Below are 461,373 nucleotides of genomic sequence, written 5' to 3'. Positions count from 1 at the left end.
AGGGTTTTCTTGTCCATTGATAGGGTAAATTCCTCATCTTCGAGGATTACGGTAAGTTGGGTCTGCCCCTCGCCGGTTTTCGGTATCTCATCTAGGATCTCTGTAGTGGTAAACAGTTCAAAATGGATTTTGTCCTCAGGAACCTCCTTTTCCTTTAGAGTATCGCTTACTAGATTGATCATAGCCTCCGGCCCGCAAAGATAATAGGCGTCAAAAACCTCATTTTTATGTTTGTTCTTTAATACATAGTTGATGGTGGAGACATCGATGCGTCCGAATAAGGAATCACTTTCGTGCGTTCGGCTATTGATGAAATAGACAAAAAACCGATTGGCATAATCTAGTTGTAGTTTTACAAGGTCCGTGTAGAACATGGTTTCCTCATAGGATCGGTTCCCATAGACCAATACAAACTGATTCTTGGGATTACTCTCTAAAACAGTACGAACAATGCTCATAATAGGTGTAATGCCACTACCGGCGGCAAAGGCAACGATACTTTTTGGAGTATCCGAAGCTTTAAATACAAAACGACCTTCAGGAGGCATAACTTCTAAAATGTCCCCTACAGCTAATTTGGTATTGGCATAATCAGAAAACCCGCCCTTGTCCACTTTTTTTACCCCAATGGTAATACTATCCTTTTTTGGTGAGGAACTAATGGAGTAGGCCCTCCGTAGTTCCTGTCCTTTGATTTCCTTTTTGATGGTTATGTATTGCCCCGAATCAAAATCGAAGGTCTGTAATAAGTCCTTGGGAATTTCCAGGGTAATCGCCACCGAATTGGGAGTTAACGATTTTATATGCTTTACAGTTAGAGAATGGAAATTAGGCATATTCAAAAAAATTTTTGCAAAACTACATAAAGGAATTCCCATTTTGGACCGGAATGTTAAAAAAATAACAGCTTATTGTAACAAATACGGACTTAGCCGCACTAACTTGCCAAAAAGAACACCAACTGGAATGTTCAATTACTTCATTAAGCTGCAATGGAAGTCATTTTTTAGGTCGGCCTCCCTGGTTAAGGGGCTTGCCTTAAAAATTTTGATGCTTTTCTTTGGGATATACATGATGGTTTCCCTCGTTTTGGCCGGATCGGGCCTTTTTTTCCTTCTACAAAAGGTTTTTCCAGATGCGGACCCTTTGCGAAAATTGAGCGAGCTTATGCCCTACTGGTTGCTCGCGGAACTGTTTATCCGGTATTTTATGCAAAAACTTCCGGTAATGGAAGTAAAGCCCTTGCTTGTGTTGCCCATAAAGAAGAGCACCATCACCCACTATATCTTGGGCAGGTCCGGAATGTCGTTCTATAATTTCATGGGTCTGTTCATATTTGTTCCTTTTTCCATGGTGCTTTTAACCCAAGGATATCCTGCCATAAAAGTTGGCTTTTGGTTGCTTTCGGTTGTTTTTCTAATCCTAATGGTGAACTACATCAATTTCATCATCAATAAAAGTGATAGAGTATTCATTATTTTAACGGTACTACTGATTGCACTTTTTGTTTTGGAGTATTTTGGAATTCTTCATACTACCGGACATATAGGAACTATCTTTTATGCATTTTATGAATATCAATTGCTTTTTATAATTCCTCTATTCCTGTTTGTAGTGGCTTACATTATTAATTATAGGTTTTTGAGAGGAAGGATTTTTTTGGATGCCTCCCTTGGTGAAAAAGCCAAAGAGGTCATTGCCTCAGATTTGACATGGACCAAACATTTTGGAAGTATCGCCCCGTTTTTGCAGCTGGATCTAAGGATGATATGGCGGAATAAACGAACAAAAACACAAGTATTTATATCCTTGGCCATGATTTTATACGGATTGGTCTTTTATACGATGGGTGATTTTGCCCTTACCTCTAGTATGATGGTATTTGCGGGCGTTTTTATTACGGGTATTTTTTTGGCCAATTTTGGCCAATTTGTCCCGGCTTGGGATAGTGCTTACTACAGTATGCTAATGTCCCAGAACATACCGTTGCGGAAATATCTGGAGTCCAAGGCGAGATTGATTTCGTTTAGCATTGTGATCATGTTCCTACTGTCTATTCCATACGTGTATTTTGGTTGGCAAGCTTTGGCCATTAACCTAAGTGCTGCAATCTATAACCTTGGGGTAAATATTCCGGTAATACTACTTTTTGGTTCCTTAAACAAAAAGCGTATCGATTTGGACAAAAGCGCCTTTTCCAACATGCAAGGCACCGGAGCCGCACAATTTTTGGTTATTGTACCTCTATTGGGACTTCCTGTGCTAATTTTCGGCCTTTTTAAGTTTTTGGTTTCCTTTGAGGTTGGGCTTACCGTTATGGCCGTATTGGGTCTATTGGGTTTTGTCCTCCGAAATAAGCTTTTGGACATCATTACTGAGCTTTATAGAAAAAAGAAGTACGGTATGATAGCCGGATTTAAGGAAAAAAATAGTTAGGTAAAACAAGATATTTGCACCATGATTATTGCACAAAATCTGACCAAAAAATATGGAAACCAAATCGTTTTAAATTTGGAACGATTGGAAATTCCCAAAGGGCAAAGTTTCGGATTGGTCGGCAACAATGGGGCTGGGAAAACGACATTTTTTAGTATTATACTGGATTTGATAAGACCCACTACGGGCCATATTCTAAATCATGATGTTCGTGTAGATACGAGTGAAGCATGGAAACCCTTTACTGCTTCTTTTATTGATGAAACCTTTTTAATCGGCTATTTGACGCCGGAAGAATACTTCTATTTTATCGGGGAGCTTCGCAATCGGAACAAAGCAGATGTAGATGCGCTTTTGTCCAAATTTAATAATTTCTTTAACGGTGAAATTCTGGAACAAAAGAAGTACCTAAGGGATTTGTCCAAAGGCAATCAAAAAAAGGCCGGTATTGTGGCCTCTTTTATTGGAAACCCGGAGGTGGTCATATTGGACGAGCCCTTCGCCAATCTTGATCCTACTACCCAAATTAGATTAAAAGGGATTATTAAGGACTTAACGGACCATAGCGAAACTACGGTTTTAATTTCGAGCCACGACCTCATTCATATAACGGAGGTCTGTGAGCGCATCGTAGTACTGGACAAAGGCGAAATAGTAAAGGATATTCAGACCTCAGCGGAGACCTTACGGGAATTAGAGCGTTTTTTTGCCACTTAAAATGGGCATCTTGTTTAGTACAGGATGCCCATTTCAAAAACATATAATCAACCGAACATGGCCGAAGGGTCATAATGAAAAGACACCTTCTTAATTTTCCCGTTCTCGACCTGATACATACAAAGCTCCTCCATATTTACACGACCTCCATTTTTGAAAGTTACATCACTGGTCATGGGAACTACAAAATGGTTGTCGACCACGATTGGGTCTCCAACAGTACCTCCATGCGCTTCTTGAATATTGCTGGCCCACTCTTGGTAGCCTTTTATAATGTTATCTATTCCTTCTGTTCTTTCATTAGGAACACCTGGCATTTCTACGCTAATGGCATCATCCGCATATAAACCGTAGGCTTCATCATACTTGCCTTCCCTACAAAGGCTTACTAATTTGTCCGCAACTTCTTGTGTACTCATTTGTCTTCTTTTTTTGATTAATAAATTAGGTTTTAGTCAAACGACTGGTTTAAAAAGGAATTCAAAGGTTTTATGGCCTCAAAATGGCTCAGAATCTCATTGGTCAATGCATCGGAACCAAAGAATGGCTCAATTGGAAATTCGGCAAAGGCATAGAATTGTTTGTTGTAAATATGTTCCGTTTTCTCAGCGGCGGCCATCAGGTTTTTATCCAAGCGTTTTGCTTTTTCGCCCTTAAGTTGACCAAAGGCATTTTTAAAATCTTGGTGTTCAATAATGTTAAGAAGATCGGCTGTTCGCGAAGCGATGTGATTTCTTACCTTTTTGAGCTGGGGGGTGCTGATCATAAAAAGGCCACCACCCACATGTACGTTTTCGGCATCAATACCCAAATAGTAACCTGGGAGTTCCGATTTTTTCCCATTAGGGGAAAACCCGGCCTTCATGATGAGATTGTAAGGCGATTTGTCCTTTGAAAAGCGCACATCACGATTAATGCGGAACATCGCCTTTTTGGGATCCGGTAGAATACGGTCGTCCCATTGTGCCAATATGGGAAGGATTTCTTCAAGCAAAGTAATGAAAGGAGCTTTTACATCATTTTCATATCTTTTCTTGTTGGCATGGAACCATTCCTTGTGATTGTTTTTTTGAAGTTCCTTAAAGAAAGAGATATAAGCGGGAGTAATCATTCTTAGAATTTTTGCGGTTTCTTATGCTAATGACGATCGTATTTTTGTTTTATGGACAAAACGACCCAAATAATATAGTGTATCAACTTTTTTCTTCTATTAGCCGTAGTGCTATCTCGGCAAGATTCTCCCATTTTCCATTTTCACCATATCCTACCTCATACCACCCTGCTAAAGGTTTCTTGGTTTTAAAAGGACTGAATTCTTGCATGTTGGCGTCCAGATGATGAGTGGGATAATCCTTTCCTAACCTGAACACCATTTTATTTTTTCTCGACAAGAAGGCGAATACCTTTTTCTTAAAGTGAATTGCCGGGGAACTCATCATTTTACCTACGGTCACATCTTTATATTTCGCACAGAAACGACTCCTAATTTCCTCGAACTTTTCCAACTCCATAGGAATCAAAGCTACAAAAGCAATGAGTATACGGATGAGGTAAAATCCGCCACTTTTAAGGGTTGTTTGTGCCATGTAGGATCACTACCTTTATAAGGTTAAAATCAAGGATAATGAACAATCCGTCATAACAAGTCGATAGTGACGTTGTTTTATGACTAATTCCATGTTCGTCGGCATATTGCCGGTTCTGACCCATTAGAATTTAGATATATGAAGCACGTAAGTATTTTGGTGCCTAAAGGCAATGCTATTTTGAGTAATGTGATAGGGACGTTCAAGGTATTGTTGGCCACCAACCAGTTTTTGAAGCAGACCGGTGCCCGGGAAGATGATTTTTTTGAAGTTCATCTAGTAGGTCTCAAAAAAGACCTGTCACTGTACCATGGATTGTTCAGTATTCATTGCGATAGTACAATAGATGATATAAAAAAGACGGATTTAATTTTAATTCCCGCGCTAAGACCGGACAAGTTGAATGAAGACCTGGACCAAAATCAAGACTTTGTGCCGTGGATATTGGAACAACGCAACAAACATCAGGCTGAGGTGGCCAGTATGTGTATGGGTGCTTTTGTATTGGCCCGGACCGGATTGGTGGATGGCAAACAATGTGCAACCCATTGGGCGGGAATGGATCTGTTTAAAAAAATGTATCCCCAAGTAAATTTGGTCTCAAATAAAGTAGTTACCGATGAAGATGGAATTTATACCAGCGGAGGGGCATTTTCTTTTTTGAACCTGATGTTGCACTTGATTGAAAAGTACTGTGGCCGGGGGCCGGCAATCTACATCTCCAAATTTTTCGAAATCGATTTTGACAGGGAAAATCAAAATCAGTTTGCCATATTCCAAGCACAGAAAGACCATGAGGATGAAGCCATACGGCAAGCCCAGAATTATATTGAAGGTAATGTGGCAGAGAAAATCTCGGTTGAAAATTTAGCAAAAAAACATGCTATTAGTAGGCGTAATTTTGTACGTCGATTTAAAAAAGCCACACAGAATACCCCTTTGGAGTATATTCAACGCGTTAAGATGGAGTGGGCAAAACGGAGTTTTGAATCTACCCAACATAACGTTAATGAGGTTATGTACCAAGTAGGATATACCGATCAAAAGGCTTTTCGGACTATTTTCAAAAAATACGTAGGCCTTTCCCCCGTGGCGTATAAGAATAAATACAATAGAAACTTCTCTGATTTCCGTAGTCCTACGGCGTGGTAAGGGACATATTGAGCAATAAGATCTTAAAATCTTTTGTAGGAGACATTTTTTTAAAAAACAGACCACCTGGTTTATTCTAAATTTGGTCTTGATATTGGCAATTTGGTTTCCCCCGATGTTCTACTGTAAATTATCCATAAGCAGTTCATATAGGCATCCTGCACCGGGTAGCTCCGTAATGGTATGGACCGTATAGTCTGTTATGACTCACCTGTTTTCCTTCATGCTAGCGAATATCCTTTATTTTTTGGTTAGTACAGAGGATTTACCAATCTGGGCCAGCCCCTTTCTTTTTTACTTTTTATCGACCAACTACATAATAATCCCGTTGTTTTTAAGTTAACCTTATGTAAGTACAATCGGAATTTTGAAACTTCATTATAAGCTTATTCTTTTCATATCATTGGGGGGCATTGTTTTTAGCGCTTGCTCTACCAAAAAAGATGCATTCATCAATCGCAATTGGCATGCACTCAATACAAAATACAATGTGCTGTACAATGGCAATATCGCATTCGAACAAGGGAGGGAAGAACTCAATGCAAGCTATAAGGACGATTATTGGGAAATTCTTCCCATTGAACGTTTGGAAGTTACCGATGACATAAAACTGGATTCCGAGGACAACAATCCCAACTTCATCATAGCCGAGGACAAGGCTACCAAGGCGATTCAGAAACACAGTATGGACATTAAGGATGAAGAGCGCAATCCACAAACGGATGAGGCTTTTCTTTTATTAGGCAAGGCCCGTTATTTTGATCAGCGCTATATTCCGGCCCTGGAAGCATTCAACTATGTTATAAAAAAGTATACTTACAGCGATAAACTAAACGAAGCGCATATTTGGCGGGAAAAAGTCAACATTCGCCTAGAAAACGAGGAGCTGGCCATAAAGAACCTAAAACGTTTAATGAAACTGGAGGAGCTTAAAGACCAGGACTATGCCGATGCCAGGGCAATGATGGCCCAGGCCTACATTAATCTCAATGCACCGGATACGGCCATACAACAACTAAAGATAGCATCCTACTATACCAAAAAGAACCCTGAAAAGGGACGCTATTACTACATTATTGGACAGTTATACAATCAATTAGACCATAAGGATAGTGCCAACTACGCTTTTGACAAGGTCATAGAATTGAATAGAAAGTCGCCGAGGGTCTATATGATCAATGCTGAAATCCAGAAAATCCGAAATATAGAAATCAATCCGGAAAACGAGGAAGAGCTCTTAGAGTACCTAACAGATTTGGAAGAGAATAGGGAAAACAGACCATTTCTGGACAAGATTTATAGACAGGTTGCAGAGTTTCACTTGGATCGGGGTTCTGATAGCCTTGCCCTGTTGTACTTCAACAAATCACTTCGTGCCACACAAAACGAACCAAAGTTGAATGCACTCAACTACGAAAACCTTGCGGAATATAATTTTGACGGAAACAACTATAAAGTAGCTGGGGCTTATTATGATAGTGTCTTGACTAACCTAGCTGAAAACACCAAGAAGTATCGATCCGTCAAAAAGAAACTGGACAATTTGGAAGATGTCATTACCTATGAAGACATTGTACAGTATGCGGACAGTGTCATAACGCTGTATAAGATGCCCGAGGATGAACAGATAGCCTATTTTGAAAACTACATCGCCGAGATAAGAAAAGCGGAAGAGGAGGCGGCAAAAAAGGAAGAGGAGCGGATAACAGCTGGTTTTGCTTCTTTTGTTAAAAGTAAGGGCGGCAAGGAAAACAAAGGAAAGTTCTATTTTTATAATATAACAAGTTTAGGCTACGGCAAGAATGATTTTACCACCAAATGGGGTAACCGTCAATTAGAGGATGACTGGCGTTGGAGCAATAAGACCAGAGCATTGCCATCAGAGGCCACTGGTGAATTGTTAGCGGACGGAACCACTATTTCTGATGAACCTATTGGAGATGAAAAATACGACCTTGATTTTTATATGGAGCGGGTTCCCAAGGATGTTTCCGTTATTGATAGTCTTAGTAATGAAAGGAACTTTGCCAATTATCAGTTGGGTCTTATTTACAAGGAAAAGTTCAAAGAGAATCTATTAGCTGCCGGAAAGTTGGAGGATGTTTTAAAGTCGAATCCTGAGGAACGTCTGGTTCTTCCTTCAAAGTACAACTTGTACAAGATTTATGAAGAAGAAGGAAGCACATTGGCGGCCGAAATGAAACAGAACATTATTCAAAATCATGGGGATTCCAGATATGCCGAGATTTTGTTGAATCCGCAGGCCATTCTGACCGGGAGTGCCGATAGCCCGGATGCCCGATATGCCGCCCTGTACAAACAATATAAAAATCAGGAATTCCTAAAAGTGATTACCGGAGCGGAAGAGAATATAAATAGATATACAGGGGACCCTATTGTGCCAAAATTTGAAATGCTAAAGGCCAATGCCATTGGTAGGCTGCAAGGGTATGAGCCCTTTAAGGAGGCATTGAACTATGTAGCCTTAACATATCCCAATAATCCGGAGGGTAAAAAGGCAGAACAAATGGTAGCCGAACAATTACCCAAGTTGGAGCCTAAGGAATTTTCCCCTGAAATCGGATCTTCGGGTGCTGGAAATTGGAAGGTTGTTTTTCCGTTCAAAAGGAAAAATGACGAAGTGGCCCAAAAACTATTGGAGAAGTTAAAGAAATCGATCAAGGATCTAAGGTACAGGAACATTGTTTCCAAGGACGTGTACAATCTAGAAGATCAATTTGTAGTAGTACATGGCTTTAAGTCCAAGGATTTTGCCTTAGGCTATGTAGAATTGCTAAATATTAACAAGGATTATAAGGTTGATAATGAGAATTTTGTAATTTTATCTTCCAACTATAAAATCCTTCAAGTACATAAAAATGTAGAGGAATATAGAAATAAATTGTTAACCCCAAAACCATGAACAACAATGTTTTCAGACAACAAAAAACCTAGAACTATGAACGAAATCAGTGGACAGCCCAACAGAATTGAAAAAAACACCAGGATCAAAGGAGACATCGTTTCCGAAGCAGACTTTAGAATCGATGGTAAATTGGATGGAAATGTAAAGACTTCCGGAAAAGTAGTTATTGGAAAAGACGGTCTTATTAAAGGGAAAGTGGAATGTGTAAATGCGGATATTGAAGGAAGTTTCAATGGAGAACTTCTTGTTTCCGACCTACTTTCACTAAAATCCTCGGCAGTTATAGAAGGAACGGTTTCCGTATCCAAATTGGCCGTAGAGCCGGGAGCTGCTTTCAATGCCTCTTGTAGCATGAAAGGAAAGAGCGGTTCCCTAAGTAGCAGCAGTAGTCCTAGCTCCAGTAGTAGCAGTTCCAGTACAAGTAGTACCGCCTCCAGTAGCTATAAGTCCTCAGTAGGTAGTTCCAGCACTAGCAATGAGCGGGCAAAAGTTTCCTAAAAAGAAAAACACCCTAAAGAATGTAGCGGTGCTTTCAGGTATTGCCTTTCAAATGGGGGCCATTATTTTTCTGGCGGCCAAAGGCGGTATCTGGTTGGATCAACATTACGAGACCGAGAAAAGAATTTTTACGGCTATTTCCACAATTTTTGGCGTAGCCGTTTCAATTTGGGTAGTTTTGCGACAATTAAAACGGATCGAATATTGATTATGTCCAAAACCAATCCCACAATTCAATTTCTTATAGTCCTAATAGCAGTATTGGGACTTCTTTTTTTTATACATGTTGCCCTCCTACGTAGCTCGGGATTTCCTCCTTATGGCAATATGTTGGTATGGTCCTATCTTGTTAACGGCCTTTTGGCGGCTGCAATATTCATTTTGCTCTACGTCTTTCGAAAAAAGTTAAAGAATAGCATCGGTTTTCTTTTTATGGCGGGCAGTTTCTTAAAGTTCATCGTTTTTTTTATAGTCTTCTATCCCTCGTATAAGATTGATGGAGACATGAACAAATTGGAGTTCGCCGCTTTCTTTGTGCCCTATGCGATTTGTCTAATTTTGGAAACTGTTTTTACGGCCAAAATGCTTCAAAAAATGTCTTGATTTTCTTTTCTTAAGGTACTCCGAAATAAACGCTTAAAAGCTTTTTTCTTTTTAATGGAATACCTTACATTTGCACCGATTTTTAAAGACCGATACTTTAGAGCTTTATGCAAAAGACATACTTTGCAAATTTTCTTTTGGCCATAGTACTTTTATTGAGTGCAAACATGTTCGGAAAAGACAAGGAGCAACACTCGGACGAACCACAGAAAGACCTTAAGACCGAGATTAAGGAATACATTCAACATCACCTACTGGATTCCCATGATTTTTCACTGTTCTCCTACACTAAGGAAAATGGGGAACATGTTTATGTAGGGCTCCCATTGCCGGTCATTTTATGGGATGACGGGCTTAAAGTATTCTCGTCCTCCAAATTTCATCATGGGGAAGAGCTTGCCGAAGCGGATGGAAACTATTATAAGCTTTACCATGGCAAAATATATAAGACCGATGCCAAGGGAACCATTGATTATGATGCGGAAGAACATCCCACCAACATAAAACCCCTGGACTTTTCCATTACCAAGAATGTGGCCATGATTTTTATCACGGGGCTTTTGATGTTTTGGCTTTTTACAAGCTTGGCGAGGTCTTACGCCAAAAATGGGGGGATTCCCAAGGGAGCAGGTCGTTTCTTTGAGCCCATTGTGCTATATATAAGGGATGATATTGCAAGGCCCAATATTGGGGAGAAAAATTATAGAAAGTATATGCCCTTTCTGTTGACCGTATTCTTTTTTATATGGTTCCTGAACATTTTTGGTTTAACACCATTAGGAATTAATGTAACCGGAAATATTGCCATCACTTGTGGATTGGCCCTGTTGACCTTCTTGATTACGAACTTTACAGGAACAAAGGATTATTGGAAACACCTGTTCGACCCATTAGGGGATACCATGCCTTGGTATGCAAAAATACCTTTGTATATCATATTAGTGCCCATAGAACTATTGGGATTGATAATTAAGCCTTTTTCACTTTTAATTCGTTTATATGCCAATATGCAGGCAGGCCATATTGTTTTAATGAGCTTAATCGGGCTTATGTTCCTTTTCAAAAGTTGGTTGGGAAGCCCCTTGTCATTCGCCTTGGCGTTTGCCATTTCATTGATCGAGATTCTTGTGGCATTGCTACAGGCCTATATTTTCACCATGTTGTCCGCCCTGTATTTCGGTTTTGCCTCAGAGGAACATGATCATCATGAGCATGAAGATGAGCCGGAGTTGGCCCATTTATAAATAGTAGTATGTAATTCCTGTAAAAGGGAGTTTTAGATTGAATTTTTAATTTTTAAACTAGATAGATTATGGAAATTCCAATTATGGTAGGTGCAGGTTTGGTAGTTATCGGTGTTGGTCTTGGTATTGGTAAGATCGGAGGATCTGCCATGGAGGCCATTGCCCGTCAACCTGAAGCTTACGGAAAAATTCAAACAGCAATGTTGATTGCAGCGGCGCTTATTGAAGGTATTGGATTTGCTGCCTTATTCGCAGTAGGTTAAACAATCTTAGGCAATGGCTATAACGGTTGGTTATGGCCATTGCCCAAAGTTTAAAGATTGACTTAAAATAAAAGTATGGAGAAATTATTAAATGAATTTTCGTTAGGACTGTTCGTTTGGTTGACCCTATTGTTCATCCTATTATTGTTATTGCTCCGCAAATATGCGTGGAAGCCGATTTTGGATGCGGTCAACGATCGCGAGGAAGGTATAAAAAATGCATTGGCCGCTGCTGAAGAGGCCAAAAAAGAAATGCAAAATGTAACTGCGGACAGTGAAAAGCTCTTGCAGGAGGCGCGAAATGAACGTGAGACCATGCTTAAGGAAGCAAGGGAAATCAAGGACAAGATGATTGCTGATTCCAAAGAGCAGGCCAAGATTGAGGGCGATAAGATGATCAAGCAGGCCCAGGCAACGATTGAAAGTGAAAAGAAAGCAGCCGTAGCCGATATCAAAAATCAAGTGGCCGAGCTATCCGTTGAGATTGCCGAGAAAGTGATTAAGGAACAACTCTCCAACAAGGACAAGCAATTGAAGATGGTTGACGATATGTTGGGTGATATTAAATTGAACTAGTCCAGAATGAAAGATTCTAGAGCGGCTATACGGTACGCCAAGGCAATTTTGGATTTGGCAATGGAGGGTAAAGCTACGGATGTCGTAGAAAAGGATATGCGTACAATAACGCAGACCGTTTCCGAAAGCAAAGAGCTTAAGGACATATTGGGTAGCCCTATTGTTGGAGGTACTGCCAAAAAGAAAGTCATATTGGCCGTTTTTGAGGGCAGTCACCCTATCACGGAAGGCTTAATCAACCTATTGGTGGATAATAGACGAATCGATATGCTAAATGAGGTCGCGCTTAAATACATCATCTTAAATGAGCGGCTAAAGGGTGAGGATGTAGCTTTTGTGACCACTGCGGTTCCATTGACGAAAGAACTGGAAAAGAAAGTATTAAAACAACTTGGCCAAATTACCGGAAACAAGGTAACCCTTGAGAATACGGTTGACGATAGCATAATTGGAGGGTTTATCCTTCGCGTAGGCGATTTGCAATATGATGCCAGTATCGCCAATAAATTGAACAATATTAAACGAGAATTTACGAATAGTCTATAAAACGAAGTTAAGGCAACGGACATGCTAACGTCTTTTGTCTTACCTCTTACATCTAGAAAAAATGGCAGGAGTAAAAGCCGCTGAAGTATCGGCGATATTAAAGAAGCAATTATCAGGATTTGAAGCTACCGCTACCTTGGACGAAGTGGGGACTGTACTACAGGTAGGGGACGGTATAGCCCGTGTATATGGTCTTTCCAATGCTCAGTATGGGGAATTGGTTGAATTCGAAGGAGGATTGGAAGGTATTGTTTTGAACCTGGAAGAAGACAACGTTGGGGTTGTATTATTGGGCCCCTCAAAGGAAATCAAGGAGGGTGCGACGGTAAAACGTACCCAGCGTATTGCCTCCATTAATGTGGGAGAAGGCATTGTTGGTCGGGTTGTGGATACTTTAGGATTACCTATTGATGGTAAAGGCGCTATTTCCGGCGAACTCTATGAAATGCCTTTGGAAAGAAAAGCACCTGGGGTTATTTTCCGACAACCGGTTAACGAACCTCTTCAAACTGGGGTAAAGGCGGTTGATGCCATGATACCTATCGGAAGAGGACAGAGGGAGCTGGTCATTGGTGATCGCCAGACCGGTAAGACTACGGTTTGTATAGATACGATTATCAATCAAAAAGAATTTTATGATGCAGGTGAGCCCGTATATTGTATCTACGTGGCCATAGGGCAGAAGGCATCCACGGTTGCTGCTATAGCAAAAACTTTGGAGGATAAAGGTGCTTTGGCCTATACGACCATTGTAGCCGCCAATGCCTCAGACCCGGCACCTATGCAGGTGTATGCCCCTTTTGCGGGAGCAGCTATCGGGGAGTATTTTAGGGATACCGGCCGTCCCGCATTGATTATATATGACGACCTTTCCAAGCAGGCCGTAGCCTATCGGGAAGTTTCCCTATTGTTGAGAAGGCCGCCAGGACGAGAGGCCTACCCCGGGGACGTGTTCTATTTACATTCCAGGTTGTTGGAACGTGCTGCCAAGGTCATTAACGATGATGCTATTGCACAAAACATGAACGATTTGCCGGAACCTCTAAAACCAATGGTAAAGGGGGGAGGCTCCTTAACGGCATTACCGATAATAGAAACACAGGCAGGAGACGTATCCGCATATATCCCCACCAATGTAATTTCCATTACGGATGGACAGATATTTTTAGAGCAAGACCTTTTTAACCAAGGAGTTCGGCCAGCGATAAACGTGGGTATTTCCGTATCCCGTGTGGGAGGATCGGCGCAGATAAAATCCATGAAAAAAGTAGCCGGAACCTTGAAATTGGATCAGGCGCAATTCCGTGAATTGGAAGCTTTTGCCAAATTCGGATCTGATTTGGATGCCGCTACCTTAAACGTAATCGAAAAGGGGCGTAGAAACGTTGAAATATTGAAACAGGCCCAGAACGATCCATTTACTGTGGAAGATCAGGTGGCGATTATCTATGTAGGTTCCAAGAATTTGTTGCGTGACGTACCCGTTGAAAAGGTAAAAGAATTTGAAAGGGATTACCTAGAACTTCTAAATGCAAAGCACCGCGATGTTCTGGATACCCTTAAGGCAGGCAAATTAACCGATGAGGTTACGGATACGTTAACGACCTTGGCCAAAGATTTGTCCGGAAAATATAGAAGTTAGTGAAGTAGAAGTGTGGAGTGCCGGTATGGATTGTAGTAGCCCTACTAAAATCCCATAATCTAGTCCTCCGAACCCTTAACTTAAAAAATGGCGAACTTAAAGGAAATACGCAGTAGAATAGCAACGGTATCTTCAACCATGCAGATTACCAGTGCCATGAAAATGGTATCGGCGGCCAAGTTGAAGAAAGCACAGGATGCTATTACCCAAATGCGGCCTTATGCGGATAAGCTTACGGAACTTCTGCAAAGTTTGAGTGCAAGCCTGGATGCTGATGCGGGAGGGAAATTCTCAGATAATAGGGAGGTCCAAAAAATATTGGTGGTAGCCATTACCTCCAATCGTGGACTCTGTGGCGCTTTTAATTCCAATATTATCAAGCAGTGCGTTTCCTTATTGCAAGGAACGTATGGGGACAAGCAGGTAGATTTCATGGCCATTGGAAAGAAGGGCAATGATATCTTGCGAAAAAAGTTCAATATAATGGCCAACCATAGTGAGGTTTACGATGCATTGACTTTTGACAGCGTAACCCTTATTGCGGAAGAACTCATGGAGCACTTTACCAGCGGTTCTTATGATAGGGTTGAATTGGTCTATAATAAATTCAAGAATGCTGCCACTCAGATTGTAATGACGGAGCAGTTTTTGCCTATTGTCCCCGCCGAGGAAGACGAAACATCCGTTACAGATTACATTTTTGAGCCTTCCAAGGAGGAAATCGTGGAAGAGCTGATTCCTAAATCCTTGAAAACGCAATTATACAAAGCGATTCGGGATTCCTTTGCCAGTGAACACGGTGCACGTATGACGGCTATGCATAAGGCCACGGATAATGCTACCGAATTACGTGACCAATTAAAACTTACTTACAATAAGGCCAGACAGGCTGCAATCACCAACGAAATTTTGGAAATTGTTGGAGGTGCGGAAGCACTCAACAATTAGGCGAAGCGTTAGCGGAGCCAAATGCATCAGTGCGGAAGCACCCGACAATTAGGCGAAGCGTTAGCGGAGCCAAATGCATCAGTGCGGAAGCACCCGACAATTGGGCGAAGCGTTAGCGGAGCCAAATTACCTCTGTGCGGAATCACCCGACAATTAGGCGAAGCGTTAGCGGAGCCAAATGCATCAGTGCGGAATCACCCGACAATTAGGCGAAGCGTTAGCGGAGCCAAATGCATCAGTGCGGAATCACCCGACAATTAGGCGAAGCGTTAGCGGAGCCAAATGCATCAGTGCGGAATCACCCGACAATTAGGCGAAGCGTTAGCGGAGCCAAATGCATCAGTGCGGAATCACCCGACAATTAGGCGAAGCGTTAGCGGAGCCAAATGCATCAGTGCGGAATCACCCGACAATTAGGCGAAGCGTTAGCGGAGCCAAATGCATCAGTGCGGAATCACCCAATAATTGGGCGAAGCGATTCACATTTTCTACGTATAAAGAACTCAAAAAAATAGGAAACCCTATATTTGTGAGGTTTCCCTTTTTTGTAACCTTTTTTATGGCATGTCCGCATATTGATTGTTAAAATCAATATGTAGGTCGATTGCCAATGTACCTATGAAACGTCCAATCTGTGGTCTGATTACGGTTGTATTTATCCTATTTGGATGTGCTTCCAAAAAGGAGTTAAAGACCGAATTGCCCTTTCGATTAGGGCAGGTTTATGCCCAGAGATGGATTATAGAAGAGAATCCAGAGGAAATAGGGTATGATGTAATAATACCCATTCGAAGTTTAAATACAAGAAGAGCTACTCTGCAAAAGCTGTATCACCGGGGTAAAGCAATCAATGTGAAAATTGAGCTTCGGAAAATTGGTGCGGTGGCCATAGCCGAGTACCCTATGGGAATTTTAGATAAAACAAATACAAGTATTAGGGACAGCTCGCCTAATGGCAATGAAGGCATTTTTAACGAATCCTTGTTGCCTTTTAAAATATCGAGGACACAAGCCGTTTTGACATATCTTGAAGACGGTGAAATCAAGTATTTTAAAATCGAGGGTATCAGGCAGAACCCAATTATGTCCTACTCTTCGCTATCCTTGCGAAATTTCGAGTGATTAGGTAAATATGGCCATAAAAAAGATAGGCCTTTTATACAAGAAGGGAAATCGGTACTTTTGAATTTCAATCATCGATTTCTTGAATCCACTTAAAAAACTATTTAAGCAGACCGCAATCTATGGCTTGGCCACCGTATTGCCTAGAATGCTTTCCTTTCTGCTATTGCCTCTTTATACTGCACTTTTGAATACTGCCGGTTATGGTGAGGTTTCTGTTATTTTCGCATGGTTCGCCATATTCAATGTATTGTTGGCCTACGGCATGGAAACGGCCTTTTTCCGCTTCTATAGTCAAGAGGAAGATAAGAACAAGGTTATCTCCACATCTTTGCTTTCCATCTTGGGAACCACGGCATTTTTTGTTTTTGCTGCATTACTTTTTCAGGAGAGCATGGCCCAAATTACCGGGATAGAGGTCAAATATGTTCGTTACGCCATTTTTATTCTTGCTTTGGACGCCTTGGTCATCATTCCATTTGCATGGCTTAGGGCTAACGAGAGGCCAACGAGATATGCTGTTATAAAAATTTTGAACGTATCCCTAAACTTTGGGTTGAATATTTTCTTTCTTTTATTACTGCCCAAAATTGCCCAGGGGAATCCTGAAAGCATATTTAGCGGATTGTACCAAGAAAATTTCGAAATTTCGTATATATTCATATCCAATCTCGTGGCGAGCGGCGTAACGCTTATATTAATGTCCCATCTCTATTTGCAACAGCCTTTCTTTTTTGATAAGGTGCTATGGCACAAGATGATACGGTATTCCATGCCCATTATGATCGCTGGAGTGGCCTTTACAATCAATGAAGTTTTTGACCGTATTCTTTTAGAATGGCTGTTGCCGGAGGATATCGCTAAAAGCGAAGTGGGAAAGTATTCCGCATGCTACAAATTAGCTCTTTTTATGACCTTGTTCGCCACCGCTTTTCGTATGGGAATTGAACCTTTCTTTTTTAATCATTTTAAAACCGAAAACCCTCAAAAGGCGTATGCACAGGTAACCAATTATTTTGTGGTTTTAGGAAGTATTATTTTATTGTCCGTAGTGGTTTTTGCGGATGTGTTGAAGGTTATTTTCGTTCGTAATGAGGCCTATTGGGAAGCCATGTCCATTGTGCCCCTTATTGTCCTGGCCAGTTTTTTTCTGGGAATTTATCACAATTTATCCGTTTGGTACAAGGTAACGGATAAAACAAGGATTGGGGCCTACATATCATTGATAGGTGCTTTGCTCACCATAGTAATTAATATGGCGTTTATTCCTCGTTTTGGATATGTTGCGTCTGCGGTGGCGACCTTGGTAGCATATGGGTCTATGATGATTATGTCTTTCTTTTTTGGACGTATGTACTATCCTATTCCCTATAACTTCAGAAAAATTATATTCTATCTAGGACTATCGATCCTGTTTTCCGCACTATCATTTTATGTTTTCAATGGGAACCTGTTGTTGGGATCAACTTTGCTCATATTGTTCTTAGGCTTGATTTACAAGATGGAAAATGATAAATTAAAACAGATATTTTTTAAAAAATGAAGATTAGGATTATTAACAAATCGGCTCACCCACTGCCCCACTATGAAACAAAAGCATCGGCGGGAATGGATTTAAGGGCCAATATTTCAGAACGGATAACGTTACAACCTTTAAAGAGGGCCATTGTACCAACAGGACTTTTTATAGAACTTCCCTTAGGGGTTGAGGCACAAGTTCGCCCCAGGAGCGGATTGGCCGCAAAAAAGGGGATAACCGTATTAAATGCCCCAGGAACAATTGATGCCGATTATAGGGGAGAAATTGGCGTGATTCTTGTAAATATTTCCGATGTTCCCTTTACAATCGAAAATGGGGAACGAATCGCACAATTGGTCGTTGCCAAACATGAACGAGCGGATTGGACTGAGGTTGCGGAATTATCTGAAACCGTTCGTGGGTCCGGGGGCTTTGGAAGTACTGGTACTAAGTGAGAACCCAATTGAACAAGTTGAGAATATAACCATGCCGAAATGCAGAACATAGCATCGTTTTTACTTCCTGAATACACCAAACGAGAAGTTTGATATATGAAATATGTATTTTCCATAACTATGATTTTTATGGGGCTTCTTTTGATGCCAGTTCTAATCTATGCACAAGAAAAGCCCATAGAAGTTGAAGAAAGTGCTGAAGTTTTCTTAGAGGAATACTCCGATGCTTTCCAGGAGAAGTTTTTTGAAGCCTTAAAGCAGAAAAGTATCGAGAATTATGACAAGGCCATAAACCTTTTCTTGGAGTGTAGACAAATGAATACCGATGGCCACGTGATAGATCATGAACTTGCCAAGGTATACTTAGCTGACAAACAATATACCTTGGCCGAGGAATATGGAATAGATGCACTGAATGCAGAACCTGAAAATCTTTGGTATTTGGATACTTTGGTAAATATTATCCTGAAGCAGGGAAGTTCAATAAATAGCATAAAACCAAATATCCCCTATGCCAATAGCCAATTGAGGGAAAACCTGGCTTTGATTTATTTCAAACAAAAGAACTTCGAAAGTGCGTTGGAGGTATTGGATGAAATCCAAGTGTCGGCATTTTCGGAAGAACTGCGTTCTAAACTTAAAGACTCAATCGAAAAGCAAAAGTCGTATAAAGCCAAAACATCTCTAGCGACTACAAACACGGTTATTTCGGATCCGTTACTGGACTATAAAACTAAGATAGAGGCCCTTATTCAGGCCAATGACTTGTCGCCTCTAGAGGAGATGGCGAATGAGGCTTTGGAAAGCTATCCATTACAGCCCTATTTTTATTATGCGTTGGCGCATGCCCTTAACAAAAAGGGTAAACATATGCGGGCAGCGGAGGAACTGGAATCTGCATTGGACTATATTTTGGATGATGTTACGTTGGCCAATAAGTTCTATGAAGAGTTGGTTACCGCATACACGGCTTTGAACGATACTTCTAAGGCAAATATGTATCTTCGTAAGATAAAACCCGGATTTTAGCTATGGATTGGCAATTGATGAGGTCACGGACAGGGGTAGGCTTTATGGTAATTTTGTGTTTAGTACTTTCCTGCAAATCTGCCAAAGTAGTTGGAGATGGCTCCATAGACGAGAAGTTATCGGCAAAGAATGTAATCCGTAAGCATTATCAAAACCAAACAAACTTCAATACGCTTAGTGGAAAGGCCAAAATAGACTATTCGGACGGAGAGTCTACTCAAAGCGTCAATGTAAGCCTTCGAATACAAAAGGACAAAGCCATATGGATGAGCGCTCCCCTGGGCTTGGTAAAGGCTTATATTACGCCTACTAGGGTTTCTTTTTATAACAAATTACAGAATGAGTATTTTGACGGGGATTTTTCATATCTAAGTGAGCTTCTAGGAACCGAGTTGAATTTTGACAACGTTCAGAACCTATTATTGGGTCATGCCCTTTTTGATTTACGTAAGGAAAAATATAACGTTTCCATTGCTCGAGCAAACTATCAGCTTAAGCCGAAACAGGCTTTACCGGTCTTCAAAGCATTGTTTCAAGTAGAACCCACAAATTTTAAGATAGCCACGCAACAATTATCCCAACCTTCAAAAAGACGGCTATTGGAAATAGACTACAAGGACTATCAAAAGGTGAGTGCTTGGATTTTACCTAAAAGGTTGACGGTCGCCGCCGTTGATAGTACCCAGACAAATAGTATTGACATTGAATACCGAAATATGGAATTCAATAAACAGCTAAACTTCCCTTATAAAATACCAAAGGGTTTTACAGAAATAGTTTTGAACAAGAATGATATATAGCGGGCTATATAGGATTTGTTTAGTATTGTTTTCGCTTCTCTGCATGGTGCCTGCAAATGCCCAGACCAATGAACAAAAGGTATTGGAGGCAAAACGGGAAAGACTTCAGAATGAGATACGGGAAATAAATCGCCTATTGTTCGCCGAGAAGAAGCAGAGAGGAACGGTTTTGGACCAAATGGAAGCTTTGGACAAAAAAATCAATGTGCGTCAGCAGTTGATCCAGGTAACCAATCAGCAATCCAATTTGTTGAATCGAAAAATCAACGCCAATATCCGGAATATTGCCAAACTTAAGGACGATTTGCAAACCTTAAAACAGGAATACGGTACGATGATTCGGAAGTCTTATCAAAACAGGGCCCAACGGAACCGATTGATGTTCCTGTTTTCCGCGGAAAATTTCTTTCAGGCGTTTAAGCGGTTGCAGTATATGAAACAATATACCGATTATCGTAGGGAACAGGGAGAAATGATACTCGAAAAAACGGATGAACTGACCCGTTTAAACAAAGATCTTACCGAGGAACGAAAAGTGAAGGAGGTGCTCTTGGCACAAAATAGAAAGGCCAAGAATCAATTAATGCGTGAGATAAAGGCCCAAAAGGAACTATTGGGATCAATTCGAAAGAATGAAAGTAAATATGCTGCCGCTATTGAAAGCAAACAACGGGAAGCTCGAAAAATTGATAAGCAGATTGAAGAACTAATACGCAACGCCATTGCGGCATCTAATAAAAGGGCCGGCAAAACGGGTACAGGTGTCAACAAATTTGTTTTAACCCCTGAAGCGACAATTGTGGCCAATAATTTTTCCGCTAACAAAGGGAAGCTCATTTGGCCTGTAGAAAAGGGAATAAAGAGTCAGGGGTTTGGGGTTTATAAGGATGCCGTTTATCCGGGGATAAAACATCAAAGCAATGGTGTGATTATTACCACGGAACAAGGTGCCAAAGCCAGGGCTATTTTTGAGGGCGAGGTCATTGCCATTCTTTCCGTACCAGGGGGAAACAAAGGAGTTCAAATAAAACATGGGAATTTTATTAGTACCTATTACAACCTCTCCGATCTTTTTGTGAGAAAAGGGGACAGAGTTGCTGCAAAAACGGAACTGGGCACAGTTTATACCAATCGGTCCAATGGTCAGACCCGCCTAAAATTTTATTTATATAAGGATACTTCAAAACTAAATCCCGAGGATTGGGTATATAGATTATAGAAACCAAAAATCATATAGGATGAGCACTATTACCGACATACAAGGAACTTTTGAATTACATAATGGGGTACATATGCCCTATTTCGGATTGGGGACATATCAGTCGGATAACGACCAGGAGGCTGTCGATGCGGTGCGATGGGCATTGGATGCCGGTTATCGTCATGTGGATACTGCAGCGGTCTATAAGAATGAAGAAGGTGTGGGCCAGGGTATCCGGGAGAGTTCGGTGGCCAGGGAAGAGGTTTTCGTGGTCAGTAAGGTCTGGAATTCCGACCAGGGTTATGAAAGTACTTTAAGGGCTTTTGAGGATAGTCTAAAGCGATTGAAACTTGAATATCTGGATCTTTATTTGGTACATTGGCCGGTTGCCGGAAGCTATAAGGATACTTGGCGTGCTATGGAAAAATTGTATGCCGAAGGGAGGATAAAGGCCATAGGGGTAAGTAATTTTCTGCAACATCATTTGGAAGATTTATTGCAGACCACAGAAGTTGTACCTATGGTCAATCAAATGGAATTCCATCCCTATTTAGTACAACAGGACCTAGTTGATTTCTGTACTTCAAAAGGGATACAATATGAGGCGTGGTCGCCATTTATGCAAGGGAAGCTGTTTCGGTTGGACATTTGTAAGGAATTGGAACAGAAATACAATAAGTCTGCGGCCCAGATTATTTTGAGATGGGATTTGCAGAAAGGAGTGGTTACCATTCCCAAATCGGCCAAAAAGGAGCGAATCCTCGCCAATGCCGCAATTTTCGATTTTGAACTTACGGCAGATGAAATCGCTTTTTTGGATAGTTTTGACCGTGGGGAACGTATCGGTCCAGATCCGGATAATTTCGACTTTTAAGATTTTTTAATAGGGTTTGGCGTCTATTCCATGAACAATGCCCTTAGCTCGGTGGCCTCCTTGGGCTTCATTTTTCCGGCCAATACCAAGCTGAGTTGCTTGCGCCTTAATGCGGCATCAAAACGTTCCTTTTCCAATGCACTTTCCGGTTCAAGTGGGGGTACTTCGGTAGGTTTTCCGGTTTCATCTACGGCAACAAAGGTATAAATGGCCTCATTGGCCTTGCTTCGCTTTCCATTATAGCGATCTTCCATCCAGACATCGATATATACCTCCATCGAAGTAGTAAAGGCTCTGGACACTGCCGCCTCAACGGTAAGGACACTACCTACGGGAACGGATTGGTTAAAGGCTACGTGATTTACAGAAGCTGTAACCGTAATTCGTCTGCTGTGTCGGCGTGCAGCAATACTGGCAGCCCTGTCCATTCGGGCCAACAATTCGCCTCCAAATAAATTGTTCAAGGGGTTGGTCTCACTGGGGAGTACCATGTCGGTCATTATGGTTCGGGATTCAGAAGGTTTTTTGGCCTGCATCTTTAAGTCTTTAGGGCTATATGCTTAATTACAAGAGCAAAGATACATTCAATTTAAAGGGAAATAAAGGACTGGAGGTTATTTTACGGACTTTAACCAAGCATCACTGGAGTGGGTTCGCCTAACCTGCTTTAAAGCTTCCAAAGCCTTCTTGGGGTCATTATGGCTGCTATAGGCTACCATATGTAGGCCAAATGCATTAGCACCTAAATAAGAAGCCTTAAACCCAAGTTGGTTCAATTGCTGGATTTTTTTGTCCGCATTGGCCCTAAATCGAAAGGCACCTGCAATGACATGATGCGTACCTTTTACGAGGCCTTTTTTGGTAACAACATCCAAGGTAAACGTGGGCAGTTCCATAGGCCTATTGCTAAAAAAAGTAGCTTCTTGAATACGTTTGGAGATTTGTTCCTGTGCTTCCTGTCTTGCCAACTGTTCTCGGTTCTGCGCTTCCTGATACGAACGAAAACCTGTCAATCCGGTGGCAAGTGCCAAAAAGAATACCGCTGCATATTTTAGATAGGGCCTAAAGGAATATTCCTTTCGTTTTTCAGGAGTGAAGGCAAAAGGTACTTTTTCCTCTAAAACAACAACACGCTCTTTTAGGTTTTCCCGAAGTACGGGCGAAGACGGGAATGACGAAAAGCCAAAGGAAGATGTGAGGTAATTGACTTGTTCGTAAGGTTGAAATTGAATCTTGCCAATTTCGTTCAACCATAATTCTCCTAAATTTGGCAATTCCAGTTTTTCATTTTTTTGCAAGCGGGTACTCCATTCTTTCGAAATACGGTCGATTTTTTGTGATGTTGCTTCATAAGAAATCTTTTCAACCTTGGAAATATAGGAGACCAAAAGTCCGTCATTGGAAGTGAGCTGCTTATTAAAGGAAAGCATTTTCGTGGGCGGATGAAATGTATGGGTAGTGGTATCGAGAATGGAGGATTTGGTTTGGGTCAAAAAAGCCCCAAAGCCCGGTATCACCACGCAATCATACCTATAAAGTAACTCTGTTATATAATGTTCCAATGCCATATGGGACAAATATTAAAAAAAATCATAGCCATATAAAGCACCTGCATAACTTTTTATTAACATTGTATTTCAGGCGTTTTGTGGATAACTAAAAGGGTTTTGTAAATGGTTAATAGCGAATTGATTGCGGCGCTCCGTCTCCAGAACGTCCCTAATATTGGCGATGTTACGGCCAAAAAACTTATAGCGCATTGTGGGAGCCCTGAAGCTGTTTTTGATGATAAACTGCATCACCTAAAAAAAATTGACGGAATTGGCACGGCCAAGCTAAAGGGATTGTTCGATTCAGAACACCTGGAAGCTGCCCACGTGGAGTACCAATTTATTTTGGAAAATGATATTACATGTTCCTATTTCCTGAATTCCGATTATCCCTCTTATCTAAAGCACTGCATAGATAGTCCTATTTTACTTTTTATGCGGGGGAATCTGGACTTGGAGGCAAGAAAAATTATCAGTGTTGTAGGCACACGGAACATAACAAGTTACGGCATGGCCTTTTGTGAAGCTTTTATCGAAGACATTGCTCCACTAAATCCTATTATTGTGAGCGGGTTTGCGTACGGAGTGGATATTTGTATTCAAAAAACGGCCATAAAGCATGGATTACAAACCATAGGTTGTCTGGCACATGGCTTAAATCAAATTTACCCCAAAGTACATTCCAGATACATGAACGATGTTGAGAAGAACGGAGGATTTCTCAGCGAATTTTGGAGTACCCAAAATCCGGACCGTGAGAACTTTTTGAAACGTAATCGGATTATTGCCGGAATGAGCGAGGCAACGGTAGTTGTAGAATCTGCCGAGAGGGGAGGTAGTTTGGTCACTGCGGATATCGCACATGGTTATAACCGTGATGTTTTTGCGGTACCAGGTCGTGCGGGTGACAAGTTCAGTTCAGGCTGCAATAATTTAATCAAACAACAAAAAGCACATATGCTTACCAAGGCTGCTGATTTAATATATTTACTGGATTGGGAATTGGAAAAAGAAGAGACCAAGACAGTACAAAAACAACTTTTTATAGAGTTGGACGATACTGAAAAATCCATTTACACTTATTTGCAGAAAGAAGGTAAACAATTATTGGATAGCATTGCCCTGGAATGCAGCTTGCCTGTTTTCAAGGCATCCTCTACTTTATTGAATATGGAAATGAAGGGTGTAATACGCCCCCTTCCCGGAAAACTGTTCGAAGCCATTTAGGATTTCCCCGACCAATAGGTCTGCACAGCTGGAAAAAGAACTCGAGAATCAATACTTTTGGCACTTTATCGATAAAATGCAGTTTAATAACCCTATAGGCACATCAGAAAATTAAAGATTAATTTATAAAACCGACCATGGGGTAGGTTTGCCAAAAACTTGATCCTGTCACATTTTGGAATCTTCGTTGCTGACCGTAAAGCGGGATAGTCCCTCGACAGGTCTTCCGTCCTGGGTCATTCCCTCCACCTTTATGATATATTCCCCAGTACTATCACCCGTATAGAAGGAAAAGGAAGGAGAACTATTTTTTGCTACAGGCAGTTTGGGTTCCCAATGCAAAGTGGTTCTGTAATCCGGTTTTTCATGTTCCTTTTTGGATACGGCATAATCAGGGGAATAGAATTCCCGTGCCTTATACAGCCCTGGAACAACAAAACCCGTGACCCCGGGAAAGCGTTTGGGGATGGGCGGGGGAATGCGTAGGGACCCTTTTGTGTAAATGGCTACGACCCCATTAATACCGCGACTGCCGTAGGCTGCCGCCGCCCCTCCCTTAAGGACATCCAGGAATACAACTTCACTTGCCATCATAAATCTGACAAATTCCCAAGTAACTGGACCGCTATCAACAATAAAGAGAGGTTCCTGCGGCCCTGAAATACTGCCATTTGGCCGCAACACAGTTTTTTGTTTGGGGTAACTACCAAATACCTGCACACCGGCCACTCTACGTAACATATCCATCATACTGGCGCCTTGTAAGCCAGGGAGGGAATCTGTAAATAATCGTTGGGTTGGTCTTTGGTGTAGCGTAATTTCATCGGCCTCTTTCGTTATAAGCTTTGCCCTGGTCCTTTTCTCGCCAACCAGGGTCACTTCTTCCAATTTGGTTATTTTAGGGTCATAAGCGAAGTCGGTTTCCTTTTTCTTACGTACCGTTTCGAGATAGTCCTGTATGTTTCCGGTAAGTGCAAATGTGCTCTTTCGCCCCAAAGGTTGTTTGAAAGGGACAGAAAAGGTAGTAGAATCCAGATAAATGGCCACTTCCGGCTTTCTCTTTTTCTCCAGTGCAAAGGCCTCGATGATTCCTTTAATACTGTCCCGAAAGATAAACGGACCAAAACTGAACTCTCCCTGAGGGTTGGTCGGGCTTTGTTCTTGATAGGCGCCATCATCCAAAATGGTAAACTTCACCTGGGACTTCAATGGTTTGTTACTGTTGTAGAATGCTGTGGTCTTGCCGCGTATTACGATTCCCTTTTCGGGGGCATGTTCCAACATCTTGGTCGTTAAGGTATCACGAATATCCTTCCATACGAACCTGCGCCAACCATGGGTAAGCATTAATACATCCAAAAGCTGTTTTCTGGAGGAAGAGTCGTCCCTAAAAAAATAGTCCGAATCTGGCACGGTACCACCTAAATCGGAATCCAATAGCAACCAACTTTTGATATTCGTTCCCCTTTTACTTTTAAGATGGTTATCATTGCTAACCACACTTGCCGAAAGCTCACCTGGTATGGGCATCCCCTCCTTATCCGTGAGTGCTATCATGGTAGAAACCGATTCACGGACTCCATAGTCCATGAACTCTGTGCTTATTTCAAGTTCTGGATTATCAGGGGAATCCATGAATACCAGACGTTCACAGAGCGGTTCCCCGTCCCGTGCGAACAAGGTAAATTGTGCCACACCGTCCTTTAACTTATCTGTGGACAATTTAAAAACGGCACTACCCTTGGCGTTTGGTTTCTCTATATGATGTTGATAAATGACTTCCCCCCGAAGATGGCCCAATAAAAACAATCCCTGTAGTCCCTTTTCACTATTGGAGGTAACCTTAATAAGAATATGGTCTCCTTTGTTTTTGAGATTGAGCAGGTAGCCCTTGGCCAATGGTTTCGGTAAAGGAAACGATGCATCGATTTCCCCATTGTCAATCCGGGCATAATAGGTTTTTCCGGGCTCCGGGGTAAAATTCACGTTCCCCAACCCAAAATCGAAAGTTCGGAAAAAAGCGACCGGAGTACCATTTTCATCCAGTACGCTTCCCTGTAATGCAATACCGTTTCCAACACCATCGGTGACCTTTAGACCCATGACGTTTTCCAGTCCTTCGACTAAATGTCCACCTTCTGGGAAAAATCTGATCTGCAGGCGGATTGTTTTTGGTTGTGATAAAGGGGCTGAATATATTTCAGCAGCGGGCAGTTCTATTTTATCCATGGCCTTTGGCAAGTCCCAAACAGGAATCTGTTTTTGGAAAAAGAGCGGCTCTTTTTCGTTCAGCATATACTTGGTATAGGCCCTTAAAGTATAAGTTCCCCCTTGAAGGCTATCATTTATTTTGATGTCGCCCGCTGCTCCAAGATTTTCTATGTAAAGTTTCCTTTGGGCAATTAGACTATCTTTTTCGCTCCAAAGTTCTACATAGGCTATCTTGCTCTTGGTGCTTTGAGTGTGGGTGATGCCATCCACCAAATAAGCTTTGAACCAAATAGTCTCTCCATTGCCATAAAACTCCTTGTCCGTTTGTACGTACATTTTTTCCGGTCCGCGAGTGGTCGCATAATTACGTAATTCCTCTAAAATGATTTGGTGAGACGGGTTTTCGGTCTGTTGCGAATAGAGATTGGAACCCTGAAGTACTGGGAACAGAAGGGTAACGAAGAAACCAAGCCGTATTTTCTTTGTAAGGGGGAGGAAGTTATGAAACATGGTTAAAGCGTTGACGGACGCTTTAATATACGAATTAATACCCTAATTTCCCACGGACCCTGTACAAAACTTCGTCAGCCACTTTTTTGGCCTTTTGAGCCCCAAGGGCCAGGGCTTCGTCCACCTCTTCCAGATGGGTCATATAATACTCAAATTTATCGCGGGCATCACCGAACTTCTGTAGCATAAGTTCGAACAAAGCTTGTTTGGCATGCCCGTATCCATAATCGCCCGCTAGGTAATTAGCGCTCATTTCCTCGATCTGTTCCACACTGGCCAATATTTTATAGAGTGCAAATACATTGTCCGTTGAAGGATTCTTGGGTTCTTTGAGCGCCTTACTATCGGTAACTATGCCCATTACTTGCTTGCGTAGTTTTTTATCTGGTTGAAAGATATCGATAAGGTTGCCCTTGCTTTTGCTCATCTTTTCCCCGTCCGTACCGGGGACATACATGGTTTCTTCCTGTACCTTGGCTTCCGGTAATACAAAGGTTTCACCCAATTGGGCGTGGAATCGTGAAGCGATGTCGCGGGTCATTTCCAGATGTTGCAATTGATCCTTACCAACAGGAACAATGTTGGCATCATATAACAAGATATCGGCTGCCATCAATATGGGATAGGAAAAGAGTCCGGCATTTACATCCTCCAATCGACCTGCCTTGTCTTTAAAGGAATGGGCCAAGGTCAATCTTTGGTAAGGAAAAAAGCAACTGAGGTACCATGCCAGCTCGGTGACCTGAGGCACATCACTTTGTCTATAAAAAACTGTTTTTTCCGCATCCAGCCCAAAGGCCATCCAAGCAGCGGCGGTTGCATACGTATTATTACGCAGTTGGTTCCCATCCTTTATCTGGGTAAGCGAATGCATGTCCGCAATAAAGAGAAAGGACTCGTTTTTGGAATCAGCGGCCATCCCTATTGCTGGAATTATCGCTCCAAGAATATTCCCCAAATGTGGGGTTCCCGTACTTTGTATACCCGTTAAAATTCGTGCCATAAGCTTAGTTCAAAGAGAGGCAAAGGTAAAAGAAATCAGAAAAAACAAAGGCAAAATAGCTATTTTTGGCTGTATGCTCGCATTACTAAAAAAAATAGGCCAGACGCTGTACCGTATTTGGTTCTATATCTTGGTGGCAGTACCTATCCTTATCTTTTTTCCATTCCTTTTGGCGTTTACTTTTTCAGAAAGAAACTACCCCCAATTTTTTTGGATGGCCCGAAACCTGTGGGCCATCCCTATTCTTTATGGTATGGGCTGTCCGCCCCAAATTGTACGCGGGCGGCATATGGAAAAAGGCAGAAGTTATATGCTTGTGGCCAATCATACGAGTATGTTGGACATTATGCTTATGCTATGGATAAGCAGAAGTCCTTTTGTTTTCGTGGGCAAAAAGGAATTGGTTAAAATCCCGTTGTTCGGATTTTTTTATAAACGGGTCTGTATCATGGTAGATCGGGAAGATACGCGAAGCAGAACGGGAGTTTATAGAAGGGCGCAACGGCGTTTGAACCAAGGGCTAAGTATTTGCATCTTTCCCGAAGGTGGTGTCCCCGAGGAACACGTCATCTTGGACGAATTTAAGGATGGGGCGTTCAAAATGGCCATTGCCCATGGTATTCCTATTGTGCCCATGACCTTTTTTGATGGTAAAAAACGGTTCCCCTTTACTTTTTTTAGCGGAGGCCCAGGTGTGCTACGGGTAAAAGTACATCCCTTTTTTGAGACGCAATCCTTGACCGAGGAAGATAAAGGGAAACTAAGGGAACAGGTCCGCGGTCTAATTTTAATGGATTTACAAAAATGAAAACGCCTCGACAAAGCTGTCGAGGCGAATTAGTAGTCGTTGAGGGTACAACGACTTACCTAACCAACATCATTAGAATTTAAAACTCAATCCACTATATACGCCCACCGAAAACGGTTGGAAATCCCCAGCAGTTTCTGAGAAGGTATTCAGTTGATACTTAAAAATAGGCTCCAGATTAAACTGTAATTTAGGTGTAAATCTATAATTGAGGCCAAAACCTACATTGGTACTAAAGTTTACATTATTGACATTATTGGCCTCTCCCACTTCTGTGGTAAGCCCCTCTGAGGTAAGGGTAACCGCATTATCTACTAGGAACAAGGAGCTTACCCCACCGATTAGATTTATACCAAATTTCCTATCCAGAAGGGCGTAGTTAAGTTCCACGGGCACTTCAAGATATCCGAACTGTTGGGCCATAATTCCGTTCCGTGCCGGATTCTGGGCGGCTATATCCAAAAGTGCTGCTTCTGGATCGGCCACGGCATTGGAAATGCCGTTAGCCTTGCTTTGTACCACTAAGGTTTTGGAAGTAAAGGTATAATCTATATTATCAATTTGCCCTTCGGCGGAAGCCTGAAGGGAGGAGGAAAATTCTACATCGTTGGTATCGTAACCATAATCTACCCTATGAAGCCCTGAACGAATGCTTAACCTATCACTGATTTCATAGGCCACCGTAAGACCATAACTTAAATTGATATCCCCGGACTTTGAATTGGGAACAAAAATGGAGTGTACGGGAGATCCCTCACCGATAGCATTATAATAGACGGGTGCAATGCTGGGTCCTGCGGACCATTTACTACTTTTTACCTCTGCTATGGCCTCATCTTCTTGTTGCTCTTCAATTTCATCGAAAATTGATTTATTATTGTCCTGCTCAGCCTCCTTCGTTATCTCTTCTCCTGTTTTTGCAATACCTTCCTCCGATGTATACTTTAGATTGTCTTTGGGTGATACTTTGGCAGGATCGGTTTCCGAATCAGGGATGGACTCCATTTCTTTTCCTTTTTCGCCATCTAAATCAGTATTTGAAATAACAACGGCTTTATTTTCATTTTTGGGAACAAGATTAGGGCTATTCTTAAGTTGGAAATTATCCGTATCCGCTTGATTTTGTCGCTTGTCTTTTTGGGAATCTGTAATTTGAATGGCCTCGCCTTGTCGATTTTTTTCCGAGATGATATCATTTTTCCCTTTATTGATTTTGTCTAAACGGGAATCCGCCGGATTTTCCTGGGTATCTGCAACGGCCGCATTTTTGTCCTCTGTTCGATCGATTGTATCTATGGTTTCTTCGTCGTTAGTCATATCAACATCTGCAACCTCAGTTTCAATGGAACCTTGTGGAGAGGAGGAATCCGTTTCCTTTTCTCCTTTGGTTTGCTCCACATCTTGAACATCGGTATTTTCAATATCCGTGATTATAATATCCTGTTCAGGGGAATTCCCCAAGGGATCAATAACGTAAATAAGTAGGGCCAATACGGCGGCCACTCCACCCAATTTCCACCAAAGGGGAATCACTTTATGGGATTTTTTCTTTTTGTCCAATGAGGCTTCAATGGATTCCCAGACTTTCTCGTCCGGTTTTTCCTTGAAATCCTTGAATTTTCTTTGGAACAATGTGTCTAAGTTCTTTTTGTTCATTTTACAATGACTTAAGCAATGTTCATGTTTTCTTTTTCCGAACCCGGTTTATAGTTTCTTTATAGGGTGCCCACTACTGCAATAATCAAAATGCCGATTATTGACCGGGTCGTTTCGGTTTCAATTTTTTCTTTTAAAATGGTCCTTGCACGGGCAAGGTTTGATTTTGATGTTCCTGGAGACGTTCCCAATAGTTTACTGATTTCTTTATGGGAATAGCCGTCCAATACATATAAATTAAAGGTTAGTCTGTATTTATTAGGTAGCTCTTGGATGTATTTTAGCAACGTCTGCAAGCCGATGTCCGCATAACCTTCGGATTCAAATTCTACTTCTTCGCCAATATTCTCAGTAACCACTTTTAGGTGTTCCTCCTTGCGATACTTTTGCAATACGGTATTCACGGTTATACGTTTTATCCATCCTTCAAAAGAGCCCTTGGAGCGGTATTGACCAATCTTGTCAAAAATGGTAATAAAACTGTCATGAAGACTATCTTCTGCCTCAGTTCTATTACGGGAATATTTAAGGCATATACCGAACAGTATATCGGAGTATTTCCTATATAGCTGTTCTTGCGCTCTTCTGTTACCCTTTTTACAATTGGCTATGAGTTCTTCCAGACTCAAAATGTTGGTTAGATTTTGTTGCTTTAATTAGTTAACAGGTACTTCCACTTCAAAATACTCATCCGTGCCATCTTCAGTTCCTTGCCAGAACCTAAAGGTGTACGGCTCATCGAATAGCACGACAAAAACAAAGGTGGCTTCCTCCTCCTCAACCGCTGCGGTACAGGCTTGATCTGTCCGTACCGAACCCACCGCTACCACATTACGGACGGTGACATCCTCTTTGACAAAGTCAAAACCTTCAAAAAAAGTACAGCCGTCCGGTCTTACATAGGTAACCTTGATTTCGTAAGTCCCATTGAGATCAAATGATTCGGGAAGTTCCGCACTCGTAATCTGTAAGGCCGTAAAATGAAAGTTTGGCCCATCATCCCCCAAATTGCAAGAACTAAGGCCAAGCACCAAAAGGGAATAAAAAATTATACGATAACTTTTCATTGGCAATTGGGTTTTCTTCTAAGATGTAAAGAAAAGGCAAAGGTTGCGTAAATATACGTTATGATGTACTAAAATTGCGTTTAATCCAACACCTTAGCATCAATGCGCTTAAGACATTAGGGGAAAAACCCCTATGCTTTTTTACCAAAAAGAGAAGTTGTATGCTATTTTAAGGCGTTTATCGCTTCCCGTATTTTACCTTCTAATTCCTCAAAAAGTTCGGGATTATCCATGAGCAGTGATTTTACGGCATCTCGTCCCTGGCCCAGTTTGGTATCACCATAACTGAACCACGAACCGCTCTTTTTTACGATTTCGTATTCAACGCCTAAATCTATGATTTCCCCAACCTTGGAAATTCCCTCGCCATACATAATATCAAACTCTGCGGTCTTAAAGGGAGGGGCCACCTTGTTCTTGACTACTTTTACCCGTGTTTTGTTACCTTGTACAGAACCGTCGGTATCCTTGATCTGGGTAGATCTACGAATATCAAGTCGAACGGAAGCATAAAACTTCAATGCGTTACCTCCCGTGGTAGTCTCCGGATTGCCAAACATAACTCCGATTTTTTCCCGTAATTGGTTGATGAAGATAACTGTACAGTGGGTTTTGCTTATAGATCCCGTTAATTTCCGTAAGGCCTGGGACATGAGTCTGGCGTGTAGCCCCATTTTGGAATCCCCCATTTCGCCTTCAATTTCACTCTTTGGGGTAAGTGCGGCAACAGAATCGACAATTACAATGTCTATTGCGCCGGAACGAATAAGATTATCGGCAATCTCCAAGGCCTGCTCTCCGTTATCAGGCTGGGATATGATGAGGTTGTCAATATCTACACCCAACTTCTGGGCATAGAAGCGGTCAAAGGCATGTTCTGCATCTATAAAGGCTGCAATCCCCCCATTTTTTTGAGCTTCGGCTATGGCATGTAGCGTTAAGGTGGTCTTTCCAGATGATTCGGGGCCATAGATTTCGATGACCCTTCCTCTTGGATAGCCCCCGACGCCCAACGCAATATCAAGACCCAAGGAACCGGAAGGGATTACCTCAACTTCTTCAACCACACTATCGCCCATTTTCATTACGGCACCTTTGCCATACGTTTTGTCCAGTTTATCCAAGGTAAGTTTTAAAGCCTTTAATTTGGCGTCTTTTTCGGAGCTCATGTTATCTTTGATTAAGGACGCTAAAATACCATTTCTTTTTGCATATCGCAATGGGGACGCAACCTTTTTGGAAAACCTGCATCTAGTTAAAAATCGCCGGTACTAACTCAATACATAAACCATTGTTTTTAGTGGCAATGGGCAGCGGTGGCCATTTCCTTTTTGCATTTTTTTAAAGAATGCTATGAAAAAGAAAAATGGGATGGCCGATGAAGAGTCTTGAACAGTTCAAGGCTCTTTTTTATTGATGACTGCGTATTTTTTTTGTTCATAGTCATGGATAATGTCACTACTCTTTTCCTAACGGAGTCTCTTCGAACCGTCTTGGAGTTTTCCATATTATCTTACCTTTGTACATCAAAATCATTCTTTTAACTTAAACTATTGGTATAGCATGCAACTGTACAATACCTTAAGTGCAAAGGAAAGAGCTGCTCTTATTGAAAAAGCTGGACAGGAACGGCTGACCATCTCTTTTTATTCCTATGCACAAATTGGCAATCCGCTGATTTTTCGAAACCACTTGTTCATACACTGGAACGAGCTTGATGTTCTAGGTAGGATTTATGTGGCCCATGAGGGCATCAATGCCCAGCTATCCGTTCCCGCTGAAAACTTTGGGGCGTTCAAGGCACATCTGGACAGTATTTCGTTCCTTGAAAATGTTCGTCTCAACATTGCCATTGAACAGGACAACAAATCGTTTCTAAAGCTAAAAATTAAAGTCCGTAAAAAAATTGTTGCCGATGGCCTCAACGACCATACTTTTGACGTCACCGATAAGGGCATACATGTAGACGCAGAGCTGTTTAACGAGCTCATTGATGACCCGGATACGCTGTTAGTAGATATGCGCAACCACTATGAGAGTGAAATAGGCCATTTTAAAAATGCCATTACCCCGGATGTGGATACCTTTCGTGATTCCTTGGATATCATTGAAAGGGATTTGGCTAACCATAAGGAGGATAAGAAACTGGTTATGTATTGTACAGGGGGTATTCGTTGCGAAAAGGCCAGTGCGTATTATAAACACAAAGGGTTTAAGCAAGTCTATCAGTTAGAGGGGGGAATCATTGATTATGCCAGACAGGTAGAGAAAAAGGGACTTGAGAACAAATTCCTTGGTAAGAATTTCGTTTTTGACCATCGCAGGGGTGAACGCATTTCGGAAGATATTATTGCCCAGTGCCATCAATGCGGTAGATCTTGTGACAACCATGTAAATTGTGCCAACGAGGCTTGCCATCTTTTGTTCATCCAGTGCGATGAATGCGCTAAGAAAATGGATGATTGCTGTTCGGACGACTGTAAGGAAGTCCACAACCTTCCTTATGAAGAACAAAAAAAACTGCGCAAGGGAAAGGTAGTAAGTAACAAAATTTTCAAGAAAGGGCGTTCAGAAGTATTAAAATTCAAAAAATAATCTCCAAAATTTGGAGGTGCAGGGAAATAATAAATGCGAAATTTCAGTAGGCTCAAACTTAATTTTTTGATCTACCCGAACAATGCCCATGAATTGAATAACTTTTCATCAAATTAAAAAATCACTACCTTTACATTTAAGTTAAATATGAACCTTTTTTGATCGAGAATCCTGCAGATTTTAGTGCTTTGAGGGCAATTTCGGTCAAATCAAGATATTAAATATGGGGTGTAGCAGTTGTTCGACCGCTAAGGACGGACAGCCACGTGGATGTAAGAACAACGGGACTTGCGGTACGGATGGCTGTAATAAATTGACGGTTTTCGATTGGCTTTCCAATATGTCGCTTCCCAATGGTGCAAAGCCGTTTGACTGTGTGGAAGTCCGATTCAAAAATAGCAGAAAGGAGTTCTTTAGAAATACGGAAAACCTAACGCTGTCCATTGGTGATGTTGTAGCAACCCAAGCGCAATCCGGTCACGATGTTGGCATGGTTACCCTTACAGGTGAGTTGGTTAAGGTCCAGATGAAAAAGAAAAAGGAAGACCATCATTCCCCTGACCTTCCCAAAATATATCGCAGGGCTTCCCAAAAGGACATCGATAAATGGCAGAAATGTAGAGGCAGGGAAGAAGAAATCAAGAAAAGGTCCAGGGAAATTGCCATTATATTGGGTCTTCAAATGAAAATCTCGGATGTTGAATTCCAGGGAGATGGCTCCAAGGCCACTTTCTATTATACTGCGGAGGAACGCGTAGATTTTCGCCAACTGATAAAGGATATGGCCAAGGCCTTTGGTATACGCATAGAAATGCGTCAGATAGGGTACCGACAGGAAGCTCAACGACTGGGAGGAATTGGATCTTGTGGCCGGGAACTATGCTGCTCTACGTGGTTGACCGATTTTAGGTCTGTAAGTACTTCGTCGGCACGTTATCAACAGTTATCCTTAAATCCCCAAAAATTGGCCGGCCAATGTGGTAAGCTTAAATGTTGCCTCAATTATGAATTGGATATGTATCTAGAGGCCTTAACAGATTTCCCATCTTCAGATACCAAACTTCAAACCGAAAAAGGATTGGCTTTCTGCCAAAAAGCGGATATCTTTAAATCTACCTTATGGTTCTCTTACCGGAATGAACCCTCTAATTGGCATGCACTTTCCAAAGATCAGGTTTTGGAAATTATTCAGAAGAATAAAAAAAAGGAAAAAGTAGCCAGCTTGGAAGAATATGTGGCCGATAATTCCGTTCAGGAAGAAATGGCCTTTGAAAATGTTGTAGGTCAAGACAGTCTTACCCGTTTTGATAGACCAAAGCGAAGAAAAAATAGGAATCGGAAATCAAGAAAGAATCAGAAAAGACGTCCAAAAAATGCTTAGGAGTTTACTTGCCCTGACGGTTATGTTACTCTTTATTTCCTGTAATGACGCTTTGATAAAAGCAGAATACAAGGCTACCGACAAGGGCTTCTGGAACAAGGAAAACACTATTGAATTTACATTTTCCGAAATGGATACCTTACGTTCCCATAATGTGTTTATCAATGTAAGAAATGATGAGACCTTCCCTTATAGTAACCTCTTTTTGATAGCCGAACTCGATTTTCCTTCTGGGCATACAATTGCTGATACTTTGGAATATGAAATGGCCAGACCGGACGGGAGTTGGCTGGGGAAAGGCTATGGTAGCATAAAGGAAAACAAATTATGGTACAAGGAGAACATCGTTTTTCCTTCTTCTGGCGTATATACTTTACGCTTGGCCCATGCTATGCGAAAAAATGGTAAAGTGGAAGGAATCGTAAACTTGCAGGGAATAACGGATGTCGGTTTCCAAATTGAAAAAAGTGACCCATAAGTAATGGCAAAAAAAACGGTAAAGAAAAAGAACGACAAAGGATTTTTTAGGTTCATAAAATGGTTCTGGATACTCTTTGCAATGGGGATTCTTTCTGTTGCATTTCTTTTTTTATTGGCTTCCTGGGGATTTTTGGGAGAACTGCCCCCTTACGAGCATTTGGAAAACCCGCAGACTAATCTGGCTTCACAAATAATTTCCTCGGATGGCAAATTAATAGGGAAGTTCTATTTAGACGACAATCGCACTGATGTTTCGTATAAGGATTTACCCGAGAATTTGGTAAATGCTTTGGTTGCCAGCGAAGATATCCGTTTTCATAGTCATTCCGGTATTGACGCACGTGGGACGTTGCGGGCACTTTTCTTTTTGGGAAAACGAGGAGGTGCCAGTACAATTTCACAGCAATTGGCGCGGCAGCTTTTTGTGGGAGTACGATCTAGAAACAAATTCGAGACTATAAAGCAAAAAACAAAGGAGTGGGTCATCGCCACGCAATTAGAGCGCAGTTATACAAAAGAAGAGATTATCAAGATGTATCTAAACATCTACGATTTCGGTAACAATGCGGATGGCATCAGATCCGCGTCGAGAATTTATTTTGGAAAGGAGCCCAAAGACCTAAAAATCGAAGAATCTGCCATGTTGGTGGGTATGTTACAGAATTCATCGCTCTACAATCCCTTACGGCGTGAAGAATTGACATGGAAAAAAAGGAATATTGTTTTGGCTCAATTGGCAAAATATGAATACATAAGCGAGTCGGAAAAAGATTCGCTTCAAGCACTGGAAATAAATCTGAGTTATCATCCTGAATCGCATAGTGATGGTATTGCAACCTACTTCAGGATGTATCTACAAGGTTTCATGAATAGATGGATTAAGAAAAATCCGAAACCGGCCTTGGAAGGGGAAAGAGATCAATGGAATCTGTATTTGGATGGACTCCGAATCTACACCACTATTGATTCAAGAATGCAACAAAATGCCGAAGATGCCGTGAACCAACACATGGAACGTCTACAGGCGGAGTTTTTTGTACAGAATACACCAGATCGCAATAAGACGGCTCCTTTTCTCGATTTGACCCCGGAGGAGACAAATAGAATTATGGAAAAAGCCATAAAAACTTCCGAACGATGGCGAAAAATGAAGAATGAAGGAAAATCCGAAAAGGAAATCCGAGAGTCCTTTACTAAAAAAGTAGAAATGTCGGTCTTTGATTGGAAGAGCGATGTCCATGAAAAAGATACCATCATGACCCCAATGGACTCCATCCGGTATTACAAATCATTTTTGCGTGCGGCCATGATGTCCATGGAACCCCAAACGGGCCATGTAAAAGCATGGGTAGGAGGAATCGATTACAAACATTTTCAATATGATAATGTCATCCAAGGTGCTCGGCAGGCCGGATCCACTTTTAAGCCTTTTGTGTATGCAGCTGCGATTGACCAACTTCGATTATCACCCTGTGATTCGTTACCGGATACCAAATATTGCATTGAACCTCTGAAACATGGGAATATGGAAGCGTGGTGTCCAGATAATTCGGATGGAAAATATTCCGGAAGGATGCATACGCTGAAACATGCTTTGGCCAATTCCATAAATACGGTTACCGCACAGTTAATCGATCGGGTCGGTCCTAAGTCTGTAGTATCTATCGTAAAGAATTTGGGACTTACCAAGGAAATTCTAGAAGTTCCATCCATTGCCTTGGGAACGGAGGACTTCAATGTATATGAGATGGTGGGGGCTTATGGCGCTTTTGCAAACCAAGGCGTGTATGTGAAACCGGTTATGGTCACACGTATCGAGGACAAAAATGGTACGGTATTATATGAGTATGTACCGGAAACCAAAGATGTGCTCAGCAAGGATGTGGCCTATGCTATGGTAGATTTGATGAAGGGGGTAACCGAAGGGGGTTCAGGAACCCGGTTACGCCATACTTTTGCAACAAACCAAACGGTATATAAGAAAGTTGTTACGGGATATCCTTATGAATTTACTAATCCCATAGCCGGTAAGACGGGAACCACACAAAACCAAAGTGATGGCTGGTTTATGGGAATGGTACCCAATTTGGTCACTGGCGTTTGGGTCGGTGGTGAAGAACGCTCCATCCATTTTCGGGGCCTAGCCTATGGACAAGGAGCTTCCATGGCCCTCCCAATTTGGGGTCTCTACATGAGAAAAAACTATGCCAATAAAGAATTGGGCGTATCCGAGGAGGATTTTCCGGAACCGGAAGAATTGTCCATTAATGTGGATTGTACCAAGGTAATTGAGGAATTGCAAAAGGGAGTGGATTCCGAGGACGACCTAGACGATCTTGACTTCTAAAAAAAGCTGGCAGCACTTACTTGAAAATCAGCAGTACTTTGGAGTTTTATGCTTTCCTATTTCCCAAATATCGAGTAACTTCATAACTCAATATTTACCACATGATACGTAAGACCGTAACCGATGTAAAAGAGGCTTTGAAGGGTGTGGAAGATGGGATGACCTTTATGCTTGGGGGTTTTGGCCTCTGCGGAATCCCCGAGAATGCCATTGCAGAACTAGTACGCCTGGGAATTGCTGAGATTACCTGTATTTCCAATAACGCTGGCGTAGACGATTTTGGTTTGGGGCTACTGCTACAAAAGCATCAGATTAAAAAAATGATTTCCTCCTATGTGGGAGAGAACGATGAGTTTGAACGGCAAATGTTAAGCGGTGAGTTGGAGGTAGAGCTTACACCACAGGGAACCTTGGCAGAAAAGTGTAAGGCGGCCCAAGCCGGATTTCCTGCATTCTATACGCCGGCCGGGTATGGAACGGAAGTGGCCAAAGGGAAGGAAACCCGAGAATTTAAAGGAAAAATGTACGTACTGGAAGAAGCTTTTACTGCAGATTTTGCCTTTGTAAAGGCTTGGAAAGGTGATGAGGCCGGAAACCTTATATTCAAGGGTACGGCACGTAACTTTAATCCCTGCATGTGTGGGGCGGCAAAAATTACCGTAGCAGAGGTAGAGGAATTGCTTCCAGCTGGTGGTTTGGATCCCAATCAGATTCATATTCCCGGAATATTCGTGCAACGGATATTTCAAGGAGAACACTACGAAAAGCGAATTGAACAGCGAACGGTTCGTGTTAAAAATTAATTAATGGCTCAATTAAACAATGGAGCAATGCCAAAGAGGGAAAATCCCGTTCTGGAGAAATCCATTGATTTTGCACTTATGATTATTGAATTTTGTGAACTTCTGGAAGAAAAGAGAAAATTCACAGTAGCCAATCAACTATTAAAATCGGGAACAAGTATCGGAGCTAATGTACATGAGGCACAAAATGCGGAGAGCATGGCTGACTTTATCCATAAGATGAAAATTGCCCTTAAGGAATTGGAAGAAACCAAATACTGGCTTGAACTATGTGAGAAGGCAAAATCATATCCGCACAATATGGATTTAAGGACAAGCATTGACGAATTGGGACTCATTTTGTACAAAATAGTGAGTACTAGTAAGAAGAAATCCAAAAAGTAGTTGGATGCCTCAACTTTAGAATACAGCTCTATTGATACATTGTTTTATTGTTACATTTAAAAGTTTGAGAATATCATAATCGTACAGATTTCGGATTAAATTTTACACTAACTTAAGATGTTAAACAAAGAAGGAATAGCAAAACGTATCGCCCAAGAAGTCAAGGATGGTTACTACGTAAATCTAGGGATAGGCATTCCAACTTTGGTGGCCAATTTTGTACGTAATGATATCAATGTCGAATTCCAAAGTGAAAATGGCGTATTGGGGATGGGCCCCTTTCCTTTTGATGGAGAAGAGGATGCGGATATCATCAACGCCGGGAAACAGACCATTACCACTCTGCCCGGTGCATCCTTTTTTGATTCGGCCACTAGCTTTGGAATGATTCGCGGCCGACATGTGGACCTTACTATTTTAGGAGCTATGGAAGTGGCGGAGAACGGTGATATAGCCAATTGGAAGATTCCTGGAAAAATGGTGAAGGGAATGGGTGGCGCCATGGACTTGGTGGCAAGTGCGGAAAATATCATTGTAGCCATGATGCACACCAACAAGGCAGGCAAATCCAAGCTTCTAAAGAGATGTACCCTTCCGCTTACCGGGGTAGGCTGTGTCACCAAAATAGTAACGAATCTAGCGGTATTGGAAGTCGCTTCAAAAGGGTTTAAATTGCTGGAACGTGCACCTGGAGTGAATGTAGAGGATATAAAAAAAGCCACAGAGGGTGCTTTGATCCTTAAAGGCGATGTGCCGGAAATGACACTTTAAAGTTCACGACTACTTATAAATACCAAGCAGTGGAACGAAGCATGTTTGTTCAAAGAAATTCCGATTATCGGCCTTTAATTTTCAACCTTGTTTCCAAGACTTTTTTGAAAGACATGCCGTTCATCGAGGCATTTCATCGAAGAAAATGACCGTTCATCCCTTTCACAACATTTTGTGAAGTCTTCACAACAATAGTTTCCATTTGGCAAGTCTCCAAAGTACCTTTACCAGACAAATCAATTCAAAAGTTTCAGACCCCAAATCTGACTTTTTTCAAAACCCACAGATCTATGGAAGCCCAAATTAACCATGCTCCGACCAAAGAAGAAATTCAAGTGTACAAAAACGATTTTTTTAGCGGTATTGTCATGTTGACCAAGAAACTATTTATGCTATAGCATTTTGGTAAAAATTCTAGAAAAGGAGCAGTATAACCTACACTGCTCCTTTTCTTTTTTCTAATTTTGGGTATGGGCCCAAACCAAATGCATTTACTTCTTCAAAAATGCAACCAAAATAATTTGGATGAACTTGTTGAACTGTCTCTAAGAACATTCAAGGACGCCTTTGAAGCGGATAACGACCCAGAAGACTTTAAGGACTACCTGCGTACGGCATTTCATAGGGATGCCTTATTGGCCGAGCTACAGGATAAGGATGTAAGCTTCTACTTCGTTAAGGTTGATACCCAGACGGCGGGTTATTTTAAGTTGAATGAAAATTTGGCCCAGACCGAAGTAAAGTCAGTTACTAGTATCGAATTGGAACGCATCTATGTTCTAAATACCTTTCAAGGCTCAGGAATAGGGGCATGGATGCTTGCCGAAATAAAGCGAATTGCCTCTGAAAAAGGGAAACACTTTCTTTGGTTGGGGGTCTGGGAGAAGAACACTAAGGCCATTCGGTTTTATCAAAGGCAGGGATTCACAAAATTCGGGATCCATCCCTATTTTATCGGAAAGGACGAACAGACCGATTGGCTTATGCGGTTTGATTTGATTAATTTGGATTCTGAATAAATTCTTTTGAAATGAAGTATTCCAGCCTTATTCTGTTTTATCTCTTTTCCTTGAATACCCTATTTGCCCAGAAGGACTATTATTTTCCGGAAAGAAACAAGGTATGGGAAATCAAGGCCCCGGCCACTTTTAAAATCGATGAAAATAAACTTCAACGAGTACTTGATTTTGCCCTCGAAAATGAATATTCAGGTTCAAGGGATTTGCGTATCGCCATTCTTAAAGGTTTTGAACGGGAACCTTTTCATGAAATCCTGGGCCCTACCAAAAAAAGAGGTGGCCCGGCCGGAATGATTTTGAAAAACGGTTATATCATAGCCCAATGGGGGGACACAAAAAGGGTAGACATGACCTTTAGCGTTACCAAGAGCTTTTTAAGCACAATGGCTGGACTTGCCGTGGATCACGGGCTAATCGCCCAAACCAGTGATAAGGCGGCAAACTATATCTGGGACGGCACTTTTGATGGGGAACACAATGGGAAGATTACCTGGGCGCATTTATTGCAACAGAATTCCGATTGGTCCGGTGAACTTTGGGGAGGAAAGGATTGGGCTGACCGTCCACCTCGGGAAGGCGATTTGGATGATTGGAAATTCCGAAAGCTCAATGAACCGGGAACCATAATGGAATATAATGATGTCCGCGTTAATGTGTTGGCCTATGCGTTGACCCATGTATGGCGAAAACCTTTACCCATGGTACTTAAGGAGAATCTAATGGACAAAATAGGTGCTTCTACGACCTGGAGATGGCACGGGTATTACGATGCATGGACAGAAATCGATGGTGTTCGGATGAAATCGGTTACCGGTGGTGGTCATTCCGGGGCCGGAATGTTTATTAGCACGGAGGACATGGCCCGCTTTGGTTTGTTGTTCCTCAACAAAGGGAAATGGGAAGATCAACAACTCATTAGCCAGGATTGGATAAAAAAAGCCATTGAATCCTCCAAACCCAATGTGAATTATGGTTTTATGTGGTGGTTGAACAAAAAAGGCGATCGGCATTGGGAGGGGCTTTCCGAAGACATTTATTTCGCAGCTGGCTTTGGAGGTAACTACATTGTTATTGACAATGAGAACGATTTGGTGGTGGTAACGCGTTGGTTGGAGCCCAGTAAATTGGGCGAGTTTATGACTATGCTGAACACAGCCTTGAAATAGACCTTATTGAACGCGCCTAAGAATTTCGGTGGCCTTTTCCAACGTATCCTCAGTTTTGGCAAAACAAAATCGTAGCACTTTATCGTCCCGGTTATTCAAATTGAAAGAGGATATGGCAATACTTGCCAATTTGTAATCCACTATTAATCGTCGCGCTAAAACTTCATCCGATTCATGGGTTATTGCCGTATAATCCAGCAATTGAAAATAGGTGCCTTGCGAAGGTATAAACTTAAATTTGGAACCTGCAAGCCTACTTAGGAAATAGTCCCTTTTTTGTTGGTAAAAGTCCTTCAGCTCCAAATAGTGCGCTTCATTTTTTAAGTACTCTGCCATGGCCCGCTGCACGGGATGATCCACACAGAAAACGGCGAATTGGTGTGTTTTTCGGAATTCGTGCATCAGTTCGGCCGGTGCGGCGCAGTAACCCATTTTCCATCCGGTAACGTGAAAGGTCTTTCCAAAAGAGGCACAGACAAAACTACGAGAGGCCAAATCATCCAAGCGCGAAGCACTTTCGTGTTCCTTTCCATCAAAAACAATATGCTCGTATACCTCATCACTGACCAAAATGATATTGGTGTCCCGTAGAGTTTCCTGAAGCTGTAGCATATCGGTTTTGGAGAAAATCCGACCACTGGGATTATGTGGGGTGTTGATGACGACCATTCTGGTCTTTGGGGTAATCCTGGTTCGAAATTCTTCCCAGTCCACGTGATAATCCTTTCCCTTCAACTGGACAGGTACGGTAACACCACCGTTTACTTCAATGGCCGGCTCGTAACAGTCGTAAGCAGGCTTTAGTACTATGACTTCATCACCTGGGTGGACAAACGCCGTAATCGCCGTAAAAATGGCCTGAGTGGCCCCGACGGTTACCGTAATTTCTTTTTCAGGATTATAACTTCGGTTGTGCAACTTTTCTATTTTCTCGGCGATGATTTCCCGAAGTCCATAGTAACCCTGCATAGCGGCATATTGGTTATGGCCATGTAGCATGGCATCGGATACCAAACCCATTAGCTTTTTATCGGCCTCAAAATTGGGAAACCCTTGGGAAAGATCAATGGCCTTATGTTTTCTGGCCAGATTACCCACCGTAGTGAAAATAGTGGTCTTTGCATTGGGGAGTTTGGAGGGGATATTGGTCTTAAAAATTGCCATGAACACAAGTATTGCCCTAAAAATAGACAATTTAGCACTTACTGATTGGGTAAAAGGGAATGTTTACCTATGAGTTTGTAAAAATTTGTGCAGGTAGTGCTTATCCCCCTCTGCTAAAAGCTGTCTTGCCAAGGAATTGTCAAAGGCGATCCGAAGAAGCTCTTCAATGGCTTTGGAGTTTGATTTTGTAAGACTATTGGTTCTATAGATTACGTCTCTAATGGTTGAAAAGCTTACACCTGTGGTGGTGGCCACATTGGCAAAATCATCTTTGGTAGTGTTTCTTCTTAATGTTAGTGATAATTTCTCGTTAATGGGTTTTCCGTATTCCTGATCTGTAAACATGGGTTGTAGTGTATTAGGGGGTTAATAAACTTATAGTATGGTGATACATTGATTCTTTTCCCAATTATGTTCCAGGGCCGTGGTTTGAGCATTGTATAGTCCTGTTGCGTATTTTGTTATATTTGTTTGTAAACGATATACAAATAGTGCAGTTTAATTTCGTTTTTCTACAAAATATGTAGGATTATTACACAATAATACAAACTTATGTTTATATTGAAGCAATTAAGGCGTAAAAAAAGTATAAATCAGACCGATTTGGCCAAGGCCATAGGGGTAAGTTTGCGCACTATTCAGCTTTATGAAAAAAAAGATGCCAATATTCCCATAAAAAATCTTACAAAAATTGCGCAATATTTTGATGTCACTATTGCAGAGTTATATTCCAATGAAAACCTCAATGAAAAGGGTGCGGCATATGATACCCCTGAAACGGTTGAAAAGGGACACACCATAACCAAACTGGCCCCAGGTAAATATCTGATTTACGCTCCCTTGCTTTTGACCGAGCAATATGGCAAATTCTCAAAACAATATGCAAAAAAAGTCTTTGTTCAAACTTTACCGAGAATTGGATTCGTATTGGATCGAGTATCCGTAGCACATTATATGGCTTTTGAAATCTCCAATAACTCCATGGACGATGGTTCTTTGAACAGTATCCCGTTCAAGTCCATAGTTTTAGGGAAGCTTGTACAATTGGACAAAATTCAGGGATATATGCAAGGCAATCCTAATGGTGCCTCTATATTGGTTTATAAAGGAAATGTAATGTGCAAAGTAATCAGCGATTATAACAGGAAAACTAAAACTGTGGTATGTAAAAGTCTGAACGATTCACCGGAGTATTCGGATTTTGAAATAAAAGTTGGTGAGATAGATCAGCTCTATGCCATACTAGGAAAACAAATTGCGCATATTTGAAAATAGATTGGCTTTTTAGTAGACTCGGATTTATATCTTATATGAATAGGAGTGAAGGCTAATCCGATGCCTTTTCAACCGACTTTAAATGGGAAACGACTTGGTGCACGCAAACATCCAGTTCCTTTTTTATTTTGCTCTCCCAGAAACGAAAAACAGTATATCCCGATGCTTTTAGTTCAAGATTTACCTCTTTATCCCGTTGCATATTTCGTTCTATTTTGGCGATCCAAAATTCCCGATTGGTCTTTATTTTTGGCTTCCGTTCTTCCCAATTATGGCCGTGCCAATATTCGCCATCGATAAAAATCACCGTTTTGTATTTTTTTAGGGCGATATCAGGTTTGCCGATCAATTTCTTGTAGTCTACGCGATAGCGAAATCCAGCTGCCCAGAGTGCCTTTCTGAAGGCCAGCTCCGGTTTGGTATTCTTGCCTCGGATCTTGCCCATAATCTTGGAACGTTCAGGGGTAGTATAGAACCCTGATTCCTCATTGAATCGAGGTACCTTAATACGTTCTTCCTGATAGTTTTTTGGCATGGTTTAAAAATACCAAAAGTGTTTTGTAAAGGAAAATATCCAGGAAATTTAACGAATCTTGCGACATTTAAACCTACTTGATTTTCTCTTGGAGAAACCCTTATTTTTAGAAGAAAATTTATGGGTAATGGAAAATAGGAATCAACAGCAGCTACTGTATATCCATAGGATTAACAAGGTTGTGGAGTACATCGAAAACAACCTGGATGCAGATTTGTCCTTGGAAGAACTTTCCAAAATTGCCTGTTTCTCACTTTTTCATTTCCATCGTATTTTCTCTGCCCTATTGGGTGAGACCCCGAACGGTTATATAACCCGAAGGCGTATTGAAAAAATCGCCGGCCGGTTATTCTATCCGGGGAAGAGCGAATCATTGACCCAATTGGCCCATCAGTATGGTTTTAAAAGTATTTATTCCTTCTCAAGGGCGTTTCGTAAGTTTTACGGAATGAGCGCTACCGAGTTTCAGAAAAAGGGGCAAAGCGAATTTAGCAAGATAGGCAAGATCGAAAGCAAGAAAGGAGAAAACAAAGTGTCTTTCCAGAAATACTTTTACAGCATGGATAATCTAAAAAACTGGTTACAAATGAAGACAAAAGTAGAAGTAAAGGAAATGCCCGAATTGAATTTAGTCCACCTTAGACATCAGGGCGCGTATTCCGGGATTGGAAAGGTTTACGAAAGATTGATGAATTGGGCCGGACCTAGGGGTCTTTTAAACTTCCCCAAAACCAAAATGGTAGGAATCTATTATGACAGTCCTAGGGTCACCGATGAATCAAAAATGCAATCCAGTGCCTGTTTGACGGTTGACGCAGATGTGGAAACAAATGGCGAAATAGGCAAGCTTACCATTCCCAAGGGAAGGTTTGCAGTGGGCAGTTTTCAAATCAAAGTGGAGGAGTTTGAAAAGGCGTGGAATAGTATGACGCTATGGATTCCGGAAAACAACTTTGAATTAAGGGAAGGCCATTACCATGAAATTTATCATAACAATGGTAAACAACACCCCGAGGGGGTATTCTTTGTGGATATCTGTATCCCAGTTAAATAAAAAAATCCCTGACTCCATTGAATGGAGTCAGGGATTTTTTTTAAATCTTAAAAGTTTTTATCCTTCTACGGAGGCACTCAAATACTCCCTATTCATGCGGGCGATATTTTCCAAGGAAATTCCCTTGGGGCACTCTACCTCACAGGCCCCGGTATTGGTACAGTTTCCAAAGCCTTCAAGATCCATTTGGCGCACCATATTCTGTACCCGCTCAGCGGCTTCCACCCTACCTTGTGGTAACAAGGCAAATTGGGAAACCTTGGCAGAGGTGAATAACATGGCACTTGCATTTTTACAGGCGGCAACACAGGCACCACAGCCAATACAGGTAGCCGCATCCATGGCTTTGTCCGCAACGTGCTTTTCAATCGGAATGGCATTGGCATCTACGGGATTGCCCGATGTATTAACCGAAATATACCCTCCGGCCTGCTGAATACGATCAAAAGCAGTTCGATCAACGATCAAGTCCTTGATTACCGGAAAAGCTTTGGCTCTAAACGGTTCTATTACGATGGTGTCCCCATCATTAAAGCTTCGCATATGTAGCTGACAAACGGTAATCAGGCGGTCGGGACCGTGGGGTTGCCCATTGATCATAAGAGAACATGTTCCGCAGATACCTTCCCTACAATCATGATCAAACTCTACCGGCTCTTCTCCTTTTGCCACCAAATCCTCGTTAAGGACATCCAGCATTTCCAGAAAGGACATATCCGATTCTACATTATTCAAGGTATAATCAACGATTTTGCCTTTGGAACTTGCATCCTTCTGACGCCATATTTTTAGATATATTTTCATGTCTTAAAAGTTACTTTGTTTCTCAGTTATTTTGTTACTGAGTTTATTTATTAACTGACCTTGGAATCTTTCAAATATTTGATATAACCATTTAAAATTTTTTGGGTTTTATCATGAAAATCCCGCAGTTCCTGTAGAACTTTCTCGGAGATATAATTTTCATCAAATGCTATTATGGCATGATCTAATGTTTCATTTAAGGAGCCTCTAGCTATTCTGCAAAATTGGATGTTCTCCTGATAATGAAACCTACCGAATCCTTCGGCAATATTATTTCCTACAGATCGAGAAGAGCGTCTTATTTGACTTGCTAACTCAAACTTTTCAGAACTGGGAAGCTTAGGAATAATATAATCCTTGACAAAATTCCGAAGAATTCGAGCTTCTTTCCAACAAGCTAATTCCTCAAAAGATTTAAGACTACCCAATCTTATAACTTAAAAACTCATTAACACAATAACCTATTTATAACTTCTTGTTTTCACTTTAATATTTTCATAAACCAAATCTTCCTTGTGTAATTTAGCGTCCTTGGGCTCACCTATGTATTCCCAAGCAGCAACATATTTGAAGTTCTTGTCATCCCTTAAGGCTTCGCCTTCGGGCGTTTGGTATTCTTCACGGAAATGTCCTCCGCAGGATTCGTTTCTATGCAGGGCATCTTTGGCAAAGAGTTCACCAAGTTCCAAAAAGTCGGCCACGCGTCCTGCTTTCTCCAATTCTTGATTTTTATCATCGGGATTTCCGGTTACTTTTACATTTTCCCAAAAATCCTTTCGCAATTCGGCAATTTCAGCAATGGCCTCCTTCAATTCTTTTTCATTTCTGGACATACCACATTTGTTCCACATGATCTTGCCCAATTTTTTGTGATAATAGTCTACGGAATGCTCTCCTTTGGCCGACATCAGCTTTGTAATTCGATTTTTGACCTCCTCTTCAGCAGTATCGAATTCTGGGGTATCTGTGGAAATAGGACCCGTACGAATATCGTCCGATAGGTAATCTCCTATGGTATATGGCAAAACAAAATATCCGTCTGCCAAGCCCTGCATCAATGCGGATGCTCCTAAACGATTGGCGCCATGATCGCTGAAATTGGCCTCTCCTGCGGCATAACAACCAGGGATGGTGGTCTGTAGATTGTAATCCACCCAAAGTCCGCCCATAGTATAATGCACAGCAGGATAGATCATCATTGGGGTCTCATAAGGATTCTCGTCAACAATCTTTTCATACATCTGAAACAGGTTGCCATATTTGGCGGCGACAATTTCCTTACCTAGTTTTCGTACGGTTTCCTTATCCGGATTTTTAATACCGGAGGTATAGGCTTTTTCTTTGCCGTAACGCATGATGGCAGCTTCAAAATCGAGGTAAACGGCCTCTCCTGTTTTATTTACCCCATGGCCCGCATCACAACGTTCCTTAGCAGCCCTGGAGGCAACATCGCGAGGTACCAGGTTTCCGAATGCGGGATATCTCCTTTCCAAATAATAATCCCTATCCTCTTCTTTCAACTGGGTCGGTTTCAATTTGCCCTCCCGAATGGCCTGCGCATCTTCCAAGCGTTTGGGGACCCAAATTCTGCCATCGTTTCGCAGGGATTCCGACATCAAGGTCAATTTGGATTGATGGTCTCCGGAAACGGGGATACAAGTGGGATGTATTTGTGTAAAACACGGATTGGCGAAGAAAGCTCCTTTTTTGTGTGCTCTCCAGGCGGCCATAACGTTGGCCCCCATACAATAGGTAGAGAGGAAGAATAGATTTCCATAACCCCCGCTGGCCAAGACTACGGCATGTGCCGAATGTCTTTCAATGTCTCCGGTTACCAAATCCCTTGCAATGATTCCACGCGCCTTGCCATCCACAAGTACCAAATCCAACATTTCATGTCGGGTATAGGATTTTATCTTACCCCTTTGAATTTGCCGATTCATGGCGGCATAGGCACCAAGTAACAACTGTTGTCCGGTCTGGCCTTTGGCATAAAAAGTACGGGATACCAATACACCACCAAAGGAACGGTTATCCAAAAGACCCCCATATTCCCTAGCAAAAGGGACCCCTTGCGCCACACATTGATCGATTATATTGGAAGACACTTCGGCCAACCGATGAACGTTGGCTTCCCGGGAGCGATAATCCCCTCCCTTCACGGTATCATAGAAAAGGCGATATACACTATCCCCATCGCCCTGATAGTTTTTTGCAGCATTTACCCCACCTTGAGCCGCAATGGAATGGGCCCTCCTTGGGGAATCTTGATAACAGAAAGTCTTTACGTTATAACCTAGCTCCGCTAGGGTAGCGGCAGAAGAACCTCCCGCAAGACCCGTTCCTATCACAATAATATCAATGTTTCGCTTATTTGCAGGGTTTACAAGGTCGATTTCGTTTTTATGCTTGACCCATTTATCGGCCAATGGCCCTGATGGAATTTTAGAGTCCAATACGCCCATAATTAATGTGTTATTGGGTTAAGGTGATGGTAGATAGCAATGAATGCAAATGCTAAGGGAACGACCACCGCAAATAGTTTTGTAAATGATTTTATGGCAGGAGTGTATTTATTGTTTATACCCATGCTTTGCAAGGATGAGGCAAAGCCATGCCACAAATGAAGGCTCAGCAACACGAAGGAAACCACATAGAGAATAGTTCGCCAAAACGGAGCGAATTTTTCAACCGTCTCTGCATAGTACCGGGTAGGATCTTCAGGGTTTGCCTCAACATATTTGTATGCCATTTCATGAATCCAAAAATCGTAAAAATGAAGCCCCAGAAAAGCTAAGATCACTAAGCCGGAATAAATCATGTTCCGTGAGACCCAAGGTGCATTGGCGCTACCTTTGTATTTCACATAGCCTATGCCACGGGCCGCTTTGTTTTGTAACTCTAGGACAAACCCCATCACAAAATGTACAATGACACCGGCGATTAAAATAGGTTGCATAATAAATTGCACCAATGGATTGTATCCCATGAAATGGGAGGCTTCATTAAAAAACTCCGGGGAAATAACGGAAGCGAGGTTAATGGTGACATGTAATACTAAAAAAATCACTAAAAATAGACCCGAAAGAGCCATCACAACTTTTCGGGCAATTGAAGACTTTATCAATCCACTCATTAGTAGCTGGTTTTAACTACAAATTTACTGTACAGGGAAGTTTTTAACAAACTTTCAACAATCCAATGATCCTTATTTAGAAGTATTATAAGTAAAAGCCAAAATCGTTTGAACGGTTATTCATATATGCCTTGATTTTAGTCTTAAATGTTCAACAAAAGCCTTTTTGCAAATGAAATCATTAGTTTGTTATGGTACCCCCTAGTCTTACATTTTTGATTTTTTGGTTTGGGGGCACGAGCATATTCGGTAAGGTACTAACCCTTGGATAGAAATTAAATACAAATAACTTTCAAGTTTCAAATTGGTAAGAAGTATGTCAAATCCACATATGGTTTTGTTACAAATACGCCTTTGCAGGCTGCATTAGCTCTCAAGTTTTGGTGGAAGTCCTTTTTTACCCGATATTACAATCTGGAAAACTATACCATTACAATTCTTAAAATGGACATTGGACTTCTTTCCGTTAGCATGAACGTCTATTCAACGAAGCGGATAGCCGAAGAGGCGGAAAAACTTGGACATTATATTGAACTTATTGATCACACCAAATGTTCGGTAAAATTAGGTTCGGGCAAACCCCAAATTTATTTGCGCGATGAAAACATTACGCAAGAATTCCATGCAGTTATACCTCGGATTGGGGCCAAGGTAACCCGTCATGGAGCGGCTATAGTAAAGCAATTTGAAATGAACGGAGTGTTTAGTACAGCTCGTTCCTTGGGCATTACAAGGGCCAGAAACAAAGTGCGGACGTTACAGATAATGGCCAGAAAAGGCATCCCAATACCTGAAACCCTATTTTCCATAAATCCGGATAACATAGAGGAACAGATTAAAATTTTAGGAGGTACCCCCGTCATCATCAAACTACAAGAAGGTACACAAGGTTTGGGAGTGATTTTGGCGGAGACCAAAAAATCTGCCAAATCCATTATCGATACTTTTTATAAGATGGATACTAGTATACTTATCCAAAAATATATAGAGGAATCCAATGGCGAGGATATACGGATTATCGTAATCGGCAACAAGATAGTGGCCGCTATGAAACGTATTAGTGAAGTTGGCGAATTCCGATCCAATGTACATCGGGGAGGTGCCACGGAATCCATTAAACCAACCGCAAAGGAACAATTCATCGCCCTAAACGCAGCCAAACATTTAGGACTTGGGGTTGCCGGAGTGGATTTGATCCGTTCCAAAAAGGGACCCCTGTTGATTGAGGTCAATGCCTCCCCTGGGTTACGAGGCATAGAGGCCGCTACAGGAATTAATGTGGCCAAGGAAATCATTTTATTTGTTGAGAGAAATGGACGTAGAAGAAGAAAATAGGGAAATCATCATCGGAGGTGAGAGCGTTGCTCCTGGGGAAAGCAAACTTTTAAAAATTAATATTGACCGCTTACCTACCGGTACCCTTATCGATATTCCCATATATGTTTTCAACGCCAAAAAGCCAGGCCCTGTTTTATTGGTACAAGCTGGCCTCCATGGAGATGAAATCAATGGTATTGAAATTGTTAGGAGAATGCTTAAGCAGAAGGAGCTTAAGGTCAAAAAAGGTGCGGTCATCGCCGTACCTATTCTCAATATTTTTGGTTTCATCCATTTTTCCAGGGACGTTCCGGATGGAAAGGATGTAAACCGAAGCTTTCCAGGAACAAAATCAGGATCCATGGCCAGTAGGATAGCCTATCATTACGTTACCGAGATTATGCACCAAATGGATTTTGCCATAGACCTCCATACAGGAGGTGCCCAACGGCACAATTTCCCACAGATCCGATTTACCGAAGAGGATAAAAAAAGCAAGGATTTGGCAGAAATCTTTAACGCGCCCATTTCTTTTGCATCACGATTAATCAAAGGGTCGTTTCGAAATGCCGCTTATCGTATGGGGAAACCTACCATTGTTTTTGAGGCCGGGGAAAGTATGCGTTTTGACGATTATGCTATTTTGGAAGGTATGCAGGGCATCTTAAATGTGTTAAAACACTTCGGGATGATAACCAAAAAAGGCCCCCTCTTGGTGGAACGCAAGGAAACCATTCTTCTTAAGGACCGAAAATGGCTGCGAGCACCCACAGCCGGAATGTTCATTCCGGAGATTATCAATGGTAGTGAGTTGAAAAAGGGACAATTAATGGGAATCGTAACGGACACTTACGCCAAACATACGAAGCGAATAAAGTCTCCTTTTGATGGATACGTCATTAGCGTTAATCATCAGGCAGTAGTCAATCAAGGCGATGCCTTGTTCCATTTGGGTAGGGGTGTTTCCTGACTACTTGACGATGCATTCTCATAAACCAGGAGCCAACCAATGATTGTGCGTTTCAAATAGGACTTACCCTAATCGCATATACGGTACCTTTCTTTAGGGTAAATTCAATTCCTTCCAAGAGCTGTTTCCTTTTATAGTTTGTGGATGAACCATTGGTCAGATCTTTCACCTCGTAGGCTTTTTCTTGGTTTACCGTGAACCATTCCGGGAACTGGTTGATCCGAGGCCAATCAGCAGGCATTTGCATTATAGTATGGTGCCTGGGCGCATCAAATTTCAGTATCCCTTGCCAATCTTCATCTGCCTTAATGCTTAGGATTATCCCATCATCGCTGTCTACTGCCCCTAATTTAATATCCGATCGCCATGGCTGTATGGTGGTACCCTGGGTTTTCCATAGGCAATACATTATTGTGGTTCTAGCAAAGTTACCGTCACCATGCCAACCTTCAATAATCCCTGAACCTTTCCATTTTTGGGCATTTTTGCGATGACTGGAATCCTGTAGGGACCACATGACTTGAATTTCACTCTCGACCCATGCTTCTGTTGAGGGTAGGGGCTCCCTTGCATATAAATTTAAGGCTCCCTCAATGGCATCGGCATATCCATCGGATGACCCGTGTTCCCAATCATAATTTCGGTATTTTTGGTTGAGTATTTCAAGCGCCTTTATCGTTGCCTCCCTGTAAGCTTCAACGGAATCTATTTGAAATACTGTATAAAAGCCATTTAGGGTATACCCAAAATTGTCCGTCGTTCCTTCCCATTTTACGGTTCCGGTTTTAGGGTCAACGGCATTATAAAAAAGGCCGTCATCATTTCGCCCCACCGCTAAAATCCGGTTAAGCATTTCATGGATATGAGGTTGATATACCTCTTTTTTTTCAGGATTGGCTTTGCTTAAGGTTGCATAGAGTTCACACAATCCGGATACTATTTCACAACCATGATCTCGGAGCCTGAGAACCTCAAAATTTCGAGTGGGATGATGGTCTCCGAATACATAATAATCCCCAAGTCTTGTGGCCCACTCCAAATATTTCCCCTCTCCGGTCATCCAATACACTCGGGAAAGTACTTGCAACATTTCTCCATTCAATTCTACATTGGTAGAGGGAATGTTTCCATGGGACGTTTTAATAGGGGCATATTTCCAAATATCATCCAAAATAGCAATCATCCTATCCGACCAAGGACTTGGGCCTAACCATTCAGTTAGTGGTAAAAGGCCATCTTTTATATACTCTGAAGACCCGAACAACAAATTGTGCAGGTCATATTCTTGGGTTTCAAACCCCTTTTTGCTAAACGAATACGTGTCGGGAAGGTTCCCCAAGCGGGAGGTCAATCGGGTCTCCGTATGCAACATGTCCAGCATTCGCCCTTGGAAAAGGTTTGAATCTGTTAAAGCAGCTGTCAAGACCATAAATGGATAGTTGTCCGCAGCCGCATCCTGGGCATTCCAGATATCCAAACTTTCATCCAGATTTCTGGGAATGAGTCCGGTAGTAGTGTCTGCCTTGGCCAGCCAATCCGTAACAAACCGTTGGCAACGTTGAAGACCTTCATTTGCCAAATCGCCATTGATTTTTGCTTGCTTAAGGGCCAGACTATCCACTTTGGATACCTTTCCATGGTTTTGGGAGGGGTGCGAACAGGACACTATCAGGATGACAATTAAGCAAAGGGTAATATAGTTTCTCATGGTTGTTCCATTTGGCTCGTTTTATTCAATGGACTCACCACAGTTAATCAAAGTTTGATCCAATGCCATTCCAATAAACATGGGATAGGACCAATTTTTGTAGCGCCCCCATACATCTCCAGCTATTTTTGGAAATACTTTTTCCTTGATTAACGGAATCAATGGGGCTGCTTTTCCCCCTAGGTTTCTCACATTCACGGCAATATGAAGCAGCACAACTTCATTTTCTGGATGTTGCAGTAAACCCTCCAAAACTCCTAATGCTTCCTTGGGTCGATTTAGCTTGTTGATCAAAATTTCTGCTGCCAATCCCCGATTGGGTTGAGAAGAATCATCCAATGCATCCAATACATTTTCCTTTTGTGAGCTTATATCCCCCTCAAAAGCGTCTAAAGCGTTTAGTGCCCAAAACCGAACCGATGGATCCTGACTTTGAATGTACTTTTCTAATTGATTCAGATCCTGTATTTGGCCTACCAATTCCGCAATTTCCAATACGTGTTCCGGTCTATATTGGCTGGGATCCCTTGCCATTTCATAGACGGAACTGTTTTCTCCTAAGATCATCATTTGGCCCTCCGCCATAAATCCGGTATCCCTTGTTTCAACAATGTGGTCTTTTACCTTTTCATGAAGTTTGTTCTTAACTTCTTCGTATTGGGGGTCTTCAATTAGGTTGTGCAATTCATTTGGGTCCTTTTGTAAGTCGTAAAGTTCTTCAACGGCTTTTGGCTTAAACATTTTTAGGGATTCCTCCGAAAGTTCTCCTAAGTTCTTTACTCGGAACAGCTCGTCATATGACCTTTTCCCTGTATTGAATATCTGTGCATTTTGAATGTATGGTCTATGTGGCAAGTAATTTCGGATATATAAATATCTGCCATCAAAAATTGACCTACTGACATCAAAAACATCATCTGCCCTGTCGCGATAACCAAAAATGTATTTTTTGTTTTGTGCATTTGTACCCAAAAAACTCTTTCCTTCCATAATTGGAGGAATTTCTGCTCCAACAAGACCTAAAACGGTCGGAGCAAAATCTACGAAACCTACCATTTTATCGATATTTCCCGCATTAAGATTGGAGACCAAATGCTTGTATTTCTCCGGAGCGTGCAATACAAAAGGTACGCGCAGTCCCGTATCATATAGCCATCTTTTGTAGCGGGGCAACCCAAAACCATGGTCCGAGAATACAAAAATGATGGTATTTTCATAAAGGTCATCTTCCTTAAGTTGTTCAATTAGCTTGCCAACTTCCTGATCAAAAACGCTGATGAGATCATACTGATGCGCTATTATTTTTCGAAATTCCTGAGTGTCCGGGAAGTAGGGTGGAACTATCATATCCTTTGGGTCATGCTTCTTTTTCAAGGATTTTGTATCATCTGGATTGTATTTGTTGGCATGGCCCTCGTGGGTAATCCCGAAATTGAAGACACTAAAGAAGGGTAACTTATCCTCCCTATTTCTCCAATGCGCTTGGTTCCCCAAGTCGTCCCATTTGTCATCAGGGCTAAAATTGTAGTCCGTTTTGGAGTTATTGGAGGTAAAATACCCTTTTTCCGATACGAGCTGAGATAGGATTTTTAGATTTTGCGGCATGGGGATGGTAGACCTTAAATTTTGGGTGCCGGTGCTGGTAGCATACATTCCCGTAATCAAAGTTGCCCTTGCCGGAGCACATATGGGAGCATTGGAAAAGGCTTGGGTAAAAACATAACCTTGGCTTGCCAATGCATCTATGTTTGGTGTCGTCGCCATGCTATCCCCATAACAACCCCAAGCGGGGCTAATGTCTTCCGTGGATATCCATAAGATATTAGGTGGGTTTATCGGCTCCTTTTCGCCTTGTTTACAAGAGGGAAAAAGACCAACAACTATAAGGCTTAATAAAAGAACTCTCATAGATTAGTATGGTTTGGAACAAGATACGAATAACCTGAATATCGGATGGTTGATTGTTCTTTATTGGGGAAATAAAAAATCGCTCATGCGGGTTAAGCCATGAACGAGATGTTTTTATAAAACATTGAATTGGACAGATTTATATTTTTCCCCTTTCCTAAGGCGAATATTGTATTTGCCCTTAAGTGATTTTCCATTTCTATATTTCACGGAATAGATTGATTTTTCAAAACCCCATCCCGGATATTTTCTAGCAATTTTTTGACTTAGTTTTAATGGGACTTTTAAATTTTTATACTGTTCAGCGCTACTTATAATGTTTCCTAGAGGATCATATTTAATATATAATTTGGAATATGGGGATCTTATGATCACATCGTATTTTGATTTTTCGCTTTGATCATAAATAGCCAAAGAACTGAGATTGAAATTAGCTGCTTCCCGCTGTAGCTTATCTATTTCCAATGCCCGTTCATTTTGGGCATTTCTTTTTAGATAATCATAGTTTCTAATTTTTTTCTCTATTATTGATTTTGAAGGCGCGGTTGTTTTTGTTGTACCATTATTGGATGCAACTAGCTGATTCTCTTGCCCTTTACTTATTTGCATATTTAGTATAATACAAAGAAAAACCGATGAAAAAATTATACTTTTCATAATTTTTGATTTTTAGATTACTTGCTTTTAGCGTTCTATTCTCTTCCAAGAATTTGCTTTCCTGTGAATTCATATTGATTCCATTTGGGTAGTGGGTGAAACTGTGATGCCTGAACATCCCTAAATAATCTTTCAAGACGATGTAGTTTGTAAAAACTCTGACCTCCAACAATTTCCATGGCCAGGCTTACTACCTCCCTTGCCAAATCCGAAACATTGGTTTTATAGGCTAACATATTCGCCGTATGTAGTTCCGAAGGTCTAAAATCCAGGTTGCTGGTCAGCTCCAGCATAGCCTTCCATTGTGCTTGCCCCGAAAGCAAAGTGTTATGCAACTGACCAATACTATAGATTGAATGTTGCTGTCTGTTTTGCCGTGCACTTTTTACAGCCATTTCATGAGCATCTTGAGCTATGCCCATGTAAGCGGACATAATTAAGGGCATGGCCACGGTCAGTACAATATTCCATACAGGGTGAAATTCGTTTTGCTTTCGTGTCAAGGCAATGGCATCTTCTGGAATAAAGACCTCCTCAAAGAAAATGGTTTGCGACCCCGTGGCTCGCATGCCCATAACATCCCAGTCGTCCACAAGGGATACCCTCTTTTGTTTTAATGGAACCGAAAAGTGTAATACAGAGTTGTTCCCTTCCGGATTTTTGAAAATAGAACTCGTAACGGCAATGTCACCGACAACAGATTGACTGGCAAAGTGTTTTTTGGCCGAAAACAAATAGCCTCCATCAAGTTTTGTAAGCTCTCCATTGGATCCCAACCAATCTTTGGCCCCGGTACTTACCAGAACCAACTGGCTTTCAGCTATTTTTGCAAGTGTTCTCGCCCCTTCATTTTTGTGCTTGTATTTCCATACCGCAGCAGCCACCAAATGTTGGTGCATAGAAAATGCCAATGCAGTAGAGCCGCAATAACTTCCAATGACCCTTATAATGTTGCACATTTCAGAATATGAAACTCCTCCTCCACCCAATTCTATGGGAATTAGTGCGGAGAAATAACCTTCTGATTTTAAAAGCGCATAGTTTTCATGGACGAATGTGCCATTGGCATCATGCTCCATTGCTTTTTCAGTAAATGCTTTTCCCAGTTCATGGGCTTGTAGAATCCAATTTTTTGTTTGTGGTGTTTTTGTTTCCATGGTATTGTAATTTGTTTACCATGCAAAATTGGACCAACTTTTCCAGGTGTAGTTTTCTCAGAAGGTCAAATGATTTGTTCTGAAGTTCAGCCTAACCTGTTGAAAAAGAACAATATATTGTTATTTGTTTTTTGCAGAACGAAACTGCTGTGGAGGAAGATTATATTTTTCCTTAAACGTTTTGTTGAAGTGTGATGGGTTTTTGAAACCACTTTCATAACAGATTTCATTTATCGTAAGCGAGGAACGGGTAAGCAATGCTTTTGCACATTCCAAACGCCTGTTCTTGATCCAATTTCCCGGAGTCTCTTTGAAGTGTTCATTAAAGTCCCTTTTGAAAGTGGATAGGCTTCTACCACATAGTCTTGCGAATTCATCCAAGCTAAGATTATGTTGAAAATTTTTAAGCATTGTATATTCCAAATCTGTTTTTTCGGTTTCCAGAAGAGAGTTCAGATACTTGGCTAATGGTCTATTCCTTGGGTTTAAAATAATATTGAACAGCAATTCCCTAAATTTTATTTCCACCAAACTTTTGGGAACACCTCCGCTTTGTTTAAAGTAGTTAAATACACTATAGATCAAGGAACTAAAAGTGTCATTTACATCAATTTCGAAAATCTGGTCATATTCATTTTTCTCCGATGGAAATTGTAATGAAGGATGCTCCTTAAGAAAATTGATGATGAAGTCATCGTCGATGAAAAACAGTATCACACAAAAATCTACCTCAAAATGTTGTCTCGTTGTATAAATACCCTTTCTTACAAATATGGCGTCCCCTCCTTCTATATGGTATGTTTTATTGGGTGCAATCCAATCCTTTTTCCCACTTATTACATAGTTAATGATATGCGAATCCGTGAACAATTGGAATTTTTCAATATCGATGGGACACTTATATTCAACAAAAAGGTAATTGTCACCTACAAGTTTGTTGAAGTTTGGATTGTTCCTGAAGTATTGTTGAATATCAACTATCACATTTAAAAATACGAAATATTTGGAAGTCGAGTTTCGTAAAAGCTATGAAACCCAATTGTAACAAGGATTTTGAACCTTTAGACCGAGGATAATCTGAAAGGGTTTCAACATGCGTAGCGTATTGGTTATTGCGGCACTATGCCAATTCTTCTTTTCCGACTTTTGATTTTGTTTACACTCCATTCCACGGCACTTTCCAAGTCGGAAAACTGGTTAATGGAATTTTGAAAAAACATCCTCTCCAGAACCAAGCTCGCGAAGCTACCCTTGGTACTTCCAACAACGGAATAAAAATCGAGCTGGTGTCTATTTTTATAAAACTTTACCCAATCGGTAGGCACTACCGTATAGCTGTTTATTCGGTTGGATATGTACGCGATGGGTTGATCTTCCCCAAAGATTTCATGGGCCGCCTTAATGGCCTTTTTGGCCATTTTCCAATTGAAGAAGGCACCTTCCTTCATTTCAGAAATGACCAAACCTTCGAAGTAATAGAAAACTCCGAATTCGAATTCTCGTATTTCCCGAATATTTTTAAAGAAATCAAGGTCTCTTACACGTTTCATAGCAAAATTTACGTATGAGGTATAAAGGATAAATATAGCATTATTTTTGGGTTTTCACTGCAAGGAAAGGAAGACCGCTACTTATGAAGTTTCTGACCCAGTTCGAAGTGATGGCCAATGATCAATGTTCTTTTTAGTGAATAATGGGGACTATTTTTCCATATTGTTCAATTGAATGCTCAAAGCCTTGGTGGATAATTGTACCTCTATCAGCGAAAGGAAAAGAGAGACCATTAAGAACACCAAACTGATGCCGAAAATAACATTGGCCAAAATATCTTGCTCCACGTAAATTAGGAACATGGTTACCGCCGATAACAAAAAACTGACAATGGCACTGGCCTGCATGTTTTTTATGATACCCAAGCGTTTGCGTAGTTGTTGGATCTGTCTTTTCAATGGCGATGAGGAGGATTCCTCAAATTGTTTGTGCAATTGCCGAATTAGGGCAGCAATGGCCAAATAGCGTGCATTGTAGGCCAACATGGTCAAGGAAATGGCTGGAAAAAGCAACGCAGGAATACTTAAGGTCAATTGCATGGCAGCTTATTTTTTGAACACCCGGGAGCTGGATTTGTTTTCCGTTGGAAAACCTTCGGGAATTTCTTGTGTTACTTTCCCAGTGGCGGCCCATTCAGTACCCCGTACTATTGTAGTAATGAAACCAAGGCATTCTACGGAATAATCCGCATGCCCCATAATGTTATGGAAGATGCGTCCCTTACCATAGTCTAGTACCATTAATGCGGGTTCATGTCGCCCAGAGCCCTTCATTTCCGGAGAAGCATAGGCCGTCGCCAAGATTTCTATTTTTTCCGCAGGGCCACGAAGGCGTTCATAGAGTTCGTCCTTGGTGTGAAGCCATTTGGTTGGCATGTCCTTTGTTATTGGATGTTCCGTATTTCTAACTTGGATAACATATTCATGCTGGGGACCATGTGCCCCGGCTTTTCCAGCAGAAGTATCTCGAACAAGCTCATCCGCATCATTGAAATAAACATAGGGACCATCTTTTTCCGTTCGATCGCCCCAACCGCCAAGGCCTATCATTTTATTGTAGGCCTCCCATTTGGGGAAAGAGTTGTCCGCGGCATGAAAGACCACCAGTCCGCCTCCATTTTCCATATATTTTTCAAATGTCTTTTGGGTCGATTCCGGCCAGGGAGCCGCATTCCATCCAAAATTGGAAATAACTACATCATAATTGGAGAAATTGGGGCTGAAATTGGGATCGGGTTTGGGTTTCTCCATGGCCACAGTTTTTCCGATTCCGTCAATATGGAAATCTTCCAGATAGTCGTCACCCTCCCACGTATTGGCAGACCTAACCACATCTACCTCAAACAAACCTGCATCTTCCAAGTAGTGCTTGAGCATAAAGCTAATTTTGGGCCACTGGTTATGATTGTTTTGACCATCGACAATCAGAACATTAATTTTGCTTTTGTTTGATTCTTCTGGCTGGGAATAGAGGTTTCCGGTTAGGACTATAAATAAACCGGCGCAAACCATACTTTTGAACCTCATTGTTTTCAAGTTTTAGATTAAAATTATATTTATTTTATTTTGGAAGCATCCTTTACTTCAAATTCCAAACGTTCACTGTTCCCATTCCCCTCCAAAATCAAGGTGTACCTTCCTTTGGGCAAATAGGTCTTTCCATTTTGGGCCTCCTTCAGCTCTTTCTTGTTTTTTTTCAAGTAAGCCATTTTCCCCGATTTTGAGAAAGCCACATCATAGGACAAGATATTAAGGCCTTTATCCGCTTGGATATCAGTGCTACTAACGGCAATGTCATCCAATGTCTTGATGGTGGCAGAAAAAGTGGCCGGCTCGGAACTATAAAAAACAACATCCAGCCCTGGAGTTGTGGGTTTTGACCAGGCTCCGGAGGAATTGCCCCAATTTGGAGAATATACTATGGGTTCAATTTCAAAAACATGTAAGTCTTTTTCCAATACCTCAGGTTTCAGTTGTTGCATATGGGCAATGTCCGCCTTGTAAATACTTCTGCCATGGGTGCCGACCAAAAGGTGCTTGGCATCAGGTTGGATGACCAGATCATGCACCGCAACGTTGGGCATTCCATTTTGGAAGACCTCCCATGATTCGCCTCGGTCAAAAGAAACATAAAGTCCATTGTCCGTTCCAGTGAACAAGAGGTTCTCATTTTCGGGATCTTCAATAATCACATTCACGGGCGAAGCTGGGATGCCCTTGGAAATATCTTTCCAAGTCTTGCCATAATCATCGCTTACAAAAACATAGGGAGTGAAATCGTCCCAGCGATACCCGTTTAAACTTACATACACCCGCTCCTTTTTATGCTTGGAAGCGGTAAGACGGCTTATCCATAAACCTTTAGGGAAAGAGCTAGATACAATTTCCCAACTCCCGCCTCCGTTTTTGGAAACATGGACAAGACCGTCATCACTTCCGGTATACAATAGTCCAAAGGCGAATGGAGATTCTGAGATCGTAGTCAAGGTACCATAGGCAACGTTGCCTTTCCGACCGCCTTGGGTAAGGTCTGTCGAAATGGGTTCCCAATCATCCCCTTGGTTCATGGAGCGGTGAAGTACATTGCTTCCTATATATAGGATGTCTTGATTGTGGGAGGACAGTAGAATTGGGGTTTGCCAATTGAAACGATATGGGGGAGCCCCCAATTCATGTTTGGGCATTATCCCGATTCTTTGGTTTTTCTCCAAATCCAAACGATAATAATTTCCGAATTGATACCCTGTATATACCGTATTGGAATTTCGATTATCTATCTGCACCTGCATACCATCAGCCCCCAAGATGGATTTCCAAGGATAGTGACCAGTTTGATGCCAAAGACTGTTTTCTTCCGCATTGTGTGGCCCCTTCCAAACACCATTATCCTGCAATCCGCCATAGATATTATAGGGTTCTTCATTATCCACGTTTATGGCATAGAACTGCCCTACGGACGGGGAGTTGTTTTTTATCCAATGTTCCCCATCATCGTAGGAGATGTTTACACCTCCGTCGTTCCCGTTAATCAGATGGCCCGAACGTGTAGGATTGATCCAAAGAGCATGATGATCGGCATGTACATTTTTGCCACTGATGGAAGTAAAGGTCTTGCCCCCATCTCCTGATTTTAGTATGGGGACACCACCTAAATAGATTTTATCCTTATCATTGGGATCTACCCGGATTTGGGCGAAGTAGTACCCATAACTATAGAAAAGGTCATCAATGTAGTTTTCATTTTGTTTGGCCCAAGTTTTGCCACCGTCATCACTTCGGTAGACCTCGGCTCCGATTACCGGCGTATCGAAAAGAAGCGCATTGACATCGTCCAAATAGTTGGCCAGATCTATCGGCTTTACCGATCCGCTTCGAATAAGTTGCTTTACATTTTCCGCCCTATATTTTTCCTGAAAATTGTTGGTCTTCAGAAAGTCATTGAGTTTTTGGTTATTCAGTTTCAAAAAACGTTCAGAGGACATGGTCTTGAAATCATCTTTGTTAAGCTTGTCCGATTTCTTTGTGGACTCCTCTGTTTTTTTACGACGAAATTGGTTATCAAGCACCGCATATAGGGTGTTCTCATCAAAAACGTCCAGACCAATACGGCCCATGCCATCACCTGTAGGAAACCCACTTTCCGATGTTGAGATTTTATTCCAGGTGGTTCCTGCATCGGTGCTCTTGTAAACACCTGAGGCATTGCCGCTACCTGTAAAATCCCATGCTTTTCGATCTTTCTGCCATGCCGCTGCATACAGGGTATTGAAATTGCCCGGTGCGTGGGCCAAATCTATAATTCCTGTTTCATCGTCTATAAAAAGGGTTTTTTGCCAAGATTTCCCCCCATCCGAAGTCCTGAATACACCCCGTTCGGAATTGGCAGAATACAAATGCCCCGTAACCCCTACCACAACTTCATCGGGATTATTGGGATGTAAAAGGATTCTCCCGATATGATGTGAGTCGGCCAGGCCCATATGTTGCCAAGTCCGACCTTTATCCGTGGATTTAAGTATCCCGATACCTGCATATGAAGATCTGGATGCATTGTTTTCGCCTGTGCCGACCCAAATAGTACCCGAATTCCAATCTACCGCAACATCCCCTACATTCTGGGTCTCTGAGGAATCCAATACCGGATCAAACGAGGTGCCGTTATTTTTGGTATACCAAAGCCCACCCGAAGCGTAGCCTACGTAAAACTCCGCAGGATTTTCTGGATTTACGTCCAAGTCTACCACACGGCCGCTCATCACAGATGGCCCCACATTTTTCAGCGGAATATTCTTTACCAATGTAGTATTGGCCATCTGATTTTTTTGGCGAAGCCCTTCTACCACCTCTTGCGATGCAGTGGAAGATGGTTGCCCAAAAATCAAAAAGTGACAGAATAATAGACCTGTAGTTACAAATCCACGCATAAGATTCCGTATTTAAAAAATCATATTGGGAAAGTTAAGGAAACTTCACCAGAAATCGTATCAACTCAAGTTTAGTTGATTGCCAATCTTAAAACAGGCACTTGAATGATAAAATGATAAATAATACAACGCCTAGTTGCGTATTAACCTAATTTTTTGTTAATTTATTGACAATAACCAACCAAACCTTTTAAAAATGGAAGAATACTTACCGTTAATTATTCAGTTAATCTCAGGGGCCATCGGAGGCAACTTGGCTGGGAAGTTAATGAACAACCTGTCCTTAGGAACTGTGGTTAACTCTGTCTTGGGAATTTTGGGAGGGGGCCTTGGAGGCCAACTTTTAGGAATGTTGGGATTGGAAACCGGTGGTGGGGAAATGGATATGGCCAGCATTTTAGGCAGTATAGCCGGAGGTGGAGTAGGCGGCGGCGTTCTCATGGCCATTATAGGGGCTATCAAAAATGCGATAGGAAAATAACAACGATAACATAACCAACGTAAACTCTGACCCCAAAGGTTTTAAAACCTTTGGGGTCTCTTTATTTTGATGACTTAGATCTTCACGGAAATCGCTATTTTTGGTCAAAGCACATGTCAAAATGAAATACGACCAAATTCCCAATACACTTTTTGTAAAGAACCGTAAAAAATTCATGGCCCGAATGCTGCCCAAAAGTTTAGCGGTATTCAATTCCAATGATATATACCCCATTAGTGCGGATAGCACAATGCCCTTTCAGCAACATCGGGACATTTTCTATCTGAGCGGCGCGGATCAAGAGGAAACAATTTTGGTACTTTTCCCCGATGCTCTGGACAAAAAACATCGTGAAGTTCTCTTCGTAAGGGAAACGAATGCTCATATTGCCGTTTGGGAAGGGGCAAAATTGACCAAGGAAAAGGCCATGGAAGTTTCCGGAATCGGGACCATTTATTGGCTGTCCGATTTTGACAAGGTGTTTTTTGACCTCATGACCGAGGCCAACACTATTTATTTAAATACCAATGAACATTATCGGCAAGCCGTAGAGACCCAGACCCGAGAAGATCGATTTATTCAAGAATGCAAACGGAAGTTCCCGGCACATAGCGTCGCCAAAAGTAATCCTATTTTACAGCAGATTCGTGGGGTTAAGGAATCCGAGGAAATAGGCCTTATGCAAAAGGCGTGCAATATTACCGAAAAAGGCTTTCGACGCGTGTTGGATTTTGTACAACCCGGCGTTTGGGAATATGAGATTGAGGCCGAATTGCTCCACGAATTTGTACGTCATCGTTCCAAAGGATTCGCCTACACGCCTATAATCGCTTCGGGCAATAATGCCAATGTACTTCATTATATAGAGAACAATCAGCAGTGTAAGGATGGGGAACTAATTTTAATGGATGTCGCTGCGGAATACGCCAACTACTCCAGTGATCTTACACGCACCATTCCCGTAAATGGTAGATTCAACGAACGCCAAAAGTCGGTATATGAAGCCGTTTTACGTGTTAAAAAAGAAGCGACACAAATGCTGGTTCCCGGAACAATTTGGGCTGAGTACCACAAGGAAGTAGGGAAGGTGATGACTTCCGAACTCTTAGACCTAAACCTTTTGGATAAGGCCGATGTACAGAACGAGGATAAAGATTGGCCAGCTTATAAAAAGTACTTTATGCACGGCACCAGTCACCATATTGGCTTGGACACCCATGACTATGGGGAGCTAAAGACGGCTATGAAGGCCAATATGGTATTTACAGTTGAGCCGGGCATCTATATTCCCGAGGAAAAAATGGGGGTACGATTGGAAGACGATGTGGTCATTCAGGAGAATGGGAAACCGTTTAATCTAATGCATAAAATCCCGATTGAATTGGAGGAAATCGAATCCCTTATGGCGAAATAGTTGTGTTGGCTCACTTACACAAAGGAGTAGTATTTATATTGGGATCAATGGACATTTATTGAATGGAAAACGATGAAAAAAAGAATTAAGATAGCCGTAGGTATATTTGGGCTTTTAGTGGCAAGTTGCACGAATTATAAAACGGCCAACGGGTTGACCAAGTATGAAAATATTGATTCCTTGACCGTTTTTGCCCCTGAATTGGCCGTGGCGCGAAATACCTATAAGGGCTCTTTTTCAGACGATTATAATTCCTTCTTCTTTTTTCGAAAGAAAACAAAGGATCAGGAAAAATATATACCCTATCGATCCACCTTTCAAAAAGGCAAGTGGAACGCACCGCAGGTGGCCGAATATTATGATGAGGAGTATTCGTTTACATACCAACTAAATGTTCCGAAAAAGGACAAGCTTATTTTTTTGTCCAACATGAGGACTAAAAATGATACAACAGATAAGCCGAATTACAATTTCTGGTCGATTGAGCAATCTGACGGGAGTTATGGATTGCCCAAAGAATTGGGGCCAAAAAGCCTAATATATAACTACAATTCCCAACCTTCAATGGCTAAAAGTGGTTCGATTTTCTTTACATCGGATACACCCGATTGGGCACATACCTATTCCTATAAGATGGAATTGCTTGATAATGACACGTATGACGAGCCGAAACCATTTGAACCCATAAACCGATGGAGGTCCCAGCAGGGCTTAACAATCTACGAATTCGCCATGGCCCCGAACCAGGATTATCTCATAGTTTGTATTAAGGAGGAATCCAAAAAAGGAACCTTGAATACGGATTTATATATTTCTTATTTTAAAAATAATGATTGGACCCGGCCGAAAAAGTTGAACAATGGAATAAATACTGCAGAAACGGAAAACTTTCCGGTTATTACCGCAGATGGGAAATATTTGATTTTCACGAGGGCATTTTCCCGTTTTTATATAATCCCAATTGACATGTTGACCGGGGCAGCTACATCAATTGAGGAAAGTGCTTCTTCAAAAGAAAAGCTTCAACTTTAGCAATAGGGATTGGGTAAAGTTACCTTGTTCGTTCAGTTAGGGAAGACTTAACCTATAAAAAAATAGATTTCGAGTAAACAAACGCAATTCAGATTATTGATCTTTTGTTGTAAAATTATTTAATACAAAAATTGCAGTGGCGGGTAATACCCATCCCATACTAAATTGACTTAAAGGAATCCATTCAGAAATACCGGCAATCGATTCCCCAAGACCAATACTGGCCAAGAAATCGGGAATACTAAAAAGTATCGTGGTAAATACCACCCATTTAAAGACTTTTGGCGATGCAAACTTCAGGGGAATTACATTAAGTAGAATTAAAACTACGGTAATCGGGTAAACGAACATGAGGGCCGGCAAGGCCACGGCAATGATATACCCTACATTGAATTGTCCCATGGCCACTCCAAGAACGCACCCGATCAATGCTGTTAGGGTATAGGCCTTTTGCGAATTTTTGAAACGATACTTTACAAAATCTGAAGTTCCCGTAATGATGCCCACGGCTGTAGTAAAACAGGCCAATCCCACTAAAACACTAAGAAGCAGATTAGCTGTACTACCCAAGGTATACTTGCCGATACCACTCAGTAATGCGGTTCGGGTAATAGTGTCATCGAATTCGGAATGCATCAGGGCCCCGGTAAGGATAAGCCCTGCATATATAAGGAACAGTCCTGATCCCGCCAACCATCCGGCATTGGCAATTAGGGCTTTCTTTTCATTGTAATTGGCATCGGCCATCTTAAGGTTTATGGAGACGATGATCACTCCACCAACGACAACGGCCCCAATAGCGTCGAACGTTTGGTAACCCTCCAAGACGCCATCGGTAAAAGGACTATTAAAATTGATATTTCCAAAATTGAATTCGAACGAAAAGAAGGTCGTAGAGATAATTGCCAAAAGGATGAGAATAATTGCCGGGGTTAACCACTTTCCAATCACATTTAGGATTTTGGATCGGTTCATAACAAAAATGAAGACCAGTATAAAATAGATAGAGCTGGTCAAAATGGAGGGAGTTCGGAACACAGGTGCAATGGCCATTTCATGGGTAACAGCAGCCGTTCTAGGAGAAGGTAAACTAATGGCGATGGCATAAATCAAAAAAGAATAGACCCAACTAAAAGTAGGGGACACCTTTTTTCCTAAATCAAAAAGTGTTCCTTGCAAACGGGCATGGGCCAAGATACCCAAAATAGGAATTAAAACCGCAGAGAGACAAAATCCCAGGGCTACCAACCACCAAAGTTCTCCGGAACGAAAGCCTAGCAATGGAGGCAAGATAAGATTACCGGCACCAAAGAAAAGTGAGAATAAGGCAAATGCCGTTACAAAGGTTTCCTTGGTTACGTTCACTTTATCGATTTTTTTAAAGCCCGAAAGGTAGTCTAAAATTAAGCTTTATGCCAAGCATAGCTACTTCAGCTCATGTTCCGGATTATTCGAAAAGGTGCACTTTGTCGAATTTTTAAAAAGAAATGCCAGCTATACCCAATAAAAAACAGCGCTAAGACGTTGTATGCTATATATTGCTCAACGGACATTGTAAGCAGTTAACCCAAATCCAGAATTTCGTATTCATTTGACCCCAAATCATCGAATGCGACTTGATAAACCTACAAGTATGAAAAAGTTTTTTTGCAATCTTTTTGGCCATCATTATTCCGTGTCCAAGAAGGTTACCCATCACATTAAGGAATATAAATGTATACATTGTGGTAAAGAAGTTACCACGGACGTCAGTGGAAATCTTTCCACTTTGACTCCAGAATTACAGGACATTAACAAGACCTTGGAAGGTCTTTATCAAAAAAGACATAGAGCTGCACAGCAAGTAGCTTAACTATGCTTTGGCAATTAGGTTCCGCGCCCTAGGGGCAGGCGGAATTATAAGTTATTCCTGGAAATTGAGTAAGCACCCTTATTCTCCACTGTCGTTTGCCCCACAACAGTTTAGTAGGGATTGCCCTTGATTTTCGGGAATTTTTTTTGAAGATAAATTGACCCGTTCGTAAGACGGGTCTTTTTTATTAAGACCGTTTTCGACGGAAATATAGGATAGACCCGATTGCGAGTACAGATCCAAAAATGGAAGGCAAAAACTGACTATAGGGATGATATTGCGGAAAAACGGTGCCTACAAAGGCGGCCAGTAATGCGGTAAACGCGGCTATCATTTTATAGATATGTTCGTAAAGCCAAATGTTTTTATAGCGTTCCGCATTAATTAGATAGCGAAGAAAATCATAGGCAATTATGATAAACAATGCGCCTACCGTGCTGTAAATAATTACGGGGGACCAAATCATTCCGATAGAATCAAAGTAGTACAAAAAGTAAAGTCCTGAACTTAATGTCAACAAGGCGACCAGGATATCCAATGTTTTTGGTTTATTCGATTTTGATTTGACAACGCGATACCCGGAAAATGCCTGATACCCGCTCAACATGGTCAGTGCTAATAAAAACCCGTTGGCCCCAAATGCGAAAACACCCACTAAAGCCGTTAAAATCACTAGGGCAATCAAGAAAAGAAAAATGAGCCCACTTTTCTGATGTACTCTCCCTCCTTTTTGGGACAGTAATGCTACAAGTCCTAATAACAGGGCGGCAGTTCCGCTGGTAACATGAATAACAATATTAAGCTGATGTAAAAAAGTGTAATCGCCCATAACCTTGAAGTTTTCACAAATGTGGAAATGGTTTGTGGATTGCACGACCCAACCCAAGGGCTGAAACCTATTTCGCTATTTTTTCCTGAATTCCGAAGGTGCCTTTCCCGTATATTTTTTAAAATAGCGATTGAAGGAAGATTTTGATTTAAAACCGCAATCAAATGCAATTCCCAAAATGGATAGATGCCGGTAATCTGCTGATAACAATCTCTTCTTTGCCTCTTCCACGCGATGTTGATTGATGAAATCGTAAAAGTTTTTCTGAAAATACTGATTGACAATCTGTGAAAGATAGGAGGGTGAAATCTGACTTTGTTCCGCAAGGAGGGTCAAGTTGAGGTCTTCGTTCAAAAAGGGCTTTTCTTGCTCCATATATGTACTCAATTGATTTGCCAAGGTTTCGATTTTTGACGGTGTGAGTCCCGATTTAGAGTAGGAAGCCTTTTCTGCGGCACTAACTTTTGAATCCATTGTGCGTCCAACATCGATATTGGAAAAAACCGCAGTCTGTCGAAATCCATAAAGCACGAAAGCGATAAGCATAAGGCATAGCGTTATCCCCACCAGGGCAAAGGCATTTTCAATAGGCAAAAGTTGAAAATGAATGGCTCCAAAAATCAGGAAGGAAGCCACCAAAAAAAGTAAAAAATAGGAGTAAACAATATAGTTTACCCACCTAAGGTTGACCTTTTCATGGAACGAGAAGAATTCCACGATATTCTGGCTATGCTTCCTTAGCAGCACCAAATCCCAAATACAATAGAAAAGTGCGGATAGGGCCAAGGGCACGGCATAATATTGCATCCAAACCGGGGGATTTTTTGGAAGTCGAAAAAGTCCATTAGAGGCAATAAGGACTACTCCATCACGCTCTTGTATCAAAAATAGCAACAGAATATATATGGGATAAACACTAAGATGCGCCAAAACAGTTTTCCATGTTACAAAGCGCCCGGTCAACGCCAGAATATAAAGAAAGAGAAGAGGTGCGCCTAACAAAGGCAATCCAAAGGTGGCAATGGCCCAAACACTCCGGAGTTCAAAACGGTATATGGTAACACCATAGAAGGCAATTTGGCCCAGTGTAACCACTATCCAACAAAGAAAAAAATAATCCTCTTGTTTTTTGCCCGTTTTAAATAGCAGAAGCAAAAACATTAGGGAGCCAATACCCAACCCTGCATTGAGGATAATTTCCATAAAAATGTATTATTCCAAACTACAAACTAACACATTTTAAGATAGGGTGCTGACTGTTATCCAGAAAAAGAATTCCATCCTTGTGCAGTTAACGGAATTTGGCTTTCGCCTCGTGTAATTAAGTTGGCACCAAACGATTCATCTGTCATATGCCCAATGACGGTTAAATTTGGATTACCTTTAATTTTGTCAAAGTCCTTTTGGTCTATTGTAAACAACAGCTCATAGTCCTCGCCACCACTAAGCGCTACCAAAGTACTGTCCATTTTAAACTCCTCGCAGGCTGAAATAACGGTAGGGTCCAAAGGAATCTTATCCTCGAATAGCTTACAGCCCACTTGGCTCTGTTTACAGAGATGTAATATCTCAGAGGATAGGCCGTCGCTAATGTCTATCATCGAAGTTGGTTTTACCTGTAGGTCCTTCAAAAGCACTACCATATCCTTTCGTGCTTCAGGTTTCAATTGCCGTTCCACGATATAGGAATAGGGCTCCAAGTCGGGTTGGCTATTCGGGTTTACCTTAAAAACTTCTTTCTCCCGTTCAAGCACTTGTAGCCCCATATACGCTCCGCCCAAATCCCCGGTAACGACCAATAGGTCGTTCGGTTTTGCCCCGTTGCGGTAAGCAATATTTTCCTCCCTCACTTCTCCCATCGCGGTTACACTAATGAGCATGCCTTTAGTAGAAGAAGTGGTATCCCCTCCGGCCAAATCCACCTTATAAAAATTACAAGCCAATGCAATCCCTTCGTAAAGTTCTTCGAGCGCTTCCAAAGGAAATCTATTGGAAACCGCAATGGACACCAAGATTTGGGAGGCCTTGGCATTCATGGCATAGATATCGGACAGGTTCACCACTACTGATTTGTACCCCAGATGTTTTAAGGGCATGTAGCTGAGGTCAAAATGAACCCCTTCGACCAACAAATCGTTGGTAACTACGGTTCTTTTATCCTTAAAATTAAGCACGGCGGCATCATCGCCAATACCTTTTATGGTCGATTTTAGATTTATAGGGAAGTCCTTGGTCAAATGGTTTATTAATCCAAATTCCCCCAATTGCTCCAAGGAGGTGCGTTCCTGATTCTTATTTTCCAGCATGCTGCAAAAATAAGGAGGATATAATATAAATAGTATCTTTACTAGAAAAGAACTTATAATTAGGCTATGAAAAGGTTCTTCGCTTTCCTGTTTGGCATTTTTCTATTTTTTGGTTGCTCCAACGATGACAATGGCAGTGGAGATGACGGCAATATGGATAATCAAGCACCACAGGGCAACATAGATGATACGGTCGGATTTACCCCTTGTGAGAATGGAACGGCGGGACCGTTTGCATGTGATGGATATGATCTGCTTGGGAGAATTTCGCTATCGGATTTTGGAGCGAATTCAGGAAATGATATCTGGGGATGGACCGATAGTTCCACAGGAAAGGAATATGCCTTAATGGGGTTGGACAACGGAACAGCCTTTGTAGATATATCGGATGCCGAAAATTTGATATATTTAGGAAAATTGCCTACTACAACGGTAGCCAGCATTTGGCGTGATGTAAAGGTTTTTAATGACCATGCATTTATTGTTTCCGAAGCCAATGGACATGGCATGCAAGTCTTTGATCTCACCAGATTACGTAATGTAGCCAATCCACCACAGACTTTTGACGAGGACGCGATATACACCGGGTTTGGCAATGCGCATAATGTTGTGATCAATGAGGATACCGGATTTGCCTATCCAGTAGGCACTGCCCGGGACGATGCTTTTAACGGCGGGGCTCATTTTGTAGATGTCCAAGATTCTAAAAGTCCAGTTCCGGCAGGGGGTTATGGCGCCAATGGATATTCACATGATGCACAGGTGGTTACGTATAATGGACCGGATCCGGATTATAGCGGTAGGGAAATCTACATTGGTGCTAACGAAAATAGAATAATAGTAGCCGATGTTACGGATAAGGCAAATCCTTCGGAAATAGCTACAATTCAGTACAGTAATATTGGCTACACCCATCAGGGATGGTTTACGGAAGATCATACTTATTTTATTCTTGGGGACGAAACAGATGAAATCAACTTCGGGTTCCAATCACGGACCCTGATTTTTGACTTTACGGATTTAGATGAACCCGTATTACATCATACATATTTAGGACCTACCAGTGCAACAGATCATAATGGCTATGTAAAGGGGGATCAATTTTTCCTGGCTAATTACACGGCCGGAATCCGTGTTCTTGATATTTCGGACATTGCGAATAAGAATGTTTTTGAAGAAGGTTTTTTTGACACCTATCCTGAAAACGACACGCCTGGTTTTGATGGTGTTTGGAGCGTTTACCCCTATTTTGAAAGTGGGAAAATAGTTGTTAGTGATACGAATTCGGGACTTTTTGTAATTAGAAAATCGGATTAGGGATAATCCCTATGTCTTAAAAGTAGTTCGCAATGAAGAGGGTATTCTTTTTATTTTTTTTAATAGGGTTAAGTGGCTGTTCTACAGACTCCGAAAATGACAATTTAGAAAACCAGCCCTTAGAAAGAGAAGAGGAAAATATTTTTGAGGGCGAAATTGATTGGGTTAAGAGTTTTGGCGGATCGGGAGAGGATACCCCAAGAACCCTTATCGCAACTTCTGATGGAGGCTATGCCATATTGGGATACAGCAATAGCACCGATGGGGACCTTGCGGACAGGACTTTGGAGGTAAATGATTATTGGTTATTGAAATTAGATGTGGACGGCAACTTGCAATGGAGCAAAACCTATGGCGGTAGCATGGATGATAGGGGGCAGTCTGTGGTGCAGACCATGGATGGCGGCTATGCCATTACGGGCTATGCGATGAGCAGCGATGGAGATGGCAGTAACAATGAAGGTTTCCACGACAATTGGATCGTTAAGTTGGATGCTTCGGGAAATATTGAATGGGAACGGAGTTACGGATTTTCCGGACATGATCATTCTTATGATGTGTTACAGACTGATGATGGAGGGTATTTTTTTATTGGATTTTTGGACATTACGGCTGCCAGGGCGGATGGATATGAAGAAAAGGGGTATTCCCTTACGCGTCATGGCGTTGGTGAATTTTGGGGTACCAAGATTGATGCACAGGGTAACATAGAGTGGCGAAGATATTTTGGGGGGACCAATAATGACAGGGCCCATGCTGTGGTACAGGCGGATGATGGTGGCTTTGTTATGGCCGGGTTTTCGGAAAGCGATGATTTTGATATCTCAAATACCAAGGGGAGCTATGATTTTTGGGTGCTAAAAACCAATCCCCAGGGCGATTTGGTTTGGGAGCACTCTTTTGGAGGGACAGGAATTGAAATTTCGCAGGACATCGTAAAAACGGATGATGGGAATTACGTGGTTACTGGACATACCTTTAGTAACGATACCGATGTTTCCAAAAACAATGGAGAATCAGATGTTTGGATGATTAAAATTGATGATTCCGGAAATCTGTTATGGGAAACAACTTTGGGAGGGTCTCAATTTGATGCCGCCGAAAATGTAAGTTTAGCCCAGGACGGCGGATTCATAATCTCGGGGAATTCCAAAAGTTCAGATGACGACCTCACCGAAAACAAAGGTGAGAATGATATCTGGGTCGTTAAGACCGATGCCGATGGCACCTTAATCTGGCAAGATAGCTATGGAGGCACCGGATTGGACTTTGGATTTGATGCCCTACAAAGTAACGATGGAGGTATTATCTTGGTCGGCGAGATGGATGACCCTGGCTTCTTGGAACTTCAAGGGAAGGGAAAGACAGACTTGGTCCTAATTAAAATCAAGTAATTTTCTTTTCCCGAGACTGCACTGCACCATAAGTTACCCTTATACTTTAATACGTTATAATAATGTTAGGAAATGTGGTAAAAACCCCACGATACCTTATATTTGTAAACTATTTAGAATAAATCCAATTAAGATATGATTCAGGTATCGGAAACGGCTAAGCAGAAAGTTGTCACATTAATGACAGAGGAAGGTTTTGATGCTTCCAAGGACTATGTTCGCGTAGGTGTAAAAAGCGGAGGATGCAGCGGGTTGTCCTATGAATTGAATTTTGATAATAAGGTGGATGAAGCCGATAAGGTTTTTGAGGATAATGATGTTCGCATCATTGTGGACAAAAAGAGTTTTCTGTACCTCGTAGGCACAACCTTGGAATACTCAGGTGGATTAAACGGCAAAGGCTTTGTATTTAACAATCCCAATGCGCAAAGGACCTGTGGATGCGGTGAGAGTTTTTCGCTATAATTTGAAGATTTGAAGATAGGCCAATTTTCAAATGGCTACATTTTCAAATTAATTAATTGAAAAGAATGGCATATACTGAAGAGGAATTAAAAAAAGAACTGGAAACCAAGGAATACGAGTATGGTTTCTATACGGATATTGAATCGGATACTTTTCCCAAAGGTCTCAGCGAGGAAATTGTCATAGCCATTTCCAAGAAAAAGGAGGAACCTGATTGGATGACGCAGTGGCGCTTGGAGTCTTACCGGTACTGGAAGGAGATGGTTGAACCGGAATGGGCCAATATTCACTATAAGAAACCTGAATTTCAGGATATTTCCTATTATTCGGCCCCGAATAAAAAGCCCAAATACAATAGCCTGGACGAGGTAGATCCCGAATTGTTGGAGACCTTTAAAAAATTGGGAATTTCCCTTGATGAACAGAAAAAACTGGCAGGAGTTGCGGTAGATATTGTTATGGACTCCGTTTCCGTAGCCACTACCTTTAAAAAGACCTTGGCTGAAAAAGGAATTATTTTTTGTTCCATTTCGGAAGCCATACAGGAGCATCCGGAACTGGTGAAAAAATATATAGGTTCCGTCGTCCCCCAAAAAGACAATTTTTATGCCGCTTTGAATTCGGCGGTATTCTCGGACGGGAGTTTCTGCTACATACCTAAAGGGGTAAGATGCCCAATGGAACTCTCCACGTACTTTCGGATAAATCAAGCCGGTACAGGCCAATTTGAACGGACTTTGGTCATAGCGGATGAAGGTAGTTATGTTAGTTATCTAGAAGGTTGTACCGCCCCATCCCGTGATGAAAACCAATTACATGCAGCGGTAGTCGAACTTATTGCCTTGGACAACGCTGAAATAAAGTACTCAACGGTACAGAACTGGTTCCCTGGGGATAAGGAAGGCAAAGGGGGTGTTTACAATTTTGTGACCAAGAGAGGATTATGCGAGGATAACGCAAAGATTTCTTGGACCCAAGTAGAAACAGGTTCGGCCATAACTTGGAAATATCCATCCTGTATTTTAAAGGGGAACAATTCCATTGGGGAATTTTATTCTATTGCCGTAACCAACAACTTTCAACAAGCGGATACCGGGACTAAAATGGTGCATTTAGGCAAGAATACCCGAAGTACCATTATATCAAAAGGTATTTCTGCAGGAAAATCACAGAACAGTTACAGGGGATTGGTACAGGTAAATAGTAGAGCTGAAAATGCGCGGAATTTTTCGCAATGCGATTCCCTTTTGATGGGCAATGAATGTGGAGCCCACACATTTCCCTATATAGAAGCGAAGAATAAATCGGCCCAAATAGAGCATGAGGCCACCACAAGTAAAATTGGTGAAGATCAGATTTTTTATTGCAACCAACGGGGAATAGACACCGAGAAGGCCATCGCCCTTATTGTAAATGGTTTCAGTAAAGAGGTATTGAACAAATTACCAATGGAATTCGCCGTTGAAGCCCAAAAATTGTTGGAAATAAGTTTAGAAGGCTCTGTGGGATAATATATTTTGATTGCCCTCTTTTTAATAGGGACTTTAGGGGTTTTGACTTCCTCTAAGAATAGAACAAGAATGAAAAAGCTTTTAGTAATTGTGTTTGGGCTGACCTTGATTGCCTGTAAAGAGCAAAAAAAGGAAATTGCCCATACCAACTCGTCCGACATTGACACCGCCAAGTCGGAAATAAAGCTCTATGTTTTTGATGGAGGTACCGTACAGGTAAATAAATTGGGACTTTTTTCACAAGATGGCACCTATGAAGGACAAAGTACGGAGTTCGCGGATGCCTTTTATGTTATCAGCCATCCGGAAGGTAATTTAATGTGGGATGCAGGCTTGCCTGAGAATCTAGTCGGGCTTCAGGAACCCTATACTTCTCCGGACGGGGCATTTACGGTGTCCAGAAAGGATTCGGTAATCAATCAACTGAAAGGCATTGGGTTAACTCCGGCAGATTTTAAATATATAGCGTTGTCCCACACCCATTTTGACCATAGTGGGCATGCCAATGTTTTTGATGAGGCGACCTGGTTGGTTCAAGAAGCGGAATATGATTTTATTACCAGTAAGGAAACCCGGAAAAACAATGCGGATAGCTATAATGCCATCAAAGGATTGACACGTATTAAAAAACTGAAAGGTGATTTTGACGTGTTTGGGGACGGCAGTGTAATCATAAAGTTTATGCCGGGCCATACTCCGGGCCATCAGGTATTGTTTGTTGATTTAAAGGAACACGGCCCCCTACTTTTAACAGGAGACCTGTACCATTTTTCCGATAATAGAAAGTTTAAACGAGTCCCTATTTTCAATCACGATATATCCAAGACCAGGGCCAGTATGGACGCCTTTGAGGCGTTTGCCAAGGAAAAAAAGGCCAAGGTGTATTTACAACATTCCAAAAAAGACTTTAATGAGATGCCTAAGGCACCAGAATATTTGAAATAAATTGAAATACTATGCTAAAGATAAATAACCTGCATGCAGGTGTAGAAGGAAACGAGATATTAAACGGTATCAACCTGGAGGTAAACGCAGGAGAAGTGCACGCCATTATGGGTCCAAACGGGTCTGGGAAGAGTACTCTAGCTGCAGTAATTGCTGGCAAAGAGGAATTTGAAGTTACGGAAGGTACCGTCGTTTTGGATGGGGAGGATTTGGAAGACTCCGCTCCGGAAGAACGTGCCCACAAGGGGATTTTTCTGTCTTTTCAGTATCCAGTTGAAATTCCAGGCGTAACAGTGACCAACTTCATGAAAACCGCCATCAACGAATCTAGAAAAGCAAAAGGCTTGGAGGATATGCCCGCCAATCAAATGCTAAAGCTAATTCGGGAGAAATCCGAACTGTTAGGGATAAATCGAAAGTTTTTGTCCAGATCGTTGAACGAAGGTTTTTCAGGTGGCGAAAAAAAGCGGAACGAAATTTTTCAAATGGCCATGTTGGAGCCTAAATTGGCCATTTTGGACGAAACGGATTCAGGTTTGGACATTGATGCGCTTCGTATCGTGGCCAATGGGGTCAATAAATTGAGAAGTAAGGATAACGCGGTTATAGTGATTACGCACTATCAGCGTTTGTTGGAATACATTGTGCCGGATTATGTACATGTGCTGCATGAAGGAAAGATTGTAAAGTCTGGTTCCAAGGAATTGGCCTTTGAGTTGGAGGAAAAAGGATATGATTGGATCAAAAATGAAGCTGTTGTTTAATTGGTAGTCTTTAGGGAGTAGGGCTGGAATCAGATTCTGCTTACCAAATACTATCTACTTAAGACCAAAAAGATGGATTTAAAAGACAAACTCATATCATCCTTCATGGCTTTCGAAAGCAATGTGGATATTGACCATCCCGTTCATGATGTTCGTGTTGAGGCGATGAAGAATTTTGAGATGAAGGGATTTCCGAACAAAAAACAGGAAGCCTGGAAGTATACCTCGTTGAATAGCCTACAAAAGGTAAACTTTAGCATTTTTCCAAAGGAGGTCAATGCCTTGGAATATAAGGATGTTAAAAAGTACTTCCTGCACGAAATGGACACCTACAAAATAGTATTTGTTGATGGTATCTATAGCTCTTTTTTATCCGAGACCACTCATGATGGCGTGGATATTTGCCTAATGAGCTCCGCCCTTACCAAGCCCATGTACAAACCTGTAATCGATGTTTACTTCAATAAAGTGGCGTCCAACGACGAATCCTTGACTACTTTGAATACTGCTTTCAGCAGGGAGGGGGCCTATATTTATATTCCAAAAAATAAAATGCCCAAAAAGCCGGTGGAAATCGTGCATTTTGCTACTGGAAATGAAGCCTCCCTAATGTTACAGCCGCGGAATTTGATTGTTGTTGAAGAGAATGCCGAATTACAGATAATAGAAAGACATCAGAGTTTAACGAGCAATGAAGTGTTGACCAATTGTGTCACGGAGATCTATGCTGCGGAAAATGCTATTGTCGATTACTACAAAGTTCAGAACGATACGGCATCCTCTTCATTGATTGATAATACCTATATCAATCAGAAAAACAAAAGTGTGGTCAAGGTACATACCTTTTCCTTTGGGGGAAAGCTTACAAGGAACAACCTTAACTTCTATCAAAATGGTGAGCACATAGACTCTACTATGAAAGGAGTTACCATATTGGGCGAAAAGCAGCATGTGGACCACCATACCTTGGTACACCATATAGAACCGAATTGCGAAAGTCATCAAGACTATAAAGGTATCTATGGTGAAAATTCTACTGGAGTCTTTAACGGAAAGATTATCGTGGACAAAATAGCTCAAAAGACCAATGCCTTTCAACAGAACAATAATATCCTGGTCAGCGACAAGGCCACTATAAATACTAAACCCCAATTGGAAATTTTTGCGGACGATGTGAAATGTTCCCATGGCTGTACCATAGGCCAATTGGACGAAGAAGCACTTTTTTATCTACAATCCCGGGGTATTCCCAAAAAGGAAGCCAGGGCCTTGCTGATGTACGCCTTTGCCAATAATGTTTTGGAAAGCGTACGGATTCCTGAGCTAAAAACAAGAATCAATAAATTGATTGCCAATAAGTTGGGGGTTAGTTTAGGATTTGATCTTTAGACTATCGATTTTAAGGACTTATTAAGTGAGTTTTAACGGTTGTTTGTATAAAACTTAACAAGGCGTTATATTTTCTTACATGTCATTTCTGCTAGTTTAGCCGTATAGAAAATTGTCTAACCGAAAACTAGCAAAATGACAAAAAAATTACTCTTAGGTCTTCTATTACTTTTATCCCTACAAGCAATTTCTCAAGACAAGAATTGGAGCGTGGAGGCGAACTATCCAATATTAATTGGGGACGACTATCTCCAGGATTATAACGGATTGTTGGATTTAGGTCTTAGTTACAGATTCATAAGTTTAGGGATTTTTGATATTGGTGTGGGGATTAATGGTGGGATTTTCCGAAATGTAAATGGTAGGAACTCTAATATTAAAGTGGTTGGTGAAGAATTTTATCTACAACCTAGGGCGTTTACGGAACTAAAACTACTAAGATTTCGCCCTTCCTTTGGTATCGGATATTCCATCTGGAATTCAAGGTTAGAGGTTGAGGAAAATGGAGAGAATGTGATTGACTCTAGTGATTCGGACGGAGGCTTAAACGTGAACCTTGGAATTTCTTATGATATCACAAAAAGCTTTTTTATAAAGGCGCAATATGACTTTACCCGTCTAAATATTAGGAGTACTATTGAACAAGGAGGTGAAGTTTTTGACTTGAAAATAAATCAAAATGTAGATATCATTAAGTTTGGTGTTGGATTTCGTTTTTAGGAATTTTATTCCTTGTAAAATCTTTCCCTTTCCCTTCCCAATAAGCAAGTAAGTTTCTAAATAGTAGGTATCTTTGCGGCTCAATTGAATTGCTATGTTCGATGTAAAAAAAATCCGAAACGATTTTCCTATCCTGAATCGAAAAGTCAATGGAAGACCTTTGGTTTATTTGGATAATGCCGCAACTTCACAGACGCCTCAACAAGTAATAAATGTTATTGTAGATTATTATAGTAACTACAATGCCAACATTCATAGAGGGGTACATGCATTGTCACAAGAAGCTACGGACAAGTATGAACAGGCCCGGAAAAAGATTCAGGAGCACTTCAATATTGGCAAGTCCCATGAGATTGTTTATACCTCAGGTACTACCCATGCCATAAATCTAGTAGCCAATGGATTTTCTTCCTTTTTAAAACAAGGGGATGAAATACTGGTCTCGGCCATGGAACACCATTCCAACATTGTACCGTGGCAAATGCTCGCCGAAAGAACGGGAACGATTCTTAAGGTAATCCCCATGAGCCTGGATGGAGAATTGGAAATGGACGCATACGAACAATTACTTTCGGATAAGACCAAACTTGTTTTTTGCAATCATGTTTCCAACGCCCTGGGAACCATCAACCCCATTCAGGAAATTATTGATAAGGCACATGAGGTTGGTGCTGCAGTTTTGATCGATGGTGCACAGGCCGCCCCACATATCAAGTCGGATCTTCAGGCATTGAATGTGGATTTCTACACAGTTTCCGCCCATAAGATGTGCGGGCCTACTGGGGTTGGGATGCTATACGGAAAAGAAGAATGGCTCAATACACTACCTCCGTATCAAGGCGGTGGGGAGATGATAGCCGAAGTTACCTTTGAAAAGACAACCTACGCAGATCTGCCCCATAAATTTGAGGCCGGTACACCCAACATTTGTGGCGGAATAGCTTTTGGAGCAGCCTTGGACTATATGAATGCCATTGGTTTTGAGTCTATGTCCGAGTACGAAAAAGAGCTATTGGATTACGCCACCGAGAAATTATTGGAAATCGAAGGGCTGAAGATTTATGGCACCGCAAAAGACAAAACTTCCGTAATTTCCTTTAATATTGATGGGATTCATCCGTATGACATAGGGACAATCTTGGACAAATTGGGTATAGCTGTCCGTACGGGTCATCACTGTGCCCAACCTATAATGGATTTTTATAAAATCCCCGGGACGGTACGTGCCAGCTTTAGCTTTTATAATACCAAGGAAGAGGTTGATATTTTGGTAGAAGGTGTACAGCGGGCTAAATCCATGTTGCTATAAACAAGCCAAGTTATCATTCTCTTAAATTATTGATAACCATCGATTCTTATTGTATTTTTACCGAAAATCAATATATGACCATTGAAGAAATTCAGGAGGAAATTGTAGACGAGTTCTCCATGTTCGATGATTGGATGCAACGGTACGAATACATGATAGAATTGGGAAAGTCACTTCCTCTGATAAATGAAAAATATAAGACCGAGGATAACATAATAAAAGGCTGCCAGAGCAAGGTCTGGGTACACGCCGAGTTGGAGGATGATAAATTGGTGTTCACCGCGGATAGCGATGCTATTATTACCAAGGGTATCATAGCTATTTTGATACGGTCATTCAGTAACCAAAGACCGCAGGATATTATTAATGCAGATACGGATTTTATTGATGAAATAGGTCTTAAAGAGCATTTATCGCCCACACGTGCCAATGGACTGGTCAGCATGATCAAGCAGTTAAAATTGTATGCGGTGGCCTATCAAACACAATTAAACTAGGAAAAATGAGCGAGGAAATAACCAAAATAGATACCCAAGAATTAGGGGAGAAAATAGTAAAGGTGCTAAAGACCATTTACGATCCCGAAATCCCGGTTGATATTTATGAACTAGGCTTAATATACGACGTCTTCGTAAATGAGGACAATGAGGTAAAGATCTTAATGACCTTGACATCGCCTAACTGCCCAGTGGCCGAAACCTTACCTGTTGAAGTAGAGGAAAAGGTAAAGTCCTTGGATATGGTAAGAGACGCGGAGGTAGAAATCACCTTTGACCCGCCTTGGACCCAAGATCTGATGAGCGAAGAAGCCAAGTTGGAATTGGGATTGTTATAGATTTCAGATGTGGGATGTCAGATGTCAGTTAATAAGGGATTTGAACAAATAGTTTCATGGAAGAAAGCAAGAGAGCTTAATAAGGAAATTTATCGCTTGACCAAGGATTCTAAATTTTCAAAAGACTTTGCCCTAAGAGACCAGATAAAAAGAGCATCAATATCTATTTCTTCAAATATAGCCGAAGGATTTTGAAGAAAATCGAATAAGGAATTTATATATTTTTTGAATGTCGCCCAAGCTTCATGTTACGAAGTAAAATCTCAATTATATTTAGCTTTGGATATTTAGTATATTACGGAATCTGAATTTAGTGACTCATTTGCGATTTGCGATGAAATATCCAAAACAATTTTTGTTTTAATAAAACATCTTAAGAAAAAGCAATAATGCTCTATGTACTAAACCCGACCACTTAAATCTGAAATCTTATGTCTGAAATAGTAAACCGTGTCGCCCAAAGCAAATTGGTCACTTTTAGCTTGGAAGATTATTATCCGGAAGGCAAGAGGATTCTTTTGGACATCAAGGATTGGTTGTACGAGGGATTCATCCTCAAAGAAAAGGAATTTAGGGCCCAGGTTGCGAGCCATACATGGGAGCAGTATCAAAATTCGTATGTTGCATTAACCTGCTCAACGGATGCCATAGTCCCCGGATGGGCCTATATGCTTGTAATGACCCGTTTGCAGCCTTATGCCAAAAAAGTAGTCCAAGGAACGTTGATGGATTTGGAAACTATCCTATTCCATTCTGTAATAGAAAACCTGGATGTGGATGATTTTAGGGATAAACCGGTAATCATTAAGGGATGTACCAACAAACCCGTTCCGCCAAATGCCTATTTATGGATAACGGCTAAACTACAAACGGTCGCCAAAAGCGTAATGTATGGTGAAGCTTGCTCTTCTGTCCCCCTTTTTAAGCGTAAATAATTGTTGACAACATTGTTCATTATTTGTTTACATGTTTAAATTTGTAGTTCATAAACTATAACTAAACACTAGACATTATGAAAAAGTTAGTATTTGGGCTGGCAACAGCCCTTATGGTTTCTGTTGCCTCGGCACAGACACTTGAAGAGCTCAAGACCGAGCAGGCGGCCAAAAAGGATTCCGTAGCAGACATTCAGGGGAGGGTAGATGCCCTGCAGGGACAAATAGATGCCTTCCCGGGTTGGAAAAAGGGCGCCTTTGGAACGATAGGAGCGAACATTTCAGGATTCAACAATTGGTATGCCCAAGGAACTCCCAACAACTCTTCCGGGAATATTGGGGCTACGCTCAATGCCTTTGCCAATCTAAACAAAGAAAAGTTTTTTTGGAGGAATTCAGGAAACATTAATTTGCAATGGGTAAAGTTGGATGATAAGGATAGTGATACGGATGACGAAAGTTTCAACGGCACTACGGATGTTTTTAACCTTACATCCCTTTATGGGTATAAATTGAGCGAAAAATTTGCAATTTCGGCTTTGGGCGAATATCGAACCACGATTATAAACAATTTCAACGATCCAGGTTATTTGGATTTGGGAATCGGGGCCACGTGGACACCCATTACGGATATGGTAGTGGTTATCCATCCGCTCAATTACAACTTTGTATTCAGTAGTGAGGACGATATTTATGAATCCTCGACCGGGGCCAAAATCTTGGTAGATTATACCCGACAAATAGGGGATATAAATTTCAAGACTAATTTTTCCACCTTCCAAAGCTATAAAAGTGGAGACCTTTCTAACTGGACATGGGTCAATTCCTTTGGATATACTTTATGGAACGGTATTGGTCTTGGATTTGAATTCGGTCTTAGGAACAACAAACAAGAAGCTTTGGATTATGCCATAAACAAGGCACCTACTCCAGATCCGGACGCGACTTTTGATAGCATTGACAATGATTTGCAGACCTACTGGATTTTTGGACTCAACTATTCCTTTTAAAATATGGAGTTTCCTAGTATAAAGTAAAAGACCCGACAATTTTGTCGGGTCTTTTCTGTTAAGTAGGATACATTTAATTTGTTTGCACAGTCAAATAAAATCGAACTTTATATTCGGTAAAGATTTAGGTGGTGCCATCCTGATAGCTATCAGGATCAATTTCCGTTAAGTTACGTTCTCTTCTGGGACAATCATTAAACCTTTAAATACATTGCGAATGTAGTTTCATAGGATATGATGCTTAAATTTTTGTTGTGAAAGGAATAGAATTTGTTGTGAACAACGTTAAAATGTGTTGTATCATCGATGAAATGCATAGAAAGCACTTTAACCATTTTTAAAAATAAAAAAGCCCGGACTGTGGGGTTCGGGCCATTTTTTTAGCTAAGTAGGTTATTGTAAAATTTGGACTAAGCTTTGTAGGTTAGAATTTTGGCTTGGGAAAACCTCCATTCTTTTCGGTTAAGTTCAAGGTGTCGATTTGGGGTCAACACTATCACTTAATTACAATGTAAATGTAGTACGGATATGGGATTGTTCTAAATTATTGTTGTGAACCGATCTTAATTTGTGGTGAAATTTTTAACGGTCTTGTTTCATCGATGAATAGCACTTTTATCTATTTGGAAACCATACTTTTTCAAATTGGGACTATGGTATTAGTATTTAAGGCGGAACAGATCTAGTATTGTAAAATTAAGTACCTTGTAGAAATAGCGAATGGAGATGAAACAATTACTTCTCCCCCCCTTATTATTTTTTTCTTCTTTTTTGATTTCGCAATCAAAAGTAGACAGTCTTCAATTGGAATTTGAAAATGCCCAAGAGGATACTGTCAAAATCCAGCTACTTCATAAGCTTTATTATGAGTTTGAAAATCGGGTTCCCCAAAGAGCCAGGGAAACGGCATTGAAAGCTTTAAGAATGGCAGAACAATCGGGTAATGGAGAATTACAGATTAAGAGCATTACCATATATGGAGACTTTTTGTATTCCCAGTCCCAATATGATTCGGCCATAACCTTATATAACAATGCCTTGGAACTGGCACGAAAAAACCTTTCCATACTCGGAGAATCAGAGGCTCTTTTCGGATTGGGAAACACGTATTATAGAAAAGGCAATTTTGAAAAAGCAAAAGAGTTTCACCTGGAAAAATTAAATATTGCTAAAAAAGCAAAGGACAATGAAGGTATTGCCGGCTCATATAACAGTTTGGGCCTCATATATTCTGAACAGGGAGATTATACCAAAGCCATGGAATACTTTACTAAGTCATCCAAAATGTATCAGGAAGTAGGCCATTTAAAATACTACGGCATTACTTTAATGAGCATTGGTATGGTACAGCGTATGCTGGGCAATTATGAAATGGCGAAAAACTATTACCAAAAAAGCGACAGCATTCATATAAAAACAGATAATCTACTTGGGAGAGCCTACGTTTTTCATAATCTGGCCATAATCAATAAAAATACCGGAGCCTTTGAAGAAGCCATGATATATAATAACAAAGCACTGGAGAGCTTCCAAAAATTAGGAGACATAAAAAAAGTTGGGGAAGTATTTTACAACCTGGCCAGCATTCATATGGAACAGGAGAGTTTTGCCAAGGCCATAAGCCATTATCATGAATCGCTTGATATTTCTCTAAAGGCCAATGACTCATTAATGATTGCTTTTTCCAACTGCGCCATAGGGGAATGCCATTTGCACCTTAAGGATTTCAATAAGGCAGAAAAACATTTATTGGAAGCGGTTAAAGTAGCCCAGGCTATTAATTTATATCCAATTGAGATGGATGGGTACGAATATCTTTCCACAGTATACGAAACCCAGGGCGATTTTACCAAGGCTTATAAAAGCAAAAGCAAGTATTTAGTTTTAAGGGATAGCCTGTACACCAAGGAAAAAAGAGAACTGGCCAATGAAATTGAGGCCAAATACCAAAATGAACAAAAGACAAAGGAAATTGCCCTTTTGGCATCCGAGAAGGATTTACAGACATTACAGTTGCAAAAACGGATAAACGAACGGAATGGTATTATTGCCTTTTCCTTGATCGTTCTCCTCTTGGCCGCACTAGTGTACAATCAATATCGAATAAAGCAAGGAGCTAACAAACGCCTTCATGAATTGGACCGGTTAAAGTCCAATTTTTTCACCAATGTTTCGCACGAATTTAGGACACCGTTAACATTGATCAAAGGACCAATTGAACAGCTAGAGCAAAATCCCGATGAAAAGCTGGGTGTGCCTACTATCAAGATGATGCGTCGTAACGCCAATCGCTTGCTCAATATGGTAAATCAGTTATTGGACCTTTCAAAAGTTGATGAAGGCAGCTTAAAACTAACACCTACAGAAGGGGATGTGTATAAATGTTTGCGGGCTGCGGCATCCTCTTTCAATTCACATGCCGCCCAACGTTATATCGATTATAAGGTACGGATTCCGCAGGGTTTGTTATGGGCTTCCTTTGATTGGGATAAGCTGGAGAATGTAGTTTATAATTTACTCGGGAATGCTTTCAAATTTAGCGAAGACGGATCAGGGATTTCCTTTCTTGTATCCTATAACGGCCAGAACCTTCAAATCGAGGTAGGTGATTCCGGAAAAGGTATTCCAGAGGAAAAGTTGCCTTTTATTTTTGATCGCTTCTATCAGGTAGACAGTAGTACCACTAAGGAAAAGGAAGGTTCGGGAATTGGGCTTTCGCTTTCCAAAGATTTGGTTGAGCTTATGGATGGGACAATTACCGTGATAAGCGAAGTAGGTAAAGGTACTTTTTTTACCATCCATTTGCCCATTTTGGAAATTCGGACAAGGCCCAAAGATGTGACGGAAACGAATGTGCCTTCAGATATAACGGAGGTAAGGCCCCAACCTTTCCAGCTGACCAAAGGAGATAAGAGAAATCTACCCAACATTTTGTTGGTAGAGGATAATAGCGATATGAGACACTTCATAGGAGGGCAATTGATAAAAAAATATAAAGTCAAAGAAGCCACAGATGGCAAGAGTGGGCTGCAAAAAGCGATTGCGGATTCTCCCGATTTGATTATCACCGACCTGATGATGCCCAAAATGGACGGATTAGAACTTTGCAGAAAATTGAAGACCGATTTACGTACGAGCCATATTCCTGTAATTATGTTGACGGCCAAGGCAGGAATGAGCAATAAAATTGAAGGGTTGGAAACCGGGGCGGATGACTATCTCACCAAGCCCTTTGATGCTAAGGAACTCATGGCGCGAACTAAAAATCTAATTGAACAACGGCAAAAACTAAGGGAACTCTATAGCACCAAAGAAACCCAGATAGACCCTAAAAGGATTACCCTCACGTCTATTGATCAGAGGTTTTTGGAAGAAGTCTTGTCACTACTGGAAGAAAATTATTCGGATTCAAGTTTTGGGGTACCTAAAATGCAGACGGCCTTGGCCATGAGCAAGACCCAATTACATCGGAAATTAAAAGCATTGACGAACGAGGCCCCTGGGGAGCTGCTCCGGAACTTTCGCCTAAAAAGGGCCGCACAATTGTTGTCCCAAAAAGCGGATAGTGTTACCCAGATTGCTTATAAGGTAGGCTTTAACAATCTCTCCTATTTCGCCAAATGCTTTAAGGAACTCTATGGGGTGACACCTTCTTCCTATTAACACTTTCCAAATTCCTGTTCATTCGGGAACTATGCTGTTACCATCTGGAACCTTACTATTAGCCATTCGAGCACCCAGGCCATAGTTTTGACATATCTGGTCCCCTAAAATCAATTATTCATTCTAAAGGAGGTAACTATGGAATTAGCAAGACAAAACCGAAGGGGTACTGTATTCAATGCGCCGTACAAATTAATTCCCCAGGCCTTACTGTTAATCGCTTTTTTTGCGATGATAATATGTTTAACGCTATTATTGAGTTGTAGCAACGGGGATGATACAACGGGTTCGCAAGGTGCCGGAATAGGTGAGGTAATGGGGTCGGTAAAAGATGAGGACGGGAACCCGTATCCCAATACTGTAGTAAAGCTTTCTACGGGTGCAACGTTCATCGAAACAAAAACCGATTCCGATGGAAATTTTGACTTTAATGATGTTGCCGGAGGAACACATGAGGTTACCATAAGTCTTCCATTATCTACAGAGGGAGTTACCAATACCTCCACCGCCATTAATGTTCAGGACAATCAAACGGTTACGGTTGATTTTGTCATCCGCCCTTTGCAAGTAAAGGCACACTTAAATTTTGGTAATGTACAATTACTGGAGGAAATAAAAGATGAGAACGGAAACACACCTACTGATCCCGATGAGCCCTTGTATGCTGAGAATATCTTTGATGAACCATTGGGTCTTTTAACGGCAATCAAGACTCCGGATGGCGAACATGTTACACTATCCGAATTTAAATCTGCACAGGGCAATCTGATGGTACATTGCAATGGAGACACTTCCATTGTCGAAATTGCCTTAGAAGGTATGATACCTAACGGAACCTATACATTTTGGCTCGCCTATCTCAATAAAACAAGAAGCGTGGGCGAGCCCATAGACTTTGCAAATGATTTTGTCAATTTCACAAACCCTCCCATTGGATCTGCGTCAGGTACGGAAAATATAGTTGTAGCTACTGAAGATGGAACCATTAACACATCACTTCAACATACTTCCTGCATTCTAACGGACGAGGTTGCTCTTGTTATTCCTGTGCTGTACCATATCAATGGAAAGACGTTTGGAGGTGGACATGTGCCTGATCCCGAGGAAATGGTTCAAATGTTGGCTTACTTTCAATGATTGGCAGGGTCAAATAAAATTCAATAGTACCCAAAATATAACATCATTTAAAAATTGAAGAACATGGAAATGAAAAGAAACAAAGAAGCGCGTATTGTTTTGAATACAATACAAAGAGTTATGGCAACCTTTCTACTTGTAATGGTTTTAACCAATTGCAGCAAAGATGATGCCGCTCCAGAAAGTTCTATTAGGCTGGGTGCCTTGAGTCTTTCCGAGAATGGGGATTGCAATCACAGCAGTGGGGTAACGGGAACCTCATTTGGAATTTTGATTCCATATAGCGGTACTCAGGACGATACGCTTATCCGAATATTATATAAACTTATCCCTGAAGGAGGGGATGCAATTGAGCGTACTGCAAATTATAATGATTTTTCCTTAAAGGATGGAAGCGGGGAAATGACATGGAATTCCTGTCTACGCTTTTTCGATGTGAGCTTTATTGATTTGGAAATACGTATAGAAACTGCGGATGGGATAATAAGTAGTGTGTCCAAAATAAAGATTAACAAACCTGATGGTGCCAATTAAAAAAAGCCCGGACTTTGGGGTTCGGGCTTTTTTTTAGTTAAGTAGGTTATTGTAAAATTTGGTCTAAGCTTTGTAGGTTCGAATTTTGGTTTTGGGGAAACCTCCGTTCTTTTTCGGTTAAGTTCAAAGTGCCGATTTGGGGTCAACACTATCACTTAATTACAATGTAAATGTAGTACGGATATGGGATTGCTCTAAATTATTGTTGTGAACCGATCCTAATTTGTGGTGAAATTTTTAACGGTCCAATTTCTTCGATGAACGACATCCTTTTTTACTAAAAAGTAGCTTTCTAGTATTGATCCAGATGTTCCGGATAGAGGAAATTGTTGTAGGGGAATCTGCTGATATGGATTTCCCTTACGGCATTATACACCTTGCTCCGAAACTCATCCAAATTATCCTTGTTTAGGGCGGAAATAAAAAGCACATTATCACCTAACCGCTGCATCCATGTCCGTTCCCATTCCTCCATAGTAAAATGTCTTGAAGTCCTTTCGGTAACCAAATCGTCTTCATCTAGGGCCTCATGTGAATATTGGTCTATTTTATTGAAAACCATTATCATTGGCTTTTCCGCGCTATTGATTTCATCTAAAATTTGGTTTACGGAATCTATGTGCTCCTCAAATTGGGGATGGGAGATATCCACTACGTGCAATAACAAATCAGCTTCGCGTACCTCATCCAAAGTGCTTTTAAAACTCTCCACTAATTGGGTCGGAAGCTTCCGAATGAATCCTACCGTATCGCTCAATAAAAAAGGAAGGTTGCCAATGACCACTTTCCGTACCGTGGTATCCAAAGTGGCAAAAAGTTTGTTTTCGGCAAAAACATCGCTTTTACTTATCACGTTCATTAATGTCGATTTCCCCACGTTGGTATAGCCTACCAAGGCTACGCGTACGAGGGAACCTCGGTTACCGCGTTGGGTCTCCATTTGCTTATCTATCTTGGTCAGTTTCTTTTTTAATAGGGAAATCCGGTCGCGAACGATACGACGGTCGGTTTCAATTTCCGTTTCCCCTGGACCTCGCATTCCAATGCCTCCACGTTGGCGCTCCAAGTGTGTCCATAAGCCGGTAAGTCGAGGTAAAAGATATTCATATTGCGCTAGCTCCACTTGGGTACGGGCATAACTGGTCTGTGCGCGTTGGGCAAAAATATCCAGGATAAGACCGGTGCGATCCAGGATTTTGCAACGTAATAATTTTTCGATATTGTTCTGCTGGGCGGGGGTTAGCTCATCATCAAAAATAACGGACCCTATTTCGTGCTCTTTAACATAGGTCTCAACCTCTTTCATTTTTCCGCTACCTATATAAGTCTTTGGATTGGGGACCTCTACACGTTGCACAAAACGTTTGGTTACCTCTCCACCGGCGGTGTAAGTCAAAAACTCCAGTTCATCCAGATATTCGGTTACCTTTTCCTCATTTTGAGCTCTATTGATGACACCGATCAAAACGGCCTGCTCATAATCTATGTGTTGTTTTTCTAACATATGAAATCGTAAAGTGCAAATTTAAGCAATACGGGCCAAGCTATTTTTGTAAATTGATCTTCCCAAACGGAGAATGCATGCTTTTTTCATTTTTTAAGAGAAAGAAAGGCAAACAGCTACATACCATAGCGTTTTATAATCTGGAAAATCTATTCGATACCATAGATGATCCGGATACCTTAGACGATGACTTTACACCAAATGGACATAAAAAATGGTCGCCTAGGCGATATAAAAAGAAAGTGAACAAATTGGCCAAGACCATTTCCGAAATTGGGAACGGGTCTGCCCAAACCCCCCCCGTTCTCGTAGGGGTCGCCGAAGTGGAGAACAAAACGGTAATGGACGACCTAATAGCATCCGAACCTTTGCAAGGTATCGATTATGGCTATGTACATTATGACTCCCCGGATGAACGGGGTATAGATACGGCATTAATTTATCATAGAGGGAGTTTTGAGGTGCTTCATTCCGAACCCATCGCTTTGTTGGTCTATGAAATGGATGGATTACGGGATACCACTAGGGATATTTTATATGTTCATGGAAAATTGAACGGAGAGGAAGTCCATATTTTTGTAAACCACTGGCCTTCCCGAAGGAGCGGTAAGGAAGAGACCGGATACAAACGGGTACAGGCAGCCAAGACCATACGAGAGTTTATGGCCTCTTTGGAAATGAAAATCCCCGATCCTAACTATATAGTGATGGGAGATTTTAATGACGACCCTTCTTCGGAAAGTATACAGACCTTAATGGAATCCACTACCTTGTACAATCCCATGGAAAAGTTACATTCACCAGAAAGGGGTAGTGCCAATTATAGGCGAAGTTGGAGTCTTTTTGATCAGATTATGGTCTCGCACAACTTTTTTAATTACAAAAAAGGAACCCATAGCTTTGCCCATGCCAATATCTTTGATGACCGTTTTTTGACCGAATGGACGGGAAAATATAAGGGCAGTCCGTATAGAACCTATGTTGGGCGGAAATATCTAGGGGGCTATAGCGATCATTTTCCGGTATATATACAATTGAAGTACAACGGATGAGGATTTTAGACCTTTTTGATTTCGGTATCCGCCAACAAATCCTCATTTCGTAAGCGTAGAAAAACCTGAGCCGTGGTTACCACATCGCCTTCGCAGTACAAAATAATTCTATCCAAGTCATTGTCTTCGTAATAAACTTCTCGCACTTTACTACCGTCTATATCTTCTTTTGGCGAGGGGATGCCCAAAATATGGGCCAACAATTTTAAGGAGGTATAGTGTTTGTAATCTCCGAATTTCCAGAGCTCCATGGTATCCAAATGAGGTACTTCCCATGGCTTTTTACCAAAAAGATCCAGCTTATAGGGTAATGAAATACCGTGGACAATCATGCGTCGTGCGATATAAGGGAAATCGAATTCCTTGCCATTATGACCGCACAGTAGATGTTTTGGCGAGCTGAAATGACCGTTCAAAAGATTTTTGAAGTCCTTTAGGATTTTTACCTCATCTCCATGAAAAGAGGTCACTCTAAAACTACGAACGTCTCCCCTTAGGTTAAAATAACCAACGGAAATACAGATAATCTTTCCAAATTCCGCCCAAATACCGGCACGTTCGTAAAACTCCTCGGCAGTAATCTCGTCCTTTCGTTGGTATTGGGACTTTTGCTCCCAAAGTTCTTGCTCGGCATCATTTAATTCTTCAAAAGCAACCTTTTGGGGAACGGTCTCTATATCCAGGAACAAAACATGTTCCAAATTTATTTTCTGTAACATCTAAGGCTGTTTTAGGAAAAGGTAAATGTTGGAGTGACTTATTTCAATGGAATCCTTTTTAACGTAAAAGCCTAAACTGGTAAATAAAAGTTTAGCAGAAGCACTATCATTCTTGAATTCCATAATCAATTTCTTGGGGTCAATGGAGTGGAGGTTTTTTCCATATTTTGTAAGTTCCCTGAGGTTTGGTTCCAAGGGAATCTCAAGAAGGGCTATGTCACCTTCTATACCGTGTAAGGTCAATTGTGAAGATTTTGAACGATATTTGATGTAATAGGACCCCAAAGGGATACTGTCAGGCGAATTTGAATGGATTTCTAGAGGAGCAAAAAAGGAATAATCCGTTATATCCAAACTCTGACCTGTATTTCCTTGCCCATAATAATTATAGTAGTTTCCATAGGCCCCTTCGTGCTTCAAATCTTCTGGGTTAAGTGTAATACCCAGGGAATCCAATATTTTTTCGGTATTGAGCCAACCGTAAGTTTCTAGTTTTCCATTTGTGGTATCCCTATGAATCCCTTGTATGGATATTGCGGGACCTGTGATATCATCCAGATAGGATAGCGCGTCTCTGTCATTCAAATAAGAAAGAATGGATTTCAATTGTTCATACTCTTTAAAGCTGGCCTTATTATTTTTGGACCCAAGGGCTTCATATACATTTTGAAATTGACGGACTTGACTGTTTTTTGAAACACTGAAAGCTCCCCAAAAACCAAACGACGCAAGGATTGCCAAGATAAAAAGGGATATGGGTAGAATTTTTAAACGTTTGCTTTTATAAAGAAGAAGGTAAATTGCTATGCCCAGAATCCAGAATGCACTTACCATAACAAAATATCGGTTTTCCGTAAACCCATAATCCCCTATACGCCTAAATATGGCTATAAAGAGCAATAGGACTAGAGGAAGCAACAAAATGTAAAACCATGGATAAAAATGGTTTATTACCCATGATTTGATGGACTTTTGGACTGGGTTGATGATAATCTGTACCAAGAAACCCAATAATGCCAAGGCTGTGACCAAATAGGAGACCCAACCCTCGGGGAGTTCCCATTGCATTAAAATCTTAAGGCCGTAGGCATATAGAATTAGGATGTATAGAAGTACTAGGGGAATCAATATATATTTTACAAATACTTCCAAGGCCTTATTAAATGCTATTGTCTTGTTCTCTAGTATTTCTTTGGGAAAATCCGATAAATATATCCAAGTGTTAACGATTCCCAGGCAAAAGACGAACAACTGCCCGTAACGTTCCCCCTTAATATCAATGTTGAACAACGAATCTATGGCCAACAATGCCAATACAAGGCCTAAATACAGTACCCCTGAAAAAAAGGCACTGCGGATAATCGCATATGCCACGGATTTTAGGTAGTTCCAGTAGGCCTCTTTGTTCCATTTTACCGCAAAAGGAGCAAAAAGCACAAATAAATGCCCGGCTATGAAGTATAGAAAGAATCGGATGTAGTAAGTTGGATCGACATCGGTTACGCTTAAATCCGGTAAGTGCCAATAAAAAAGGGACAGCAAAGCCAAAACGATCAGCTTTAGACCAATCCACTTTTTAGGATTTTTCAATTGTTCCACAAAAAACTGTGTCCCGATAAACCAGCTTACACCCAATAATAGGGTCAACAGAACTCCGGAGTACTTTTTGAGCAATACGCTTGAGTTCTCCTCCAGAAGGAAAATATAGAAAAAGGACCCAAGAATTACCCAGACCAAGGTTATGGGAAAGCGCTTAAAGGCATTTTGAGCCTTTCCCGTAATATCTATGAGGGAGGGGAACTTCATTATAAATGTCTTGAATTCAATATACGAACAAATTGGGATAAGTCGGAAATATCATATTCCATAATCTGGGGTAGTTGTACTTCATCGTGTGTTCTCTGTGAAAAAACTCCAAACCGACCATAGGGTCGGTCCCTTAATTTATAGAATAATTCATTAAGCATAAAACCTCCTTTAAAATAAAGACCAGATCGATGAAATGCAATCTATTCCAAACAACATTGAATAATAATTGGATGACCGACCAATCGGTTTGAAGTAATTAAAACAACGATTGCTGTTTGGCGGGACTCTCATGGTTCAAAAGCCATTTTTTCCGATGAAGACCGCCAGCATAACCGACTAGGGAACCATCGCTTCCGATTACCCTGTGACAGGGAACAACTATCCATAGCGGGTTTTTTCCATTAGCCGCGGCCACGGCTCGAATGGCCTTTACATCGCCCAAGGTTTTGGAAAGTTTCAAATAGGAAACGGTCTTTCCATAAGGGATTTCCTGAAGTGCCTTCCAAACTTTTTTTTGAAAATCGGTTCCTTCTGGATTTAGGGTTAGGCTAAAGGATTTTCGTCTTCCCTCAAAATATTCCTGAAGTTGATATACTGCATCTTCCAGGATTTCTGGAATGACTTCGGCTGTCTCTTCATCTGTATCCAGAACGGTGATGCTAGAGAGTCCTTTCGCATCTCCTTCCAGCTTGGCAACACCCAAAGGTGTTTTGATACATGCTTTTTCCATAGCTTTTAGTGGCACCTTAAGACGACAGATTATTCTTTCTGTCCGGGATCAGGTGGCTGGGTTTGTTCAATTACACCACTCTGTTTGGCCCTGTGCTCCCAATTCTTTCGAGCCAAAAGTTGCAAATCGGCCACATTATCACTTTCATCCATGATTTCGAGGCCCAAAAGGGTTTCGATAACATCTTCCATGGTTACAATACCACTTACCGATCCATACTCGTCCACTACCAGGGCAATATGTTCCCTTTTTGCGATCAAGGTATCAAAAAGCTTGGGAATAGGGGTGTCCCTTTTGGTAATCAATAGGTCCCTACGAATTTCGGAAAGGGTGATATCTCCATTATTATTGACAATTTCCTCCAACACATTGTCCTTGAGTACAAAACCGGTGATATTATCTACTTTGGAGTCATAGACAGGGATACGGGAAAATCGAAGTTTGGGATTTTCATCAAAGAATTCTTGAACCGTACTTTGCTCAGAAGCTATTTTAACCACTGCCCTTGGGGTCATGATGTCTTTCACAAATACCTCATCAAAACGGAGTAGATTTTTAATAACGGTAGACTCTGATTCTTCAAAAACCCCTTCCTCTTGGGCAATATCGGCCATGGCGGTAAAGTCCTCCCGACTCAAAACACTCCCATGATGCCCCTTACCACCGACCAATTTGGTAAAAAGTTGCAACAACCAAAGGAGCCCCGTCCATTTTAAGGCCAATACCATTATTTTGAGCGATTTGGCCGTAAAGTTGGCCAATTGCCGCCAGTACGTGGCGCCAATAGTTTTTGGAATGATTTCCGAAGCTACTAAAATTAAAATCGTCATAACCGTGGAAACTACACCTACCATAAGGTCTTCCGTAAACGTTATCCCCAAAACCGAATGTTGCGTACTGCCGTACAGGTCGGCATAGGCTACCTTTGCCTGTACCCCTACCAAAATGGCCCCAACGGTATGGGCTATAGTGTTCAAGGTCAGGATAGCTATCAATGGTTTGTCCACATCCTTTTTAAGCCCCTCCAAGGTTAGGGCGTAGGACTTGCCCTGCTTTTTCTTAAGATTGATAAAGGTGGGCGTAATGCTCAAAAGGACGGCTTCCAATATGGAGCATAGAAAGGAAAAAAATATGGAAACAAGGGCATAAAAGAATAACAATCCCATGGATGAAGTTTTACCAAATCAAAGATACCAATTAAATTAGTGAAACCTATTTTTTGAAGTGCTGGCAATTTAGTTGTTAAACTGATGGCAGAATTAACCCATGATGTGGTGCCCCGGATTTATGTCACCTATCTCAATTCCTTTATTTTGGATTTTTTAATTCAAAGGCAAAAGGCCCTGATAGAACACCTGCTGGAGGGCGGATCGGACATTAAGTTTGTACAAATTGCGATTCTCCCTAGTAGGATTGACCCTGTTGGAAAGAAAAATAAATACCAATTGGTTTTTAGGGTCTGCCCAAACAAAAGTCCCCGTAAATCCACTGTGTCCGAAGCTTTCAGGGCTTGCCTCAGGTGCCGGATACGCTTTTTCCAGTGACAGTTCGGCATTGTCCAACAAAGGTTTATCGAAACCTAGACCGCGTCGGTTTTCATTATCTGGATACTGTACTTTTATGAATTCCTTCACCGTGGCTTCGGAAAGGTATTGCCTGCCATCATAACTTCCATAGTTCTGATAGAGTTGCATAATCTTGGCCAGATCGGGGGCCGAACTAAAAAGACCGGCGTTGCCCGATACTCCGCCTAAAAGCGATGCATTCTCATCGTGTACCCAGCCTTGGGTCAAAGTGTGGCGGAATAGCGTGTCTTGTTCAGTAGGGACAATTTGGTTAGGGAAATTTTTTGTCTTGGGCCTAAACCCCAAGGTCATGGCTCCCAAAGGTAGATAGAAATTCTTTTCCAGATAATACTCATAGGATTCACCGGTCAATTGTTCAATGAGTTTGGGGAATATTAAAAAAGTGAGTCCGGAATAGCGGTATTTCTTTTCGTCGGAAACTTTTGAGCGGTTGATCATACGATACATTTTCCGGTTAAATCGATTATTTACATAAAGTCCCTCGTAGGCCTTGTTCTGAAATCGATTTTTCTTCGTTCTTTTTACAAATCGGTTTTTGAGTTTCCCATTTTTTTTGATGACCTCGTTTAGAAAAACAATGTAAGGTTCCAACCCGGCTTGATGCGCTAAAATTTCCCGTAGCGTCAAATCTTTTTTGTCCTTTATATTGCGCCAGGGTTTCCAATAGGTGCTAAAAGGTTTGTCCAAATCCAATTTTCCTTCGTCCACTAATTTCATAATGGCCGGTAGGGGCCCTAATATCTTGGTAACGGATGCCAAATCATAAATATCATTTAAGGCCACAGGGCGAATGCTGTCATAGGTATGAAACCCATAGGCCTTATGAAATATAATCTGGGCATCCTTTGCGACTAAAACCTGTGCGCCGGGAAAGGCTTCTTTTTTTATACCATTCGTTATAATAGAATCGACCTTTGTATTTATGTAAGAGGAGTCAAGACCTACTTCTGATGGCAGACCATAGGTGAGTTTTCCGGGTTGGGGAATGCTTAAAGATTTGGCCGACCCCTCTTGAGCAAAGGCCGTTCCAAAAAACAAACTGAAAACTATAAAAAGTGATTTTTTCATGTATCTCATACACTCATTTTGAACAAAGGGAATAATTAGAAAACTATGACATTAACCGCACGGCATCTTTGGCAAAGTAGCTTGCAATAATATCCGCACCGGCTCTTTTTATGGCGGTCAGTTGTTCCATCATTACCGCATCGTGCTCTAACCACCCTTTTTCCGCTGCAGCCTTAAGCATGGCATACTCTCCTGAAACCTGATACACTGCTACAGGAACCTCTACGTCATTTCGTATTTCCCGAACAATATCCAGATAACACAATCCGGGTTTCACCATAACGATATCCGCACCTTCATCAATATCCATTTGGGTTTCTTTTATGGCCTCCAAGCGATTGGCATAGTCCATTTGGTAGGTCTTTTTATCCTTGGGGACATTTTTCATATCTACAGGTGCGGAATCCAGTGCATCACGGAACGGCCCATAAAAACTACTGGCGTATTTGGCACTATAGCTCATGATGCCTGTTTCTATAAATCCTTCTTCTTCCAAAGCCTCACGTATAGTTAGGATACGGCCGTCCATCATATCGCTCGGTGCCACAAAATCGGCTCCCGCCTGGGCATGGCTAACGCTCATTTCCGCTAAAATCTCCGAAGTTTCGTCGTTTAAAATACGACCGTTCTCAACAATTCCATCATGACCATAAGAAGAATACGGGTCCAAGGCCACATCGGTCATAACCAGCATATCCGGACATACATTTTTTACATGCTGTATGGCAAGCTGCATAAGTCCGTTCGGATTCAATGCTTCCGAACCTTTATTATCCTTTAGGTCATCCGGCACTTTTACAAAGAGAAGTACGGCACGTAGGCCCATTTTCCAAAGCTCTTTGACCTCTTTTTCCAAGTTATCCAAACTAAGTCGGTAATAATCCGGCATAGAAGGAATCTCCTGTTTTATACCTTTCCCTTCTACCACAAAGAGTGGGACCAGAAAATCATGGGGTGTGAGAACGGTCTCCCTGACCATTCTTCTTATGGTCTCTGAGCTTCGGAGTCGTCTATTTCGTATCAATGGATGCATGGTACTGCTTTTATTTCAAGTTCGGAATTCCAAAGATAATTAATCGACAAGCGTCGCCATTTCTTTCAATGGAATTATATCTACATTTCCAAAAGTGACATCCGTATTATGGGCAATAAGTAGGCAAGAACCTCCCAAGTGTTTTGTTTTGGAGGTCTCTATGGCTTGGAAATCCCATTCTTCGGGCTCTTCCCTACTTGCGTCCCAAAGTTTTACCGAATATCGTACGCTATTATCAGTAAGGTCTTGTACCCGGTGCTTCATCTTGTATGGTAACCCTTCCTCAATGTTACGATATTTATCTTCTTTTTGCTCCGCATAGAAATTATCACCATCAAAAATGCGCCATCTACAATCTTTATAACCGTCGGTAATCCTAAATTCAGCTGTTGCTCCTAGAGGATGCCATTTCCGATTGGGTTGCAAACTGTCCTTGTCATGTCCGGGCCATAAGGTGGCCAGGGCTGCATGGGACACATTGTAAGTGGGTGGGCCTTCTTCCGGAGGGGTATAACCGTGAAAGGTCACAGTAGTGGTTACCTCATAATTTCGCCAAGAAGTATCACCCATGGCCAATACCCGATCATAATACACGTCTTGGGTTCGAATACCTTGGGGGGTTATTTTCCAATGACCGTCCACTACCTGAACCACATCTAGGATATCTTTAACTTCTGCCCAATTTACAGAATACGGTAACGGCCATTCGGTTTCGGGATTATAATTCAGGGTTATCTCCTTTGATGCCAGTACGGTTTTATCTTTTGCCACATAAATACTGACTAGGTTCTTGCCCTTTTTAAGCCTATCCCTATAGATTTCAATATTAAAATCGCCATGGGCCGCCAGTCGGTGAAGGTCGGAACCTAAGGTAAGCACATGCTTTTCTTGGGTGTCATTGAGCATATAATATGTTGTTATCCCAACACTATCCGTCTGGATGTTGCCCAATACATTGATTTGTGCCTGTGGGTGGCCTATATTCCCAAAAGATTGTTCAGTTCCATACCAAAGGGAAATAGTTGCCACTTGGTCCTTTGTATCGGGTTCTTTACAACACAATAACAAAAACACACTTGGTATTAACACCATGATAGAACGTTTGCTCCTAAAAAGAAACTGGAAAAATAGCGAAGTTTTGTTCTTCATAGGTTTTACAAGCAAATAGGAGGTTTCCATGTAGATTGCCCTTAGATTTCAATTTCACCGATTAAATAGGGTACTGCCTTTCCAGATATCTTGATACGTTCTCCAAGGTCTTCACAAAAGAGGTCACCGCCCCTTTTGGATAATTGCTTGGCACTTAGTTTCGTTTTTCCCAGCTGTTTGGACCAATACGGTGTTAGCGTGGTGTGTGCCGATCCGGTTACGGGATCTTCATCAATTCCCGAACCGGGGGCAAAAAAGCGAGAAACAAAATCGACTTTTTGACCTTTGGCGGAGACGATGACTCCCCGCACATTGGCCTTGCCAAGTAAATAAAAATTAGGCTCAATGTCTTCGATATCCTGCTGGGTTTCGTAAATTAACAAATAGTCTGTTTTCCCCTTAAAGGCCTGTACAGGGGCTTTGCCTATAGCTTCGTTCAAGGTATCCAAAGGCTGGATCTCAACGATGGGATCTACGGGAAAATCCAGGATCAAAAGTCCATTTTTTCCCTTTTCGACCGACAGGGCTCCACGGTTTTGCGAATAGAAGATGATCTTTGGGGTAGTGACACCATAGTAATTAAACAGTACAAAGGCCGAGGCCAAGGTAGCGTGACCGCATAAAGCAACTTCAATAGATGGGGTAAACCATCGTATTTCATAGCCATCACCTTTTTTTACTAGAAATGCGGTTTCAGCAAGATTGTTCTCTGCAGCTATCCGTTGCATGGTTTCATTATCCAACCAATTTTCTAGGATGCAAACCGCGGCCGGATTTCCCGAGAAAACCTGATCGGTAAAAGCATCTATTTGATATATATTAAGTTTCATAATTTATGCGGATATTTTCCTTTTCTTCCAAATTTGAAAATTTCCGTCCCTTACCAAAATATCAAAACCTAAAGAACTAAGGATATCTTCACATTCTTGGGCTTCCTCCTTGGTCAATATATTGGCAAAAGGATGTACTTCCATAAAAATTTGGTCAAATTTTGCAATACCTTTCTGATAGTTCCGAAATAAATCCAGTTCACCACCCTCTATATCCATAATCAACGTGTCAAAGTCAAGTTCATATTTTTTACGTAGTCCCTGAAACGTCTCTCCCTTTATGTTAATCCTGTTCGGGGTCTTACGTTTGGCACTTCCTCCAACGATAAGATGATGTATATAAAAATCATTCAATTCTTCATTGGATATAATACAATTTTCAATAGCAAATTGACAACTGTTTTCTTGCTTATTCTTGTCTATCCAAGGAATTAAATTTGGATTGGCTTCCAATACCACGTGTGCCGAATTGTCCGAAAGCAATTTGTTGGTAAGGCAAGAAACATAACCAAGACAGGAACCAAGTTCCAACACCTTGGCATCCGGAGAAAGATATTCCTTTAAATATCTGGATTCCTCCTCTTCATAGGTGCCAAGGACAAACCTTCCACGAAACTTAAAATCCGTCAAATGAAAGGGGACATGAATTGTTAGGCCGTCATTTTTAAATACCTTTTTGAAATACGTAAAATAAACTCCGGCAAGGAACAATCTTGGTTTTTTTAACATTCAAGCTTTTTTGATGTTGAAGGACCTTATGGGTTAAATTTAGGAAAATATCCAACATGATTAGGACTACAGCCTTTAGTCCAGACCAAATTTACGGTTAAACTTATCCGCCTTCTGAATCCATTTTTTCGGGGCATTGAGACGGTATCCGATATATAACTCTACAAAAGTAATGATGTCATCCAATTGGGTGTTTTGGTCTGTTCCGTGTTCCAATACTTGGGCGCTTAAATTGATGCCGGTAAAGAACCGCTCAGAATTATAACCCATAGCACTTCTAAAAATTACTTGGGCCAGGCTGGAGGTAAATGTTTCTCCTTCGGAACGTGTAAAATTGGCTCCTAGCCCTATCGTGGCACCGGCGGAGAGTAAATAGTGTTTTCCGATAACTAAATTGTAATAATACCCTGGCCCAATGGCCAGATTAAAGGAGTGGTCATCACCAACTTGAACATCGGTGTCCTCTAACCTAAAACGAGTATAGTAAAATGTAAATCTGGGAATAAAGCTGCCGGCACTTTTTTTCTGCCATTCATTTTGGAACCCAATGGCTCTAAACGAAAAATTCCTATTAAAAATAAAACTAGTTGTTCCACCTATTTTTAGGGTGCGTAATTCCGGAAAGGGTAAAAGCTCATCATTAAATGGAGTAAAAAACCCTTTTTGTCTATAAAAGTCCAAAGTTTGCATCCATCGACCCAGGAACATTCTAAAGTTTAAGGTGAAGAGTTTGGATCCACTGTTGTCTCGATTTTCAGAGAAAAAATTAGGAGCATAACCCAAATCCACTTCAACGGAACGGAATAATGCAGATAACCCAAGATAGGTCTTGTCATTAGGAATGAATTCGGTTTGTTGGCCGGTCTCCCTATCGGTTACTATAAAACTATTGGAAGTGTTCTGTACGCCAAGCCTCAAAGTGACCTTCTCCGGGAATCTACGGATATATAAACTGTCGTTTTGCGAATGGGACACAAAAGAACCTAGCCCCAGAAAAAAGGTGAAGATGTGCTTTAGACCCATTTTATAGGCTTTTGAAGAATTTTAAGCAAACGCTCTTCCTCACTGCCTTCTTCTGGATGATGATCATACCGCCATTGCACATGTGGAGGAAGGCTCATTAAAATGCTTTCAATACGGCCGTTGGTCCTTAATCCAAATAAGGTGCCCTTGTCGTGAACAAGATTGAATTCTACATAACGACCACGTCTGATTTCTTGCCAGTCCCTTTGTTTATTGGTGTACTCAAGCCCTTTTCTTTTTATAACGATTGGTATATAAGCTTCCAAAAAGCTGTCGCCAACTTCCGCCACAAAATTATACCAGTTTTGCATGGACATTCCCTCCGAAGTTCTGCAATAGTCAAAAAAGAGTCCGCCCACGCCCCGTGCCTCATTCCTATGGGCGTTCCAAAAATATTCATCGCACTTTTTTTTATAGTCGGGATAAAACGTCGGATTATGTGCATCACACGCTTTTTTGCAAACGGAATGGAAATGAATAGCATCTTCATCAAAAAGATAATAGGGCGTAAGATCTTGGCCTCCTCCAAACCACTGATCTACAATGTTCCCTTTTTTATCGTACATTTCAAAGTAACGCCAATTGGCATGTACCGTTGGTATCATGGGACTTTTTGGATGGATGACCAAACTAAGTCCACAAGCAAAGAAATCCGCATCCTTAACCCCAAAATAGTTTTGCATACTCTGGGGCAATTCCCCGTGAACTGCGGAAATATTTACCCCTCCTTTTTCAAAAACCGCTCCGTTTTCGATGACCCGTGAACGACCTCCACCTCCCTCCGGACGAATCCATTGATCTTCCCTAAATTTGGATTTGCCGTCTACCTCTTCAAGTTTAGAAGTTATCGCATTTTGAAGATTTTGAATATAAGTGTAGAATATATCTTTCATAGGTTTAACATTATAATTCTTGTCACCTTGGAGCAATGCCGAAGAGGTTATTGAGTTAACAATACAGTTCGTATAACTCCATATCCAATGCGGGTTCATTCGGGGGACTGTGTTCCTTCTTTAATGTCGTTTGCCATGTGTAGCCGCATTTTTCCGCTACTTTGATGCTTCCTTTATTCGTGTTATGGACAATAATCTGGAGGGCTTTCAAATCTAGAACCTCAAAAGCATAGTTTGATAATGCTTGGATGCTTTGTGACATCCAACCTTTTCCTTCAAATTGATAACCGATGCAATAGGCCAGTTCGGCCTGTCTTTTGTCTCGGTTCAGTTTTTTTATATACACCAGGCCGATAATCGTTCTACGTTCTTTATGTTTTAGCTTAAAAAGCAGTTCTTCCTTTGTTAGGAATTGCTTTACTTTCTTTTCTACGAAATATTTGGACAGATCAGGTGTGAGATTTTGTTCAAGCGTCCTTGGGAAGTACCGTTTTAGTCTATCGGCATTGGAGACGACAAAATCACATAACTTCCAAGAATCTTTTTCCTGGATAGGTTCAATAAAATAATGGTCGAAATCGAATATCACTTTTTGCTTTATTCTAAACCTTCTTTTTAGTTTGAGTATTCCTTTACGGCATCGATAAAGGCCTTTGCATTTTCCAATGGAATGTTGGGAAGTATCCCATGCCCCAAATTGACAATGTATTTATCCTTCCCGAACTCGTTTATCATCTGGGTAACCATACTTTTGATTTGCGATGGAGGTGACAATAATCGGGCAGGATCGAAATTACCCTGTAAAGTAATGTTTCCTCCGCTAAGATATCTGGCATTTCTGGCCGAACAGGTCCAATCTACACCCAATGCGGAAGCTCCGGACTTTGCCATTTCCCCCAAAGCGAACCAGCATCCCTTTCCAAAGACGATTACCGGGCCCTCAACTTTTAGGGCATCTACGATTTGCTGAATGTATTGCCAGGAAAACTCCTGATAATCAGTGGGAGAAAGCATACCGCCCCAAGAATCGAATATTTGAACGGCATTAACCCCGGCCTTTACCTTGGCCTTGAGGTAGGCAATGGTAGTATCGGTAATTTTCTGTAACATTTCATGTGCAGCCTTTGGTTGGGTAAAACAGAATGCCTTGGCCTTATCGAAGGTCTTGCTTCCCTGTCCTTGTACACAATAGCAAAGTATAGTCCACGGAGAACCCGCAAAACCGATCAATGGCACCTCGTTGTTCAATTTTTCTTTGGTCATGTGAATGGCCTGCATTACGTAGTCCAATTCCTGATCTACATCGGGAACTACAACAGAATCCACATCTCTTTGAGATTGTATGGGATTGGGCAGATAGGGTCCGAAATTGGGTTTCATCTGCACCTCAATATTCATGGCTTGGGGGATTACCAAAATATCACTGAAAAGAATAGCGGCATCCATACCAAATCTGCGCATGGGTTGTACCGTGATTTCTGAGGCCAATTCGGGAGTCTGGCAACGGGTAAAGAAATCGTACTTTTCCCTAATTTCCATGAATTCCGGTAAATAACGGCCGGCTTGGCGCATCATCCAAACGGGTGGTCTATTTACGGTTTCGCCACATAGGGCTCTTAAAAATAAATCGTTGGTAACACTCATATTTTCAATTCGTTCGTCATTGCATAGGGCTTAAAATTTAGAAACCATACGTTGATTTTTAGCTTGGATTTAGTGGATGTCTTTGTTTTTCGTTTGCTAATCCAATTTTTTCAAGCGCCATTTAGTGTGGCCGCTAATAAAAAGGCCTATTTTTTGCCATAGTTTTCATTCACCTTGTCTATTACACTTTCAATGGTAGGTATTCGCGCTAAATGAACATCGGCAAAGTGCTTTCTGGCGAACTTAGCGGTAGTTTCGCCAATACAATATGCAATTTTATCGGCCGGATTCTTTAACAAATAGCTTTCTATGCCAGAAGGACTAAAAAACAATACTCCTTCTACTCCATTGGCTATCTCTGTCGGAGAATACTTGGTTCTATACGCTTCCACTTCGTTTACGGTGATGTTATTTTCAGATAGGATAGTCGGGAGGTCATCCAGTCTTTGATGACTACAAAAATAGGTTACTTCCAGGCCGTCCATATACTCCACTAGATGTTGGGCCAATTTAACGGCGTTTTTCTCTTGATGTTTTACAGGACCTATCCGTTTTTCAATAAGTCGCTTTGTCTTACGGCCCACACAATAAATATTTTCAAACCGTAACTTATCCGCCGTATTATGAGTTAAAATTGCCTCTACCGCATTTTGGCTGGTGATAATAACGTTTTTGATCTTGGATTTTAAGACTACCGAGGGAATCCTGGAAGGATTCACTTGAATAAAGTCCTCAGAATCTACGGTTACTGAATCCATGAACCGAGAAAGTTGATCTGAAGTCAGTTTTTTTGTGGAGAAAACGGTAGGGCTCTTTGTTATATCTCCCTGTATTTCTGACATTAAACGTTTCCCTCCACGGGCCAGAATACTATTGGCACAGTCCCGACCAAGATTGTGATGCTCGCCCATTCTTGCGGAAAGTTCCGACTCCAACTTTTTGCTACCATCCGTACTTAACAGAACACCTTGTAGAACAACACGATCTTCTTCTATTTTCGCCAAAGCTCCGATCGGGGCGGTACAACCGCCTTCCAACTTGTTCAGAAATTGACGTTCAACTGTGGTACAAATTTCGGTTGGCTCATCATTGAGTTCCGCACAAGTGTTCAATATCTCAACATCACCTTTTCTGGCTACGACCACAATGGCCCCCTGTGCCGGTGCTGGCAACATCCAGGTCAACCCTATAGTATTTTTATGCTTTATACCAATACGTTCCAGACCAGCTGCGGCGAATATGGCACCGTTCCAATCGCTGTTTCTTAGCTTTTCGATTCTTGTGTTCACATTGCCTCTTAAATCCGTAGTGGTATGGGTGGGGTAGCGATTGAGCCATTGTGCCTTTCTTCGGAGACTCCCCGTTGCAATTACAGCATCCTTTTGGGCCAAAAATTCCTGATTGGTCTTATAGGCCAGGATATCCAGAAAATTACCTCGTTCCAAGACGGCCGCCTGTACAATGTCGTTAGGTAAGATGGTGGGCACGTCCTTCATGGAATGCACGGCAATATCTATTTCACCTTTCAATAAAGCCACATCCAAGGTTTTGGTAAAAATTCCTGTTATCCCAAGTTCGTGAAGCGGTTTGTCCAGTACCAGATCCCCTGTGGATTTAACAGGAACCAGTGCAGTTTGGTGACCAAGAATTTCCAGCTTTTCTTTTACCGTGTTTGCCTGCCAAAGCGCAAGTTCGCTATCGCGGGTTCCAATTCGAATGATTTTGCCCATTACGATTTCACTTCCAATTGAAACACTTTCTGGATGAGTTCCAGACTATCATCAGCGTCGGTATGGGTCTCTTTGAGATGATTGGCAAATTGTTTGGTTATTTTTTGGATGATTCGATTTGTAATTACATCTGCCTGCTCTTCATTAAAATCCGACATTTTTTTAGCTTGGTAATTCAATTCCTCATCCTTCATGGTCTTTAGTTTCTTCTTAAGTGCACTGATTACCGGAGCAAACTTGCGAGTTTCCAACCACTGGATAAAATCACATTTAATGTCTTCAATAATGGCCTCGGCCTGCGGGATAAACTGTTTCCTACGCTCCAGGGTCTCATCGGTCATTTGAGAAAGCTGGTCTAGATGGATAAGTGTAACATTGTCCAGTTCAACAACATCATCGGCCACATTCTTGGGAACGGAGAGGTCCAATATCAACAAAGGCTTTTTGGTGTAAATAAGTTCCTTGGAAACTGTAGGATGATGTGCTCCTGTGGCAACTACCAATATATCCGCATTCCGAATTTCACTTTGCAGCTCCCCATAGTCCTTGACGGTCAAATTAAATTTGCCCGCTATTTTTTCCGCTTTGTCCTTTGTACGGTTTATTAAGGTTATATGAGGGTTTTTTGTGTGTTTGATAAGGTTTTCACAGGTATTTCTACCAATTTTCCCCGTGCCAAAAAGGAGAATATCCTTCTGTGAGATATTGGGAACATTCTTTAGAATATAATGCACGGAAGCAAAAGCCACCGATGTAGCACCGGATGAAAGCTCTGTTTCATTTTTAATCCGTTTACTGGCTTGGATAACTGAATTGCAGAGCCGTTCAACAAACGGATTTGCCATACTGTGCCTTTTTGAACGATTGAAGGCCTTTCTAAGCTGGCTGATAATCTCAAAGTCTCCGAGGATTTGACTGTCAAGCCCCGTGCCTACCCGAAAAAGGTGACCTATGGCGTCGTTGTTCTTGTAAACATAGGCCACTTCTTGAAACTCCTCAACGGTCCCTTGGGTGTTGTCGCATAACAATTTTATCAATTGAAAGGGATGTTGCGCGAAACCGTGCAGTTCAGTGCGATTGCAAGTTGAGGTAACAAGAAGACCGTCAATGCCTATTGCTTTGGCATCTACTAAAAGTTTATCCATGGCCGCCTCTTCCAAACTGAATTTACCGCGTACCTCGGCATCGGCCTTTTTATAATTTAGGCCAATCGTATAAAATGAATTGTGTCTGGAAATATGGTAGTCTTTCATATAAACCAAAGAATCGAAAGCAAAAATAGAAGCATAGCCCCAATAAAAATAACGCCAGAGGTTCTTTTAATAACGTTTGAAGTGTTTTTAGGCCAAAATCCAGAGTAATCCATCTAAATCCCTTATTTTTGTAGGAAACAAAGGAGGTTCGACCTATTCTATTTAGAATTATTCTAAATAGAAAAACAAAATGACACTAGCTTATGTTGCAAAAAAATGTCGTTCAAGGTTCTTATGATGAAGTCCTTATAGAAAGCGGATTTTATGTATTGAAAATTCAAAATGATACTGCTGATTTTCAAAAACTTACCCGCGAAATCGATAGTTCTTTTATACAATTTCATTTTTGCCTTAAGGGGCATGCCAAGTTCGTTTTCAATGAGGGTCGGTACGCGTTGGAAGTCTCCGAAGAGAATTCCCTTTTGCTTTATAATACCCAATTGGATTTACCCATGAACGTAATGTTGGATCCCAATTCTTGGATGGTTTCTATTGTTATGACCATACGCAAGTTCCATTCCCTTTTCTCAAAAGAGGCCCATTATATTCCCTTCTTGAGCCCCGAAAACCAAGAAAAGAAGTATTATTCCCAAGAAGCGGTATCTCCTGCCATAGCAGTGGTCTTGAGCCAGATAATGAACTATAACCTACATCCCTCCGTAAAGGAACTTTATATCCACGGCAAGGTGTATGAATTGGTCTCGCTTTATTTTAATAGAAATACGGATGCCGATGTGGAGCAATGTCCCTTTTTGGTGGACGAGGACAATGTTAGACGTATTCGCCAGGCCAAGGAAATCATAATTTCTCAAATGGCCGAACCTCCTAGTTTGCAAGCTTTGGCAGAGGAGATAGGATTGCCCTTAAAAAAACTAAAGGAAGGGTTTAAGCAGATTTATGGTGACTCCGTTTACAGTTTCCTTTTCGATTATAAGATGGAACATGCGCGGCGATTATTGGAAACTGGGCAAAACAATGTTAATGAAGTGGGCCTTAAAATCGGTTATAGCACGGCAAGCCATTTTATAGCAGCCTTTAAAAAGAAATATGGAACAACTCCAAAGAAGTATGTAATGTCCTTGGCGAATGCCTAAGGGTTTGGTCTTGCGACCATGATACCCGTATTTTTCTTTATTTTTTTTAAATAATCGGATAATGGGAGTTTGGTAACCTCAACCTCCATAGAGCCTGTGGAAGCGTGTAACAAATGAATTCTCCCATCGTTTTCACGTGTTGCAATGCCGGTATGGGTAACATCCAGTCCATTAATCGATGTGGCCAGGGCAATGATATCTCCGGATTGAATCAAATGCTCGTTGGATTCAATTTTGTCTTGGGGCAAAACACAGATGGACTGGTCGTTCAGGTAGTTTTCCGAAGCTTGTATTTTTTTGAAATTTTCGTCATCCTTTAGGAAGGGATATAAATCCCTGTGGGTGCTCATGAAATTAATATCCTTGGTAATTTCCATTCCTCCAATTTCCGAGGTGACATCCTTCAACAGCCCTTTCTTTTCATTATTGGCAATCCATTCCGAAAAATAGTGAAGACGCGATGCATAACCGTCCAGCTTGCCATCTTTATACCGAATGGTTTCCAAAGCTTGGGTAAAATTACCAAAGTCGCTCTGCCCTTTTTTTAACAGTATGCTGAAAGCCAATACGTTTTCTACAAAAGTGGTACAGTCCAATCCGTGAAGGTTAATGACCAAGGTTTCAATTTCGCCTACTTCTAAGGTCTTGGCCACATAGGGCGTACCCATAAACGTTTTGCCAATGGCCACCATAGTTTTTCCAAAATCGTTTTCCAATAAGCCATCAATAGCTATGGTTTTGTCTTCAAAAGCTTGTTTGTCTTCCTGAGAGCAGGTGATTTGTTGCGAGAAACAACAAAAAAAGTTTGAAACAAGGAAAAAGGTAAAAAAGACTTTCACTTCAGATACTTTGGATCAAATATAGGCATTTAATACCCGTGATACCCATATCCACCATAACCCATAGGCCGGTAGACCTGGGCGCGTTTCCGATCCTTTAGGAAAAACTCTTCCGTGGCATAGTTGATCGCTTCCTCTTCAGTGTCCGTGTCCTCAATACGCAATCCTTCGTTTTTGTAAAACGGCTTTGCAGTAAGTCCCTTTCCCTTTTCAAAAACAACTAGGCGCATGGTAAAGTTGGTATCATAATCCTGATTGTTTCGAGTCTTAAAATAATACCCACTATAGGTCTTACCGCGATATTGCAAAGTACGCTCCGCTACAAAAAGAACGGAATCCTGGTTTTGCAGGTAGGGCCGCTGTTCAAAAAGCAGGGATTCCGCCAGATACCTTTCGCTTTTATATGTTTTGGGAAATACGTTCAACTTGTTGATTTCCTTGAACTTGTTAAAAAGCAACAATCTACTATTAACGTTCTTGGCCAAACCTATTAGCATCGTTTGGGGAATTGGAGATTCTTCCTGAGCCAATAGCATGGCAAAGGTGGTGCGAATTCTTCGGTCCTTTACCCATTGCAACCGTTCAAAAAACTGGGCTACCTCTTTTTCCTTGCGAAAGGGAAATAACAGAATGGCATAGTTTTCTAGAACCCCACTACTTTGATTACGGATTTTTTTGTGGTAATTGTTTTGTATGCTCATTCCGGATAGACCCATTTGCCGCTTCAGTTGTATTTTGGCGTCGTTCAAGATTTGTTTTCGGTATTTTTTATAATGCTTAGGTTTGATCAGACCTTTGGCCTTTAGTTTTGCGAGCATAGAAAAAATACTGGGCTTATATTCGGCTATGGCACTATAATCCAATAGTTCAGGAAATAACTTTTTAGCCAAAGGTAGGCTATCCGTGTAAGGCCTAAATATTTTATGGATTTCCAAGGTGTTGGACACCAGAGGCAAATCTTTCGATAAAAGTTCTAGTAGAACTGCTGCAGATTCCTCATCTACCTTTTTAGCCAAGGCCTGTAGGATTTTGGTCTGGGCATTGGAATTGTTGTAGGAACGCACATAAAAATCGGTCAAGAAGGGTATCACTTTGGGGTCGCCCAACTTTCCTAACTGCTGTATCAAGTAGGACTGAATATATTTTTTGTCCTCAGGATACTTAAATTCCGAAATGTAATACTTCAGGGAATCAATGTGCTTTTTTTGGAATTTGACAAACTTATGGCCTTCCAGTATAATACTATCATTGGCATGTAAAGCGGCAAAAAATGTGGATGTCTTGTCCTTTAGGATATCCTTTCCGACAAGGGTATCAAAAGGTTCAAAATATTCGAAGAACTTGGCAACAAAAGGGGTTGGGCCTAGTACGGTATCTGTCTGTGCTTTCAGTTCATAGAACAAACCTCCTTTTACTATGTTTTTAACGAGGATACCACGCGTACTGGCCGTATCTGTTAATACCATTTTCAGTTCATAATACCCATCCTTGTAGAGGGTGTCTTTTGCGCTTAGAATATTCAGTCCATTTTTGGTCTGGAGTTTTTTTCGGTAAGTCCATACGGAATCAATATTGGAATACATCATCAAATCGTGGGATTTGTTCAGCTCCAAAGTGATGGCTTCGTTGTTTTTGTTTTGGTAAATGGTCTTTTTGGTATAGCCTTCGTAAGCCTTGGGCCTATGGCGCCCATTTCGGTACATTTTGCTGTTTTCCACAAACTTTGGTGGTTTTACCGTGGTGACCGTTGTGAAGAACAATGCAGTATCCCTAATCTTTTTAAAGGGTTTACTGTAATCAACTTTGTTTACTCGGAAGGAATCAAAAAAGGTAACGGCTTCTTCGGGGTTTTTGGACAGGCAGCCCATCAAGTAATAATCGCCCCGGTTAAAAACGGTTTTTAAATGGAGCTCCTTTTTAGTAACCGAATCCAAAACCGATTTGGATATCAAATTGTTAGCATTAGGTTTTTGGTAAGTGGGGATCAGTTTCAATTCCTTATAGAACCGTTGTTGTATTTTTTTTAGTTCGAAAGAGTCTTCCTCTATAAAATTAAAATCGTTTAAAGTGGCTTTCCGTAGGAAGTAATAGGTATCGGTAATGGAATCAAATCCCTGGATGAGGCGGTCTCCTTTTCGATATCGATTGGGAAAACTATATAAGGATGGCATTTTGACTTGAAAATCTGCATAGCCCGAAGTAACCTTAATGCTTTTTGTATTTTCCTTTTTAAACCGGATACTATTAAAAATAGTATCGGAATATTGGGTGACGTAGTCGTCCTGACCACCCATTTTAAAAATTAGAATTTCCAAGGGCGTCACATAAATATGATAACGCTGGTGATCTCCGTTTTTCAATTGGTTTTTGATATCCAAGCCTTGGAATCCATTTCGATTGATTCGGGTCTTCTCTAATATTTTTCCGGGAATATTCTCGAACAAAAGTTTGTCCAGATCCTCGAGCGTATAGATGGCATCTTGCTTTAGATGCGAAAAAGTGGGGATACGGTTTACCATAACATAGCTCCCATTGGCCAAATCTGGCGAAATGTAGGTGGTATTTACATAACCTGCGATGGGGTAAAGTTTGTTCGGCAGGACTAGACTAAAGAAATTATCATCTGGTGAAAAGGTGGCATATTCGTTTTCTTTAATCGATTTTTCAAACTTTTCCTTTAATCTTCTGCCTTTGGCTGTAGACCGGGATGTAAGAGGACGAACGGTGTACCCCATTTCCCGAAGCATGGCAATGACTCCTTGCCGTCCGGGCAAGTGGGCCGCTCCTATACCTGTAAACACTTTTGCCCTGCGCATTACGGAATCCAGTTCCTGGGCCATATTGCGATTGCGGATAAAGAGCATGTTTTTTAGGTAATGATCCGTATACATGGCCTTGTCCAAGGAATCCAAAAGATTAATGTTCCGGTTGCGGTAAGCATCCTGCAACAAGGTCATGGGATCCTGTTGTTGCATTTTCTTTTGTAGCCACTCGTCCGGTTTTTGCTTCATGACATTTAAACTTGCACGGCCGACCAATGCCGTGGATTCCTCAAGATTTTCCAAGGCAATGACTTTTTTATCGAATTTCTTCCCGGTCTGGTAAATGAACATGTCCAGATAGGTTTCTTCCTCAAAATTCTGGGAATATGCATTAGTTCTATAGAGGATATTGTTGACGCGTTGATCCTCAAAGGCCAAATAACCCGCTATCTCTTCTTTTCTCGGGTTTCTAATCGTAAAGGGATACCTATAAAAACCTTTAGGGTTAAAGCTACTGCCTTGTCCCGTAGCCGTAAAACCGATATTCTCATCTGCTTCCAACCAAGTATCCGGATCGGATTCCAAGGCCACTACCTCACTTTTGTCCAACGCTTGGTAGAAAACATCATCCAATCGGAATGCAATACGCTTGCTTACATGCATAGTTCCGTAGAGGTAGGAACTTTGCTCCAACCCGTTGCCGGATATCTCCCAAAGAAGGCTGTTTTCCTCTTGTGGAAAAATCGAAAAGGAAGAAATTCCTACAAGAAAAGCGAAAAAGAAACGCATTGTTGTTTTTTTGTTTTGCCCATTTCTTGCCTGGCCGCTGTTTATCTATGTGATAACAGTTCTATGCGTAATGCAAGTTAGGATGCCATTGCAAAATTAGGAAAGAGTATTCGGTGACCTTTCCCTATAAACCGTTAAAACGGACAACAGCTTTGGGTATAACGCATTTTAGTGTATGGTATTTTCACTTTACTCCTCTTTTTAGGATAAATAAAATTTCAGCAAGGCTTTCCAAACAACTCAAGTACAAAAAATGAAAATTGATTTTTTCTATAACTAAATTGGAAAACTATCCGCGGAAAGGACAGGAAGTTTTGTTACAAGCCTTATTTTTACGGGCATTAAAAAAAATCTATGGCAAAAGGTGTTTTATTGGTCAATTTGGGTTCTCCGGATAGCCCAACTCCTAAGGATGTAAAACCATATCTGGATGAATTTTTAATGGACGAACGGGTTATTGATGCACCCAAATGGCTGCGTACCCTTTTGGTCCGTGGGATAATTCTCCGGACCCGGCCTAAAAAATCGGCCAGTGCTTATGCCAAAATTTGGTGGGACGAAGGATCGCCACTGATTGTCATCTCCGAGCGTTTCTCGGATAAGGTTCAAAAACAAGTAAAGATTCCAATGGCCCTAGGGATGCGATACGGTAGTATGAGTATTAAAAAGGCACTGGGAGAACTTTCGAAAAAAGGGGTAGATGAGGTATTGTTGGTTCCCCTTTATCCTCATTATGCCATGTCCTCTTATGAAACGGTGGTGGTAAAGACGATGGAAGAACAGCAAGCACATTTTCCCAAAATGAAATTAACGACCTTGCCTGCCTTCTATAAAAGTCCTGAATATATCAAGGTGCTTTCAGAAAGTATAGCCGATGGTCTAAAAGGTTTTGAATACGACCACATTTTGTTTTCCTATCATGGTATTCCCGAACGGCATATACGAAAGAGCGATCCTACCAAGTTCCATTGTAAAATTGATGGCTCCTGTTGCTATATTAACTCTGTGGCACACCATACGTGTTATCGACACCAATGCTATGATACCACGGAGTTGGTCAAATCCTACCTGAAGTTGGATGAAAACAAGATAAGTTCTTCCTTTCAGTCGCGTTTGGCAGGAGATCCTTGGCTTAAACCCTATACCGACTACGAATTTGAGCGCTTGGCCAAGGAAGGCAAAAAGCGATTGGCCGTGATTACTCCGGCCTTTGTTTCCGATTGTTTGGAAACCTTGGAAGAAATTGCCATGGAGGGCAAGGAACAGTTTACGGAAGCCGGTGGGACGGATTACAAGCATATCCCCTGCCTAAATGATAGTGATGCGTGGGTTGGGTTAATGGCAAAATGGATAAACGAATGGGAGGCTTCCGATGTGTTGCCGGTTTAACGAAGTTTCCATAGCGGTTTGGCCAACCTTTGAAAAAGAATAACGATACATGAAATTGCTTTGCTGTCCACATTCGGCAAGCTGGCAATAAAGAAAAAATGGCAAAAGTCTCATCGGAACAACTAGGTACTGAACCTATAGGTCAACTCTTGATAAAGCAAGCGGTACCTGCCAGTATCGGTATTCTGGTGATGTCTCTCAACATCTTGGTCGACTCCATTTTTGTAGGAAATTGGATCGGTTCCATTGCCATTGCCGCCATCAATGTGGTCCTTCCAGTTTCATTTTTTATTGGGGCTTTGGGGATGGCTATCGGAATAGGAGGCTCTAGTATTATTTCGCGGGCTTTAGGGGCCGAAAATAAGCAAAAGGCGTTGAAGGTTTTTGGGAACCAGGTGACCTTGACCTTATTGGTCACTATTTCCATGGTAGTGGTGGGCCTTTATTTTGTGGATGACCTTATCCCTACGTTTGGAGGTAAGGGCGCTATCTTTGAGCCTGCCAAGATTTACTATGTTATTGTGGTCTATGGTGTACCTATGCTGGCACTCTGTATGATGGGCAATACGGTGATCAGAGCCGAGGGTAAGCCCAAGTTTGCCATGAACGCTATGATTATTCCTTCGGTAGGCAATCTATTAATGGACTATATCTTTATTTATGAGCTGGATTGGGGCATGTATGGGGCCGCCTGGGCTACTACTCTGGGCTATTTTTTCTGCCTGTGTTACATCGTCTGGTTCTTTCTTTCCAAAAACTCGGAACTGAAACTGCGTATGACCGATTTCGGATTAAATCGGTCCATACTTCGTGAAATCGGATCTTTGGGTTTTGTAACCTTGTCGCGCCAAGCTACCATCAGTATCATCTATTTGCTGATGAACAATATTCTTTTTGGCTTGGGTGGGGAGGCCATGGTAGCCGTCTATGCCATTATAGGACGAATGTTGATGTTCGCCTTTTTTCCGGTCTTTGGGGTAACCCAAGGTTTTTTACCTATAGCGGGATATAACTATGGGGCCAAAAAATATCCAAGAGTGAGGGAAAGTATTAATACGGCCATTAAATATGCCGCTTTTATGGCCACTTTGGTATTTATCTTTTTGATGGTTTTCCCCTCGGAAATCGCAGCTCTATTTTTGAGTGACAAGCCGGATATGTCCTCGGTTGAACTGGCAGCCAATGCTTTTGTTCTGGAACACACGCCCTTTGCCATGCGCTGGGTCTTTGCGGCAACGCCTATTATTGCCCTGCAGTTGATAGGCGCCGCCTATTTTCAGGCAATTGGAAAGGCGGTACCAGCACTTTTGTTGACACTTCTTCGGCAGGGCTTTTTCTTTATTCCCCTGATTTTGATTTTACCGAATTTTTTAGGTGAACTCGGCGTATGGATCTCATTTCCAATTGCGGATGTATTGGCCACCATAGTTACGGGCTTTTATTTGAGGAAAGAGGTCAGGAACACTTTGTTGGCTAGAAGTACGTAAAAGACATTCGATTACAAAAAATGACCACTGCCCACCGATTATTTTTTGAATATGTGTGTTGGAGCCTTAACTTTTTATTTCCCGGTTATGACCCATGTCATATTTAGTCCCTATTTTTAAGGTTCCTTTAAAATTGTTTCCATGACCAAGAAGACCTTCATTTCCGTTTGCTGCTTAGTTTTTGTTTTTTTAGGCTGTACCTCCGAGGCGCCCAAGAGCTATTCCCTATTCGTAGGAACATATACCAATGGGGAGAGTGAGGGGATATATCGATATACCTTCAATACGGATACCGGAACATTGGAAGATACCCAATTGGCCGCCACTTTGGTCAACCCTTCTTTTTTAAAGATTTCCTCGAACAAAGAATACCTGTATTCCGTAAAGGACGCACCGGAAGGAAAAGGTGCAGTGGCAGGATACCGTATAAAGGACGGGCTATTGGAGGAAATCAACTCTGAAGTTACCAATGGCCCACCATTTTGCCATGTAGGGATATCACAGAATGGACGTACCTTGGCAGCTTCAAGCTATCCCGGTGGAAGTATCTCCATTTTTCGGATCGATGATAACGGGAAACTGCTTTCCGACCCACAATACATAGACCACAAAATAATCGATACAACAAAAACATCCCATGCACATGCCGCTAAGTTTACCTCGGACGGACTCTTTGTGGCGGATTTGGGACTGGATGCCGTAAAAAGATATGCAGAAGGGAAAGAACGATTTGCCCCGGCCGGACAAGCTTCTCTGGATTTACCGGAAAAGGCAGGACCTCGCCATTTTACATTTAGTCCTGATGAGCAATTTCTCTATGTTATCAATGAGTTGAATTCCACGATTACCGTTTTTGAACGAAAGGTGACAGGAGATTACGAGGAAGTGGAGACCCAAAATACATTGGCCATGGATTTTGATGGAAAAAGCTATTGTGCGGATATCCATTTGTCCAAGGATGGCCAATTCCTGTATGGTTCAAATAGAGGGGAAAATACCATTGTGATCTTTAAGGTAGATGCGAGTTCCGGGAAATTGAATCTCGTGGGCCGGGAAAGTGTCCGTGGCGACTGGCCCCGTAATTTTGCAGTGGATCCCACAGATGGGTTTCTTTTAGTGGCCAATCAAAAAAGCGATAACATCACCGTTTTTCAAAGGGATAAGAAGACGGGAGAATTGACGTACCTCCATGAAACCAAATTGTCAAGCCCGGTATGCTTGGAGTTTTTGGATTTATAGATTTTCTATCACCATCTACATTTTAGGACAAGGTCGGATTCTCACTTAAGAGAAAATAAAAAAATATCCAAGGAGGTTAATGAAGATTAAAAAGGTCATTGCCACAATTCCCTTCCTAAAAAAAAGGGCCATGAGTTCAATACCCTTAATAGTTAATAGCAGACGCATTGCGTTTCGTGATGATGCGATATAGGCTTTTTTCATTTCAACATCAGGATTGTAAAAGGAAGCTTCAGTGGCATTTTGGGAAACTAACCGCCATTCATTATAAAAGTACAGGATAAGTACTGCATTCAACAATACTAAGGCCAAAACCATTGGGATAGCAACATATTGATTTAAGGAAGCCCGTTTCATACTTGCAAAGGCTTTTTGGAAAATCGGGAACGAACCCAGAGAAATAAGGCTTTCAGTAGAAGAAATGCCAAAAGACCATAAAACAGGATTATAACCACTAAAGAGGGAACACCAATACCCCAGATAACACTCATAACCCCAACGACAACACAGAAGGCAACAATTCCAAATACCCACCGGTATAATAGGGGGCGAAGTTCAATAAACGAAGGCTTTCCCGTTCTTTTTTTCTCGGTTCTCTTTAAATAAATGATAAATCCGCTTAGGGCCAAAAAACCGGAGGTAAGGGCAAGAAAAGCATAGAATATCTTCAACCAAATACCGCCAAAATCACCAAAATGAAATGACTCCTGGACAAAGAACAATTTTCCCCCAAAGTCGTCCTCACTAATATTGTACTTCAACAAAGTGTTTAAATTTACTTTGTCCAATACCAATTTATTGCTTAACCGTTCGTAGGCCTGTTCTGGGACATCACCAACAATTTCTATGGTCCGCGCACCGTCCCGGGAAGGACGCACGGTTTTTGGAATCAATTGGGGAAAGATAGAAGATGATTTCTTCAGGGCTTGATCAAAATTGACCGTCATCGCCAAATCTTCCTTCGAGGTCAATGGCTTCTCCGTTCGCTTGTACATATTGGGTCGCTCTATGGAGAAGGCTTTCTGCAGTTGATTTTGAAGGCCCAACCAGGTTCCTGTAATGGCAATCATCAGATTAAACGCCAATGCCAGGACACCTATAAACTTGTGCAGGTCAGCCTGACGCATCCTTAGGTTTTTGCCCCGGATTTCACCCAAAGATTGCTTTTTCATAAATCGCCCATAAATCAAAAAACCTGTAATCGTGGAAATTAAAAGGGCCAGGCCGGCCAAACCGACGATTTGCCGCCCCCAAAAGGCTTCATAAAATCGCACATGGATGTTGCGCAAGTAATAGTTGAAGGTTTTGTAGTAATTGCGTTCCCCAAGGATTTCACCCGTATACGGATTTACGAAAACTTCCCAGAATACTGGAAAAATCCGGGGCGCACTTTTGGCCATTAACCGTAGATTGTAGGTTCCCGTGGCTTCTGTTGGAATATATACCTCAAAAAGTTCCTTATCTGGATGGGCCTTGGTCACTGCGGCGGCAATATCGTTTAGGGCCATCTTGGTCGATTCTTTTTCTACTACGTACAATGAAGGATTCAAGGCTTCATCGATTTCCATGCGAAAGAGGGCCGCCGCTCCCGTTAGGCTCAAAAAGGCGATGACAACCCCGGCATACAGTCCAACCCAACTATGGATGCGCCATAACAGGTTTTTTTTAGTGGAACGGGATTTTCTTTGGCTCATGCCTCTTTAGAATGTATAGGATACCGTAGTCATCACGTTTCGAGGCGCACCTGGGAAGGCTCTGATAAAATCGTAGCCACCTACCCAATGAGTTTTGTCAAAGATGTTATTGATATTCAGTTGAATCTGAAATTTGTCCAATTGATAATACAGTGCGGCATCGAACAATTCGTAACCTGGAAATAGTGGAGGTTCCGGGGTACGTACAATAGATCCGAACCGCTCGGTAACAAAATTGGCGCCCAATCCAAAACCGACACCTTTAAAAGCGCCCCGGTCTATGACGTATTTGCTCCAAATGTTTCCGGTATGTCTTGGGGCATTGGGTTTTTGACGTCCAATTTCGCTGGGGTCATCACTCTCGGTTATGGTCGCTTCATTAAAGGAATAACTGGCTACTAAACTCCAATTGGGTGCAATTTTTCCGGCCAGGTCAAATTCCACTCCTTTGGATTCCTCTTCTCCGATCTGTATTAACAAATCGGGCCGGGTAGGGTCATTGGCATTATATAATTCTCCCTGTTGGGTTAAATAATATAGAGCCATAGAAGCGCTCAATCGACCATTAAACCAATCGGTTTTGGCACCGAACTCTATCAATTCACTGGTTAGGGCATCAAAAGGTCCCCCGGCATTGGGGTCTGCTATAACGCTTGCTGTTTGGGGCTGATAACCCTCAACATAAGTACCATAAAGATTGATGTTATCGTTTAAGGAATAAACCAGTCCCACGCGGGGCAAAAGGACATCCTGCTCTATTTTTTCCTCTTCATCGGTCTTGAAGTTGAGGTCGTCTATGTAATATTCTTGGCGTAGGCCCAACAATAATTTGAAATCGCCCCAATTGGCCTGATTTTGAATATAGATACCATGGGAGCTCAACCGACTCGTGGGGAACTGGTTGGTAGCATAGGTGTAGTCCGCAAAATTTCGGATTTGATTGGCCGTGGGATCGGTCAGGTCAAAGTGGGGTACATTGGGCACTGGATTACCATCCTCATCCAGCACAAAGGCATCGGCATTGTCGGGGTCAAAGCTATTGGCGGTTCCCGAACCGTCGGCCAAAAGGTAACCTCGTGCCTGCAATTGGGATCCCCCCGGCTCTAAAAGTTGCTGAAAATAATCGTATCCCACCAACAGTTGGTTGCTTACCTCGCCGATATCAAAGTTGTAGTTGAAATAATTGTTGAAGTTGTCGTTGTTCCATTTGCGTTGGCGAATAAATACCCGCATTTCCACCTTTTGGGGATCTAGTGTTCCATCCCCCAAACTGGCAAAGGTATTGGCCGTTCTATGTTCCTGTAGATCTTCACGATAGCTACTTCGCATATAGATGCTATTAAAACTGAGTCTATCCGAAAATTCGTGGCGTAAGGAAAGGGTGGCGTTGATACTCTCCTCCTTTAGGAAATCGTTAGCAGCGTTCAATGCTTTGGTGATGGGTACGGAGAAAAGATCCCCGTCCCCGAAAACGGCCTGACCCCGATCCAAGCGTCCTTCGGAACCTTGGTAAACGATGTCCACGTTCAATCGTGTTTTGTCCGAAGGCAGGAAGGAAAAGGAAGGGGCCACTACCAAGTTCTTGTCGAACTGCAGATCCCTAAAATTGCCAGAATTCTCATAGCCCAGATTAATGCGATATAACAACTTACCATCTTCGGTCATACGGCCGGTAAAATCGCCTAGTGTACGGAAGGTATTAAAACTTCCCACGGTGGCCGTAATGGACTGCCGTTCCTCATCCAGTGGTTTCTTGGTCACTCGATTAATGGTACCTCCGGGAGAGGCATTCCCGAACAAAGCCGATGCCGGACCTTTAATCACTTCTACCCGTTCTATATGGGGAATTAACTGCTGTTTCCAAAAGCTGGTAAAAGCTCGCATCCCATTGACCAAATTTCCGGATGTCCGTTGGCCGGATACCCGAAACCCGCGTATGGTGATATCGTTGTAAAATGAAAATTGATTGACCCCACTGATGTTTTTTACCACATCGTTTACCCGAAAGGCTGCCTGATCTAAGGCCAATTCCTTGGTTACATAACTAATGGCCTGGGGAACGTCCCGTAACAAGGTAGCAGATTTGGTTCCGATAAAAGAAGAGGTATTCTTGTAACCGGTCTCCTTTCTACCGATAATCTCCACGGACTGTAATTGATTTACATTTTCCTCAAGTGTGAAATCTAAAGTGGTCGTTTGCTCTGGAACTACGGTTACGGGTTTTTCCAAAGTGCTAAAACCGATACTACTGGCGATTATTATCTGTTCGCCAGTGGGAACATTGTCCAGAACATAGCGACCTTTGGCGTCCGATGCGATGCCTAAGCTTGTGTTTTCTATTCGAATATTTACAAAGGCGATGGGCTGGTCATTGCCATCCAAAATGGTTCCTGCGACCGTTCCAGTTTGAGCTTTACTACTTAATACGGCAAAAAGAAAGAGAAGGAGAATTGGTGTGGTTTTCATATTATTTTTAATTAGATTAATTCTAAATAGAGAACAAATATAGAAGCCCATTTTGTTTTGGACAAGTCTTTTAAGTGATTTTTTGTAAAGTTATATGGCCCTAAAGGTGTTAAAATGAGAAAGGGGGTTGAGTGAGGATGATGGACTTCGATAACCATTTTTGAAACAGCTATCTTTAAAGACTTGAGGCGTAACTTTTAACGCGCCTCTTCGTATAAAACCACATTTGGAACATGTCGTTTAGAAATACACTAAAATCGATATCTGGTTTTTTTGCACAACCTTATCCTTTCTATTATCAAGGAAAGGACTTGTCCATAGTGGTTTTTACGATTTTTGTGCTCGTCGTTTTCTTCAACTTTTTTGTGGAGCCATTTAATGTAAATCGGGATGAGCACATTATGCACTATTTTTGGATTTCGGTTATTCATTCCCTAGTTCCTATTCTAGTTTTGCTTTTACTTGTTGGGCCCTTACTTTATAGGAATGTATGGATTGATTCATGGAGCGTAAAAAAGGAAACTTTTTTGCTCCTAAGCTTTTTTCTTTTTACCGGTATTGGGCAATTTTTAATTCGGGACCTTATTTATGACAACCCTAACAACTGGTCATGGGGTTATTTTTTTGAAGAAATTCGAAACACCTTTATCGTAGGTACCCTTTTGATGCTCATCTTAATCCCTCTAAACTTCAATCGTCTGTATCTCCGGAACCAAAGAAGAGCTGCCCAGTTTCAGGAAAAACCCAGATCGGTTTTGGACACTAAAAAAAGAGAAGGTCTTACTTCGATTTTTATCAAGACACAACTTAAAAGTGATGATTTTGAACTTTATCCGGACGAGTTCATCTATGCGCGATCGGATAAGAATTATCTGGAGATTTTCTTCAGGAAAGAAGAAAAGTTGCTGAAACAGGTGAAACGCATGACCATAAAGGAGCTAGATGTGCAGCTGTCCCGTTTTTCCTTTATTACTAGAACACACCGTTCCTATCTGGTAAATCTTCACCAAGTAGCTAAAGTTTCCGGGAATGCCCAGGGATACCGTTTGGAGCTAAAGGATGTTCCCGATATCGTCCCCGTATCCCGTACAACGATTCATCGTTTTGAACAGCAACTGCAAAAAGTTTAAAGGGAGTTTGTTGTCCGTAACAAAAACTTGTCGTTCGTCCCAGGACAATTTTGCGCCTTTTGGGAAACCTTACTTTTGGCACAAAACGAACAATTATGATACGACGGTACGACTTGGATTGGCTGAGGGTTGGGGTCTTTGCCCTCCTCATTTTTTATCATGTGGGGATGTTTTTTGTCCCCTGGGGATGGCATATAAAGAACAATGTCATGTATGAATGGCCTACCTATCCTATGCTGTTCATAAATCAATGGCGTTTGCCCATCCTATTTATAATTTCGGGAATGGGAACCTATTATGCGCTGGGCAAACGTTCGGGGAAACAGTTTGCCTCGGAACGAATCCGAAGGTTATATATTCCCTTGGCTTTCGGAATGTTATTGATTGTGCCTCCGCAAGTATACTTGGAGCGTGTGGTCAACGGACAGTTTGCCGGGAGCTTTTTTGCATTCTGGCCACGACATGCCTTTACTTGGATCTATCCGGAAGGGAACCTAAGCTGGCATCACCTCTGGTTCCTGCCCTATTTATTGGTCTACTCCCTAATTTTATTACCTATATTCCTCAAATTACGGAACACTCCACACAACGGACTGCTCCTATGGGTACAAAAAAGGATAAAAAAACCATTTGGTCTTTTTTTGTTTCTGCCACCGCTTTATTTGGCCGAGGCCTTTATGGAACCTTTCTTTCCGGTTACCCATGCCTTGGTAGATGACTGGTTTACCTTTGTGAACTATCTGTTGTTTTTCTTTTTTGGCTTTGTGTTGATTTCGGTTCAGGAAGTTTTTTGGAACACTGTGGAGCGGCATAGAAGATACTATTTATTTTGTGGGATTCTAGGGTTTTCGGTATGGTTGTGTATCCGATTGCTGTTGGAGGATACAACGTTGGTTCACTTTACGGAAGCTTTTGTAAAGGTCTTTAATCTATGGTCTTGGATTTTGGTCCTTTTTGGATATGCGGCTACCTATCTCAACAAAAGAAGCAAGCTACTTTCCTATTGCAATCAGGCTGTATATCCATTTTACATACTACATCAGACCCTAACCATTATCATCGGGTATTATGTAATGGATGTATCCTGGTCCCTATTTACAAAAATCATAGTAATGAGCGTAGGGACTTTCGGTGGCTGTTGGGTGCTCTATGAATTCCTGATCCGAAAATGGAAAGTAACCCGACTGCTATTCGGTCTTAAACCTAAATTACAATGATTTTAAATAGGACACCATTTTCTCCCTACCGGAGGTATCGGGAAGGGCCCCATAACCGGCCATCATATTATCGATGACATGATGGGGTTTGGAGGTGCCGGGAATGGCACAGGTAATCGCTTCATGGGAAAGTATGAATTTTAGAAAGTATTGCCCCCAGCTTTTAATATCATAGTCCAAACTCCACTCGGGTAACGATTGTCCTTTAACTTTTCGAAAGAGCGAACCACTGTCATAAGGCTGATTAATGATGACTGCGGTCTTATTTTGTTGACAGGTAATCAAGAGCGACTTTTCTGCATGGCGCGACAGGATGGAATAATTGAACTGTACAAAATCCGGTTTTTCCTGACGGATAATCTTTTCCAAGGTTCCATGGGCGGAATCTACATAATGCGTCAATCCCCAATACCGAATTTTTCCGGTTTCCTTCCAGGCCCGTAGTGTCTTTACGTGGGTTTGCCAATCCACTAGGTTATGGATCTGCATCAGATCCATCGTGGAACGCCGCATTTTTTTAAGGGAACCGTTCATTTGATCAATGCCGGCCTGCTTGCCCGAAGTCCAGACCTTGGTAGCATAGAAAAAGGAGTTTTGACTGTCCAACGAAGCCGATACCTTACCCACGGTGGCTTCCGAACTCCCATACATGGGCGAGGAGTCAATGACCTTACCCCCCAGTTTGTGCATTTCTAAGAGTACCTGCCGCCTTACCTTCAGCGCTTCAGAAGAATTCCCCACATCGAAAGTGAGCCAGGTACCCAACCCAACAATGGGTAATTTTTCCTCGGAACTGGGAATAGCCCTTTGGCGTATACTTTCCTCTAGCGAGAATGAAAATAGGGAAGGTAAAGTGGTCAGACCCAATCCGGCAAGGCTTGAGAGTTTCAAAATTTCCCGTCTGGAATAGTTCATTACGAATGGCTTTTTGAAAGATGAACCTCAAAGTAGAACATTCTTAGCAAAGCTTATGTTAAGGGATTGTGAATTGATGAAATTATCCAAGAATCCAATAATCAAGATGTTGCCCACCACCAAAGGCAATACAGAATAAAAGCGGTGACACTGATGGCCAAAAACCATACGGTACGTGCTTCGCGCTTGTAATCCTTGATTTTTTGACGGATGCGCTTCATATCCTGATCTGTAGACGCTTTAAGATTAAGTTTGGTCACACCTTCTTGCCCGAATACATCTCCCTTATCGCGAAGCTTGCGTTTTTTTAGAAGATTTCGATTGTTTTTTAAACTTGTGATAGCCCCTGCGATGCCTCCTCCTGCCATGATCTTGTAGTGTTAATTTAACTATAGGTAGTAGAAATGAAGGCTTTGTTACAAAAAAGCGAAGATCTGGTATAGGCACAAATAACTTCAATACCCCGCCGCCTGCCCATCCTTACGGCTTTCAGAGGCTCCGTGATATACTTGGTTTTCGACATCCCATAAAATAGCCTGATAACCACCATAGGCACCGCGCGTAAAGCCTACTTTATGCCTTTTGTCCATTAATCCGCGAACCGTAGTATAGGGAATGCCAGATTCCACACGAACCTGTCCCGTACCCTCAGGAGTTTCTCCTGTAGGACTGTTCCCTCCGGTATGGTCCCAACGCGGTGCATCCCCGGCTTCCTGTAAATTCATGCCGAAATCGATGAGGTTCATAACAATTTGGGAATGGCCTTGGGGCTGAAAGTCACCACCCATAACCCCAAAACTCACATAGGGTTGGCCATCCTTGGTGATAAATGCAGGAATAATGGTGTGAAAGGGTCGTTTCCCAGGTTCATAGGTGTTGGCCTGTCCACGCTTTAGGCTAAAGAGTTCTCCTCTGTCTTGCAGCATAAAACCGAGTTTAGGGGGTACCATTCCGGAACCCATACCCCTATAGTTGCTTTGGATCAATGAGATCATCGTTCCATTCTTGTCGGCAACGGTCATATAGATGGTCTCCCCGGCACTAATTTCTCCGGCCTCATAGCGATTTGCCCGTTCACCAATCAATTTTCTTCGCTCCTCGGCATAGGTGTCGGACAGCAATTCAGCCACAGGGACGTTTACGAAATCCATATCCGCATAGTATTTGGCTCGATCCTCGAAAGCTAATTTTTTGGCCTCTGTAAACAAATGCAAATGTTCCGTACTTCCAAATTCGATATTGGAGAAATCGTATCCTTCTAAGATTTGTAGCATTTGCAGTGCGGCAATACCTTGGCCATTGGGCGGTAGTTCCCACACATCGTATCCCCGGTAATTCACGGAAACGGGTTCCACCCATTCCGATTTATGGGAAGCCAAATCTTTTTTGGAAAGAAAACCACCTTGCTCCTGAATAAAGTTGGCAATGGTCTTGGCCATTTCTCCTTTGTAAAAGGCATCGCGTCCACCTTCCGCAATTTTTCGGTAGGTATTGGCGAGATAAGGATTTTTATAGATTTCTCCTTCATTAGAAAGTCGCCCGCCATTTTGCACCATATAGGTATCCTCAATATTCGGGAACCCTTGCGATTCATAATATGGGATGGAGCGTTGCATGTAAAAGGCGATCAGTTCCGTGAGCGGAAACCCTTTTTCGGCATAGTCAATCGCCGGGGCCAAAAGCTCGGTCATAGGCTTGGACCCGAATTTCCCATGTAGCTCGAACCAACCGTCCACAGCCCCGGGAACACTTACCGGTAAGGGCCCTAAAGCCGGAATTTTCTCCAGGCCTTCTTTTTCAAAATAATCCAAGGTGAGATTTTTAGGGGAACGGCCACTGGCATTGAGGCCATAGAGTTTCTGGGTCTTGCCGTCCCAAACAATAGCGAAAAGGTCACCCCCGACACCACATCCCGTGGGTTCCATAAGTCCCAATGCGGCATTGGCCGCAATGGCAGCATCTATGGCATTGCCCCCTTTTTTAAGGATATCCAGGCCAATTTGGGTCGCTAGGGGATGGCTGGTGGCCACCATACCGTTTTGTGCCAAAACTTCAGAACGAGTCGCAAAGGGTTGGCCGGTTACCCTATCTTGGGCGTAGTTTATGTTGAAAATGGTTAGAAGTGTAAAAACGGAAAGTAAAGAAGTTCTCATTCTAGCAATTTTTTTGAGTCGCTCTAAAGTACAAAAAGTTGCATTGGAATTCATTGTAAAAACAAGCAATGGAATTGAATGAAGAAACAGCCGGCATCGTTATCTTGGATATTCACAAGAAAAAACGATTTCTTAATAAATTATAGAATAGTTTTTTGCAATCTAAATTGCTTGAATCTCGGTGTTATCTTCTCCGAAGAATAGGTTGAGAAAGCTTCGGATGGCACCAAAAATGCGTTAACATTTTTGGCGAAGTTTCGAAGCCGATTTTGCAAAGCAAAAATTCCTGCGGAGAAGTGCTCATTTCTTTGGTTCGTTTCTTTGGGCAAACAAAGAAATGAACAAGAAAAACAAAAAGGGCAAATAGCTCATTCTGGCAAATGACGTCCTCAAAGAAAAGCGATCAGGCTTAAATTACTGGAAAATTCCCAAATGCGAATGGTGCAATCCCCTTTCCAAGTCCAAAATCCACCTGATTTTTAGAGGGGTATTTACCCCTTTTTCCACCGTTTCCCGACCCGTTTTCCTGTAGTCCTAAAATTATAACTAATTGATATACAAACAAATAAAATTGTTTTAATAGTGCAGTTGTGTCTTCCTTGCTTTTTTTGGATGTTTTTCTCCACTACATTAGCCTTGAATTTAAAAGCAACACGACATGGAAGCGACATTGGATGAAAAATTACTTCAAAAAATTCACTACGGATTGATCATTGCAGTAGCTATTATTGGAATCATTTTAATTTGTGCCAGTATCTTTACCCAACTCTAATGGTAGGAAGAAATACATGCCTCCAAAAGAATTCTACGTATCTTTAAGAGACCAAGTTCTATCCAAGCATCTTAAGAATTGGATTTTGGGTAGGCGATTAATCTAAATAACATACTAAACTTTAAAACCCCGTATATGGAAACGAACAGAAATACTAGAATCTTAATTGGAATCTTGATTTTGATCATTATTGGTCTATTACTCAACAATTGTAAAGATCGCCCTTCTTCAAAGGAGGTACCGCCCCCCTCGCAGACTATTAGTATGGAACAGGCAAGAACTTTACAAAGGGAATTTGTCGGCACTCGGAGTGATATTATCAACAAAACCCTAGGGTTTGAGGATACCCGGGATTTTTGGTTCTCCCTAGATAGCCTGGAGCAGTATATCCGCTATGTAAGAAGTGAGAGCACAAAGCAAGGTCTTGAGGATTTGGGATTACGCATCTATTATGCCGCCTACCCCGAGGAAAGTAAAGAGAAATGGCCCGATCCTGGCTTTTCTACGGTCATTATTGTTCCAACTTATGGCAAACCCGATTTAAGTAATGGCTTTTTCCCATCTCCACCGGTACAGCGAAATTCCAATGTAAGATCCTATAATTATGCTGGAGGAGGGAAACCTCCAAAAGATTTATAGTGAATTGAATTAGATGAGTATTTCGTATCTCACCTATGTTATCGTCTTGCTGGAGCTATTATCGGCGATATTTGCCATAATAAACTATAAAAGTTATAAAGATTCCAAGGAAAAGTATTTTCTGTATTTTTTGAGTTTTACCTTTCTAGCAGATTTTACAGGAAGTCTTTTAGGCGATTTTTTTGGTGTAAACAGCTATTGGCTATACAATCTGTATATGGTAATCAGCTTTTTGTTTTTCTATTATTGGTATGGCTCGATTTTGAATGAAGTAAAGCACAGGACCGTTGTCGGACTTTTTACCATTATATTTTTAGGGGTTGCCATTTGGAATTTTGTTTTTGAAAGCTGGGAATTGTATCATAAATATACCTTTGTGGCTGGAGCGTTTTTCACCTTAGTTTGTGCTATATTCCATTTTTGGCAATTATTAAACAGTGATGAAGTTTTGGAAGTGAAGTATAAACTGAGTTTCTGGATATCCACCGGACTACTACTCTTCAATATGGGAATGATACCGTTTATGCTGTTGTCCGAATATTTTGATTTCAGTAGCAATGCCTATTATATTTTTATTATCATTGGCCTGAATCTTATCCTTTACGGATGTTATAGCATTGGATTTTTATGGACCAAGGAGAAGTACAATCGTTCCTGATCGTTTTTTCCGCGATTGCCTTGAGTTTGGCGGTGACGGTGGTCATTCTCTTTGTCCTCTTTCAAAAGCGAAAAAACCGGCTTTTAAAGCAACAAGCACGGGATAAAGAAACTTTTGAAAAGGAACTCTCCGAGACCCAGATAGAGATTCGCGAAGAGACTTTGCGCAACATCAGCTGGGAACTTCACGATAATATCGGCCAATTGATGACCTTGGCCAAGATTCAGGTCCAAATGGAAGGGAGTAAAACCCCCCAATTGGAAGAAGCCACGGAAACCATGGGCAAGGCCATTCAGGAGCTACGAGCCCTTTCCAAGCTTATTAATCCAGAGGCGCTAAAAAGTCTTTCCCTAGCTGAAGCGGTGCAATTGGAAATGGACCGCTTTAACCGAATGCAGTTCTTAAAGGCTTCGTTAGAGGTAAAAGGAGATTCTAAACCCATTGACCCCAAAGAGGAAATCATATTATTTCGCATTTTGCAGGAGTTTTTTTCAAATACGGTTAAGCATTCCAAGGCCTCCGAACTTCAGGTCTTGCTCAACTATACGGATAGCTCCTTGGCGATTACTGCAAAGGACAATGGCATTGGTTTTAAGCAGAAAACGGATGCTGATTCCGGTATTGGCTTAAAAAATATGCGCAATCGGGCCAAGCTTGTCAAAGCCCATTTGGAACTTTTCTCAGAAAAAAACGAGGGCACCCAATTGAAGATGACGTATAATTTTGTAGATTGAACGTTCTTGCGAAAGACGATAGTCCTAGCAAGTTGCGCCCAACCTTTCCTTTGAACGTGTTCGTCCAAAATTGGACTATTTTGGTAGGTTGGAGATTGTTAGTATGAACTCCAAACTAATGGGTTTACCAAGACATACAAAAATTCCCCTTGAACGTTTTAGGTTTTTTTTGCCTGAGCGAAGCGGTGGTAGCTCCATTTCCAAAAAGCTGATCAAATGACCTACTCCGTAGTCATTGTGGACGACCATACCCTACTTTCACAGGCCATTGCTGGACTCGTGGATAGTTTTGGCAAATTCAAAGTACTGTACAACTGCAAAAACGGACAGGAATTACTGAATCGTTTTACAAGCCCCAAAAACATACCGGACCTTGTGTTGATGGACATTAACATGCCCATACTCAATGGTATTGAAACCACACAAATCCTAAAAACCGATTTTCCACAAGCAAAAGTATTGGCACTCTCCATTGAGGAAGACGAAGGAACCATCCTAAAAATGCTTCGTGCCGGTGCTCGAGGCTATCTGATGAAAGATACCAAACGTGAGATTTTGGAAGAAGCCCTTTTGAATATTGCCCAGAAAGGCTACTACCATACCAATACGGTAACCCAAATCTTGGTAGGTACCTTGGAGAAAAAGGAACCCATTGTGGACCTAAAGGACCGGGAATTGGAATTTTTGCGATTGGCCTGTTCGGAGATGACCTATAGGGAAATTGCGGACGCCATGCACTTAAGCCCTAAAACCATTGAGGGTTATCGAGATGCGCTCCATGAAAAGCTGCATATTAAAAACAGGATTGGGCTAGTACTTTATGCCATCCGAAATAAGATTTTTGAACCTTAATAGCAGATGCATCTTCAATAGTTTTGAACCATTTTTATTTCTACTTTTAAAGGGACTAATTAGAACTCTTAAGAATGAAAACTTTCCGCTTTTATATGAGCGTGGGAATGCTCGTTATCTTTCTGATGCCATTTTCTTTTACGGCTCAGAGAAGAAAAAAATCTGATCAACCAACAATTCAATTTCCTGAAGAACTCTATTCCAGTTTATCGTACCGTTTAATTGGCCCTTTTCGTGGAGGCCGATCCACAGCGGTAACTGGAGTGCCGGGCAAACCCAACCTCTTTTATTTTGGAGCAACGGGCGGAGGTGTCTGGAAGACTGTGAACGGTGGTCGTACTTGGGAAAATATCTCGGATGGATATTTCGGAGGAAGCATTGGAGCGGTGGAAGTGGCCCAAAGCGACCCTAATGTCATATACGTTGGAGGTGGGGAAAAGACCCTTCGGGGTAATGTTTCTTCGGGTTATGGGGTTTGGAAGACCGAGGATGCAGGAAAGACTTGGAAATCGGTAGGGCTGGAAAAAAGTCGACATATACCCCGGATTCGTATCCATCCCCAAAATCCTGATATCGTCTATGCTGCCGTACTCGGTAATATTTATAAACCCACTCAAGATCGTGGTATTTACAAAAGTACGGATGGTGGGGAGACTTGGAAAAAAACACTTTTTGTAAATGATCAGTCAGGAGCTGTGGACCTCACCTTGGATCCAAACAACCCAAGAATAGTATATGCCTCAACATGGCGCGCCAAACGAACTCCTTATAGTTTAAGCAGTGGAGGAGATGGTTCGGCCCTATGGAAAAGCACGGATAGTGGGGAAACCTGGTCAGAAATTTCTAAAAACAAAGGTTTTCCCAAAGATACTTTGGGCATTATAGGGGTGACGGTTTCAACCAAAAATTCCGAACGGGTCTGGGCCATTGTGGAGCAAAAGGAAAAAGGAGGTCTGTACCGGAGTGATGACGCCGGCACTACTTGGCAACAAGTAAACGATGAACGCAAATTGCGCCAACGTGCCTGGTACTATACTCGCGTCTATGCCGATACCGAGGATGAGGATGTGGTTTATGTATTGAACGTTCGCTATCACAAGTCCACCGATGGGGGTAAAACTTTTAACACCTTCAACGCCCCTCATGGGGATCACCATGATCTGTGGATAGCCCCAGAAAATTCCAAACGAATGATTATCGGGGATGATGGCGGCGCCCAGGTTTCTTATGATGGTGGGGATACTTGGAGCACGTATTACAACCAACCTACTGCACAGTTTTATCGGGTAACTACGGACAATGCATTTCCCTACCGGATTTATGTGGCGCAACAGGACAATTCCACCATTCGCATTAACCATAGAAGTGATGGAAATACCATTGGAGAGGAGGATTGGGAAGAGACGGCCGGCGGCGAAAGCGCGCATATTGCCGTGGATCCGACCAATAACGATATTGTATATGGAGGAAGCTATGGAGGATTTTTAACAAGAGTAAACCATGATAAGGGCACGACACGAGGAATTAATGTTTGGCCGGACAATCCCATGGGCTATGGAGCAGAGGGAATGAAATACCGCTTTCAATGGAACTTTCCCATTATTTTCAGCAAGCACGACCCCAAAAAGCTATATACGTTTTCCAATCATGTACATAGAAGTACTAATGAAGGTCAAAGTTGGGAGTTGTTGAGTGATGACCTTACACGAAACGATTCCTCAAAATTGGTCAGTAGCGGAGGGCCGATTACCCAGGACAATACCGGGGTGGAATATTATTGTACCCTGTTTGCCGCCAATGAAAGCCCCTTAAAGGAGGGCTTGCTTTGGGTAGGCAGCGATGACGGATTGATTCATGTTACCCAAGATGAAGGAGAAACCTGGGAAAATGTAACCCCTGTTGGTATGCCGGAATGGACCATGGTAAATAGTATTGAACCATCGGCTTTTGAAGAAGGTACCTGTTACGTGGCAGGTACGCGCTATAAGTTGGGGGATTTTCAGCCATATCTCTATAAAACCACGGATTACGGAAAGACCTGGAAAAAAATAACGAACGGTATGGACAATGAGCATTTTACACGTGTGCTCCGGGAAGACCCAAAAAGAAAGGGCTTACTATATGCCGGTACTGAAACCGGCATGTACATTTCCTTTGATGATGGCGCTAATTGGCAACCGTTTCAACTCAACCTCCCTGTTGTGCCCATTACGGATTTGACGATAAAGGACAACAATCTTATTGTTGCCACCCAAGGCCGTAGCTTGTGGATTATAGATGACTTAACGGTGCTCCATCAATTGCAGGATGGTATTAAAAACAAGGCGGCATACCTATTTAAACCTAAGGACAGTTATCGGACCAATGGCGGTACTACTGAGAAGCCTTCCCTTACGGAGGGTGAAAATCATCCCAATGGGGTTGTCACTCACTTTTATATAAAAGACTTGGTGGAAAAAGATAGTGTGCAGCTAACCTATTTGAATAGTGCTGGAGACACCTTGGCAGTATTTAAAAATTCAGCAAAAGGGAAAGATGAAAAACTGGAAATCAAGAAAGGGGGAAATACCCATGTTTGGGATACCAAGGGCAAAGGAGCCAAGAAACTGGAGGGTATGGTCTTGTGGTGGGCCAATCTTGATGGACCGAAAGCCGTTCCCGGAACTTATAAAGTATCTTTGAGTATCAATGGTTCGGAACAGTTACAGCCGTTTACGATATTGCCCGATCCTCGAGCGGAGGTTTCGGCAACCGATATGCAAAAGCAATATGATTTTGTAAGTGATATAAACGCCAATGTAAACAAGGCCCATGAATCTATTAAGAAAATCCGAAAGATCAATGAACAGTTGGAAGCCTTTTCAAAACAATACGAGGACAATCCCAAAACAAAGGAACTTGTGGAAAAAGCCAAGGCCATGATAGAGAAATTCGGGGAAGTGGAAAAGGCCTTATATCAAACGAAAAACCGTAGTGCCCAGGATCCGTTGAATTTCCCAATTAGATTGACCAACAAATTGGGGCATTTGAACAGTTTGGTTACTTTGGACGATTTTCCACCTACGGACCAGGACATTGCCGTGAAAAATGAATTAACGGCTAAGATTAATGCGCAACTTAAAAGTTTCGATACCTTGATAACCCAGGAAATCGAAACTTTCAATTCAGCATTCAATAGTTTGCAATTGGATTATTTATTTGTAGAAGACTAAGGATTATGAAAAAACCAACGGGGCTTTTATTGCTTTTTATCGTAACTCATTTTTTGCCTATCCTATCCGCGGCACAGCAAGGGGAAAAGCCCAATGTGATTCTGATTATTACCGATGACCAAGGCTATGGGGATTTTGGGATTACGGGTAATCCACATGTTCAGACCCCTACCTTGGATGCTTTTGCCAAGGAAAGTGTTCGCTTCGCCAACTTTTACGTTTCCCCGGTTTGTGCACCGACCCGAGCCAGTTTAATGACAGGGAGATATTCCTTACGAACTGGAATAAGGGATACGTATAACGGAGGAGCCATTATGGCCTCCAATGAAGTTACCATTGCGGAGATGCTGAAACAGGCCAACTACCGAACTGGGATTTTCGGGAAATGGCATTTGGGGGATAACTATCCCAGCAGGCCACAGGACCAGGGCTTTGATGAATCCGTTATCCATCTGGCTGGCGGTATGGGTCAAGTAGGAGATTTTACAACCTACTTCAACGGTGATAGGAGTTACTTTGATCCTATTCTATGGCATAACGGAAAACAGGAGGCGTATACTGGCTATTGCAGTGATATTTTTACGAATCAGGCCATCCGTTTTATAGAAGAGAACAAATCTGATCCTTTCTTCTGCTATCTTTCCTTTAATGCCCCCCATACCCCTTTGCAGGTCCCACAAGAATACTATGATAGGTATAAGGACATTGACCCTTCTTCAGGATTTGAAAATGATGACCGACCTTTTATGGAGATGACTGAAAAGGACAAGGAAGACGCACGAAAAGTGTATGCTATGGTCAGTAATATTGATGATAACTTGACCAAGTTATTTCAAAAATTGAAAAAATTAAGGCTCGAAAAGAATACCCTCGTTATTTTTATGACCGATAATGGTCCCCAACAAGTGCGCTATGTGGCCGGAATGAAAGGTAGAAAGGGTAGTGTTTACCGAGGTGGGGTAAGGGTACCTTTTTATCTCAGGTATCCTCAAGAAATAAAGGGAAATCAGGACATTGAAACCACTACTGCTCATATTGATGTGCTTCCGACACTTGCGGAGATTTGCGGTTTGGAAATACCCAAGAACAGAAAGCTGGATGGGAGAAGCCTTTTGCCCTTGATTCAGAAAAAGGCAAATTGGCCGAAACGCTCCCTCTTTTTCTACTGGACTCGAAAATATCCCGTACGGTATATTAATATGGCTTTGCAGCAAGGGCCTTATAAATTGGTAGCTCAGACGAATTTCAATGCTTCGGCCCAGGATTTTGAGCTGTATCATATTTTGAATGATCCCTATGAGCAAAATAACTTGGCTATGGAAAAAACGGACATGGCACAGCTGCTTAAAGATAAGATGGACGAAACCTATGAGGAACTTATCAATTCAGAAAATCTACTGAACCCACCGCCTATTGTAGTGGGAACCCAGAATGAGAACCCCATTTTTTTGAACAGGAACGATGCCAGTGGGGAGCGGGGTATCTGGAATCAGGAAGAAGTTTTTGGAAAATGGAACGTGGTATTGAAAGAGGGCAGATATAATATCAAATTTAAGTTTGTAGAACCCATTAAAAAAGGGGGTAAAATGTTTTTGGAGACGGGCTCCTTGATCAATTCCATTAAAAACAGCACAGATAATACGGATAGTATTGAAATGACGGGCGTACCCCTACCGGATATGGAATGCGATCTGATTCCTTTTTATGCCATTGATGGCAAGCGTATTTTTCCATTTTGGGTAGAAATGGAACGAATCCCATAGAAATAGTATGCCCATTATTTTACTAGCGTAAAAACTGATATATCTAAATCCCTAAATTTGAGTCTGAAACTTTAAAGCCTGATTCACCATGTCCGAATACTACAACTATATCAAGGCCCTTCACCTTATCTTTGTGGTTACTTGGTTTGCAGGGCTATTTTATATTCCTCGCTTGTTCATCTATCATATTGAAGCTTCCCTAAAACCATCTCCTGAAAAGGAAATACTGGGTCATCAATTAAAATTAATGACCAAACGGCTATGGTTTATCATAACCTGGCCCTCTGCCGTGCTCTGTACCTTGTTTGCAATTTGGTTGCTAGTAATAATGCCAGGCTGGTTGGAACAAGGCTGGATGCATATAAAACTTGTCTTTGTTCTGCTATTGTTTGTGTACCATCTTAAATGCCATCAGATTTTTAAGCAATTGCAAAGGGATGAAGTAAAATACACCTCCAAATTTATGCGCATTTGGAACGAAGGTGCCACTTTAATTCTTTTTGCAGTGGTTTTTTTAGCTATTTTAAAGAGTACTTTTAGTTGGGTATTTGGGTTGGTGGGCATTTTGGGTCTGGGGATTCTTCTTATGTTGGGTATTAAGCTGTATAAGAGGATACGGGACAAGAATCCGAATGCATAGCAAAGCCTCAAAGTATAAACTTCAGAATAATCCTTTTGGAATTTACCCTTTTTGGAAATTTGAAATTTTGGCAAAGCCAGCTTGGTGCGATATTTGCTAACTTTGTCTAAACGCGGTATCTGTGTTCAAAAAACTCTCCCTCAGATCAAGAATCTTTGTGGCCATGATTCTCTTGGTAGTCATTCCATCCGGATTAATTACCGCGGTGGCCATCTTTCAATATAGGGAACAACGGAAAGATTATCACAAGGTGAGGCTTGCCCGTAAGGAAGGGCAGATCAAGCAAAGTGTAAACTACACCCTTCAGAATACCACCTATCCTATCACGACTGGGAATTTAGGATTGATTTTTAAGGAAGACATCTATCAGATAGCGGACGTCCAGAACCAAAATTTTAATATTTACGATCTGTCCGGCGAATTGATCAAAAGCTCACGGCCCAAGTTTGTGGTAGATTCTGTGGCTATGTGCCTAGATGTTGTGGTATTGGACAAGCTTATTGAGAGTGTTGACAAGCGCTACATAGAGGAAAACTCGGCTGCAGGGGATGATTATCAATCCTCATATACCTATATCACCGACCTTAAGTTTAAGCCTATCGGAATATTGAATTTGCCGTATTTTGAGGACAACTCTTTTTACGACAACGAACTACAGGAGTTCTTAATGCGTTTGGGCGGGGTATACCTGCTCATGCTCATCACTGCGATTGGATTTGCCTATTTTGTCTCCAAGTATACAACCCGTTCCTTGGAGACTATTTCGGATATGCTGGGCAGAACGGATTTAAACAAAAGAAACGAGAAAATTTTAATCGATGATCCAAGTGAGGAAATTGAAAAATTGGTGACATCGTACAATGCGATGATCGATGAACTGGAGCACAGCGCTGCCAAGTTGGCCCGGAGCGAACGCGAACAGGCTTGGCGTGAGATGGCCAAACAGGTAGCCCATGAAATTAAGAATCCTCTAACTCCAATGCGATTGAGCGTACAAAGTTTTCAGCGTAAGTTTGATCCCAAAGATCCGGACATGGAAAACAAGATCAACGAGTTCTCAAAGACCTTGATTCAACAAATAGATACCATGAGCAGCATTGCATCAGCATTTTCAAACTTTGCCAAGATGCCTGCACAGCAGAACGAGACGCTAAACGTGGTAGCCATTGTGAAGCTCGCCCTTGATATTTTTAATGAGGATTACATCCATTTCATTTCAAACGAGGAGAAAATCATTGCCAAATTAGACCGTACCCAGTTGATTCGCGTGGTCACCAATCTGGTTAAAAATGCCATACAGGCCCTTCCGGATGTTGAGACGCCACGTATTCTGGTCTCCGTATCTTCGGAGGGAGATTCAGTAAAGATTTCGGTAGCGGACAATGGGATAGGCATATCGGACAGTTTCCGTGAAAAGATTTTTGAACCAAAATTCACCACAAAAACAAGCGGTATGGGCCTTGGCCTGGGGATGGTCAAAAACATAGTCGAAACCTATAACGGAAACATCGATTTTACCTCACAGCCTGGTAAGGGCACGGTATTTACTGTACGATTTCCAAAGGAACAGGCTTAAATTAGCGTTATCCCGAGGGTATCAATTTGGTGAAAAGTTACTATAGGCAAAAGTGATTTCATCATCGGCAACTCCCTTTTTGGAATCAATGGAAATTTCGGTAGGATATCCGTATTTTGAATTATAGGTCACTTCAAAGGAATCCACATTGTTTGTGTCAAAATTTTGGATAAATTCAAATGCTTCCTCTATAAATCGGGATCTTTCAAAAGTATCTGCATAAGGTTGATAGTCTACATAGGGCTCTGAAACAATAACGGTATCCTTCACACCATCTTGAACAAAGATTTGCCATTCCAGCCCAGCGCAGAAACACAAATGCTTTTCCTGTATGCTATAATTCTTTATATCCTGACGTTGCCACTTTTGACGATTCAGTTCCAATGCGTTTTGAACCGAAGCATCACCCGAATCACATGACAGTATCAAAAAAACAGTTAAAATCGAAATCAAACTTCTAATGAACATAGCATTTCTTTAGGATAAGATACTAAATTTGAAACACGGTTGCGTCGGTGGCCACATAGAGTTGAAACGAAACTTATCTGCAAGTAAACCATGAAATACAAAAACATCCTAGTAGAAGAACAAGAACCCATAGCGGTTGTTACCATCAATCGCCCCAAAAAATTAAATGCGCTTAATCAGGAAACCATACGGGAACTGCACAACGCCTTTAAAAATCTGGATGCGGAAAAGGAAATAAAGGTAATTATCCTAACGGGAAGTGGGGAAAAGGCATTTGTGGCAGGGGCGGATATTTTGGAATTTGCCGATTTTACCGTAAAGGAAGGAAACAATCTGGCCGCGAAGGGCCAGGAACTGTTGTTCAATTTTGTCGAAAATCTTTCTACCCCTGTTATCGCTGCTGTCAATGGTTTTGCTCTAGGTGGTGGCTTGGAATTGGCTTTGGCCTGTCATTTTAGGGTCGCTAGCCACAATGCCAGGATGGGCCTTCCCGAAGTTTCATTGGGACTGATTCCAGGTTATGGGGGAACCCAACGCCTACCGCAACTGGTCGGCAAAGGACGGGCCATGGAGATGATTATGACCGCTGGAATGATAGATGTGGAGCGGGCTGTGGAGTTTGGCCTGGTCAATCATGTGGTCTCCCAAGAAGAGCTTTTGTCCCATTGTAAAAAACTGGCCGACAAAATAGCGAATAACTCATCCGTTGCCATATCCCATGCAATAAAAGCGGTAAATGCCAGTTTTAAGAATACTATTAATGGATATGCCGTTGAAATTGAGGCCTTTGGTACATGTTTCGGAACTGCCGATTTTGAAGAAGGAACCTCGGCTTTTTTGGAAAAGCGCAAGGCCAATTTCCCAGGAGACTAAAATATGCTTAAATCCTACTTATGACTAAAAGAAAAGGACTTTCCCTATACTTTTTCCTATTATTCGCTCTGACTATTATAGCGCAGGAAATCCCTATACAACATGTATTGGGAGAAAAATATAACGACCGGTATAAGTATTCGAACCTTTTAACTATCGCCAAGGATGGTGAGGGAGGCTCGGTATTGGTACGTTCCTATTATCAAGGTATTGTGCTTAGACCTAAAGGATATTTTGTGGAACGCTATGATGAGAACCTCCAATTGGTTTCAGAGTATAATTATAAGCTCAAAAATGCCAATTTTGTAGATGGTTATGTACGTAACGGCCAGGTATACCTTCTATTCCTGGATTATAACTATACAACGCAAGCGTACGATTATACGATCCACCGAAGCCCGATTTCCGAATACAACTTTACTACGGAGACCTTACTTTCCATTCCTTCCAAGGAGGTTAGAAATCCATTGGACAAAAACTATTATAATCGAAACTTTTCCTCAGGATTTACTACTTCGGTACTTTTTGATCAGGCTAAATCTGGTTTTGCGATTACAACACATTTTAAAAAAGGAAAAAACAATAAACATTTCATCTATGTTTTTAATGCCAAGTTGGAAAAATTAATAGAGCACGATTTTTCGGCCGAGGTTGAGGAAAAAAATTACGCTTTTGAGAATGTTGCATTTTCCAAGAATATGGACAAGGCTTTTTTGATTGGGAAATCCTATTTTAAGAAACGAAGGTTCAACGCCTTGGAGCGAAAGTTTCAATACGAACTCGTTCAGGTTTCCCGTGAAGGTGGAAAAACACAGACTTTTGATTCCCCTGGAAAGTTTTCGGAAGGTTTAATACCGCTTGTAGCTGGAGACAAGATTTTATGTGTGGGGTTTTATGCAGACCGTAAGAACAATCGCTATAACGGGTTGGCATACTTTGAACTTGTATCCGGAAGCCTACAGCTTGTATCCAAAAAATACAATCCTTTTTCAGAACAATTTATGATGGACAAGTTTGGGCGCGATGATGACAAGGAAATAAAGAACCTTGTTTTCAAGAATGCTACGATAAACCCGGACGGTTCAATACTCTTCGATGCGGAAGAGTATTTTATGACCTCTAGTGTTCAAGCCAATTCAAGTGGGGGGCGGGTAAAAATTGAACGCTTTCACCATAATGACATCGTCAGTGCCAAGTTAGATGCCAACGGAGATGTTCTCTGGACCAGAAATATCAACAAGTCGGAAGTTACCCAAGGTGACGGAGCATATGCCTCCTATAGTTCCTACGTACATAAGGGCGACACCTATTTTTTCTTAAGTACCTCTTCGGAGAATCCGCAGCTGTTGAGTGGGGAACGTCTTTTGTTCAAACAAGGCCTTAGCCGTAACCGAAATGTATTTGTCATTAAATTGGATACAAATGGGCATATCAGCTATGAAAAATTAATTGATGATAAGGAAGCCCGTTTGCCCTTAATGGTATCCAAACCCCTTATCAACAAATCGGATGATGCCTTACTTTTCTATGCCAAAAGAGGTTCCAAAAAGCAACTCGCCAAGGTTTCCATTGAAGGACGTTGATCAGCAATTACCTTATCCACACTTTCTGTTAATTAACAAATTTGTTGTTTTTTATATTTGGATTTAATCCATAAATTTGGAATAAATCCAATAAATTTGAAAGAAGAAGATTACATCAAAGGCCGAGGGGCTCAGCAAAACGTCCCCAACAGATTTCTTAAACATATTTACGAAACCCGGGATGATTTTCTGGAATTCTGTCGTATTGAGGGAGAGGAGGCGGACAAAAACAAGACCCAATACATTCCCATATTTCCCAAAACCATTGTGAACAAGGTAACCAGTCCGGATGTGGGAATGCTATATTCCATGAATCCCTATCAAGGTTGTGAGCATGGTTGCATTTATTGCTATGCCCGTAATTCCCATGAATTTTGGGGCTATGGCGCCGGACTCGATTTTGAACGTAAGATTCTAATCAAGGAAGATGCCCCAAAACTGCTCGAGGCCAAACTGAAGCATAAAAACTGGAAGGCAGAAACCATAGTGATGTCTGGCAATACAGATTGCTATCAACCCGCTGAGAAAAAGTTCAAGATAACCAGAGGCTGTTTGGAAGTGTTCTTGAAGTACAGGCATCCCGTTGGTATGATTACCAAAAATGCTTTAATTTTAAGGGATTTGGATATCCTTTCGGAACTTGCAAAAGACCACTTGGTAGCAATAAATGTTTCCATAACTTCTCTTTCTGAGGAGACAAGAAGAATTTTGGAACCTAGAACCGCCACAATTAAAAGAAGACTGGACACTATAAAGACCTTGTCCGAAAACAATATTCCGGTAAACGCTATGTTGGCCCCGATTATCCCGGGTATCAATAGCCACGAAATCATGAATTTGGCCAAAGCGGTCGCAGACCATGGCGCGCTGTCCTTTGCCTTTACCGTAGTGCGTCTTAATGGAGCGATTGGGCAAATATTTACGGATTGGATAAAAAAAGCGTTACCGGATAGGGCGGAAAAAGTATTGCACCAGATCCAAGAATGCCATAGCGGAACGTTAAACGATAGTCGATTTGGAATACGAAGTAGAGGTGAAGGTAAAATAGCCACCCAGATCCATGATTTGGTGCGCTTGGCAAGACGCACTTATTTTAAGGATAAACCGCCTTTTCCTAAATTGAACAAAGAACTACATGAACGGTATAAGAAAGGACAGATGAAATTGTTTTAGAAATTTTTTAAGTTTTTGTCCAATTCCTTTGGGCGAAATACGTCTTTAGCATATAATAATCTTTAAAAAACAATCATGAGTAATTTTTTATTTTTATTTAGAGGAGGAAATCGGGCAAGAATGGAGGAATCGCCTGAGGCCATGCAAGAGCATATGCAAAAATGGGGCGCTTGGATGGGCGGATTAAAGGAAAAAGGTCAGTTGGTGGATGGTCTACCTTTGGCCAAGGAGGGAAATGTGGTTCACAAGGCCGGAGAGGTTATAACCGATGGTCCTTTTGCCGAAGGAGCAGAAGTTGTAGGAGGCTATCTCATTGTTTCCGCGGACAACCAAAATGAAGCTGTTGAAATTTCCAAGGGATGTCCCATTTTTGAGCACGATGGAAATGTAGAGATTCGCGAGATTATGTCCATGGATATGTGATTCTGAAATAAGTCTATCACAGCAAAGTCCGATTATTTTATTCGGACTTTTTACTTTTATAGTATGGGGGAACCAAAAAACGAACAATTGGTAGAGCATGTATTCAGGCGTGAATATGGTAAAATAATCTCCTTTCTCGTGCATAAGTTCGGCCCATCCCATCTAGAAAGGATAGAAGATGCCGTTCAGGAATCCCTAATCAAGGCAATGAATCTATGGGGCTATAATAATCCCCCGAATAATCCAACATCTTGGTTGTTACGTGTGGCCAACAACATGTTGATCGATACGCTTAGAAGGGATACCAAGATGGACCAAAAGGAAGATATTTCTGGTTTTGAACGGCAACATGCGGTTCAGGAAGAAGTCTTTTTGAACAATCGTATCAACGACAGTCAACTAAAAATGATTTTTGCCTGTTGTCATCCATCGTTGTCCAAGGAATACCAAATAATTCTTAGCCTAAAACTGATAGGCGGTTTTGGCAATAAGGAAATAGCAAGGGCGCTATTAAAGAAGGAAGATGCCATTGCCAAGTCTTTTACAAGGGCTAAGAAAAAATTAAAGGAGCATGTAAAAACACTGAACAGTCCTGTGGAGATAGGGCTAAGGTCTAGATTGACCATCGTTTTGAAAGTAATCTATTTGTTGTTCACCGAGGGTTATACGGCAAGCTATGGCGAAATTCTAATAAAAAAGGACATATGTCTTGAAGCGATACGCTTGGCACTCCTACTGTGCGAAAACAAGTATTGCAATCAGCCGGAAGTACATGCTTTAATTGCGTTAATGTGCTTTCATACTTCAAGGTTTGAGTCCAGGATAGATCAAAATGGCGATATGGTAGACTTGGAGCACCAAGATAGAAAGACCTACGATTTCGAATTAATAAGGGTAGGAATCGAACACTTGGAAAAGGCCGCAGTAGATTCAAATCCCTCGGATTATCATTTGCAGGCCGCCGTTGCATACTACCACTGCACGGCAGCAAAATTTGAGGATACGGATTGGAAAGGCATTTTGCAACTATATGACCTGCAATTGGAAAGGCAATACTCCCCAATTGTGTGGTTAAATAGAATTGTTCCCTATTATAAGGTATATGGTGCAAGAAAAGCGTTGCTGGAACTTCAAAATTTTGAAAATGGACCTTACTTTAGCAACAGTGCTCTATTTTATGCGATTAAAGCACAGTTATTGTATGATTTGAAAATTTCCGGGAGCGCAAAAGAGGCATTGCAAAAAGCCATCCATCTCACGACTAACCTGTTGGAGAAAAAACATCTTTCTAAAAAATTGAATGCGTATTAAAGCAAGCACTCTCCTTAGGTCTGTTGTTTTTCGAATTTGATAGATGGTGCCTTCTCAGTTTCTTTCGGCAAGCTGATCTTTTCCCATCACCATATTTTCCTTATGTGCTTTTACCAAGGTATTTATTTCCTGAATAACCTCAGGATGACTTTCGGCGATATTGTAGGCTTCCGAAGGATCCTCACTTAAATTATACAAAAGCGGAACGATATGATCTACCCTTTCCCCAAACTGCCCATAGACTCCTTGTGTAGTGTAATGAACTTTGTAATCCCCGGATCTGGCCGCATACAACTCTGTACCACGGTAATAGAAAAAGGAGTCACGGGGACTAGCTTCCCCATTGAAAAGAGTTTGGCTCAAATCCACACCATCCATAGGCCGATCACTGGGAATTTCTGCCCCGGCCAGCTTGCTGAAGGTTGTAAAAAAATCCATAGTAGACCCCAAATCCGAAACAACCGCGGGTTTAATGCGGCCCGGACCCCAAAAAATGCAAGGTTCTCGCATACCACCTTCCCAAGTGCTGCCCTTGCCAGCATAAAGCAGGCCTGCACTTCCGCCGTGGGTATCAAAGGGAAGCCAAGGCCCATTATCCGAAGTAAAGACCACGATGGTATTTTCGGCCAAGCCTTCTTCCTTTAGCGTATTTAAAATTTGGCCGACTCCATGGTCTATTTCCTCTATTACATCACCGTACAATCCTCTTTTGCTTTTCCCCACGAAATCTTTGGAGGCAAATAAGGGGATATGGGGCAGGTTGTGAGCCAGATAAATAAAGAAGGGTTCATCCTTGTTTTTTTTGATAAAGTCCACGGCCTCCTGAGCATATCTTTTGGTAATGGTATTCTGATCGGCAGGTCTTTCTATAATTTTTGTATTCCGAAGGAGAGGTACATTAAAGTCTTTCGTATCAATAAAGTCATTATCCGCCACGGTCTTTCTGTACCCTTTTTTACCCTCAAAATCCATATCATTGGAATAGGGAATCCCAAAATAATAATCAAAACCATTGTTGGTCGGGAGGTATTGTTCTTTATGTCCTAAATGCCATTTTCCAATACACGCCGTGGAATATCCTACTTTTTTTAACTGTTCCGCCAAAGTAATTTCATCAGCAGGCAGGCCATTTACGGAATTAGGGAAAAGTACGCGACTTTTATTACTGGCCATGCCGCTCCGTACGGGCAAACGTCCTGTCAGTAATGCGGCCCGACTAGGGGTACATACACTGGCTGCCGCATAAAAGTTGGTCCATTTTTGACCTTCAATGGCCATTTGGTCCAGATTGGGCGTCTTGATCGTGGGATGCCCGTAACAACCTAAATCACCATAACCCAGGTCATCTGCAAAAATGACAATGAAATTAGGAGGGTCTTGGCTCGAATCCTGCGATACAACCACATGGGAGAAAAATAAAAAGAAGACCATGGTAAGGCCTGATTTAAAAGGGGCCGATAAAGAACTTTTCATTGACTTCTGTTTTTAGGATATTTCCCAACCTTTTCTATAATTTCCTTTTACCCATTCATTGGCCTTCTCCCAATTGGTCACTTTCATGTTGTTTCCATCCCAAAGGATTTTGCGCCTACCGGGGTAGTCAAACCCTCTGCCATTTGCCCTCTTTTCCTTAAGTTGAAAAGCCCTTATGGCCAAGTTGCCCATTAGAACGGCTTCCGTCAGCGGACCGGACCGCTTGAAATCCGATGAGGTTTCCACGCCATTAAGACAGCCTTCAACGAAATTACGCTGATGTCCGCCCGTGTCACCTTCTATTCGCTTCAGGTATGGGGTGGGTGCATTGAACAATTTCATGTTTTTACTGGGCAGCAATCTTGCATTTCGGGAATAGGTGTCCGCCACTAAAATGCCTCTGGTGCCATAAAAAATGCTTCCTCCTCCACCATCTCCGATAGTCTCGCCCTCGCCTAGTTCATCCGGTAGGTCCGGTTTCAACCCACCATCATACCAGTTTAGGGCAATATCGCCATGTTCCTCAGTATGGAACTTTAACCGAACTATCGATGAAGCAGGACAGGACTGGCTATAGTCGGCTTCCACAAAATCACCTACCCAATTGGTTGTGCAACTGGCCTCTGCTTCCGAAGGATAGCCTAGATCTAATACTCCAAAAGGGGTTTCCATAATATGGCAACCCATATCGCCCAAGGCACCGGTTCCAAAATCCCACCATCCACGCCATTTAAAGGGCAGATAGGAATCATTGTAATCTCTCATAGCGGCCGGTCCCAACCAAAGGTCCCAATCCAAACCTTTGGGTATACGGTCCTTCCCTTGTGGAATAGGAACGCCTTGTGGCCATACAGGGCGGTTGGTCCAGCAATCTACCTTGTATACTTTGCCGATAATACCGGATTGAATCCATTCCTTCGCTTCACGACTTCCATCGCTAGAAGCCCCTTGATTGCCCATTTGGGTTACGATACCATTTTCTTTGGCCACATTTGTCAGCATTCGGGCTTCGTTGATGTTGTGGGTCAATGGTTTCTCCACATATGCATGTTTCTTTGCCTTCATAAAGGGAAGGGCAATGGGGGCGTGCGTATGATCGGGCGTAGCTACCATAATAGCATCGATTTCATTTAAATGTTGATCATACACCTTTCTAAAATCTTTGTAACGTTTGGCTTTTGGATATTTTTTATAGGTGTCGGCAGCCCTTCTATCATCCACATCACATAGTGTCACGAACTTCACTTTTTTGGTTTCGTCCAATCCACGGATTACTCCCGATCCCCTTCCTCCTACGCCAAAGGCACCAATATACAGGGTGTCACTAGGCGGAATATGTGTTTTTCCAAGAACATGGCTTGGAACAATGGAAAAAGCGGCTGAGGTCGCCGCTACATTTTTGATGAACTTTCTTCTTTGCATCTTGTCGTTGGGTTTATAAAATGGTCTCGGAAGATACAAAAATTAGGGAAAGAATTTACCCTTAGAATAGACCTATACCAACAGATTTTTTATGCGAAGCAGGGATGGCGAAATACATAAGCATCCATGTTCACAATTACTAGGATCTAGGTTCCATGGGATTCCATTCCCTATAGAACTGTTCTAGGTAATTAAGCATAAATTGATGTCGCTCTTGGGCCAAACGTTTTCCGGTATTCGTGTTCATCTTGTCCTTGAGGAGCAGCAACTTTTCATAAAAATGATTGATGGTCGGGGCATTGGAGTTTTTATATTGTGTCTTGGTAAGGTGTGGGTTTGGGGCAATTTTCGGGTCGTAGAGTTTTCTGTTTTTAAACCCACCATAATTAAAGGCGCGGGCTATTCCAATGGCGCCCATAGCATCCAACCGATCGGCGTCTTGCACCACCTGCAGTTCTTTAGAATTAAAGGGCTGTACCTTATCTTTTGTTAAACTGTTCTTGAATGAAATGTTTTGAATAATCTGCACGACATGGGCAATAGTACTTTTGGGTACTTTAAGCGACTGCAAAAAAGATTTTGCCAGTGTTGGCCCAACCGATTCATCACCATTATGGAATTTGGCGTCGGCAATATCATGTAGAAGTGCTCCTAGTGAAACTACCTGTACATCCACTTTTTCGGTCTTAGCTATATGTAGCGCATTGTTGAAGACCCTTTGAATATGAAACCAATCATGGCCACCTTCGGCCTCCCTTAAGGTTTCCTTTACAAAGGATATGGTCCCTTCGATTATTTCGGCATCCTTCATAGATCTCATACTATTCCAGCGGTTACCTGTTGTTCTGTTTGGGCGATCAACTCGTCGGCGTTTCCTTTGTTTTCAATTGGGGCGTGTATCGTAAAAGTAAGATGGTTGCCAATGCCATACGGAAACTTACCGTACTGTAACATCTTCCAAGAATTATTGATACTTATAGGTACTATATGGGCCGAAGGTGCATTTCGTAATAGTATTTTAAGCCCCATAGGTTGGAATTTTTTTGGTTTTCCGTTTCGGCTTCTGGTGCCTTCGGGAAAAATGACAGCGCTACGGTTATGCTCCTGTATGTATTTGCCCAATTTGGCTATCTGTGCCAAGGCCTGTTTGCTATCCTTTCGATCGATCAAGACAGAGCCTCCATGCCTTAGATTGAAGGAAACGCTGGGAATGCCTCTACCTAACTCGATTTTGCTCACAAATTTGGGATGATATTTTCGCATAAACCAAATAAGGGGAGGGATATCGTTCATGCTCTGGTGATTGGCCACGATAACAAGCGGTCTGTTTTCAGGAATGTCAAAGAGGTTTTTAAAAGAATAGGTGGTGCCCAAAATATGGGTACATCGTAACAAACACCAATTCAAAAGGCTTACACTTTTTTTGTGGGCCGAATAACCGAATAGGTTTAAACATATCCATTGAATGGGGTGGAAAATTAAAAGAACCAACCCGAAAAACACAAAATAGATAATGGTAAGTGGATATGCCAGGATTTTACGCATGCTACAAAATTAAAAAACCGCTTCTTAGGGAAACGGTTTTTGGTATCATTTTAAAGTGCTATACTATTGAGCTTAGAACCTCTTAGCAAAATTCATTATATGCTTCTGTCAAATTTTCGGCAATGATTTCTGCTGGCCTACCCTCAATATGGTGACGCTCGATCATATGCACCAATTCACCATTTTTAAACAACGCCATACTTGGGGAAGACGGAGGAAAGGGAACCATAAGATTTCGTGCCGCATTTACCGCTTCAGTGTCTACCCCGGCAAACACGGTAACCGTACGATCCGGTTTCTTATCGTTTTGCAAGCTTAGTTTTGCGGCCGGTCTTGCGTTGGCAGCAGCACATCCGCAAACGGAATTTACCACAACAAGTACGGTGCCATCTTGGTTAATATTCTCTTCGACCGCACCTGCGGTATATAATTCTTCAAACCCGGCCAATGCCAAGTCATCTCTCATAGGCTTTACCAATTCTTCTGGATACATAGACTCATTTTTTTGTTGATAAGCAAAGATAACCAATTCATACCTTTTTGTACAAGTGTTAACGTTTTATTGGGCGAATTGGTTTTCCCCTTGTAAGGGAGTGGATGGGGGCGTATCTTTGCCAAAATTGGGAAAGCACATGGTCAAGTGGTTTACTGCCATTTTAGGGTATTATCTTTTTCGCCTTCCGGGAGCCATTCTGGGATTTCTATTGGGCAGTTTTATCGATAATTTGAATAGCAGTGGTGGGGGTGCCCGTACTATTTTTAGGGATATTTCGCGACAGCAGGTTTCCCCAGCAGATTTTGAACTAAATCTAATATCCCTTTGCTCCATAGTTATTAAGGCTGATGGAAATGTTACCCAAAGGGAACTTGATTATGTTAGACAATACTTTGTGAGCACTTATGGGAAGGAAAAGGCGAATGCCATATTTAGGACGTTTAATGAAATTAATAAGAACAGGGAAATATCCGCCCAACGTATTTGTACCTATTTAAACCAGCGTACCCGATATGAAGTTAGGTTACAGTTGCTCCATTTTTTATTTAGTATTGCCAAGGCCGATGGTTCCGTAAGCCAATTTGAAATTGATAAAATACGTGAAATTGCGGGATACCTTCGCGTAGCTTTGCGGGATTTTGAAAGTATCAAGGCGATGTTCATCAAGTCTGCCGACAATGCCTATAAAATTTTGGAAATCGATAAGTCCGCCACAAATGAAGAACTCAAAAAGGCCTATAGGACCATGGCGAAAAAATACCATCCAGATAGGGTAAATACTCAAGATGAGGCCATAAAAAAAGGAGCGGAGGAAAAGTTCAAACAGGTGCAGAAGGCCTATGAAGAGATACAGGCAGAGCGGGGTATCGGATAGGAATCAGGTATGGAAAAGGACTGTAAATATGGAAAACCAACGCACTACTTTGCTACTTAAACGATGGTAAATTTTGAATTCAAAAATATATCCATCTGTAATCGCAATTCGGTAATTTTGCCCTAAACCCTAAACCCTAAACCCTAAACCCTAAACCCTAAACCCTAAACCCTAAACCCTAAACCCTAAACCCTAAACCCTAAACAATGCAAGATTTTTGGTTCTATATAAAACTTGGGCTGGATCATGTACTTGATTTCTCTGCCTACGACCATATTCTGTTTTTATGCGCCTTGGCCGTTCCTTTTACGTTTAAAAGTTGGAAAAAAGTGGTGCTCTTGGCCACGATTTTTACCGTTACCCATTGTTTGTCCCTGTCGCTATCAGCCTATGAATTGGTGGTCATGGATGTCACTTGGATAGAGTTCCTGATTCCGGTGACTATTCTACTGACGGCTTTTTTTAATATGATATATATGAGGACATCCCAAAAAAACAAAAGCATGTTGCTTCACATTTTGGCTACGGCATTTTTTGGACTCATCCATGGGTTTGGTTTTAGCAACTATTTTAAAATGCTGATTGCCGGGGAAGAGGAAAAATTATCCCCCCTATTGGGATTTGCTACTGGAATAGAAATCGCACAGGTATTGATCGTACTTTCCGTTTTGGTATTGGCCTATTTGTTCCAGTCGGGTTTAAAAGTAAGTCAATCCCTTTTTGTTGGGATAGTTTCTATTTTAATTATCTGTATTACAATACCCATGTTGGTCAATACGTTTCCTCTATAGGTTTTCACTTAAAATTAACCCAATTAAGGTTGTAGGGCTTTCGTAAAGCAGGTATCTTAGTGCCTTTCAGTAAGTATGAAGGAGAGCAAGCAAGAGAAATATGACAAGGCCTATTTGCGAATGGCTCAGGAATGGGGCAAGCTCTCCTATTGTAAGCGTAAACAGGTTGGGGCCATCATTGTAAAAGATCGGATGATCATTTCAGATGGCTATAACGGAACGCCAACGGGTTTTGAAAATATCTGTGAAGACGATGAAGGGTATACCAAATGGTATGTTCTTCATGCGGAGGCCAATGCCATAAGTAAAGTAGCTTCGTCCACACAGTCCTGTGAAGGAGCTACCTTGTACATTACCCTTTCCCCCTGTAAGGAATGTAGTAAACTGATTCATCAGTCTGGCATAAAACGTGTGGTCTACCAAACGGCATATAAAGATAACTCCGGATTAGAGTTTTTAAAAAGGGCTGGAGTAGAACTGGTCCATATGGACCAAATCGAAACGGTCATCTAAGTAAAGACACCAAATGAGCAAAAAATATAGTTACATCTGGCCAACCATTATCGCCGCAGCACTGGCGCTGGGCATTTTTGTTGGGGGCAAGCTTCATTTTAATGACACGCCAGAGAAGCTTTTCACTACAAATTCGAAGAAAGATAAGCTAAACCGACTAATTGATTATATCGATTATGAATATGTGGACGAAATCAATACGGATAGCATTGTGGATGTAACTGTCAACAATATCCTGGAAAAACTGGATCCACATTCGGTTTATATTCCCAAACAGGAAATGAGCAAGGTGTCCGAAAATATGAAAGGGGATTTTGTAGGTATCGGGGTAAATTTTTATTCCTATAGGGATACCATTTCCGTAATTAGGACGATAGATAAGGGGCCCAGTTTTTTGAAGGGTATCAAAGCGGGAGATCGGATTTTAATGGCTGATAACGATACACTTTATGGTAGAAACCTGCCGAGCGACCGTATAGTAGAAAAATTGAGGGGCAAAAAGGGTACGAATGTTCAATTAAAGGTTTATCGAAAAGCTGAGGAACGGGTGTTTACCGTAGATGTAAAACGGGATATTGTACCCATTAAGAGCGTACAGGCCTATTACATGCTTACTCCGGATATGGGCTATATGAAGGTAAACCGTTTTGCGGAATCTACCTTTAAGGAATTTAAGGAGGCACTTAAGGAGCTGAGCAGGCGAGGGGCAAAGAAATTGACATTAGACCTAAGGGACAACCCAGGAGGGTATTTAGGAATAGCTGAACAAATGGCGGACGAATTTTTGGAGGAGGGTAAATTAATTCTCTTTACCAAGAACAAAAAAGGAAGAATAGACAAAATTTACGCCACGGATAATGGAAGTTTTGAGGACAAGCCCGTTTTTGTGCTTATCAACGAAAGATCGGCATCGGCAAGTGAAATCATTGCAGGAGCGTTACAGGATAATGATATTGGCACCATTGTGGGTCGTCGTTCCTTTGGGAAAGGGTTGGTCCAGCGAGAAATGGAACTGGGCGATGGTTCAGCAGTGCGATTAACGGTTTCCCGCTACTACACTCCTACGGGTCGCAGCATACAAAAGACCTACAAGAATGGAACCAAGGACTACTACAAAAAGTTTACCGATCGTTACCACAATGGGGAACTGGTCTCTGTGGATAGTATAAAAGTTGCGGATTCCCTTAGGTTTACTACCCCGAACGGTAAGGTCGTCTATGGCGGGGGCGGGATTATCCCTGATGTTTTTGTGCCCATAGGGACAAATGAAGAGGAGGCTGTAGAAAGTATGGATAGCCTAGGGTTCCTGTCCTTTTTTATTTTTGAACATTTGGACGAGGATAGGAGACGCTATGCGGATTGGACAGAAGAAAGATTTGTAAGCGATTTTAGGGTCGATGATATTTTGTTCGAGCAGTTCGTGGATTATTCCATCTCCCGAAACCTGAAAATGAACTTTTATGATTTTGAAGACCGCATTAAGCTTTACCTTAAAGCAGCCTTGGGCGAACAGTTGTTCGGCCCTAATGTACATGCCAAAATTAAGGCCGCTGCCGATGCCATGTTACAAGAGGTATTAGAACTGGACAGACCCACCATACGGCAAGGTGATGCTGAAAAGATAGAATCACAGAACTAATTGTCTTCGTTGATTTTCTTTTGGATCTTTTTTGAGGTAATGTATATCAACAGTAGAACTATAGCACACAGAGAAGCCAAAATACCTATCAGTGCTATAGTACTATCTCCCTGAAGTGGATTCCCAAAATCTACCAAGGTAACATTATAGGCAATTAGGCCTAGGGCCAAGATAATTAAGATTATAGTCAAAGTCCTGTTCATGGGAATTACAAATTAAGAAGCCAACAATTGATTGATGTTTGAGGCGAACAATTTTACGGCTATCGCCAAAATGATTACCCCGAATACCTTTCTGATAATGCTTAAACCACCCTTTCCCAAAACCCTCTCGATTTTCTTGGAAGATTTCAATACAAGGTAGACAAAGATCGTATTTAAAATAATGGCAACAATGATGTTCTCCACATAAAATTCCGCACGAATGGAAAGGATGGATGTCATGGTTCCGGCCCCGGCAATCAGAGGAAAGGCTATGGGCACAATGGAGGCACTCTTAGGTTCATCATCCTTGTATAGGGTAATGCCCAAAATCATCTCAATAGCCAAAAAGAACAGGATGAAGGCCCCGGCTACCGCAAAGGAATTTATATCGATGCCTATGAGATTAAGGATTTCCTCGCCTACAAAAAGGAATGCGACCATAAGGCATGCAGCTACAATGGAAGCTTTTCCGGATTGTATATGCCCCACTTTGTTCCTAAGACTTATGATTATCGGAATGCTGCCCACAATATCGATTACCGCAAAAAGTATCATTGTAGCAGAGGCAATTTCCCTTACATTAAAATGTAATGACATGGTTGACAAATTTGTGCCAAATGTACGTTGAAACGGCAGCTTTTGGATGACCATTTCAAAAAATAATTGCGCTGGAAGTATTTAGGAAAACCTATCTTTGAATGCCCTAATAAAATAGGCTATGTTTCAACTGGGAAAGACTATTATTTCCGAAGAAATATTGGAAAATGATTTTGTTTGTAACCTTACGGCATGTAAGGGTGCATGTTGCGTTGATGGTGAGGCCGGGGCACCTTTAGAAGAGAGGGAAACCGAAATCTTAGTGGATATTTATAAGCAGGTCAAGCCATTTTTACGTGAAGATGGAATTGCCGCAATTGAAGAACAAGGTGCATTTGTAAAGGGAGAGGACGGTGAATGGGAAACACCTCTGATAAACAATAGTGAGTGTGCCTATGTGGTATATTCAGGAAAAGGTATCGCAAAGTGTGGTCTTGAAGAAGCCTATAATAAAGGAGCTACCCAGTGGAGAAAGCCGGTTTCCTGTCATTTGTACCCCATTCGTGTTAAGGAATATTCGGAGCTGATCGCTGTTAACTATCACAAGTGGCAGATTTGTGACCCCGCCTGCACTCTAGGAGAAGAACTGAAGGTCCCTATTTACAAATTTGTAAGGGAGGCATTGATTCGAAAATTTGGTGAAAAATGGTATACAGAGTTGGAAGTAATCGCCAGGGAACACCTTAAACAGTAGGTATGTGTAGTATCACCTTGGTCCCCGATGATTTTCCGTTTTCATCGAAAAGGTCTATTATTTCCACCTCAAATGAATTTTGATAGTCCCGAGAAAAATTGGCGAGACGCTCCTTGGTAATATCAATGCCCACGGACTTACGTTTTAACACTTTTCCTTCCTTTATTTTTTCAGCGGCATCCCTTCCTACGCCGTTATCCATAATGGCAATGTGTACAAAACCATCCTTTCCCTTACTTATATGGAGACCGATCTTTTTTTCCCCTTCTTTGGAAGAAAGTCCATGCCAAAGGGCATTTTCCAAGAACGGTTGTAAAATTAACGATGGAATCTTTATCTGATGTACGTCAATATCCCCGTCCACTATTATTTTAAAATCGATTTCATTGGAAAACCTTATGTTCTCTATATTCATATAAAGCTCTACCGTTTCCAGTTCCTCGGCCAAGGGTATTTCCTTAAGGGAAGATGCCTCCAGGATTTTACGTATCAACTTAGAGAATTTGTTCAAATAATGAACCGCGTTTTTTTGTTCATTGTTGATGATATACAGTTTAATGGAGTTAAGGGAATTGAACAAAAAATGGGGGTTCATTTGACTACGAAGCATACTCTGCTCCAAGGTAAGTAGCTTCTTCTCGTTCTTAAGCTGATATTGGCGATAAAGAATGTAGAAAATACCGGCTAGCAAGGCCAAAGCTATTCCACTCGCTAGAAGCGTTTGGTTATTCTTCCGAAGCTTTAACCGAACAATTTCGTTTTCCTTCGCAAGGACTTCGATTTGGTTGCCCTTCTTTTCGGAGTCATACCTGAAAATAACATCGTTTACATAGCGAACGGTACTTTCATTCAGAATTTCCTTGTCCAGATTTTCAGCTTTTAGTTTGTAGTTCAAGGCTTGTCTGTAGTCACGGGTTTGCTGGAATAATTCGGATAAAAGATGACTGGCTTGGGCAGACTCCTTCCGCAGATTATACTTCTCCGCAATTTGTAACCCTAGCAACATATTTTCTTTAGCTTCTTTAAATTGTTCTGCCAATAATTGTGCCCATCCAAGATTTATCCGGGCCGGGGATAATAGAAAACCATCGCCCAATCGCTCTGCAATGACCAAGGTAGGCTCAAGGATTTCTACGGCTTCTTCGGACCTATCCTGTTTAATGTATATTTGGGCTATGCTGTTCTTACAGATAACACGCCCCATATCATTGTCCAGTTCCTCATTATAAGAGAGGGAAGTCCTATAGTTTTCCAGTGCTTCACCCAATTGGCCTTGCTCTTCTAGACATTCCCCGATATTTTGGTAATTAATGGCTAGACCCAGAGTATTACCCAATTCCTCTTCCAGAGTTAAGGACCTCTCAAAATGTTCTATGGCCAGATCATATTGCTTTAAAAGTTGGTATAGATTGCCAATACGGTTTAGGGACACGTTTATGTTTCGTTTCAAACCTGTGGAAGGACTCTCAACGGTTTCCGCCAGTTCCAATGCCTTTTGATTATAATCCATTGCCGTTCGTATGGAAGAAGTTCTCGTGTAGACAACGCCCAACATGTTTAGACTGGACACCCTGAACTCCAAATCATTGGATTTAGTGGCCAAATCCAAAGCCTTCTGATGTAGTGCAATAGACTTAGTATATTCCGATAGATTGCGATATCTTCTACCCAGCTGATTTAGGGCATAGGTTTGTCCTTTGATATATCCACTTTGGGCCGCGGAATTTGCGAGATACCGCATTAATACGGTATCGTTTCGATGGGACCTTAGCAGCACATGTATTTGGGTGTAATTTGGATCGGATTGTATTATACTATCCGTTGTTTTCTTAAAGCTGGCGGGAACGAATTGTGAAACACTACTATAGGAAACAAAAAACAGGAATAATAGCCAACATATTTTTTGCTTGGTAAAAACCAAAAAAAAACCAAGAGGCGCTAATTGTTTGATTCTGGACCGCATATAGTGACCTATAATTTGTCCAAAAAATCGGATTTCTTTTGTCTGGAAACAGGGATTTTATGGTTGGATTTTAGCACAACATAACCATCCGTTTTTAGGAACTCTTTTATTTTGTTTAGATTAATGATATAGGAATTGTGTATCCGAAAAAAAGAATCGTCCGGGAGTAGTTCATTTACTTCCTTAAGTTTTTTCGTCAAGACTATCTTCTGCCCATCCACCAAGTAAATAGTACTGTAATTCCCATCGGATTCGGCATACAGTATTTCCTCACTTTCCAAGAACAACAACTTGCCATCTGTATTGAAGGTAATCTTCTTATGGACCGGGTTGGCGTTGAAATTAAGCAAAATATTTTCCAATCTTTCCGCTGTAAAACTCTTTGTGTTATATTTTTTGATTTTTACAATGGTATCCTTAAGATCGTCCGTGTCTATCGGTTTTAATAGATAGTCTATAGCTTCGTTCTTTAGGGCTTTTATGGCATACTGGTTATAGGCCGTGGTAATGACCACCGGAAAACTTTTGTTCCCTAGCTTTTGAATAAATTGAAACCCGTCCATAGTGGGCATCTCTATATCCAAAAACAGGCAATCCGGGGTGTTTTTCCCCAGATATACCAAAGCTTCCAACGGGTCGGTAAAAGAGGCCAAAACTTTTATCTCATCGCTAAAATTGGTAAGCTCCCAGGAAAGACTTTGGAGAGCTTTGGCTTCATCATCCACTATTACGGCTTCCAACATAACTTTTAAAGGTAATTAAATCAAATATAAAAATACAGGTCAATTTAAAGTAAAAAGATGTACTGATGGGGGCAAATTAAGTGTAGCTGGCCCAAAAAGAAACAAGGATGGTAGATTTTGGGCATTTTGGAATATCCTTTAAATTGACCTTTATTTTTTTTGTAAAACAACCAAGGTTACCATTCATACAGGATATTTTACCGTTCATACAGAATTGTTTTTTGAATGCGGCACCATGTTATACTTTAGATTCATTAAAATTCAGATTTGTTTAAGTTCTCCCCACTCAGATGTAAAAATCGAACAATAGAACCAAAAACAGAGTTATGAAAAAATGTATGCTGATGTTCATCCTTTTGGTGCTTACAATCATCATCGCCACAATGTCGGAGAAAAAGGATGAGAAGATATTGAGCTATAGTCTTGCCAATCCAGAAGTTACCTTGAGTAATTCAACTTTAAGCCAGGAAGGCCAAGTTGTAAGAACTTCTTATAAGGAGGAGCCCTCCAGCAAAACTCAGAAATAATTTATTGGTAACCATGTCTCAATTCATTATCAAAGTAGCCAAAGTAGGTTTACTTGCGTTATTGCCATTATTTCTAATCTCCAATTATCGGTTAGAAGTGCCCCTTGGGAATCCAAATGAATTAGGGAGTAAGTATATCCTGGAGGCTACAGGTGTTGTAAATACTGTTTTTGAAGGCAAGGTTAGGTTTGAGACCTCAATTAAGGAGGCAAATAACGGAACTTTCACCTCCACTTTGGTTCTTAAATTGGAAAATGTTGAAGAAGGCCATCAACATGCCTTGGAATTTCTAATTTCTCAGCAGGACAGCTCCAATGAACTACCCGTTGGAACCTACAAGGTGACCAAGAATATCGAAGGATTCATGGATAGTTTTGATGGAATCTTTGGATATGCAAACTTCAAAGCCCTTGGGGAGCTTCCTTTTTTTGCTAAACAAGGCACAATCACTATTTCTGGGTTACATGATGATTTTTTGCAAGGATCTCTAGAGATTACCATGTACAATGCTGATGAGCAGGAGATTACCATTTCAGGAAGTTTTGTGGCAAGTCCACTATGAAAAAATAATGCAAATAATCGACATCAAAGTTTGTTAATGATTCGTATAGGAAACAAGTGTAAAATGTTTTACTCTTGTAATATATTTTTTAACAAAGGTGTGGTTGAATTGAAATTTCTTATTTTTACGGTAATCTAATGATATTTTGGCCTACATTTAATTTCAAATTATATTTATTTTTTGGCCCCCTCTTACCATAGTTGAATTCATTTATGTACAATGTCTATTTTAATAAATAGCATTAGGTCAAATGTATTTTCTTAAGGATATGGGATGTATTCTATGAAAACGAAAAAATTATGAAGAACTAAATAGCACTGCCAATCCAGTATGTACGGCTCTAATGAATCGTTGCGTAACGGATACCGAACCAACTCGTTGGTTTTTGCTCGATTATAGGTTTCGGGGGAACTACCTGAATCAGCATCCTTCGCGATGAGCATCAGTTAATGATGTAATTAGATGGCCGTACGGTTTGGCGGTATTAGTAAATGCTTTTTATAGTGGGAAAACCTTAGTTCTTACAGCGTTCCGATTTGAAACCTAAAAAAGTGAAAGGAAAGCTGATGGAACGAAAAGACTTTCTTAAAAACTTCCACGGCTACATTGGCCAATAGACCGAAAAGTATGTTTTTTTCATACTTTTCGGTCTATTTATTTTGTTTAACGCCAATAAAATAGAATACGAAATTTTTAATTTCTGATTAGGGCAATGTTCATCACTTGCGAGGATGGATTTCAACAACCTGTGTTAAAAACTTTGAACCGGTTTTGATAAAACAGCCTTTACAATTTGATAACATTTTTGAATCTTTGTTACTCCCCCGAAAGGTATTTTTATCTTCAAATAACTAAAAAAGCTTAACAAATTATGTCGACAGTCGAAGAGCCCATTTTACAGGAAAACAAGGATAGATTCGTGATATTCCCTATTGAGCATCATGATTTGTGGGAATGGTACAAAAAGTGCGAAGCTTGTTTTTGGACTGCCGAAGAGATAGATTTACATCAGGATTTATCTGATTGGAACAATAAGTTAAGTGAAGATGAACGTTACTTTGTAAAGCATATTTTAGCCTTTTTTGCCGCATCCGATGGAATTGTAAATGAGAATTTGGCCGAGAATTTTGTGAATGAAGTCCAATATTCCGAAGCCAAGTTCTTTTATGGATTCCAGATTATGATGGAGAATATCCACTCCGAGACCTATTCTCTTTTAATAGACACCTACGTAAAGGACGAAAAAGAAAAAAACATCCTTTTTCAAGCCATTGAAAACTTTCCAGCCATCAAGAAAAAGGCAGATTGGGCTCTTAAATGGATTGATTCCCCCAGCTTTGCCGAGCGATTGATCGCTTTTGCCGCCGTAGAGGGAATTTTCTTTTCTGGAGCTTTTTGTTCCATATTTTGGTTGAAGAAAAGGGGGTTGATGCCTGGATTGACTTTTTCCAATGAGCTGATTTCCAGGGATGAAGGTATGCACTGTGACTATGCTGTTCATCTACATAACCATCACTTGGTTAACAAGGTGCCCAAAGAAAGGATTACACAGATTCTAACAAATGCCCTGGATATAGAGCGTGAGTTTATTACTGAGTCCCTGCCAGTAAGCCTGATAGGCATGAACGCAAAACTAATGACCCAATACTTGGAATTTGTAACCGATAGGTTGTTGGTGGAACTTCAATGCGAAAAAGTATATAATTCTACCAATCCATTTGATTTTATGGATATGATCTCACTGCAGGGGAAGACCAATTTCTTCGAAAAAAGGGTATCGGAATACCAAAAAGCTGGTGTCCTCAACAAAGAAAAGGATGAGGATTCACAGAAAATCAGTTTTGACGCCGATTTTTAAATATTCAATTACTCGGATTTCTAAATCTGCTCGGATAAGCTTATAGCCACGGGACCTTAGAAAACCCAACACAATTTACCAACACATCACTAAAACAACGTAAAGAAAATGTATGTAGTAAAAAGGGACGGAAGAAAAGAGCCGATGATGTTCGATAAGATCACGGCAAGGGTCAGAAAACTATGTTATGGCCTCAACGAATTGGTAGACCCCATAAAAGTGGCCATGCGCGTAATAGAGGGACTTTATGACGGCGTTACCACCTCCGAGCTGGATAATTTAGCCGCTGAGCAAGCTGCTACAATGACCACAACACACCCGGATTATGCGAAATTGGCCGCTCGTATCTCTGTTTCTAATTTACATAAGAATACCAAAAAATCCTTCTCCGAAACCATGAAGGATTTGTACGAATACATAAATCCCAGAACGGGTAAAAAAGCCCCACTTCTTTCCGATGAGGTCTATAAGGTAGTTTCCGAGAATTCCGAAAAATTGGATTCTACCATCATATATAATCGCGATTTTGGGTATGACTACTTCGGTTTTAAGACCTTGGAGCGGTCCTATCTCCTAAAACTGAACGGCAAGATAGCCGAACGACCCCAGCATATGTTAATGCGTGTTGCCGTTGGAATTCATTTGAATGATTTGGAATCCGCCTTGGAGACATATGAGTTGATGTCAAAAAAATACTTCACTCATGCAACACCTACGCTCTTCAATTCCGGAACGCCCAAACCACAGATGTCTTCCTGCTTCCTTCTGGCGATGAAGGACGATAGCATTGATGGCATTTATGACACCTTGAAGCAAACCGCCAAAATTTCACAATCTGCTGGAGGTATTGGACTTTCTATCCATAATGTTCGGGCCACGGGATCATATATAGCCGGCACCAATGGCACTTCCAATGGTATTGTACCCATGCTGCGCGTATTTAATGATACGGCACGGTACGTTGATCAAGGAGGTGGAAAACGAAAAGGAAGTTTTGCCATTTATGTAGAGCCTTGGCATGCAGATATTTTTGACTTCTTGGAATTAAAGAAGAACCACGGAAAAGAAGAAATGCGTGCCCGTGACTTGTTCTATGCCATGTGGATTCCGGATTTGTTCATGAAGCGTGTGGAGGCCAATGAAAATTGGACCTTGATGTGTCCTAATGAATGCCCAGGACTGTTTTCAAATCATAGTGAGGAATTTGAGAAATTATATTTAAAATATGAGGCCGAGGATAAAGGGCGGAAAACGGTAAAGGCCAGGGATTTATGGGAGAAAATATTGGAATCCCAAATTGAGACGGGAACGCCTTACATGCTATATAAGGATGCGGCCAATCGTAAAAGCAATCAGAAAAACTTGGGCACCATCCGATCTTCCAATCTTTGTACCGAGATATTGGAGTATACCTCTCCGGATGAAGTAGCGGTCTGCAACTTGGCTTCCATAGCACTTCCCATGTTCATCAAAGGGGGCAAATTTGACCATAAAGAATTGTTTAAGGTTACAAAGCGGGTAACCAAGAACCTTAACAGGGTTATAGATAGAAATTATTACCCAGTTAAGGAAGCGGAAAATTCCAATATGCGGCATAGACCCATTGGTCTGGGCGTTCAAGGATTGGCAGATACCTTTATTACGTTGCGCCTGCCCTTTACAAGTGATGAGGCCAAGGAATTGAACCATGACATTTTTGAAACTTTGTATTATGCTGCCGTTACCGCTTCCATGGAAGAGGCCAAGGAGGATGGGGCCTACTCTTCCTTTAAGGGCTCTCCAATTTCAGAAGGTAAATTTCAGCACAATCTTTGGGGCATCAAGGATGAAGAACTTTCCGGTCGATGGGATTGGGTCAAATTGCGCAAACAGGTTATGAAACATGGTGTTCGTAACTCCCTACTGGTTGCCCCGATGCCTACGGCCTCTACCTCACAGATACTTGGTAACAATGAATGTTTTGAACCCTATACCTCGAATATCTATACCCGAAGGGTATTGTCCGGGGAGTTTATAGTAGTGAACAAACATCTCTTGGAAGACCTGGTAAAATTGGGGATTTGGAATGAAAACCTAAAACAGGAGTTGATGCGTGCCAATGGTTCTATCCAACACATTGATATAATTCCCGAGGAAATCAAGGAATTGTATAAGACCGTTTGGGAGCTCAGTATGAAAGATATTATAGATATGAGCCGTCAGCGTGGGTATTTCATTGACCAAAGTCAATCACTGAATTTGTTTATGGAAAATGCCAATTATTCCAAATTGACCTCTATGCATTTTTATGCTTGGAAAAGTGGATTAAAAACAGGGATGTACTATTTGAGAACCAAGGCAGCTGTAGATGCCATTAAGTTCACCTTGGACAATACAAAGAAAAAGGAAATACCTGTGAGTGTAGCCGCTGAAGCAGAAGTTGCCGCGGCCATACCTCCTGCCCCTGAAGAGGCAAAAGCGATTGAGGTTAAGCCAACTCCAGTAGTTCAACAACAAGAATCGGATATACGGCCTATGACCGCTGAAGAAATGAAAGAAATGATCGCACGGGCCAAGGAAGGCCAGGCAGATGATGATTGCCTCATGTGTGGGTCATAATTTTGCGCTGAAAAGCCCTGTTGTCTAAATAGGGTTCAGAATGTGATAGTGTTTATTGATTAAAAAGCCCTGGTATTTATTATGCTGGGGCTTTTTCAGTTCTTCAAATGAAAGTCGAGGGAATGTATGCACACACGGCGTACTTAAGAGTAAGTAGAAATCTGATTGTAGACCAATCTATTTTTTAAAGTACGGCTTTAATGCTATAGAGAACATATAGGCCGCAAGGTATATCATTAAGATAACGAGATAATTGTCCATGCCCCAATAAAATTTGTTTAATATATACGCAAGAAAAACGAAAAAAGATTACATTAATTTTACAAACAGAGTGAAAAATTTGTTAAATCTCTTTTAAAGACAAAAAGGAAATTAACTGTATTTAGAATTGAGCAAGAGAATCGGTATCAGAGCTGCACGGGCAGTTTCGATAAGTAGAATTAAAGTGTTGGACTTTGTTTGCGGGATAACAATAAGGTCTACGAATCTAGCTTTTTCTTAAGATAAAAAAGATAGAAAGCCTTTGAAATCAAGAGCAAAAGCACATAAACGCCAAGAAGGTAGATATAGGGGGACATACTATTTTAACGTAAATGTAAACCAAAACTTACGTCAGTTGTGTGTAGTTTATCGAAAACTCAAATTTTTTCGATAAAATGCATTTATTTCGGGGGTGCTATCAGTATCAAAGTAGACTCATTATAGTTCAACAAAAAGATTTTTATTAAAACCTTTCGCTATATTTAAAACATCAGTCCAACTAAATAAAAAAGCTATGAGACAACGAAAATTTACGCTCGAAGAAAATGAGATTCCGGAAAACTGGTACAATATAGTTGCCGATATGCCCAATAAACCATTGCCTCCCCTACATCCAGGAACTTTGGAACCCATTGGTCCCGAGGCTTTGGCCCCACTGTTTCCCATGGCCCTTATTGAGCAGGAGGTGAGTATGGAAAAATGGATTTCCATACCTGATGAGGTACGGAATATCTACGGGTTATGGAGGCCTACTCCTTTGTACAGGGCCTACGGCTTGGAAAAGGCATTGGATACCCCGGCAAAGATCTATTATAAATATGAAGGGATAAGTCCGTCCGGTTCACATAAACCCAATACAGCTGTTGCACAGGCCTACTATAATAAGAAAGAAGGAGTTAAAAGAATTACTACCGAGACCGGTGCCGGGCAATGGGGTAGCGCGTTGAGTTTCGCATGCCAACATTTTAACATCGATTGTGAAGTCTATATGGTAAAACTCTCCTATAATCACAAGCCTTACCGCAAATCTATGATGAACACTTGGGGGGCAAAAGTTTATGCTTCTCCCACTGATTTGACCGAGGCTGGCAAGAAGATTTTGGCCCAAGACCCTAATAGCCCAGGTTCTTTGGGAATAGCAATCTCCGAAGCTGTAGAAGCGGCTATGCGCGATGATCAAACCAAATACGCTCTAGGAAGTGTGCTCAACCATGTTAAGCTCCACCAAACCGTAATTGGGCAGGAGGCCGTAAAACAAATGGAAAAAGCCGGGGATATGCCGGATATCGTAATTGCACCATTCGGTGGTGGCTCCAATTTTGCCGGTATCGCTTTTCCCTTTCTGCGATTAAATTTTGAAGAAGGGAAAAACATCCGTTGCATATCCAGTGAACCTACATCATGTCCAAAATTGACACGAGGGGTGTTCAAATATGATTTTGGCGATACTGGAGGTATGACACCTCTTTTGCCCATGTACACCTTGGGACATGATTTTGTGCCGGCACCCATACACGCAGGAGGACTCCGTTATCATGGAGCAGGGGTTATTGTAAGCCAATTGTTGAAGGATAAATTGATCGAGGCCGTGGCCCATGATAATTTGGAGGTTTTTGATGCCGGAGTACTTTTCGCAAAAGCCGAAGGTATAATCCCAGCCCCGGAAGCTACACATGGCATCGCTACGGTAATTGCCGAAGCCAATAAGTGCAAGGAGGAGGGCATATCAAGAACCATTCTCTTCAACCTTTGTGGACATGGCAATTTTGACATGAAGGCCTATGATGATTATTTTGAAGGAAAAATAGTGAAACATGAATTGACCCAGGAGCAAATCAATGCTTCCTTGGCCAAATTAAATACACCCGAAATACCCTAAAAGATCATGTTTAAGACGATAAAAAACTCAATTTTCGCAACAGTTTTTTTAATTATGACCTATATAGGTTTTGCCCAAGAGGTTTATGAACCAACAAAAGAAAATTTAGAAAATCGGCAATGGTTTCAAGATGCTAAATTCGGTCTTTTTGTGCATTGGGGAGTTTATAGCGTTATGGGTGGTGGTGGAAATCCGGGTGTAGCAGAATGGTTCATGGAACAAAAAAAGATTCCCATTGCCAAGTATGAAAAATTGCCCGGCTTTTTTAATCCTATAAACTTTGATGCTGCGGAATGGGTACAGATGGTGAAAAATGCTGGGATGAAATACATTACCATAACCAGTAAGCATCATGATGGTTTTGCCATGTATGATTCCGATATTTCGGATTATAATATTGTGGATACCACACCCTATGGCAAGGATGTACTTAAAATGCTGGCCGAAGAATGTAGAAAACAAGGGATAAAGCTTTTCTTTTACTATTCACAGTTAGATTGGCACCATCCGGATTATTACCCTCGCGGGAGAACAGGCCAGGGATATACGGGTCGTCCGGAAAGCGGCAACTGGAACAAATACATAGAATATATGAATGCCCAATTGAGAGAGTTGTTGACAAACTATGGCGAAATTGGAGGAATATGGTTCGATGGCATGTGGGACAAAAAAGACGCGGATTGGCAACATGTGAAGACCTATAAAATGATTCACGAACTTCAACCAGGAGCCCTAATTGGAAGTAATCATCACGTGAGCCCATATCCAGGGGAGGACTTTCAAATGTTTGAGCAGGATCTTCCTGGGGAAAATACTGCAGGATTCAATAAAGGACCTATAAGTCAGCTTCCACTGGAAATGTGCCTAACCATAAATGGTTCTTGGGGATTTAACCTTCTGGACGATAATCACAAGTCACCTAAGGAATTGGTTCATATGTTGGTGAAGTCTGCGGGCAGGGATGCTAACTTGTTGCTGAACGTTGGACCTATGCCCAATGGGGAAATACAGTCTGAACATAAAGCATCGCTCAAGGCCATGGGCGAATGGATGAACCAGAACGGAGAAACCATTTACGGAACGCGAAAGGGAATTGTAGCTCCTGAGGATTGGGGTGTTAGCACCCAAAAGGGAAAAACCCTTTATATTCATGTGCTGGATTGGGATAAGGAGGTCTTACTTATTAATCCATTTAAGGAAAAAGTTAAATCAGTAACGTTCTATAAGGACAAAGTCAAGGTTAACCATCGTTTGGATAAATATGGCCTTCTGTTGGAAATCCCAGAGAACCGAAAGGACGATGTCGATACAATTATAGAGGTAATCCTAAAATAGCTATTGGGCTATAAAAAACTATCCACCTGTTTATAGGCATCTATAACGGCCTGCTCACCGCCCTTACCCTGTTTGGAGTTTCCATGTTCCATGCCCAAAACACCATCAAAACCTTTCTCATGAATCCACTTAAAGACATTCTTATAGTTGATTTCACCTGTGGTGGGCTCTTTTCGTCCTGGATTGTCCCCAATTTGAATATAGGCGATTTCATCCCAGGTGAGTTCCATATTATGGATGAGGTGGCCTTCATTTTTCTGCATATGATAGATATCGTACAATATTTTGCATGATGGACTATCTACCCCTTTACAAACCAAATAGGTCTGTTCCGATGTTCTCAAGTACAGGTCTGGCGAATCCGATAGCGGTTCAAGCACCATAACCAATCCGTGAGGCTCAAAAATTTCCGCCCCTCGGCGCAGGGCCTCAATAACGTTTGCATTCTGTACCCCTATGGGAAGGTTTCGTTCAAATCCACCGGGAACAACCGTCATCCATTTTGCATTTACACGTTTGGCCACTTCTACAGCTTTTCTACAGCCATCCAAGAATATGTCCAGATATTCTTGTTTACCCGCAGCGAGTGTATTGGCCATATTGCCGCCTTTGTCTACAACAAAGACGCCCATAGTCATATTGCGTTTGGCAAGGGTTTCCCCCATTTTGGTCTGTAAGGCCACATCACGCTTCATCATGCCATTATCCTCAAAGGCAGTGAACCCTTGATCTGCCATAAAATTGATTTGGTCTATGGGGTCTTCTCCCGCAAGTTCCTTGAACATGCCTAAATGGGGGGCGTATTTTAGGTTAAATTTATGGGGAGCCTCCAGTTTGTGACCTTTGGCGTATACCATTGCCCCGCCCAGGGAAATTGCTCCACTGCCCAATGCGGTTTTCTGTATAAAACTTCGTCTTTTCATGAATTTGTTTTTATATGGACCAAGCCTTGCCCCCAGTTAGTTCCTGAACATCACCACAACCAATATATTCCCCGGGAACTGGAAGGTATTCCAAAACCTGTTCCCCAACATATTCAGAGGTTTTATAACCCCAAATGGTCATATCCCTTAGATTTTTGGCAAACGCAAAACGAGAAATACTATCATCCAAATTTGCTTCCTTTCCTTCTGCCATGGCTTCATTGTATTGTTGGATAGCCTCAAGATTCTTCATTTCATCATCTTTGGTCACTTTTAGAGCTTCTGCAAGAACATGTTCCAAGTCTTCGGAAGTTAGCTCTCCAGCTTTTTCCTTTCCGGAATTTTGCAAAGCCTTATCAAGAAAACGGCCCATGGACATTTTTGCAAAATCCTGTTCTTCCTTTTCCGCAACCTGGTCCACAAAACGATCAATAAAAATATGTACTTGAACTTCGGATGCCGATGGCGTATCCGTTTTCGGAAGAATAATATCTACCAGTCTGGTCAATGCAGCTCCTTCATCCTTGGAAAAGAAATCCGGTGTCCATTCCAAGGCCGTTTCATTTTTACAGCTTTGCATTATGCTGATCAGTGTTGGGGTAGCAACGGAATAGCCCATGGCGAGCCCCATATTTTTAAGTGCTTTTCTTCTATCCATTATATATTTCCTTTTTTAAGTTCTTTTGCTGCATGATCGGCCGCTCTGGCGGTGAAAGCCATATAGGTCAAGGATGGGTTTACACAACTGGCCGAGGTCATAAAAGAGCCATCCGTTACATAAACATTGGGCACCGCATGGACCTGATTATGTCCATTGAGCACCGATGTCTTAGGGTTTCTTCCCATACGGGCAGTTCCCATTTCATGAATGCCAAGACCTAAAGCTCCCGGGCTGTCAAAGGGTTCAACATCACGGAGACCGGCCTTTTCCAACATCTCCACAGCCGAAGCTTTCATGTCCTTGCGCATCTCGTACTCGTTCTCTTGCAATTCCGCATCAAAAGTCAATGTAGGTAGCCCCCATTGATCCTTTTTGTCATAGTCCAAGGTAAATCTATTGTCCTCATAGGGCAAGACCTCCCCGAAACCACCCATACCAAAGGTCCACCCCCCAGGTTTTAAAATGGCATCCTTCATGTCCTTTCCATAACCGAGCTCTGCAATACTATCGTCCCAGTTGCCCCTACTGGCTCCACCCTGATATCCGAAGCCTCTTTTGTACTCTTTACGATTGGAATCTCCTCCTAGATTTCTAAAACGCGGGATATATATGCCATTGGGTTTTCTTCCTTTATAGTACTTGTCATCAAAACCATCAAACTTACCTTGGGCACCCACCCTAAGATGATGATCCATGATATTACGGCCCAATTGATCCGAATCATTGCCCAAACCGTTGGGGAACCTATCCGACTTGGATTGCATCAATATAGAAGTCGATGCCATCGCGGAAGCACAAAGGAAGATAACCTTGGCCTTAAATTCATAACTCTCTTTTGTAGTACGGTCAATGACTTTTACTCCTGTGGCCCTTTTGGTATCCGGGTCATACAGTATTTCATGAACAATGGAATCCGGTCGTAACGTCATATTTCCTGTGCGTTCCGCCGCTGGTAGGGTAGAGGAAAGACTACTAAAATACCCGCCGAAAGGACATCCTCTAATGCAACGGTTCCTAAATTGGCATTTAGTACGTCCATCAAACGTCTTATCCCCTGTAATATGTGCAACACGGCCCGCAGTAACAACCCGGCCATCAAAATTTTCGGCAACTTTTTCCCGAACATGTTGTTCTACACAATTCAGTTCCATCATGGGTAGAAATTGCCCGTCTGGTAATTGTGGAAGCTCAAGAAGTTCCCCGCTCACCCCGATGTAGGATTCAACCTTGTCATACCAAGGTGCGATATCTTTGTATCGTACCGGCCAATCCACCGCAACTCCCTCGCGTTTGTTCGCCTCAAAATCAATATTGCTCCAACGATAACTATGACGGCCCCATTGTAGGGATCGTCCCCCTAAATGATATCCTCGCATCCAATCAAAACGTTTGATTTCATTATAAGGGTGCTCCAAGTCGTTCACGAACCACATACGGCTGGCCGCCTTTGTAGTATATCCCGTCCGAGCTTGTTTGAGTTGTTGAGCCTTTTGTTTTGTAGTGGGTTCGCCACCATTGGGAAAATCCCAGGCATCTAAATTAGCGGTCTCATAGTCTTGAATATGTTTGACCATTCTACCTCGTTCCAGAACTAATGTTTTTAATCCTTTTTCACACAATTCTTTTGCGGCCCAGCCTCCGCTGATACCAGTTCCGACAACAATAGCGTCATACGACGCCTGTTCGTCGTTGTAATAAAATTTGCTCATGTACCTGATTGTTTATGCCCTAAATGTATTAAATATAAAATTAATTTTCTACATTTAAACGCTATACTCCTTGCAGTATGGTCTACTATATCGATGTAGAAAATCAGCAGCGATTCATTAGCGAACAACTAACCCTGTACCATGAGAAGAAGACATTTTATACAAAATGGCTCCCGAGCGGGCCTAGCACTATCCCTCTTAGGACTTCATGCCTGTAAGGAAGAAAAGAAAAAAGATTCCGAAGAAACAGAAGAAAATACAACAATGGAAGAAACCGCCCCTTTCTTTAAACTATCCTTGGCCCAATGGTCCATCCATAAAATGATACGGGAAGACGGGGTGGATCCGTATACCTTTGCCGAAAAGGCCAAGAAATGGGGTTTTACGGGGATTGAATATGTAAATCAGCTCTATAATAAAGAATTGGAAGCGGCCAATTACTCCGATGAGGCTATGGTTGCATTTGTGGAAAAATGCAATGCGGAAGCAAAAAAACATGGTGTTGAAAATGTACTGATAATGGTTGATGGAGAAGGTGGAATGGCCGTACCGGATGTGAACGAGCGTAAGCAGACCGTGGAAAACCACTACAAATGGGTCGATGCCGCGGCCGCTATGGGATGCCACGCCATACGAGTAAACCTGTATGGAACGGACGACCCAAAAATTTGGAAGGAAGCCTCCGTAGATTCCCTTACCCAATTATCTACATATGCCAAGGCTAAAAATATAAATGTAATTGTAGAGAACCATGGTGGACTTTCTTCCAACGGTGCCATGGTGGCAGATGTTATGGAAACCGTAAACATGGATAATTGCGGTACGCTACCGGATTTTGGTAATTTTTGTATCCGAAGGAACGATCCGGACGATTATACAAAAGGCTGTGCCGAAATGTATGATATTTATCAAGGGGTAACCGAATTGATGCAGCACGCCAAGGCGGTGAGCGCCAAATCCCACGAATTTGATGCCAATGGAAATGAGACCCAAATTGATTATACAAAAATGCTTCAAATTGTAAAGGATGCCGGTTACACAGGTCATATTGGTGTGGAGTATGAAGGAAGTGAACTCAGTGAGAAAGAAGGTATTTTGGCCACTAAGGAATTGATGCTCAATGCTGCCAAGAAGTTGGGCTGATACCAAAGCGATACAGTTTATGAAAGTGTTTTTTAACCAGCTTTTTGATTACAATTTCTATTGCAACAAAAAACTTATTGAGCGATGTAGTGCCATGGATACCGTTCCTGAAAAAAGTATTACGCTCTTTAGTCATATCCTCAATGCCCATCATATTTGGAATGCCAGAATTCTAGGAAAACCTCCCGAATATAAGGTCTGGCAACCGCATGACATTAAGGATTGGGGTGATATACATTACGAGAATCAAAGGAGCTCTTTCGAGATTACCACCAATTCGGAGGATTTTGAAAAACGGATCGATTATGAGAATACGGAGGGGCGTCTGTTTGCCAATACCCTAAAGGATATTCTGTTTCATATTATTAATCATTCCTCTCACCATCGGGGTCAGATAACCATGGATTTTAGGGACAACAATTTGGAGCCGTTACCTATGGATTATATTCATTACAAACGATAACGGAAAATATAGGCTTTATGAAAGTAGGAGTTCGTTTGCAACTATCCCTAATGATGTTTTTGGAATTTTTTGTCTGGGGTAGTTGGTACGTGACCATGGGGATTTATCTTCCTAACACTTTAGGCTCGGATGGTGCCGAAATAGCAATGGCGTATTCAACCCAGTCCTGGGGTGCCATTTTGGCCCCGTTCATCATCGGGCTTATCGCCGACCGGTTTTTTAATGCAGAACGTATTTTGGGCGTTTTACATCTTTTAGGGGCCGTATTGATGTACCTCTTATACCAAACCACGGACTTTACCTTGTTCTTTCCATACCTTTTGGCCTATATGATTTTATATATGTCCAGCTTGGCCTTGGTGAACTCTGTATCTTTTAACCAAATGAATAATCCTGCGAAGGAATTTGCCCAGGTTCGTGTTTTTGGAACCATTGGATGGATCGCGGCCGGACTTCTTATTAGTTATTTGAATTGGGACTCACAGGAAGGCATATCCGAAGGCATCTTACGGAACACTTTTTTAATGGCCGCAATTTCATCGGCGTTACTTGGGGTTTTTTGCTTCACCCTTCCGAAAACACCTCCGCGAATGGATAAAAAAAAGAAAGTAAGTATTTCGGATATTCTGGGGCTAGAGGCATTAGGACTTTTAAAAGACCGCAATTTTTTGATTTTCTTCATGGCATCTGTCCTTATCTGTATTCCATTGGCTTTCTATTATCAGCATGCCGGACAGTTTTTGGGAGAGATTGGTGTGACCAACCCAGCTGGAAAGATGACCATCGGTCAGATTTCGGAAATTCTTTTTATGCTATTACTCCCTTTCTTTTTCAAAAAGTACGGATTTAAAAAAACCATGTTGGTGGCCATGTTGGCCTGGGCCGTGCGTTATGTGCTATTCGCCTATGGTAATCCAGGTGAGCTGGCATTTTTGTTATTGTTGGGGATTGCCCTACACGGTATCTGTTACGATTTTTTCTTTGTTTCCGGACAGATTTATACCGATAGCAAGGCCGGAACCCATATTAAAAGTGCCGCCCAGGGATTGATTACCTTGGCCACCTACGGCCTTGGCATGCTCATTGGCTTTTGGATTGCAGGTAAAATCACAGATACCTACATCTCCATGGAGGGCGCGCATGCCTGGGAAATCATTTGGTTGTATCCGGCGGCTTTTGCCCTTTTGGTATTTTTTCTATTTTTCATTTTCTTCAAGAATGAAAAAATCACCTATAAAACTTAGATATTTTCTATATATTAATCACATAAAAATCAACACCTATTTTTAAAGTATACCATTATGCCAAAGAAGATTAGATTAGGAATTTTAGGAGGGGGCGGCGATTCTCTCATAGGAGTTTTGCACCGGGTTGCTTCCCATATCAATGATAACTATGAAATAGTAGGAGCGGTTTTCAATCCGGTTTATGAGGAAAATATAGGCTTTGCCAAAGAAATAGATGTTCCTACCGATCGCATTTATAAAGATTTTGATGCCTTTATTGAAGGAGAAATGAAATTGCCCAAAGAAGAGCGGATTCAGGTCTGTTCCGTACAGACCCCTAATTTTCTTCATTTTCCCATGGCCAAGAAATTGCTGGATAATGGGTTTCACGTTATCTGCGAAAAGCCAATGACCACTACTTTGGAGGAGGCAAAAATATTACAAGAAGCACACAAAAAGGCAGGTACAATATTCGCCCTGACCCATACCTATACGGGCTATCCAATGGTGCGTCAAATGCGTGAAATGATAAAATCCGGGGCTTTGGGAAAAATCCATAAGGTGGATGCTCGTTACTACCAAGGTTGGATCAATACCATTATCCATGATAAGGAGAAGCGCTCATCCGTATGGCGATTAGATCCGGAGAAGGCCGGTATCAGCTCCTGTATGGGGGATATTGGGGTACATGCCTTTAATTTAGTGGAATATACCACAGGACTTCAGGTAAAATCCCTATTGTGTGATTTCAACTATTTATATGAGGACAATAAAATGGATGTGGATGGCACTGTTCTTGTCCGAATGGGCGATCACGTTAAAGGAGTTATCCGGGGAAGCCAAGTGGCCACGGGAGAGGAAAACGGACTGGCTATCGCAATCTATGGGGAAAAAGCCTCGTTTCGTTGGGAGCAGGAAAAACCTAATTTTCTGTACAAGCAAAGCGATACTGAACCTACCCAAGTATACAAGCCCGGACACGCCTATAACTCCGAATTGTCGCTGAACGGCACAAAACTACCACCAGGGCATCCCGAAGGAATCTTCGATTCTATGGCAAACATCTATTTGGGGGCTGCCAGGGCCATACGGGGAGAGCAATACAATGATGGAGAATTCCCTACCATGTTGGATGGTGTTCGCGGCATGAATTTCATCGAAGCCACGGTGGAATCCCATAAGGGAGGTAATGTTTGGGTGGAGATGGAAAGCTAACCTTTATAAAACACATCCAAAGGAATATTTAAATTATAAGGCCCTAAAAGTTTTTAACTTTTAGGGCCTTATAATAAAAGATGCCTAATACCGAAGACTTAAGGCTATCGTTCAAACACCTTCTCAAATTCTTGGCATACAATAATCATACTGTCCCTTGGGACACGCCCAAAAGGTTCCAACTCCCGGGTGTAATAATCCCAATGTACGCGTTTCCAATACTCTAGGGATTTATCACCTTCTCCTTCCAGTTTGGCATATTCCTGATTAATACTGAAATAGGGTTTGAACGAGACCTTGGTGAGCCTCACAATACATTGCGCTTTGCCCTCCCAATCGGTTACTACAATAAAATCCCCGATTTTAGGCAAGGTTTCCTTTCGGTATTGAAGTCCCAATAAAGAATCGGAAGTAGCTTTTTTAGTTCCCTTTTTTACCAATTCTGCACATTCATTGGCATCCGTCTCGTTATCGCAAAAATGAATAACATTAGGGGCATCTACAAAAGCAAATTCCAGATGGGCGTCCAAAAAATCGCCCCACATATTTCTGGCTGAAGCGTTATCCATTAGTAGCTGTTTTGGTAAAGCAAAATACGCTCATAATTTCTATCTAGAAAATAGTTTTCTTTTTCAGTTGTTGGGCAGCATGATTGGCCGCCCTTGCCGTAAACGCCATATAGGTTAAGGAAGGGTTTACACAACTGGAAGAAGTCATAAACGCTCCATCGGTAACATATACATTTTTAACGGCATGTATCTGATTATTCTTGTTCACTACTGATGTTTTTGGGTCATGTCCCATTCTTGCGCCTCCCATTTCATGAATGGCCGATCCCGGCCCCGAAGTTGTATCATACCCCTTTACATCCACAAATCCGGCTTTTTCAAAAATGGCAATGGCCTCGTTCATCATATCCTTCCGCATCTCCAACTCATTAGTTTTTAATTCTACATCAAAATCCAATAAAGGTAGTCCCCACTGGTCTTTTTTAACGGAACTTAGCGTTACCTTATTGTCGTCATAGGGCAAAAACTCACCAAAGGCGGTCATCCCAATTTGCCATTGTCCCGGTTTAAGAATGGCTTCCTTCAACCCACCCCCATAGACCGTCTCGGCAATTAGGTTGGACCAATTGTTTCTACTTGCCCCTCCTTGGTAGCCAAATCCACGTAGATAGTTTTTACGCTCCGTGTTCCCGCCAAGGTTTGTGAATCTAGGAATATAAAAGCCATTAGGCCTTCGTCCTTTGTAGTATTTGTCCATATGGCCATTGACCGTGGCACTGGCGCCCACCTTAAAATGATGGTCCATAATATTGGTTCCCAGCTTTCCGGAATCGTTTCCCATTCCATTCGGAAAACGATCAGATTTGGATTTTAATAGAATACCCACCGAGGACATGGCCGAAGCACATAGAAAAATAACTTTTGCCCTAAACTCTAATTTTTCACGGGTTTCCGTATCAATGACACGAACTCCAATGGCTTTATTTACCGTTTCATCATAAATGATTTCATGGACTATAGAATTAGGACGAAGTGTCATATTCCCTGTCCGTTCCGCTGCAGGAAGTGTAGAAGAGTTGCTACTAAAATACCCACCAAAGGGACAACCTCGTTTGCATCTGTTTCGATATTGACAAGGTCCTCTATTGGCAAAGTCGGTTGTGTTTTTTGTGATATGCGCTACACGGCCGATAGTCAATAAACGGCCATCGTCAAAATTCTGGGACATATTGGCCTGTAGCTCCTTCTCTACGCAGTTAAGCTGCATGGGAGGATGAAATTTGCCGTCCGGTAATTGTTTCAATCCCAAGTTTTCCCCACTTACACCTATGTATTCTTCTACGGTATCGTACCATGGAGCAATGTCTCCATAGCGTACCGGCCAATCCACACCATGACCATCCTTTTTATTGGCCGCAAAATCAATATCGCACCAGCGGTAACTTTGCCGTCCCCAGGTAAGTGAACGCCCCCCTACTTGATAGCCTCGAATCCAATCAAAACGTTTGGTCTCTTCATAGGGGTGGTCCAAGGCATTGACAAAAAAATGCATGGCCTCCCGCTGTCTATTTACACCGCCCATTGGTAATAATGAAAAGGCTTTCTTTTCCTCTCGCGTTAGTTCGCCCCTGAATTCATAATCCCATGGATCATCGTTCATCGTGGGATAGTCGGTTACATGTTTTACCATTCTCCCGCGCTCCAGTACCAAGGTCTTTAAACCATTCTCACAGAGTTCTTTGGCGGCCCATCCACCACTTATTCCCGTTCCTACTACAATGGCGTCATATGTTGTATTTGGGTTTGCCGGCATGTACTAAATTTATGAAAACTTTCCGGCCTTCAATTGTTTTGCCGCATGATTGGCGGCTCTCACAGTAAAGGCCATGTAAGTTAAGGAAGGATTTACACAGCTCGAGGAGCTCATGAACGCCCCATCGGTCATATAAACATTGGGAACCTTATGGACTTGATTGTTTTTGTTGGTAACAGAGGTATTGGGATTATGCCCCATTCGGGCACCACCCATTTCATGGATACCTAAACCTGGGCCGGTGGATTCGTCATAGGGTTGAACATCCTTAAAACCTGCTTTGGCAAACATATCCATGACTTCTCGTATAATGTCCTCCCGCATTTTGTATTCATTTTCCTTGAATTCCACATCAAAATCAAGCTGAGGTAATCCCCATTGATCCTTTTCCGTTGTACTTAGGGTCACTTTGTTATCGTCATAGGGAAGAAATTCCCCAAAACCGGTCACTCCAATTTGCCAATTCCCGGGTTTTAGTACGGAATCCTTCAAATTTTTTCCATAGCTCATCTCCTTAATGGAAGCCGACCAATCCTCCCTACTGGCACTACCCTGATATCCGAAACCTCTTAAGTAATCACGCTTCGTCTTTTCATCCATGTTCACCCAACGCGGAATATAAAATCCATTGGGCCGTCTGCCTTTATAATATTTATCCAAATAGCCATCTATTTTTGCCGTGGCACCCAACTTATAATGATGATCCATAATATTCTTGCCCAACATCCCGGAATCGTTACCCATTCCATTGGGAAAGCGATCGGACGTGGATTTTAGCAAAATCCCCACCGAGGCCATTGCAGAAGCACAGAGAAAAATAACCTTCGCCTTGAACTCTAATTTTTCGTGGGTTTCGGTGTCGATAACTCGAACTCCAGTGGCTTTTTTGGAAGTCTCGTCGTAAACTACTTCATGAACAATAGAATTAGGCCTTAGCGTCATATTTCCTGTCCGCTCAGCTGCTGGAAGTGTCGAGGAGTTGCTGCTAAAATATCCGCCGAAAGGACAACCGCGCCAGCATCTGTTCCTATATTGGCAGGGATTCCGTCCTTCAACCTGGGCCTGCTTATCCGTAATGTGGGCCACTCGACCGATAGTCAATAAACGGCCATCATCATATTTTTCGGCCATTGTTTTTTTTAGATCGTACTCACCGCATATTAAATCCATGGGTGGTTGAAACTTACCATCCGGTAATTGTTTCAATCCCAAGTTTTCCCCACTTACACCTATGTATTCTTCGACCTTATCGTACCATGGGGCAATGTCCTGATAGCGTACCGGCCAATCCACGCCGTGTCCATCTTTTTTATTGGCCTCAAAATCAATATCGCTCCAGCGATAGCTTTGGCGCCCCCATGTTAGGGATCGGCCGCCCACGTGATAACCTCTGATCCAGTCAAAGCGTTTGGTCTCTATATATGGATGCTCCAAATCGTTTACAAAGAAGTGTTTTACATCGTCCTTTGGGGCCCAATTGACCCGGAGTTGTTTGTGATATTTTTTCCTATCCTCTGCGGAAAGTTCATTTTTATAAGGAAAGTCCCATGCGTCCATGTTCATTGTGGGATAGTCCTTAATGTGTTCCACCATTCTTCCGCGTTCCAACACTAAGGTCTTTAAACCATTCTCGCAGAGTTCCTTGGCTGCCCAGCCTCCACTAATGCCGGTACCTACCACTATGGCATCATACACTTCTTCTTGATTCATCTTGGATTTCTTATTTTAATTCTGATGGTTTTCCTATATTTATGATTTCCCGAAGTAAAGCAGAACCTAGAGGAAATTTAGAGAACTAAATATAGGATTTATTCTAACACTTCCGTAAAATATTAAATTCATAATCAAATTAATATAGAATACTGTACTGATGAAGACAATTAAAGGACCTGCCGTTTTTTTGGCACAATTTGTAGATAGCAAGGCACCTTTTAACTCGCTGGATGGCATGTGCCAATGGGCGGCCGATCTGGGTTACAAAGGAATTCAAATTCCTACTTGGGAAAGCTTTTTGATCGATTTGGACAAAGCTGCGGAAAGTCAAACATATTGCGACGAACTCAAGGGGAAAGTAAACTCCTATGGATTGGAAATTACCGAACTCTCCACGCATCTGCAAGGTCAACTGGTAGCGGTACATCCCGCATTTGATATCATGTTCGATGGTTTTGCTCCAAATCATGTAAGGAACAATCCAAAGGCTCGCACGGAATGGGCGGTAGATGTGGTAAAGAAAGCCGGTACGGCGAGCAGAAGGTTGGGCATTACGGCGCATGCTACTTTTTCCGGGTCCCTTTTATGGCATACTTCATATCCTTGGCCGCAGCGGCCTCCTGGACTTGTAGATATGGGCTTTGAGGAATTGGCCAAGCGATGGAAGCCCATTTTAGATCATTTTGATGAGGAAGGTGTGGATGTCTGTTATGAAATACATCCCGGTGAGGATTTGCATGACGGGGATACCTTTGAGCGTTTTTTGAAAGCCACGGGAAATCACAAAAGGGTCAATCTACTTTATGATCCCAGCCATTTTGTACTTCAGCAACTGGATTATTTAGCCTATATAGACTTCTATCATGAGTTTATAAAATCCTTTCATGTAAAGGATTCCGAGTTTAATCCTACCGGGAAAAAGGGCGTCTATGGTGGATATAACGATTGGGAGAATCGTGCCGGTCGTTTCCGTTCCTTAGGCGATGGTCAGATCGATTTTAAAACGATTTTCTCCAAACTAACGCAATACGGCTGTGACGTTTGGGCCGTAATGGAGTGGGAATGTTGCATTAAGAGTCCTGAACAGGGTGCTCGGGAGGGAGCCATCTTTATCCAAGACCACATTATCGAGGCCACCCAAAGAACTTTTGATGATTTCGCCGGGGGCGAAACGGACAAGGAAGTGCTTAAAAACATACTCGGAATCTAAACCGTTAAAACTTAAATTATGAAACAGTTTTTATGTATTGTGCTTATAACCATATCCACTTTGGGCTGCAAGGAAAAAGCGAAAACACCTACCGAAGAAGCCATAGAAGAGGCCGTTTCGGAAGCTGATGTCACGACCTCTGAGAACGAAGAATGGATTGTTCTTTTTGATGGTACTTCTTTTGATGGTTGGAAAGAATATCTAAAGGAAGACATTTCCGAACACTGGAAATTGGAGGATGGGGCTATGGTCTTTTACCCTCCTGAAGATCGAAAAAAAGGTGAGAGCTATAACCTGGTGACCGAAAAGGAGTTCACCGATTTTGAGCTTTCCCTGGAATGGAGGATTGCCGAGGGAGGCAATAGTGGCATCTTTTGGGGCGTTGCCGAAATGCCTTCACTCAATCAACCTTACCGTACGGGACCTGAAATACAGGTACTCGATAATGAGAAACATCCCGATGGCAAAAATGGCACGAGCCATCAAGCAGGGGCATTGTACGATATGGTATCCCCAACTAAGGATGTTACCAAGCCGGTTGGAGAGTGGAATACCTGTGTGTTGACCATAAACCATAAAACGAATCAAGGAAGTGTTATGCTAAACGGGGAGAAAGTGGTTGAATTTCCCGTGAACGATCCGGAATGGAGTACTATGGTAGCCGATTCAAAATTTGCCGATTGGGAGCATTTCGGAAAACATACCACAGGTAAAATTGGACTTCAAGATCATGGGGACGGGGTGGCATTCCGTAATGTAAAAATCAAGGAGTTATAGTGCAGGATTATTAGTGCCATATTTGCTACGTAAATATGGCTATTTGCTGGATGCATCTGTACAAATGAGAAATACCAAAGATTGAAACGATATGAACACTTTACTAATGAAAAAACTACTCACATTAATTACCCTTTTTTCACTTTCCATTGTATTGGGACAGGAAGCCATATTGGGAGAGACTCCAGGAATAGTAAGAGACGGAGTAATCGTACACCCCGAGTATGAAGGCCCGGAACCTACCAAACCCAAGGCCACGGAATTCTATGAGCCCAAGGTTCCCAAGGTCACTCCTGGAACAAATGGCAGCCCGCCTAGCGACGCTATCGTTCTTTTTGATGGTACAAGTTTTGATGGTTGGGTTAGTTCAAAAGATGGTACTTCTCCAGCCCCATGGCGTTTGAACGATGATGGAAGTATGACCGTTGCCGATAGGACAGGGGATATACAGACCAAACAAAAGTTTGGAGATATGCAGCTACATATTGAATGGCGATCACCACTACCGGTTCAGCGCGATAATCAAAACCGAGGTAATAGTGGAATTTTTATAAGTGGTCTTTATGAGATACAGGTTCTGGATCAAAATGATAACCCCACTTATGTAAATGGCCAAGTGGGTTCTATTTATAAGCAAGGGCCACCATTGGCAATGGCTTCCGTACCTACGGGAGAATGGAATACCTATGACATTGTTTATCATGCACCGGAGTTCAATGCCAAAGGTGAAAAAATCAAATCCGGTACCGTTACGGTTATTCACAATGGGGTGTTGATCCAAGACCATACAGAAATCAAGGGGACTACGCCCTATATAGGATGGCCAAAAAATCCTGCACATGGCAAAGGCCCGCTAAAGCTCCAGGATCATGGTGACGACAGTCGGGTAAGCTATAGGAACATTTGGGTCAGGGAACTATAACTGGTCTTTCGTCCGCTGTATTTCTTAATTAAAATATACCTATGATTCAATCCATGACCGGTTTCGGGAAGCATGTGATACAACTGCCCACGAAAAAAATCACCATCGAGCTAAAATCGCTCAATAGCAAGAGCTTGGATTTGAATGCCCGAATGCCTTCTGCCTATCGTGAAAAGGAATTGGAACTCCGAAAGCTTATTGCCTATGAATTGACCCGGGGAAAAGTTGATTTTGGACTTTATATAGAATATACCGGCGATGAGACCTCCGCACAGATAAATGAAGGTGTAGTACGGCAGTATATGAAACAATTGGAGTCCATTGCCCAAGGAGAGGATGTACGTCTTATGGAAATGGCCTTGCGATTGCCAGATGCTTTAAAAACGGACAGGGATGATATAGATGAGGCTGAATATTCAGCAATTCTTGAAGCGCTAAAAAATGCCATTTCCGAAATACAGAAATTCCGTACCCAGGAAGGCCAAATATTGGAAAAGGATTTTGTGGAACGGATACATACTTTGGAATCCCTGTTGGAAGAAGTGAAGGTCATGGATCCGGAAAGGCAATCAACGATTCGGGAACGTCTTGAAAAAGCTATGACTGATTTGAGGGCGGATGTAGACGCCAATCGTTTTGAGCAGGAACTTATTTATTATTTGGAGAAATATGATATTACCGAAGAGAAAGTTCGGCTTGCCAATCATTTGAGCTACTTCTCCAAAACATTGGGGTCTAAGGATTCCAACGGGAAGAAACTAGGCTTTATTTGTCAAGAAATCGGTCGTGAAATCAATACCATTGGCTCTAAGGCGAATTATGCCCCTATGCAACAATTGGTCGTCCAAATGAAGGATGAACTGGAAAAGATAAAGGAACAAATGTTGAACGTTTTATGACGAAAGGGGGCAAATTAATCATATTTTCAGCCCCTTCAGGGAGCGGTAAAACAACCATTGTACGTCATCTTCTGGCACAACCGGATTTAAATTTGGCCTTTTCCGTCTCGGCCACTTCAAGGCCAAGGAGAGGTAAGGAAAAGCAGGGAAAGCACTACTATTTTATGTCTGTTTCGGAATTCAAAAAGCATATCAAAAATGATGATTTTTTGGAATGGGAAGAGGTATACCGCGATAATTTTTATGGAACCTTAAAAAGCGAGGTAGAGCGGTTATGGTCCGAAGGCAAAAATGTGATTTTTGATATTGATGTAGTAGGAGGGCTAAGGATAAAGAAGAAATATCCGGAAAAAACACTTGCCGTTTTTGTAAAACCGCCCAGTGTGGACGAACTAAAGATTAGACTGAAAAAGCGAAGCACGGAAAGTGACGACAAGATCAATATGCGTATTGCAAAAGCTTCCGTAGAAATGGCCACCGCCCCACAATTTGATACAGTTATCAAGAATTACGATTTGGACAGGGCTTTGACTGAAGCGCATAATCTTGTGGCCGAATTTATCGGGAGAATACCATCATCGGAAAGTGGAGTCTAAATATCAAGAGAAATTGAAACGAATAGGCCTTTATTTCGGCACATTTAACCCTATCCATATCGGCCATCTTATTATCGCCAACCATATGGTGGAGTTTTCCGATCTGGACGAGGTTTGGTTTGTAATTACCCCAAGGAGTCCCTTTAAGACCAAACAAACGCTTTTGGATGACCACCATCGGTATCAAATGGTATTTGAGGCAGTTAAGGAATACCCCAAATTAAAACCTAGCAAAATTGAATTTGATTTACCCCAACCCAATTATACGATTGACACTTTAGTACGTTTGGATGAGAAGTATGGAGACGGCAACATATTTTCCTTGTTAATGGGCGAGGACAATCTCAAGGGATTTCATAAATGGAAAAATTATGAAGCCATCTTGGAAAACTATACTCTTTATGTTTATCCAAGAATCTCAAATGGAGCAGTGGAGAATCGATTTAAGGAACACCCAAAAATCCATCATATAGATGCTCCTGTAATGGAAATCTCTTCAACCTTCATCCGTAAAAGCCATAATATGGGGAAGAATGTACGTCCGCTACTCCCGGAAACGGTTTGGGTGTATATGGACGAAATGAATTTTTATAGATAACCTTAAATCTTAATTGTTTATATCAAAAAGTGTAACCTCATACGTGAAGTCACTCATTTCTCCATTAAGATTAACATCTTCTAGAGTTACAGTATAGGAAATGTCTTCCGTACCATTTGTATTTACCGCTTCGGGGACCCAGACAATTGTACGATCTCCAAAGGCGTTATCCAATTCTTCCAAAGATAGTGCGACAGAATTTCCATCTTCATCCTCCATGGAGACCTTGGTTGCGGTAAAGTCAGCATTTCTTATAGAGAAGGACCATCGTGAATACACTAGATTATTGGGGATGTATCCTTCTGGGGGCCATGCAATAAATTCAGGTGCGTCTTCAGGAGACGTACCTGCATTACCGAGCACCCAAATAGCGTTGGCCCTTTCGGTATTCCCTATTCCAATTTCCTGTAGTCTTGGCCATAATAGCCATCTTCTATGACCTACCGGACCGTTGTTGGATCCTTGATCTCTAATATATACGTCTATGGCCGGGGCATTTCTGGCCATGGCCAGTAGCGAATTTCCGGCTCCTTCCTTACCATCATCACTGAAACACTTCCAACTATTTGGAGGTGAATGATCCAAGGTACCATTAGCATGCATCATAAGAGCCGACTTTTGGGCCTTTTCACTCTTTGTGGCATTTTCCGATATTTCATTGTTCAGTCCTACTGCTTTTCTAAAATAGGCCAAGCGCATAAAGATTTTTTCCTTTGTGCCTTCAGGCACGGAGCCTGCATTACAGGAAGGTTCATCTCCGGTCCAAGGCACATCTTCAGTGGCACTAACGGAGGCTAAATAATAATCTTCATATAGTTCCTTGGCCGCTAATCTGGCGGAGTTATCCGTATCGGACGGAGATGGCTCATTGTCGGTACCATCATCTGGAAATTGTTCATTATCTGTACCGTCATCAATGTTGGGTGAAGGCGTGTCCTTGGTACAAGATACAATTGCTAAGGCGCATAAAAGAAAAAATAAGAATGACCTGCGAAGTAATACGTGCATACTGGAAATCGTTTGGGTGTACCTCTTAAACGAAGGAATTCCCAAAAAGCACATAATTTTTCGATGAACGGAGCAAGTAAATAAACAAGGTAGAAAAAAATACTATATCAAGTAGCCGTTAAGGATACTGGATGGAAATACTTTAAAGCGGTTTGTTGAATTAGTTTAGGAAGGAAACATTTCCTATACCTTGACGCCGTTTACATGGCCATCATAAATTTCCAATAGGTTTAGCGTAGCTGCAAGCAAATCTTTGGTTTCCGATAAGAGGCTAAAATATAGCGCTGTATTTTTTGGACTGGTTTCATCAATCCTTGTTCGGGTAACCTGTTTTTCTATTTTTTTATTGATGTGGTCAAAAAGATTCTGCTTATGGACTATCAATTCTGTAAGGTTAACATATTCTTTGGTTTCAAAGATTTGGGTAACCTTGGAGAAAAGACCGCTTACGTATTGATCGGTTTCTTTCAAATCCTTTATTTGATTGAAACGCAATTTTTTATGATTGTTATTTACGTGTTTATACCCTGCCTTTGAAATGTATTCCAAGGACTGTGTCATATCCTCCAAATAATTGAGCATGGTTATGTAAAAATTACTTGTACCTACGCTGGACTCATCCAAATTCTTTATGAAATAGAAAATATTATCCTTTAATTCTTCCACTTCCTTCTCCAATTTGGAGATACTCTTTCTGCTTTTTTTCAACCTTTCAATATCATGTTTGGCCAAACCATCTATGCAAAAGGTGTATATTTTATTGGCCCTTTTCATGGTAAGGGCAATGTTGTCCGCACTTTCTTCGATTAGCTCTTTGATAGAACTACTTTCAGCTCTTTGCAGTTTTTCCTCAATTTTATTTTCTTTTACCTTTTTAGTGTGGGAGAGGTAATTCTTTCCAATGAGCAAAAATGCGGTAATAAGTAAGATTACTATGGCCACAATTCCTCCTAAATGGATGAGGTAAGCTATTAGTGCCGCGGCAGTAAAGGCGCTAATGGCCGTAAAGAACCATCCGCCTATTACATTAAGTACACCGGCAACACGATAGACCGCGCTCTCCGGTCCCCAAGCCCTATCGGCCAGCGAGGTGCCCATCGCAACCATAAAGGTAACATAGGTAGTGGACAAGGGTAGTTTCATAGAAGTAGCAATGGATATCAATACACTTGCTACCATAAGGTTTACGGAGGCCCTGACCAAATCGAAGGCAGGAAGATCCTGGGTCCTGATTTTGGGTACATATACATAAGGTTTCTCAAACCTTTTGTCTATTTTGGCCCTAAGGGAAATCGGAAAAATACCCGAAAAGTTTTCCGTGGCTTTAATGGAGTATTTCACAATTTGTCTGGAAAGAAAATTAGGCTGAAAGCGTTCTTCTCCTTCGTCCTGTCTAGAAAGGTCAACACTTGTTTTTACAACATTTTTTGCCTTGGAAGAAAACCAAAGGGTAATGACCATAATAACTCCTGAAAGTAACAGAAGCAACGTAGGTGTCCTCACGGCCTGCGATAGACTCTCCATGGTATATTGTTCCGCAAGTGTACCAGAATTGCTCCAACTGGTGTAAGATTCAAGTGCGGCCAGGGGAACTCCAATAAAATTTACCAAATCGTTTCCTGCAAAAGCCATAGCCAAGGCGAAGGTGCCAAGAACGATGATCAGAGTATAAATATTGAGTTTAAAAAATGAGGTAACCAACCACGATACAAACGCCCAAAGAACAAAATTCTCTAGAAGAAAGAGTATAGGATTGGAGGCTATATGTTCAAGAATAACGGGACTAAAAATATCCGCACTTTTTAATCCTTTTACTAGTATGAAGTAGACTATAGATGTTATGGCCAATCCACCAAAAATGGCCCCGATCCATTTGGGTCTTTCCTGAAATTTAAATGAAATGAACAATCGCGAAACAAATTGGATAAGGGCCCCAACAGAGAAAGCAACCACCACCGAAAGTAGGATGCCCAAAATAATCTCGGTCGCTTTTTCAGTATTGATATAGGTGCTCAAATCCACAAAACCACCACCTGCTGCCGTAATTTTTATCAATGAAATAGCTACTGCCGCACCTAGTAATTCAAACACAATGGATACTGTTGTAGAAGTTGGCATACCCAAGGTGTTGAAAAAATCCAACAACAGAATATCCGTGATCATTACGGCCATGAATATGATCATAATCTCTGCGAAGACAAATTCTTCGGGATTAAATATTCCTTTTCTGGCCACTTCCATCATACCGCTTGAGGACATGGCTCCAAAAGCGATACCAATACTGGCAACGATCATTATGGTCCTAAAGGAAATGGCTTTGGAACCTATTGCGGAGTTTAGAAAGTTTACGGCATCATTGCTGACACCTACCACCAAATCCGTGATGGCAAGCACCGCAAGAGCGATAATCATGAAAAGGTAAATGTTTTCGCCCATTAACATCAAATAAGCACAAAAATGACATTATAATTTGTTAAGTAAGTTAAAATAAAGTTATGAAAGTTGTTTGCGAGATTTCTGAGTGAAGTGCAGGAAAATGGTTCAATAATATTCTCCTATAGCGGTGGAAGAGTTTTTATTTCGAAAGTTTGATGGACAATTGGCTGGACTCTCCTTTTTTATTACTGTTTTTAACGAAAGTAAAGAAATAAAATGGTCAGAGTTTTAGGAAAGATGAAAGGTCAACGTGCAATAGTGATTCACCATAAAACCTAGAATGTAAATTTAATGTTAATAAATTGTTTCGTAAATGTATAACCAAAAGCTTTGCAGAATGAGTATCGCGGAGCAATTGAAGTTGCACAATACTATTATCGCAAGTTTTTAATGATAAAATATGGGGGCGAGACCGTGAACCTGATGACTGATATACTTAAAGTGCAATTACAGGGACACCTTAAAAAAGGGGGTTAATCCTGACTATTTTTGGGCTGTTTTTTCCATTGATGCAATTGAACCATATGGCATGGACTCGCTATTAGAAACTATTACTGTCTCTGGATCAATGGTTTTAGAACTTAATCCTCTTTGTATTTGAAGTACGCCATTGGGTTTTGCCTCTATAGGAATTTCTAAAGTATCATAGCCCAAAAAACTGATGACCAATATATAATTCTCGGGATCCACATCGTCAATTTCAAAATTGCCATGAAAATTGGTATGTGTTTTCCATTCGGTATTTTTTAGCATAACGTCTGCAAATAGCATAGGTTCACCGCTAAGTTCATTGTCCAAAACCCTCCCGGATATGGAGCTGGTTTCCTGAGCCAATAGTATCGCGGAAAAAAGAAAGGGGATAATTAGAACTATTTTTTGTACCATGTTTTGATAACGTTGTTTTCTTTAGGCAAAGAAAACGTAACTAGTTTAATATAACGTTATGGGCATATTATCAATAGGCCTTTTTAAGGTTAACTAAATGTTAGCCGTCCGTGGACAATCCGTAATATGGAATATAGGTAAACACTGAAAAGATGTATCTTGCGCCACAAATTGATTGGCATGGATTGGGAACGGTTACTTTCCTTAAAACGATATGGTGATACCGGTAAAAGATTACGTAAGGAGCAGGATGAGACCCGATTGGGATTTGAAGTGGATTACGATCGGATTATTTTTTCTTCCGCTTTTCGCAGTTTACAGGATAAGACCCAGGTTATTCCCTTGTCCAAGACCGATTTTGTCCATACCCGTTTAACACATAGTTTGGAAGTGTCCGTTGTGGGCCGCAGTTTGGGTAGGATAGCCGGGAAACGAATACTGGAAAAACATCCTCACCTGAGCGAAGTTCATGGATATACGTTCAACGATTTTGGAGCCATTGTGGCAGCTGCCGCCTTGGCTCATGATATAGGGAATCCTCCTTTTGGGCATAGTGGGGAAAAAGCGATTGGAGAGTATTTTAAAAATGGCAACGGCAAAAAATACCATTCAGTACTTTTTGAAAAAGAGTATCAGGATTTGATTGATTTTGAAGGAAATGCTAATGGATTCAAGCTATTAACCGAATCCAAAGAAGGTGTTGAAGGAGGGCTGCGTCTGAGCTATGCGGTGTTAGGAGCTTTTATGAAATATCCAAAGGAATCGCTTCCAAAGAAACCTACCAAACACATTGCGGACAAGAAATTTGGGTTTTTTCAGTCCGAAAAGGAATTTTTTGAAGAAGTTGCCCGGGAATTGGGTCTGCCATCCACTACCGCTGGGGAGGGCATTTCTTTTTCGAGACATCCCTTAGCCTATCTCATGGAAGCGGCGGATGACATTTGTTATACCATAATAGACTTTGAGGATGGAATAAATCTTGGTCTTATTTCCGAGGAATTTGCTTTGGAATATTTGATAAAGTTGGTGAAAGATACCATAAGTACTAAGAAGTATAATGGTTTGCGATACAAGGAGGACAGGCTAAGCTATCTACGGGCATTGGCCATCAATACCTTAATACGGGATGCCATCGAGGTTTTCGTTGAGAACGAAGAGAAAATACTTAATGGTACATTTGAGACTTCCTTATTGGACAAAAGCAAATACAAAGCTCAAATTGCCGATATTATCTCGTTAAGCGTCCATAAAGTATATCGTTCCCAAGAGGTGGTGGAAAAGGAAATAGCCGGTTATAGGATTATTTCTGATATTCTGGACGTTTATACCGGCGCACTAGTTCGGGAAAAGGAGGGCAAGTTTTCCAATTACGATAGATTGATGATACAAACCCTACCGGAGTTTTATCAACAGACGGAAACATCCATATACAAAATATTATTGAATACCTCTTGTTATGTGGCCAGTCTTTCAGATGGATCTGCCGTTCATATACACAATAAGATTATGGGGAAACAACTTTAAAAATCATAAGAGACCCCTACACCCAACAACTGTTTAAACTGTATCCTTGGTTCTCCTGGATCAATTACGACACCATCGGCATTTACCTGCTCGTCAAATAAAATATCATCGTCATAAATCAAATGGGTGCCAATAGTAGTAACAATATATTCGTTTACCTTAAGATTAAAGTTGAGCTCCCAGTCCACATCTACATTACCAAATCTGCGTAAATAGTCTGTATACAAGTTTAGCCTATGTTTGAGCCCCATATTTTTAAAGACCTGGGTTTCCCAAGTATGGTTGACCAGAAAACCAAACTCCAAAAAAACATTTTCACCTTGTTGTATGATGTTTCCATCAGCATCAAAAATGGCCTTTTGTACCCCAAAAGCTCCTCTATCCGCTAAATCTTGATCTAACACAAAAGTGGCCTTCTGCGTCACGGGCGAGATGTATAGATTAAACCTTTGATCCTTGGTTATATACGAGGTTCCCGCTCCCAAAAACGAATACCCAGGAGCCATAAACCGAGATATGGGTGTATCCCGGTTTGGATATTTATATCCATTGGAAAATTGGGTGTTAAAATTAGCCTTTACGGAATAATACCAATTACTGATGGTATCCCTTTGATAGCCAAATGTGGAGCTAAATCGGATGAGGTCGTCCGTTTTTCGTATTTGCTGACCTTCCTGTACATTTATTCCATATCTAAATCGGAGTTCATTGTCCCACTGTATATATCTAAATTTATAATTTCGGGCGAAACTGGCATTGCCTAAGGCGGATACGGAATTGTCTCCCCCGGCATTCCAATTCACAAAGGCGACTTCGCTTAGGTTCAGCCCAAGTTTATTCAATCTGGTCCAAAATGAAGGTACACGAAATTTCTTTGGTTTTTCCATAAGGGCCTTTGTTTTTTTAAATGACACCTCCGGAATGGTCAGATTTACACCTCTGGGTATATTTTTCACCTTTTCTTGGATACGGCGAACTACAATGGTATCAACTACGGTTGTATCCACCGCCATGCTATCTAATTGTGTGCCAAGGGGTACAGGATTTTGGGCCAGTAACAATCCAGTAGCGAAAACAAAGGACAAAAGAAAAAAGGATAAATTACGTTGGTTTTTGTTACGCATCAAAAATTCTATTTAAAAGATTTCTAAGGGAAGTAGCGTCTATTTCTGCCAGTTGATGGAGTTCATCCACTGTACCGTGCTCTAAAAAAGCATCATCTATTCCGAGCATATGAATTTGGTTGGAATACCCCATTTCATTGGTCAGTTCCAGTATTGCACTACCGAATCCTCCTGCTTTGCAAGCATCTTCGATAGTTATAATATACTCGTAATTTTGAAAGATGTGTTCTAGACGGTTTGTATCCAAAGGTTTTATGAAACGCATATCATAATGCCCTATTTGTTGGTTGTTATCGTTTTCATCAATAACCTTGCCAACCCTGTTTCCTATGGTGCCCAATGAAAGTATCGCGATTTTACTTCCTTTTTTTAATTCTTGTGAAGATCCGATAGCTATTTCTTCAAAGGGTCGCTTCCAATCCAAGGTAGTCCCTTGACCCCTGGGATAACGTATAGCAATAGGATTAGGCAACCCCAATTGTGCCGTATACATAATATTGCGCAGTTCCATTTCATTCATGGGCGCAAAAATAATCAGGTTGGGAATGCATCGCAAGTATGCCAGGTCAAAAACACCATGGTGTGTTGCACCATCCTCACCAACAATACCTGCACGATCCAAGCAGAATATTACAGGGAGATTCTGCAAAGCTACATCATGTATAACCTGATCATAGGCGCGTTGAAGAAAAGTAGAGTAAATATTGCAAAATGGAATTGTACCCTCTTTGGCCATCCCGGCCGCCATAGTTACGGCATGTTGTTCGGCGATGCCTACATCAAAGGCCCTGTCCGGAATTTGCTCCATCATGTATTTTAAAGAACTACCTGTTGGCATGGCCGGGGTAATTCCTACAATCTTTGGATTTTGCTTAGCAAGTTCAACCAAAGTATGTCCAAAAACGTCTTGATATTTAGGAACTTCGGTTTCGACCGATTTTATATGTATTTCTCCCGTGGATTTGTCAAATTTCCCAGGAGCATGATAAGCTACCTGATTCTCTTCCGCCTTTTGCAACCCTTTTCCCTTTGTTGTGATAATATGTAATAACTTAGGCCCTGTACGCGCTTTTAAGCGCTTTAATTCCGATATCAAATTTGGTAAATCATTACCGTCAACTGGACCTGAGTAATCAAAATTGAGACATTCAAAAATGTTTTCGTCCTTGGCCGTGCCCCTTTTTACATTGGTCAAATACTTTTTTAGGGCACCAACACTAGGATCTATTCCAATAGCGTTGTCATTCAGGATAATAAGCATATCGACATCGGTAACGCCTGCATGATTCAATCCTTCAAAAGCCATTCCACTGGCAATGGAAGCATCCCCAATTACTGCGATATGCCTTCTATCTGTTTCACCTTTTAACTTAGAAGCTAAGGCCATACCTAAAATGGCCGAAATGGAGGTAGAACTATGTCCCGTTCCAAAAGCATCATATTCGCTTTCGTCAATTTTAGGAAACCCGCTGATGCCGCCCAATTGTCTATTGGTATCAAAAAGTTCTTTTCGCCCCGTTAAAATTTTATGCCCGTAAGCCTGATGTCCTACATCCCAAACGAGCCTATCTTTTGGAGTATCAAAAATATAATGGAGGGCGATGGTAAGTTCCACAACACCCAAGCTCGCGCCTAAATGCCCTTCCTTTGTTGATACGATGTCTATTATAAATTCCCTTAATTCCTGTGCAAGTTGAGGCAATGTGCCCAAGGGAATCTTGCGCAGGTCTTCTGGAGAATTTATTTGGGAAAGGATTTTCATTTTCGGGGACAAATGTACGGCAAAATGACTGTGTGTTTCTTCACAATTTGACTCAAAATTGTACATTTGGTTTTATGGTTTTACCTTTTGACGATGCCTATTTCATGAAAAAGGCCCTTGAAGAGGCCAACTTGGCTTTTGAAAAGGGCGAGGTCCCTATAGGAGCCGTTATTGTAACCCAGGACAGGATTATTGCACGCGCCCACAATCTGACCGAACAATTGAACGATGTTACGGCCCATGCCGAGATGCAAGCAATAACCTCGGCGGCCAATTTTTTGGGAGGCAAGTATTTAAACAATTGCGTGCTCTATGTAACCTTGGAGCCCTGTCAAATGTGCGCGGGGGCCTTGTATTGGAGCCAGATTTCTAAAATTGTATTCGCTGCCAAGGATCCCAAAAGGGGATTCAAGGCAATGGGGGCAAAATTACACCCAAAAACTGAAGTCCTTGGAGGTCTTTTGGAAAATGAAGCTTCCGTTCTTTTGAAACGGTTTTTTATTCAAAAAAGGAATTTAAACTGAAGGGGAGGTACGAAAAACCCCGGTATTTTACCAGGGTCGAAATTCTGTTCAATAATACAATACTTATCCTAGCACTTGTACTTGTGCGGCTACCATACCCTTTCTGCCTTCTTCCTCTACGTATTCTACTTTGTCGCCTTCGTTTAGCTCAACTCCGTTCAATGCCGTGGCATGAACAAAGATGTCTTTTCCCGTCTCATCGTTCGTAATGAACCCATATCCTTTGGAGTCATTAAAAAATTTTACTGTACCGGTCATTCAATTATAATTATTTGTGAAAAAATGTTTGTCTCACTAAGGTATAATTTTTTGGCCAAAATCGACTTAATTTACCGGCCAAATATGCTTAAAGTCATTGGTTTTCAGACTTTTCCCTTTCTTTTTTACGCATTTTTCGAATGTTTTCCTCATTCAGCATATAATCTTTCATCTTTTTCCCTTTACTCTCCTTTATTAAAAAAAGGGGCATTGCAACAAGAAAAAGGCCAACGGTTCCGAAACCAATGAATTTGTGGGCCAATTGAAGTTCTTCCTCTTGGATGGAAAACCCATAAAAGATTGAAATAAACGAGGCAATGGTAATAAGGGCGATAACATATTTCATATACCCAAAATTATCAAAAAGAGCATAAACCAGAGCTACAATGTTTTATCCATTATTTTGTGAAGTTGATCAACTCTCGACGGTATGCGGTCAATAGCTTCGATTTGGACACGAAACCAAAGTATTTACCATCTTTGATTACGGGAAGATTCCAGGCCCCACTATCCTGAAATTTTCGCATTACCTTTTGCATGGTGTCCTCTCCATAAAAGATATGTTCGGGAGGATTTCGCATAAAGTTCTTGACCGTCGTCGTATCGTACATTGAGGTATCGAACATAAATTCCCGGATATCGTCCAGTAGTACAATGCCGGCCAAGGCCTTTTTTTCATCTACTACGGGAAAAATGTTGCGGGTGGATTTTGACACCGATTGGTGAAGCATATCACCAAGGTTCATTTCAGGGGATACCGATTTAAAATTTTTCTCAATAACATCATCCAGTTGCATCAAGGTCAAAACTGCTTGATCCTTGTTATGGGTCAATAAAGCGCCTTGTTGCGCCAGTTCCCTAGTATAAATAGAATAATCGGTGGCATTCTTGGTAATTAGATATGAAATGGAGGCGGTAATCATAAGAGGAACAAAAAGAGCGTAACCCCCGGTGATTTCAGCGATTAGAAATATCGCAGTCAATGGCGCGTGCAATACCCCCGCTATAAGACCGGCCATACCGATCAATGTAAAATTACTTTCCGAGACAGCGAAACCCAGCCCGGAATGGTTTATCACTTTTGCCACAACATTGCCCAAGGCACTGCCCATAACCATGGTAGGAATAAATATTCCCCCGGCACCACCTGCCGCCAAAGTGGTTGTCATGGCTACCGCCTTAAAAATGGTGATACCAAAGAGCAGGGCAATAACCACCCAAATATTATCAATATAAGCATCAAAAGGAGTTCTGCCCAGTGCGACCGCATGTTCGCCATCCAAAAGGCTATTTATAAACCCAAAACCTTCCCCATATAGGGGAGGAATAAAGTACAACATTATGCCTATGGCCAAACCTCCAATAAGCAGTTTGTACTTTGGACTCTTAAACGGCCTGAAAAGTTTCTGAATGCCAAAGTACATTTTGGTGAAATAAATAGAGGCAAAGGCGGTGCCAACTCCCAATATTACATAAAACAAGGTGTCCTTCACTTCAAAATCTTGGGTAATCGTAAAATTAAAAAGGGCCTCATTGCCCAAAAAGAAGTATGAAGTGAGCACACCCGATATGGAGGCCAGTAAAAGTGGCAATACCGACAACATGGTCAAATCCAAGCTAAATACTTCCACGGCAAAAATAATAGCGGCAATGGGAGATTGAAAAATGGACGCAATAGCCCCTGCAGAAGCACAGGCAATTAACAAGGAACGTGTTTTGGTATTAATATGGAACAAACGGCTCATATTGGAACTGATGGCGGCTCCGGACGCAACGGCCGGGCCCAAAAGTCCTACCGAACCCCCAAAACCAACAGTCAACGGGGCGGCTATCAATTGGGTATAAATATGTTTGGGCGCAATAATACCTTTCCTTTTGGATAATGAGAAAAGAATGGAAGAGACGGCATGTTGCAGTTTTTCCTTATGCACGAATTTAACGTAGAGATACACCAGCGCCAGACCGATTATGGGCAGTATAAAATACATTCCGTAATTGGAAAAAAGGATACCTCTTTCTAAGGAAGACTCTATAAAATAGGTAATGTTCTTTAGGGTAACCGAAGCCAAACCTGCCAAAAGGCCAACCACAACACTTAATATATGGATAAACGTTTTATTGGAAATGTGCTTGTATCTCCAGACCAATAAACGTTTCAAAAGATTTTTCTTTGGGTAAGGCATTGAATCTAGCCATTGACTAAGGGCAAAGGTATCCAATTTCTATTGAAGAAAACCGTAGGAAATATTTCTGGAGCAAGTCTAATACCGTAGAGAAAATTCAAACGGCTCAGCCGATAGGAGATCTCCATTTTTGATTACGCTGAATTGTAGCCTGTACATTCCTTCTGGCAAGATTTCCGTTGGAAAGGAAACCCACATGAAGCTTCCCCTGTGAAATAAATTTCTAATCGGGGGGTCTTCAACTATTGTGAAGCCCACCTCGCAGTTATTGGATAAAAACAAATTAACATCGTCGGTGTCATGGAATCTTTGGTCCAATTGCGTATAAACGGGTATTGTTATTAAAGGGTCTTCAATATTTGTAATAGTAATTTGGTAATCGTCCGGTTTATTAAAATCCGTTTCTGTCCGTAGGGAAGAATCCCAAAAGAATCCCTGAAAAAGAAGCTTTGTTTTATCCAAATCGCTACAGGATACCGTCTTTTGAAAACTAAGTGCATTTATTCTTGGTTTCGGATTAAATAGGTCAACAGTGCTAAAACTACCGTTGTAATAGTCATTAAATTGGAGCGTCAAAGATGCCTCCAACCTTTCTTCATAAACACCCGAGGAATCAAATAAGGTTTGTAAGCCAGTAAAAGCTGTAATCCATAAGGAATCCTTTGAGATAACGGTAATTTCTGTAGGAATACTGTCATTTTCCCTTTTTAAGAATAAAACTATATTATCTCCCAATTCGGTGTAGTCATCATCGGCAAATATGTTGGTAATCCATATGCTATTGGGATTTCCCTCTCGTACAAAAGTGTAATTAAAGGGGAGTGTCCTAAATTGTATTTCGGCACCCTCTTTTACAAAATCATTTACCTTAAATACGGGCTTTGCCAAATAGGTGGTTCCGCGCTCAAGATTATTGATTTCCAGTACCTTTTGATTTTCAATGGGAACCTCTAAAATACTCCAATTACCATCATTGAGCTTCTTGTACCAAATTTCCGTGACCAGATTCCCCCCGTTTGTTGTAAGATTTGAATACGAATATTGGAGTGCTATCGAGGTTGATGTGATTTCGCCAATACTGGAAGTCAATCCCTCCAGGTCTACCCTAGCCTCAGCGGGTATGGTCTCTGTACCATTATTGCTACAACCCAAAGCTAGTATGGCAAATGCTACGTATAAAACAATTTTCATTATATGACTGTAAGAGTCCTATTTTAAAAATACGCACAACTTTGTTCTAAGTATAGGTCTATTGACTATTTCTGTAGTTTCAGTCCCAACTCATCCAATTGTTCACGGTCAATAGGGGAGGGAGCATCGATCATCACATCCCTACCATTGTTGTTTTTGGGAAAGGCAATAAAATCCCTAATGGTTTCCTGTCCGCCTAAAATGGCGACCAAACGATCCAAACCAAAGGCGATACCACCATGTGGCGGGGCACCATATTGGAATGCATCCATCAAAAATCCAAATTGGGCCTGTGCCTCTTCTGGGGTAAAACCCAAATGATGGAACATGGTGGCTTGGACCTCCTTGTCATGGATACGGATAGACCCACCACCAATTTCATTGCCGTTCAAGACCAAATCATACGCATTGGCCTTTACTTTTCCTGGATCGGTATCCAAAAGGTCCAATTGTCCGGGCTTGGGTGAAGTAAATGGATGGTGCATGGCATGGTAGCGACCCGTTTCCTCATCCAGTTCCAACAATGGGAAGTCGGTTATCCATAAAGGAGCAAATTCATTGGGTTTCCTCAGCCCCAAACGTTCTGCCATTTCCATGCGTAACGCGCTTAATTGAGCCCGTGTCTCATGAATCTGGCCGGACAATACACAGATGAGATCACCGGCCTTGGCTCCAACAACTTCTGCCCAATTAGCAAGGTCATCTTGATTATAAAACTTATCAACAGATGATTTAAAGGTCCCATCCTCATTGCATTTTACGTAGACCATACCTTTTGCACCAACCTGTGGACGTTTTACCCAATCGATTAATCTATCGATTTCCTTTCTGGTATAGATGGCTGCATCTGGTATTGCTATACCACCAACAAATTCCGCAGAGTTGAATACATTGAAATCCTTATGTTGGGCTACTTCATTTAATTCTCCCAATTCCATTCCAAAACGGATGTCAGGCTTGTCGTTTCCAAAGCGCCTCATGGCTTCGTCAAAGGTCATCCTGGGAAAAGCATCTATTTCAATTCCGTTAATTTCCGTCAACAAATGTTTGGTAAGGCCCTCAAAGGTGTTAAGGATGTCTTCCTGTTCCACGAAGGCCATCTCACAATCGATTTGTGTAAATTCAGGTTGTCGGTCCGCACGTAGATCTTCGTCCCGAAAACATTTAACAATCTGAAAGTACTTGTCCATTCCACCCACCATTAATAATTGTTTAAAAGTCTGTGGTGATTGCGGAAGGGCGTAAAACTGTCCTTCGTTCATTCGGCTGGGCACCACAAAATCGCGCGCACCCTCAGGTGTTGATTTTATGAGATAAGGTGTTTCCACTTCAATGAATCCTTGCTCCGAGAGATATTTGCGTACCTCCATGGTTACCTTGCTTCTGAAGATAAGATTGTTTTTTACCTGATTTCTACGAATATCCAGATAACGATATTTCATTCGAAGATCCTCGCCACCATCGGTCTCATTTTCAATGGTAAATGGTGGTGTTTTGGATGTGTTGAGAATAGTAAGCTCATTTACCAAAACCTCTATATCCCCTGTGGGAAGGTTCGGATTTTTGGAAGCTCTTTCAATGACCTTCCCTTTGGCTTGTATCACAAATTCCCTGCCTAAACTCCTCGCCTTTTCCAATACATCATTAGAGGTACGTTCTTCATCAAACACCAATTGGGTAATGCCATAGCGGTCTCGTAAATCTACCCAGACGACAAAGCCTTTATCCCTGGTCTTCTGTACCCAGCCTGTGAGCGTGACCAAAGTGTTGCTATGGGATTTCCTTAATTCACCGCAGGTATGGCTCCTGTACATATATTCTGGTTTTGGACGGCAAAGTTAAGAAGTATCCTTCTTTAAAGACCATCGATTTTGATGGATTTTTCCAAAAAACTATAGAAAAGATTATAAACTGACAAAAGTCATAAATATCTTAAAATTAGATTATTACATTTACAATGTAAATTTAATGTTAACTAAAAGTTATGTAAACATGTATTTTTTGTAAAATAAATGTATCTTTGTGTCGTTAATATGAAGGAAATACGAATCTAAATCCCATAATACAATGAAATTATTCACAATACTACTGGCACTTACATTCACGTTGGGAATGAATGCCCAAGAAAATAAACCCACCTTTGAGAAGGAAGGTGATTTAACAAAGGCCACGTATTTTCACGATAATGGTGAGATAGCACAGACCGGTTATTTTTTAGAAGGAAAACTGCACGGACAGTGGACAATGTTCGATGAAGCCGGTAAAAAGATAGCAAAGGGGAAGTATGAGATGGGCAAACGCTCAGGAAAATGGCTTTTCTGGGAAGGAGAATTACTTAAGGAAGTAGATTTTGCGGACAATAGGATTGCTAGCGTAGTCGAATCCAAGAACGCAAAACCCGTTGTTATAAATTGAAATAAGTTAACGTGATATAACAAAATGGCCCCGGTTTTTATCGGGGCCATTTTTATTTAAGGTAAAGAAATGTATACTTGACTAAGCTGCTGCTTCCAATTCTTTTTCGTTTACTTCGGTCTTTTTCCCGCTTCCCCTTAGACGTACCTTGATGCGGTATGTAATATTAAAGAGTACAGGAACTATAATCAGGGTAAGGAAAGTAGCCACTATCAATCCAAAGATTACTGTCCAGGCCAACGGACCCCAGAAAATTACGTTATCCCCACCCATGTAAACCCTAGGATTGAATTCGGAGAAAAGGGAAAAGAAGTCTATATTCAGACCAATGGCCAACGGGATCAGACCTAAGACCGTGGTAATAGCCGTCAAGATTACAGGGCGTAATCTGGCTTTTCCACCTTGTACAATTATTTTGGTTACATCCTCCATGCTCAACAAATCTTTATCCTCCATACCCAACTCTACCTTTTTACGGTCGATCAATATCTGGGTATAGTCAAGAAGTACCACTCCATTGTTAACCACAATTCCAGCAAGGGAAATAATCCCCATCATAGTCATCATGATTACAAAGGGCCAGCCGGTCAACATCAATCCACCAAAGACACCTATAAAACTTAGGAAAATGGCAATCATAATAATAAGCGGCTTGGAAATACCTCCGAACTGAAAAATTAAGATGAGCATTATCAATCCCAAACCACCAAAAAAGGCTCCAACCAAGAATTGCATTTGCTTGTTCTGCTCTTCGATTTCGCCCGTGAAGTCTATTTTTACCCCTTCCGGAATACCGTTGAAATTTTTCATTTCTTCTTGGACTTGTGCTACGACCTCGGCGGGGTTGCCCCCGGCCTCAAGACCGGAATAAACAGTAACCACGCGGTTTCCATCCCGATGTTTAATGGCACTGAATCCTGAGGAGTTTCGTTGTTGGGCTACGGCGGATACCGGTACTTCCTTAATTTGTCCGGAAGCTTGATCTCTAAAAATGATATTTTGATTGAACAGGGCATTCTTATCAAACCGAATGCTTTCATCAAATCGGACATTGATATCATAGTCTTCTCCATCCAACTTATAAACCCCGGCTTTCTCGCCAAAAAGTGAACGTCGTAACTGTGTACCCACTTGTCCCACGGCAACCCCAAGTTCACCTGCTTTTTCACGGTCAACAACGACCTGAACCGAGGGTTTGCTTTTGTTTACATCAATTTTTAGTTCTTCTATAAAAGGGATGCTCTTGGTATTGATAAAGTTCCGAATCTCTTCCGCAGTACTGATCAATTGATCGTAGTCTTTGCCTTCCAATTCTATATTTACCGGATAGCCGGCCGGAGGGCCGTTATAATCCTTTTCCACGGAGATTGTAACTCCGGGATAAATCCCTTTTAAATTATCCTGAATGGCGCCTCGTAGTTCTTCAGTATCCAATCCGTTCCGGTATTTGTACTCACGCATAGAAACCGTTACTTTGCCCCTATGCGGCATTTCGGCCGAGGAACCTCCGTCCGTCTGGGGATTTCCTGCACCTTCACCAACTTGGGAAACTGCAGATTCTACCAAATAGCTTTCTTCCCCATTTCGATACTTTGGCCTATTGACCACTTCATAGACCCTTTTTTCAACACTCTTGGTCAGTTCGTCCGTTTTTTCAATGGAAGTTCCTTGGGGATATTCGATATAAACATAGATTTCATTTGGGGTATTGTCCGGGAAAAATTCGATTTTGGTTCGGCCGGCACCAATGGACATCCCAAAGAGCATAAAGGTCACGACCAGTAAAGAAACGGTGATGCCAAAATACCAGTATACATTTCCTCCCCTTAGGGCATTTTTTATTTGCTTTTCATAAAAGTTCTCGAAACGCGGCATAATACTATTCTGAAAGCGGTTGGCCGAGGGCTTAAGGAAGTATTTGTATACCCAGAACATGATAGCCGTGAAAACGATTACCGTACCGAGTCCGCGTACCGCGCCACCAACGATAAAAATAAAAATACCAACAGCGGCCAAAATACCTGTAGTCCGTATCAATTGCTTTATGTCGAGCTCTTTTTGACCGGTCTCCATAAATTGGGATACCAACATGGAGTTCATGAAGATGGCCACAAACAATGAGGACCCTAAAACTACGGACAGCGTCAGCGGAAAGAAAATCATAAACTGACCAAAGATTCCGGGCCATAGCCCTAGTGGCACGAAAGCTGCGACGGTGGTCAAGGTGGAGATAATAATCGGGAAAGCGATTTCTCCAATACCTTTCTTGGTAGCCTGGATTCTGGACATGCCCTCTCCCATTAAACGATATACGTTTTCGACCACCACAATACCATTGTCCACCAGCATTCCCAGACCCATAATCATTCCGAACAGAATCATCGTATTCAGCGTATTCCCAAATAGATTTAATATGGTGAATGAAATGAACATGGACATTGGGATGGCAAAACCTACAAAAAGTGCGTTACGAAATCCTAGGAAAAACATTAATACGGTAACCACTAGGATAATCCCGAAAATAATATTGTTGACCAAATCATCTACTTGGTTCAAGGTTCGGCTCGAAGAATCATTAGCAATGGAAATATTAAGATCGGCCGGAAAATAGTTTTCCTGTGCCTCTTTTACCAGTTCCCGGACTTTGGTTGTGGCCTCGATCATGTTTTTGCCCGATCGTTTTTTGATATCGAGCATAACCACACTTTCACCAAATTCCCGCGCATAAGTGGTTTTTTCTTCCTCATCAAAAGAAATAGATGCAATATCTTTTAAGTAAACCGCCCCATTTTCGGACTTAACGACAAAATCATTTAGCTCCTGAGGGTTTTCAATTTCTCCTAGTATGCGAATGGTTCTGCGTTGTTCACTGGTTTTGATGTTTCCAGCGGACATGGTCATGTTGCCATTGGCAATGGCATTTATAACGTCTTGAAAGCTTACCTTGGCAGCCATCATTTTATAGACATTTACGGCTACTTCTACCTCCTTTTCCTGTGCTCCTCTAATATCTACCTCCTTGATTTCCTGCAGATTCTCTATTTCATCCTCCAGATACTCGGCATATTCCTTTAATTTTTCAACAGGATAATCTCCGGTGAAATTAACGTTCATTATAGGAAAGGACTCTGCCAGGTTTAGGTCAAAGATATTGGGCTCTACCTTGGCGCCATTAAAGGTAGGCCAATCCTCGCCTGCCTTTTCAACGTCAACTTCGTCCTTTACATTCTGCTTAGCCTGCTCTACCGTAATTTCTTCATCGAATTCCACGGTAATAATGGAGTAGTCTTCCTGTGAAGTAGAAATGGTTTCTACCACATTGCTCAGGTTTTTCAGTCGGTCTTCCAGAGGATCGGTAACGAGCCGTTCCATATCCTCGGCAGTATTTCCGGGAAACAAGGTGCTCACATAGATTTTGGTCTCCACAATTTCCGGGAAATCCTCTCGTGGCATAGCCTGATAGGCCTTAAAACCTACCCATAAGAAAATGGCGATCATAACATAGATGACCGAGGGATTGTCTATGGCCCAGGAAGATAGCCTAAACTCTTTGTTGGCGTTTTTCTTTTGTCTGCTCATCGCTTTATTAGTTCAGTATTTTTACATTTTGCCCTTCCTTGATATTTCGAGCACCTTCCTCGATCAATAATTCGCCTTCGGTAACCCCGGAAAGCACTTCTACCATTCTACCTTGGGCCAGTCCGGTTTCAATAATTCGCCTATTGGCCGTGGCTTTGTCCTCGCCCATTTTTTCTGCAACATATACATATTGCTGTCCTTCGGCATTTTCAGAAATAATGCCTTGGGGAATTAAGATAGCCGACTCATTCGTATAATCGTTAAGGCTTACCCGCGCGGTAAGATTCGGTTTTATATTCCCCTCTTTATTAGGTACCGATATTTCTATGCGAAAGGCCCTATTGCCAGGATTAATGAAATTTCCGGTTTGTCTAATCGTAGACACTACGGTATCCCGTAAGACCGGAAAGAAAACTTTGGCTTCTTTTCCTTCTTGAATACCACTGAGGTAATTTTCAGGAACATCTACCTCAACATACATATCGGATAGGTTTACAATGCGGAATACCTCTGAACCGACTCCAGGGGCCACCACTGTCCCCTGATCTTTTATGACATCATCGATAATTCCAGAAAATGGAGCTCTTATGGTTGATTTATCCAGCTGACTTTTTGCTTGATTAACCGCGCTTTCTGTGGCTTCATAGTTGGACTTGGCCTGCAAATATTGGATTTCCGAACCTATTTTTTGCTCCCATAGCCGCTTCTGACGTTCAAAGGTTGTTTGGGCCAATGCTGCCTGTGTTTTTAATTGTGCCAATTGGCTTCCAACACCCCCATCATCTATGGTGGCCAACAGCTGCCCTTTTCTTACCTTGTCGCCTTCCTTCACATAAACACGTTGTAGTGTTCCCGCCATCTCGGGATAGATCAACACATTCTGTTTTGTTTGTACATTACCTTGAAGTTCTAAAAAGTGATTAAATTTTTCCGGGGTAGCCACCAAAGTGGTAACTAATGGTAGATTTTCCTCACCAGATTTAATGGCAATTACGGAATCCAAAAGTTTGATGTTGGTTTCCAGCTCTTTCTGTTTTCCTGAAATTTTGGTTTTTTCCGCGCGTAGGGATTCAAGATCTCCTTCTGCAATCAAAGCCTCTATGGATTGCTGGCCAGAACCCCCGCAGGCCACAATTATCATAACGGTCGCTAGTGCATATATTGTTTTTTTCATTTTTTTAGGTTTATTAGTTGCTATTTTATATGCTTATTCGTTAATAATGGTTTCCAAATCTGTTTTCCTGTTGATGACATCCACCATGGATTGAAGATACCCTTGTTGTGCATCGTATAATTGGGTCTGTGCCTGTCGTAATTCAAAACTACTTGCAATACCTTCAGAGTATTTTATTTGGTTCTTATTTTCGATTCGTTCGGCTAATCTTAAATTTTCCTTGGCCGTTTCATACTCTTCGGTGGCAAAGATGAAATCGCTTTTTGCCCTTTCCCACTGCAATCTTATTTGCTCCTCGGCCTCCGACAGTTGTGTTTTGGCTTTCTCCAAAGCAATTTTAGCACGTTGCGTACTGGCACTTCTGCCTAAAGAACTAAAGATAGGAATGGTGAGGTCTACACCAAATGTTGAAAACTCAAACCAATCCTGATCGCTATTGAAAAACTCAAAATTATTTCCAAAAGCAGATGTACCATAGTTGACGAAAGCGTTCAATGTTGGCAATGCCTTGCTTTTTGCCAATTTTAATTCATAGAAACGTTGTTCGTTGAGGTTTTGGACCAATTTATAATCTACGTTTTTTTCGATATTAAAATCAGATTCCAAAAGCCTAAACTGCATCTGGCTTTGCGTCAAATTATCCAGATTCTCTTCTAGCTGGGTAGGCGCATCTATATCTATACCCATAATAAGATTTAGCATCTGTAATGTAATTTTCTCAAAGCGAATGGCATTTTTAAGTTGGTTCTCCACGGAGGAAAGGGTTATTTCCAACTGCTCTACGCTTTCTTCGTCACCTAGACCATTTTCGAAGAGCTTTTGAGTTTCGAACAAATTTTTCTCCAAGGTTGCCTTGTTTTTTTCGGAAATGTCCACGCTTTCCTGGGCGAGCAAAACATTACCATAGGCTTCTACAACCGCTTTTCGGACATCCAAATCGGTCTTCTCCTTGTTATGCTCACTGTATCTTAAAAAAGCCTTAGTGGCCTGTACACCTACAATATAGGAGCCATCGAAAATCTGCTGCTTTAGGGTTCCAGTTGCAATAATCTGCTGCGGTACACCAAAGACTACCGGCGTAAATGTTCCCGGCTCCCCATCCGGAAAAAATTCAGAGGGGATCAAGGAGACCGGTTGCTTCAATTGATTTTGGTAGCTTACGGTACCATCAACTTGCGGAAGCCCTGATGCAATAACCTCCCATTTTTGTTTTTGGGCATCCGTTAAGTCCCTATCGGCGTTAATTGAGCTATAGTTGTTTTCCATGGCAAAGGCAATGGCCTCTTCCAAAGAGAAGCTATAGGTTTGTTCCACTTGTTCCTGCGAATATGTAAATGTAATGGCACAAAGTGCAAAGAACACTATAAAATGATTCCTCATCTATTCTTGGTTTGAGTTGATAATTGCATTCAATATTTTTCTTCCCTTGGGTGTTACTATACCCCTTAGGTGGTATTCTAAATAATTGTCCATTAATGATTCTGCTGTGAATTTTTCTTTTGGAAAAAGGTTATGGTCCTTTATACTAGTGACTCCAAAGAAATAGATTCGCGAAACAAAATCAATGTTTAGGTTTTCACGGTATATGCCCTGTTCCATACCTCTTTTTATATTGTCCAAAACACGATCTTGCATCATTTCAAATTGTTTTTGCTTGATGTTCTCATGAATTTTTGGATAATACTTTTGCAGTTGATACTGCGGAGAAGACTTTTCGCCCTTCAAATGCAGCATAAGGAATTTTTTGATCTCATAGATTTCCTCAATCGGATTCTTTTCCAGGGAACATATGTAATCTATACCCTTGGATACACCACAAAAAAGGTGGAAAGTGCTATCTTCTATCAGTTTAGTCTTATTGTCATAATGGGTGTAAATGGTCTTTTTGGAGATTCCCATTTCGTTGGCCAAATCATCCATGGTAACACTCTTGAACCCCAAGTTCAAGAACATATCCGTAGCCTTTTCTAAGATTTCTTCTTTCATAATAAGGCCGCAAATATACATCGGGAAACTTAAAACACATTAAAAGTTTCCAAGGTTTTGCAATTATTTAACATTGCTACTGACAGATATCATTGTTCTTCTCGTTTTTTTCGATCCACATATTCCCTATAGGCATTTTCACCTTCCTCCTTCCAGTAGCTATCATAATACTTCCATTCTGAAAAATCGTTTTTTGAACTTTGGCAATTTCTGGATTTCCAACTTTTCCTGGATTTTGATTTACTTCCTGAATGATGGCCTCCAAAGCTTCCAAATAAAATTTTGGCCAACGCAAGAATACCAACAGCTTGCCAATAGGTAATTTGTGTTAGACCGAAAATATCCGGCATAAGCCAATTCCATAACCACATGATTACATACCCGAAGAGAAATACAAAGACTATTGCGGCTATAATGGCGAAAAATATTTTGAATGCTTTGGTGATTTTTTTTTCAACCCTGGTCTTTACGATGCGCTCTAAATGATCTTCCATTTTTTCAAATTTTAATTATTGTTATTTTTTTCTGATTTTAATTGTGTCAATAATAATGCTAGCGCTCGATGGCGTCTAGACATCAATGTTCCTTGGGGGACACCTGTTTCATCGGATAGTTCCCTATAACTATAACCCTCAAAATCAACAGCGAGTAAAATGTCTCGGTAATCCGGTTTTAAATTGAAAATTGCCCGCTTCAATTCATTTTTCATGTGGTCGGAATACGCATTATCCGTTTTGCCATAGAACACTTCCACAAACTCTATAAATCGATCTTCTATTTCGCTTTCCAGATGCTTTTCGGACTTCTTGGTCCGCATCAGGTCAATAATCTTATTTCGTATCGAATTATAAACAAAGCCCGCTATATTTTCAATCGGCGAAAGACTATCGGCCCTGGAGAATAGCTTAAGGGCAACGTCCTGCACGATATCCTCCGCATCCCTATCCGCGGCATTATCTATTCGCGATCTTACGTAGAATCTCAGCGAATGATATTCGTCGTTGAAAAAGGTTTTTAATTTGGTGTAGTTTTCGGTATTCGAAACCATTCAAAAGTGAGTTATTGGAAAACTTCAATTATATAGACGAAGGTTTTCAAATCTATTGCACTTTATTTCACTTAATCCATTACTATTTCCACTGTGCACCGCTCAAGATGTTGGCAATAGGTGTATTTTTGGAGAAATTTGTTACAATGCAATCCATAGAATTCTATCGTTCCGAGTTCATTTCGTATTTAGAAAAGAGAGTAAAGGCTCAGGAACCCAGAAACCTATATGAACCTATTACCTATATTCTGAATTTGGAGGGGAAACGTTTGCGACCTGTATTGGTGCTCATGACTGCTGAAATCTTTGGAGTTGATTATAAAAAGGCATTGGATGCCGCTCTTTCTGTTGAAGTTTTTCATAATTTTTCATTGGTGCATGATGATATCATGGACCGGGCCCCGTTGCGAAGGGGTAAACCCTCGGTACATGAAAAATGGAATGTAAACACCGGAATCTTGTCGGGTGATGCCATGCTCATTGTGGCTTACCAGTTATTTGAAAATTACGAGGATCCTATGTTCCGGAATTTAGCAAAACTTTTTAGTAAAACGGCATTGGAAGTATGTGAAGGCCAGCAATATGATATGGATTTCGAGGAGAGAGAGGACGTAACCATTTCCGAATACTTAAAGATGATAGAGTATAAGACGGCGGTATTGGTGGCGGCAACTTTGAAAATGGGTGCTATCGTGGCCGAAGCTCCCGCGGATGCCCAGGATGCGGTTTATGATTTTGGGCTTAATCTGGGTATCGCCTTTCAAATAAAGGACGATTTTTTAGATGCTTTTGGTGATTCGGAGACCTTTGGCAAGCAAGTTGGCGGTGATATCATCGAAAACAAAAAAACCTTCTTATACCTCAAAGCATTGGATTTGGGTACGCCCGAACAAAAAAAAGAGCTATTGGACTTATACTCCATTAAACCCGAAGACCCATCGGCCAAAATCAATTCCATTAAGGATATTTTCACGGATACCGGAGCGGCGAAAAGTACGGAGGCGGAAATAGGTCATTATACCCAAAAGGCTTTTGATAGTTTGAAAAAGTTAGATATTTCTGCCGATAAAAAGGCCCCATTACAAGAATTTGGTGAAAACTTGATGCGGCGGAAGGTCTAGAACAATCGCTTAAGCAGTGCCTTGGTAAAGGGAATTTTTGGACTTCCCCAAATATTCCCCAAGTCTTCCCAAAAATTGGTTTCCTCATCCAGGAACTTAAAGACCTGTTGGGGCGTTCTATTTTTGAAGAGAGCTTCGAATACCTCAAACCCAATGGCATTATTTTTCTTTAGTACATCCAGAAACAGCAGATCATAATACCAAAATCGGTTCTTAAAACTCAAGTCGATCAAGGGCTTACCGGTTTTTAGGAATTCCACTAGGATAGGAATCTTTTTAGACGTACTCATAAAGGTATAACCCGTACTGGGTTTGGCCCATCCGCCCGCCGTGCCGATATAGTATGTCTTTAGGGTATTGTGTTCACTAAAATCATAACAGGTCATGGGAATGCTGCCTTTTTCCGTTTCCGTAATCTCAAAATCCGTGCTCTTAAGCTTTTGTTCAAGGTAGTGTTCTATGGCGACTTCATATTCATCCTCGGAAAGTAAATCCTCCGAGAATAAAGTGTACTCCACTAAAGCTTCCGTTTTGGAGAAGGGGAGAACGTACATAAATCGGGTATTCCCTTTTTGCGGAACCGAAAAATCCATATAAGTAGCCTGATCTATATCAAAAATAGGACGAGCAGTTTTTACGAACCATCCAAGGAAATGTTGTTGGAGCACAGGATATTTTTTTTGGCCAGCAGTCATTTGGTAGTCAAATATACTGTTGAAAACCTGCTTCCCTTTGTATTCCGATTTTTCTGTAACAACGGTAACGGTACTGGAATCCTCCTTGATGATGGACACTTTTTCTTGTCTAAATGTAATATTGGAACAGCTTGAAATCCGATTCAGATAGGTAGTGTAAAAATCAATACCCCTAAGCATTTTATAGGAATAGGGTGCGATAGGGAACTTTTGGGAAAATTGTTGACCGGCGAAGTAAATATGGGTCCAAGTTTTGTGTACAATATCATCGAAACGTCCAGCTCCCTTTTCCCAAAAACACCAGGTACGGTCGTTGGTTTTTTTGGCATCCTTGTCCAACAATAAAATTGATTTGTCCTGGAAAAAAGTGTCTTTCCCCATAGCCTCGGCGAGCATGAGACCTGCAGCTCCCGCTCCAATAATGATATAGTCATATGGTGTGCTATCGTTTTGCAAATGCCAAATCTTGCCTTTAAAAGTAGGGAATATAGATTGTATTCCAATGCAAGGACTCCTTAAGCTTTTTCAAACGAATGTTGGGTTTGCGGTCATCAATCCAATCGATAGCGCATTCCAAAAAATCCCCGAATACCTTGATTGGGCCCATAGACATAGGTAGGATCAAAAGTCAATGCATTGGGGTTGTCCGCAGTGGCTACCACATCGCCATTGCCATCAAAGGTTACGTTTCTGTCAAAAGGATCGTTTGCCCGAGCAATAATAAAGGGGTTGCCCCGATTGGGGGTCCAGTCCAATAAGTTTTTGATACCCCCGTAGATCTCAAAATCTTTCAACCCCTTGTAGGTGAATTGAACATTTTGGATACTCCAAGTTGGGGAAAACTCCTGTCTAGGGTCCAAATCGCCCAACAGGGGTAAGCGCATGGGACCGTATAAGTTTCCGGTATAGTCTACACTTAGATGAAGTGATCGAAAATCATAGGAAACGTTCCAGGTACCTGTATAACTTTCCGTCAGGATTTGCCTTTGGGTAATACCGTTCTCGGTATTGCTCACATCTTGCAAGGTGGCGCCGATGAGCACTTTAAGACCTATGGGGAAAACCACATCCACATTTGCGCTTATACCTTGGGAAACGGACTTGCCATCCAAATTGTCATAAATAATCTGATTGGGATCTGTATCATAATCTGGAAGGATAACATTGCTGAAGTACGTATAGAATACTGAGGCATCCAAACCTACAAATGTCCCATTGTCCGCATAAATCTTTTTCATGTAGTTCAAATTGAAATTGACGGAACGTTCCGGTCTCAATTCTTCCGCAATGATTACCTCTCGGGCTCCCGTTAAGGCTGCATGATCTTCCGTAAACAAATTTACGACCCGAAACCCCGTTCCCGTATTAAAGCGTAGGATATCATTGTCGCCCAACTTCCATTTATAGGCAGCTCTTGGAGTTAGGATATTCCCATGCCTGCTATCATAATCGTAGCGAAGACCGAGAAGAAGATTGTGTTTTTGTGCCAATTGAATTTCGTCCTGGGCAAATAGACTTGGAATAAAGACTTCATCCGGTTCATTATTTCGCAAGTTGGCCGTAGCAGGAGTATTGTCATCATAGTAATTGTAGCGAATGGCACTTCCGAATAATAAATCGTGTTTTCCAACGGCCTTGTCCCATGTTAGCTGGGAGAAACCGATGCGCTGATCGGCCAAATAAGGAATGTCTCCGTACACGGAGTTTTGGTTGTGATCGTTGTAGGAGAACGATAGCAATAACTTTTCTTTAAAAGGCAGCTGATATTTGCCTAAAACCTCCCACCTACGTGTATAGATGCTTTCACCATAGATTTCATCGCCACCGCGAAATTCCGGTGTCCACTGCATTTCACCGCCCCAACGGTCTTCATAAAAAAAGCGACCGGCAAGGGAAAGAATACGGTTTTCCGGGCGTCTGAAATTCCATTTTTGAAAAATGGAGATACGATCTTGAAGGGTGAGATCCGTAAAATTATCACCGTTGTTATCGACCGGGGTATCATAATTGAAGTAATTAATGCCTAAGAGCATATCAGTTTTGGTACCGAACTCAATTTTGGCACCTACATCCAGATTATACTCGCCCCAACCGGTTGCAAAACCATCTGCAAAAAAGTCGGGTGCTTCCAAGGTGTTTTTCGTAATAACATTTATGAGCCCGCCAACCGCCTCGCTGCCATATAAACTTGAGGCAGGACCCTTAACGATTTCTATTTGGTCAATGAGCGAATTGGGAATTCCAGAAAGTCCGTATACCGTGCCCAATCCACTTACTATGGGCATGCCATCGATCAAGACAAGGGTGTAGGGACCTTCCAAACCATTAATGTGGATATCCCCTGTATTACAAACATTACAATTTATCTGTGGGCGAACCCCGTTTACATTTTGCAAAGCCTCGAAAATACTGGCTGTTGGATTTTTTTTCAGAAACGTAGGGCTATACACTTCCACAGGTACCGGGCTTTCCAATCGACTTACCGGTTTTAGAGTACCTGTAACTACCATTTCATCCAACTGTTCCGAGGATGGGGTTAACGTTATCCGAAAGATTTTGTTTTCATTTGCAGATAATGAAACCTGTTTAGTGAAAGGTAGGTATCCTATAACGGTGGCTCTTAACGTATAATTCCCAGGGGGTATGTTTTTCAATGTATAGGAACCCATTTCGTCCGTAGATGTTCCCAATATAGTATTCTCCAGATAAACATTGACCAAAGGAACAGCTTCTCCATTGGAACTTACCGAACCGGTTAGAACGGCCTTCTGTCCATACACACAAAGTGTGCAAAGAATAAAGAAAGACCAGGATAGTGTATAATTGTATTTGATTTTTGCCACTATAAATTATATTTTAGACAAATCTAAAAATTTGTTTTTACATATAAAAATGTATTTTTGCATAAAATGAAATTTAAGTGACACTTTCAGAAGAAGATTACATTAAGGCCATTTATCATCTAGGTAAAGGGGAACGTACAAGTGTTTCTACCAATGCCATAGCTGAACAAATGGAGACCAAACCTTCTTCCGTAACGGATATGATCAAAAAACTTTCTGAAAAGGGATTGGTCAACTACAAAAAATATAAAGGGGTGTCCTTAACCGAATTTGGCACCAAAACGGCGTTGACCTTGGTTCGAAAACATCGCCTTTGGGAGGTGTTTTTAGTAGAAAAGCTAGACTTTTCATGGGATGAGGTACACGAAGTAGCAGAGCAGTTGGAACATGTAAAAAGCGAAAAACTGGTCGACCGGTTGGATAAACATTTAGGATACCCGCAAGTAGACCCCCATGGTGACCCCATACCTTCAAAGGAAGGCGAATTCAAAAAGGCGGTCAAAAAATTGTTGAGCGAAGTACCCATCGGTGCGGAAGGGATATGTGTGGGAGTAAAAGATTCTACACCGCCCTTTTTAAAGTTTTTGGATAAGAACAGTATTGCCCTGGGCGATGCTATACAAGTTTTGGACAAGGAAGAATTTGATGGTTCGTTGCACCTAAAAATAAAGGGTAAGGATATTCATATTTCCGAGCAAATTGCAGCCAACCTCTATCTTAAAATTACGGAATAGCCATGCAACAAGTAATCGATTATTTTGAATCTATAAACCCAATTTTAGCCGCTCTTTATGCTACGCTTTTTACGTGGGGGCTTACCGCGGCTGGTGCCGCCTTGGTATTTTTGTTTAAAGGAATGAACAGGGCTCTTTTGGACGGCATGCTCGGCTTCACAGGTGGGGTCATGGTGGCGGCGAGTTTTTGGAGTCTTTTGGCACCTGGGATAGAGATGAGCCCAGGCGAGGGTTTTGTAAAAGTGGTTCCCGCGGCCATTGGTTTTTTATTAGGGGCCATTTTTATTTATGGATTGGATAAAATATTGCCCCATTTGCACATAAATTTTAAGGAAAGTGAAGCCGAGGGCGTTAAGACCCCTTGGCACCGGACTACCTTGCTCACCTTGGCGATTACTTTGCACAACATTCCCGAGGGTTTGGCCGTCGGGGTTCTTTTTGGAGGTGTTGCCGCTGGTTTTGAAGGAGCAAGTATCGGAGGAGCGGTGGCCCTTGCACTAGGTATAGGGTTACAGAACTTTCCAGAAGGTTTTGCCGTGGCCATGCCATTGCGTCGGCAAGGCCTAAGTCGCTATAAAAGTTTTCTTTATGGTCAGGCCTCAGCGATTGTTGAGCCTATAGCCGGGGTTTTGGGGGCGTGGGCGGTATTGACCTTCCAGCCCATCTTACCCTATGCCCTTTCCTTCGCGGCGGGGGCCATGATATTCGTTGTTGTTGAGGAGGTAATTCCTGAAACGCAACAGGACAAGTATACCGATATTGCCACTATGGGATTTATAGGAGGGTTCATCATTATGATGACCTTGGACGTAGGATTGGGATAAAACCTCATTCCTCAATCAACCCAAAAGCACCTTTAGTCAAAAACCGATTGTTGGAATCCAATTTCTCCACATTCCCAATAGCGGTATAATTCCCATGGGTTTGCCCGGTTTGTACTTCCAGTTTCCTGAATTGATAATTGCCGTCATTTTCGGAAACAAGGAGAAGTACATAGGCTTTGTCATCAATAGTTACAACAGCCTCAGAGGGCAGGGCAAGGGTCTGTAGTTGATCTGTTACAATGTCCGCTTCCACAAACATGCCGGTCAGAAACCTGTTCTCCTTTTCATTTTTTAAATGTGCATGTACCTGAATGGTTCTATTTTCATTAATGGTAGTGCCTACCAAATATACTTCGGCTTCAAAGGTGTTGTCCGAAGCTTCGGGAATTCTAAATAATATAGGCTGACCTTTCTTGACTTGCATAATGTCTTTTTCAAAAACGGACAATTCCAGATGAATATGGTCATTGTCAACAATTTCCAAAATGGGAGAGGAAGGAGATACATAGGCACCTCTGGATACCAAAACCTTGGTGACGCTTCCCGAAATAGGAGCGTATAGTGTTGCTGTACCAGTGATATTGCCATTTTCCACTTCCATTGGGGAAATATTCAATAGTTGTAATTGTTTTTGTAACCCCTTATATTGGGCTCTAGCGGTTTTAAATTCACTTTCCGTCCTCAAATAGTTTTTTTGGGATGAAATCTTTTCATCAAACAGGATTCTGTGCCTTTCGTATTCGGATTTGAGATAGACCAATTGCTCCTTTACTTCCAGATATTCTTGCTGTAGGGCAATAAATTCAGGATTTTCCAAAGTAACCAAAAGCTGGCCCTTGTTTACCTTGTCCCCAACCAATAAAGGTGTTTTTGTGATATAACCCCCCATTACTGCACTTATCACTGCTCTGTTCTCCGGGGGAACATCTATCATCCCGTTGGTGCTTACGGTAATTGGAAAGGTTTTTTCCTCCATATGGCTCAATATCATCCCATTTTCCTCAAATTGTTCCCGGGTAATGACAAGTTCGTCAACGGGAGTTTCCGTGTGAACCTCGGAAGACGTATTATTTTTACGTTCACCACAGGCCAAGATATTTAAGAGTAATAGGATTATGGGATATGTATAGAGTAAACGTTTCATAGGTGTAATTTTAAAGGTTTAGATAATTAAGTTCGATGACCGTTTGGTTAAACCGGTTAAGATTATCCAAGTAGTCCAACTGTATCTCATAGGCATTTTCAAGGCTTAGGATATATTGGAAAAAATCGATTTCCCCATTTTTGAAGCTCAATTCCGCCGTCTTTAAAAGTTCCTCGGAGAGCTGGTTCCCTTCCTGTTCATAATACTCAAGAGCCTTTTTATGTGCACGATATTGGGCCATGAGTTCGTCATAACGAGCACTAAAGCGAATTTTATAGTCCTTGGATCGTTCCTCGGCTATTTCCGCTGCAATCTTACTAGATTTTATCCGGGACGATTGTCCACTAAAAAAAAGCGGGACCTTTAGACCTAATTGATACCCGTGCAGCGTACCGCTAAAATTCGGTGCGGTACCCTGAAAGTAATTAAGGCCTATGTCCGGCAACAATTGTTGTTTGGCCAAGCTACGTTCCGCCTGCATTAAGGCCACATTGCTTTCATAAAACTTTAGCTCCGGACTTTGCACAAGTTGGGGGGAAAGCAAAACAACTTGGTTCATGGGTATTTTGGCGATAGGGGGCAAGGTGTCTACCTGAGCAATTTTCATCAAATTGGTACGTGCCATGGCAATTTCCTGGACAGCATTTTCCAGACGAATACCCATCTGCCGTTTTTTGGATTGTGCCGTGATTTTCTCCAAGTAATTGGTCTCCCCCAGTTCAAAACGCCGTTGGGCCATTCGGGAAGAATTGCGGTAAAGGCTGTCCAATCGTTTAAAAATAGCCTCTCTTTCCTCTGCATATAAATAGGTGTAATATGCCGCGATCACTTCTCGTTTTATCGCTTTTTGTGCTATCTCGTAATTGTTGTCCGCCATTAGGGCCTTAGCCTCGTTCCGTCGCTTTTTCGCAAAATATACTGTTGGGAACAGAAAATCTTGCTGTATCCCAAAAACACGAAGAGGTTCGTTCGTTAAGGTGAGGTTGTTTTCGTCATATTGATAATAGACCTCGATCTTATCAAAATCGAAAGCACTGGATATCAAAGCATCAGATTGGTCTACACTTAACTTAGCCGCTTTTAGACCTGAATTATTTTCCAGGGCGATAGACATTAATTCCTCTAAGACTAACGGTTGTTCCTGTGCTTTTGTCATTGGAGTGAGTAGGAATCCGAAGAGCAATACGGGGATTGCTTTATTTTTCTTCATCCATTTTTTTGGCAACCTTTTTTTAGGATTGTCAAAAATGATATAAAGTACAGGTAGGACCACTAAGGTCAATAAAGTGGCCGTAACCAGACCCCCAATGACCACGGTGGCCAAAGGCCGTTGTACCTCGGCCCCGGCACTGGTGGATACGGCCATCGGCAAAAAACCTAAGGCCGCCGCCGAGGCGGTAAGCAAGACTGCGCGTAATCTGTCCTTTGTTCCTTGTTTTACGAGTGCTTCCATGGTTTCAAAAGATTGTTGTCCGAGTTCCTTAAAATGTTCCAATAATACAATGCCGTTGAGCACGGCAATTCCAAAAAGGGCAATAAATCCAACTCCTGCCGAAATGCTAAAAGGCATATCCCTTAGCCAAAGCAGGAGTACACCGCCCACAGCTGCCAAAGGAATGGCAGAAAAGATGAGCAAGGCTTCCTTAACCGACCTAAAGGCAAAATACAAGAGAATAAAAATCAATAAGAGTGCAATAGGTACGGCTACCCAAAGTCGGGCCTTGGCGCTTTGCAGGTTCTCGAATTGCCCGCCGTAGGTGATGGAGTATCCGACGGGTAATTGTAAATTGTCATCGATTAATCGGCGTACATCATTTACCACGGATTGCAGATCCCGATTACGCACGTTAATACCCACTACAATACGTCTTCGGGTATCGTCTCTGGAGATTTTGGCGGCCCCTTTTTGATAACTGATATCCGCCAATTCCCTTAAGGGGATTTTTCCAGTGGAAGGTAGATCTACATATAGGTTTTTAAGATTATCAATGTCCTGTCTCTGCTCTTTGTCCAACCGCACTACCAACTCGAACCGTTTTTCGCCTTCGTAGACGTTACCTACGCTACGGCCTGCAAAGCCCATGGCCACCATAGCGTTAAGGTCGGTAATATTAAGCCCATAACGAGCTATTTTGGCCCTGTCGTATGTGACGTTCATCTGCGGGAGTCCTACTATTTTTTCCACAGAAATATCGGCCGCTCCTTCTACATCTTCTATTAGTTCCTTTATTTCGTTGCCCTTTTTGCTAAGAATCTCCAAGTCTTCCCCAAAGATTTTAATGGCAATATCTGCCCGTACCCCGGTAATGAGTTCATTGAATCGCATTTCTATGGGTTGGGTAAATTCTACTTCCATCCCTGCGATTATGGCAAGGGCTTCCTTGAACTTTTCGGCCAATCCGTCCTTGGTCTTGGCAGAGACCCATTCACTTTTTGGTTTTAGGATGATGATAACATCACTCTCTTCCATGGACATGGGGTCCGTAGGGACTTCCGCTGCACCGATGCGGGTAACCACCTGTGCTACTTCTGGGAAGTTTTCCAATAGTATTTTTTCGATTTGAGTGGTGGTCTCTACGGTCTTTTCCAACGAAGTGCCCGTTTTTAGTATGGGTTGTATCACAAAATCGCCTTCATCTAGGGTGGGAACGAATTCCCCTCCCATAGAACTAAATAGAATTCCGGCCAATACGAATACCCCTCCTGAAATGCCAAGAACCCACTTTTTGCTACTTAAGGCCCAATCGATAATTGGCCCGTATCCCCTGTGCAACAGGTTCATAAGTCGTATAGAAATATTTTTTTCGGAGGTATTGGAAGGCCTCAAGAAAAGCGCTGCGGCCACAGGAACATAGGTGAAGCACAGCACAATGGCCCCGAAAAGCGCAAAGCTGAACGTGAGCGCCATAGGTTTGAACATTTTACCTTCCACTCCGCTTAGGGACAGGATGGGGATAAACACAATGAGGATGATAAGCTGCCCAAAAATGGCGGAATTCATCATTTTGGAGGCGCTGTTCATGGTGATACCATCCCTTTTTTCCTGTTGTTCAACTTTGGAAAGTGTAACCAACCGTGAACGCTGTTGTGTAATCTGGAAAGCTATGAATTCTACTATAATGACTGCGCCATCAATGATAATTCCAAAATCAATGGCACCGAGGCTCATCAGATTGGCATCTACTCCAAACAGATACATAAGAGAAAGTGCAAAGAACAGGCTTAACGGAATTACGGAAGCCACTACAAGTCCGGAACGCAGGTTGCCCAGCAGCAGTACCACCACAAAAATAACGATAAGGCAACCCAGGACCAGATTTTCGGTTACGGTGAACGTAGTCTTGGCAATGAGTTCACTACGATCCAAAAAGGCATTGATATAAACACCGTCCGGGAGCGTTTTGGAAATAGTGGCAACCCGTTCCTTCACTGCATCGATGACTTTTTTGGAGTTGGCATCCTTCAGCATCATCACTTGTCCCAATACCTTTTCGCCCTCCCCGTTTCCTGTGATGGCACCAAATCGGGTTGCACTGCCATACCCTACCTTTGCAATATCCTTGATGTAAACCGGGATACCGTTTCTGATTTTTACGACGATATTCCCAATATCTGTTAAGGAAGCTACAAGTCCTTCACCTCGAATGAAATAGGCTTGATCCGTCTTTTCGATATATCCGCTACCCGCTACGCTATTGTTGTTCTCCAAAGCGGTAAAGACATCTCGGGTATCAATATCCATGGCATTGAGTTTTTGGGTACTAAGGGCCACCTCGTATTGCTTTAAGAAACCGCCCCAAGTATTTACCTCCACCACGCCCGGGATACCGGAGAGTTGACGTTTTACTACCCAATCCTGAATAGTCCTAAGGTCAGTTACGGAATAGTGGTCTTCATAGCCTTTCTTTACGTCCAGGATGTATTGATAGATTTCGCCTAACCCTGTTGTAATGGGCCCCATTTCCGGAGTGCCGAAACCTTCGGGAATTTTCTCAGAGGCCGATTTTATTTTTTCGGCAATGAGTTGACGGGGCAAATACGTGCCCATATCATCTTCAAAAACAATGGTCACTACGGAAAGTCCAAATTTGGATATGGAACGGATTTCCCTTACCCCTGGGAGGTTGGCCATTTCCAGCTCCACCGGATAGGTAATGAACTGCTCCATATCCTGTGTAGAGAGATTGCGCGAGGTTGTAATGACCTGAACCTGATTGTTGGTTACGTCGGGAACGGCACCAATGGGTATTTGAGTCAAGGAATACAGCCCAAAACAAATAATGAACAGGGTGAAGAGGAGAACGATAAACTTATTATGTATACTTAATTTGATGATGCGCGATAACATAATCCATTGAATAAGGGTGAAGGCAAACTAATGTGAAATTGTCCGCCTAAAAATGATGAATATCAGTATGGATTATGCGTGTCTGGGAGGTTGGAAAAGTCCATCTCCAAGTAGGGGAGAATAGGAATCGGCATAATGGAAGTTTCCAGTATCAAGGGAGGCTATTTCCACGTGGGAAGTATAAGGTGCCAAGTCGTTGATGACAAAAGCCGAAAGTGATAGGGAATGGCAATGATGTTGAAAAGGAAGCTCCTCGTGTTCCTTTTGCTCTTCCTGGTGTTTTTCGTTATGCTCCGCTTTAAGTTCTCCATAGTGTTTGGAGAGAAAAACCAAAAAGTTATCCCCGTATTCCTCGGCATGGAATTGCGCATGTTCGAAAAGCTCGTCCAGCTCCACCAAATCGTTTATATGGATGTTGAAGCTCTGAAAAAGAATGAGCAAGGAGGTCGTTATGGAAATAAGTTTTGTCATCTTTTGGCTTTTTAAAGATACAATTTTATAAAGAGGTGCGAAAGGAATTGGAATTCTCTTTTCAATTTAGGAGGGGTCTATATTAGATTTGAAAACTAAGTGTGTTCTGTTTCTAAATGTCTTTTTTACCTTGAATAACAAAGCCCATAAAGGCTTGCTAATCTAACCTCTTTACGCTATTTTCATAAAGAATTCAAATCGTTTTCCCATGCTAAGATTCCTTTTTTTACTTTTTCTCCTATTCCTATGGCAACCCATAAAGGCTCAAAAGAAGAATTTCTCCTATACCGATATTTTTGATCTCCAATATGTTTCCGATCCACAGATTTCTCCCGATGGGAATTGGGTGGTCTACCGAAGAATGGCCTTTGATATCATGAAGGATAAAGTTTCGGGAAATCTTTGGATGATAAAGACCGATGGTTCAAAACATCAAAAATTGACGTCCAGGGAAGTTAGCGAATCCAATCCACGCTGGTCCCCCCAAGGAGATCGCTTGGCCTTTGTTAGCAGTACGGACGAGGGGTCGGAGATTTATATCCACTGGATAGCTTCGGGCAAAATTGCCAAGGTAACACAACTTCCCTTCAGCCCCAGTGCCTTAACATGGTCACCTAATGGCCAACAGCTCGCCTTTTCGATGAACGTAGAAAAAGAGCCGCCGGTTTTAGCCAAAATGCCCAAAAAACCCAAGGATGCAAAGTGGGCGGAGAAACCAAGGATAACGGACAGATTATATCATGAAGCGGACGGTCGGGGCTATATTGATCCGGGGTTCAATCATATTTTTGTGATTCCCGCAGATGGCGGTGCTCCAAGACAATTGACTTCTGGGGATTTTCACCATAGAGGAACCCTTTCTTGGTCCAAGGATGGACAACATATCTATTTTTCAGGGAATAGGAACGAAGATTGGGAATACGACTTTAGAAATAGTGAGATCTACTCTGTTGGGGTTTATGATGGGCAGATCAAAGCGTTAACGGATAGGGATGGGCCGGATAATCATCCGGTGGTTTCTCCGGATGGGACAAGGATAGCTTACATCAGTGTTGCGGATAAGAGGCAGGCCTATCAAGTACATAAGGTCCATATTATGAATAAGGATGGCAGCGATCAAAAGGAAGTCTCCCAAGATTTGGATAGGACGGTTTCAGATTTGGTCTGGGACTCTAAAGGGAATGGCCTTTATTTTTCCTATGACGATAATGGAAATACCAAAATTGCCCATCTTAACCTAAACGGGAAGGTTACCAAATTAGCTGATAATATGGGGGGCATCTCCATTGGTAGGCCCTATGCTGGAGGGTCTTTCAGTGTATCTGAAAATGGGACCGTCGCTTATACCCAAACCCGACCAGAATATCCTTCCGAATTGGCGATTTTGAAATCCAAGGTGAAAAATCCGGCAAAGATTACTTCCCTGAATAATGCCCTATTGGATTTCCGAAATTTAGGAAAAGTGGAGGAAATTTGGTATACCTCCAGTTTTGACCAAAGGGATATCCAAGGCTGGGTGGTATATCCTCCCAATTATGATGCCTCTAAAAAGTATCCTTTCCTGGTTGAAAATCATGGAGGCCCTATTTTGAATTATGGAGATCGTTTTTCGGCCGAAATGCAATTGTATGCTGCGGCGGGGTATATTGTTTTTTATCCCAACCCGCGGGGTAGTACCGGATATGGAGAGGAATTTGCCAATCTTCTGTACCGTAATTATCCCGGAGAGGATTATAATGATGTAATGGACGGAGTGGATTATTGTATCCAAAAAGGAATTGCCCATGAAGACCAGCTTTTTGTTACAGGAGGTAGTGCCGGAGGAATTATGTCTGCTTGGATGATAGGCAAGAACAATCGTTTTGAGGCGGCCGTGGTGGCCAAACCTGTCATGAATTGGATCAGTAAAACGCTGGTCGCCGATAATTATTTCCGCTATGCCAACAGCCGTTACCCGGGACAACCTTGGGAAAGTTTTGAGACGTATTGGAAGTTTTCCCCGATCTCGTTGGTCGGCAATGTAGAGACGCCCACCATGGTGTTGGTGGGAATGGACGATTTGCGTACGCCCCCCAGTGAGGCCAAGCAGTTGTACCATGCCCTAAAATTGCGAAAAATTCCAACAGTATTGGTCGAAATACCAAATGCCAGTCATGGTATCGCTAATAGGCCGAGCAATTTGATTACCAAAATAGCGCATACCCTTGCGTGGTTTCAGAAATACCGAAAATAGTATTGAACAATAGCGTTGGACATGGATCTGAATTTGAATGCGATTCTTTTGCTGCTGGTAGCATTTCAGTTGTTCTTTATCGCTGTTTTTTCACTGACTAACCGAAAGGGCAAAAGAATCAGTAACCTCCTGTTAGGCACCTTTTTCCTAATATTGGCGATCAATGTAACGGATATCTTATTGCAAATACACAACGTTTGGTCCTTCTTTCCGCCGTTTTTATTATTGGACGACTCTTTTTTATTGCTTTTTGGACCATTGATTTATTTGTATACTTTATCAATTGTTGATCAAAGTTTTACACTTGCCAAAAAATGGGTTCACTTTGTTCCCTTTGTTGTATGCTTGTTAGGCTTGCTGATTTTCTACTTTCTGGAGAAGGCCCCTATTGCGTATGCGCTTGAGACCATAAGCAAGGCCAATCTCCCCAAAGGGGCCATAATATTCGTGGTTATGGGATACCTCCATGGAGGGTTTTACCTTTGGCTGTCAAAACGTGTGTTGGCCTTACACGGCAAAGCAATGAAGGAATATCATTCCAATCTGGTCAAAATTAATTTGGATTGGCTGTGTTTTATAATAAATTCATTTATCGGGTTATGGTTTTTGGGTGTTCTACTTACCGTAGTGCCCTACACATCATATAGGGCCTATGTAAATGGTATATTGTTCGGTTTTATTGTATTTCTTTTTTATTTTATCAATAGGGCTATATTCAAGGCATTAAAGTCCTCGGAATTACTTTCCGGAAATCCGTTTTTCACCTTGTCCAAAAAGAAGTATTCCGGATCCACTTTGTCCGCCGACAAGCAAAATAGGTTTAGGGAAGCCCTGGTTTTACAGATGGAGACTGAAAAAAGTTATTTGAATCCAGACCTTACCTTGAATGACCTGGCTAAGATTTTGGACCTTCCCCCAAAAGAACTTTCGCAGGTCATCAACCAATCTTTTGGGAAGCATTTTTTTGATTTTGTGAATTCTTATAGAATCGATGAGGCCAAAAAATTACTTCAGGACACCCAAAATACCATGACCATACAGGAAGTAATGTATTCGGTAGGTTTTTCTTCCAAATCTTCCTTTAATACTATTTTTAAAAGGAAAACAACCCTAACACCTTCTCAATTTAGACTTTCCTCGGAAACACGATGAATCCTAAAAAGGGTTCGCCTTCCTGAAGTAAAACCATCCTCCGGGATATCACGTCTACTTTTATAGGACAACATAAAAAGTAAGAAGAGATGAACCGTCAATTCAAAAATACGCTTAGGGATAGGTTAGGAAATTATTTGGAATCCAAGAAGTCAGCAACCTTAATGGAGGTGGTGCTCATTTTTGGGGTCGTTTTTTTGTTTATTCAAATGGTAGCACCATTTTTTCAGGGGAGTCAACTTGCACAACAGTTAATAGTATGGTTTGCCAATGTAATCATGATAGCCCTGGTGTGTTTTGGACAATGGCTCAGAAGGTCAAATTTTCGTGATTTGGGATTGGTGTTACCCGTCTGGAGCGGTAAAACATACCTAAAAATAATTCTTTGGTCCTTTCTTATAGGTATCATCACTATTTTAAGTTTTGTTCTGGGATCTGTGGGTATGTCAATGCTAATGGGAGCGACCGCCCAACCGGATGTTAGCAACTATGACTATTTAAAGGACAATCCAGGGATATTTGTCTTGTCTTTATTGGGAGTTTACCTAGTATCCTCCTTTGGGGAAGAGCTGGTATATCGTGGATTTCTAATACATCGTGTTTCATTGATGTTAAAGGGGGCAAAGTTTGAAAAGACCTATGCGGTTTTGATCAGCGCCGTGATTTTTGGTTTGGCCCACTATACCTGGGGAATAACCGGAATGGTACAAACAAGTTTTATGGGTCTCATATTGGGGACTTTCCATGTACGATTTAAAAACAAACTGATTGTACTGATTCTGGCACATGCGTACATGGACACCCTTTTGTTGGGGAGTATTTACTTGAGCTGAGATGAAATACAAGCGACCGAGTTTTTCCATTAAGGATATAATTTAAGCGGATCGAAAATTTTTATTCACCTTGATCGTTTGTAATTTAGGGAACGCAAGCGACGACATGAGAACAAAAAAACAACATAGGTTTTGGAATATCTTGGTGGTGATTACCGTTATCATCTGCCTCCTGGCCCTTATGGCCCATTATAAAAATTGGGTTAGAACCAATACCAACGATATCCAAATACTCTCCGGATTTTATTATAATAAAGTGGAGTTTTCAGAGCTTGACAGTGTAGTGATGGTAGAAAAAATACCACCTATGGAACGCCTAAATGGGTTTTCTGCCTTAGAAAAAGAAAAAGGGGTGTTCCGAGAGTTCAAGGACTCCCTAACGGACAAAAAAGTGTATGTATATGTAGATCATTTTCCCAACCCCAAGATAAAATTGGTATATAGGGATTCGCTGAGGCTTTTCATGAATTTAAGGGATTCTTTGGAAAATGAAAAAATGTACCTTTTTCTAAAGAACAAAAAGGACAGCTTACCTCTACAATTTTCATCTAAAAAGTGAGTTTATGAGCATTGGAGTTGCTAATTTTGTACTTATGAAAAAATGGTTTTTGCTTTTTCTGCTCGTACCGATCCTTGGCATGGCCCAAAATAGGCTTTCTATATCCATAGAAGGTGTAGAAACATCGAATGGTAAGATAAGTGTGGCCATTTATGACAATGAAAACGGCTTTCTAGAGTTTGAAGATGTATTTAAATTCGATAGTGCCAAAGCCCAAAAAGGCACGACCGAACTTTCCATTGAGAGCCTTCCGTCGGGTAAATATGCCGTGGCCATTTTCCATGATGAGAATGGCAATGATGTCCTCGATCGCAACTGGCTAGGCATACCCAAGGAAAAGATAGGCTTTTCCAATGCCAAAATGAAAACCTTTGGTCCTCCAAGTTTTACGGAATGCGCATTTGAGCTGCGGTCCGACAAGGAAATCACAGTGATACTTTAAGAAATTGTAGTAGGGCTACCCTTCCATCCAAAATCTATCTTTCCAAATAATGATTAAAGATATGTTAAATAGTTTTCTGAAATGATTGTTCCAATATATATTTGACCACACACAAAACAAAATGCCAAGGATTACCGAATTTGATAAAGAGAAGGTACTAAAGAGCGCCATGCACGTTTTTTGGGAGAAAGGTTATAACGGTACCTCCATGCAGGACTTGGTGGATGCTACCAGCCTAAATCGCTCCAGCATATACAATTCTTTCGGTTCGAAGTTGGAGCTTTATCAAACTACCTTGTCCTATTATCAAAAGGAATCAGGGGGAATGTTTCGAAAGGCCTTGGTGGAAGCTGGAAATCCCTTGGAGGCCATACGACTCATTTTTGAGGGGTTTTTGCCGGAGATACTTGGAGATAAAAAGGACAAGGGTTGCTTCGTTATGAATTGTAAGTCCGAGATGGGCAATCAGGACAGAGACCTAAAGAAATGGCTTTTGGATACCCAGGAATATACGCTTTCTACTTTTCAGGACTTGATAAGGGATGGTCAGGAGCAGGGGGTCATAAATAAGAAACAAGACTGTAGAAGTTATGCCTATTTTGTGTTCAATGCCTTCCAAGGTTTTAGAATGACAGGAATATTGATTAAGGATAAAAATGTACTTCAACAGATTATAGATAATACGCTAAGAGTGTTGGCGTAAATTTTTTTAACCATTTTTGGAACGATTGTTTCAAAATTAATTTTTAATACGATGAATAAATTCAAAGACAAAGTAGTAGTGATTTCGGGAGGAAATTCCGGCATAGGTTTGGAGGCCGTTAAAGGTTTTTTAAGTGAAGGTGCCAAGGTGGTGTTTTCGGGAAGAAGAAAAGAGGCCCTGGATGAGGTGGTCAAGAACTTGGAAGGTGATTTCAAGGCAGTTTTGGCCGATCAATCCAAACCACGGGACAATGAAAAATTGATTCAAGAAGCCGTGGATGCCTATGGCAAAATTGATGTGCTCTTTGCAAATGCGGGGGTAGCCTTCTTTGCACCAGCAGATCAAATTGACGAAGACCATTTTGATTCTCAATTCGATATTAACATCAAAGGCCCTGCCTTTTTGACCAAGTATGCCATTCCTCATTTGAATGACGGAGGAAATATAGTTTTCAATACCTCTATCGTACATCAAAAAGGGTTTGAGGGTGCAGCGGTCTATAGCGCTACCAAAGGTGCCTTACGGGCTTACGCCCGGGTGTTGACCACAGAGCTGGCTCCACGTCAAATTCGTATTAATTCCATAGCTCCAGGACCGATTGCCACCCCAATTTATGACAAAATGGGGATGCCCCAGGAAGTGGTTAGCGAAATGGGACAAGGTTTTGCCGAGGCAAATCCCTTAAAACGTTTCGGAAACCCCAAGGAGATAGCCGATGCCGTTTTGTTCTTGGCTTCTGATGAAGCCAGCTATGTAAATGGCATAGAACTTTCCGTTGATGGAGGGTTGAGCCAAATTTAATAGTGTATTGACATAATAGCGTACCAAGCCAGTTGGAGAATTCTCCCAACTGGCTTTTTATAGTGTATCAATCCAATTCTCGGGCTATCTTTGCATGTTATGGAGACAATTCTGCTCGTTCAATTTATGGGATCCCTATATGGTTTGTTAGCTATTGTATTTGGTGCTTTTGGAGCACATGCCCTCAAAAAATCCTTTACGGAAGAACAATTAAGAAGCTTTGAAACAGGTGTCAAATATCAAATGTATCACGCCCTCCTTTTGATCGTATTGGGTTTCAATTTTGGATTCAACACTCCTTTGGAAAGCTATATTGCCTATTGTTTTATTGTAGGTACCTTTCTTTTTTCATTTAGTATTTATGGGCTTACGTTGAGCGCGTCCAAAGAAAGAAAATGGCGGTTTCTTGGCCCCATTACGCCCGTGGGAGGATTAATATTGGTCGCCGGTTGGGGAATGCTCCTGTATTCTTTTATCGGGAAACTTATCTAGCGAAAAGTTAAAGCATACCAGCAGGCCATCAAATCCACCGCCTCATACCTTCCGGTATCTTGAGAATCATGATGTTGACCCATACCTCGCTTTTAGGCTTTAGTTAACAGGTTTTGGTTGTTATCCTTAGGGTTTTACGCATAACTTTATGGAATTTATGGAACATCCCTATAGATACTATTTCTGAAGTAATTTCGGTTATGCAATATGAAATTAACAGGAGATGCCCCAAATGTGGCAAAATTACCAAGAACAGCGATTATTGCAACAATTGTGGTACGTTGATCAATACAAATCTTCGTCGAAAATTAGAACGTGAGGAACGGGAAAGGAAAAGGCAGAAAAAAGAAGAAGTAGAGAAACCCGATGCCATAACAGCTTTTTTTGAAAAGGTACGTAACCATAGCAATCCTATTGTAAGAGTAGTTGCCCTTGCTTTTTATTCTGTTTGGGTAGTAGTGCTGGCAATCGGGGCTTTTTTGGCCTATATATTCGCTTATATTGCGGCTTAGTGTAGGTAAAAGTATGTTGAATTTCGAAAAAAAGAATATCAAAACCACACCAAAAAGGCTAAAGGCCTTTTACTTTCCGCTGTTTTGTTCCATGGCTTTGATTGTTTTTAGCCTACAAAAAATGAGCGCAACCTTGCCCGAGTGGACCAACAATTACCTGAACGATTTTTTATGTATGCCCATAGTGCTTTTTATGGGTCAATTTGCCATTCGGAAGCTCAAGGGTAATAATACCTTAAGGTTGCCATGGCCATTGATTTTGACACTCACCCTATTTTACAGTGTTTATTTTGAGTATTATCTGCCCAGAATTAATTTGCGTTATACAGCAGACTTTTTGGATGTTGTCCTGTACTTTTCAGGGTCGGCGTTTTTTTATTTGATGGAAAACAAGTTGACCGTACAAACATAACTTGGCACCGACCCCTTTAACAATACCTATAACCTTAGATACATATTTCCATTAATAGTGTTTAGGCGTAGGCTGTTCTTGCCATTGGCGGTACGACCGTATATCTTTTGACCCACATGGCGGTCGGTAGATTTGAACTTTAATTTTTCATCGGCATAAATATCCCCATGAATCGTCTCGGCGACTAAATCAGCATCGATCATTTTCAGGTCAATTTCTCCATTGATGGTACTTAGATCAAGTTCTCCGGAATATTGTGCAATTTCGATATCCCCATTGATAAGGTCAACCGTAAAATCGCCTTCAATAACCTCGGATTTTAGATGCCCATTGATGCTACTTATTTTGACCCTGGCATTTTTAGGGACATAGAGCACGTACTTGAATTCATATAAATCCCCCGTGTTATAGCAGTATCTTTTCCTGTTAGGACTATTTTTAATACAATCCTCGCGGTAGGCCTTGAATAAGGTTTCCGCTTCTGAAGTAATTGCGATTCGGGTATCGCTTGCGCTTATATCCAAATTGTATAGATCCAGGAATTTTTCGTCTTCGGTATAAATCTCAGCTTTAAAATAGACCGAAGATTTATCCCATGACTTAACCGCTATCATAGAAGCGAACTTTACATCCACATCTATATATTGATTTTTATAATCAATGTTTTCTTCAATGATTTTCTGTGCACCGATCTGTAGGCTGATGAGGCCTAATAATAAGACTACTGTTTTTTTCATGACTGTTCTATTTTTTGATTATTCTTTCCTTAGATAAATATTTCCGTTGGTGGTTTTCAATTTAACATCCACCCCCCCGTTATTGACCGACCCCTTTACCTTTTTAGAGGCAATGGCCCTTAGACCGTCCTTATCCGGTAAGCTGATTTCAAAATTGGTATAAATGGACCCATTTACGGTACCTAGACTTAGGTCCGCGGGGGTATTTTCCGGCATTGTAATATCCAAAGCGCCATTGGTTGAATAGATGCTTATGGGAGAATCCTGGCTTACCGTTGTAAATTGAACCTCTACTTCACCGTTTAAGGTATTGGCCGTCAAAGGCCCGCTTACATCCTCAACTCTAATGCCTCCGTTCAATTCTGCAGTAGCCTCTATCTCTCCCCGAAAACCAGAAATTCGAATATTGCCTTGCCAGTTGGTCCTAACGGAAATGTTTTGTTTTGCCGGCAAATAGATTTCTGCGCGTTCCGATTTTCTTAGGTTTCTTACCAAGAGGTTATTTCCTTCCTGGATAACATAAAACCCAACATCCGTATTATCCGAACCGCTCTCCCCGACCAAGCGCAATCCTTTGGCTCTTTCGGGAATTTTGTAGGAAGGCCCGCCCTTGATCAAAAGCTGGTCACTGGCGTGTGTTTTGACAAGAATATCATTTTTGGATTCAACTTTTACCCATTCGATACCGCTTAGGGATTTTGTGTAATCTTCTTGCGCCCATATTCCGGTACAAATACAACTCAGTAAAAATGTGATTTTAAGTAATTTCATGATGTTTCGTTTTTTGATGCTTCGACAAGGCTCAGCACTTGTGTTTATATAATACTTGGTAATAATGATTCAATTTGTTCCTTAACAAAGGGTTGGGTTTCGTCCTGTTGCATTAATTCTTTAAGCGGCATTACTGCCTTCTTTTCTTGAATGCGGACCAAAGTCTGGATAATTGTAATTTGTATTCCTGGATCCTTCTCCACTTTTAAAGCCTTGATGAAGGCATTTTTTACGATCTCCGAAGCCGTAAATTTTTCCAGGGCCTCGGCTGATGCCATGCGTACATTGGTATTTTCATCATGTAGCATTCTGTCGGTCAACGCTTTAACAATACTTTCATCAAGGTCTCCGAACTCGTCAATATAGTTGACTCCCTGAATACGCCTACTGGCCGACTTACTCTCCATAAGGGAGAGCATGGCTGTTTGCCTTAATTCTAGGCCCTCGTTCTGCAAGGCAGCAATTTCAACATGGGATTCCCGTTCCTGTTGATATTGCCCCAGTAGAAACGAACCTACCAACATTGCAATACTTGCTGCTATTTTTAAGAAGTTTCCCCAACCTGATTTTATGGAAGGTTGCTTTGAATTGAGGGGAACCACCTTTGCCAATTCGCGTTTTTCTTGCTCCAAAAGCTCTAGGAAATTGGCTTCTACCCGATTCGAGGGGATGGCTGTTTCTTCATTTGCAAAGGCATCTAAAAGAGTTCTTAGCTGCTCCAATTCTGCGGCGCAAGTTGGACACTGTTTTAAATGTGCCTCTACTTTTTGTTTTTGAACGGTATCCAAAACCTGATCCAGATAGTCCGGAAGTAAATCAATAACATGTTTTTTGTCCATCGTCATAAATTTTCAAAATAAATTACCTTCAATTTTTTTAGGGCTCGGCTCACCTTTGTCTTTACGGCTCCTTCCGTACTTCCGACTATGTTGGCCAATTCAGCATATTTTATCTCCTGAAACCGGTTTAGGATCAACAGTTCCCTATCCGAGGGGTTGAGCTTATCCAAAGCTCTTAGTAAATGGGTATAGTCCTCCTTAGGTTCTTCATTTTCAATCAATCTATAGGAAACATCATCCAAATCTTCATGGTTCACCTTGGTTTTTTGAAGATGTCTTCTGAGACTATTTCTCGCAATGGTAAACATCCAGGAGACGAACCTGCCATTCTTATAGGATGCCCTATACCGCATTATGTTATAAAAGACCTCTTGTGTAACATCTTCGCTCAACATCTTGTCCCTACACATTTTGTATAGAAAATTATAGACGTGAAGGTGATGTCTTTTAAAAAGTATCTTCAATAGGTCCAGGTCCCCTTGGGCCACCTTGGCCATAATAATCTCGTCTGTTTGCTCCTTCAAAAGAGAAAGTCTTTAGGTGACATTCAATACTATATAGCAAGAAAAGTACAAAAGGTTACATAACCGGAAGTAAAAATTCTTATCAGGGAAGAATAAGATTGGGGAATAGGGAAATGGGGATACAAATACGGACGGAGGCTTATGGGTATCCGACAGATTATTTATCCAGCTCGGCCTCCGAAACAAATTCCTTGATGGCGGTATTGGGCTCTATAATATCATACCCCGACCAAAATTCCGGATCGTAGTTGGGCATATAGGTGGGGAGTATGGAATTATTTTCCTTAATATTTTCATATTGGGTTTCGCTCACTGGATCAACATCAAAAACAACCAGCTCATAACGATTTTTGCCACTAACGGCGACGTCTATTTTTAAGGAAAGCTCATTTTGCTTTCGGCGGCCGCGTACGTTTTTGTTTTTCTCTATTATTTTCAGGGGTCTTTTGAAACCAATTCTGTTTCCCTTGGTTATTTCGTAATAGCGCAACTGATATTTACCGTCCTTTCCCTTTGAAAAGATCATCCTTCCCTGGGCAAGGTACTCATTAAAGGAAACCCCCAGAAGCTTAAAATTTCGTAAGGTCTCAACATTTTCGAAATCCATTCGGATAATAGCAAAATCATCAGAGTTGATATACAGCCTGCCCTTGAAATTCTCGGAACCTTCAGGTTCAAAACGCAAAACATAAACGGCATCGTCCCCCAAATAGGTGTAGTCTTCCAGGGTAAGCCTATATCGCCTTGGTTTAAAGATTACGTTGTAATCCGAATTTTTGAATACGGGCAAGCTTTTGTAAAGGTTACCTAAGGTACGGCGCTTATATTTGGCAAAGAACTTTTTACGCTCCTGTTCATTTTCCTGGGTTTTCTTCAAGTGCTCGTTTAAAGCCTGTACATCACTGGAGTCTACCTCGGTCTCAAAAAGTTCATCGGCATCCACTTTTGTTCCAAATAATCCGGATTTGATCTTAAAATAAGAATCCGTTTTTATGTTTTCCTTTACGATGGAATTAAACTTCTTCTCCAAGGTCTCAGCATCCAAAGTTTTGCTTTTATCATACAGTTCGGATGCCTTTATGATATTTAACTTTTGTTCTTTGGCCTTACTACCACCATAAAGATCGCCCAGCATTTCAGTATAATAACTGTTGTTCTTGGGAATTGTATTGTTTACACTGTCCAAAAAATTGGTATTGAATGCGGGAATGGTTGATTTCTTGAGGACATAATCGCTCTTTAGGATATTTTGCTGGTAGGATTCCCGCAGAAACAATCGCTTCTTGGTAAGCTCCAGATGATAATTTTTTTCCAGATTTTTCTTTACCTCGTCCAAAATTTCCCTGGGGGTATAGTTTTTATTGGAAACGATGACCTCTTTCAGTTCTATGGCCTTGGGTCTTAAATAAATAGTATTCTCCTTAAACTCGGAGATAGGCTTTCCTATGGATTCATAGCCGATACAGGAAATAAACAATGAATCAGAAGGTTGTACGCTTTCTTCCAACCGGAATGAAAAGCGTCCTTCCTCGTTGGTTATCATTCCCCGTTTTTTCAATTGCACGGTAACGTAGGGAACAGGTTTTGAAGTAGTGGAATCTACAATCCTTGCACTTAGGACTTGTGCATTGGCATATGTTATACCAAGGAATAAAAAAATTAGGGTAAATGCGAATGCAACTTTTCCCATCCAGGATCAATTTTCAGACAAACTAAAGCATAGTACCTAGGAAAACCATGCTTTTTAGGATTTTTTTGGCTGGATTTATTGTTTTTTTAACAAGTACGAATGGACAGCCGTGGACACCCTTAATGGCATCCACAATCGTTTTGCCCGCAAGCGCTCTTTTTTCTCCTTTTTGAAGCGAAAATGGACTTGGGCAAGAGGAATTTATAGATAAGGTAGCCCAACGCCAAGGCCAGGGTAATATAAACCAATATCAGTTGAACATACTCCATTTACCGAAAAGCTATTTTATAAATTGATAGGCAATTAAAGCAACAATATACGCAAAAACGCTCATAAATAGTAATTGGACCATAGGCCATTTCCAGCTATTGGTCTCCCGTTTTACAATGGCCAAGGTGCTCATGCACTGCATGGCAAAGGCATAGAACAGTAATAGCGAAATACCTGATGCCAAGTTGAACAATGGTTTTTTGGTCCTGGGGTTTACTTCTGCCGCCATACGGGTTTTTATGGTCTCCTCCTCATCACTCCCCACGCTGTAGATTGTGGCCAGGGTCCCCACAAATACTTCACGTGCCGCAAAGGAAGTGAGGAGGGCGATCCCTATTTTCCAATCATATCCCAACGGTCTTACAACAGGTTCAATGGCCTTTCCCATTTGCCCAATATAGGAATGCTCCAATTTATGGCTTGCTATTTCCTGTTCAATGGCCCTTTGCTCCAGATCCAAGGTTATGATCGCCAGGGAATCCTGCATCGCCTTTAGACTTATTGCTCGTTCGGTATCGATAACACTGACCGGGGTAGAATTTTTATATTCATTTAGTTTGCGTTCCATATATCCCAGACTGTATTGGGACAATCCCTCTTTTTCAATGCGCTGCTTTACAATGGACTCCGCATTTTTAAAGTCTTCAGAATATCCATTGGAGCCTAGGAACCAAAGTACTATGGATATGGCCAAGATTATTTTTCCGGCACCAAAAACAAAGCTTTTGGTCTTTTCCCATACGGTATATACCACATTTTTAAACAAGGGCATTTTGTAGCTAGGCATCTCTACCACAAAAAAGGTTCTACTTTTTATCTTTAAGATTTTATTCAATAGCATAGCTGAAAGCACGGCTGCCCCAAAACCGATAAGATATAGCAACATTAAAGTGAGGGGTTGATAGCCCAGTCCCAAAAAGCGCCCTTCAGGAATAACGAGCGCGATGATGATAAGGTAAATGGGCAATCTTGCAGAGCAGGTAGTAAAAGGAACTACCAAAATAGTAATCAACCTTTCTTTCCAGTTCTCTATGGTTCGGGTGGCCATAACTGCAGGGATTGCACAGGCGGTTCCTGAAATAAGGGGTACAACACTTTTTCCACTTAACCCAAACGGACGCATTAATCGATCCATTAAAAAGACAACCCGGCTCATATACCCTGATTCCTCCAAGAGGGAAATGAACAGAAACAAAAAGGCGATTTGGGGAATGAATATCACGATACCCCCAATACCCGCCAAAATACCCTCGGCTATTAAATTGGTAAAGGCTCCTTCCGGCAACGTGCTTTTCACCCATTCACTGGCGGAAGCAAATAATTCGTCAATAAGATCTTGAGGGTAAGTGCTCCAATCGAAAATAGCCTGAAAAATGGTCAAGAGGATAGCAAAGAAAATAAGATATCCGAATACCTTATGGGTCAATATCCGATCCAAGGTTGCCCGAAAGCCCTTAGCGGCATTGCTATCCACTTTATAGGTTTCCTTGAGAATACCATTTATGAATTGATACCTGAGAATGGTCTCCTTTTGCTGAAGCCGCTTTAATTCCGATTTTGATTTGACCGCAAAAGTGGCTGCATTTTTTAGGGACTGTTTTTCAATAGGCATAAAGTTTACGTCCTGTGTAATCACTAACCAAAGTTTGTATAGATCTTCCTTGGGGAAAGCATTCTTCAATCGCTCAAAATAGTCTTTGGAAATGGTCGTAATGTCCACATTGGGAGAAGACGGCAAGCTTCTGAAATCGGCAATCAGCTCTTTTAATCGATCAATACCAGTACCTTTTCGTGTACTTATCAAGGCAATTTTGGTTTGCAGTTTTTCCTCAAGTACCGGAATATCTATGCTGATTCCTTTTCTGGACATCCGATCGGACATGTTGATTACCAGTATCGTTGGAATTTTCAGATCCTTGATTTGGGTAAACAGGAACAAATTCCGTTTTAAGTTCTCTACATCGGAAATCACGATGGCCACATCCGGGTGATCTTTGTCATTTTTGTTCAGGAGTAGTTCTACGGCCACACTCTCATCCAAGGAGGTTGTATTAAGGCTATAGGTGCCCGGGAGATCTAGGATATGGGCCTTGACCCCTCTGGGTAGTTTACAGACACCTTCTTTTTTTTCTACGGTAATACCTGGATAGTTGCCTACTTTTTGATTAAGACCCGTAAGTTGGTTAAAGACCGATGTTTTCCCCGTATTTGGGTTACCAATAAGCGCTACCTTGATCTGCTTGCTCATAACGTAGAAACATCATCCAAGATTTCCAATTCAATTTGAAGTGCCACTGAACGGCGTATGGCAATATGCGAACCATTTACATTGATGTAGATGGGGTCTTTAAGGGGAGCTACCTGTAGCAATTCAATTTGATTTCCGGGCAAGCACCCCAATTCCAGCAACTTAATGGGTAGGATATCCTTCTCAAATTCCTTGATGATTCCTTTTTGCCCTTTCTTGAGATGTGCTACGGTAATGGCCAACCTTATTTAGATTCATTTTAATTAAGGGCAAAAGTAACGTAAAATTCTCGGTTTGCTACACCCCAACCCTAAAAAAGCACCAATTTTGGCATAGTTCATATATAGTCGCCGTAACGGCTAGCCGAAAATGCCTGTCTTTTATTTGTAATTCAAAAAAATTCTAGGTGCTCTTTTCCAGAAAGGTAGCAAGATCTCTTTTTTACTCCTGATAAGAATCTTTTAAGACCTTCAAGTCGCTCAGTAACTTATCCATTTCCTCGGAATCAGTACCATCATAAAAACCCCGGATTCGCCTTTCTTTATCCACCAGAATAAAATTTTCGGTATGGATCATATCAAAAGGCCCTCCATCGCCATCGGTCTTCACCGCCAGATATGATTTCCGCGCCAGCTCATAGATTTGCTCTTTATCCCCTGTGACCAAGTTCCATTTTTTATCCATCACCCCTTTTTCCAGAGCGTATTTTTTGAGCTGGGCAACTGAATCAATCTTGGGGGTCACCGAATGGGACAGAAGCAAAATTTCGTCATCATCCTTGATTTCCTCTTGGATCGCGGCCATGTTTTTGGTCATTATAGGGCAGATGGTGGGGCAGGTGGTAAAGAAGAAATCGGCCACATAAATTTTATCTCTATAATCCGCTTGGGTAACGGTCTTTCCGTTTTGGTTGGTCAGCGAAAAATCGGCAATGGTATGGTATTTCCTAACGTGATGTACCGTACTGTCCACCAATTCCGGATTCACCATGGAGGGTTGGTAAATGGATAGCGTTTTAGCAGGCTCTAAAGCATCATAAAAAAGATAAACTATGACCGCGGAAAGCAGAAGAAGGACTATTCCAAAAAGTTTGAACTTGCCAAAAAAATTGCCCATCCGATTTTCTTACAAAGATAAGGCACGGCTTGAGAGCTTTCAAGGAATATGGCCCAACATCTTGCCAAAACTTTCTTAAATGGGGAGGGCCTTTTCAGCTTTCTTTTTTTAAGACATTGCAAAAGCTTACTTTTGTGCGTTTTTAAATGTAATATTCGGTCTATGACATTGGCTATTCAAATCATACAATTTATACTTATCATCTCCGTCCTAGTAATTCTGCATGAGTTAGGGCATTTTATTCCAGCCAAATATTTCAAAACCAAGGTGGAAAAATTCTACTTGTTTTTTGATGTCAAGTTTTCGCTTTTCAAGAAAAAGATCGGAGAAACCGTTTATGGCATCGGGTGGCTGCCTTTAGGGGGCTATGTAAAGATTGCGGGTATGATCGATGAGAGTATGGATACGGAGCAAATGAAGGAAGAACCGAAACCCTGGGAGTTTAGAAGTAAGCCAGCTTGGCAGCGCTTGATCATTATGCTCGGAGGGGTAACTGTGAACTTCTTCTTGGCATGGATTATCTATACTTTGCTCTTGCTTAGTAATGGAGACACTTATATTCCAGCAGATAGTTTAAAATATGGTATTCAAGTTGATTCTGTAGGGGAGAAATTAGGATTGCGTACCGGAGACAGGATTTTGGCGGTGGATGGGAAAAAAACCAAAAAGTTCAACAAAGCGGTATTACAGATTATATTAGGAGATGAGATTACTGTAATAAGAGATGGAGAAGAGATCTTGATACCTCTTTCGGATGAGGGGAAAGCAGATGTTTTTAGAACACAGGGAAGAAATTTTATGAGCTATCGGTCCAAACCCATAATAGAAAAGGTTACTAAGGAATCAGTTGCCGAAAAGGCAGGAATTGCCAGTGGAGATCAAATTGTTGGAGTGAACGGGGCTAATATCGAATTTTGGGACCAGTTTAGAGCTGCAATAGGTAATTCTGCCGGAGAAGATTTGTCCATCCAAGTGTTGCGTAATGGGCAGACCAAGGAATTGTTTCTTCGAGTGCCTGAGCAAGGTGTTATCGGGGTCCAGTTGGATTTTGAAGACTTGAGGGTCACCGATACCTTCAATTTTTTCTCGGCCATTCCGGCCGGACTTACTCAAACAATTGAGGTTTTAACGGATCAAATTCGTCAATTCAAAGTAATATTTAACACTAAGACCGGGGCCTATAAACAAGTAAAGGGGCCAATAGGAATTGTGGAAATGATGTCTCCAACCTGGGATTGGACATTCTTTTGGAGCTTTATGGCAATGTTTTCAGTATGGTTAGCATTTTTGAATCTATTGCCCATACCTGCTTTGGATGGTGGACATGTGATGTTCTTACTATATGAGATGATTTCAGGAAGGAAACCTAGTGAGAAAGTGCTGGAAAGAGGCCAAATAATTGGCTTTGTTATTCTTATGGGGTTGATGATAGTCGTTTTCGGCAATGATATTTGGAATATTATCAAGAGATTTATCTAACCTACTGAAGATTAAGAGCCCCACCATTTTTCCTAACAAAACGTTCTGTATGCCTATATGAGAAGGCCTACAAAAATTAATGGATCATTTTCACAGCGAAGCCGTTTTTTGTTGGGGGCAATAAAAAAAACGATTATATTTGCACCCGCCTACGCTAAAAAATATAGCTACGGCGGGCGGGCCCTAGGTATATTCAACTATATAAGGGCACTTTGATATTAAAATAAATAAAGAACACCTTCCTCCTTAGCTCAGTTGGTTAGAGCATCTGACTGTTAATCAGAGGGTCCTTGGTTCGAGCCCAAGAGGGGGAGCAGACATAGTAAGGCTTCAGAGTATTTTCAACTCTGGAGCCTTTTTTATTTGCACGCAGATTGAGAAAAATTTTATTTCTAGTCAAACTTTAACATTTCAATCCAAAATTTTCCAGGATTATTTGTGATTCATCCCAAATCCTTACCCCTAAACTTTGCGCATGGATCCTGTTTCGATTTTATAGTGTTCCGATAGAAAAGCGTGAAGTAAAATCGATATAGGGCGCACTTGCTATGCCATTACATTTATTTTTCCTTTCCAAAATCAACTTAAGCTACCTTCTTTAAATAACAATAATAAGCTTCAAGTAAAATCCATGAAAAATGCTAGCTCAAATCGCAACATTTGGTAGCGAATAATATTTTTTGCGCCAAAAACTTTCAGTGTTTACTGGGGTTCCCAAGGTTTTTGGCGCAAAAACCATTTTTCACGAAATTTTGAATTCCATCAACTATCTGAAAATCAATAAACTAGAAATCGTAACATCGCTTTAGCGTGTTACCCTCTTGCTTTACAATCTTCGTCCGGCTAGCAGGACAAAAAATGTAAACACAAAGTGCTTTACACATCAATCATATTTAGCCAAAACACGCCAAACTTAATTGATTCGTAAAAATTAGAAAAAATGAAATTAGTGGAAATATAATTTAACCCCGTTAAACACTAATTGAAATTAAAATACGATAAGAAACAGAATATGGGTGTCTTTTTATCCCGTAAAAGGTGAATTAAAGGAACTATTAAAAAAAACAACAATGGGACACCAAAAGAAAAATCTACAAGCCTTAATTAAATAATTTCATAAAACGGCTCTTAAAAGAACCAAAAGCATATCCTCCCCATATAGCACTTATGATTTAAGGAGGTCGATTTGACACTTATCATAATATTAAACTTAAGCAATATCTTAAAAATGTTTAGACATCATCATTATCTAATTTTACGTCCATTTTTCGACCCTGTATTTGAACTCGGCAAGAACTTCTGAGGCCCATTTTCTTAACATATGCTTTACGAGCATTTTCGTAAAAAACCGCTTCAGTGGGCCCGTATAGTTCATTTCATAGCCCCATATAGCCTTTAGCTCGCTTTTGCCGTCGTGTAGCCGTTTGGTGCAGATCATCACTGTGGAATCGGATATGGCCCCGCATAGACGTCGACCGTTGAGCCTGAAGCTATAAATAGATGTCTTGCAATCCACACTAAAGGATAGTATCAATCCGTCTTTCATCAGTATCCCTAGGCCTTCCATCAAGGATTGGATGACAACCGGTTCGGGCCTGTCTATAATTTCCACAAGGGTCAAGGTGTCCATGGTCCTATATTTGAAAAAGCCCCAACCTGTTATAGGGCAAGGGCTTTTTCTGTCAACCAATAATCTGTCATCTAATAAAAAAACTGCTCCGAGACAATCTTCCCGTCATTGACCTTATATACAATGATTTCGTCCAATGGCCACTTGTTCCCATCCTTTAAGGTAACAGTCATCCTATAGGGCAGGGCAATATGACCTTTGGAAACGATGGCATCGCCAACTTCCAATCCTTCGACGCCCGAAATGTTCTCCTGCATGACAGCATCCTTGGCCTTGATGGCAGCCACCCCTTTGACTTGGGCAAAATGTTCAGATTGGGGTTCGATATGCTCCGCATCCACGTGAAAAAGTTCGTCGTACACCTCGTTGAATCTTCCTTCCCTCAGCAGTGTGACCAACCTGTCGGCCACTTCTTTGTTTGTCATCTCTCTATTGATTTAAATATTGAACTTTATTTTTTGTCCGATTATTTTGTTTTTATCTGGGTCGCCTTGGGATAGTCTTTTTTAATCCTTTTGTACACTTCGTTACCGGCCGTGACCCGTTCCCCGGTCTCCACATAGTGTTTTAGTCCCACTAGGGTGCCTGACATCTGCTTTTTGAAACCCCCTTTGGCGATTACCCCCAAGAACGCTGGCTTGGTTCGGAACTGGAACTCGTAGGATGCCGTGGCGGTACCGTCACCATTATCCTTGACCCGGTAAAACGCCTGTGAATTGTCAAAGTTCAAAGGTAATTTGGCACCGTCGATGACCACGTTGCGCATTACCATGTTCTTGCTGTCTATATCGCCAATCCGCTCGTGCGACCATTGGCTGCCTTTTTCATTGAAATTGCATTTGCGCTCCGCACCGACCTCGCCCTTTAGGGAACCGTTGGTATATTCGGAGGTATGGATATAGGGGGAGAAATTGGATATTTCCCCATAGTCGAGTACCATGGCCTCCCATACCCGTTCGGCAGGAGCGTTGATCTTCATTTCCACGTGCACGGTCTTATAATTCTTCTCCATGCTCTGGGCATGGCCGAAGGTTCCGCTAATAGTGAATATGACCACCGACATTAGTATTCTGAGTTTAATTGTTTTTGTCATTTTATCTTTTTTCATGATTATTATTTCTATTTATTTATTGTAGACTTCGGCAATATCGGCCCCGACTTTAACTCACGTTTTAATTATCCTTCGTTCCAATGTGGGATAGCTCTTCCCTACTGTCCTTTTCCTTGCGCCCCGTGTTCTACCGTTACCCTGAACCTAGGCCGGTTAAAATGGGCATGGATCCCGATCCTTTGCCGTATACTCTTCTCGAAATGTCCCATTGCGAAGGGTCATGCGGCCTCTTTGCCTTTTTTCCTGAAGTACTTTGCATCGGACTTTACTTTTGCCTCGGACTGTTTTCCCGTCTCGATATAGTATTTGAGATCTTCCATGGTCCGGAAGATGTCCTTGCGCATCTTTGGTTTTATCATCCATCCCATAAGCAGTCCTGGCACAGTGGCCAGGGTCAGGTCAAGGTCAATAGTGACGGAGGAAGTATTGGTGCTCAATGGTTCCACCTTCCATTTCGCGGTGGCCGCCTTCATGATAAAGGGCGTATCGTCCAGATGGTACTGTAGTTCCATGCTGTCCTCGTCCACCCTGTCGATGATTTCACTTACATCGCCGAACACGGTGGAGCAAGTTCTTCCCACATACTCGCTTCCGGCAACCATGCGTTCCTTGGATTCGTTCACGGTACTGGCCCAATCGCAGGCATCGCCGTAATTGGTGTAGAGTATCTCCCATACCCTTGCGGCGGGCGCATTCACCCTTAGTGTCTTGTTTATTTTCATTGGTCTAAAATTTATGTTTTGTCCAAGTGGGGCAATAAGCGTTTTACACTTGGTATTTCCCTTTGGATTCAGGGATTATCTTTGTGTGACAACTTTGCACAAAAAAACCTGGATCTGGGTCCAGGTGTTTGTTATGGGAATTGGAAATCCCGCATTACCAGGACCGGTATTCGGGCGACTTTAACCCTTTCATCCTGAGATGTACAATGGCCTGTGCCCTGTGGTGGGTACAATGGTCGAACACGATGTCCAAAATGTTCCTACGGGACATCCGCCCGGCCCAAAAGGAGACCGCCTCCTCGAAAAAAAGTGCATCCATTTCCTTTACCGCACCCTCCAATGCGCCGAACTGTTTTTTAAGGTATGCAATAACGGCATCCTTGTCTTTTGGGTCGGAAGGTGGCAGGACGGTTTCGAAGGCCAACGCCGAATTTCCGATATACGCCATTCCTTCCCCAATGTGCACGAGCTGTTCCCCGAAGGAACGGACCCCACCTGTTGGCCTAAAAGCATATTGTTCCTCCGGCATTTTTCTGGCCACTTCAAGAGTGAATTCGAGGTTGGCCTTCCATCGTTTCAGGAATTCCGTTTTGAATGTGGTCTGTTGTGCATTCATGGACAGGCAAGAATTAAAAAGTAGAACTGAGAGGACAGGGATTTTTTGGATGATCGCTTTCAATTGAGCTTCATTAGGTCCTTGATATGGTCGTCGTTCACGATGTCCTCCAGAAAGGTACGTTTGTCAAAATCGTCCCTGTATGGCAAGTTATGGTAGAGCTCGGCGTATTTTTTGTCGACGATATCCATCATCTCATTCGCATCGTACCGGATGGCTTCCTTGAACTTGCGGTACTCGCTACGATTGAACAGCAGGTTTTTGCTGTCAATGATCTTGTTGTCCATGGCAAAGGTGACCTTTTTGTGGCACCTACAGGGATTGGCCTTGTTCACCAGACCGCACTTATTGTTCATGAAGTTGTAGATGTCCTTCCGGGCCCTGCTCAGGCGCTGTCGGAAATTGTCCCTGGAGATTTCCAGGATTTCACTGCCAATGGTATGATCGGCATTGAACATCTCCCCGAGGATGAACACCAACCGCTGTTCCCTGGTCAGGCAGAGCAGCATACCGCTCATGCAGCTGTAGTTCATCTCGCGGATATAGACCTCTTTCTCCTTTTGCTCCATAGGGGTCAGGGGATTGTCCGGGGTCATCTCGAGTCCCTGGGCCATGGTATCGAAGTTGTCAAAGGTATCTTCCATCGGCTTGCGCTTGGCCATCAAAAAATGGTTCATCACGATACGGTACGCCCAGGTACGGAAGGTGCTACGGCTCTCAAAGGACGAAAGATTGGTCAATATCCTTATCGTGGCCTCCTGTGTCAGGTCCTTGGCATCGTTAGGGTTGCGGACAAACTTCCAGGCGATGTTGTAGATGTAGGGCTGGTGCTTTAGTATCAGTTCTTCCAACGCTAGTTTGTCTCCATTGCTGGCAGCGGATACCAACTGTTGGTCTGTACGGTCACTATGGTACTCTTTCAAAAAGGGATTTTCCATTGAATGTTTATTTCTTGGATTCATGGTTCTACAAAGTGTGACAACTTAAATGGATTTTTTTTGAAAAAGTTGTCACATGAAAGGCCTTGCCGCATCCAAGTGGGTACAAACAACAAGTTATGAAATCCATTTCCGAAAACAGTACGCTACATTTTAAAAAGGAGAACCTCTATCGCTTCTCTTTGGTCTCAGGTTCGATGGCCGCCATCGAAAGGGCCATCGCCAATCTCGATACCATGGCGGTGTTCCAGGTCACCTCCCAACCCAATGGTGAATTCGAAAGGCCCGATTGCTATATTGTCCAAGCCGTTGATAATCCAGACCAAACCCCAACTATCGAGACGGGCAATGGTATCGAATCCATCCGCTACACCCTTTTTAAGGTACAGGGGGATGTCTCTTTCGAGCTGGACCGAAAAAAGTGCTACGAGTTCTTTACTGCTTGGACCGTGCCCGAAAATGCCCATTTATTACAGGAGTTCTTTGAGGTGTCGGAACCCATCAGGCAATCGTACGGTAGACCGGCCCCCGTGATAAGGGCACAGTTCGGCCCTGTGGAAGCTGTACGGGAGGACGGACGTTATTTCAGTCCTTCCATGGGTGGGATGGTTGAATGGGACGATAGGGACGATATGTTCCAGTTGATAGGCCATCCTAAATTTGCGGAAAGCGCAGCACCCCTGTTTGCAAAAGCGGTAAGCCGTATCGAGATGGTCATCGGCCAATTGATGTGATTCTTTTTTTTAAAATCCTGTCACATGGGAAGCTATTTTGAATCCAAGAAGCATTAACCTTTAAAAAATAGAAAATGAAACGTATTAAAAATGTAACAGTATTAGCGGTCATCCTATTTGGATTTGCCCTAGTGAACGCCCAAAAGAAGGATGCCAAGATTACGAAGACCAAGGTGGTGGAGGCCTCGGCGGACGATGTCTGGAGTGAACTCCGTAAACTTGACAACATCGACGAGGTATCCAGCTTTGTGGCCAAGGTCGACTATTCCGGTCCCAAGGGCGCCGGAGGTTCAAGGGTATGCACGGCACCCGATGGAAAGGGAAAGTTCAAGGAAAATATCCTTGACTTTGACGATACTGCACGCAGTTATACCTATGCCGTGGTAGAGGGGGTGCCCGCGGCGGGCCTTGTCAGCAATTTCAAGGTGGTGGACTTGGGATACAACCGGTCGATGATCGTGTGGACATCATCCTACGACAAGTTCATGGAGAACCCTCAAATGACCGAGGAACAGTTCAATGGGTTTTTGAACCAGGCATCTGACGACATGTTGGCCAACGTGGCCACTATGGCCTCCAAATAATCGGTTATCTTATATGTTCTTAAATGAGAAGGGAGTGATACCAATGCTTAATATCACTCCCTTTTTGTTCGGTTATATTAGGGCTCCTACTTCCAGGAAAACAAAATCCACTACTTTTAAATATCAATATATGCGTCTTCCGAGAATTTTATTGTTCCTATTTCCCATGTTGACGGTAGTCTTTGCAAATTGCCAGATTTCCGCAACGGATGGCGAAATTCTCGCGGTCGATAGTAAGATACTGTCCCGGTCCATTTCGGTGCAAATAAATTCCCTTGGGCCAGTCTCCGAAAATTCCCCGTTCGTTTATATCACCGACGGTAGAAAAATGGTTGAAAGCGGAACCTTGGACAAGCTCAGGGAACTTACGGGAACCCATAGGATACCAGCTGCCCATTATGTCTTCGTATCGTCCATAGATTCACGAACAGGCGTGGACCACAGAAACGAAGACTTCTTCTGCAATCCGCTATATGCCCAATTTTTCGGGGAGGAATTGGTTCCTCTAGTAGAATCCCAGATGGCAGTAGATTCGCGACCCAAGAACCGGATTCTGATCGGGATTTCCTTTGGGGCACTCAATGCCGCCTACTTCTCGGGAAGGACCGATCTATTTTCAAAGTACGCCCTCCTGTCGCCTATAACCTATCCCTGTGATGCCTTCCTAAAGGAGATAGCATTCAGCACGAACAAGAGTCTGAAAATATATATATCCACGGGTACCAACGATGCAGAGGCCTATATCGAACCCCTAAAGGGATTGTACTTATCGAAAGGGTACGAGTTAAGATTCATCAAAACCAGAGGGCAGCATGATTTTCAAAATTGGAACGGGCAATTGGAAACAGCGATTATTTTCCTGAACGAGGAACGTAAATAATTTTTGTTCGGGTTATTTCCCAAATACCGATGACATCTCCATGTACAACTTGACCGAACTGAACATTACATTTGAATCAAGGTCGGTAAAGGCTACCACCTTCAAAGTTTCGTGGCGACAATCATAGGTAGTATACTGGTCGGGTGCGCCCTAAAGGAAATCCATTGATGAAATAGAACAATACAACCATTGGTCATTTGGTTTAGTTATTTATCTAAGCCGTTTTCCTTTCAGTTCGTATGATTTTTATCTCGGATAACTCTTTTAAGCGTATTCCGGGAACATCGAAATATTTGAACAATGAAGATGCATATGGGTCAAAGCGGGTACTATAAAACATAGAAGCATTTTTTGAAAAGTATGACTTCTTAAGCAATCTTAATTGTTGTGTCATTAATCGAACGTTTTATGGAGCTTTAAAAAATCAGATATTATTTTTTCATGTATTAGTTGATATTTAGAAGAAAGATTTGTAATCAAATCATAAGGAGTTCAATTCTAACTGATAAGTATCAAGTATGTCGCTCGGTAAGGACTTTAGGTAAATTTGTGTTGTACTCAATTTATTGTGACCGAGCATCGTAGATATAGCTTCTAAGGGAACTTTTTTGAACATGGCATGGGTCGCAAAACTGTGTCTTGAAACATAGGAAGTTAAACGCTCTTGAATCTCACATTTCTTTGCGATTTCCTTTAGGCCAAGATTGTATCTTTTAAGTTCCCATTGAGCATCTTTGTACTGTAATTCTAAAGTATTCCGGTAAATAATAGGTAATAGAAAGCCGGAGGGACTGGGATTTTTCAGATAGTATTCAATAATGGGTTTGATTCGATCGGTTATAATGATATCGTAGCGCTTACCTGTTTTTCGTCTTTGAAATTTGACGCGACCATCGATAATATTATCTCTTCTCAAAAAAGCCATATCAATAAAGGATATGCCTAACATGAGGTAGGAGAGGACAAAGTAATTTCGATAGTGAAAATGCTTGGAACCTACCTCCGTTTTCATTTCCAATATTTTCTTTATACTCTCAATTTTAATTGCTCTTTTTTCCGTGGGTTTTGTTTTAATGGTGTAGTATTTAAAAGGATATAGGGATTCATCAACCATGCCTTCCATGATGCCCTTGTTGTAAATTGCCTTTATTGTTCTCATGTAAGATGCTATTCCATTAACGGAATTACCAGGTTTTGATAAATGGTGTCTTTCAAATCGTTTTAAGAATTCAATGTTGAGCTCATTGAATTTTAAATCCCTGTTGTTTGTAAATCCTTTTAGTCTGCCGATGATTCCCGAGTAATTTCTGGATGTTCCAATTCGTTTTTCTTTTTTAAGCTCTTCAGCCTTTTTAAGACCAAATTCATAGAAGGAATTGAATCGCTTTCGGTTAACTATTTTATCAGCAATATCTTTGGCAGAAAGTCTATCTAGTTGGTCATTATCGGCTAGTTTATTGATAACCTCCTGTGCCTTAACTTGTTTTTTTAATAAAAGAGTATTCATCAGATGAACTGAGTCAACATCTGGAAAATTTCTTTTTACTTTACATCTGTGATGATCCCAGTATTCCTCTGGCACATAATGGCCTGTTTCTATTGAAGTGGTTTTTCTAAAATGGGTCAACCTCAAAATAATCGGGAAACATCCATTTTGGGTCATTCTACGGGTGTCCAAACTTAGTTTTATACTCGTGTTCATGAACATAAGTTATAAAAAAATTTGCACGCAATTTGCACGCAAAAAGTTGGTTTCAATTGATTTTGTTTGACAACAAAAATTATTAAAACACTGATATTCAATAAAATATGCGATTTTTAAAATTTGCTTGTACCCCATTCGGAGACGCTGTTAATCAGAGGGTCCTTGGTTCGAGCCCAAGAGGGGGAGCAAAAAAGAAGGAGCCACACTCTTGTGTGGCTCCTTCTTTTTTACCCTTTTTGGCCAGAAGCTCTCATTCTTTCTTTTTCTCACATAAGGAAAACCAGTTCCCAGAGTCATCAACAAACAAAGCTTCGTAGGCATAAAATTCCTTGGTCGGTTCTTTCTTGAAAACTACACCTTTAGTCTTTAGCTCTTCATACGTTGCAAGTAAATCGTTACATTCGAAAACGCCGAAACCAAATGTGCCTTTTTTGACTAATTCTTTCATTTGTTCCGCTGCTCCATCTTTAAACATCATGCCATCTTCTATCGGCATCAAAGAGATTTCAAGTTCGGGTTGTTCCGGCGGGCAAACGGTGAGCCAACGCATACCGGGGCCCATTGGGGCATCAGTATGGATTTTAAAACCCAATTTGTTTACATAAAAGTCCAATGCACTATCCTGGTTTAGTACAAATACGCTAACATGGTTTAATTTTGTAATCATCTTTCCAAATTTTAGTTGTGAGCCTCAAAGCTCATCAACTAACCTCTAAACAACTTCTTGAAAATTGCTATTCTTTGTCCAACCTTTGGTCTCAGCGAAACAATTTGGAATAAATTTCAGAGGCTTATCGGTTATCTCCACTTTTCTTTGTAATTGTCGGGATTGATATTCCTTAGGAGTAAAACCAACTTCCTTTTTGAAAAGTCCCGTAAACGAACTCGGACTATCGAACCCAACGGCAAAACAACATTCCATAATTGAAATTCCTTTTTTTAAATGCCGCTTAGCTTCTTCTATCCTTATGGAAGTCAAATATTTATGTGGGGTCTTTCCATAAATGTCCTTAAAAAGTCGAATAAAATGAAATTTAGAAAAATGGGATTCATCCGAAATATTATCAAGGTCAATTTTATCACAAAAATTGTTGTCAATAAATAGTTTCGCCTGAACTATTCTCTTGTACAAATACATTTTGGGATAGCTATTTTCCATTTTACGGTTTCTTTTATTTTGGTCGCTGCGAACGGTTTCGTATAAGAGTGGTAGCGAAGTAAATTACTATTGCTTTTAACCAACAAGATACTTAATTATACGCAAAAACGGTTTGAGGCTGTTCCTGGGCCGCTGTTGTTGTATGGTGTTCAGTTTTTTGATGGTCGATCTTAACCGCCCATATTTTTCAATCTACGCATTTCATATAAAATGGTTGTTCAGGCAGAAACTGACAGTGCACTGAAAATGATTTTTTTTCTGATAGGTTGATATGATTGAGACAAAAACGCAATACACATGCAAGTCGTTAATATTCCAAATGCCAAAATTAGCAGCACAGAAGGAAATCTACCAAATGGCTTTTTTAATGCGATCAAAAGTACTATTGAAACTCCGACAATTGCCGGTATCCAAGCCGTTGCCCTGATTTTTTGGGCTTTAAAATTATGGCAAACCACTTTCCGTTTTCATGGATAAAGTCAAAGAACCAACCTTTGATTCTTTGATTTCCATGCTTTAATACTGTTATGGAATTGTTCGGTTAAACTTTCGAGGTAAATTTCAAATTCCTGAAGCGTTTCATAATTTAATTTTTCCTCATACTCATAATTCCACAGGCCGAGAACCCCTCTTTTGTCACCTATTGATAGTTGGGTTCGTTTAATTAATTTCACTTTATGTAAATGGTTTAATTGGCTACTACGGTTTGTAGTGAATCCCGCCTGCACGAAGCACCATCGGGTCATCATTAGTGCTTCCTTCTATTCCGTAGATGTGCGAAAGGGAAGGGCTACACCTATTTATTCCCTTGTATAAGTTATCACTTTGTCCTCAAATCCAAAACTAGATCGACTTTCGAAATCTATGGTCAGTTCGTCTTGGGTCACGGAATATTTGTGATTTGTTGGTGCTACCATAATAAAAAGCTTTCCACTATAAACAATTTGAATCGAATCCATGGATTGTAATTCATAATCATAATGGTCGTTTTGCATAAATCCGTTCGATTTGTAGAAATCATTCCGGGTCCTAAAATCCAGGGTATCGCTCTTGTCCAATGAAATCCACACTCCCAATTCAATTGGGCTTGGGTCATTTCCATCTTTTGAACACCCGATCAAAACGAATATTGCTATTGTACTAAGAGCCAAATACATAACTTTCCTTTTCATTTGATGTTTTTTTAACACTGTTCTGTTTTCCACAATTTTATCTTCTATTACTATAGATGGTGGGATTGCCATTTGGTTGTGTCCGGGTTGCACTTTGATAAAAATTGGGTGCGAAGTTATCGTATAAAGACTTGTTTTTTAATCCGATTCTTTGGTGGCTACCTAGATTTTGATAGTTACAACTTAGCATTCCTATATCCAACACATGATTTTATTTAGAATTCATCTAGATAATTTTTATTGCCAAGCTTTCCTACGTATTTTTGGTTCCCTAATGCAAAACGATCAAAACAAATTTCAGTACTTAGGTTTAAAACGGATTCTTTTAGCGGCTTTCGTATTCATGACGGTTGGTACTGTTTTGGAATTGTATCTGCTAGATCATTACGAAGGAGTGCAACAATTGATTCCGATCCTTTGTATCGGCACGTCAATTTTGACCCTAATAGTTCTTTTTTTTCGAAAAACGAATTTGACCTTGAAACTGTTCAAATCAGTTTTGGTGTTAACGGCTCTCAGTGGGGTCTATGGTGCTTTTTTGCATCTTCTTGCCAATTATGAATTTGAACAAGAGATGAAACCCACGGCGCGTGGTTGGGATCTTTTTGTAGAAAGTTTATCTGGGGCCCTACCTACACTCGCACCCTTTAGCATGATTGTCTTGGCATTGATCGGTTATTCATATGTAATACTTATAAAACAAAAACGATGAGAAAATTTGGAAAATTAATTGTAGTGCTCACATTGGTCGGTACGGTAATGGTATCCTGTAAAGAATCAAAAGGGAAGGATACATCTAAAGAAACAACTGTGGAAGAATCTGATACCAGCACCGGTAAAAAAGCGGAAAATTTGGATACCAAGGTAGTTTTGAACGCTAACCTCGCTACTGAGGCGGATTTAGACGGAATCGGACTTTCAAAAGAAATGGTCGCCCAGATTCTGGATCAAAGACCTTTTTTGAGCATGAACGATTTTGATGTACTGGTAGGAGATGATAATAAGGAGGAACTCTACAGAAAAGTGTTTGTTCCCTTTAATTTGAATACCACTGCTGAGGCGGATTTTAAGATGATACCGGGTGTCGGTGACCGTATGGCACATGAGTTTGAGGAGTACCGGCCGTACACTAGCTCATTGCAATTTAGAAGGGAAATTGGCAAATATGTGGATGAGGATGAGGTATCCCGCTACGAGAATTATGTATTTGTACCGGTAGAACTGAATTCGGCCACGGAAGAGGATATTAAGGCCTTGCCTGGAGTAGGGAACCGTATGGCCCACGAATTTGAGGAATACAGACCTTATAACAGTATGGCGCAGTTTAGAAAGGAAATTGGCAAGTATGTGGATGATAAGGAACTGGCAAGGCTGGAGCGACTTGTTTATTTAAAGGAGTAGGCCTTCTAAAACAATTGTAAGGCATAGGCGGCATAAGTACTGCTCACCTGTACGCAATATTAATGGGTTTAATTTCTTTGATCAACTGGTTGTTGTTGCGTTATACAATGTATCATTCCGCCATTTTCGTATAAATTCCTTACGTCAATTCCGACCACGGTTCTAGAAGGATACAAAGTTTGAATTAAAGCATGGGCAGATGCATCATTTGGGTCATTATAGTTGGGAACCAATACTTTCCTATTGGATTGATAATCTTTAGTCTATTTGAATGGAATTGAATCTGGTTGTATGTGGTTCCCTTTGCTGTCAATGTTTTCAAAACATCCTTTTTTATTCTGGGTTTTGTAGGTGTACCATCCAAACCATTTGGGTTGATTCTGTATTTCATGTGTTTTCAAAACCTAATATTAATGTGGTTAATCTATTGGAATGCTTAATTCGTTTTTTCCAGTGCTAGATTGGGTTTCCAAAAAGAAAACCGATCATTACTGTTATCCATGACCGGTTTTTTGGTTTTTAAGATAAGACTGTTTCGTTCAATACAATGGCCATATCGTATTCTTCAACCCTTAGGGTTTCTGGAATAACACCATAGCGTTCAGGTATTTTAGCTGCTAATTCTGAAGTCCAGAACGCACCTCTTGAACTTTTTGTTTCAAATAAATAGATACCACTGATTGCACCTGTAGTTTCCTCGGCTATGTAATACTTCTCGATAAGCCCAGGAACATTTCTAAAGACATTCAAATCTTCATTGCAAACTTGCATTAACTTTTCCTGGCTATGCGAAGAGTTGAATTTTACTGATAGTACTGCTGTTGCTCTTTTCATTGTTTTAATTTTAAATGATTAATAATTACAGCAACAAAAGTATTTATGCTATAGGCCCTTTAGATAGGCTAAAAAGTCTTAAAAATAGACTTTAAGGTTTATGTATTTGTTTGCAGATTACGATACTTCAAGGGAGTTGTATTATATTTTTGCTTAAAAACACGTATAAAATGGGATGGGTCTTCAAAGCCACTTTCAAAGGACAGTTGATTAATAGGAAGATCGGTGTTTAAAAGATGATGAAGTGCCAGATCTAACTTACGTTGTTTAAGCCAGAGTCCGGGCGTTATTTTGTAATGGTCTTTGAATGTCTTTTTGAATTTTGATAAACTCATATGACAAAGTTTTGCATAATCTTCAATTTTTAGATTGTAGCCAAAATTTTCTTCCATTATACGTGTCATATGATAAGTTTGATCCTGACATAAGGAAACTAAATAATCAGCTAAATCCTGATGGTCCTTACTTACGCACAGGCTTAACAACAATTCTTCAAACTTTAATTTTATCAATTGACTGCTAGGCTTTTGATCTAAGGTGAGATACGAGGATATAGATTCACGATAATTTTCTAACAATTGGTTCGATTTCACTCTTAAGACAGCATCTTGATTAGAAAGTTGTTTCTGTGATGCATTCAAAAAAGAAGTGTTTTTTGAGAAGAATGTCTTAATGAAATCATCAGGTATAAAAAAGAAAATTGCACAAAACTCATCCTCAAAAAACTGATGCGTAAGGTTAGCCCCCTTTTTTATAAAAAGAATATCACCTTTTTCAACTTCATAGTCATGGTATATGGTTCTCCACATTTTTTTGCCAGACAAAACAAAGGCAAAGTAGTTGCTATCCGACCAGATTCCGAATTTAGTTTCCTCTTGGACACAGGTGTACTCCACAAACAACAATTCGTTTGCTTCTAACTTAATAAAGTCGTCACTCTGTTTTATAAAAGAATATAAATTTACCATGTTATAATTATTGCTGTCGTTTTGACTGAACTGCGTTTTAGTGCAATTTAGGTTTTGTTAGCAACGGTTTCTACTTTTTTGCCTCACGCAAAATTTTCTCCATTTTACGACCTCTTGCCAATTCATCAATCAGCTTTTCCAAACGTCTGCATTGCCTATACAATTCAAATTCATCCTCTATTTCTTCAATTCGATAACCACAAACTACTCCTTTGATCAGGTTTGCATTTGGGTGTATTTTAGCTTTTTGAAAAAATGTTCTAAAGGTAGCTTTTGTATCAATAAGTTCTTGTAAGGCATCTTGATCAAAACCGGTAAACCATTTAATCACTTGGTTGAGTTCTTCCTTTGTCCTACCATTTTTTTCCAATCTATTTAGGTAAAGTGGATAAATGGATGCAAATATCATATTGGCAACCTTTTCATTTTTTTCGGCTGTAACTTTCATTTTATTTCGAATTGATTAGTGCTAACGGTCTGGACTATGAGTAGTTGCGTGGTTTGGCAACTAATTTAGTAAACATTCACAAACCAAAGGAAAATCTTACGGATTTTCCGAGTGAGAACAGAACAAGCAACCCGCCTGCCGGACGGGCAGGTTATTTGTAGCCATTGTTGTAGCCAGTTATTCTTTAACCTCTAAATCTTCTCTTTTTATGACTTTGCCCCCAATAACAACTTGCTCTATAGCATCATAGGCTTCAATATCCATTAAAGGGTTTTTGGCCATCATAATTATATTTGCTTTTTTTCCGATAGCCAACGAGCCAAGAGAAGCATCTAAATGAAAAGCTTTGGCATTATTAAATGTAGCGGACGCAAGTATTTTATTTAAAGGGACTCCTGCTTCTTTCATCAATTTAAGCTCCCAATTTCCATTATGGCCAGGTTGATTGCCATAAGTTGGGGCAGATGGAGTATCTGAGCCAAATAAAATTAGACCATTATTGTCAGAAAGGTACTTTAAAGCTAGCATTGCATGCGCTTGTACATTATCATAGATTATATGAACCTCTTCTACGGTAAGCTCATTAAAAATTTCTTTGGCGAACCATTGTGCCTCTTCGGTTTTATACCATTCGAGTAAATTTTTGGGCACCACTTTTTTTAAGACGGGCTGATCAAGAAATCCAGTATCAACCAGTGCTTCCTCTCCTTCAATTACTGTTAAGGTGGGGGTATAGCCTATTTGTTTTTGAATTTGTAAATCCAATGTTCTTTTTATTTCCAATGGAAGAGAGTCCCTTGGTACATCTTTGTACTTTCCCCAGTTCCATAGTCCATGCGATAAAATATCTACTCCTATATCAGCCAAAAAAGAATGTCCTTCAAGTGAATTGGCATGAACTGTTAGAACAAGTCCATTGGAATGTGCCTCGTTAAGCAATTCGGTCATGATACGTTTAGTAGGTACAGGTAATTTGGACATCCTTCCAAAACCTCGTTCATAATAAGATTTCACGGCAATACCCCCAGAATTTTTGATACGCTTGACAACGGCTTTGGGGGTATGATCGGCAGGGTCATACTTATCCGGGATACTTTCCGCCTGACTTTCCATGTATATGAAATTTGGTTCAGCGTCAAATCGAAATTCTTCAGGTGTAAAATTCATTGGGTAACCATTTGCGACCGCAGCTCCTGAATATCCAACATGATATAAATCGGGTTTTACTTCTTGCATGTTAAAAGAAGCGATTCGTTCATCTGATATGCCCCCAAGATTAATAAGTGCGGTAAAGCCATGATATAAATAGCTTCTTGGCATTTGGCTATTAAACTCAGTGGCCAGTTCAGGGTATTTTTCTATATGATGGGGAAGCATTCCTTGCACTCCTGGAATAATATGAACATGACTATCTATTAATCCGGGAATTATGAATTTTCCAGTTCCATCGATCTTTTCAAATGTTCCGTTTATACTTGGCTCATTTTTGTCCGCATAAACGATTATATCTTTTTCAATCACCAAATGACCTATATGAGGGCTGTAAGTGCCATCTTCTGTTGAGATTATGGTAACATTCGATATGTATACACCTTCCGTAAGATTCAGTTGTTCTTTATTGTCTTGACAAGAGCATAAAATTGTAGCAAGGAGAATAGTCAGTAAGTTTTTCATTGAATAGAGTGTTTGCTTTTAAAGACGAAAAAAACATTCATTTGGTTGCCTGGGGGTTTTTTCAAATGTGCTACAGCGGTTCGGCTATGACCTCATGGCCAGCACCGAACATTTTTTAACTGATTGGAGTAAGGAAAAATTGGCCAAGCGAAAGCCATGGGTTATAGCCATTGTTTATGCCGTTTTAATAGTAATCTAATAAATTAGCCTTACTTAAAAAAGCTTGGAGAAGATATAAATTCGATTGGTGGATTTTCATTGATTATTGGTATCCAAAACCTTGTTTTCTTAATTAACCAGCTATCCCTTTCTTTTACAAGTAAATGTGTTTGTCGATATGTTCTAGCTACGGTATTCATGTCTTCAGAATTGATTTTTTGAACTACATCTACCCAGGCGATTTTGATGTCAACGAATTTAACCTTGAATTTCAAATTAAGTCTGTGACTATCTAAGGTAGGGTATTTGGGAAATAACCAATCTCTAAAATAATTACCAAGAGTGTCTTTATTTCTTATTGTCCACCCAAAGGAGTTTTCCCAATCCATTTCATTGGAGTAACAGGCAAGTAGTTCATCAAGTTGTTGATTCGCAAGAGAAAAATTCATTTTTTTAACAACCCTTTCTACTTCATTTGCTTGACTATTATCAGCAGAAATTTTACAGGAGACAAGAGTAATAAGAATTAGAGTTATTAAAATTCGTTGCATGTTATTTGGTTCTAGTTTTTGCTTTTAGACTTTAAAAAAAATAAAAGGTTTAATTCTATGGCATACAACGGCCTCGTGTGTGGGCAGTAACGGTTTCAAAACACTGAACTGTCAGCATTGCAAGGTACTTGTTAAAACGCAAAAACGGCTCAAGTATGCACTCGAACCGCTATTGCTTATACACAATGTTAGGCACTGCCTTTTTTATGAATCTTTAGCCATTTTATCAGTCATTTCTTCAATTGAACCTAGCATAAAGGTTTGAAATTGTTCTTCAGTCATTTGTGGGTTTTTCATAAACTCATCATAGTTCGACCACCAAACAAGTATGCACTTTCCATAGCCAAGGTCAACTACTTGCATGAAGTTAGTCATACCTTTTACAGGTGCTCCCTCAAGTAAGGAATATGAAAAGCTTCGTGATGATTCGTCATAAGCAACAATTTTTTCTTTGAAGAATCCTTTCCCATCTGTTGTGTGGCAAACTCTTTCTCCTCCAACTCCCATATTGCCACTCCAATCTACCTTTGCTATTGCGGAGGAATATTTGTGTACTTGGTCTAGTTTCCTAACTGTCTTCCACATTTCATCTGCCGACTTATTTACTACTTTGCTAAATTGAACTTTTGGCTCACTCATACTTTGGGCGGATGCCAAATTTGCAATTAATAGAAGAACCAATGTGCTTAGTAATAGATTTTTAATTTTCATTGTTATTGATTTTTATAATTTACCTTTAGATACAGTGTTAATTGATGTGTTACAGAATTAAGCTGCCTTCTTTCGATTTTTTGCCAATTCCTTCTGTTTATAATCGCTTGGATTACCTGTTTCAACGAATATTTTTAGGTCATCAATAACACCATTTACTGTTTTGTTGAGTTGCATTTTCATCATTGGTCCCATAATAGCACCTTTAAAGCCTTTGGTTTGCATTTTTAGGCGCATGCTCACAAGGGTATCGTTTCCTTTTCTTTCTATGTTCCATGTATTAACAGCTGAAGTGATAAAACCAGGAAACCCTTTAACGACTTCATACGCCAAAACATAATTTTTTGAATCGAATTTTTTGATGTCTTCTTGAATTGTTCCAAAGCCAGGAACTTCACAGGTTCTGTTGCTACATTCTGCCCCTTGAAACATTGGTTTTCCAAACCCTTCTGAATGAGTTAACCCTCTTGCCCATTTGTAGGCTGTTGTAAATTGATTCCCCAACACGTCCCATACCTCTTGAACGGGACGATTGATTACGATTTCTTTTTTTATCTCCATTTTGTATAAAATTTTAATTCGTCCATTTGATACAGAATGCTCTAAGGTGTTACAAAACGGAAAATAAAAAGCCCGTGATTTTCACAATCACGGGCTTTTTTATAAGTATTGGTCAATACTAGTTTAGCTCAAAAAAATCTAGCAATTCATTAGTTCCAATAATTTCCTCAACGATGGTTTCTTTTGAAAAACTATCCTTTGCGGGAATATCTCGAAGTAACTCCAAATGCTTTTTATCTACAATATCAGCAACTAGTTCACTGTTTTGAAAAGCATAGTCAGCTACTTTGGTTTTGTAACCTACATTGAAAAATTGTTGGTCTTCAGTGAGATAACCATTTTTGTGCATAGTTTTTGCCTTTTTGCCACATCTGCAAGGATTTTTCGAGTTCATCAGTCCGCATTTTTGTTGCATAAAGTTGATTAACTCCTTTCTTGCTCTGTGAAGCTTTACTCTATAGTTAGCTTTTGTCATTCCGAATATTTCAGAGCCTAAATTGTGGTCGACTCCGAACGTTTCTCCTACAATAAATAAAAGTCTTTGCTCCCTAGTAAGACACATTATCATACCTGATAGACAACGATATCTAAGCTCCTTTGCCAATTCCTCGTATTCCTTTTCTTCACTTTCGTCTACGGTTGCATTTTCAATAGAGTCAAGTCGTTTTCCTTGATTTTCAAAATCCGTGAATTGTTTCTCTCCTTTTCGTCTTTTGGATAACAAAAATTCGTTAAATACAATGCGATAGAGCCAAGTTCTAAATTGGCTTTCGAATTTAAATTGTGATAGCTTGGTTATTACCTTGATAAGTGCCTCTTGAGTTAAGTCTTCTGCGTCTTGAGGGTCAAAGGTAAATTTCCATGCCACATTGAAAATATAAGGTCTGTGGATTTTTATGAGCTGATTCAATGCATCTTTGTTACCATCCAAAGAGGATTTCAATAGTTCTATATTTTTTTCCTCTGAATATTTATCTCCAAGTTGATTCATACGATTTTTTTCCTTGTTAGATACAAGAATTGGATAGGTGTTACAAAGCTTACTTTAAGGTTGTGCCTAACGGTTCGTATAACCATCAGTTACGGGTTTATATGTTTTACTTTTCGGTTAAGCACTGTTGTTAGCAATTCCGACCGCGCCCGAACGTGCCGTTCGGTACGGGCGGGGTGGATTCTAGCCTGCCCTGAGCTTGTCGAAGCATAGTCGAATCCGCCGTAACCAGCCCGACAAGCTGGTCTGGCGGGTTGCGGTTATACATTGTTGTAGGTAGTTTTTTATTCATTTATATTTTATTAATCAACCACACAATTCCGATTCCAGAAAATAGAAATCCACCGATTATAAAAATCATCGGAAAGTATGTTTTCCAAAACTCGCTGTTAATCATTATTTCGTATTCATTATCCTTTTTCAAGTAGATAATTTCAATAGGTTGATTAATCTTCTTTGGGTTTGCACTTGAGTTTAATTTTTGTGTTGTTTCAATTCCGTTTTTGTCGGTAAATCGAACAATAGGGTAGTGGTAAGTGTTTGAATATCCATCAGCATCTTCACTTTCCTCCTCAACGAAATCAATTATTTTTGCTTTAGTTTTAATTCCGTTTGCCTCTATCCTACGATTCGAATTTCGAATATAGAATCCTGCATATAAAAATCCACTTCCAACTATTAAAAAGACAATATTCCCTATTAAATTTTCCATTCAGTTTCTTGGTCCGTCAAATTACCTACAACGGCCTCGGCTTATATGTTTACGCAGTGTTAGTTGTTGTTCATAAATATAGTAGTTTCCTGATTATTAATAAGAGCTAAAATAGGAGGGACAGAGAGGTCTCGGCTAGATACATTAATTGATATCGTTTCATAGAAATCCCGCCCTTCTATAATTTTCTTGGAATCCGGACAGTACCTAGACCTTGTTTACAGAGGTCGAATCAAATGCGAGCAAGGATGATAAAGAGGGTTATAGCTTAAAAAAGATGTTATGGAAAGTTGGGGTTAATTAAAAAGACTTGTTTTTTAACTCAGTTCTTTGTTGTATGTTGGCATTTTCATTCAAGTGTTTTGATTTATAAACTTTGACCTTTATCAATCACTTTCAAGCATTTTGGCGACCTCATCGTAATATTTTTGTGTTACTACTTCAGTCCAAGTTGTTGGTTGTCCACCGCCATATAGAGCCAAATACGTTACATCACTAACTTTGGTTGATGAATGCCAGTGTTCGATGTTTTTTTCACATTTAATCACGTCTCCGGTCTTCAGAATTACGGGTTCTTTTCCTCTTTCCTGATAATATGCTTCTCCATCAACAATTATTAAAACTTGTGCAGAACTATGTTTATGCCAATCCAAGGTTGAGTTGGCTTTGAAGGTTGCTTTTGTGATATTATATCCCAATTCAGAATCATCATGAATAACCGCATTCAGCCAAGCTTCTCCTATGTAATGAGTATTTGGTGCTTTGGTACCCTCTGTAAGATATGACGAAACTTTATATTCAGAATCTTGGGAAAATCCCGACATCGTGGCTAATATAAACAGGGTTAAAATTGATTTTTTCATTTTATACTTTTCAAAGTTCTTAAATATCTTTTTTGGTATTCCTTGCTTGCGTAAAACGGTTCAGCTAAAATGTCGTGCAAAGTTTAGGTTAGTTGGGCATGTATTTTAGCCACTATTGTTGTCAGTTTTTATTCAGTTTAATTTCCACCATTTTGGTTTTTTCGATTTCTCCCAGCGTTTAAATCTTTTGTCCAATAATGGCTTGAATTTTTCATAATTCTCCCAATTATCTTGAATATGATAAAGTGTCGGTAAATCAGTCCCTAAAGTTTTCGAATAATCATCTGAAAACTTTCCTTTCTCATAGTACTTGTAGGTGAATTCATTTCCTAATTCAGTCAAATCATCGTCCATTAATACACCGTCAAGATTACGTTCAAAAAATTTAGCTCCTGTCAATTCCTTTTTTTTGACCTTAGAAATTTCAGAATTCAAATAGTCATCTCCATTTGTGTCGAAAAGTCCGTTTTCAATAATCCAAGTCAAATAAAATCCTGTATGAACATATCCTTGAAAAATGTCAAGCTCTTTTGGGAATTCTCCTCTGAAATGCCATTTTGCTTTATCATAAACTCCATTAAAGTCACTTGGTCTTTGTTTTGAATTGACTTCAATATATTTTTTGTCAAGAAATTCCTGTTTTATCTTATTCGCCTCAACAATAGCATTCTCATCTGTTCCGCAATGCTTTCCCCATTTTGGTCCGCCAGTTTTTTTAACTTTTCCTTCTCGGACATTCAGAATTTCTTTGTCAACTTCTATTTCGACAAAGTCCGTTGTTACTCTATTTTTCTTTTCTAAACGGATTCTCATTTCAAATTGGCCATAACGTAGGAATATAGATCATATGATCTATATATGTTTTAGATGCGGAACTAAGATAAGAGATTTTGTATTTCGTTGAAGGAAGATTCCACTATAAGCGTATAGATTTCAGTTGTTTTACCAAATTATGGGTGATCCACACAAGCCCGTAAAATAGGGCCATTTAAAATTTGAATTAATTCAGTTAAATTTATACATGGTCAGATTCTTGTTTCTTATTGGAGTGCTCATTTCAATTTCGGGCCATTCGCAATCCAAAATCGATAGCTTGGAGAAAAGGGTTGGCCTGGAAAAGGTAGATTCCCTAAAAGTTAATCTCCTTTTAGACCTTTTTGACGAATACCAGTATGAAGACCCGGCAAAGGCCGATACCAGTATCCATAGGGCCTTGGATATCGCTAAGGGAATACAGGACAAACGTTATGAAGTGATGGCCCTCAATGCTTTTGCCGATCTTTTAAACGGTAGGGCCCAAAACGACTCCGCCATCACGGTCTTCCAAAAGGCCCTTACCCTTGCCGAACGTATTGCGTACAATTCCGGTAAGGGCATCGCTCTCTTAGGATTGGGCAATACCTATTTGAGTAAGGGAGACCTTATACAGGCCGAAGCCTACCATAAACGCAATATTGCCTTTGCCGGACAGGTGGACGATTTTGAGGGGATGGCAAGCTCCCATAATAATCTGGGCAACATCTACAATGAAAAAGGGGAATACAAAAAAGCCATGGAGGCTTATACCTATGCGGCCAAGATGAATACCGAAATCGGAAACGAAAAGAATGCGGGAATCAACTTGGCCAACATCGGACTGATCAACCAAAAACTAAGTAATTATGACAAGGCCTTGGACTATTATGCAAAAAGTGATAGCCTGTTCAAAAAGTTCGGTTTTTTGCCCGGGCGGGCATTTGTTTTGAAAAATATGGGCGTGGTATACCGAAATCAGGAAAAGCCCGATGCGGCTCTGGAAAAATACCATCAAGCCCTGGAGAGCTATAAACAAATGGATCTAAAACGGGAAATGAGCCAGGTATACCAAAATATCGGGAACATTTATTCGGATAAATCACAATCCGACCAAGCGATTTACAATTACCATCGATCCTTGTCCATCGCCGTCCAGACCTCGGATTCCATCAACATGGCCATGTTCAGCCAGTCCTTGGGGCAGGAGTTCTTTTATGCCAAAAAATGGGACAGTGCAGGCTACTACTCAAAACGGGCCCTTGAAATGGCAAAGGTGGTAGGCGCAGACCTTACCGTAATGGATGGGTATAAAACCCTTTCCGAAGTCAACTATGCCAGTTTCAATTACAAGGACGCCTATGATTTTAGAATCCTGTATCAAACCATGCGGGATAGCCTTTATACTATAGAAAAACGTGATCTCGCAGAGGGGATAGAAGCCCAATATCAGAACGAGCAAAAGACAAAGGAAATTGCCTTGTTGGCTTCGGAAAAAGAACTTCAGGCACTACAGTTGAGCAAAAGAAAGAACGAGCGTAACGGCACTATTGCCATCGCGACTTTTATGCTGTTGTTGGCCGTATTGCTTTATAACCAATACCGTATTAAACAAAAGGCCAACAAGGAACTTCAGGAACTGGACCAATTGAAGTCCAACTTTTTTGCGAACATTTCCCATGAGTTCCGAACGCCTCTCACTTTGATCAAGGGTCCTATTGAACATTTGGAGCAGAATCCAGAAGAGAAACTAGGCCGGGAAGATGTTAAGATGATCCGAAGGAATACGAACAAGGTCCTGGGATTGGTCAATCAATTATTGGATCTTTCCAGGATCGATCAGGACAAATTACAGCTTAAATCAACGGAGGGCGATGTTTTTAAATGTCTTAGGACCGCCTCGGCTTCTTTCAATTCGCTTGCGGCACAGCGCAATATGGATTACCGGGTCAAGGTTCCGAACGGGATGTTATGGGCTGCATTTGACCGTGACAAGCTGGAAAAAGTGGTCTACAATCTGCTGAGCAATGCTTTTAAGTTCAGCGAGGATGGTGAATTGGTGGTCTTGGAAACCTCTTATGCCAATACAGAATTGGTGATTCAAGTTTGGGATTCCGGTCGGGGCATTTCCAAGGATAAATTACCCTTTATCTTTGACCGTTTCTTTCAAGTAGATAGCAGTATTACCAAGGATAGGGAAGGCTCTGGCATTGGTCTGTCCCTTTCCAAGGACTTGGTAGAATTGATGGATGGGACCATAACGGTTTCTAGCGAGGAAGGCAAGGGCACCTACTTTACGGTGCAAATCCCGATTGAAAGAATTAAAACGCCACAGGCATCGGTCGAGGTTAGCATACGGGAGGAAGCAAATGAAATTCCCAAACCGGAAACCTTTGAGTGGCCCAAGGCGGATTCGCGAGACCTACCGGAAATTTTACTTATTGAGGACAATGATGACATGCGTCAGTTCATCAAAAAACAGCTTTTGAATACGTATAGGGTCATCGAGGCCAAGAATGGCGAACAAGGCCTTAAAATGGCGATGGCGTATTTGCCCGAACTCCTCATCACGGATTTAATGATGCCAAAAATGGATGGGATAGAGCTTTGTAAAAAACTGAAGACCAATTTGGAGACAAGTCACGTTCCCGTTATTATGCTCACTGCCAGAGCAGGTGTAGAGAACAAGATTGAAGGATTGGAGACCGGGGCCGATGACTATCTGACGAAACCCTTTGAAGCCAAGGAACTTGTGGTCAGGGTAAAAAACCTCATCGATCAAAGGCAACGACTTAGGGAGCACTACAGAAATAACGCGTACACCGTACACCCTGAAAAGATTACCACTACGTCGTTGGACCGAAAGTTTTTGGAGCAAGTTTTGGATCTGCTGGAAAAGGAGCATGCCAACGCAAATTTTGGGGTGCCGCAAATGCAACGGTCATTGGCCATGAGCAAAACCCAGTTACAAAGAAAAACAAAGGCCCTGACCAATGAATCCCCTGGGGAATTGCTTCGAAATTTTCGGCTAAAACGGGCTGCCCAATTGTTGTCTCAAAAAGCGGATACCGTTACGCAGATTGCCTATCAGGTAGGATTTAATAATCTTTCCTATTTTGCCAAATGCTTTAAAGCCCTGTATGGCGTTTCTCCCTCTTCGTATTGATTTTTAGGGCAAGTACATTATTTGGCTTTCCCGTGTTATTTTTTGGCTCTACAGTGTCAGTCCTGGGTGGGCACAAAAACTAGCTTTGGCCTAATTCCAAAGTGTTTCCCCTTCATATATAGTAAATGCTTAAGATTATGAAAAAGATATTCATGAAAGTGCACAGAGCTGCATTTAAAAGTTTGGTGACCGTTGTTGCCTTGGGTCTAGCAGTAAACTGTAGTAGTGATGGGGACGGAGGACCCATGGTGGTCGAGGAACCTGAAATCCAGTCTCCGACAATAACGGGGATATCCCCTAATAGTGGGGTAGTGGGAACCGAAGTCACAATAACGGGGACCAGCTTTAGCAGTACCGGCAGCCAAAATGAGGTTGAATTCAACGGAACGCCGGCTACGGTAAAATCCGCTTCCGTAACACAGCTGGTCGTGGATGTTCCAGAAGATGCCACCACAGGACAAGTATCCGTAACCGTTAATGGAAGAACGGCTGTGGGCACTTCCTTTACCGTGGTCACTGCAGATGTTTCCTTATGTGATCAGAATGAGATTTTGGTGGATACCATTTGGGAAGATGTAGAACCTGGGGACGCGATAGATTATATAGTACAATGTGCTATTTCCGTAAAAGCCAATGCCCTGTTGACCATTGAACCTGGGGTTATCATTGCCTTTGAGGGGGAGGATAGTGGAATCTTTACCAGTGAAGGTGGTGGCCTAAAGGCCGTCGGCACTTCGGAAAATACCATACAATTTTTGGGCACTTCAGAGAACAAAGGGGTATGGAAAGGGGTCTATTTTGGTTCCAACCATCCCGAAAATCGGTTGGAACATGTAATCGTAAGCCATGCCGGGCGTTCCGCTTCCGGTCAATCCGGGGAAAAGGGAGCGGTTCAATTATCTAGAGGAGAAGACTCCGGGGCTGCCCTAGTGGATTGCACTATAACCGATAATGACGGTTATGGACTGTTTGTAACGGATGAAAGTGATTTGGAGGAATTTTCCAACAATATGATATCCAATAACGAAGAAGCGCCCGTAGGTTTGTTTTTCAATCAGTTGAGCGCTCTGGATGCAGCTTCGGACTATCAGGGTAACGGAGATAATTACATTGAGGTTTGGGAAAATGAAATTGAGGATGATGGGGTAAGTATGGCCTTGTTGAATGTTCCGTACCGATTTATGGAGAGTAAAAGATATAACATCAAGAACCAATTGAATATTGATCCAGGGAACACCTTGGAGTTTACCAGTGGCGCTGGATTTCGATTGGGCGAACAATCCTCGGATTGTACGGATACCACAGGTTCGCTCAATGCTACCGGCACCATGGCAAATCCCATAACCTTTCAAGGAGTAACTTCCGGCAAGGGAACTTGGTTGGGTATCGGGTTCAATTCGTCCAGTCCCAACAATAACCTGATCTATTGTACTATTTCGGGAGGAGGAAGTAGCAAGATTTACAACGGGGCCGACTTTGCGGCCAACGTTACCTTGCAGTGCGATAGTAGGTTGACCATCCAAAATACCACGGTTGCCGATAGCGGCGGCTTCGGTATCTACATGTTGGATGATGATGCCGAATTGACCAATTTTGAGGAAAACACGATTGTAAACAACGAATTGGCCCCTATTTGGATGCATCTACCGCAGGTAGATCAATTGGATGCCGCAACATCCTATGCCGAGGGCAATGGAAGGCCCTATATTCAGGTGGAAGGAGATGCCGTTACCGATGCCGATTTGAACATTAAAAAATTGGAAGTACCTTATAGGATCGAAACGGAGGAATCCGGTCGTGAGACCTATGTAGAAACGGCCATTACCGTAGAGGCCGGGACCATTCTGGAATTTGAAACAGGAGCAGGACTGGTTTTGGGAAGCCCTGGGGTGGATTGTATTCCTACCACAGGATCCCTAAATGCCCAAGGTACTTCCGAGGAACCGATTATATTCCGTGGAGCTTCCGATGGCCAAGGAACTTGGTTGGGTATCGGCATCAATTCCAGCACCAGCACCAACCTATTCAACTACTGTGAGATATCCGGTGGTGGCGCGGAACAGATGTATAATGCCGGAGGCCAGGGCAACGTAGTAGTCCATTGCAGTGGAAATGTCACCATAGAGAACAGTACGATTACCGATAGTGGCGGATGGGGCGTTGATTTTGTACAGGGCGGTAATAGCCTGTCGCAGACCGGAAATACCTTTTCCAACAATGCACTGGGTAATGTAGCTGCCAATTAGGGAGCAAACCTAGAGGGTAGATCCAATAAAAAGGGTAAAGAGACCATTGTGTAGAAATTGAAACAAGAACTCCTTAAATTTGAAAGTATAACCCAGCGTTTTGAAAAATAATGCGGAGCTCGGAAAGCTTTTTCTTTAAATGTTCGGCCATTTGGTTTCTCCTTCTAGTGTTCTGGGGGTTTGCTCCTTCATTTTACTTGGCCGATTATTTTGATCCAGATTACCATTTGCCACAACATTTGGTTCTTCATGGGGTGGTTTTCAGCCTCTGGGTACTGCTATACGCCATACAGGTCTTTTTGGTCGGGTACAAAAAGTATGCAACACATCGGTTTTTAGGCGGAATAGGTTTGGTCATTATGATACTTATGGTTCCAACGGGCATTTTCCCTTCCATTTATAAGGTATATGAGGGGACAATGACCATAGATGGCGCGGGCCATAATGTTTTTAGGCTGTTTTCGGGCTACGGCTTATTTACGCTGGCCTTTGTTTTTAGGAGTAAAGGATTTCTTCACAAGCGTTTTATGCTTGGTTGTATGGTAATGCTGACCAGCGCGGCCATTTTTAGGATATCCTTTGATGTCAATATGCAGGACAATCAACTTTTTAACAAAGGATTTCAGATCTTGCCTGCGCTGCTCCTTTTTTTGCTGGATTGGGCCAACCGTAAAAAAGTGGTGTTGATCGACCTTATTTCGCCCGTTTTGGTATTGGGCATTTTTTTCCTTGCCGATTATTTCTGGCTGTCTTCGGTGGGTGAATTAGCTATGGACTTGTTGATTTCCATTTTTGTAAAAACGATAGTTTAATCAGGGAAAATCGGAAGGGCTTGCTACACCGGAATTTTAATGGTGACCACCGCCCCCGTCCTGGTTTCGTCGACTATATCTTTAATAGTAACTTCATAACCAAATTCCCTTTTACGTATTTGGTTCAATAGCTTCAACCGCTCATGTAATATCTGGGTAGCGTAGGATTGATGCCCCTGATCGAGCAGGTTCTTCTTTTTCGCTTCCGAAATTCCTACCCCATCGTCCTCGATAGTAAGTATCAATTGTTTTGTGGCCGTGGATCTTTCAATTTTCAAGATTATGGTTTTCTCCTTTTGACCGTCCGCAAAACCGTGTACGATGGAATTCTCCACGATGGGCTGCAGTATCATGGAGGGGATAAAGGTATCCTCCACATCAATGTCCGGCCCGCATTGGACCATCAGATTTATTTTGTGCTCACTTTTGGTATTCGTAAGGGAAATGTAATTTTCAATGTAGCGTATCTCCTTGGAGAGCAGGATGTTCTCGTTCCGGGTCAGGTCCAAAGTCAATCGCATAAGGGAGGAGAAATTGGTGATATAGTCGTCCAGTTTGGAGAGCTTGCCCTCCTTTACGGTCTTGCGTATCCCGTTAAGGGCATTGAAGATGAAGTGCGGGTTCATCTGTGCCCTTAGGGTCTTGCGTTCCAGTTCCACCAGGGTAAGGCGCAGTTCATGTTTTTTCCGTTCCCTTTTCGAATGGTCGTACAAAATCAATACGACCAGGCCAAGGAGAAAGAGCACTGTAATGGCCTGGACCCAAGGCCGTTTGTAAAAGACCTGGGCCACATGGATGTCATAGCGCAGTTCATTGGCAGATTCCACACCTGCGGGATCGGATCCCTTGATCCTCAGAACATGATCCCCGGGGGGTATGGACAACAGCTTTAAAGTGGTCCGGTCTCCCAGATCCACCCAATCATCGGTGACCCCGTCCAATCTGTAGGCATATTTGTTTGTGTCGGTATTGTAACAGTCATTGATACTATAGGTTACGGAAAACGAATTTTTGGCAAAAGGTAAACTGAAACCGTAATCGTCCTTGTTCAAAACCTCAAGTTCAACATCCTTTTTTTCCTCCCTATCATAATATTCGAATTTGGTGGGAAAGATCCTAATCTCTTGGGATTGGTAATTATCAGGAACACTGTCAAAGGCGACCAATCCCCTAGCTCCCCCGAAGAACAACTTGCCCGTTGAAGATCTGTAATATGAAATTTGATTGAAGTCATTGGAGGTCAGCCCATCCTCCACATAGAACGCGGTAACTTTTTTAGAACTTTTCCCATACCTATAAAGACCGTTATGGGTGCTGAACCACATATTTCCATGGGCATCCTCCAAAATTCCCACTACGTTTGAGTTGGTGAGGCCATCCTTTCCGTCTATAACCATTAGTTTTTTCAGGTCCTTGTCCATATAGACAGCTCCCTTGTCCGTGCCCAGCCATATATTTTCCTGCCCATCTACGTAAATCGAATGGACCTTGTTCGATGGAAGGGCCAACCCGTTGTTGGTTGAATCCTTGGTCAGGTGCAAAAAGATATTGGAATCCAGATCCTGTACAAAGAGTCCGTTGGCATCCGTACCGATGAATAATCTGTCCTTGGTCCTGTGAAGGTCCCAAACAAAAAGTTCCCTGTTGTTCTCAACTATCGGAATGGGCAGCTCACGGAATTTATTTTGCTTGGTGTTGAATTCGTGAAGGCCATAATGGCTGGCGAGCAATAGGGTAGAGTCCGAGGATTTTAGAATATCATAGTAGTGCAGGCTATGCAATCTCCAGTGCGAGTTAAAGATATGAATCTCTTCAATCGTATTTTTAAGAAAATTGATTTCCCAAAGCCCTTTGCTCCCCCCGAGGCACCATGCGATGGAATCGCTGGTTTTTACAAAAGATTTCATGAAATTCAGTGAAGGAAAAACATTTTCTATATCAAAAGGGCTTTCGCTATTGGTGTCGTTGGAAGGGGTAAGTTTAAAGACCCCTTCAGTGGTGGCGGTAAGGATTTCCTCATCGGGGAGTTCCAAAAATCCCCTTACATCGATTTTTCGATCCTCGGAACGATCAAGGAACCTATCAAACCTATTCTTGTTGAACTTTATTTTGCTGATACGGTCATAGCTACTAATATAGATGATATCGTTTTTATCGATGATCAGATCCTCGATCAAGAAAGGGAACGGAATATCATGGGTCTTTTTAAGATGAAGGCTCCCATTTATTTCCACCATTTTAAACAACATCAAGGTCTTTCCAGGACCATTGATGGCGATAAGGTCGGCATGGTTTTTTAATATGGGATTACCGTCTTCCGTAATAGGGATCATTTCCTGAAAGGGTACGTTGATCAACTGTAGATCTAAATCCTCGATAAAGTAGGTTTCAAAAATCTTCCCTTCAAAGGTATACTGCGTTTCAATGGATTCCGGAAGGATGTCACCATTGTCGGTAAGCACCAGGCCATCACCTCCGTTTAGAGGCCATTCGGGATAGATATAGTCTGCCCAGCTATATTTAATCGAGGGGGTATAGTCCGCAATGGGCGTTGTGGTTCCGGAGTCAAAGATATAGAGCTTGCGTCCCTGCCGAACGAGAAATTTATCGCAGCTGATCCTTCGTTCAAAATAGAGGAAATTCCTCAAAAAGTATCTGTCGTTTGTATATCTGGGTTCAATTCCCTCAATTTGATATTCCGTAACCTGAAGGGAGGAATCCACCTTTAAAATGATATTGTCCTTGGGGGTGGAAGCCACCATCCATAAATTTCCGTTGCAATCCTCCATAAAGGAATTCGGTTGCAATTCCCGTCCCATCAGGAATGGTTTTAACTCAACTCGATTGAAACTATCGTCCAGACTTTCGCTGGATAAAAAAAGTCCAGTGTCCGCGCATACCCACATCCTTTTTTTGCTATCAAAAAAAATCCCATAGATATCTTGGACCAAGTCATTTGGGTTTTTGACCAGAAAGGAAGAAAGGACACTATGGGTCTCAAAGTCCTTTACAATTCCATCATTTGTGGAATACCACAGAAACCCGTCATCGTCCACCTGCATAAAATTTCGGTACTTGTGGGACTTCCCATTGGGATTCATTTCAATATCCCGGATCGAATAGTCCTGGGCACATACTGTATTGAGGACAATTGTGCACAGAAATATGGAGTATGTAACTATTTTATGCATTACTGCCTTTATATGGAATTTTAATGGTGACTTGTGTCCCTGTCCTTGCGCCATCCCCAATATCCATCGTTGTGATTTCATAGCCGAATTCCCTTTTTCGTATTTGGTTCAACAGCTTTAGCCTTTCGCGCAATATCTGAGTAGCATGGGACTGATGTCCCTGATCGGGTCCCCTTTTCTTTTTTGTTTCCGAGATCCCTACCCCGTCGTCCTCAATGATCAGTATCAGTTGTTTTGTGGCCTCGGACCGTTCTATTTTCAGGAGTATGGTTCTCTCCCTTTGATCGTCCGTAAAACCATGAACTATGGCATTCTCCACGATGGGCTGGAGGACCATGGAGGGGATAAAGGTATCCTCCATGTCGATGTCCGGCCCACATTGGATGATCAGATCTATTTTGTATTCACTTTTTGTATTGGTAAGGGCCACATAGTTCTGTATGTACCGTATTTCCTTGGCGAGCAGGATGTTCTCGTTTCGGGTCAGGTCCAACGTCAATCGCATAAGGGAGGAGAAATTGGTGATATAGTCGTCCAGTTTGGACAACGTGCCCTTCTTTACGGTCTTCCGTATGCCGTTCAGGGCATTGAATATAAAGTGGGGGTTCATCTGTGCCCTTAACGTCTTTCGTTCCAATTCCACCATGGTAAGGCGCAGTTCGTGTTTTTTCCGTTCCCGTACCGAATGGTTGTACAAGATCAATGCCACAATGCCGAGAAGGAACAATAGGACAATAGCTTGGATCCAGGGCCTTTTGTAGAAGACCTGTGCCACATGGATGTCATAATTCAGTTCGTTGGCGGATTCGACTCCTGCGGGATCGGATCCCTTGATCCTAAGCACGTAGTCCCCCGGTGGTATGGACAGGAGCTTTAAGGTGGTCCGGTCTCCCAAGTTCACCCATTCCTCGGTGAACCCCTCCAACTTGTAGGCATATTTGTTGGTCTCGGTATTGTAACAATCGTTGATACTATAGGTTACTGAAAACGAATTTTTGGCATAAGGTAAACTGAAACTATAGTTATCCTTCTTCATGACATCTACTTCGACATCTTTTTTTTCATTGGTATCATAGTATTCGAATTTAGTCGGGAATATCCGAAGGTCTTGGGATCGGACGGCATCATCGATGCTGTCAAAGGCAATCAGTCCCCTGACTCCCCCGAAGAACAATTTTCCCGTTGAAGATCTGTAATATGAATATTGATTGAAATCATTAAAGGTCAGTCCGTCCTCAACATAAAACGCAGTGATTTTTTTTAATCCTTTTTCATACCGGTACAGCCCATCATGGGTACTGAACCACATATTTTCTTCGGCATCTTCCAAAATTCCGACTACGTTTAAATCGGTAAACCCCTCCCTCGCGCCGAGTACAGTCGCCTTTTTTAGATCCTTATCAATTTGTACTGCACCCTTATCCGTGCCCAGCCATATATTTTCTTGCTGATCTAAAAAAATGGTATAGATCGTATTCGTCGGAAGGGCCAATCCGTTGTGGGTAGAATCCTTGGTAAGATGTAAAAAGGTATCGGAATCCAGATCCTGTATGATCAATCCATTTACGTCTGTTCCTATATAGAGCTTGTCCCTAGTCTTTTGAAGAACCCTTATTATAGGGTCTATTGCGTTTTCTAGAGGGGGAATGGGCAGCACACGGAACTTTTTCTGTTTGAAATTGAATTCTTGAAGGTCATAATTGCTGGCCAACAAAAAGGTAGAGTCCGAATGCTTGAGAATATCATAGTAATGCAAATTTGCCAATCTCCGGTGCGCGTAAAAGATGTTGGTATCAACAATCGTATTCTTTAGAAAATTGATTTCCCAAAGCCCTTTGTGCTCCCCAATACACCAAGCCGTTGAATCGCTGGCCTTTAAAAAAGACCTAAGCAGATTCAATTTTGGAAAAACACTTTCTGTTCTATATGGACTTTCGCCATAATTATTGCCACCACGTGATGAAAGCCTAAAAACCCCTTCATCCGTAGCGGCAAGGATGTCCTTGTTAGGGAGCTCTAAAAACCCCCTTGTATCGATGTTTTGTTCGCCGTTCGCATATAAGATCCTATCAAAACTGTTCTTGCCGAACTTTATTTTGCGGATCCGGTCATAGTTGCTTACATAAATGACATCATTATTATCGATGATGACGTCATCAATCAAGAAAGGGAACGGAATGTCATAGGTCTTTTTGAGATGGAACTCCCCATCTAGTTCCATCATTTTGAATAACACCAAGGTCTTTCCACGGTCATCGATACCGATAAGATCGGCATGGTTTTTTAGTATGGGATTGCTGTCTTGCGTAATAGGCATCATCTCTTGAAGGGGGAGGTTAAGCACCTGTATATCCAAATCTTTTATGAAATGGGTCTCAAAAACTTCTCCCTCATAGGTATACCGTGTTTCCAAGGATTCCGGAAGAATGTCGCCATTATCCGTAATCAAAAGGCCGTCACCCCCATTGTATTGCCATTCCCATCCTGGATAATAATAAACGCTATCGTCATAACTTAATGTAGCAGTAAAATCTGCTATTGGAGTAGTCTTCCCCTTGTCCAGGACAAACAGCTTGCGTCCCTGTCTGACCAGAAATGTATCGCAGCCAATCCTTCTTTCAAAATGTAGAAAGTTCCTCAAAAAATATGCTGCATATACATCCCTAGGTCCAATTCCGGGAATTTGATATTCCGTGACTTTCAAGGAGGGGTCGACCTTTAAAATAATATTGTTGTTCACAGGACCACCGGCAACAATCCACAAATTGCCGTGGCAGTCTTCGATAAAGGAATTTGGCTGCAACTCCCTCCCCATTAAGAATGGTTTGAATTCTATACGATTGAAACTATCTCCCAAGCTTTTGTTGGATACAAAAAGTCCGGTGGTGGCGAATACCCAGATTCTTTGCTTGCTATCAATAAAAAACCCATGTATATATTTGGGCAGGTTATTTGGGTTTTCATCTAAGAAAGAAGAAAGTACGTTATAGGCCCCAAAGTCCTTTACCAAGCCATTATGGGTAGAATACCATAGAAACCCGTCATGGTCCACCTGCATTAAATTCCTGTACTTATGGGACTCCCCATTGCTATTAATAGCAATGTCTCGTATGGTATAATCCTGCGCATTTAAGACATTGAAAACCAATGCATATAAAATGATGGAATATGTAATTATTTTACGCATTGTTACCTAAATCTGAAACGGGATTTTGATGGTGACCACGGCCCCTGTCCTTTTTTCGTCGGTTATATCCTTTATCTCTATTTCGTACCCATGCCCCTTTTTGCGGATCTGGTTCAATAATGTTAACCGTTCATGCAATATCTGGGTGGCATAGGACTGGTGCCCATTGTCGGTATGCTCCTTGTTCTTCGCCCCGGAGATCCCTATGCCGTTGTCCTGGATGGTAAGGATCAGTCGTCCGGTCCTCTTGGATCTTTCGATCTTGATGGTTATGGACTTTTCACTTTGATCTTCCGTAAAACCATGAACGATCGAGTTCTCCACAATGGGCTGCAGGACCATGGAGGGGATAAAGATATCCTCCACATCGATGTCCGGCCCGCATTGGACAACCAGGTCTATTTTGTGCTCGCTCTTGGTATTGGTAAGGGCCACGTAATTCTCGATGTATCGTATCTCCTTGGAGAGCAGGATGTTCTCGTTCCGGGTCAGGTCCAGTGTCAACCGCATAAGGGATGAGAAATTGGTGATATAGTCGTCCAGCTTGGAGAGCTTGCCCTCCTTTACGGTCTTTCGTATCCCGTTCAGGGCGTTGAAAATGAAGTGTGGGTTCATCTGTGCCCTTAGGGTCTTTCGTTCCAGTTCCACCAGGGTAAGGCGCAGTTCATGTTTTTTCCGTTCCCTTTTCGAATGATTGTACAAGATCAATCCCACCAGTCCAAGGAGAAAGAGCACTGTAATGGCCTGGACCCAGGGCCGTCTATAAAAGACCTGGGCCACATGGATGTCATAGTTAAGTACATTGGCAGATTCCACTCCCGCAGGATTCAGACCCTTTATACGTAGCACGTAATCCCCTGGGGGTATGGACAACAGCTTTAAGGTAGTCTGGCTTCCCAGATCTACCCAATCATTGGTGACCCCTTCCAAACTATAGGCATATTTGTTGTTCTCCGTATTATAGCAGTCGTTGATGCTGTAGGTTACCGAGAAGGAATTTTTGGAGTAGGGCAAGCTGAAGCTGTAGTTACCTTTGTTCAAAACATCGACTTCAACATCTTTTTTTTCATCCCTGTCATAGTATTCGAATTTGGTGGGGAATATCCGAAGGTCTTGGGATTGAACGGGGTTATCAATATGGTCAAAGGCAACCAATCCCCTGACGCCCCCAAAGAACAAGGCGTTGTTCGAGGTTTTGTAATACGCATTTTGATTGAAATCGTTAAAGGACAGGCCATCTTCCACATAGAATGCGGTGACTTTTTTTAAATCCTTTTGATACCGGTAAAGCCCATCATAGGTGCTAAACCAGATATTTTCATCGGCATCTTCCAAAATTCCCACCACGTTTAAATTGGTAAGTCCGTCTGCACCATCCAGTACGGTTGTTGTTTTCAGGTCCTTGTCAATATAGACTGCCCCTTTATCGGTACCCAGCCATAAATTTTCCTCTTGGTCCGTGAGAACGGTATAAACTTTATTGGTGGGAAGTGTCAAACCTTTATTGATAGAATCATTAGCAAGGCTTAAAAAGGTATTGGAATCCAGATCCTGTATAAAAAGCCCATTTGCATCCGTGCCTATGTAGAGCTTGTCCCCGGTCCTATGGAGGTCCCTAATGAAAAGTTCTCTGGCATTTTCAACTGGGGGAATGTTTAGCTCACGGAACTTTTTTTGTTTGAGGTTGAATTCCTGAAGGCCAAAATTACTGGCCAGGAATAGGGTAGAGTCCGAGGATTTTAGGATATCATAATACCGCAATTGTCCCAATTCCCAGTCTTTTTTGAAGTAGTACTGTCCGTTAATCTCTTCTGAAAGAAAATTTATTTCGGCAATCATACGGTTTTCACCTAGGCACCATGCCGTAGAATCGCTGGCTTTTACAAAAGACCTGAGATAGGACAATTGAGGAAAAACATTTTCCGTAATGTATGGGCTTTGAATAAAATCATTTTCGGAATGCGTAATCTTAAAAACCCCCGAATAGGTAGCGGCGAGTATTTCCTTATTGGGGAGCTCCAACAGGCCTCTTGTACTTATAACGCGCTTGCCGTTCCCGTAAAGGATCCTGTCAAAATTATTCTTGCTGAACTTTATTTTGCTGATTCGATCATAGTTGCTTACATGGATAACGTCATTCTTATCGATAACCAGGTCCTCGACCCAAAAGGGGAATGGAATTTCGTAGGTCTTTTTTAGCTGAAAATTCCCGTTCGTTTCTATTAGTTTGAATAGGGATACATTCTTTCCAAGGCCGTCGATACCAATAAGATCGGCATAATCCTTTAGTATCGGATTGCCGTTTTCCGTAATGGGGATCATTTCTTGAAAAGGTAGATTGGTAACTTGTATATCCAGGTCTTCAATAAAATGGCTTTCAAAGACGTTTCCTTCATAGGTATACCGGATTTCTTTGGATTTGGGCAAGAGTTCCCCATTAGGGGTAATGAGGATTCCGTCACCACCATTAAAGGTCCATTCCGGATGGAAATAGCCCATCATTTCATAATTTTTTGTGGAAGTATAATCTGCAATTAAACGAACCTCCCCTTTTTCTAGAATGAACAATTTGCGCCCTTGTCTACAAAGAATTTTATCGCAGTCGATTATTTTTTCAAAAAACAAAAACTCCCGTTTGTAATAGTCGGATAGGGCATAGGTGGGTTTTAATGCTTCAATTTGATATTTTTCTACCTCGAAGGTAGAGTCCACTTTTAAAATAATATTATCAGCCCCAACAATCCATATATTTCCGTCACAATCTTCGATATAGGAGTTTCCCGAAAGATTTTCTCCCCTTAAAAATGGTTTGAATTTTATGCGATTAAAATTGTCGTCCAAACTTTCGTTGGATACGAAAATTCCGGTCTGGGTGGAAACCCAAATCCGATGTTGGTTATCTATAAAAATCGTAAACCCTATTTTGGGTGGGTTCCCTCCGTCTTCATCCACAAAGGTAGAAAGCACACTGTGGGTTTCGAAGTCCTTTACTATTCCATTATAGGTAGAATACCACAGGAATCCCTCATGATCTACCTGTATTATGTTAATGTCCTTATGGGATTCCCCGTTGGTGTTGACCATTATATCCCGGATTGTATAATCCTGGGCATACAGCCCATTAAAGATCAACGCCTGTACAATGATAGAATAAGTAAGTATTTTATGCATTAATCCATAAACAAACGGGGGATAAAAAGTTGAAAATTTTAGACTAAGTGTTGGACAAATTAATCCAAGCCAACATCAAGTAAAGTATACGGAATTAAAATTAAGAAAAAACAGCCGGCCTTAAACAGAGCAAGTGAAACAAATTTAAAGATTCTTTTTCACCAGATTTCTGAACTAAAAATGGTTGACCGAAGAACCTCGAGAAATATAGGGACCCTAGTTTTTTGTAAAGTTATTAGGGATTGCTTAGGTACGACATTATAAGGACTGGGAGAGCAGTGATTTCAATTCGCTCATATCTTGAAACACAAAGGTCTCCTGCACCCCAACAGGGTAGTCATGACCATTCTTGGAGTACACGAAAACATCGAAGCCCCCGGCCAAGGCCGCCTGAACTCCAACTTTGCTATCCTCGATAACAGCACATTCCTTTGGTTTAAAGCCCATATTTTTGGCGGCATGAAGGAAAATATCCGGATTGGGTTTCCAACTTTGTATTTCATAGCAGCTAAATATTCTGTCTTCAAACTTATCAATCAGGCCGGTGGTCGTTAAGTTGGCACGTATTTTTTCCAAGGGCCCACTTGAAGCTACACAAAAAGGTATTTTAAGATTCTCGATAACCGAATGGACACCCTCTATCGGCTTAAGCTCATTCTTGAAAGCCTCAAACGTTTTTTTCCGGTACTCCGATTCGAAGTCCGGGGGCAATCCCCCTTTGGTAAGTACATCGAGATAGTGCATGATATCGTTTAAAGACTTTCCCAAAAACTCACCTACTACAAAGTTCAAGTCCATGTGCAATCCCAGATCCTTTCCCATCGCAACCAATACCTTGGCGGTAATGAGTTCGCTATCCACCAAAACACCATCACAATCAAAAATAATGCACTTGTATTTCATTTAGTTGGGTAGCTTTTTATCAGCAAAGAGCTATCAATCTGGATGTACCATAAGTTAAGGTACAAAGAAAAGGTATGCGGCCTAATCTGCCTTAATTTTGAGCACTTTTATAATTTTATCATACACCTCGGTATTCTCATATACCCCTTGGAATTCTTGGGAATGTGGACCGTAGGCAAATAACGGTACCATGGTACCCGTGTGGTCATGGGTGGTAAAATCCCCTTCCACCATCCTGTTTTCAAGATTTCCTTGTGGTATACTAAATCCGGATGTTTCATGGTCTGCTGTGACGACCACGAGCGTATTGCCCGTTACATCCGCAAATTTAAGGGCTTCGGTTATGGCCCTATCAAAATCTATTCCTTCCGAGACAATGCCGGGCACAGAATTCTCATGGCCGTAACTATCTATTTTTGCTCCTTCTACCATTAAAAAAAAGGGTGCCTTTTTAGCTTTTAAAAAGGTCAATCCATTTTTGGTCGCCTCTGCCAATATCGCTCCACGGCCTTCAAGAATACCCGGGACACCGTCCTTTGAAATAAAATGTGCGACTCGTTTTTCATCGCTCTTGGCAATTCTATCCGTACTTTCCAGAATAGAAAAACCCATTTGAGCAATTCCAGTTTCAAGGGCATTTGAACCTCCACCAATAAGGAGTGAAAGCTTACTTTTAGATAAATCCGAAATAATACCCGCTTCATCCGATCGATCTTTACGATGTGCATAAAAAGCAGCTGGAGTGGCTCCTGTAATATCATCTGTAGTTATGCATCCGGAGTTAAAACCGTTTTCATTTAGGAGTTCAGCAATGTTTTTTAGGGAGTTGTCTTGGGCATCTACTCCTATTGCACGATTGTTAGTTTTTGTACCCGTTGCCAATGCGGTACCAGCGGCCGCTGAATCGGTCGTAAAATCATCGGCGGATTGCGTTTTTAAAAACCCGATACTTTTTAATTGGGTCAATGTTAAATCTCCGCCATTGGCCAAAACAGAGGACGAAATCTGCGTTAACCCGTTACCATCACCAATGAGTAGGATGACATTTTTAACAGGCCTGTTTTTCTGGTCCGATTCGAACGTTGGTGTATAGACTTCTGACGAAACCGTATTGTAAAAGACTCGCTGCCCCAGTGTATTTAAATAGGAGGCCGATGCATATGGTAAATCGGTATTGATAAAATCGACACCCATATCGCTAAATGCTTTCCAGGCGGTTTTGGAATCGGGCGCACCCCAAAATCGAAAGGGTTTACCGTATGAATGGGCTTTATCGATTACGGCCTTTACTTTCTTGTAATCCTCAGCGGTTAGTCTTCCTTTTCCGTTCCAAGGCGAAAACTTTTTGAAATTTAGGCTAATCAAAGCTACTTTGTTCCAAGCTTTATCACGCTGTATATCTTCTAGCTTTTGATAATCAAAATGAATGTAATCCGGATAATTCACATACTCATTTACCTTCGGTCGATTGCCGGATATTACAATAGAAATGTTTCTGTCATTGATTAGGTTGGGATAGTTTTCCAAAATGGATATCAGTTTTTCCAAGGTAGCATAAGGCTCCGATTTTATATCCACTAGTAACTGTAATTCTTGTGGCTGCCCTAATTTTAATTGGACTGCTTTTTGAATGGGTTGCAGATATAGATTCTCCAAGGTTCGGTCTTGTATAATTTCAGATTCGCCATGGGTAACGTAAAGCCTATCATTCTTTAAAAAAATGTCTACCTCTATGGAGTTTAGGCCATTGGCATAGGCACTCCAAAAAGGGACTTTTTGAACATAATCATTGTGTGAGTGTATTTTTGCCCGATTCACGGGTTGTGCTGTTAAAGCAATGGTCGAAATGCAAAGTAGAAGAATTAGGAGGAGGTTTTTTTTGGACATGACCGGGATTTGACTTGTTAAACTATTGTTGTTCAAAAAAGGATTTAATTATCGAATTCCATTTGGATAGGTAAAATCGGGATTGGAATCATTATTTTTATACGAATATAGGACTCCCAAGGGGTAACGATAAGGAGAAGCTTATGCAAAGGTTTGCATAAGGAAGCCATAGGTGCCAAGTAAAGAAGTATTGCCCCTCCTGTAAGGAGTTCTTATTATCGCGAAGAATCTAAAAATCAGGGGTTTTGTCCGTACTTTGGGAGAAGCTTGCGGAACAGCACACGGCTCCCCTTTTTCTTGACGAATCATCCCTCTATACCTAGGGTTCGCACACAAATCATTTTCTCTAATTTTTTAAGAAATTCTTCCCTCCATATTGCTTTTTTACCAGTTTTAAAAAGCCCTAAATAGTTATTTGGGAATAATGTTCCCTAAAGTTTAAATAAGGCTTAAGTCCATGTAAATCAATGCAAACCTTTGCATAGACTTTTGGCTCCGAATAATTTTAGGCATCGCTTTTTTATTGTTATTTGGCTTAAGAATTAACTAACGCAAAAACAGCCAGATATGAAGAAAATTCGATTTTTAATGCTGATTTTCCTGCTCGGAATCGTTTCGGTTTCTTGGGCACAGACTACGGTGACAGGTACGGTCACCGATGACCTAAATGCTCCCCTTCCCGGGGCAAGTGTTATAGAGAAGGGAACGACCAATGGTACCACGACCGACTTTGACGGTAATTTTACGATAGAAGTCTCTGATCCAAATGCTATTCTAGAAGTTTCCTATCTGGGATACACTACTACGGAAATACCCTTGGCAGGTCAAACTAACGTAACGGCCCAGTTGTCCGAAGATGCCACTCAGTTGGAAGACGTGGTAGTAGTAGGATATGGTGTTCAGAGAAAGTCGGACATAACAGGCGCCATAGGTTCGGTAAAAAGTGAAAATTTCAACCGGGGCGTAGTTGCGAACCCAGGTCAACTTGTACAGGGTAAGATAGCCGGTGTAAATGTGACCAATGTTAGTGGTGAACCCGGAGCTGCCCAGAATATAATTATTAGAGGTGTCGGAAGCCTTCGTGCTGGTACTACGCCTCTTTTTGTGGTAGATGGTTTTATACTTGATAATTCCAGCATTGGTGTGGCAGCCGGTGCCAACCCTTTAAACTTCCTAAATCCACAGGATATAGAATCGATAGATGTTTTAAAGGATGCTTCCGCGACCGCGATCTACGGAGCACGTGCTGCCAATGGGGTCATCGTAATTACGACCAAAAAAGGAAAAGCCGGTAAGACGGAGATGAATTTATCGGTCTCCACTGCCGTATCTTCCATAGCAAATCCTATGGATGTGTTTAGTGCCAGTGAGTTTAGAAACCAAGTGCCTGCGGTTGGGGGAACACTGGCCGATGGTGGTGCGAATACGGATTGGCAGGATGAATTGACCAGAACAGGGATTTCCAAAAATGTCAATTTCTCCATGAGCGGAGGGGTTGTGGACAAGTCCTCCTATTTTGTGTCGGCTGGCGTGGATGACCAGGAAGGTACGTTGAACAATAGCTCTTTAACACGGTATTCCGGGCGTATCAACCTAAACCAAAAGGCACTTCAGGGGCGTTTTAATGTGGATTTTAATCTAACCGCTTCCCGAACCGTAAATGAAAGGCCTGACAACAATTCGATTATAGTGGACATGTTACAATTGAATCCTACCTTTCCCGTTTTTACCAATGGAGAGCCCACATTCTTTGATGAACGTCTAAATCCGGTTGTTCGAAATCAGATTTTTACCGATGAGGCCAACAGCAATAGAATCCTGGCCAATATTTCTCCTTCTATTGAAATTGTTAAGGGATTGACCTATAAGTTGAATCTGGGCGTGGATTATGCATCTACCACCCGCGATGAACAACTGACCCCATACACTTTGTTGGAAGGTTTTGAGCAAGGTGAATTGGACTCAAGGGCAACGATAAATACCAACACCTTGATTGAAAATACACTGACCTACACCTTCAGTAAGGGCAAACATAACCTAACGGTTTTGGCGGCCCATTCCTACCAGGAAACAAAATTCGAGCAAAAAAGGTTTGAACTGGAAGGATTTGCCAATAACGGAATAGAGCCTAGATTTCAGGATCAGATCAGTACCGAAACTTTCCCCACCACTTTGGAATCCGAAGCTTTTATAAATGAGCTACAGTCCTATTTTGGCAGGGTAAACTATGCGTATGACGATAAGTATTTGTTGACAGCCACTATGCGGGCCGATGGTTCGTCCCGGTTTGGTGCAAACAATAAGTATGGTTATTTCCCATCATTTGCCTTGGGATGGAATATTAGCAAGGAAGATTTCTTGGCGGATAGTTCAGTGTTCAGCAACCTAAAGCTTCGTGCAAGTTGGGGCCAAACAGGGAATCAGGAAGGTATAGACCCTAAAGTAAGCTTAGCAAGTTTCATTGATTCAAGGACGGAAAATGACACCTATCCCATTAATGGAACTGAAGTTTCCCTGGACGATTATCCTTTTGGTACCGTACCTGTTCGTACGGCGTTTCCAGACCTCAAATGGGAGGTGTCCACACAAACAAATATAGGTCTGGATTTTGGCCTCTTCGGCAATAGGATAACAGGTACTTTGGATTATTTCAACAAAGTGGTCACCGATGTGGTGTTATTCGCAAATAGAATAGACCCCATTCAGCCAACGGAAAAAATATGGACAAATATTCCCGATTTGGAAATACAAAATACCGGTTTTGAACTTTCCCTGGACTACAGGGGCAATTTCACTGAGGACTTTACCTTTAATGTGGGAGGTAATATATCCTATACGGATAATAAGGTGGTAGATTCCCAATTTGAGGTTCTTACTTCTGGTGCTGCCCAAGGGGCAGGGCAAACAGGTGCTACTATTAATGGGTATATCAATGATGAGCCTATAGGCACCTTCTTTATGAAAGAATTTATCGGCATCGGTGCGGATGGTTTAAACCAGTTTAGGGATGTTAATGGGGATGGGGAGTCTTTGGATAATGATCGGATTGCAGTAGGCACCGCACTTCCTGATGTTATCTATGCCTTCTACTTCAACTTCAACTACAAAAATTGGGATTTAGGCCTTAATTTTAATGGGGTTTCCGGAAATAAGATTTATAACCATACGGCCATGACCATATTTTCCAATAGTCAATTGAGTAGAAATTTGAATACCACTGATTTTGCCGTTCAATTTCCTAATGAGGATCTTAGCAATTCTAACGAAGTCTCTACCCGATATCTGGAAGATGGCAGTTTCTTGCGATTGAACAATGCCACCCTGGGGTATACTCTTGATCCCGCAGTACTTGGGTTAAGCGATTGGGTGAGTAACTTTCGATTTACGTTAACGGGACAGAACCTATTTGTAATAACGGATTATTCGGGCTTTGATCCAGAAATCAATACTGGAACCGATATTGACGATATTCAAACCTTTGGTATAGACCGTTTTACCTATCCGTCTCCAAGGACTTTGTTATTAGGCTTAAACGTAACATTTTAATTAAAAAATTGTTTCAATCATGAAAAATAAAATTTTAATTCTAACATTCGCTTTTTGTACCTTGTTCAATTGGGGGTGTACTGATCTGGAAGAGGAACGAATAGATGAAGCTGAATTTGGGGGTCAGGCAGAAACCATTAGTGGTGCCATTGCTCCTGCCTATGGTTATGTTTCCTGGACTTGGAGACATACACATTACTATGGAATGCAATTAGTGGCTTCGGATGAGGCCATTTTACCCTTTCGCGGAGGAACAGACTGGTTTGATGGGGGCAAGTATTTGGCGACCCACGCCCATACCATTACGCCGACCAATGATTTGATCGGTGATAGTTGGAACGAACTTACCACAAATATTTCTAGGACACTGGCGGCTATTGAAGTTTTGACACCGCTCGCGGACGACGGAGACAATGAAGCACTTGGTGCCCTTTATGAAATGCGGGCGTTACGAGCTTATCTAAACATGTTGATGTTGGATAGTTGGGGAATGGTACTTAGAAAGGAGTCTTCCGCCGAACTATCCGAGGTTTTAAGGGCGCAAGAAGCCATAGATTACATTGAAAGCGAATTATTGGCGGTTGTGGATGTCATCAACACGAATAGAGGTCCCGGTAGAATTACCCAGGCCGCGGTTTGGGGCTTTTTGGCCAGATTGTATTTAAATGCCGCAGTGTACAGAGATCCTTATGGTACGCCAAACTTTACCACTGAGGACATGGGCCGGGTAATACAGTATACGGATAACATTATCAATTCCGGTGCCTTTTCATTGTCCCCGGAGTATTTTGATTTGTTCAATGATGACAACAATGGCAATCCGGAGTTGATTTTTGCCTTGGATCAACGGGGACAATTACGAAGGGAGCACAGCAGATGGGCCTATTGGCCTATTGCAGGATCCATGTTTCCAAGACCTGAATTCCCAAGTGCAGATGGTACGGACGGGCCCGCTATTACATCGGATTTTTACCAGACTTGGGTAGATGCCTATGGTGCTGTCGATCCTGCCGAAGCCGACGCTAGGTTCTATCAAAGAAATACATTGGTCCCTGATGCACAGCTACAAGACCTGGCAAATCGAGAACCCTTACTTGCCACGGAAACCGAAGACAGTTACTACTGCGTTGAACCCACTGTCTTTGAAATGGATAGGGGAATTTTAAGAGGGATTCAATGGGGACCTAGAAAAGGTGACGACGGAGCTTTCATAACCTGTGATGGTGGTGTTAGGATCTATCCCATACAACAAAGAAAAGGGAACGGACCGGATAGGGATGTGGGTTATGTGGACCATACTTTAGAAATTGACTTCACCAATGAAGGTTCCTTGCACAATAAAGGGTATAGACCTTCCAAATATCAATTTAGCCGTACTTCGCCGAATGGCAACAATTTCAGTAGCGTGGATTTGGTATTGCTACGTCTGGCAGAGGTTTATTTGATGCGCGCAGAAGCCAAATTGCGAAATGGTGACGATGCAGGTGCTTTGGCAGACGTTAACATCGTCAGGACCTCAAGAACGGCTCGTCCGGACCAAACCCCGGAAGCGTGGACTGCAATTGACTTGGACATCCTGTTCCGTGAGCGAGGTTTTGAGTTGTATTGGGAAGGTTTTAGAAGAGGAGATCAAATTCGTTTTGGCAAATATGAGGATTCTTGGACCGATAAGACAGATGCCGATCCCAATAAAAGGTTGTTCCCAATTCCACAAAGCGCCGTTGATGCTGCTTCGGGAATTGATGGCTTCTTACAACAGAATCCAGGGTATTAATGAATTGTATTTAGGGCGAGATGAATGTCTTATGATTCCCAGTCCACCTGGCAATTCGTTAGGAAATAGAATACGACACTCATAATAGTGTTGGTTATTCGTAATTAGTTTGTTTGAGTTTGAGTTAGTTTAGTAAAGGCGGGCAAATATTTGCTTGCCTTTATTTTTATGGGCAGATGGAGATTTTTTTGTCAGTTGCTTGTAATGATATGCGATAAACTTCAAACACAAACCTTATATTTATTCAAACAGTAGTATTTATTTAGCAAAGTATGATTATGAAAAGTGATTTCCCAAATAAACTAAAGAGGACTAAAAACTTTGTTTTAAGAGTCTCGGGAATTTTCATTATTGTTTTTTTTATGGGCTCTTGTGGTAAGGCGCAGAAAGGTTCTTCCAAGATGATGGAATACGATACCTCTCCAGTGGATAAAGTGTATACCCAATTGGATACCGAAAACTCCCGTTGGTTTTTATTTTCGTCTGCGTGTCGTCCTTTTGGTATGGTCAACCTTAGTCCCGATACACAGGTCGGTGGCGCATGGGGTAGTGGCTATCGCTACAAGACCGATACCATTAAAGGGTTTAGCCATATTCACGGCTGGCAAATTTCAGGGCTTTCCGTAATGCCGGTATCAATTTCGAAGGAGAACAAGAATGCTATTTTTACGGATTTTTATTCAAAATTTTCTCATGAAACGGAAAGGGCCGTTCCGGGATACCATTCGGTAGAACTCGAGAAATACGGTATAAAGGCCGAGTTGACCAGTACAAAACGTGTAGGGTTCCACAGATATTCCTTTCCCTCCGAAGGAAAACCTGCCCTGCTATTCAACTTAAATGGAGTATTGGGCCCTTGTGAAAATAGGAACGGTACATTGGCAAAAATTAACGATAACGTGCTTACGGGAGAGTTTGAGATGGCACCGACCCATAGACGTCCCAAACCCTTTAAAGTTTTTTTTCATGTGGAATTTGATTCAAGAATCGATTCGATCATTCAAGATGAAAGGACACACAACTACCTTGTTTTTACAAATCAAAGTGAAAAAACCGTAAAGCTAAAAGCAGGAATTTCATATACCTCGATTAAAAATGCGCAAAAGAATTCGACCACCGAACTGAATCATTGGGATTTTGAAAAGGTGGTGGAAGAATCCAAGGAGGAATGGAATAGCTTATTGGGAAGAATCAAGGTCCGCGGAGGTACCGAGACGCAACAACGTCGTTTCTATACAGACCTGTGGCACGCTTTACAGGGACGAAGGATCATTAACGATGTAGATGGCAGTTACCCGGATAACACGGGTGATGGTCTTAGGATTGGCCAATTGCCATTGGATGTTAAAGGTAAGCCCAAGTTCAACCATTACAATTCCGATTCTTTTTGGGGAGCACAATGGACCTTGAACACACTTTGGGGTCTGGTCTATCCTGATATTAAAGAGGAATTTGTGCATTCGCTGCTGCAATATCATAAAGATGGTGGACTAGTCCCAAGAGGGCCTTCGGGAGGAAATTATACCTATGTAATGACAGGTGCATCAAGCACGCCTTTCATCATAAGCGCCATTCAAAAAGGAATAGTAAAGGATAGCTTGCGAAGCATCTACAACGCAGTAAGGAAAAACCATATGCCCAATGGTATCATGGAAAAGGCAGGCTATGAACACAACACAAATTTGGGCGGAGGTTTTAAACATTATCTGGAGAAAGGCTTTGTGCCCTACCCCATTCCCGAAGGAAAGTTTGGAGGTCATCAAGATGGGGCCAGTCTCACCCTTGAATATGCCTATCAAGATTGGACCTTGGCCCAACTTGCAAAAAAATTGGATCAGGAAGAGGACTATCGTTATTTTCTTGATCGATCAAACAATTACAAACTCCTTTTTGACCAGGAATCCGGTTGGATCAGGCCAAAGGATTCCGATGGGGATTGGATGGAAAACTATGACCCCTATCTATATGAAAATGGTTTTATTGAAGGGAACGGGGCGCAGTGTACTTGGTTTGTACCACATGATGTAAAAGGTTTGGCCCAATTGATGGGTGGACTTGATGTAGCGGTGGAAAAATTGAATACTCAATTTCAGGTTGCAGAGAAACTGGATTTCACTTCAGGGAACTCGCATGATGTTGAAATGCATCCCGAATATAGTCGCGTTCCCATCAATTACGGCAATCAACCTTCCATCCAAACAGCATTTGTTTTCAATCAACTGGGCAGACCAGATCTAACCCAATACTGGTCACGTAAAGTAGTTGACTCGGTTTTTAGCGGTTTAGACCCATCAACAGGGTATAATGGTGATGAGGATCAAGGGCTTATGGGAAGTTTGTCAGTCTTGTTAAAAATAGGATTGTTTCAAATGAACGGCGGTACCGAAGAAGACCCGACATACCAACTGGGTAGCCCCATTTTCGATGAAGTTAGAATCGATCTACATCCCGATTATTATCCTGGAAAGCAGTTTGTAATCCGAACCAAGAACAATAAGGAAGGTAATTGGGCGATAGAAAATACACTTCTAAACGGGGAACCGATTCAGGAAATGGCCATCCCACATTCACAGATTGTCCAAGGTGCGGAATTGATGATAGAATTTAAAGAAAACTAAACATAAATTATTTCGGTTCGGTAGATTTTAGTCGTTCCTTTATGGTGTTACTTTTTTTAAACGCCAAGACGACAACATATTTTTTTGTATTTTTCTAAGTAGGTTGGGATTGCATACAGCTACTAATGCTGCTAAAATATGTCGACAAACAGATACTGAAAAAGATTCTAAATCGCCGATCATGAAAAAGGGTAGGGTTACAATTATAGATATTGCCCGTGAGTTAAGCATTGCTCCTTCTACGGTTTCCAGGGCCTTAAAGGACCATCCGGCCCTAAAAAAGGAAACTAAGGATGCAGTTCGAGCCTTGGCCAAAAAGTTGGACTATCAGCCCAATTTACTAGCCTTGAATCTTTTGCAAAAGAAATCGAATACCATTGGGGTAATTGTCCCGGAGATTACAAGCCACTTTTTTTCGGCCATTATAACCGGCATTCAAGATGTTATTGGGGACTCAGAATACAATATCATGATCTGTCTCTCTAACGAATCCTACGAAGAGGAGGCGGTAATCATCAAAAAACTACTGAAAATACAGGTTGATGGGGTTTTGGTATCCCCTACTTCGGAGACCAAGAATTTCGATCATTTTAGAACACTTCAAAAAAATGATATCCCTGTTGTGGTCTTTGATAGGGACTGCCCGGGATTGGAGGCGGACAAGGTTTTGGTCGACGATTATGCAGGAGCTTTTCAGGCAGTGGAATATCTTATTAAATCGGGCTGTACCAAAATCGCCCATTTAGGGGGACCTTTAAATCTAAGTACCACAAAACATAGACTTCAAGGCTATTTGGATGCCCTGGAAAACGCTGATATTCCAATTAGAAAGGAGTACATTGAGCATGTTCCCGGGTTTTCCCATGATGATGGACTTAAGCCTGCCGAAAGACTGTTGAAACTTGAAGATTTGCCTGACGCAATTTTTGCTATGAACGATAATATTGCGATTTCCGCAATGCATATCGCCAGAAAGATGGCCTTGAAAATACCGGATGATATTTCAATAGTAGGTTTTGATGACGAACCGCATTCTTCCTATTTTAGACCATCTTTATCCACGGTTTGGCAACCGGTTTATAGCTTGGGCATGCTCTCTGCACGAATCATATTGCACAGATTAAATGATAAAGGTCCACAGAAGAATTTTAGGCAGGAAGTTTTTAAACCAGAGCTTGTTTTAAGGGCATCTTCAAGGGAATGCGCTTCTAGAAAAAATGACAAAGTAAAGTTGTAGGAAAATGCAAACCTTTGCATAGTCTTTTGGTCTATTATGCTTTTTAACATCATTTTTTTATTGTTTTTTTATGATGATAGGAGATTCTTATAATTTCCATAGAATGGACTAGTATGCTCGTTTCACCAAAGGAACTTTTCAAAAAGTGCTACGGTAAATATGCGATAGCCGCTGTAAATGTATTTACCATGGAGCAAATACATGGACTATTTCGCGCCGGGGAAAAAGCGAACGCGCCTTTTTTGGTACAGATTACGCCAGCGGCAAGGAATTATGCACATTCATTGATGTTGTCCGCAATGGTCCAGGCAGCGTCCAAAATATATCCAAAAGCGGTTTACGCCGTTCATTTGGATCATGGTAACGAAGCACATGCGTTGGAGGCGATAGCTTCCAATACATACAATTCGGTGATGATCGACGCATCTCATGATAGTTTTAACAAGAATGTTGAAAGAACAAAGACAATAGTAGAGGAAGCACATAAAAAAAATATTTTTGTGGAAGCGGAACTGGGGGTGCTTAGTGGAGTTGAGGACGATATTTCGGTTGATGAAAAGGAAGCAAGATATACCAGGCCTTCCGAAGTTGAGGAATTCGTAAAACTGACCCAATGTGATAGTTTGGCCGTGGCTGTAGGCACTAGTCATGGAGCCTATAAGTTTTCTGGGGGTCAGGGCATACAATTTAATATTTTGGAAGAGATACAACAGCGTCTTCCCAATTTTCCAATAGTGCTCCACGGGGGTTCGGCGGTAAATAAAGAAGAGATTTCGAGGATAAATTGTAGCGGTGGTAAGCTGAACGGTGGTGCTACCGGAGTTTCTCCGGAAGAAATAGTCAAATCGATTACTTACGGCGTATGTAAGATCAATATAGCAACGGACACCAGGCTTCTTTGGGCAAGGGTACACAGAGAGTTTTTCAAGGATACCCCGGAACTTTTTGACCCTATAATTCCGGGGAAAGAGTATATGAAGGCAAACGAAGCATTTATGTTAGAGAAATTTGAACTTTTGGGAGCCACGGGTAAAGCAAATCAATTCATCCAATAGATAATAGTATGGGAACAAAATCTCCATTAGTAGTAAAGCCTAAAACAGGATCAAAGGTATATCATCAAATATCCCCTGAATCGGCCCAATGGGAATACCTTTCCTTTGAAGCTAGGGAAATGTCCAAGGATGAAACTTGGGAATGGAACACGCAAGAAAATGAGATGGTCATTGTATTATTGAGCGGTAACTTCAGGGTAGAAAGCGAGAAAGGAAATTGGGAGACCTTGAATGGGCGTAAAGATGTATTTAGTGGAGTGGCCCATACCCTATACTTGCCAAGACATACAAAGTTCACTTTAAAAGCTACCAGTGATTCTTTGGACATTGCCTATGGTTGGTGCAAGGCAGATGAAGATTTTCCCGCAAAGTTTGTCACACCTGAAAAGACTCCAGTAGTTATTTTTGGAGGGGACAACGCTACCCGGCAGTTCAATGATTTAGTACCTCCCGGCTTTGGATGCCACAGTATTGTAGTAAGGGAAGTCTATACTCCTTCTGGTAATTGGAGCTCGTTTCCGGCACATAAACATGATGAACGTATTCTTGCGGAGGACGGCACCGTTCTGGAACCCATTCAAGAGGAGACCTATTTCTATAAGTTTCAAAAACCGGAAGCCTATGCAATTCAGCAAGTTTATACCAAAGATCGGTCTTTGGATGAGATTGCGAGACCGCGTCACAATGATGTTGTGATGATACCAAGGGGTTTCCATCCGGTTGTGGCGGAACACGGTTTTCATTGTTATTACCTTAACTTTTTGGCAGGAACCGATCAATGCCTGGCCAATACCACAGATCCAGATCATGAATGGATTTATGATTCATGGACCTCAAAAGATAAGAGATTGCCCTTGGTAACGGCAGAAATGAATAAATAGGGAATATGACCAACAAGAAATATGATGTAATCACCTTTGGGAGGTCTTCTATAGACCTTTACTCCCAAAACATTGGTTCCGCTTTCAATGATATCAAAGGGTTTGATGCCTTTGTAGGAGGCTCTCCATTAAACATTGCTGTGGGCTGTGCACGATTGGGAGTCAATACCAGTCTGCTAACAGCTGTTGGAAATGATAAAGTAGGTGAGTTTATTGTAAACTTTCTAAACAAGGAAGGAGTCAATACCCAATGTATTCCTGTAAAGGATTCTGCTAGAAGCAGTGCAGTGGTCCTGGGGATCGAACCTCCGGATAAGTTTCCTTTGGTATTTTATAGGGACAATGCGGCGGATAGCGAAGTGGACATTGATGACGTGGACAGGGCTAACATTCCAGAATACCGGATTTTATTGATCAACGGTACCGCCATGAATAGGGAACCCTCCAGAAGCGCTACTTTTTATGCTGCTGAAGTCGCTAACCAAAATAAGGTCGACGTAGTTCTAGACTTGGATTTTAGGGCAGATCAGTGGCACGACTATAGGGCGTATGGAATAACCATGCGTGCCGTATTGCCCAAAGTGAAAATTGCTATAGGCACGGAGGAGGAAATATTGGCGGCGACCATGGTAAATACATCTCAGGTTACGATTAAGCACCAACAAATATCGGCTCCGGAAATTTCGGGAGATATCAACGAATCCATAAAACGTTTGCTGGCCACGGGCATCGAGACCCTGATTGTAAAGAGGGGCAAAGATGGTGCAAGTATCTGTAGAAAGGATGGATCTATGCAAGATGTTCCCGGATTCCCGGTAGAGGTGCTTAACATTCTAGGTGCAGGCGATGCCTTTGCCAGCGGATTCCTTTATGGCCTATTACAGGGTTGGGATATGTACAAAGCCTGTCGTATGGGTAATGCCAGTGGGGCGCATGTGGTGACCCAAAAGGGATGCGCCAACTTTATGCCGACCTTGGAACAATCGTTGACTTTTATAGAAAAAAATGGAGGATTTTAAATTTTGATCAAGATGGAAGTAAAAAGACTTACAGTTGCACAGGCCACAATAGAATACCTAAAAAATCAATATGTGGAACGGGATGGTATCCAAAACAAGTTTTTTGCGGGTTGTTTTGGGATTCTAGGACATGGCAACGTTGCAGGAATTGGGCAGGCATTGCACCAAAATCCGGATTTTCCATTTTATGTAGCACGAAACGAACAGGCTATGGTACATACGGCTGCGGCCTTTGCTAAGGTTAAAGACCGATTGCAGACCTTTGTATGTACTTCCTCCATTGGTCCGGGAGCCACCAATATGATTACAGGTGCCGCTGCAGCTACCATCAATAGGATTCCTGTTTTGTTGATTCCAGGGGATATTTTTGCGACACGGCATGTAGCCCCCGTTCTACAGCAGTTGGAATCGGCTGTCACGCAGGACATTTCGGTGAACGATTGCTTTAAGCCCGTATCCAAATATTGGGATCGTATCAATCGTCCCGAACAACTGATTACGGCGTTGCCCGAAGTTATGCGTGTATTGACCTCACAGGCAGAAACTGGGGCCGTTACCTTGAGTATCCCCCAAGACGTTCAGGCAGAGGCATATGACTTTCCCGTTACTCTTTTCCAAAAAAAGGTATGGCATATCGGTAGAACAATGCCAGATCAAACCTTTTTGGCAAAGGCCATTGAACGGATAAAGGAAAGCAAAAGGCCTTTGATAGTTTCAGGGGGAGGCACCATCTATAGTGGCGCGACCGAAATATTGAAAAAATTGGCCAACCGAACAGGGATTCCAGTAACAGAGACCTTTGCCGGCAAGGGATCATTGGATTATAACGAACCCCAAAATCTGGGTGCCGTTGGTGTAACAGGGACTCCGGGAGCCATTGAAATCGCAAAGGAAGCCGATTTGGTCATCGGCCTCGGAACACGTTATAGTGACTTTACCACGATTTCAAAATCGGCCTTCCAAAATCCCGAGGTGCAGTTTGTGAATATCAATATTACCGAGTTCGACTCCTTTAAGCATGGGGCATTACCATTGATAGGTGACGCCAAGGCAATTCTTGAGGAAATGGATCAACAGTTGTCCGATTATGAGGTCAGCAAGGATTATCGGGAAAAAGTGGAAAACTTCAATACAAGCTGGGATGAATTTGTTTCGGGAATCTATTTGGAAAAGAACGAAACACCGGCTTTTCAAGGCGAGGTCATTGGTGCCGTAAATACGTTTTCCGATGCCAGCGACATTATGATTTGTGCCGCGGGAAGTCTTCCGGGAGATTTACACAAGTTATGGAGAACACGAAATCCAAAAGGCTTTCATTTGGAGTATGGATACTCATGTATGGGTTATGAAATCGCTGGCGGATTGGGTGCCAAAATGGCCAATCCAGAAAGCGAGGTCTATGTGCTGGTAGGCGATGGCAGTTACTTGATGATGTCGCAAGAAATTATTACCTCTATTCAGGAAAGACAAAAACTGACCATAGTTCTCCTAAACAACGATGGATATTCCAGTATCGGAGGGCTGTCCGCTTCTTTGGGAAGTGACGGCTTTGGCACATACTACCGTTATCGCAATGAGGAGACCAACCAATTGGACGGAGGGTTGTTACCCATTGATTATGCCGCTAATGCAGCTAGTATGGGTGCACATGTAATTAAAACGTCCAATGTAGAAGAACTAAAGGCGGCCCTCAAAAAGGCAAAGACTATTGATCATACTACCCTGATTTATATTGAGGTAGATCGCAAAAAAGGAGTTCCCGGTTTCGCCTGGTGGGATGTGGCCGTGGCAGAAGTATCGGAGAAAGTAGCCGTAAGCGAATCCCATAAAACCTATCAAAAAAACAAGAAGACCCAAAAATATTACCTCTAAACCACCACCGACCAAATGGATACCGATTTGATTATCACACTGGCCTCTTTTATCCTTTTTACAGGGGGGGTCGCCCTCTTTACTTGGTATAGCCTCCGAAGGACCAATTTAGGATCTTCCGAAGGTTATTTTTTAGGAGGGAGAAGTTTAACCGGCACCGTAATCGCAGGATCTATGTTGTTGACCAATATCTCTTCGGAACATCTGATTGGTATGAACGGAAATTCATATGTCAATGGGTTTATCGTGATTGCCTGGGAGGTCACATCGTCCATAGCACTGGTAATCGCTGCTATCTTTTTCGTACCCAAATATCTTAAAATGGGCCTGACCACCATCCCCCAATTTTTGGAAAACCGCTTTGATGGGTTAACGAGGACCATGGTTGCTTCCATATTGATTTTCTCGTTCGTGGTTACCCTTTTACCTATTGTATTGTATTCGGGGGCCATAGGTATTGAAAGTCTGTTCGGGGTTTCCGATTTTTTAGGTGTCGACACAACCCAGGGACTCTGGATTACTATTGTGGTCATCGGAGCAATAGGTTCCATATATGCTATTTTTGGAGGATTAAAAGCAGTAGCCTATTCCGATACCATCAATGGCCTTGGGCTTTTAATTGGGGGATTGTTGATTCCCATTCTTGCGCTAATGGCCATTGGCGACAACAATATTGTTGATGGCTTGGTAAAGGTCTATGAGTTTGCTCCGGAGAAATTCAATGTGATAGGGAAGCCCGATTCGGTTTTGCCTTTTGAAGTGCTGTTTACAGGATTGATCATCAATCAATTGTATTTCTGGGGTATGAACCAGGCCATTATCCAAAGAGCATTGGGCGCCAAGAATTTAAAAGAAGCCCAAAAGGGGTTATTGTTAACAGGCCTTTTTAAAATATTGATTCCTTTGGTCATTGTGCTTCCCGGCGTTATCTGTTACTTTTACTTTCAGGACACCTATTTTGACCAACAGGATTCCGTTTATCCCCAATTGGTAAAAAAGGTACTTCCCGTTTGGTTGATCGGTTTCTTTGCCGCAGTAATTATGGGAGCGGTTCTAAGTACTTTTAATTCGGTGCTGAATTCCGTGGCTACCTTGTTCAGCGTGGATATCGTAAAAAAACATCTAAATAAGAATATCAGTGACACCCAACTGGTTAGAATTGGTAAGGGAACATCGGCTGTTTTGGCCGTAGTGGCCATTTTCACAGCCCCTATGGTCGCCAATGCCTCGGATGGGTTGTATCAATTGTTACAGGAATTGAATGGTATTTTCTTTATCCCTATAGCTTCGATTTTACTAGCAGGATTTTTTATGAAAAAAGTCTCGGCCTTGGGTGCCAAGGTTGCCTTGATTTTCGGTCTGTGTTTTTACATCTTTATGACCTGGGGTTATACAAGTCATGGTATTCATTTTGTGCATTTATGGGGCATTGAGTTTGTATTGAATGTAGCTATCATGTATGCGGTTTCCCATTTTTACCCGAGAAAGAACTTGTATGAAGTTACCGATGTAGGTGCGGTAAATTTGGTGTCCTGGAAGTATACCAAGGTCATGTCCATAGGGCTATGCGCCATTACGATTTTAATTTATGTTTTGTTGGGGAGCAATGGATAAAAAGCAGTTTTTTAATTAATACGTACTAAGCATTTTAAAAATGAGCATTTTAAAGAATTATATAAACGGCAATTGGCAAAGTAGTACATCCAAGGAAACGATTGATGTAGTAAATCCTGCAGACCAGCAGGTTTTGGCAAAAGTGCCTTATGGTCCGGACATGAAAAATGATGTGGCCGAAGCTGTAATTGCTGCACAAAAGGCATACAGGGAATGGAGCAAGGTGCCCGTAATGAAAAGGGTTCAGGCGCTATATCATTTAAAATCGTTGCTCGAGGAAAACTCCGAAGTTTTGGCAGAGATCATTACCAACGAGTCGGGCAAGACCAAGGCCGAATCTTTTGGAGAAATACAAAGGGCTATTGAAAATGTTGAGGTAGCCTGTGGTACGCCCATGCTCATGGCCGGCGATGTCATAGAAGATATTGCCACGGGAATAGATGAGATGATGATTCGGCAACCTTTGGGTGTTGCCGCTTGCATTACGCCCTTTAATTTTCCTAGTATGATTGTATTCTGGTTTTTGCCTTATGCGATTGCAACCGGGAATGCCTTTATCGTAAAACCTTCCGAAAAAGTGCCCTTGACCATGATGAAGATTTTTGAGTTCATCGATCAATTGGATGTTCCCAAGGGCTTGGTCAATCTAGTTCATGGCGGAAAGGATTCCGTAGATGCCATTTTAGAGCATCCACAGATCAAGGCCATCAGTTTTGTGGGTAGTACGCCCGTGGCTCGATATATTTATTCCAAGGGAACGGCCAACGGAAAAAGGGTGCAGGCACAGGGGGGAGCAAAAAACCCTGTGGTCATATTGCCCGATTCGGATATCGAGATGTCGACAAAGATTATCGCAGACTCTGTGTATGGCTGTGCGGGACAGCGGTGTTTGGCCGCCTCTACGATTATCACGGTCGATGACCAGCAGCGAGAAGTAAAGGATGCCCTTTATGAAACCGTAAAATCAAGGACCACCGGTTACGGATGGGAAGAAGGGGTAAACATGGGCCCGGTAATCACCCCGGAAAGTAAAACTAGAATAGAAGGATTGATTCAAAAGGGAATTGATGAAGGGGCACAGGTGCTTCTTGACGGCAGAAATGCCTCGATTTCCGGATATGAAAAAGGTAATTTTATCACGCCTACAATTCTCGAAAACGTGGCTTTGGATAAGGAGCTGATAAAAACAGAAATCTTTGGCCCTGTAATGAGCCTTATTTCCATGACGACTATAGATGAAGCCTTGTCGTTTGTCAATAGCGGAAACTATGGCAATATGGCCTGCCTATTTACGGGAAGTGGGGCAAATGCAAGAAAGTTCAGAAACGAGGCAGATGCAGGCAATATCGGCATTAATATTGGAGTAGCGGCCCCAATGGCCCAATTTCCTTTTAGCGGTTGGAAGGATAGTTTCTTCGGAGACCTCCATGGGCAGGGAAAACATGCCATTGAGTTTTTTACTCAGACCAAAGTAATAATTGAGAGATGGCCCAATATATGGTCTCGTAAATTTTAAAAGTAGGATGATTAAAATAGCAAATGCCCCTTGTTCGTGGGGGGCCCTGGAATTTGACCTAGAGGAAAAATCCGAGGAAATCGGGTTTGAACAGGTTTTGGACGAAATAAAGGAGACGGGCTATATCGGTACGGAACTTGGCGATTGGGGATACATGCCTACAGACCCAGGTCTTTTACGCAAGGAAATCGAAAAGAGAGGTTTGGAGTTGCTGGGAGCCTTTGTTCCGGTAGACTTGGCAGATGGCGACACCCATGAAGCGGGAGTAGATACCGCATTAAAAGTGGCCCAACTGATGTATAGAGCAGGATATAAAAATGCGTTTATTGTTTTGGCCGATGACAATGGGTCCGTCCCAAATCGTACCCAATATGCAGGCAGAATAACTCCGGAAATGGGACTTTCGGAAAAGCAATGGAAAGTATATGCCGCGGGTGCTGAAAAAGTAGCCAAAGTTGTAAAGGAGAAATATGGACTACGAACCGTTTTCCATCATCATTGTGCCGGGTATGTAGAGACCCCGCAAGAGATAGATACCCTTATGGCCTTGACCAATCCTGAATTATTGGGACTCTGTTTGGATATGGGACATTACGCCTTTGGCGGAGGTAATCCGATAGACGCAATAATGAAGTATTCCGATAGGATATGGCATGTTCACTTTAAGGACTATGATCCCGAGGCAGCGCGACTATCACGCCAGGAAAATGGAGATTATTTCGATGCGTTAAAAAAAGGGGTATTCTGTGAACTTGGAAAAGGAATGGTAGATTTTAATGCAATAGTAAAACTTTTGAACGACAAGGGCTATGGGGATTGGATCGTTGTTGAACAGGATATACTTCCAGGCATGGGAGAACCCAAAAAATGCGCGCAATCTAATAGGGATTACATAAGAACATTAGGGCTATAATTAATTCAATACAAATGACAAAACTAAAATTGGCCATAGCCGGATTGGGAAGAATCGGAAAAATCCATTTGGAGAATCTGCTTCAAACGCCCGACGTAGAAATAGTAGCGGCGACAGATCCCGATGAGGGTTCTTTGCAATATGCTAGGGATAAAGGTGTACCCTTTACCACCGACACTTTTGAGGAAATGTTGGGAGGTACCCAAATTGATGCCGTTTTGATCTGTTCCCCTACCGATACACATGCAGATTATGTGGAGCTTTCTGCAAAGGCCGGAAAACATGTTTTTTGCGAAAAACCATTGGACCTTTCATTGGCAAGGGTTTCGGAAGTATTGGAGACTGTTAAGGATGCCAAAATAAAGTTAATGTTGGGCTTTAACAGAAGGTTTGATAAGGAATTCAGAAAGGTACGGGAATTGGTGAAAAACGAAGCTGTGGGGATTCCTCATCTGGTCAAGATTACCAGTCGTGATCCCGGCGCTCCACCAGTAAGCTACATTGAAAAATCAGGTGGGTTGTTCCTGGATATGACCATTCATGATTTTGATATGGCCCGTTTCGTTGTAGATAAGGAAGTAGAGGAAGTGTATGCCAAAGGTGCGGTTTTGATCGACCCGGCCATTGGGGATGCCGGGGATATTGATACCGCAGTGGTTACACTTACCTATTCAGATGGTACCATGGCCATAATAGATAATAGTAGGGAGGCGTCCTATGGCTATGATCAGAGGGTGGAGGTCTTTGGCTCAAAAGGCATGGTACAATCCAACAACAATTTCCATGATTCACATAAACTGTATAATAATCAAGGCATACATGCCGCTTTGCCCTTGCATTTTTTCTTGGAACGCTATCAGGAGGCCTATAAAACAGAAATGAAGGATTTCATCAAGGGTCTTTCCAACGGTACCATGATGCCTGTTGATGGTAACGATGGGCTGCAATCCCTAAAAATAGGACTTGCCGCGATTAAGTCCATTCAGGAAAATAGGCCGGTAAAAATATCCGAGATCGGTTGACTCCTATTTAGATCTTAGTTCTTTAGGTTTATCACCAATGAATTATTCGGCAAGGCTTTACAATTCAATTTGGGCAAAAACCGGACAGTGATCCGATAAAAAGATATCGTTTAGCATTTCAGAGAAAACGGCGTATCTGATTACCTTTTTGTACTGTTTCACAAAAATATAGTCGATTACCTTTCGTTCAGGGAAGGGCCTATTATCAAAACCACAGGTCGTCCAGTCGGGCCCATAGCTTAAAGTGGCAACATTGCTTGAGTTTACCAGGGTATTCTTCCCGTCTTGTGCGGTCAAGGTTTTTATCGCCTCCGATTCCGGAACTAGATTAAAATCGCCTGTCAAGATTAGAGGTAAATCCTTAGCAAGTACCTTGGATTTTTGCTTTAATAATTTAGCACTTTCAATCCGGGCCTGTTTTCCGATATGATCAAAATGCGTGTTCATAATGACAAACTTTTTCCCGGTAATCTTATCCTTTACTAGTGCCCAAGTTGCGATTCTTTCCAGGGAGGCATCCCAACCCTTACTTACTTTTTCCGGTGTCTCACTTAACCAGAACGTACCACTCTTTAACTCTTCGAACCTATCCTTTCGATAAAAAATGGGAGAGAACTCCCCTTTATCCTTTCCATCTTCGCGACCCACACCAACCGTTTGGTATTGTCCCAAATGCTGCTTCAGATAATCTAGTTGATTGATCAAGACCTCCTGCATGCCAATAATATCCAGGTCATAAAAATTAATCATCCGAACAACGTTTTCCTTTCTATGGTGCCAATTCTGTTTGCCATCTTCGGGATTGTCGTATCGAATATTAAAGGACATTGTGTTAATGGGTGTGTTCTTCTGTGCGAGCGAAAATGAAGAAAAAATCAATACTTGGACTAGTACAATGGCTATCTTTTTTTTCATCTATTTAAAAATTTTTGTTTTACTGAAAAAGAACCAAATAAAAATTTTCTGCTTAGATCGACCGCTGCGCTTTCGCACAAAAGATTTAATTATTTCGGTGGGTAAGCAAAAAATTAAATTTGTTTATGCTCATTTCATAAAGGTTTTTTAGGTCCACTTGGGAAAAGTGGAATTGATGCATACGGTTTGTTTAAGATAAAATTGACTATAAAAAGGGTTTTAAGAACATACTTTGAATTCAATCTTCCCTCAGGGTTTGTAACTAAACGCATTGAAGTTAGGCTTTTCTCCCATTTCAAAAACCAATCTATTGCCGTTAATTATCTGGGTATAGGTTATAAACGGTTCTTTGATCCGATTTCCATCCAAGGTCATGGATTGTATGTACATATTATCTTCGGACAGATTATTCGCAATAATCTTGAAAAATTTGGATTTGCCGTCCTTTGATAATTTTAAGGTAAGCTCCGGAAATTGGGGAGCACCTATAGCGAAAACTTCGGTCCCTGGAGTTACCGGATAAAAGCCCATTACCCCAAAAACGTACCAAGCGGACATTTGGCCGCAATCATCGTTTCCATTGATACCCAAGGGCAGGTTTCTAAAGTTTTCCGCCGAGGTATGTTTCCTGATGAGTTCTTGGGTTTTCCAGGGTTGTTCGGCGTAATTGAACAAATAGGCGTAGTGGTGCCCGGGTTCATTATCATGCCGATAGTGGCCACCATCAAAGTTTTCATTTAATTTTTGGACAAATTTGGCTTTTCCTCCATATAAATCCATCATTCCAGGGATATCATGCATAGCACCAAAAAGATAGGTCCATTTCCCCCCTTCCGTGAATCCTTCCTGTGAATTGCCGTGCCAATCGCCATTGAATAAACGGGCATTTAAAAAACCGGTTTCAGGATTGTACAGGTTTTTATAGTTTTTACTCCAACCCATCAACCGATCGTAATCTTCGGTTTTCCCAAGATCTTTTGCCATTTGGGCAATGGAAAAATCATCGATGCCAAATTCTATGGTACGCGTTACGGATTCGCGCGTTCTGTCAGCTGCTACATAGCCCAATGAATGATAGTAGGTAAGCCCTCCCCGGGCCTCATACAAGACTCCTTCATCGCGATCGCCCCAATGTTTCTCGGTATCGCGAAAGGGTGGCTGCATGGCGTCTTTGCGAACGGCTTCGTAGGCCAGAGCTATATCATAATCCCTGAACCCTTTTACATAGGCATCGGCAATAACAGCATCTGCGTGGGTGCCTATCATTATATTCGTGTAGGTAGGGTTTGGCCATTTGGGTAGCCACCCACCTTCTTGGTACATCTGCAATAAGGACTGTACCATGGGATTTACCCGTTCAGGATGCGTAAAATGAAGTAATGGATGTAATGCCCTAAAAGTATCCCACAGGGAATAATCGTTATAAGATACACCTTCATGGATTTTATCGTCAAAAGGACTGTAGTAGCGGCCATATTCTGAAAACTCACGAGGAAACAACATAGTGTGGAACAAGGCCGTGTAGAAGATACTTTTCTGTACTTCCGATGTACTCTTTACCTCTATTCTGCTCAAATTTTCTTGCCAGACATCACGCGTAGTATTTACTAAATTTTCGAAATCCCAATGGGGTATTTCTATAGATAAATTTTTACGGGCCTGTTCAATACTAATAAACGAGGTAGCAATCTTTACTTTGACTTTTTCGTTCTTTTTTGTTTTAAAACTTATATACGCACCCATTCGGGCACCGTATTGTTCCGTTCCCAATTTCACGATATCCGGTTCGGTACGAAAAGAATTCCATGTCCCAAAAGATTCAAAGGGTTTATCGAACTGTATTATGAAAAAGCCTTTGAAGTTACTGAGTTCAGGCCCTAAATGCGAGGACATCCTTTCAGGATTATACCCGGTGATTTCTCCTTTTTTCTCATCAATCTTCAGGTAACCTTGAAAATCTTTCTTGTTCTCGGTGATGTTGATGCCTTGAACGATTAGGTGTGATTCCTTGGATTCGGGAAAGGTAAACTGAAACATGCCGCAACGTGAAGCAGCAGCGATTTCCCCTTTTATTTCTTTCCGATCATCCTTCATGGTAACTGCATAGTAATGGGGCTTCGAGATTTCGTTGTTATGCGAAAAAGGTAATGCCCGATCATTCGGAAGTAATTTTAACTCCCCTATTTGTGGCATTACGCTGACATAGCCATAATCGCCCATCCAGACTGTCGGCTGGTGGGTAGCCATAAATCCTTTAATGGTTGTATCCTCATAAACATAGGGCATTTCACTGATTTTGTTTTCACGCGTCTGCGCCACAAAATTGGTCATGGCAAAGGGCGGCCCCACACAGGGCATGGTCCCACCACCATCCTTACCTTCGCTAAAACCTAAGGCCGATGTTCCTATAAGCGGATTCACATAATCAACGGCCATTTTTTCCTGTGCCTTCAATAATGGCAAAGCGGTTAAAAGTAGAATGGCAGAGAATATAGCCTTTTGGTTGATTTTCATCGTATTGGTTTTTATGTTCAATAAGTTCGTTTGTTGTTCAACGGTATCACTTTCCCGGTTTTTAGATGTATTTGAAAATGATCCGAGGGCTCCCCGTTCATAAATTTTTGAAACATTTTTAGCAACTCCAGCATGCTGCTTAGCATTGGGTCATTATCCGAAATTGATTTTCCCTGTTTTATAAATGATTTGATAATAAGACGGTATTGGTCCAGCCGTTCTAGGCCAATATCATCGAAGGCCAATTCATCGGCACTCCTAAGCCGGTATAGATCGAATACCAGATCAGATCCGGACCAATCGTCGAACCGATCAAAATCTAGATTTGCCTTGTTGGCACTTTCTCGGGCCTTTATCCAGTAACCCGAAGCTTTGTTATGATTATTCTTGATTTTTATTAACGATTCTTCAAGGGGCTCCGAGGTATTTGTTTGCGAGAGCGCCAACAATTCCTTACCGGAAATAGGTAAAAGAAAGGAGGCAAATTCAGATGGCCATTCCGATTTTAGGAAACGTAATCGAACGAGTTCCCTTAAGTGCCATGTCATAAACTCATGATAGTTTTTTGAAGTTAAAACCGCTTTGTTCCAGGTATTTTGGTCGCTTATACTTTTCAAAAATGTGTGCTCCTGCTCGTATAGGTTGAAAAATTCATCAAGCCTAGGAACCGAGTCCAAGGTTATCGTCTCAACCTCCATAATTTCCTTTTCCCTTAGGGTAAGCAATTTGTAGGCCGGCTTATAGGCTGCCAGGGAAGGTACTTGAACATTCACCAAGGTATTTCCCTTTGCCGTGGTGGTGATTCCCGTATCGTTTATATGTATATGGCCCCCAAAGTGGAGCTTTAGGCCTGCATCGGCAAATAGTTCGGCTACTTTGTTATTGGGAACCCGTCTCAATTGCATTTGGCTACCGACCAATAAATTATCAATTTCAGGGGTAGCGCCATTTGTAAAATCCACCATTGGATAATGGCTAAAGGCAATCAGTGTTTTCCCATGTTCTTCCGAACTTTTCACCACTTTTCCCACCCAGTCCAAGAGGTATTTTTTAGTTTCAAGAAGATTGTCATGGCCAATTCCGGTATTGGGATAATCCTTAGAATCGTTTTCCTCTCCCGATCTCTCTTTTTTGAGATAGGTATTTGCGTCAAGGGCAAGCAACCAGAGCCCTTCAATGGGTTCTACCAGATAGCTGGTGTCCGGAAGAGGGACATCATTTGGGGGGAGTAAAACGCTTCTATTTTTTAATGAAGCTTGTTCTTTGGCCTGCTTGAAATTGTAGGTGTCATAGGTATAATCAGAAAATGGGGATTCCCAATAGATATGGTCTTCTTTGGGGAAAAATCCGAAATCGGCCATGTGGTTCGTACTTTCGTAATACCCTAAATTTTGAATGTCCCTTGAAACTATTACAGGATGTTCTTTGATAGTGTCGGCTACATACATTTGCAAATGCGACATGATGGGTTGCCGCTTGCCACCTTCGCCAAGGAAATCGACTTTTCCATCTTTGCGGTTAAATGGCCGCACAACATCATGGTTGCCATGGATCAAGTAGAATGAAAGCCCATGGCGTTCGGAATAATCTTCTAAAATCCGTTTTAGTCCTCGCAGATGGATAGGCTGTCCGTCATCAGAGAAATCCCCTGGGAGCAATACGTAGCGCACATTTCTTTTGGCTATATCATCAAGTGCGGCCAAAAACGCAAAGTAATTTTCGTTAAAAATTCGGGTAGACCTCAATTGACTCCCCATGGTCCTGATAAGTGCGTAACCTCCATTTTTAGGATTTTTTACACCGCGATATTCGCTATCCTGAAGTTCCCCATAAACATCCTGAAGGTGCGCATCCGCAATTATGGCAATCTGTAATTCTTGGAGACGTAAGCTTTTTTTTGGGGCACAAGAAATCCCGATTGTTAGGACGATAAAAGGGAGCAGATATTTTGTGTTTCCTAGGAAGTTCATGCCCTATTTAAATAAATTTTCCATCGTATCAATTCAATATAAAAATAGGGGTTCTGGAAAGGATGGCAGTGCCGATCTTATGCAAAGGTTTGCACATGGAATGGATGTCCAAGATAGTCGGATTTTCTTTGTCTTGAACTTGGGTGCTAATAAAGAATCTTAAGGACTTTCCAAAAACCAGTCCTATTTGTATTATTTTTAAGCAAATCGCAAGAGTTTAAATTGCAGAACATAAACTGAGCTGGATATGTCATCATCCTTATTGGCATTTCTAGCGGTCGTTCCTATTCTTACGGCCGCTATACTTTTGGTAGGATTAAGAATGCCGGCAAAAAGGGCTATGCCCATTTCGTTTTTGGTCACTATCGGTATCGCTTTTTCAGTCTGGGATATAGCTATCATCGATATTATAGCCTCTACAATTCAAGGATTGTTCATCACTTTCGACATTTTATACATTGTTTTTGGCGCCATCGTACTCTTAAATCTGCTTAAGTATTCAAGGGCCCTAATTGTAATTCGTGAAGGCTTTGCCGATATCTCCAAAGATCGTAGGGTGCAGGTTGTTATCATTGTATGGCTGTTCGGTTCCTTTATCGAAGGGGCTGCTGGTTTTGGCACACCAGCGGCAATTGTAGCGCCCTTATTGGTAGGGTTAGGCTTTCCGGCCTTTTGTGCGGTAATGTTGGGGATGATGGTACAGAGTACCGCAGTTTCCTTTGGGGCCGTGGGGACTCCTATCTTGGTTGGGATAAGCGGAGGTATCCAAAGTTCCGAATTTGACGCCAAACTGGCCTCTACAGGTCTTGAACTTTCCGATTATATACAACTGGTTACCTCCGAAGTAGTGCTCCTACATGGCATAACCGGAACCCTAATACCAACACTAATGGTCTGTATGATGACCCGTTTTTTTGGGAAGAACAAATCTTGGAAGGAAGGATTGCAGATACTGCCCTTCACCATTTTTGGAGGACTTGCATTTACGGTTCCTTATGTGCTTACAGGCCTCTTTTTAGGGCCTGAGTTTCCATCTTTATTAGGGGCTTTGGTTGCTATTCCTATTGTAACGGTTGCTGCAAAACGAGGTTTTTTGGTTCCAAAAAAGATATGGGAGTTTGATGCCGAAAAGAACTGGCCTTCAACTTGGTTCGGCACTTTGAACGTGAAATTGAAGGATGATAACGGCAGGAAAAAGATGTCATTGGCCAAGGCATGGATTCCCTATCTCGTGATGGCAGCTCTCTTGGTATTGTCCAGACTTCCGCAATTACCATTAAAGGGCTGGCTTAGCGATATAAAGATAATTTGGACTGAAATTTTGGGCACCTCTATCTCGGCATCCAGTAGCCCCTTCTATTTACCCGGTACTATTTTACTAGTGGCGGGAATGATTACTATAGGCTTGCACAACATGAAATTGGACAAGGTTCGGATTGCTTTTAAAGACAGTGCAAAAATGCTATTGGGTGCTGGCTTTGTACTTGTTTTTACGGTACCCATGGTCCGTATCTATATCAATTCGGGAACAAACTCCGCCGGTATTCCGGGTATGCCCATTGCGATGGCGGAGTGGGTTGCGGATACCGTAGGCCATATTTATCCGATGTTCGCTCCTACCATCGGTGCATTGGGCGCCTTTATTGCGGGGAGCAATACGGTAAGCAACCTTATGTTCGGACTGTTCCAGTTTGGGGTAGCGGCTAAATTGGCAATGCCTTCTTTTGTAGTATTGGCACTGCAGGCAGTCGGTGCGGCGGCAGGCAACATGATTGCGATTCACAATGTAGTAGCGGCTTCGGCCACTGTAGGCTTTCTTGGAAAGGAAGGCATGGTTCTACGTAGGACCATTATACCCACCCTATATTATTTGTTGGTGGTTGGTCTGTTGGGACTTATATTTATTGGATAAAATGACATTATTGGGATGAAGGCTATTTTTGATAGTTTGGATAAATCGATAAAGGGAGAAGTACTGGTAGATGATTACTCTTTGGGCATGTACGCCACCGATGCCAGTATCTACCAGATAAAGCCTATCGCAATAGTCTTGCCGATGGATGCCGAAGATGTAAAAAGTACTGTTGCTATTGCGCAAAAGAATAAGATCAGCATACTTCCCAGGGGAGCAGGAACCAGCTTGGCCGGACAGACCGTAGGCAGATCCATCATTTTGGATTTTTCCAAATACATGAACGCACTCCTGGAAGTAAACGAGTCGGAAAAATGGGTACGGGTGCAACCGGGCCTGGTCAGGGATAACCTTAATGCAGAATTAAAACATTACGGATTGCATTTTGCACCGGATCCCGCTACGGGAAGTAGGGCAAACGTAGGGGGAATGGTCGGCAACAATTCCTCGGGCACCAAAAGTATTTTGTTTGGTAAGACCGTGGATCACGTTTTAGAGGCTACGGTATTGCTGGTGGATGGAACCATCTTACATCTAAAAAACTGCTCACCGGAAGAATATGATGAAAAAGCGGCGAAAAACAATCGGGAAGGGGAAATCTATACCTCCTTCAAAAGATTGGTCGATGCTCATTCCAAAGAAATCAAGGAACGCTTTCCCAAGGTAATGCGAAGAGTGGGGGGATACAATTTAGACGAATTCGTGTATACCGACCAATGGAACTTGAGCAAATTGATTTGTGGTAGTGAAGGCACTTTGGCAACCACCTTGGAGCTTAAGCTTAATCTTGTAGACCTGCCCAAACACAAATCGGTTTGCGTAGTACATTTTGCGGAAATTTTGGAAGCCATATCTGCTGTAGAATCCATGTTGCCCTTTACCCCTTCTGCTATTGAGATATTGGATAAAACGGTTATTGGCCTTAGCAGGGAGAACCTCACTACAAAACACCATTGTCACTTTTTGGAAGGAAACCCGGAAGCTATATTAATTGTGGAATTTTATGGGGACACCTTGGATGATGTGATGGAGAGACCGCGACAAATGATAACACAATTAAAGGCCAACGGCTTTGGTTATGCCTACCCAATTTTTCCCGAGGGAGAAGCTTACGAAGATGTATGGGTCATCCGTAAAAAAGGCCTGGGGTTGATGTTGGGACTTAAAGGCAACAAAAAGCCCTTGGCGTTTATAGAGGATGCTGGAATACCGTCCCAACACTTACCAGAGTATATCGATCAGGTTTTGAAAATATGTAAAAAGCACGAAACAGAGGCAGCTATGTACGCACATGCCAGTGTTGGGGTAATTCACGTACGCCCCATATTGGATCTTAGATTGGAAGAGGATATCCAAAGGCTGAAAGCGATCACAGAAGATACTTTTAAACTGGTGATGAAATACAAGGGGTCTTGGAGTGGGGAACATGGAGACGGCTTGGTAAGGAGTGCCTATAATAAACGTTTTTTTGGTAAAACCTTATACAAAGCTTTTTTGGACATCAAAAAGCTATTCGATCCGGATAATTTGATGAATCCCGGCAAAATTATAGAGGCACAGACTATAGAACACAATTTGCGGTATGGGACGGCTTATCAGGACCAAGCTATAAAAACTGAATATCAATATGAGGTTGAAGGAGGGTTTGGGGCCTCAGTGCATATGTGTACCGGGGTTGGGGAATGCCGAAAGTTAATCGGTGGAACCATGTGCCCAAGTTTCAAGGCCACAAGGGATGAAGAGCATTCAACAAGAGGTAGGGCCAATGCACTTCGCTTGGCGATGTCCAATCAATTCGGAGAGGAAGGTTTGGCCAGCCAGCGTCTTCATGAGGTCATGGACCTTTGCCTTTCCTGTAAAGCCTGTAAATCCGAATGTCCCAGCAATGTGGATATGGCGAAGATGAAAAGCGATAGCCTACAAATGTATTATGACGAACATGGTATTTCCTTCAGGGATAGATTGATTCGTGATTCTGCAAAGGCCGCGGCGAACATATCCGGATGGAAGGCAAGTATAATCAACAATCTTCAAAAGACCGTTCTGTTCCGGTCGATTTTGGAACATACCGCTAAATTCGATAAGCGAAGGAAACTACCCGGTTTTGCAGAACTACCCTTTTACAAATGGTTTGCAAAACATGCCCATAAAACAAATAAGGGCGATAAAAAAGTGGTGCTTTTTGCAGATACCTATTTGAATTATCATGAACCTCAAGTGGGTATCTCTGCCCTTAAACTTTTAAATTCTTGTGGATATGAGGTTATCTTGGCCAATGTGGGTTGCTGCCAGCGACCGAAAATCTCCCATGGTTTTTTGCGGGATGCAAAAAGGGACGGTGCAAAAACAATAGATAGATTAAAAAAATTCCTGGAGCAAGGATTAAAGGTGGTGGTCTGCGAGCCTAGCTGTGCTTCGGCGCTAAACGATGACCTGCCGGATACGATAACCAATACGGATACGGCGGAACAACTGAAAAATGGCGTTATGATGATCGATGTGTTTTTGAGCGATGAATTGGAAAAGGGCCATTTGAATGTGCGTTTTGAACCCATATCCGGAGCCATGGCAATTCATGGACATTGCCATCAAAAAGCATTATATGGCACCAATGCGATGAAGACATTATTAAGGGATTCGGTAAAAGAAATCCAAGAAATACGATCAGGTTGTTGTGGCATGGCCGGTTCTTTTGGCTACGAGAAAGAACATTACGCCCTTTCTGAAAAAATTGGAAATGAAATTCTGTTTCCGGCGATAAAAAATTTACAAAAAGACCACGAAATTGTGGCCTGCGGATTTAGTTGTCGTCACCAGATACAACATTTCACGGAGGCAACACCTAAACATTTTGTTGAGGCCATACGAGCCGTAAAAAATAATTGATATATTTCAGAACACGTTATAAACCATCCTTAGAAAAACGAAAATTATCACAATGGGAAAAATCGATGAAATGAAAACGAGTACTAGGGTACTAATGGGTCCAGGGCCAAGTGACGTACATCCAAGGGTATTAAGGGCCATGGCCACACCATTGGTAGGACATCTTGATCCTGAGTTTTTGGAGGTAATGGACGATATAAAAACTATGACACAGGAGACCCTGCAAACCAAAAACCCGTTGACTTTTGTAGTCTCCGCTCCGGGAAGTGCTGGCATGGAGACCTGTCTGGTAAACCTGTTGGAGCCGGGTGATGAAGCGGTAATTTGTATACATGGCGTTTTTGGGAACCGTATGGCCGATATTGCAGAGCGCTGCGGTGCTAAGGCAATCAAGGTTGAGGCTGACTGGGGAAGCCCAATAGAAATAGAGGATGTGAAGATTGCATTGGAGAACTGCAACCCAAAGTTGTTGGCCATTGTACATGCTGAAACATCAACAGGTGTTTTACAACCTTTGGAAGAAATAAGTAGGTTGACGAAAGCGGCCGGAGCTTTGTTCGTTGTAGATGCGGTGACCTCGTATTGTGGTACGGAATTGAAAGTGGACGAATGGGGTATCGATGCCCTATACTCTGGAAGCCAAAAATGCTTGAGTGCTCCTCCGGGATTGTCCCCAGTTACCTTTAGCCAAGCGGCTATAGATGCATTGGACAACCGAAAGACCAAGGTACAGAGCTGGTTTTTGGACTTGTCCTTGGTGAAGAATTACTGGGCCGGAGCCAAAAGGGCATACCACCATACGGCTCCCATATCGTCTATGTATGCCATGCGCGAGGCCTTACGGATTGTTCTTGAAGAAGGTTTGGAAAACCGCTTTGCACGTCACCGAAAAAACCATGAACTCCTACGGGATGGACTGGAAAGTATGGGGTTTAAATTTCTGGTAGAAGAGCAGTACCGTCTACCCATGTTGAACGCTGTACGGATTCCTGAGGGGATTGATGATTTAACCGTTCGAAAACGTCTGTTGGAAGAATACAATATTGAGATAGGGGGAGGTCTCGGTCCCTTTGCGGGAAAAATATGGCGGATAGGTCTAATGGGTGAAAGCTCCGATGCCAATCATGTGAATATGTTATTGGCCGCATTGAAGAATATAATTCTATAGAATCTTGATTTTTTTCCACAAACTATCCCAAAAGCGTTTGAAGCAAGAAAGTATTATGACCCTTCAAAGAACCAGTTTAGCTAGCATGCCTAGGATTACTAAGAGGGATTAACCCTATATGACGGTAGATGTACGAGGGACATCGTATGCCCTTCTTAATGAATTCTCGGAGAATCCCCATGCCATGCTCGTTTTATGGAAAGGTTATGCCGCCATTTTGAAAGCCAATGAAATTGAATACTGAACAACCAACTAAAATAAATATATGAAAGGATTGGATACATTGGATTGGGTCGTCATTGCCGGTTATTTTATGGTCTTGCTCGGAGTGGCTTGGTGGGTCATAATGCAGAAGCAAAAGAACACCGAAGACTATTTTTTAGCCGGTCGAAACATCGGTTGGTTTATGGTAGGCGCCTCCATTTTCGCCTCCAACATAGGTTCCGAGCATGTGGTGGGTCTTGCAGGCAATGGGGCAGGAGATAAGATGCCATTGCTAATTTATGAACTGCACGCTTGGCTGGTATTGATGTTAGGGTGGGTATTTCTTCCGTTCTATGCCAGGAGCGGGGTTTTTACCATGCCGGAGTTTCTGGAAAAAAGATTTGATGCACGCTCCAGGTGGGTACTGTCCGTAGTTTCGTTGATCGCCTACATTTTGACCAAGGTTTCCGTAACCATCTATGCTGGTGGGGTAGTGGTCTCTGCCTTATTAGGAATCCCCTTTTGGATAGGCGCTGTGGCCACTGTGGTGCTTACAGGTCTCTATACCGTTTTGGGCGGCATGCGAGCCGTAGTATATACCGAAACCATTCAAGCTATCGTACTGGTATTAGGTGCCGGAATTCTGACGTTTTTGGGTTTGGATGCTGTTGGAGGATGGGGTGAACTCAAAGAAACCGTTGGCGCCGATTACTTTAATATGTGGCGACCCAATTCTGATCCCGATTATCCTTGGCTGCCCCTTTTTATTACAAGTACCGTAGTTGGGATTTGGTATTGGTGTACCGATCAGGTCATAGTGCAACGTGTATTGACGGCCAAGAACATAAAAGAGGGTCGCAGAGGTAGTATTTTCGGTGCGCTGTTAAAATTGATGCCGGTATTCCTATTCTTAATCCCTGGCGTTATTGCCTTGGGGTTAAAAATGCAAGGGAGATTGGATTGGGACAGTCCGGATGAAGCCTTTCCTGTATTAATGAGTAATCTAATGCCATCAGGGTTAAGAGGTCTTGTGGCAGCAGGATTGCTGGCCGCCCTCATGAGTTCCCTGGCCTCTGTTTTTAATTCTTGTTCCACTTTGTTTACCCTGGATATTTACAAAAAATTGAAACCAGAGAAACCAGAGGAAGAATTGGTAAAGACAGGGCGTATAGCCACTTTTTTTGTGGTCGGATTGGGCTTATTATGGATTCCTATTATTACTACGCTGTCAGATGGATTGTACGAATACCTTCAAAATGTACAAGCCTATATATCACCTCCAATTGCAGCAGTGTTTTTACTGGGAATCTTTTACAAGCGGATCAATGCCAATGGGGCTATAGCTACATTAATCGGGGGATTTATTATCGGTTTTTCAAAGTTGACCTTGGAAATCTTGAAATCGAGTTTTGCCGAAGGCAGTTTCCTTTTTACTATCGCGGATATCAATTGGCTGGTATTCGGAGCCTATTTCTTTGCCATGTGTATTGCCATAGCTATTAGCGTTAGTATGTTCTATCCTGCCCCATCCCAAAAACAATTGGCGGGACTGACGTTCGGTACCGTAACGGGCCAGCAAAAGACTGAGAATAAGAACAGCTATACGGTTTGGGATATTATCGCATCTGTAGGTGTGGTATTGATAGTTATATATATTATGGTTTCCTTCAGTGCATTGAGTCTTTAAGATAGGAAAAATTGGGGATGCCAGGATGTAAGTAAAAATGAAGTTTGATTGGTTAGGGGAATCCAACATCTGTAAAGTTCGGAGACACTGAAGATAGCAATTGGTTATTCCAAAGAAATGACCAAAAGTTTTAATAAGGACAACAAAATTCCGTAACCGTGAATTTTTCAACCCTATTATTAAGACCGCATCGGAATAAATTATTTATATGAGGAGGTGCCTATCACAATTGTTTAAGTCAAAATATAACTGTAGAGTTCTTGCAAAATTTTACAGAGCTCATGGACGTCGAATTTCTTCTGATTATTGAGAAAACGGATTTATATAGTTCCAAGCAAGAGTTGAGGTGGAATGATGCCACCTTTAGATGACCTACCCGAAGTTTGTCCAACCTGAGATTATCTACTTTACCTTCAATTTCTTTGGGATTAGGTTTTCGGAGGATTACCTAAAATCATTAATCGGCAAAATGTATTCGTGTATACTTTCCCAATGTTTCGGAGATTATTTGTAGATAGAAATGCAATTATATGAGGATGGGATGATATAAAATCATGAAAATCATTCTGGCCTTGGGAATGACCTAAAACCTGAAATTATTCCTTAAACTGGGATATTTGTAAAAAAATAAACCTCTTTTGATGGATATTTTAATAAAACAGATCTGTAATTTTATGATTCGCAATTGACAAAATACAAGAAATCAAAAATCCCTTTTTACTATAATTTTATAAATCAGGAGAACTTGATTCCTTCTTATTATTAGGTTTGGTAGAATAGAATACGTTTTAATTAACCCAACAACTCAACTATTATGACGCAAAAACACATGAAACATTTTTTATGGCCGCAGGCGAGAAACCATGATTTTCTCAAATCGGGGCTATTATCCCTACTGCTTTTTCTGGGCCTTCAGGTGGCCTTGGCCAGCGAGACAGAAAATTTGGACAATCCCAAAACTGCAGTATTTCAATCTTCAGTGTCAGGTACGGTAACCGATGATACAGGAGCACCATTACCTGGGGCAAGTATTGTGGAAAAAGGCACCACCAATGGTACCCAAACCGATTTTGACGGTAACTATACCATAAATGTGGATAGCGGTGCTACTTTGGTTATAAGTTACATAGGCTATGCTACTCAGGAAATACCTGTCAATGGACAGGCTACAATAAATGTAACGCTTCAGGAAGATGCCAGCGAATTGGATGAAGTGGTACTTGTAGGATATGGTACGCAGAGTAGGGCCGCCGTAACCAATGCCATTTCTTCCGTGACCAATGAGGACCTGGTGGAAACTCCAGCTATTGGTGTGGAACAGGCGCTCCAAGGAAGAGCCGCAGGGGTACAGGTAACCAATAGGGGTACTCCAGGGGCAGCTCCATTGGTAACCATTCGGGGATTGGGAACCTTTGGAAACAATCAACCCTTGTTTATAGTAGACGGGGTGCCTACTACTAACTTGAACAACATACCTGCAGAAGCCATTGAATCGGTAGACATCCTGAAGGATGCCTCTAGTGCTGCGATTTATGGATCTAGAGCTTCCAACGGCGTGGTCTTGATCAAGACCAAAGGAGGTAAAAAGGGAAGAACCAGTTTTAGGGCCAGTACATATGCGGGTCTTTCCACTATTCCCAAAACCTTGGATGTGCTCAATGCCGATCAGTACCGACAATACGCCTCCGAGGCTTATGACGCAGATCCAGTGGTGCCAGGGAACCAAATTTATCCTGGATTGCAACCTGGTAATTTTGATCCAGCGGTAAGTACGGATTATCAGGACGAAATCTTGAGGACCGGGCTTTGGCAGAATTATGATATTGAAGCTTCCGGGGGAAGTGAAACGGCTACCTATAGTGTCCGCTTAGGATACTTACAACAAGAAGGGGCTTTGATAGAATCCCAGTTTGATCGATATTCCGTAGGTCTCAATACCAGTATAGACCTAAGCGATAAGATTACCATGGGGCAAACTTTGAATTTAGGAATATCCAGAAGATTTGGGGGTGATGGGGGCACTATTTTGGGCAATGCCACTCGTTTTGACCCAACACGACCTGTTTTTGATGAGGAGACCAATTTCTATTCGGAAATTACCACTTCCTTTAACGGTCAGGACATTGAAAACCCGGTACGGCTTAGGGAAAATGGGGAGTTTCTGACATCCCAGACGAGTATAGTTGGATCGGTTTTCGGTAGTTATGAAATCATACCGGGCTTAACCTATAAATTGACCATTGGGTTGGACCATTCCTTTACCAATCAGGACAATTTTGAACCTTCCATTCCTACGGGCTCAAGAACACGATTGTTTTCGGAGACCCGGGATAACAGACAAAGAAATCTGAGTACGGTGGTCACCAATACACTTAACTACAATACGACCATTAACGATAAACACAATTTGGATGTCTTGGCGGGTTATGAGCGTAACCGAACAGTCTTTGATCGGATTGATGCCTTTACCATTAATCCTTTAACGGATAATGTGGAGAACCTAAATCCCAATGAGGTAGAGAACTTGACCAGTTCCGAGAATGAGAATAATCTTCAATCCGTATTTGGAAGAATTGGTTATGATTTTGATCGTACGTTCTTTTTAAGCGGTACCTTACGGGCGGATGGATCTTCACGGTTTGCGCCAGGGAATCAATGGGGCTATTTCCCCTCGGTATCCGGAGCGGTCAATTTAGCAAACCTCCCCTTCCTACAAGATAGTGAGAATCTATCTGCCTTGAAACTGAGGGCGAGCTGGGGAATTACCGGAAACAACAATATTGGAAATTATCAGTTTCAGACTGGATTGTTGACCGACTTTAACTACGTGATTGATGGTACCTTGGTAAGTGGTACACGGCCGGCAAGGATACCCAACGAGCAATTGCAATGGGAGGAATTGACCTCCTTGAACATTGGTGCGGATGTGGCCTTCTTCAACAACGCCTTGACTATAACCGGAGAGTACTTCAGAAATGAAAGTGATGGGCTCTTGGTTAGTGTGCCGCTACCCAGTTCCTTGGGAGCTACAGATGCCACGCAGTTCCAAAACGTAGGTGGAACTGAGCTCACAGGTCTAGAATTTACCATAGGCTATAAGGACTTTGAAGGGGACTTTACATGGGGGGCCAACTTCAATGCCTTTGTCGCCCTAAACCAAGAAGTAACCTCCTTGGGTAGTGTGGATGCCATTTTTCAGGGTAATTGGTTCCAGCAGTTTCATACCCGGCTTACTGAGGGGGAGGCACCCTTCCACTTCTTTGGATTGCGAACTGATGGTATTTTCCAAAACCAAGCGGAAGTAGATGCCCATGCGACCCAAAACAATGCTGAACCGGGTAACATTCGTTATGTGGATACCAACAACGACGGAGCCATCAATGCAGATGACCGGGTGGTTATCGGTAATCCCAATCCGGATTTGCAGTTGGGGGCTGACTTCAATTTCAAATATAAAAACTTGGATTTCTCTGTTTTCCTAGTTGGGGAGTACGGTAAAGAAATTTATAACGGTTTCCGCCTTACTTTGGAGCAACAAGCACGACTCTTTAATATGAGTACGGTGGTCTTGGATCGTTGGTCGCCGACCAACCCTTCCCAAACCATTCCCAAAGCTACCCCTGGATTTACGGGGAATGAACAGGTATCCGACCGGTTTATAGAGGATGGTTCTTTTACCCGAGTACGGCAGATGACCCTTGGCTACACCTTACCAAGTAAAGTGTTGAGCAACTTTGCCAATGGTTCCATTAGTAGATTGCGTTTTTATATAAGCGGTCAGAATTTAATTACCTTCACGGACTATTCCGGCTATGACCCAGAAATTGTTCCTCTTCTGGCCGATGCCAACAATAATGTTTCTGCCAATGGTACTAACGTTAACTCCGTCGGATTGGACCAGGGCCGTTTCCCACAGCCAAGGACCGTTTTAGCAGGACTACAAATAGATTTTTAAAAAAAATAGAGATGAAGACAAAGAAAATCATTTTAACATTTGCAGCAGTATTCCTGAGTATGGTGAGCTGTAAGGAAGAGGAGTTGGAACTTCTAGATCCCAACGTAATTGTACCCGAAACTTTTTTCCAGAACTCTGGAGAATTGCAATCTGCCGTTAATGGAGCATATTCTTTTTTGCAATCCCAAGGGATGTACGGTCGTATTGCGTTCTTCCTATTCGATAATTTATCCCAGGAGAATTTGGGGACGGATGCGCTTCAAGGAGGGCTAAAAGCTTTTATGGACTATACCTTTGATCCTTCCTTAGGGGAGTTTTTTACTTTTTGGACGGCCGCCTATAGAGGAATCAATAGCTGCAACTTTGTGATTGAGGCTGCCGAGGAAGGATTGATTCAGAACGTGCCGGAAGGTGAAGTTAACCAACGTTTGGGAGAAGTACGTTTTTTAAGGGCGTTGTATTACTTTAAGTTGACCAATCTTTGGGGAGGTATTCCACGCCCTACTTCAACGACTGCCTCTGAGACGGGAGGGGTGCCAAAGGCGACTCAAGAAGAGGTGTATAATCTTATTTTTGAGGATTTGGCCTTCGCAGTGGCCAATTTGCCCGAAGTGGGCAGTACGCCTCAAGGAAGAGCCACTAGAGGTGCGGCGCAAGCCCTTAAGGGAAAGGCCCATTTGTTTAGAGGCCAGTGGGCAGAGGCTAAGGCCGAATTTGAGGCTATCCAAGGCTATACCATAGTGGGGGTTGAACCTCGAGACAATGGGAATATTGCCGGTGAGTTTAACTCGGAATCCATATTTGAGGTAAACTATAGTCAGGAAATTGGTGGCGATCAGTGGAATGCCACGGGTAATGGAGTTCGCGAGAGTACCTTCCGGGGTATTGAGTATTCCCCCTTGAATTTTGCCAATATCATTGCTAGGCCAACTTTACTGGCAGAATACGAAGACGATGACCCACGCTTTGATGCCTATTTCTACAGTAACGGAAGTGTATTTGGAGGCCAAACTTTTCCCCCAGATTCAGAATTGCCCATAAACGGTCCGGTCGCATTTGGAGATCCCGATGCCGATGGAAATCTCCCTTTGGTATTTACCATTGCCTCACCCGCATGGCGTAAGTATCAAAATTTGGATACGCGAACCACGGACGGGTTTGAGTATAGTGGAATTAACTTTAGGGTTATTAGGTATGCGGATGTACTATTGATGTGGGCCGAAGCAGAGAATGAATTAGGGAACCAAGGTGCGGCAATTTCTTTGCTTAACCAAGTTAGGGATAGGGTTGGCATGCCTAATTATGGCACCGCCGAAATGGATTCCAGAGGGTACCCTGTTGGCTCACAACAAGAGGTTTTTGATGCTATAGTGCACGAACGCGCTGTGGAACTGGCGGGTGAACAGGTGCGCTACTTTGATTTACAACGATGGGGCTTGGCATCCCAGGTATTGGAGAACTACCAAACTGGCAAACATGAATTTTTGCCTATCCCACAAAATGAAATCGACGGTAATCCGGATTTGACCAATGCTGATCAGAATCCTGGATATTAATGAGAATTTTTTGAGTTAGTTTTATTATAAGTGATTTTTAGAGAGGATAATAGAACCTATTATCCTCTCTTTTTTTCTATGAACAGGTAACCCTTCGATAGTACGCAATGAATTTTTACCTCAAGGAAGGAATGGATTATAAAACCTAGAATATCCTGAGGTTAAATTTATTTCTTGGAATAGCAATTTGCATCATTTTCTGAAACCATTTTGTTTCCTGAAATAATTTTGGGTTTGGGCACTAAGTGAAATTAGTTTCAGGGAAATGTATATTTATTAAGGCGATCTGTTTTTGATGCCTCATGGTTGTCGCGCTACCTCCAAGAAAAGATTTTTGCCTCCTCATTATTCTGTGTGGCTATAATCCAAGGATGTCCCTCCTTATCCATGAATTGTTCCAAATGATGGGATTGTCCGGGAATATAAAAACCGGAATCAGAACTTGAGATAGGTATAAAACCGTGGTTTTTGTCTCCTTTTAAGAACAGTCCGGTGAGTGCGTCCGCTTTTCCATACAGGGTCTCTCCAGAAAAATCGTTTCCTACCAAAAGCGCATCAAGCTGTCCATCATCATTAAAATCATCCACTAAAATTTCATTAACGGGAGCAATTTGGCAAATTTCCGGAAGCGGGGAGAGGTCAAAGGATCCATTTCCCAAATTTTCCATATAACTACTTTGAAATGTAAAGGCCTGTAGGGTTTCCTCCTCAAGATTGGATATGTTCAATAGCTTGGTGAAATCTACCTTTACGAAGGCATCATAGGTAAGGTACCTTTTTTTTAGGCTGACCAATTGGGCCACAATATCGTCCCTTGTATGAATGGGTAATAAGCGAGGTCCATTTTCGGTATCAAAGTATTGCGCCATAATGGGATCAGGGCTTCCATTTTGATCGAAATCCCCTTTGTAGATATACAACGGTTTGTCCTGTGTAGGTTTCATAAACCCATTTAAACCTTGATTACCCAATAAAAAATCCATATCTCCATCATTATCAAAATCGACGGGGACAATACAATTCCACCAACCGGCCGTATTGATTGATTTGTTCTTTCCACTGGTAAACGAGGGGTCCATTGGTCTTAAGTTACCTGCGTCATTTTTAAATATGGTAATTGGCATCCATTCGCCTACCAAAACCAAATCTTCCCAATCATCACCGTCCACATCTACCCATTGGGCATCGGTAATCATACCAGTCCCTGAAATAGATGCATTCTTGGCTTCTACCATTGTTCCATTTTCATTGATCAACAAACGACTCTTGGGAGTCTCCGGATACTTATCGGGAACATTTCTTGATCCTACAAAGAAATCTATGTCCCCGTCATGATCAAAATCAAACGGCCTAACGAAATGAGTGCTTTCCAAAATTTCTGGAAGCAATTTTTCAGTTTTTTCCAATTGCCCCTGGCCATTGTTAAGATACAATCGATCTAAATAGTTTTGGGAAACCTGTCCAAACTCCGTGCCCCCGCTAGTAACGTATAAATCTAAATCACCGTCTCCGTCAATATCCACAAAAGCAGCATCGGAATCCTCATATTGGGAATCCAATTCCTGGGTTACTTGATAAGAGCCTGATTTATCCTGTGACCAAATGGTTCCGGACTGGCCGGTACTTCCCCCTATAAACAATTCATCTCCGGGCTTACCATCCAAATTACCAACTGCTAGGCAGGGCCCCTGTCTGGAGTACTGGCGCACAAGTAAACGTTGCCGGTCAAATTCGTTGAAGCTATTTTCGGAGTGGGTATGCTCCAATAGTCCTTCATTGGTTTTGAACAAAAGCTCACTTCCACTATCGGGAACGGGATTCGCTTTGGCACTTTTTATACTAAGTGTCAACGTTTGATCGGCTGGAAGATTTCGCATCATTTGGACTTTCCCATTGGGCCATACAATTTGCAGTGAGTCTATAAGGGTGTCCTTTACCCCAAAATGTAAAATAGGTTCCATGGAAGATAAATATCCTCGAATAACCGATTGAAATTGATATTGTGCCTTGCCTTGGTCCCAAAGGGTTATTTGAGATCCGATGCCATGGATGTTTTTTAGGTTCCCTTCTAGCCGTAACCGAAAAAAATGTGTATTGAAATTATCCGAAGTCTTATTTTCCAGTACAAAGGCCGCTTCGTTAATATTGTTGACCACCAGATCCAAATCCCCATCAAGATCCAAATCGGCATAGGCTACCCCATTGGAATATGAAGGCTTTTCTGAAATCCAGCTGGAAGAAACATCGGAGAACCCTGCCGATTCCTTGTTTTCATAAATGAAATTGGGTAAATAGATGCTATCCAGATTATTGGCAAACTCAATTTGTTTGGCTATGCGTTCTTCCGTGGTACCGAACATATTGTTTAAACCGGAATAATTGATGTAATCCAAGTCTGCCACATCCTTTACATATCCGTTGGAGATATAGATATCCTTGTCAGAATCGTTGTCCAAATCCAGCATTAGGGGAGCCCAACTCCAATCTGTGCTGGCTATTCCCTTAAGAAAACCAATTTCACTGGATTTAATAGTTTTTCCGTGTAATTGGCCGTTATTCATCTGCAAGGTATTACGCACATACTGGGCGCTGTAGTCGTTTTTTAATGAAAGAAGATATTTTTCATAATTCATCATTCCCAGCATTTTCTTGTGCCGTTCATAGTCTTTTGGTAACATATCCACAACCAGGATGTCCGGGCGGCTGTCATTGTTCAGGTCATTGAAATCCATGCCCATGGAGTTGTAAGTTTCATGACCTAGAAATTCCTTGCTCTTTTCCAGGAAAAAGGGCATTGTGCTATCCGGATGAATCTGTTGAATATAAAGGAGATCCTCCGTGATAAAATCGTTGGCCACGTAGATGTCCGTCAACCCATCCTTGTTAAAATCGTTTATGCCCAAACCCAGGCCAAAACCGCTATGCGTAATACCAACACTGTCGGATACATTGGTGAATACCGGATGTGAAATACTTGGTTTGGTATCATTTCGAAGCAGAAAATCCTTTAGATGGGGCGGTAGATACTGTTTCGGAAATGGATTGTTTTTGTCAATATTGGAATTGCCGTTGTGCGCTATATAAACATCCAGGTCTCCGTCATGGTCAAAGTCAAAGAACACGGCCTGTTGTGAGTAATTGCCATCATCCAATCCATAGGCCTTTGCCTCTTCAGTAAAGGTGGGAATTCCATTAGCCTGTACTCCTTGATTTATAAATAGAAGATTGTTGCAATTATTTTGGCAGTCTGCTCCACCAACATTTAGATAGATGTCGTCCAACCCATCGGAGTTAATATCAACTATGGACACTCCGGTCACCCAGGAGGAGGTCCTGAAATTTGCTTCCTCCGAAATATCCGTAAAGGTTAGGGCACCTTGGTTCAAATAGATTTTTGAGGAAACCTGGTTTCCGGAAAATACAATGTCAGGAAGACCATTTTGGTCAAAATCACCAATGCCCACTCCGCCTCCATTGTAGCAGTATTGGAAGTTTACCACGTTAATACTATCATTCTCGGTAATCTGATTAGCGAAAGTTATGCCTGTTGCGGCGGAATCCAAATGAACGAATCTTAGTGGTGAGGATTGATCTTTGGAGCACCCCGCAAATAGTAAAATCCACAACAATATACCCAATACATTTTTAAACATATGCAATTTTTTTGCAGTCTCTAAGGTACTGAATTTGTAACATGGAAAAGGCAATACCAATGGGTTTTCTGATGATTTTTAAAAGTTAAAATACAGGTAGAACCTGACAAAAAAATACCGAAACTAAAAGTAGTTCTTTACATTTTTGCGTCAGTAGTTTCGGAAGAGGATTGGGCATAGATATCAATTAAATGTGTTCGTACCTTTACAGGAACTTTTAGACTGTCTTGGCCTATTTGCATAAACATGGATTTGGATGGGACAAGCGGCATATGGCAGGCGATGCAATTCGTATTTTTCTGATTCGAAAGCGAGGAATCAACATTGCAGAAAACGGAGTTCATGGAGTGACACTCCATGCATTTTTTATTAAAGGATAGGACATTCCCTCTTTCACTCTTATGGGGGTTATGACAACTAGTACAATCCATGCGCTCTGTCTCCTTAAAACACTTACTGGCCCTTAAAAGATCATATTGGTTGCCATGCACGTCTACCTCTTTCAAATCTTTTACATTTGAATCTGGAAGGGAATAGTCCGTTAGTTTATCCCCGGTCAAAAAAAGAAAGGCAGGCTGTATGTCCATCCTAACTCCGGAATGGCATAATGCGCATGCATCCAAACGTTGTAGTTGGGATAGGGTATCATGACTTACAACAAATCTGGCTTCACTCATTTCGGGGTTGTTTTTGTGAAAAGTTACATGTTTCCTTGAAGGCCCGTGACAACGTTCACAATCGATACCATAAATAATTTGGGATTTATCATAAGAATTGCCCATACCATATAAAGCCGTGTTTTTTGCAAATGTAGTATGGCATTCCAAACATTTGGCATTAGCGGGACGGCCTTGTTCCATTAGTTCCATTGGAATACCGGGACTGTTGGTCCAACTGTCAGTGGGGTTAAAATAAGAAACCTGTAGTTGGTATAGTTTATCATCATCCCATGATAGATAGGATTGTCCCTTGGTTCCTGAACCGATAACCACATCAATTTTGGACCTGGAAATCTTTTCTTGGGCATTTGTGTTCCAGGCCTCTTGATATATTCCTGAATCTTCCAAGAGCATTTTGAATTGAATACTATCGTTTAATCGGTACAGATTTTTGCCTTCTTTAAAGCTCCCTTTTACGGAAGTGGGACCGGCCAAGGATGAACTTTGGTAATGGGTAGTTTCCAAATGTGTTTTGTAGATATCCGCATGACATTCCTTACATGCCTCGGAACCCACATAGTTTTGGCCATTGGAATGTGTGGCAAGGGGCTTTATTTCCTGGTAATTGGATTTTGATAATAAAGATGTCCTGAAATAGAGATATATTCCCAATGATAGAATGAAAATCAGCAAAAAAAATATCGGGATAGATGGAAACCGGTTTCGAAATTTGTTCTGACTCATTATAGCATTTTAAATTTTGGGGCTTGATGATCATCCATGATTTTTACTAGGCTTTATTAGGTAATATAAGGCCATTTTTTTGGAAAAGAAGTAGAAGTATTATGATTAATTCATAGACCCCAAATCGATTTTTATTTACCACGTAGACCCTAAACCATGTGTGCTTCTTCGGATACTTATTTGTCCACAGATAAAATGTCCTTATCTTACAGAACACAAGGCTCAATTCAATACTCCCATGTTTTCATCTTTCAGAGTATATGTGCAGATTATCATTTTGTCACTGGCAATCCTAGGTTGTTCCGAGAAGCCTGGAAAGGTAAAACCGGCCGTTCCCAATATCATCTATTTGCTTACCGATGACCAGCGCTGGGATGCTCTGGGTGCTATGGGGAATACCATTATCCAAACGCCACATTTGGATGAACTGGCCAACAATGGACTACTTTTTAAGAATGCCTATGTTACCACTTCTATTTGCGCTGTTAGCCGTGCCAGTATGCTAACGGGACAATATGAATCCAGACATGGAATCCACGACTTTAATACGGGTCTTTCTGCAGATGCCCTAAAAGAAACCTATCCCCTTGTATTGAAGAGTAACGGATACAAAATTGGCTTTATTGGTAAATATGGCGTTGGGGATGCCAAGGTGCATCCCAAGGCTTTGTTCGATTTTTGGGCATGTACCGAAAAGGGTCAGCCCGATTATGAGAATACCGATGAAAATGGAAACTATATTCACTATACGGATGTTGTGGCGAACAACATTGAGACTTTCATCAATGAAGTGGATGACCGGCCCTTTTGTCTTTCAGTAAGTTTTAAAGCTCCACATGTACAGGACGTTGATCCACGTCAGTTTATACCCAACCCAAGGTATTCTGACTATTACAAAGATGTTGTAATACCTAAACCCAAAACGGCCGACCCAAAATATTGGGAATCGTTCCCCGACTTTTTCCGTACCGATGAGAATATCGCGCGTGTACGCTGGAAACTTCGGTTTGATACCCCTGATAAATACCAGAGAAGTGTTAAGAACTACTATAGATTACTGACCGGAGTGGATGATGTAGTAGGCAGTCTTAGGGAACAGCTTAAGAAGAAAGGGCTGGATAAGAATACAATTATTGTATTTATGGGGGATAACGGAATGTTCCTGGGCGAACACGGTCTGGCTGGAAAATGGTATCCCTATGAGGAATCGGTTCGTGTTCCCCTCATCATATATGATCCCAGGGAAGAAAGCCCAAAGGGCAAAAAGGATCAGATTGCTCTTAACATAGATATTGCGCCTACAATTTTGGGAATGGCGGGAATTGAAAAACCAGAATCCATGCAAGGACTGGATCTTGTTGATGCAATCAAAAACACTGACAGTACGCGCTCTTCTTTTTTTTATGAGCATTCCTTTTTTGGAAGCCCAAGAATTCCGGTGGTAGAGGGAGTTATTAGTACACAACTCAAGTACATTAAATATACGGAACACGATTATGAAGAGTTGTACGATTTATCCAATGACCCCCTAGAAGAAAATAATCTGGTCTCAGATTCCAAATACGCCGATGTATTGGAGAATCAACGCAATCTCTATGAGAATCTAAAAAAGATGGCAAAATAAATAGATTAGAGCAAAAAGTTGATATACTTGACGGCCATCTTCCGCACCCCATTGTAAAACCATTTGTCTCGGTTTCTTTGGAGCATTACTGATTTATTTTTTATACTTTGTAAAAACATTAGAAGTAAAAATAGAAAGCAAATGAAACACACTTTAAAATATGCCCTATCGGGATTGATGTGCCTAGGATTTTTTACTATGGCCTTAGGTCAAAAAATGGAAAACAACAACACTAAAGGTTGGGTTTCCTTGTTCAATGGAAAGGATTTCGATGGCTGGAAAGTAGGTAATAATGCTTCTACGTTTTCTGTGGAAGATGGTGCCATTAAAGTGGCCGGTCCCAGGGCTCATTTATTTTATGTGGGCGATGTGCAAGACCATAACTTCAAAAATTTTGAATTTAAGGCATCGGTAATGACCAAACCAGGCGCAAATTCGGGAATCTATATCCATACCCAATATCAAGAAGATGGATGGCCCGCACACGGTTATGAAGTCCAGGTCAATAATTCGCAGGAAGATTGGAGAAGAACCGGTAGTTTATACGCCATAGTAGATGTTAAGGAAAACTATGCAAAGGACGATGTCTGGTATACGGAGTATGTCAAAGTGGAAGGCAACCGGATAATCATTAAGATAAATGATATCATAGTGGTCGATTATACGGAACCGGAAAATCCAATGCGGGGAGAGGGAGACAAGCACCGTATCCTTGGTGGCGGGACTTTTGCCCTGCAAGGACATGATCCTGGTAGTGTAGTATATTACAAGGATATCATGGTCAAGGTTTTACCGTAAAGAAGTGCCCCGGGTTACCACGTTTATTAAGAAATTATTCCAATAACGAGGAATTAAGATTGACATAATTTTTCAAAACAATTCCTTCTGTACGGAATGTTTATCGGTGCTAGGTCAAGATATCTTTTACTACATGACCATGCACATCGGTTAAGCGATAGCGTCTTCCTTGGTGTTTAAAAGTAAATTGTTCATGGTCTATGCCCATCAAATGCATTACCGTGGCTTGGAAATCATGTACATGCACATTGCCCTCCACTGGGTTGAAACCAAAATCATCGGAAGCACCATAGGAAATACCTGGCTTTACACCGGCACCGGCCATCCAAATGGTAAATACATAAGGATGGTGGTCACGGCCCCAATTGCGATAGTCGGCTATATTTCCCTGTAAAAAGGGAGTCCGACCAAATTCCCCGCCCCAAATGACCAAAGTGTCCTCCAGCATACCACGTTGTTTCAAATCTTTGATCAAGGCGGCACTGGGTTGATCTGTATCCTGACATTGAATTTTTAATTGGTAGTTAAGGTTCCGGTGTTGATCCCATCCGGCATGCATGCATTGAATAAAACGTACATCCCTTTCGGCAAGGCGCCGAGCCATGAGACAATTATAGGCAAAACTGCCCTTGCGATGCACATCGGGACCGTACATATCTAAAATGTGTTGGGGCTCATCGGAAAAATCGGTAAGCTCCGGTACACTCATTTGCATTTTATAGGCCATCTCATATTGCGCGATACGGGTCTGTATCTCCGGATCCCCAAATTCTTCATAGTTATGTTGGTTAAGGATTTGCATATCGTCCAGAATCTTACGGCGCATTTCACGGCTCATCCCCTCAGGGTTTTTTAAGTAGAGCACGGGGTCGCCTCCGCCCCGAAATTTCACCCCCTGAAACTTACTAGGCAAAAATCCACTACCCCAATAATAATCATAGAAAATCTGTCCACAACTGGCCTCTTTATCACGGGATGTCATGGCAACAAAATCAGGGAGGTCTTTGGCCGTACTTCCAAGCCCGTAGGTCAACCAAGACCCCATACTGGGTCTTCCAGGTTGTTCGGAACCGGTAAGGAAAAACGTAATGGCCGGGGCATGGTTTACCGATTCCGTGTACATGGATTTAATGAAACAAAGCTCATCGGCAATTTTTGCTGTTTCGGGCATAAAATCGGAAACCCAAGCACCGCTTTGGCCGTGCTGGGCAAAGTTGGCTATTTCCGCTATTACAGGTCGCTCGGTCTGTTCTCCGGTCATGGTGGAGAAACGCTTCCCAGCGGTTAATGAATCCGGAATTTGGGTGCCGTGCCATTTTTTGAGAATGGGCTTGTAATCAAAAAGGTCGATATGGGAAGGTGCCCCATTTTGGAAAAGATAGATGACCCTTTTGGCCTTTGGAGCAAAATGGGGAAGTCCTGATTCATTCCAGGCTAATCTGGCTTGAACCGAGTTTGAAGCCAAAGCTGATAAGGGATTTAACATGCTTCCCAAAGCGGCCACACCGATACCTTGTGCCATTTTCCCAAAAAAATTCCGACGGGTAATACCTGCTTGATATTCCTCAAAAGGATGTCTTATGTCTTTGTTCATTATTGTCTTGTTATCGTTTCGTCCAAATTGAATACCAAGGAACTTATTGCGGTGTAGGCGGCATAATCCGTCACCGCCAAGTCCAAGTTTATGGGGTATTCGCCAATTGCAATAAGTTTACGGGCCTCTTCCGGGAGGGAGGTATAATCTGAACGGAGTTCAATCAATCTGTTTTTCAAAATCTTAATTTCCTCAGCATCCGGAGCTCTTGCCGTGGCCCATTTGAAAAGATAACGGATACGCTCGTCATCCGAGGTCTTTGCGGTAAGTACTTTTTCCGCCATTACCCGTGAAGCTTCCATATAGGTGATGTCATTTAGAGTGGTAAGGGCGTGCAAAGGCGTATTGGTATCCGGCTTTTTTACGGTACAGACCTGTCTCGGGGAGTTGTCGAATATAAAGGTCGGCCCAACGATCCGCCTCCAAAAGGTGTATAAGCTTTTTCGGTATAAATCATCCCCATGATCTTGTTCGTAGGTAATAAAACCAAAGGTTGCTTCGCCCCAAATTCCTTTGGGTTGATAAGGCTTAACGGGCTTTCCGCCAATACTATCCACTAAGAGTCCGCTTATATAAAGCACTTGGTCACGAAGCATCCAAGACGGCAATCGCATCCTTGTGGCCCTGGCCAGATAGCGGTTTTCGGGATCCATTTCCAGCAATTCATTATTGAAATTGGAAGCTTGTCTATAGGTAGCACTCATCACGATTTTCTTGAACAAGGCCTTTAAATCCCAATCGTTTTCCTGAAAATCCATGGCCAACCAATCCAATAGTTCCGGGTGACTGGGCAACGTACTTTGTACACCAAAATCGTCTATGGTCTTTACGATACCCTTTCCGAAAAAGGCTTGCCAATACCGATTTATGGTAACCCTTGCCGTTAATGGTTGCTCCTTGGAGACCATCCATTGGGCCAATGCCAAACGGTTATTTTTGGTATTTCCTGGTATTGGTGGCAATATGGCCGGCACATCCCGGATTATGGGTTCTTCCATTTTGGGTTTATCATAGCCACCGCGATCAAGAATATAGGTGGTTCGGGGCTCTTTGGCTTCGTCCATCACCATTACCTGGGTGGCATTGGCCGTAGCCTTGTCATAGGCTTGCATGGCCCCGTATACTTGATTTAGTAATTGACCATATTTAGGGTGTACATTCTTAAAGTAGTTTGCCAGTTGCCTGTAAGCTCCCGTACCCCTTTTGTCCGGTGGATTTATCAAAATACGGGTATCAAGTCCCTTAACTTTTTTAATGGCTTCTGCCTCGGACATAGGTACTCCAGGTTCCCGAGGATAGTTTTCATCCTCAAAGATTTTTACCTTGGCGACCAATTCATCTACATGGACCTGAAGTTTTTGATTTTTCCTAAATTCTTCTTCCCGACTTAAATCAAGCAATGGCTTTAGTTTTCCACCCCAACCTCCACCTTCTTCCGAGGTCTGGTTGAAGTAATCGAACATCTGATAATATTCCTTTTGGGTGATTTGATCGTACTTGTGGTCATGGCAACGTGCACAATTCATCGTAAGCCCCAACCAAGCTGTCCCTGTTGTTTCTACTCGGTCAAAAACATTGGTAACACGGGTTTCCTCGGGAATACTTCCGCCTTCGGTATTGTAGGTATGGTTACGATTGAAGCCGGTAGCCAAAATATCGTTCCGGGTGGCGTTGGGCAAAAGGTCGCCTGCCAGTTGCTTAATGGCGAATTCGTCATAGGGCATATTATCGTTAAATGCCTGGATTACCCAATCGCGCCAAGGCCACATATTACGGGTGGCATCGCCCTGAAACCCGTTGGTATCTGCATAACGGGCAACATCCAGCCATTCCCAGGCCCATCTTTCACCATATCCGGGAGAGGCCAAGAGCCTGTCTACCAAATTTTCATAGGCATTGGGTGACGTATCGTTCTTAAACGCTTGGACTTCTTCCGGGGTTGGGGGAAGGCCGATAAGGTCCAAGGAGAGTCGCCTAATTAGCGTTGTTTTATTGGCCTCCATAGAGGGGGACAATCCTAAGGATTCCAACTTATCCAATACAAAATAATCGATTTCGTTCCTGGCCCAAGAAGGTTCGGTTACTTTGGGAAGTGGAACCTTTACTGGGGCGGTAAAGGCCCAATGGGTTTTCCATTCGGCCCCTTGTTCCACCCATTTTAACAAAATGGCCTTTTCGGTATCGGTCAAGGTTAGATTGCTTTCGGGAGTGGGCATAACTATTTCCGGGTCATCATGAAGGACACGTTCAATTACCTCACTATCTTCAGGTTTGCCCGGTACGATCGGAAACTTTTCCTTGCCCTCGAGCATCGAAAATAACCCCTCTTTGGTATCCAATCTAAGGTTGGCCTTTCTTGCGTTTTCGTCTGGACCGTGGCAGGCAAAACACCGATCTGATAGGATGGGACGTACATGAAAATTAAAATCGATTTTTTCGGGAAGTTCTTCGTAGGCGGTTTTTACCGTCTCGGGCATTTGAGGGCCACAACCTATAAGTCCTATAAGAATCGCCCAAAAGAATAAATGCTTTGAAAGTTTCATAACAATCTTAAAATTGCCGGGAATAACACCTCAATTTACTGAAATTTAATGGGATGCCCTTCCAGGGAATAATCAATTATCCACAGTTTCTAGAACTTCGATATGGAATGAATTGATAAGACTGCCCTGGGATATGGATTACTTCCAGTATTTGGAATTCGGTTTTTGGTCTAGATGGATGGGATATCCCATTTTTCATGTTTCCTGGCTAAGGTGAAACAGGTATCCCTTTGGCGTTCGAGGTATATATAGCCTCCTGAATTTCCAGGTTTCTAAGATACAGAGACCCTTCTGATTCCGCTGTTTTGTTGTTAAGCAAACAGTCTGTATAATGTTCCTGAGCTGCATAAACACAATCTCCTGCAAAGCCTTTTTTTGGCCTCTCATAGTGCACTATGGTTTCGGATCGGCCCAAGGGCTTATGAATTAACGAGCCATCGGCATTTAGCCATATACTCCCCTTATTTCCTTCCACCAACATTTCACCGAAGGTATACCTCGGATCCTGGGCAGTGTTTTCGTTGTATCGGTTAGCATCCAATATTCCCAAGGTTCCGTTAGCGAATTCAAAATGTACCCAAGCCAGATCCTCTCCCTTTATGTTCGTATTTAATCTGCCCAGTTTGGCATATACTTTTTTTACCTCCCCTGCCAAGTATCGGAAGGTATCGATATAGTGGACACCGGTTTCGTAAACGAACAGTTTTTCCATAGTTCTAAAATAAGGTTGCCTATTCATATAGGCATCGTCCTGCCAGCCATCCCCTGTACGTAGCCTAAAGTTCAAGGTGTGCAATCTATCGCCAAGTAGGCCATTATCTATTTGGGATTTGATTTCCCTAAACCAAGGTTGAAAGCGAAAATTTTCATGTACAATAAGGCGGAGGTTCTTTTCATTAAAAAGGCGAACGATTTTTTTGGCAGTAGTTAGATTTCCTCCAAAAGGTTTTTGACAGATTACCGGAATTCCATAACTGGCGGCCAAAGAGCACAATTCCAAATGGGTTTCCGGAGGTGTGATGATGTCCACAAAATCAGGGCGTTCCTTCTCGAGCATTTCCTGAGCATTGGCATATATTTTTTCTATATCATGAGCGGAAGCCGTTTTCTGGGCATTTTGGGATGATACATCACAAAGGGCAGTGATGTATGCTGTATCCGAACGTCGCCATGCATCGTAATGAAACTGGCTAAAATATCCGGCACCGATACCTACTCCTTTCAATTTTTTCATATCAATACGTTTCTATCGGTTTTTCCGGTCGTACACGAAGCCATAGGAATATGGCGATTATATTAAAAAAGGCACCGACATAAAAGAAGGTTTCCACGGAACCGGTCCAATCTTGTAAGTACGGGAAAAGTAGGGCGGTTATGAATGCTCCAATATTTCCGGCCATGTTCATGGTTCCGGATACGGCCCCGGAATTTCGCCGTCCGATATCTACACATAGGGACCATGATGGGGGCAAGGTCATATCGGCCCCAAAAATGGCCAAGCTCAAAAATAGGATAGCTCCCAAGGCGGTTTCCATATGAACACTGGCCAAGAGCCCTAACGCTGCCAAGGCAAAGCCAATGGATGCTGGAAGAACCCGCGAACTTCGCCATTCACCCTTTTTATAAATGGCATCGCTCAAACCACCGGAGAACCAATTTCCAAGGGCGCCGAATACTAGTGGTGCTGCGGCATAAAATCCGGCCTCTAGATTATCCAATCCATAGGTAGATTTAATATGGGGGAAAAGCCATGTCAACGCAAAGAAGAAAGTGAAATTGCTACAAAAATATTGTCCCATGGCCAACCACATATTTTTGGATTGTACTATCCTTCCAAAAGTCAATTGGGATGCAGATTCATCTTTGGAATCCTGTTGCCGTGTGTTGACGATTTTTTCCTTTTCCCGATCGCTCAAATAGGGATGGTCTTCCGGATTGTCCCTAAAAAGGAAGTACCACAAAAAGGCCCAGAGAAGGCCGATAATTCCCAATACTAAAAAGGAAGTTCGCCACCCATACGAATCGATGAGCCAGGCAACAAAAGGAAGTGCAAAGGCGGCCCCCAAACGTGATCCTGAGAAATTTATTCCTGTAACCAGCCCCCTCTCGGTCATTGGGATCCACGTATAAATGGCGCGTGACATTCCGGGAAAGGCTCCCGCTTCACCTGCACCGAAGAGTAAACGTACGATCAGCAAGGAGACAAAATTCCATGCCATTCCGGTCAATGCGGTGAAAAATGACCAAATGGTTACAATGGACGCCAAGATTTTACGAGGCCCGAACTTATCCGCAAGCATGCCACTGGGCGTTTGAAACAGGGCATAGCCCAAGGCAAATACGGAGAGTACCCAACCCATCTGCTTGTCCGTTAATAGCAATTCACCTGCTATGGGCTCCTTGGCCACTGAAATGCATACTCTGTCTATATATAATAAAAGGGATAACAAAAAAGTACCCAATACCATGAAGACCCTTCCTGGAAAATAAGTTTTTCCCTCGCCCATATTTACTGCGGTTGCATTTTATTCAAAACATTTTCTAAGGCATGGTTATCGCCTACATTGCCTGGAAAAACAATATAAGGCATATGGGGAAACCTACTTTCGGGCCCCAATTCCCAGACCGGTACACCTTCCAAAATTTGCCCTTTAATTTCGGCTCTTTTTACGTTCAGGGCCCTAGTAGCAATATCACTGGAGGTGATACCCCCCTTGGAGAGGATGAATTTCGGTCGTACCTCAAGATTTTGTACCAGCTCTACCAAAGTTCCCGAAACGGAGTTGACAATGTCCAAACTTTCAGATTTGTTGATGCCTTTTACTACCTCCCTGGAGGTATAAAGGACTATAATTCGGTCCACTTTCAAGGCCTTATCCACTGCTGTAACGGCATCCTGAATAACAGATGTTCTTAGGTTGGAATCAAATATTTTTTCCACCTCGATTTGATGGAATTCATATCCTGTTTCCTGCATTAAGATGGTTAATTGCTCGGTGGTTTTGGGAACATAGGAACCCACTATGACCAGCCCTCCTTTGCCAGAGGAAATCAAATCACTACCGTGCAATAATGGAGCTAAGGGAATATTTGCAATGGCGTTGATAAATGAAGCAGCTGTCCTGAACAAGATATCTGTATCCGATTTTAGACAACCCATGGCAACCGCTTCCAAATCCTCATAGGACACCGCATTTACCACATAATGTGAAAATAGATGCTGCCTCAATACCGAAGCTACATAGTCTGGGCCTCCGGATTCCAAATTTTCCAAGGAGAATGATTCGATATTTTCTATTTTAATCGCTCCTTCTGATTTTTCTACGATCCAGTCTTTTAAATTGGTGGAGGTGAAGCCGAAACTACTGTCTTTTGCGAAAGGTGATTCGGCAGCGGGAATCCATTCACCATGGTTCTCCAGATAATGGATGTCGTTCAATGTGTAGCGTCCACCCTCAAAAAAAGCCGGAATAAGGATCTGTTTTGCATCGGGCCTTCCCAATCCGTTGGCCAATGCATTTACCTCATTCGGATAGTGGCCACGAAGTGTGGAATCACTCCTACTGATGACGATCAATTTACGATTGTACTTCTTCGAGGCTTCCTGCAACCGTTGTCCAATGTTAAATCCCACATCATTGGCCTTTTCGGGCTGCATACTTCTGGAGTTGGTGAGCATGTAAAAGGTGCGAATGTCCTCCCGGAATATTGAATCTATCGTTTGATCTGACCATTCGGTGAATACTGGAATGTCATGTATGGTTTGGCATCCTGTAGGGTCATCGTCAAGTACTGCAATAATGGGATTATGCTTCGCTAACCATCGTCCGATTTCCGCCTTGAAACTTTTTTTTGGGCGGTCTAGTTGAGATTTGATTTTTTCGGATATGGAGGTCATTTTCTTTTGATTATCGATCCTCAATAGCCAGAACCCTTGCAGGGCTGCCATCCCCATCCTTAATTTTAAGTGGGAATGCCATGAGCATGATTTCGGTCTTTTTCAATTTATTCAAATTCACCAAACCTTCTATAATAATGATATTGTTTTCCATCAGGATTTGATGTATTTCCTTTACTTCCTCAAGATTATTTACATCGGCTACCGAAGGAGGTTCCACCCCAAGAATATTGATTTGCTTTTCGCCAAACCATAGTGCTAGTTCCTTACTTATTCGGGGTAGATTATCTCGGTATTTGGATGTCCCGAACCATTGGCTCCATCCACTTTTTAATAGGATGTTGTCTCCCTTTTTTACATTTTCAAGTTGATTCTTGAAATCGTCCGGCCGAATAAGATGATGTTCCCCAACATGGGATATGTCCAAAACCAAGGCTCGTCCCATAAGTCGATCCAAAGGTATTTTGTCAATGGTCAATGCATTCACCTCAAAATGCCACGGGGCATCCATGTGTGTTCCGCTGTGCGAATACAGCTCTAAGGTACTGGCGTTCCATCCATCATTTTTTAACGATTTGGCACTATGGATCTTCACACCAGGTTGTTGATGCTCAATGGTGCGTGTAAGATCAATAATATGCCGCTCGCCGCTCATCGTTATAAAGCCTTTACTACTGCATCGGTAATTTCGGTAGTTGTAGCGGAACCCTTCAAATCCTTGGTCAAGGGTCCTTTTGCCGTTACCTTACCAATGGCATTTTCAATATCCCGCGCCGCTTCGCTTTCCCCCAAATGGTCGAGCATCAAGGCTACGGACCAAATCTGCCCAATAGGATTGGCAATATTCTTGCCAGCGATGTCCGGGGCCGAGCCATGAATCGGTTCGAACATGGAGGGGTAATCCTTCTCCGGGTTAATATTGCCACTTCCACCTAGGCCAAGGCTCCCCATAATGGCACCGCCCAAATCCGATAGAATATCGCCGATCATGTTCGTGGTTAGGATTACATCAAATACCTCAGGTTTTAATACAAAACTTGCTGAAGCGTTGTCCACATACATTTTGTTGTATTCTACATCAGGATATTGTGTGCTTACTTCTTGTATGACCGTATCCCAGAACAAAAGACTATGAATCAATGTATTGGATTTGGTCACGTTGGTCAATCGTTTTCTTCTTTTTTGGGCCAATTTAAAGGCAAAATGCGCAACGCGTTCCACACCATGTCTGGTAAAGATACTGGTCTCTATGGCCATACCGTTTGGCGTATCAGGATACATTATTTTCCCGTTCTGTACAAATTCACCTTCATTATTCTCCCGTATAATAACAAAGTCAATATCTTGTTCGGTTTTGTCCCTCAACGGACTTTGGATGCCAGGGAATAATTTTACCGGGCGATAATTCACATATTGCTCAAACGAAGTTCGTACCCTGAAGGTATAGTCCTTGGCCGGAAGGGTATCATCTACTTCCGGAAGGCCCACCGCACCAAATAGGATGGCATCAAAACCTCTAAGTTGTTCCAATCCATTTTCGGGCATAAATTCACCCTCTTTCAAATAATATCCAGCCCCCCACGGAAACGATGAGGTTTCTATATTGAAATTGTATTTTGCGGCTACTTTCTCGGCAACTTTGAGTCCGGCAGGAACAATTTCTTCCCCTATGCCATCGCCATTTACAACGGCTATTTGGTATATTTTACCCATATGTATGATTATTAATGCAATTTTTCTTCGGGACCAAGACCTTCGGGCCGCTCATAAGTTTTAGTCAAGGCCCACTTGTCAAATTCGAAACCATCCTCTCGCATGGAAAACGAAATAGTATGGTAACCGGGCTTTAGGATTTCCAAATAAACCAATTCAGGTACCCCGGTGTGAACAGCTTCCGTACGTTGCCTGCTTTCCCAGGACCATTCTTTTTTATTGCCATCGAATTGCATACGTTGGCCTGATTTGGGCCAGGTTCCATCCAAACCTACATGGATACCATTATCTTCTGTTCCTGAAGTATGCGTTCGCACCCATACGTAATATTTACCAGGATTGTTGATGTAAACGTAATAATTGAGAATAGCCATTTTTCCCGGTTCGTTCGAGAAATTTTCCCCATGAATGAGTTTATCGTCATGGTTGGTCCTGGTATCCGGTAATATTTCTAGGTAAGTACCATTGCTGGCCCCATCTGCATGGTTCCCGTCCGGGTCATCCATTGCAAGAGAGTCGGAGTTTTTGGTAATCTTGTACCACTTACGAATGGAGTTATGTGTCTGAAAAGCAAAATGTTCCGCTTCTACCCCTAAAACCCCGTTCACTTCTTCATAACATGAAACCGGTTCCGTCCCTTGGCCGTTTAGAAAATGAGCCAATAGTAATAGATTGCCCATTGCAATGAATTTAGCAAACTCATAAAGTTCGACTCCAATTTGTGCACTTTTGCACATATTCTTTAACTTTATATATAGTAGGCAAATAAAATAAAATATTTGTGATTTAGATGAACAAAATCTAGTAATTTGTGCAAAATATTGCATAATTCTAAAAGCATTGTCTTGTCCACTACAATTACACTTAACGATATTGCTCAAAAGCTGAATATTTCGGTCTCTACCGTTTCCCGTGCTTTGCAAGACCATCCAAGGATTGGGGCGCATACCAAGCGCAAGGTTGTAGCATATGCAAAAAAAGCAGGCTATTTTGAAAAGAAATTTGGGCACGTTCTTGGCCAAGAGACCAATGCCATAGGTGTTATAGTCCCCAAAATTAGTTATCACTTGTACGCCAATGCAATTTCTGGGATAGAGGAAGTTGCAGAAGCCTATGGGATGCATATTATTATATGTCAGTCAAACGAATCATATGAGCGTGAAAAAAGCTTGGTGAAGCAATTTATTGGGCTTGGCGTTGCCGGACTTTTGGTTTCCATTGCGGGAGGGACCAAAAAGTTCACCCATTTTGAGACGTTAAAAAATAGGGGTATTCCCTTGGTATTTTTTAATAGGCTTTGTGATGAGGTACATACGGATAAGGTGGTCATTGACAACTTTAAAGCGGCCTACGAGGCAACAGAACATTTGATTTCAGTTGGGTGTAAACGCATTGCCTATCTGGGTGGCCCCGAGGGTGTGCAGATAAGCAATACAAGAATGGAAGGCTATAGGAGTGCTTTGGAGCACATGGAACTTCCCTACCATGAAGGCTTTGTGGCTCATTGTAGTTTTGACCGGGAAAGTAGAATGACTCAGGCACGTAAATTGCTTTATGCCCCTGATCCTCCTGATGGAATCCTTGCATTTAGCGACCAAATTGCTATTAGTTTAATGACGGCTGCCAAGGAACGTGGACTTCGAATTCCTGAAGATATCTCCGTAGTAGGATTCAATAACGAACCTGTGGACGAATTGCTGGAGCCTTCCTTATCAAGCATTGAACAACCGGGATATGCCATGGGTAGGGAAGCGGCCAAACTGGTCTTGCAAAGAAGGAAGGACCCGTATAAAGTCATAGACCGAAAGGTCCTGAGTTCGCACCTGATCATCCGTGAATCGACCAATAAGAATAAACGTTAATCTGATGAAAAAATACCGTAGAGTGGAAAAAGCCTTTAAAGTTATGTATCTTTCTTATCCAAAGGAACTATTATAAAATGAAGTTTGTCCATATCCTATTCTTTTTGATTTTTTTCACGGTATACGGTCAAACCGAAACTGATACTATGAATTCCCTGGTCGTTAAAAGAATAGAAAGTAAAAAGCATATAGATTTGGAAGAGGTCTCCCGATTGTTGGAAGAACAAACCGAATTGCAATCAATAAATGTGATCAATTGGGAGAAGTTTCCTTATTTGCCCGAAGTTAAGTTTAGGATTGCACATAGCAACAACCAAATTTGGCTGAAATATTATGTGAACGAACAAAATATTCTAGCTGCCCGCACGGAGGTCAACAGTTCGGTATCCCGTGATAGTTGTGTAGAGTTCTTTTTTGATCCCTTGGGAGATGGCAGCTATTACAACTTTGAATTCAATTGTATTGGAACACCACATCTGGCTTATGGACCGGACCGCCATACCCGTGAATTCGTAGCTCCCAAGAAAATTAAACAGCTTATTAAAAAAGAATCTAGCTTGGGAGATTTACCTTTTGATGAAAAGAGCGGAGGCCATCAATGGGAAATGACCATCGTTTTGCCCGCTGAAATTTTGACTTCCCATGACGGAATCAAGCTGGAAGGACTTAGGTCCAGATCCAATTTTTATAAGTGTGGCGACGATACCTCCGAAAAGCACTATCTATCTTGGAACCCCGTTGGCACGGAGCGCCCGGATTTTCATCGGCCCGAATTTTTTGGAACCCTTATTTTTGAATGAAATCAGCTAAAATACCTTTTTAAGTGATGGCTGTTAAACAAACCAATTTTATCCTTTGGAACTTAGGGTGTGCTCGAGCACATTTTGATGTTTTCGCTTGTTTTCTAGATAAAAGAATTTTACCTTGACCTAGTTCAAACTAACTACCACTGCCTTACACCAAAGATGACTAAATTTATATACCGTTTAAAAATAGGTGCCGTATGCCTTAGTACGCTCCAATTCTTTTTAGGATGTAGCCCAAGTGGCCAGGATGGCGGCTTATTTCTTCCTGAGGGTTTTTCGTCCGTAGTTGTAATCGATAGTATTGCCGAGACCATCCGGCATATGGATGTCACGGATGATAACATCCTTTATGCCAAGTTGCGCAATGCACATGAAAATGCTTCAGTAATCGCTCTAAAGGACACCAACGGGGATGGCTATTCGGATATCATGGAAAGGTTCGGGGGCAAGAATCAGCGAGCAAAATGGAGTTATGCTACGGCCATGCGTATTTATAATGGCTATATTTATTATAGTTCGGATTTGGTTGTTTATCGGCATAAATTAAAGCCGGGCACTTTAATTCCGGAAGGTGATGCGGAAATTGTAATGACGGATGATCATGAACACGGGAAGCATGAACATATTGGCAAACCCATTGCATTTGATAATAAAGGATATATGTACGTTCCCTTTGGGGCTCCTTCCAATGCTTGTCAAGACCCCAAAAGAACACCTGGGGCTCCTGGTTTGGACCCGTGCCCTCAACTTGAGGACCATGGGGGCATTTGGCGTTTTGATGCCAATAAATTAAACCAGACCCAAAAGGATGGATATAAATATGCCTCTGGGATTCGATCTGTGGTAGCCATGAATTGGAACCCCGTTGATGAGGAGTTGTATGTCGTCATGCATGGCCGGGATGATCTCTTGCGCTTGTGGCCCAATACATTTTCACCCTGGCAGAGTGCTATGCTCCCTTCAGAGGAATTTATGAGGGTTACGGAAGGGTCCCATTTTGGCTGGCCCTATTGTTATTATGATCAGATGTTGGGCAAGAAGGTACTGGCCCCTGAATATGGAGGGGACGGCAAGATAATAGGTCGATGTGAAGAATACGATGATCCTGTCATAGGCTTTCCGGGGCATTGGGCTCCAAATGATTTGATTTTTTATCAGGGTGATGCATTTCCGGAACGTTATAAGAATGGGGCGTTTATTACCTTTCATGGTTCTACCAATAGGGCACCCTATCCACAATCGGGTTATTTTGTGGGGTTTGTTCCTTTCAAAAATGGCAAACCCAGTGGGGAAGTCGAAGTTTTTGCCGATGGATTTGCCCAAGTAGACCCTATTGTAAGCGTAAAGGATGCTGTACATAGACCTATGGGTTTGGCCGTTGGACCCGATGGGGAAATGTACATTTCCGATTCAGTTAAGGGTAAGATTTGGAAAGTGGTTTTTGAAGGGGATAAGAATACTTTTGGATCAGCACAATTGGCCCAAATGGAAGAACGAAAAAGACTTTCCCATATCAGGACTCCCGATAAGATTGCCGATAACCTAATGAAGGATGATCTTGTGGGAGGTGAACACATTTATTATCAATACTGTAGTGCCTGTCACCAAAAGGATGGCGGAGGGGCACCAGGAAGGTTTCCCCCGATTGTTGGGACCGACTGGGTTACCGGGGATAAGGAACGGCTTATTGAGGTAATGCTCAGAGGGATGGAAGGGAGCCTTAAAATAGGTGAAGAAGTCTATAACGGGGTAATGCCGCAACACAGTTTTTTGAGCGACAAGGAGATTGCCGAAGTACTTACTTTTATCCGTTCTAATTTTGGAAATGAAGCAAGTGCAGTTGAAACAGAGGAAGTGTCCACGATACGCAAAACTCAGGAGGCATCCGGAACACCCGTTGAACCAATTCAAGTTACTACAGAATAAAGAACATTAAACTAACACCGATATGAAAAGACAAAATTATAAATTCTGGTTGGCCTCGGGCTTTTTCCTTGTGGGCATTGCTTTTGCCATGTCCCAGGAGTATGATATGTTGATCAACGACGGGCATGTTGTTGACGTAAAGAATGACATTGATAAGGTGATGGATGTGGCCATAAAAGATGGCAAAATTGCCAAAGTGGCGGCGAGAATCCCCGAAAACTCTTCAAAAACCGTGATACAGGCAAAGGGATTTTATGTGGCACCGGGACTTTTGGATATCCATAGCCATAATTTTCATGGCACGGAACCCAATGCCTATTTGAGCAATAGCTTTAGTGCCTTGCCCCCGGATGGGTTTAGTTTTCCTAACGGGGTCACCACCATTGTTGATTGTGGAGGTCCGGGATGGCGTAATTTTCAGCAATTTAAGGATCAGGTCATCGATCGTTCCAAAACCAGGGTTCTTGCATTTTTAAATATCGTAGGTTCTGGAATGAAAGGGGGTGCCATTGAACAAAATTTGAACGATATGGACCCCAAACTAACAGCTATGGTGGCCAAACAATTTCCTAAAGAAGTAATCGGGGTGAAATTGGCACATTATAGCGGCCATGATTGGACACCTACCGAACGTGCTGTAGAGGCCGGAAGATTGGCGGATATTCCCGTAATGATCGACTTTGGCCATGCAGATCCCGAATTGTCAATAAAGACCCTGTTTCTTGAAAAGTTACGCCCTGGCGATATGTTTACGCATGCCTATGGACATGTAGATGGTCGGATGCCTGTAGTGGATGATAATGGCAAGGTAAATGATTTTGTCTTTGAGGCTCAAAAAAGAGGTATTATCTTCGACGTAGGACATGGGGGAGGCAGTTTTCGATTTGATCAAGCGGTACCTTCTATGGAACAAGGTTTTGAGCCCAATACGATCAGTACCGATTTGCATACAGGAAGTATGAACGGGGGGATGAAGAACATTATCAACGTCATGTCCAAGTTCTTAAATATGGGAATGACCGTTCAAGATGTTATCGAACGGACGACGTGGAATGCTTCAAAAGCTATAAAACGAACCGACTTGGGGCACCTCTCGGAAGGAGCAGTAGCAGACGTTGCCGTGTTGAACCTCCGAAATGGTGACTTTGGCTTTATCGATGTACGGAAAAAGAAAATGAAAGGCGATAAAAAACTGGAATGTGAACTGACCATCAAGGATGGGAACGTTATGTACGATCTCAATGGGTTGGCCAGTAAACCTTGGAACGAATAAGAAGGCTTCCATGAAAAAAAGGACATCTATTATTCTTTTTGTGGCCGCCATGGTTTTCCTACTGGCAACAATTATACTTTTGACTATGGGTATGGGCGATCGGACTGGGCCTTCCCTAATCCTTTTTCTGTTATTATTGGCGTTATCGGCCAGGGGCCACCACTTTTTTAAGGGCTTTTCCTTTACCATATTAATATTTGCCGCTGTTTCCTATGCCATGTTCTATCCTGGATATTTGAGGCAGATAGGTGATTTTCAAATGAAATCGTTGATTGTGCCTCTTTTGCAAGTTATTATGTTCGGTATGGGCACGGCCATGAGTATCAAGGATTTCTGGGGCGTCGTAAAAATGCCCAAAGGGGTTTTGGTAGGTGTTGTCTGCCAGTTTACGATAATGCCCTTGCTGGGACTTGGTCTTGCCACTATTTTTGGATTTCCCCCAGAGATTGCCGCAGGTGTTGTTTTAATAGGGTCTTCCCCTAGTGGATTGGCTTCCAATGTAATGTCTTATTTGGCCAAGGCCAATGTAGCTTTGTCAGTTACACTCACAGCAGTATCCACGCTTTTGGCTCCTTTGATGACACCCTTGCTTATGGAGACTTTTGCCGGACAGTTTGTTCCCATTGATTTTTGGGGAATGATGTTGAGCATACTAAAAATTGTAATAGTGCCTATAATTGTAGGGTTGCTGTTCAATCATTTTTTTCACGGAAAGGCGCAATGGTTGGACAAGGCCATGCCCATAGTCTCCATGGGAGGTATTGCCTTGATTATTATGATCATAACCGCGGCAGGTAGGGACAACCTATTAACTATAGGTCTTCTGCTTGTTGTAGCTGCAATTATCCATAATGCCGCCGGTTATTTTCTTGGGTATTGGGGGTGTCGGTTGTTCAAAATGGACGAAAGGGATTGTAGGACTATAGCTTTGGAGGTAGGGATGCAGAACGGAGGGTTGGCTTCCGGAATTGCTTTGGAAATGGGGAAAGTGGCTACGGTAGGTCTGGCTCCGGCCGTGTTTGGCCCATGGATGAACATTTCAGGTTCTTCCTTAGCTACCTATTGGCGGGACAAGGATGCCTCCAAAGAGACGAAAAAACCACTGGAAGAAATACAAATTGATACTAAAATTGATACGGATGAATTGGATTAAATCTTTATTTCTGATGCTGTTGGTAGGGAACCTAACCTGGGGCCAAACGGCTTCCAAGGACTACATGATATTCCTTACCCCACAATGGGAAGGGGAGCGTTTTGAGGATGGGAGACCAAAAGTGCCCAACAGCGTTTTGGAACGAATGAAAAGCGTTACTATTGAGGAAGCTTGGGGAACCCTTAGAAATGAGGGATACCACAATCAATTTGAAGGGGGATGGGAACCTTTGCATGACGATGTACCTGTCGTAGGTCGTGCCCTTACCGTTCAATACATGCCCAATCGTCCAGATGTATCTGATCAAATCAAGAAAAAGGGAAAGGAAGAGGGCCAAATTGGCAATACAAATTCATGGCCCATTGATATGCTTGTAGAAGGTGATGTCTATGTGGCGGACGGCTTTGGGAAAATTGTGGATGGCACGTTGATCGGCGACAATTTAGGCAATTCTATTTATGCAAAGTCTAAAAATGGAGTGGTTTTCAACGCTTCCAGTCGGGATATGGAAGGGCTATCCGAAATAGAGGGCTTCAACGCCTTTGTAAGGGGTTGGCATCCATCGTTCTTGCAGGAGGTAATGCTGGAAAGTATCAATTCTCCTATCCGTATTGGAGCGGCTACGGTACTACCCGGTGATATTGTCTTGGCCAAAAAGGAGGGGGTTGTTTTTATACCGGCCCATCTAGCTGAAAAAATAGTGGTCACCTCAGAAGTCGTACGTTTACGGGATTTGTTCGGAATCGGTAGGCTTAAGGAAGGGAAGTATACACCGGGACAAATTGATAGCAAATGGACTGATGAGATAGAAAAGGATTTTTCGCAGTGGCTCAAAAGTCACATGGATGAACTCCCCGTACCCAAAGAGCAGATACAGGAATTGTTGAAAAAACGTACTTGGTAAATACTAATAATTAAAGGAAGTCCCTTTCCTTGATAGAAGAGGGGGTATCCTGGCAATAAATTGAAATAGGGTGGTTATCCCTCCTTCATCTTGAATTAACTAAATAAAAGACAGAATTATGACGAACAAAAAGACAACGCGAAGAGCATCCTTTAAGAAAATGGGAATGGGTATTGCCGCACTTTTCGGCATAGGCACGGTTAACGCAATGGATAAGAATACAAAGGCAAAAAAAGAGGTGGTAGGCGATATTGTGACCGATCAGGATATTCCACTTTTTTCTGGAGCTGTAAAACATGGAAATACACTGTACATTGCCGGAAAAGGGGCACATGTTGAACCTTTTGAAATCAAAGCACATACTGAGATAGTGCTACAGGAATTACAGAAGGAACTGGAACGAAATGGTTCCTCTATGGAAAAAGTATTGAAGGTAAACGTTTATCTCGCGGATCTTCATGATTATAAGGGTATGAACGAGGTATTCCGAGGACGTTTCGGAAAGAATCCGCCAGTTCGGACTACGGTTGCCACTTATGGAGGTGTTCCCGGTAAGTCGCTAGTAGAGATGGACTGTATAGCGGCAGTGGACTAAATAAAAAGAAATTATGAGTAGTAGAAGAAAAGTATTGAAAACGTTATCCGCCCTTCCTTTGGTCGGGGGCTTATTAGGACCTGAATTGCTAAGGGCAAAAGTGTTGGAGGAAACCGTTGTTAAACCTTTATCCAGGGACTTCTTTAAGGAATTGGGAATACGGACCTTTATAAATGCAGCGGGAACCTACACTTCAATGACCGGATCATTGATGCCAAAAGAGGTTACCGATGCCATTACCTATGGTACATCGGACTACGTTAACCTGGATGAATTACAGGATAAGGTTGGGGAGCGTATCGCTCAATTATTGAATTGTGAATATGCCACGGTATCATCAGGTTGTTTTGGCGCCATGAGCATTGGAATGGCTGGCGTGCTATGTGGAACGGATCAAGAAAAGGTGAAGCAATTGCCCAATACGGAGGGCATGAAAAATGAGGTCATCCTTCAGGAATCCCATAACATAGGATATACCCAGGCCTTGACCAATACCGGTGCAAAACTGATCAGGGTAAAGACGGCCAAGGAATTGGAAAAGGCCATCTCTAAAAAAACGGCCATGCTCTGGTTTTTGAACGCTAACACAGAGCAAGGGGAAATAAAACAAGAGGAGTTTATTGCTTTGGGGAAAAAGCATAACATCCCTACCTTTATTGATTGTGCGGCAGATGTTCCACCGGTGGAGAACCTTTTTAAATTTACCAAAATGGGTTTTGACCTGGTAGCATTTTCGGGAGGTAAAGGCATCCGAGGGCCTCAAAGTGCAGGGTTATTACTGGGCAAGAGAAAATATATAGAAGCTGCCCGTATGCATACCCCGCCTAGAGGTACAACCATTGCCCGAGGGATGAAAGTTAATAAAGAAGAGGTTTTGGGGATGTTGGTGGCCTTGGAACTTTATTTGGCCAAGGACCATAAAAAGGAATGGCAACTTTGGGAAGACCAGATTAAATTGATCAGTGATAATGCCAAATCCGTAAAGGGAGTAGAAACTGAAATTCATGTTCCGCCACATGCCAATCATGTACCCAGTCTAAGAATACGATGGGATGAAAATGTGGTGAAAATCTCAAAGGATGAAATGAGGAAAAAACTTCGCGATGGACATCCTTCCATTGAGACCGTTGGGAACAAAGAAGAAGTGGGAATCACTACTTGGATGATGGAGCCCGGACAAGAACGCATTGTAGCTGTCCGTGTTAAGGAAATCCTGGAGAATGCTTAGAATTAACTTTTAAAAAACCTAAAATGAAAATAGTTTTATCCGCCGCCGCCCTGCTCTTAATTATTTCTTGTCAAACGGTTCATGAAAACAAGCAAGACGCTGAAACCGAAACTAAGATAGAAAATACGGTGCCGGATGGTTATGATCCGGAGGCAAAGCTATCTGAATTGGGCATTGAGCTTAGCACGCCTTCTGCTCCAGTAGCCAATTACGTAAATGCCGTACGGACGGGAAATCTGATTTTTTTAGCGGGCAAAGGCCCATTAAAGCCGGATGGTGAGAACATTACCGGAAAATTAGGAGGCAACCTGACTATAGAAGAAGGTTATGAAGCCGCACGTATTACAGGAATCAACCAACTTTCCGTGCTTAAGGCGGAATTGGGCAATCTAAATAAGGTAAAGCGCATCGTAAAAGTATTGGGTATGGTCAACAGTACCCCTGATTTTACCGACCAGCCCAAGGTAGTAAACGGGTATTCCGATTTAATGGTAGCTGTTTTTGGAGAAAACGGCAAACACGCCAGGGCAGCTGTGGGTATGGGAGCTTTACCAAGTGATATTGCTATAGAGGTGGAGATGATCGTTGAAGTGTACGATTGATAAGGAGCCTATTTCAAATACAGACTTTTATTCTTATCCTGTGCGGATCCTATGTATTCGCGCAAAAGGTTACCCATGTCCTTGAGAAGGATATACCCTATTATGATTTAGAAACACGGGCCTCCGACGCATATATAAAGGAACGTTGTAAGCTGGATGTGTACTTTCCCAAGGACACAACCAACGTTTCCACAGTTGTTTGGTTTCATGGTGGGGGACTGGAATTTGGTGAGAAACATATTCCTGAAGGTTTATTGGAAAAAGGCGTGGCTGTTGTAACGGTGAACTATAGGATGCACCCCAAAGTTAAACATCCGGTATATATTGAAGATACGGCTACAGCAGTGGCGTGGACATTCAAAAACATTGAGCGGTATAATGGGAATCCCGAAAAGATTTTCATTACCGGGCATTCCGCGGGAGGCTATCTGGCGAGTATGGTTGGGCTCGATAAGCAATATCTCGAAAAACATGGAGTCGATGCAAACGATATTGCGGGGTTGATTCCTTTTAGCGGACATACCATTACCCATTTTACAATTAGAAAGGAAATGGGGATTGATGGTACACAACCAATTATAGACACCTACGCTCCACTGTTCCATGTTCGAAAGGACGCTTCACCAATGTTATTGATTACGGGTAATCGCAAATTGGAACTATTGGGTCGTTATGAGGAAAATGCCTATTTCTATAGAATGATGAAAGTAGTGGAACACCCGGATATAGAACTCATGGAATTGGATGGCTATGGTCATAATATGGTGTATCCCGCCATTCCTTTGTTGTTGAATTTTGTCAATGAGAAATCCAAGTCAATAGATACGGATTAACTCAATTTGAAATGAGTTGGCCTACAAAATCGACTTCCAAAGCAAATGGATTTAAAGTTCTATCTATAAGAATACTTATACTTCTTCGGGTAAGCTCTACATTTTCATTGTATTCTTGATGGAAATCCCAAGATTCCCACTGGTTTTGGACTGAACCCCAAGGATAATCTGGTTTTATTTTTTCAACAAGTTGCTGAACAAATTTGGGTGTAGTGCCTGCTCCCGAGGCATGTATTTTTTCTATTTCGGGATAATAGGGGAGTAACCCTTGTTTTAATTCGTACTGGGAAACGATGCGTTCCGGGTAAAACCAAGTTTGGTTGGCCCATTTATAGGGTACGCCAACCCCTTTTAAAATCCCGGTAGCTCCCATACGTTGCATTTTGGCAAAAGCGGAATCATTGCTCTGCATATCAATAAACGGCATTACATAAGCCTTGCTTTTCAATAGGGCATTTTGCACTTGCCGGATGGATACTTGTGAAGGCTGTTGGTTCTCCATTATTGCGGTCGCTGCCAAGGCGCCTGCCGCTTGTCCAATACCCAACACCACGGGCTGAAGGCGCGTAGCGCCATTTACGATGTTGGAAACGCTAATGTTCTTTTCGGCTACGATAAAGTTTTCCAGATCGGCCGGGACCAAACTGCCCAAAGGCACGTTGTAGCTGGGCACTTTGATATTGATAAAATCAATTTCAGGGGCGTCGGGATTCTTATCATGATGGTGGTCTATGGGGTAATCGCCTACGGCAACTCCGGTACGGTATAAAGTAAAATCATACGGCCTTTCCACATGATCTACGGTTAAAAAGACCTTTCCTTTTACCCTTCGCGCCTCACGGTCGTAGGGTATCATAGGGAAATTATCTTTGGTCGGGAATTCTTTGGCGACCCGAAGATTTTTGAAACCTAGTTCATTTTGAATATAATACACAAAGCCTTGGGTAAATTGCTTTGCCTCTCTCAATCTTTCCTTTCGTTGTTGGGAAGTCAATTCGGGCCAATTAATATAAAAGTCATTGCCGCAATTGGGCCAGTTCATCATGTATTTGTTATTGGGAAGTTTACCATAATCCAGCATTTGTTGACAGTTGGATACTCCCCCGAACATTTCGCCATCCTCACGTTTACAAGCACATTCATAATTTTTCGGGTCGTAGTTTTTTGGCTTTTTCACCAGACCGCGCCTTCCCCGGGCACTGCCAGTGTCCTCCAAAATCAGAACATAGGTCAAATCTTGGACAATGCTATTGGCCGTTTCTGGAGCTTCCTTTTCGCCGGTATCGCCTTTGGAGTCCATCCCTAAACGAAAGTCGGCCCCAACCATAGGTAAAAGTTCCCCAATCTCGGTAGCGTCGATTAAGATTTTGGCGTGGGTCGTATATGTTTTTCCATTTTGGACATAGGTCACCTTCCAGCCCTCCCCTTCTTTTTTGACATCGGTATATTGGGCATTAAAGGCGATATCCAGATTAGGAATATCGGCCATTTCCTGTAGGATTTGATTTCCTACCGAAGGTTCAAATAAGGTGTGGCTCACCCAACCCGTGGCCAAAGCTTTGGCACCACCGTAGTGATTCCTTAATTTTTGGCGAAACTCTCCCCAAATGCCCGATGGCATCTCATGATTGCCATCAATGGCGGAAACTCCGGCAGATGTAAGCATTCCTCCGAGCCAGGGTGTCGTTTCGATAACCTGAACTTTTGTCCCCATACGGGCCGCTTGGATACCGGCAGAGGTACCCCCGGCACCGCCACCAATAATTACAATATCCACTTGATTTTGTGCATAGGCGGTAAGCAACCAAAAGAAAAGGAAGGAGGTAATTCTTAATTTCATGGTTTCGCGGGATTTCATTTATTGCTCTAATTTTGAATAGGGCCAATGGGTATATTCGGCCAGTAATTCGGCTACTTTTTCTGGGTATTTAGCGGACAGATTGGTCATTTCCGTAGAATCCATAGCCATATTGGTTAGAAAAAGTTTGTCTTTTTCAGGGTCAAGCCTTCCCTTATCAGAACTATCCCAAGGGTCGCCTATCAGTTTCCAATCATTTTTGCGTACGGCCCATGATCCATTATTCTGCCAGATAAAGGTTTGGTGTTTGGAAGGTATATCATTGTTTTTGAGAATGGGCACAAGGCTTTTTCCTTCTAAATTGGAAGGCGTAGCTATACCACAGAGTTCCGCTATGGTCGGAAACCAATCAATATTAAGGGCCATTTGATTTCTGCTTACGTTTTCCGGTAAATGTCCTTTCCAGCTGATGATGGCCGGGACACGAATACCGCCTTCGAATAAACTAAATTTTGCCCCTCGGAACGGGCCAGCACTGCCGCCACCGCCAAAGGTGCGTTCTTCCTTGGAGTATCCATGGTCCGATTGAAAAATTATAACCGTATTTTCTCGTAGACCCAGGGCGTCCAGTTTTTTAAGGAGTTTTCCGATTCGCTCATCAATGGTGGATACGAATGCCGCATATTCTTTTCGAGGGGAATCCAGGTCTTTGTAATACGCACGCCATTTTTCATCAGGTTGTAACGGATAGTGGGGAAGATTAATGGCATAGTATAAGAAAAAGGGCTCCATGCTATGTTGATCGATAAAGGCTTCTGCTTGGGTTGCCATCAAATCAGGAAAATATTTTCCATCGGCCCAGATTTCCTTACCATTTTCCCAAAGATCATGGCGATTGGGACCATGCCAATAGAAGAAATGGGAATAGTTATCGATGCATCCTCCCATATGGCCATAGGAGTAATCAAATCCCTGCCCATTGGGCATGGTCTCCGGAGTATAGCCTAAATGCCATTTCCCCACATGACCTGTAGCATAACCGGCTTGTTTCATCATTTCGGCCAAGGTAAAACGGTCGGTTGGCATGCCTGTCTCGCCCTTGGTAGAGGAAGCATTCCCAGGTAGACCCGCGGCATGTGGATTCATCCCGGTCAACATAGAGGCCCTGGATGGGGAGCATACGGAAGCAGCTGCATAGAACTGCGTGAATCTTACGCCCTCATGCGCCAGTTTATCCATATTGGGCGTATGGAGGTCCTTGGAGCCATAACAGTTGACATCGGCCCAACCTTGGTCATCCGTCAAAATTAGGATGACATTGGGTTTTTTCGACACTTTTTTCTGCCCTGAAACAAAAAATACCGTTAGGAATAAAAAGTATAGGCTCGTGCTGTATTTTAGTAATAGTTTTAATTTGAATGTCACTACTGCTTTACATTTAGTTTAGGGTATAATTTACTAAAAAACCGCTCGTGTTCCTTTAATCCCTCATAAAAGAAAAAGACCTCACTATCCAGGCCCCGTTTGCGATTGGTTTTTATCATTTTCCTCAAAAATCGTTTTGAAGGTACGTAGTCGCCTACTTTTAAGAGTACCCCAGGTATTAGTTCGGTTTCCCGATTTTTGGGCATGAATTCCAAATTGGCATCTAGAGTGGTGGTGTAGGCTTTGAGGTTATAACGATATACCTGTGGGATAATGGCATCTACCCAGCCGTTTTGGACCCAAGTCGGCCAATCTTGTAGATATTCTTCCTTGCTCCAAGGAAAGATACTAGGGGCCATAGTCACCACGATATCCGACTTTAGGATTTTTACCGTCTCATAGATTCTTTTGGCAAAAAGATTCAACCGTTTGGCACGCCAATCGACCCAATCCGGATCTTTATAATCTTGGGGAGGTGCTTGGCCATTGTGCTCTTTTTTGTACAAGGAGATGGTGAGTTCATCATACCCTGCGGTAGAAGGGTTGGCCGGTAGGCGGTCATCGCCTTGAATACCGTCAATATCATAGTTTTCTACAACTTCGGAAATTAGGGAAAGTAGAAAATCCTGTACTTCTGGGTCAAAGGCATTCATCCACTGGAAACCATTTTTTGAGACCAGCTTGCCCTCATTATCCAAAGCTTTCCACTCGGGCCTTGTCCTAAGGATATGTCCACCATCCTCTTCTTGGTAACTGCTGGAAAATCCAAACTCGAACCAGGCATGCACTTTTAGTCCTTCGGCATGTGCAATGTCTATCAGTTCTTGTAAAATATCTTTGTCGGCAAATCTAGGAGAGACCTTTTTCCCAAATTCCCTTTGCATAACTTCACTGGGGTAAAGTGTGTGACCTCTGTTCCATACGACCACATAAACTTGGTGAATGCCATAGGTCTTACAACGCCACACTACTTCTTGAATACCTTCCTTGGAATCCAGAGCTTGGCTGGCCACATCCGTAAGCCACACTCCTTTCTGGGTTTGGGAGAAAGAAAAGGGACTTATGGATATCAAGCAAAAAATTAAAATGCAACCAATCTTGTTAATTGGACATGGCCCTTCCGAATTTGAAGTTGGCCGTTTTCTGTGGCTTTTTACTGTAGGTGCAAAACTAGAAGCCATTTTCCAAAGTTTTCCATACTTCCAATAAGGCCCGAGGGACGTGGAAGCAACCTTTCCATTTACCACCTTTTAAATGAAGAAAAACTTCTCCTTGTCGGTTTAGATAGCCGTACCATTCACCACCGTTTTGTTTATCACGAAAATGATTCCAAGCGTACTCATGTACTTTTTCGAACCATATCTTTGCTTTTGGATTTTGATTATAGGCATAGGTCTTTGCCAAAGCTACTAGGGTTTCCAAATGCACCCACCAAAGCTTTTGATCATGCTCCAATTGCTGCGGAGGATGACCCTTAAAATCCATGAAATAAAAAATGCCCCCGTATCTCTTGTCCCATCCATGTTCCAATTGCTGGAACATGATTTTTTCTGCCTTTTCTATAAGTGCGTTATCATTTTTACGGATTCCGAGGTTCATTACAAACCACATCGCTTCAATAGCGTGCCCTGGATTGAGCAATCGACCTTCAAAACTATCCACAAACTCTCCAGTTTCTGAAATATTTTCCAGGACTAGACCACTTTCTTTGTGGTAGAATTTGTTCATAATCAAATCGACTATGGAATCTGTCACCTTTTCTACTTGTTCGACACCCAACAAATGTTCCAGTTCCAGAGATGCATTACATAGGATCATGGGTAAGGCAAAGTTCTGGAGATTGCGCGTGCCCGGATATATCTTGTTGTATTTTCCTTTTGGATTTTCTTGCCGTCTTAGGATATTGTCAAAGGTGGTCTTGGCAGTATCGGCATAGCGTTTTTTAGGTTCTATTTTAAATAAGGCTCCAAAAGCCATAGCAGCAAAACAGTCCGAAAAAATATTGTAGGGTTGTACTAAGGGATTCCCTTTTTGATTTAGGGAAAAATACCAGTTACCAGCGGTATCTCGCCCATTTTTTTCCAGAAAACCTGCCCCAAGAAGCGCAATTTCTTTCCAGGCAACTTCCTTATGTACCTCTTGGTATAAATTTGAAAATGTCCATATTTGCCGGGCCTGCAACCAAATAAACTTATCGGTATCATAAATATGTCCTTTATCATCAAGGCACGTAAAATAACCACCGTTCTCTTTGTCCAAAGAATATTTTTCCCAGAATGGAACAATCTGGTCAAGCAGTTCTTTTTTGTATAACTCTGCGTACTGTTTCAAGAATTTTTATTTTTTGTACCTGGCATACTTTAGATGAACCAACAGTTATTACTATATTTTAAAGTATTCCATATACCGATTATATAGGTGCCCTGCTTGCAAATAGGCCGACTGTGGACTCATGAAATGGGAGAACTCAAAAGTAATTGCCTTTTCGCAGCCGGCACGTCTCGCCGCCTCAAGTTTCAGCATTAGTTTTTCAAATTTTATAGGGAGAAATTTTATGGGCATGTCCCTGTCGAATGACTCTGAATTTGTCCAGGACCGTAACCCGTATTTGTCCGCCAAGGATTTATTAACGCTCAGATAATTCTCCAATTCATTGTAGCCTACATGACCATCCTGAAAGGCGACAACGTCAACGCTATTTTTAATGCCATCAAAAATTTCGTCCCATTCTTTTTCATGTTCTTTGAGTGAAATACCAGATGCTTTGGTCAGTTGCCCCTCCGTTGCGGCTATTGCCTTTTTTCCATCTATCCATGGGGATATCAACACAGGCAATCCACTACTTACCGCCTTGCAATGGTCACCCAATTGTGCAATAGATTCGACGGCCCCCTTGGTCTTACGGCTTAATTCTAGACTCAAATACCAGCCGCCAAAACTTTTGTAATGGCCATAGGTTTGGTAAACTTCCTCAATAACATGAAGGTTTACATCTATTTCATGCCGCATATCCCCGGTTTCCCAATACTTGCCACTGTCATAGGTGCCAAAATAAAAGGTCATATCATACTTTTCGGAAAGCTCAAGGAACAGTTTGACCAAATCCGAACTAGGACGAAATCGATTGTATTTTTCAATTAAATATTCTGAGGGATAGGTCAAAAATTGATGGTACCCACAACGAATTAGAATTACGGTATCGATACCCATTTTTTTCATATGGGCAAAATCGGCATCCCATTCTTTGGCCCCCCAATTCTGATGAGGTATGTCGTGGCTTATCTCGTCAAGGAAAGTTCCCGTGATTTGCATTATACAGTATCATTTTTACCTCTATGAAAACAGAGAACAATTCGCTGAATTCGTATGGACTTTGACCGATTTTGCGCCTAAGATAGCCAAAGTTTTGTAGTGGTTTTTGTACTGGGGTCGCTTTTAGGTGAATCTTTTATTATTTGATATATTTATGATGAATTAGTAGTAGGATAGCACCATGAAAAGAAACGACTTCATCAAACAATTAGGCCTTTTATCGGCTGCCGGCGCCCTCGGTATGGAGCAACTGATTGCCCGTTCATTTACAAAACCCGTTATGGATTCTATGGATAAAATAGGAATACAATTGTTCTCATTGCCCGCCTTGTTGGAGAAAGACTTCGAAGGAGGAATTCAGATGCTCTCCAAAATGGGCTATACCGAATTGGAAATGTTCGGGCCTTTCGAGTTTAGTGCGGAAAGTGCAAAGAAAGGTTGGGAGGCCATAACTCCCATGTTGGGTTTTACAGGAAGCGGTTTTTTTGGACATTCGGCAGATAAGGTAAAGGCAATCCTGAGTGAAAATAGAATGTCGGTGCCATCGGTGCATAGTGATTTGGATACCTTGGAAAGTAATATGGAAGCTTTTGCCCCTGCCATGGAAATGTTGGGATTCAAATATGTAACCCTACCCGCCATACCGGATGATCGGCGTAAAACTATGGACGATTATAAAAAGATGGCCGATACCTTCAACACCATTGGAGAGAACGCCAAAAAAATCGGGCTGAAATTCGCCTATCATAACCATGGTTATGGACTTAGCAAGGTGGATGGTAAAGTGCCTTTTGAGGTTATGATAGAAGCCACAGACCCCAATTTGGTGTTTTTGGAAATGGATGTTTTCTGGACAACTGCGGGAAGGGCAAACCCCGTGGAATACTTAAAAAAGTACTCTGGGCGTTATCATATGATGCACATTAAGGATATGAAACCCATTACCCATTTTTCTGGTGATGGTTCCGATGCTCCACAATGGATGGAACTCTTTCCATTAATGACCAATGCGGGTGACGGTGATATGGACTTGGATTCCATTATAAAGACTGCCAAGGAACATGGCGCCAAACACTTTTTCGTAGAGCAGGATATTGTAAAACAGCCTGAAGTTGCCTTGAAAGTAAGTATCGATTATTTAAAAACGGTTTAGTCCGCTATTTTTGAAGCGGAGTTAGTATCCAAAAACAAACTAGTATTGGGATGTGTTCTTAAAACGGTAGCTGGACATTTTGTGCTGATTTCTTCGTTCAATGTATTGTAAACTGCCTCCGCCTTTCGTTCGTCCGGTACCACGCAACTAATAGTCTTGCAGCCCATAATTGCCGGGATGGTAAGTGTAAGGGCCTGTTTGGGAACATCATCCAAAGTCGGAAACCATCCTTCTCCCAATTGTTGATTTCTACAGTCTTCATCCAAAGAAACCAATTTAACCCATTTGGGATCGTTGAAGTCGGCAACAGGAGGGTCATTGAAGGCTATGTGACCATTTTCACCAATCCCGATACAAGCGACATCTATGGGATGTTGTTGCAAAGCTTTGGAGTAATTGTCCATCTCCTTTTCCAAATCTGGGGCATCGCCATTCAGAAAATAGATTTTTTTTGGAGCTACCGAATCCAGGATGCGTTCCTTTAAATACTTCCGGAAACTTGCCGGGTGTTGGTCTGAAATGCCTTTGTACTCATCCAAGTGAAAAACTGTAATTTTTTTCCAATCGATTGCTTTCCGCTGCAAAGCTTTCAAAAAAGAGAATTGTGAGGCCCCAGTGGCGAGAATAAGGTTCGCCTCTCCTTTTTGTTGTATGGCCCCGTTCAATTTACTTTTTACGAAATCGGCCGCTGCCTCTCCCATTTCGTTGGGGTCACCATAGACGGCCGCCTGTAGTTGATCGATTGTGAATGATTTTGTCATTTTGAAGGCTTATAGAAATTCAGTAATTGCAAACCAAGTGGTAATCAAGGAGAACAGAATTACCAGAATGATTCCAAAATTTAGTTTTTTGCTAGCTTTATGATCCTGCATCAACCCTTTTTTATTGATCAATACAAAGATTGGAATAGCTACTGCAGGAAGGATACAGGCCTGAAAAGCTTGTGAGAAAATCATCAAGGCAGGGGGTCTCTCTTCAAGGAAAACGGTGCCGAAAGCAAAGAGCATGGCCCCAAATATGAGCCATCTGGACTGTGCCGAATGTATATTTCTAGGTCTTCCTGTATAATCAGCAACCAGCCATGGGGCGATTAATACTATTGGGAATATAGTAGAAAGCCCAGCCCCGGCTATCCCTATGATGAGTATAAAAGCGGCTAATTTTCCTCCGATTGGCTCAAACAGTTCGATCATTTCTATGGTATTCTCCAATTTGAGCCCTGATATGTGTAATGTGCCAGCAGCTACGGCCATAATGACCCCACTTAATAAAAGCATCATAGCGGCGGATACAAACGCGTCGCGCTTTTCAGTTCTTAAATCGTTAATGCCCCACCCTTTTTCAGCCACTACGGTACTTCTAATAATGAATACAGCAGCCGAACAAGTGGTACCGGTAATGGCGGCAATCAGGCCAAGGGCCCCAGGAGTATTTGGGATATTAGGAACAATACCTTCTGCCAATGCTGAAAAATTGGGTTTGACCATGAAAAAAACAACTATAAATGAAAGACCCATTACAATGACCAGTATCGTCAATACCTTTTCAAACGTCCTATATCGACCATACCAAAGCAGAAAATACAGAATGATGCTAAAAAAAAGAATAATCCAAAAAGTTTTAATGACCAACCCATCGAAAGCAAGGCGAATACCTTCTTGGACCAGATCGGCTACGATGCCCATAACGCCCATTAAGGCCAATAGTTCCCCAATGATAAGTGCGATGATGATATACAGCGAGAGTACCCATCCCCACTGGAATTGGGTCTTGAAATTGAATAGGGCGGTCTTGCCACTGACCAAGGTTACCTTACCATAGGCCACCATGAGAATATACGTGAAAATACAGGAGAGTACCAAGGCCCAGAAAAGTCCCATACCGTGTTCGGCCCCAGTTTTGGCCATGGTGGTAACACTACCCGTACCAATATTGTAGCCAATAAGAAATAGGCCGGGACCAACGGCAGCCATGGCCAAGAGCAATTTTCGGTAAAGAGATTTGTTTTTCATGGATCAATCCTGCTTATAGACCAGCTTCCCGTCAACATAGGTTTGTTTAATGACCACTTGATTGTCTTCTATGGAAAAAAGAATAAGATCCGCTTGTTTGCCTACTTCAATTTCTCCCAGTCCGTAAAGGGAAAATAACCTTGCCGGATTGGTACTCGCCATTTGAATGGCATTTTTTAGGGAGCACCCGGTATAATCCAGCATCACCCCAACACATTTACTGATGGGAGATGCTGCACCTGCCAGTACATTTTCCTTGGGAAGTTTTACGACATCCGGGGTAAGTACTAATTTCCGTTCCCCCCGTACGTATTCCCCGGGAGGTAAGCCGGCCAAATCCAGGGCGTCGGAAACTAAAATGGTATTCTCAACACCTTTGGCCTTATAGAAGGTTCGTACTTCTTCCTGCGTTAAATGAAAACCGTCTGCTATTATACTGACCGTAATGGCATCATTGGACAATTGTGGCCAAATAGGGTTATGATGACGGTTGATTTCATTGGCACATCCATTTCCTAAATGTGTGCCCATTTTAGCACCTGCGTCAACGGCAAGTTGTATTTGCTCGGCAGAGCCGTTATGATGCCCCAATGAAACAACAACGCCGCTTTCCACACATTTGCGAATAAAAGGAATCGCCCCATCAATTTCTGGGGCAACGGTTATCAACTTTATACCATTTTCTGCTGCTTCTTGGAGTTCTTGAAATTCCTTCCAATTTGGCTTCCTAATGTATTTTTCCAAATGGGCCCCACGAAAACCGGCCAAGGGAGAGATATAGGGTCCTTCCAAATGAAACCCGGGAATGGACCGCCCTATTTCGGGATTTTTGCGGGCTTCCGCCAAAATGGCGAAGTTTTTTTTTATTCGATCCAGGTCACTTGTGATAATGGTCGGAAAATAGGTGGTGACCCCGGCCTTCCATAGTGCTTTGGTCGCTTTTATAACTCCTTCCACAGTGAGGTCCGGTCCGGAAAAATCGACCCCAACGTACCCGTTGATCTGTACATCTATCAAGCCAGGGGCTATATATACGTCTGGTCCATCGGTGTTCTGGTTTGGTTGTTCCACCGCGGAAATCTTGCCATTTTCCAAGGAAACTAAAACAGGGTTTTCATCCAGATAGCTGATACCATGGAGTGTAATCGTATCGACAGATTCAATAGGAATCATTAAGGCCAGTATAAAGATGAAACATAAGGTCAAAAATTTCATTGTACTAATTTTTATTCATTCTAATGGGCCACATTCTCCCATTTTCCACTTTCCACGGATTTTTCAAGAGCTTCCAAAACGGCCACACAATGAATGATGCTTTCATGACTTCTGGGTTCTTCACCGGTTTTGAACATATGAACCATATCTGCATAATTTTTGGCCGGCTTTTTATCTTCTACTCTTGAAGTCAATTCTTGTATGCCCTCATCTGTTTCAACAAAGGTGCGCCATCCGTATTTTTTGGTGGTGAAAATCAAGGTGGCCAACATCCCATCCTGAAAAACAAGACTGGCACTACTGTTTTTTCCGTTTTTATGAACCTGTACTTTTTCTACCGTATCTCCGAACATATATAGCAAGGGCTGGACAATGTGCGCTCCATAAAAAAATATTCCCCCATATTTGGATTCCAAATCTACGGGCCCATACCGAACTACTTGGTTGAGGCTCCCCATATGTTGTAATTGTTCCTTAATATCAAAAGTCTCATAACTGTGGGCAATGGAACTAAAAGAGGTAACCGGTGTGCCATATTTACGGGCCATTTTTAAAAATTCCATTCCCTCTTCGGCACGGTAACAGAAGGGTTTATCTATAAAGGCCGGAATCCCTGCCTTAATAAAAGGAACGGCTGGCTCAAGATGAAATTTTCCATGCCGATGGTCCACGATAAGGGCATCTATTTTTCCGAGCATTTCATTGGGATCCTTTACCATTTTAGGAATATTGCCTTTTTCCATGGCGGTTTTGGCGAATTCCTCGGTTTCTCCCCAAACATACTTTACTTCCATTCCGGGGAAGGTTTTGTCAATATTAAACAACTTTCCAAAGCCTGCGGTATGTGAGTTTTCGGCACCTATAATGCCAATGATGAATGGTTTGGAGGCTTTATTCTTTTTACTGGTCAATTGTGAAGCCAGTCCTAATGGCATGGTCATCGTTGCCGATAGGAGCATGCCTTTCCCAGTTTTGTTTAAAAAAGATCTTCGAGTAGTCATATTGTGTTTTTGGAAGCTTATAGCTTCATTTCCCATCCCGGTTCATATGAACGGCCCCATAGCTTTTGGGCATCGTTATCATTCAGAATATGGCCATTTTTCGAGTCAATTTCCAATGATCGGCCCATACGTTGAGCAATGTTTCCTAGCTGTACGAGCAAGGTACTCTTATGGCCCGAATCCATATCCGAATTCAGCGTTGTTCCATTTTTTATTGCCCCGAACATATTCTGAATATGGAGGGCATCCAATTTTTCTGCGGGATTCATTTTGTTCCGCGCATCGATTTTCATAGTGTTCTTTACCTCTTTTACAACCTTGCTCTGAAGGTCGAAAATTGTATAACTGTCCCCTCCGGGAATTAACATACTGCCGTTTTCCCCATAGAATAATACCCCCACGGAACTTCCCTCTATATTTTTTCCATTACAGCTTCGGCCTTCCCAGGACATGGTCATACCATTGTTGAAATCCAGATTTATAATTTGGGTGTCCGGTGTTTCCCAATCGTCCTTATATCGGTAGCGCCCCCCGTTGGAACTTACTTTTGACGGATAATCCACTTCCATGCCCCAGCGTAATAGATCGATCATATGTGTGCCATTGTTCAAAGCTTCTCCCGTACCCCAATGCCAATGCCAATGCCAATTGTAATGAATGAGGTTATCCTTGAAATTCTTTCTGGGTGCGGGGCCCTGCCACAATTCCCAATCCAACCATTCAGGCACTTCCGTTTCCTTACCTATTCCTATCGAGGGTCTATTATTGGAATACCAGCCTTTACCGAAATACACCCGGCCTATTGCCCCAGCTTTCAAGGCATTAATGCCTTCTATTACATTGGGCCATGAGCGACGCTGGTTGCCCATTTGTATAACCTTTCCATATTTTTCAGCGGCTTGGACCAAGATTTCACCCTCATTGGGGTTATGGCTACAGGGTTTTTCAACATACACGTGCTTGTCGGCCTGCATAGCCAAAAGAGAGGCCGGGGCATGCCAATGATCTGGAGCGGCAATAACCAGGGCATCGACATCCTTGTCCTCCAGGGATTTTCGAAAATCCCCAAAACCTTTTGCCTCAACGGTCTGTCTCTCTTTTAAGGCATCGATACATTTTGTAATGGCCCTTTGATCTACATCGCAGATATGGATTACATCACAATTATCTTGACTTGCAAAATTTTGGGCAAGGGCATTGCCACGGCTATTTACACCCATTACAGAAGCAAGAATCCTTTCGTTAGACCCCAAAATACGAGCATAGCTCTTAGCACTGAAATGGGGTAATATTCCACCAGCTACCAAGGCCATGGAGCTTTTTTTGATAAAATTTCTTCTTGGGTTTGTTTTGTTTTTCATACCTCTGGTTTTACCACAGTACAAGATATGATTTTGTTAGGTAAAGAAATGATAGGAATATTCTTTTATCCATTGGAATAACACAAAATCAATATTAAATAAGTTACTGCCTATTTTCAGCACTCCCAAAAAAAGCTTTATTTTTGCACTCTTGATAAATTGGCCTCGTAGCCTACCCGCCAAAGGAGGGCTCAAAGGATACCTGCCTGTCGGCAGACAGGGAATAGAAACCTGCCTGCGTGCCAATTTAGTAAAGCCCTATAGTTCAAGGGATAGAACAAAAGTTTCCTAAACTTTAGATCCAGGTTCGAGTCCTGGTAGGGCTACTACGGCAGGCAGGTTTCCTAAACCCCGCCTGAAAGACTACAGTCGGGCAGGTTTAGATGCAAGTTCGATTCTTGCCGGGGCTACAAAGTAGTGACGCAAAACATACGAAGTATGTAAAAGCGAAGCTTTTGGACCGTAGTTCATACTGAGCTTTGTCCAAGTGATTCTTGCCGAGGTTACTTTTAAAGATTTCAGGGGATTTCAATGACCTTAAAACTAATTGATTTTTAGTATTTTAAGGTTTTAGCTTTAAATTATATAATTTGAATCCATTTACTTGATTTCGCGAATCGTCAACATTTTTCATCTAATGTCTTCGTATCCTGAAATTAGTCATTTTTAACCTGTTAAATGAATGATTTATAAGTGATTTGACTTTCGTCCTAAACTAAGTTCAATTTAAAGACGAATATCATGCGCACTACTTCTACATTTTCTATCCTGTTCTGGTTATAAACAAAAAGAATTAAGTATAATGAAGCACCTTGATATGCCAGAATAATGGTAGATAGAAAAAAACTCAATATAAGCCTTAAAAGAAGAGTTGATACTCGACTTTGGAACCCTAAAAAACAGAGGGTCAAAGGGATTAGTGAAATACGTTCTGTTTATGGGACTATCGTATACCCCCAACGTTCCATGTTTGATTAGTAGTGAATATCTACTCACTAACTTTCCTGTTTGGTTTTGACCTTTGAAGTATGTTTATAGTCTAGTTTAATCAGTTAAGTTTCCAAACGGTATTGTTAGTTTGCGAAAAATTACTTCTTACCGTTCCCCCAATGGCAAACAGTTCTCCATTTAGATTGACCAGTGAACAAAAAATAGCCCGTATTGGCACCGAACCAATGGTTGTTGCCGACTCCCAATCTTCTCCGGTTGAAGATTCATAAAAAGTAGAACTGTTATTGGGACCATCCACCGGAGTAGTCATCAATAGAATGGTATCGTCCGTCACCACGGTTCTTACAGAGTTTATGCCCCGCTCCCGAATATTTGAAACAATAGGATCGGACCAGTTTGCTCCATCCATAGTTGTTCTGGTGCTGATTCCATCAATGTCGAAATCTGGATCGGGCTCTATGCCATATATCGTGCCATTCAAGCTTTCAACCTGAAAGCTATACTTGGTTTCAAATCCATGGTTCTCGATCTCTAAATCCCAATTAAGACCATCGATACTGCTATAGACATTACGCTCAGGAGAAAGATCTTCAATATTACCCGAAAAGCCGGCAATTCTGAATATCTTATCGCCCAAAACCGTAAATTTTGAGCTACTGTACTGAATAAACGGAGTTGTCTCTGTCTCTTCAACCCAGTTTATACCATCGTCGGAGCTGAAAATTTTTCGAGATAGAATTCCATTAAAGACACCTCCATAAATCCAAAGCTTGCCGTTAAAGACTATCAATTCGTGCCCATAGATGCCGCCAAAAGAAAAATTTCCTTCAGAAATCCAGTTTTCCCCATCAATACTGGACCAGATATCATCTAAAAGACCGTCAGCATCATCCCTTCCACCAATCACCCAGATTTTATTATCAAACACTTCAACCCCGGCAGCCTTTCTGGCACCGTATGCCGCAGTTTCCGTGATAAGCGTTGGTGATATTCGCTCTGTGGTAAAGGTTTGGGTTTCACTCTCTGCTACCAGTTCTCCGCCTTCATATGCCCCCACCTTCCAGTAGTATATTGTGGCCAAGTCAAGCGAATTCATATCCTCAATACTAAATTCGACCACTGAAAGGTCAGATGCCGTTTCATTTAAAGTAGTTTCGGAAGTTCCTAAAAACAAGGAATATGTTATAGCCGCCCCGCCTGAATACGCTTCCCAATCAAATTCAGGAGTTTTTGATACAGGCCGCTCATTGTTTGATGGATTGACGGTCATTAGGATATCTATGGTATCAATGATTTCTTCACCACTGCTACCGTCGTCATCACTGCTACAGGAGAGAAGCAACAAAGAAAAGCATACAATGGTTAATTTTATAAAGGATTTCATAGGGATTTATTTTTATTGTTCATTTCTAATTTCACAGGCTATGGGGTCGACGCTAGTATGCCAGGTCAAAGTGATCCATGACTTCGTAGTAGGTCATTTTGTTGAAATCGTTTCTTTCCCCTTCTCTTGCCGAAGTATTACTGGCAGGGATGATCACATATCTGAAATCAGTAAAAAGATCAAAAAAATCAGCAGTATCATCAACAGTTCTGGCAACAAATAAAATTTCTCCTAAGGTTTCAGGAAGCACGAAGAAATAGGTTTGATTATTGAGAACGACAGGAATAGGAACTACGAACTCGCCATCTCGTCCATAGACCAGCACGGTTCCGGAATTTAAAATTTCGCTTGTGAATGCTTCATCTGTAACCGTAAAGTTTGAAGCGCTGACGGCAATATCGACAAATTCCTCTGGGATCCAGGAAGAGGCAATAACGTTGGCATTTCCATCTTCACCTTGTTCTCCCTGTTCACCTTGAGGCCCTTGCGGTCCTGTTGCGCCATCCATGCCATCTTTGGCAGAACAGCCAATCAATAAAAATCCTAATAAAATGACCATTATGGTCTTTACAGATATTGTGGTTGTTTTCATAATGATAGGTTTGATTTTTATTTCATTTGTAGATTATTTTTTGGAGAAATGGGTGCTCTTGATGATTTTCTTTTTGTTTATAATTTTCAGCCTGTACTTTCCCTTTTCCAATTTGTTCACATTCAAAGAAATCTCAAAGCGGGGAACTTCATCCAGTATGCCTTCATACCTCTTTTTCTTCATGATGAGATGAAGTGTTTTAGATTAGTCCATTGGTAAGGTTTAATGATTTGATGGTATGCCAATCATCCAACTCGAAAGCAAACATAATGGTAAGCGGGGCGGAGGGCTATGAATTATGTATCAAAGCCTATGAGATATGTAACATGGTTGCAAAGCCTTGGCTTGAAAGGGTTTAAGAAGGTTCCTTTTTACTGAATTCAGTGGGGGAGGCCCCATAGGTCTCCCTAAAGCATTTTGTGAAGTAGGAGTGATCGTTAAATCCGACCTGATACCCGATTTCGGAGATGTTGACGTCGCTTTTTTGGAGCAAAGAGGCTGCCAATTTTAAACGTTGGCTGCGAATGAATTCCGTGGTTGTCTGTCCTGTGAGCGCCTTTAACTTTCTATGCAATTGCATTCTGCTCATGCCTAAAGCTTTTGCAAAAGCCTCTGTATTAAAATCAGATGCTACCAATTGGTTGTCCAATACATTTTGAAGGGATTCCAGAAAGCGTTGGTCATAGGAACCGATGGATATTTCCTTTGGGGTTAAAACGATCTCTTGGCTAAAACGTTTCTGTAGTTTTTTACGGCTTTCCAAGAGGTTTTCCACAGTTTGCCTTAAAATCTTATTGTTGAACGGCTTGGTGAGATAGGCATCGGCACCCGTTTCCAGTCCTTCCAGTCGATTTTCATCGCCCGCTTTGGCGGTGAGCATGATTATGAGAATGTGCGATGTGGCATCATCGGTCTTACAGTTTTCGGTCAATTTCAGTCCATCGCCCTTGGGCATCATCAAATCGGTTATAATAAGGTCGGGTATGTGCTTCAGCGCTTTTTGAAAACCGATGCTCCCGTTTTCGGCAGTAACAATATTGTATGCTGTATCAAAAATGGAGGAAACATAAGTGCGAAGATCCTCATTATCATCCACTATTAGTATGATGTCTTTGTCTTCATTACTTTCTATGGTAGATGTTTTGGCATTACCTGTACCTCCAATGATATTATCTTGATGTATTTCCTTTGTGGGAACTGGTTCTGGATGTGTTGCTTTTTCCTCGGTTTTGAAAGCAGCTTCATGTATTGGAAGTTGTATGTGAAAAGTGACGCTATTGGTATCGCTTTCTGCTTTAATGTTACCTTTGTGCAACCCCACCAATTCTTTGGTCAATGCCAGGCCAATACCGGTGCCTGTTTCATTTTTATGACTTCTGTGAAAGCGGTTGAATATTTCTTTGAGTTCTTCATCTGTGAGCGATATGCCAGTATTATGCACCGATAATGAAAGGATGCCCTGCCTTAGCCCGGCCCTAAATGTGATTTCGGCTTTTTCGGGACTATATTTTAGTGCGTTTCCCAAAAGATTGCTCACAATTTTTTGTAATATATCGGTATCATACCAATGGTAGTTTTCATCTATGGCGATTGCAATATTCAGTTGTTGGGATTTTTTTCTGGCACTGAACAGGAACGATTCTGCCTGCGATTTCAAAAAGGTCGACAACAACCCTTCGGAAACCTTCAGCTTGTAGAAACCCGATTCCAATTTTGATAGGTCGAGCAACTGGTCGACCAAAGTGGCCATTCGTTCCGTATTCTTTTTGGCGATGGCCAAATTTTTTTTATGTTCTTTACTTAGGTCAGAATTTTCCAGTTGTTGTTCCAATGGCCCCTGTATCAATGACAAAGGTGTACGCAATTCATGGGATACATTGGCAAAGAAGTTTGATTTGGCCTCATCCAACTCTTTTAGGCGCTTATTGGTTTTTTGGCGGTTTCGATACATCAAAAAAAGAAAAGTACCGCCCAGGAATGTAATGGCAAGCCCTCCCATCAATATATTGCGCTGGTTTCTTTTTTGTTGTTCGGCAAGTTCATTTTGTGATTTCAATAGCGCAATTTCTTGCTCTTTCTGTTCGGTTCGATACTTGGTTTCAAGTTCTCTTGTAATTTTCTCCTTATTGTTTTTAAGAACACTGTCTTGAATTGAAATGAACTGCTTTTGGTAGGAATACGCTTCTTGATAATTGCCCATTCCGGCATAAGACTGGGCAAGTCCATTAATTGAGCCCAAACTCCACTCATCGGTATATCTTGAATCTTCGTCCCCCAGTGTTTTTAGTGCCGTTTCAAATGCCAATCGGCTATCATAATACTTTTTTTCTTTTAAAAATGCCTTGCCTTGAACAAAATGAAATCTGGATTTTAATTCTTTGTAGGGTTGAATTTCCCGCATTGAATTTTCAACTTCTTCCATCAAGGATTTAGCGGCTTCCAGCTGATTTTGATTAATGTAGACACCTGAAAGTCTTAACAGGGCATCGGATTTGTTGACCAAATCGTTTGATTTTCTGTATCGCACTACCGCTTCACGAAGATTTTTTGTCTGGTTCAATGTGTCCCTTATTCCTTCAAAATAGTTGGCCCTAATTATGTAGGAGTAATTAATGCCTTCTTGGTCACCAAGAGATTCAAAAAGCTTTTTGCTTTTGTCGGAATACGTAAGTGATTTTGGATTATTCAGATTCACGTAGATCAAAGCAATGTTCTGATAAACCAAACCAAGGTTACGATCAGGATTGTCATATTTATTGTATAGTAAATCTATTTCTAGATATCTTTTTATAGCAAGGTCATATTTGTTTTGCCGGAAGAATTGATTGGCCAGAACAAGGGTCGACGAGGCTTTTAATTTCCAATCGTTTGCAGATTCGGCATGCTTTATGGCTTGTAAAATATATTCCTCGGCGTTCTTAAAATCATGATTGCTGACACTCAGAATTGATAGTTTCCTATACAGATCGGAAAGAAGGTGATAATCCTTTGTGTCATTGGCTATATCAGTGGCTTTTTCAACGTAGTACATTGAGCTATCAAGCTGACCACTATAGTAATAATATCTTGATACTGAATTATATACATTGCTTAACTTTTTTGAACTATTGTTTGTTCTGGTAGCTTCTGTAAGCAACTGATTCTTATAAAGTCCTGCGGAATCCAGGTTTTGAAATAAGTAATAGGAATACAGGTCATCCAATAATTTCAGTTTTTTATCTGAACCTTGAGGATTTGCCAATTCCTTCTTGATTGAGTCTATTTCTTTTTGACTTTGCCCCATAAGTATAGCGCACAATAATATGGCTATGCAAGTGGGGGAACTTTTCATCGCTAAATCAAATTTTATCAATCTTAGAGAATAAGTTAAATAAAAAAAACGAGGATTAAACCCTCGGTCTTTTTATTTGGTCGATAGAATTCCATATACTTTAACATTAGTCCCAGAAATCCTTCCTTTTCCAAAGCACTTTTATAAGTTGACAAAACTTCAAAAGACAGCTTTTGCAGAAAAATTGGTGTTTAACCCCAAGCACGTTTTGTAACTCTCCCTTTTCTCGGACTACGTTTTAGACGACTTTTGTTGTTCTTCCAAGCAAGCTTGCTTGGAAGAAAATTCTCTTTCATATCGTTCGGGAGTTATTCCCCCTAATGCTTCGTGAGGCCTTTCTTTGTTATAGTCCCTTGTCCATTTTCCAGTTAATATCCTTACTTGACCTATATCTTCAAGGATATATACATCAAGGATATCCTGTCGATAAGTCCGGTTAAACCTTTTCGCAAATCCATTCTGCATCGGCCTGCCTAGTTGCGATTTAAAATTAGACAAAAAATAAAGGAGTCATGACCTCCTTATTTTTTATTTGCACTTTATGGGATACTACTCATACAGAAGTATGTAAAAGTGCAGCTTTTGAACCGAAGTTCATACTGAGCTTTGTCGAAGTGATTCTTGGCGGGGCTACTTTTTAACATTTAAAAGGAGTCCCAGAAATATCAATATTAATTGATTTACAGTGTTTTGCGATTTGTGAACTCAAATGAATGGTTTCAAACAAGTTCATTTGAAATCAAAAAATCAACGCTTGTTTAAAGGAGATAGCACAATTAGCCAAAATCAAAAAGAACATTACTTTTTATATGGCTAGACATACATTTGCTACAACGGTTACCTAACTAATGGAGTTCCAATTGAAACCATTCTAAAATGCTTGGGTATAGAAAACCGACTGCCACTCAAATCTACGCTAAAGTACTAGAAAAAAAGTGTGCGATTGCTAAGAGAAAAATTGGAAAAGTCCTAAAAATCGTTCCTTTTTTAAAACAAGTTTGTTATTGGGATGACTTCAGAACAATCGAAGAACTTCAACATGGCAGGTCTAGTGCTATTATTTCCATTGGGATGTTATCATAAACTAAATATTCTTAAAGAGATTCCATTTAAACAGGTCCATTTTGCAAAGAACTTTTTCAAGATATCCAACATCACGCCCTATTATTCATTTGCCATTCTGTTCAAACAGCAAAGCACCATATAATGACTATCTTTAAATAAAGACAATTTCAATTTTTCAAGATTTTGGAAATAGGGTTCTTTTTTTATGAACACTTAGTCACTGACCTACTTGAAGAATAAGCCAAAACATGAAATTATACATTAAATACATGGTAAGTCAACGTTGCAAAATATTGGTAAGCCAAGAATTAAGAAAACTGGACTTGGATTATACGGCCTTAGATCTCGGAATGGTCCAAATTAACGGGGATATTACGCTAGAAAAGCGAACTTTGTTCGGGCAAAATCTTCTTAAGTCGGGACTCGAGCTCCTTGATGATACCAAGAATATCTTGATCGAGCGGATAAAGACGGCCATCATAGAAATGATTCATCATACTGACGAAATTCCAAAGACCAATTATTCCGGATATTTAAGTGAAAAACTGGGATATGACTACACCTACTTGTCGAACACATTTTCCGAAGTGAAAGGAACCACCATACAACACTATATCATCAATCATAAAATTGAAAAGGTAAAGGAGTTGTTGCTATATGACGAGCTCAATCTGACCGAGATTTCCCATAGGCTTCATTATAGTAGTCCATCCCATTTGTCAAATCAATTTAAAAAAGTCACTGGTCTCACACCTTCTTTTTTCAAAAAAATGAAGAAAAAAAGACAGCAAAATTTGGAGAACCTGTGATATATGTAAGGTTTACCCGTATTTGTATAGCAAAATCCCCTTGGTTCCGTCGCATCTTTGTTTTCTATTGTGATTTTAATCAATAATATTCAAAACACCGAACATATGGACTTATTTGAAAAGAACAATTTGGTTTACGGTATCCTAAAAAAAATAAGAGATACATTTAGACCAATATTTGATAGTGGAAACCCACGAACCGTAAGGGAGAATGAATTACGGAAAAACCTAAGACCGGATTTGATCAGAATCAAAAAATGACTTTGGCAATAGCAAATACATGGCCTGCACCATACTAGGGAAAGAGAATTAAATTTTGTTTATTGATAAGTGCTTTTAAATTATTTAGAGGCCCAAAAAAGAGCAGGAACTTAAAAACACTGCTCTTTTTTCGTTAAAAGGTAATAGGGCTAGTATTGCAATAACCATTGCTTTTGAGAAGCAAATTTATATCGAAAGTAACAATGTTAAATTATGTTACATGAGAAAATGTGCTATCTGGTTTGTACTTTTTTTAATAACGTTGGTGGTCGCTGTTTCAGTTCCATAAATCAATAAAAAATAAAACTATGTCGAGAGAAAAAGAAGGAAAACAGAAGTCAGGAAAAACTGCGCCCTCAAGAACCCCTAAAGAGAAGAAAGCCGCCAAAAAGGCAAAGCGGGATGCCAAAAATAGAGCTGAATAAAGGATAAAGGAAAACATCCCCATCTTAGACATTTAACCATGGCAAAAGGTGAATTTGAAGAATCCAAGAAGTTTAACCTGGTAGATGCACTAGAGTATATTTCTAATATGATAGTGGTAAAAAACATAATAGAAGAAAACCACTGTGTCGTACAGGCATTTGTATTCGATTATGGCAAAGCCCAATCTTTTGAAAAATCTCCTTTTGCACGCTTCATTCACATAATCGAGGGCAAAGCGGAAGTGGTAATCAATGACAACTCCACCTTTTTACAAAAGGGAGACTCGATAATTATACCAGGGCATTTCACCAGTTCAATTGAAGCAAATCATAAATTCAAGATGATCTGCGCCACTATAAAAACAGAATGAGCCGTCTGTTTTGATATTAAAACGCACCTAATAGAAAAAAATAAAATGGAGAATAGATTTAAAATAGGAGATGTCGTCTGTGCCAAGGTGAGGCCCTAGACGAAACTCTGAATACGATTATACGTATTTCTGTACCGTTCCAAATAATCTTTCCGCCAATGAACCTGTCCATTTCGACAGTAAGATAGAACCTTATAAAGGAAGCCTATCGAATATTAAAACTTAAAACGAACACTATGAGAGCAAACGCATTGGTTTATTGCGAAAATGAATTTGGGAGTATAGACGGTAAAGTGGCCAATGGACTTATTCGGCAATCGGAGACCTATGATATCGTTGGGATCATCGATAGTTCGAAGGCTGGTCAGGATGCAGGAGAATATCTTGATGGTGTAAAAAATGCCATTCCCATTTTCGAAAGTATAGCACTTGCCTTAGAGGAATTAAGCACTATCCCGGAATACTTTATCTATGGTATCGCCCCACTCGCTTCCTTTTTAAACGATGAACAAAAAGAAATTATTTTTACCGCTATGAAAAGTGGGATGAACATTGTTAATGGTCTTCCTGAGTTTTTTAGCGAGAATTCTCAATTTGCCCGTATGGCCCGTAATTATGGCGTAACTATACTGGATGTTAGAAAGCCCCCAAAACGTGAAAGCCTCCATAATTTTTCGGGACGTATTCAAGAGGTAAAGGTTCCGATAATTACGGTAATGGGCACTGATTGTGCGGTGGGTAAAAGAACTACGGCATTAATATTGGTGGAAGCATTACGGAATGAAGGTCTGAACGCCGTCTTTGTAACCACCGGTCAGACAGGCTTGCTCCAAGGCTCTAGATACGGAGTGGCCATAGATGTTTTAACATCAGGATTCGCCACCGGTGAGGTTGAAAACGCCATCCTAAATGCCTATGAGCAAGAACAACCCGATATCATTGTTGTTGAAGGACAGGGAGCATTAAGCCACCCTGCGTTTACTTCTTCAAGTGCCATTATTCGGGGGGCAATGCCCGATGCAATTATACTACAGCATCCCCCAAAGCGAAAAAGTTATTGTGACTATCCTAAAATTCCATTGTTGGACTTGGTAGACGAGATTGAAATGATTGAGGTATTCTCCAAATCAAAAGTTATAGCCATCACCATAAACCATGAAAACATGACCCAAGCAGAAGTGAGTCATGTAATAAATCAGTATGAATCAGAATATAATCTACCTGTTTCGGATGTCTTACTGCACGGATGTGATAAACTGGTAAAGGAGTTGGTCAAAACATTTCCAGAGTTAAAAAGAGAGTCGGTGTTGATTTGAACCTTCCCAGAATCGATATTGATTTAGCAAAGATTGCCCACAACGCCCGACAGTTGAAAAAACTGTATGGCGCTAAGGGCATTAATATAATTGGGGTGACCAAGGTAATCGGCGGCAATTCAATAATCGCTGATGTATTGGTTCAAAATGGTATTGAAATCCTTGCAGACTCTAGAATTGCGAATATTATAAAAATGCGTAGAGCAGGTATAAGGGGACAATACCTGTTACTCCGAACACCAGCACTCAGCCAGGTGCAAGAAGTGGTTATTCATGCTCACATAAGTCTAAACTCTGAATTGGAAGTTCTAAAAAAACTTTCGGAATATGCATTAAAGAACCATATCATACATAAGGTTGTTCTTATGGTGGAGCTTGGGGACTTACGGGAAGGGATCATGCCATCGGAAATGGATGCCATTGTAAAAGCGGTGCTGAAACTAAAAGGCCTGGCCTTGGTAGGTATAGGAACAAATCTCGCATGTTTTGGCGGAATAAGTCCTGATGCAGACAAAATGAACCAGTTGTCTTCAATAGCTATGTGTTTAGAAGAAAAATTCAAAATTACATTGGCAATGGTGTCCGGCGGAAACTCTGCAAATTACAAATGGTTTACGTCTTCAAAAGACGTGGGCAGAATAAATAGCTTACGATTGGGCGAATCTATTTTTTTAGGTAGGGAAGCACTTTGTAGAAAACCGATACCAGGACTTTTTACCGATATCTTTACTTTACTGGCTGAGGTTATCGAAGCAAAACGAAAACCATCACAACCCTATGGGGAAGTATATCAAAATGCGAATGGTGATACCCCTAAGTTTGAAAATAAAGGCTTGATGGATAGGGCCGTTTTAGCTATTGGAACGCAGGATGTCATTGTTTCAGGAATTACTCCAAAACAAAAAATAACTGTGCTGGGCGCCAGCAGTGATCACATGTTGATAGATAATACCGAAACAAGTTTGAAAGTGGGTGACACCGTAGCCTTCGACCTAAATTATAGTGCGCTATTAAGAACATTTAGCACCCCCTGCATTACAAAAAACATGATCAATCAATATGAATGTGCAAGCATACTGTGAAGCGGTCGAGGCAAAAGACCTTCAGCATAAACTTTTAGCCCCCTCCATTTGGATACGGGAAAATCATTCACCACTAGTGAGTTTGATGGACACGAATTTTAATTTGATGTTTGAACCATCAATTTTGGAAGATTATCAATACTTAACCCGGGAAGATATTATCGAAAAAATAGGCCGGATCAGCAAGACGTTGGACAAGCAGGATAAAACCCTGATTATTCGCTCTGCTTGGAGATCTTTTGAACATCAGCAACTTCTTTGGGAGACTACATTTGCTTCCTTTAAAAAAAAACATCCAGAAAAATCTGATGACAATATTAAACAGATCATTAGTTATTTCATCGCTCCCCCTACAAAGTCCATGCATATGACCGGCGGAGCTATAGACGCTTTGATTTATGATAGGATTCAAGATTGTGTGATGGATTTTGGTACCAACAACGGATTGGAGATTAATCTTTCAAAAAAATGCTATCCCTACTATCCAGATATTGGGCCTGAAGCGAAAAAAAATAGGGAACTGCTAATCGGTTTATTTGAAGACGAAGATTTTGTATGTGATTTGAAGGAATATTGGCATTTTGATTACGGCGATGTTGTTTGGGCCATTGAAAAAGAAAAGGAATATGCCATTTATGGCCCCACAATTTGGATGTATGAACCGACTGAATGAAAAGGAAGGGTTTGATTACTATCTGAGAAACCCCTGGATTGATTTCCCTCTTACAACCAAAAGACGTTGCTCGATAATAATTACTTCATAATACGAAACAAAAAAGAGGGCGAAAGCCCTCTTTAACATTCCTAGTCCCTAAGAAAACCGTATTAATTTTAAGGCAGTATGCCTACGGTTATTTTTCCAACTCTCATGACGGGACAATGGCCTTTCAATACCACTATTGCTGTCCTGAAATCCTTTCTTTATCTGCTTCATAATTCCTTCTCTATTAACTTACTTGTGATAGGCGTAATACACACCTTTATCTACACATATCTTAAGATGCAAAGATAGTTGAAACATAACACTATTAGGGTAAGTTTAACACGGTGCTATGACAGATAAAATGCGAGGTGCGGGCTATTTGATAGTATAAAATTTTGAAACCTCCCTCCTGCGGGTATTGTCCATTTAAGGTATGGATAGCGTATTGTGGCAAAACACCTTTAGAACGATTCATAATGGCTTAAAAGACAACTTGTTCATGGAACAGTTTTTCGCAAATGGCCAAAGGTCCCAGGCCCTCTTTTCCCCAAAAAACATTTTTTTAATAACGAAGAACCTTAAAATGAACAGAAAGCGGTCCAATGACATTGTATCCATCCCGGACCATGTGTGATTTATGTAAGATTTCTAGGAATTGGTATAACATGCTCGGGTATGGGAAATCCTATCTTTATAATTAAACCTAAATACTATGGATAATAACCCTATGGGTGAGCTAAAAAATATATTGAAAAAAGGGCAAAAGAGAAACCTGATCATTATTGCCGCATTGGTTGTATTGCTGTTTGCATTTAGACCATGGGTTCAAATTGGTGCAGGTGAGCGGGGAGTTGTCCAGAATTTTGGTGCCGTACAGGACAAAGTGCTAAATGAAGGAATCCACTTCAAAATACCGATAGTGCAAACCGTCATCCTAATGGACGTAAAAATTCAAAAGGCAATGACAGATGCGGCCTCTTCATCCTCCGACTTGCAGGATGTGGATTTATCCGTGGCACTTAACTATCACATCATACCTGATAAAGCAAATTTGGTTTATCAAACCATAGGTGTAGAATTCAAGGAGCGTATTATTGACCCCGCCATTCAGGAAGTAATGAAAGCAGTGTCCGCCAGGTATACAGCCGAGGAATTGATTACTAAGAGACCGGCTGTCAGTACCGAAATGCAACAAGCACTCACTTCAAGATTGCTCGCGTCCAACATATCGGTTGATGCTTTTTCGATTATCTCATTTAGTTTTTCCCAAACCTTTACAGATGCCATTGAAGCTAAGCAAACGGCTGAACAAAATGCATTGAAGGCAAAAAGAGACCTGGACAGGATAAAGGTCGAAGCTGAACAAACCATTGCTGCAGCAACAGCCGAAGCCGAGGCGTTACGATTACAAAAAATGAATATTTCACCAGACCTTATTGAACTAAGAAAGATAGAAGCAAACCTTAAGGCCATAGAAAAATGGAACGGGATTTTACCTGAGGTAACAGGTGCTGGGGCAATTCCTTTTATTGGAGTAGGTGATGCCATTAAAAACAAATGATGGGAATATCTCCGGATTTGAATACAGGATTCATAATTATGGTGTTATTGTTTACCCACCTTATTGTGGGTATCCTTCGAGGGCTGTATAGATATCAAATGATTGAAAAGTACCAAAACAATTATTATGGCGACCCTCCCATGGGTCTTTTGAGCAAACTAGCACACAATTGGTTGACTGGCACTTTCAACTCAACGACTTTTTTCCTTTCAGCTTCCTTGACCATTATGCTGTTTTTACTCATCAATGTATGAATTGATGAACAAGGCAAGTGATTATCCTTGGGATTCAATCCTAATTAGATTTGAAACATCACTCTTGAAGGTTTTGCCCTGGCATAAGCTTTTGTAAGCGTATCACGGTAGATGTTTCCTTGTTATAATCTTCCCAAACTCGATCATTCCCAATAAACGAGATGATAAAACTTTCCCCAATGTTTTGATTCTCATGTAGCGGGTATTTTTTGAGTATGACTGACAAAATTTCATCGAAAACAACTATTTTTTCCTCACCCTTTTCTGTTTTACAACAAAATGAATACCCATTTTCAACACGGCCAATGAAGATACCTTCTACCTTATTTATTTGGTCTATTCTTTGGTGTGGAGAGATTGCCAATGAGGTCAGAAATATAAAGAATAACATGGTTGACATAATGATTTTATATCCTTTAAAAAAGAGGTTCTGTTGTTCGGGTTTATGTTCAAATACCCTTTTATCGTTAAGATGTCCTGTTTATTTTTGAATATTGGAGTCAATAACCAAAGTTTGATTTTGGTCTTTTCACATAAACATGGGATATGATGTAAAATGCCATCTTTTAAAGATGGCATTTTATTGATATGGGAATAAGTGGTTTTTTAGGCCAATTCCACATTTACCGCGTTCATTCCCTTTTCTCCTTTTTCCACGGTGAACTTAACATTATCATTTTCACGAATCTTGTCAATAAGACCGCTTTGATGAACAAAGATGTCCTCATCGGAATCCACAGGCTTAATAAAGCCGAATCCTTTGGCATTGTTGAAAAACTTTACTGTTCCTTCTTGCATTACTTTATATTTATTGTTTATTATTCTATTAAATGTTTGTATTATAATATTCATTGTTCTTTACTTTATTGTATTAAAAATTGAGATTCGATTGTGTGGTTATGGGCTGCATTTTTCCCAATTTGCGCAAAACTCCAACATGATCCCTAATGGCTGCGGCAAACGTTCGTTTTGTATTATAGGGCATTCCATATTCTCTTGCGGTAGCCGCCACGATATTTGATATTTTTTTGTAATGTACGTGACAGACATTGGGTAAAAGATGATGTTCTATTTGATAGTTCAATCCCCCGATCAACCAAGAAAAAAAACTGCTTTTAGGCGCAAAATTGGTCGTGGTGGCCAATTGGTGTGAATACCAATCTCCTTCGATCAAACCATCTTCATCAGGAAGGGGAAATTCTGTACTGGGCATAATATGGGCCACCTGGAAGATAGTACTGATCAAAAGACCAGTTACAAAGTGCATGCTAAGAAATGCCAAGATGATTATCCAAGGAGCCAGCGGTACTGTCAACATTGGTATGGTTAGGGCATAGGAATAGTATAGCAACTTCCAGCCGGTTACCTTTATAATTTCATTTCTGAATTCATTCTTTTTGCTCATGTATCCCATCTTCCTGTAGCGGACGAGTCGAATGAAGTCCTTGGCCGTAACCCATGAAACGGTGGACAGGCCATAAAAGAACCATACATACCAATGTTGAAACCTATGCAGTATATTTTTCTTCGCATGTGGAGAAAACCTAAGGAAAAACGGGGCATTTATATCATCGTCCGCTCCTTCTATATTTGTATAGGTATGGTGCAGTACATTGTGTTGTATCTTCCATACCGTGGCATTCGCACCTATCAAGTTCATAGTGTACCCCAGGTATTTGTTTACTCTTTGATTTTTGGAGTATGCGCCATGGATGGCATCGTGCATGATGCCCATTCCTATTCCAGCCATACCAATACCACTGGTTATATATAAGGCAAAAAGCAGCCATGGTGACGCAATGGCGCCAATATTGATAAAAACAAGAGGGACAAAGAACACTGCTAACATCAGAATGGTCTTACCGACCATACTTTTGTTCGCATGCTTACTGATATTATTTGTTTTGAAATATTGGTTTACCCTGTTCCTAACTGTTTTTGAGAAATCAGAGTTTGTTCTTTTTGAAAATTTTGGCTTATTGATGCCATCATTTGTGGTTTGATTTTTTTTCCACATGTAGTTTAAAGGATAATAGCAAGCGCAATCTGTTTATGATATGTTGAACGATTATACCTGTCCTTGTACTACTTAATATTAGTAGATTATGACGGCAAGCTTCCCCACCCTGAACGCCTGGCTTAAAATGTTATTTAAAAATTACCTTAAAAAGAAGAGAGCTGAAAATAAATCGAGAATTGGGTAAGACTAAATGAATCTAGGCTTTCTGAATTTTAACACGGTAAAGGTACGACTAGTTTGAGTAGTATTTCTAAATAGCGTGTTAAATGTTGAAAATAAGTATTTTATGTTTTTAGTTCTTATGCGGAAGCGGGCACCTGAAACTAATTTATAAAATTGAAAGACCGATTGCCCAAAAACCATATAAGAAATGTTCCTGAACAAAATAAAAGGGATAAAACATTTTGGTCCCGATTAAAATCCTTTCCTTTACACATATCACGGATTATGGACAACTATTGTTCCAATCCTTAAATAAAAAAGATAGCCCTCTCCTTACCTGTATTTAATTCCCTAGGACCGCTTCTTGGTTATTTTCTGCTTGTACCAATATTTTTAATTTCAAATACCGTCAAGGCCAAAGTCCAAAGCCTGGGTTTCATAGAAAGTGTATTTCCCGGGCATTCCGTTAAGAATCTTGAAAATATCCAAGGGGGGCAGCGGAAACTTGATACATGTAAAAACGAAATCCCGATAAAATAGGAATACAATGAGACCCCTTGCAATATCAAAGCAAATTACTAATAGGGATAGTTCCTCTCTCAACAAATATCTTAATGATATTGGACGCATTCCGATGATCACCACTGAGGAAGAGGTTGATTTGGCTGTTCGTATAAGGCAAGGAGACACAAAGGCTTTGGAAAGATTGGTTTCGGCCAATTTGAGGTTTGTGGTTTCGGTTGCCAAGCAATATCAATTTAAAGGACTATACCTGCATGACCTAATCAATGAAGGGAATCTTGGACTGGTCGGGGCGGCAACAAAGTTTGACGAAACACGCGGGTTCAAGTTCATCTCTTATGCAGTTTGGTGGATTCGTCAGGGAATCATACAAGCACTGACCGAAAAATCGAGAATGGTCAGATTGCCCCTGAACAAGATTAATGTAATCAATAAAATCAGTAAAATTTCTTCACATTTCGAACAAGTACATCAAAGAGCACCTATTGCGGAAGAAATATCAGAATTAATCGATTTCTCGATGGACGAGATTCAATTCTGTCTGAAACACTCTTCCAGGGCGATTTCAATGGACGAACCTTTAAAAATTGGTGATGGGGATTTGAATTTGGGCAATATCATACGTTCCGACAGTTCTAGCAGCCCAGAAACAAAACTTATTAAGGACTCATTGGCATCTGAAATCGAAGACCTACTGAATATTCTTCCATCTCGTGAAGCTTATGTAATCAAGATGTGCTTCGGTATTGGTGTAATAGTTCCTTTAACATTGGATGAAATTGGTAGTAATTTGGACATTACAAAGGAAAGAGCAAGACAGCTCAAATCAACTGCTTTGCTGCGCTTGAGACAATCTTCATCGTCTCAAATACTTAAGGATTACTTAGAATAGACACATTTCATAAAATATATTTATGAAAGGACGATTACCCAGCATATTTTAATAAAGTTTCTTTTTTAGAACACTTGTTTAAGTCTATTATCATTGAGAATGATGGGGTGCAAAGTATGCTCGTCTTTTTTGGAGGTACTGAATAATCAAGGGCTCAGTTTATTAGGCAGATTAGAAGCAAAACAGGCGCAAAAAGCATTATTTAAAATTGGACAAAGCTCCTTATTAGTTTTAACATAGTGGATTTAGGAGTACCAGCCACTACTTAACCTGACAGTCTTAGGTTATTCCGACACTTGAAAAGAACCTTTAAGCTCATTGTATTCGACGAGCTTTTCTTTTGCTAAAAGTATGGAATCCTCAAAAGTCTGCAAAGGAATCTTTCCGTAGCAGTGTTTTCCTGTACGCGTCCTTTCGGTGTTGTACCATCCGATCCACTGATCTAGGTCATTTTGTAGCTCTTCGATGGACTTATAGACCTTCTTTCTGAAAGCGACAAAGAAAAACTCGTTCTGCATGGTCTTGTGGAAACGTTCACAGATACCATTTACAACAAATATCCACAGCGGTTATAGGAAATTCCACGCCGATATTTTACTTATAGGTCTCTCTCTTGTAAATAATGGTAAGATTTTTATATTCTTCCTGGAGTCGGACGGCCAGCGTATCGCCTATATGGGTTTTCCAGAGATAGATACTTTTTAGCCTACTAAGTTTAGGGAGCAGGTCGATTAGTCCCTCCGAGACTTTGGTGTCATACAAATTTAGGGATTCCAGATGGGCCAATTTTGATAAATGCTGAATTCCATTGTCCGAGATAACGTTTCCGCTGAGGTTCAGTTTTACAAGATTTTCCAGTTGCCCAAGTTTTTGAAGATGTTCATCCGTCACTCCTGAATGGCTTAGGTCCAGCCAAACCAATTGTTCTTTAAGGTTTAACAACAAATCCAGGTCGGTCCGGGCAATTTTTCTTTCGCTAAGGCTAAAATTGGCGTCGAGAAAGTAGTTATCCCGCATCAGGCGGTTTATAATAAAACCATTGTCCGTTAGGGAATCGATGAGTGTTGTGTTCGGCGGGTCTACAGTTTGGTTAAAAATACTGTTTTTGTCCAGCCCAAGATAAGTATATACGGTTTCGGTTATTTCCTTTTTGCTATCAAGTTTGGTAACGTACCCCTTGGGGAAGGCTCCGGCCGTAATCCAGAATTCAATAATATCCACTTCCTCATCGGTTAAAGGTCTTTTGCCTTCAGAAGGCATAAAATCATCATGGTTTTCGGGAAGTGTAATGCGTCTAAAAAGCTCACTTGCCCCTGCATCGCCTACAACCACTACTTCCCCATTTTCACCTCCTTTCATCAGTTCGGAATAGGAGGTTAACAGTAAATCTCCTTTCTTTTTCCCAGGATTGTGGCAGCTAACACATTTACCATCCATCATGGGCTGCACCAGATCCAGATAGATATCGGCAGAATCCAAAACAGTCACTTTTGGTCTAGGTTCTTTCTTGGGAGGGAGTCCGGCCATACCTCTAATAGGATTAGGGGCATATTCCAGTAAATAGGTTTGACCATGGGTGAGATTGCCTCCCAAATGGCCTGTATAGGTAATGGTGATGGCAACTAAAACAACCAATGACCATTTTACAAATTGAGCATTTTTGCCTTGCTTTTTAAAAACGAGATAACAGGCCAAGGACAATGCCAAGACCATTATTCCGCTCCATTGATGCCAGAATAAAGTGTCGGTATCATAATCTCCCGAAAGGGATAATAAATACCCGAACAGTACGGCAAGAAATGCGCTGAAGGAACCGAGCGCCCAGAGGTAATGGAGAAAAGGTTGTATAGGTTGGAATTTAGGCCAACGACTGGCAAATTGTGCAATAGCTGCCAGTATCAAAAACCCAATGGGCAGATGTACTACTAGCGGATGGAATCGCCCAAAAAAAATAAGGATGTCCGCAGGATCTTCTAGAAAGCCAAAATTGAGCATAAGGATCAACTCCATTCAGTTCTATTTAAGGGGCTTTCCCAACAAAGGCTTTCCGTTAGTGGTTAGTATTTGAAAATGGTGAACGCTGTGGCCGGAATAACTCCAGACCTTATTTTTATGCTTGTCCAGCTCTAAAAGTTTTACGCCTTCCTTTGCACCATAACTGGCAATGACGGTATTGCCGTTGGACAATCTTTGGGCACCGCAAGGATCGGCCAAGGGGTTTCCTTCCAGATCGGCATTGTCCACTTTCCATACTACTTTTCCTTCTGGATCCATTTCGATGACTTTATTGCCGTGTGTAAGTGTTATCAGGGTATTGCCATTTTTTAATCGGATGGCCGTAAAGGGCCAATTCTCATCCGCTTTTCCCCCAAAATCCTCCAAATCCGTTCGAAAAGAACGGATTACTTTGCCGTTACTGTCGTATTCCTTTACTGCGAATGCCAATAAATGGGGAACCAGATAGTTGCCGTTTTCTAATTTTCTTGCCATACGTGTCTGCATATGTACATTGTCGGTTTCCGGTAGCAAGGGAACACTTTGGACCACCTTTCCATTTGTGTCCACTTCAATTATTCTGGGCTTGGTACCCGATTCCGTAATCATCGTATTTCCATTTTGTAACCGGACAGCGGTTCCCAATTCCATTGATTTCTCAGCTCTTTTATAGGAGAAAACGACTTCTTTTTTCGTGTTGTATTCCAATATCTCATCTGCCCAGCAAATCAATAGATTTCCACTTTCCAAAACATATCCGTCCCTTGCTCCCGGTCTTCCGGAATTCCAAAGTTCTTCCCCCGCTTCGTCAATGATACCCGTAAATTGGGGCCCGGCCATAAAGAATGAATGCTTGATCTCCGCAGTCTTTTGACCTATCAATAGTATGGGCAGCAAAAGAAAAATGAATATTCCCTTTTTGGAAAAGTTGTGCATATTGGTTTTTCTTTCGTTTAAAGTTTCAAGCCAAAATATCTTTCATAACATGCCCATGTACATCGGTCAAACGCATATCCCGACCTCCAAAACGAAAAGTCAATTGTTCATGGTTTATTCCCATCAGGTGCATGATAGTGGCATGTAGGTCGTGAATGGTAACTTCGTTCTCAATGACCCGATAACCATACTCATCCGTTTTGCCAAATATGGTACCTCCTTTTACTCCGGCCCCGGCCATCCACATGCTAAAGGCTGAAGGGTTGTGGTCTCGTCCATCGGTACCTTGGGCAAAAGGAGTCCGGCCAAACTCACCGGTCCAAACGACCAAGGTGTCCTCTAACATGCCACGGGATTTCAAATCTTTTAATAGCCCGGCAATGGGTTGGTCTACGGCATGGGCATTTCGTTCATGTCCGTCCCTTAGATTGCTATGCTGATCCCAGCGATCTGCCGCTACCTTGGGGCAAGTCAATTCAATAAACCGGACTCCTCGTTCTACCAAACGTCTTGCCAATAGGCACTGGGCCGCATAACCTCTGGTGTGTGGATCATCGGAATCAAATCCATATAACTTTTTGGTCGCCTTGGATTCTTCCTTGAATTCTGTAAGTTCGGGAATGGAAGACTGCATCTTATAGGCCAGCTCGTAATTGGAAATAGCCGATTCCACAGCATCCACTTCTCCCATTTTGCCGATGAGGCTATTGTCCAGTTGCTTGATGAACTGCAATTTTTCTTCCTGTAAGTTCTTAACCCTTTCCAAAGGCTTAATGTTGGCTACGGGTTCTACCCCGGTCCTTAAGATGGAAGCCTGGTAGGAGGCCGGTAGAAACCCGTTCTTGAAATTGTCCAGGCCACCAGGAGGAATCAAACCACCATCCAAAACCACATAACCAGGAATGTTCTTGTTCTCGCTTCCTAGGCCATAAGTCATCCAGGATCCCATACTGGGCCGTCCCTGAATACCGCTGCCGGTATGCAAAAAATAATTAGCATTGGTGTGCTCTGGAAAATTAGAGGTCATGGACCGGATCAATGCAATATCGTCCACGCATGTTGCGATATGTGGAAATAGTGAGCTTACGGGCATGCCACACTCGCCATACTGTTTAAATTCCCATGGGCTTTTCAAGATTTTCCCAACGTTATCGAATTGAGTGGCGTCTACCTTGAATTTTTTTTTGGGGTCTTCCCCATTTTCTTTGGCGAGTCGGGGTTTGGGGTCAAACGAATCTACTTGGGATACCCCACCATCCATATACAAAAAGATAATGTTTTTGGCCTTGGGCATGTAATGGGGCCCAAGGGATAGACCGGTTTCCGCAGCACTATTTTTTGGTCGATCACAGCCAAAAGGCAATACACCGAACAGACTTGTAAAAGCAAGTGCGCCAAAACCTCCCTTACAAATACCCAGCATTTCACGGCGTGACAGGGGGCGTTGCATAAAATTGTTGAAATGGCCCATTAGATCAAGTATATAAATTCTTTTAAATTAAAAATACTATGGCAGAAATCCTTCCAGATAAGAATTTCTATGTCCGAATCGGTTTTTGACGCGGATTCCATTTTCCGTAGTCCGCTTATAAATTGTTTTGCTTTGTTTATTTCCTCTGGATTAGGTTTTCTGGAGAAGGTTCGCCTATAGATCCATTCGATTTTTTGATCGAAGGTCAGTTCTTTTTGGGCGAGTAGTTTCTCAGCCATGATTTGTGCCTGCTGCGCTATGAAGGGATCGTTCATTAAAGTGAGCGATTGTGCCGGTACGTTAGTTACATTGCGATTGCCAAAGGTGCTAAACGGAATGGGACGGTCAAAAGTGACCATCATGGGTTCCAGGAAATTACGACGAACTTCCTGATAAATGCTTCTTCTACCTGCACCATCCATAGGTCCGGATTGGTTGGGCCGTCCCCGACCTTGCATAAACTCGGTAAGATAGGTCTTTACAGGAGGACCATACATGGTAGAATCCAAACTTCCGGAAACGGCCAACACGCCATCACGAATTGCCTCGGCCTGCAATCGCCGCACAGGGAAAGAAGCCAGATAGATATTGTTCGGATCTTTGCTCGTAAGTTCGTCATTTCTGGCAGTACTTCTTTTAAATGCCTGGGAAGTAACAATGCTACGAACCATTTTTTTTATGGACCATTCTTCTTTTTGGAATTTAATGGCGAGATAATCCAACAGCTCCGGATGGGAAGGCAATTTGCCCTGTAATCCAAAATTGTCAACGGTCTCTACAATGCCCTTGCCAAAAAGATGATGCCAGATACGATTGACCATTACCCGTGCCGTTAAGGGGTTTTCCTCGTTCAGCATAGCTTCTGCCAATTCCAGGCGTCCGCTTCCCTTTGATGTGAAAGGAACATTGCCCAAAGGTAGTGCTGATAAGAACCGTCTGGGGATATCTTCCTCTAAAAGATCATTATGATCGCCCCTATTAAATACAGGGCTATTGATACCAAAACCATCGGTAATGGCATAGAAAAAAGAATCGCTGTCCAATTTTTCGACCAGTTGGCGATTACTGTCCATTGCAGTAGCCAATTCTGGAAACTTGGATGGAAGTCTCCCTTCCTTTAACTTTTGATTTAGTCCTTTAACTAAACCTGCTGAAAGGTCCAAGGTGGGCCAATCTTCTTTTTCTACAGGCTTTCCGTTAATTGGGCGTTTCATTTCAACGGGCCATTCCGTATCATAGGTAACGGCATATTGGGCTTCAATAAAAGCATTTTCGGGTAAGCTATAATAATGACCTTTGTAGCCGCCGGGAAGAATTTCGATATAGGCCTTATGCCCCTTCCATGGACTGATATCGAAAACGTAATTATTCCAGGCTTTGGCATTGATTTGTTGCTCAAGTTCCCCATAAATGGGATTCTGGATCAATTGAAAATTATCTATGATAATCCGGATCGTACTATGCATACCTCGTGCCCGGACCCCAATGTAATCCGTATCTAGAATAAAATTAGGAGATTGTAGGGAGCCTAACACTCCGGTACCCAATGTTTTGCTGGAAGCTCTACCTTCATCCAACCCCAACAGCTTTCCTGAGGTTTTATCCACCAAGGGATTTCCCAAAGTTGTTCGTTTTCCAAAGGCGAGCCCGTTCGTTATCCATCCATCAAAATTGGAATTTCTAAAATCGCCGATAATTTTAAAAGGTGCGTCCCGGGGCAAATCCTTTTTTTGTAATTCCCCTGAGGCAGTCATTTCCTGTACGTCTTTTTGCGTCCAGGAATCGGCTATTATTTTTCGCATGTACAGATTCAAATCCTGAATTTCCTCTGCGGTCTGTCGGGTGGTCATCGAAATATCGGCAATGGGCGCAAAGCGGGTACTCTCCATTATACCATACAGAGCATAATAATCGTCCGCCGAAATAGGGTCGAATTTATGATCATGGCATTTGGCACAGGAAACCGTTAAACCCTGAAAGGTTTTACTGGTTACATCTATCATGTTATCAATGCGGTCCGCTTCTTCTTTTTTGATGTCCACCGGACTATGTTTGCCTTCGCCCATTACATAAAATGCCGTTCCCATAGGTGATTCGGAAATGTCCATTTCTTTGTTTTCACGGGGCTCTTCCAATAAATCTCCGGCCAGATGCTCCCTTAAAAGTTGATCATAGGGTAGGTCTTGGTTGAAGGCACGTATGAGATAGTCGCGATACTTATAGGCCCCTACAATAGGATAATCAAATTCATGGCCCTTGGTCTCGGCATAGCGGACCAGATCCATCCAATGGCGGGCCCAACGCTCACCATATCCTGTAGAATTGAGGTAACTATCTACCATGTTTTCGTAAGCATCCTTAGAAGTATCGGCAATAAAGTGTTGCACATCTTCGGGTGAAGGAGGTAGACCTGTTAGCAAGTAGGACACCCTTCGAATAAGCGTATTCTTGTCTGCCTGGGAAGACTTCATTAAACCTTTTTGCTGTATTCGCATATTGATCAACGAATCAATCGCTTTACTTTCGTTATGGGCAATTTCGGTTTCCGGTTTTATAAATGCCCAATGGGATTTCCATTCAGCGCCCTGATCGATCCATTTTTCCAAAAGTGCTTTTTCCCGTATGGTCAATTTGTAATTTGAATCCGGTGGGGGCATAACCATATCTTCGGCCTCATGATTGATGCGGTAGATCAATTGACTTTTTGAGGGCTTTCCTGGCACAATGGCATGCCCACCTTCCTTTAGGAGAGCTGTTGCCCCTTCATAGGTGTCCAATCGCAGCTCGGCTTTTCTACCGCTGGCATCGGGCCCGTGGCAGAGATAGCAATTCTGTACCAAAATGGGCCGAATATGAAAATTGAAATCCACCGTTTCCGGTAATGGTTCGGAAAATTGTGTGTTATCGCCACAAGAAGATATTAGGAGACACAATGACCCAATCGCAATTACGATATTTCTTTTTTGGGAGAACACCATTCCGGATTTATTAAGGCTTCCTATCAAATATAAAGATTAAAATCGTAGTATTCCATTACACAGGGTGCCCAGGATGTTACTTTTCCAACATTTGGGAAATTTAGAAGTGCCAGGAGGAGATGGTTATTTTAAGTCTGTGCGCATCATGGGAATGGGGGTGAACGGGATATGCCGAGCAACGTAGGCGATTGTTTGCATAATCTATTTTCGTCTCGACCAAATTTCATACATCGGTTCTCCTTTGCTGTTTTTGCCTTTGTGATGCCAGTCCCTATCCTTAATCTCATAATTGAATTTTAAGGATGCCCCGACACGGGAGTTGTCCCTGGAAAAATATTCAATGTTCTCCATATAAACACCATCTTCTGAGGAAAAGGAACCACCTCCAGTACCGAAGAATTTCATGGTTTCCGTATTATAGGCAATCCATTGGAAACGATCGCCCTGTAGATATTTCAAGGTCTTTCTGGGATTTTCCTCGCCTCTGCGTTCTTGGCCGTTATCCGGTCCACGTGTGGCAAAAAGCCATGGTCCGTCCAGATCCTGTTGGGTTTTCTTAGAAAGGGTGAAGCTTAACGCCTGACCATTTTCTAGGGTAAGCTTTTTCCCCGTCATCGAATAGGGCAAGGTCAGCTCGGTAAGACCATCCGCCTCATGGTTGGAGTTAAATTCCAACTTCACTGTAAGATTGTTGTCCGCAACGGTGTAAAACCCACCTAGGGTTTTAATGAATTTAGCGGGCGATTTTTCATAAACGGAGTGGATCAAATAGTTCCCATTTATTTTTAGTTCGTGATGAACGTTGTCCGCGTCGGCATGATAAATGCCGGGAGTAATTTGTCCGGTAGTAGACCAGATGGGGATTAACAAGCATATCCATAGTAATTTTTGTGCCAGTTTCATTTTTCTTTGGATTTAGTGTTGGAACTTCAATATATGTAAGCAGTCCCTAAATTCTTGGGAATTCCTTAAGAACCAAAGTACGAAAGAATTGTCAAAATTTTAAAGGGTACGGATAGAAAAGCCGTCTTTTTAAGGTTTCATTTACTTCACAATGTTCCTTCAACGTATTCTTTTAGATCCGGACAAATTACGGGCTAGATCTATGCAGGAAATCGGATTGTAAAAACAACCTATGTTAAGCTTTTGATCTTTTACGTTTTCCACTGCAATTCCCGAACAAGAATGCTATAAATTTGCAGTTTCAATAGTACAAATCCATGAATAAAGCAGTTTATATTGCCACCACGCAGCCCAAGAGCGGCAAATCCATCGTTTCCCTAGGCCTTATGCAGGTATTGCTGGGCAGGGCTGCTAAGGTAGGCTACTTCAGGCCCATTATCGATGACTATGATCCCGGCAAAATGGACAATCATATAGAAACGGTGATATCCTATTTTAATTTGGATCTGGAACATGATGATGCCTATGCCTATACCCGTAGCGATGTGGTAAAAAAGCTGAACAAAGACAAAGAGGATGAAGTGCTGGACAAGATTATTGAAAAGTACAAGGCCATTGAGGAGCGTTTTGACTTTGTGCTGGTAGAAGGTACGGACTTTACTGGTGAGGGAGGTATTATCGAGTGGGACATCAATGTTTTAATGGCCAAGAATCTAGGTATTCCAACCATAATTGTTACCAGTGGAGTGGATAAGACATTGGATGAATTCATTGGTGATATGTATTTGGCCTATGATTCCTTTAAGGAACAGAAGGTGGAAGTATTGATGATGGTGGCCAACAAGATACAACCTGAAAACATTGGCCTTGTTACGGAAGCTCTTAAAAAAGACTTGCCCAAAGAGGTTTTGATCGGGGCCATTCCCTTAAATCCTGTTTTGGGAAACCCCACCATTAAGGAGATCGCGGATGAACTGAACGGAGAGGTTTTGTTCGGGGCGTCTTATTTGAATAATCAGGCCGGGCATTTTGGGGTAGGCGCCATGCAATTGCGTAACTATTTAAATCATTTGAGGGATGACGGGCTTGTCATTACTCCTGGAGATAGGGCAGATATCATTCTGGGAGCTTTACAGGCCAATATTTCCACCAACTACCCGACTGTCTCCGGTATTATTCTTACAGGGGGTTTAAAACCGGAAGAACCCATAATTAAACTTATTCAAGGACTTTCGGAAGTAGTACCGATTATTTCCGTGAAGGAAGGGACCTTTCATATTACTAACCGAATAGGAGCCATAACGCCTAAAATCTATGCCAAGAACACCAAAAAGATAACCGCTTCCATTCAGGATTTTGCAAAATTCACGCCTGAAGTAGAGCTAGCGGAACGTTTGGTAACATTTTCGTCCAATGGTATTACCCCAAGAATGTTCCAGTACAATATTGTAAAAATGGCCCAGGCCAATAAAAAACATATTGTACTACCTGAAGGCACGGACGAACGCATCCTTAGGGCCGCACAGGAATTGTTAGATACAAACGCCGTTGACATTACGTTGTTGGGTGCTATTGAACAAATCAAGGAAAAAATAGTACAGCTGGACCTGGATTTGGATTTGTCCAAGGTTTCCATTATCGACCCGGCAAAGGCCGAAACTTTTGACGAATATGTAGAGACCCTTTATGAGTTGCGCAAACATAAAAATTTAAACCGCACTATGGCGCGTGACCTTATGACCGATGTTTCCTATTTTGGTACCATGATGGTCTACAAGGGCCATGCCGATGGGATGGTTTCCGGTGCGGTCCATACCACACAACATACCATACGACCTGCACTTCAATTTGTAAAGACATTACCCGGAGTGTCCTTGGTATCTTCGGTTTTTTTCATGTGCCTTCCTAGTCGTGTGGTGGTTTTTGGTGATTGTGCCATTAATCCAAACCCAACCGCTGAACAACTGTCGGAAATTGCCATTTCCTCGGCCCAATCGGGCATTGCCTTTGGCATTGAACCCAAGATAGCGATGTTATCCTATTCGTCTGGGAGTTCCGGAACCGGAGAGGATGTGGAACGGGTTCGTCAAGCTACCGAACTCGTTAGAAAGAAGCGGCCCGACTTAAAAATCGAAGGACCCATACAGTATGACGCCGCAGTGGACTTAAGGGTAGGAAAAAGCAAACTCCCCGATTCCGATGTGGCCGGGCAGGCGACCATATTTATTTTCCCTGACCTTAATACAGGTAACAATACCTATAAGGCCGTACAACGGGAGACAGGCGCCCTAGCCATAGGCCCTATATTACAGGGGCTTAAAAAACCTGTGAACGATTTAAGTCGCGGCAGTACCGTGGAGGACGTAATAAATACGGTTATCATTACTGCCATACAGGCGCAGGCCATGTGAGTCAAAAAAAGCAAAAGTTTTTCCAAGAACCAAGTGAAATTGTGGTACGTCCTAAAGAATACTACTATTTTTAGCCCATGAATATTTTAATTCTAAATTCCGGAAGCTCGTCCATAAAATTCCAGTTGATACAAATGCCTTCGGAACAAATTACCTGTTCTGGAATCGTAGAGCGCATTGGTTCGGAAGAGGCTACTTTAACGTACAAGGGGAACGATAAAACTTTACGCCATGTGGATAGCATAAAGACCCATAAATTGGGTTTGCAGAAAGTTTTGGAAATTCTTTTGGATACCAAAAATGGGGCAATCGATAATATTGATGAAATTGATGCAGTAGGACATAGGGTAGTTCATGGTGGAGATTCCTATTCCAAAACCACTTGGGTTACTAACGAGGTAAAAAAAGAAATCCGGGAATTTTCCACCTTGGCACCGTTGCACAACCCGCATAATCTAGAAGGTATTCAAATTGCCGAACAGCTATTTCCAAAGGCTAAGCAAGTTGCGGTTTTTGACACGGCCTTTCATCAAACAATTCCTGTTAAGGCGCACAAATATGCCATCCCCAATAGGTTTTATACAGATTATGGTATCCGATCCTATGGGTTCCACGGAACAAGCCATAAGTATGTTTCCGAAAAGGCCATGGATTACTTAAAAAAAGAGAAATCCAAAATAATTACGATCCATCTCGGAAACGGATGTAGCATTACGGCTTTGGTCGATGGCCAAAGTGCTGACCACAGTTTGGGCTTTGCCCCTTCCAATGGGCTCATTATGGGTTCTCGAAGTGGGGATATTGACCACGCCCTTATTTTTCACCTAGTGAACACTTTGGGGTATTCTTTGGATGAGGTAAACCACCTTTTGAACAAGAAAAGCGGGATGCTAGGGCTGACCGGCCACAGCGATTTGCGTGATATTCAATCGAAGGCCGAAAATGGGGACAAGGATTGCCAACTTGCCTTGCAAATGAACGCCTATCGCATTAAAAAGTACATTGGGGCGTATACCACTGTAATGAATGGCCTGGATGCCATTGTATTCACTGCGGGAATCGGTGAAAACTCCAGTGTGTTGAGGAAACTTATCTGTACGGATATGTCCTATCTAGGCATTGTCCTGGACGACCATAAAAATGAAATGGATTCCGGTACATTACGGGAAATAAATGCAGCAACCTCGGAAGTAAAGATTCTTGTCATTGCCACCAATGAGGAATTGGAAATCGCCAAACAGACATTTGATTTGTGTTCCGAGGCTTGATATCCTTCATGAATTTGAAAAGACTTCTTTAAGATTTTCTACCATAGTTCATATTTCAAGGTAAGCAACAATAAGGCTAAACCATTGCTTAGTATGAATTGGAAATCGACGTACTTGGTTTTTAAGGTAATCCCCTATTGCGCTAACCCTGATTTTTGCTTAACTTTTGGTCACGTAATTATGGACAACCTAAGAAGAGTCATAGTAGATTTCAAAAAGCTGACCCCGGAAGTACTTAAACTCCTGGTGGACAAGTATCCAGATGGGTACGATGATCGCAATATCATCACTTTTAAAAATGCCCAAGGGGAACGTATTGAAGCTGTGGAGGTTACTACCGAAGATACCAAATACTTGGTGAAGATCAGTGCTAAGCTAGAGTATACCATGGAGAATTATGATGAGGACGATTACGAGGATTTTGCTGCGGATGACCCGGCCGCTGTGGTCGACCCCAAAGAGATGCTGGAAGAAGATGACTAAGCCTTTAAATTCCCCAACATCACTTTCGTAGTTTTCTCCAAATCAAAATCGGGTTTCCAGCCCCAGTCCTGTCTCGCTTTGGAATCATCAATGCTATTGGGCCAAGAATCTGCAATGTCCTGTCTAAAATCAGGTTTATAGGAAATCTCGAATTCCGGAATGTGTTCCTTAATGTTTTGAGCAATTTCTTTAGGAGAAAAGCTCATGGCAGATAGGTTGTATGAGGAACGTACCTTAACTTTTTCGGCTTCTGTTGCCATAAGCTGTTGGGTAGCTTTTATGGCGTCATCCATAAACATCATGGGTAGTTTAGTATCCTCATTCAAAAAACAGCCATACGCGCCTTCAGCCAAGGCCTTATGATAAATTTCCACGGCGTAGTCCGTGGTTCCACCGCCTGGTTGTGTCTTCCAACTTATTAGTCCAGGGTAACGAAGGCTACGTACATCCACCCCAAATTTGTGATGATAATAGTCGCACCATCGCTCGCCGGACTGTTTGCTTATGCCGTAGACCGTACTCGGCTCCATTATTGTATTTTGAGGGGTGTTCGTTTTTGGGGTATTGGGACCAAAGACTGCGATACTTGACGGCCAAAAAATTTTTTTTATCTTTTTGTCCTTGGCAAGGTTCAAAACATTGAACAGGGAGTTCATATTCAGGTTCCAGGCCCGTTCCGGAAACTTCTCGGCCGTTGCACTGAGCATAGCGGCCATAAGATAAACCTCATCTATTTCATAATAGGCGACAACCTCTTCCAATACATCATAATCCGTGGCGTCCAATAGTTCAAAGGAACCGGAGTCCATCAAGTTTTCGCTTCCTTCCCTAATGTCGCTCGCAATAACGGATTCGTTGCCGTAGGTTTCCCTAAGGGCAAAGGTAAGCTCTGTGCCTATCTGTCCGCAAGCCCCTAAAATAAGTATGGATTTATGCATTTAAAATGAAGTTAAATGGATACCGGGGTAAAGATAACCGATTCTAAAATTTGTACCTTCGCGTTATGTTAAAATTCTTCGTTTTAGGAGTTGTTACCCTAGTATTTATTTCTTGTGGGTCCGGTAACAAACAGGAAGATACTACAGATACCTCGGTGTTTGACATATCCACGGAAAAATGGCCAAAAAAAACCGCAATACAGTCCAAGGCGATGGATATTTTAAAAAACTGGCCTGAATTCAACGCACTTGAAACGAGTTTTGATGCACTTTACTCGGTTGAGAACAAAGAAGACCTTAAGTTGGTTATTGAAGATTTAATCGAAAAACAAAAGCTATTGGCAGATTCGAAATATCCAGAACCTTTTGATATTTCCCAGATAAGGAGTAGGCAAAAAGTATTCAAGACCTATATTTTAAAGGCTAAAAACTATTTAGAATTTCAACAGGATTCCCACGAACCTACTTTGGAGATGATCAACGCCTACAACGGATTTCGGAATCATTTTAATATCATTGTCAACAATACCCTGGACACCAAACTTATATTGGAAGAAGGATAGGAAACTTGTTCATTGGTTGTTGAGGATTACTTGCATTACGATTATGTCAAAGTCACTTCTTTTTATTCCGGATATTTCAGGCTTTACCAAATTCGTACAGACGACAGAGGTTGAACACAGCCAACATGTAATTTCCGAACTGTTGGAAGTACTTATCGATGCCAATACCCAGGAGCTTGAATTAGCCGAAATAGAGGGGGATGCCCTCTTCTTTTACAAGGAAGACGAAGTACCTTCGCAAGAGCGGTTACTGGCTCAAATAGAAACTATGTTTACGGCGTTTCACAGTCATTTGAAGTTGTTGGAAAAAAATAGGATATGCCCCTGTAATGCCTGTGCCAGCGCACCGAAGCTTCAGCTCAAGGTAGTGGCACATTGTGGTGAATTACAATACATTGCCGTAAAAGGTAACCGAAAGCCATTTGGGCAACAAGTTATAGAGACCCATCGACTACTAAAAAATTCGATTGACAGTGATAATTATGTACTGATCAGTAAAAAATTGGCCAAGGAAATAGGATTGCCCATCTATTATTATAGTAAGGTTTTTAGGTTTAAAGAAGGGAAGGATAGCTACGATGACAAGGAAGTAGAATATATCTACGCATTGATCGATAAGGAAAAACTTAGCCTCAATGAGTTTTCCCAAGCCAAGAAGGTTAGTTTTGACAGGTCCCCGGACTTGATTCTTGATAAACAATTTCCAATTCCAGCTTCAGAACTCATGGAACTTATTACCAATTACAAATACCGCCCTCAATGGGTCAATGGGGTAGATGCCTTTGAGTTCAATGAAAATGAGGTCACTCGTTTGGGAACCGAGCATGTATGTGTCATTAATGGAAAGCATTTAAATTTTGTCACCATAACCAAGAAAGTTGATCCAGGGGTACTAGTTTATGGGGAGATGACTACGAATCTTCCTGTCGTGGATGCCTTATACCAATTTTATAGCTTAACTCCCCTTTCACAAACCTCATGTAATCTTAAAAGCGAAGTGTATTGGGAAGCCAAGTCGCTCTTTAAAAAGTTGATTATTTTCCTTTTTGTTCGCCGTATCTTTAAAAAAAATACCCAACAAGCCTTAGATGGCCTATACAGGTTCGTTGCGGATAAACGTTTGATAGCCAGTGATTCTTAGGATTTACTGTCCAAATAGGAACCAAGGTTGCCCAAAGCATTATCCCAAAAATGTTCGTAAAATTTAAGCCATTGGTTTACTTCTTTAAGCGGTTGTGCATCCGCTTGGCAATAGCGTTCCCTGCCTTTGGCATTGATTTGTACCAATCCGGCTTCTTCCAAAGTTTTTAAATGCTTGGTGATACCTTGTCTGCTAATTTCAAATTGATTGGAAATTTGGGTAATGGGCATTGCGGTGGCCGCCAACACCAAGGCGTGAAAAATTTCACGCCTTGTAGGGTCGGCAATGGCCTTTAGAATTTTGGTGATTTTATCCTGCATGGACTTCCTGTATTAGATACTTGGAAAGTTCCGACACACAATTGTCCCACCCGGCGTTAAAGCTGGTAAACATTTGTACCGCACTATCTCCGGGATACTTGGATATTCCCGAATGCTCCAAATACAGTTTGGTCTTACCCTCTACTTCATTCAATTCCCATTTAACCGTGGTTTCGGTATCCGTGTTCTGTACCGTCCAAGTGTACACCAGTGTATACGGATTTGCCTCTTTTACCACTCCGGTTATTTGGGTGCAACCGTGTTCCTCATCCGCAGTAAACGTGTAGTTGTAGCCGGTCTCTGCCTTAAAATCGGCATCAATGAACCACGCGGAAATTTCCTCGGCCTTGGAAATAGCATTCCATACCTTGTCGATGGAATGATCAAATAGGTGTTCTTTTGAAATTACATCTTTCATGACTGTTCGTTTTTTTAGATTAATATGCAACTATATGGTTGCAAATATAGCCAATATTTTTAAATACGCAACTTTTTGGTTGCATAAAATTGGATTTTGTATATAAAAAGATGTCAGATAGAGATTGACCAAGGTAATAAATCTGTTAAACGGGCATATTCAAGGTATTAATTCTATCCATACTATGTAAGAAAATAGATGCAAATTGTTTAAATTGCTTGGATTGACTAATTCGAAATATTGAAACTAATTTTAACACAATGAGAAGGCAAAAAATACTTTTTTATGCTTGTTTTTTGGTACTTGCCCAGTTGGGTATTGCACAACAAATAAACGAAAAGACTTTTGAGGGGCTTGAATTCAGAAGTTTGGGACCGGCATTGACCTCCGGTAGAATAGCCGATATTGCCATTCATCCCGAGAATGAAAACATCTGGTACGTGGCCGTGGGATCTGGGGGAGTTTGGAAGACGGTCAACTCGGGGACCACCTGGACCCCAATTTTTGATAAACAGAAAAGTTATTCCATAGGTTGTATCACTATAGACCCCAACAATCCACATACGGTCTGGGTAGGTACCGGTGAAAATGTAGGAGGTAGGCATGTAGGTTTTGGTGATGGAATCTATGTTAGCCATGACGATGGGAAAACCTGGAAGAACATGGGGCTGCAGAAATCTGAACACCTTTCCAAAATTATTGTCCATCCAGAAAATTCAGATATCATCTGGGTAGCATCGCAAGGACCCCTATGGAACAAAGGTGGTGAACGAGGTATTTATAAATCCATTGACGGCGGCACTTCATGGACAAGGACATTAGGGGACGATGAATGGACAGGAGCTACGGATTTGGTGCTCGACTATTCAGACCCCGACGTGTTGTACGCTGCTACCTGGCAGCGCCATAGAACCGTGGCGGCCTATTTGGGAGGTGGCCCGGGCTCAGGTATCCATAAAAGTATGGATGGCGGCAAAACCTGGTCAAAAATGACCGAAGGCATCCCAAAGTCCAATTTGGGTAAAATTGGGCTGGCAATTTCGCCATTCGATTCCGATGTCCTATATGCGGCCATTGAACTGGATCGAAAAAAGGGTGGTGTTTTTATCTCCTCCAACAAAGGACAATCTTGGATTAAGCAATCGGACGCGGTATCAGGGGGAACTGGACCCCACTACTATCAGGAGCTTTTTGCATCGCCCCATCAGGAAGGAAAGCTGTATTTGATGAGCAATTATGTACAGGTATCCGATAATCATGGAAAGACGTTCTATACGATGAACGAGAAGAATAAGCATGTGGATAGTCATGCCGTGGCGTTCAAGAAATCTGACCCAAACTATGTGTTATTCGGTACCGATGGGGGACTCTATGAAAGTTTTGACCTGACCAAGAGTTGGCGTTTTGTTGGGAATTTGCCCCTTATCCAATACTACAAAGTAGCCGTTGACGACACAGAACCTTTTTATAATATTTATGGAGGCACCCAGGACAATGGGTCTCATGGAGGTCCGAGTAGAACTAGAAGTGAGGATGGGATACTCAACAATGATTGGTGGATTACCCTCGGGGCGGATGGGCATCAATCCGCCGTTGAACCTGGAAACCCCAAGATTACCTATGGAGAGTACCAACAAGGATGGCTATGGCGTATAGACCAAACTACTGGGGAAACCGTTTTTATACAGCCACAACCGGCCGCAGGGGAACCCTATGAACGCTTTAATTGGGACGCACCCATTTTGGTAAGTCCGCATAACCCTACTAGATTGTATTTTGCATCGCAACGGGTATGGCGTTCCGATACTAGGGGAGATGAGTGGACTGCTATATCAAAGGACCTGACCCGTAATCAGAATAGAATAGCTTTACCTATAATGGGAGGCCAACAAAGTTGGGACAATGCTTGGGATGTAGACGCTATGTCCAACTACAATACGATAACCTCATTGGCGGAATCCCCCAAGCAGGAAGGCCTGCTCTATGCAGGTACGGATGATGGCATCATTCAGAGTACCGAAGATGGCGGAGCAACTTGGAACAAGATTGAAGTGGGCAGTATTAAAGGTGTACCTGCCACTGCGTTTGTAAATGATATCCGTGCGGACCTGTTCGATGCCAATATCGTCTATGCCGCTTTGGACAATCACAAGCACGGAGATTTTAAGCCTTACCTCATTAAAAGTAGGGATAAGGGAAAAACATGGACTTCCATAAATGGAAATTTACCCGAAACCTTGCTTACCTGGCGGTTGGTCCAAGATCATGTTAAAAAAGATCTTTTATTCGCTGCCACTGAATTTGGGGTTTATTTTACTTCGGATGGAGGGGTTAAATGGACGAAACTAAAGGGAGGCCTGCCTACCATTTCGTTTCGGGACATCACGATACAACGAAGGGAAGATGATTTGGTAGCTGCATCATTTGGCCGAGGTTTTTATGTTCTGGATGATTTAAGCCCAATACGAAGTTTCAATACATCCATGTTGAATGATGAAGCCACTTTATTTCCTTCCAAACCTGCGTATTGGTATATTCAAAAAGATGCAGTCTATGCTCAGGGAGATGCTCAGTACAAGGCCAAAAATCCACCTTTTGGAGCGGTATTCACCTATTTTTTGCCGGAAAAATTGAAATCCTTAAAGGAACGGCGTCAAGAAAGAGAGAAGAAAACCACAGAAATTACATTTCCCGGATGGGATGCCTTGGAGGCTGAAAAACGTCAAGATTCTCTTGCAATTATTCTTACGATAAAAGATAAGGAGGGTAAGGTTGTAAATCAGGTAAAGGGATCCAACAAACAAGGGTTTAACAGGGTAAGCTGGAACTTAAGATACCCCAATAAAGGCAAAGTAAAACTGAAGCCACCAGGGGTTAAGGAGGCATCTTCCAATACGGGTGTCATGGTTACCCCTGGTACATATACGGTGACCTTATCAAAAAGAATAGATGGTAAAATTACCCAAATGGCTGAGCCTCAAAGATTTGAGGTAATTCCGTTGGGCAAAGGCGCATTGGAAGGAGCTTCTTATGAAGAGATTACGGCTTTTACGGAAGAATATCACGCTTTTCAAAAAGATTTGACCGCCACAAATGCAGTCCTATCAAAGAACCTTATGTTGGTAAATGCCATGCAACGTGCCGCGGACAAATCCGACAAACCTTCAACCGACCTTATAAATAGTATTTATGAGGTAAGGGAGCGTTTGTTGAATATTGAGAAAGAACTAAAAGGAGATCAAACCAAGGGAGAGATCGGGGAACGTTCAGATCCCACACCCCAAAATGCCAATTCAGTAGCATCCACCGCATTACGGACAACCTACGGTCCTACGCCCAATCATAAGGCTTCCTTTTTACGTGGAAAAAATCAGTTGAAGGAAATTAAATCAAAATTGAAAATTGTAACGGACACTACTTTGCCCGCAATCGAAAGAGATTTAAAAGCTGCTGGAGCTCCATGGATAGAGGGACAAGGTCTTATTGAAGACTAAACAAAAAGGCGGGTAAACCCGCCTTTTTCTATTCTTTTTTCTCTGCTGCCTCTGGTGGCGGATTTTTCCGTGTTTCCAAGGCCTGCTTGCTCAAACTTGCCAAATTAAAATTGGGGTCCATAGCCAAGGCCTCATCTATCAAGGCCAAGGCTTCATCTATATTGTTCTTATCATTATTGTATTTTGTAAGCCCTTTTAAGTGGATAAAAGCTGCCTTTAAAGGAACCTCGTAGGGTTGTTGCCTTTCATAGAAAGCATATTTCATCTCATCTTTGGCATTGGCAATACCATATTCGATATTAACACTAGCTCCGGCAATGTCACCGGTTTGTATTTTTAAATCGGCCATTTCGTAGGCCAGATAAGCATTCGGGCTTCTTTTGAATAGTTCTTCAAACTGTTCCAGGGCCCGTTTAGGCTGGTTAAGCGCCTTTAGGGAAATGGCCTTTACCTGAACCGCTAAATCCGAGTCGGAATCCACCTTTTCTATTCCTATGGTGTTCAGGGCCTGTAAATGTTGATTATCATTGGCATAGATATACGCCAAGGTATCTTTTCTGGCCTTTGAGGGAGACAGGACGTTCAAATGTGTCATGGCATTGATTACACCATTAATATCTCCTTGTAAACGCATTTCCCTATAAAAGGCTTCGTAATGCTTTTGCAATTCTGTCGTGGTTTGGGCAGTAGCCATAAACCCAAGAGCAAGTGCCGAAACCAATACTATCTTCTTCATGTGTTATTAAATTTTGGTGCGCAAAACTATTAAAATTATTTGTAGAATCCTGTTAATAAATTACTTAATTCTATCGTTTTGGGCATGATAGGATATCGTGCAAATAAAAAAGGATGCCCATTGCGCATCCTTTTTATGTCTTATCTATTCAAAAAATTCAGACAGGGGTAAGTATCACTTCCTTGTTGGTGAACGTCCGCAATAGTCCCGCATAGAACCCGAGGCTTTTTGAATCCTTATCAACACATGACCTTAGGAAATCCTTTAGATTTTTAAAGAGCAAATTGGCATGTAGTGTTGGGAGGTATAGATTTATCTTTTTTGGGTCATAAGAGGTATCATCCATAATAATATCCATTTTCACCCGCTTTCTGTGATAGTCTATGGAGACATCCGCAGCGTTATAATACTTTTTAAGTAAGGCAATATGGAGTTTTTCAAATTTATCTGTCACTTTTTGGTTGGCACAGCTACGGGAGATCAGGTTTTCTACTTCCGTCAAAATCATCCCTTTTAGACTTGAATTTTCCATGGCAATCTTGTTTTAGATGTATCTAAAGTTATGTATTTCATCGATAAGTATCTAAAAATCAGTAGTGTAATTAACAAAAAACCCCTGTTTTTGTTGTGAAAAACTGCTTTTATGTGGCGTATCAATTATAGATTGAAGTGTTAAAACGATACTTTTTAACAAGAATAAGACTACTGGACATCACTTTTTTACCCTTTTGAACCGAATCTTCAGAATAATCAGGAACTGGAATTCCCCTTTTCCTTGCTTCCATGGAATAGTATTCAGCTTTAGGGGGATGATCCGGATACACCGCATTAAAAACTTCGTTCCACCACCCTTGCACAACAATTTTTTTTAGGATAGCAATACAATCATCAAGATGAATGAGGTTTATGGGCGCTGCACCATTTGCCAATCCCGTCCTTCCGGAAAGCATGGTCACCGGGTGTCGCTTCGGCCCAATCAGACCACCAAACCTAACTACGGTTGTATGCAGTTGGTTGTCGTTTCTGAAAATATCTTCTGTAGTCAAAAGTTGCCTTCCAGATTCGGTATGAGGTTTTGGTAGGGTATCTTCAGTAACCTCCCCATCAATGTCCCCGTAAACCGAAGTACTGCTTATAAAGATAATTTTTTGGACAGATGATGCCTTAACGGCATTGTATAGACCTCGTATTTTTTCAATATAGTTTTCTCTGTTTCCGCCCCTAAGTTTGGGAGGGACATTGATGATAATGGAATCAACATCCTTTAAAAAATGAAGAACGGGCCCTTTGGGGCCTTCTTCCGAAAGCGAAATCAAAAATGGCTGGATGCCTTCTTTTTCCAATACGGGCAACTTTTCTTCCGAGGTGGTACTGCCATGCACGCTGTACCCTTCGTCCACAAAGGATTTTGCCAAGGGGAGACCTAGCCAACCACAGCCCATAATGGCGATTGATTTACTCAAACCGGATTTTTTTTATGACTAAAATAGCGTCGTTTAATACAAAAGGCATGGGGATGTTGTCCTCCGGTCTTGCAGGAACCGTGAATTGTTCATTTTCCAACAGATCGTTTGAAGCTTCATACAAGGTAAGCTCCAAAACAGCATTCTTGGGAATGGAAAGTGTCAATTCCGTAGTATCGTTATCGGTGATATGATGGGTTGCCAATCTGCTTCTTTTTCGATTTTTAAGTTCATAATCGGATAGGGCAATACGGTTTAGCGATACCTCGGAAATGGGGATATCGTTCGTAAATACTTCCAATCGATTTACATTGCGTTGCGGGGTAATTCGGATGTCCAATATACGTTTTTCCCCTATGATGGTATCCCTGGTCTTCTCAATTTGTGGAGGCGAAATGTCCTTAATGGGGGCAGGGGAGACATAGGTAAAACCTGAACTGTATTTGCTGCTAATTGTCTGCTGGGCTTGTTCATTGGTTGTCTTTTTATTTGCCCCCAGATATTGTGCCGTCCAATCGGATAGTTCGTTTTCATACGTGGCCCATTGCGCGGTACCGTCATCGGCATCCATGACATACAAAAGACTGGTAGGTTTCGGATTTTCTTTGTCGAACCCCGAATTCAAATGAGCCGCTATCATAAATCCAAGCGATAATACCAAACTCAAAAAAGCCAGTTGTTTTTTCTTAGGATTGATTCCAAATAGGGGGAGCATTAGAAAAAAGGTCAAAGTCGTTAAAATTGTAGCACTGACCATCATTTTAAGACCCAAACCTACTGGAAACCCTTTTATAAAGGGGGCATATATCCAAATACCGGGCAAGGTCAACAAAAGGAGTATGTAGCTGTTTGATTTTTTCTGATCTAAGGTTACAAGAAGGGAGGCCAATACGGCAAATACGGGAACAATAAAGAAAGCCGCCCCCTGGAGATAACGGGATACCCCCCAACAAATAATTAGCCAAAGTGCTATTGGAGCGATCAACAGATTGGCCGTGTCCAATTTTTTGAACTTATGGTAGACCCAGAAACAGCTGCCGATGGAAAAAAAGACAAACACTGCAATATAGGTGTATCCATTATAGGTAAAACCTTGAAGGATATCCTGATAGTGCGGATACATCCATTTTAAGACGGACCAACTGTAAAAGCCGATTACTCCATTTATGGTCAGGGTTAGTATCAGGGGAATGAAACCTTTGAGAATTTGGGTTCCATTGAGCATTTTTTTTCGAAAACCATAGAGTAGGAGGAGCACAAATACTAGTAAAGATATGCCCCACATGGGCCATATCCAATCAAACGGATAGGACACCAAACCAAAAAAGGGTATGTTGAAGTATACGTAATCGTTTAGGCTCTTTAGACTGGTCAAATCCGCATTACCAAAATGCCTTAACAATGGCATAAGATAACTACCTTGATGTGCCAAGGTATTTCGGTCCAGACGTTCATAGCTGTCCCTTGCCGTGTGATAATCAAAGTGGTCCCCGATAAAGGCAAAATTGAAACCCTCAATGTCACCCTTTTCACGGAAAACGGTCAAGTCCGTATCATTAGGCAACATTTTATAAATGCTATAGTATAAGGAATTGGCCATGGGATATTTGGGATTGGCCTCGATGAATTCCTCTATCAACCTTTGGTTTCCACGGTTGGTCTCTATAAAGACATAGCTAGGACCGCCACTGCCCCTTGCTTCAAAATTTAGGACCAAACCAACGTCTTTGGCCCATGGATGTTTGTCCACAAAGAGTTCCGCTCCGCTAAGATCTACTTCTTCACCATCCGAAATTAAAATGATAATATCGTTTTTGGGTTTTTTATTTGCGGACAGAAATGCCCTAACACTTTCCAATATAGTTGCCACACCACTTCCGGCATCACTTGCGCCCAAGGCGGAATGTAGGTCACTGTCATAATGGGAAAGTAATAGGAGGGATTTATCGGAATCCGTACCTTTTATTCTGGCCAGGATATTTGTGGCCTTGGAAAGGTTGTTGGCCTTTCCTATAGTATAACCTTTCTGTGTGGACGTTTCCAATCCCATTTTGAGCAATTCGGAAATCAGATATTGTCGTACCTGTTTGTGTCCCGGAAAGCCAACGCCATGCGGTCTTTTTGAAATTTCCTTAACATGAGCCAGGGCCCTATCCGTAGAAAAGGCAGTTTCAGGGATATCCGAATCCTTGGGATACGAGGGCATAGATGACGTAAAGCCCCAGTAAATGGCCAAAACCAATACGAGTAAGGTTATGGTAGAAGCGTATTTTTTCATTGAAAAAACTAAAACTTAAAAGTATAAAATTTTAAGGGGTTGCTGCATTTTGGCGGATTTATTTAGATAATTCGCAAAAATTAACTATATTTAAGATTAACCTGGATTGATTCAAGGCAGGCAAAAATCAAATAATTATGGGAATAAAGAGTTTTCAAGGGATACGTAGGTCTTCTAAAAAAGAGTTTGACGCTCCTATTCTAGTAACCGATTATATGTCCAAAAAATTGGTGAATTTCGCTCCTGATCAGTCTATCCTAGAAGTCATGGAAGCATTTGCCAAGCACAAAATCTCCGGAGGACCTGTGTTGGACGATAATGGGTTTTTGGTCGGGATTATTTCCGAGGCCGATTGTATGAAACAGATTTCCGAAAGCCGTTACTTTAACCAACCTATATTGGATAAAAGTGTTGAAAAATATATGACCAAAGAGGTAGAGACCATTCCCCATGATATGAGCATCTTTGATGCCGCCGGAGTATTTGACAAGCATAACCGTCGAAGGCTACCGGTAATGAAAGATGGAATTCTTGTAGGTCAGATTAGCCGAAAGGATATTGTAATTGCCGCCCTGAAACTAAGCGGGCAAAATTGGAAGTAGGGCAACTTATTCCCTTTTTACGATCATATACTGATCATTGTCCAGGGGCAAATAGCCTAAATCATATACAAAGTAATAGGTAGTGCCTTTCTTGGTGGTGTATAGATTGGTAATAAAGTCAAAATCAAAACCTTTGTCCAACAGTCGCGTTCTTGTGGTCCTTGTTTTACCTTCCCTTAAAGGAAAGCTATCCAGAACCCTATAATTTTTTCGTAAGCGATTGTTGATGTTTCGAACGAGGTTCTTACTATCCTTGTTGACTTTGTTGTTATAGGCATTACGGCAGTAGTCCGAGCAGTATTTTTTGTCTACCCTTCCCATGATTTCCGCCCCACATTCCAAACACTTTTTTTTCAAACTACATTCTTTTATAATTGAATTTCACTTCCTTTTCAGTTTTATTATCTTGGGAAATGACCACATAGAGGTTTACTTCATCATCACTGATTTTCTCAAAGGTAAAACCATCAAAAAACACACGGTCCCCCTCCACTTTGACTAATTTAAAATCTACCGTATCATCCTTTTCCTCCCAGCCCTTTAGGTTGCCATGAAAATGCTTAAGTTGAAGAACCAAGGTTTCTCCGGTTTGTTGTATATGGCCAACCTCATAAAAATTGACCTTTCCATCCGATACTAGCTTAAAGACAAACATCATGGAACCACCCAGAGGAGGGCTCCAGATTTCCTCCGTTACGCCCCCAAAGGCCTCTCCTTTCCAATGGCCTTCCATCCAAGCAACATCTTGTAGACTGGCTTTGGGAGAAGTACCATTTTCTGAAAATGACAAGGTGTTTTGTCCATTACAGAGGAAGGTCGAAAAAAAAAGAATTACGATACATACTTTCATCACAAAAGATTTAGGATTAAGGTACAAATTATCCGTTTACAAACGGATATTGTATTCTATTCCACAACGATATCATATTTTTTAAGCAATCCAACGACTCCTTCTTTGGAGAACTTGGCTTTCTTTAAGCGATTTTTTTCGGGATTGATGCTAAAATTACGGGCTGTTCTAAAATCAGCATTTTCCAAAACGGTAGTATTGAAGACCGCACCTTTTAAGTCACATTCGGCGAATAGGGCTTGGGCGAGATCTGCTTCAGTAAAATCTACTCCTTCCAATTTGCAATTCATAAAACTTTGACTTTTAAGCTTCAATCCATAGAATGAGCTGAGATTCAAAATGCAATCCTGAAAACTAAAATCCATCAAAAAATCATTGCAATCCTCAAATTTGAGTCCTATCAACTTGCAATGGGAAAAGATGACCTCTTTAAAAATAGAGTGGGCTATGTTGGCATTGCTCAGGTTACAATCCAAGAATTCACATTCCATGAAATTTTGGTTGTCCAGATAGCCATTGGAAAAATCACAACCTTCAAAAACACAGTTTTCATAATCGCCCTGGGGTAGGCGATTTTTAGTATAATCTTCCCCCTTAAAGGTTTGGTCGGCTATAAAATCTTTCATCATTACCTTGGAGAGGGTTAATCCTCTGTTTTTTTATTTTCAACGTTACGCTTCGTTAGTGCTGTCATTGTTTTGGCAATATCAGCGCGGGTAACCCCAACTGCGTATAGGTTTTATTATAATCCTCCATTTCGTCCCTCACTATGGCATCCCGTTCATTTTCGAAAATCCTCCACTCCTTCATCAAATCCCGTAAACGCTCATGGGCACCTTGAGTAACCCGAGGTTCTGCCGTGTCCACATAACCCTTTAAGTGCATTAATTGGGCACTGAGTTTGTTGTTAAAGTTGATGACATCCTGGAAGGTTTTCTGTTTGGGCTGGATGAGATTTTCTTCCCAGATATTGATACGACTGATGAGCGAATCCCCTTTTGTTATCAATACATTGGCCTCCTCTTGTCCTTTAAGTAATTTGGCATAGCCCTTTAACTGAGATCTTGCCGATCGCATTTGGCTAACGGATTCGTGGATGTTTTTTATGGTGCTTTCAATTTGATTCAAGATTCTTTGTTGCTCTGTAAAATCCGCCAAGGTAGCTTCTACTTTTGGATTGGCAAGGATGGTCGCCATGGTCTCGGATGTTAGTGTGTCCAAGGTCAATATTAAGGTGTATTTTCCTGGGCCTACCCTAGACCCTTTATAATTCCCATAAACAAAAACCTTGTCTATAGAAGGAAGGTCGTCTTTTCTAAAATCCCACGTAAACCGATTATTTCCTTTTTTTGAGGGAAGTACCTGGGGTTTCGATGGGCCTCCAGGCCAGGATTTAAAATCCTTTGGTTTTTTGTTCGTGATGGTCCGTATGATTTTTCCATTATATGATATCTCTAATTTCAAATCCAGGCTATCCGCTTCCTTGTCCAAATAATAGTCGAAAGTCACACCACTTTTTGGATTGTCCCCAAGGCTGGGAACAGGCTTTTCACTGCTTTCGCCGAACAGTAAATAGGTGTCCTTGGGCGTAAAGATTTTGATGGGTTGTTTTGGTCCAGTGGCGTTCTGGATGGCGGCCAGATCATCCAATATCCAGAAGGAACGCCCTGCTGTGGCGGCCACGAGATCGTTGCTTTGAATAATGAAGTCATTAATGGGAACTACGGGAAGGTTCAGCTGAAAGGGTTGCCAATTTTCACCTTCGTCCCAGGAAATAAAGAGTCCGGTTTCGGTACCGGCATACAGGAGTCCCTTTTGTTTGGGGTCTTCGCGCACCACCCTTACAAAGGTATGCTCGCCAACAATTCCATTGGTGATTTTGATCCAAGTTTTTCCGTAGTCCGTGGTCTTAAAAACATAGGGTGTCAGATCCATCCACTTGTAACGCATTACGGTGATATAGGCCGTCGCCGGATCATGTGGAGAAACTTCTATACTATTGATGATTCCCTCTCCGAGACCAGGAGGCGTTACATTTTCCCAGTTTTGACCGTCATCCATGGTCAAGTGTACCAACCCATCATCACTTCCGGCCCAAAGTGTGCCCTTTTCATGGGGTGATTCTACCAAATAAGAAACGGTATTGTAGTTTTCACCGCCCGCTGCCTCGTTGGTGTAGGGGCCGCCTCCAGGGCCTTGTCTGCTCTTATCGTTACGGGTGAGGTCCGGACTTACCACTTCCCAGCTATTGCCCTGATCCATAGTCTTAAAAACGACATTTCCGGCATGATAAATCGTATTTCTGTTATGTGGTGAACTAATAATGGGGGCGTTCCAGTTGTATCGATACTTAAAGTCCCTTGGCGCAATGCTTAGCCCAAGCTCGGGATATTCCTTAATCGACTTTCCTTCGCGCGATGCTCGCACCCATTTCTCGATAATACCTTGATAACATCCACCAAAAACATGTTCCGGATTGTCCGGGTCAAAGGCCAGGAAGGCACTTTCACATCCGGCTACGGAATACCAATCCTTCCAATCGATTCCTTCGTCATTGGCCCGGCTGGCAATGGCAATGGCCGAGTTGTCCTGCTGGCCCCCATACACATTATAGGGAACAAGATTATCCGTAATCACGCGATAAAACTGGGCCGTAGGTTGGTTTTGTTGTGTGCTCCAGCTTTTGCCCCCATTATTGGAGACATTAGCTCCCCCGTCATTGGAATTGATTATGCGCTGATTGTTATGCGGATCGATCCATAAATGGTGGTTGTCGCCATGTGGGGTCGGTAGGGAGGTGAAGGTCTTTCCCCCATCAATGGACTTGGTCACGGGAGCATTGAGCACATATACCACATTTTCATTTTGCGGATCGGCCAGGATTTCCATGTAGTACCACGATCGGGCAATGTTGATTCGGTCCTTATTGACCTGCTTCCATTTTTTTCCGGCATCGTCCGACCGGTAGACACCTCCCTTTTCACCTTCGGCCTCTATGACTGCAAAAACAAGTTCGTTATTGGCCCGTGAGACCGAGATACCTGCTTTTCCAAATGCTTCCGGGAGACCTTCATTTAGTCGTTCCCAAGTACTTCCCCCATCGGTGGATTTATAGAGTCCCGAACGCTCCCCACCGGATTCCATCGTCCAGGGATATCTTCTGTGCTCCCACATGGCGGCATATAGGATCAAAGGATTGGTCATATCCATGGATAGTGAAGAGGCACCGGTTCTGGTATTTACGAAAAGTACTTTCTCCCAGGACAATCCTCCATCCGTAGTACGATAAATACCGCGCTCCAAAGTTTCATCGTATTGAGCACCTTGGGCCGCCACAAAAAAAATATCGGGATCGGTGGGGTGAATAACAACATCCGAAATATGCCATGTTCTATCCAAACCGATATGTTTCCAGGTTTTACCGGCATCCGTGGATTTATAGACCCCATCACCCATGGAGGTCATAACCCCACGGGCCGCATGTTCACCCATACCGGCAACGACCATATTGGGATTGCTTTCGGAAACGGCCAAGGCACCCACCGTTCCTGTTTTAAGAAATCCGTCGGAAACATTTTTCCAGGTAATCCCATCATCGACAGTTTTCCATATTCCTCCCCCGGTACTGCCCATATAATAGGTCATAGGTTGGCCTACCACCCCGGAGCAGGCGACACTGCGGCCACCTCGAAAAGGACCAATATTCCGCCATTTAAGCCCATGGAAAAGGGAATCCTGTACAACAATTTTCGGAGATGCTGTTTTTTTACCCCGTCTTTGTGCCTCTCCGGCAGATGGGAATATAAATAGGGAAATCAAAAAAAGTGGAATAATCCTCATAGTGTTTTTTTATACTTTGAAAATGGAACAGTTTTCTACTAGGGAATGTCCTTAATTTTATAAGGTTTCAATTCCTCAAAGAAAATGTCGTCGTTAGGCACCTCAAAATCCAGCCCTTTTACATTCAAGTTATTATCGGTCTTGAACCGTAGTGTGCCGAAATTGAACCAGGCATGCTTTTTGTCCCACTTAATTTCCCAAACATCATAATGCCAATGTTCCAAGGTGGCGGAAAGTTCCGGAGTGTGTTCAAATTGCATCCGCAATTTTCCGTTTATTCGATCGATTTTGATTTCCCCATAAATATCCGATTTGTAAACTCCCGTGTACTCTTTTACGGGAATCGAAGGTTTGGTGTTTAGAACTCTTTTCGCCTTGATATCGGTAATACGTGAATCTTCCTTTTGGTTTTTGTTCGCCCTTTCCAGATATTCCGTGGACCAGTCCTTGCCCTCTATCCTCAAGAATTGGTCCAGGGCATGGTAAGTAGCGGCATGGATGGGACTTTTCATCCCATTGGTCAGTACTACAACACCCAAATTTTCATCGGGAATCAAGGTTACGGCAGTAATCATCCCATCATAGCCACCAGTATGGGCAACACGCAATCGGCCATGGTAATCGCTCAATCCCCATCCTAAACCGTAGGCGCTAAAATGTCGGTTCATGTCATTTTCTTTTGTATGGTCCACGATAAAGTTGTTGTGGGGCGTCCAGACCATGTTCCGGGTTTGGCGGGTAAGTAAGGTATCATTACCAAGAACGCCGTGGTTTAGATTAAAAATCATCCATTTTGAGATATCCTTTACACTGGAGATTATACCCCCGGTGGCCCCGATTTCTTCCCAATCCTCCCAGGCGATAGGAATATTGATGTTGTTTTCACGGCCATGTGGGGTGACATAGTTGCCTTTTGTCTCCAATGCCTTAGGGGAGGTAATGGTCCTATCCATTCCTAGAGGTTGGAAAATCCGTTCCTTTACATTTTCGCTCCAACGCTTCCCGGTTATTTTTTTGATAAGCTCCCCGGCTGTGATGTACATAAGATTGGAATAGCCAAAGCCGGCCCTAAAATCAAAGGCCTTGGGCAAATGCTTGAATCTTCTGATAATTTCCTCGGAGGTGAGGCTCGATTTATACCAGATAACATCCCCGCTAAAGGTACCGAACCCGACCCTGTGACATAATAGGTCCTGTACCGTAACCTCGTTGCTAACCCATGGATCGTACACCTCAAAGTAGGGAAGGTATTTTTTTACCTTATCGTTCCAATCCAATTTACCTTCCTGGACCAACATACCTAAAATGGCGGAGGTAAATGCCTTGGAGTTGGAGGCAATGGCGTACAAGGTGTTCTCATCCGGTTTTTGAGTTTTGCCCACTTCCAGGACACCATAGTTTCCCGTAAAGACCAATTCCCCATCCTTAACGATTCCTATGGCCACACTGGGAACCTCCCAATCCCGCACCATTTTTTGGTAATACGCATCCAGTGCCTTAACATCTATTTGCGGTGTCTGGCCCAAAGTCTGTGACAGGGCACAGAACAGGATGGGAATCCATAGAACTACTTTTTTCATTGGGAGGGCTTTTGAGGATTTATTTTTTCTTGGAAGTACCGGGTTCCAAGGACATTACATAATCATAACTTTCGTCGAGAAAGGCGGCCACCTGATCCGGGTCTTTGAGGATTATTTCCGGAATCAAGATATAGCCACGCATTACAGCACCATAGGATTTGTAGATAGTAGTGTTCAACTCGGCCATGTACTTTTCCTGCACATCCTTTGAAAAGCGGATACCGATTTCCCCGGCCTTATTCAAGAGCGAAAACATATGCCCATTGGCCGAGGTATAGGGCATGGTCTTGCCCTTCCGTTCAAAACGAGGACATTTTGCTATCAATGCATCATACAATTTCAGTCGTTCGTGCCAGGTTTCCTTGGAGATCTTACTCATAATTTTAACGTATAGATTTGACTTTCCTTTTTCTGAAATCCCAAGTTTTGGTAAAGTTGGTGGGCCGGTTTTCTATGATATGCCGTAAAGAGTAGAATTTCGTAAAGCCCCTTTTGCCCGCCCTCATTGATGAGGAATTCCATCAGTTTACGACCGATACCCTTGCCCCGATGGGCCTCATCTACTACTACATCCTCGATCCAACCCTTACGACCTGAAATTACGGAATATTCCGCCATTACGGCAACCCCCACAATTTGATTTTCCAACGTGCAGCAAGCTACAATTGCCGGATTTTTTGGGTCTAAAATGATCTTGAGCGAAAGCGGTACTATAACCGCATTCAACTGTTTAAAAAGCGTATGGATTTGATTTTCTGTTTCTGGGTCGATATCGGAGGGTGTAAGTAGGGATAGTTCCATTGCGGTAATTTATAAAGTGGGTTATAACTCTTCTAAAATTACACATTTCTGGATGGATTCCATATATCTTTTCCGGGTCTACTTTGATGTGATATGAAACGGGTTTTTGAAAGAGTAGCATGTCCCAGACCTTGCAATTCATCGAATACTTTCTATAAGTATTTGAAATATTGAAGTATATTCCTACATTTACTTTTTAGCCTACAAAACCCCCAACAAAATGAAAACGTCCCAAATCTTTCTTTTTGCCCTAATGGGCTGTACTATGGCATTAGGCCAGACAAATACTTTTCCTACGAGCGGAGATGTTGGAATAGGAACGACGACTCCATCGGCAAAGTTGCATGTCGTAGGTCAAGATGCGCATTTCTTTAGCAACTCTGCGGATAACACTCTAGAATTAGGGAGAGACACGAATCAAAAGATTTTAATAAGGGCAGCGGACACCCATTTATTTTTCGATTGGATACAGGACGAGGACGAGAACAATCCTCATATCATGTACTTCCGGAACTTAGCCCAAGGAACATCCTCAAGCAACGATATACGATTTCAGACCTCGTCCACCGATAGATTGACCATCAAAGCTAGCGGTAACATCGGGGTAGGTACAACTGCGCCTAGCGCGCTATTGCATGTTAACAATGGCAACAATTCTTACGGCACCATTTTGGCCAATGCGGATGAAAGCAGTTTTTCACTATATGCCAAAACCTTGACGACTTCGCCCAATTTCGTTGAGTCCTTTAGATTGGGACTTAAATATGCTAGCCATGAGGATAATGGATATATCTCGTTTTATCGCGGAGGTGGAACCGGTGGAGGTTTTCTGGGACTATCAACCAGTGGATTAGAAAGGATAAGGATAGCATCGAACGGTGATGTGGGTATTGGCACCAGTACTCCGGATGATAAACTTACCGTAAAGGGTCGTATCCATGCCGAGGAGGTAAAGGTGGATCTTTCCGTTCCCGGACCGGACTATGTCTTTAAGGAAGGCTATGACCTGAAATCCCTGAAAGAAGTACAGGAACATATCCGTGAAAAAGGACATCTACCCAACATCCCGTCGGCTCAAGAAATGGAGGAGAATGGCGTGGAGCTTGGTATCATGAATATGAAGCTCTTGGAGAAGATTGAGGAATTGACGCTTTACATGATAGATATGAACAAGCGCATGGAACTATTGGAAAAGGAAAACTTGAAGCTAAAAAAAGAGTCGGCCAAACCTGAATAGAAGAGCATAAAAACGATATTAATTATCAATCGTGTAACAAACTTTTAAAAATAGCTCATCCTTCCTCTAAACTTTGAGATGCCAATAATCAAATAAAGTAAAAACATACATTTTAACCTTAAATAGTATTAAAAACCCCTTTACAAAATGAAAACTACCCAAATCTTTCTTTTTGCCCTAATTGGAATTAACTTAACTCTAAAGTCTCAATCAATCCCGGTTACCGGGGATGGGTATCACTATTATGGGCCAAATTCAACATGGAATGAATATTTAAAAGTTGGAGGTCATGAAAGAGGCACTAATAGAGCTTCAATAGTAGCAACAAACGGTAATTTACACATAGATTCCAAAAATGGTTTTGGTCTTTATTTAAATCATTACAGTCAAGGTAAAACCTTAATAAATACACAAGGGGGTGATGTGGGTATAGGCACAACGGTACCCGGAGCTAAACTGCACGTTAACAATGGCAATAACTCTTATGGAACCATTTTGGCCAATGCTGATGAAAGCAGTTTTTCACTTTATGCCAAAACCTTGGTTACACAACCGGCTAATGTAGAATCCTTTCGTTTGGGACTCAAACATGGTCTAAATGAGAATAACGGTTACATTTCTTTTTATCGTAGTACAAGCGTCTCAGGAGGCTTTCTAGGACTGGCAACGAACGGTTTGGAAAGGATCAGGATTTCAAAGGATGGAAATGTCGGTATCGGTACTACTTCACCTGACGAAAAGCTAACGGTAAAAGGTAAAATCCATAGCGAGGAGGTAAAGGTAGATCTTTCCGTTCCCGGGCCGGACTATGTCTTTAAGGAGGGCTATGACTTGAGGTCCCTGAAAGAAGTACAGGAACATATTAGGGAAAATGGACATCTGCCTAACATTCCTTCCGCCGCGGAAATGGAGAAGAATGGTGTGGAATTGGGTTTGATGAACATGAAACTCTTGGAGAAGATTGAGGAACTTACACTTTATTTGATTCATCAGAATGAGGAGATATTTGAACTTCGAAAAAAGGTTGAAATTTTGGAAAACAAATAAGCTAAAAGTCTCTCATTGTTCGCTGAAAAACGTTTACTTTTTTAAAAAGTGATATAAAAACAGAAATTTTATTCTATAACCTATCAAACTCCCGACAAAATGAAAACTACCCAAATCTTTCTTTTTGCCCTAATGGGCTGCACAATTACCTTGGCCCAGACCAATACTTTTCCCGATTCTGGAAGCGTTGGTATTGGAACTATCACGCCAAGCATTTGGTTTAATAATAACGTTGTTGAAATAAAGGACCAAAGGCCGGTATTAAGCTTTAATTCGACCGGAACACTTGGGACATTGGTATTTACCAATACACAAAAAGGCTCTAACAATTATGGTGAATTTCATTTTAATCATGAATTTTCCACCTTAATTCCCGACGAATCCACATTCAGATTTTTTGCATATCCAGGAGGGGATATTTTAGTATTGAAGGCCCATGGAAATGTGGGCATAGGCACTTTGACCCCAGATGAAAAATTAACGGTAAAAGGTAAAATCCATGCGGAAGAGGTAAAAGTAGACCTTTCCGTTCCCGGGCCGGATTATGTCTTTAAGGAGGACTATGACTTGAGGTCCCTGAAAGAAGTACAGGAACATATTAGGGAAAATGGACATCTGCCTAACATCCCCTCTGCACGGGAAATGGAGGAGAACGGAGTGGAATTGGGTACTATGAATATGAAGCTTTTGGAGAAGATTGAGGAATTGACCCTATATACCATTACCCAAGAGAAAAGGATCAAACATCTTGAGAAAGAAAACAAAACCTTAAGGTCCATTACCGAAAGAATGGAAAAAATCGAGGCATTGTTAAAAGCTGAATAGGTCAGGATCTGGACAAACCTCTTTTATCTTACTCCATTTAGGGTTGCAAATATTTGTTCGGGATGTTTTGGGCGGTATAATCAATACCGAAAGCGTGCTGTAACAATTTGGATACGGTCTCGGAAATGACCATTTCTTTTCGGTGCATTTGGGGCAACAACCCCATCATCGCGTAGCTGATCGGATTTACGGCGGGTATCATGGTCTCCCAATCATATCCCTGTCCCCAAACGAGCCCTTTAACGGTTGTCTTTAAATCGGCGGACTGGGACAGCAGAAAGTCCAACATCTCGGCAGGCTGATTCAGGTTCTGGTTTACCGTATGAAAAATTGGCGTTTGTCCCCCGAAAATATTGGAATCGATTCCGGCTTGGGCATTGATATCCGCTCCGTTTTTCACCAAAACTTCCGCACAGGCCACATGATTGAATTCCGCACAAATGTGCAACAAAGTCACTTCAAATAATGGGGTATAGGCACATTTTAAGGAATATCTTCTATCTACAATTTCGGGATTTTCTGTAATACCGACCAGAAGTTTATCCGGGTCGTCCAACAGAACGGACAACAAGGTCTTGTCCTAAAACTCTAGTCCGAATTCCACAAAGACCTGTACACATTCCTTAAATTTTGGGCCTCGTAAGTATTCACTCGTCAATTCATAAATCAAGGGCTCTCCTTTGTAAGTATCGTTGGGACTCATACCCTTAAGGAAACAGTTCCGTATCCCATCAACGGAATGAAGTTCTATTTGATGTACGATTTCTTTTAAATGATCCATTTGGTTAAGAGTGTAAGGGGGTTATTCAATAGGATATACCAACAGTCTTGTTTTTTGAATAGTATCCGATTCAACAAAATTGAAAGTTTCCTGATTTAAATATTGAAGATTGGAATTTGCAATGACCACCGCCTCATTTTCCACTAGACAAAAAGTGAGCGGCACATCCAATTTTGGGGTGTGGGACGCTATAATCTTAACATTTGTGATTTTCTCCTGTGTTGGGTCAAGGATTAGTTTTCTAAAGTTAAAGGTGTTGGCCCTAACCCCGTTTTGGATGGCATACAGGTGACCTTTGTAAAATTCCAAGCCATCTATTCCTTGGGATATTCCCAAGGTGTCCGGTTTGTTCAGAATTCTTTTCGTTGAAATATCGAGTGTCCTGACACCCTTTGAAAACGATGCGATATATAATTTGGTATTATCGTCCGAAATGGCAATTCCATTGGGAAATTCGATTTTGGACGATCGGTAAAAGAGTTCCAAAGAATCGGCTTCATATTTCAGTAGATATATAGATGAATCCTTGGAGTCCGTGAGATATAGATTTCCTTTGGCATCTTGGATGAGGTCATTTAGGAAATGTTCTCCCTTATCGGTTACATCATATCTTTTCAAAAGTTTCTTGGTATTGATATCGAACGTAAACAAGGATGAAAGGGAATCCTTGTACCTATAGTATCCTCCAATGGCGTGAAGCAGATTTCGCCTTTCATCCACATAAATCCCGACTCCCGGGGTATACCCAAATTCCTGTTCTCGGATAAAATCCTTTTGTTTTCCAGATTTTCTATCTACTTCTACTATTTTGGATTTGGCCACACTCGTGAGGTAAAAGGCGTCCTTCTTTTTTGAATAATCGATTCCTTCAGGTACCAAATCCTTTTCATTTAGGACATATTCCGTCAGTGTTCTTGAGTTGCATCCTAGAATTAGGAGTATGAATATTATGACTATTCTATAGTTCATTTTTTGGATCAATGGAAGTCAACGTTTAAGGAAATTAAAAGGGCAAAAGTCTATACCACATAAAGAACAATAGCGACAACGATTAGGATAACCAGAGCAAGGAAAAGGAATTCTTTCCGTCTCTTGGATTTGGCCTCCCTTCTAATGGTATCCACTACCTCCTTTACTTGTGATTCTGGGAATTCCTTGAACGAGGCTTTATTCTCTTCAGGGATTTCAGTGTAAATCGAATCCCTGTTATCCCCCTTGAATTTTTGACGGTTGGATGGACGCAAGGACCTGTTTTGCCGTATTCGTTTTATCATGTCCAGTACGTGGCCTGCAGAACTCATGCTTCAAATGTTTGCTTACGAAAGTGTTTGATAAATAATTCTTAATCCCAAATAGTACTAAGATAGTGGATTCTTGGGTTTTTTGGCGCCTAAATGTATTATGCAAGGCTGTGAAATTATTTTATGACATCGCTAATGGTCGCGCTCATCGAAGCTGGGAAGGCCACTATTACTACGCGCTTCAATGCCAATAAATAATCGGATTCCCATGGACACCTTTGTATCACCGTAAGGAGTATCGCGACCACCAATATTGAGATAAGGTAGGTGGCGACGACCCTTTTCACATAATTGAAGACATTTCCCTTGATATTGAAACGGTAGAAGTTAAAGTATACAAAAAGCGCGACGAAGACCAAGGAAATGAGCGATAGCAGTCCCACGTTCAACAATGGCAGTTCGGTCCCCAGGTTCCATGCCTCTTCCGTATAGGCGACCGGTAGGGCCAAGATAGTGGAGCCAATGACGATTTGCATGATGTCTCTCGGTTTCAGCTCTACCATTAATGGCTTAGTGACATAATGTAGCAGTTTTCCACTTGCGTCCGTGACCGGAATCATTTTATGTAGATATCCGCCGATTCGTTTTGTGAAGGATTTTTGAGTTTCCATGTGACTAAAGATAGGGAATAAACCTTCCTTTACCGTAAAGGGGGCGCCTATATACAATATGGGACAAGATATAACACTCTGATTTATAGGATTGTTTTATTGAAAAAGGACGTTTCACGGATGACTTTTAACAGTTGATGGGACTTTTTTGGTACGGCAGCCACTCTTTGATAATTTGGCCGAAAACCATAAATAACGACTTTATGAAAAATTTGAAATTAATGTCCCTGCTTATTGGGGCTATGCTTTTTATTGTGTCCTGTGAGACCGAGCCTTATCAGGAAGATGAATTGGAAGCGACCAGTCTAAAATCCTCAAAAGATGATGGTTGTGAGACCGGTTTCGCCATTTGTGCGGGCAATATAACGACCTGTTTCATCGAAGATGGATTTAACAGATGGGGATGGACCATAGGCCCGTTGGATACCAGCGAGCATTTGTTCGCCGTTTATACGGGGGCCGGAAAATGTGATGTTAAGAAGGGTGAACTATCGGCCGAGGTAGACCTTGAATACGATAGTACCACGGGTATTGCCAATGTCAAGTTCACAGCTCTTGAAGGCTTTGTACTTAAGGAAACGCACCTTTACGTTGGAAATGATCCCTATCCAACAAAAAAACAAGGGAAAAGGGAGGTTCCCACCGTTGCGCCCGGAAAATACCCCTACAAGCATGATAATTTGAACGGTGCTAAAATGGATCAATATACCATTGAAGGATTGTCCGGTGAAATCTATTTAATTGCTCATTCCATAGTTTGTGAGGCAGGAGAATAATCCTCTTTTCAGTAAGTGATATGCCCCCGCTAATAAGTGGGGGTTTTTGTTTTATGACCAATTTGACCTGAAAAAGAGGCACCTATATACATTATGGGACAAGGGGAATTTAAAGAATCGCAATAAGATCCCGTCCAAGGGCGAAAACCCCATAAAGAACCAAAACAATACCAAGAACGGCCCAAGAGAGGTACTTCAAATTGTATATACTTTGTTCGCTTTCTTCTTTTTTCAAATTCCAATTCGCCAGCCACAGAAAGAAAGTTCCAGCGATGATGAACAGGACATAGTATTTAGGGTCGTTGTCCGACCATTCAGTAAAGAATTCCCACATGTTCAAATTTATGTAAAACCCTCCTGAACCGGAAAAAGAATCTAAACCTTGACAGGGTAGTTCGGCGAATAAAGGCACCTATATACAATGTGGGACGAGCTCTAAATTTTTAAGTTATAAATGTAAATTACTGTTTTAAAGTAATATAAAAGTTTTCAAACGACTACAAACGTTTACAAACGAAAGTAAATACTTCCTAACCGAATCTTTTTTTCATACCATTCTAAGTTTGTCTCGTCGAATCAGGGAGGTTCGATTGCATTAACTGTTTTATCTTAAAAATTAGTAATTATGAACGCATTGAAAAACAAAGTACAGTTGATTGGAAACTTGGGACAAGATCCCGAAATCGTAAACTTGGAAAATGGAAGCAAGCTGGCCAAATTTTCCATCGCCACCAGCGAAAACTATAAAAACGCACAGGGCGAAAAAGTAGAGGACACCCAATGGCACAATATTGTGGCCTGGGGCAAGACCGCCGAGATTGTAGAGAACTACCTTGTAAAAGGAAAACAAGTGGCCGTAGAGGGAAAATTGGTACATCGCTCGTATGAGACCAAGGAAGGTGAAAAGCGCTACATCACCGAAGTACGCTGCAACGAATTGTTGATGTTGGGGAAATAAATCTTGTTCGAAACATAGCAATGGTATGAAATTGACCACACCCCTTGCCTAGTGCGATTGGGGTGTGGTTTTCGCAATGATTGTAACCTTTCCTTTGAGGCATCATGTCAGTCTGAGCGCAGTCGAAGACCTTATTGTGAACAAAGCCTCTTATTCATCCCAATACTTAGTTCTATGAAAACATATCATGTCTATATATTAAAATGCTCCGATAATTCCTTTTACACGGGAATCACTGGGAATTTTGAACAGCGTTGGATACAGCACCAAGTTGGTTATTTCAAGGATTGTTACACTTTTCAAAGAAGACCCCTGACCTTGATGTATTTTTTGGAATTCGATGACGTAATTCAAGCAATACGGTTTGAAAAGCAGCTCAAAGGTTGGAGTAAGGCAAAAAAATTGGCCTTGATCACTGGTAATTTTGATAGGTTACAATTGCTTTCAGAATGTAGAAATTTCACTCATTTCAAGTATAAGCCCGAGAAAGGTTAAAGGAGAGGGTCTTCGACTGCGCTCAGACTGACATTTTCTTGTGAAAGGTTTACTTCACTTTGCCAGACTGACAAGCTCCAATTGGCAGTTTTGCTTCGCTCTGCTCGCAAAAACGTATTCACAAATAGGGTAAAGAAGACAGGATTCGCTACTCTTGGAATGTAGGAACTTCACCCATTTTAAGTATAAACTTGAGAATGGCTGAATGGCAGGGTCTTCGACTGCGCTCAGACTGACATACAAGAGTCATTACCCCCTTTTGTCAATAACGGAAACGGGTTTCCTTTGTAGTTTCGAGTGCCGCAGTTTTTGGATTTCCCCGGCTTCGCAAAACTCGATTTTGGGAGAAACGCGCAACTTGGACCTAAAATGGTCTTTTATGTCATGTAGCAATACATCTGAAGCGTTCCGGGAAGCAATCTTAATTCCTATTTCATCCGTGCCTATACCGTTGTGGTAAATCTCAATAACATAGCTTTCCACCTCCTGAAAATCGTTCAATAGGTTATCCATCGCCGGAGGATATAATGTGGTGCCCTTGTACTTGATCATTTGCTTTTTTCGCCCTACCACAGGTCCCAAGCGCAGGGTATTCCTTCCACAATCACAAGGTGAATCATGGGCCGCCATGATATCCCCGGTCTTAAAGCGTACCAAGGGCATGGCCTCAACACCAAGTGTAGTAATTGTTAATTCCCCCTCGATACCAGCGGGTACCGTTAAATCGTTTTCATCAAGAATTTCCACGATGATCAGTTCCGGATGATGATGCCCACCTTGTTGTTCGCTACATTCCGTAAATGCAGTACTCATTTCGGTGGAGGCATAGGTAGAATAGAGTTCAATATCCCAGGCCGATTTTATCTTATTGGCCAGGACATTCAATGAAAAATCCTGATTTCGCAACGATTCCCCAATGCAGATGGCCCCTTTGATTCCGGAGGCATTCACATCAATATCATGCTGATCCGCATATTGGATGAGCTTCAATAAAAATGAGGGTACCACGATCAAATACGTGGGCCCGAATTTCAATATGGTATCCCATTGCAATTCCGGAATTCCAGCACCCACGCGAATAATACCGGCACCTAATTTACGTGCTCCTAAAAAATAAGCCATCCCGGCCATAAAGCGACGATCTATAGTCGTGGTCAATTGTAGAATATCATTCTCTGTAACACCCGCACAGGCAAAAGAAATGGCCTCATTGTAGGCCAAACGATCCAAATCGGCATCCGTGAGGCCTATGGTCACCGGTTCACCCAAGGTGCCGGAAGTGGTCACAAAATCTACGATCTTGTTTTTAGAGACGCAGATAAAATCAGCATTGTGGTTCTGAAGCTGCTCCTTGGTGGTGACAGGAATTTTGGTTAAGTCTTCGAGCGTTCGTATAGATTTGATATCAATGGAATGCTTCTTGAACAATCGCTGGTAGTAGGGGGATCTTTCCTGAACATAGCATAGAACTTCTTTCAATTTTTCTTCTTGAAATGCCTTAATTTCCTCAAGGGAAGCCTTTTCTATTTCTGGAATCATAAATGCAATCTACGTTTTATTTTTTTTATGTGCCGCATTACATTTTCTTTATCCGGAACCGTGGTAATCTCTTTGGTCAAGGCCTGTTCGAAGGCCTTTAGGGCCGCAGTATAATACCCCCGGGCATACTGATATCTCCCCACCAAATAGTGGGCCTCCCAATACTCAGGGTTATAGCGTTGTAACTCCTTGAGAAGGCTTTGTTCCAAATGCTCGTCATTGGTAATAGCCATTACGACCTTGTTTTTTAGCCTACGATATTCCTGATAGTCTTGGTATGCCCGGGAATATTGAAAGGGGTCTTCGGAAATGGTAAGGTTCTCTTCCGCCAGGGTCACTTTTTGGGCATTGTTTTCAACAGTTTTAAATACGGTATTCAAATCATAGGCAACAAATTCGCCCAACTGGTAGGGATTGCTACTCACCCAAACCAAAAGTTCTTCCGGTTTAAAAACAATACCATGGTGGGCCAACAATTGGTTAAGTGCCTTTTCATTGCCGTACCCGATTTCCTTCCCGTCCAATCCCTTTTTGTTCCTAAGGATATCCACTGCCGACTTTACGGTCATTTTTTCGCTTTCCCCTAGAAGTTCCTGCATACGATCATACCGATATTGGGAATGGCTCTCCAGAATGTGCCTTTGGTTTTTCTTGTCTGCTTTATAAGCGGCACTCTGAAAATGGTTGGAACAAATGAGCTGATTGGAATTCTGGACCTCGTACACGCCAAAACTTTTGGGCGATACTTCAATGACCGCTGCCTTTTTGTCCTTTGCGCTGCCCACAAAGATAGATTCCGAAACAAAGACTTCGCGTTTCCGGGCTATGGCCACCGCTTCTTCTATGGTAGCGGCATATTGGAGGATTTCCCGGGTTACCAGGGAAATAGGGGTTTTGGCTACTAAGGGAAACTTCGATTTTCCGGCATTGATGGTTACGGTCAGTCCTTGGTCGTTCATTCCGGAGACCACCCCGATCATGCCGCCCCAGGTAACGGACATGAATTTATGACCCTCATCCGGGTTAACAAAAGCAATGATTTTTTCCTGGGCAAAATCGTCCCCTGCATAAAAATCGAAATTCCGCCCAATAATAAGCTGACCATCCTCTGTTTGGTCTCCCCATACGGCAAAGGATGAACAACCTACCAGGGCCAAGTCCTGTAAGGCATGTCCAATATCATGGGCCCCGTGTAGATAGAGTATGCGGGGATAGGCATCCGCAATATGGGCATAGGTATCCGAGGCATATTTTGATATACCATAAATCTCGGTTTTATACTCTTCTCGTATATTGAGGTACATTTTACGATTGAACCATGCCAAAAACTTGCGCAATAGGTATTGTTTGGTATTGGATGGCACTAGCTCGTCCACCTTGGTCAATAACGCCTTTTCCTGTTTATGAAAGAGCTCTTGGGTGAGGCTACCTGTCGTCAGCCCCAATTCCAATGGATTTCCCTCTATATAAAGTTCCCACAGGCCATATTCATTTTTGGTCAAATGGCCCTTTTTGGAAAAAAAGGTAGAATCCGACACGCGTATCCGCTCTGGGGTCTTTGCTTCATATTGACCGATATCCGGCAAGTCTTTTAAGGACTTGGAGACACCACAGGATGTTACTAAGAGTAGAAGGAGTAGGGGATATACGCTCCGTATGTAGCCTTGTCTTTGCATTAGACTACCGATTTCCCATATTTTTTATTAACACGACGAACCATTTTGTTCTCTTTATAGTCCACCCACTTCTGTCCCATGGTCCTTCGCATGATATTTTCAAAATTTCTCATGAATAATACATTGGAGGCCGTTTTTAGTAGACGTTGGGGTTTGGTGGGCAATGCCCGCAACGTGATGGAAAACCCCCCGGTGGTATATTTAATATAATGCCAATAACCACTGGGCATATAGAGGGCATCCCCATGTTTCATTTCGGCATAAATGCCTTGAACGTTTTGTAATGCCGGATATTTTTCAAAATCGGGATTGTCCATATCAATGGTCTCCAAATTGTGGACCGAATAGGGTACCCGATACAGATATTTGGTCTGTTCCGGAGTAAATAGGGTGACACTTTTGGTACCATGAAAATGTACATGGACCAGGTCTGCAAGATCCATATCATAATGGGCCAGTACCTTTGAACCCTCGCCCCCAAAGAACATTACCGGCAAACGTTTAAAAAACTTCAGGCCCAAATCCGGATATTCAAAATCCTTTGCCAACTCAGGCATGCTATCCAGGATGTTATAGAAAAATATACGAAGATCGGTCGGTTCATTTTTTAATAACTCCAAGTAATCGTACAATTTCATTTCGGTGGCCGGTGCAGCCGAGTTTTGTTTGCCTTTGGTAGGTTTACTGTCGTAAAGTGGTACTATTTGGTCACCGGACCGTTGCTGAATATAGTCCAAGTTCCATTTTTCATAAGCAGGCCAGTCTTTGATGAGGCCCTCTATCAATAATGGCTGTTGTGGATCATAGTAGTTTTCCAGGAAATCCTTTTTGGAAATATTCTTGACCCTGCTGACCGGGGCTGTCTTAAATTTTCCCATTATACACTTATTTTAGCGGTCGTATTCTCTTTTTCTTGTTCTAAAATCCTATTCAACAAATAGTCCCTTCCCAAAATTTCGGAGCAAGTGACTACCCCACTGATGGTTACTCCCAAAATACCGTGCATGTTGAGACTTTGCCCGGTAAAGAATAGATTCCCGATCTTAGTTCTTGGTGCGATAAAGGATTTCAAAGGATAGTTTACATCTTTAACATATCCATACATAGCCCCTTGATTACTGCCAATGTAGTCACGATAGGACAGGGGAGTAGAAGTATAAATGGATTGAATACACTCTCGAATATTGGGAAACTTTTTTTCAAGCTCATTAAGGAATTTTTCCGTTTTGGTGTCCTTAAACTCTGCATACGTCTGTCCGCGGTAATTCTTTTTGGCCACGGTATTGAACGTATTTTCCCAAGATTTCACCTCATCGAATCGCATATAGGTTATTACGGTCATTTGATCCGCCCAACCATCCGTAGCTTTACTAACTCCCATACTTACCATATAGCTTTCGGGCCAACTGTCTTCTGAATATTGATGCCCTTCCCAAACTTTTGATGGATCTTTAAAATGATAGTAGTTGTAATTCAAATATTTGAATGATTTCGGTTTGAGGACCAAGTGCAGGCTGAACGCGGAGATGGTACTTTCTATCTGTTCTATCCGATTTGAATATGATTTTCTGAACTTGTCCTCACCGACCAGTTTTAAGGTGCGTTTGGGTTCGATATTCGAAATAAAAAGGTCTCCTTTTATTTGTTTGCCGTCGGCAACTTCGGCATAGACCAATTTTTTTCCTTCATGTCCAAATTTTACCACTTCATGGTGCTTATAGGCCTCCCCTCCATTTTCCTTAAGCCGTCTAATCAACAATTTGGTAATCTGGCTGCCACCATTTACACAACGATATGAACTTTCTATATAAGAGTTTACGGAAAGCGCATGTACATAAAACGGAGTTTTATCCGGTTCTCCGGCGTAGAGTAGATTGGATCCTGCCAGTATGGCCCTTAATTTCGAATCACTGATTAGGGAATCGATACGGGCCTTGGCCGGAGTTCGGAACATTTCCTCATCATCATAGTAGGGCTTGCCGTGGTTTAAATTGTACAAAGGAAATTTATTGCAGGTTTCCCTTAATTCCTTACAGTACGCCTTAATACCTTCGGCCTCATGGGGAAATTGTGCGATCAGGGATTTCTCAAAATCCTTATATCCCTGGGCGTGAGGATATTCGTTGGGGTCATTATCAAAAGTAATGATGTCAAAACCATCATCCAGCTTCTTTAGTTTAAGCTCTTCATATATACCTAGATATTTGAAGTAACGATAGAGGTTTTGTCCTTCGGAAAGCCCTCCAAGGTAGTGCACTCCGGTATCAAAAATGGTTCTTTCGCGAACAAAGGTCTGTAGGTTGCCGCCGTATTGATTGTTCTTCTCCAGGACACAGACGCTACGGCCTTCCCGGGCCAGAATATTAGCTGCCACCAATCCACCCATACCACTACCGATGATCACTACATCATAATGCTCTTTCATCCTGTCCTACCTTTTGGCTATGATAAAATTATCATTTTGAACGCTTATGGTAAAGCCGGCTTCCGTAATATTTTTTAAAGGAAGGTTCATCCCGTTCTTCAATACTAGTAAGATACCAATTTCATCTATTATTTTTTGGATTCTTCCCCAATCCGTTGGATTTTGGTCAAGTAGTAACACCTGGGCTTCCTTGGTCATGGCATCGGCAGGGGTGGAAGCTACCTGAATATTTCGGCGATTATGGGTGATAAAACTATTTTGGACGATTGGCCGGGTCGTTTTGTCCTCGAGATAGACGTTAATTTTGCGATCTGTAGAATCCAGGGCAAGTAAAAAATCCAATTGACCATGGTCCTTGGAAAGATGAGTAATCTTCGTTTTCTTTTCAAGAAGATTCAGAAGCTGCCCATAGACCGATGCATTTTTTTTCAGATCCTCCTGGACCTTTTTATATAGTTTTCTTCCCTTAAATCGGTACTGATCGAGAACGGATCTGTGGAAATAGGTTTCCTGCTCTATTTCCTTTCGAAAGGCAAAAAATTGATCTTTAAAATGGGTACTTATATTTTTGGTACGTTGGGTATAGTTTACCCCAAAGTTTGAGTCCTTGACTTTGATTCTTGGGAGAATTTTAAGGGTAATACTACCATCTCTAATGATGAAGCTTCCTTTGGGCAGAACTTCAGAATTACCATGGATGAGTACAGGAAGGATATCCAAACCCAATTTTTCAGCCAGATAGAAGGCGCCTTTGTGAAAACGTCTTACTTTGTTGGTATGGGAACGGGTACCTTCCGGAAAGGTTATCAATGAAAATCCTTGGTCAACTTTTTTCCGGAGATAATCCTCCCCGTTTTCCAATCCACTTGAAACAGGATAGGCTCCGACGAGTTTGGCTGCATTCCCAAAAATAGGGGAGTTGTAGACCCAATCGTTTACAAGGAATATAATCTTGGGATTCAACATTCCAATGGCCAAGATATCCAAAAACGAGGTGTGATTGGCAATGATCATAGCCGGTTTTTCAAAGGTCTCATAGTACAGGTCAATTACCTTTTTACTTACAAAAGGATTGGTATAGAGCACGGATTTCATCAACAAGGATACTGCCTTATGAAATCTCAATTGTTTTTTCGCCCTACTTTTTGGAAAGAGTGTTGATACAACAGCTGCATAAAGGGAAAATACAAGTCCGCCCAAACCAAAATATCCGAAAGAAAGTGAGGAGTGTATCAAGTATCTTAAGGAGATAGGTCTTTTTTCACTACTTCCGATAAACAAACGAAAGATCATGGGCTGCACAGTGAAGGCGACCAAAACCGCTGAGAGAATACCGATCAAGGAAACCACGGAAATGGTATACAACGCAGGATGCTTGGCAAAAATAAGTACACCTACACCTAAAATGGTGGTAACCACGGAAAGGATAATCGAAGTTCTGTGGGTAGACAAGGCTTTTTCGCCCGTGCGATACTCCGTTAAGAGGCCATTGGTCATAAAAATACTGTAATCCACGCCCAGCCCAAAAATAAAAGTAGAGATGATAATGTTGAAAATATTGAATTCCAATTGCAAGAGACCCATAATCCCTATGGTCAAAAACCAGGTAAGAAAAATGGGAATACTGGTCACCAAGGTAAGCGAGAGGCTTCTAAAGAAGATGAACAAGAGTATTAGAATCGCCAACACGGAATACCCAATGAGCCTGTTAAAGTCATTCTTGAGATTGCCCAAAAAGGTTTCGTTCATGCCTTGCCGATCAATCAGGACGGTCCGGGGATTTTTAGCAAAGGTTTCACGGACATGTCCAATCTGGGAAGAATCTACCTTTACCAAGGAACTTACAGTTGTAAACCCATCTTTGGTGGATAGGTAATCGTCCACCGAAAAGGAGTTCACCAAGTTGTAATCCTCAATTTCCAAGGCCTTAAAATCCGATTGGAGCAGTTCATAAAATCGGTCAAACGTCTTGGGTTTAAAACCGTATTCCCTACCGGCATCAATAAGTGAAGTGGTAACGAAGCCGATACTATCCTTCCAAAACTCTTTCCAAAGACCTATTTTTTCTTCTTGTTCCTTTTTTGAATGGATAAGGGCACCTATAGCACTGAACCCTAAAATCCGCTTCTCATCATTAAGTCGATTTAACAAAGTGTAAACACTATCACTTGCTTGTAGCACTTCCTCCTGGGAATTCCCATAATTGGTTATGTAAAGAGATTTGGCCCCGAGGTCGGTCAAGGTTTCCAGATGTTTTCGGGCATCGATCAATGAGGGAGGTTCGTAATTCAATTTGGCAATGTCCTTGTTAAAGGTTACCGAGGTATAGGTAAAAATGCTGATCACGAATAATCCCACCAGTGACCCGATAAGCCACTTGTTTTGTTGAAAGTTGTAAGCGGCAAGCGTATCTAGAAAGGTTGTGCTTTTCCTTTCGGCCGATTTCGCTCCGTATGCCTGAGGGATAAAAAAAAGGGCGAATACAGAGGCGCCCAAAACGCTTACCGCGGCAAAAATCCCTAAATCCTGTAAGGCCTGGGATTCTAGAAATAGCAAGCACAAAAAAGCAGAAGCGGTAGTAAGACTGCTCATTAAAATGGATGGGGCTACATCCGAATACAAACTTTTGATGGAACCTTTGTTCCTAATATGCGTAAGGATGTGTAGTGAATAGTCCAAGGTTATCCCAAGCAAGACGGCACCTATACCCAGGGAAATGGCGGAAATCTCCTTTCGGATGAAATAAAGCAGGGCCACGGACAGCAACCCACCAAAAATAGTCGGCAAAAAGAGAATAATGGGCAAGGTCAATTTGCGGTAAAAGAAAATCAAAAGAATAAGCAAGAGCGTTAAGGCTATCCCGACCGTAAACTGAATATCCCGTTTAATCTGTTGTGCATTGGCCACAGCGATCAAAGGGGCGCCGAAATACTCGCTCTTCACCTTGGAATCGAAAGCAAGGTTCAATTGTTTTTGTATTCGATACAATTCCTTGGCAAAGGGTTCATTTTCAGAAGTCTGATTGGAGGCATGGATAGGAGTAATAAATAGCAGGATATTTTGCCGGTCTTCACTCAAAAGAAATCCATCCTTGAGCGTAAATCCATCAGCGATTCCCAGTTGCCGCAACTTTTTTAGGGCTATATAGGACAATCCCAAGGGGTCGCGTAAAATATTCTTTTTGGCCACAATCCCCGATGGGGAAATAAGCGTTTTGTAGTTTTCTTTGGTCAGGGTGGCAATACTGTCTTTCTTAATTTTTTGTCGGATGGTAGTATAATCGGCATTATCCAGAAACAAAGGCAGGTTTTCATAAACAAAATCCATGGTCCGTAACACTTCGTCATCAGCCACTTTTCCCTGAACGTTTTTTACATATCCTTGGATATTGGCCTGAAGACTGTCCAGAAATTGAGAAGCATATTGGGTGAGATCGTCCACGGAACCATCACTATCCAGCTTTACATTTACGATAACCTTATCCGTAAATTGTAGTGTTTTCAAAACCCTTTGGTAGGCCTCGTTTTCTGAATTTACAGGAATAAGCTTGGTGATATCCTCCTCAAATTTTATTTTGGCAACTAGGACCGATAGTCCTAGAAGAAACAGCAATACCACAATAAGTCCCAACCACTTTCGCCTCAAAAAGAATTGATATGTACGATAGAAAAAACTATCCATTATGCATGGCAATTTTTTTCCGGTCAAAAATGGATAAAAAGATATAGGCCAATAATCCCAAGGTCAATGCGGAGAGGGTAGATAACGTCAAACTACCTATGATGTACGTCTGTAGGTTTTTGATGATTTCAAAATTTTCATCAACCTCATTGATGGAAAAGCTCAATTCCCTACCAGTAACCCAAGCCCCGGTCTGGAGACTTAGATACAGTACAAAAGGAATAAAAGGGGGTAAACTGATATTGGAAAAAGCAAAAGCGATAACCTTGTTCAGTTTAAGCAACAGAGCCAAAAAAATAACAATGACCGTATGAAAACCCCATAAGGGGCTAAGCCCTATAAAAATCCCCAACGCTATGGAAAATGCCTTTTTTCTTGGCGAATCCTGGTTGTGCAAAAAATCCTCGTAAAAAAAACGTTTAAACCCTTTTTTTTTAAGTCTTTGAAATAAATCACGAGGTTTAATATAGATCAAGGCAACTAATACCAACCAAGTGTTTAGTACACTAATACGGGCAAAATCGATTACTGGTCTAAAATGGGAGACCCGTTCGGGGTCATCATATAGAATATTGACCGGAATATTTTTCACCGTTATCCCATTCCAGGCAGCTCTGACTATGACCTCTATCTCGAACTCGAATTTTGGAGTGTAGAACTTCATCTCCTTTATCGCTTGCAAAGGATAGAGGCGAAAGCCACATTGGGTATCCTTTAACCATGTACCAGTCTCCACCCAAAACCAAAAATTGGAAAACCGGTTTCCAAAACTACTACGGCCTGGAACGTCTGATTGTTGCATATTCCTGGAACCTATAAACAAAACCTTTTTTGAGAGCTCTTGTTCTAGTGCCTTAATGAAAACTGGAATGTCGTCTGGAAAATGTTGGCCATCAGAATCTATGGTAATTGCAAAATTATACCCCAATTCCAGTGCTTTTTTGAATCCAGTTCTAAGCGCATGACCTTTCCCTTGGTTTTTGCTCAAATGCAGCTGTATTAACTCCGGATATGCTGAAAGTATATCGAGAGTGGCGTCCGTGGACCCGTCATTAATAACTATGATATTTGGGGTATGGCACAATATGCCATCCAATACTTTTTTTAGGGTCTTGCCATTATTATATGTGGGAACGACTACGCAACATTTTAGTCGCTCTATGGTTTCCGATATAGATAGGATGGAAGCTGGCAAGATAAATCCATTGAAAGCCTTCTGGTTGCAAAAAGCTAAATTCTAGGCAAAGATACGGATTACCGACCCGAAAACAATTGCTTTTCCGAAGCGTCAAAAACAGAAGATTGCATGGCGTAGTTTTTAACGAACTCCCGAATTTCCTCTGAGGATACGTTCGCAAAGTTGTGCAATAAAAACCCTTTGTCCTCTTCGATGTTTTCCTTGTATCCAACTACTTTGGGAGAGTTTTCCTGAACACTTAAGCGGATACATCGTATTTCTATGTTTTTAGGCTTTGTGGCTACCGCATATTCAATAAGTTCTGCCCCGGATTTAAAAAAATCCTTCTTATTTCGCAACCCTTGTGCATACTTCGCCTTAAGGGTAGATATTGCACCTTTGTAAGCTACCAGAACCGCGTCGTCCGTTTTGGATATGGGCGAAAGTTCTGTAAATAGTTTATCGGTAACCTGTTCACTTGCATTGGCTTTGGGATACGTCTTCCGGAGCTCGGAAATGTCAGTGGATGCTCCCCAAAGGGCCAAGGAACATATTAGGCCTACTACGAATTTCATTTAGTCTTGTATTTGGAAGGTAGCGCTCAGCTTCAATGCCAAGGTATCCTGAAATGTAGTCGTATTTTTTACCTTAACCTCTCTTTCGTTTATGGAAATATTTAAAGTTAGTTGGAGTGTGTCATTTTCTTCCGGGTTTATGATCGCCATAAATTTGATATTGGAAGAAACCTTTAGAAAAAGCTGCTCCCCTGTAGCCTTTTCCGTAAGCTCTTTTATGATCTGTATCATACAAACCCCGGGCATCACCGGATTTCCTGGGAAATGACCCTTAAAGATCGGATGCTCCTTGTTTAAGTGTATGGTAACATTAGCCGTACCTTGGTCGTATTTATAATCCTTTATTACGTAAAGTCCTTCTATCAACATACTATCGCAAATCAAATTTGTACGCCACCCCGAACTGAAATACATTGTTCAGCGTATTTCCCTCTCCCCTGTAAAAATCGGACTCAAAATCTTCGTCAAATAAATCAATGTCCAGCAGTCCTTGTTTATACCGGGCTTCCAAGACCAAACCAAAATCAAATTCGTAGCCTATCCCAAAAAAGAAGGAGAGATCCAAAGGAGTAACATCGGAGTCATTAGTTTCATTGATAACATTGATAAGATTATTCTCAAAATCGAAATCCAAGCTAGGGCCCAAAATTAGATGAAGGCCCTGATTAGGTGCAACAAAAAACTTATTGACCACACCAAATGATAAATAATCGATATCCAAATCTTCGTTGGTACGGATATTGGATTTGCCACCTTGTCTGGAATACATAATTTCTGGCTGTAGCGAATAATGCCTGGAAAAACGGAAATCGACAAAAATGGCAGCGTTGGGTCCAATTTTGTTGTCCAAGGTGGTATTGGAAATATTGGCACTATTGAATCCCAAGCGAATCCCTGGTCTAATATTGGTTTGGGCATAGGTTATCCCTGAAAATAGAAAAATTAGTAACCCAAAGAATGCTTTGTTCATCTTAAATGGCTTTTAGCCGTATGGACAGCTTTATATTGTGGTGCAAGATCTGAATATTTTTTGCAACCTCCGCATCAACGGAAGAAAATATAAAAGAGACTTTTTTCTTTCCGTTCTTGGTTTGAACGATTTTCTCCAATTTCCGGTCTATAGTATAATAGTAATTTTTCCACTTGGCCATTTCGGTTTCAAAGATGAATCGGTCCTCGGATGCAAACCTATTTAGAACGGATGGATTCTCCGTAACCAATGTTCTGAAATCTTTCTTAAGCAGGTTAATGACCATTTTTTTGTTCATCTCCGAAAGGATATGATTTACCCTAAAGTCACCATCCCTAAAAGAAAAGTCGAAAATGGTATTTCCTAATTCCGTAGTAAATACTACCCTATGGTGCTGTACTCCCAATTTCTTTAAGATAAGGATGCCACTGAAGTTCTTCTTATATAGATTAATGTCCGCCTTATATACATAATCCTTTTTTGGATTGGAAAAATAGGGATTTGTTATAGACCCACCGGATGTTTCCATGGATTGGAAATTATTGCGTTCCGGATAGGAAGCACAAGCCCAGATCAGAAAAAGGAGACTAATGGGCAAATACCGCATCGGGCAAGGATTGGTTTGTTTTTCGGTCGGTGAAAACGATACGGGTATAGTCATTGGAGGGCTCCAACATTTTTACTTCGGTCACTTCCCCATTCCCGTTGAATGTAATATGAAAGGCCTTGATGAATGAAGCAAAATCTTCGTCCTTGGGGGCAAAATGCACTTCACTATCATTTCCTTTTTTAAAGTAATCGATATGAAATTCATCTGTATTGAATAAATCTCCTTTAATACTGTTTGTAATTAGTTGATTAAGCCGTTTAAAGAGCTTGTTGGAACCGATATCCATATCACTTTTATTGCCCTCGTTATTGATGTAAAGGGTTTCCTCCTCAAAAATGACCGAATAAGCAAAGGGTTCCGTATATTCCCATTTAACCAAATTTGGGGCCTTAAAGGAGAGCTTGCCTAAAGATTCAATATCATTGGAAAGAAAATCCATATGCTTGTATTGCCTAAAACTACTGGTAATGGTCTCGGTAGTATTGGCGGTCTTCTTTACCTTGGCCTCCAATGCCCGGGCATCCCCGGCACTCATTTCGGACTGTGCATATACGCTACATACGGTAAACCATAATAGGAAAATGAGGTTACGCATAAGCTTTGATGTTCAACAATTGGTCAACGGTGACCGATTGCAAATTTTTCTCCTGCAAAATTAGCAATAACTGTTCCAAAACAATAATAGTTTTGGGACTGGTATCATGGAACAGTACGATGTCTCCTTTGGCAAGTTTAGGGGTTGTCCGATGTAGAATGGCGTCTTCAGAAAGAAGGGTAGTATCTAGGGAACGGATGCTCCACCCAATAGATTGCAGTTCTGTAGCCTGAACGGCCTTTTTAATACTTGGGTTGGTTACGCCAAAAGCCGGACGGTACATTTGTATTTGCTTTCCTGTTATCTTGGCAAAGATATTATTGGTTTTTTGAAGCTCCGAAATGACTTTTCTAGTACCAAAGAACCCAAACCTTCGGGAATGTGAATAGGTATGGTTGCCAATGGTATGTCCCTCATCGATAATTTGTTTGATCAAATCGCTGTGCTGTTCCATATGTTTTCCGATACAGAAAAAGGTGGCTTTGGCATTAAATTGCTTTAAGAGCTGAAGTACCTGGAAAGTATATTCATGATGGGGACCATCATCAAAGGTCAAGGCAATATGGCTTTGGTCAATATCCGGATTGGAACAGTGGGATTTTAAGTGAAAATTCCATTGGATTAAAAAAGAACCCAATACGGTAAGGATAAGAAAGATACTTATAAGAATCCAATAGTAGAACGCAGGGGTGTTGTACATCCAATCGCCAACCAAAAGAACGATTAAGGCAATCAGGAAAAACCGTTTTATAGATACAAATGTCAGCATCCGCGCAGTAAAACAAAACTGTGGTTCTCCCCACGGTATTGGTTGTACAGGAGCACTGTCCCAATTTTGGAGGGCTCCATTCCGTTCAACTTAATTGCTTCCGGAATGTGTTGGGTCCTTATCATTTTTGCGGCCATCCATGCGCCAAAGGAAGAAGCTGTATTGAACTCGCCGCACAGGTGTTTGTAATAGGTCTGAGCGGTATTTTTTAAAACCCCATGGCTTAATGCGTCATAATATCCATCGTAGCCTATATCCCCATTGTTGCCCATCGCCACGATATCGATATCGGAAATTTCCAGACTATTTTCTTGTAGAAAAGACTCAAGGGCACTCTGCAATTCCTGCTTGGAAAAACTATTGTAGGTAGCCACATCCAAGACCTGTGCATAGGTATGGTCACTTTTTTTATTTGAGAGCACAAAGAAACTGGCTCCTTCCCCAAAAACTGCTCCCTCGGTATTGGATTCCAAAAGTTCCTTTGAATTGACCACATCAGCCTTAATATGGTCGACCAACTTATGTATTTTAATGTGATGGTCGGCCAGTTCATCTACCCCACCCACCAGAATGTTTTGGGCCTCATCGTATTCCAATTGCAATTTGGCATCAAGTAGAGCCGATTCAAAGGAGACACTGGAATGTACATAGGTAAAATTATAGCCTTTACACTTTATGCTCAAGGCTATCTGCCCCGCAACGGTATTATGGGTAGATTGGATAAACGAGGTGGGTGTTAGGTATTCCTCGTTATCATCTATGATCTTGCTGACGAATTTTTCCGAATCCGCAATGCAACCCAATCCGGTACCCGTAATAATGGCATCCACATTTTCTAGGTTGGCCTCATTTAGGGCAATTTTTGAAGCGGCTACCCCCATTTTTATTCCTTTTGCCATTCTCCTTGCAGCAGCTGGGGGAATGAATTCCTTGTAGTTAGGGTCTATTACGCGAATAACATTATCCGTATACTCGGTGATTTCATCCAGAAAGACCGAATTATCAAAGGTCCTTTGGGCCGATATGGAAGCAACGCTATTGATATAAACCGGTTTCATCTAGGCTTCTTTCGAAAATATAAGGGTTGAACAATTGCCGCCAAAGCCCAATGAATTGGATAGTACGGTATGCAACTTCTTTTTCTTAAGCTCCGTCTGTGGCGTAAGATGAAATTCCTGCATGGGATTTTTGAAATTGAGGTTAGGGAAAATCACATTATGCTGTAAGGCCAAAACGGAAAAGACGGCTTCCACGCCTCCGGCTGCTGCCAGCGTATGCCCGGTATAGGCCTTGGTAGAACTAAAGTCCGGTACGGTATCGCCAAAAACCCGTAAAAAGGCTCTTCCTTCCGAAAGATCATTGTTGGGGGTGGCGGTTCCATGCGCATTGATATAATCAATTTCATTGCTTTTTGATCCTGCAACCTTCAACGCTTTTTGCATGGCCAAGGTAGCCCCATCCCCATGGTCCGAGGAAGCGGTTTGGTGAAAGGCATCATTGGCATTCCCCCATCCTTTTACATAGGCCAGGACTTCCTTATTTTCCTTTTGTACCACCTCATCGGATTCCAGGACTAAAAAAGCCGCTGCCTCACCTAGATTTAAGCCCTTCCGGTTTTCATCAAAAGGAGTGTTGTACGTATCGGATTGTATCATTAAGGTCTTAAAGCCGTTCAAGGTAAATTTAGAAAGTCCGTCCGTCCCACCTACGATTACCCTGTCCAATTTTCCCGCTTTTAGCAAACGTGCACCAAGTAATATGGCGTTCGCAGCTGAGGAACAGGCTGTACTGATGGTGGTTACCAAACTGCCATGGAGACCCAATTGCTCCGCTATTTTCTGGGTGGAATCCCCGGCATGGTGCCCCTCAATATATTTTTGGACCTCCTTATTTTCGAAGTATTCATAATAGTATTGCTCGGTCTTGTCCATACCACCCACGGTAGTGGCGGATACCAAGCCTGTTTTATATGAATTTATATGGGTAATGTTCGCGTTTGAAACGGCTTGTTTGGCCGCAAATGCCCCCAATAAGGCACTGCGAGAATAATTATGGCTCCCGCCGAGTTCTAGAAATTGCTCTAATTCCTGATTGGTGAAATCAATTTCACCCACCATTAAGGCATCTTTGTGGACCGTATCGATTTTTGAAATTCTTGAGATTCCTTTTTTGCCATCAATCAGGGACCTGTAGTTTTCCTCCACATTGTTCCCAATGGCAGAAATGATTCCCATACCAGTTATGGCGATGCCCTTGCCCATATTCTTTAACTGAAAACGCTTTGTTACGAATGTACAAAAAACGAAAGGTGAAGTGGGTAAATATTATTTGGTCTTGTGCTGTGTGATATAATCTGCCATGGTCCCGACTGATTCGAAGATTTTTTTCCCCTCCTTGGGGTCGGCCAATTTTATTCCGTAGTCCTTATCGAGCATTACAATAAGCTCCAATGCATCTATGGAGTCCAATCCCAGTCCGTCCCCGAAAAGGGGATCGTCGTCCGCGATTTCATCCACCGAAACATCTTCTAGGTTTAGCTGCTCTATGATTTTTGACTTCAATTCTTCTTTCAATGCCTCCATATGGGTTTAAAATAATCGGGTTATTTCCTCAATACTATGTTCAATGGCCCCCTTTTTGTTCACTAGGTATAAAAAAGCCTCATAATCGGGGCCATCAAAATCTACCCAACCACATAGTACCTTTTCTGCTTTTTGCATATCCAATAAGCCGTTCGCATATGAGAACAGATGGCTTGGATTAAATTCGTCAAAGATAAAAAAACTATTTTCAGAATAAAGTTTGTGCCGGATACTAATTTCCCCGATACAGATATTGGGAAGCGTGTATACAAAAATAGCCGGACTGGGATAATAAGTATCAGGGTTGCGAATGGATTCCCAATGCTTTCTGTCCGTATCCAGGCTTGATGCCCTATTACTGAGTACAATGGCGATATTCTCTTCATTTTCAGGGAGAATACCTTCATTTTTTAAGAGGATATCCGCCGCCAAAAACCCTAATTTGCTTAGATTATCCATTTTGAAAAACTTGGAATAGTCGGTTTTGAAGTATCTGTAGGCCGATTTTGCCAGGGATTTAAAATCTGGGTGTTGCTCTTGATAAAGCGTCGTCCCGTTTAGCGAAATGGTATTGTTCCTGATATGGCAATAGGAGGATATAAAATATTCTTTTTCCATCATTCCGATACCTTTTTAAAAACGATGGCCGTATTGGAACCTCCAAACCCTGATGACGTCTTTAGGAAGGTGTCCATTGGTTTGGGCTCCGTTTTTTTAATGACGTTAATAGGTTGTGATACGCCTATTTCCTCAAATCCCTGGGAGGCAAAGAGCGTATTTTGGTGTAGGGAGTGCATACCTACAATTGTTTCCAGGAGACCTGAGGCACCCAGGGTGTGGCCAAAAAACCCTTTCAGACTGTTCAATGGAGTGTTTTGAAGGTTTAGCCGGTTGAAGGCGATGGCCTCCATTTCGTCATTGAACAGGGTGGCCGTACCATGTGCAGAAATAAAATCAACGCCTTCGGGTTTCGATTTTGCTTCCTTCAGAGCAAGTTTTACACTACGATATAGACCTTCACCAGTCCTTGAGGGGCCGGAGATATGATTGGCATCATTGCACGAGGCATCTCCTAAGATGACCACGGATTCCTTGGCAAGGTTCGTATTGTCCTTCGTTATCAGAGCACTTGCGGACACTTCCCCAATATTGATACCCGAACGGTTTTTGTCATAGGGTCTACAGGGTTCGGCACTCAAGGCCTGAAACGCGTTAAAACCCGAAAGGGTAAATTTAGAGACTAAATCACCACCGGTAATAAATACATGATCAAAACAATCCTGTGCAATTAGTTTTTTGGCGGCAGCAATGGCCAATAGCCCGGAGACACATGCATTGGAAAGGACTATGGGGCTGGTCTTAAATCCGAAAAAATCCTTTAGGACCTTCCCCAATTCGGCCAAATAAGCCCGTTCCCTGGGAAACGGGCTATCGTGGTCCAAAACATCTATATTACCTTTTGTAGTGGAAATAATAAGCCCTACCCTGTCCGTTAATTCAATTTGTGATGCCTGAATTACATTTCCCAAGGAAACCAATAACATTTGCTCTAGGCGTGTATATTTTTCTTCTAGATTTGGTTCCTTAGCTATATTTGGTAATTTTCTGGTATCCACTATAGATGCGCAGATGGGTTGATCAAGTAGTTTTATATCACTTATAGTTTGAAGTCCTGAACGTCCATCCTTTATTTTCTGGACCACAGAGAGGCTATCATAACCTAAGGAAGAAACAATGGTGTTATGTGATACATATACTTTACTCATCCACCAACCCAACTTTTTTCTTCCATGCCAAAAAGAAGTCCGGGATGGTCAGGGACATTTCGCCGCCAAGCTCAACAAACACCTGAACCGTTTCCCCTGTACAGACCAGTTCATCCTTCGGATTATAAATTTCATATCGGAACATCATCTTCGCTGCCGGAGAATCTATATAGATAGTTTTGATCGTGGCCACGTCCCCATAACGCAAAGGGAGTTTGTGTTCGCTATTCGATTTTACAATGGGGGTGGAAAAATTATGCTCTTTCTGATCCAAATAGGATATCCCATGATGTCTTCCGAAAGCTTCCCTACCATCCTCAAAATATTGGATATAATTGCCGTGCCAAACGATACCCAGGGGATCGGTCTCAACAAACCGTACACGTATCCGGCTTGTATAGCTGATTTCCTTCCTAGGTTTAGACCGCATTTTTTTGCTCATAGTACATGATTGCGATTAGGGTACTCAAAATAAAAAATCCAAGCAACAATGAAATCTCAGGAATGATTTCCGAGACCCCTACATTGCGCAAAAATACATCATAGAAGGCATTTAGTCCCCAATTCATAGGTGAGATGTTGGAAAGTAACTGCATAGTTGGAGGCATTACGAAAACAGGCACCCAAACTCCCCCCAATGCTGCCAAAATAACTACCAAAGTGGCACCAAAGGGGGCAGATTGCTCCTGGGATTTGGCAACGGTCCCTACCAAAAGCCCCAATCCAATAGCTGCGAGACCTGCAAAGAAGGCGGTAAGATACAACAAGGGCAACTTGCCAGAGACATCCAGTTGTGGTAGCCCAAGGAAAGGGAATAAAAAGATGCCTATGAATAACATTAAGGAAAACTGAATTAGGCAAACCAATAAAAACACCAAGGTCTTGCCTCCCAAAACCGTTGCATAGGAAACCGGTTGGGTACGAAGACGTATAAAGGTACCTTGGTTCTTTTCCTTCACCATATTGATGGAAAGGGGAAGGATAATAAAAAAGATAGCAAAAAGGGTCCAAGCAGGAACATTATGTTGGGTAGAGTTTGGAATTGGATTCTTATTCCCTCCCGGAACGATTTCGGCAAAAGTGATAAAACTTTCGGTATCAAAGATAATTTCCGAGTCATCCTCTGTCAACTGTTCCTGAAATGCTTCATAAATGGTTCTGGTCTCAATTTTTGAAACCATTTTATCGATTCCATTTTTTATGGAACTTTTAAAGGACAGTTGGGTGGCAGGATCAAAATAAAGCCGGATTTCCTTAGGCTCAATTTTTATGGCCGTGGAGACCGAATCTTCTTCCAATCCTAATCTGGTCATGATACCATTTACATTAGCCGTTACCTTTTTATCCATGTCCCTGGATAGCCCTTTCGGGATGATTATGGCCAGTTGATAATCTCCCTTTTGTACCAGTTCAAGAGCCTCTGTTTCTGAGGATTTTTTGATAATTTCAAGGGAATTGCTTTTTGATAGGCTTTCATGGATACTTTCGGACACCGTTCCACTATCCTGGTCTACCATTAGAATTGGAATCTTGGTTTCCTTAACAGTCTTAAAGGTACTGTCCTGTACCAAGGTAATGACCACCAACAAAACCAAAGGCATCAGGAAGAGAATGGCTAATCCGCCTAAATCCCGGATCAACAGCAAAAATTCCTTATATGTGGATGCCCAAAGCCTATGCATAGTCTCGCAATGCTTTTCCGGTTCGGGCAAGAAATACCTCTTCGAGATTATGCGCTCCCTTTTGTTCAACAACCAAGTCTTGCGGTACCCCTTTACACACAACTTTCCCATGGTCTATAATCGCCACTCGTGTACAGAAATGCTCGGCTTCATTCAGATGGTGTGAGGTATATATGATAGTGGTGCCTTGACCATTCAAATTTTTTAAATGCTCCAGAATAACACTTTTGGATTGCACATCTACCCCTACGGTGGGTTCATCCAGGAACAACACTTTGGGATGATGTAGAATGCTGGTAATAAGGTTGATGCGCCTTTTCATTCCTCCGGAGAAGGTTCGTATCCTCTTGTGGGCAAAGTCATAAAGCCCCAGTGTTTTTAGATTCGATATAATATTTTCCTGGAGTGAATCGCCCTTTAGCCCGTACATACTTCCAAAATAACGCAAGTTCTCAAAGGCAGTCAAAGAGGGATATAGCGCATACTCTTGGGGAACGATACCAATATGTTGTTTTAGTTCATTTTTACTTTCTTGGAAGTCCAGTCCGTTTATGGAAAAGGATCCGGAAGTTGGTTTTAGCAGTGAACTCAACATAGAAATCAAAGTGGTCTTACCCGCACCGTTTGGGCCCAACAAACCAAAAATCTCCTTTTCATGTACCGTAAGGCTTAAATCCTTGACCGCATAAAAATCTGCTCCCTTATATTTTTTGGATAGTTGGTCGATTTGAATCATGGGCTATCATATTTCCAAAAGAACGGATGCGTTTCAGTAATTAAGAACCTTTAAACTGCCTTGCGCAAGGCCTGAAAAAAAGCTTCCTCTCTTTTGGCCAAATCCAGTAATTGGTCCGCCACCTTGTTATAGGCGTCTGTTTGCACACTACGATTTTTATACACGCGGGAAGCTTCAAGGGCAAAATCACGCCATTGATCTCCAATTTCGGTCATTTCCTTTGAAAAATCCTTGAGCTTTTCGTTTTTCAGCACTTTACCGGCTTCCTGTAAAAATGCAGCATAAATATACCGAAATCCTCCACCACCCGTACCGATTTCCTCTTGCATACGTACAATTTGACCTAAATAATGGTTAGCTTTCTTGGCTCCCAATTTTTGAGGCCATTTGCGAATGTTTTTGGCAACCCAGCGCATGGCCCTTACCCCTACAATGGGTACAGGAGCGGTCATATCCCTACAGGTATGCTTTATCCCCTTTACGATCGCTTTTTCCAGACTCAGGGTCTCTGGGAAGGCAATAGGGTAGTACATGTGGCCTTTAGGCGCGAAAGCTCCCTTGGCAAATCGTACCTTTTCCAGTTCCCTATCCGTAAGCGTGGTCACGTCTTCCATTACGGGATCGCTGATGAGGTAGGTATCCCCTTGCTTTCCATATACCACCATATTATGTGCATTGAAGTGGAAGCGATACTCCTCAGGGAAATAGGGGAGTTGAAACACCCCTACCTGAAGCCCTACTGGATTGTTGTTTGCCAGATTTGCATCCAATCTTTTTCGGGCGTCCTCTGTTTTTTTGAATTTCTCCCTTTTCACTTTTATACCCACACGTTTGGCAAACCGGTTGAAAATAAGTCCGGGCATTACCCTATAGGTGAAAACCGGAGCATAATTGACCTTTAGGAAAGGAAGGTAGCTGAAGAGAAGTCCGGATCCTATTCCGAATACCATGGGCTCGCTCACCTCAAATCCGTTGTGCCGCATGAGGTTGGATACCACCCCGTTTTCACAATGGGCGGACTGTTTATGTGTAAAATCTATTTGCATTTTTCAAGGGTGTATATGCACTAGTTCTTCAATGGTAATGTCAAAGACATCGGCATATTTTTGTAGTGTTCCAGGGCTTAATCTTTTAAAGACCGAGGGTTTAAAATGTCGTTTTACGCGCCATTTCCAAAGCCCTACATAACTCGCTAGGATACCTAAATCCATTTTATGGAGTTCCATATAATAAACAATAGGGCTGGCTTCATTGGCAAGTACACGTTGCTTTGCGGTTTCCACGCGTTCCTCAATTTCCTTTAACGCATTTTCAAGGGCAATGGTTTTGGGATCCCAGCCAGTGCTCAGTGCAGTGGTGTATTCCCCATTTTCGTCCACGGCATAGCACATTTCCCGGAGATTGGCAGATTCAAGTATGCTTTTGTGCTGAGGCACTTCGCCCTTTTTCATTGGACTTCATGGATTAGAAAATTCAGAGTACAATCTACGATTAAATCATCTTTTCTAAAAATGGAGCCTGTAATGGTACAGATACTGAGCTCTTCCGTATCGTAACGGGAGATTAATTTTGCTTTTGTTATCAAAGTTTCGTTGACGGTAGGCAGTTGAAAGATTTCAACTTTTTTTATAGCACTGATGTATCCTATGACTTTGTTGCCCTTTCCCTCTAGATCGTCCGTTTCAAAATAGCTTTGTCCTACAATAGCCGAACAGGCCTGGGCCGCATTTTCAATAAGTCCTGTTTCCGAAAGCCTGCCCTTGTCCACAAAAATACAATCCTCGGTTATATGGAATTCGGTCACTACCGAATCGGCATCAAGATAGGGCATGGTATTAACCATGAGCATAGGTTCCCTATGCGGAAGGAATTTTTTAATATCGATATGTAGGCGTGCATTCTTCACCTATTGGCCAATACGGTTTTCATTTTACCGGTTGCTATCAGGGATCCGTCACATTCAATCTGTGACTCTACCAAAGTAACTCCCATAATATCATGAAGGATATGGACCGTTGTCCTAAGTTCCTGTCCTAAGCGGGGAAGGGAATCGATTTCCACCTTTGCAATGGCACCGATATACCCCATTGGGGCATCTTGGTTTTTTAAAAAATAATGATATCCGGTATGTAGGGCCACAGTTTGTGCCATGTTTTCGATAAGTCCGGGTTCTTTGAACATCTCGTTACTCGTAAACAGATTTTCTTGCGTTATGTTAAATCCGGATACTATTTTTTCAGGGGAAAAGTAAAATAATTTATCCACCATTACAAAAGGATGTTTCTGGGGAATCAGCCCGAGCAGGAAGTCTTGATCGGTTATGGGGTCTTTGAGAAGGTTCATTTAACTCACGGTCAAATAAGCATAGGTGTAGGAAAATCGGGCACTTTCCGGAACGTGTAGCAATATTTTGTCCCCTTTCTTAAGTTTTCCCGATTGTACCAATTCCTCTAACATCATATAAATAGACGCTGCCCCCGCATTACCCACATTTTCGAGATTAAGAAACCATTTGTTTAAGGGCATCTCTATCCCTTGACGCTTCATTTCATTGTACAGTCCATCCTTAAAATAGTATGATGAAATATGAGGCAAATAATAATCTACATCATCTGGGCCTATACCGTATTTTTCGTAGGTTAATTTTAGACTGTTTACGCCTTTCTCCAAAATATATTCGCCCAACAATCGGGTATCCTGCTTTACGGCAAACACAGATTTTTTGCTCCAGTCATTGGCAGGAAATTCGCTCCAAGGTCTTAGGTGCCCATTTTCTTCTTTATCACCCCCGGCATACATACAGGCCTCAAGTTCAAAAGCATAGGAATAGCCCTCCATCCATTCAATTTTTAACGGTGTTTTGCCTTTAGGATCGGGTTCCAGCAAAACTGCTCCAGACCCGTCGGATAACATCCAACGCAAAAATTCCTTATTGAAGGATAATATGGGGTTTCCGTTCAATTCCTTCAAATGTTCTATTTCGTCCTCGTAAACCTCTGACTTCAACCAAGTAGAACTACGTTCTGAGCCTGCACAGACTGCTCTTTCTATTTGTCCGGCCTTAACAGAAAGATACCCGTATTTCAATGCATTCATTCCCGAACAACAAGCACCAGAGACCGAGTTGATCTCCATATTGCCATTCTTTAGAAAACCATGGACCATAGCGGCATGGGATGGTAATATTTGATCTGGGCTGGAGGTGCCACAGGAAAGTAATTGGATATCCTGAATCTTGAAATCGTCATCACACAAGAGCTCAATGGCTTCTTTGGTCAACTGGGCATTATTATGAGTGACCTTACCCTTGTCGTCTAAGGCGTAATACCGTGTTTTTATCCTATTGTTGCGTAATACTATTCGTCTGGCCTTTGAAGTCTTACCGTCTAAAATCCCTAGCTTTTCCTCCATTCCGTCATTATCCACCGGATCATTCGGTAAAAACTTGGCTATTCGTGTTATATAAACGTCCTTCATCTATTTTCCTTTAGCGCTACTGAGGAATAATAGGCTTTATCTTCTTTCCTCCTCTGGTACCGGGGCAAATAAGTGAGCAAAAATACAATAAAAACTATTGGTGCTATGACCCAGATCGCAAATAACAAATAATATTTGAATATTCTGATCCATTTGAGTCGTGGTGGTTCTCCAGGTCCTCCTTTTTTAATAATATGGTTGGCCCATTTGGAGAATAATACATTGCCTCTTTTATCCGTAAGCACTAAATATGGGTTGATGCGAACCGCACCCAGCTTTAGAAGATTTTCCTGCAAATTTGAAAAGTCCTCAACAAGAAGGGCCTCTTTGATAGGTGCTCCAAATTTGATAGCTTCCTTGATGTCTTTATCGGAAACCCCAGGTTTTGGGAAAATACCCAGATACCTGTCTTTTTTTCCGGATAACATCCAATGTGAAATGGTTATAACGCTGATATGATTGATATGGCGATCTACGAGTGCAATATGACCCACAAGTTTGGCCTCTGCTTGGACCAGTAGTCTTTTCATCTTTTCCTGTGCCTGTATCCACATATTCCTACAGGCAACAACGGTCATTACCGGTCTATCCCTTAAAAGCGATTTCCCAATATCGGATATTAAAAAAGAATTGATAGGAATGGAAGGGGTAAGGTACCATACCTGATAGCCCAAAATGACCAAATCGTATTTTTTCCTTAGAATTTCTTCTTCGGGGGGGTGAAACCCAGAGGGTATCTGTAAAAATGATTCCGGGAAGCAATCGAAAAATTTTTCCTTATCCCATGGAAATTCATAGGGTTCGTTTGGGATAATTCTATAATAGGAAACAGCTATGTTATCCTGTTTTAAGGGGGAAACCATATTTTCCAGAATATCCAATAACTGCCCGGTTTGGGAATAATAGACGACCAGTACTTCCTTCATGTATTTTCTTTTCTTTTCCAAAAGTCAAAATAATTGAACCATTGTAAGGGATATTTCCCCAAAATCCATTCTACGCTTTTGGTGTATTCTTTCAATAAGCCTTGGGCATCCCTGTTTTTCACCTTTGCTTTTCTTGCAAAAAGGTGATAATGCTTGGCGGTCTCCTTCATAACGTATACGAACAAAACGGGAACCTTAAGTCGAGAACCCAATAGGAACGGACCGGCCGGAAATTCGGCCTTCTCGTCCAAAAGCGTCTCCTCCAATGTCTTTTGCCCTACAAAATAGCGGTCACCTGTAAAACAGACCAACTCTCCCTTTCCCAAGGCTACGTTAATTTCAAAAATATGCGAAAGATCTTCCCGAACAAGTATAAACTTGATTTTTGATTTTGAGGTAACACTTTCAAGATATTCCTTTATATGCTCATGCTCCGCATCCGTGGTCACCAAATTGATCTGGGAATGCGTATCTATATCCTCAAAAAAGAATTCGGCTATCTCGAAATTTCCAACATGGGCACTGATCAGAATACCTCCCTCGCCGTTCGCTAGTAGGTTTTTAATGTTCTCGATACCGTCAAATTCATAGGTAAACTTATCCCGAAGACCCGACCCTATTGCCGTCTTATCTATTAACGTCTGGCCAAAGGAATAGTAGCTCTTATATATTCCAAAAAAACTTTTCAGATGCGAATATCCCAGTCTTTGGTTGAGATAGTAATAGATTGCTTTTGTGTTTTTCCAGGAAAAAAGACAGAAATAGAGGATAACAAAATACAATAGGAAATACGAGGCGCGGATTCCTAAACTTTTAATGAAAAAGATAAAAATTTTATAGCCTAGGACGGTACCTCTGGATTTTCCTTCCCATTCCGCTGCCATGGATAAGTTTTGAGAACGATCAGTCCAATTTTCGCTCGATGAGGTCGTAGAAATCCTGAAGTGTTATTATGTTTACGAAATCCTCTCCGACCAGTTTAACGCCAAAGTTGCTTTCTACTGCCACCACCAAATCCACAAAATCGAGACTATCCAGTTCCAAGGTCTCCTTAAGGTTGGCCTCCGGTGCAATATCCTCTTCCTCTACTTCAAATTCGTCTATAAGGAAGTCATCGATTTTTCCAATAATAACCTCTTTAGTCATTTTCAACAGCATTTTTTAACGATCAATGCGGAATTGGTGCCACCAAAACCGAATGAATTGGACAAAAATACGTCAATTTTTTTATTTAAGGTTTTCTTAACGATGTTTAATTTGGAAGAATCCTCATCGGTTTCCTGCAGATTAATATTGGGGGCAATAAAGGAATGTTGCATCATAAGCGTAGCGTATACCACCTCACTTGCACCGGCCATCCAGCACTCATGACCTGTCATGGATTTAGTAGAGCTTACATATGGGTAATCCGTTCCGAAAACTTCAAATAATGCCTTGGCCTCATTGGCATCGCCAACAGGGGTTGAGGTCGCGTGGGCATTTATATAATCCACGGCCGAGGCGTTCATATTTGCATCCTTCAGGGCTTTTTTCATGGCTGAGGAAGGTCCATCTACATTCGGAGTTGAAATATGCGCTCCATTTGAGGAAAAACCGTAGCCCACAACTTCGCCAAAAATGGGAGCACCTCGCTCCTGGGCGGATTCATAACTCTCCAATATAAGTGTGGCCGCCCCGCCACTGGGAACCAATCCGTCCCTACTTTTGTCGAAGGGGCGAGAGGCTTTTTCGGGATTTTCTGTATTTACTGCAAATACCCCGAGCCCGTCAAAACTGGCCATGGCCAAATGATTAATTTCCTGTGCACCACCACAAATAATACAATCCTGAAGCCCGCTTTTGATCAATTGATACGCCATACCAATGGAATGTGATCCACTGGCACAGGCAGCGCTAAGTGTAAGGTTTATACCCTTGAGTTTAAGAATAGTGGAAAGGTTCATGGTTACCGTAGAATTCATCGCCTTAAAAATAGCTCCCGAACCTACCAGGGTGGTATCTTTTTTTTCACGGATGATATCTATGGATTCAATTACCGATTTTGCCGTACTGTCATTGCCGTAAATAATACCCACCTCATTGGTGTCCATATATTCCAAGGGGATATTGGCATTCTTCAAAGCTTCCATAGTGGCTACATAGGCATACGCCGCTTCCTCGCCCATACTAACACGTTGTCTTCTGGAAAGCTGGCTTTTGAGGTTCGGTAATTCCACATGTCCTGTTAAAGGGGACCTATAGCCAAAGGTCTTCCTTTGTTCATCATAAACAATCCCGGATTTTCCCTCGTATAACGAGGTCTTTACCTCCTCCAAGTTCTTGCCTATGCAGGAATAAATACCCATACCTGTGATTACCACTCGTTGCATTGCCAATAAATATTTTAAGAATAAATACCGCCATTAATGCCAATTACCTCACCGGTAATATAAGATGCCTTTTTGGAAATCAAAAACGAAACAAGATGAGCCACTTCTTCAGCTTCTCCAAATCGATTGACGGGAATCATTTTTTTCAACTCCTTTTCATCCATCTCACTTGTCATATCAGTTTTGATAAATCCTGGCGCTATTGCATTTACAGTAACGTTTCTTTTGGCTACTTCTTGTGCAAGGGCCTTGGTGGCAGAAATAAGTCCTCCTTTTGCAGCGGAATAATTAACCTGGCCGGAAGTTCCTTTCAGACCAGAAACGGAAACCATGTTTATAATTCTACCATATCTGTTGACCAAGAGTTTTTGAATCAAATGGTTGGTTACGTTAAAAAAACCCTTAAGGCTTGTGTTAAGCACAGAAGACCAATCTTCAGGTTTCATCCACATGAAGAGCCCGTCTTTGGCAATGCCAGCATTGTTAACGATTACTTCAATAATGGCTTCCTTATTGTTTTCCTGCCAAGTATCCAAGGTTGTTTTTACGGCCTCGGCATCCACTACATTGAATGGTAGAAGTTCAGCAGAACCCCCAACTTCGTGTACTCGTTCTAGAGTTTCCTGGGCGGCCTCAACGTTGCTATTATAATTGATCAGTATATGGTAATCGGCATCTTTGGCCAATTGAATGCAAATGGCACGGCCTATTCCCCTAGAACCCCCTGTTACAAGGGCACACTTTTTAGTTTCTCCCATTCACGGTACGTATAAATTACTTGCTGGTATCAACAAAAAGTTCGGCATTTTGATACCATTTGTTGCCCAGAAGTTTTCCATCCTTGTCCAAATAGCCCCATCCTTTTTTGGTCTTTACCCGGGAAACACCACCAATGAAACCCTTATCTTCCCCACTCTGAAAAAAAGCGAGACCTACGGAGATATCATAATCCATGGGAATTATCAAATTTCCAGAAGTATCTATAAATCCCCAGTCTTTATCTTTTACAGGTGCCAGGCCATCATTGGAGAAAACTTCGGCATCCCTATATTGAAAATCGATTATCGTCTCACCTTTTTCGTTGATATAGCCCCATTTTTTGCTTTGGGCCGCGGGAGCCAAACCATTTTTAAAGGCTCTGGCCTTATCAAACTTTGGTTCTATTACCCATTCCCCTTGATTGTTCACATACCCCAATTTTTTGTTCTTTCTGGCATAGGTAAAATTGGATCCATCATGGAAATTCCAGATTCTGTCCACACCAGGAATCACTTTTAGTTGACCGTTTGCCACAATTCCGAAATCATCACCTTTTCTGCCCCAAACTCCGCTAGGATGATTAAATCCCAACTCTTTGTATTCGATAGGAATAGTAAGCTCTCCTTTTTGGTCTATCATTCCCCAAAGATCCCCGTTCCGAACTTTGGCCCCACCGTGATGGAAATTTTTTATTTCGTCGAACTTCGGCTCCAAAATAAACTTTCCATCTGTTCCTAATAGACCAACTTTATCATCCCTCTTAATTATGGCGACCCCGTCATTGAAATCATAGTACTTTTCGGCAGCAGGGACATTAAGCGGATTTCCTGATCCATCTATATAGCCCCACGCATCATTTGTATTGACCATGGCACGACCTGAGTTGAACTTTTTCGCTTTATCGTATTTTGGTTCAATGGCCCATTCCCCGGAGGCATTGATGTACCCCCAATTACCATCCTTTTCCGCCATGGCATACGGACCCGAAAAACTCTTAGCTTTTTCAAATTTTGGTTGGATTACATAGGCCCCCGACTTGTCTATATAACCAAACTTACCGTCTTCCCGGACCAAGGCAAGTTCTTGTGCCGACAAATTTACCATCCCCAAGAACATACCAAGGACTAGTGTCAATGCAATTTTCATAACTCTTTTTGTTTTCATGATGCTAACTGTTTTTATGGTTAGTGATAAAATCCTTTACTTGATTTACATAGGGGTACATTACCAGATCTTCCTGGAATGGCGGTACTATGGCCCGTATGGCATCGTACATTTTCTTTGTCTTCGAAGAGACTTGGCCCTGCACCTTTAAATATTCAATGGCCTGTACTACAGTTATGAGTTCGATGGCAATGACCTCAAAGGCATTTTCAATGACTTTCTTGGTAATCATTGCGGCATTGGTGCCCATACTTACAATATCTTGGTTATCATTATTATTAGGGATGCTATGCACATACATGGGGTTTGAAAGCATCTGGTTCTCTGCCGTAGTGCTGGTAGCGGTAAATTGCACACCTTGCATCCCAAAATTCAACCCTAATTTTCCGAGATTCACAAATGGAGGAAGTATGTCGTTTAGCTTTGAATTCATTAAGTAGTTTAATTGTCGCTCGGCCAGCATGCTCATTTTGGTAACCACAATTTTCAGCTTGTCCATTTCCAACGAAACATAGTCCCCGTGAAAATTCCCACCGTGGTAAACATGCTCTTTTTCCACGTTCACTATGGGATTATCATTAGCCGAGTTCACTTCCTCTATCATAATCCGTTCCACATCGTTCAAAGTATCCAGAACGGGACCCAATATTTGGGGAACGCATCGTAGGGAGTAGTATTCTTGTACTTTTTCCTCAAAGATGGTAATCCCATTGTTATCCGTATATAAATGGTGTTCCCGTTTTCTCGTCAGTGTGCTGTCCTTCAAATGGCTGCGCATAGCACGGGCTATTTCACGTTGGCCCTGATGTTTCTTGGTCTCATTCAAGTCATGGGACAGGTGATCATCATAAGCTTGGACTATTTCGTTTATGGCAGATGAGCAGGCAATCATCCATTCCAATAACCTACGGGTATAAATGGTATTTACGACGCCTATACCCGTCATAACGGACGTGCCGTTTATCAAGGCCAATCCTTCCCGTATTTCTACCGATATGGGCTTTAGTCCTTCAATTTCAAATACTTCTTGTGTAGATCTTAAATCCCCATTATAGTATACTTCCCCTTCCCCGATCAACACCAATGCCAGATGTGCCAATTGTACCAGGTCACCACTTGCCCCTACACCGCCATGCTCATATATTAAGGGAACAATATCTTTGTTGATCAAGGAAATCATTAGCTGTATGACGGAAGTATGCACTCCGGAATTTCCCAAGCTTAACGTATTGAGCCTTGCCAACATGGCAGCCTTTACATACTTCGCCGGAATTGGATTCCCGGTACCGGAGGCGTGGCTTCGAATGAGATTATATTGTAGTTGCGTCCGCTCGGAATCCTTTATCTTGTATTGGGCCATTGGACCAAAACCTGTATTTACGCCATAGATGATTTTATTTTTTGAAAATTCCTTAAGAAAATCAAAGCTTTTTTGAACAGTAGCGAGAACAGTCTGGTCTATACTGATTGACTCCCCATTAAAGATTACGCTATAAAATTCCTCTATTCCTAACTTTCCCTTAATTTTCGGCATCTATGGTTGGATCAGACTTGATTAATGGCTATATACTAAATAAAAATAGTTAATTTGGTTTGCAAATTTATAATAATTAGCGAATCTATATTTTATTCGAGCTATGAAGAAGGAAATGGTAGATGTTTTGATTATTGGGGCGGGGCCATCGGGTAGTGTTGCAGCTTCTTATCTCAACGGTAAAGGATTTACCATTAAAGTAGTTGAAAAGAACAAATTTCCAAGATTTGTAATCGGAGAAAGCCTATTGCCTAGGTGTATGGACCATTTTAAGGAAACCGACCTCTTCGACTGTCTGGACACCTATGGATTTGAAATTAAGTCGGGAGCTCGCTTTATGAAGGGGCCAGAGGTGTGCAATTTTGACTTCAGTAAAAAACATACCAAGGGGTGGGATTGGACTTGGCAGGTACCACGTGCCGATTTTGACAAGGCTATGACCGATACCCTTCAGGAAAGAGGTGTTGATATCTGTTTTCAGCAGGAAGTTGTGGAAGTTGACTTCAATGATGCCGGATCTACCACTACCCTAAAGGATGCGCAAGGCGGACTATCCTACCTGACTGCAAAATTCATTATTGATGCCAGTGGCTTTGGTAGGGTACTGCCCAGATTGTTGAATTTGGACAAACCCTCTGAGATACCCAAGCATTCCTCGATTTTCACCCATGTAAAAGATGTAAGACGACCAGAAGGAAAGGAAGGTACTTTAATTACGTTCGATGTAGTGAGTACCGAAACCTGGCTATGGGTCATCCCTTTCTCCAACGGATATACCAGTATTGGTTATGTAGGACCGACGGATTATATAAATTCCTTTGAAGGGGATACTACTCAAAAGTTGGTGGAAATGATGAAGCTTTCAGATTATTACTATGATCGTTTCAAGAATTTGGAGTATGTGTTTGAGCCAAAAATCATAAAGAATTTCTCCAAGTCGGTTAAGCAGTTATATGGCAAGGGCTATGCCCTTACCGGGAACAGTGCCGAGTTTTTGGATCCGGTTTTTTCTTCAGGGGTCACTTTTGCCACGGAATCGGCCCTATTGTCCGCCAAACTTATTGCGAGGGAACTGAAAGGTCAGGATGTAAATTGGGAAACGGAATATTCCAATTATATCCGAAAAGGCGTTGCCGTGTTTACTACCTATGTAAAGGAATGGTATACCGGCAGCTTACAAAAGATTTTCTTTCATAAACCCGAAAATCCTGAGATAAAAAGACAAATCTGTGCGGTCCTTGCCGGATACGTTTGGGACCAGACCAATCCTTTTGTGAAAAATCACCATCGGCTGGTAAAGGCCGTAGCCCATATAACGGATCTTGAAAAGGAGATGCGTTTGTCCGAAAAGTAGTTGTCGGATTTTGTTTAGCTCTTTCTTCTTTAAAAGGCTTTCTTCAAAATTAGTTTTGCAAAGGATTTTCCCGTTTTGGCATATCCTTCCCCAATACGGTCCTCATTATTAAAACTGCTCCCCCACTGATTGCCGGGTGCGTGCTTGCTGTTTACTTCTGCAAGAACACGGCCTTTGTTCGCCGTTTCTACAAAACGCAAGACCGTGGAAACTTTGGCGGGCTGTTTCATTACGCCGGCATCCCATCCCGGGTATACCCATACCGTATCCACGATAAGGGTGTACTTGGCATCTGCAAGACCTTGATCAAAATAAATACCATGGTCTTTATGAAAATACCGGTTCATCAATTCTAGAAATTTTGGGGCATAAATAAGCTCTCGGCTGGCGTACCAACTTTTTTCCCATGATTTGCCCTTGCCCCTGGTGTCTTCCTCCAATTTAGCGGCGTGGTTTTTTACATATTCGTCGTTGGTGAGATTGTCTTTAAGGAGTTTCACATTATCATATACAAACTCTACATTAATTTCTTTTTGTCCCTTGAGAAAATCGAAGTCGCCCTCAATTATTTTCATTTTTTGGGCGGAAAGAACGGTAACGCATAACGAGATAAAAAATGGTAGATACTTTTTCATGATTTTGGATTGGGTTGTTTATTTATCTCTATCTAAACTCAAAAGTACCCGGTAAATTGTGTGGTTGTATGGAGAAATCCTCTAAATAAGGCTCTATTTAACAAGTAGGAATTAGAGGTAGCTACTTATGTCTTAATTGTCCAAATAGGGATCAGCTATAGTTATATATTATTCCCTTTCCGTAAAAGCCAGGCCACATTTCTCCAAATACGGCCTTTTTAGGATTTTAGCCAAAATCCTTGATTTATTGAATTATTCTCTTTTTATGCAATTTATATTGATTATATATTAATAAACATAGCATTTTACTGATAAATATCATTTTCTGTAGTGTTTTCCTCTCATATTTTTACGCCTATTTAATCGCAAAATCTTGTAACCGCTAAATATTCGATCGTATGAAAAATTCTAAGTTAATAGGCTTCTTGGTATTGGTCATATCAAGTTTACTATTTGTTCAATGTACCAGTGACCCAATTCCCGGCCCACCTGGAGCCGACGGAATTGACGGAGTTAACGGAGTGGATGGTCAGGACGGAATTGACGGAACGGCTTCCTGTATAAGCTGCCATTCCAATGCCGCTCGCGATATAGTTGAAAGTTCCTTTGCCCTTTCGGCACATGGAGCAGGTGGCGTGTTCAGTTTCACCGGTGCTAGGATAGATTGTGCCTCGTGCCACTCTACAAAAGGCCATTTGGATTTCTTGGCCTTTGGCGAGGTAGATTCGGTCAGTTTGTCAAATACTTCACCGATTACCTGTGCCACATGTCATGATAAGCATTCTACTTTCGATTTCGAAAACGATGGGGAGGATTTTGCCTTGAGAAGTATAGATCCGGTGACCTTGGTAATCGATGAAACCACCGTTGTGGACTTTGGTGGTACAAGTAATAACTGCGCTACTTGCCACCAACCGAGAAACAGTTATGTAATTCCCGCGGAAAATGGAACAGGCCAATATGTAGTCGCAACCACACGTTTTGGGCCTCACCATGGACCACAAACCACAATGTTGGAAGGTATTATGGGAGCCAATATACCCGGTTCGGAGGGCTATCCCGGTGTTGCTTCGGCAGCACATAGAACAGGTGCATCCTGCGTAAGCTGTCATATGGGAGAATCTACAGATGTAAATGAGGGCTTGCATTCGTGGAATCCAACAGAGGCCGCCTGTATTGCCTGCCATACCAATGGAGTACCGGAGGAAATGGCCGGATTTACCGAAGGCATGGCTACCTTAAAACAGTTGTTGACCGAAGTTGTTGGTGAGGAATATGCGGTAGATACGGAGGGCAACCCTGTTTTTGATGTGGATGGCAATCCGGTAGGTACGGGTGTGCCAATTACTGGGCTCATAGTGGACGTCCCCTCACCCAATAGGTCCAATGAGGGCATTTTTACAACCGAACAAGCACAGGCCGCATGGAACTACATGACCTTATTGGAAGATCAAAGCAATGGGATTCATAATCCCGGTTATTCCAGGGCATTGTTGACCAATTCAATTGAAGCATTACAGAACTGATTTCGGATCTTTTTCCAAACAGTTCCGAGCAGGTTATATGGTACTGCAATAGTATCGACAGGAATTTACAGTTTCATCAAGCTGTTGCTATATCAGAAGGATGACTAAAGTGCTTTGAAATTGGAGCAAGTGATGATCTTATAATACAAACGAAATGAAAAAACGATTAAGGATAATCTTGATGGGCGGTCTAGGTCTATTGTGCTTTTCTTCTTGTTATTATGACCAATTGGTAGAGGAAGAAATTCCGGATATACCTATAGATGAACCTATTTCCTTTAGGGATGACATCCAGCCTTTGTTCATTGGAAATGATAGGGATTGTACCACGTGCCATAATGGGAATGTTGCCAACCCAGATTTAACCGAAGGGAATGCATATGATGCTATCGTCCCAGAATATGTAGTTCTTGGAGATGGCGAGAACAGCCAGTTTTTTAGGGAGTTGCCGGGCAATAACCACCCTGTTGAAGCAGGGTTTGTACTCACCGTAGATGAAATTGCCTTAATAAAAGGTTGGATAGATCGTGGTGCCGAGAATAACTAAATAGTAAGACATCAAAATATGAAAAACACAATAGGAATATATTTTGGATTAGCTTTATTGTCCCCCGTCCTACTCCTTTCACAAAAAAGAGAGAAGGATTCCGTAGTGGATAAACCTGAACGCCCAGCCTTTGAAAGCTCCTTTATTATTGATAACCCTAATAATGTGCTCTTTTCAAAGAACACCTTGGAGGTTCAGATGTCGCATAGGTTCGGGTTGATTAACGAGGGAACCAATGATATGCTAGGGTTTTGGGGCCCTTCCAATATACGGATGGGAGTGGCCTATTCCATACATGAAAGATTGACTCTGGGATTTGGGACTACCAAATTTAATCGCCTCCAAGATTTTAACTGGAAAGTGGGAATCTTAAATCAAACACGATCTAGCAGGATTCCGGTGAGTGTGTCCTATTACGGCAATTTCACGATAGATGCAAGGAAAAGGGAGAATTTTAGTCTAGATCAACACAGGTATTCCTATTTTAACCAGTTGATCATTGCGAGGAGGTTCAGTCCTAAGCTTTCCATGCAATTGGCTCCTAGTATTTCCCATTTTAACCTTGTGGAAAGCCGGATGAGGAACGATGTAATAGGGGTTGCGTTCGGAGGGCGCTATAAAATAAGTGATCAGACTTCCATACTATGGGATTACAGCCAGCCCTTTACCCATCATTTAAACGGTGAACGACTGGATATTGATCCAGAACCGGGAATAAGTTTGGGGTTCGAGTTTGCTACGTCCGCACATGCCTTCCAATTGTTTATAACCAATATGAACGGTATTGTACCACAGCAGAACTATATGAAAAACACAAACGATTTTTTTAGAGGTCAGATTCTGTTCGGATTCAATATCACGAGGAACTATAATTTTTAAACCTATCCCTTGGGAAGAAGAGGGGTAATAAAAGGAGAAACAAAGGATAGTTTGCGCAACAACGGTCGATTATGGAAAAAGACAACACAAAAAAGAATAGTACGAACAGACGTAAATTTCTGAAAATGGGTTTACTGTCGGGCGCCACAACTGTGGCCGGTGCTACTTTGTTGGCCAATTTGGCTTCTGAGGAGGAACTACAGGCATCAGGTGAAAAAATCAGGGTACTTACCCCGGACGGCAAAATGGTAGAGGTAGATGCTGAGAGCATTAACAATTATCCCGAGGCCCATATTACACCTGCTGAATCAAGAAAAGGAATTCCGGATCGAAAATTTGTTATGGTAATCGATTTGGCCAAATGCAAAAATGCTAGAAATTGTGTTGAAAGTTGTCAAAAAGCGCACAATCTGGATTACAATGAAGAGTTTATGAAGGTCCAGCTCATTCAGGACCATGAAGAAGCAGAGCCCTATTGGTTCCCAAAACCTTGCTATCATTGTGATGAACCACCCTGCGTTACGGTATGTCCCACTGGGGCCACCTTTAAACGGGACGATGGCATTGTTTTAATAGACAATGATCGGTGTATTGGGTGTAAGTTTTGTATCACGAGTTGTCCTTATTCCGCACGTCAATTCAACTGGAGCCATAAACCGAAATTTGATGACACAAGCCAACCCTACTCACCGGAAACCAGTATTCCCGGAACGGAGGGCACGGTAATGAAATGCGATTTCTGTCCAGATATGCTCAGACAGGGTAAACTACCCTATTGCGCATCATCTTGCCCTATGGGCGTGATCTATTTTGGGGATAAAAACGAAGATATGGTTACCAATGGAGAGGAAACCGTTCGATTTTCAGAGTTAATAAATGATAGGGGAGGATATAGACATTTGGAGCATTTAGGGACGAAACCTAATGTTTATTATCTGCCTGCCGTAAATAGGCAGTTCCCATTGGAGCGGGGCTTTGATGTTGAAGAGGATATTATTGAACGATATAAGGATGTTCCTTTTGTTCAAGATCTAAAGAGCCAAGGTAAGATTTAAAGTAAACAACGTTCTAGGATGAATGTAGATAGTAGAAAAAGGGAATTGGTCAAAGAGTTTTCGCCCATGCTTTTAAAGTCGACCAAATGGTCCAAGATATGGATCGGGATTTTGGTTGGATTTGTTTTATGGGGATTGGCAGCTTTTGTCATACAAGTTGTTAAAGGACATGAGGTTACCGGTATGCGGGACAATGTAGTCTGGGGTATTTACATTATTAATTTTATCTTCTTTGTGTGTTTAAGTTATTCAGGGGCCTTTATTTCGGGTATTTTACATTTCTTCAAAACACCTTGGAAAAACTCGATATCAAGAATAGTTGAAATCATTACCGTAGTATCCCTGATCATTGGCCCGATATTTATTTTACTTTGTATCGGTAGGTTGGATAGGTTGCATTATTTGTTTCTCTATCCACGTATACAATCCCCCATAACTTGGGATATCATAGCCATAATTACCGACCTGATAGGCTGCTTTATTTATTTATACCTAACATTTATTCCAGATTTTGCCATACTTCGTGATAATAGTGAAGATGTACCTGAATGGAGAAGAAAGCTTTACACGTTTCTGGCCATCGGATATCGAGATACACCCACCCAACGCAATAGACTACATAAAATAACCCGTATCATGTCTGCCATGATTATTGCTTTGGCCATTGTGGCGTATACGGTCTTGGCCTGGATATTCAGTTTGACTCTTCAACCAGGGTGGAACAGTACAATTTTTGCCCCGTATTTCATTGTTGCCGGTCTATATTCCGGTGTGGGGGTCATTATTATTGCCATGTATCTGATTCGCAAATATTTTAAATTGGATCACTATATACGAAAGGTGCATTTTATTGGTGCCGGTGTAATCCTATTGGTCATTTCATTGTTGTTCGGCTATTTTACCTTTAGTGAGTATTTTTCCAGATGGTTTAGCCATAAGACGCATGATGCCGATTTATTGAACACCCTATTTAATAAATATTTCTGGGAATTTATTTTTGCGAATTACATTGGGGTATTGGTACCCATCGTAATCCTGTTCTTTAAAAGGTTCAGGACTATAAAATCCATCACTTTTGCAGCTGTCATTGCAGTTTTAGGGCTATGGCTAAATAGGTATTTAATAGTTGTGCCTACTTTGGAAACACCCTATTTACCCATTCAGGATACCCGTCCTGAGTTTATACACTACTCGGCTACATGGATTGAATGGGCACTTAGCTTTGCCGGGATTGCCGCTTTTGTCCTGTTCTTTATCCTTATTATGAGACTTGTTCCTATCATTCCAATGTCCGGTATCATAGACTATGAAAGGGAAGGAAAAGGAGGAACCTATAGTGTAACCCAATATCAGTTGAAATGAGAATTAGTTTTTTTAAATATTCATTGTCTATAGTGCTTTTGAGCTTATTTCTTGCGTCGAACATTTTTGCGCAGGAACAGGACTTAAGCAACTATAGGATGCGGTTCCGTTTTAAGAGCATTAAACAACCCGATGGGTCGAGAATACTGGAAGCCAGTTTTGTTGCCACAAATAAGAAGGACAGAAAAGATAGAGTGCCGGTATACGAAGCGGATATTAATTTTCTTAACGTGCTGGGAGAAGAAAAGGTTCCGCTGGGCGCATCCAAAACTTCCAAAGAAGGGATTGCCCGGATTACATTGCCAGAGGACCAATACTATTTAAAGGATGAGGAGGGTAGGATTACGTTGATGGCTCTTTTTAAGGGTACGGAAGAACTGGATGGCGAAGAGGAAGAAATCAGTATAAAAGATATCCATCTGGATTTGGGTCTAATAGAAAAGGACAGTATTAAAACCGTCCAGGTAAAAGCCCATACACTAGATAGTCTAGGAGTTCAAATTCCTGTGGAGGAAACCGATATTATTATTTCGGTCGAAGGGATGCTTTCTAAGATGATAATTGACGAAGGTACCATAGAAGAGGGGGGCTATGAATTTGAGATGCCCATAGGTTTGCCCGGAGATGTAAATGGAAATATCACGGTATATGCGATCATCGAAGATCACGACGACTATGGTGATGTAGTCCAGAAGAATACGGAAAGCTGGGGAATTTTAAATGAACAGCACAAAGAAGATGAAAACACATTGTGGTCCGAAGCTGCACCCATTTGGATGTATGTGGTATTGACCATTTTATTGGTGGGAATTTGGGCAAATTTCGTTTACACCGGAATACACTTATTTAAGATTAAAAAAGAGGGAGAAGAATTGGAATTAAAAACCGAGAATGAATAAAAGGATTTTCAAAATTGCTTTGAACCATAATTGTTTTTGAAAATCCGAAACCAAAGAATAAATAATCAAAACATGAGAACAGTTAGAAATTTAGTCGTTATCGCAATCGTGTCATTTGCTTTTTACTCTTTTACCGAGGAAGTGCAAGAAGAATGGGTAGTTCCGGAAGAGTATGAGAAAATGAAAAATCCCACAGACCCAGCGGTGGATTTGAACATCGGCAAATCCTTATACAACAAACATTGTAAATCTTGCCATGGCAAGGAAGGTTATGGAGACGGACCCAAGGCGGATGAGGTAGAAGGGGATTTAGGCGACTTCTCATCAGAGGAATTCCATGCACAAAGTGATGGGGCCATTTTTTACAAAAGCTATATAGGACGGTTCGATATGCCCAACTATGAAAAGAAAATTCCAGATGAAGAGGATATGTGGTTGGTAGTCAATTATATGAGAACAATGAAGGAGTAGTAAATACCTTATCCCTTTGCTAAAATGTTTTCGTAAAAAACATGAATGGGGATGAAAGCGTATAGATGGCATCTAAGTTTTAAGATCTATTGTATTCATTATGGAAAAGTCACTTAGCTATATAAGCATTTCGCATAAAACGGCTTCGGTTACCCAACGGGAGGTCTTCCATATTCCGAAGGAGGAAAAGAAGGATTTGGTGGCCCGCCTTTGTGAGACCTTTCCTGATATTTCAGGATTGTTGCTCCTGGTTACCTGTAACCGAACGGAAATATACTTTGAATCCCTAACCACCCCGGCAGTAGCAGTACGGAATTTCTTGGTCTGTATAAAATCCTCTAGTTCAGATGTAGAAATTTCACGATTATTCAAGTCTAGCGATACCACCGAAAAAACTGTTCGGCACCTATTGGAGGTTTCTTCAGGACTTGCTTCCTCCGTAATCGGAGATGTGGAGATTGTGCATCAAATAAAGAAAGCCTATCATTTTTCCATAGAGCTCAACCTCCAAGGTTCTCTCTTGGAAAGAGCTATGCAGACGGTGTTCAAAAGCCACAAGCGCATTAGTAATGAAACACTTTTTAGGGACGGGACCACTTCAATGGCATATAAGGCGCTAAAGGTTATAAATCATGTCTATGACAAAGCTTTGGTAAAAGAGAAAAGAATATTGTTTATTGGAGCGGGGGACATTGTAATACAGTTGTTCAAGTATAATTCCAAATTCAATTTTAAAAACATTTACGTTAGTAACCGTACAGAAGAAAAGGCAGTGGTCTTGGCAAAGAGACACGGAGCGAAGGTATTAGGTTGGGATACGGTGTTACGTAATGATTTTCAAGATTTTGACATAATCATTGGTGCGGCCAGTAGCTGTGCCAACCTTGTGAAAAACATACCCACTGCTGGAATGGATTTGGTACTCCTGATAGATTTGGCAGTACCGTGTAACATTAATAAGGACCTGTCCCGTAATGAGAACGTTTTACTTTATGATTTGGATACCATTTCTATGGATTTGGAGGAGACCAAAGAAAAAAGAATGGCGGCCATTGGGAAGGTTGGCGATATTATAGGTGAGGAACTTTTAGTGTATACCGAATGGCTTCAAAAGGCTCCTTTACGAGCTTTTTTGGCGGAGTATAAGATTCTCGTAAATCAAAAGGTAGTTGATTATTTTGAAACTGATCTGGAAGAATATGACCTTAAGACGGTCAAAACGGTAACGGACCGGGTAATACGGAGGGTAAAAAGACGGACAAGTCCATCAATACCACTTGAGGAAATAGATGCAGTCATTGCCGAACAGGTTTCTTTTTTATAAAAACCCTTTGGTTATGCGACGAAGCTTGCAATCAATACAAACTTTTCGATAAATGCAAAACAATGATTTTAAGATTTAAATACATATCATTAATTATCGGTGCCGCGGTCATAATGGCGGCTTGCAATAACGGTCCAAAAGTTATTGAGATAACAAACAAAACGGGGAGCTCCCTGGATTCCTCAACGAAACGTGATAGTAATGGCGATGTATCATCCAAAACCCAATTCCATTCAGTGATGGTAAGCGAGGTACTTCCTTCAACTCGATATGTATATCTTAAAGTAAAGGAAGGGCAAGAGGAATTTTGGATCGCCACAGGGAAAATGGATATTAAAAAAGGCGGGACCTATTTTTATAGGGGTGGATTGTTAAAGACCGATTTTGAGAGTGAGGAACATAATAGGATATTCAAAAAGATTTACCTTGTCTCAAATTTAGTTTCCAAGGAAGATCACACCACCTTGTCAAAAACTGAATCCAATACCAGTTCGGTCAAGGGAGAAGGTATTGCTGAAAAAGAGGAAGCACCTACCCATGCCGAAAAGGAGGTTCAACATAGGGGATCCATTAAAATTGCCGAATTGTTAAAGGACCCTAAGCGGTACGAAGGGCATTCCGTAGAAATCAGCGGTACCTGTGTAAAGACAAATCCCAGCATAATGGGACGTAATTGGTTACACCTACAGGATGGAAGCCAAGATGATTATGATTTGGTGGTTACCTCCAATACCGTGGTTCCTGAAGGTTCGGACATTACCGTCCGTGCCGTTGTGGCTTTGAATAAAGACTTTGGTGCAGGGTATACCTATGCCCTTATTCTGGAAAACGGAACATTGGTCGAGTAGGCCGAATTGGTTTTATTGGGATTGGCTTAGTCGCGATTCCCATTTTCCAATCCCTGGGATGTTTCAATTAAATGGCCAAAGACCTTAGTATTTGGTCATACCATTGGAGGCTCCCTGTCCATATCATCGCCCACATCTTCGGAAACGAAACAACTCCGTCCTTCCAAACAGTGCAAGGGGGATACCAAACCATTATCGGGCCCCGTGGCTCCTGCAGAAGTAATACACCAACAAATTGTATTGGCATCATCCAATAAAAGCCAGGGGTTGTCCCCTCCTTCCATCATACCATATGGATTTCTGGCCCTAAGGAACTTGCAGATGTTTTTTTTGTTCGAGTTGCCATTTTCCATACCTAAGCGATTTCTAAAATGGTTTGCTTAATAGTGGATACAAACAGCGGTACTTTGTAATCATTTTTAGAAAGAGGGCGCGCCTTTGTCATCGCAGCTTTTGCAGCGGCCGTGGCATTGTCACTATTTATGGTCTTACTTTCAATGGCCTGCTGGGCTTCAACGGAGCGATAGGGTACCGGAGCGGCAGCCCCAAGGACGATACTTGCCGATTTGCAAGTATTTCCGGAAACTTCCATGACCACCGCCACATCTGCCAAGGACCAATCGTAGGATTCACGGGCTACTTGTTTGATGTATGCACTTTTCGTATTTTTCGAAGGTGGAGGAAGAATGATTTCAGTAATGATTTCCTTCGCCTGAAGGATATTTTCCATAGCAATATCCTCCCCTGCCGAGACAAAGAAATCATCCATTTGAACCGTTTTCTGTTTTCCTTCTGCATTTGCAATAACCACACTGGCATTAAAGGCCATAAGTGCAGTGGCTATGGAAGAAGCATGAACACTTACGCAAGTACCGTTATCGAGTATAGCGTGATTTTCATTTTCACCTGTTTCCGAATGGCGTGCAAAACATCGGTCGCCCCCTTTACGGAAACAATCATGATCCGCAGAACGAAAATACCAGCAACGGTTACGCTGTGCTATATTACCTCCCAAAGTAGACACATTACGTAATTGTGGAGTGGCAGCATGGTTTACCGCTTGATGGAGCGCCAAATACTGACTCTTAATTTCCGGATTTGACGCGATTTCCGCCAAGGTTACATTGGATCCAATATGTAACCCTTCCTTACGATCATAACTGATTTGGTCAAGGCCGGGAATATTCCGAATATTGATAATCTTTTGCGGTTTAAGCAGACCTTCCTTTACCCAATCGAACACATCAATGCCTCCAGACTTAAAAACCGAGGCCTTTTGGGTAGGTTCATATAGCTCATCGGATAGGGTCGAATTGACTTGCTCAAGGGCATCCTCAACGGATTTTGCTTCGTACCAACTAAATTTATTCATGGTTTCGTATTTAAGAGACTTTACTTAATGCTTTAAGAATGCTGGATGGAGTAATGGGTATTTCATAAAGCCTTACTCCAATGGCGTTGTAGACTGCATTGGCAATCGCAGCGGCCGTGGCAATATTAGCAGGCTCCCCAATACCATATGCATCGGTTGAGGAACGCCCGGAATATTCTTCTACAATTACCGTTTCAATTTCGGGGATTTCCATGGAAAATGGCACCTTATACTGATCCACATTGGCATTCATCATGTGGCCGGTGCTATTGTCCATCACCCTATTTTCATAGAGCGCATAAGATACACCTTGAATGACTCCCCCATTGATCTGACTTTCCAATTGTCCTATATTAAGTGGCCTACCGCAACTATGTGCTGCTACTACACGATCCACCTTTACAAATCCCGTATCGGTATTGACACTGACCTCTGCAAATTGTACCGATCCCAAATCACCATAGGCCAGACCCCAAGGTTGTTGAAAGCCGCCATAATCATCCGATCGGCTCGCTATTTTACTAATTTGGCTGGTTCGCATTAACTTGGTCGCTTCCTTAAATGACATTTTAAGGTCCGTATTCGTTTTATGGTTCACCTGACCATCGGCCATAACTAACTCGGAGGAATCGGTCTCCCATTTTTTGGCAACAAGCTTCAATAAGGCTGTTTTTGCTTCAAAGGCCGCATTACGGGTAGGAGGGGTAATGGAACCTGTGACCACACTTCCGCCAGAACCTGGTCCGACAGGAAAAAACGTATCCCCAATGTTTACCTTGATATCTTTCACTTGTAGGCCCAATTCCTCGGCAACTACCTGGGCAAGAATGGTCTTAGTCCCTGTTCCTATATCCTGGACACTGGATCGTATCTCAACACCACCGCCTTTATGAATTTTAATTTCTACGGAGGAATCCAAGGACACAAATCGGGGCCAAGTGGATTGGCCTACTCCAAGTCCTTTCTTCACTATACCTTTGCTGCTTCCAGCAGGTTTACGACGAGACCATCCAAAAAGCTCCGCTCCCCGTTGGCGCTCTACTTTTCTTACTTCGCTTGTATCAATATGATCTCTATAGCTTAGGGGGTCTAAATTTAATTTTTCCGCTATTTCATCAATGGCCTGTTCCAAACCAAATGCGCCCTGAACATTACCTGGCGCACGCCATGCAGCTCCTGGACCGGCATTGGTCAATACATCATATTGTTCTGTTGCAAAATTTGGACATGTATAAAGGATTTGGGCAATACGCCCCACCCCGGCACCAAGTCCTACTCCCGCCGTTCCATGGGAACGTTGTTGAATACCGGTCAAGGTGCCATCTTTTTTGGCCCCTATTTTTAGGTATTGAATTGAATTGGGACGATTTCCCTCTGCCAGATGCTCCTCCTGTCTATCCAACATCAGCCAAATGGGCCTACCTGTTTTTTTGGCCAAATTTGCGGCCATAGGTCCAAAACTTCCGGCACTATGTTTGGCACCAAATCCACCACCCATGAATTCACAGATAACCCTTACCTTACTTTTTGGCAAATTAAAAACGCTGGCCATTTCATTTCTGACGGCGGCCGTATTTTGTGTTGATGCATAGACGGTCATAACATCGGCATTCCAATCGACCACAACGCCATGGGTTTCCAAAGGCATGTGCGTATGTACCTGGGTGCGATATGTTCTTTCCACTACAACATCGGCTTCTTTGAAACCTTCTTCCAGATTGCCTCTGGGCCCACCAAAAAAACTACTGGTAGATGGCCCCCTAACATTACCTTCCCCTTTGCTGCCATCATGTGTTTCGCCTACATCCCCGCCATCTTGCTGCTTTGTAATAGGGGCATCAAATACGATAGGCGCATTGAGCTCCATAGCCGCCTCAAGATCTATAACAAAAGGTTTTTTCTCATAGTTGACCTTGATCAGGGAAACGGCCTCTTTGGCAATTTCCAAACTTTCGGCAGCTACACCGGCCAGAGGTTGACCTACATACTTCACCATGGGATATTTACCGGTACTATTTTCTTCCCCCTCTTTTGGGGTGTTTTCTATGAGGTGGATAGCGTGTACGCCAGGCAAGCTTTTTGCTTTGGATATATCTATGGATGAAATGGTAGCATGTGGCACGTTTGAACGCAATATCTTTGCGTAGAGCATACCTGGTAATTTAATATCCGAAGTATAAATTGCCTTACCGGTTACTTTTTCAAGGGCATCGATTCTTGTGACCCTTTTTCCAATCACTTTTAATTTATCGTTGATGGGCCATACTGGTGGCTCTTCAACAGGTATTTCCCGTTCTACTTCGCTTAAATTATGCCCAGGAATACCGTATGGGAATTTTTCTTTTCTAGTATCCATCTTAAATCGTTTTTTTTGCTGCTGCCAGAGTGGCCTTAAAGACTTTAGGGTAGGTGCCACAACGACAAAGGTTGCCCCGTGTGGCATTTTTTACATCTTCCAAATTGGGATTAGGGTTATTATCCACAAGGTGTACACAGGACATGACCATCCCTGGGGTGCAATACCCACATTGCGAAGCATCATGTTCTATAAAAGCTTCCTGTACTGGATGCAATTCCCCGTTTTTTGCAATACCTTCAATAGTGGTAATCTCTTTGTCTCCCACGTCAAAAGCTGACATCATACAAGAATTTACAGGCTTACCATCCAAATAAACGGTACATGCGGAACAAGAGCCCCGATCGCATACGACCTTGGTTCCTGTAAGTTCTAAATGATCTCGTAGAGCAGAGGCCAGGGTTGTCCTGGGTTCTACGCTAAGTGATTTTGTTATGCCATTGACCTTCATTTTTATGGTTATGGCATCGGGGCCAAATTCTTTGCCTGTTACAAGTGGTTCCTTGTACTCCAAGGCAAAGGCGTTTGAAGTCATTAAAACGCTACTTGCGGTGGATAATCCGGCACCCCTTATAAAACTACGCCTACTTATGGTTTTTCCCGGTTTGGACTCCGGATCTTGGTCTTTATTTTCCATGTAATTAGGATTGGGTTTGTTTACTATTCCAGTACAGAAATGGGCACCTTAAATTACAATATTATTCTATAAGAAGCCATCATATAATCAAAATTTAACGCAAAGAATATGGATGTGGAAAATAGTCTAGACCTCTTGATTCCATAAATACAAGGTTCATTGATTTGAAAAGGGCTAGACCAAGCGTGCGATTGAATATTTTCTATTCTTGAAATAGACCCATAAGTTTTGGGATAAACCTCATAGACCATTTTTTGAGTGGTTTCTGTTCCGAAATCGTTTTTAATAAAAGTGGCGATGGTGCAAGATGCGTTAAGAGCCAATGAATAAACCGCCATGACATTGATGTTAAAAAGAGGCAAAAATCAAAGTTCCCGCGTTTGGTCAAAATTGAAACGAACACAAGTTTTATAGGTAAAGTACTGACACGGGCAAAACCCTGCTACGCTCTTTTACTTGATTAACTGCATGTTTAGAGAACTTTTAATCGCTCACCGAACTCCTTTACCTTTTCCCAATCTGTATATTCAATTTCGGTGTGGGGATCTGTTGGTCCTTTGGTCATCCACATAATGAATTGAATCATGATCCTGTCAAAAAAAGGATATTTTTTATAATCCAGTTTACCCGCAAATACTTCCACTAAGTTGGGTCTCCAGGCTATGGTCCTAAAGAACTTTGTAACGTATGGATTTGTATCCGGCGTATTTTTTTCAGGCTTTCTGGCAACTAGGTTAACAGAAAAAAATGCTGCCTTTATAGAATCAAGGTGTTCTTTTTTTGAATTGATGAAGTCAATTACTTTTTTGTTATGGACTCCATATCGGATGCTTGCCCCAATAACAATTTTGTCATATGGGTCCGTATCCCCATTAAAATCATCAATGGCAACTAGGTCAACTATGCTTTGTTTCCGTAGCTGTTCCCTAAGTGTGTTACAGATTTTTAGGGTTTGTCCATCTACCGAGGAGTATAAAAGCAAGATTTTAACCATCTCATCAAGTTCAAATTGAGATATTTTAGGGTACCCCTTTATTTTATGTTAGGCACTTGTATTATTGGCTATAAAAATTAGTCATCGACCGCTACAAAAACCATCTGTCGAAATTTCCAACCGGTTTGGTCATCTACGGGCCCTCTGGTTTGTTTCATTAATATCCCGATGATTTTTTCCTGAGGGTCGGCAAAGTATTGTGTGTTGAAATATCCGCCCCAATCAAAGGTGCCAACACTTCCCT

412 protein-coding genes, 2 tRNA genes and 3 pseudogenes (2 of these 417 only partly in view) are annotated in these 461,373 nt (G+C 41.7%); 191 read left to right on the top strand and 226 right to left on the bottom strand.

Features of this window, described 5'->3' with window-relative positions; translation table 11 throughout:
• Nucleotides 1-836, bottom strand: the 5' portion of a protein-coding gene (locus D7Z94_RS02575; protein ID WP_120710848.1) for a ferredoxin--NADP reductase. It extends 214 nt beyond the left edge of the window; 836 of the gene's 1,050 nt are visible here — the first part of the coding sequence; it begins with the start codon at nt 834-836; its stop codon lies beyond the left edge, outside the window.
• A gap of 130 nt (nt 837-966) precedes the next feature.
• Between D7Z94_RS02575 and D7Z94_RS02570 the strand changes: the two genes are divergently transcribed.
• Nucleotides 967-2,436 (top strand): DUF5687 family protein, encoded by a 1,470-nt coding sequence (locus D7Z94_RS02570; protein WP_120709934.1) that lies wholly within the window; start codon nt 967-969, stop codon nt 2,434-2,436.
• 21 nt (nt 2,437-2,457) lie between these two features.
• Nucleotides 2,458-3,153 carry an ABC transporter ATP-binding protein gene (locus D7Z94_RS02565; RefSeq protein ID WP_120709933.1) on the top strand — a complete coding sequence of 232 codons (696 nt, stop codon included), beginning with the start codon at nt 2,458-2,460 and terminating at the stop codon, nt 3,151-3,153.
• A 47-nt stretch (nt 3,154-3,200) separates the two neighbouring features.
• Here D7Z94_RS02565 and D7Z94_RS02560 read toward each other — a convergent pair whose 3' ends face one another.
• The 3 genes from D7Z94_RS02560 to D7Z94_RS02550 all read right to left on the bottom strand — a co-directional run bounded on the left by D7Z94_RS02560 (nt 3,201) and on the right by D7Z94_RS02550 (nt 4,739).
• Nucleotides 3,201-3,572 (bottom strand): nuclear transport factor 2 family protein, encoded by a 372-nt coding sequence (locus D7Z94_RS02560; protein WP_120709932.1) that lies wholly within the window; start codon nt 3,570-3,572, stop codon nt 3,201-3,203.
• 32 nt (nt 3,573-3,604) lie between these two features.
• Nucleotides 3,605-4,264 (bottom strand): DUF2461 domain-containing protein, encoded by a 660-nt coding sequence (locus D7Z94_RS02555; protein ID WP_120709931.1) that lies wholly within the window; start codon nt 4,262-4,264, stop codon nt 3,605-3,607.
• Between the two features lie 82 nt (nt 4,265-4,346).
• Nucleotides 4,347-4,739 carry a hypothetical protein gene (locus D7Z94_RS02550; protein WP_120709930.1) on the bottom strand — a complete coding sequence of 131 codons (393 nt, stop codon included), beginning with the start codon at nt 4,737-4,739 and terminating at the stop codon, nt 4,347-4,349.
• A gap of 138 nt (nt 4,740-4,877) precedes the next feature.
• Here D7Z94_RS02550 and D7Z94_RS02545 point away from each other — a divergent pair, with 138 nt between their 5' ends.
• From D7Z94_RS02545 to D7Z94_RS02460, 18 genes are all read left to right on the top strand, one after another.
• A complete protein-coding gene (locus tag D7Z94_RS02545; RefSeq protein ID WP_120709929.1) occupies nt 4,878-5,891 on the top strand; it encodes a GlxA family transcriptional regulator in 1,014 nt (337 codons plus the stop codon).
• Nucleotides 5,892-6,258: 367 nt separating this feature from the next.
• On the top strand, nt 6,259-8,814 hold the full coding sequence (porW, locus tag D7Z94_RS02540; RefSeq protein WP_120709928.1) for a type IX secretion system periplasmic lipoprotein PorW/SprE: 2,556 nt from the start codon (nt 6,259-6,261) through the stop codon (nt 8,812-8,814).
• A 6-nt stretch (nt 8,815-8,820) separates the two neighbouring features.
• The gene (locus tag D7Z94_RS02535) at nt 8,821-9,315 is read left to right on the top strand and encodes a bactofilin family protein (protein ID WP_120709927.1); all 495 of its coding nucleotides are present in this window, start codon (nt 8,821-8,823) and stop codon (nt 9,313-9,315) included.
• Nucleotides 9,293-9,523: an AtpZ/AtpI family protein gene (locus D7Z94_RS02530; protein ID WP_120709926.1), complete on the top strand. Its 231-nt coding sequence runs from the start codon at nt 9,293-9,295 to the stop codon at nt 9,521-9,523. Before D7Z94_RS02535 ends, D7Z94_RS02530 begins: the two co-directional genes overlap by 23 nt.
• 2 nt (nt 9,524-9,525) lie before the next feature.
• Nucleotides 9,526-9,918 (top strand): DUF6168 family protein, encoded by a 393-nt coding sequence (locus tag D7Z94_RS02525; protein WP_120709925.1) that lies wholly within the window; start codon nt 9,526-9,528, stop codon nt 9,916-9,918.
• Between the two features lie 107 nt (nt 9,919-10,025).
• A complete protein-coding gene (gene atpB / locus D7Z94_RS02520) occupies nt 10,026-11,162 on the top strand; it encodes a F0F1 ATP synthase subunit A (protein ID WP_120709924.1) in 1,137 nt (378 codons plus the stop codon).
• A gap of 68 nt (nt 11,163-11,230) precedes the next feature.
• Nucleotides 11,231-11,425 (top strand): ATP synthase F0 subunit C, encoded by a 195-nt coding sequence (atpE, locus tag D7Z94_RS02515; RefSeq protein WP_120709923.1) that lies wholly within the window; start codon nt 11,231-11,233, stop codon nt 11,423-11,425.
• Nucleotides 11,426-11,500: 75 nt separating this feature from the next.
• Entirely contained in the window at nt 11,501-12,001 is a 501-nt protein-coding gene (locus D7Z94_RS02510; RefSeq protein WP_120709922.1) for a F0F1 ATP synthase subunit B, read from the top strand.
• A gap of 6 nt (nt 12,002-12,007) precedes the next feature.
• Nucleotides 12,008-12,547: an ATP synthase F1 subunit delta gene (gene atpH, locus D7Z94_RS02505; RefSeq protein WP_120709921.1), complete on the top strand. Its 540-nt coding sequence runs from the start codon at nt 12,008-12,010 to the stop codon at nt 12,545-12,547.
• Between the two features lie 61 nt (nt 12,548-12,608).
• On the top strand, nt 12,609-14,189 hold the full coding sequence (gene atpA / locus D7Z94_RS02500) for a F0F1 ATP synthase subunit alpha (protein ID WP_120709920.1): 1,581 nt from the start codon (nt 12,609-12,611) through the stop codon (nt 14,187-14,189).
• Between the two features lie 87 nt (nt 14,190-14,276).
• A complete protein-coding gene (gene atpG, locus D7Z94_RS02495) occupies nt 14,277-15,137 on the top strand; it encodes an ATP synthase F1 subunit gamma (RefSeq protein WP_120709919.1) in 861 nt (286 codons plus the stop codon).
• 618 nt (nt 15,138-15,755) lie between these two features.
• Entirely contained in the window at nt 15,756-16,259 is a 504-nt protein-coding gene (locus D7Z94_RS02490; protein ID WP_120709918.1) for a hypothetical protein, read from the top strand.
• Nucleotides 16,260-16,341: 82 nt separating this feature from the next.
• Nucleotides 16,342-17,802 carry a lipopolysaccharide biosynthesis protein gene (locus D7Z94_RS02485; protein ID WP_120709917.1) on the top strand — a complete coding sequence of 487 codons (1,461 nt, stop codon included), beginning with the start codon at nt 16,342-16,344 and terminating at the stop codon, nt 17,800-17,802.
• On the top strand, nt 17,799-18,233 hold the full coding sequence (gene dut / locus D7Z94_RS02480) for a dUTP diphosphatase (RefSeq protein ID WP_120709916.1): 435 nt from the start codon (nt 17,799-17,801) through the stop codon (nt 18,231-18,233). Before D7Z94_RS02485 ends, dut begins: the two co-directional genes overlap by 4 nt.
• A gap of 96 nt (nt 18,234-18,329) precedes the next feature.
• Nucleotides 18,330-19,262 (top strand): tetratricopeptide repeat protein, encoded by a 933-nt coding sequence (locus tag D7Z94_RS02475; protein WP_120709915.1) that lies wholly within the window; start codon nt 18,330-18,332, stop codon nt 19,260-19,262.
• A 2-nt stretch (nt 19,263-19,264) separates the two neighbouring features.
• On the top strand, nt 19,265-20,062 hold the full coding sequence (locus tag D7Z94_RS02470) for a DUF4292 domain-containing protein (RefSeq protein ID WP_245967123.1): 798 nt from the start codon (nt 19,265-19,267) through the stop codon (nt 20,060-20,062).
• Nucleotides 20,063-20,105: 43 nt separating this feature from the next.
• Complete coding sequence (locus D7Z94_RS02465; protein ID WP_245967155.1) at nt 20,106-21,281, top strand: murein hydrolase activator EnvC family protein; 1,176 nt, start codon at nt 20,106-20,108, stop codon at nt 21,279-21,281.
• Between the two features lie 19 nt (nt 21,282-21,300).
• Nucleotides 21,301-22,137: an aldo/keto reductase gene (locus tag D7Z94_RS02460; protein WP_120709913.1), complete on the top strand. Its 837-nt coding sequence runs from the start codon at nt 21,301-21,303 to the stop codon at nt 22,135-22,137.
• 23 nt (nt 22,138-22,160) lie between these two features.
• Here the strand turns inward: D7Z94_RS02460 and D7Z94_RS02455 are convergent, their stop codons facing one another.
• Nucleotides 22,161-22,673, bottom strand: a complete 513-nt coding sequence (locus tag D7Z94_RS02455; RefSeq protein ID WP_120709912.1) for an acyl-CoA thioesterase — start codon at nt 22,671-22,673, stop codon at nt 22,161-22,163.
• Nucleotides 22,674-22,751: 78 nt separating this feature from the next.
• Entirely contained in the window at nt 22,752-23,705 is a 954-nt protein-coding gene (locus D7Z94_RS02450) for an HU domain-containing protein (RefSeq protein ID WP_120709911.1), read from the bottom strand.
• A gap of 105 nt (nt 23,706-23,810) precedes the next feature.
• Here D7Z94_RS02450 and dprA point away from each other — a divergent pair, with 105 nt between their 5' ends.
• A complete protein-coding gene (gene dprA, locus D7Z94_RS02445; protein WP_120709910.1) occupies nt 23,811-24,914 on the top strand; it encodes a DNA-processing protein DprA in 1,104 nt (367 codons plus the stop codon).
• 168 nt (nt 24,915-25,082) lie between these two features.
• On the opposite strand, the gene D7Z94_RS02440 is transcribed toward dprA, so the two are convergent.
• On the bottom strand, nt 25,083-27,635 hold the full coding sequence (locus D7Z94_RS02440) for a TonB-dependent receptor (protein ID WP_120709909.1): 2,553 nt from the start codon (nt 27,633-27,635) through the stop codon (nt 25,083-25,085).
• 34 nt (nt 27,636-27,669) lie between these two features.
• A complete protein-coding gene (trpS, locus tag D7Z94_RS02435) occupies nt 27,670-28,638 on the bottom strand; it encodes a tryptophan--tRNA ligase (RefSeq protein ID WP_120709908.1) in 969 nt (322 codons plus the stop codon).
• Nucleotides 28,639-28,711: 73 nt separating this feature from the next.
• Here trpS and D7Z94_RS02430 point away from each other — a divergent pair, with 73 nt between their 5' ends.
• Nucleotides 28,712-29,446 (top strand): lysophospholipid acyltransferase family protein, encoded by a 735-nt coding sequence (locus D7Z94_RS02430; RefSeq protein WP_120709907.1) that lies wholly within the window; start codon nt 28,712-28,714, stop codon nt 29,444-29,446.
• Nucleotides 29,447-29,518: 72 nt separating this feature from the next.
• On the opposite strand, the gene D7Z94_RS02425 is transcribed toward D7Z94_RS02430, so the two are convergent.
• The 4 genes from D7Z94_RS02425 to recA form a co-directional block, all read right to left on the bottom strand.
• On the bottom strand, nt 29,519-31,102 hold the full coding sequence (locus tag D7Z94_RS02425) for an outer membrane beta-barrel protein (RefSeq protein WP_120709906.1): 1,584 nt from the start codon (nt 31,100-31,102) through the stop codon (nt 29,519-29,521).
• 59 nt (nt 31,103-31,161) lie between these two features.
• Complete coding sequence (locus D7Z94_RS02420) at nt 31,162-31,731, bottom strand: RNA polymerase sigma factor (RefSeq protein ID WP_120709905.1); 570 nt, start codon at nt 31,729-31,731, stop codon at nt 31,162-31,164.
• Nucleotides 31,732-31,758: 27 nt separating this feature from the next.
• Nucleotides 31,759-32,169, bottom strand: coding sequence for a hypothetical protein (locus tag D7Z94_RS02415; protein ID WP_120709904.1), 411 nt, complete (start codon nt 32,167-32,169; stop codon nt 31,759-31,761).
• A 164-nt stretch (nt 32,170-32,333) separates the two neighbouring features.
• Nucleotides 32,334-33,338 (bottom strand): recombinase RecA, encoded by a 1,005-nt coding sequence (gene recA, locus D7Z94_RS02410; protein WP_120709903.1) that lies wholly within the window; start codon nt 33,336-33,338, stop codon nt 32,334-32,336.
• A gap of 394 nt (nt 33,339-33,732) precedes the next feature.
• On the opposite strand from recA, the gene trhO reads away from it, so the two are divergent.
• The 9 genes from trhO to D7Z94_RS02365 all read left to right on the top strand — a co-directional run bounded on the left by trhO (nt 33,733) and on the right by D7Z94_RS02365 (nt 43,115).
• A complete protein-coding gene (gene trhO, locus D7Z94_RS02405) occupies nt 33,733-34,764 on the top strand; it encodes an oxygen-dependent tRNA uridine(34) hydroxylase TrhO (RefSeq protein ID WP_120709902.1) in 1,032 nt (343 codons plus the stop codon).
• Between the two features lie 223 nt (nt 34,765-34,987).
• Nucleotides 34,988-36,145 carry a PSP1 domain-containing protein gene (locus D7Z94_RS02400; RefSeq protein ID WP_120709901.1) on the top strand — a complete coding sequence of 386 codons (1,158 nt, stop codon included), beginning with the start codon at nt 34,988-34,990 and terminating at the stop codon, nt 36,143-36,145.
• On the top strand, nt 36,138-36,623 hold the full coding sequence (locus D7Z94_RS02395; protein WP_120710846.1) for a gliding motility lipoprotein GldH: 486 nt from the start codon (nt 36,138-36,140) through the stop codon (nt 36,621-36,623). The genes D7Z94_RS02400 and D7Z94_RS02395 overlap by 8 nt, the downstream gene beginning before the upstream one ends.
• A gap of 3 nt (nt 36,624-36,626) precedes the next feature.
• Nucleotides 36,627-38,972 carry a penicillin-binding protein 1A gene (locus D7Z94_RS02390; protein ID WP_120709900.1) on the top strand — a complete coding sequence of 782 codons (2,346 nt, stop codon included), beginning with the start codon at nt 36,627-36,629 and terminating at the stop codon, nt 38,970-38,972.
• Nucleotides 38,973-39,073: 101 nt separating this feature from the next.
• Nucleotides 39,074-39,775, top strand: a complete 702-nt coding sequence (locus D7Z94_RS02385) for a CoA transferase subunit A (protein WP_120709899.1) — start codon at nt 39,074-39,076, stop codon at nt 39,773-39,775.
• Nucleotides 39,776-39,802: 27 nt separating this feature from the next.
• Nucleotides 39,803-40,159, top strand: coding sequence for a four helix bundle protein (locus D7Z94_RS02380; protein ID WP_120710845.1), 357 nt, complete (start codon nt 39,803-39,805; stop codon nt 40,157-40,159).
• A 117-nt stretch (nt 40,160-40,276) separates the two neighbouring features.
• Nucleotides 40,277-40,930 (top strand): 3-oxoacid CoA-transferase subunit B, encoded by a 654-nt coding sequence (locus D7Z94_RS02375; protein WP_120709898.1) that lies wholly within the window; start codon nt 40,277-40,279, stop codon nt 40,928-40,930.
• A 485-nt stretch (nt 40,931-41,415) separates the two neighbouring features.
• The gene (locus D7Z94_RS02370; protein ID WP_120710844.1) at nt 41,416-41,949 is read left to right on the top strand and encodes a GNAT family N-acetyltransferase; all 534 of its coding nucleotides are present in this window, start codon (nt 41,416-41,418) and stop codon (nt 41,947-41,949) included.
• A gap of 11 nt (nt 41,950-41,960) precedes the next feature.
• The gene (locus D7Z94_RS02365; RefSeq protein ID WP_120709897.1) at nt 41,961-43,115 is read left to right on the top strand and encodes a serine hydrolase domain-containing protein; all 1,155 of its coding nucleotides are present in this window, start codon (nt 41,961-41,963) and stop codon (nt 43,113-43,115) included.
• Between the two features lie 3 nt (nt 43,116-43,118).
• Here D7Z94_RS02365 and D7Z94_RS02360 read toward each other — a convergent pair whose 3' ends face one another.
• On the bottom strand, nt 43,119-44,279 hold the full coding sequence (locus D7Z94_RS02360) for a methionine aminotransferase (protein ID WP_120709896.1): 1,161 nt from the start codon (nt 44,277-44,279) through the stop codon (nt 43,119-43,121).
• A gap of 63 nt (nt 44,280-44,342) precedes the next feature.
• Nucleotides 44,343-44,624, bottom strand: a complete 282-nt coding sequence (locus D7Z94_RS02355; RefSeq protein ID WP_120709895.1) for a hypothetical protein — start codon at nt 44,622-44,624, stop codon at nt 44,343-44,345.
• Between the two features lie 216 nt (nt 44,625-44,840).
• Here D7Z94_RS02355 and D7Z94_RS02350 point away from each other — a divergent pair, with 216 nt between their 5' ends.
• Nucleotides 44,841-45,548 (top strand): helix-turn-helix domain-containing protein, encoded by a 708-nt coding sequence (locus D7Z94_RS02350; RefSeq protein WP_158594578.1) that lies wholly within the window; start codon nt 44,841-44,843, stop codon nt 45,546-45,548.
• A 58-nt stretch (nt 45,549-45,606) separates the two neighbouring features.
• On the opposite strand, the gene D7Z94_RS02345 is transcribed toward D7Z94_RS02350, so the two are convergent.
• Complete coding sequence (locus D7Z94_RS02345) at nt 45,607-46,089, bottom strand: very short patch repair endonuclease (protein ID WP_120709893.1); 483 nt, start codon at nt 46,087-46,089, stop codon at nt 45,607-45,609.
• Between the two features lie 127 nt (nt 46,090-46,216).
• Between D7Z94_RS02345 and D7Z94_RS02340 the strand changes: the two genes are divergently transcribed.
• Nucleotides 46,217-47,143 (top strand): AraC family transcriptional regulator, encoded by a 927-nt coding sequence (locus D7Z94_RS02340; protein ID WP_147415815.1) that lies wholly within the window; start codon nt 46,217-46,219, stop codon nt 47,141-47,143.
• A gap of 57 nt (nt 47,144-47,200) precedes the next feature.
• Here D7Z94_RS02340 and D7Z94_RS02335 read toward each other — a convergent pair whose 3' ends face one another.
• Genes D7Z94_RS02335 through D7Z94_RS02320 form a run of 4 tightly spaced genes read right to left on the bottom strand, consistent with a single transcriptional unit; the run spans nt 47,201 to nt 51,083 of the window.
• Nucleotides 47,201-47,947: a succinate dehydrogenase/fumarate reductase iron-sulfur subunit gene (locus tag D7Z94_RS02335; RefSeq protein ID WP_120709891.1), complete on the bottom strand. Its 747-nt coding sequence runs from the start codon at nt 47,945-47,947 to the stop codon at nt 47,201-47,203.
• A 50-nt stretch (nt 47,948-47,997) separates the two neighbouring features.
• Nucleotides 47,998-48,375, bottom strand: coding sequence for a four helix bundle protein (locus D7Z94_RS02330; RefSeq protein WP_120709890.1), 378 nt, complete (start codon nt 48,373-48,375; stop codon nt 47,998-48,000).
• 33 nt (nt 48,376-48,408) lie between these two features.
• Nucleotides 48,409-50,412, bottom strand: a complete 2,004-nt coding sequence (locus tag D7Z94_RS02325) for a fumarate reductase/succinate dehydrogenase flavoprotein subunit (RefSeq protein ID WP_120709889.1) — start codon at nt 50,410-50,412, stop codon at nt 48,409-48,411.
• A 2-nt stretch (nt 50,413-50,414) separates the two neighbouring features.
• The gene (locus tag D7Z94_RS02320) at nt 50,415-51,083 is read right to left on the bottom strand and encodes a succinate dehydrogenase cytochrome b subunit (protein ID WP_120709888.1); all 669 of its coding nucleotides are present in this window, start codon (nt 51,081-51,083) and stop codon (nt 50,415-50,417) included.
• 354 nt (nt 51,084-51,437) lie between these two features.
• On the opposite strand from D7Z94_RS02320, the gene D7Z94_RS02315 reads away from it, so the two are divergent.
• Nucleotides 51,438-52,418, top strand: coding sequence for a RimK family alpha-L-glutamate ligase (locus tag D7Z94_RS02315; RefSeq protein WP_317125757.1), 981 nt, complete (start codon nt 51,438-51,440; stop codon nt 52,416-52,418).
• On the top strand, nt 52,396-53,370 hold the full coding sequence (locus tag D7Z94_RS02310; protein WP_120709887.1) for a succinylglutamate desuccinylase/aspartoacylase family protein: 975 nt from the start codon (nt 52,396-52,398) through the stop codon (nt 53,368-53,370). Before D7Z94_RS02315 ends, D7Z94_RS02310 begins: the two co-directional genes overlap by 23 nt.
• A 52-nt stretch (nt 53,371-53,422) precedes the next feature.
• Here the strand turns inward: D7Z94_RS02310 and D7Z94_RS02305 are convergent, their stop codons facing one another.
• The 9 genes from D7Z94_RS02305 to D7Z94_RS02265 form a co-directional block, all read right to left on the bottom strand.
• The gene (locus D7Z94_RS02305) at nt 53,423-55,078 is read right to left on the bottom strand and encodes a hypothetical protein (protein ID WP_120709886.1); all 1,656 of its coding nucleotides are present in this window, start codon (nt 55,076-55,078) and stop codon (nt 53,423-53,425) included.
• 21 nt (nt 55,079-55,099) lie between these two features.
• Nucleotides 55,100-56,986 carry a sulfatase-like hydrolase/transferase gene (locus D7Z94_RS02300; RefSeq protein WP_120709885.1) on the bottom strand — a complete coding sequence of 629 codons (1,887 nt, stop codon included), beginning with the start codon at nt 56,984-56,986 and terminating at the stop codon, nt 55,100-55,102.
• Nucleotides 56,987-57,100: 114 nt separating this feature from the next.
• Nucleotides 57,101-57,643 (bottom strand): hypothetical protein, encoded by a 543-nt coding sequence (locus D7Z94_RS02295; protein ID WP_147415814.1) that lies wholly within the window; start codon nt 57,641-57,643, stop codon nt 57,101-57,103.
• Nucleotides 57,644-57,678: 35 nt separating this feature from the next.
• Nucleotides 57,679-58,800 carry an acyl-CoA dehydrogenase family protein gene (locus D7Z94_RS02290; protein WP_120709883.1) on the bottom strand — a complete coding sequence of 374 codons (1,122 nt, stop codon included), beginning with the start codon at nt 58,798-58,800 and terminating at the stop codon, nt 57,679-57,681.
• A gap of 120 nt (nt 58,801-58,920) precedes the next feature.
• Complete coding sequence (locus D7Z94_RS02285; protein ID WP_245967122.1) at nt 58,921-59,784, bottom strand: AraC family transcriptional regulator; 864 nt, start codon at nt 59,782-59,784, stop codon at nt 58,921-58,923.
• 125 nt (nt 59,785-59,909) lie between these two features.
• Nucleotides 59,910-60,350: a hypothetical protein gene (locus D7Z94_RS02280; RefSeq protein WP_120709882.1), complete on the bottom strand. Its 441-nt coding sequence runs from the start codon at nt 60,348-60,350 to the stop codon at nt 59,910-59,912.
• A 150-nt stretch (nt 60,351-60,500) separates the two neighbouring features.
• Nucleotides 60,501-60,890: a DUF2721 domain-containing protein gene (locus tag D7Z94_RS02275; RefSeq protein WP_120709881.1), complete on the bottom strand. Its 390-nt coding sequence runs from the start codon at nt 60,888-60,890 to the stop codon at nt 60,501-60,503.
• A gap of 6 nt (nt 60,891-60,896) precedes the next feature.
• The gene (locus tag D7Z94_RS02270) at nt 60,897-61,727 is read right to left on the bottom strand and encodes a ThuA domain-containing protein (RefSeq protein ID WP_245967121.1); all 831 of its coding nucleotides are present in this window, start codon (nt 61,725-61,727) and stop codon (nt 60,897-60,899) included.
• Nucleotides 61,728-61,906: 179 nt separating this feature from the next.
• Nucleotides 61,907-64,774 carry a VPS10 domain-containing protein gene (locus D7Z94_RS02265; RefSeq protein ID WP_120709879.1) on the bottom strand — a complete coding sequence of 956 codons (2,868 nt, stop codon included), beginning with the start codon at nt 64,772-64,774 and terminating at the stop codon, nt 61,907-61,909.
• 196 nt (nt 64,775-64,970) lie between these two features.
• Between D7Z94_RS02265 and D7Z94_RS02260 the strand changes: the two genes are divergently transcribed.
• The 3 genes from D7Z94_RS02260 (at nt 64,971) to D7Z94_RS02250 (ending at nt 67,701) form a co-directional block, all read left to right on the top strand.
• Nucleotides 64,971-65,255: a hypothetical protein gene (locus tag D7Z94_RS02260; RefSeq protein WP_120709878.1), complete on the top strand. Its 285-nt coding sequence runs from the start codon at nt 64,971-64,973 to the stop codon at nt 65,253-65,255.
• Between the two features lie 121 nt (nt 65,256-65,376).
• Nucleotides 65,377-66,669, top strand: a complete 1,293-nt coding sequence (locus D7Z94_RS02255) for an aminopeptidase P family protein (protein ID WP_120709877.1) — start codon at nt 65,377-65,379, stop codon at nt 66,667-66,669.
• A 72-nt stretch (nt 66,670-66,741) separates the two neighbouring features.
• Entirely contained in the window at nt 66,742-67,701 is a 960-nt protein-coding gene (locus D7Z94_RS02250; RefSeq protein WP_120709876.1) for a hypothetical protein, read from the top strand.
• Between the two features lie 93 nt (nt 67,702-67,794).
• Here the strand turns inward: D7Z94_RS02250 and brnQ are convergent, their stop codons facing one another.
• Nucleotides 67,795-69,066, bottom strand: coding sequence for a branched-chain amino acid transport system II carrier protein (gene brnQ, locus D7Z94_RS02245; RefSeq protein WP_120709875.1), 1,272 nt, complete (start codon nt 69,064-69,066; stop codon nt 67,795-67,797).
• Nucleotides 69,067-69,334: 268 nt separating this feature from the next.
• Here brnQ and D7Z94_RS02240 point away from each other — a divergent pair, with 268 nt between their 5' ends.
• Nucleotides 69,335-69,553 carry a hypothetical protein gene (locus D7Z94_RS02240; RefSeq protein WP_120710841.1) on the top strand — a complete coding sequence of 73 codons (219 nt, stop codon included), beginning with the start codon at nt 69,335-69,337 and terminating at the stop codon, nt 69,551-69,553.
• Between the two features lie 187 nt (nt 69,554-69,740).
• Here the strand turns inward: D7Z94_RS02240 and D7Z94_RS02235 are convergent, their stop codons facing one another.
• The 3 genes from D7Z94_RS02235 to thiL form a co-directional block, all read right to left on the bottom strand.
• A complete protein-coding gene (locus tag D7Z94_RS02235) occupies nt 69,741-70,382 on the bottom strand; it encodes a hypothetical protein (protein ID WP_120709874.1) in 642 nt (213 codons plus the stop codon).
• 75 nt (nt 70,383-70,457) lie between these two features.
• Nucleotides 70,458-71,585: an AraC family transcriptional regulator gene (locus D7Z94_RS02230; protein WP_120709873.1), complete on the bottom strand. Its 1,128-nt coding sequence runs from the start codon at nt 71,583-71,585 to the stop codon at nt 70,458-70,460.
• Nucleotides 71,586-71,641: 56 nt separating this feature from the next.
• A complete protein-coding gene (thiL, locus tag D7Z94_RS02225; RefSeq protein ID WP_120709872.1) occupies nt 71,642-72,688 on the bottom strand; it encodes a thiamine-phosphate kinase in 1,047 nt (348 codons plus the stop codon).
• Between the two features lie 66 nt (nt 72,689-72,754).
• Here thiL and D7Z94_RS02220 point away from each other — a divergent pair, with 66 nt between their 5' ends.
• The 17 genes and pseudogenes from D7Z94_RS02220 (at nt 72,755) to D7Z94_RS02140 (ending at nt 90,616) form a co-directional block, all read left to right on the top strand.
• Nucleotides 72,755-74,005: a choice-of-anchor B family protein gene (locus D7Z94_RS02220; RefSeq protein ID WP_120709871.1), complete on the top strand. Its 1,251-nt coding sequence runs from the start codon at nt 72,755-72,757 to the stop codon at nt 74,003-74,005.
• Between the two features lie 32 nt (nt 74,006-74,037).
• Nucleotides 74,038-75,399 (top strand): hypothetical protein, encoded by a 1,362-nt coding sequence (locus tag D7Z94_RS02215; protein WP_120709870.1) that lies wholly within the window; start codon nt 74,038-74,040, stop codon nt 75,397-75,399.
• Nucleotides 75,400-75,534: 135 nt separating this feature from the next.
• Nucleotides 75,535-75,864: a HesB/IscA family protein gene (locus D7Z94_RS02210; RefSeq protein ID WP_120709869.1), complete on the top strand. Its 330-nt coding sequence runs from the start codon at nt 75,535-75,537 to the stop codon at nt 75,862-75,864.
• A 65-nt stretch (nt 75,865-75,929) separates the two neighbouring features.
• A complete protein-coding gene (gene sufB / locus D7Z94_RS02205) occupies nt 75,930-77,375 on the top strand; it encodes a Fe-S cluster assembly protein SufB (protein WP_120709868.1) in 1,446 nt (481 codons plus the stop codon).
• A gap of 69 nt (nt 77,376-77,444) precedes the next feature.
• Nucleotides 77,445-78,320, top strand: coding sequence for an N-acyl homoserine lactonase family protein (locus D7Z94_RS02200; RefSeq protein ID WP_120709867.1), 876 nt, complete (start codon nt 77,445-77,447; stop codon nt 78,318-78,320).
• A gap of 11 nt (nt 78,321-78,331) precedes the next feature.
• On the top strand, nt 78,332-79,084 hold the full coding sequence (sufC, locus tag D7Z94_RS02195; RefSeq protein ID WP_120709866.1) for a Fe-S cluster assembly ATPase SufC: 753 nt from the start codon (nt 78,332-78,334) through the stop codon (nt 79,082-79,084).
• Between the two features lie 72 nt (nt 79,085-79,156).
• Nucleotides 79,157-80,473, top strand: coding sequence for a Fe-S cluster assembly protein SufD (sufD, locus tag D7Z94_RS02190; protein ID WP_120709865.1), 1,317 nt, complete (start codon nt 79,157-79,159; stop codon nt 80,471-80,473).
• Nucleotides 80,474-80,608: 135 nt separating this feature from the next.
• On the top strand, nt 80,609-81,193 hold the full coding sequence (locus D7Z94_RS02185) for an outer membrane protein (RefSeq protein ID WP_120709864.1): 585 nt from the start codon (nt 80,609-80,611) through the stop codon (nt 81,191-81,193).
• A gap of 94 nt (nt 81,194-81,287) precedes the next feature.
• Complete coding sequence (locus D7Z94_RS02180) at nt 81,288-82,502, top strand: aminotransferase class V-fold PLP-dependent enzyme (RefSeq protein ID WP_120709863.1); 1,215 nt, start codon at nt 81,288-81,290, stop codon at nt 82,500-82,502.
• A 74-nt stretch (nt 82,503-82,576) separates the two neighbouring features.
• On the top strand, nt 82,577-82,999 hold the full coding sequence (locus D7Z94_RS02175) for a SufE family protein (protein ID WP_120709862.1): 423 nt from the start codon (nt 82,577-82,579) through the stop codon (nt 82,997-82,999).
• Nucleotides 83,000-83,004: 5 nt separating this feature from the next.
• On the top strand, nt 83,005-83,337 hold the full coding sequence (locus tag D7Z94_RS02170; RefSeq protein WP_120709861.1) for a DUF59 domain-containing protein: 333 nt from the start codon (nt 83,005-83,007) through the stop codon (nt 83,335-83,337).
• 21 nt (nt 83,338-83,358) lie between these two features.
• Nucleotides 83,359-83,628: pseudogene (locus D7Z94_RS02165) on the top strand (four helix bundle protein).
• A 140-nt stretch (nt 83,629-83,768) separates the two neighbouring features.
• Complete coding sequence (locus D7Z94_RS02160; RefSeq protein WP_120709860.1) at nt 83,769-84,272, top strand: DUF2480 family protein; 504 nt, start codon at nt 83,769-83,771, stop codon at nt 84,270-84,272.
• A gap of 77 nt (nt 84,273-84,349) precedes the next feature.
• The gene (locus D7Z94_RS02155; protein WP_120709859.1) at nt 84,350-85,282 is read left to right on the top strand and encodes a DUF3078 domain-containing protein; all 933 of its coding nucleotides are present in this window, start codon (nt 84,350-84,352) and stop codon (nt 85,280-85,282) included.
• 726 nt (nt 85,283-86,008) lie between these two features.
• Entirely contained in the window at nt 86,009-88,945 is a 2,937-nt protein-coding gene (locus D7Z94_RS02150; RefSeq protein WP_158594577.1) for a hybrid sensor histidine kinase/response regulator transcription factor, read from the top strand.
• A gap of 138 nt (nt 88,946-89,083) precedes the next feature.
• Nucleotides 89,084-90,082 carry a carboxypeptidase-like regulatory domain-containing protein gene (locus D7Z94_RS02145; protein ID WP_120709857.1) on the top strand — a complete coding sequence of 333 codons (999 nt, stop codon included), beginning with the start codon at nt 89,084-89,086 and terminating at the stop codon, nt 90,080-90,082.
• Between the two features lie 69 nt (nt 90,083-90,151).
• Nucleotides 90,152-90,616, top strand: a complete 465-nt coding sequence (locus D7Z94_RS02140) for a hypothetical protein (RefSeq protein ID WP_147415813.1) — start codon at nt 90,152-90,154, stop codon at nt 90,614-90,616.
• 292 nt (nt 90,617-90,908) lie between these two features.
• Here the strand turns inward: D7Z94_RS02140 and hflX are convergent, their stop codons facing one another.
• Complete coding sequence (gene hflX, locus D7Z94_RS02135) at nt 90,909-92,120, bottom strand: GTPase HflX (RefSeq protein WP_120709855.1); 1,212 nt, start codon at nt 92,118-92,120, stop codon at nt 90,909-90,911.
• 77 nt (nt 92,121-92,197) lie between these two features.
• Between hflX and D7Z94_RS02130 the strand changes: the two genes are divergently transcribed.
• Entirely contained in the window at nt 92,198-93,172 is a 975-nt protein-coding gene (locus tag D7Z94_RS02130) for an endonuclease/exonuclease/phosphatase family protein (protein ID WP_120709854.1), read from the top strand.
• Between the two features lie 5 nt (nt 93,173-93,177).
• Here the strand turns inward: D7Z94_RS02130 and D7Z94_RS02125 are convergent, their stop codons facing one another.
• The 15 genes from D7Z94_RS02125 to hemA form a co-directional block, all read right to left on the bottom strand.
• A complete protein-coding gene (locus D7Z94_RS02125) occupies nt 93,178-93,891 on the bottom strand; it encodes a 3'-5' exonuclease (RefSeq protein ID WP_120709853.1) in 714 nt (237 codons plus the stop codon).
• Nucleotides 93,892-95,697, bottom strand: a complete 1,806-nt coding sequence (locus tag D7Z94_RS02120) for a DUF4153 domain-containing protein (protein WP_120709852.1) — start codon at nt 95,695-95,697, stop codon at nt 93,892-93,894.
• Nucleotides 95,698-95,956: 259 nt separating this feature from the next.
• Entirely contained in the window at nt 95,957-96,430 is a 474-nt protein-coding gene (locus tag D7Z94_RS02115) for a methylated-DNA--[protein]-cysteine S-methyltransferase (RefSeq protein ID WP_120709851.1), read from the bottom strand.
• A 29-nt stretch (nt 96,431-96,459) separates the two neighbouring features.
• A complete protein-coding gene (locus D7Z94_RS02110) occupies nt 96,460-97,596 on the bottom strand; it encodes a CNNM domain-containing protein (RefSeq protein ID WP_120709850.1) in 1,137 nt (378 codons plus the stop codon).
• Between the two features lie 156 nt (nt 97,597-97,752).
• Nucleotides 97,753-99,093, bottom strand: a complete 1,341-nt coding sequence (locus D7Z94_RS02105) for a serine hydrolase domain-containing protein (RefSeq protein ID WP_245967120.1) — start codon at nt 99,091-99,093, stop codon at nt 97,753-97,755.
• Nucleotides 99,094-99,127: 34 nt separating this feature from the next.
• Nucleotides 99,128-100,117 carry a porphobilinogen synthase gene (hemB, locus tag D7Z94_RS02100; RefSeq protein ID WP_120709848.1) on the bottom strand — a complete coding sequence of 330 codons (990 nt, stop codon included), beginning with the start codon at nt 100,115-100,117 and terminating at the stop codon, nt 99,128-99,130.
• A 39-nt stretch (nt 100,118-100,156) separates the two neighbouring features.
• The gene (locus D7Z94_RS02095; protein WP_211341738.1) at nt 100,157-101,266 is read right to left on the bottom strand and encodes a hypothetical protein; all 1,110 of its coding nucleotides are present in this window, start codon (nt 101,264-101,266) and stop codon (nt 100,157-100,159) included.
• A gap of 41 nt (nt 101,267-101,307) precedes the next feature.
• Nucleotides 101,308-102,096 (bottom strand): PhzF family phenazine biosynthesis protein, encoded by a 789-nt coding sequence (locus D7Z94_RS02090; RefSeq protein ID WP_120709846.1) that lies wholly within the window; start codon nt 102,094-102,096, stop codon nt 101,308-101,310.
• A gap of 3 nt (nt 102,097-102,099) precedes the next feature.
• The gene (locus D7Z94_RS02085) at nt 102,100-102,825 is read right to left on the bottom strand and encodes an FkbM family methyltransferase (RefSeq protein WP_120709845.1); all 726 of its coding nucleotides are present in this window, start codon (nt 102,823-102,825) and stop codon (nt 102,100-102,102) included.
• A gap of 75 nt (nt 102,826-102,900) precedes the next feature.
• Nucleotides 102,901-103,848 carry a DUF4421 family protein gene (locus tag D7Z94_RS02080; RefSeq protein ID WP_120709844.1) on the bottom strand — a complete coding sequence of 316 codons (948 nt, stop codon included), beginning with the start codon at nt 103,846-103,848 and terminating at the stop codon, nt 102,901-102,903.
• Nucleotides 103,839-104,741 carry an oxygen-dependent coproporphyrinogen oxidase gene (hemF, locus tag D7Z94_RS02075; protein WP_120709843.1) on the bottom strand — a complete coding sequence of 301 codons (903 nt, stop codon included), beginning with the start codon at nt 104,739-104,741 and terminating at the stop codon, nt 103,839-103,841. Before hemF ends, D7Z94_RS02080 begins: the two co-directional genes overlap by 10 nt.
• A 55-nt stretch (nt 104,742-104,796) precedes the next feature.
• On the bottom strand, nt 104,797-105,330 hold the full coding sequence (locus tag D7Z94_RS02070; RefSeq protein ID WP_120709842.1) for a GNAT family N-acetyltransferase: 534 nt from the start codon (nt 105,328-105,330) through the stop codon (nt 104,797-104,799).
• A gap of 26 nt (nt 105,331-105,356) precedes the next feature.
• The gene (gene hemE / locus D7Z94_RS02065; RefSeq protein WP_120709841.1) at nt 105,357-106,385 is read right to left on the bottom strand and encodes a uroporphyrinogen decarboxylase; all 1,029 of its coding nucleotides are present in this window, start codon (nt 106,383-106,385) and stop codon (nt 105,357-105,359) included.
• 146 nt (nt 106,386-106,531) lie between these two features.
• Nucleotides 106,532-108,115 (bottom strand): hydroxymethylbilane synthase, encoded by a 1,584-nt coding sequence (gene hemC / locus D7Z94_RS02060; RefSeq protein ID WP_120709840.1) that lies wholly within the window; start codon nt 108,113-108,115, stop codon nt 106,532-106,534.
• A complete protein-coding gene (hemA, locus tag D7Z94_RS02055; protein WP_120709839.1) occupies nt 108,115-109,368 on the bottom strand; it encodes a glutamyl-tRNA reductase in 1,254 nt (417 codons plus the stop codon). The genes hemC and hemA overlap by 1 nt, the downstream gene beginning before the upstream one ends.
• A 203-nt stretch (nt 109,369-109,571) precedes the next feature.
• Here hemA and D7Z94_RS02050 point away from each other — a divergent pair, with 203 nt between their 5' ends.
• A complete protein-coding gene (locus tag D7Z94_RS02050) occupies nt 109,572-110,462 on the top strand; it encodes an AraC family transcriptional regulator (protein WP_120709838.1) in 891 nt (296 codons plus the stop codon).
• Here the strand turns inward: D7Z94_RS02050 and D7Z94_RS02045 are convergent.
• Both D7Z94_RS02045 and D7Z94_RS02040 read right to left on the bottom strand, forming a co-directional pair.
• Nucleotides 110,459-111,301 (bottom strand): N-acetylmuramoyl-L-alanine amidase-like domain-containing protein, encoded by an 843-nt coding sequence (locus tag D7Z94_RS02045; protein WP_120709837.1) that lies wholly within the window; start codon nt 111,299-111,301, stop codon nt 110,459-110,461. The genes D7Z94_RS02050 and D7Z94_RS02045 overlap by 4 nt on opposite strands.
• A gap of 29 nt (nt 111,302-111,330) precedes the next feature.
• Nucleotides 111,331-114,852 carry a TraB/GumN family protein gene (locus D7Z94_RS02040; protein WP_120709836.1) on the bottom strand — a complete coding sequence of 1,174 codons (3,522 nt, stop codon included), beginning with the start codon at nt 114,850-114,852 and terminating at the stop codon, nt 111,331-111,333.
• Nucleotides 114,853-115,206: 354 nt separating this feature from the next.
• On the opposite strand from D7Z94_RS02040, the gene hemH reads away from it, so the two are divergent.
• From hemH to D7Z94_RS02025, 3 genes are all read left to right on the top strand, one after another.
• On the top strand, nt 115,207-116,241 hold the full coding sequence (hemH, locus tag D7Z94_RS02035) for a ferrochelatase (protein WP_120709835.1): 1,035 nt from the start codon (nt 115,207-115,209) through the stop codon (nt 116,239-116,241).
• A 98-nt stretch (nt 116,242-116,339) separates the two neighbouring features.
• Nucleotides 116,340-117,728 (top strand): MATE family efflux transporter, encoded by a 1,389-nt coding sequence (locus D7Z94_RS02030; protein ID WP_120709834.1) that lies wholly within the window; start codon nt 116,340-116,342, stop codon nt 117,726-117,728.
• Between the two features lie 141 nt (nt 117,729-117,869).
• Nucleotides 117,870-118,967, top strand: coding sequence for a lactonase family protein (locus D7Z94_RS02025; protein ID WP_120709833.1), 1,098 nt, complete (start codon nt 117,870-117,872; stop codon nt 118,965-118,967).
• 45 nt (nt 118,968-119,012) lie between these two features.
• Here D7Z94_RS02025 and D7Z94_RS02020 read toward each other — a convergent pair whose 3' ends face one another.
• Genes D7Z94_RS02020 through D7Z94_RS02010 form a run of 3 tightly spaced genes read right to left on the bottom strand, consistent with a single transcriptional unit; the run spans nt 119,013 to nt 123,127 of the window.
• Entirely contained in the window at nt 119,013-119,324 is a 312-nt protein-coding gene (locus D7Z94_RS02020; protein ID WP_120709832.1) for a hypothetical protein, read from the bottom strand.
• Complete coding sequence (locus D7Z94_RS02015; protein WP_120709831.1) at nt 119,321-120,661, bottom strand: PepSY-associated TM helix domain-containing protein; 1,341 nt, start codon at nt 120,659-120,661, stop codon at nt 119,321-119,323. The genes D7Z94_RS02020 and D7Z94_RS02015 overlap by 4 nt, the downstream gene beginning before the upstream one ends.
• Nucleotides 120,662-120,667: 6 nt before the next feature.
• Nucleotides 120,668-123,127, bottom strand: a complete 2,460-nt coding sequence (locus D7Z94_RS02010; RefSeq protein WP_120709830.1) for a TonB-dependent receptor — start codon at nt 123,125-123,127, stop codon at nt 120,668-120,670.
• Nucleotides 123,128-123,360: 233 nt separating this feature from the next.
• Here D7Z94_RS02010 and D7Z94_RS02005 point away from each other — a divergent pair, with 233 nt between their 5' ends.
• Nucleotides 123,361-124,257, top strand: coding sequence for a LytR/AlgR family response regulator transcription factor (locus D7Z94_RS02005; protein WP_120709829.1), 897 nt, complete (start codon nt 123,361-123,363; stop codon nt 124,255-124,257).
• A 95-nt stretch (nt 124,258-124,352) separates the two neighbouring features.
• On the top strand, nt 124,353-125,474 hold the full coding sequence (locus D7Z94_RS02000; protein ID WP_211341737.1) for an acyltransferase family protein: 1,122 nt from the start codon (nt 124,353-124,355) through the stop codon (nt 125,472-125,474).
• On the opposite strand, the gene D7Z94_RS01995 is transcribed toward D7Z94_RS02000, so the two are convergent.
• The 3 genes from D7Z94_RS01995 to ggt form a co-directional block, all read right to left on the bottom strand.
• Nucleotides 125,466-126,389, bottom strand: coding sequence for an aldo/keto reductase (locus tag D7Z94_RS01995; protein WP_120709828.1), 924 nt, complete (start codon nt 126,387-126,389; stop codon nt 125,466-125,468). The genes D7Z94_RS02000 and D7Z94_RS01995 overlap by 9 nt on opposite strands.
• Nucleotides 126,390-126,490: 101 nt before the next feature.
• Nucleotides 126,491-126,757 (bottom strand): hypothetical protein, encoded by a 267-nt coding sequence (locus tag D7Z94_RS01990; protein ID WP_120709827.1) that lies wholly within the window; start codon nt 126,755-126,757, stop codon nt 126,491-126,493.
• Between the two features lie 87 nt (nt 126,758-126,844).
• The gene (gene ggt / locus D7Z94_RS01985; RefSeq protein ID WP_120709826.1) at nt 126,845-128,542 is read right to left on the bottom strand and encodes a gamma-glutamyltransferase; all 1,698 of its coding nucleotides are present in this window, start codon (nt 128,540-128,542) and stop codon (nt 126,845-126,847) included.
• A gap of 907 nt (nt 128,543-129,449) precedes the next feature.
• Here ggt and D7Z94_RS01975 point away from each other — a divergent pair.
• The 8 genes from D7Z94_RS01975 to D7Z94_RS01940 all read left to right on the top strand — a co-directional run bounded on the left by D7Z94_RS01975 (nt 129,450) and on the right by D7Z94_RS01940 (nt 139,388).
• A complete protein-coding gene (locus D7Z94_RS01975) occupies nt 129,450-129,953 on the top strand; it encodes a hypothetical protein (protein WP_120709824.1) in 504 nt (167 codons plus the stop codon).
• A 13-nt stretch (nt 129,954-129,966) separates the two neighbouring features.
• Nucleotides 129,967-130,611, top strand: a complete 645-nt coding sequence (locus D7Z94_RS01970) for a hypothetical protein (protein WP_120709823.1) — start codon at nt 129,967-129,969, stop codon at nt 130,609-130,611.
• A complete protein-coding gene (locus D7Z94_RS01965; protein WP_120709822.1) occupies nt 130,581-131,345 on the top strand; it encodes a sensor histidine kinase in 765 nt (254 codons plus the stop codon). Before D7Z94_RS01970 ends, D7Z94_RS01965 begins: the two co-directional genes overlap by 31 nt.
• A gap of 216 nt (nt 131,346-131,561) precedes the next feature.
• Nucleotides 131,562-132,197, top strand: a complete 636-nt coding sequence (locus tag D7Z94_RS01960; protein ID WP_120709821.1) for a response regulator transcription factor — start codon at nt 131,562-131,564, stop codon at nt 132,195-132,197.
• A 125-nt stretch (nt 132,198-132,322) separates the two neighbouring features.
• Nucleotides 132,323-135,409, top strand: coding sequence for a WD40/YVTN/BNR-like repeat-containing protein (locus D7Z94_RS01955; RefSeq protein WP_394347413.1), 3,087 nt, complete (start codon nt 132,323-132,325; stop codon nt 135,407-135,409).
• A gap of 5 nt (nt 135,410-135,414) precedes the next feature.
• Nucleotides 135,415-137,172, top strand: coding sequence for an arylsulfatase (locus D7Z94_RS01950; protein WP_120709819.1), 1,758 nt, complete (start codon nt 135,415-135,417; stop codon nt 137,170-137,172).
• Between the two features lie 88 nt (nt 137,173-137,260).
• The gene (locus tag D7Z94_RS01945) at nt 137,261-137,812 is read left to right on the top strand and encodes a CopD family protein (protein WP_120709818.1); all 552 of its coding nucleotides are present in this window, start codon (nt 137,261-137,263) and stop codon (nt 137,810-137,812) included.
• A 163-nt stretch (nt 137,813-137,975) separates the two neighbouring features.
• Nucleotides 137,976-139,388: a sensor histidine kinase gene (locus tag D7Z94_RS01940; RefSeq protein WP_120709817.1), complete on the top strand. Its 1,413-nt coding sequence runs from the start codon at nt 137,976-137,978 to the stop codon at nt 139,386-139,388.
• 21 nt (nt 139,389-139,409) lie between these two features.
• On the opposite strand, the gene D7Z94_RS01935 is transcribed toward D7Z94_RS01940, so the two are convergent.
• Nucleotides 139,410-139,856: a DUF6174 domain-containing protein gene (locus D7Z94_RS01935; RefSeq protein WP_120709816.1), complete on the bottom strand. Its 447-nt coding sequence runs from the start codon at nt 139,854-139,856 to the stop codon at nt 139,410-139,412.
• A gap of 90 nt (nt 139,857-139,946) precedes the next feature.
• On the opposite strand from D7Z94_RS01935, the gene D7Z94_RS01930 reads away from it, so the two are divergent.
• The 5 genes from D7Z94_RS01930 to D7Z94_RS01910 all read left to right on the top strand — a co-directional run bounded on the left by D7Z94_RS01930 (nt 139,947) and on the right by D7Z94_RS01910 (nt 145,219).
• Nucleotides 139,947-140,729: an enoyl-CoA hydratase/isomerase family protein gene (locus D7Z94_RS01930; RefSeq protein ID WP_120709815.1), complete on the top strand. Its 783-nt coding sequence runs from the start codon at nt 139,947-139,949 to the stop codon at nt 140,727-140,729.
• 20 nt (nt 140,730-140,749) lie between these two features.
• Nucleotides 140,750-142,312: a hypothetical protein gene (locus D7Z94_RS01925; protein ID WP_120709814.1), complete on the top strand. Its 1,563-nt coding sequence runs from the start codon at nt 140,750-140,752 to the stop codon at nt 142,310-142,312.
• A 96-nt stretch (nt 142,313-142,408) separates the two neighbouring features.
• On the top strand, nt 142,409-143,485 hold the full coding sequence (locus tag D7Z94_RS01920) for a PA0069 family radical SAM protein (protein WP_120710839.1): 1,077 nt from the start codon (nt 142,409-142,411) through the stop codon (nt 143,483-143,485).
• 75 nt (nt 143,486-143,560) lie between these two features.
• Nucleotides 143,561-143,908 (top strand): YciI family protein, encoded by a 348-nt coding sequence (locus tag D7Z94_RS01915; RefSeq protein ID WP_120709813.1) that lies wholly within the window; start codon nt 143,561-143,563, stop codon nt 143,906-143,908.
• A gap of 63 nt (nt 143,909-143,971) precedes the next feature.
• Nucleotides 143,972-145,219 carry an RNA polymerase sigma factor gene (locus tag D7Z94_RS01910; protein WP_120709812.1) on the top strand — a complete coding sequence of 416 codons (1,248 nt, stop codon included), beginning with the start codon at nt 143,972-143,974 and terminating at the stop codon, nt 145,217-145,219.
• Nucleotides 145,220-145,273: 54 nt separating this feature from the next.
• On the opposite strand, the gene D7Z94_RS01905 is transcribed toward D7Z94_RS01910, so the two are convergent.
• The 5 genes from D7Z94_RS01905 to D7Z94_RS01885 form a co-directional block, all read right to left on the bottom strand.
• Complete coding sequence (locus D7Z94_RS01905; RefSeq protein ID WP_120709811.1) at nt 145,274-146,692, bottom strand: sulfatase family protein; 1,419 nt, start codon at nt 146,690-146,692, stop codon at nt 145,274-145,276.
• A 12-nt stretch (nt 146,693-146,704) separates the two neighbouring features.
• Nucleotides 146,705-148,114 (bottom strand): Gfo/Idh/MocA family protein, encoded by a 1,410-nt coding sequence (locus D7Z94_RS01900; protein ID WP_120709810.1) that lies wholly within the window; start codon nt 148,112-148,114, stop codon nt 146,705-146,707.
• A gap of 139 nt (nt 148,115-148,253) precedes the next feature.
• Nucleotides 148,254-148,925 (bottom strand): HD domain-containing protein, encoded by a 672-nt coding sequence (locus D7Z94_RS01895; protein ID WP_120709809.1) that lies wholly within the window; start codon nt 148,923-148,925, stop codon nt 148,254-148,256.
• A gap of 5 nt (nt 148,926-148,930) precedes the next feature.
• Nucleotides 148,931-149,659 (bottom strand): lysophospholipid acyltransferase family protein, encoded by a 729-nt coding sequence (locus tag D7Z94_RS01890; RefSeq protein WP_120709808.1) that lies wholly within the window; start codon nt 149,657-149,659, stop codon nt 148,931-148,933.
• 82 nt (nt 149,660-149,741) lie between these two features.
• The gene (locus D7Z94_RS01885) at nt 149,742-150,152 is read right to left on the bottom strand and encodes a BrxA/BrxB family bacilliredoxin (protein WP_120709807.1); all 411 of its coding nucleotides are present in this window, start codon (nt 150,150-150,152) and stop codon (nt 149,742-149,744) included.
• Nucleotides 150,153-150,291: 139 nt separating this feature from the next.
• Here D7Z94_RS01885 and D7Z94_RS01880 point away from each other — a divergent pair, with 139 nt between their 5' ends.
• The 4 genes from D7Z94_RS01880 (at nt 150,292) to D7Z94_RS01865 (ending at nt 153,972) form a co-directional block, all read left to right on the top strand.
• On the top strand, nt 150,292-151,029 hold the full coding sequence (locus D7Z94_RS01880) for a tellurite resistance TerB family protein (protein WP_120710838.1): 738 nt from the start codon (nt 150,292-150,294) through the stop codon (nt 151,027-151,029).
• 206 nt (nt 151,030-151,235) lie between these two features.
• Complete coding sequence (locus tag D7Z94_RS01875; RefSeq protein WP_120709806.1) at nt 151,236-151,820, top strand: HupE/UreJ family protein; 585 nt, start codon at nt 151,236-151,238, stop codon at nt 151,818-151,820.
• 75 nt (nt 151,821-151,895) lie between these two features.
• The gene (locus D7Z94_RS01870; RefSeq protein WP_120709805.1) at nt 151,896-152,333 is read left to right on the top strand and encodes a deoxycytidylate deaminase; all 438 of its coding nucleotides are present in this window, start codon (nt 151,896-151,898) and stop codon (nt 152,331-152,333) included.
• A 13-nt stretch (nt 152,334-152,346) separates the two neighbouring features.
• Complete coding sequence (locus D7Z94_RS01865; protein WP_120709804.1) at nt 152,347-153,972, top strand: S41 family peptidase; 1,626 nt, start codon at nt 152,347-152,349, stop codon at nt 153,970-153,972.
• Here the strand turns inward: D7Z94_RS01865 and D7Z94_RS01860 are convergent.
• Together D7Z94_RS01860 and D7Z94_RS01855 are read right to left on the bottom strand one after the other, a co-directional pair.
• Nucleotides 153,969-154,175: a hypothetical protein gene (locus D7Z94_RS01860; RefSeq protein WP_120709803.1), complete on the bottom strand. Its 207-nt coding sequence runs from the start codon at nt 154,173-154,175 to the stop codon at nt 153,969-153,971. The genes D7Z94_RS01865 and D7Z94_RS01860 overlap by 4 nt on opposite strands.
• A gap of 12 nt (nt 154,176-154,187) precedes the next feature.
• The gene (locus D7Z94_RS01855) at nt 154,188-154,772 is read right to left on the bottom strand and encodes a MarC family protein (RefSeq protein WP_120710837.1); all 585 of its coding nucleotides are present in this window, start codon (nt 154,770-154,772) and stop codon (nt 154,188-154,190) included.
• A gap of 121 nt (nt 154,773-154,893) precedes the next feature.
• Here D7Z94_RS01855 and D7Z94_RS01850 point away from each other — a divergent pair, with 121 nt between their 5' ends.
• Nucleotides 154,894-155,466: a DUF3109 family protein gene (locus tag D7Z94_RS01850; protein ID WP_120709802.1), complete on the top strand. Its 573-nt coding sequence runs from the start codon at nt 154,894-154,896 to the stop codon at nt 155,464-155,466.
• Here the strand turns inward: D7Z94_RS01850 and D7Z94_RS01845 are convergent.
• Both D7Z94_RS01845 and D7Z94_RS01840 read right to left on the bottom strand, forming a co-directional pair.
• Complete coding sequence (locus D7Z94_RS01845) at nt 155,456-157,429, bottom strand: tetratricopeptide repeat-containing sensor histidine kinase (RefSeq protein ID WP_120709801.1); 1,974 nt, start codon at nt 157,427-157,429, stop codon at nt 155,456-155,458. The two genes, D7Z94_RS01850 and D7Z94_RS01845, sit on opposite strands and share 11 nt — an antisense overlap.
• 8 nt (nt 157,430-157,437) lie before the next feature.
• Complete coding sequence (locus D7Z94_RS01840; protein WP_120709800.1) at nt 157,438-158,172, bottom strand: LytR/AlgR family response regulator transcription factor; 735 nt, start codon at nt 158,170-158,172, stop codon at nt 157,438-157,440.
• A gap of 326 nt (nt 158,173-158,498) precedes the next feature.
• On the opposite strand from D7Z94_RS01840, the gene D7Z94_RS25520 reads away from it, so the two are divergent.
• The 6 genes from D7Z94_RS25520 (at nt 158,499) to D7Z94_RS01815 (ending at nt 167,192) form a co-directional block, all read left to right on the top strand.
• Nucleotides 158,499-158,699 (top strand): hypothetical protein, encoded by a 201-nt coding sequence (locus D7Z94_RS25520; RefSeq protein ID WP_147415811.1) that lies wholly within the window; start codon nt 158,499-158,501, stop codon nt 158,697-158,699.
• Nucleotides 158,700-158,712: 13 nt separating this feature from the next.
• On the top strand, nt 158,713-159,261 hold the full coding sequence (locus tag D7Z94_RS01835; protein ID WP_120709799.1) for a hypothetical protein: 549 nt from the start codon (nt 158,713-158,715) through the stop codon (nt 159,259-159,261).
• An 871-nt stretch (nt 159,262-160,132) separates the two neighbouring features.
• Nucleotides 160,133-161,119: a ribonucleotide-diphosphate reductase subunit beta gene (locus D7Z94_RS01830; protein ID WP_120709798.1), complete on the top strand. Its 987-nt coding sequence runs from the start codon at nt 160,133-160,135 to the stop codon at nt 161,117-161,119.
• 108 nt (nt 161,120-161,227) lie between these two features.
• Entirely contained in the window at nt 161,228-163,717 is a 2,490-nt protein-coding gene (locus D7Z94_RS01825; RefSeq protein ID WP_120709797.1) for a ribonucleoside-diphosphate reductase subunit alpha, read from the top strand.
• 775 nt (nt 163,718-164,492) lie between these two features.
• Nucleotides 164,493-165,857: a TrpB-like pyridoxal phosphate-dependent enzyme gene (locus D7Z94_RS01820; RefSeq protein WP_120709796.1), complete on the top strand. Its 1,365-nt coding sequence runs from the start codon at nt 164,493-164,495 to the stop codon at nt 165,855-165,857.
• Between the two features lie 6 nt (nt 165,858-165,863).
• Complete coding sequence (locus D7Z94_RS01815; protein ID WP_317125756.1) at nt 165,864-167,192, top strand: alpha-L-fucosidase; 1,329 nt, start codon at nt 165,864-165,866, stop codon at nt 167,190-167,192.
• A gap of 8 nt (nt 167,193-167,200) precedes the next feature.
• Here the strand turns inward: D7Z94_RS01815 and D7Z94_RS01810 are convergent, their stop codons facing one another.
• The 3 genes from D7Z94_RS01810 to D7Z94_RS01800 are packed head-to-tail and all read right to left on the bottom strand — an operon-like array spanning nt 167,201 to nt 170,485.
• Nucleotides 167,201-168,115, bottom strand: coding sequence for a hydroxypyruvate isomerase family protein (locus D7Z94_RS01810; RefSeq protein WP_120709794.1), 915 nt, complete (start codon nt 168,113-168,115; stop codon nt 167,201-167,203).
• A gap of 10 nt (nt 168,116-168,125) precedes the next feature.
• Nucleotides 168,126-168,773 (bottom strand): gluconate 2-dehydrogenase subunit 3 family protein, encoded by a 648-nt coding sequence (locus D7Z94_RS01805; protein ID WP_120709793.1) that lies wholly within the window; start codon nt 168,771-168,773, stop codon nt 168,126-168,128.
• Complete coding sequence (locus D7Z94_RS01800; RefSeq protein ID WP_120709792.1) at nt 168,773-170,485, bottom strand: GMC oxidoreductase; 1,713 nt, start codon at nt 170,483-170,485, stop codon at nt 168,773-168,775. Before D7Z94_RS01800 ends, D7Z94_RS01805 begins: the two co-directional genes overlap by 1 nt.
• A 141-nt stretch (nt 170,486-170,626) precedes the next feature.
• On the opposite strand from D7Z94_RS01800, the gene D7Z94_RS01795 reads away from it, so the two are divergent.
• From D7Z94_RS01795 to D7Z94_RS01780, 4 genes are read left to right on the top strand one after another with little or no spacing between them, the layout of a single operon-like run.
• On the top strand, nt 170,627-171,628 hold the full coding sequence (locus tag D7Z94_RS01795; protein WP_120709791.1) for a sugar phosphate isomerase/epimerase family protein: 1,002 nt from the start codon (nt 170,627-170,629) through the stop codon (nt 171,626-171,628).
• 19 nt (nt 171,629-171,647) lie between these two features.
• Nucleotides 171,648-172,091 (top strand): DinB family protein, encoded by a 444-nt coding sequence (locus D7Z94_RS01790; RefSeq protein ID WP_120710836.1) that lies wholly within the window; start codon nt 171,648-171,650, stop codon nt 172,089-172,091.
• 17 nt (nt 172,092-172,108) lie between these two features.
• Complete coding sequence (locus D7Z94_RS01785; RefSeq protein WP_120709790.1) at nt 172,109-173,335, top strand: MFS transporter; 1,227 nt, start codon at nt 172,109-172,111, stop codon at nt 173,333-173,335.
• Between the two features lie 57 nt (nt 173,336-173,392).
• Complete coding sequence (locus D7Z94_RS01780; RefSeq protein ID WP_120709789.1) at nt 173,393-174,532, top strand: Gfo/Idh/MocA family protein; 1,140 nt, start codon at nt 173,393-173,395, stop codon at nt 174,530-174,532.
• 104 nt (nt 174,533-174,636) lie between these two features.
• On the opposite strand, the gene D7Z94_RS01775 is transcribed toward D7Z94_RS01780, so the two are convergent.
• From D7Z94_RS01775 to D7Z94_RS01765, 3 genes are read right to left on the bottom strand one after another with little or no spacing between them, the layout of a single operon-like run.
• Nucleotides 174,637-175,101: an ASCH domain-containing protein gene (locus tag D7Z94_RS01775; protein WP_120709788.1), complete on the bottom strand. Its 465-nt coding sequence runs from the start codon at nt 175,099-175,101 to the stop codon at nt 174,637-174,639.
• Between the two features lie 43 nt (nt 175,102-175,144).
• Complete coding sequence (locus D7Z94_RS01770; protein WP_120709787.1) at nt 175,145-176,854, bottom strand: GMC oxidoreductase; 1,710 nt, start codon at nt 176,852-176,854, stop codon at nt 175,145-175,147.
• Nucleotides 176,855-176,863: 9 nt separating this feature from the next.
• On the bottom strand, nt 176,864-178,564 hold the full coding sequence (locus tag D7Z94_RS01765; RefSeq protein WP_120709786.1) for a GMC oxidoreductase: 1,701 nt from the start codon (nt 178,562-178,564) through the stop codon (nt 176,864-176,866).
• Nucleotides 178,565-178,724: 160 nt separating this feature from the next.
• On the opposite strand from D7Z94_RS01765, the gene D7Z94_RS01760 reads away from it, so the two are divergent.
• The 6 genes from D7Z94_RS01760 (at nt 178,725) to nadD (ending at nt 183,569) form a co-directional block, all read left to right on the top strand.
• Complete coding sequence (locus D7Z94_RS01760) at nt 178,725-179,777, top strand: sugar phosphate isomerase/epimerase family protein (protein ID WP_120709785.1); 1,053 nt, start codon at nt 178,725-178,727, stop codon at nt 179,775-179,777.
• Between the two features lie 18 nt (nt 179,778-179,795).
• Nucleotides 179,796-180,554: a 3-keto-disaccharide hydrolase gene (locus D7Z94_RS01755; protein ID WP_120709784.1), complete on the top strand. Its 759-nt coding sequence runs from the start codon at nt 179,796-179,798 to the stop codon at nt 180,552-180,554.
• A gap of 106 nt (nt 180,555-180,660) precedes the next feature.
• The gene (locus D7Z94_RS01750; protein ID WP_120709783.1) at nt 180,661-181,476 is read left to right on the top strand and encodes a 3-keto-disaccharide hydrolase; all 816 of its coding nucleotides are present in this window, start codon (nt 180,661-180,663) and stop codon (nt 181,474-181,476) included.
• A gap of 41 nt (nt 181,477-181,517) precedes the next feature.
• Nucleotides 181,518-182,375 (top strand): YicC/YloC family endoribonuclease, encoded by an 858-nt coding sequence (locus D7Z94_RS01745; RefSeq protein WP_120709782.1) that lies wholly within the window; start codon nt 181,518-181,520, stop codon nt 182,373-182,375.
• On the top strand, nt 182,372-182,971 hold the full coding sequence (gene gmk / locus D7Z94_RS01740) for a guanylate kinase (RefSeq protein ID WP_120709781.1): 600 nt from the start codon (nt 182,372-182,374) through the stop codon (nt 182,969-182,971). The genes D7Z94_RS01745 and gmk overlap by 4 nt, the downstream gene beginning before the upstream one ends.
• Nucleotides 182,972-182,984: 13 nt before the next feature.
• Nucleotides 182,985-183,569 carry a nicotinate (nicotinamide) nucleotide adenylyltransferase gene (gene nadD, locus D7Z94_RS01735; RefSeq protein ID WP_120710835.1) on the top strand — a complete coding sequence of 195 codons (585 nt, stop codon included), beginning with the start codon at nt 182,985-182,987 and terminating at the stop codon, nt 183,567-183,569.
• A 9-nt stretch (nt 183,570-183,578) separates the two neighbouring features.
• Here the strand turns inward: nadD and D7Z94_RS01730 are convergent, their stop codons facing one another.
• The 3 genes from D7Z94_RS01730 to D7Z94_RS01720 form a co-directional block, all read right to left on the bottom strand.
• Nucleotides 183,579-184,577 carry a CAP domain-containing protein gene (locus D7Z94_RS01730; protein WP_158594576.1) on the bottom strand — a complete coding sequence of 333 codons (999 nt, stop codon included), beginning with the start codon at nt 184,575-184,577 and terminating at the stop codon, nt 183,579-183,581.
• A gap of 183 nt (nt 184,578-184,760) precedes the next feature.
• Nucleotides 184,761-187,013 (bottom strand): inorganic phosphate transporter, encoded by a 2,253-nt coding sequence (locus D7Z94_RS01725; protein ID WP_120709779.1) that lies wholly within the window; start codon nt 187,011-187,013, stop codon nt 184,761-184,763.
• 483 nt (nt 187,014-187,496) lie between these two features.
• Nucleotides 187,497-187,898 (bottom strand): carboxypeptidase-like regulatory domain-containing protein, encoded by a 402-nt coding sequence (locus D7Z94_RS01720; protein WP_120709778.1) that lies wholly within the window; start codon nt 187,896-187,898, stop codon nt 187,497-187,499.
• A 180-nt stretch (nt 187,899-188,078) separates the two neighbouring features.
• Here D7Z94_RS01720 and dgt point away from each other — a divergent pair, with 180 nt between their 5' ends.
• The gene (dgt, locus tag D7Z94_RS01715) at nt 188,079-189,422 is read left to right on the top strand and encodes a dGTP triphosphohydrolase (protein WP_120709777.1); all 1,344 of its coding nucleotides are present in this window, start codon (nt 188,079-188,081) and stop codon (nt 189,420-189,422) included.
• On the opposite strand, the gene D7Z94_RS01710 is transcribed toward dgt, so the two are convergent.
• Together D7Z94_RS01710 and D7Z94_RS01705 are read right to left on the bottom strand one after the other, a co-directional pair.
• Nucleotides 189,419-190,546, bottom strand: coding sequence for a DUF3078 domain-containing protein (locus D7Z94_RS01710; protein WP_120709776.1), 1,128 nt, complete (start codon nt 190,544-190,546; stop codon nt 189,419-189,421). The two genes, dgt and D7Z94_RS01710, sit on opposite strands and share 4 nt — an antisense overlap.
• Nucleotides 190,539-192,308, bottom strand: a complete 1,770-nt coding sequence (locus D7Z94_RS01705) for a 1-deoxy-D-xylulose-5-phosphate synthase (protein WP_120709775.1) — start codon at nt 192,306-192,308, stop codon at nt 190,539-190,541. The genes D7Z94_RS01710 and D7Z94_RS01705 overlap by 8 nt, the downstream gene beginning before the upstream one ends.
• Nucleotides 192,309-192,382: 74 nt before the next feature.
• On the opposite strand from D7Z94_RS01705, the gene D7Z94_RS01700 reads away from it, so the two are divergent.
• A complete protein-coding gene (locus D7Z94_RS01700) occupies nt 192,383-192,832 on the top strand; it encodes a nucleoside deaminase (RefSeq protein WP_120709774.1) in 450 nt (149 codons plus the stop codon).
• A 63-nt stretch (nt 192,833-192,895) separates the two neighbouring features.
• On the opposite strand, the gene D7Z94_RS01695 is transcribed toward D7Z94_RS01700, so the two are convergent.
• The 5 genes from D7Z94_RS01695 to aspS form a co-directional block, all read right to left on the bottom strand.
• On the bottom strand, nt 192,896-193,090 hold the full coding sequence (locus tag D7Z94_RS01695; protein ID WP_120709773.1) for a cold-shock protein: 195 nt from the start codon (nt 193,088-193,090) through the stop codon (nt 192,896-192,898).
• A gap of 94 nt (nt 193,091-193,184) precedes the next feature.
• Nucleotides 193,185-193,436, bottom strand: coding sequence for a hypothetical protein (locus D7Z94_RS01690; protein WP_120709772.1), 252 nt, complete (start codon nt 193,434-193,436; stop codon nt 193,185-193,187).
• 52 nt (nt 193,437-193,488) lie between these two features.
• Nucleotides 193,489-195,273, bottom strand: coding sequence for a chloride channel protein (locus D7Z94_RS01685; protein WP_120709771.1), 1,785 nt, complete (start codon nt 195,271-195,273; stop codon nt 193,489-193,491).
• 78 nt (nt 195,274-195,351) lie between these two features.
• The gene (locus D7Z94_RS01680) at nt 195,352-196,464 is read right to left on the bottom strand and encodes a hypothetical protein (protein ID WP_120709770.1); all 1,113 of its coding nucleotides are present in this window, start codon (nt 196,462-196,464) and stop codon (nt 195,352-195,354) included.
• 65 nt (nt 196,465-196,529) lie between these two features.
• Nucleotides 196,530-198,278, bottom strand: coding sequence for an aspartate--tRNA ligase (gene aspS / locus D7Z94_RS01675; RefSeq protein WP_120709769.1), 1,749 nt, complete (start codon nt 198,276-198,278; stop codon nt 196,530-196,532).
• A 253-nt stretch (nt 198,279-198,531) separates the two neighbouring features.
• On the opposite strand from aspS, the gene D7Z94_RS01670 reads away from it, so the two are divergent.
• Entirely contained in the window at nt 198,532-198,879 is a 348-nt protein-coding gene (locus D7Z94_RS01670) for a toxin-antitoxin system YwqK family antitoxin (protein WP_120709768.1), read from the top strand.
• 81 nt (nt 198,880-198,960) lie between these two features.
• On the opposite strand, the gene D7Z94_RS01665 is transcribed toward D7Z94_RS01670, so the two are convergent.
• From D7Z94_RS01665 to D7Z94_RS01640, 6 genes are all read right to left on the bottom strand, one after another.
• Complete coding sequence (locus tag D7Z94_RS01665) at nt 198,961-202,458, bottom strand: efflux RND transporter permease subunit (RefSeq protein ID WP_120709767.1); 3,498 nt, start codon at nt 202,456-202,458, stop codon at nt 198,961-198,963.
• Between the two features lie 7 nt (nt 202,459-202,465).
• Nucleotides 202,466-203,632 carry an efflux RND transporter periplasmic adaptor subunit gene (locus D7Z94_RS01660; protein WP_120709766.1) on the bottom strand — a complete coding sequence of 389 codons (1,167 nt, stop codon included), beginning with the start codon at nt 203,630-203,632 and terminating at the stop codon, nt 202,466-202,468.
• A 33-nt stretch (nt 203,633-203,665) separates the two neighbouring features.
• The gene (locus D7Z94_RS01655) at nt 203,666-205,012 is read right to left on the bottom strand and encodes a TolC family protein (protein WP_120709765.1); all 1,347 of its coding nucleotides are present in this window, start codon (nt 205,010-205,012) and stop codon (nt 203,666-203,668) included.
• Entirely contained in the window at nt 205,013-205,618 is a 606-nt protein-coding gene (locus tag D7Z94_RS01650; protein WP_120709764.1) for a TetR/AcrR family transcriptional regulator, read from the bottom strand. It abuts the gene before it with no gap.
• An 89-nt stretch (nt 205,619-205,707) separates the two neighbouring features.
• Nucleotides 205,708-206,112 (bottom strand): hypothetical protein, encoded by a 405-nt coding sequence (locus tag D7Z94_RS01645; RefSeq protein WP_120709763.1) that lies wholly within the window; start codon nt 206,110-206,112, stop codon nt 205,708-205,710.
• Between the two features lie 11 nt (nt 206,113-206,123).
• Nucleotides 206,124-206,666, bottom strand: a complete 543-nt coding sequence (locus tag D7Z94_RS01640; protein WP_120709762.1) for an RNA polymerase sigma factor — start codon at nt 206,664-206,666, stop codon at nt 206,124-206,126.
• A gap of 146 nt (nt 206,667-206,812) precedes the next feature.
• Between D7Z94_RS01640 and D7Z94_RS01635 the strand changes: the two genes are divergently transcribed.
• Nucleotides 206,813-207,787 carry a polyprenyl synthetase family protein gene (locus D7Z94_RS01635; protein WP_120710834.1) on the top strand — a complete coding sequence of 325 codons (975 nt, stop codon included), beginning with the start codon at nt 206,813-206,815 and terminating at the stop codon, nt 207,785-207,787.
• Here D7Z94_RS01635 and D7Z94_RS01630 read toward each other — a convergent pair.
• A complete protein-coding gene (locus tag D7Z94_RS01630) occupies nt 207,784-208,938 on the bottom strand; it encodes a lycopene cyclase family protein (protein ID WP_245967119.1) in 1,155 nt (384 codons plus the stop codon). The two genes, D7Z94_RS01635 and D7Z94_RS01630, sit on opposite strands and share 4 nt — an antisense overlap.
• 95 nt (nt 208,939-209,033) lie before the next feature.
• On the bottom strand, nt 209,034-211,262 hold the full coding sequence (locus tag D7Z94_RS01625) for a TonB-dependent receptor (protein WP_245967154.1): 2,229 nt from the start codon (nt 211,260-211,262) through the stop codon (nt 209,034-209,036).
• Between the two features lie 140 nt (nt 211,263-211,402).
• Here D7Z94_RS01625 and D7Z94_RS01620 point away from each other — a divergent pair, with 140 nt between their 5' ends.
• Both D7Z94_RS01620 and D7Z94_RS01615 read left to right on the top strand, forming a co-directional pair.
• Nucleotides 211,403-212,059 carry a metal-dependent transcriptional regulator gene (locus D7Z94_RS01620; RefSeq protein ID WP_120709761.1) on the top strand — a complete coding sequence of 219 codons (657 nt, stop codon included), beginning with the start codon at nt 211,403-211,405 and terminating at the stop codon, nt 212,057-212,059.
• A gap of 2 nt (nt 212,060-212,061) precedes the next feature.
• On the top strand, nt 212,062-212,883 hold the full coding sequence (locus D7Z94_RS01615; protein WP_120709760.1) for a ZIP family metal transporter: 822 nt from the start codon (nt 212,062-212,064) through the stop codon (nt 212,881-212,883).
• Between the two features lie 4 nt (nt 212,884-212,887).
• Here the strand turns inward: D7Z94_RS01615 and D7Z94_RS01610 are convergent, their stop codons facing one another.
• The 3 genes from D7Z94_RS01610 to D7Z94_RS01600 form a co-directional block, all read right to left on the bottom strand.
• The gene (locus D7Z94_RS01610) at nt 212,888-214,027 is read right to left on the bottom strand and encodes an efflux RND transporter periplasmic adaptor subunit (protein WP_120709759.1); all 1,140 of its coding nucleotides are present in this window, start codon (nt 214,025-214,027) and stop codon (nt 212,888-212,890) included.
• Nucleotides 214,028-214,037: 10 nt separating this feature from the next.
• Complete coding sequence (locus D7Z94_RS01605) at nt 214,038-218,375, bottom strand: CusA/CzcA family heavy metal efflux RND transporter (protein WP_120709758.1); 4,338 nt, start codon at nt 218,373-218,375, stop codon at nt 214,038-214,040.
• Between the two features lie 72 nt (nt 218,376-218,447).
• Nucleotides 218,448-218,846: a hypothetical protein gene (locus D7Z94_RS01600; RefSeq protein WP_120709757.1), complete on the bottom strand. Its 399-nt coding sequence runs from the start codon at nt 218,844-218,846 to the stop codon at nt 218,448-218,450.
• A gap of 208 nt (nt 218,847-219,054) precedes the next feature.
• Between D7Z94_RS01600 and D7Z94_RS01595 the strand changes: the two genes are divergently transcribed.
• The 10 genes from D7Z94_RS01595 to D7Z94_RS01550 all read left to right on the top strand — a co-directional run bounded on the left by D7Z94_RS01595 (nt 219,055) and on the right by D7Z94_RS01550 (nt 226,985).
• Nucleotides 219,055-221,079, top strand: coding sequence for a S9 family peptidase (locus D7Z94_RS01595; protein WP_120709756.1), 2,025 nt, complete (start codon nt 219,055-219,057; stop codon nt 221,077-221,079).
• Between the two features lie 21 nt (nt 221,080-221,100).
• On the top strand, nt 221,101-222,231 hold the full coding sequence (locus D7Z94_RS01590) for a helix-turn-helix domain-containing protein (RefSeq protein ID WP_120709755.1): 1,131 nt from the start codon (nt 221,101-221,103) through the stop codon (nt 222,229-222,231).
• An 89-nt stretch (nt 222,232-222,320) separates the two neighbouring features.
• Nucleotides 222,321-223,064: a CPBP family intramembrane glutamic endopeptidase gene (locus tag D7Z94_RS01585; RefSeq protein WP_120709754.1), complete on the top strand. Its 744-nt coding sequence runs from the start codon at nt 222,321-222,323 to the stop codon at nt 223,062-223,064.
• A gap of 106 nt (nt 223,065-223,170) precedes the next feature.
• The gene (locus D7Z94_RS01580; RefSeq protein WP_120709753.1) at nt 223,171-223,623 is read left to right on the top strand and encodes a hypothetical protein; all 453 of its coding nucleotides are present in this window, start codon (nt 223,171-223,173) and stop codon (nt 223,621-223,623) included.
• Between the two features lie 4 nt (nt 223,624-223,627).
• Nucleotides 223,628-224,065, top strand: a complete 438-nt coding sequence (locus tag D7Z94_RS01575) for a DUF2141 domain-containing protein (RefSeq protein WP_245967118.1) — start codon at nt 223,628-223,630, stop codon at nt 224,063-224,065.
• Between the two features lie 121 nt (nt 224,066-224,186).
• A complete protein-coding gene (locus tag D7Z94_RS01570; protein ID WP_120709752.1) occupies nt 224,187-224,768 on the top strand; it encodes a TetR/AcrR family transcriptional regulator in 582 nt (193 codons plus the stop codon).
• A 51-nt stretch (nt 224,769-224,819) separates the two neighbouring features.
• On the top strand, nt 224,820-225,569 hold the full coding sequence (locus D7Z94_RS01565; RefSeq protein WP_120709751.1) for an SDR family NAD(P)-dependent oxidoreductase: 750 nt from the start codon (nt 224,820-224,822) through the stop codon (nt 225,567-225,569).
• Nucleotides 225,570-225,668: 99 nt separating this feature from the next.
• Nucleotides 225,669-226,061, top strand: a complete 393-nt coding sequence (locus D7Z94_RS01560; protein ID WP_120709750.1) for a DUF423 domain-containing protein — start codon at nt 225,669-225,671, stop codon at nt 226,059-226,061.
• A 200-nt stretch (nt 226,062-226,261) separates the two neighbouring features.
• Nucleotides 226,262-226,573 carry a hypothetical protein gene (locus tag D7Z94_RS01555; RefSeq protein WP_120709749.1) on the top strand — a complete coding sequence of 104 codons (312 nt, stop codon included), beginning with the start codon at nt 226,262-226,264 and terminating at the stop codon, nt 226,571-226,573.
• A 121-nt stretch (nt 226,574-226,694) separates the two neighbouring features.
• Entirely contained in the window at nt 226,695-226,985 is a 291-nt protein-coding gene (locus D7Z94_RS01550) for a hypothetical protein (RefSeq protein WP_147415810.1), read from the top strand.
• A 26-nt stretch (nt 226,986-227,011) separates the two neighbouring features.
• Here the strand turns inward: D7Z94_RS01550 and D7Z94_RS01545 are convergent, their stop codons facing one another.
• The 8 genes from D7Z94_RS01545 to D7Z94_RS01510 all read right to left on the bottom strand — a co-directional run bounded on the left by D7Z94_RS01545 (nt 227,012) and on the right by D7Z94_RS01510 (nt 235,180).
• Complete coding sequence (locus D7Z94_RS01545) at nt 227,012-227,722, bottom strand: DUF4097 family beta strand repeat-containing protein (RefSeq protein WP_120709747.1); 711 nt, start codon at nt 227,720-227,722, stop codon at nt 227,012-227,014.
• 18 nt (nt 227,723-227,740) lie between these two features.
• Nucleotides 227,741-228,493 carry a DUF4097 family beta strand repeat-containing protein gene (locus D7Z94_RS01540; protein ID WP_120709746.1) on the bottom strand — a complete coding sequence of 251 codons (753 nt, stop codon included), beginning with the start codon at nt 228,491-228,493 and terminating at the stop codon, nt 227,741-227,743.
• 44 nt (nt 228,494-228,537) lie between these two features.
• Nucleotides 228,538-229,332, bottom strand: coding sequence for a HEAT repeat domain-containing protein (locus D7Z94_RS01535; RefSeq protein WP_158594575.1), 795 nt, complete (start codon nt 229,330-229,332; stop codon nt 228,538-228,540).
• A gap of 2 nt (nt 229,333-229,334) precedes the next feature.
• Nucleotides 229,335-229,856: an RNA polymerase sigma factor gene (locus D7Z94_RS01530; protein WP_147415809.1), complete on the bottom strand. Its 522-nt coding sequence runs from the start codon at nt 229,854-229,856 to the stop codon at nt 229,335-229,337.
• A gap of 157 nt (nt 229,857-230,013) precedes the next feature.
• A complete protein-coding gene (locus tag D7Z94_RS01525) occupies nt 230,014-231,546 on the bottom strand; it encodes a carboxypeptidase-like regulatory domain-containing protein (RefSeq protein ID WP_120709744.1) in 1,533 nt (510 codons plus the stop codon).
• Between the two features lie 280 nt (nt 231,547-231,826).
• Nucleotides 231,827-234,064, bottom strand: coding sequence for a ferrous iron transport protein B (feoB, locus tag D7Z94_RS01520; RefSeq protein WP_120709743.1), 2,238 nt, complete (start codon nt 234,062-234,064; stop codon nt 231,827-231,829).
• Nucleotides 234,061-234,306 carry a FeoA family protein gene (locus D7Z94_RS01515; protein WP_120709742.1) on the bottom strand — a complete coding sequence of 82 codons (246 nt, stop codon included), beginning with the start codon at nt 234,304-234,306 and terminating at the stop codon, nt 234,061-234,063. The genes feoB and D7Z94_RS01515 overlap by 4 nt, the downstream gene beginning before the upstream one ends.
• A 199-nt stretch (nt 234,307-234,505) precedes the next feature.
• The gene (locus tag D7Z94_RS01510; protein ID WP_120709741.1) at nt 234,506-235,180 is read right to left on the bottom strand and encodes an SCO family protein; all 675 of its coding nucleotides are present in this window, start codon (nt 235,178-235,180) and stop codon (nt 234,506-234,508) included.
• A gap of 162 nt (nt 235,181-235,342) precedes the next feature.
• On the opposite strand from D7Z94_RS01510, the gene rseP reads away from it, so the two are divergent.
• Nucleotides 235,343-236,659 (top strand): RIP metalloprotease RseP, encoded by a 1,317-nt coding sequence (gene rseP / locus D7Z94_RS01505; RefSeq protein WP_120709740.1) that lies wholly within the window; start codon nt 235,343-235,345, stop codon nt 236,657-236,659.
• A gap of 240 nt (nt 236,660-236,899) precedes the next feature.
• A tRNA-Asn gene (locus tag D7Z94_RS01500) sits at nt 236,900-236,973 on the top strand.
• A gap of 941 nt (nt 236,974-237,914) precedes the next feature.
• Here D7Z94_RS01500 and D7Z94_RS01495 read toward each other — a convergent pair.
• The 6 genes from D7Z94_RS01495 to D7Z94_RS01470 all read right to left on the bottom strand — a co-directional run bounded on the left by D7Z94_RS01495 (nt 237,915) and on the right by D7Z94_RS01470 (nt 241,676).
• The gene (locus tag D7Z94_RS01495; RefSeq protein WP_120709739.1) at nt 237,915-238,289 is read right to left on the bottom strand and encodes a hypothetical protein; all 375 of its coding nucleotides are present in this window, start codon (nt 238,287-238,289) and stop codon (nt 237,915-237,917) included.
• A gap of 71 nt (nt 238,290-238,360) precedes the next feature.
• The gene (locus tag D7Z94_RS01490) at nt 238,361-238,714 is read right to left on the bottom strand and encodes a nuclear transport factor 2 family protein (RefSeq protein WP_120709738.1); all 354 of its coding nucleotides are present in this window, start codon (nt 238,712-238,714) and stop codon (nt 238,361-238,363) included.
• Between the two features lie 41 nt (nt 238,715-238,755).
• Nucleotides 238,756-239,397, bottom strand: a complete 642-nt coding sequence (locus D7Z94_RS01485) for an SRPBCC family protein (RefSeq protein WP_120709737.1) — start codon at nt 239,395-239,397, stop codon at nt 238,756-238,758.
• A gap of 221 nt (nt 239,398-239,618) precedes the next feature.
• On the bottom strand, nt 239,619-240,122 hold the full coding sequence (locus D7Z94_RS01480) for an SRPBCC family protein (protein ID WP_120709736.1): 504 nt from the start codon (nt 240,120-240,122) through the stop codon (nt 239,619-239,621).
• Nucleotides 240,123-240,276: 154 nt separating this feature from the next.
• On the bottom strand, nt 240,277-240,738 hold the full coding sequence (locus D7Z94_RS01475) for a DinB family protein (RefSeq protein ID WP_120709735.1): 462 nt from the start codon (nt 240,736-240,738) through the stop codon (nt 240,277-240,279).
• 59 nt (nt 240,739-240,797) lie between these two features.
• On the bottom strand, nt 240,798-241,676 hold the full coding sequence (locus D7Z94_RS01470) for an RNA polymerase sigma factor (protein WP_120709734.1): 879 nt from the start codon (nt 241,674-241,676) through the stop codon (nt 240,798-240,800).
• Between the two features lie 119 nt (nt 241,677-241,795).
• On the opposite strand from D7Z94_RS01470, the gene D7Z94_RS01465 reads away from it, so the two are divergent.
• The 3 genes from D7Z94_RS01465 to D7Z94_RS01455 all read left to right on the top strand — a co-directional run bounded on the left by D7Z94_RS01465 (nt 241,796) and on the right by D7Z94_RS01455 (nt 243,874).
• Complete coding sequence (locus tag D7Z94_RS01465) at nt 241,796-242,410, top strand: hypothetical protein (RefSeq protein WP_120709733.1); 615 nt, start codon at nt 241,796-241,798, stop codon at nt 242,408-242,410.
• Between the two features lie 74 nt (nt 242,411-242,484).
• Nucleotides 242,485-242,994, top strand: a complete 510-nt coding sequence (locus tag D7Z94_RS01460) for an SRPBCC family protein (RefSeq protein ID WP_120709732.1) — start codon at nt 242,485-242,487, stop codon at nt 242,992-242,994.
• A 130-nt stretch (nt 242,995-243,124) separates the two neighbouring features.
• Nucleotides 243,125-243,874, top strand: coding sequence for an alpha/beta hydrolase (locus D7Z94_RS01455; RefSeq protein WP_158594574.1), 750 nt, complete (start codon nt 243,125-243,127; stop codon nt 243,872-243,874).
• 481 nt (nt 243,875-244,355) lie between these two features.
• Here the strand turns inward: D7Z94_RS01455 and D7Z94_RS01450 are convergent, their stop codons facing one another.
• The 3 genes from D7Z94_RS01450 to D7Z94_RS01440 form a co-directional block, all read right to left on the bottom strand.
• Nucleotides 244,356-245,576, bottom strand: coding sequence for a site-specific integrase (locus D7Z94_RS01450; RefSeq protein WP_120710829.1), 1,221 nt, complete (start codon nt 245,574-245,576; stop codon nt 244,356-244,358).
• A gap of 253 nt (nt 245,577-245,829) precedes the next feature.
• Complete coding sequence (locus D7Z94_RS01445; RefSeq protein WP_120709730.1) at nt 245,830-246,246, bottom strand: VOC family protein; 417 nt, start codon at nt 246,244-246,246, stop codon at nt 245,830-245,832.
• Nucleotides 246,247-246,291: 45 nt separating this feature from the next.
• Complete coding sequence (locus D7Z94_RS01440) at nt 246,292-246,738, bottom strand: helix-turn-helix domain-containing protein (protein ID WP_120709729.1); 447 nt, start codon at nt 246,736-246,738, stop codon at nt 246,292-246,294.
• A 297-nt stretch (nt 246,739-247,035) separates the two neighbouring features.
• On the opposite strand from D7Z94_RS01440, the gene D7Z94_RS01435 reads away from it, so the two are divergent.
• Entirely contained in the window at nt 247,036-247,215 is a 180-nt protein-coding gene (locus D7Z94_RS01435; protein ID WP_120709728.1) for a hypothetical protein, read from the top strand.
• 323 nt (nt 247,216-247,538) lie between these two features.
• Here the strand turns inward: D7Z94_RS01435 and D7Z94_RS01425 are convergent, their stop codons facing one another.
• Nucleotides 247,539-247,910 (bottom strand): hypothetical protein, encoded by a 372-nt coding sequence (locus D7Z94_RS01425; protein ID WP_147415808.1) that lies wholly within the window; start codon nt 247,908-247,910, stop codon nt 247,539-247,541.
• A gap of 205 nt (nt 247,911-248,115) precedes the next feature.
• Between D7Z94_RS01425 and D7Z94_RS01420 the strand changes: the two genes are divergently transcribed.
• Nucleotides 248,116-248,622: a hypothetical protein gene (locus tag D7Z94_RS01420; RefSeq protein ID WP_120709725.1), complete on the top strand. Its 507-nt coding sequence runs from the start codon at nt 248,116-248,118 to the stop codon at nt 248,620-248,622.
• Nucleotides 248,619-249,311 carry a helix-hairpin-helix domain-containing protein gene (locus D7Z94_RS01415; RefSeq protein WP_120709724.1) on the top strand — a complete coding sequence of 231 codons (693 nt, stop codon included), beginning with the start codon at nt 248,619-248,621 and terminating at the stop codon, nt 249,309-249,311. Before D7Z94_RS01420 ends, D7Z94_RS01415 begins: the two co-directional genes overlap by 4 nt.
• A 68-nt stretch (nt 249,312-249,379) precedes the next feature.
• On the opposite strand, the gene D7Z94_RS01410 is transcribed toward D7Z94_RS01415, so the two are convergent.
• From D7Z94_RS01410 to D7Z94_RS01355, 13 genes are all read right to left on the bottom strand, one after another.
• On the bottom strand, nt 249,380-249,544 hold the full coding sequence (locus D7Z94_RS01410) for an agmatine deiminase family protein (protein WP_245967117.1): 165 nt from the start codon (nt 249,542-249,544) through the stop codon (nt 249,380-249,382).
• Nucleotides 249,496-249,702 (bottom strand): hypothetical protein, encoded by a 207-nt coding sequence (locus D7Z94_RS25515; RefSeq protein WP_147415807.1) that lies wholly within the window; start codon nt 249,700-249,702, stop codon nt 249,496-249,498. The genes D7Z94_RS01410 and D7Z94_RS25515 overlap by 49 nt, the downstream gene beginning before the upstream one ends.
• 128 nt (nt 249,703-249,830) lie before the next feature.
• Complete coding sequence (locus tag D7Z94_RS01405) at nt 249,831-250,145, bottom strand: YdhR family protein (protein ID WP_120709723.1); 315 nt, start codon at nt 250,143-250,145, stop codon at nt 249,831-249,833.
• 98 nt (nt 250,146-250,243) lie between these two features.
• A complete protein-coding gene (locus D7Z94_RS01400; protein ID WP_120709722.1) occupies nt 250,244-251,113 on the bottom strand; it encodes a helix-turn-helix domain-containing protein in 870 nt (289 codons plus the stop codon).
• Between the two features lie 70 nt (nt 251,114-251,183).
• Entirely contained in the window at nt 251,184-251,561 is a 378-nt protein-coding gene (locus tag D7Z94_RS01395) for a DUF2200 domain-containing protein (RefSeq protein WP_120709721.1), read from the bottom strand.
• A gap of 177 nt (nt 251,562-251,738) precedes the next feature.
• Nucleotides 251,739-253,235, bottom strand: a complete 1,497-nt coding sequence (locus D7Z94_RS01390; RefSeq protein ID WP_120709720.1) for an amidohydrolase family protein — start codon at nt 253,233-253,235, stop codon at nt 251,739-251,741.
• Between the two features lie 209 nt (nt 253,236-253,444).
• Nucleotides 253,445-253,945 (bottom strand): hypothetical protein, encoded by a 501-nt coding sequence (locus tag D7Z94_RS01385; protein ID WP_120709719.1) that lies wholly within the window; start codon nt 253,943-253,945, stop codon nt 253,445-253,447.
• A 204-nt stretch (nt 253,946-254,149) separates the two neighbouring features.
• Nucleotides 254,150-254,656, bottom strand: a complete 507-nt coding sequence (locus D7Z94_RS01380) for an SRPBCC family protein (protein WP_120709718.1) — start codon at nt 254,654-254,656, stop codon at nt 254,150-254,152.
• Between the two features lie 57 nt (nt 254,657-254,713).
• The gene (locus D7Z94_RS01375; RefSeq protein ID WP_120709717.1) at nt 254,714-255,217 is read right to left on the bottom strand and encodes an SRPBCC family protein; all 504 of its coding nucleotides are present in this window, start codon (nt 255,215-255,217) and stop codon (nt 254,714-254,716) included.
• 118 nt (nt 255,218-255,335) lie between these two features.
• Complete coding sequence (locus tag D7Z94_RS01370) at nt 255,336-256,208, bottom strand: RNA polymerase sigma factor (protein ID WP_120709716.1); 873 nt, start codon at nt 256,206-256,208, stop codon at nt 255,336-255,338.
• A 292-nt stretch (nt 256,209-256,500) separates the two neighbouring features.
• Nucleotides 256,501-256,920, bottom strand: a complete 420-nt coding sequence (locus D7Z94_RS01365) for a DUF3592 domain-containing protein (protein ID WP_120709715.1) — start codon at nt 256,918-256,920, stop codon at nt 256,501-256,503.
• 386 nt (nt 256,921-257,306) lie between these two features.
• Nucleotides 257,307-257,783, bottom strand: a complete 477-nt coding sequence (locus D7Z94_RS01360) for a cupin domain-containing protein (protein WP_120709714.1) — start codon at nt 257,781-257,783, stop codon at nt 257,307-257,309.
• Between the two features lie 132 nt (nt 257,784-257,915).
• A complete protein-coding gene (locus D7Z94_RS01355) occupies nt 257,916-258,596 on the bottom strand; it encodes a DUF7832 domain-containing protein (RefSeq protein WP_120709713.1) in 681 nt (226 codons plus the stop codon).
• A gap of 208 nt (nt 258,597-258,804) precedes the next feature.
• Here D7Z94_RS01355 and D7Z94_RS01350 point away from each other — a divergent pair, with 208 nt between their 5' ends.
• From D7Z94_RS01350 to D7Z94_RS01340, 3 genes are all read left to right on the top strand, one after another.
• Nucleotides 258,805-261,741: a hybrid sensor histidine kinase/response regulator transcription factor gene (locus tag D7Z94_RS01350; protein ID WP_120709712.1), complete on the top strand. Its 2,937-nt coding sequence runs from the start codon at nt 258,805-258,807 to the stop codon at nt 261,739-261,741.
• 137 nt (nt 261,742-261,878) lie between these two features.
• Nucleotides 261,879-263,987 (top strand): IPT/TIG domain-containing protein, encoded by a 2,109-nt coding sequence (locus D7Z94_RS01345; protein ID WP_158594573.1) that lies wholly within the window; start codon nt 261,879-261,881, stop codon nt 263,985-263,987.
• 110 nt (nt 263,988-264,097) lie between these two features.
• Nucleotides 264,098-264,799, top strand: coding sequence for a hypothetical protein (locus D7Z94_RS01340; protein WP_120709710.1), 702 nt, complete (start codon nt 264,098-264,100; stop codon nt 264,797-264,799).
• A gap of 23 nt (nt 264,800-264,822) precedes the next feature.
• Here the strand turns inward: D7Z94_RS01340 and D7Z94_RS01335 are convergent, their stop codons facing one another.
• The 5 genes from D7Z94_RS01335 to D7Z94_RS01315 form a co-directional block, all read right to left on the bottom strand.
• Nucleotides 264,823-268,071, bottom strand: a complete 3,249-nt coding sequence (locus tag D7Z94_RS01335) for a sensor histidine kinase (protein WP_120709709.1) — start codon at nt 268,069-268,071, stop codon at nt 264,823-264,825.
• Complete coding sequence (locus D7Z94_RS01330; protein WP_120709708.1) at nt 267,983-271,177, bottom strand: histidine kinase; 3,195 nt, start codon at nt 271,175-271,177, stop codon at nt 267,983-267,985. The genes D7Z94_RS01335 and D7Z94_RS01330 overlap by 89 nt, the downstream gene beginning before the upstream one ends.
• Before the next feature lie 6 nt (nt 271,178-271,183).
• A complete protein-coding gene (locus D7Z94_RS01325) occupies nt 271,184-274,348 on the bottom strand; it encodes a sensor histidine kinase (RefSeq protein ID WP_120709707.1) in 3,165 nt (1,054 codons plus the stop codon).
• Between the two features lie 258 nt (nt 274,349-274,606).
• The gene (locus tag D7Z94_RS01320) at nt 274,607-275,251 is read right to left on the bottom strand and encodes an HAD family hydrolase (RefSeq protein ID WP_120709706.1); all 645 of its coding nucleotides are present in this window, start codon (nt 275,249-275,251) and stop codon (nt 274,607-274,609) included.
• Nucleotides 275,252-275,332: 81 nt separating this feature from the next.
• Nucleotides 275,333-277,138, bottom strand: coding sequence for an alkaline phosphatase (locus D7Z94_RS01315; protein WP_120709705.1), 1,806 nt, complete (start codon nt 277,136-277,138; stop codon nt 275,333-275,335).
• Nucleotides 277,139-277,705: 567 nt separating this feature from the next.
• Here D7Z94_RS01315 and D7Z94_RS01310 point away from each other — a divergent pair.
• The 12 genes from D7Z94_RS01310 (at nt 277,706) to iolG (ending at nt 296,205) form a co-directional block, all read left to right on the top strand.
• Entirely contained in the window at nt 277,706-280,684 is a 2,979-nt protein-coding gene (locus D7Z94_RS01310; protein WP_120709704.1) for a SusC/RagA family TonB-linked outer membrane protein, read from the top strand.
• A gap of 19 nt (nt 280,685-280,703) precedes the next feature.
• Complete coding sequence (locus D7Z94_RS01305) at nt 280,704-282,458, top strand: RagB/SusD family nutrient uptake outer membrane protein (RefSeq protein ID WP_120709703.1); 1,755 nt, start codon at nt 280,704-280,706, stop codon at nt 282,456-282,458.
• Nucleotides 282,459-282,736: 278 nt separating this feature from the next.
• On the top strand, nt 282,737-285,076 hold the full coding sequence (locus D7Z94_RS01300) for a GH92 family glycosyl hydrolase (protein ID WP_120710828.1): 2,340 nt from the start codon (nt 282,737-282,739) through the stop codon (nt 285,074-285,076).
• Between the two features lie 181 nt (nt 285,077-285,257).
• A complete protein-coding gene (locus D7Z94_RS01295) occupies nt 285,258-286,313 on the top strand; it encodes a LacI family DNA-binding transcriptional regulator (RefSeq protein ID WP_120710827.1) in 1,056 nt (351 codons plus the stop codon).
• A 113-nt stretch (nt 286,314-286,426) separates the two neighbouring features.
• Nucleotides 286,427-287,368 (top strand): class II fructose-bisphosphate aldolase, encoded by a 942-nt coding sequence (locus tag D7Z94_RS01290; protein ID WP_120709702.1) that lies wholly within the window; start codon nt 286,427-286,429, stop codon nt 287,366-287,368.
• A gap of 8 nt (nt 287,369-287,376) precedes the next feature.
• Nucleotides 287,377-288,249: a 5-deoxy-glucuronate isomerase gene (iolB, locus tag D7Z94_RS01285; RefSeq protein WP_120709701.1), complete on the top strand. Its 873-nt coding sequence runs from the start codon at nt 287,377-287,379 to the stop codon at nt 288,247-288,249.
• A 5-nt stretch (nt 288,250-288,254) separates the two neighbouring features.
• On the top strand, nt 288,255-289,268 hold the full coding sequence (iolC, locus tag D7Z94_RS01280) for a 5-dehydro-2-deoxygluconokinase (protein WP_120709700.1): 1,014 nt from the start codon (nt 288,255-288,257) through the stop codon (nt 289,266-289,268).
• Nucleotides 289,269-289,280: 12 nt separating this feature from the next.
• The gene (iolD, locus tag D7Z94_RS01275) at nt 289,281-291,140 is read left to right on the top strand and encodes a 3D-(3,5/4)-trihydroxycyclohexane-1,2-dione acylhydrolase (decyclizing) (RefSeq protein ID WP_120709699.1); all 1,860 of its coding nucleotides are present in this window, start codon (nt 289,281-289,283) and stop codon (nt 291,138-291,140) included.
• 15 nt (nt 291,141-291,155) lie between these two features.
• The gene (locus tag D7Z94_RS01270) at nt 291,156-292,754 is read left to right on the top strand and encodes a solute:sodium symporter family transporter (RefSeq protein ID WP_170158831.1); all 1,599 of its coding nucleotides are present in this window, start codon (nt 291,156-291,158) and stop codon (nt 292,752-292,754) included.
• Nucleotides 292,755-292,794: 40 nt separating this feature from the next.
• Entirely contained in the window at nt 292,795-294,270 is a 1,476-nt protein-coding gene (locus D7Z94_RS01265; RefSeq protein ID WP_120709698.1) for a CoA-acylating methylmalonate-semialdehyde dehydrogenase, read from the top strand.
• Nucleotides 294,271-294,277: 7 nt separating this feature from the next.
• On the top strand, nt 294,278-295,183 hold the full coding sequence (locus D7Z94_RS01260; RefSeq protein ID WP_120709697.1) for a sugar phosphate isomerase/epimerase family protein: 906 nt from the start codon (nt 294,278-294,280) through the stop codon (nt 295,181-295,183).
• 14 nt (nt 295,184-295,197) lie between these two features.
• Nucleotides 295,198-296,205, top strand: coding sequence for an inositol 2-dehydrogenase (iolG, locus tag D7Z94_RS01255; RefSeq protein ID WP_120709696.1), 1,008 nt, complete (start codon nt 295,198-295,200; stop codon nt 296,203-296,205).
• A 57-nt stretch (nt 296,206-296,262) separates the two neighbouring features.
• Here the strand turns inward: iolG and D7Z94_RS01250 are convergent, their stop codons facing one another.
• The 3 genes from D7Z94_RS01250 to D7Z94_RS01240 form a co-directional block, all read right to left on the bottom strand.
• Nucleotides 296,263-297,120 carry an endonuclease/exonuclease/phosphatase family protein gene (locus D7Z94_RS01250; protein ID WP_120709695.1) on the bottom strand — a complete coding sequence of 286 codons (858 nt, stop codon included), beginning with the start codon at nt 297,118-297,120 and terminating at the stop codon, nt 296,263-296,265.
• A 249-nt stretch (nt 297,121-297,369) separates the two neighbouring features.
• Nucleotides 297,370-299,634 carry a GH92 family glycosyl hydrolase gene (locus tag D7Z94_RS01245; RefSeq protein WP_120709694.1) on the bottom strand — a complete coding sequence of 755 codons (2,265 nt, stop codon included), beginning with the start codon at nt 299,632-299,634 and terminating at the stop codon, nt 297,370-297,372.
• Nucleotides 299,635-299,651: 17 nt separating this feature from the next.
• Complete coding sequence (locus D7Z94_RS01240) at nt 299,652-301,604, bottom strand: metallophosphoesterase family protein (protein WP_120709693.1); 1,953 nt, start codon at nt 301,602-301,604, stop codon at nt 299,652-299,654.
• Nucleotides 301,605-301,851: 247 nt separating this feature from the next.
• On the opposite strand from D7Z94_RS01240, the gene D7Z94_RS01235 reads away from it, so the two are divergent.
• The 7 genes from D7Z94_RS01235 (at nt 301,852) to D7Z94_RS01210 (ending at nt 314,972) form a co-directional block, all read left to right on the top strand.
• Complete coding sequence (locus tag D7Z94_RS01235) at nt 301,852-303,516, top strand: L-lactate permease (RefSeq protein ID WP_120709692.1); 1,665 nt, start codon at nt 301,852-301,854, stop codon at nt 303,514-303,516.
• 15 nt (nt 303,517-303,531) lie between these two features.
• Nucleotides 303,532-306,402, top strand: a complete 2,871-nt coding sequence (locus D7Z94_RS01230) for an FAD-binding and (Fe-S)-binding domain-containing protein (protein WP_120709691.1) — start codon at nt 303,532-303,534, stop codon at nt 306,400-306,402.
• Between the two features lie 70 nt (nt 306,403-306,472).
• On the top strand, nt 306,473-307,570 hold the full coding sequence (locus tag D7Z94_RS01225) for a pyridoxal-phosphate-dependent aminotransferase family protein (protein ID WP_120710825.1): 1,098 nt from the start codon (nt 306,473-306,475) through the stop codon (nt 307,568-307,570).
• 118 nt (nt 307,571-307,688) lie between these two features.
• The gene (locus D7Z94_RS26065; RefSeq protein WP_262696921.1) at nt 307,689-307,814 is read left to right on the top strand and encodes a hypothetical protein; all 126 of its coding nucleotides are present in this window, start codon (nt 307,689-307,691) and stop codon (nt 307,812-307,814) included.
• 21 nt (nt 307,815-307,835) lie between these two features.
• A complete protein-coding gene (locus D7Z94_RS01220) occupies nt 307,836-309,461 on the top strand; it encodes a sodium:solute symporter (protein WP_120709690.1) in 1,626 nt (541 codons plus the stop codon).
• A gap of 829 nt (nt 309,462-310,290) precedes the next feature.
• On the top strand, nt 310,291-313,416 hold the full coding sequence (locus D7Z94_RS01215) for a SusC/RagA family TonB-linked outer membrane protein (protein ID WP_158594572.1): 3,126 nt from the start codon (nt 310,291-310,293) through the stop codon (nt 313,414-313,416).
• Nucleotides 313,417-313,427: 11 nt separating this feature from the next.
• Nucleotides 313,428-314,972, top strand: coding sequence for a RagB/SusD family nutrient uptake outer membrane protein (locus D7Z94_RS01210; protein ID WP_120709688.1), 1,545 nt, complete (start codon nt 313,428-313,430; stop codon nt 314,970-314,972).
• 314 nt (nt 314,973-315,286) lie between these two features.
• Here the strand turns inward: D7Z94_RS01210 and D7Z94_RS01205 are convergent, their stop codons facing one another.
• Both D7Z94_RS01205 and D7Z94_RS01200 read right to left on the bottom strand, forming a co-directional pair.
• The gene (locus D7Z94_RS01205; protein WP_120710824.1) at nt 315,287-318,625 is read right to left on the bottom strand and encodes a VCBS repeat-containing protein; all 3,339 of its coding nucleotides are present in this window, start codon (nt 318,623-318,625) and stop codon (nt 315,287-315,289) included.
• A gap of 137 nt (nt 318,626-318,762) precedes the next feature.
• Nucleotides 318,763-320,028 (bottom strand): multiheme c-type cytochrome, encoded by a 1,266-nt coding sequence (locus D7Z94_RS01200; RefSeq protein WP_120709687.1) that lies wholly within the window; start codon nt 320,026-320,028, stop codon nt 318,763-318,765.
• Between the two features lie 238 nt (nt 320,029-320,266).
• Between D7Z94_RS01200 and D7Z94_RS01195 the strand changes: the two genes are divergently transcribed.
• Entirely contained in the window at nt 320,267-321,652 is a 1,386-nt protein-coding gene (locus tag D7Z94_RS01195) for a sulfatase family protein (RefSeq protein WP_120709686.1), read from the top strand.
• Nucleotides 321,653-321,793: 141 nt separating this feature from the next.
• The gene (locus tag D7Z94_RS01190) at nt 321,794-322,450 is read left to right on the top strand and encodes a 3-keto-disaccharide hydrolase (protein ID WP_120709685.1); all 657 of its coding nucleotides are present in this window, start codon (nt 321,794-321,796) and stop codon (nt 322,448-322,450) included.
• Between the two features lie 109 nt (nt 322,451-322,559).
• Here the strand turns inward: D7Z94_RS01190 and D7Z94_RS01185 are convergent, their stop codons facing one another.
• The 8 genes from D7Z94_RS01185 to D7Z94_RS01150 form a co-directional block, all read right to left on the bottom strand.
• Nucleotides 322,560-324,044, bottom strand: a complete 1,485-nt coding sequence (locus tag D7Z94_RS01185) for a DUF1501 domain-containing protein (protein ID WP_120709684.1) — start codon at nt 324,042-324,044, stop codon at nt 322,560-322,562.
• Nucleotides 324,044-326,587, bottom strand: coding sequence for a PSD1 and planctomycete cytochrome C domain-containing protein (locus D7Z94_RS25585; RefSeq protein WP_158594571.1), 2,544 nt, complete (start codon nt 326,585-326,587; stop codon nt 324,044-324,046). The genes D7Z94_RS01185 and D7Z94_RS25585 overlap by 1 nt, the downstream gene beginning before the upstream one ends.
• Nucleotides 326,588-326,795: 208 nt before the next feature.
• The gene (locus tag D7Z94_RS01175; RefSeq protein WP_120709683.1) at nt 326,796-327,821 is read right to left on the bottom strand and encodes a Gfo/Idh/MocA family protein; all 1,026 of its coding nucleotides are present in this window, start codon (nt 327,819-327,821) and stop codon (nt 326,796-326,798) included.
• Between the two features lies 1 nt (nt 327,822).
• Nucleotides 327,823-329,094 (bottom strand): MFS transporter, encoded by a 1,272-nt coding sequence (locus D7Z94_RS01170; protein ID WP_120709682.1) that lies wholly within the window; start codon nt 329,092-329,094, stop codon nt 327,823-327,825.
• Between the two features lie 2 nt (nt 329,095-329,096).
• Nucleotides 329,097-330,536: a four-carbon acid sugar kinase family protein gene (locus tag D7Z94_RS01165; protein ID WP_158594570.1), complete on the bottom strand. Its 1,440-nt coding sequence runs from the start codon at nt 330,534-330,536 to the stop codon at nt 329,097-329,099.
• Nucleotides 330,496-331,140 (bottom strand): cyclase family protein, encoded by a 645-nt coding sequence (locus D7Z94_RS01160; protein ID WP_120709680.1) that lies wholly within the window; start codon nt 331,138-331,140, stop codon nt 330,496-330,498. The genes D7Z94_RS01165 and D7Z94_RS01160 overlap by 41 nt, the downstream gene beginning before the upstream one ends.
• Before the next feature lie 2 nt (nt 331,141-331,142).
• Complete coding sequence (locus tag D7Z94_RS01155; protein ID WP_120709679.1) at nt 331,143-332,198, bottom strand: isocitrate/isopropylmalate dehydrogenase family protein; 1,056 nt, start codon at nt 332,196-332,198, stop codon at nt 331,143-331,145.
• Between the two features lie 11 nt (nt 332,199-332,209).
• Complete coding sequence (locus tag D7Z94_RS01150) at nt 332,210-332,878, bottom strand: hypothetical protein (RefSeq protein ID WP_170158830.1); 669 nt, start codon at nt 332,876-332,878, stop codon at nt 332,210-332,212.
• Nucleotides 332,879-333,043: 165 nt separating this feature from the next.
• On the opposite strand from D7Z94_RS01150, the gene D7Z94_RS01145 reads away from it, so the two are divergent.
• From D7Z94_RS01145 to D7Z94_RS01100, 10 genes are all read left to right on the top strand, one after another.
• Entirely contained in the window at nt 333,044-334,060 is a 1,017-nt protein-coding gene (locus tag D7Z94_RS01145) for a LacI family DNA-binding transcriptional regulator (RefSeq protein WP_120709678.1), read from the top strand.
• 146 nt (nt 334,061-334,206) lie between these two features.
• Nucleotides 334,207-334,860 (top strand): carbohydrate-binding family 9-like protein, encoded by a 654-nt coding sequence (locus tag D7Z94_RS01140; protein WP_158594568.1) that lies wholly within the window; start codon nt 334,207-334,209, stop codon nt 334,858-334,860.
• 165 nt (nt 334,861-335,025) lie between these two features.
• Entirely contained in the window at nt 335,026-336,792 is a 1,767-nt protein-coding gene (locus tag D7Z94_RS01135) for a PQQ-dependent sugar dehydrogenase (protein ID WP_120709676.1), read from the top strand.
• A 22-nt stretch (nt 336,793-336,814) separates the two neighbouring features.
• Nucleotides 336,815-338,065 (top strand): amidohydrolase/deacetylase family metallohydrolase, encoded by a 1,251-nt coding sequence (locus D7Z94_RS01130; protein WP_170158829.1) that lies wholly within the window; start codon nt 336,815-336,817, stop codon nt 338,063-338,065.
• A gap of 10 nt (nt 338,066-338,075) precedes the next feature.
• Entirely contained in the window at nt 338,076-339,218 is a 1,143-nt protein-coding gene (locus D7Z94_RS01125; protein ID WP_120709675.1) for a bile acid:sodium symporter family protein, read from the top strand.
• Nucleotides 339,205-340,122 carry an RraA family protein gene (locus D7Z94_RS01120; protein WP_120709674.1) on the top strand — a complete coding sequence of 306 codons (918 nt, stop codon included), beginning with the start codon at nt 339,205-339,207 and terminating at the stop codon, nt 340,120-340,122. Before D7Z94_RS01125 ends, D7Z94_RS01120 begins: the two co-directional genes overlap by 14 nt.
• Before the next feature lie 118 nt (nt 340,123-340,240).
• Entirely contained in the window at nt 340,241-340,717 is a 477-nt protein-coding gene (locus D7Z94_RS01115) for a RidA family protein (protein WP_120709673.1), read from the top strand.
• A gap of 13 nt (nt 340,718-340,730) precedes the next feature.
• Nucleotides 340,731-341,945 carry an aminotransferase class V-fold PLP-dependent enzyme gene (locus D7Z94_RS01110; protein ID WP_120709672.1) on the top strand — a complete coding sequence of 405 codons (1,215 nt, stop codon included), beginning with the start codon at nt 340,731-340,733 and terminating at the stop codon, nt 341,943-341,945.
• A gap of 23 nt (nt 341,946-341,968) precedes the next feature.
• Nucleotides 341,969-342,547: a RidA family protein gene (locus D7Z94_RS01105; RefSeq protein WP_120709671.1), complete on the top strand. Its 579-nt coding sequence runs from the start codon at nt 341,969-341,971 to the stop codon at nt 342,545-342,547.
• Complete coding sequence (locus D7Z94_RS01100; RefSeq protein WP_120709670.1) at nt 342,544-343,380, top strand: alpha/beta hydrolase; 837 nt, start codon at nt 342,544-342,546, stop codon at nt 343,378-343,380. Before D7Z94_RS01105 ends, D7Z94_RS01100 begins: the two co-directional genes overlap by 4 nt.
• A gap of 1 nt (nt 343,381) precedes the next feature.
• Here D7Z94_RS01100 and D7Z94_RS01095 read toward each other — a convergent pair whose 3' ends face one another.
• From D7Z94_RS01095 to D7Z94_RS01075, 5 genes are all read right to left on the bottom strand, one after another.
• Entirely contained in the window at nt 343,382-345,220 is a 1,839-nt protein-coding gene (locus D7Z94_RS01095; protein WP_120710821.1) for an FAD-dependent oxidoreductase, read from the bottom strand.
• Nucleotides 345,221-345,238: 18 nt separating this feature from the next.
• A complete protein-coding gene (locus D7Z94_RS01090; RefSeq protein WP_120709669.1) occupies nt 345,239-346,513 on the bottom strand; it encodes a sulfatase-like hydrolase/transferase in 1,275 nt (424 codons plus the stop codon).
• An 89-nt stretch (nt 346,514-346,602) separates the two neighbouring features.
• Nucleotides 346,603-347,676 (bottom strand): glycoside hydrolase family 10 protein, encoded by a 1,074-nt coding sequence (locus D7Z94_RS01085; protein WP_211341735.1) that lies wholly within the window; start codon nt 347,674-347,676, stop codon nt 346,603-346,605.
• Between the two features lie 97 nt (nt 347,677-347,773).
• A complete protein-coding gene (locus tag D7Z94_RS01080) occupies nt 347,774-348,934 on the bottom strand; it encodes an AGE family epimerase/isomerase (RefSeq protein WP_120709667.1) in 1,161 nt (386 codons plus the stop codon).
• 51 nt (nt 348,935-348,985) lie between these two features.
• Nucleotides 348,986-349,915, bottom strand: a complete 930-nt coding sequence (locus D7Z94_RS01075; RefSeq protein ID WP_120709666.1) for a DUF4434 domain-containing protein — start codon at nt 349,913-349,915, stop codon at nt 348,986-348,988.
• A gap of 181 nt (nt 349,916-350,096) precedes the next feature.
• Between D7Z94_RS01075 and D7Z94_RS01070 the strand changes: the two genes are divergently transcribed.
• Nucleotides 350,097-351,068: a sugar phosphate isomerase/epimerase family protein gene (locus D7Z94_RS01070; RefSeq protein WP_120709665.1), complete on the top strand. Its 972-nt coding sequence runs from the start codon at nt 350,097-350,099 to the stop codon at nt 351,066-351,068.
• Here D7Z94_RS01070 and D7Z94_RS01065 read toward each other — a convergent pair.
• Genes D7Z94_RS01065 through D7Z94_RS01045 form a run of 5 tightly spaced genes read right to left on the bottom strand, consistent with a single transcriptional unit; the run spans nt 351,065 to nt 356,657 of the window.
• Nucleotides 351,065-351,829 carry a glucosamine-6-phosphate deaminase gene (locus D7Z94_RS01065; RefSeq protein ID WP_120709664.1) on the bottom strand — a complete coding sequence of 255 codons (765 nt, stop codon included), beginning with the start codon at nt 351,827-351,829 and terminating at the stop codon, nt 351,065-351,067. The two genes, D7Z94_RS01070 and D7Z94_RS01065, sit on opposite strands and share 4 nt — an antisense overlap.
• Before the next feature lie 9 nt (nt 351,830-351,838).
• Complete coding sequence (locus tag D7Z94_RS01060; protein WP_120709663.1) at nt 351,839-353,080, bottom strand: Nramp family divalent metal transporter; 1,242 nt, start codon at nt 353,078-353,080, stop codon at nt 351,839-351,841.
• A gap of 3 nt (nt 353,081-353,083) precedes the next feature.
• A complete protein-coding gene (locus D7Z94_RS01055; RefSeq protein ID WP_120709662.1) occupies nt 353,084-354,295 on the bottom strand; it encodes an N-acetylglucosamine-6-phosphate deacetylase in 1,212 nt (403 codons plus the stop codon).
• 20 nt (nt 354,296-354,315) lie between these two features.
• Nucleotides 354,316-355,296: a Gfo/Idh/MocA family protein gene (locus D7Z94_RS01050; RefSeq protein WP_158594567.1), complete on the bottom strand. Its 981-nt coding sequence runs from the start codon at nt 355,294-355,296 to the stop codon at nt 354,316-354,318.
• 17 nt (nt 355,297-355,313) lie between these two features.
• Entirely contained in the window at nt 355,314-356,657 is a 1,344-nt protein-coding gene (locus D7Z94_RS01045; protein WP_120709660.1) for a Gfo/Idh/MocA family protein, read from the bottom strand.
• 254 nt (nt 356,658-356,911) lie between these two features.
• On the opposite strand from D7Z94_RS01045, the gene D7Z94_RS01035 reads away from it, so the two are divergent.
• Together D7Z94_RS01035 and D7Z94_RS26165 are read left to right on the top strand one after the other, a co-directional pair.
• Nucleotides 356,912-356,983, top strand: a tRNA-Arg gene (locus tag D7Z94_RS01035).
• Between the two features lie 502 nt (nt 356,984-357,485).
• Nucleotides 357,486-357,635 carry a hypothetical protein gene (locus D7Z94_RS26165; RefSeq protein WP_394347389.1) on the top strand — a complete coding sequence of 50 codons (150 nt, stop codon included), beginning with the start codon at nt 357,486-357,488 and terminating at the stop codon, nt 357,633-357,635.
• A gap of 70 nt (nt 357,636-357,705) precedes the next feature.
• Here D7Z94_RS26165 and D7Z94_RS01030 read toward each other — a convergent pair whose 3' ends face one another.
• The 5 genes from D7Z94_RS01030 to D7Z94_RS26160 form a co-directional block, all read right to left on the bottom strand.
• Nucleotides 357,706-358,992 (bottom strand): Kelch repeat-containing protein, encoded by a 1,287-nt coding sequence (locus D7Z94_RS01030; protein ID WP_120709658.1) that lies wholly within the window; start codon nt 358,990-358,992, stop codon nt 357,706-357,708.
• Between the two features lie 52 nt (nt 358,993-359,044).
• Nucleotides 359,045-359,584 carry a collagen-like protein gene (locus D7Z94_RS01025; RefSeq protein WP_147415806.1) on the bottom strand — a complete coding sequence of 180 codons (540 nt, stop codon included), beginning with the start codon at nt 359,582-359,584 and terminating at the stop codon, nt 359,045-359,047.
• A 33-nt stretch (nt 359,585-359,617) separates the two neighbouring features.
• Nucleotides 359,618-359,767, bottom strand: a complete 150-nt coding sequence (locus tag D7Z94_RS25580) for a hypothetical protein (RefSeq protein ID WP_158594566.1) — start codon at nt 359,765-359,767, stop codon at nt 359,618-359,620.
• 172 nt (nt 359,768-359,939) lie between these two features.
• Nucleotides 359,940-362,915, bottom strand: coding sequence for a hybrid sensor histidine kinase/response regulator transcription factor (locus D7Z94_RS01015; RefSeq protein WP_120709655.1), 2,976 nt, complete (start codon nt 362,913-362,915; stop codon nt 359,940-359,942).
• 231 nt (nt 362,916-363,146) lie between these two features.
• Entirely contained in the window at nt 363,147-363,413 is a 267-nt protein-coding gene (locus tag D7Z94_RS26160) for an integrase core domain-containing protein (protein ID WP_394347388.1), read from the bottom strand.
• Nucleotides 363,414-363,652: 239 nt separating this feature from the next.
• Between D7Z94_RS26160 and D7Z94_RS26155 the strand changes: the two are divergent.
• The 7 genes and pseudogenes from D7Z94_RS26155 to D7Z94_RS00975 form a co-directional block, all read left to right on the top strand.
• Nucleotides 363,653-363,851, top strand: a pseudogene (locus D7Z94_RS26155) (tyrosine-type recombinase/integrase); the annotation flags it as partial.
• 377 nt (nt 363,852-364,228) lie between these two features.
• A complete protein-coding gene (locus D7Z94_RS01000) occupies nt 364,229-364,789 on the top strand; it encodes a helix-turn-helix domain-containing protein (protein WP_120709652.1) in 561 nt (186 codons plus the stop codon).
• A gap of 105 nt (nt 364,790-364,894) precedes the next feature.
• Entirely contained in the window at nt 364,895-365,050 is a 156-nt protein-coding gene (locus D7Z94_RS25575; RefSeq protein WP_158594565.1) for a hypothetical protein, read from the top strand.
• 463 nt (nt 365,051-365,513) lie between these two features.
• Nucleotides 365,514-365,846 (top strand): cupin domain-containing protein, encoded by a 333-nt coding sequence (locus tag D7Z94_RS00990; RefSeq protein ID WP_120709650.1) that lies wholly within the window; start codon nt 365,514-365,516, stop codon nt 365,844-365,846.
• Nucleotides 365,847-366,082: 236 nt separating this feature from the next.
• Nucleotides 366,083-367,162: a DUF1611 domain-containing protein gene (locus D7Z94_RS00985; RefSeq protein WP_120709649.1), complete on the top strand. Its 1,080-nt coding sequence runs from the start codon at nt 366,083-366,085 to the stop codon at nt 367,160-367,162.
• Nucleotides 367,159-368,244: an alanine/ornithine racemase family PLP-dependent enzyme gene (locus D7Z94_RS00980; RefSeq protein WP_262696920.1), complete on the top strand. Its 1,086-nt coding sequence runs from the start codon at nt 367,159-367,161 to the stop codon at nt 368,242-368,244. Before D7Z94_RS00985 ends, D7Z94_RS00980 begins: the two co-directional genes overlap by 4 nt.
• Nucleotides 368,222-368,917 (top strand): M15 family metallopeptidase, encoded by a 696-nt coding sequence (locus D7Z94_RS00975; protein ID WP_120709647.1) that lies wholly within the window; start codon nt 368,222-368,224, stop codon nt 368,915-368,917. The genes D7Z94_RS00980 and D7Z94_RS00975 overlap by 23 nt, the downstream gene beginning before the upstream one ends.
• Before the next feature lie 138 nt (nt 368,918-369,055).
• On the opposite strand, the gene D7Z94_RS26060 is transcribed toward D7Z94_RS00975, so the two are convergent.
• On the bottom strand, nt 369,056-369,178 hold the full coding sequence (locus D7Z94_RS26060) for a hypothetical protein (RefSeq protein ID WP_262696919.1): 123 nt from the start codon (nt 369,176-369,178) through the stop codon (nt 369,056-369,058).
• A 481-nt stretch (nt 369,179-369,659) separates the two neighbouring features.
• Between D7Z94_RS26060 and D7Z94_RS00965 the strand changes: the two genes are divergently transcribed.
• Both D7Z94_RS00965 and D7Z94_RS00960 read left to right on the top strand, forming a co-directional pair.
• Entirely contained in the window at nt 369,660-370,508 is an 849-nt protein-coding gene (locus D7Z94_RS00965; protein WP_120709645.1) for a prohibitin family protein, read from the top strand.
• Entirely contained in the window at nt 370,505-370,762 is a 258-nt protein-coding gene (locus D7Z94_RS00960; protein ID WP_120709644.1) for a hypothetical protein, read from the top strand. The genes D7Z94_RS00965 and D7Z94_RS00960 overlap by 4 nt, the downstream gene beginning before the upstream one ends.
• Nucleotides 370,763-370,820: 58 nt before the next feature.
• On the opposite strand, the gene D7Z94_RS00955 is transcribed toward D7Z94_RS00960, so the two are convergent.
• The 3 genes from D7Z94_RS00955 to D7Z94_RS00945 form a co-directional block, all read right to left on the bottom strand.
• Nucleotides 370,821-371,153 (bottom strand): hypothetical protein, encoded by a 333-nt coding sequence (locus tag D7Z94_RS00955; protein ID WP_120709643.1) that lies wholly within the window; start codon nt 371,151-371,153, stop codon nt 370,821-370,823.
• Between the two features lie 215 nt (nt 371,154-371,368).
• Nucleotides 371,369-371,560: a cold-shock protein gene (locus tag D7Z94_RS00950; RefSeq protein WP_120710820.1), complete on the bottom strand. Its 192-nt coding sequence runs from the start codon at nt 371,558-371,560 to the stop codon at nt 371,369-371,371.
• Between the two features lie 73 nt (nt 371,561-371,633).
• Complete coding sequence (locus D7Z94_RS00945; RefSeq protein ID WP_170158828.1) at nt 371,634-372,779, bottom strand: fatty acid desaturase family protein; 1,146 nt, start codon at nt 372,777-372,779, stop codon at nt 371,634-371,636.
• A 712-nt stretch (nt 372,780-373,491) separates the two neighbouring features.
• Between D7Z94_RS00945 and D7Z94_RS00935 the strand changes: the two genes are divergently transcribed.
• Nucleotides 373,492-374,358: a sigma-70 family RNA polymerase sigma factor gene (locus D7Z94_RS00935; protein ID WP_120709641.1), complete on the top strand. Its 867-nt coding sequence runs from the start codon at nt 373,492-373,494 to the stop codon at nt 374,356-374,358.
• 284 nt (nt 374,359-374,642) lie between these two features.
• Here D7Z94_RS00935 and D7Z94_RS00930 read toward each other — a convergent pair.
• The 6 genes and pseudogenes from D7Z94_RS00930 to D7Z94_RS00905 form a co-directional block, all read right to left on the bottom strand.
• Nucleotides 374,643-374,906: pseudogene (locus tag D7Z94_RS00930) on the bottom strand (integrase core domain-containing protein); the annotation flags it as partial.
• A 46-nt stretch (nt 374,907-374,952) separates the two neighbouring features.
• Complete coding sequence (locus tag D7Z94_RS00925) at nt 374,953-376,368, bottom strand: DUF2231 domain-containing protein (RefSeq protein ID WP_120709639.1); 1,416 nt, start codon at nt 376,366-376,368, stop codon at nt 374,953-374,955.
• 6 nt (nt 376,369-376,374) lie between these two features.
• Nucleotides 376,375-377,289 carry a beta-propeller domain-containing protein gene (locus D7Z94_RS00920; RefSeq protein ID WP_120709638.1) on the bottom strand — a complete coding sequence of 305 codons (915 nt, stop codon included), beginning with the start codon at nt 377,287-377,289 and terminating at the stop codon, nt 376,375-376,377.
• A 25-nt stretch (nt 377,290-377,314) separates the two neighbouring features.
• Complete coding sequence (locus tag D7Z94_RS00915) at nt 377,315-378,760, bottom strand: DUF1501 domain-containing protein (protein WP_170158827.1); 1,446 nt, start codon at nt 378,758-378,760, stop codon at nt 377,315-377,317.
• Entirely contained in the window at nt 378,760-381,765 is a 3,006-nt protein-coding gene (locus D7Z94_RS00910; protein WP_245967116.1) for a PSD1 and planctomycete cytochrome C domain-containing protein, read from the bottom strand. The genes D7Z94_RS00915 and D7Z94_RS00910 overlap by 1 nt, the downstream gene beginning before the upstream one ends.
• Before the next feature lie 174 nt (nt 381,766-381,939).
• Nucleotides 381,940-382,641 carry a hypothetical protein gene (locus tag D7Z94_RS00905; RefSeq protein WP_120709637.1) on the bottom strand — a complete coding sequence of 234 codons (702 nt, stop codon included), beginning with the start codon at nt 382,639-382,641 and terminating at the stop codon, nt 381,940-381,942.
• 317 nt (nt 382,642-382,958) lie between these two features.
• Between D7Z94_RS00905 and pta the strand changes: the two genes are divergently transcribed.
• The 3 genes from pta (at nt 382,959) to D7Z94_RS00890 (ending at nt 386,803) form a co-directional block, all read left to right on the top strand.
• Nucleotides 382,959-385,052 carry a phosphate acetyltransferase gene (pta, locus tag D7Z94_RS00900; protein WP_120709636.1) on the top strand — a complete coding sequence of 698 codons (2,094 nt, stop codon included), beginning with the start codon at nt 382,959-382,961 and terminating at the stop codon, nt 385,050-385,052.
• A 77-nt stretch (nt 385,053-385,129) separates the two neighbouring features.
• Nucleotides 385,130-386,320: an acetate/propionate family kinase gene (locus D7Z94_RS00895; protein ID WP_120709635.1), complete on the top strand. Its 1,191-nt coding sequence runs from the start codon at nt 385,130-385,132 to the stop codon at nt 386,318-386,320.
• 180 nt (nt 386,321-386,500) lie between these two features.
• Nucleotides 386,501-386,803, top strand: a complete 303-nt coding sequence (locus D7Z94_RS00890; RefSeq protein WP_120709634.1) for a hypothetical protein — start codon at nt 386,501-386,503, stop codon at nt 386,801-386,803.
• On the opposite strand, the gene D7Z94_RS00885 is transcribed toward D7Z94_RS00890, so the two are convergent.
• On the bottom strand, nt 386,800-387,741 hold the full coding sequence (locus D7Z94_RS00885) for an NAD-dependent epimerase/dehydratase family protein (RefSeq protein WP_120709633.1): 942 nt from the start codon (nt 387,739-387,741) through the stop codon (nt 386,800-386,802). The two genes, D7Z94_RS00890 and D7Z94_RS00885, sit on opposite strands and share 4 nt — an antisense overlap.
• A 65-nt stretch (nt 387,742-387,806) precedes the next feature.
• Between D7Z94_RS00885 and D7Z94_RS00880 the strand changes: the two genes are divergently transcribed.
• Together D7Z94_RS00880 and D7Z94_RS00875 are read left to right on the top strand one after the other, a co-directional pair.
• Nucleotides 387,807-388,304 (top strand): hypothetical protein, encoded by a 498-nt coding sequence (locus tag D7Z94_RS00880; protein ID WP_120709632.1) that lies wholly within the window; start codon nt 387,807-387,809, stop codon nt 388,302-388,304.
• Nucleotides 388,305-388,347: 43 nt separating this feature from the next.
• Complete coding sequence (locus D7Z94_RS00875; RefSeq protein ID WP_120709631.1) at nt 388,348-389,445, top strand: DUF2652 domain-containing protein; 1,098 nt, start codon at nt 388,348-388,350, stop codon at nt 389,443-389,445.
• Here the strand turns inward: D7Z94_RS00875 and D7Z94_RS00870 are convergent.
• Nucleotides 389,442-389,765 (bottom strand): ArsR/SmtB family transcription factor, encoded by a 324-nt coding sequence (locus D7Z94_RS00870; RefSeq protein ID WP_120709630.1) that lies wholly within the window; start codon nt 389,763-389,765, stop codon nt 389,442-389,444. The two genes, D7Z94_RS00875 and D7Z94_RS00870, sit on opposite strands and share 4 nt — an antisense overlap.
• Nucleotides 389,755-390,183 carry an SRPBCC family protein gene (locus tag D7Z94_RS00865; RefSeq protein ID WP_120709629.1) on the bottom strand — a complete coding sequence of 143 codons (429 nt, stop codon included), beginning with the start codon at nt 390,181-390,183 and terminating at the stop codon, nt 389,755-389,757. Before D7Z94_RS00865 ends, D7Z94_RS00870 begins: the two co-directional genes overlap by 11 nt.
• Before the next feature lie 260 nt (nt 390,184-390,443).
• Here D7Z94_RS00865 and D7Z94_RS00860 point away from each other — a divergent pair, with 260 nt between their 5' ends.
• Complete coding sequence (locus D7Z94_RS00860) at nt 390,444-393,677, top strand: WD40/YVTN/BNR-like repeat-containing protein (protein WP_120709628.1); 3,234 nt, start codon at nt 390,444-390,446, stop codon at nt 393,675-393,677.
• A 28-nt stretch (nt 393,678-393,705) separates the two neighbouring features.
• Here the strand turns inward: D7Z94_RS00860 and D7Z94_RS00855 are convergent, their stop codons facing one another.
• The 4 genes from D7Z94_RS00855 to D7Z94_RS00840 form a co-directional block, all read right to left on the bottom strand.
• Nucleotides 393,706-394,413, bottom strand: a complete 708-nt coding sequence (locus D7Z94_RS00855) for a tetratricopeptide repeat protein (RefSeq protein WP_120709627.1) — start codon at nt 394,411-394,413, stop codon at nt 393,706-393,708.
• A gap of 157 nt (nt 394,414-394,570) precedes the next feature.
• Nucleotides 394,571-394,945, bottom strand: a complete 375-nt coding sequence (locus tag D7Z94_RS00850; protein WP_120709626.1) for a hypothetical protein — start codon at nt 394,943-394,945, stop codon at nt 394,571-394,573.
• Between the two features lie 121 nt (nt 394,946-395,066).
• Complete coding sequence (locus tag D7Z94_RS00845; protein WP_120709625.1) at nt 395,067-395,876, bottom strand: SDR family oxidoreductase; 810 nt, start codon at nt 395,874-395,876, stop codon at nt 395,067-395,069.
• Nucleotides 395,869-398,154 carry a M28 family peptidase gene (locus tag D7Z94_RS00840; RefSeq protein ID WP_120709624.1) on the bottom strand — a complete coding sequence of 762 codons (2,286 nt, stop codon included), beginning with the start codon at nt 398,152-398,154 and terminating at the stop codon, nt 395,869-395,871. Before D7Z94_RS00840 ends, D7Z94_RS00845 begins: the two co-directional genes overlap by 8 nt.
• Nucleotides 398,155-398,291: 137 nt before the next feature.
• On the opposite strand from D7Z94_RS00840, the gene D7Z94_RS00835 reads away from it, so the two are divergent.
• Entirely contained in the window at nt 398,292-398,756 is a 465-nt protein-coding gene (locus tag D7Z94_RS00835) for a CBS domain-containing protein (protein WP_120709623.1), read from the top strand.
• 6 nt (nt 398,757-398,762) lie between these two features.
• Here D7Z94_RS00835 and D7Z94_RS00830 read toward each other — a convergent pair whose 3' ends face one another.
• From D7Z94_RS00830 to D7Z94_RS00800, 7 genes are all read right to left on the bottom strand, one after another.
• On the bottom strand, nt 398,763-399,113 hold the full coding sequence (locus tag D7Z94_RS00830) for a hypothetical protein (RefSeq protein WP_120709622.1): 351 nt from the start codon (nt 399,111-399,113) through the stop codon (nt 398,763-398,765).
• Between the two features lies 1 nt (nt 399,114).
• On the bottom strand, nt 399,115-399,606 hold the full coding sequence (locus D7Z94_RS00825; protein WP_120709621.1) for a DUF6265 family protein: 492 nt from the start codon (nt 399,604-399,606) through the stop codon (nt 399,115-399,117).
• 56 nt (nt 399,607-399,662) lie between these two features.
• Nucleotides 399,663-400,235 carry a pentapeptide repeat-containing protein gene (locus tag D7Z94_RS00820; RefSeq protein ID WP_120709620.1) on the bottom strand — a complete coding sequence of 191 codons (573 nt, stop codon included), beginning with the start codon at nt 400,233-400,235 and terminating at the stop codon, nt 399,663-399,665.
• A gap of 61 nt (nt 400,236-400,296) precedes the next feature.
• Nucleotides 400,297-403,446, bottom strand: a complete 3,150-nt coding sequence (locus D7Z94_RS00815; protein WP_120709619.1) for a WD40/YVTN/BNR-like repeat-containing protein — start codon at nt 403,444-403,446, stop codon at nt 400,297-400,299.
• A 38-nt stretch (nt 403,447-403,484) separates the two neighbouring features.
• Complete coding sequence (locus tag D7Z94_RS00810; RefSeq protein ID WP_120709618.1) at nt 403,485-405,026, bottom strand: serine hydrolase; 1,542 nt, start codon at nt 405,024-405,026, stop codon at nt 403,485-403,487.
• Between the two features lie 19 nt (nt 405,027-405,045).
• Nucleotides 405,046-405,405: a hypothetical protein gene (locus tag D7Z94_RS00805; protein ID WP_120709617.1), complete on the bottom strand. Its 360-nt coding sequence runs from the start codon at nt 405,403-405,405 to the stop codon at nt 405,046-405,048.
• Nucleotides 405,402-405,827: a GNAT family N-acetyltransferase gene (locus D7Z94_RS00800; RefSeq protein ID WP_120709616.1), complete on the bottom strand. Its 426-nt coding sequence runs from the start codon at nt 405,825-405,827 to the stop codon at nt 405,402-405,404. Before D7Z94_RS00800 ends, D7Z94_RS00805 begins: the two co-directional genes overlap by 4 nt.
• A 220-nt stretch (nt 405,828-406,047) precedes the next feature.
• Between D7Z94_RS00800 and D7Z94_RS00795 the strand changes: the two genes are divergently transcribed.
• The 3 genes from D7Z94_RS00795 (at nt 406,048) to D7Z94_RS00785 (ending at nt 408,936) form a co-directional block, all read left to right on the top strand.
• Nucleotides 406,048-407,064 carry a tail fiber protein gene (locus D7Z94_RS00795; RefSeq protein WP_120709615.1) on the top strand — a complete coding sequence of 339 codons (1,017 nt, stop codon included), beginning with the start codon at nt 406,048-406,050 and terminating at the stop codon, nt 407,062-407,064.
• Nucleotides 407,065-407,211: 147 nt separating this feature from the next.
• Entirely contained in the window at nt 407,212-408,111 is a 900-nt protein-coding gene (locus tag D7Z94_RS00790; RefSeq protein ID WP_120709614.1) for a tail fiber protein, read from the top strand.
• Between the two features lie 99 nt (nt 408,112-408,210).
• A complete protein-coding gene (locus tag D7Z94_RS00785) occupies nt 408,211-408,936 on the top strand; it encodes a tail fiber protein (RefSeq protein ID WP_120709613.1) in 726 nt (241 codons plus the stop codon).
• Nucleotides 408,937-408,973: 37 nt separating this feature from the next.
• On the opposite strand, the gene D7Z94_RS00780 is transcribed toward D7Z94_RS00785, so the two are convergent.
• The 5 genes from D7Z94_RS00780 to D7Z94_RS00765 form a co-directional block, all read right to left on the bottom strand.
• Nucleotides 408,974-409,507: an ankyrin repeat domain-containing protein gene (locus D7Z94_RS00780; RefSeq protein ID WP_211341733.1), complete on the bottom strand. Its 534-nt coding sequence runs from the start codon at nt 409,505-409,507 to the stop codon at nt 408,974-408,976.
• Between the two features lie 9 nt (nt 409,508-409,516).
• Nucleotides 409,517-409,717, bottom strand: coding sequence for a hypothetical protein (locus D7Z94_RS25810; protein WP_211341732.1), 201 nt, complete (start codon nt 409,715-409,717; stop codon nt 409,517-409,519).
• Between the two features lie 21 nt (nt 409,718-409,738).
• Complete coding sequence (locus D7Z94_RS00775; protein ID WP_120709612.1) at nt 409,739-410,686, bottom strand: SMP-30/gluconolactonase/LRE family protein; 948 nt, start codon at nt 410,684-410,686, stop codon at nt 409,739-409,741.
• 50 nt (nt 410,687-410,736) lie between these two features.
• Nucleotides 410,737-411,018, bottom strand: a complete 282-nt coding sequence (locus tag D7Z94_RS00770; protein WP_120709611.1) for a hypothetical protein — start codon at nt 411,016-411,018, stop codon at nt 410,737-410,739.
• A gap of 116 nt (nt 411,019-411,134) precedes the next feature.
• Nucleotides 411,135-411,629 (bottom strand): DUF2391 family protein, encoded by a 495-nt coding sequence (locus tag D7Z94_RS00765; protein ID WP_147415805.1) that lies wholly within the window; start codon nt 411,627-411,629, stop codon nt 411,135-411,137.
• Between the two features lie 203 nt (nt 411,630-411,832).
• On the opposite strand from D7Z94_RS00765, the gene D7Z94_RS00760 reads away from it, so the two are divergent.
• A complete protein-coding gene (locus D7Z94_RS00760; protein WP_147415804.1) occupies nt 411,833-412,405 on the top strand; it encodes a hypothetical protein in 573 nt (190 codons plus the stop codon).
• A gap of 109 nt (nt 412,406-412,514) precedes the next feature.
• Here the strand turns inward: D7Z94_RS00760 and D7Z94_RS00755 are convergent, their stop codons facing one another.
• A complete protein-coding gene (locus D7Z94_RS00755) occupies nt 412,515-412,739 on the bottom strand; it encodes a hypothetical protein (RefSeq protein ID WP_147415803.1) in 225 nt (74 codons plus the stop codon).
• A gap of 291 nt (nt 412,740-413,030) precedes the next feature.
• On the opposite strand from D7Z94_RS00755, the gene D7Z94_RS00750 reads away from it, so the two are divergent.
• Both D7Z94_RS00750 and D7Z94_RS00745 read left to right on the top strand, forming a co-directional pair.
• The gene (locus D7Z94_RS00750) at nt 413,031-413,363 is read left to right on the top strand and encodes a single-stranded DNA-binding protein (protein WP_120709607.1); all 333 of its coding nucleotides are present in this window, start codon (nt 413,031-413,033) and stop codon (nt 413,361-413,363) included.
• Nucleotides 413,364-413,537: 174 nt separating this feature from the next.
• Complete coding sequence (locus D7Z94_RS00745; protein ID WP_120709606.1) at nt 413,538-413,858, top strand: GIY-YIG nuclease family protein; 321 nt, start codon at nt 413,538-413,540, stop codon at nt 413,856-413,858.
• Nucleotides 413,859-414,107: 249 nt separating this feature from the next.
• Here the strand turns inward: D7Z94_RS00745 and D7Z94_RS00740 are convergent, their stop codons facing one another.
• The 32 genes from D7Z94_RS00740 to D7Z94_RS00585 all read right to left on the bottom strand — a co-directional run bounded on the left by D7Z94_RS00740 (nt 414,108) and on the right by D7Z94_RS00585 (nt 444,870).
• Nucleotides 414,108-415,397 (bottom strand): phenylacetate--CoA ligase family protein, encoded by a 1,290-nt coding sequence (locus D7Z94_RS00740; RefSeq protein ID WP_120709605.1) that lies wholly within the window; start codon nt 415,395-415,397, stop codon nt 414,108-414,110.
• Nucleotides 415,394-417,073 (bottom strand): C45 family peptidase, encoded by a 1,680-nt coding sequence (locus tag D7Z94_RS00735; RefSeq protein ID WP_120709604.1) that lies wholly within the window; start codon nt 417,071-417,073, stop codon nt 415,394-415,396. Before D7Z94_RS00735 ends, D7Z94_RS00740 begins: the two co-directional genes overlap by 4 nt.
• The gene (locus tag D7Z94_RS00730) at nt 417,073-417,951 is read right to left on the bottom strand and encodes a cupin-like domain-containing protein (protein ID WP_120709603.1); all 879 of its coding nucleotides are present in this window, start codon (nt 417,949-417,951) and stop codon (nt 417,073-417,075) included. The genes D7Z94_RS00735 and D7Z94_RS00730 overlap by 1 nt, the downstream gene beginning before the upstream one ends.
• Nucleotides 417,951-419,498, bottom strand: coding sequence for a phytoene desaturase family protein (locus D7Z94_RS00725; RefSeq protein ID WP_120709602.1), 1,548 nt, complete (start codon nt 419,496-419,498; stop codon nt 417,951-417,953). Before D7Z94_RS00725 ends, D7Z94_RS00730 begins: the two co-directional genes overlap by 1 nt.
• A 6-nt stretch (nt 419,499-419,504) precedes the next feature.
• Complete coding sequence (locus D7Z94_RS00720) at nt 419,505-423,179, bottom strand: MMPL family transporter (protein ID WP_120709601.1); 3,675 nt, start codon at nt 423,177-423,179, stop codon at nt 419,505-419,507.
• Complete coding sequence (locus tag D7Z94_RS00715) at nt 423,172-424,374, bottom strand: DUF2062 domain-containing protein (protein WP_120709600.1); 1,203 nt, start codon at nt 424,372-424,374, stop codon at nt 423,172-423,174. Before D7Z94_RS00715 ends, D7Z94_RS00720 begins: the two co-directional genes overlap by 8 nt.
• Nucleotides 424,375-424,433: 59 nt before the next feature.
• Nucleotides 424,434-424,931: a hypothetical protein gene (locus D7Z94_RS00710; protein WP_120709599.1), complete on the bottom strand. Its 498-nt coding sequence runs from the start codon at nt 424,929-424,931 to the stop codon at nt 424,434-424,436.
• Nucleotides 424,932-425,300: a hotdog family protein gene (locus D7Z94_RS00705; RefSeq protein WP_120709598.1), complete on the bottom strand. Its 369-nt coding sequence runs from the start codon at nt 425,298-425,300 to the stop codon at nt 424,932-424,934.
• Between the two features lies 1 nt (nt 425,301).
• Complete coding sequence (locus tag D7Z94_RS00700) at nt 425,302-425,901, bottom strand: porin family protein (RefSeq protein WP_120709597.1); 600 nt, start codon at nt 425,899-425,901, stop codon at nt 425,302-425,304.
• A gap of 1 nt (nt 425,902) precedes the next feature.
• Entirely contained in the window at nt 425,903-426,508 is a 606-nt protein-coding gene (locus tag D7Z94_RS00695; RefSeq protein WP_120709596.1) for a hypothetical protein, read from the bottom strand.
• Nucleotides 426,489-427,106, bottom strand: a complete 618-nt coding sequence (locus tag D7Z94_RS00690) for a LolA family protein (RefSeq protein WP_120709595.1) — start codon at nt 427,104-427,106, stop codon at nt 426,489-426,491. Before D7Z94_RS00690 ends, D7Z94_RS00695 begins: the two co-directional genes overlap by 20 nt.
• Nucleotides 427,099-427,875, bottom strand: a complete 777-nt coding sequence (locus D7Z94_RS00685) for a polysaccharide deacetylase family protein (protein ID WP_120709594.1) — start codon at nt 427,873-427,875, stop codon at nt 427,099-427,101. Before D7Z94_RS00685 ends, D7Z94_RS00690 begins: the two co-directional genes overlap by 8 nt.
• On the bottom strand, nt 427,869-428,933 hold the full coding sequence (locus D7Z94_RS00680) for a beta-ketoacyl synthase N-terminal-like domain-containing protein (RefSeq protein ID WP_120709593.1): 1,065 nt from the start codon (nt 428,931-428,933) through the stop codon (nt 427,869-427,871). The genes D7Z94_RS00685 and D7Z94_RS00680 overlap by 7 nt, the downstream gene beginning before the upstream one ends.
• Nucleotides 428,934-430,136, bottom strand: coding sequence for a beta-ketoacyl-[acyl-carrier-protein] synthase family protein (locus tag D7Z94_RS00675; RefSeq protein ID WP_120709592.1), 1,203 nt, complete (start codon nt 430,134-430,136; stop codon nt 428,934-428,936).
• Between the two features lie 63 nt (nt 430,137-430,199).
• Nucleotides 430,200-430,457: a phosphopantetheine-binding protein gene (locus D7Z94_RS00670; protein ID WP_120709591.1), complete on the bottom strand. Its 258-nt coding sequence runs from the start codon at nt 430,455-430,457 to the stop codon at nt 430,200-430,202.
• 6 nt (nt 430,458-430,463) lie between these two features.
• Nucleotides 430,464-431,078 carry a 3-oxoacyl-ACP synthase gene (locus D7Z94_RS00665; RefSeq protein ID WP_170158826.1) on the bottom strand — a complete coding sequence of 205 codons (615 nt, stop codon included), beginning with the start codon at nt 431,076-431,078 and terminating at the stop codon, nt 430,464-430,466.
• Nucleotides 431,075-432,223 carry a beta-ketoacyl synthase N-terminal-like domain-containing protein gene (locus D7Z94_RS00660; protein WP_120709590.1) on the bottom strand — a complete coding sequence of 383 codons (1,149 nt, stop codon included), beginning with the start codon at nt 432,221-432,223 and terminating at the stop codon, nt 431,075-431,077. The genes D7Z94_RS00665 and D7Z94_RS00660 overlap by 4 nt, the downstream gene beginning before the upstream one ends.
• A complete protein-coding gene (locus D7Z94_RS00655) occupies nt 432,216-432,653 on the bottom strand; it encodes an acyl-CoA thioesterase (RefSeq protein WP_245967115.1) in 438 nt (145 codons plus the stop codon). The genes D7Z94_RS00660 and D7Z94_RS00655 overlap by 8 nt, the downstream gene beginning before the upstream one ends.
• Entirely contained in the window at nt 432,643-433,905 is a 1,263-nt protein-coding gene (locus tag D7Z94_RS00650) for an ABC transporter permease (protein WP_120709588.1), read from the bottom strand. Before D7Z94_RS00650 ends, D7Z94_RS00655 begins: the two co-directional genes overlap by 11 nt.
• A complete protein-coding gene (locus tag D7Z94_RS00645) occupies nt 433,898-434,641 on the bottom strand; it encodes an ABC transporter ATP-binding protein (protein WP_120709587.1) in 744 nt (247 codons plus the stop codon). The genes D7Z94_RS00650 and D7Z94_RS00645 overlap by 8 nt, the downstream gene beginning before the upstream one ends.
• 50 nt (nt 434,642-434,691) lie before the next feature.
• Nucleotides 434,692-435,687: a BtrH N-terminal domain-containing protein gene (locus D7Z94_RS00640; protein WP_120709586.1), complete on the bottom strand. Its 996-nt coding sequence runs from the start codon at nt 435,685-435,687 to the stop codon at nt 434,692-434,694.
• A 3-nt stretch (nt 435,688-435,690) separates the two neighbouring features.
• Nucleotides 435,691-436,092, bottom strand: coding sequence for a hypothetical protein (locus D7Z94_RS00635; RefSeq protein WP_120709585.1), 402 nt, complete (start codon nt 436,090-436,092; stop codon nt 435,691-435,693).
• On the bottom strand, nt 436,089-436,547 hold the full coding sequence (locus D7Z94_RS00630) for an ABC transporter permease (RefSeq protein ID WP_120709584.1): 459 nt from the start codon (nt 436,545-436,547) through the stop codon (nt 436,089-436,091). Before D7Z94_RS00630 ends, D7Z94_RS00635 begins: the two co-directional genes overlap by 4 nt.
• Nucleotides 436,544-436,984 (bottom strand): hypothetical protein, encoded by a 441-nt coding sequence (locus tag D7Z94_RS00625; protein WP_120709583.1) that lies wholly within the window; start codon nt 436,982-436,984, stop codon nt 436,544-436,546. The genes D7Z94_RS00630 and D7Z94_RS00625 overlap by 4 nt, the downstream gene beginning before the upstream one ends.
• A complete protein-coding gene (locus D7Z94_RS00620; protein ID WP_120709582.1) occupies nt 436,985-438,118 on the bottom strand; it encodes a beta-ketoacyl-ACP synthase III in 1,134 nt (377 codons plus the stop codon).
• The gene (locus D7Z94_RS00615) at nt 438,115-439,044 is read right to left on the bottom strand and encodes an NADPH-dependent FMN reductase family protein (protein WP_120709581.1); all 930 of its coding nucleotides are present in this window, start codon (nt 439,042-439,044) and stop codon (nt 438,115-438,117) included. The genes D7Z94_RS00620 and D7Z94_RS00615 overlap by 4 nt, the downstream gene beginning before the upstream one ends.
• Entirely contained in the window at nt 439,041-439,928 is an 888-nt protein-coding gene (locus D7Z94_RS00610) for an LpxL/LpxP family acyltransferase (protein ID WP_120709580.1), read from the bottom strand. The genes D7Z94_RS00615 and D7Z94_RS00610 overlap by 4 nt, the downstream gene beginning before the upstream one ends.
• Before the next feature lie 19 nt (nt 439,929-439,947).
• Entirely contained in the window at nt 439,948-440,190 is a 243-nt protein-coding gene (locus D7Z94_RS00605) for a phosphopantetheine-binding protein (protein ID WP_120710815.1), read from the bottom strand.
• A gap of 2 nt (nt 440,191-440,192) precedes the next feature.
• Entirely contained in the window at nt 440,193-441,413 is a 1,221-nt protein-coding gene (locus D7Z94_RS00600) for a beta-ketoacyl-[acyl-carrier-protein] synthase family protein (protein WP_120709579.1), read from the bottom strand.
• Between the two features lie 14 nt (nt 441,414-441,427).
• On the bottom strand, nt 441,428-442,171 hold the full coding sequence (gene fabG / locus D7Z94_RS00595; RefSeq protein ID WP_120709578.1) for a 3-oxoacyl-ACP reductase FabG: 744 nt from the start codon (nt 442,169-442,171) through the stop codon (nt 441,428-441,430).
• Nucleotides 442,172-442,187: 16 nt separating this feature from the next.
• Entirely contained in the window at nt 442,188-443,336 is a 1,149-nt protein-coding gene (locus D7Z94_RS00590) for a WG repeat-containing protein (RefSeq protein ID WP_245967114.1), read from the bottom strand.
• 4 nt (nt 443,337-443,340) lie between these two features.
• Entirely contained in the window at nt 443,341-444,870 is a 1,530-nt protein-coding gene (locus D7Z94_RS00585; RefSeq protein WP_120709577.1) for an HAL/PAL/TAL family ammonia-lyase, read from the bottom strand.
• A 103-nt stretch (nt 444,871-444,973) separates the two neighbouring features.
• Between D7Z94_RS00585 and D7Z94_RS00580 the strand changes: the two genes are divergently transcribed.
• Entirely contained in the window at nt 444,974-446,224 is a 1,251-nt protein-coding gene (locus tag D7Z94_RS00580; protein WP_120709576.1) for an NAD(P)/FAD-dependent oxidoreductase, read from the top strand.
• 29 nt (nt 446,225-446,253) lie between these two features.
• Here the strand turns inward: D7Z94_RS00580 and D7Z94_RS00575 are convergent, their stop codons facing one another.
• Complete coding sequence (locus D7Z94_RS00575; RefSeq protein ID WP_120709575.1) at nt 446,254-446,859, bottom strand: hypothetical protein; 606 nt, start codon at nt 446,857-446,859, stop codon at nt 446,254-446,256.
• A 398-nt stretch (nt 446,860-447,257) separates the two neighbouring features.
• On the opposite strand from D7Z94_RS00575, the gene D7Z94_RS00570 reads away from it, so the two are divergent.
• The 9 genes from D7Z94_RS00570 to D7Z94_RS00530 all read left to right on the top strand — a co-directional run bounded on the left by D7Z94_RS00570 (nt 447,258) and on the right by D7Z94_RS00530 (nt 455,770).
• Nucleotides 447,258-448,385 (top strand): hypothetical protein, encoded by a 1,128-nt coding sequence (locus tag D7Z94_RS00570; RefSeq protein ID WP_120709574.1) that lies wholly within the window; start codon nt 447,258-447,260, stop codon nt 448,383-448,385.
• Nucleotides 448,386-448,539: 154 nt separating this feature from the next.
• Nucleotides 448,540-448,932 carry a hypothetical protein gene (locus D7Z94_RS00565; protein ID WP_120709573.1) on the top strand — a complete coding sequence of 131 codons (393 nt, stop codon included), beginning with the start codon at nt 448,540-448,542 and terminating at the stop codon, nt 448,930-448,932.
• Nucleotides 448,933-448,950: 18 nt separating this feature from the next.
• Nucleotides 448,951-449,811 carry a DUF5777 family beta-barrel protein gene (locus D7Z94_RS00560; RefSeq protein ID WP_120709572.1) on the top strand — a complete coding sequence of 287 codons (861 nt, stop codon included), beginning with the start codon at nt 448,951-448,953 and terminating at the stop codon, nt 449,809-449,811.
• A 125-nt stretch (nt 449,812-449,936) separates the two neighbouring features.
• The gene (locus tag D7Z94_RS00555) at nt 449,937-450,866 is read left to right on the top strand and encodes a 4Fe-4S dicluster domain-containing protein (protein ID WP_158594564.1); all 930 of its coding nucleotides are present in this window, start codon (nt 449,937-449,939) and stop codon (nt 450,864-450,866) included.
• Nucleotides 450,867-450,884: 18 nt separating this feature from the next.
• Nucleotides 450,885-452,228, top strand: coding sequence for an NrfD/PsrC family molybdoenzyme membrane anchor subunit (nrfD, locus tag D7Z94_RS00550; protein ID WP_120709570.1), 1,344 nt, complete (start codon nt 450,885-450,887; stop codon nt 452,226-452,228).
• A complete protein-coding gene (locus D7Z94_RS00545; protein ID WP_147415802.1) occupies nt 452,225-453,127 on the top strand; it encodes a hypothetical protein in 903 nt (300 codons plus the stop codon). Before nrfD ends, D7Z94_RS00545 begins: the two co-directional genes overlap by 4 nt.
• 72 nt (nt 453,128-453,199) lie before the next feature.
• Nucleotides 453,200-453,598 (top strand): c-type cytochrome, encoded by a 399-nt coding sequence (locus D7Z94_RS00540; protein ID WP_120709568.1) that lies wholly within the window; start codon nt 453,200-453,202, stop codon nt 453,596-453,598.
• 100 nt (nt 453,599-453,698) lie between these two features.
• On the top strand, nt 453,699-454,922 hold the full coding sequence (locus D7Z94_RS00535; protein ID WP_120709567.1) for a glutamyl-tRNA reductase: 1,224 nt from the start codon (nt 453,699-453,701) through the stop codon (nt 454,920-454,922).
• Between the two features lie 62 nt (nt 454,923-454,984).
• A complete protein-coding gene (locus D7Z94_RS00530) occupies nt 454,985-455,770 on the top strand; it encodes a hypothetical protein (protein ID WP_120709566.1) in 786 nt (261 codons plus the stop codon).
• Between the two features lie 95 nt (nt 455,771-455,865).
• Here D7Z94_RS00530 and D7Z94_RS00525 read toward each other — a convergent pair whose 3' ends face one another.
• The 6 genes from D7Z94_RS00525 to D7Z94_RS00495 form a co-directional block, all read right to left on the bottom strand.
• Entirely contained in the window at nt 455,866-456,123 is a 258-nt protein-coding gene (locus D7Z94_RS00525) for a hypothetical protein (protein WP_120709565.1), read from the bottom strand.
• A 2-nt stretch (nt 456,124-456,125) separates the two neighbouring features.
• The gene (locus D7Z94_RS00520; protein WP_120709564.1) at nt 456,126-457,142 is read right to left on the bottom strand and encodes an FAD binding domain-containing protein; all 1,017 of its coding nucleotides are present in this window, start codon (nt 457,140-457,142) and stop codon (nt 456,126-456,128) included.
• Nucleotides 457,143-457,152: 10 nt separating this feature from the next.
• The gene (locus D7Z94_RS00515; protein WP_120709563.1) at nt 457,153-459,498 is read right to left on the bottom strand and encodes a xanthine dehydrogenase family protein molybdopterin-binding subunit; all 2,346 of its coding nucleotides are present in this window, start codon (nt 459,496-459,498) and stop codon (nt 457,153-457,155) included.
• A gap of 1 nt (nt 459,499) precedes the next feature.
• Entirely contained in the window at nt 459,500-460,135 is a 636-nt protein-coding gene (locus tag D7Z94_RS00510; RefSeq protein WP_120709562.1) for a (2Fe-2S)-binding protein, read from the bottom strand.
• A gap of 472 nt (nt 460,136-460,607) precedes the next feature.
• Nucleotides 460,608-461,129, bottom strand: coding sequence for a menaquinone-dependent protoporphyrinogen IX dehydrogenase (gene hemG, locus D7Z94_RS00500; protein ID WP_120709560.1), 522 nt, complete (start codon nt 461,127-461,129; stop codon nt 460,608-460,610).
• Between the two features lie 77 nt (nt 461,130-461,206).
• Nucleotides 461,207-461,373, bottom strand: partial view of a serine hydrolase domain-containing protein gene (locus D7Z94_RS00495; protein ID WP_120709559.1) — the final stretch only. It continues 1,123 nt past the right edge of the window; the window shows 167 of its 1,290 coding nt (coding positions 1,124-1,290); its start codon lies off the right edge, out of view — the gene reads right to left on this strand; it ends in the stop codon at nt 461,207-461,209.

Source organism: Ulvibacterium marinum, assembly GCF_003626755.1.
GTDB classification, from domain to species: Bacteria; Bacteroidota; Bacteroidia; order Flavobacteriales; family Flavobacteriaceae; genus Ulvibacterium; species Ulvibacterium marinum.
Note: the sequence above shows the minus strand (reverse complement) of the source record. Positions and strands in the feature narration are given on the sequence as shown.

What these genes read in the sequence shown, in the direction of transcription:
- D7Z94_RS00870 (WP_120709630.1), bottom strand. Translation starts at nt 389,765, where the DNA reads ATGCAGGATAAAATCACCAAAATTCTAAAGGCCATTGCCGACCCTACA.
- D7Z94_RS02525 (WP_120709925.1), top strand. Translation starts at nt 9,526, where the DNA reads ATGTCCAAAACCAATCCCACAATTCAATTTCTTATAGTCCTAATAGCA.
- D7Z94_RS01685 (WP_120709771.1), bottom strand. Translation starts at nt 195,273, where the DNA reads ATGCCTTACCCAAAGAAAAATCTTTTGAAACGTTTATTGGTCTGGAGA.
- D7Z94_RS01850 (WP_120709802.1), top strand. Translation starts at nt 154,894, where the DNA reads ATGTTTCAACTGGGAAAGACTATTATTTCCGAAGAAATATTGGAAAAT.
- D7Z94_RS00560 (WP_120709572.1), top strand. Translation starts at nt 448,951, where the DNA reads ATGAAAAACACAATAGGAATATATTTTGGATTAGCTTTATTGTCCCCC.
- D7Z94_RS01550 (WP_147415810.1), top strand. Translation starts at nt 226,695, where the DNA reads ATGAGCGCAACCTTGCCCGAGTGGACCAACAATTACCTGAACGATTTT.
- D7Z94_RS00590 (WP_245967114.1), bottom strand. Translation starts at nt 443,336, where the DNA reads ATGAAAACAAAAAGAGTTATGAAAATTGCATTGACACTAGTCCTTGGT.
- D7Z94_RS00805 (WP_120709617.1), bottom strand. Translation starts at nt 405,405, where the DNA reads ATGAGTAAGATCTCCAAGGAAACCTGGCACGAACGACTGAAATTGTAT.
- D7Z94_RS00775 (WP_120709612.1), bottom strand. Translation starts at nt 410,686, where the DNA reads ATGAACTATAGAATAGTCATAATATTCATACTCCTAATTCTAGGATGC.
- D7Z94_RS01075 (WP_120709666.1), bottom strand. Translation starts at nt 349,915, where the DNA reads ATGCAAATCACGGGAACTTTCCTTGACGAGATAAGCCACGACATACCT.
- hemC (WP_120709840.1), bottom strand. Translation starts at nt 108,115, where the DNA reads ATGGGCAAAATCATTCGAATTGGAACCCGCGATAGCGAACTTGCGCTT.
- D7Z94_RS01205 (WP_120710824.1), bottom strand. Translation starts at nt 318,625, where the DNA reads ATGTTTAAAAATGTATTGGGTATATTGTTGTGGATTTTACTATTTGCG.
- D7Z94_RS00835 (WP_120709623.1), top strand. Translation starts at nt 398,292, where the DNA reads ATGGGAATAAAGAGTTTTCAAGGGATACGTAGGTCTTCTAAAAAAGAG.
- D7Z94_RS00645 (WP_120709587.1), bottom strand. Translation starts at nt 434,641, where the DNA reads ATGATTCAAATCGACCAACTATCCAAAAAATATAAGGGAGCAGATTTT.
- D7Z94_RS01755 (WP_120709784.1), top strand. Translation starts at nt 179,796, where the DNA reads ATGAAACAGTTTTTATGTATTGTGCTTATAACCATATCCACTTTGGGC.
- D7Z94_RS01095 (WP_120710821.1), bottom strand. Translation starts at nt 345,220, where the DNA reads ATGAAATTAAGAATTACCTCCTTCCTTTTCTTTTGGTTGCTTACCGCC.
- D7Z94_RS01765 (WP_120709786.1), bottom strand. Translation starts at nt 178,564, where the DNA reads ATGAATCAAGAAGAAGTGTATGATGCCATAGTGGTAGGTACCGGCATT.
- D7Z94_RS01565 (WP_120709751.1), top strand. Translation starts at nt 224,820, where the DNA reads ATGAATAAATTCAAAGACAAAGTAGTAGTGATTTCGGGAGGAAATTCC.
- D7Z94_RS00860 (WP_120709628.1), top strand. Translation starts at nt 390,444, where the DNA reads ATGAGAAGGCAAAAAATACTTTTTTATGCTTGTTTTTTGGTACTTGCC.
- D7Z94_RS00795 (WP_120709615.1), top strand. Translation starts at nt 406,048, where the DNA reads ATGAAAACGTCCCAAATCTTTCTTTTTGCCCTAATGGGCTGTACTATG.
- hflX (WP_120709855.1), bottom strand. Translation starts at nt 92,120, where the DNA reads ATGTTAGAAAAACAACACATAGATTATGAGCAGGCCGTTTTGATCGGT.
- D7Z94_RS01910 (WP_120709812.1), top strand. Translation starts at nt 143,972, where the DNA reads ATGGGGGAACCAAAAAACGAACAATTGGTAGAGCATGTATTCAGGCGT.
- D7Z94_RS01065 (WP_120709664.1), bottom strand. Translation starts at nt 351,829, where the DNA reads ATGACAAAATCATTCACAATCGATCAACTACAGGCGGCCGTCTATGGT.
- D7Z94_RS01875 (WP_120709806.1), top strand. Translation starts at nt 151,236, where the DNA reads ATGCAAGATTTTTGGTTCTATATAAAACTTGGGCTGGATCATGTACTT.
- D7Z94_RS01905 (WP_120709811.1), bottom strand. Translation starts at nt 146,692, where the DNA reads ATGAAAAGTTCTTTATCGGCCCCTTTTAAATCAGGCCTTACCATGGTC.
- D7Z94_RS01960 (WP_120709821.1), top strand. Translation starts at nt 131,562, where the DNA reads ATGACCTACTCCGTAGTCATTGTGGACGACCATACCCTACTTTCACAG.
- D7Z94_RS02510 (WP_120709922.1), top strand. Translation starts at nt 11,501, where the DNA reads ATGGAGAAATTATTAAATGAATTTTCGTTAGGACTGTTCGTTTGGTTG.
- D7Z94_RS01325 (WP_120709707.1), bottom strand. Translation starts at nt 274,348, where the DNA reads ATGCATAAAATACTTACTTATTCTATCATTGTACAGGCGTTGATCTTT.
- D7Z94_RS01610 (WP_120709759.1), bottom strand. Translation starts at nt 214,027, where the DNA reads ATGAAACGTTTACTCTATACATATCCCATAATCCTATTACTCTTAAAT.
- D7Z94_RS00855 (WP_120709627.1), bottom strand. Translation starts at nt 394,413, where the DNA reads ATGAAGAAGATAGTATTGGTTTCGGCACTTGCTCTTGGGTTTATGGCT.
- D7Z94_RS01860 (WP_120709803.1), bottom strand. Translation starts at nt 154,175, where the DNA reads ATGAACAGGACTTTGACTATAATCTTAATTATCTTGGCCCTAGGCCTA.
- D7Z94_RS01250 (WP_120709695.1), bottom strand. Translation starts at nt 297,120, where the DNA reads ATGAAAAAAAAGATAGCCATTGTACTAGTCCAAGTATTGATTTTTTCT.
- D7Z94_RS00765 (WP_147415805.1), bottom strand. Translation starts at nt 411,629, where the DNA reads ATGGAAACTCAAAAATCCTTCACAAAACGAATCGGCGGATATCTACAT.
- D7Z94_RS00685 (WP_120709594.1), bottom strand. Translation starts at nt 427,875, where the DNA reads ATGCTGACATTTGTATCTATAAAACGGTTTTTCCTGATTGCCTTAATC.
- hemA (WP_120709839.1), bottom strand. Translation starts at nt 109,368, where the DNA reads ATGAAAGACTACCATATTTCCAGACACAATTCATTTTATACGATTGGC.
- D7Z94_RS00810 (WP_120709618.1), bottom strand. Translation starts at nt 405,026, where the DNA reads ATGAAAAAAGTAGTTCTATGGATTCCCATCCTGTTCTGTGCCCTGTCA.
- D7Z94_RS02570 (WP_120709934.1), top strand. Translation starts at nt 967, where the DNA reads ATGTTCAATTACTTCATTAAGCTGCAATGGAAGTCATTTTTTAGGTCG.
- iolD (WP_120709699.1), top strand. Translation starts at nt 289,281, where the DNA reads ATGGAAGTAAAAAGACTTACAGTTGCACAGGCCACAATAGAATACCTA.
- D7Z94_RS01925 (WP_120709814.1), top strand. Translation starts at nt 140,750, where the DNA reads ATGACTAAAAGAAAAGGACTTTCCCTATACTTTTTCCTATTATTCGCT.
- D7Z94_RS02360 (WP_120709896.1), bottom strand. Translation starts at nt 44,279, where the DNA reads ATGGCAATTTTTAAGACCAATATCCCCTCCAAACTCCCCAATGCAAAG.
- D7Z94_RS01450 (WP_120710829.1), bottom strand. Translation starts at nt 245,576, where the DNA reads ATGAACACGAGTATAAAACTAAGTTTGGACACCCGTAGAATGACCCAA.
- D7Z94_RS00650 (WP_120709588.1), bottom strand. Translation starts at nt 433,905, where the DNA reads ATGCATAGGCTTTGGGCATCCACATATAAGGAATTTTTGCTGTTGATC.
- D7Z94_RS00625 (WP_120709583.1), bottom strand. Translation starts at nt 436,984, where the DNA reads ATGAACCTTCTCAAAGACCCCATAACCGATCAAGACTTCCTGCTCGGG.
- ggt (WP_120709826.1), bottom strand. Translation starts at nt 128,542, where the DNA reads ATGAGAACTTCTTTACTTTCCGTTTTTACACTTCTAACCATTTTCAAC.
- D7Z94_RS00800 (WP_120709616.1), bottom strand. Translation starts at nt 405,827, where the DNA reads ATGGAACTATCCCTACTTACACCCTCCGATATCGACCCAGAAACAGAA.
- D7Z94_RS00620 (WP_120709582.1), bottom strand. Translation starts at nt 438,118, where the DNA reads ATGAAGGACGTTTATATAACACGAATAGCCAAGTTTTTACCGAATGAT.
- D7Z94_RS01155 (WP_120709679.1), bottom strand. Translation starts at nt 332,198, where the DNA reads ATGGGTAAAATATACCAAATAGCCGTTGTAAATGGCGATGGCATAGGG.
- D7Z94_RS02155 (WP_120709859.1), top strand. Translation starts at nt 84,350, where the DNA reads ATGAAAAAGTTAGTATTTGGGCTGGCAACAGCCCTTATGGTTTCTGTT.
- D7Z94_RS00510 (WP_120709562.1), bottom strand. Translation starts at nt 460,135, where the DNA reads ATGGAAAATAAAGACCAAGATCCGGAGTCCAAACCGGGAAAAACCATA.
- D7Z94_RS00960 (WP_120709644.1), top strand. Translation starts at nt 370,505, where the DNA reads ATGATGGGAATATCTCCGGATTTGAATACAGGATTCATAATTATGGTG.
- D7Z94_RS01915 (WP_120709813.1), top strand. Translation starts at nt 143,561, where the DNA reads ATGAGTAATTTTTTATTTTTATTTAGAGGAGGAAATCGGGCAAGAATG.
- D7Z94_RS02185 (WP_120709864.1), top strand. Translation starts at nt 80,609, where the DNA reads ATGACAAAAAAATTACTCTTAGGTCTTCTATTACTTTTATCCCTACAA.
- D7Z94_RS00640 (WP_120709586.1), bottom strand. Translation starts at nt 435,687, where the DNA reads ATGCAAATAGATTTTACACATAAACAGTCCGCCCATTGTGAAAACGGG.
- D7Z94_RS01015 (WP_120709655.1), bottom strand. Translation starts at nt 362,915, where the DNA reads ATGAAAAGTTCCCCCACTTGCATAGCCATATTATTGTGCGCTATACTT.
- D7Z94_RS02300 (WP_120709885.1), bottom strand. Translation starts at nt 56,986, where the DNA reads ATGAGAGTTCTTTTATTAAGCCTTATAGTTGTTGGTCTTTTTCCCTCT.
- D7Z94_RS01320 (WP_120709706.1), bottom strand. Translation starts at nt 275,251, where the DNA reads ATGAAATACAAGTGCATTATTTTTGATTGTGATGGTGTTTTGGTGGAT.
- D7Z94_RS00710 (WP_120709599.1), bottom strand. Translation starts at nt 424,931, where the DNA reads ATGAAATTCGTAGTAGGCCTAATATGTTCCTTGGCCCTTTGGGGAGCA.
- D7Z94_RS01655 (WP_120709765.1), bottom strand. Translation starts at nt 205,012, where the DNA reads ATGAGGAATCATTTTATAGTGTTCTTTGCACTTTGTGCCATTACATTT.
- D7Z94_RS00700 (WP_120709597.1), bottom strand. Translation starts at nt 425,901, where the DNA reads ATGAACAAAGCATTCTTTGGGTTACTAATTTTTCTATTTTCAGGGATA.
- D7Z94_RS00540 (WP_120709568.1), top strand. Translation starts at nt 453,200, where the DNA reads ATGAGAACAGTTAGAAATTTAGTCGTTATCGCAATCGTGTCATTTGCT.
- D7Z94_RS00915 (WP_170158827.1), bottom strand. Translation starts at nt 378,760, where the DNA reads ATGGGCCATTTCAACAATTTTATGCAACGCCCCCTGTCACGCCGTGAA.
- D7Z94_RS00615 (WP_120709581.1), bottom strand. Translation starts at nt 439,044, where the DNA reads ATGAAGGAAGTACTGGTCGTCTATTATTCCCAAACCGGGCAGTTATTG.
- D7Z94_RS02235 (WP_120709874.1), bottom strand. Translation starts at nt 70,382, where the DNA reads ATGGGCGATTACACTTTTTTACATCAGCTTAATATTGTTATTCATGTT.
- D7Z94_RS01235 (WP_120709692.1), top strand. Translation starts at nt 301,852, where the DNA reads ATGTCATCATCCTTATTGGCATTTCTAGCGGTCGTTCCTATTCTTACG.
- D7Z94_RS01390 (WP_120709720.1), bottom strand. Translation starts at nt 253,235, where the DNA reads ATGAAAAACTTACTGACTATTCTCCTTGCTACAATTTTATGCTCTTGT.
- D7Z94_RS01640 (WP_120709762.1), bottom strand. Translation starts at nt 206,666, where the DNA reads ATGGTTTCGAATACCGAAAACTACACCAAATTAAAAACCTTTTTCAAC.
- D7Z94_RS01210 (WP_120709688.1), top strand. Translation starts at nt 313,428, where the DNA reads ATGAAGACAAAGAAAATCATTTTAACATTTGCAGCAGTATTCCTGAGT.
- D7Z94_RS02050 (WP_120709838.1), top strand. Translation starts at nt 109,572, where the DNA reads ATGTTGCAAAAAAATGTCGTTCAAGGTTCTTATGATGAAGTCCTTATA.
- D7Z94_RS01955 (WP_394347413.1), top strand. Translation starts at nt 132,323, where the DNA reads ATGCCATTTTCTTTTACGGCTCAGAGAAGAAAAAAATCTGATCAACCA.
- D7Z94_RS00745 (WP_120709606.1), top strand. Translation starts at nt 413,538, where the DNA reads ATGAAAACATATCATGTCTATATATTAAAATGCTCCGATAATTCCTTT.
- hemB (WP_120709848.1), bottom strand. Translation starts at nt 100,117, where the DNA reads ATGCATCCATTGATACGAAATAGACGACTCCGAAGCTCAGAGACCATA.
- D7Z94_RS01345 (WP_158594573.1), top strand. Translation starts at nt 261,879, where the DNA reads ATGAAAAAGATATTCATGAAAGTGCACAGAGCTGCATTTAAAAGTTTG.
- D7Z94_RS01480 (WP_120709736.1), bottom strand. Translation starts at nt 240,122, where the DNA reads ATGAAAATAAACAAGACACTAAGGGTGAATGCGCCCGCCGCAAGGGTA.
- D7Z94_RS01855 (WP_120710837.1), bottom strand. Translation starts at nt 154,772, where the DNA reads ATGTCATTACATTTTAATGTAAGGGAAATTGCCTCTGCTACAATGATA.
- D7Z94_RS01265 (WP_120709698.1), top strand. Translation starts at nt 292,795, where the DNA reads ATGAGCATTTTAAAGAATTATATAAACGGCAATTGGCAAAGTAGTACA.
- D7Z94_RS01785 (WP_120709790.1), top strand. Translation starts at nt 172,109, where the DNA reads ATGAAAGTAGGAGTTCGTTTGCAACTATCCCTAATGATGTTTTTGGAA.
- D7Z94_RS00865 (WP_120709629.1), bottom strand. Translation starts at nt 390,183, where the DNA reads ATGAAAGATGTAATTTCAAAAGAACACCTATTTGATCATTCCATCGAC.
- trhO (WP_120709902.1), top strand. Translation starts at nt 33,733, where the DNA reads ATGCAACTGTACAATACCTTAAGTGCAAAGGAAAGAGCTGCTCTTATT.
- D7Z94_RS00690 (WP_120709595.1), bottom strand. Translation starts at nt 427,106, where the DNA reads ATGCGTAACCTCATTTTCCTATTATGGTTTACCGTATGTAGCGTATAT.
- dut (WP_120709916.1), top strand. Translation starts at nt 17,799, where the DNA reads ATGAAGATTAGGATTATTAACAAATCGGCTCACCCACTGCCCCACTAT.
- D7Z94_RS01425 (WP_147415808.1), bottom strand. Translation starts at nt 247,910, where the DNA reads ATGAAAAGGAAAGTTATGTATTTGGCTCTTAGTACAATAGCAATATTC.
- D7Z94_RS01815 (WP_317125756.1), top strand. Translation starts at nt 165,864, where the DNA reads ATGTTTAAGACGATAAAAAACTCAATTTTCGCAACAGTTTTTTTAATT.
- D7Z94_RS02010 (WP_120709830.1), bottom strand. Translation starts at nt 123,127, where the DNA reads ATGAAAACCACACCAATTCTCCTTCTCTTTCTTTTTGCCGTATTAAGT.
- D7Z94_RS01045 (WP_120709660.1), bottom strand. Translation starts at nt 356,657, where the DNA reads ATGAAAAACAAAACAAACCCAAGAAGAAATTTTATCAAAAAAAGCTCC.
- D7Z94_RS01590 (WP_120709755.1), top strand. Translation starts at nt 221,101, where the DNA reads ATGGATCTGAATTTGAATGCGATTCTTTTGCTGCTGGTAGCATTTCAG.
- D7Z94_RS25585 (WP_158594571.1), bottom strand. Translation starts at nt 326,587, where the DNA reads ATGAAACTTTCAAAGCATTTATTCTTTTGGGCGATTCTTATAGGACTT.
- D7Z94_RS01865 (WP_120709804.1), top strand. Translation starts at nt 152,347, where the DNA reads ATGAGCAAAAAATATAGTTACATCTGGCCAACCATTATCGCCGCAGCA.
- D7Z94_RS01125 (WP_120709675.1), top strand. Translation starts at nt 338,076, where the DNA reads ATGAAAAAAAGGACATCTATTATTCTTTTTGTGGCCGCCATGGTTTTC.
- D7Z94_RS01175 (WP_120709683.1), bottom strand. Translation starts at nt 327,821, where the DNA reads ATGAAAAAATTGAAAGGAGTAGGTATCGGTGCCGGATATTTTAGCCAG.
- D7Z94_RS00530 (WP_120709566.1), top strand. Translation starts at nt 454,985, where the DNA reads ATGATTTTAAGATTTAAATACATATCATTAATTATCGGTGCCGCGGTC.
- D7Z94_RS01750 (WP_120709783.1), top strand. Translation starts at nt 180,661, where the DNA reads ATGAAAAAACTACTCACATTAATTACCCTTTTTTCACTTTCCATTGTA.
- D7Z94_RS01545 (WP_120709747.1), bottom strand. Translation starts at nt 227,722, where the DNA reads ATGAAAAAAACAGTAGTCTTATTATTAGGCCTCATCAGCCTACAGATC.
- D7Z94_RS00565 (WP_120709573.1), top strand. Translation starts at nt 448,540, where the DNA reads ATGAAAAAACGATTAAGGATAATCTTGATGGGCGGTCTAGGTCTATTG.
- atpG (WP_120709919.1), top strand. Translation starts at nt 14,277, where the DNA reads ATGGCGAACTTAAAGGAAATACGCAGTAGAATAGCAACGGTATCTTCA.
- D7Z94_RS02215 (WP_120709870.1), top strand. Translation starts at nt 74,038, where the DNA reads ATGAAGAGGGTATTCTTTTTATTTTTTTTAATAGGGTTAAGTGGCTGT.
- D7Z94_RS01975 (WP_120709824.1), top strand. Translation starts at nt 129,450, where the DNA reads ATGGAAACGAACAGAAATACTAGAATCTTAATTGGAATCTTGATTTTG.
- D7Z94_RS02400 (WP_120709901.1), top strand. Translation starts at nt 34,988, where the DNA reads ATGGGGTGTAGCAGTTGTTCGACCGCTAAGGACGGACAGCCACGTGGA.
- D7Z94_RS00890 (WP_120709634.1), top strand. Translation starts at nt 386,501, where the DNA reads ATGGACAACCTAAGAAGAGTCATAGTAGATTTCAAAAAGCTGACCCCG.
- D7Z94_RS02310 (WP_120709887.1), top strand. Translation starts at nt 52,396, where the DNA reads ATGGACGTAGAAGAAGAAAATAGGGAAATCATCATCGGAGGTGAGAGC.
- D7Z94_RS02440 (WP_120709909.1), bottom strand. Translation starts at nt 27,635, where the DNA reads ATGTTTCATAACTTCCTCCCCCTTACAAAGAAAATACGGCTTGGTTTC.
- D7Z94_RS01615 (WP_120709760.1), top strand. Translation starts at nt 212,062, where the DNA reads ATGCAACAAGTAATCGATTATTTTGAATCTATAAACCCAATTTTAGCC.
- feoB (WP_120709743.1), bottom strand. Translation starts at nt 234,064, where the DNA reads ATGAGCAAGCAGATCAAGGTAGCGCTTATTGGTAACCCAAATACGGGG.
- D7Z94_RS01115 (WP_120709673.1), top strand. Translation starts at nt 340,241, where the DNA reads ATGACGAACAAAAAGACAACGCGAAGAGCATCCTTTAAGAAAATGGGA.
- D7Z94_RS02105 (WP_245967120.1), bottom strand. Translation starts at nt 99,093, where the DNA reads ATGAGATACATGAAAAAATCACTTTTTATAGTTTTCAGTTTGTTTTTT.
- D7Z94_RS02560 (WP_120709932.1), bottom strand. Translation starts at nt 3,572, where the DNA reads ATGAGTACACAAGAAGTTGCGGACAAATTAGTAAGCCTTTGTAGGGAA.
- D7Z94_RS01310 (WP_120709704.1), top strand. Translation starts at nt 277,706, where the DNA reads ATGAAGAAAATTCGATTTTTAATGCTGATTTTCCTGCTCGGAATCGTT.
- D7Z94_RS01445 (WP_120709730.1), bottom strand. Translation starts at nt 246,246, where the DNA reads ATGATTACAAAATTAAACCATGTTAGCGTATTTGTACTAAACCAGGAT.
- D7Z94_RS01585 (WP_120709754.1), top strand. Translation starts at nt 222,321, where the DNA reads ATGAACCGTCAATTCAAAAATACGCTTAGGGATAGGTTAGGAAATTAT.
- D7Z94_RS01900 (WP_120709810.1), bottom strand. Translation starts at nt 148,114, where the DNA reads ATGCAAAGAAGAAAGTTCATCAAAAATGTAGCGGCGACCTCAGCCGCT.
- D7Z94_RS02545 (WP_120709929.1), top strand. Translation starts at nt 4,878, where the DNA reads ATGAAGCACGTAAGTATTTTGGTGCCTAAAGGCAATGCTATTTTGAGT.
- D7Z94_RS02380 (WP_120710845.1), top strand. Translation starts at nt 39,803, where the DNA reads ATGCCAAAGAGGGAAAATCCCGTTCTGGAGAAATCCATTGATTTTGCA.
- D7Z94_RS00515 (WP_120709563.1), bottom strand. Translation starts at nt 459,498, where the DNA reads ATGGATACTAGAAAAGAAAAATTCCCATACGGTATTCCTGGGCATAAT.
- D7Z94_RS00635 (WP_120709585.1), bottom strand. Translation starts at nt 436,092, where the DNA reads ATGAAAAAGGGCGAAGTGCCTCAGCACAAAAGCATACTTGAATCTGCC.
- D7Z94_RS01825 (WP_120709797.1), top strand. Translation starts at nt 161,228, where the DNA reads ATGTATGTAGTAAAAAGGGACGGAAGAAAAGAGCCGATGATGTTCGAT.
- D7Z94_RS00770 (WP_120709611.1), bottom strand. Translation starts at nt 411,018, where the DNA reads ATGAGTTCTGCAGGCCACGTACTGGACATGATAAAACGAATACGGCAA.
- D7Z94_RS01635 (WP_120710834.1), top strand. Translation starts at nt 206,813, where the DNA reads ATGCAATCCATAGAATTCTATCGTTCCGAGTTCATTTCGTATTTAGAA.
- D7Z94_RS01050 (WP_158594567.1), bottom strand. Translation starts at nt 355,296, where the DNA reads ATGACTACTCGAAGATCTTTTTTAAACAAAACTGGGAAAGGCATGCTC.
- D7Z94_RS01895 (WP_120709809.1), bottom strand. Translation starts at nt 148,925, where the DNA reads ATGAAGGATGCCGAAATAATCGAAGGGACCATATCCTTTGTAAAGGAA.
- recA (WP_120709903.1), bottom strand. Translation starts at nt 33,338, where the DNA reads ATGAGCTCCGAAAAAGACGCCAAATTAAAGGCTTTAAAACTTACCTTG.
- D7Z94_RS02345 (WP_120709893.1), bottom strand. Translation starts at nt 46,089, where the DNA reads ATGCCAAAAAACTATCAGGAAGAACGTATTAAGGTACCTCGATTCAAT.
- sufC (WP_120709866.1), top strand. Translation starts at nt 78,332, where the DNA reads ATGCTAAAGATAAATAACCTGCATGCAGGTGTAGAAGGAAACGAGATA.
- D7Z94_RS01230 (WP_120709691.1), top strand. Translation starts at nt 303,532, where the DNA reads ATGAAGGCTATTTTTGATAGTTTGGATAAATCGATAAAGGGAGAAGTA.
- D7Z94_RS01385 (WP_120709719.1), bottom strand. Translation starts at nt 253,945, where the DNA reads ATGCAACGAATTTTAATAACTCTAATTCTTATTACTCTTGTCTCCTGT.
- D7Z94_RS01405 (WP_120709723.1), bottom strand. Translation starts at nt 250,145, where the DNA reads ATGAAAAGAGCAACAGCAGTACTATCAGTAAAATTCAACTCTTCGCAT.
- D7Z94_RS02450 (WP_120709911.1), bottom strand. Translation starts at nt 23,705, where the DNA reads ATGGCATTGGAACATTATATAACAGAGTTACTTTATAGGTATGATTGC.
- hemF (WP_120709843.1), bottom strand. Translation starts at nt 104,741, where the DNA reads ATGAAAGATATATTCTACACTTATATTCAAAATCTTCAAAATGCGATA.
- D7Z94_RS01940 (WP_120709817.1), top strand. Translation starts at nt 137,976, where the DNA reads ATGATTCTCTTGGTAGTCATTCCATCCGGATTAATTACCGCGGTGGCC.
- D7Z94_RS02320 (WP_120709888.1), bottom strand. Translation starts at nt 51,083, where the DNA reads ATGAGTGGATTGATAAAGTCTTCAATTGCCCGAAAAGTTGTGATGGCT.
- D7Z94_RS02160 (WP_120709860.1), top strand. Translation starts at nt 83,769, where the DNA reads ATGTCTGAAATAGTAAACCGTGTCGCCCAAAGCAAATTGGTCACTTTT.
- D7Z94_RS01595 (WP_120709756.1), top strand. Translation starts at nt 219,055, where the DNA reads ATGCTAAGATTCCTTTTTTTACTTTTTCTCCTATTCCTATGGCAACCC.
- nrfD (WP_120709570.1), top strand. Translation starts at nt 450,885, where the DNA reads ATGAATGTAGATAGTAGAAAAAGGGAATTGGTCAAAGAGTTTTCGCCC.
- D7Z94_RS02170 (WP_120709861.1), top strand. Translation starts at nt 83,005, where the DNA reads ATGAGCGAGGAAATAACCAAAATAGATACCCAAGAATTAGGGGAGAAA.
- D7Z94_RS01455 (WP_158594574.1), top strand. Translation starts at nt 243,125, where the DNA reads ATGCGTCTTCCGAGAATTTTATTGTTCCTATTTCCCATGTTGACGGTA.
- gmk (WP_120709781.1), top strand. Translation starts at nt 182,372, where the DNA reads ATGACGAAAGGGGGCAAATTAATCATATTTTCAGCCCCTTCAGGGAGC.
- D7Z94_RS02390 (WP_120709900.1), top strand. Translation starts at nt 36,627, where the DNA reads ATGGCAAAAAAAACGGTAAAGAAAAAGAACGACAAAGGATTTTTTAGG.
- D7Z94_RS01575 (WP_245967118.1), top strand. Translation starts at nt 223,628, where the DNA reads ATGAGCATTGGAGTTGCTAATTTTGTACTTATGAAAAAATGGTTTTTG.
- D7Z94_RS00570 (WP_120709574.1), top strand. Translation starts at nt 447,258, where the DNA reads ATGAAAAATTCTAAGTTAATAGGCTTCTTGGTATTGGTCATATCAAGT.
- D7Z94_RS02030 (WP_120709834.1), top strand. Translation starts at nt 116,340, where the DNA reads ATGGCAAAAGTCTCATCGGAACAACTAGGTACTGAACCTATAGGTCAA.
- D7Z94_RS02085 (WP_120709845.1), bottom strand. Translation starts at nt 102,825, where the DNA reads ATGTTAAAAAAACCAAGATTGTTCCTTGCCGGAGTTTATTTTACGTAT.
- D7Z94_RS02140 (WP_147415813.1), top strand. Translation starts at nt 90,152, where the DNA reads ATGAAAAGAAACAAAGAAGCGCGTATTGTTTTGAATACAATACAAAGA.
- D7Z94_RS01355 (WP_120709713.1), bottom strand. Translation starts at nt 258,596, where the DNA reads ATGAGAATCCGTTTAGAAAAGAAAAATAGAGTAACAACGGACTTTGTC.
- D7Z94_RS00670 (WP_120709591.1), bottom strand. Translation starts at nt 430,457, where the DNA reads ATGGAGGCATTGAAAGAAGAATTGAAGTCAAAAATCATAGAGCAGCTA.
- D7Z94_RS01055 (WP_120709662.1), bottom strand. Translation starts at nt 354,295, where the DNA reads ATGAAATTTTTGACCTTATGTTTCATCTTTATACTGGCCTTAATGATT.
- D7Z94_RS02175 (WP_120709862.1), top strand. Translation starts at nt 82,577, where the DNA reads ATGACCATTGAAGAAATTCAGGAGGAAATTGTAGACGAGTTCTCCATG.
- hemH (WP_120709835.1), top strand. Translation starts at nt 115,207, where the DNA reads ATGGCAAAAGGTGTTTTATTGGTCAATTTGGGTTCTCCGGATAGCCCA.
- D7Z94_RS02555 (WP_120709931.1), bottom strand. Translation starts at nt 4,264, where the DNA reads ATGATTACTCCCGCTTATATCTCTTTCTTTAAGGAACTTCAAAAAAAC.
- D7Z94_RS00820 (WP_120709620.1), bottom strand. Translation starts at nt 400,235, where the DNA reads ATGATGAAAGATTTTATAGCCGACCAAACCTTTAAGGGGGAAGATTAT.
- D7Z94_RS00575 (WP_120709575.1), bottom strand. Translation starts at nt 446,859, where the DNA reads ATGAAAAAGTATCTACCATTTTTTATCTCGTTATGCGTTACCGTTCTT.
- D7Z94_RS02240 (WP_120710841.1), top strand. Translation starts at nt 69,335, where the DNA reads ATGAAAAAGTTTTTTTGCAATCTTTTTGGCCATCATTATTCCGTGTCC.
- D7Z94_RS01195 (WP_120709686.1), top strand. Translation starts at nt 320,267, where the DNA reads ATGTTTTCATCTTTCAGAGTATATGTGCAGATTATCATTTTGTCACTG.
- D7Z94_RS01485 (WP_120709737.1), bottom strand. Translation starts at nt 239,397, where the DNA reads ATGAAAAAAGATAAAATGACAAAAACAATTAAACTCAGAATACTAATG.
- D7Z94_RS00985 (WP_120709649.1), top strand. Translation starts at nt 366,083, where the DNA reads ATGAGAGCAAACGCATTGGTTTATTGCGAAAATGAATTTGGGAGTATA.
- D7Z94_RS02475 (WP_120709915.1), top strand. Translation starts at nt 18,330, where the DNA reads ATGAAATATGTATTTTCCATAACTATGATTTTTATGGGGCTTCTTTTG.
- D7Z94_RS25520 (WP_147415811.1), top strand. Translation starts at nt 158,499, where the DNA reads ATGAAAAAATGTATGCTGATGTTCATCCTTTTGGTGCTTACAATCATC.
- D7Z94_RS01150 (WP_170158830.1), bottom strand. Translation starts at nt 332,878, where the DNA reads ATGGGCAATCTATTACTATTGGCTCATTTTCTAAACGGCCAAGGGACG.
- D7Z94_RS00720 (WP_120709601.1), bottom strand. Translation starts at nt 423,179, where the DNA reads ATGGATAGTTTTTTCTATCGTACATATCAATTCTTTTTGAGGCGAAAG.
- D7Z94_RS02385 (WP_120709899.1), top strand. Translation starts at nt 39,074, where the DNA reads ATGATACGTAAGACCGTAACCGATGTAAAAGAGGCTTTGAAGGGTGTG.
- D7Z94_RS01000 (WP_120709652.1), top strand. Translation starts at nt 364,229, where the DNA reads ATGAAATTATACATTAAATACATGGTAAGTCAACGTTGCAAAATATTG.
- D7Z94_RS00790 (WP_120709614.1), top strand. Translation starts at nt 407,212, where the DNA reads ATGAAAACTACCCAAATCTTTCTTTTTGCCCTAATTGGAATTAACTTA.
- D7Z94_RS00680 (WP_120709593.1), bottom strand. Translation starts at nt 428,933, where the DNA reads ATGAAACCGGTTTATATCAATAGCGTTGCTTCCATATCGGCCCAAAGG.
- D7Z94_RS01705 (WP_120709775.1), bottom strand. Translation starts at nt 192,308, where the DNA reads ATGAAAATCCTTTCCCAAATAAATTCTCCAGAAGACCTGCGCAAGATT.
- D7Z94_RS02275 (WP_120709881.1), bottom strand. Translation starts at nt 60,890, where the DNA reads ATGCAATTGACCTTAAGTATTCCTGCGTTGCTTTTTCCAGCCATTTCC.
- D7Z94_RS01525 (WP_120709744.1), bottom strand. Translation starts at nt 231,546, where the DNA reads ATGGGAAAAGTTGCATTCGCATTTACCCTAATTTTTTTATTCCTTGGT.
- iolG (WP_120709696.1), top strand. Translation starts at nt 295,198, where the DNA reads ATGACAAAACTAAAATTGGCCATAGCCGGATTGGGAAGAATCGGAAAA.
- aspS (WP_120709769.1), bottom strand. Translation starts at nt 198,278, where the DNA reads ATGTACAGGAGCCATACCTGCGGTGAATTAAGGAAATCCCATAGCAAC.
- D7Z94_RS01225 (WP_120710825.1), top strand. Translation starts at nt 306,473, where the DNA reads ATGAAAACGAGTACTAGGGTACTAATGGGTCCAGGGCCAAGTGACGTA.
- D7Z94_RS01435 (WP_120709728.1), top strand. Translation starts at nt 247,036, where the DNA reads ATGCAAGTCGTTAATATTCCAAATGCCAAAATTAGCAGCACAGAAGGA.
- D7Z94_RS01305 (WP_120709703.1), top strand. Translation starts at nt 280,704, where the DNA reads ATGAAAAATAAAATTTTAATTCTAACATTCGCTTTTTGTACCTTGTTC.
- D7Z94_RS01810 (WP_120709794.1), bottom strand. Translation starts at nt 168,115, where the DNA reads ATGAAAAGACGAAGTTTTATACAGAAAACCGCATTGGGCAGTGGAGCA.
- D7Z94_RS01335 (WP_120709709.1), bottom strand. Translation starts at nt 268,071, where the DNA reads ATGAAATCACAACGATGGATATTGGGGATGGCGCAAGGACAGGGACAC.
- D7Z94_RS02370 (WP_120710844.1), top strand. Translation starts at nt 41,416, where the DNA reads ATGCATTTACTTCTTCAAAAATGCAACCAAAATAATTTGGATGAACTT.
- D7Z94_RS00660 (WP_120709590.1), bottom strand. Translation starts at nt 432,223, where the DNA reads ATGAGTAAAGTATATGTATCACATAACACCATTGTTTCTTCCTTAGGT.
- D7Z94_RS01245 (WP_120709694.1), bottom strand. Translation starts at nt 299,634, where the DNA reads ATGAAAATCAACCAAAAGGCTATATTCTCTGCCATTCTACTTTTAACC.
- D7Z94_RS00925 (WP_120709639.1), bottom strand. Translation starts at nt 376,368, where the DNA reads ATGGAGTTGATCCTTATGCTCAATTTTGGCTTTCTAGAAGATCCTGCG.
- D7Z94_RS01200 (WP_120709687.1), bottom strand. Translation starts at nt 320,028, where the DNA reads ATGAGTCAGAACAAATTTCGAAACCGGTTTCCATCTATCCCGATATTT.
- D7Z94_RS25515 (WP_147415807.1), bottom strand. Translation starts at nt 249,702, where the DNA reads ATGAAATACAGAATCAACCCAAATGGTTTGGATGGTACACCTACAAAA.
- D7Z94_RS01460 (WP_120709732.1), top strand. Translation starts at nt 242,485, where the DNA reads ATGAAACGTATTAAAAATGTAACAGTATTAGCGGTCATCCTATTTGGA.
- D7Z94_RS01110 (WP_120709672.1), top strand. Translation starts at nt 340,731, where the DNA reads ATGAGTAGTAGAAGAAAAGTATTGAAAACGTTATCCGCCCTTCCTTTG.
- D7Z94_RS02365 (WP_120709897.1), top strand. Translation starts at nt 41,961, where the DNA reads ATGAAGTATTCCAGCCTTATTCTGTTTTATCTCTTTTCCTTGAATACC.
- D7Z94_RS02460 (WP_120709913.1), top strand. Translation starts at nt 21,301, where the DNA reads ATGAGCACTATTACCGACATACAAGGAACTTTTGAATTACATAATGGG.
- D7Z94_RS01400 (WP_120709722.1), bottom strand. Translation starts at nt 251,113, where the DNA reads ATGGTAAATTTATATTCTTTTATAAAACAGAGTGACGACTTTATTAAG.
- D7Z94_RS01025 (WP_147415806.1), bottom strand. Translation starts at nt 359,584, where the DNA reads ATGAAAACAACCACAATATCTGTAAAGACCATAATGGTCATTTTATTA.
- D7Z94_RS01270 (WP_170158831.1), top strand. Translation starts at nt 291,156, where the DNA reads ATGGATACCGATTTGATTATCACACTGGCCTCTTTTATCCTTTTTACA.
- D7Z94_RS25580 (WP_158594566.1), bottom strand. Translation starts at nt 359,767, where the DNA reads ATGAAGAAAAAGAGGTATGAAGGCATACTGGATGAAGTTCCCCGCTTT.
- D7Z94_RS01130 (WP_170158829.1), top strand. Translation starts at nt 336,815, where the DNA reads ATGAAAAGACAAAATTATAAATTCTGGTTGGCCTCGGGCTTTTTCCTT.
- D7Z94_RS01105 (WP_120709671.1), top strand. Translation starts at nt 341,969, where the DNA reads ATGAAAATAGTTTTATCCGCCGCCGCCCTGCTCTTAATTATTTCTTGT.
- D7Z94_RS02110 (WP_120709850.1), bottom strand. Translation starts at nt 97,596, where the DNA reads ATGGGATTGTTATTCTTTTATGCCCTTGTTTCCATATTTTTTTCCTTT.
- D7Z94_RS01490 (WP_120709738.1), bottom strand. Translation starts at nt 238,714, where the DNA reads ATGACAAACAAAGAAGTGGCCGACAGGTTGGTCACACTGCTGAGGGAA.
- D7Z94_RS00605 (WP_120710815.1), bottom strand. Translation starts at nt 440,190, where the DNA reads ATGACTAAAGAGGTTATTATTGGAAAAATCGATGACTTCCTTATAGAC.
- D7Z94_RS00755 (WP_147415803.1), bottom strand. Translation starts at nt 412,739, where the DNA reads ATGTGGGAATTCTTTACTGAATGGTCGGACAACGACCCTAAATACTAT.
- D7Z94_RS01540 (WP_120709746.1), bottom strand. Translation starts at nt 228,493, where the DNA reads ATGAAATTACTTAAAATCACATTTTTACTGAGTTGTATTTGTACCGGA.
- D7Z94_RS01170 (WP_120709682.1), bottom strand. Translation starts at nt 329,094, where the DNA reads ATGGGCGAGGGAAAAACTTATTTTCCAGGAAGGGTCTTCATGGTATTG.
- D7Z94_RS02265 (WP_120709879.1), bottom strand. Translation starts at nt 64,774, where the DNA reads ATGCGTGGATTTGTAACTACAGGTCTATTATTCTGTCACTTTTTGATT.
- D7Z94_RS01665 (WP_120709767.1), bottom strand. Translation starts at nt 202,458, where the DNA reads ATGAGCAGACAAAAGAAAAACGCCAACAAAGAGTTTAGGCTATCTTCC.
- D7Z94_RS02200 (WP_120709867.1), top strand. Translation starts at nt 77,445, where the DNA reads ATGAAAAAGCTTTTAGTAATTGTGTTTGGGCTGACCTTGATTGCCTGT.
- D7Z94_RS01165 (WP_158594570.1), bottom strand. Translation starts at nt 330,536, where the DNA reads ATGGCAGCCCTGCAAGGGTTCTGGCTATTGAGGATCGATAATCAAAAG.
- D7Z94_RS02090 (WP_120709846.1), bottom strand. Translation starts at nt 102,096, where the DNA reads ATGAAACTTAATATATATCAAATAGATGCTTTTACCGATCAGGTTTTC.
- D7Z94_RS02145 (WP_120709857.1), top strand. Translation starts at nt 89,084, where the DNA reads ATGGAATTAGCAAGACAAAACCGAAGGGGTACTGTATTCAATGCGCCG.
- D7Z94_RS26165 (WP_394347389.1), top strand. Translation starts at nt 357,486, where the DNA reads ATGGTAGATAGAAAAAAACTCAATATAAGCCTTAAAAGAAGAGTTGAT.
- D7Z94_RS01930 (WP_120709815.1), top strand. Translation starts at nt 139,947, where the DNA reads ATGAAATACAAAAACATCCTAGTAGAAGAACAAGAACCCATAGCGGTT.
- dprA (WP_120709910.1), top strand. Translation starts at nt 23,811, where the DNA reads ATGGTTAATAGCGAATTGATTGCGGCGCTCCGTCTCCAGAACGTCCCT.
- D7Z94_RS01775 (WP_120709788.1), bottom strand. Translation starts at nt 175,101, where the DNA reads ATGGATAACGCTTCAGCCAGAAATATGTGGGGCGATTTTTTGGACGCC.
- D7Z94_RS02125 (WP_120709853.1), bottom strand. Translation starts at nt 93,891, where the DNA reads ATGTTACAGAAAATAAATTTGGAACATGTTTTGTTCCTGGATATAGAG.
- D7Z94_RS02470 (WP_245967123.1), top strand. Translation starts at nt 19,265, where the DNA reads ATGGATTGGCAATTGATGAGGTCACGGACAGGGGTAGGCTTTATGGTA.
- D7Z94_RS00950 (WP_120710820.1), bottom strand. Translation starts at nt 371,560, where the DNA reads ATGCAAGAAGGAACAGTAAAGTTTTTCAACAATGCCAAAGGATTCGGC.
- D7Z94_RS00610 (WP_120709580.1), bottom strand. Translation starts at nt 439,928, where the DNA reads ATGGCAGCGGAATGGGAAGGAAAATCCAGAGGTACCGTCCTAGGCTAT.
- D7Z94_RS01475 (WP_120709735.1), bottom strand. Translation starts at nt 240,738, where the DNA reads ATGAATGCACAACAGACCACATTCAAAACGGAATTCCTGAAACGATGG.
- D7Z94_RS02290 (WP_120709883.1), bottom strand. Translation starts at nt 58,800, where the DNA reads ATGGAAACAAAAACACCACAAACAAAAAATTGGATTCTACAAGCCCAT.
- D7Z94_RS00955 (WP_120709643.1), bottom strand. Translation starts at nt 371,153, where the DNA reads ATGTTATTCTTTATATTTCTGACCTCATTGGCAATCTCTCCACACCAA.
- D7Z94_RS00880 (WP_120709632.1), top strand. Translation starts at nt 387,807, where the DNA reads ATGTTAAAATTCTTCGTTTTAGGAGTTGTTACCCTAGTATTTATTTCT.
- D7Z94_RS01120 (WP_120709674.1), top strand. Translation starts at nt 339,205, where the DNA reads ATGAATTGGATTAAATCTTTATTTCTGATGCTGTTGGTAGGGAACCTA.
- D7Z94_RS01365 (WP_120709715.1), bottom strand. Translation starts at nt 256,920, where the DNA reads ATGGAAAATTTAATAGGGAATATTGTCTTTTTAATAGTTGGAAGTGGA.
- D7Z94_RS01680 (WP_120709770.1), bottom strand. Translation starts at nt 196,464, where the DNA reads ATGAAAATTGTTTTATACGTAGCATTTGCCATACTAGCTTTGGGTTGT.
- D7Z94_RS01380 (WP_120709718.1), bottom strand. Translation starts at nt 254,656, where the DNA reads ATGAAAATTAAAAATCTATTACTAAGCACATTGGTTCTTCTATTAATT.
- pta (WP_120709636.1), top strand. Translation starts at nt 382,959, where the DNA reads ATGAATAAAGCAGTTTATATTGCCACCACGCAGCCCAAGAGCGGCAAA.
- D7Z94_RS01650 (WP_120709764.1), bottom strand. Translation starts at nt 205,618, where the DNA reads ATGAAAGAAGAAATCTTAGAAAAGGCTACGGATATGTTCTTGAACTTG.
- hemE (WP_120709841.1), bottom strand. Translation starts at nt 106,385, where the DNA reads ATGAGTGTTACCAACGATTTATTTTTAAGAGCCCTATGTGGCGAAACC.
- D7Z94_RS00525 (WP_120709565.1), bottom strand. Translation starts at nt 456,123, where the DNA reads ATGGAAAATGGCAACTCGAACAAAAAAAACATCTGCAAGTTCCTTAGG.
- D7Z94_RS02530 (WP_120709926.1), top strand. Translation starts at nt 9,293, where the DNA reads ATGAGCGGGCAAAAGTTTCCTAAAAAGAAAAACACCCTAAAGAATGTA.
- D7Z94_RS01215 (WP_158594572.1), top strand. Translation starts at nt 310,291, where the DNA reads ATGAAACATTTTTTATGGCCGCAGGCGAGAAACCATGATTTTCTCAAA.
- D7Z94_RS02280 (WP_120709882.1), bottom strand. Translation starts at nt 60,350, where the DNA reads ATGAAACGTGTAAGAGACCTTGATTTCTTTAAAAATATTCGGGAAATA.
- D7Z94_RS02000 (WP_211341737.1), top strand. Translation starts at nt 124,353, where the DNA reads ATGATACGACGGTACGACTTGGATTGGCTGAGGGTTGGGGTCTTTGCC.
- D7Z94_RS01995 (WP_120709828.1), bottom strand. Translation starts at nt 126,389, where the DNA reads ATGAACTATTCCAGACGGGAAATTTTGAAACTCTCAAGCCTTGCCGGA.
- D7Z94_RS00905 (WP_120709637.1), bottom strand. Translation starts at nt 382,641, where the DNA reads ATGAAACTGGCACAAAAATTACTATGGATATGCTTGTTAATCCCCATC.
- D7Z94_RS01695 (WP_120709773.1), bottom strand. Translation starts at nt 193,090, where the DNA reads ATGACCGGTACAGTAAAATTTTTTAATGACTCCAAAGGATATGGGTTC.
- D7Z94_RS02490 (WP_120709918.1), top strand. Translation starts at nt 15,756, where the DNA reads ATGAAACGTCCAATCTGTGGTCTGATTACGGTTGTATTTATCCTATTT.
- D7Z94_RS00945 (WP_170158828.1), bottom strand. Translation starts at nt 372,779, where the DNA reads ATGTGGAAAAAAAATCAAACCACAAATGATGGCATCAATAAGCCAAAA.
- D7Z94_RS01340 (WP_120709710.1), top strand. Translation starts at nt 264,098, where the DNA reads ATGCGGAGCTCGGAAAGCTTTTTCTTTAAATGTTCGGCCATTTGGTTT.
- D7Z94_RS02150 (WP_158594577.1), top strand. Translation starts at nt 86,009, where the DNA reads ATGAAACAATTACTTCTCCCCCCCTTATTATTTTTTTCTTCTTTTTTG.
- D7Z94_RS02270 (WP_245967121.1), bottom strand. Translation starts at nt 61,727, where the DNA reads ATGCTCAAGCACTACTTGGAAGATGCAGGTTTGTTTGAGGTAGATGTG.
- D7Z94_RS02025 (WP_120709833.1), top strand. Translation starts at nt 117,870, where the DNA reads ATGACCAAGAAGACCTTCATTTCCGTTTGCTGCTTAGTTTTTGTTTTT.
- D7Z94_RS00730 (WP_120709603.1), bottom strand. Translation starts at nt 417,951, where the DNA reads ATGGGAAAATTTAAGACAGCCCCGGTCAGCAGGGTCAAGAATATTTCC.
- D7Z94_RS01070 (WP_120709665.1), top strand. Translation starts at nt 350,097, where the DNA reads ATGAAAAGAAACGACTTCATCAAACAATTAGGCCTTTTATCGGCTGCC.
- D7Z94_RS02230 (WP_120709873.1), bottom strand. Translation starts at nt 71,585, where the DNA reads ATGGAAATTATCCTCAATGCAGGGTTGGGTATTGGCTCCCTAATGTTT.
- D7Z94_RS00580 (WP_120709576.1), top strand. Translation starts at nt 444,974, where the DNA reads ATGAAGAAGGAAATGGTAGATGTTTTGATTATTGGGGCGGGGCCATCG.
- D7Z94_RS01030 (WP_120709658.1), bottom strand. Translation starts at nt 358,992, where the DNA reads ATGAAATCCTTTATAAAATTAACCATTGTATGCTTTTCTTTGTTGCTT.
- D7Z94_RS01880 (WP_120710838.1), top strand. Translation starts at nt 150,292, where the DNA reads ATGGTCAAGTGGTTTACTGCCATTTTAGGGTATTATCTTTTTCGCCTT.
- sufB (WP_120709868.1), top strand. Translation starts at nt 75,930, where the DNA reads ATGGCATATACTGAAGAGGAATTAAAAAAAGAACTGGAAACCAAGGAA.
- D7Z94_RS01710 (WP_120709776.1), bottom strand. Translation starts at nt 190,546, where the DNA reads ATGCGTAACAAAAACCAACGTAATTTATCCTTTTTTCTTTTGTCCTTT.
- D7Z94_RS01820 (WP_120709796.1), top strand. Translation starts at nt 164,493, where the DNA reads ATGAGACAACGAAAATTTACGCTCGAAGAAAATGAGATTCCGGAAAAC.
- D7Z94_RS00705 (WP_120709598.1), bottom strand. Translation starts at nt 425,300, where the DNA reads ATGTTGATAGAAGGACTTTACGTAATAAAGGATTATAAATACGACCAA.
- D7Z94_RS02040 (WP_120709836.1), bottom strand. Translation starts at nt 114,852, where the DNA reads ATGCGTTTCTTTTTCGCTTTTCTTGTAGGAATTTCTTCCTTTTCGATT.
- D7Z94_RS00600 (WP_120709579.1), bottom strand. Translation starts at nt 441,413, where the DNA reads ATGCAACGAGTGGTAATCACAGGTATGGGTATTTATTCCTGCATAGGC.
- D7Z94_RS01845 (WP_120709801.1), bottom strand. Translation starts at nt 157,429, where the DNA reads ATGCGGTCCAGAATCAAACAATTAGCGCCTCTTGGTTTTTTTTTGGTT.
- D7Z94_RS01220 (WP_120709690.1), top strand. Translation starts at nt 307,836, where the DNA reads ATGAAAGGATTGGATACATTGGATTGGGTCGTCATTGCCGGTTATTTT.
- hemG (WP_120709560.1), bottom strand. Translation starts at nt 461,129, where the DNA reads ATGGTTAAAATCTTGCTTTTATACTCCTCGGTAGATGGACAAACCCTA.
- D7Z94_RS00735 (WP_120709604.1), bottom strand. Translation starts at nt 417,073, where the DNA reads ATGCAAAGACAAGGCTACATACGGAGCGTATATCCCCTACTCCTTCTA.
- D7Z94_RS01830 (WP_120709798.1), top strand. Translation starts at nt 160,133, where the DNA reads ATGTCGACAGTCGAAGAGCCCATTTTACAGGAAAACAAGGATAGATTC.
- sufD (WP_120709865.1), top strand. Translation starts at nt 79,157, where the DNA reads ATGGATTTAAAAGACAAACTCATATCATCCTTCATGGCTTTCGAAAGC.
- D7Z94_RS01600 (WP_120709757.1), bottom strand. Translation starts at nt 218,846, where the DNA reads ATGACAAAACTTATTTCCATAACGACCTCCTTGCTCATTCTTTTTCAG.
- D7Z94_RS02465 (WP_245967155.1), top strand. Translation starts at nt 20,106, where the DNA reads ATGGTGCCTGCAAATGCCCAGACCAATGAACAAAAGGTATTGGAGGCA.
- D7Z94_RS02210 (WP_120709869.1), top strand. Translation starts at nt 75,535, where the DNA reads ATGATTCAGGTATCGGAAACGGCTAAGCAGAAAGTTGTCACATTAATG.
- D7Z94_RS01730 (WP_158594576.1), bottom strand. Translation starts at nt 184,577, where the DNA reads ATGCACGTATTACTTCGCAGGTCATTCTTATTTTTTCTTTTATGCGCC.
- D7Z94_RS01360 (WP_120709714.1), bottom strand. Translation starts at nt 257,783, where the DNA reads ATGAAAAAATCAATTTTAACCCTGTTTATATTAGCCACGATGTCGGGA.
- D7Z94_RS01260 (WP_120709697.1), top strand. Translation starts at nt 294,278, where the DNA reads ATGATTAAAATAGCAAATGCCCCTTGTTCGTGGGGGGCCCTGGAATTT.
- D7Z94_RS01660 (WP_120709766.1), bottom strand. Translation starts at nt 203,632, where the DNA reads ATGAAAAAAACAATATATGCACTAGCGACCGTTATGATAATTGTGGCC.
- D7Z94_RS00785 (WP_120709613.1), top strand. Translation starts at nt 408,211, where the DNA reads ATGAAAACTACCCAAATCTTTCTTTTTGCCCTAATGGGCTGCACAATT.
- D7Z94_RS00825 (WP_120709621.1), bottom strand. Translation starts at nt 399,606, where the DNA reads ATGAAAGTATGTATCGTAATTCTTTTTTTTTCGACCTTCCTCTGTAAT.
- D7Z94_RS00895 (WP_120709635.1), top strand. Translation starts at nt 385,130, where the DNA reads ATGAATATTTTAATTCTAAATTCCGGAAGCTCGTCCATAAAATTCCAG.
- D7Z94_RS01795 (WP_120709791.1), top strand. Translation starts at nt 170,627, where the DNA reads ATGAGAAGAAGACATTTTATACAAAATGGCTCCCGAGCGGGCCTAGCA.
- D7Z94_RS01570 (WP_120709752.1), top strand. Translation starts at nt 224,187, where the DNA reads ATGCCAAGGATTACCGAATTTGATAAAGAGAAGGTACTAAAGAGCGCC.
- D7Z94_RS01470 (WP_120709734.1), bottom strand. Translation starts at nt 241,676, where the DNA reads ATGGAAAATCCCTTTTTGAAAGAGTACCATAGTGACCGTACAGACCAA.
- D7Z94_RS00585 (WP_120709577.1), bottom strand. Translation starts at nt 444,870, where the DNA reads ATGCCGAAAATTAAGGGAAAGTTAGGAATAGAGGAATTTTATAGCGTA.
- D7Z94_RS01805 (WP_120709793.1), bottom strand. Translation starts at nt 168,773, where the DNA reads ATGGATAGAAGAAAAGCACTTAAAAATATGGGGCTCGCCATGGGCTAT.
- atpA (WP_120709920.1), top strand. Translation starts at nt 12,609, where the DNA reads ATGGCAGGAGTAAAAGCCGCTGAAGTATCGGCGATATTAAAGAAGCAA.
- D7Z94_RS00935 (WP_120709641.1), top strand. Translation starts at nt 373,492, where the DNA reads ATGAGACCCCTTGCAATATCAAAGCAAATTACTAATAGGGATAGTTCC.
- D7Z94_RS02180 (WP_120709863.1), top strand. Translation starts at nt 81,288, where the DNA reads ATGTTCGATGTAAAAAAAATCCGAAACGATTTTCCTATCCTGAATCGA.
- D7Z94_RS01300 (WP_120710828.1), top strand. Translation starts at nt 282,737, where the DNA reads ATGAAAAGTGATTTCCCAAATAAACTAAAGAGGACTAAAAACTTTGTT.
- D7Z94_RS01495 (WP_120709739.1), bottom strand. Translation starts at nt 238,289, where the DNA reads ATGGACACCTTGACCCTTGTGGAAATTATAGACAGGCCCGAACCGGTT.
- D7Z94_RS01700 (WP_120709774.1), top strand. Translation starts at nt 192,383, where the DNA reads ATGGTTTTACCTTTTGACGATGCCTATTTCATGAAAAAGGCCCTTGAA.
- D7Z94_RS01315 (WP_120709705.1), bottom strand. Translation starts at nt 277,138, where the DNA reads ATGTCCAAAAAAAACCTCCTCCTAATTCTTCTACTTTGCATTTCGACC.
- D7Z94_RS00965 (WP_120709645.1), top strand. Translation starts at nt 369,660, where the DNA reads ATGGATAATAACCCTATGGGTGAGCTAAAAAATATATTGAAAAAAGGG.
- D7Z94_RS02220 (WP_120709871.1), top strand. Translation starts at nt 72,755, where the DNA reads ATGAAAAGGTTCTTCGCTTTCCTGTTTGGCATTTTTCTATTTTTTGGT.
- D7Z94_RS01840 (WP_120709800.1), bottom strand. Translation starts at nt 158,172, where the DNA reads ATGTTGGAAGCCGTAATAGTGGATGATGAAGCCAAAGCTCTCCAAAGT.
- D7Z94_RS01945 (WP_120709818.1), top strand. Translation starts at nt 137,261, where the DNA reads ATGTCCGAATACTACAACTATATCAAGGCCCTTCACCTTATCTTTGTG.
- D7Z94_RS25575 (WP_158594565.1), top strand. Translation starts at nt 364,895, where the DNA reads ATGGACTTATTTGAAAAGAACAATTTGGTTTACGGTATCCTAAAAAAA.
- D7Z94_RS01160 (WP_120709680.1), bottom strand. Translation starts at nt 331,140, where the DNA reads ATGAGCGGCGAGCGGCATATTATTGATCTTACACGCACCATTGAGCAT.
- D7Z94_RS02340 (WP_147415815.1), top strand. Translation starts at nt 46,217, where the DNA reads ATGGAAAATAGGAATCAACAGCAGCTACTGTATATCCATAGGATTAAC.
- D7Z94_RS02250 (WP_120709876.1), top strand. Translation starts at nt 66,742, where the DNA reads ATGAAAAAAAGAATTAAGATAGCCGTAGGTATATTTGGGCTTTTAGTG.
- D7Z94_RS01770 (WP_120709787.1), bottom strand. Translation starts at nt 176,854, where the DNA reads ATGCCGGCAAACCCAAATACAACATATGACGCCATTGTAGTAGGAACG.
- D7Z94_RS01970 (WP_120709823.1), top strand. Translation starts at nt 129,967, where the DNA reads ATGAGTATTTCGTATCTCACCTATGTTATCGTCTTGCTGGAGCTATTA.
- D7Z94_RS01290 (WP_120709702.1), top strand. Translation starts at nt 286,427, where the DNA reads ATGCTCGTTTCACCAAAGGAACTTTTCAAAAAGTGCTACGGTAAATAT.
- D7Z94_RS01720 (WP_120709778.1), bottom strand. Translation starts at nt 187,898, where the DNA reads ATGGTACAAAAAATAGTTCTAATTATCCCCTTTCTTTTTTCCGCGATA.
- iolC (WP_120709700.1), top strand. Translation starts at nt 288,255, where the DNA reads ATGACCAACAAGAAATATGATGTAATCACCTTTGGGAGGTCTTCTATA.
- D7Z94_RS26060 (WP_262696919.1), bottom strand. Translation starts at nt 369,178, where the DNA reads ATGAAGCAGATAAAGAAAGGATTTCAGGACAGCAATAGTGGTATTGAA.
- D7Z94_RS02395 (WP_120710846.1), top strand. Translation starts at nt 36,138, where the DNA reads ATGCTTAGGAGTTTACTTGCCCTGACGGTTATGTTACTCTTTATTTCC.
- D7Z94_RS01140 (WP_158594568.1), top strand. Translation starts at nt 334,207, where the DNA reads ATGAATTCCCTGGTCGTTAAAAGAATAGAAAGTAAAAAGCATATAGAT.
- D7Z94_RS01935 (WP_120709816.1), bottom strand. Translation starts at nt 139,856, where the DNA reads ATGTTCATTAGAAGTTTGATTTCGATTTTAACTGTTTTTTTGATACTG.
- D7Z94_RS02425 (WP_120709906.1), bottom strand. Translation starts at nt 31,102, where the DNA reads ATGAACAAAAAGAACTTAGACACATTGTTCCAAAGAAAATTCAAGGAT.
- dgt (WP_120709777.1), top strand. Translation starts at nt 188,079, where the DNA reads ATGGATTGGGAACGGTTACTTTCCTTAAAACGATATGGTGATACCGGT.
- D7Z94_RS02415 (WP_120709904.1), bottom strand. Translation starts at nt 32,169, where the DNA reads ATGAAAAGTTATCGTATAATTTTTTATTCCCTTTTGGTGCTTGGCCTT.
- D7Z94_RS01725 (WP_120709779.1), bottom strand. Translation starts at nt 187,013, where the DNA reads ATGGGCGAAAACATTTACCTTTTCATGATTATCGCTCTTGCGGTGCTT.
- D7Z94_RS00990 (WP_120709650.1), top strand. Translation starts at nt 365,514, where the DNA reads ATGGCAAAAGGTGAATTTGAAGAATCCAAGAAGTTTAACCTGGTAGAT.
- D7Z94_RS00725 (WP_120709602.1), bottom strand. Translation starts at nt 419,498, where the DNA reads ATGAAAGAGCATTATGATGTAGTGATCATCGGTAGTGGTATGGGTGGA.
- D7Z94_RS00885 (WP_120709633.1), bottom strand. Translation starts at nt 387,741, where the DNA reads ATGCATAAATCCATACTTATTTTAGGGGCTTGCGGACAGATAGGCACA.
- D7Z94_RS02130 (WP_120709854.1), top strand. Translation starts at nt 92,198, where the DNA reads ATGCTTTTTTCATTTTTTAAGAGAAAGAAAGGCAAACAGCTACATACC.
- D7Z94_RS02375 (WP_120709898.1), top strand. Translation starts at nt 40,277, where the DNA reads ATGTTAAACAAAGAAGGAATAGCAAAACGTATCGCCCAAGAAGTCAAG.
- D7Z94_RS02430 (WP_120709907.1), top strand. Translation starts at nt 28,712, where the DNA reads ATGCTCGCATTACTAAAAAAAATAGGCCAGACGCTGTACCGTATTTGG.
- D7Z94_RS01555 (WP_120709749.1), top strand. Translation starts at nt 226,262, where the DNA reads ATGCAATATGAAATTAACAGGAGATGCCCCAAATGTGGCAAAATTACC.
- D7Z94_RS01295 (WP_120710827.1), top strand. Translation starts at nt 285,258, where the DNA reads ATGAAAAAGGGTAGGGTTACAATTATAGATATTGCCCGTGAGTTAAGC.
- thiL (WP_120709872.1), bottom strand. Translation starts at nt 72,688, where the DNA reads ATGCTGGAAAATAAGAATCAGGAACGCACCTCCTTGGAGCAATTGGGG.
- D7Z94_RS00695 (WP_120709596.1), bottom strand. Translation starts at nt 426,508, where the DNA reads ATGCGGTATTTGCCCATTAGTCTCCTTTTTCTGATCTGGGCTTGTGCT.
- D7Z94_RS01835 (WP_120709799.1), top strand. Translation starts at nt 158,713, where the DNA reads ATGTCTCAATTCATTATCAAAGTAGCCAAAGTAGGTTTACTTGCGTTA.
- D7Z94_RS02120 (WP_120709852.1), bottom strand. Translation starts at nt 95,697, where the DNA reads ATGAAGTTCCCCTCCCTCATAGATATTACGGGAAAGGCTCAAAATGCC.
- D7Z94_RS01580 (WP_120709753.1), top strand. Translation starts at nt 223,171, where the DNA reads ATGAGAACAAAAAAACAACATAGGTTTTGGAATATCTTGGTGGTGATT.
- D7Z94_RS02005 (WP_120709829.1), top strand. Translation starts at nt 123,361, where the DNA reads ATGTCGTTTAGAAATACACTAAAATCGATATCTGGTTTTTTTGCACAA.
- D7Z94_RS01415 (WP_120709724.1), top strand. Translation starts at nt 248,619, where the DNA reads ATGAGAAAATTTGGAAAATTAATTGTAGTGCTCACATTGGTCGGTACG.
- D7Z94_RS01185 (WP_120709684.1), bottom strand. Translation starts at nt 324,044, where the DNA reads ATGAACAAAGACATAAGACATCCTTTTGAGGAATATCAAGCAGGTATT.
- atpB (WP_120709924.1), top strand. Translation starts at nt 10,026, where the DNA reads ATGCAAAAGACATACTTTGCAAATTTTCTTTTGGCCATAGTACTTTTA.
- D7Z94_RS00655 (WP_245967115.1), bottom strand. Translation starts at nt 432,653, where the DNA reads ATGCGGTCTAAACCTAGGAAGGAAATCAGCTATACAAGCCGGATACGT.
- D7Z94_RS00975 (WP_120709647.1), top strand. Translation starts at nt 368,222, where the DNA reads ATGAATGTGCAAGCATACTGTGAAGCGGTCGAGGCAAAAGACCTTCAG.
- D7Z94_RS01745 (WP_120709782.1), top strand. Translation starts at nt 181,518, where the DNA reads ATGATTCAATCCATGACCGGTTTCGGGAAGCATGTGATACAACTGCCC.
- iolB (WP_120709701.1), top strand. Translation starts at nt 287,377, where the DNA reads ATGGGAACAAAATCTCCATTAGTAGTAAAGCCTAAAACAGGATCAAAG.
- D7Z94_RS02020 (WP_120709832.1), bottom strand. Translation starts at nt 119,324, where the DNA reads ATGAAACGGGCTTCCTTAAATCAATATGTTGCTATCCCAATGGTTTTG.
- D7Z94_RS01690 (WP_120709772.1), bottom strand. Translation starts at nt 193,436, where the DNA reads ATGAAATATGTTATCGCCCTTATTACCATTGCCTCGTTTATTTCAATC.
- D7Z94_RS00840 (WP_120709624.1), bottom strand. Translation starts at nt 398,154, where the DNA reads ATGAAAAAATACGCTTCTACCATAACCTTACTCGTATTGGTTTTGGCC.
- atpH (WP_120709921.1), top strand. Translation starts at nt 12,008, where the DNA reads ATGAAAGATTCTAGAGCGGCTATACGGTACGCCAAGGCAATTTTGGAT.
- D7Z94_RS01990 (WP_120709827.1), bottom strand. Translation starts at nt 126,757, where the DNA reads ATGGCAGGAGGAGGCATCGCAGGGGCTATCACAAGTTTAAAAAACAAT.
- D7Z94_RS00555 (WP_158594564.1), top strand. Translation starts at nt 449,937, where the DNA reads ATGGGTTTACTGTCGGGCGCCACAACTGTGGCCGGTGCTACTTTGTTG.
- D7Z94_RS01350 (WP_120709712.1), top strand. Translation starts at nt 258,805, where the DNA reads ATGGTCAGATTCTTGTTTCTTATTGGAGTGCTCATTTCAATTTCGGGC.
- D7Z94_RS01605 (WP_120709758.1), bottom strand. Translation starts at nt 218,375, where the DNA reads ATGTTATCGCGCATCATCAAATTAAGTATACATAATAAGTTTATCGTT.
- D7Z94_RS02325 (WP_120709889.1), bottom strand. Translation starts at nt 50,412, where the DNA reads ATGGGCGTATTGGACTCTAAAATTCCATCAGGGCCATTGGCCGATAAA.
- D7Z94_RS02015 (WP_120709831.1), bottom strand. Translation starts at nt 120,661, where the DNA reads ATGAGCCAAAGAAAATCCCGTTCCACTAAAAAAAACCTGTTATGGCGC.
- D7Z94_RS00740 (WP_120709605.1), bottom strand. Translation starts at nt 415,397, where the DNA reads ATGATTCCAGAAATAGAAAAGGCTTCCCTTGAGGAAATTAAGGCATTT.
- atpE (WP_120709923.1), top strand. Translation starts at nt 11,231, where the DNA reads ATGGAAATTCCAATTATGGTAGGTGCAGGTTTGGTAGTTATCGGTGTT.
- D7Z94_RS02095 (WP_211341738.1), bottom strand. Translation starts at nt 101,266, where the DNA reads ATGAAGAACAAAACTTCGCTATTTTTCCAGTTTCTTTTTAGGAGCAAA.
- D7Z94_RS01375 (WP_120709717.1), bottom strand. Translation starts at nt 255,217, where the DNA reads ATGGAGATAAAAAAAGAAATCGTAATCAATCGTCCCGTTCAAGAGGTA.
- rseP (WP_120709740.1), top strand. Translation starts at nt 235,343, where the DNA reads ATGACATTGGCTATTCAAATCATACAATTTATACTTATCATCTCCGTC.
- D7Z94_RS02260 (WP_120709878.1), top strand. Translation starts at nt 64,971, where the DNA reads ATGGAAGAATACTTACCGTTAATTATTCAGTTAATCTCAGGGGCCATC.
- D7Z94_RS26065 (WP_262696921.1), top strand. Translation starts at nt 307,689, where the DNA reads ATGACGGTAGATGTACGAGGGACATCGTATGCCCTTCTTAATGAATTC.
- D7Z94_RS01760 (WP_120709785.1), top strand. Translation starts at nt 178,725, where the DNA reads ATGAAGACAATTAAAGGACCTGCCGTTTTTTTGGCACAATTTGTAGAT.
- D7Z94_RS02295 (WP_147415814.1), bottom strand. Translation starts at nt 57,643, where the DNA reads ATGAAAAGTATAATTTTTTCATCGGTTTTTCTTTGTATTATACTAAAT.
- D7Z94_RS01870 (WP_120709805.1), top strand. Translation starts at nt 151,896, where the DNA reads ATGAAGGAGAGCAAGCAAGAGAAATATGACAAGGCCTATTTGCGAATG.
- D7Z94_RS00535 (WP_120709567.1), top strand. Translation starts at nt 453,699, where the DNA reads ATGGAAAAGTCACTTAGCTATATAAGCATTTCGCATAAAACGGCTTCG.
- D7Z94_RS01535 (WP_158594575.1), bottom strand. Translation starts at nt 229,332, where the DNA reads ATGGACAAAAAACATGTTATTGATTTACTTCCGGACTATCTGGATCAG.
- D7Z94_RS02115 (WP_120709851.1), bottom strand. Translation starts at nt 96,430, where the DNA reads ATGGAAAAAGCATGTATCAAAACACCTTTGGGTGTTGCCAAGCTGGAA.
- D7Z94_RS00520 (WP_120709564.1), bottom strand. Translation starts at nt 457,142, where the DNA reads ATGAATAAATTTAGTTGGTACGAAGCAAAATCCGTTGAGGATGCCCTT.
- D7Z94_RS02565 (WP_120709933.1), top strand. Translation starts at nt 2,458, where the DNA reads ATGATTATTGCACAAAATCTGACCAAAAAATATGGAAACCAAATCGTT.
- D7Z94_RS01240 (WP_120709693.1), bottom strand. Translation starts at nt 301,604, where the DNA reads ATGAACTTCCTAGGAAACACAAAATATCTGCTCCCTTTTATCGTCCTA.
- D7Z94_RS01465 (WP_120709733.1), top strand. Translation starts at nt 241,796, where the DNA reads ATGAAATCCATTTCCGAAAACAGTACGCTACATTTTAAAAAGGAGAAC.
- D7Z94_RS00545 (WP_147415802.1), top strand. Translation starts at nt 452,225, where the DNA reads ATGAGAATTAGTTTTTTTAAATATTCATTGTCTATAGTGCTTTTGAGC.
- D7Z94_RS01965 (WP_120709822.1), top strand. Translation starts at nt 130,581, where the DNA reads ATGGACCAAGGAGAAGTACAATCGTTCCTGATCGTTTTTTCCGCGATT.
- D7Z94_RS00675 (WP_120709592.1), bottom strand. Translation starts at nt 430,136, where the DNA reads ATGGGCAAGGGCATCGCCATAACTGGTATGGGAATCATTTCTGCCATT.
- D7Z94_RS01190 (WP_120709685.1), top strand. Translation starts at nt 321,794, where the DNA reads ATGAAACACACTTTAAAATATGCCCTATCGGGATTGATGTGCCTAGGA.
- D7Z94_RS02455 (WP_120709912.1), bottom strand. Translation starts at nt 22,673, where the DNA reads ATGCAGGCCAAAAAACCTTCTGAATCCCGAACCATAATGACCGACATG.
- trpS (WP_120709908.1), bottom strand. Translation starts at nt 28,638, where the DNA reads ATGGCACGAATTTTAACGGGTATACAAAGTACGGGAACCCCACATTTG.
- D7Z94_RS02355 (WP_120709895.1), bottom strand. Translation starts at nt 44,624, where the DNA reads ATGTTTACAGATCAGGAATACGGAAAACCCATTAACGAGAAATTATCA.
- D7Z94_RS01885 (WP_120709807.1), bottom strand. Translation starts at nt 150,152, where the DNA reads ATGTATCCAGAAGAATTGGTAAAGCCTATGAGAGATGACTTGGCATTG.
- D7Z94_RS01780 (WP_120709789.1), top strand. Translation starts at nt 173,393, where the DNA reads ATGCCAAAGAAGATTAGATTAGGAATTTTAGGAGGGGGCGGCGATTCT.
- D7Z94_RS00750 (WP_120709607.1), top strand. Translation starts at nt 413,031, where the DNA reads ATGAACGCATTGAAAAACAAAGTACAGTTGATTGGAAACTTGGGACAA.
- D7Z94_RS01800 (WP_120709792.1), bottom strand. Translation starts at nt 170,485, where the DNA reads ATGAGCAAATTTTATTACAACGACGAACAGGCGTCGTATGACGCTATT.
- D7Z94_RS02550 (WP_120709930.1), bottom strand. Translation starts at nt 4,739, where the DNA reads ATGGCACAAACAACCCTTAAAAGTGGCGGATTTTACCTCATCCGTATA.
- D7Z94_RS01420 (WP_120709725.1), top strand. Translation starts at nt 248,116, where the DNA reads ATGATTTTATTTAGAATTCATCTAGATAATTTTTATTGCCAAGCTTTC.
- D7Z94_RS00850 (WP_120709626.1), bottom strand. Translation starts at nt 394,945, where the DNA reads ATGGAAAATTCAAGTCTAAAAGGGATGATTTTGACGGAAGTAGAAAAC.
- D7Z94_RS02335 (WP_120709891.1), bottom strand. Translation starts at nt 47,947, where the DNA reads ATGAAAATATATCTAAAAATATGGCGTCAGAAGGATGCAAGTTCCAAA.
- D7Z94_RS02255 (WP_120709877.1), top strand. Translation starts at nt 65,377, where the DNA reads ATGAAATACGACCAAATTCCCAATACACTTTTTGTAAAGAACCGTAAA.
- D7Z94_RS01950 (WP_120709819.1), top strand. Translation starts at nt 135,415, where the DNA reads ATGAAAAAACCAACGGGGCTTTTATTGCTTTTTATCGTAACTCATTTT.
- D7Z94_RS25810 (WP_211341732.1), bottom strand. Translation starts at nt 409,717, where the DNA reads ATGGATCATTTAAAAGAAATCGTACATCAAATAGAACTTCATTCCGTT.
- D7Z94_RS01890 (WP_120709808.1), bottom strand. Translation starts at nt 149,659, where the DNA reads ATGCGTAAAATCCTGGCATATCCACTTACCATTATCTATTTTGTGTTT.
- D7Z94_RS01645 (WP_120709763.1), bottom strand. Translation starts at nt 206,112, where the DNA reads ATGGAAGATCATTTAGAGCGCATCGTAAAGACCAGGGTTGAAAAAAAA.
- D7Z94_RS01060 (WP_120709663.1), bottom strand. Translation starts at nt 353,080, where the DNA reads ATGAAAAACAAATCTCTTTACCGAAAATTGCTCTTGGCCATGGCTGCC.
- D7Z94_RS00815 (WP_120709619.1), bottom strand. Translation starts at nt 403,446, where the DNA reads ATGAGGATTATTCCACTTTTTTTGATTTCCCTATTTATATTCCCATCT.
- D7Z94_RS02305 (WP_120709886.1), bottom strand. Translation starts at nt 55,078, where the DNA reads ATGAGAAACTATATTACCCTTTGCTTAATTGTCATCCTGATAGTGTCC.
- fabG (WP_120709578.1), bottom strand. Translation starts at nt 442,171, where the DNA reads ATGGGAGAAACTAAAAAGTGTGCCCTTGTAACAGGGGGTTCTAGGGGA.
- D7Z94_RS01670 (WP_120709768.1), top strand. Translation starts at nt 198,532, where the DNA reads ATGAAATTATTCACAATACTACTGGCACTTACATTCACGTTGGGAATG.
- D7Z94_RS01370 (WP_120709716.1), bottom strand. Translation starts at nt 256,208, where the DNA reads ATGAATCAACTTGGAGATAAATATTCAGAGGAAAAAAATATAGAACTA.
- D7Z94_RS01790 (WP_120710836.1), top strand. Translation starts at nt 171,648, where the DNA reads ATGAAAGTGTTTTTTAACCAGCTTTTTGATTACAATTTCTATTGCAAC.
- D7Z94_RS00760 (WP_147415804.1), top strand. Translation starts at nt 411,833, where the DNA reads ATGAAAAATTTGAAATTAATGTCCCTGCTTATTGGGGCTATGCTTTTT.
- D7Z94_RS00920 (WP_120709638.1), bottom strand. Translation starts at nt 377,289, where the DNA reads ATGCACAACTTTTCCAAAAAGGGAATATTCATTTTTCTTTTGCTGCCC.
- D7Z94_RS02080 (WP_120709844.1), bottom strand. Translation starts at nt 103,848, where the DNA reads ATGGGTCTAAAGCACATCTTCACCTTTTTTCTGGGGCTAGGTTCTTTT.
- D7Z94_RS01135 (WP_120709676.1), top strand. Translation starts at nt 335,026, where the DNA reads ATGACTAAATTTATATACCGTTTAAAAATAGGTGCCGTATGCCTTAGT.
- D7Z94_RS00665 (WP_170158826.1), bottom strand. Translation starts at nt 431,078, where the DNA reads ATGATGGAAAAAGAATATTTTATATCCTCCTATTGCCATATCAGGAAC.
- D7Z94_RS01440 (WP_120709729.1), bottom strand. Translation starts at nt 246,738, where the DNA reads ATGGAAAATAGCTATCCCAAAATGTATTTGTACAAGAGAATAGTTCAG.
- D7Z94_RS01395 (WP_120709721.1), bottom strand. Translation starts at nt 251,561, where the DNA reads ATGAAAGTTACAGCCGAAAAAAATGAAAAGGTTGCCAATATGATATTT.
- D7Z94_RS00875 (WP_120709631.1), top strand. Translation starts at nt 388,348, where the DNA reads ATGTCAAAGTCACTTCTTTTTATTCCGGATATTTCAGGCTTTACCAAA.
- D7Z94_RS01560 (WP_120709750.1), top strand. Translation starts at nt 225,669, where the DNA reads ATGGAGACAATTCTGCTCGTTCAATTTATGGGATCCCTATATGGTTTG.
- D7Z94_RS01510 (WP_120709741.1), bottom strand. Translation starts at nt 235,180, where the DNA reads ATGGGCAATTTTTTTGGCAAGTTCAAACTTTTTGGAATAGTCCTTCTT.
- D7Z94_RS01330 (WP_120709708.1), bottom strand. Translation starts at nt 271,177, where the DNA reads ATGCGTAAAATAATTACATATTCCATCATTTTATATGCATTGGTTTTC.
- D7Z94_RS02535 (WP_120709927.1), top strand. Translation starts at nt 8,821, where the DNA reads ATGTTTTCAGACAACAAAAAACCTAGAACTATGAACGAAATCAGTGGA.